The organism is Streptomyces sp. bgisy130 (genome assembly GCF_057708345.1).
The window spans coordinates 1-452,687 of record NZ_JBYISA010000002.1 but is presented as its reverse complement, the minus strand read 5'-3'; the positions used below and the strand labels follow the sequence as shown (position 1 = coordinate 452,687).

At 71.2% G+C, this 452,687-nt stretch carries 408 protein-coding genes, 4 pseudogenes and 1 riboswitch (1 of these 413 running past the window's edge); of the genes and pseudogenes, 212 read left to right on the top strand and 200 right to left on the bottom strand.

What is annotated here, in order from left to right:
• Positions 1-105 carry the 3' end of a M1 family metallopeptidase gene (locus AC3EUV_RS04775; RefSeq protein ID WP_432142176.1) on the top strand. The gene continues 1,293 nt to the left of window position 1, outside the view, so only the last 105 of its 1,398 coding nucleotides appear in the window; the start codon falls outside the window, past its left edge; the stop codon is at positions 103-105.
• Positions 106-131: 26 nt separating this feature from the next.
• Here the strand turns inward: AC3EUV_RS04775 and AC3EUV_RS04770 are convergent, their stop codons facing one another.
• The gene (locus AC3EUV_RS04770; protein ID WP_432142175.1) at positions 132-1,283 is read right to left on the bottom strand and encodes a Dyp-type peroxidase; all 1,152 of its coding nucleotides are present in this window, start codon (positions 1,281-1,283) and stop codon (positions 132-134) included.
• Positions 1,284-1,535: 252 nt separating this feature from the next.
• Between AC3EUV_RS04770 and AC3EUV_RS04765 the strand changes: the two genes are divergently transcribed.
• Positions 1,536-2,747 (top strand): right-handed parallel beta-helix repeat-containing protein, encoded by a 1,212-nt coding sequence (locus AC3EUV_RS04765; protein ID WP_435602276.1) that lies wholly within the window; start codon positions 1,536-1,538, stop codon positions 2,745-2,747.
• Between the two features lie 7 nt (positions 2,748-2,754).
• Here AC3EUV_RS04765 and AC3EUV_RS04760 read toward each other — a convergent pair whose 3' ends face one another.
• From AC3EUV_RS04760 to AC3EUV_RS04750, 3 genes are all read right to left on the bottom strand, one after another.
• A complete protein-coding gene (locus AC3EUV_RS04760) occupies positions 2,755-3,435 on the bottom strand; it encodes a hypothetical protein (RefSeq protein WP_435602229.1) in 681 nt (226 codons plus the stop codon).
• A gap of 305 nt (positions 3,436-3,740) precedes the next feature.
• Positions 3,741-6,230: an SdrD B-like domain-containing protein gene (locus tag AC3EUV_RS04755; RefSeq protein ID WP_432142284.1), complete on the bottom strand. Its 2,490-nt coding sequence runs from the start codon at positions 6,228-6,230 to the stop codon at positions 3,741-3,743.
• A gap of 768 nt (positions 6,231-6,998) precedes the next feature.
• Positions 6,999-7,406 carry a RidA family protein gene (locus AC3EUV_RS04750; RefSeq protein WP_432142173.1) on the bottom strand — a complete coding sequence of 136 codons (408 nt, stop codon included), beginning with the start codon at positions 7,404-7,406 and terminating at the stop codon, positions 6,999-7,001.
• A 98-nt stretch (positions 7,407-7,504) separates the two neighbouring features.
• Between AC3EUV_RS04750 and AC3EUV_RS04745 the strand changes: the two genes are divergently transcribed.
• Positions 7,505-7,891 (top strand): winged helix-turn-helix transcriptional regulator, encoded by a 387-nt coding sequence (locus AC3EUV_RS04745; RefSeq protein ID WP_386687376.1) that lies wholly within the window; start codon positions 7,505-7,507, stop codon positions 7,889-7,891.
• A 135-nt stretch (positions 7,892-8,026) separates the two neighbouring features.
• On the opposite strand, the gene AC3EUV_RS04740 is transcribed toward AC3EUV_RS04745, so the two are convergent.
• Together AC3EUV_RS04740 and AC3EUV_RS04735 are read right to left on the bottom strand one after the other, a co-directional pair.
• On the bottom strand, positions 8,027-8,524 hold the full coding sequence (locus AC3EUV_RS04740; protein WP_435602228.1) for a DUF1003 domain-containing protein: 498 nt from the start codon (positions 8,522-8,524) through the stop codon (positions 8,027-8,029).
• Positions 8,525-8,805: 281 nt separating this feature from the next.
• Positions 8,806-9,267 carry a MarR family winged helix-turn-helix transcriptional regulator gene (locus tag AC3EUV_RS04735; protein ID WP_435602227.1) on the bottom strand — a complete coding sequence of 154 codons (462 nt, stop codon included), beginning with the start codon at positions 9,265-9,267 and terminating at the stop codon, positions 8,806-8,808.
• 81 nt (positions 9,268-9,348) lie between these two features.
• Here AC3EUV_RS04735 and AC3EUV_RS04730 point away from each other — a divergent pair, with 81 nt between their 5' ends.
• A complete protein-coding gene (locus tag AC3EUV_RS04730; RefSeq protein WP_432142170.1) occupies positions 9,349-9,720 on the top strand; it encodes a VOC family protein in 372 nt (123 codons plus the stop codon).
• Between the two features lie 2 nt (positions 9,721-9,722).
• Positions 9,723-10,691 (top strand): DNA-3-methyladenine glycosylase family protein, encoded by a 969-nt coding sequence (locus AC3EUV_RS04725; protein WP_435602226.1) that lies wholly within the window; start codon positions 9,723-9,725, stop codon positions 10,689-10,691.
• Positions 10,692-10,709: 18 nt separating this feature from the next.
• On the opposite strand, the gene AC3EUV_RS04720 is transcribed toward AC3EUV_RS04725, so the two are convergent.
• Together AC3EUV_RS04720 and AC3EUV_RS04715 are read right to left on the bottom strand one after the other, a co-directional pair.
• Positions 10,710-11,075 carry a hypothetical protein gene (locus AC3EUV_RS04720; RefSeq protein ID WP_435602275.1) on the bottom strand — a complete coding sequence of 122 codons (366 nt, stop codon included), beginning with the start codon at positions 11,073-11,075 and terminating at the stop codon, positions 10,710-10,712.
• A 156-nt stretch (positions 11,076-11,231) separates the two neighbouring features.
• The gene (locus tag AC3EUV_RS04715) at positions 11,232-11,771 is read right to left on the bottom strand and encodes a 2'-5' RNA ligase family protein (protein ID WP_435602225.1); all 540 of its coding nucleotides are present in this window, start codon (positions 11,769-11,771) and stop codon (positions 11,232-11,234) included.
• Between the two features lie 210 nt (positions 11,772-11,981).
• Between AC3EUV_RS04715 and AC3EUV_RS04710 the strand changes: the two genes are divergently transcribed.
• Positions 11,982-12,371, top strand: coding sequence for an AQJ64_40280 family protein (locus AC3EUV_RS04710; RefSeq protein ID WP_432142167.1), 390 nt, complete (start codon positions 11,982-11,984; stop codon positions 12,369-12,371).
• Between the two features lie 150 nt (positions 12,372-12,521).
• Positions 12,522-12,761 (top strand): annotated as a pseudogene (locus AC3EUV_RS04705) (alkene reductase); the annotation flags it as partial.
• A 67-nt stretch (positions 12,762-12,828) separates the two neighbouring features.
• Here AC3EUV_RS04705 and AC3EUV_RS04700 read toward each other — a convergent pair.
• The 5 genes from AC3EUV_RS04700 to AC3EUV_RS04680 all read right to left on the bottom strand — a co-directional run bounded on the left by AC3EUV_RS04700 (position 12,829) and on the right by AC3EUV_RS04680 (position 16,778).
• Positions 12,829-14,607: an ABC transporter ATP-binding protein gene (locus tag AC3EUV_RS04700; RefSeq protein ID WP_488187848.1), complete on the bottom strand. Its 1,779-nt coding sequence runs from the start codon at positions 14,605-14,607 to the stop codon at positions 12,829-12,831.
• Positions 14,608-14,708: 101 nt separating this feature from the next.
• A complete protein-coding gene (locus AC3EUV_RS04695; RefSeq protein ID WP_435602224.1) occupies positions 14,709-15,335 on the bottom strand; it encodes a TlpA family protein disulfide reductase in 627 nt (208 codons plus the stop codon).
• A complete protein-coding gene (locus AC3EUV_RS04690) occupies positions 15,323-15,850 on the bottom strand; it encodes a S26 family signal peptidase (RefSeq protein ID WP_435602223.1) in 528 nt (175 codons plus the stop codon). The genes AC3EUV_RS04695 and AC3EUV_RS04690 overlap by 13 nt, the downstream gene beginning before the upstream one ends.
• Entirely contained in the window at positions 15,847-16,422 is a 576-nt protein-coding gene (locus AC3EUV_RS04685) for a MauE/DoxX family redox-associated membrane protein (protein ID WP_435602222.1), read from the bottom strand. Before AC3EUV_RS04685 ends, AC3EUV_RS04690 begins: the two co-directional genes overlap by 4 nt.
• Positions 16,423-16,589: 167 nt before the next feature.
• The gene (locus tag AC3EUV_RS04680; RefSeq protein WP_432142162.1) at positions 16,590-16,778 is read right to left on the bottom strand and encodes a hypothetical protein; all 189 of its coding nucleotides are present in this window, start codon (positions 16,776-16,778) and stop codon (positions 16,590-16,592) included.
• Positions 16,779-17,040: 262 nt separating this feature from the next.
• On the opposite strand from AC3EUV_RS04680, the gene AC3EUV_RS04675 reads away from it, so the two are divergent.
• Complete coding sequence (locus tag AC3EUV_RS04675) at positions 17,041-18,096, top strand: RICIN domain-containing protein (RefSeq protein WP_432142161.1); 1,056 nt, start codon at positions 17,041-17,043, stop codon at positions 18,094-18,096.
• Between the two features lie 4 nt (positions 18,097-18,100).
• Here the strand turns inward: AC3EUV_RS04675 and AC3EUV_RS04670 are convergent, their stop codons facing one another.
• The gene (locus AC3EUV_RS04670; RefSeq protein ID WP_435602221.1) at positions 18,101-18,406 is read right to left on the bottom strand and encodes a DUF2089 family protein; all 306 of its coding nucleotides are present in this window, start codon (positions 18,404-18,406) and stop codon (positions 18,101-18,103) included.
• Between the two features lie 150 nt (positions 18,407-18,556).
• On the opposite strand from AC3EUV_RS04670, the gene AC3EUV_RS04665 reads away from it, so the two are divergent.
• Genes AC3EUV_RS04665 through AC3EUV_RS04655 form a run of 3 tightly spaced genes read left to right on the top strand, consistent with a single transcriptional unit; the run spans position 18,557 to position 21,362 of the window.
• Positions 18,557-19,201: a helix-turn-helix transcriptional regulator gene (locus tag AC3EUV_RS04665; RefSeq protein WP_432142159.1), complete on the top strand. Its 645-nt coding sequence runs from the start codon at positions 18,557-18,559 to the stop codon at positions 19,199-19,201.
• A gap of 5 nt (positions 19,202-19,206) precedes the next feature.
• Entirely contained in the window at positions 19,207-20,340 is a 1,134-nt protein-coding gene (locus AC3EUV_RS04660) for an aminotransferase class I/II-fold pyridoxal phosphate-dependent enzyme (RefSeq protein ID WP_435602220.1), read from the top strand.
• Positions 20,337-21,362: an ornithine cyclodeaminase family protein gene (locus AC3EUV_RS04655; protein ID WP_435602219.1), complete on the top strand. Its 1,026-nt coding sequence runs from the start codon at positions 20,337-20,339 to the stop codon at positions 21,360-21,362. The genes AC3EUV_RS04660 and AC3EUV_RS04655 overlap by 4 nt, the downstream gene beginning before the upstream one ends.
• Positions 21,363-21,390: 28 nt before the next feature.
• Here AC3EUV_RS04655 and AC3EUV_RS04650 read toward each other — a convergent pair whose 3' ends face one another.
• The 3 genes and pseudogenes from AC3EUV_RS04650 to AC3EUV_RS04640 form a co-directional block, all read right to left on the bottom strand.
• A complete protein-coding gene (locus AC3EUV_RS04650) occupies positions 21,391-21,936 on the bottom strand; it encodes a hypothetical protein (protein ID WP_435602218.1) in 546 nt (181 codons plus the stop codon).
• 30 nt (positions 21,937-21,966) lie between these two features.
• A pseudogene (locus AC3EUV_RS04645) lies at positions 21,967-22,068 on the bottom strand (hypothetical protein); the annotation flags it as partial.
• Between the two features lie 793 nt (positions 22,069-22,861).
• Positions 22,862-23,584: an SDR family oxidoreductase gene (locus tag AC3EUV_RS04640; protein WP_432142155.1), complete on the bottom strand. Its 723-nt coding sequence runs from the start codon at positions 23,582-23,584 to the stop codon at positions 22,862-22,864.
• A 147-nt stretch (positions 23,585-23,731) separates the two neighbouring features.
• Here AC3EUV_RS04640 and AC3EUV_RS04635 point away from each other — a divergent pair, with 147 nt between their 5' ends.
• Entirely contained in the window at positions 23,732-24,637 is a 906-nt protein-coding gene (locus AC3EUV_RS04635; RefSeq protein WP_435602217.1) for a helix-turn-helix transcriptional regulator, read from the top strand.
• A gap of 36 nt (positions 24,638-24,673) precedes the next feature.
• Here the strand turns inward: AC3EUV_RS04635 and AC3EUV_RS04630 are convergent, their stop codons facing one another.
• Positions 24,674-25,093, bottom strand: a complete 420-nt coding sequence (locus AC3EUV_RS04630) for a MarR family winged helix-turn-helix transcriptional regulator (RefSeq protein WP_432142153.1) — start codon at positions 25,091-25,093, stop codon at positions 24,674-24,676.
• A 96-nt stretch (positions 25,094-25,189) separates the two neighbouring features.
• Between AC3EUV_RS04630 and AC3EUV_RS04625 the strand changes: the two genes are divergently transcribed.
• Positions 25,190-26,011, top strand: coding sequence for an SDR family oxidoreductase (locus AC3EUV_RS04625; protein WP_435602216.1), 822 nt, complete (start codon positions 25,190-25,192; stop codon positions 26,009-26,011).
• 117 nt (positions 26,012-26,128) lie between these two features.
• On the opposite strand, the gene AC3EUV_RS04620 is transcribed toward AC3EUV_RS04625, so the two are convergent.
• The 7 genes and pseudogenes from AC3EUV_RS04620 to AC3EUV_RS04590 form a co-directional block, all read right to left on the bottom strand.
• The gene (locus tag AC3EUV_RS04620) at positions 26,129-26,986 is read right to left on the bottom strand and encodes a PucR family transcriptional regulator (RefSeq protein WP_435602215.1); all 858 of its coding nucleotides are present in this window, start codon (positions 26,984-26,986) and stop codon (positions 26,129-26,131) included.
• Between the two features lie 178 nt (positions 26,987-27,164).
• Complete coding sequence (locus tag AC3EUV_RS04615) at positions 27,165-27,956, bottom strand: SDR family NAD(P)-dependent oxidoreductase (protein WP_435602214.1); 792 nt, start codon at positions 27,954-27,956, stop codon at positions 27,165-27,167.
• Between the two features lie 60 nt (positions 27,957-28,016).
• On the bottom strand, positions 28,017-28,700 hold the full coding sequence (locus AC3EUV_RS04610; RefSeq protein WP_432142149.1) for an ATP-binding protein: 684 nt from the start codon (positions 28,698-28,700) through the stop codon (positions 28,017-28,019).
• A gap of 463 nt (positions 28,701-29,163) precedes the next feature.
• Positions 29,164-29,682: a response regulator gene (locus AC3EUV_RS04605; protein ID WP_432142148.1), complete on the bottom strand. Its 519-nt coding sequence runs from the start codon at positions 29,680-29,682 to the stop codon at positions 29,164-29,166.
• 46 nt (positions 29,683-29,728) lie between these two features.
• Positions 29,729-33,697 (bottom strand): response regulator, encoded by a 3,969-nt coding sequence (locus tag AC3EUV_RS04600; protein ID WP_435602211.1) that lies wholly within the window; start codon positions 33,695-33,697, stop codon positions 29,729-29,731.
• 3 nt (positions 33,698-33,700) lie between these two features.
• Positions 33,701-35,983, bottom strand: coding sequence for a helix-turn-helix transcriptional regulator (locus AC3EUV_RS04595; protein ID WP_435602274.1), 2,283 nt, complete (start codon positions 35,981-35,983; stop codon positions 33,701-33,703).
• 156 nt (positions 35,984-36,139) lie between these two features.
• Positions 36,140-36,535: pseudogene (locus AC3EUV_RS04590) on the bottom strand (AAA family ATPase); the annotation flags it as partial.
• A 468-nt stretch (positions 36,536-37,003) separates the two neighbouring features.
• Between AC3EUV_RS04590 and AC3EUV_RS04585 the strand changes: the two are divergent.
• Positions 37,004-38,098 carry a PP2C family protein-serine/threonine phosphatase gene (locus AC3EUV_RS04585; protein ID WP_435602210.1) on the top strand — a complete coding sequence of 365 codons (1,095 nt, stop codon included), beginning with the start codon at positions 37,004-37,006 and terminating at the stop codon, positions 38,096-38,098.
• Positions 38,099-38,253: 155 nt separating this feature from the next.
• On the opposite strand, the gene AC3EUV_RS04580 is transcribed toward AC3EUV_RS04585, so the two are convergent.
• Positions 38,254-38,973 carry a hypothetical protein gene (locus AC3EUV_RS04580; protein WP_432142145.1) on the bottom strand — a complete coding sequence of 240 codons (720 nt, stop codon included), beginning with the start codon at positions 38,971-38,973 and terminating at the stop codon, positions 38,254-38,256.
• An 840-nt stretch (positions 38,974-39,813) separates the two neighbouring features.
• Between AC3EUV_RS04580 and AC3EUV_RS04575 the strand changes: the two genes are divergently transcribed.
• Together AC3EUV_RS04575 and AC3EUV_RS04570 are read left to right on the top strand one after the other, a co-directional pair.
• On the top strand, positions 39,814-40,059 hold the full coding sequence (locus tag AC3EUV_RS04575) for a hypothetical protein (protein ID WP_432142144.1): 246 nt from the start codon (positions 39,814-39,816) through the stop codon (positions 40,057-40,059).
• Entirely contained in the window at positions 40,056-40,949 is an 894-nt protein-coding gene (locus tag AC3EUV_RS04570; protein ID WP_435602209.1) for a hypothetical protein, read from the top strand. Before AC3EUV_RS04575 ends, AC3EUV_RS04570 begins: the two co-directional genes overlap by 4 nt.
• 72 nt (positions 40,950-41,021) lie before the next feature.
• On the opposite strand, the gene AC3EUV_RS04565 is transcribed toward AC3EUV_RS04570, so the two are convergent.
• Positions 41,022-41,627, bottom strand: coding sequence for a pyridoxamine 5'-phosphate oxidase family protein (locus AC3EUV_RS04565; RefSeq protein WP_435602208.1), 606 nt, complete (start codon positions 41,625-41,627; stop codon positions 41,022-41,024).
• Positions 41,628-42,051: 424 nt separating this feature from the next.
• On the opposite strand from AC3EUV_RS04565, the gene AC3EUV_RS04560 reads away from it, so the two are divergent.
• From AC3EUV_RS04560 to AC3EUV_RS04530, 7 genes are all read left to right on the top strand, one after another.
• The gene (locus tag AC3EUV_RS04560; protein ID WP_435602207.1) at positions 42,052-42,846 is read left to right on the top strand and encodes a class I SAM-dependent methyltransferase; all 795 of its coding nucleotides are present in this window, start codon (positions 42,052-42,054) and stop codon (positions 42,844-42,846) included.
• 171 nt (positions 42,847-43,017) lie between these two features.
• On the top strand, positions 43,018-43,701 hold the full coding sequence (locus tag AC3EUV_RS04555; RefSeq protein ID WP_435602206.1) for a hypothetical protein: 684 nt from the start codon (positions 43,018-43,020) through the stop codon (positions 43,699-43,701).
• Between the two features lie 107 nt (positions 43,702-43,808).
• A complete protein-coding gene (locus AC3EUV_RS04550; protein WP_435602205.1) occupies positions 43,809-46,646 on the top strand; it encodes a SpoIIE family protein phosphatase in 2,838 nt (945 codons plus the stop codon).
• 216 nt (positions 46,647-46,862) lie between these two features.
• Positions 46,863-48,005 carry an ABC transporter substrate-binding protein gene (locus tag AC3EUV_RS04545; protein ID WP_435602204.1) on the top strand — a complete coding sequence of 381 codons (1,143 nt, stop codon included), beginning with the start codon at positions 46,863-46,865 and terminating at the stop codon, positions 48,003-48,005.
• A gap of 92 nt (positions 48,006-48,097) precedes the next feature.
• The gene (locus tag AC3EUV_RS04540; protein WP_432142137.1) at positions 48,098-49,273 is read left to right on the top strand and encodes a macrolide family glycosyltransferase; all 1,176 of its coding nucleotides are present in this window, start codon (positions 48,098-48,100) and stop codon (positions 49,271-49,273) included.
• Positions 49,274-49,462: 189 nt separating this feature from the next.
• Positions 49,463-50,209: an SOS response-associated peptidase gene (locus AC3EUV_RS04535; protein WP_432142136.1), complete on the top strand. Its 747-nt coding sequence runs from the start codon at positions 49,463-49,465 to the stop codon at positions 50,207-50,209.
• Positions 50,210-50,320: 111 nt separating this feature from the next.
• A complete protein-coding gene (locus AC3EUV_RS04530) occupies positions 50,321-52,996 on the top strand; it encodes an SCO7613 C-terminal domain-containing membrane protein (protein WP_435602203.1) in 2,676 nt (891 codons plus the stop codon).
• A 40-nt stretch (positions 52,997-53,036) separates the two neighbouring features.
• Here the strand turns inward: AC3EUV_RS04530 and AC3EUV_RS04525 are convergent, their stop codons facing one another.
• Both AC3EUV_RS04525 and AC3EUV_RS04520 read right to left on the bottom strand, forming a co-directional pair.
• The gene (locus tag AC3EUV_RS04525; protein ID WP_435602202.1) at positions 53,037-53,249 is read right to left on the bottom strand and encodes a DUF4190 domain-containing protein; all 213 of its coding nucleotides are present in this window, start codon (positions 53,247-53,249) and stop codon (positions 53,037-53,039) included.
• Positions 53,250-53,407: 158 nt separating this feature from the next.
• Positions 53,408-54,613, bottom strand: coding sequence for a PP2C family protein-serine/threonine phosphatase (locus tag AC3EUV_RS04520; protein ID WP_435602201.1), 1,206 nt, complete (start codon positions 54,611-54,613; stop codon positions 53,408-53,410).
• Between the two features lie 608 nt (positions 54,614-55,221).
• On the opposite strand from AC3EUV_RS04520, the gene AC3EUV_RS04515 reads away from it, so the two are divergent.
• On the top strand, positions 55,222-55,566 hold the full coding sequence (locus AC3EUV_RS04515) for an STAS domain-containing protein (protein WP_432142132.1): 345 nt from the start codon (positions 55,222-55,224) through the stop codon (positions 55,564-55,566).
• A gap of 4 nt (positions 55,567-55,570) precedes the next feature.
• On the opposite strand, the gene AC3EUV_RS04510 is transcribed toward AC3EUV_RS04515, so the two are convergent.
• The 7 genes from AC3EUV_RS04510 to AC3EUV_RS04480 form a co-directional block, all read right to left on the bottom strand.
• Positions 55,571-55,981 (bottom strand): ATP-binding protein, encoded by a 411-nt coding sequence (locus tag AC3EUV_RS04510; RefSeq protein ID WP_432142131.1) that lies wholly within the window; start codon positions 55,979-55,981, stop codon positions 55,571-55,573.
• 111 nt (positions 55,982-56,092) lie between these two features.
• Positions 56,093-57,406, bottom strand: a complete 1,314-nt coding sequence (locus tag AC3EUV_RS04505) for a PP2C family protein-serine/threonine phosphatase (protein ID WP_435602200.1) — start codon at positions 57,404-57,406, stop codon at positions 56,093-56,095.
• The gene (locus AC3EUV_RS04500) at positions 57,403-58,416 is read right to left on the bottom strand and encodes a SpoIIE family protein phosphatase (RefSeq protein WP_435602199.1); all 1,014 of its coding nucleotides are present in this window, start codon (positions 58,414-58,416) and stop codon (positions 57,403-57,405) included. The genes AC3EUV_RS04505 and AC3EUV_RS04500 overlap by 4 nt, the downstream gene beginning before the upstream one ends.
• Positions 58,413-58,844, bottom strand: a complete 432-nt coding sequence (locus tag AC3EUV_RS04495; RefSeq protein ID WP_432142281.1) for an ATP-binding protein — start codon at positions 58,842-58,844, stop codon at positions 58,413-58,415. Before AC3EUV_RS04495 ends, AC3EUV_RS04500 begins: the two co-directional genes overlap by 4 nt.
• A 25-nt stretch (positions 58,845-58,869) precedes the next feature.
• A complete protein-coding gene (locus AC3EUV_RS04490; RefSeq protein WP_432142128.1) occupies positions 58,870-59,286 on the bottom strand; it encodes an STAS domain-containing protein in 417 nt (138 codons plus the stop codon).
• Positions 59,283-60,161 carry an STAS domain-containing protein gene (locus AC3EUV_RS04485; protein WP_432142127.1) on the bottom strand — a complete coding sequence of 293 codons (879 nt, stop codon included), beginning with the start codon at positions 60,159-60,161 and terminating at the stop codon, positions 59,283-59,285. The genes AC3EUV_RS04490 and AC3EUV_RS04485 overlap by 4 nt, the downstream gene beginning before the upstream one ends.
• A gap of 283 nt (positions 60,162-60,444) precedes the next feature.
• Complete coding sequence (locus AC3EUV_RS04480) at positions 60,445-61,638, bottom strand: PP2C family protein-serine/threonine phosphatase (protein WP_435602198.1); 1,194 nt, start codon at positions 61,636-61,638, stop codon at positions 60,445-60,447.
• An 80-nt stretch (positions 61,639-61,718) separates the two neighbouring features.
• On the opposite strand from AC3EUV_RS04480, the gene AC3EUV_RS04475 reads away from it, so the two are divergent.
• Positions 61,719-62,228, top strand: a complete 510-nt coding sequence (locus AC3EUV_RS04475) for a MarR family winged helix-turn-helix transcriptional regulator (RefSeq protein WP_397966925.1) — start codon at positions 61,719-61,721, stop codon at positions 62,226-62,228.
• Between the two features lie 428 nt (positions 62,229-62,656).
• On the opposite strand, the gene AC3EUV_RS04470 is transcribed toward AC3EUV_RS04475, so the two are convergent.
• Positions 62,657-63,415: a PIG-L family deacetylase gene (locus AC3EUV_RS04470; protein ID WP_432142125.1), complete on the bottom strand. Its 759-nt coding sequence runs from the start codon at positions 63,413-63,415 to the stop codon at positions 62,657-62,659.
• A gap of 264 nt (positions 63,416-63,679) precedes the next feature.
• Here AC3EUV_RS04470 and AC3EUV_RS04465 point away from each other — a divergent pair, with 264 nt between their 5' ends.
• Positions 63,680-64,429 carry a YqjF family protein gene (locus AC3EUV_RS04465; protein ID WP_432142124.1) on the top strand — a complete coding sequence of 250 codons (750 nt, stop codon included), beginning with the start codon at positions 63,680-63,682 and terminating at the stop codon, positions 64,427-64,429.
• 207 nt (positions 64,430-64,636) lie between these two features.
• On the opposite strand, the gene AC3EUV_RS04460 is transcribed toward AC3EUV_RS04465, so the two are convergent.
• On the bottom strand, positions 64,637-66,487 hold the full coding sequence (locus AC3EUV_RS04460; protein WP_435602197.1) for a glycoside hydrolase family 35 protein: 1,851 nt from the start codon (positions 66,485-66,487) through the stop codon (positions 64,637-64,639).
• 176 nt (positions 66,488-66,663) lie between these two features.
• Here AC3EUV_RS04460 and AC3EUV_RS04455 point away from each other — a divergent pair, with 176 nt between their 5' ends.
• The 4 genes from AC3EUV_RS04455 (at position 66,664) to AC3EUV_RS04440 (ending at position 71,238) form a co-directional block, all read left to right on the top strand.
• Positions 66,664-67,854 carry an inositol polyphosphate kinase family protein gene (locus AC3EUV_RS04455; protein ID WP_488187950.1) on the top strand — a complete coding sequence of 397 codons (1,191 nt, stop codon included), beginning with the start codon at positions 66,664-66,666 and terminating at the stop codon, positions 67,852-67,854.
• Positions 67,855-67,912: 58 nt separating this feature from the next.
• Complete coding sequence (locus AC3EUV_RS04450; protein WP_435602195.1) at positions 67,913-69,151, top strand: hypothetical protein; 1,239 nt, start codon at positions 67,913-67,915, stop codon at positions 69,149-69,151.
• Positions 69,152-69,404: 253 nt separating this feature from the next.
• The gene (locus AC3EUV_RS04445) at positions 69,405-70,526 is read left to right on the top strand and encodes an LPXTG cell wall anchor domain-containing protein (protein WP_435602194.1); all 1,122 of its coding nucleotides are present in this window, start codon (positions 69,405-69,407) and stop codon (positions 70,524-70,526) included.
• Positions 70,527-70,641: 115 nt separating this feature from the next.
• The gene (locus AC3EUV_RS04440; protein WP_435602193.1) at positions 70,642-71,238 is read left to right on the top strand and encodes a hypothetical protein; all 597 of its coding nucleotides are present in this window, start codon (positions 70,642-70,644) and stop codon (positions 71,236-71,238) included.
• A 161-nt stretch (positions 71,239-71,399) separates the two neighbouring features.
• Here AC3EUV_RS04440 and AC3EUV_RS04435 read toward each other — a convergent pair whose 3' ends face one another.
• Entirely contained in the window at positions 71,400-72,230 is an 831-nt protein-coding gene (locus tag AC3EUV_RS04435; protein WP_435602192.1) for a hypothetical protein, read from the bottom strand.
• 77 nt (positions 72,231-72,307) lie between these two features.
• Here AC3EUV_RS04435 and AC3EUV_RS04430 point away from each other — a divergent pair, with 77 nt between their 5' ends.
• Positions 72,308-72,472 (top strand): hypothetical protein, encoded by a 165-nt coding sequence (locus tag AC3EUV_RS04430; RefSeq protein ID WP_432144416.1) that lies wholly within the window; start codon positions 72,308-72,310, stop codon positions 72,470-72,472.
• Between the two features lie 47 nt (positions 72,473-72,519).
• Here AC3EUV_RS04430 and AC3EUV_RS04425 read toward each other — a convergent pair whose 3' ends face one another.
• From AC3EUV_RS04425 to AC3EUV_RS04405, 5 genes are all read right to left on the bottom strand, one after another.
• Entirely contained in the window at positions 72,520-74,607 is a 2,088-nt protein-coding gene (locus tag AC3EUV_RS04425; RefSeq protein WP_435602191.1) for a protein kinase domain-containing protein, read from the bottom strand.
• Positions 74,608-74,685: 78 nt separating this feature from the next.
• Entirely contained in the window at positions 74,686-76,866 is a 2,181-nt protein-coding gene (locus AC3EUV_RS04420) for a protein kinase domain-containing protein (RefSeq protein ID WP_435602190.1), read from the bottom strand.
• Between the two features lie 5 nt (positions 76,867-76,871).
• Entirely contained in the window at positions 76,872-77,744 is an 873-nt protein-coding gene (locus tag AC3EUV_RS04415) for a protein kinase family protein (protein WP_435602189.1), read from the bottom strand.
• A 215-nt stretch (positions 77,745-77,959) separates the two neighbouring features.
• Positions 77,960-78,778, bottom strand: a complete 819-nt coding sequence (locus AC3EUV_RS04410; RefSeq protein ID WP_432144420.1) for an ABC transporter permease — start codon at positions 78,776-78,778, stop codon at positions 77,960-77,962.
• A complete protein-coding gene (locus AC3EUV_RS04405; protein ID WP_432144421.1) occupies positions 78,775-79,794 on the bottom strand; it encodes an ATP-binding cassette domain-containing protein in 1,020 nt (339 codons plus the stop codon). The genes AC3EUV_RS04410 and AC3EUV_RS04405 overlap by 4 nt, the downstream gene beginning before the upstream one ends.
• 684 nt (positions 79,795-80,478) lie before the next feature.
• Here AC3EUV_RS04405 and AC3EUV_RS04400 point away from each other — a divergent pair.
• The 4 genes from AC3EUV_RS04400 to AC3EUV_RS04385 all read left to right on the top strand — a co-directional run bounded on the left by AC3EUV_RS04400 (position 80,479) and on the right by AC3EUV_RS04385 (position 84,237).
• Positions 80,479-82,386: an ABC transporter ATP-binding protein gene (locus tag AC3EUV_RS04400; protein ID WP_432144422.1), complete on the top strand. Its 1,908-nt coding sequence runs from the start codon at positions 80,479-80,481 to the stop codon at positions 82,384-82,386.
• Positions 82,383-83,336: an NUDIX domain-containing protein gene (locus tag AC3EUV_RS04395; RefSeq protein ID WP_432144423.1), complete on the top strand. Its 954-nt coding sequence runs from the start codon at positions 82,383-82,385 to the stop codon at positions 83,334-83,336. Before AC3EUV_RS04400 ends, AC3EUV_RS04395 begins: the two co-directional genes overlap by 4 nt.
• A 179-nt stretch (positions 83,337-83,515) precedes the next feature.
• Positions 83,516-84,013 (top strand): DUF2975 domain-containing protein, encoded by a 498-nt coding sequence (locus AC3EUV_RS04390; RefSeq protein WP_432144424.1) that lies wholly within the window; start codon positions 83,516-83,518, stop codon positions 84,011-84,013.
• On the top strand, positions 84,013-84,237 hold the full coding sequence (locus AC3EUV_RS04385) for a helix-turn-helix domain-containing protein (protein WP_432144425.1): 225 nt from the start codon (positions 84,013-84,015) through the stop codon (positions 84,235-84,237). The genes AC3EUV_RS04390 and AC3EUV_RS04385 overlap by 1 nt, the downstream gene beginning before the upstream one ends.
• Positions 84,238-84,278: 41 nt before the next feature.
• Here AC3EUV_RS04385 and AC3EUV_RS04380 read toward each other — a convergent pair whose 3' ends face one another.
• Positions 84,279-84,764: a DUF1877 family protein gene (locus tag AC3EUV_RS04380; RefSeq protein ID WP_432144426.1), complete on the bottom strand. Its 486-nt coding sequence runs from the start codon at positions 84,762-84,764 to the stop codon at positions 84,279-84,281.
• Positions 84,765-85,363: 599 nt separating this feature from the next.
• Positions 85,364-86,416 carry a hypothetical protein gene (locus AC3EUV_RS04375; protein ID WP_435602188.1) on the bottom strand — a complete coding sequence of 351 codons (1,053 nt, stop codon included), beginning with the start codon at positions 86,414-86,416 and terminating at the stop codon, positions 85,364-85,366.
• A gap of 175 nt (positions 86,417-86,591) precedes the next feature.
• On the opposite strand from AC3EUV_RS04375, the gene AC3EUV_RS04370 reads away from it, so the two are divergent.
• On the top strand, positions 86,592-87,950 hold the full coding sequence (locus tag AC3EUV_RS04370; protein ID WP_435602187.1) for an erythromycin esterase family protein: 1,359 nt from the start codon (positions 86,592-86,594) through the stop codon (positions 87,948-87,950).
• Positions 87,951-88,124: 174 nt separating this feature from the next.
• Here AC3EUV_RS04370 and AC3EUV_RS04365 read toward each other — a convergent pair whose 3' ends face one another.
• On the bottom strand, positions 88,125-88,670 hold the full coding sequence (locus AC3EUV_RS04365; protein ID WP_432144429.1) for a hypothetical protein: 546 nt from the start codon (positions 88,668-88,670) through the stop codon (positions 88,125-88,127).
• Between the two features lie 145 nt (positions 88,671-88,815).
• Here AC3EUV_RS04365 and AC3EUV_RS04360 point away from each other — a divergent pair, with 145 nt between their 5' ends.
• From AC3EUV_RS04360 to AC3EUV_RS04350, 3 genes are all read left to right on the top strand, one after another.
• A complete protein-coding gene (locus AC3EUV_RS04360) occupies positions 88,816-90,162 on the top strand; it encodes a diacylglycerol/lipid kinase family protein (protein WP_432144430.1) in 1,347 nt (448 codons plus the stop codon).
• 202 nt (positions 90,163-90,364) lie between these two features.
• Positions 90,365-91,570 carry a polysaccharide deacetylase family protein gene (locus tag AC3EUV_RS04355; protein WP_432144431.1) on the top strand — a complete coding sequence of 402 codons (1,206 nt, stop codon included), beginning with the start codon at positions 90,365-90,367 and terminating at the stop codon, positions 91,568-91,570.
• Between the two features lie 307 nt (positions 91,571-91,877).
• Positions 91,878-92,885 carry a serine hydrolase gene (locus AC3EUV_RS04350; protein ID WP_435602186.1) on the top strand — a complete coding sequence of 336 codons (1,008 nt, stop codon included), beginning with the start codon at positions 91,878-91,880 and terminating at the stop codon, positions 92,883-92,885.
• 29 nt (positions 92,886-92,914) lie between these two features.
• Here the strand turns inward: AC3EUV_RS04350 and AC3EUV_RS04345 are convergent, their stop codons facing one another.
• The 6 genes from AC3EUV_RS04345 to AC3EUV_RS04320 form a co-directional block, all read right to left on the bottom strand.
• Entirely contained in the window at positions 92,915-93,151 is a 237-nt protein-coding gene (locus tag AC3EUV_RS04345; RefSeq protein WP_432144433.1) for a hypothetical protein, read from the bottom strand.
• A gap of 267 nt (positions 93,152-93,418) precedes the next feature.
• On the bottom strand, positions 93,419-93,856 hold the full coding sequence (locus tag AC3EUV_RS04340) for a hypothetical protein (RefSeq protein ID WP_435602185.1): 438 nt from the start codon (positions 93,854-93,856) through the stop codon (positions 93,419-93,421).
• A gap of 129 nt (positions 93,857-93,985) precedes the next feature.
• Positions 93,986-94,756 carry a hypothetical protein gene (locus AC3EUV_RS04335; protein ID WP_435602184.1) on the bottom strand — a complete coding sequence of 257 codons (771 nt, stop codon included), beginning with the start codon at positions 94,754-94,756 and terminating at the stop codon, positions 93,986-93,988.
• A gap of 222 nt (positions 94,757-94,978) precedes the next feature.
• Positions 94,979-95,428, bottom strand: coding sequence for a hypothetical protein (locus AC3EUV_RS04330; RefSeq protein WP_432144436.1), 450 nt, complete (start codon positions 95,426-95,428; stop codon positions 94,979-94,981).
• A 317-nt stretch (positions 95,429-95,745) separates the two neighbouring features.
• A complete protein-coding gene (locus AC3EUV_RS04325) occupies positions 95,746-96,471 on the bottom strand; it encodes a nucleotidyltransferase domain-containing protein (protein ID WP_435602182.1) in 726 nt (241 codons plus the stop codon).
• Between the two features lie 103 nt (positions 96,472-96,574).
• The gene (locus tag AC3EUV_RS04320; protein WP_435602181.1) at positions 96,575-98,095 is read right to left on the bottom strand and encodes a hypothetical protein; all 1,521 of its coding nucleotides are present in this window, start codon (positions 98,093-98,095) and stop codon (positions 96,575-96,577) included.
• Positions 98,096-98,232: 137 nt separating this feature from the next.
• Between AC3EUV_RS04320 and AC3EUV_RS04315 the strand changes: the two genes are divergently transcribed.
• The gene (locus tag AC3EUV_RS04315; RefSeq protein ID WP_435602180.1) at positions 98,233-99,276 is read left to right on the top strand and encodes a bifunctional class I SAM-dependent methyltransferase/NUDIX hydrolase; all 1,044 of its coding nucleotides are present in this window, start codon (positions 98,233-98,235) and stop codon (positions 99,274-99,276) included.
• A gap of 142 nt (positions 99,277-99,418) precedes the next feature.
• On the opposite strand, the gene AC3EUV_RS04310 is transcribed toward AC3EUV_RS04315, so the two are convergent.
• Positions 99,419-100,852: an MFS transporter gene (locus AC3EUV_RS04310; RefSeq protein WP_435602179.1), complete on the bottom strand. Its 1,434-nt coding sequence runs from the start codon at positions 100,850-100,852 to the stop codon at positions 99,419-99,421.
• Positions 100,849-101,112, bottom strand: coding sequence for a hypothetical protein (locus AC3EUV_RS04305; protein WP_432144441.1), 264 nt, complete (start codon positions 101,110-101,112; stop codon positions 100,849-100,851). The genes AC3EUV_RS04310 and AC3EUV_RS04305 overlap by 4 nt, the downstream gene beginning before the upstream one ends.
• A 261-nt stretch (positions 101,113-101,373) precedes the next feature.
• Between AC3EUV_RS04305 and AC3EUV_RS04300 the strand changes: the two genes are divergently transcribed.
• Positions 101,374-101,991, top strand: coding sequence for a GNAT family N-acetyltransferase (locus AC3EUV_RS04300; protein WP_435602178.1), 618 nt, complete (start codon positions 101,374-101,376; stop codon positions 101,989-101,991).
• Positions 101,992-102,001: 10 nt separating this feature from the next.
• Here AC3EUV_RS04300 and AC3EUV_RS04295 read toward each other — a convergent pair whose 3' ends face one another.
• On the bottom strand, positions 102,002-102,328 hold the full coding sequence (locus AC3EUV_RS04295; RefSeq protein WP_432144443.1) for a plasmid stabilization protein: 327 nt from the start codon (positions 102,326-102,328) through the stop codon (positions 102,002-102,004).
• Between the two features lie 367 nt (positions 102,329-102,695).
• On the opposite strand from AC3EUV_RS04295, the gene AC3EUV_RS04290 reads away from it, so the two are divergent.
• The gene (locus AC3EUV_RS04290) at positions 102,696-103,931 is read left to right on the top strand and encodes a PP2C family protein-serine/threonine phosphatase (RefSeq protein WP_432144444.1); all 1,236 of its coding nucleotides are present in this window, start codon (positions 102,696-102,698) and stop codon (positions 103,929-103,931) included.
• Positions 103,932-103,977: 46 nt separating this feature from the next.
• On the opposite strand, the gene AC3EUV_RS04285 is transcribed toward AC3EUV_RS04290, so the two are convergent.
• Positions 103,978-104,169, bottom strand: coding sequence for a hypothetical protein (locus AC3EUV_RS04285; protein ID WP_030931808.1), 192 nt, complete (start codon positions 104,167-104,169; stop codon positions 103,978-103,980).
• A gap of 172 nt (positions 104,170-104,341) precedes the next feature.
• Between AC3EUV_RS04285 and AC3EUV_RS04280 the strand changes: the two genes are divergently transcribed.
• Complete coding sequence (locus tag AC3EUV_RS04280; RefSeq protein ID WP_432144445.1) at positions 104,342-105,475, top strand: glutathione-independent formaldehyde dehydrogenase; 1,134 nt, start codon at positions 104,342-104,344, stop codon at positions 105,473-105,475.
• Between the two features lie 366 nt (positions 105,476-105,841).
• Here AC3EUV_RS04280 and AC3EUV_RS04275 read toward each other — a convergent pair whose 3' ends face one another.
• On the bottom strand, positions 105,842-106,210 hold the full coding sequence (locus AC3EUV_RS04275) for a low affinity iron permease family protein (RefSeq protein WP_435602176.1): 369 nt from the start codon (positions 106,208-106,210) through the stop codon (positions 105,842-105,844).
• Between the two features lie 155 nt (positions 106,211-106,365).
• The gene (locus AC3EUV_RS04270) at positions 106,366-106,974 is read right to left on the bottom strand and encodes a helix-turn-helix domain-containing protein (protein ID WP_435602175.1); all 609 of its coding nucleotides are present in this window, start codon (positions 106,972-106,974) and stop codon (positions 106,366-106,368) included.
• An 87-nt stretch (positions 106,975-107,061) separates the two neighbouring features.
• On the opposite strand from AC3EUV_RS04270, the gene AC3EUV_RS04265 reads away from it, so the two are divergent.
• The 3 genes from AC3EUV_RS04265 (at position 107,062) to AC3EUV_RS04255 (ending at position 108,867) form a co-directional block, all read left to right on the top strand.
• Entirely contained in the window at positions 107,062-107,688 is a 627-nt protein-coding gene (locus AC3EUV_RS04265; RefSeq protein WP_432144448.1) for a class I SAM-dependent methyltransferase, read from the top strand.
• A gap of 45 nt (positions 107,689-107,733) precedes the next feature.
• Complete coding sequence (locus AC3EUV_RS04260; RefSeq protein ID WP_432144449.1) at positions 107,734-108,234, top strand: DinB family protein; 501 nt, start codon at positions 107,734-107,736, stop codon at positions 108,232-108,234.
• Between the two features lie 180 nt (positions 108,235-108,414).
• Positions 108,415-108,867, top strand: coding sequence for an SRPBCC family protein (locus AC3EUV_RS04255; RefSeq protein WP_432144450.1), 453 nt, complete (start codon positions 108,415-108,417; stop codon positions 108,865-108,867).
• A gap of 98 nt (positions 108,868-108,965) precedes the next feature.
• Here the strand turns inward: AC3EUV_RS04255 and AC3EUV_RS04250 are convergent, their stop codons facing one another.
• On the bottom strand, positions 108,966-109,310 hold the full coding sequence (locus AC3EUV_RS04250) for a DUF6479 family protein (RefSeq protein WP_435602174.1): 345 nt from the start codon (positions 109,308-109,310) through the stop codon (positions 108,966-108,968).
• 161 nt (positions 109,311-109,471) lie between these two features.
• Positions 109,472-110,077 (bottom strand): TetR/AcrR family transcriptional regulator, encoded by a 606-nt coding sequence (locus AC3EUV_RS04245; protein ID WP_435602173.1) that lies wholly within the window; start codon positions 110,075-110,077, stop codon positions 109,472-109,474.
• A 58-nt stretch (positions 110,078-110,135) separates the two neighbouring features.
• On the opposite strand from AC3EUV_RS04245, the gene AC3EUV_RS04240 reads away from it, so the two are divergent.
• Complete coding sequence (locus AC3EUV_RS04240; RefSeq protein ID WP_435602171.1) at positions 110,136-112,199, top strand: fumarylacetoacetate hydrolase family protein; 2,064 nt, start codon at positions 110,136-110,138, stop codon at positions 112,197-112,199.
• Positions 112,196-112,474: an antibiotic biosynthesis monooxygenase family protein gene (locus AC3EUV_RS04235; protein ID WP_432144454.1), complete on the top strand. Its 279-nt coding sequence runs from the start codon at positions 112,196-112,198 to the stop codon at positions 112,472-112,474. Before AC3EUV_RS04240 ends, AC3EUV_RS04235 begins: the two co-directional genes overlap by 4 nt.
• A 109-nt stretch (positions 112,475-112,583) precedes the next feature.
• Here the strand turns inward: AC3EUV_RS04235 and AC3EUV_RS04230 are convergent, their stop codons facing one another.
• Both AC3EUV_RS04230 and AC3EUV_RS04225 read right to left on the bottom strand, forming a co-directional pair.
• Positions 112,584-114,623, bottom strand: coding sequence for a M36 family metallopeptidase (locus AC3EUV_RS04230; protein WP_432144455.1), 2,040 nt, complete (start codon positions 114,621-114,623; stop codon positions 112,584-112,586).
• A gap of 20 nt (positions 114,624-114,643) precedes the next feature.
• Positions 114,644-116,569, bottom strand: coding sequence for a M20/M25/M40 family metallo-hydrolase (locus tag AC3EUV_RS04225; protein WP_435602170.1), 1,926 nt, complete (start codon positions 116,567-116,569; stop codon positions 114,644-114,646).
• Between the two features lie 361 nt (positions 116,570-116,930).
• Here AC3EUV_RS04225 and AC3EUV_RS04220 point away from each other — a divergent pair, with 361 nt between their 5' ends.
• On the top strand, positions 116,931-117,101 hold the full coding sequence (locus AC3EUV_RS04220; protein ID WP_432144457.1) for a hypothetical protein: 171 nt from the start codon (positions 116,931-116,933) through the stop codon (positions 117,099-117,101).
• Positions 117,102-117,345: 244 nt separating this feature from the next.
• Here the strand turns inward: AC3EUV_RS04220 and AC3EUV_RS04215 are convergent, their stop codons facing one another.
• On the bottom strand, positions 117,346-117,834 hold the full coding sequence (locus tag AC3EUV_RS04215; RefSeq protein WP_432144458.1) for a hypothetical protein: 489 nt from the start codon (positions 117,832-117,834) through the stop codon (positions 117,346-117,348).
• A 611-nt stretch (positions 117,835-118,445) separates the two neighbouring features.
• On the opposite strand from AC3EUV_RS04215, the gene AC3EUV_RS04210 reads away from it, so the two are divergent.
• The 6 genes from AC3EUV_RS04210 to AC3EUV_RS04185 all read left to right on the top strand — a co-directional run bounded on the left by AC3EUV_RS04210 (position 118,446) and on the right by AC3EUV_RS04185 (position 127,879).
• On the top strand, positions 118,446-119,873 hold the full coding sequence (locus AC3EUV_RS04210; protein ID WP_432144459.1) for an FAD-binding oxidoreductase: 1,428 nt from the start codon (positions 118,446-118,448) through the stop codon (positions 119,871-119,873).
• Positions 119,870-120,835, top strand: a complete 966-nt coding sequence (locus AC3EUV_RS04205) for a cyclase family protein (RefSeq protein WP_432144460.1) — start codon at positions 119,870-119,872, stop codon at positions 120,833-120,835. The genes AC3EUV_RS04210 and AC3EUV_RS04205 overlap by 4 nt, the downstream gene beginning before the upstream one ends.
• 241 nt (positions 120,836-121,076) lie before the next feature.
• Positions 121,077-123,941 carry a SpoIIE family protein phosphatase gene (locus AC3EUV_RS04200; protein ID WP_432144461.1) on the top strand — a complete coding sequence of 955 codons (2,865 nt, stop codon included), beginning with the start codon at positions 121,077-121,079 and terminating at the stop codon, positions 123,939-123,941.
• Between the two features lie 172 nt (positions 123,942-124,113).
• A complete protein-coding gene (locus AC3EUV_RS04195) occupies positions 124,114-125,646 on the top strand; it encodes a sugar ABC transporter ATP-binding protein (protein WP_432144462.1) in 1,533 nt (510 codons plus the stop codon).
• 2 nt (positions 125,647-125,648) lie between these two features.
• The gene (locus AC3EUV_RS04190; protein WP_432144463.1) at positions 125,649-126,689 is read left to right on the top strand and encodes an ABC transporter permease; all 1,041 of its coding nucleotides are present in this window, start codon (positions 125,649-125,651) and stop codon (positions 126,687-126,689) included.
• Between the two features lie 38 nt (positions 126,690-126,727).
• Positions 126,728-127,879 carry a substrate-binding domain-containing protein gene (locus tag AC3EUV_RS04185; RefSeq protein ID WP_432144464.1) on the top strand — a complete coding sequence of 384 codons (1,152 nt, stop codon included), beginning with the start codon at positions 126,728-126,730 and terminating at the stop codon, positions 127,877-127,879.
• Positions 127,880-127,896: 17 nt separating this feature from the next.
• On the opposite strand, the gene AC3EUV_RS04180 is transcribed toward AC3EUV_RS04185, so the two are convergent.
• Positions 127,897-128,631: a S1 family peptidase gene (locus tag AC3EUV_RS04180; RefSeq protein WP_432144465.1), complete on the bottom strand. Its 735-nt coding sequence runs from the start codon at positions 128,629-128,631 to the stop codon at positions 127,897-127,899.
• A 324-nt stretch (positions 128,632-128,955) separates the two neighbouring features.
• On the opposite strand from AC3EUV_RS04180, the gene AC3EUV_RS04175 reads away from it, so the two are divergent.
• Complete coding sequence (locus tag AC3EUV_RS04175) at positions 128,956-129,309, top strand: beta/gamma crystallin domain-containing protein (protein WP_432144466.1); 354 nt, start codon at positions 128,956-128,958, stop codon at positions 129,307-129,309.
• A gap of 223 nt (positions 129,310-129,532) precedes the next feature.
• Here the strand turns inward: AC3EUV_RS04175 and AC3EUV_RS04170 are convergent, their stop codons facing one another.
• From AC3EUV_RS04170 to AC3EUV_RS04125, 10 genes are all read right to left on the bottom strand, one after another.
• Positions 129,533-130,843 carry a helix-turn-helix domain-containing protein gene (locus tag AC3EUV_RS04170; RefSeq protein WP_432144467.1) on the bottom strand — a complete coding sequence of 437 codons (1,311 nt, stop codon included), beginning with the start codon at positions 130,841-130,843 and terminating at the stop codon, positions 129,533-129,535.
• Positions 130,844-131,039: 196 nt separating this feature from the next.
• A complete protein-coding gene (locus AC3EUV_RS04165; RefSeq protein WP_435602169.1) occupies positions 131,040-131,357 on the bottom strand; it encodes a gas vesicle protein K in 318 nt (105 codons plus the stop codon).
• A complete protein-coding gene (locus AC3EUV_RS04160) occupies positions 131,354-131,584 on the bottom strand; it encodes a gas vesicle protein (protein WP_085925838.1) in 231 nt (76 codons plus the stop codon). Before AC3EUV_RS04160 ends, AC3EUV_RS04165 begins: the two co-directional genes overlap by 4 nt.
• 3 nt (positions 131,585-131,587) lie before the next feature.
• Positions 131,588-132,409 carry a GvpL/GvpF family gas vesicle protein gene (locus AC3EUV_RS04155; protein ID WP_432144469.1) on the bottom strand — a complete coding sequence of 274 codons (822 nt, stop codon included), beginning with the start codon at positions 132,407-132,409 and terminating at the stop codon, positions 131,588-131,590.
• Positions 132,406-132,765, bottom strand: coding sequence for a gas vesicle protein (locus tag AC3EUV_RS04150; protein ID WP_432144470.1), 360 nt, complete (start codon positions 132,763-132,765; stop codon positions 132,406-132,408). The genes AC3EUV_RS04155 and AC3EUV_RS04150 overlap by 4 nt, the downstream gene beginning before the upstream one ends.
• Positions 132,766-132,822: 57 nt before the next feature.
• Positions 132,823-133,047, bottom strand: a complete 225-nt coding sequence (locus AC3EUV_RS04145; RefSeq protein ID WP_387236895.1) for a gas vesicle protein GvpG — start codon at positions 133,045-133,047, stop codon at positions 132,823-132,825.
• A gap of 1 nt (position 133,048) precedes the next feature.
• Entirely contained in the window at positions 133,049-133,795 is a 747-nt protein-coding gene (locus AC3EUV_RS04140) for a GvpL/GvpF family gas vesicle protein (RefSeq protein ID WP_432144471.1), read from the bottom strand.
• Between the two features lie 3 nt (positions 133,796-133,798).
• Positions 133,799-134,269 (bottom strand): gas vesicle protein GvpJ, encoded by a 471-nt coding sequence (gene gvpJ, locus AC3EUV_RS04135; protein WP_435602168.1) that lies wholly within the window; start codon positions 134,267-134,269, stop codon positions 133,799-133,801.
• 33 nt (positions 134,270-134,302) lie between these two features.
• Positions 134,303-134,623 (bottom strand): gas vesicle protein GvpO, encoded by a 321-nt coding sequence (locus tag AC3EUV_RS04130; protein ID WP_432144473.1) that lies wholly within the window; start codon positions 134,621-134,623, stop codon positions 134,303-134,305.
• A gap of 54 nt (positions 134,624-134,677) precedes the next feature.
• Positions 134,678-135,757 carry a PP2C family protein-serine/threonine phosphatase gene (locus AC3EUV_RS04125; RefSeq protein ID WP_432144526.1) on the bottom strand — a complete coding sequence of 360 codons (1,080 nt, stop codon included), beginning with the start codon at positions 135,755-135,757 and terminating at the stop codon, positions 134,678-134,680.
• A gap of 280 nt (positions 135,758-136,037) precedes the next feature.
• Here AC3EUV_RS04125 and AC3EUV_RS04120 point away from each other — a divergent pair, with 280 nt between their 5' ends.
• A complete protein-coding gene (locus tag AC3EUV_RS04120) occupies positions 136,038-136,610 on the top strand; it encodes a hypothetical protein (protein WP_488187949.1) in 573 nt (190 codons plus the stop codon).
• Positions 136,611-136,681: 71 nt separating this feature from the next.
• Here the strand turns inward: AC3EUV_RS04120 and AC3EUV_RS04115 are convergent, their stop codons facing one another.
• Positions 136,682-137,932 (bottom strand): MFS transporter, encoded by a 1,251-nt coding sequence (locus tag AC3EUV_RS04115; protein ID WP_432144475.1) that lies wholly within the window; start codon positions 137,930-137,932, stop codon positions 136,682-136,684.
• A complete protein-coding gene (locus AC3EUV_RS04110; protein WP_432144476.1) occupies positions 137,923-138,423 on the bottom strand; it encodes a MarR family winged helix-turn-helix transcriptional regulator in 501 nt (166 codons plus the stop codon). The genes AC3EUV_RS04115 and AC3EUV_RS04110 overlap by 10 nt, the downstream gene beginning before the upstream one ends.
• Positions 138,424-138,644: 221 nt before the next feature.
• On the opposite strand from AC3EUV_RS04110, the gene AC3EUV_RS04105 reads away from it, so the two are divergent.
• Positions 138,645-140,735, top strand: coding sequence for a SpoIIE family protein phosphatase (locus AC3EUV_RS04105; RefSeq protein ID WP_432144477.1), 2,091 nt, complete (start codon positions 138,645-138,647; stop codon positions 140,733-140,735).
• Between the two features lie 61 nt (positions 140,736-140,796).
• On the opposite strand, the gene AC3EUV_RS04100 is transcribed toward AC3EUV_RS04105, so the two are convergent.
• Positions 140,797-141,243 (bottom strand): DUF5946 family protein, encoded by a 447-nt coding sequence (locus tag AC3EUV_RS04100; protein ID WP_432144478.1) that lies wholly within the window; start codon positions 141,241-141,243, stop codon positions 140,797-140,799.
• A gap of 455 nt (positions 141,244-141,698) precedes the next feature.
• Here AC3EUV_RS04100 and AC3EUV_RS04095 point away from each other — a divergent pair, with 455 nt between their 5' ends.
• Positions 141,699-142,010: a hypothetical protein gene (locus AC3EUV_RS04095; protein ID WP_435602166.1), complete on the top strand. Its 312-nt coding sequence runs from the start codon at positions 141,699-141,701 to the stop codon at positions 142,008-142,010.
• A gap of 139 nt (positions 142,011-142,149) precedes the next feature.
• Positions 142,150-142,434, top strand: coding sequence for a hypothetical protein (locus AC3EUV_RS04090; protein ID WP_432144480.1), 285 nt, complete (start codon positions 142,150-142,152; stop codon positions 142,432-142,434).
• 101 nt (positions 142,435-142,535) lie between these two features.
• On the opposite strand, the gene AC3EUV_RS04085 is transcribed toward AC3EUV_RS04090, so the two are convergent.
• Positions 142,536-144,623, bottom strand: coding sequence for a SpoIIE family protein phosphatase (locus AC3EUV_RS04085; protein WP_435602165.1), 2,088 nt, complete (start codon positions 144,621-144,623; stop codon positions 142,536-142,538).
• A gap of 408 nt (positions 144,624-145,031) precedes the next feature.
• Between AC3EUV_RS04085 and AC3EUV_RS04080 the strand changes: the two genes are divergently transcribed.
• On the top strand, positions 145,032-145,802 hold the full coding sequence (locus tag AC3EUV_RS04080) for a GNAT family N-acetyltransferase (RefSeq protein ID WP_435602164.1): 771 nt from the start codon (positions 145,032-145,034) through the stop codon (positions 145,800-145,802).
• Positions 145,803-145,846: 44 nt separating this feature from the next.
• Here the strand turns inward: AC3EUV_RS04080 and AC3EUV_RS04075 are convergent, their stop codons facing one another.
• Entirely contained in the window at positions 145,847-147,913 is a 2,067-nt protein-coding gene (locus AC3EUV_RS04075; RefSeq protein WP_435602163.1) for a SpoIIE family protein phosphatase, read from the bottom strand.
• A gap of 303 nt (positions 147,914-148,216) precedes the next feature.
• Here AC3EUV_RS04075 and AC3EUV_RS04070 point away from each other — a divergent pair, with 303 nt between their 5' ends.
• Positions 148,217-149,773 (top strand): GMC family oxidoreductase, encoded by a 1,557-nt coding sequence (locus AC3EUV_RS04070; protein WP_435602162.1) that lies wholly within the window; start codon positions 148,217-148,219, stop codon positions 149,771-149,773.
• A 93-nt stretch (positions 149,774-149,866) separates the two neighbouring features.
• On the opposite strand, the gene AC3EUV_RS04065 is transcribed toward AC3EUV_RS04070, so the two are convergent.
• From AC3EUV_RS04065 to AC3EUV_RS04050, 4 genes are all read right to left on the bottom strand, one after another.
• Positions 149,867-151,804, bottom strand: coding sequence for a trypsin-like serine peptidase (locus AC3EUV_RS04065; RefSeq protein WP_435602161.1), 1,938 nt, complete (start codon positions 151,802-151,804; stop codon positions 149,867-149,869).
• A 342-nt stretch (positions 151,805-152,146) separates the two neighbouring features.
• Positions 152,147-152,743 (bottom strand): methyltransferase domain-containing protein, encoded by a 597-nt coding sequence (locus AC3EUV_RS04060; RefSeq protein WP_435602273.1) that lies wholly within the window; start codon positions 152,741-152,743, stop codon positions 152,147-152,149.
• 47 nt (positions 152,744-152,790) lie between these two features.
• Positions 152,791-153,708 (bottom strand): lysozyme, encoded by a 918-nt coding sequence (locus tag AC3EUV_RS04055; RefSeq protein WP_432144486.1) that lies wholly within the window; start codon positions 153,706-153,708, stop codon positions 152,791-152,793.
• A gap of 178 nt (positions 153,709-153,886) precedes the next feature.
• A complete protein-coding gene (locus AC3EUV_RS04050) occupies positions 153,887-154,684 on the bottom strand; it encodes a PhzF family phenazine biosynthesis protein (protein WP_435602159.1) in 798 nt (265 codons plus the stop codon).
• A 176-nt stretch (positions 154,685-154,860) separates the two neighbouring features.
• Here AC3EUV_RS04050 and AC3EUV_RS04045 point away from each other — a divergent pair, with 176 nt between their 5' ends.
• From AC3EUV_RS04045 to AC3EUV_RS04025, 5 genes are all read left to right on the top strand, one after another.
• Complete coding sequence (locus AC3EUV_RS04045; protein ID WP_432144488.1) at positions 154,861-155,613, top strand: PE-PGRS family protein; 753 nt, start codon at positions 154,861-154,863, stop codon at positions 155,611-155,613.
• Positions 155,614-155,808: 195 nt separating this feature from the next.
• A complete protein-coding gene (locus AC3EUV_RS04040) occupies positions 155,809-156,456 on the top strand; it encodes a sigma-70 family RNA polymerase sigma factor (RefSeq protein WP_432144489.1) in 648 nt (215 codons plus the stop codon).
• 258 nt (positions 156,457-156,714) lie between these two features.
• Positions 156,715-157,329 carry an ATP-binding cassette domain-containing protein gene (locus tag AC3EUV_RS04035; protein WP_432144528.1) on the top strand — a complete coding sequence of 205 codons (615 nt, stop codon included), beginning with the start codon at positions 156,715-156,717 and terminating at the stop codon, positions 157,327-157,329.
• Entirely contained in the window at positions 157,326-158,189 is an 864-nt protein-coding gene (locus tag AC3EUV_RS04030) for a metal ABC transporter permease (RefSeq protein WP_432144490.1), read from the top strand. Before AC3EUV_RS04035 ends, AC3EUV_RS04030 begins: the two co-directional genes overlap by 4 nt.
• Entirely contained in the window at positions 158,147-158,947 is an 801-nt protein-coding gene (locus AC3EUV_RS04025; protein ID WP_432144491.1) for a metal ABC transporter substrate-binding protein, read from the top strand. Before AC3EUV_RS04030 ends, AC3EUV_RS04025 begins: the two co-directional genes overlap by 43 nt.
• Positions 158,948-159,010: 63 nt before the next feature.
• On the opposite strand, the gene AC3EUV_RS04020 is transcribed toward AC3EUV_RS04025, so the two are convergent.
• Positions 159,011-160,666: a class I adenylate-forming enzyme family protein gene (locus tag AC3EUV_RS04020; RefSeq protein ID WP_432144492.1), complete on the bottom strand. Its 1,656-nt coding sequence runs from the start codon at positions 160,664-160,666 to the stop codon at positions 159,011-159,013.
• Entirely contained in the window at positions 160,663-162,459 is a 1,797-nt protein-coding gene (locus AC3EUV_RS04015; RefSeq protein WP_432144493.1) for a CoA transferase, read from the bottom strand. Before AC3EUV_RS04015 ends, AC3EUV_RS04020 begins: the two co-directional genes overlap by 4 nt.
• 148 nt (positions 162,460-162,607) lie before the next feature.
• Here AC3EUV_RS04015 and AC3EUV_RS04010 point away from each other — a divergent pair, with 148 nt between their 5' ends.
• Positions 162,608-163,834, top strand: a complete 1,227-nt coding sequence (locus tag AC3EUV_RS04010; RefSeq protein ID WP_432144494.1) for an acyl-CoA dehydrogenase family protein — start codon at positions 162,608-162,610, stop codon at positions 163,832-163,834.
• On the opposite strand, the gene AC3EUV_RS04005 is transcribed toward AC3EUV_RS04010, so the two are convergent.
• Together AC3EUV_RS04005 and AC3EUV_RS04000 are read right to left on the bottom strand one after the other, a co-directional pair.
• Entirely contained in the window at positions 163,824-164,951 is a 1,128-nt protein-coding gene (locus tag AC3EUV_RS04005) for a sugar ABC transporter permease (RefSeq protein WP_435602158.1), read from the bottom strand. The genes AC3EUV_RS04010 and AC3EUV_RS04005 overlap by 11 nt on opposite strands.
• 49 nt (positions 164,952-165,000) lie before the next feature.
• Entirely contained in the window at positions 165,001-166,122 is a 1,122-nt protein-coding gene (locus AC3EUV_RS04000) for an MFS transporter (RefSeq protein ID WP_435602272.1), read from the bottom strand.
• Positions 166,123-166,541: 419 nt separating this feature from the next.
• Here AC3EUV_RS04000 and AC3EUV_RS03995 point away from each other — a divergent pair, with 419 nt between their 5' ends.
• Together AC3EUV_RS03995 and AC3EUV_RS03990 are read left to right on the top strand one after the other, a co-directional pair.
• Positions 166,542-166,862, top strand: coding sequence for a GYD domain-containing protein (locus tag AC3EUV_RS03995; RefSeq protein WP_432144497.1), 321 nt, complete (start codon positions 166,542-166,544; stop codon positions 166,860-166,862).
• Positions 166,863-166,996: 134 nt separating this feature from the next.
• Complete coding sequence (locus tag AC3EUV_RS03990) at positions 166,997-168,241, top strand: PP2C family protein-serine/threonine phosphatase (RefSeq protein WP_432144498.1); 1,245 nt, start codon at positions 166,997-166,999, stop codon at positions 168,239-168,241.
• 27 nt (positions 168,242-168,268) lie between these two features.
• Here the strand turns inward: AC3EUV_RS03990 and AC3EUV_RS03985 are convergent, their stop codons facing one another.
• Positions 168,269-168,703 carry a hypothetical protein gene (locus tag AC3EUV_RS03985; protein ID WP_432144499.1) on the bottom strand — a complete coding sequence of 145 codons (435 nt, stop codon included), beginning with the start codon at positions 168,701-168,703 and terminating at the stop codon, positions 168,269-168,271.
• 491 nt (positions 168,704-169,194) lie between these two features.
• A complete protein-coding gene (locus tag AC3EUV_RS03980) occupies positions 169,195-169,626 on the bottom strand; it encodes an SRPBCC family protein (protein WP_432144501.1) in 432 nt (143 codons plus the stop codon).
• Between the two features lie 206 nt (positions 169,627-169,832).
• On the opposite strand from AC3EUV_RS03980, the gene AC3EUV_RS03975 reads away from it, so the two are divergent.
• Positions 169,833-170,690 (top strand): universal stress protein, encoded by an 858-nt coding sequence (locus tag AC3EUV_RS03975; RefSeq protein WP_435602157.1) that lies wholly within the window; start codon positions 169,833-169,835, stop codon positions 170,688-170,690.
• Positions 170,691-170,741: 51 nt separating this feature from the next.
• On the opposite strand, the gene AC3EUV_RS03970 is transcribed toward AC3EUV_RS03975, so the two are convergent.
• The 5 genes from AC3EUV_RS03970 to AC3EUV_RS03950 all read right to left on the bottom strand — a co-directional run bounded on the left by AC3EUV_RS03970 (position 170,742) and on the right by AC3EUV_RS03950 (position 174,698).
• On the bottom strand, positions 170,742-171,365 hold the full coding sequence (locus AC3EUV_RS03970; RefSeq protein ID WP_432144503.1) for a CBS domain-containing protein: 624 nt from the start codon (positions 171,363-171,365) through the stop codon (positions 170,742-170,744).
• Between the two features lie 75 nt (positions 171,366-171,440).
• Complete coding sequence (locus AC3EUV_RS03965; protein ID WP_435602156.1) at positions 171,441-172,337, bottom strand: universal stress protein; 897 nt, start codon at positions 172,335-172,337, stop codon at positions 171,441-171,443.
• Between the two features lie 89 nt (positions 172,338-172,426).
• Positions 172,427-173,134 (bottom strand): response regulator, encoded by a 708-nt coding sequence (locus AC3EUV_RS03960; protein WP_435602155.1) that lies wholly within the window; start codon positions 173,132-173,134, stop codon positions 172,427-172,429.
• A 109-nt stretch (positions 173,135-173,243) separates the two neighbouring features.
• Complete coding sequence (locus AC3EUV_RS03955; RefSeq protein ID WP_435602153.1) at positions 173,244-173,924, bottom strand: CBS domain-containing protein; 681 nt, start codon at positions 173,922-173,924, stop codon at positions 173,244-173,246.
• Between the two features lie 90 nt (positions 173,925-174,014).
• On the bottom strand, positions 174,015-174,698 hold the full coding sequence (locus tag AC3EUV_RS03950) for a CBS domain-containing protein (protein ID WP_435602152.1): 684 nt from the start codon (positions 174,696-174,698) through the stop codon (positions 174,015-174,017).
• A gap of 428 nt (positions 174,699-175,126) precedes the next feature.
• Here AC3EUV_RS03950 and AC3EUV_RS03945 point away from each other — a divergent pair, with 428 nt between their 5' ends.
• From AC3EUV_RS03945 to AC3EUV_RS03935, 3 genes are all read left to right on the top strand, one after another.
• Positions 175,127-175,330, top strand: coding sequence for a cold-shock protein (locus AC3EUV_RS03945; RefSeq protein ID WP_042152846.1), 204 nt, complete (start codon positions 175,127-175,129; stop codon positions 175,328-175,330).
• 336 nt (positions 175,331-175,666) lie between these two features.
• Complete coding sequence (locus AC3EUV_RS03940; protein ID WP_432144507.1) at positions 175,667-177,178, top strand: DEAD/DEAH box helicase; 1,512 nt, start codon at positions 175,667-175,669, stop codon at positions 177,176-177,178.
• A gap of 86 nt (positions 177,179-177,264) precedes the next feature.
• Positions 177,265-177,579: an SCO5918 family protein gene (locus tag AC3EUV_RS03935; protein ID WP_432144508.1), complete on the top strand. Its 315-nt coding sequence runs from the start codon at positions 177,265-177,267 to the stop codon at positions 177,577-177,579.
• 75 nt (positions 177,580-177,654) lie between these two features.
• On the opposite strand, the gene AC3EUV_RS03930 is transcribed toward AC3EUV_RS03935, so the two are convergent.
• Positions 177,655-178,032, bottom strand: a complete 378-nt coding sequence (locus tag AC3EUV_RS03930; protein ID WP_432144509.1) for a hypothetical protein — start codon at positions 178,030-178,032, stop codon at positions 177,655-177,657.
• A 77-nt stretch (positions 178,033-178,109) separates the two neighbouring features.
• Between AC3EUV_RS03930 and AC3EUV_RS03925 the strand changes: the two genes are divergently transcribed.
• A complete protein-coding gene (locus tag AC3EUV_RS03925; RefSeq protein WP_435602151.1) occupies positions 178,110-178,514 on the top strand; it encodes a VOC family protein in 405 nt (134 codons plus the stop codon).
• A 79-nt stretch (positions 178,515-178,593) separates the two neighbouring features.
• On the opposite strand, the gene AC3EUV_RS03920 is transcribed toward AC3EUV_RS03925, so the two are convergent.
• Positions 178,594-179,325 (bottom strand): SDR family oxidoreductase, encoded by a 732-nt coding sequence (locus tag AC3EUV_RS03920; protein WP_435602150.1) that lies wholly within the window; start codon positions 179,323-179,325, stop codon positions 178,594-178,596.
• A 446-nt stretch (positions 179,326-179,771) separates the two neighbouring features.
• On the opposite strand from AC3EUV_RS03920, the gene AC3EUV_RS03915 reads away from it, so the two are divergent.
• The 16 genes from AC3EUV_RS03915 to AC3EUV_RS03840 all read left to right on the top strand — a co-directional run bounded on the left by AC3EUV_RS03915 (position 179,772) and on the right by AC3EUV_RS03840 (position 194,354).
• Positions 179,772-180,980 (top strand): cytochrome P450, encoded by a 1,209-nt coding sequence (locus AC3EUV_RS03915; protein WP_435602149.1) that lies wholly within the window; start codon positions 179,772-179,774, stop codon positions 180,978-180,980.
• Positions 180,981-181,256: 276 nt separating this feature from the next.
• Positions 181,257-182,318, top strand: a complete 1,062-nt coding sequence (locus tag AC3EUV_RS03910; RefSeq protein ID WP_432144512.1) for a type III polyketide synthase — start codon at positions 181,257-181,259, stop codon at positions 182,316-182,318.
• 393 nt (positions 182,319-182,711) lie between these two features.
• Positions 182,712-184,595 (top strand): molecular chaperone DnaK, encoded by a 1,884-nt coding sequence (gene dnaK, locus AC3EUV_RS03905; RefSeq protein WP_435602148.1) that lies wholly within the window; start codon positions 182,712-182,714, stop codon positions 184,593-184,595.
• The gene (gene grpE, locus AC3EUV_RS03900) at positions 184,592-185,221 is read left to right on the top strand and encodes a nucleotide exchange factor GrpE (RefSeq protein WP_432144514.1); all 630 of its coding nucleotides are present in this window, start codon (positions 184,592-184,594) and stop codon (positions 185,219-185,221) included. Before dnaK ends, grpE begins: the two co-directional genes overlap by 4 nt.
• Positions 185,222-185,484: 263 nt before the next feature.
• Positions 185,485-185,793, top strand: coding sequence for a gas vesicle protein GvpO (locus AC3EUV_RS03895; RefSeq protein WP_432144515.1), 309 nt, complete (start codon positions 185,485-185,487; stop codon positions 185,791-185,793).
• 79 nt (positions 185,794-185,872) lie between these two features.
• On the top strand, positions 185,873-186,313 hold the full coding sequence (locus tag AC3EUV_RS03890) for a gas vesicle structural protein GvpA (RefSeq protein WP_432144516.1): 441 nt from the start codon (positions 185,873-185,875) through the stop codon (positions 186,311-186,313).
• 3 nt (positions 186,314-186,316) lie between these two features.
• The gene (locus AC3EUV_RS03885; protein ID WP_435602147.1) at positions 186,317-187,030 is read left to right on the top strand and encodes a GvpL/GvpF family gas vesicle protein; all 714 of its coding nucleotides are present in this window, start codon (positions 186,317-186,319) and stop codon (positions 187,028-187,030) included.
• A gap of 20 nt (positions 187,031-187,050) precedes the next feature.
• Complete coding sequence (locus AC3EUV_RS03880; protein ID WP_435602146.1) at positions 187,051-187,308, top strand: gas vesicle protein GvpG; 258 nt, start codon at positions 187,051-187,053, stop codon at positions 187,306-187,308.
• A gap of 29 nt (positions 187,309-187,337) precedes the next feature.
• Positions 187,338-188,096: a hypothetical protein gene (locus tag AC3EUV_RS03875; protein ID WP_435602145.1), complete on the top strand. Its 759-nt coding sequence runs from the start codon at positions 187,338-187,340 to the stop codon at positions 188,094-188,096.
• Positions 188,089-189,246, top strand: a complete 1,158-nt coding sequence (locus AC3EUV_RS03870) for an SRPBCC family protein (RefSeq protein ID WP_435602144.1) — start codon at positions 188,089-188,091, stop codon at positions 189,244-189,246. The genes AC3EUV_RS03875 and AC3EUV_RS03870 overlap by 8 nt, the downstream gene beginning before the upstream one ends.
• Before the next feature lie 30 nt (positions 189,247-189,276).
• Positions 189,277-189,702 carry a gas vesicle protein GvpJ gene (gene gvpJ, locus AC3EUV_RS03865; RefSeq protein WP_432144521.1) on the top strand — a complete coding sequence of 142 codons (426 nt, stop codon included), beginning with the start codon at positions 189,277-189,279 and terminating at the stop codon, positions 189,700-189,702.
• Positions 189,699-190,589: a GvpL/GvpF family gas vesicle protein gene (locus tag AC3EUV_RS03860; RefSeq protein WP_435602143.1), complete on the top strand. Its 891-nt coding sequence runs from the start codon at positions 189,699-189,701 to the stop codon at positions 190,587-190,589. Before gvpJ (AC3EUV_RS03865) ends, AC3EUV_RS03860 begins: the two co-directional genes overlap by 4 nt.
• Before the next feature lie 131 nt (positions 190,590-190,720).
• Positions 190,721-190,873 (top strand): gas vesicle protein, encoded by a 153-nt coding sequence (locus AC3EUV_RS03855; RefSeq protein ID WP_432144530.1) that lies wholly within the window; start codon positions 190,721-190,723, stop codon positions 190,871-190,873.
• 59 nt (positions 190,874-190,932) lie between these two features.
• A complete protein-coding gene (locus AC3EUV_RS03850) occupies positions 190,933-191,343 on the top strand; it encodes a gas vesicle protein K (RefSeq protein WP_435602142.1) in 411 nt (136 codons plus the stop codon).
• Between the two features lie 174 nt (positions 191,344-191,517).
• Positions 191,518-193,221 carry a cholesterol oxidase substrate-binding domain-containing protein gene (locus AC3EUV_RS03845; protein ID WP_435602141.1) on the top strand — a complete coding sequence of 568 codons (1,704 nt, stop codon included), beginning with the start codon at positions 191,518-191,520 and terminating at the stop codon, positions 193,219-193,221.
• A gap of 545 nt (positions 193,222-193,766) precedes the next feature.
• The gene (locus tag AC3EUV_RS03840; protein ID WP_432144525.1) at positions 193,767-194,354 is read left to right on the top strand and encodes a LuxR C-terminal-related transcriptional regulator; all 588 of its coding nucleotides are present in this window, start codon (positions 193,767-193,769) and stop codon (positions 194,352-194,354) included.
• A gap of 32 nt (positions 194,355-194,386) precedes the next feature.
• Here the strand turns inward: AC3EUV_RS03840 and AC3EUV_RS03835 are convergent, their stop codons facing one another.
• From AC3EUV_RS03835 to AC3EUV_RS03810, 6 genes are all read right to left on the bottom strand, one after another.
• Positions 194,387-196,186 carry an ATP-binding cassette domain-containing protein gene (locus tag AC3EUV_RS03835; protein WP_435602140.1) on the bottom strand — a complete coding sequence of 600 codons (1,800 nt, stop codon included), beginning with the start codon at positions 196,184-196,186 and terminating at the stop codon, positions 194,387-194,389.
• Complete coding sequence (locus tag AC3EUV_RS03830; protein WP_435602139.1) at positions 196,183-197,961, bottom strand: ABC transporter ATP-binding protein; 1,779 nt, start codon at positions 197,959-197,961, stop codon at positions 196,183-196,185. Before AC3EUV_RS03830 ends, AC3EUV_RS03835 begins: the two co-directional genes overlap by 4 nt.
• A gap of 126 nt (positions 197,962-198,087) precedes the next feature.
• The gene (locus AC3EUV_RS03825; protein ID WP_042152795.1) at positions 198,088-198,216 is read right to left on the bottom strand and encodes a SapB/AmfS family lanthipeptide; all 129 of its coding nucleotides are present in this window, start codon (positions 198,214-198,216) and stop codon (positions 198,088-198,090) included.
• A 57-nt stretch (positions 198,217-198,273) separates the two neighbouring features.
• Positions 198,274-200,874, bottom strand: coding sequence for a class III lanthionine synthetase LanKC (lanKC, locus tag AC3EUV_RS03820; RefSeq protein ID WP_432145667.1), 2,601 nt, complete (start codon positions 200,872-200,874; stop codon positions 198,274-198,276).
• 149 nt (positions 200,875-201,023) lie between these two features.
• On the bottom strand, positions 201,024-202,136 hold the full coding sequence (locus AC3EUV_RS03815) for a CapA family protein (RefSeq protein WP_432145668.1): 1,113 nt from the start codon (positions 202,134-202,136) through the stop codon (positions 201,024-201,026).
• Positions 202,137-202,276: 140 nt separating this feature from the next.
• Entirely contained in the window at positions 202,277-203,302 is a 1,026-nt protein-coding gene (locus AC3EUV_RS03810) for an EamA family transporter (protein ID WP_432145669.1), read from the bottom strand.
• Positions 203,303-203,372: 70 nt separating this feature from the next.
• Between AC3EUV_RS03810 and AC3EUV_RS03805 the strand changes: the two genes are divergently transcribed.
• Positions 203,373-204,236 carry a LysR family transcriptional regulator gene (locus AC3EUV_RS03805; RefSeq protein ID WP_432145670.1) on the top strand — a complete coding sequence of 288 codons (864 nt, stop codon included), beginning with the start codon at positions 203,373-203,375 and terminating at the stop codon, positions 204,234-204,236.
• Between the two features lie 67 nt (positions 204,237-204,303).
• Complete coding sequence (locus tag AC3EUV_RS03800) at positions 204,304-205,143, top strand: (2Fe-2S)-binding protein (protein WP_435602138.1); 840 nt, start codon at positions 204,304-204,306, stop codon at positions 205,141-205,143.
• A 68-nt stretch (positions 205,144-205,211) separates the two neighbouring features.
• On the opposite strand, the gene AC3EUV_RS03795 is transcribed toward AC3EUV_RS03800, so the two are convergent.
• Positions 205,212-207,182: an APC family permease gene (locus AC3EUV_RS03795; protein WP_432145672.1), complete on the bottom strand. Its 1,971-nt coding sequence runs from the start codon at positions 207,180-207,182 to the stop codon at positions 205,212-205,214.
• A gap of 89 nt (positions 207,183-207,271) precedes the next feature.
• Entirely contained in the window at positions 207,272-208,120 is an 849-nt protein-coding gene (locus AC3EUV_RS03790; RefSeq protein ID WP_435602137.1) for a GNAT family N-acetyltransferase, read from the bottom strand.
• A gap of 370 nt (positions 208,121-208,490) precedes the next feature.
• On the opposite strand from AC3EUV_RS03790, the gene AC3EUV_RS03785 reads away from it, so the two are divergent.
• From AC3EUV_RS03785 to AC3EUV_RS03775, 3 genes are all read left to right on the top strand, one after another.
• On the top strand, positions 208,491-210,671 hold the full coding sequence (locus tag AC3EUV_RS03785) for a SpoIIE family protein phosphatase (RefSeq protein WP_432145674.1): 2,181 nt from the start codon (positions 208,491-208,493) through the stop codon (positions 210,669-210,671).
• Between the two features lie 117 nt (positions 210,672-210,788).
• The gene (locus tag AC3EUV_RS03780; RefSeq protein WP_435602136.1) at positions 210,789-211,970 is read left to right on the top strand and encodes a MalY/PatB family protein; all 1,182 of its coding nucleotides are present in this window, start codon (positions 210,789-210,791) and stop codon (positions 211,968-211,970) included.
• A 296-nt stretch (positions 211,971-212,266) separates the two neighbouring features.
• Positions 212,267-213,112 (top strand): IclR family transcriptional regulator, encoded by an 846-nt coding sequence (locus AC3EUV_RS03775; RefSeq protein WP_435602135.1) that lies wholly within the window; start codon positions 212,267-212,269, stop codon positions 213,110-213,112.
• Positions 213,113-213,127: 15 nt separating this feature from the next.
• Here AC3EUV_RS03775 and AC3EUV_RS03770 read toward each other — a convergent pair whose 3' ends face one another.
• Complete coding sequence (locus tag AC3EUV_RS03770) at positions 213,128-213,985, bottom strand: fumarylacetoacetate hydrolase family protein (protein WP_432145677.1); 858 nt, start codon at positions 213,983-213,985, stop codon at positions 213,128-213,130.
• Between the two features lie 452 nt (positions 213,986-214,437).
• Here AC3EUV_RS03770 and AC3EUV_RS03765 point away from each other — a divergent pair, with 452 nt between their 5' ends.
• Complete coding sequence (locus tag AC3EUV_RS03765) at positions 214,438-215,718, top strand: VWA domain-containing protein (protein ID WP_435602134.1); 1,281 nt, start codon at positions 214,438-214,440, stop codon at positions 215,716-215,718.
• Positions 215,718-216,545, top strand: a complete 828-nt coding sequence (locus AC3EUV_RS03760; RefSeq protein ID WP_432145679.1) for a hypothetical protein — start codon at positions 215,718-215,720, stop codon at positions 216,543-216,545. The genes AC3EUV_RS03765 and AC3EUV_RS03760 overlap by 1 nt, the downstream gene beginning before the upstream one ends.
• 150 nt (positions 216,546-216,695) lie before the next feature.
• On the opposite strand, the gene AC3EUV_RS03755 is transcribed toward AC3EUV_RS03760, so the two are convergent.
• The 3 genes and pseudogenes from AC3EUV_RS03755 to AC3EUV_RS03745 form a co-directional block, all read right to left on the bottom strand.
• Complete coding sequence (locus AC3EUV_RS03755; RefSeq protein ID WP_432145680.1) at positions 216,696-218,042, bottom strand: DUF5685 family protein; 1,347 nt, start codon at positions 218,040-218,042, stop codon at positions 216,696-216,698.
• Between the two features lie 333 nt (positions 218,043-218,375).
• Positions 218,376-218,504: pseudogene (locus AC3EUV_RS03750) on the bottom strand (SpoIIE family protein phosphatase); the annotation flags it as partial.
• A 715-nt stretch (positions 218,505-219,219) separates the two neighbouring features.
• Positions 219,220-220,053: an undecaprenyl-diphosphate phosphatase gene (locus AC3EUV_RS03745; protein WP_432145683.1), complete on the bottom strand. Its 834-nt coding sequence runs from the start codon at positions 220,051-220,053 to the stop codon at positions 219,220-219,222.
• A gap of 476 nt (positions 220,054-220,529) precedes the next feature.
• On the opposite strand from AC3EUV_RS03745, the gene AC3EUV_RS03740 reads away from it, so the two are divergent.
• The 3 genes from AC3EUV_RS03740 (at position 220,530) to AC3EUV_RS03730 (ending at position 226,260) form a co-directional block, all read left to right on the top strand.
• On the top strand, positions 220,530-221,762 hold the full coding sequence (locus AC3EUV_RS03740; protein WP_435602271.1) for an acyltransferase family protein: 1,233 nt from the start codon (positions 220,530-220,532) through the stop codon (positions 221,760-221,762).
• A gap of 223 nt (positions 221,763-221,985) precedes the next feature.
• The gene (locus AC3EUV_RS03735) at positions 221,986-223,617 is read left to right on the top strand and encodes a helix-turn-helix domain-containing protein (protein ID WP_432145684.1); all 1,632 of its coding nucleotides are present in this window, start codon (positions 221,986-221,988) and stop codon (positions 223,615-223,617) included.
• Positions 223,618-223,782: 165 nt separating this feature from the next.
• Positions 223,783-226,260 (top strand): SpoIIE family protein phosphatase, encoded by a 2,478-nt coding sequence (locus AC3EUV_RS03730; protein WP_435602132.1) that lies wholly within the window; start codon positions 223,783-223,785, stop codon positions 226,258-226,260.
• A 49-nt stretch (positions 226,261-226,309) separates the two neighbouring features.
• Here AC3EUV_RS03730 and AC3EUV_RS03725 read toward each other — a convergent pair whose 3' ends face one another.
• Complete coding sequence (locus tag AC3EUV_RS03725) at positions 226,310-227,704, bottom strand: NAD-binding protein (RefSeq protein WP_435602131.1); 1,395 nt, start codon at positions 227,702-227,704, stop codon at positions 226,310-226,312.
• Positions 227,705-228,442: 738 nt separating this feature from the next.
• On the opposite strand from AC3EUV_RS03725, the gene AC3EUV_RS03720 reads away from it, so the two are divergent.
• The 18 genes from AC3EUV_RS03720 to ppk2 all read left to right on the top strand — a co-directional run bounded on the left by AC3EUV_RS03720 (position 228,443) and on the right by ppk2 (position 251,585).
• Positions 228,443-229,906, top strand: a complete 1,464-nt coding sequence (locus AC3EUV_RS03720; RefSeq protein WP_432145687.1) for an amino acid permease — start codon at positions 228,443-228,445, stop codon at positions 229,904-229,906.
• 132 nt (positions 229,907-230,038) lie between these two features.
• On the top strand, positions 230,039-231,019 hold the full coding sequence (locus AC3EUV_RS03715) for a hypothetical protein (RefSeq protein ID WP_432145688.1): 981 nt from the start codon (positions 230,039-230,041) through the stop codon (positions 231,017-231,019).
• A gap of 178 nt (positions 231,020-231,197) precedes the next feature.
• Positions 231,198-231,635 carry a hypothetical protein gene (locus AC3EUV_RS03710; RefSeq protein WP_432145689.1) on the top strand — a complete coding sequence of 146 codons (438 nt, stop codon included), beginning with the start codon at positions 231,198-231,200 and terminating at the stop codon, positions 231,633-231,635.
• A gap of 102 nt (positions 231,636-231,737) precedes the next feature.
• On the top strand, positions 231,738-231,968 hold the full coding sequence (locus AC3EUV_RS03705) for a hypothetical protein (protein WP_432145690.1): 231 nt from the start codon (positions 231,738-231,740) through the stop codon (positions 231,966-231,968).
• A 128-nt stretch (positions 231,969-232,096) separates the two neighbouring features.
• On the top strand, positions 232,097-233,125 hold the full coding sequence (locus AC3EUV_RS03700; RefSeq protein ID WP_432145691.1) for a zinc-dependent alcohol dehydrogenase family protein: 1,029 nt from the start codon (positions 232,097-232,099) through the stop codon (positions 233,123-233,125).
• 170 nt (positions 233,126-233,295) lie between these two features.
• Positions 233,296-234,960 carry an FAD-binding oxidoreductase gene (locus AC3EUV_RS03695; protein WP_432145692.1) on the top strand — a complete coding sequence of 555 codons (1,665 nt, stop codon included), beginning with the start codon at positions 233,296-233,298 and terminating at the stop codon, positions 234,958-234,960.
• 75 nt (positions 234,961-235,035) lie between these two features.
• Positions 235,036-235,416, top strand: coding sequence for a CU044_2847 family protein (locus AC3EUV_RS03690; protein ID WP_432145693.1), 381 nt, complete (start codon positions 235,036-235,038; stop codon positions 235,414-235,416).
• The gene (locus tag AC3EUV_RS03685; RefSeq protein ID WP_435602130.1) at positions 235,416-237,554 is read left to right on the top strand and encodes a VMAP-C domain-containing protein; all 2,139 of its coding nucleotides are present in this window, start codon (positions 235,416-235,418) and stop codon (positions 237,552-237,554) included. The genes AC3EUV_RS03690 and AC3EUV_RS03685 overlap by 1 nt, the downstream gene beginning before the upstream one ends.
• On the top strand, positions 237,551-238,504 hold the full coding sequence (locus AC3EUV_RS03680) for an AAA family ATPase (RefSeq protein ID WP_432145695.1): 954 nt from the start codon (positions 237,551-237,553) through the stop codon (positions 238,502-238,504). Before AC3EUV_RS03685 ends, AC3EUV_RS03680 begins: the two co-directional genes overlap by 4 nt.
• 3 nt (positions 238,505-238,507) lie before the next feature.
• A complete protein-coding gene (locus AC3EUV_RS03675; RefSeq protein WP_435602129.1) occupies positions 238,508-241,915 on the top strand; it encodes an SAV_2336 N-terminal domain-related protein in 3,408 nt (1,135 codons plus the stop codon).
• Positions 241,916-242,042: 127 nt separating this feature from the next.
• Entirely contained in the window at positions 242,043-244,580 is a 2,538-nt protein-coding gene (locus AC3EUV_RS03670) for a SpoIIE family protein phosphatase (protein ID WP_432145697.1), read from the top strand.
• Between the two features lies 1 nt (position 244,581).
• Positions 244,582-245,682: a substrate-binding domain-containing protein gene (locus AC3EUV_RS03665; RefSeq protein WP_432145698.1), complete on the top strand. Its 1,101-nt coding sequence runs from the start codon at positions 244,582-244,584 to the stop codon at positions 245,680-245,682.
• Between the two features lie 11 nt (positions 245,683-245,693).
• Positions 245,694-246,503, top strand: coding sequence for an ATP-binding cassette domain-containing protein (locus tag AC3EUV_RS03660; protein ID WP_432145699.1), 810 nt, complete (start codon positions 245,694-245,696; stop codon positions 246,501-246,503).
• A complete protein-coding gene (locus AC3EUV_RS03655) occupies positions 246,500-247,768 on the top strand; it encodes a sugar ABC transporter permease (protein WP_432145700.1) in 1,269 nt (422 codons plus the stop codon). Before AC3EUV_RS03660 ends, AC3EUV_RS03655 begins: the two co-directional genes overlap by 4 nt.
• 177 nt (positions 247,769-247,945) lie before the next feature.
• A complete protein-coding gene (locus AC3EUV_RS03650; RefSeq protein ID WP_432145701.1) occupies positions 247,946-248,827 on the top strand; it encodes a universal stress protein in 882 nt (293 codons plus the stop codon).
• 189 nt (positions 248,828-249,016) lie between these two features.
• Entirely contained in the window at positions 249,017-249,316 is a 300-nt protein-coding gene (locus tag AC3EUV_RS03645; RefSeq protein WP_432145702.1) for a dsRBD fold-containing protein, read from the top strand.
• Between the two features lie 58 nt (positions 249,317-249,374).
• Positions 249,375-250,721: a nicotinate phosphoribosyltransferase gene (locus AC3EUV_RS03640; protein ID WP_432145703.1), complete on the top strand. Its 1,347-nt coding sequence runs from the start codon at positions 249,375-249,377 to the stop codon at positions 250,719-250,721.
• 42 nt (positions 250,722-250,763) lie between these two features.
• Positions 250,764-251,585 carry a polyphosphate kinase 2 gene (gene ppk2, locus AC3EUV_RS03635; RefSeq protein ID WP_435602128.1) on the top strand — a complete coding sequence of 274 codons (822 nt, stop codon included), beginning with the start codon at positions 250,764-250,766 and terminating at the stop codon, positions 251,583-251,585.
• 21 nt (positions 251,586-251,606) lie between these two features.
• On the opposite strand, the gene AC3EUV_RS03630 is transcribed toward ppk2, so the two are convergent.
• Positions 251,607-252,482 carry a universal stress protein gene (locus AC3EUV_RS03630; protein WP_435602127.1) on the bottom strand — a complete coding sequence of 292 codons (876 nt, stop codon included), beginning with the start codon at positions 252,480-252,482 and terminating at the stop codon, positions 251,607-251,609.
• Positions 252,483-252,704: 222 nt separating this feature from the next.
• Between AC3EUV_RS03630 and AC3EUV_RS03625 the strand changes: the two genes are divergently transcribed.
• Positions 252,705-254,429 (top strand): sensor histidine kinase, encoded by a 1,725-nt coding sequence (locus AC3EUV_RS03625; protein ID WP_432145706.1) that lies wholly within the window; start codon positions 252,705-252,707, stop codon positions 254,427-254,429.
• A 38-nt stretch (positions 254,430-254,467) separates the two neighbouring features.
• Here the strand turns inward: AC3EUV_RS03625 and AC3EUV_RS03620 are convergent, their stop codons facing one another.
• The gene (locus AC3EUV_RS03620; protein ID WP_432145707.1) at positions 254,468-255,175 is read right to left on the bottom strand and encodes a response regulator; all 708 of its coding nucleotides are present in this window, start codon (positions 255,173-255,175) and stop codon (positions 254,468-254,470) included.
• 199 nt (positions 255,176-255,374) lie between these two features.
• Between AC3EUV_RS03620 and AC3EUV_RS03615 the strand changes: the two genes are divergently transcribed.
• The 4 genes from AC3EUV_RS03615 (at position 255,375) to AC3EUV_RS03600 (ending at position 259,736) form a co-directional block, all read left to right on the top strand.
• The gene (locus AC3EUV_RS03615; protein WP_432145708.1) at positions 255,375-255,950 is read left to right on the top strand and encodes an Rv1733c family protein; all 576 of its coding nucleotides are present in this window, start codon (positions 255,375-255,377) and stop codon (positions 255,948-255,950) included.
• 96 nt (positions 255,951-256,046) lie between these two features.
• A complete protein-coding gene (locus tag AC3EUV_RS03610) occupies positions 256,047-256,811 on the top strand; it encodes an HAD family hydrolase (protein WP_435602270.1) in 765 nt (254 codons plus the stop codon).
• Positions 256,808-259,210: a glycoside hydrolase family 65 protein gene (locus AC3EUV_RS03605; protein WP_432145709.1), complete on the top strand. Its 2,403-nt coding sequence runs from the start codon at positions 256,808-256,810 to the stop codon at positions 259,208-259,210. The genes AC3EUV_RS03610 and AC3EUV_RS03605 overlap by 4 nt, the downstream gene beginning before the upstream one ends.
• A gap of 151 nt (positions 259,211-259,361) precedes the next feature.
• Positions 259,362-259,736, top strand: coding sequence for an STAS domain-containing protein (locus AC3EUV_RS03600; RefSeq protein ID WP_432145710.1), 375 nt, complete (start codon positions 259,362-259,364; stop codon positions 259,734-259,736).
• On the opposite strand, the gene AC3EUV_RS03595 is transcribed toward AC3EUV_RS03600, so the two are convergent.
• Positions 259,708-262,038, bottom strand: coding sequence for a collagenase (locus tag AC3EUV_RS03595; RefSeq protein ID WP_435602126.1), 2,331 nt, complete (start codon positions 262,036-262,038; stop codon positions 259,708-259,710). The two genes, AC3EUV_RS03600 and AC3EUV_RS03595, sit on opposite strands and share 29 nt — an antisense overlap.
• Positions 262,039-262,176: 138 nt before the next feature.
• Between AC3EUV_RS03595 and AC3EUV_RS03590 the strand changes: the two genes are divergently transcribed.
• Positions 262,177-263,553, top strand: a complete 1,377-nt coding sequence (locus tag AC3EUV_RS03590) for an aminopeptidase P family protein (RefSeq protein WP_432145712.1) — start codon at positions 262,177-262,179, stop codon at positions 263,551-263,553.
• A gap of 21 nt (positions 263,554-263,574) precedes the next feature.
• Here the strand turns inward: AC3EUV_RS03590 and AC3EUV_RS03585 are convergent, their stop codons facing one another.
• Positions 263,575-264,288, bottom strand: coding sequence for a GntR family transcriptional regulator (locus tag AC3EUV_RS03585; protein WP_432145713.1), 714 nt, complete (start codon positions 264,286-264,288; stop codon positions 263,575-263,577).
• 168 nt (positions 264,289-264,456) lie between these two features.
• On the opposite strand from AC3EUV_RS03585, the gene AC3EUV_RS03580 reads away from it, so the two are divergent.
• The 3 genes from AC3EUV_RS03580 to AC3EUV_RS03570 all read left to right on the top strand — a co-directional run bounded on the left by AC3EUV_RS03580 (position 264,457) and on the right by AC3EUV_RS03570 (position 267,583).
• Positions 264,457-265,017 (top strand): hypothetical protein, encoded by a 561-nt coding sequence (locus tag AC3EUV_RS03580; RefSeq protein WP_432145714.1) that lies wholly within the window; start codon positions 264,457-264,459, stop codon positions 265,015-265,017.
• A gap of 107 nt (positions 265,018-265,124) precedes the next feature.
• Positions 265,125-265,916 (top strand): uracil-DNA glycosylase, encoded by a 792-nt coding sequence (locus AC3EUV_RS03575; RefSeq protein ID WP_435602125.1) that lies wholly within the window; start codon positions 265,125-265,127, stop codon positions 265,914-265,916.
• Between the two features lie 236 nt (positions 265,917-266,152).
• Positions 266,153-267,583: an MFS transporter gene (locus tag AC3EUV_RS03570; RefSeq protein WP_435602124.1), complete on the top strand. Its 1,431-nt coding sequence runs from the start codon at positions 266,153-266,155 to the stop codon at positions 267,581-267,583.
• 205 nt (positions 267,584-267,788) lie between these two features.
• On the opposite strand, the gene AC3EUV_RS03565 is transcribed toward AC3EUV_RS03570, so the two are convergent.
• Positions 267,789-268,706, bottom strand: coding sequence for an SDR family oxidoreductase (locus AC3EUV_RS03565; RefSeq protein ID WP_435602123.1), 918 nt, complete (start codon positions 268,704-268,706; stop codon positions 267,789-267,791).
• A complete protein-coding gene (locus AC3EUV_RS03560) occupies positions 268,703-269,545 on the bottom strand; it encodes an SDR family oxidoreductase (protein ID WP_432145719.1) in 843 nt (280 codons plus the stop codon). Before AC3EUV_RS03560 ends, AC3EUV_RS03565 begins: the two co-directional genes overlap by 4 nt.
• 82 nt (positions 269,546-269,627) lie before the next feature.
• Here AC3EUV_RS03560 and AC3EUV_RS03555 point away from each other — a divergent pair, with 82 nt between their 5' ends.
• From AC3EUV_RS03555 to AC3EUV_RS03540, 4 genes are read left to right on the top strand one after another with little or no spacing between them, the layout of a single operon-like run.
• A complete protein-coding gene (locus tag AC3EUV_RS03555; RefSeq protein ID WP_432145720.1) occupies positions 269,628-270,401 on the top strand; it encodes an enoyl-CoA hydratase family protein in 774 nt (257 codons plus the stop codon).
• 3 nt (positions 270,402-270,404) lie between these two features.
• Entirely contained in the window at positions 270,405-271,244 is an 840-nt protein-coding gene (locus AC3EUV_RS03550) for a CoA transferase subunit A (protein ID WP_435602122.1), read from the top strand.
• Positions 271,241-271,987 carry a CoA-transferase subunit beta gene (locus tag AC3EUV_RS03545; RefSeq protein WP_432145722.1) on the top strand — a complete coding sequence of 249 codons (747 nt, stop codon included), beginning with the start codon at positions 271,241-271,243 and terminating at the stop codon, positions 271,985-271,987. Before AC3EUV_RS03550 ends, AC3EUV_RS03545 begins: the two co-directional genes overlap by 4 nt.
• On the top strand, positions 271,984-273,057 hold the full coding sequence (locus AC3EUV_RS03540) for an NAD(P)H-dependent flavin oxidoreductase (protein WP_432145723.1): 1,074 nt from the start codon (positions 271,984-271,986) through the stop codon (positions 273,055-273,057). The genes AC3EUV_RS03545 and AC3EUV_RS03540 overlap by 4 nt, the downstream gene beginning before the upstream one ends.
• A 154-nt stretch (positions 273,058-273,211) precedes the next feature.
• Here the strand turns inward: AC3EUV_RS03540 and AC3EUV_RS03535 are convergent, their stop codons facing one another.
• Positions 273,212-274,369: an acetyl-CoA C-acetyltransferase gene (locus AC3EUV_RS03535; RefSeq protein ID WP_435602121.1), complete on the bottom strand. Its 1,158-nt coding sequence runs from the start codon at positions 274,367-274,369 to the stop codon at positions 273,212-273,214.
• A gap of 168 nt (positions 274,370-274,537) precedes the next feature.
• Positions 274,538-275,320, bottom strand: coding sequence for an SDR family oxidoreductase (locus AC3EUV_RS03530; protein ID WP_432142720.1), 783 nt, complete (start codon positions 275,318-275,320; stop codon positions 274,538-274,540).
• A 222-nt stretch (positions 275,321-275,542) separates the two neighbouring features.
• Between AC3EUV_RS03530 and AC3EUV_RS03525 the strand changes: the two genes are divergently transcribed.
• Both AC3EUV_RS03525 and AC3EUV_RS03520 read left to right on the top strand, forming a co-directional pair.
• Entirely contained in the window at positions 275,543-276,748 is a 1,206-nt protein-coding gene (locus tag AC3EUV_RS03525) for an acyl-CoA dehydrogenase family protein (protein WP_432142719.1), read from the top strand.
• Positions 276,748-277,797: an acyl-CoA dehydrogenase family protein gene (locus AC3EUV_RS03520; protein ID WP_435602120.1), complete on the top strand. Its 1,050-nt coding sequence runs from the start codon at positions 276,748-276,750 to the stop codon at positions 277,795-277,797. The genes AC3EUV_RS03525 and AC3EUV_RS03520 overlap by 1 nt, the downstream gene beginning before the upstream one ends.
• A gap of 42 nt (positions 277,798-277,839) precedes the next feature.
• Here the strand turns inward: AC3EUV_RS03520 and AC3EUV_RS03515 are convergent, their stop codons facing one another.
• The 8 genes from AC3EUV_RS03515 to AC3EUV_RS03480 form a co-directional block, all read right to left on the bottom strand.
• Positions 277,840-278,244 carry a hypothetical protein gene (locus AC3EUV_RS03515; protein ID WP_432142717.1) on the bottom strand — a complete coding sequence of 135 codons (405 nt, stop codon included), beginning with the start codon at positions 278,242-278,244 and terminating at the stop codon, positions 277,840-277,842.
• Positions 278,245-278,378: 134 nt separating this feature from the next.
• The gene (locus AC3EUV_RS03510) at positions 278,379-279,158 is read right to left on the bottom strand and encodes an aldo/keto reductase (protein ID WP_432142716.1); all 780 of its coding nucleotides are present in this window, start codon (positions 279,156-279,158) and stop codon (positions 278,379-278,381) included.
• Positions 279,155-279,574, bottom strand: coding sequence for a hypothetical protein (locus AC3EUV_RS03505; protein ID WP_432142715.1), 420 nt, complete (start codon positions 279,572-279,574; stop codon positions 279,155-279,157). Before AC3EUV_RS03505 ends, AC3EUV_RS03510 begins: the two co-directional genes overlap by 4 nt.
• Entirely contained in the window at positions 279,571-280,173 is a 603-nt protein-coding gene (locus AC3EUV_RS03500; protein ID WP_432142714.1) for a 3'-5' exonuclease, read from the bottom strand. The genes AC3EUV_RS03505 and AC3EUV_RS03500 overlap by 4 nt, the downstream gene beginning before the upstream one ends.
• Positions 280,170-281,360, bottom strand: a complete 1,191-nt coding sequence (locus AC3EUV_RS03495) for a radical SAM protein (RefSeq protein WP_432142713.1) — start codon at positions 281,358-281,360, stop codon at positions 280,170-280,172. The genes AC3EUV_RS03500 and AC3EUV_RS03495 overlap by 4 nt, the downstream gene beginning before the upstream one ends.
• A gap of 28 nt (positions 281,361-281,388) precedes the next feature.
• Entirely contained in the window at positions 281,389-281,946 is a 558-nt protein-coding gene (locus AC3EUV_RS03490) for a nucleoside-diphosphate kinase (protein ID WP_432142712.1), read from the bottom strand.
• Entirely contained in the window at positions 281,943-282,962 is a 1,020-nt protein-coding gene (locus tag AC3EUV_RS03485; RefSeq protein ID WP_432142711.1) for a thymidylate synthase, read from the bottom strand. The genes AC3EUV_RS03490 and AC3EUV_RS03485 overlap by 4 nt, the downstream gene beginning before the upstream one ends.
• 290 nt (positions 282,963-283,252) lie before the next feature.
• Positions 283,253-283,657 carry an ATP-binding protein gene (locus AC3EUV_RS03480; protein ID WP_432142710.1) on the bottom strand — a complete coding sequence of 135 codons (405 nt, stop codon included), beginning with the start codon at positions 283,655-283,657 and terminating at the stop codon, positions 283,253-283,255.
• Positions 283,658-283,964: 307 nt separating this feature from the next.
• Here AC3EUV_RS03480 and AC3EUV_RS03475 point away from each other — a divergent pair, with 307 nt between their 5' ends.
• Positions 283,965-285,299, top strand: a complete 1,335-nt coding sequence (locus AC3EUV_RS03475) for an NsdA family TPR-like regulatory protein (RefSeq protein WP_432142709.1) — start codon at positions 283,965-283,967, stop codon at positions 285,297-285,299.
• Between the two features lie 3 nt (positions 285,300-285,302).
• Here AC3EUV_RS03475 and AC3EUV_RS03470 read toward each other — a convergent pair whose 3' ends face one another.
• Together AC3EUV_RS03470 and AC3EUV_RS03465 are read right to left on the bottom strand one after the other, a co-directional pair.
• Positions 285,303-286,334, bottom strand: a complete 1,032-nt coding sequence (locus tag AC3EUV_RS03470) for an NAD-dependent epimerase/dehydratase family protein (protein ID WP_432142708.1) — start codon at positions 286,332-286,334, stop codon at positions 285,303-285,305.
• 63 nt (positions 286,335-286,397) lie between these two features.
• On the bottom strand, positions 286,398-287,003 hold the full coding sequence (locus AC3EUV_RS03465; protein ID WP_432142707.1) for a PadR family transcriptional regulator: 606 nt from the start codon (positions 287,001-287,003) through the stop codon (positions 286,398-286,400).
• A 211-nt stretch (positions 287,004-287,214) separates the two neighbouring features.
• Here AC3EUV_RS03465 and AC3EUV_RS03460 point away from each other — a divergent pair, with 211 nt between their 5' ends.
• The 3 genes from AC3EUV_RS03460 (at position 287,215) to AC3EUV_RS03450 (ending at position 292,719) form a co-directional block, all read left to right on the top strand.
• On the top strand, positions 287,215-289,446 hold the full coding sequence (locus tag AC3EUV_RS03460) for an FUSC family protein (protein ID WP_432142706.1): 2,232 nt from the start codon (positions 287,215-287,217) through the stop codon (positions 289,444-289,446).
• Between the two features lie 220 nt (positions 289,447-289,666).
• Positions 289,667-292,225 (top strand): ATP-dependent Clp protease ATP-binding subunit, encoded by a 2,559-nt coding sequence (locus AC3EUV_RS03455; protein ID WP_435602119.1) that lies wholly within the window; start codon positions 289,667-289,669, stop codon positions 292,223-292,225.
• On the top strand, positions 292,222-292,719 hold the full coding sequence (locus AC3EUV_RS03450; protein WP_432142704.1) for a DUF6328 family protein: 498 nt from the start codon (positions 292,222-292,224) through the stop codon (positions 292,717-292,719). Before AC3EUV_RS03455 ends, AC3EUV_RS03450 begins: the two co-directional genes overlap by 4 nt.
• A gap of 85 nt (positions 292,720-292,804) precedes the next feature.
• Here the strand turns inward: AC3EUV_RS03450 and AC3EUV_RS03445 are convergent, their stop codons facing one another.
• Positions 292,805-293,827 (bottom strand): hypothetical protein, encoded by a 1,023-nt coding sequence (locus AC3EUV_RS03445; protein ID WP_432142703.1) that lies wholly within the window; start codon positions 293,825-293,827, stop codon positions 292,805-292,807.
• 428 nt (positions 293,828-294,255) lie between these two features.
• Here AC3EUV_RS03445 and AC3EUV_RS03440 point away from each other — a divergent pair, with 428 nt between their 5' ends.
• Positions 294,256-294,447, top strand: a complete 192-nt coding sequence (locus tag AC3EUV_RS03440; protein ID WP_423663761.1) for a DUF6381 family protein — start codon at positions 294,256-294,258, stop codon at positions 294,445-294,447.
• Positions 294,448-294,578: 131 nt separating this feature from the next.
• On the opposite strand, the gene AC3EUV_RS03435 is transcribed toward AC3EUV_RS03440, so the two are convergent.
• Positions 294,579-294,722 (bottom strand): hypothetical protein, encoded by a 144-nt coding sequence (locus tag AC3EUV_RS03435; RefSeq protein WP_432142702.1) that lies wholly within the window; start codon positions 294,720-294,722, stop codon positions 294,579-294,581.
• Between the two features lie 193 nt (positions 294,723-294,915).
• On the opposite strand from AC3EUV_RS03435, the gene AC3EUV_RS03430 reads away from it, so the two are divergent.
• From AC3EUV_RS03430 to AC3EUV_RS03405, 6 genes are read left to right on the top strand one after another with little or no spacing between them, the layout of a single operon-like run.
• Positions 294,916-295,812 (top strand): DNA/RNA non-specific endonuclease, encoded by an 897-nt coding sequence (locus AC3EUV_RS03430; protein WP_432142701.1) that lies wholly within the window; start codon positions 294,916-294,918, stop codon positions 295,810-295,812.
• A gap of 17 nt (positions 295,813-295,829) precedes the next feature.
• Complete coding sequence (locus AC3EUV_RS03425) at positions 295,830-296,765, top strand: alpha/beta fold hydrolase (RefSeq protein ID WP_432142700.1); 936 nt, start codon at positions 295,830-295,832, stop codon at positions 296,763-296,765.
• Between the two features lie 7 nt (positions 296,766-296,772).
• Positions 296,773-297,909 carry a P-loop NTPase family protein gene (locus tag AC3EUV_RS03420; protein WP_435602118.1) on the top strand — a complete coding sequence of 379 codons (1,137 nt, stop codon included), beginning with the start codon at positions 296,773-296,775 and terminating at the stop codon, positions 297,907-297,909.
• On the top strand, positions 297,890-300,898 hold the full coding sequence (locus AC3EUV_RS03415) for an AAA family ATPase (RefSeq protein ID WP_435602117.1): 3,009 nt from the start codon (positions 297,890-297,892) through the stop codon (positions 300,896-300,898). Before AC3EUV_RS03420 ends, AC3EUV_RS03415 begins: the two co-directional genes overlap by 20 nt.
• Positions 300,895-302,037, top strand: a complete 1,143-nt coding sequence (locus tag AC3EUV_RS03410) for a trypsin-like peptidase domain-containing protein (protein ID WP_432142697.1) — start codon at positions 300,895-300,897, stop codon at positions 302,035-302,037. Before AC3EUV_RS03415 ends, AC3EUV_RS03410 begins: the two co-directional genes overlap by 4 nt.
• A 9-nt stretch (positions 302,038-302,046) precedes the next feature.
• Positions 302,047-303,111 (top strand): trypsin-like serine peptidase, encoded by a 1,065-nt coding sequence (locus AC3EUV_RS03405; RefSeq protein ID WP_435602116.1) that lies wholly within the window; start codon positions 302,047-302,049, stop codon positions 303,109-303,111.
• A gap of 30 nt (positions 303,112-303,141) precedes the next feature.
• On the opposite strand, the gene AC3EUV_RS03400 is transcribed toward AC3EUV_RS03405, so the two are convergent.
• The 3 genes from AC3EUV_RS03400 to AC3EUV_RS03390 form a co-directional block, all read right to left on the bottom strand.
• Entirely contained in the window at positions 303,142-304,182 is a 1,041-nt protein-coding gene (locus AC3EUV_RS03400; RefSeq protein WP_435602115.1) for an ABC transporter substrate-binding protein, read from the bottom strand.
• A gap of 75 nt (positions 304,183-304,257) precedes the next feature.
• Positions 304,258-305,130: an ABC transporter permease gene (locus AC3EUV_RS03395; RefSeq protein WP_432142694.1), complete on the bottom strand. Its 873-nt coding sequence runs from the start codon at positions 305,128-305,130 to the stop codon at positions 304,258-304,260.
• Positions 305,120-305,935, bottom strand: coding sequence for an ABC transporter ATP-binding protein (locus AC3EUV_RS03390; RefSeq protein ID WP_435602114.1), 816 nt, complete (start codon positions 305,933-305,935; stop codon positions 305,120-305,122). The genes AC3EUV_RS03395 and AC3EUV_RS03390 overlap by 11 nt, the downstream gene beginning before the upstream one ends.
• 227 nt (positions 305,936-306,162) lie before the next feature.
• Between AC3EUV_RS03390 and AC3EUV_RS03385 the strand changes: the two genes are divergently transcribed.
• The 9 genes from AC3EUV_RS03385 to AC3EUV_RS03345 all read left to right on the top strand — a co-directional run bounded on the left by AC3EUV_RS03385 (position 306,163) and on the right by AC3EUV_RS03345 (position 316,996).
• Positions 306,163-307,914, top strand: a complete 1,752-nt coding sequence (locus AC3EUV_RS03385) for a sensor histidine kinase (RefSeq protein WP_432142692.1) — start codon at positions 306,163-306,165, stop codon at positions 307,912-307,914.
• Positions 307,911-308,603 (top strand): response regulator, encoded by a 693-nt coding sequence (locus AC3EUV_RS03380; protein ID WP_432142691.1) that lies wholly within the window; start codon positions 307,911-307,913, stop codon positions 308,601-308,603. The genes AC3EUV_RS03385 and AC3EUV_RS03380 overlap by 4 nt, the downstream gene beginning before the upstream one ends.
• Positions 308,604-308,753: 150 nt before the next feature.
• Complete coding sequence (locus AC3EUV_RS03375) at positions 308,754-309,359, top strand: GNAT family N-acetyltransferase (protein ID WP_432142690.1); 606 nt, start codon at positions 308,754-308,756, stop codon at positions 309,357-309,359.
• A gap of 119 nt (positions 309,360-309,478) precedes the next feature.
• A complete protein-coding gene (locus tag AC3EUV_RS03370; protein WP_432142689.1) occupies positions 309,479-310,216 on the top strand; it encodes a FadR/GntR family transcriptional regulator in 738 nt (245 codons plus the stop codon).
• A complete protein-coding gene (locus AC3EUV_RS03365) occupies positions 310,213-311,790 on the top strand; it encodes an amino acid permease (protein WP_435602113.1) in 1,578 nt (525 codons plus the stop codon). The genes AC3EUV_RS03370 and AC3EUV_RS03365 overlap by 4 nt, the downstream gene beginning before the upstream one ends.
• Before the next feature lie 2 nt (positions 311,791-311,792).
• Positions 311,793-312,821 carry an asparaginase gene (locus tag AC3EUV_RS03360; RefSeq protein WP_432142687.1) on the top strand — a complete coding sequence of 343 codons (1,029 nt, stop codon included), beginning with the start codon at positions 311,793-311,795 and terminating at the stop codon, positions 312,819-312,821.
• Positions 312,822-312,900: 79 nt separating this feature from the next.
• Positions 312,901-314,322, top strand: coding sequence for an aspartate ammonia-lyase (gene aspA, locus AC3EUV_RS03355; protein ID WP_432142686.1), 1,422 nt, complete (start codon positions 312,901-312,903; stop codon positions 314,320-314,322).
• Positions 314,323-314,684: 362 nt separating this feature from the next.
• Positions 314,685-315,845 carry an alkaline phosphatase PhoX gene (locus AC3EUV_RS03350; RefSeq protein WP_432142685.1) on the top strand — a complete coding sequence of 387 codons (1,161 nt, stop codon included), beginning with the start codon at positions 314,685-314,687 and terminating at the stop codon, positions 315,843-315,845.
• A 356-nt stretch (positions 315,846-316,201) separates the two neighbouring features.
• Positions 316,202-316,996: a carbon-nitrogen hydrolase family protein gene (locus tag AC3EUV_RS03345; protein ID WP_432142684.1), complete on the top strand. Its 795-nt coding sequence runs from the start codon at positions 316,202-316,204 to the stop codon at positions 316,994-316,996.
• A gap of 8 nt (positions 316,997-317,004) precedes the next feature.
• Here the strand turns inward: AC3EUV_RS03345 and AC3EUV_RS03340 are convergent, their stop codons facing one another.
• On the bottom strand, positions 317,005-317,385 hold the full coding sequence (locus AC3EUV_RS03340; protein ID WP_432142683.1) for an ArsR/SmtB family transcription factor: 381 nt from the start codon (positions 317,383-317,385) through the stop codon (positions 317,005-317,007).
• 96 nt (positions 317,386-317,481) lie between these two features.
• On the opposite strand from AC3EUV_RS03340, the gene AC3EUV_RS03335 reads away from it, so the two are divergent.
• Entirely contained in the window at positions 317,482-319,458 is a 1,977-nt protein-coding gene (locus AC3EUV_RS03335) for a heavy metal translocating P-type ATPase (protein WP_435602112.1), read from the top strand.
• Between the two features lie 33 nt (positions 319,459-319,491).
• Here AC3EUV_RS03335 and AC3EUV_RS03330 read toward each other — a convergent pair whose 3' ends face one another.
• From AC3EUV_RS03330 to AC3EUV_RS03320, 3 genes are read right to left on the bottom strand one after another with little or no spacing between them, the layout of a single operon-like run.
• A complete protein-coding gene (locus AC3EUV_RS03330; RefSeq protein ID WP_432142728.1) occupies positions 319,492-320,133 on the bottom strand; it encodes a LutC/YkgG family protein in 642 nt (213 codons plus the stop codon).
• Positions 320,127-321,698: a lactate utilization protein B gene (locus AC3EUV_RS03325; protein WP_432142681.1), complete on the bottom strand. Its 1,572-nt coding sequence runs from the start codon at positions 321,696-321,698 to the stop codon at positions 320,127-320,129. Before AC3EUV_RS03325 ends, AC3EUV_RS03330 begins: the two co-directional genes overlap by 7 nt.
• Positions 321,695-322,462 (bottom strand): (Fe-S)-binding protein, encoded by a 768-nt coding sequence (locus AC3EUV_RS03320; protein WP_432142680.1) that lies wholly within the window; start codon positions 322,460-322,462, stop codon positions 321,695-321,697. The genes AC3EUV_RS03325 and AC3EUV_RS03320 overlap by 4 nt, the downstream gene beginning before the upstream one ends.
• Before the next feature lie 206 nt (positions 322,463-322,668).
• Between AC3EUV_RS03320 and AC3EUV_RS03315 the strand changes: the two genes are divergently transcribed.
• Positions 322,669-324,342 (top strand): L-lactate permease, encoded by a 1,674-nt coding sequence (locus tag AC3EUV_RS03315; protein WP_432142679.1) that lies wholly within the window; start codon positions 322,669-322,671, stop codon positions 324,340-324,342.
• A 62-nt stretch (positions 324,343-324,404) separates the two neighbouring features.
• On the opposite strand, the gene AC3EUV_RS03310 is transcribed toward AC3EUV_RS03315, so the two are convergent.
• The 3 genes from AC3EUV_RS03310 to sigK form a co-directional block, all read right to left on the bottom strand.
• Entirely contained in the window at positions 324,405-325,169 is a 765-nt protein-coding gene (locus AC3EUV_RS03310; protein ID WP_435602111.1) for a FadR/GntR family transcriptional regulator, read from the bottom strand.
• A 138-nt stretch (positions 325,170-325,307) separates the two neighbouring features.
• On the bottom strand, positions 325,308-325,598 hold the full coding sequence (locus AC3EUV_RS03305; RefSeq protein WP_432142677.1) for a zf-HC2 domain-containing protein: 291 nt from the start codon (positions 325,596-325,598) through the stop codon (positions 325,308-325,310).
• Entirely contained in the window at positions 325,598-326,191 is a 594-nt protein-coding gene (sigK, locus tag AC3EUV_RS03300; RefSeq protein ID WP_432142727.1) for an ECF RNA polymerase sigma factor SigK, read from the bottom strand. The genes AC3EUV_RS03305 and sigK overlap by 1 nt, the downstream gene beginning before the upstream one ends.
• A gap of 459 nt (positions 326,192-326,650) precedes the next feature.
• Between sigK and AC3EUV_RS03295 the strand changes: the two genes are divergently transcribed.
• Genes AC3EUV_RS03295 through sbnA (AC3EUV_RS03280) form a run of 4 tightly spaced genes read left to right on the top strand, consistent with a single transcriptional unit; the run spans position 326,651 to position 334,936 of the window.
• On the top strand, positions 326,651-329,197 hold the full coding sequence (locus AC3EUV_RS03295; protein ID WP_435602110.1) for a Pls/PosA family non-ribosomal peptide synthetase: 2,547 nt from the start codon (positions 326,651-326,653) through the stop codon (positions 329,195-329,197).
• A gap of 6 nt (positions 329,198-329,203) precedes the next feature.
• Positions 329,204-332,788 carry a non-ribosomal peptide synthetase gene (locus AC3EUV_RS03290; RefSeq protein ID WP_435602109.1) on the top strand — a complete coding sequence of 1,195 codons (3,585 nt, stop codon included), beginning with the start codon at positions 329,204-329,206 and terminating at the stop codon, positions 332,786-332,788.
• A 3-nt stretch (positions 332,789-332,791) separates the two neighbouring features.
• Entirely contained in the window at positions 332,792-333,862 is a 1,071-nt protein-coding gene (gene sbnB, locus AC3EUV_RS03285; RefSeq protein ID WP_432142674.1) for a 2,3-diaminopropionate biosynthesis protein SbnB, read from the top strand.
• A gap of 57 nt (positions 333,863-333,919) precedes the next feature.
• Positions 333,920-334,936 (top strand): 2,3-diaminopropionate biosynthesis protein SbnA, encoded by a 1,017-nt coding sequence (sbnA, locus tag AC3EUV_RS03280; RefSeq protein ID WP_432142673.1) that lies wholly within the window; start codon positions 333,920-333,922, stop codon positions 334,934-334,936.
• On the opposite strand, the gene AC3EUV_RS03275 is transcribed toward sbnA (AC3EUV_RS03280), so the two are convergent.
• From AC3EUV_RS03275 to AC3EUV_RS03255, 5 genes are all read right to left on the bottom strand, one after another.
• On the bottom strand, positions 334,905-336,074 hold the full coding sequence (locus tag AC3EUV_RS03275) for an aromatic ring-hydroxylating oxygenase subunit alpha (protein ID WP_432142672.1): 1,170 nt from the start codon (positions 336,072-336,074) through the stop codon (positions 334,905-334,907). The genes sbnA (AC3EUV_RS03280) and AC3EUV_RS03275 overlap by 32 nt on opposite strands.
• Before the next feature lie 11 nt (positions 336,075-336,085).
• Entirely contained in the window at positions 336,086-337,246 is a 1,161-nt protein-coding gene (solA, locus tag AC3EUV_RS03270; protein ID WP_432142671.1) for an N-methyl-L-tryptophan oxidase, read from the bottom strand.
• Between the two features lie 62 nt (positions 337,247-337,308).
• Positions 337,309-339,804: a GcvT family protein gene (locus tag AC3EUV_RS03265; RefSeq protein ID WP_435602108.1), complete on the bottom strand. Its 2,496-nt coding sequence runs from the start codon at positions 339,802-339,804 to the stop codon at positions 337,309-337,311.
• Positions 339,805-339,854: 50 nt separating this feature from the next.
• Positions 339,855-340,940, bottom strand: coding sequence for an S-(hydroxymethyl)mycothiol dehydrogenase (locus AC3EUV_RS03260; RefSeq protein ID WP_432142669.1), 1,086 nt, complete (start codon positions 340,938-340,940; stop codon positions 339,855-339,857).
• Positions 340,941-341,129: 189 nt separating this feature from the next.
• Positions 341,130-341,930, bottom strand: a complete 801-nt coding sequence (locus AC3EUV_RS03255; protein WP_432142668.1) for an IclR family transcriptional regulator — start codon at positions 341,928-341,930, stop codon at positions 341,130-341,132.
• A 168-nt stretch (positions 341,931-342,098) separates the two neighbouring features.
• Between AC3EUV_RS03255 and AC3EUV_RS03250 the strand changes: the two genes are divergently transcribed.
• The 3 genes from AC3EUV_RS03250 (at position 342,099) to AC3EUV_RS03240 (ending at position 344,921) form a co-directional block, all read left to right on the top strand.
• Positions 342,099-342,419, top strand: a complete 321-nt coding sequence (locus AC3EUV_RS03250) for a bifunctional 3-phenylpropionate/cinnamic acid dioxygenase ferredoxin subunit (RefSeq protein ID WP_432142667.1) — start codon at positions 342,099-342,101, stop codon at positions 342,417-342,419.
• On the top strand, positions 342,416-343,588 hold the full coding sequence (locus tag AC3EUV_RS03245) for an NAD(P)/FAD-dependent oxidoreductase (RefSeq protein WP_432142666.1): 1,173 nt from the start codon (positions 342,416-342,418) through the stop codon (positions 343,586-343,588). Before AC3EUV_RS03250 ends, AC3EUV_RS03245 begins: the two co-directional genes overlap by 4 nt.
• Positions 343,589-343,799: 211 nt before the next feature.
• Complete coding sequence (locus AC3EUV_RS03240; RefSeq protein ID WP_432142665.1) at positions 343,800-344,921, top strand: NADH:flavin oxidoreductase; 1,122 nt, start codon at positions 343,800-343,802, stop codon at positions 344,919-344,921.
• A 182-nt stretch (positions 344,922-345,103) separates the two neighbouring features.
• On the opposite strand, the gene AC3EUV_RS03235 is transcribed toward AC3EUV_RS03240, so the two are convergent.
• The gene (locus AC3EUV_RS03235; protein WP_435602107.1) at positions 345,104-345,796 is read right to left on the bottom strand and encodes a bifunctional 5,10-methylenetetrahydrofolate dehydrogenase/5,10-methenyltetrahydrofolate cyclohydrolase; all 693 of its coding nucleotides are present in this window, start codon (positions 345,794-345,796) and stop codon (positions 345,104-345,106) included.
• Positions 345,773-345,861: riboswitch (ZMP/ZTP riboswitch) on the bottom strand. It overlaps the preceding gene by 24 nt.
• A gap of 54 nt (positions 345,862-345,915) precedes the next feature.
• A complete protein-coding gene (locus AC3EUV_RS03230) occupies positions 345,916-346,860 on the bottom strand; it encodes a hypothetical protein (RefSeq protein WP_435602106.1) in 945 nt (314 codons plus the stop codon).
• Between the two features lie 162 nt (positions 346,861-347,022).
• Here AC3EUV_RS03230 and AC3EUV_RS03225 point away from each other — a divergent pair, with 162 nt between their 5' ends.
• The 3 genes from AC3EUV_RS03225 (at position 347,023) to AC3EUV_RS03215 (ending at position 349,039) form a co-directional block, all read left to right on the top strand.
• On the top strand, positions 347,023-347,343 hold the full coding sequence (locus tag AC3EUV_RS03225) for a hypothetical protein (protein ID WP_387246873.1): 321 nt from the start codon (positions 347,023-347,025) through the stop codon (positions 347,341-347,343).
• Positions 347,344-347,473: 130 nt separating this feature from the next.
• Complete coding sequence (locus tag AC3EUV_RS03220; protein ID WP_432142662.1) at positions 347,474-347,695, top strand: hypothetical protein; 222 nt, start codon at positions 347,474-347,476, stop codon at positions 347,693-347,695.
• A gap of 105 nt (positions 347,696-347,800) precedes the next feature.
• Entirely contained in the window at positions 347,801-349,039 is a 1,239-nt protein-coding gene (locus AC3EUV_RS03215; RefSeq protein WP_435602105.1) for a flotillin family protein, read from the top strand.
• 224 nt (positions 349,040-349,263) lie between these two features.
• Here the strand turns inward: AC3EUV_RS03215 and AC3EUV_RS03210 are convergent, their stop codons facing one another.
• Positions 349,264-350,382 (bottom strand): serine hydrolase domain-containing protein, encoded by a 1,119-nt coding sequence (locus AC3EUV_RS03210; RefSeq protein WP_432142660.1) that lies wholly within the window; start codon positions 350,380-350,382, stop codon positions 349,264-349,266.
• Between the two features lie 188 nt (positions 350,383-350,570).
• Between AC3EUV_RS03210 and AC3EUV_RS03205 the strand changes: the two genes are divergently transcribed.
• Entirely contained in the window at positions 350,571-351,230 is a 660-nt protein-coding gene (locus AC3EUV_RS03205; protein ID WP_432142659.1) for a TetR/AcrR family transcriptional regulator, read from the top strand.
• Positions 351,231-351,399: 169 nt separating this feature from the next.
• Here the strand turns inward: AC3EUV_RS03205 and AC3EUV_RS03200 are convergent, their stop codons facing one another.
• The 7 genes from AC3EUV_RS03200 to AC3EUV_RS03170 form a co-directional block, all read right to left on the bottom strand.
• The gene (locus tag AC3EUV_RS03200) at positions 351,400-352,698 is read right to left on the bottom strand and encodes a benzoate/H(+) symporter BenE family transporter (RefSeq protein ID WP_435602104.1); all 1,299 of its coding nucleotides are present in this window, start codon (positions 352,696-352,698) and stop codon (positions 351,400-351,402) included.
• A complete protein-coding gene (locus tag AC3EUV_RS03195; RefSeq protein WP_435602103.1) occupies positions 352,695-353,897 on the bottom strand; it encodes a trans-sulfuration enzyme family protein in 1,203 nt (400 codons plus the stop codon). The genes AC3EUV_RS03200 and AC3EUV_RS03195 overlap by 4 nt, the downstream gene beginning before the upstream one ends.
• Positions 353,894-355,744, bottom strand: a complete 1,851-nt coding sequence (locus AC3EUV_RS03190) for an FAD/NAD(P)-binding protein (RefSeq protein ID WP_435602102.1) — start codon at positions 355,742-355,744, stop codon at positions 353,894-353,896. The genes AC3EUV_RS03195 and AC3EUV_RS03190 overlap by 4 nt, the downstream gene beginning before the upstream one ends.
• The gene (sbnB, locus tag AC3EUV_RS03185) at positions 355,741-356,742 is read right to left on the bottom strand and encodes a 2,3-diaminopropionate biosynthesis protein SbnB (RefSeq protein WP_435602101.1); all 1,002 of its coding nucleotides are present in this window, start codon (positions 356,740-356,742) and stop codon (positions 355,741-355,743) included. Before sbnB (AC3EUV_RS03185) ends, AC3EUV_RS03190 begins: the two co-directional genes overlap by 4 nt.
• A gap of 17 nt (positions 356,743-356,759) precedes the next feature.
• The gene (gene sbnA, locus AC3EUV_RS03180; RefSeq protein WP_432142654.1) at positions 356,760-357,710 is read right to left on the bottom strand and encodes a 2,3-diaminopropionate biosynthesis protein SbnA; all 951 of its coding nucleotides are present in this window, start codon (positions 357,708-357,710) and stop codon (positions 356,760-356,762) included.
• 405 nt (positions 357,711-358,115) lie between these two features.
• Positions 358,116-358,550, bottom strand: a complete 435-nt coding sequence (locus AC3EUV_RS03175) for a hypothetical protein (RefSeq protein ID WP_432142653.1) — start codon at positions 358,548-358,550, stop codon at positions 358,116-358,118.
• A gap of 146 nt (positions 358,551-358,696) precedes the next feature.
• Positions 358,697-359,326 carry a TetR/AcrR family transcriptional regulator gene (locus AC3EUV_RS03170; RefSeq protein WP_435602100.1) on the bottom strand — a complete coding sequence of 210 codons (630 nt, stop codon included), beginning with the start codon at positions 359,324-359,326 and terminating at the stop codon, positions 358,697-358,699.
• A 113-nt stretch (positions 359,327-359,439) separates the two neighbouring features.
• Here AC3EUV_RS03170 and AC3EUV_RS03165 point away from each other — a divergent pair, with 113 nt between their 5' ends.
• From AC3EUV_RS03165 to AC3EUV_RS03135, 7 genes are all read left to right on the top strand, one after another.
• Positions 359,440-360,630, top strand: a complete 1,191-nt coding sequence (locus AC3EUV_RS03165) for a cytochrome P450 (protein ID WP_435602099.1) — start codon at positions 359,440-359,442, stop codon at positions 360,628-360,630.
• 4 nt (positions 360,631-360,634) lie between these two features.
• Positions 360,635-360,850 carry a ferredoxin gene (locus tag AC3EUV_RS03160; protein ID WP_432142650.1) on the top strand — a complete coding sequence of 72 codons (216 nt, stop codon included), beginning with the start codon at positions 360,635-360,637 and terminating at the stop codon, positions 360,848-360,850.
• A gap of 250 nt (positions 360,851-361,100) precedes the next feature.
• The gene (locus tag AC3EUV_RS03155; protein WP_435602098.1) at positions 361,101-362,789 is read left to right on the top strand and encodes a GMC oxidoreductase; all 1,689 of its coding nucleotides are present in this window, start codon (positions 361,101-361,103) and stop codon (positions 362,787-362,789) included.
• 67 nt (positions 362,790-362,856) lie between these two features.
• Complete coding sequence (locus AC3EUV_RS03150; RefSeq protein WP_432142648.1) at positions 362,857-363,405, top strand: gluconate 2-dehydrogenase subunit 3 family protein; 549 nt, start codon at positions 362,857-362,859, stop codon at positions 363,403-363,405.
• A gap of 1 nt (position 363,406) precedes the next feature.
• Positions 363,407-364,369 (top strand): ferritin-like domain-containing protein, encoded by a 963-nt coding sequence (locus AC3EUV_RS03145; RefSeq protein WP_435602097.1) that lies wholly within the window; start codon positions 363,407-363,409, stop codon positions 364,367-364,369.
• Positions 364,370-364,474: 105 nt separating this feature from the next.
• Positions 364,475-364,771 (top strand): hypothetical protein, encoded by a 297-nt coding sequence (locus tag AC3EUV_RS03140; protein WP_432142646.1) that lies wholly within the window; start codon positions 364,475-364,477, stop codon positions 364,769-364,771.
• A 188-nt stretch (positions 364,772-364,959) separates the two neighbouring features.
• Entirely contained in the window at positions 364,960-365,730 is a 771-nt protein-coding gene (locus tag AC3EUV_RS03135) for a PE-PGRS family protein (protein ID WP_435602096.1), read from the top strand.
• Between the two features lie 212 nt (positions 365,731-365,942).
• On the opposite strand, the gene AC3EUV_RS03130 is transcribed toward AC3EUV_RS03135, so the two are convergent.
• Positions 365,943-366,233, bottom strand: a complete 291-nt coding sequence (locus AC3EUV_RS03130) for a zf-HC2 domain-containing protein (protein WP_432142644.1) — start codon at positions 366,231-366,233, stop codon at positions 365,943-365,945.
• Positions 366,234-366,282: 49 nt separating this feature from the next.
• Here AC3EUV_RS03130 and AC3EUV_RS03125 point away from each other — a divergent pair, with 49 nt between their 5' ends.
• The gene (locus tag AC3EUV_RS03125; protein ID WP_435602095.1) at positions 366,283-366,876 is read left to right on the top strand and encodes a sigma-70 family RNA polymerase sigma factor; all 594 of its coding nucleotides are present in this window, start codon (positions 366,283-366,285) and stop codon (positions 366,874-366,876) included.
• An 80-nt stretch (positions 366,877-366,956) separates the two neighbouring features.
• On the opposite strand, the gene AC3EUV_RS03120 is transcribed toward AC3EUV_RS03125, so the two are convergent.
• From AC3EUV_RS03120 to AC3EUV_RS03110, 3 genes are read right to left on the bottom strand one after another with little or no spacing between them, the layout of a single operon-like run.
• A complete protein-coding gene (locus AC3EUV_RS03120; RefSeq protein WP_435602094.1) occupies positions 366,957-367,433 on the bottom strand; it encodes a copper chaperone PCu(A)C in 477 nt (158 codons plus the stop codon).
• On the bottom strand, positions 367,433-369,823 hold the full coding sequence (locus AC3EUV_RS03115) for a heavy metal translocating P-type ATPase (RefSeq protein WP_435602093.1): 2,391 nt from the start codon (positions 369,821-369,823) through the stop codon (positions 367,433-367,435). The genes AC3EUV_RS03120 and AC3EUV_RS03115 overlap by 1 nt, the downstream gene beginning before the upstream one ends.
• Positions 369,820-370,101, bottom strand: coding sequence for a hypothetical protein (locus AC3EUV_RS03110; RefSeq protein WP_435602092.1), 282 nt, complete (start codon positions 370,099-370,101; stop codon positions 369,820-369,822). Before AC3EUV_RS03110 ends, AC3EUV_RS03115 begins: the two co-directional genes overlap by 4 nt.
• A 260-nt stretch (positions 370,102-370,361) precedes the next feature.
• Between AC3EUV_RS03110 and AC3EUV_RS03105 the strand changes: the two genes are divergently transcribed.
• The gene (locus AC3EUV_RS03105; protein WP_435602091.1) at positions 370,362-371,630 is read left to right on the top strand and encodes a cytochrome P450 family protein; all 1,269 of its coding nucleotides are present in this window, start codon (positions 370,362-370,364) and stop codon (positions 371,628-371,630) included.
• Positions 371,624-372,595, top strand: a complete 972-nt coding sequence (locus AC3EUV_RS03100; RefSeq protein ID WP_488187948.1) for an L-tyrosine/L-tryptophan isonitrile synthase family protein — start codon at positions 371,624-371,626, stop codon at positions 372,593-372,595. Before AC3EUV_RS03105 ends, AC3EUV_RS03100 begins: the two co-directional genes overlap by 7 nt.
• Positions 372,596-372,611: 16 nt before the next feature.
• On the opposite strand, the gene AC3EUV_RS03095 is transcribed toward AC3EUV_RS03100, so the two are convergent.
• From AC3EUV_RS03095 to AC3EUV_RS03080, 4 genes are all read right to left on the bottom strand, one after another.
• Positions 372,612-373,400, bottom strand: a complete 789-nt coding sequence (locus tag AC3EUV_RS03095) for an ABC transporter ATP-binding protein (protein WP_432142637.1) — start codon at positions 373,398-373,400, stop codon at positions 372,612-372,614.
• Entirely contained in the window at positions 373,397-374,485 is a 1,089-nt protein-coding gene (locus AC3EUV_RS03090; protein WP_432142636.1) for a FecCD family ABC transporter permease, read from the bottom strand. Before AC3EUV_RS03090 ends, AC3EUV_RS03095 begins: the two co-directional genes overlap by 4 nt.
• On the bottom strand, positions 374,485-375,558 hold the full coding sequence (locus tag AC3EUV_RS03085; protein WP_435602089.1) for an ABC transporter substrate-binding protein: 1,074 nt from the start codon (positions 375,556-375,558) through the stop codon (positions 374,485-374,487). The genes AC3EUV_RS03090 and AC3EUV_RS03085 overlap by 1 nt, the downstream gene beginning before the upstream one ends.
• Positions 375,559-375,766: 208 nt before the next feature.
• Positions 375,767-376,696 carry a LysR family transcriptional regulator gene (locus AC3EUV_RS03080; protein WP_435602088.1) on the bottom strand — a complete coding sequence of 310 codons (930 nt, stop codon included), beginning with the start codon at positions 376,694-376,696 and terminating at the stop codon, positions 375,767-375,769.
• 138 nt (positions 376,697-376,834) lie between these two features.
• On the opposite strand from AC3EUV_RS03080, the gene AC3EUV_RS03075 reads away from it, so the two are divergent.
• Together AC3EUV_RS03075 and AC3EUV_RS03070 are read left to right on the top strand one after the other, a co-directional pair.
• Positions 376,835-378,079, top strand: coding sequence for an MFS transporter (locus AC3EUV_RS03075; RefSeq protein WP_435602087.1), 1,245 nt, complete (start codon positions 376,835-376,837; stop codon positions 378,077-378,079).
• 362 nt (positions 378,080-378,441) lie between these two features.
• Complete coding sequence (locus AC3EUV_RS03070; protein WP_432142633.1) at positions 378,442-379,173, top strand: helix-turn-helix domain-containing protein; 732 nt, start codon at positions 378,442-378,444, stop codon at positions 379,171-379,173.
• A 40-nt stretch (positions 379,174-379,213) separates the two neighbouring features.
• Here the strand turns inward: AC3EUV_RS03070 and AC3EUV_RS03065 are convergent, their stop codons facing one another.
• The 3 genes from AC3EUV_RS03065 to AC3EUV_RS03055 form a co-directional block, all read right to left on the bottom strand.
• Positions 379,214-380,194, bottom strand: a complete 981-nt coding sequence (locus AC3EUV_RS03065) for a phytoene/squalene synthase family protein (RefSeq protein ID WP_435602086.1) — start codon at positions 380,192-380,194, stop codon at positions 379,214-379,216.
• A gap of 127 nt (positions 380,195-380,321) precedes the next feature.
• On the bottom strand, positions 380,322-381,611 hold the full coding sequence (locus AC3EUV_RS03060; protein ID WP_432142631.1) for an MAB_1171c family putative transporter: 1,290 nt from the start codon (positions 381,609-381,611) through the stop codon (positions 380,322-380,324).
• Entirely contained in the window at positions 381,604-382,224 is a 621-nt protein-coding gene (locus AC3EUV_RS03055; protein WP_432142630.1) for an ImmA/IrrE family metallo-endopeptidase, read from the bottom strand. Before AC3EUV_RS03055 ends, AC3EUV_RS03060 begins: the two co-directional genes overlap by 8 nt.
• Before the next feature lie 291 nt (positions 382,225-382,515).
• Here AC3EUV_RS03055 and AC3EUV_RS03050 point away from each other — a divergent pair, with 291 nt between their 5' ends.
• The gene (locus AC3EUV_RS03050) at positions 382,516-383,160 is read left to right on the top strand and encodes a dihydrofolate reductase family protein (protein ID WP_432142629.1); all 645 of its coding nucleotides are present in this window, start codon (positions 382,516-382,518) and stop codon (positions 383,158-383,160) included.
• Positions 383,161-383,185: 25 nt separating this feature from the next.
• Here AC3EUV_RS03050 and AC3EUV_RS03045 read toward each other — a convergent pair whose 3' ends face one another.
• The 5 genes from AC3EUV_RS03045 to AC3EUV_RS03025 form a co-directional block, all read right to left on the bottom strand.
• A complete protein-coding gene (locus AC3EUV_RS03045) occupies positions 383,186-383,638 on the bottom strand; it encodes a cyclic nucleotide-binding domain-containing protein (protein ID WP_432142628.1) in 453 nt (150 codons plus the stop codon).
• A 106-nt stretch (positions 383,639-383,744) separates the two neighbouring features.
• Positions 383,745-386,615, bottom strand: a complete 2,871-nt coding sequence (locus AC3EUV_RS03040; protein ID WP_435602085.1) for an NHLP bacteriocin export ABC transporter permease/ATPase subunit — start codon at positions 386,613-386,615, stop codon at positions 383,745-383,747.
• A gap of 1 nt (position 386,616) precedes the next feature.
• Positions 386,617-388,902 (bottom strand): NHLP family bacteriocin export ABC transporter peptidase/permease/ATPase subunit, encoded by a 2,286-nt coding sequence (locus tag AC3EUV_RS03035; RefSeq protein ID WP_435602084.1) that lies wholly within the window; start codon positions 388,900-388,902, stop codon positions 386,617-386,619.
• Positions 388,899-389,705, bottom strand: coding sequence for an HlyD family efflux transporter periplasmic adaptor subunit (locus AC3EUV_RS03030; RefSeq protein WP_432142625.1), 807 nt, complete (start codon positions 389,703-389,705; stop codon positions 388,899-388,901). Before AC3EUV_RS03030 ends, AC3EUV_RS03035 begins: the two co-directional genes overlap by 4 nt.
• 181 nt (positions 389,706-389,886) lie before the next feature.
• Entirely contained in the window at positions 389,887-390,102 is a 216-nt protein-coding gene (locus AC3EUV_RS03025; RefSeq protein ID WP_432142624.1) for a type A2 lantipeptide, read from the bottom strand.
• Positions 390,103-390,239: 137 nt separating this feature from the next.
• Between AC3EUV_RS03025 and AC3EUV_RS03020 the strand changes: the two genes are divergently transcribed.
• From AC3EUV_RS03020 to AC3EUV_RS03010, 3 genes are all read left to right on the top strand, one after another.
• A complete protein-coding gene (locus AC3EUV_RS03020) occupies positions 390,240-390,425 on the top strand; it encodes a hypothetical protein (RefSeq protein WP_435602083.1) in 186 nt (61 codons plus the stop codon).
• A 444-nt stretch (positions 390,426-390,869) separates the two neighbouring features.
• Positions 390,870-391,901, top strand: a complete 1,032-nt coding sequence (locus tag AC3EUV_RS03015) for a PHP domain-containing protein (protein ID WP_435602082.1) — start codon at positions 390,870-390,872, stop codon at positions 391,899-391,901.
• Between the two features lie 42 nt (positions 391,902-391,943).
• Entirely contained in the window at positions 391,944-392,612 is a 669-nt protein-coding gene (locus AC3EUV_RS03010) for a formylglycine-generating enzyme family protein (protein WP_435602081.1), read from the top strand.
• Between the two features lie 23 nt (positions 392,613-392,635).
• Here AC3EUV_RS03010 and AC3EUV_RS03005 read toward each other — a convergent pair whose 3' ends face one another.
• From AC3EUV_RS03005 to tdh, 4 genes are all read right to left on the bottom strand, one after another.
• Positions 392,636-393,991 (bottom strand): chloride channel protein, encoded by a 1,356-nt coding sequence (locus AC3EUV_RS03005; protein ID WP_435602080.1) that lies wholly within the window; start codon positions 393,989-393,991, stop codon positions 392,636-392,638.
• Positions 393,992-394,165: 174 nt separating this feature from the next.
• Entirely contained in the window at positions 394,166-395,074 is a 909-nt protein-coding gene (locus tag AC3EUV_RS03000) for a LysR family transcriptional regulator (RefSeq protein WP_386686135.1), read from the bottom strand.
• A gap of 35 nt (positions 395,075-395,109) precedes the next feature.
• Positions 395,110-396,309, bottom strand: coding sequence for a glycine C-acetyltransferase (locus AC3EUV_RS02995; protein ID WP_432142725.1), 1,200 nt, complete (start codon positions 396,307-396,309; stop codon positions 395,110-395,112).
• 153 nt (positions 396,310-396,462) lie between these two features.
• Positions 396,463-397,491 carry an L-threonine 3-dehydrogenase gene (gene tdh / locus AC3EUV_RS02990; protein ID WP_432142618.1) on the bottom strand — a complete coding sequence of 343 codons (1,029 nt, stop codon included), beginning with the start codon at positions 397,489-397,491 and terminating at the stop codon, positions 396,463-396,465.
• 396 nt (positions 397,492-397,887) lie between these two features.
• Between tdh and AC3EUV_RS02985 the strand changes: the two genes are divergently transcribed.
• Positions 397,888-399,462, top strand: coding sequence for a S1 family peptidase (locus AC3EUV_RS02985; RefSeq protein WP_435602079.1), 1,575 nt, complete (start codon positions 397,888-397,890; stop codon positions 399,460-399,462).
• Between the two features lie 183 nt (positions 399,463-399,645).
• Here the strand turns inward: AC3EUV_RS02985 and AC3EUV_RS02980 are convergent, their stop codons facing one another.
• Positions 399,646-400,425: a VOC family protein gene (locus tag AC3EUV_RS02980; RefSeq protein WP_432142616.1), complete on the bottom strand. Its 780-nt coding sequence runs from the start codon at positions 400,423-400,425 to the stop codon at positions 399,646-399,648.
• Between the two features lie 151 nt (positions 400,426-400,576).
• On the opposite strand from AC3EUV_RS02980, the gene AC3EUV_RS02975 reads away from it, so the two are divergent.
• The 3 genes from AC3EUV_RS02975 to AC3EUV_RS02965 all read left to right on the top strand — a co-directional run bounded on the left by AC3EUV_RS02975 (position 400,577) and on the right by AC3EUV_RS02965 (position 404,215).
• On the top strand, positions 400,577-402,985 hold the full coding sequence (locus AC3EUV_RS02975) for a SpoIIE family protein phosphatase (protein WP_435602078.1): 2,409 nt from the start codon (positions 400,577-400,579) through the stop codon (positions 402,983-402,985).
• A 124-nt stretch (positions 402,986-403,109) separates the two neighbouring features.
• Positions 403,110-403,301, top strand: coding sequence for a hypothetical protein (locus AC3EUV_RS02970; RefSeq protein WP_387237890.1), 192 nt, complete (start codon positions 403,110-403,112; stop codon positions 403,299-403,301).
• A 407-nt stretch (positions 403,302-403,708) separates the two neighbouring features.
• On the top strand, positions 403,709-404,215 hold the full coding sequence (locus tag AC3EUV_RS02965) for a DinB family protein (protein WP_432142614.1): 507 nt from the start codon (positions 403,709-403,711) through the stop codon (positions 404,213-404,215).
• 82 nt (positions 404,216-404,297) lie between these two features.
• On the opposite strand, the gene AC3EUV_RS02960 is transcribed toward AC3EUV_RS02965, so the two are convergent.
• The 3 genes from AC3EUV_RS02960 to AC3EUV_RS02950 form a co-directional block, all read right to left on the bottom strand.
• The gene (locus AC3EUV_RS02960) at positions 404,298-405,182 is read right to left on the bottom strand and encodes a GNAT family N-acetyltransferase (protein WP_432142613.1); all 885 of its coding nucleotides are present in this window, start codon (positions 405,180-405,182) and stop codon (positions 404,298-404,300) included.
• A gap of 139 nt (positions 405,183-405,321) precedes the next feature.
• Complete coding sequence (locus AC3EUV_RS02955) at positions 405,322-406,773, bottom strand: amino acid permease (RefSeq protein WP_435602077.1); 1,452 nt, start codon at positions 406,771-406,773, stop codon at positions 405,322-405,324.
• A 210-nt stretch (positions 406,774-406,983) separates the two neighbouring features.
• A complete protein-coding gene (locus tag AC3EUV_RS02950; RefSeq protein ID WP_435602076.1) occupies positions 406,984-407,940 on the bottom strand; it encodes a hypothetical protein in 957 nt (318 codons plus the stop codon).
• Between the two features lie 826 nt (positions 407,941-408,766).
• Between AC3EUV_RS02950 and AC3EUV_RS02945 the strand changes: the two genes are divergently transcribed.
• The gene (locus AC3EUV_RS02945; RefSeq protein ID WP_432142610.1) at positions 408,767-409,294 is read left to right on the top strand and encodes a winged helix-turn-helix domain-containing protein; all 528 of its coding nucleotides are present in this window, start codon (positions 408,767-408,769) and stop codon (positions 409,292-409,294) included.
• Positions 409,295-409,379: 85 nt separating this feature from the next.
• Here the strand turns inward: AC3EUV_RS02945 and AC3EUV_RS02940 are convergent, their stop codons facing one another.
• Positions 409,380-411,089, bottom strand: a complete 1,710-nt coding sequence (locus tag AC3EUV_RS02940; protein WP_432142609.1) for a hydrogenase maturation protein — start codon at positions 411,087-411,089, stop codon at positions 409,380-409,382.
• A gap of 369 nt (positions 411,090-411,458) precedes the next feature.
• Between AC3EUV_RS02940 and AC3EUV_RS02935 the strand changes: the two genes are divergently transcribed.
• The 8 genes from AC3EUV_RS02935 to AC3EUV_RS02900 all read left to right on the top strand — a co-directional run bounded on the left by AC3EUV_RS02935 (position 411,459) and on the right by AC3EUV_RS02900 (position 418,704).
• Positions 411,459-411,614, top strand: coding sequence for a hypothetical protein (locus tag AC3EUV_RS02935; RefSeq protein ID WP_167536049.1), 156 nt, complete (start codon positions 411,459-411,461; stop codon positions 411,612-411,614).
• A 129-nt stretch (positions 411,615-411,743) separates the two neighbouring features.
• Complete coding sequence (locus tag AC3EUV_RS02930) at positions 411,744-412,982, top strand: phenylacetate--CoA ligase family protein (protein ID WP_432142608.1); 1,239 nt, start codon at positions 411,744-411,746, stop codon at positions 412,980-412,982.
• Between the two features lie 53 nt (positions 412,983-413,035).
• A complete protein-coding gene (locus AC3EUV_RS02925) occupies positions 413,036-413,551 on the top strand; it encodes a glycine-rich domain-containing protein (protein WP_432142607.1) in 516 nt (171 codons plus the stop codon).
• A 32-nt stretch (positions 413,552-413,583) separates the two neighbouring features.
• The gene (locus AC3EUV_RS02920; RefSeq protein WP_435602074.1) at positions 413,584-414,894 is read left to right on the top strand and encodes an MFS transporter; all 1,311 of its coding nucleotides are present in this window, start codon (positions 413,584-413,586) and stop codon (positions 414,892-414,894) included.
• Positions 414,895-415,056: 162 nt separating this feature from the next.
• Positions 415,057-415,458, top strand: a complete 402-nt coding sequence (locus AC3EUV_RS02915; protein ID WP_432142605.1) for a hypothetical protein — start codon at positions 415,057-415,059, stop codon at positions 415,456-415,458.
• A gap of 91 nt (positions 415,459-415,549) precedes the next feature.
• Positions 415,550-416,152, top strand: coding sequence for a carbonic anhydrase (locus AC3EUV_RS02910; protein ID WP_432142604.1), 603 nt, complete (start codon positions 415,550-415,552; stop codon positions 416,150-416,152).
• Between the two features lie 17 nt (positions 416,153-416,169).
• Entirely contained in the window at positions 416,170-417,624 is a 1,455-nt protein-coding gene (locus AC3EUV_RS02905; RefSeq protein WP_432142603.1) for a SulP family inorganic anion transporter, read from the top strand.
• Positions 417,625-418,257: 633 nt separating this feature from the next.
• Complete coding sequence (locus AC3EUV_RS02900; protein ID WP_432142602.1) at positions 418,258-418,704, top strand: nitroreductase family deazaflavin-dependent oxidoreductase; 447 nt, start codon at positions 418,258-418,260, stop codon at positions 418,702-418,704.
• 15 nt (positions 418,705-418,719) lie between these two features.
• Here the strand turns inward: AC3EUV_RS02900 and AC3EUV_RS02895 are convergent, their stop codons facing one another.
• The 3 genes from AC3EUV_RS02895 to AC3EUV_RS02885 all read right to left on the bottom strand — a co-directional run bounded on the left by AC3EUV_RS02895 (position 418,720) and on the right by AC3EUV_RS02885 (position 422,125).
• The gene (locus tag AC3EUV_RS02895) at positions 418,720-420,687 is read right to left on the bottom strand and encodes an ABC transporter permease (protein WP_432142601.1); all 1,968 of its coding nucleotides are present in this window, start codon (positions 420,685-420,687) and stop codon (positions 418,720-418,722) included.
• A gap of 91 nt (positions 420,688-420,778) precedes the next feature.
• A complete protein-coding gene (modA, locus tag AC3EUV_RS02890; RefSeq protein WP_432142600.1) occupies positions 420,779-421,582 on the bottom strand; it encodes a molybdate ABC transporter substrate-binding protein in 804 nt (267 codons plus the stop codon).
• A gap of 147 nt (positions 421,583-421,729) precedes the next feature.
• Positions 421,730-422,125 carry a TOBE domain-containing protein gene (locus AC3EUV_RS02885; RefSeq protein ID WP_042152434.1) on the bottom strand — a complete coding sequence of 132 codons (396 nt, stop codon included), beginning with the start codon at positions 422,123-422,125 and terminating at the stop codon, positions 421,730-421,732.
• Positions 422,126-422,431: 306 nt separating this feature from the next.
• On the opposite strand from AC3EUV_RS02885, the gene AC3EUV_RS02880 reads away from it, so the two are divergent.
• Positions 422,432-422,851, top strand: coding sequence for a TOBE domain-containing protein (locus AC3EUV_RS02880; RefSeq protein WP_432142599.1), 420 nt, complete (start codon positions 422,432-422,434; stop codon positions 422,849-422,851).
• Positions 422,852-422,888: 37 nt separating this feature from the next.
• Here AC3EUV_RS02880 and AC3EUV_RS02875 read toward each other — a convergent pair whose 3' ends face one another.
• Positions 422,889-423,443 carry a molybdopterin-dependent oxidoreductase gene (locus AC3EUV_RS02875; protein WP_435602073.1) on the bottom strand — a complete coding sequence of 185 codons (555 nt, stop codon included), beginning with the start codon at positions 423,441-423,443 and terminating at the stop codon, positions 422,889-422,891.
• Between the two features lie 264 nt (positions 423,444-423,707).
• Between AC3EUV_RS02875 and AC3EUV_RS02870 the strand changes: the two genes are divergently transcribed.
• Positions 423,708-424,466 (top strand): PucR family transcriptional regulator, encoded by a 759-nt coding sequence (locus AC3EUV_RS02870; RefSeq protein WP_435602072.1) that lies wholly within the window; start codon positions 423,708-423,710, stop codon positions 424,464-424,466.
• Between the two features lie 72 nt (positions 424,467-424,538).
• Here AC3EUV_RS02870 and AC3EUV_RS02865 read toward each other — a convergent pair whose 3' ends face one another.
• Both AC3EUV_RS02865 and AC3EUV_RS02860 read right to left on the bottom strand, forming a co-directional pair.
• Positions 424,539-424,949, bottom strand: coding sequence for a TOBE domain-containing protein (locus tag AC3EUV_RS02865; protein ID WP_432142596.1), 411 nt, complete (start codon positions 424,947-424,949; stop codon positions 424,539-424,541).
• A gap of 65 nt (positions 424,950-425,014) precedes the next feature.
• Positions 425,015-425,176 (bottom strand): hypothetical protein, encoded by a 162-nt coding sequence (locus AC3EUV_RS02860; RefSeq protein WP_432142595.1) that lies wholly within the window; start codon positions 425,174-425,176, stop codon positions 425,015-425,017.
• Positions 425,177-425,707: 531 nt separating this feature from the next.
• Here AC3EUV_RS02860 and AC3EUV_RS02855 point away from each other — a divergent pair.
• From AC3EUV_RS02855 to AC3EUV_RS02835, 5 genes are read left to right on the top strand one after another with little or no spacing between them, the layout of a single operon-like run.
• Positions 425,708-425,893, top strand: coding sequence for a hypothetical protein (locus AC3EUV_RS02855; protein ID WP_018091704.1), 186 nt, complete (start codon positions 425,708-425,710; stop codon positions 425,891-425,893).
• Positions 425,894-425,909: 16 nt separating this feature from the next.
• The gene (locus tag AC3EUV_RS02850; protein ID WP_432142594.1) at positions 425,910-426,611 is read left to right on the top strand and encodes a hypothetical protein; all 702 of its coding nucleotides are present in this window, start codon (positions 425,910-425,912) and stop codon (positions 426,609-426,611) included.
• Positions 426,608-427,573 carry a DUF6895 family protein gene (locus tag AC3EUV_RS02845; protein WP_432142593.1) on the top strand — a complete coding sequence of 322 codons (966 nt, stop codon included), beginning with the start codon at positions 426,608-426,610 and terminating at the stop codon, positions 427,571-427,573. The genes AC3EUV_RS02850 and AC3EUV_RS02845 overlap by 4 nt, the downstream gene beginning before the upstream one ends.
• 17 nt (positions 427,574-427,590) lie before the next feature.
• Positions 427,591-428,514: a DUF6895 family protein gene (locus AC3EUV_RS02840; RefSeq protein WP_435602071.1), complete on the top strand. Its 924-nt coding sequence runs from the start codon at positions 427,591-427,593 to the stop codon at positions 428,512-428,514.
• Positions 428,511-429,551 carry a serine hydrolase domain-containing protein gene (locus tag AC3EUV_RS02835; RefSeq protein ID WP_435602070.1) on the top strand — a complete coding sequence of 347 codons (1,041 nt, stop codon included), beginning with the start codon at positions 428,511-428,513 and terminating at the stop codon, positions 429,549-429,551. Before AC3EUV_RS02840 ends, AC3EUV_RS02835 begins: the two co-directional genes overlap by 4 nt.
• Before the next feature lie 18 nt (positions 429,552-429,569).
• Here AC3EUV_RS02835 and AC3EUV_RS02830 read toward each other — a convergent pair whose 3' ends face one another.
• Together AC3EUV_RS02830 and AC3EUV_RS02825 are read right to left on the bottom strand one after the other, a co-directional pair.
• On the bottom strand, positions 429,570-431,603 hold the full coding sequence (locus AC3EUV_RS02830) for an ATP-binding protein (protein WP_435602069.1): 2,034 nt from the start codon (positions 431,601-431,603) through the stop codon (positions 429,570-429,572).
• A 98-nt stretch (positions 431,604-431,701) separates the two neighbouring features.
• Positions 431,702-433,528, bottom strand: a complete 1,827-nt coding sequence (locus tag AC3EUV_RS02825) for an alkyl/aryl-sulfatase (protein ID WP_435602068.1) — start codon at positions 433,526-433,528, stop codon at positions 431,702-431,704.
• 320 nt (positions 433,529-433,848) lie between these two features.
• Here AC3EUV_RS02825 and AC3EUV_RS02820 point away from each other — a divergent pair, with 320 nt between their 5' ends.
• Positions 433,849-434,169 carry a hypothetical protein gene (locus tag AC3EUV_RS02820; RefSeq protein ID WP_432142588.1) on the top strand — a complete coding sequence of 107 codons (321 nt, stop codon included), beginning with the start codon at positions 433,849-433,851 and terminating at the stop codon, positions 434,167-434,169.
• A gap of 139 nt (positions 434,170-434,308) precedes the next feature.
• On the opposite strand, the gene AC3EUV_RS02815 is transcribed toward AC3EUV_RS02820, so the two are convergent.
• Both AC3EUV_RS02815 and AC3EUV_RS02810 read right to left on the bottom strand, forming a co-directional pair.
• On the bottom strand, positions 434,309-434,749 hold the full coding sequence (locus tag AC3EUV_RS02815) for an SPW repeat protein (protein ID WP_435602066.1): 441 nt from the start codon (positions 434,747-434,749) through the stop codon (positions 434,309-434,311).
• Between the two features lie 136 nt (positions 434,750-434,885).
• A complete protein-coding gene (locus AC3EUV_RS02810; protein WP_435602065.1) occupies positions 434,886-435,458 on the bottom strand; it encodes a histidine phosphatase family protein in 573 nt (190 codons plus the stop codon).
• A gap of 308 nt (positions 435,459-435,766) precedes the next feature.
• Between AC3EUV_RS02810 and AC3EUV_RS02805 the strand changes: the two genes are divergently transcribed.
• A complete protein-coding gene (locus AC3EUV_RS02805) occupies positions 435,767-435,985 on the top strand; it encodes a CbtB domain-containing protein (RefSeq protein ID WP_387237977.1) in 219 nt (72 codons plus the stop codon).
• A 15-nt stretch (positions 435,986-436,000) separates the two neighbouring features.
• Positions 436,001-436,750, top strand: a complete 750-nt coding sequence (locus AC3EUV_RS02800; RefSeq protein WP_435602064.1) for a CbtA family protein — start codon at positions 436,001-436,003, stop codon at positions 436,748-436,750.
• Between the two features lie 106 nt (positions 436,751-436,856).
• Here the strand turns inward: AC3EUV_RS02800 and ribA are convergent, their stop codons facing one another.
• Positions 436,857-437,537: a GTP cyclohydrolase II gene (ribA, locus tag AC3EUV_RS02795; protein ID WP_432142724.1), complete on the bottom strand. Its 681-nt coding sequence runs from the start codon at positions 437,535-437,537 to the stop codon at positions 436,857-436,859.
• Positions 437,538-437,677: 140 nt separating this feature from the next.
• Here ribA and AC3EUV_RS02790 point away from each other — a divergent pair, with 140 nt between their 5' ends.
• The gene (locus AC3EUV_RS02790; protein ID WP_432142584.1) at positions 437,678-438,433 is read left to right on the top strand and encodes a creatininase family protein; all 756 of its coding nucleotides are present in this window, start codon (positions 437,678-437,680) and stop codon (positions 438,431-438,433) included.
• Positions 438,426-439,289: a RibD family protein gene (locus AC3EUV_RS02785; RefSeq protein ID WP_435602063.1), complete on the top strand. Its 864-nt coding sequence runs from the start codon at positions 438,426-438,428 to the stop codon at positions 439,287-439,289. Before AC3EUV_RS02790 ends, AC3EUV_RS02785 begins: the two co-directional genes overlap by 8 nt.
• 43 nt (positions 439,290-439,332) lie before the next feature.
• Here AC3EUV_RS02785 and AC3EUV_RS02780 read toward each other — a convergent pair whose 3' ends face one another.
• The 5 genes from AC3EUV_RS02780 to AC3EUV_RS02760 form a co-directional block, all read right to left on the bottom strand.
• The gene (locus AC3EUV_RS02780) at positions 439,333-440,463 is read right to left on the bottom strand and encodes a lysylphosphatidylglycerol synthase transmembrane domain-containing protein (RefSeq protein ID WP_432142582.1); all 1,131 of its coding nucleotides are present in this window, start codon (positions 440,461-440,463) and stop codon (positions 439,333-439,335) included.
• Positions 440,463-441,338: a class I SAM-dependent methyltransferase gene (locus AC3EUV_RS02775; protein WP_432142581.1), complete on the bottom strand. Its 876-nt coding sequence runs from the start codon at positions 441,336-441,338 to the stop codon at positions 440,463-440,465. The genes AC3EUV_RS02780 and AC3EUV_RS02775 overlap by 1 nt, the downstream gene beginning before the upstream one ends.
• Positions 441,335-442,453, bottom strand: a complete 1,119-nt coding sequence (locus tag AC3EUV_RS02770) for a glycosyltransferase family 4 protein (protein WP_435602062.1) — start codon at positions 442,451-442,453, stop codon at positions 441,335-441,337. The genes AC3EUV_RS02775 and AC3EUV_RS02770 overlap by 4 nt, the downstream gene beginning before the upstream one ends.
• Entirely contained in the window at positions 442,450-442,848 is a 399-nt protein-coding gene (locus AC3EUV_RS02765) for a 6-pyruvoyl trahydropterin synthase family protein (protein WP_432142579.1), read from the bottom strand. Before AC3EUV_RS02765 ends, AC3EUV_RS02770 begins: the two co-directional genes overlap by 4 nt.
• 76 nt (positions 442,849-442,924) lie before the next feature.
• Positions 442,925-443,911: a zinc-dependent alcohol dehydrogenase gene (locus AC3EUV_RS02760; protein WP_432142578.1), complete on the bottom strand. Its 987-nt coding sequence runs from the start codon at positions 443,909-443,911 to the stop codon at positions 442,925-442,927.
• A gap of 109 nt (positions 443,912-444,020) precedes the next feature.
• Here AC3EUV_RS02760 and AC3EUV_RS02755 point away from each other — a divergent pair, with 109 nt between their 5' ends.
• Complete coding sequence (locus AC3EUV_RS02755; RefSeq protein WP_432142723.1) at positions 444,021-444,821, top strand: CDP-alcohol phosphatidyltransferase family protein; 801 nt, start codon at positions 444,021-444,023, stop codon at positions 444,819-444,821.
• On the opposite strand, the gene AC3EUV_RS02750 is transcribed toward AC3EUV_RS02755, so the two are convergent.
• The 4 genes from AC3EUV_RS02750 to AC3EUV_RS02735 all read right to left on the bottom strand — a co-directional run bounded on the left by AC3EUV_RS02750 (position 444,790) and on the right by AC3EUV_RS02735 (position 449,089).
• Positions 444,790-445,185 (bottom strand): DUF6126 family protein, encoded by a 396-nt coding sequence (locus AC3EUV_RS02750; RefSeq protein WP_432142577.1) that lies wholly within the window; start codon positions 445,183-445,185, stop codon positions 444,790-444,792. The two genes, AC3EUV_RS02755 and AC3EUV_RS02750, sit on opposite strands and share 32 nt — an antisense overlap.
• 77 nt (positions 445,186-445,262) lie before the next feature.
• Positions 445,263-445,661 (bottom strand): ArsR/SmtB family transcription factor, encoded by a 399-nt coding sequence (locus AC3EUV_RS02745; protein WP_432142576.1) that lies wholly within the window; start codon positions 445,659-445,661, stop codon positions 445,263-445,265.
• A 506-nt stretch (positions 445,662-446,167) separates the two neighbouring features.
• Complete coding sequence (locus tag AC3EUV_RS02740) at positions 446,168-446,662, bottom strand: siderophore-interacting protein (RefSeq protein WP_435602061.1); 495 nt, start codon at positions 446,660-446,662, stop codon at positions 446,168-446,170.
• Between the two features lie 117 nt (positions 446,663-446,779).
• Positions 446,780-449,089: an ATP-binding cassette domain-containing protein gene (locus AC3EUV_RS02735; protein ID WP_435602060.1), complete on the bottom strand. Its 2,310-nt coding sequence runs from the start codon at positions 449,087-449,089 to the stop codon at positions 446,780-446,782.
• Between the two features lie 78 nt (positions 449,090-449,167).
• Between AC3EUV_RS02735 and AC3EUV_RS02730 the strand changes: the two genes are divergently transcribed.
• The 3 genes from AC3EUV_RS02730 (at position 449,168) to AC3EUV_RS02720 (ending at position 452,598) form a co-directional block, all read left to right on the top strand.
• Positions 449,168-449,968 (top strand): TetR/AcrR family transcriptional regulator, encoded by an 801-nt coding sequence (locus AC3EUV_RS02730; protein ID WP_435602059.1) that lies wholly within the window; start codon positions 449,168-449,170, stop codon positions 449,966-449,968.
• A gap of 490 nt (positions 449,969-450,458) precedes the next feature.
• On the top strand, positions 450,459-451,562 hold the full coding sequence (locus tag AC3EUV_RS02725) for a right-handed parallel beta-helix repeat-containing protein (protein ID WP_432142573.1): 1,104 nt from the start codon (positions 450,459-450,461) through the stop codon (positions 451,560-451,562).
• A gap of 7 nt (positions 451,563-451,569) precedes the next feature.
• Positions 451,570-452,598 (top strand): methyltransferase, encoded by a 1,029-nt coding sequence (locus AC3EUV_RS02720; protein WP_435602057.1) that lies wholly within the window; start codon positions 451,570-451,572, stop codon positions 452,596-452,598.
• Positions 452,599-452,687: the final 89 nt, after the last annotated feature.

Here is a 452,687-nt window from a genome sequence, read left to right as displayed (position 1 = left end):
CTCTTCGACGCCTGGCTGCGAGAGCCCACCCTGCCCCCACTACCGCAGCCCACGGGCCCACACCGTCCCGCAGACCTACAGGCCAACCCACTGCCGCAGGACTGACGGCCACGGCGCCCACGTCGACCTGTTCAGTGGAACATCTTGGCGCCGAGCGGGTGCTGCTTGTCGAAGCCCGGGAGGATGAGAAAGGTTGCGCTGGCGGTGGTGGTGGTGAAGCGCAGCAGTGCGTCGGAATCATCCATGTGAGCAAGGGTGCTGGTGAACGTGCGCAAGTCGTTCTGGAAGCTCATGAAGAGCAGCCCGGGGGTGGGCGCGTCGGTGCTGTAGGAGCGGCGGAGCATGAGACCCACACCAACCATGGTGGGGTTGGCCCGGCGGACGTGGGCGTCGGCCGGGACGAGGTAGCGCCCGTCCGGTGTTTTGGCGCCGAGGTCCGGATCCCATGCCGCGGTCCCGCCGGAGAGCGGCACGCCGGTGGCTCTGCGCCGGCCGAAGACCGCCTCCTGGTCGGCGACGGAGAGCGCGGTGAACCGCGGCAGGTCGAGTTCCATGCGCCGAACTACGGCGATCGTGCCGCCGACAACGGGAGCCGGCCCGGCCAGCCACAGGTGGCGTCGGTGTTCGGCCGTCGTGTGCGGGCCCACGATGCCGTCAATGAAACCGAACAGGTTTCGCGGCGCGGAGATGCCTTTGCTCACCGGGATGTTCGAGCCGCGGCGTCCGGACTGCCGCCAGCGCTCACGTAACCGGTGACCGGCCTGCTCCAGAAGCGCGGTGGCGACGACCGGCAACAGCAGAGGGTCGCCGGCGCAGATCTGTATCAGCAGGTCCCCGCCGCGCGCGTGCGGGGCGATCCGCTCGCGGGAAAACCGGGGGAGGTCTGCCGCGCCCGGCAGGGCGGGATCGGCCATGCGCACCAGCCGTGGGCCCACCCCGATCGTCACGGTGAGATCGCCCGGCGGCAGGCCCAGCAGTCGTGGATCGGTACCCGCGGTGAGCGTGAGAACGGCCTGGCCGAGTTCGGCCAGCAGCGGGCCGACGGCCACGGCGTCGCCGAGGTCGGCCACCACCGCCAGCAGGTTCGGCTGGGCCGGTTGCGGGAGCGTGATGCCTGCCTGATAGCGGCCGGTCGACCGCACTCGTGTGGGTGACGCGGGGGAAGAAAGTCGGCTTGGCTGAGGTGCAGGCGATTCGCACCCGGCGGTGAGCCCGGTGGCCGCCATGGCCCCGGTGGCACCGATGAACGCGCGGCGTGATGGATGGGAGTCGGCTCGGCTCACGGCGTGCAGAATGCCATATCCGGTCCGGCGGAGGGCGGGTTCGCCGAATGCCATATCCGTTCCGGTGCAGGCGAGTTGGACGACCTCCGTGCCGCATGACTTCATGCCAGGATGACGCCCATGCCTCGTCTCCGACTTCGCGTGATGGTCGCGTTACTGAGCACATTGACCTGCGTACTGGCGGGCTGCGGGCCCGGCGATGACGGGTCGAACCACGGCCGGCGACCCTCCGGCGCACACGTGACGATCAGAGTGCCGGCCGACGCCCCGACGATCTCGACTGCGGTGTCTCTCGCTCACCCCGGTGACCTGGTGTTGGTCGCGCCGGGCAGGTACCACGAGTCGGTAAAGCTCTCCACGCCTCGTATCACTCTTCGCGGTGAGTCCCGGGACAAGGTCGTGATCGACGGGCGGTTGCAGCAACCGAACGGCATCGTCGTCACCGCGCCCGGGGTGGCCGTGGAGAACCTGACCGTGCAGAACAACACGCAGAACGGGGTCCTGGTCACCGGTTCGGCGAAAGCGGTCGCCGGGCTACCAGGGCATTCCGGGGGCTACGACACCGGCGATGAGCCTGTCACCTTCCTGAAGTCGTTCCTGGTCTCCCATGTGACCGCGACCCGCAACGGCCTGTACGGCATCTACGCGTTCTCCGCGCAGAACGGTGTCATCGAGCACTCGTACGCGTCAGGCGGGGCCGACTCGGGGATCTATGTCGGACAGTGCAAGCCCTGTCGCATCGTGGTGCGGAACAACATCGCCGAACTCAACGCGATCGGTTACGAAGGCACCAACGCCAGCGAAGACATGTATGTGGTCGGCAACCGCCTGGTCGGCAACCGGGTCGGCCTGACGTCCGACTCCGACCACCAGGAGAAGCTGCTCCCGCAGCGGGGCGCCGTCATCGCGGGCAATCTGATCGCCGCCAACCAGCAGCGGGCCACCCCGGAGCAGGCCGACGGCGGGTGGGGCACCGGCGTCGGCATCGACGGCGGCAGCGACAACAAGTTCCTCCGCAACCGCATCGCCGGCAACAGCAACGCCGGGCTGGTGATCACCGCAACCGCCGACCTGCCTCCGGTCGGCAACCAGATCGTGGACAACACGTTCACCGGCAACGGCATCGACGTCGGCTGGACGTTCCCCACCGCCACACGGGGACGGGGCAACTGCCTGCGAGGCAACGTTCTGCGCACCACAGTGCCCGCCCGGCTCGCGACCACCGCGTCCTGTCCGCTTCCAGCCAAGTCTCCTTCATCAGGTGGCAGTTGGACGATGTCGACGGCGCCAGGCGGCATCCCGTTCACCGAGGTCGCGGCGCCGGGCCCACAGCCGCAGTTCCCCCACGCCACCACTACGGGCGCCACCGCTGTCCCGGCCGTTCCGGCCCTGCCGAAGACGGCACACATCCCACTGCCGTCAGCGTCCCTGCTCGCCGCGAACGCGCGGGTGCAGACGTCCTGAACAGCGGCTACCGGGTCGGTGTGACTCCGGGTACCGGCTTGACCGGAACGTACTTCTGGGTGTCGAAGTCAATGACCACCGGCTGCGGTTCGGAACCCACGCTGACGCGGACCCGGTACATGGTGCCGTCCGAGCCGACCCAGTAGCGTACGTTGCCCGCCGTACCGGAGCGGTCAGGGGAGGCCGGCCCGGTCATGACGTCCACTTGATGCCCGTCCACCTCGTCTCGTCCCCGCCAGGCGGCGCCGTTCTGCGGCAGCAGTTCGGCGTTGTCCGGCCGGTCGCTGCCAAGCTTGAGCGCGATGGTCAGCGAACTGTCCAGCGCGCTGCCGGACGCCAGCAGCGGACGGCTGTACCAGGCCGAGCGGGGCGGCGACGCGGGTGCGTGCGCCGGGGCGTTCGCCATCGGGTGGACGGACACCGAGGTGGCCGTCCACCCGATCAGACCGTCGCTGGATGTGTCGCGCCCGGTGCCGCGCACCACGCCGTAGCCAAGCTTGCCTTGGTAGTCGACGGACCCGGTGACGATCAGCCCGCCGGCGGTGCCCGGCACAGTGATCGTCACCGCGCGGCCGTGCGCCTGGTAGTTACGGAACCGCGTGATCGCCAGCCGGTTCGCCTCATCCGACGTCAGTGCGCGCGGACCACTGGGGCCGGAGCCGCCGTCGGCGAGAAGGAACGCGGCCACCGCGACGGCCGCTATACCGATGACGGCTACTGCCCAGCGTGGCCGCAGCCATCGGCGACGGTCAGCCGCACGGCCCGGTAGAGCTTGCTGGATTCTCCCGCTCCGCACGCGGCTCGACGCTGTCACTCTTCTGATTCACCCTCTCGATGATCACCGCACTGCTCGGCCGCCGTGCGGTCGCGGCGGCACTCGGCAGTCCAGTGACAGACGACGCCAGGGCCGGCCCTCGTGGACCGGCCGAGACGTGATCTGCCCGACCGCGGCCTCCGGACCGCGGGCAGGCAGATCACTGTTGTTCGGTTCGTTCAGTGTTTCTGGGCGCGACGCTTCCGGCTCGTGAACACGATGACCAGGCCCGCACCCACCAGCAGACCGACCAGGGCGATCATCTGTGGCAGCGCGGACAGACCGGTGTGCGCCATCGACCCCTTGCTCCCACCGGGCGGGGCCGGGTTGTTGGCAGGCGGCACGGCTGACGGCGGCGCAGAGGCCGGCGGCGCGGTCGGGTTCGGCGTCGGGGCCTGGGGCGGCGTCGGGGTCGACGTCGGGTTCGGGCTCGACGTCGGAGTCGGGCTCGGCGTCGGGTTCGGCGTCGAGGTCGAGCTCGGCGTCGGAGTCGGAGTCGGCGTCGCCTTCGGGATATACACCCCGGCGTCAATCGTGTGATCGACCCCGCCCGGCTTGTCCGGCGCCGTAACAGGCGCGGAGCCATCGCACAACCGCCCGGTGGTCGGCGGCGTCACATTGGAGTCATGTGCACGGTGGGCACCGGCTCGCGGGAGCGTGAACCGCAGCTCGCTCGCCGGGGGCTGGTCGGGCACCTTGCTGGTGTCCGCGGTACACACGTCGAACTGCACCGTGTACTTCGCGCCCGGCGTGAGTTCGTACGCGGCGCCGACACCACCGAAGTAGTACTCGCCGGCGGCATCGGTCCTGGTCGTGGCGACCTGCTTGCCGTCCGCGTCCAGCAGGTTGATCGTCGCCCCCGGCAGCAGCACGTGCCCCGGGTCCTGGATCCCGTTGTGGTCGCCGTCGAACCACACGACGTTGCCGATCTGGATCGGCGCGTTCGCCGCCGCGTACGCGATGTCACCGAGCCCGCCGGCCTTGCCGAACCCGCCTTGTTCCCGGCTGACGAACTGGAACCCGTTGGCCTTCGGGTTGTTGCCCGGGCCCTGACCGGTCGTGATGTCGTGGTACCCGGTCCCTGAGGTCGCGACATCGACAACCGGGTCGAACTCCGTGCTGACGACCCACTGCTGCTGCGGGATATACGCCACCGACCCCAGCGCGGTCTCCTGGTGCGCGTTGGCGTAAGTGTCGCCCGGGAAGTATTCGACGACATCGGCGGGCTGGCCGCCGCTGTTGGCGGGGGTGGCGTGGTTGGGGCAGCTCCCGGTGCCTTCCCACTGGTATTCACCGGTGGGAGTGGCACAGACCATGGTGATGTCACCACCGGACATGGCGTTTTCCGCCGTGTCGTTCCCCGGGCGGGGGTCCAGCCCTCCCCAACTGAGCACGTCCATGAACCGGTCGCGGAAACCCAGGATCATCGAGCCGTCACGGGCGAAGGCGAGGGAGGCCAGCTCCGGCTGCGGATCGATGAAGACGCCGCCCGCCTTCCGGTCGTCCCACGTGTCCAGGCCGGTGTTCCACGGGTTCCAGTGGGTGGCCTTGTCGCCGGAACCGAACACGCTGCCGCGTTTGTCCGTGAGCGGGTGGCTCAGCACCGTGGTGAACCGCTTGCCGTCGTAGGTGGCGACGAAGGCTTTCAGGTCCGCGCGCTGCTGCGTACTCTCCGCGCTGCACACGCCGCCCACGTACAGCGTGTTGTTGTGGACCTGGAGACCGAACGGCCGCCAGTCGTCGGGGCTCGCGCACCCCGGGTCCGGGATCGGGACCGTCGACTTGGGCGCCGCGGCGGTGTCCCCTGTCGCGTCGAAGCTCACCAGGCTGCGGGTCCGCAGGTTCACCGCGTACAGCGTGGAGCCGTCCTCCGACAGGGCCAGACCACCGATGCTCTCCTTGCCCGGCGCGTCGGTGAACCCGGGATCCTTGAGCATGTTGGCGGTGTCGTGCCGCGTCACCGCGGCGTCCGGCACCCGCGCGAACAGCTGCGGCGCACCTGAGCCGTTGACCGGCACCGTGTAGATCGCACCCCCGCCCTGCGGCCCGTACGGGGCGTACCGGCGGGCGAACGCGCTCTGGAACAGCTGGGTCCGGTCCTTGTCGTACGCCAACCCGAAGGTTGTGCCCACCTGGTCCTGTGTGGCCAGCGTGGTCGGGCACGCCACATCGGTGGGACACGTGCCCCGGGTCTTCGTCCCGAACGCCACCAACGCCCGGTTGTCCGTCCCGTTGGCGCCGTTGTGGATCGGCACGAAGTACCGCGAGTCCGGCAGCGCGTAGTCGGCCGGGTCCCACACCCCCGTCACCACCGAGGCGTTCTTTCCGTCCGACACATCCACGAACGACGTGAAGCTGTGGAAGTGGTTCTCCGCCGTTGACGCGGGCGCCGCCCGCAGATAGTCGCTGTACGGCGCCGGGATGCTGACGTCGACGCGGTACTGGCCGCCGCTCAGCACGGTCGACCGCGAGACCACGACCTTCCCGGTGGCATCCGTGACGCCGGTGACCTCATGCCCAGCGGGGTCGGAGATCTCCACCTTCATGCCCCGCTGCGGCACGTCCATCGTCGTGTTGATCACGCCGGTGCCGAAGAAGTCGCGCAGCACCGCCACCGTCAGCGTGCCGTCGTCGGTCGAAGCGGCGGCCGGGCCGGCCGTCGCTCCCACGGCGCCGCCGGCCAGCAAGAGAACGGATAACCCCACGCGCGCCAGCGGCCCCACAAGCCTCCAGGCCGACCGGCGAGAGTCTCTGCCGACTCGGTTCATGGCATCACACTCCACACTTTTCGTGTCAGGAAAACGAAACACACGCTTCTCGCCGCACGCCCACTTCGCGGCCCCGGACGCCGACGCCGGCGCGAACACCCCACAAAAAAAGGGGTCCACGCTGGTGTGCGTGGACCACTTTGTGGTGATCGCTTGAGGAAATTATGGGAGAGCTGTAAGCGTCGCAGGCCAGAAAAAGCGAACGCGCGTTCAGAACCTCGGGAAGGACGGCCCATGATTGCGTGTTCTCGCAACTCAATCACGGCGCCCTCGCCCCCCACAGCTGACCCCGCCACCTCACCGACCGCCATCGCGAGCAGCGCGCGACATTCTATCCGCTGAAGTCTCGCCGTCACCAGCAGAATGCGTGACATCCATCGGGATCCGCGAAAGTCCCCAAGTACCCAGAGAATAGCGACCGGAAGAATGTGCGAGAGCGACATGGTGGCCGGATCCGGTCCCGTTGGGCGTTGTCCGTTCTCCGCGAAGCCCCGCCGAAGTCCTCGACACTTCACCGCCAATCATGCACACGCTCGTTAGGCTTCCTTCCGCTCGCATGCCATTGGGGTTTTCCACCGACGCCAATTCCCGTCGCGTGGAAGAACGTGCAGGACTACCTCCACGCCGAGCGCAACGGCTCCCACCCCAACAACTTCCCGCCCGGACTGGTCAGTCGAGGATCGCGGTGGCCTCGATCTCGACCAGATGCTCGGGGACGTCCAGTGCCGCTACGCCGATCAGCGTGGCCGGCGGCACCGGAGTGACCCCCAGCTTCGCGGCCGCCCGGGAGATCCCGTCCAGGAGCAGGGGCATCTTCTCGGGCGTCCAGTCGACGACGTAGACGGTCAGTTTCGCCACGTCGCCGAAAGACCCGCCGGCCCCGGCCAGGGCGGTGCCGACGTTGAGGTAGCACTGCTCGACCTGGGCGGCGAGATCGCCCTCGCCGACCGTGACCCCGTCGGCGTCCCAGGCGACCTGCCCGGCAACGAAGACCATCTTCGAACCGGATGCGACCGCCACCTGCCGGTAGACATCGATCTTGGGCAGTCCGTCGGGGTTCAGCAGGGTAATAGCCATGTTGCCGGTCTCCTCGTGCTCTCTTGTGGTTACTCGGAAACCGTAGGAGAGTGGCCGCTGACGTGGAAGAACGCACTTTTAAGTGACTGGGGAACCTCATGGTGACCAAGCAGCTCAAAGGCTCGGCCAAGGACGAGGCGGATGTGACGCGGGCGGACTCCTTGGCGCGGGAGATCTTCTCGGACATCGCCAACAAATGGGCGCTGCTGATCATCGAAGCGGTGGGCGACAGCACGCTGCGCTTCACCGAACTGCGCAACGAGATCGAGGGCATCAGCCACAAGATGCTCACCCAGAACCTGCGTCTGCTGGAGCGCAACGGCCTGGTCGAACGGACCGTCCACCCGACCGTGCCGCCACGCGTCGAGTACACCCTCACGGAACCGGGCCGGGCCTTGCGCGCAACAGTCGACGGCATGTGCGACTGGACCCACCGCTACCTCGGCGCCATCGAGACGGCCCGCGAACGCTTCGACTCCGCGTGACGGCGGCGTCCCCGGCAGGACTTGTCCCCCGCGAGAGCTCCAACTCCTTCCCCTTGATGGCTGAGAATGCCTGAGAAGGTCTGATGGGGCGCATTCGACGGAAGCAGAGTGCCCTACCGCCCCGAGCTCAAGCGGTCAGGGCTGGCGCCGTCCCATCTCGCTGTTCATCTTGGCGCGGTTCTTCGCGATGAGCTCCTGGGTCTGCCTCTCGATCTCTTCGGGGTCCAGGCCCAAGGCGCGCCCCAAGTTCGCCGACCAGACCTCCGAACGCACGCTGGCTTCGAAGTTGAGATCGGCGCGAATCGTGTCGCGCGCGGCCTGACGGTTCTGACTGACCATGACGAACGTCGACAGGAAGATCGCCTCAAGGCTGACGATCATGGTGAGCAGCCCGAAGGGAAAGGGGGCGAAGACCGCGGCCTGACCGAAGAGCCCTTCGTTGATCAAGATCCAGCCGGCGAACCACACCAGGTGCACATACACAAAGACCATCGATCCCGCGAAAGCGGTGATCGCGTCGGCGAGGTGGTCCTGCATACCGCGCCCACGGGCAAAGAGCTCCTGCTCATGTGGGAGGCGGATGACGGGACGAGGCCAAGGACCGCCCGCCGGGCTGCCGCGATGGGGCGTCATGCCATCATCCTGCACGCGCCGCGGACGGCAGCGGGGTAAGGGCGGCCCCCTCGGCGCGTTGACACCGGGCGCGGGAGTCATCCAAGGCTCCCGGTCCGCGACACCACCCACAGGCTCTGCGGCAACGTCCGGCGGAAACCGCCCGCATGAGCACTCTGGGGCCCGCCGGGGCCTCGACGTAGACGAACAACTGCGGCGTAGACGAACCACTGCCGTCCGGGCGCGTCGAGAACGGTGAATCCCTGGGAATGCAGGGGGAGTTCATCGGCCCGGGAGCGGGGTCATTCCTCCAGCTCTGCCGCCATGCGGTCGAGGTCGGCGAGGAGCGCTGCCAGGCGCTGTGGCGGGATCGCTGCGGCCATGCGCTGTTCGACGGCGTAGACGGCGGCCTGGACCGCGGTCAGGCGTGCGTTGCCCTCCTCGGTGAGGTGGGCGGGCCGGGCGCGGCCGTGGTCGGCGGTGGCGGGGCGGGTGATCAGTCCGGCTTCCTGGAGGCCCCGCAGGACAACGTTTCCGGATTGCCGGGTGACGAAGGTCGCGCGGGCGAGGTCGGCGTTGGACATGCCGGGATGCAGGGCCAGGAGTTCGAGGGTGGCGTACTGCGGCACGGTCAGGCCGTGTTCGCGCAGGACCTTGTCCATGGCCCCACGGAGGGCGGCCTGGGCTCGCTTGAGCAGGTATCCCACGTGTTGGGTGACGTCTTTCGAGGGGTGAGGCGGTTCAGCCGACATGTTCTTCACCATGTCAGCATTTTGACATACGCGACCCCATCGCCCTAGTCTCACCTATGTCAAAGTTCTGACATCGAGATCGAGGAGAGACCCATGTCTGTCACCATCGACGGCCCCGACTTCGTCGCCCTGCAAGTGCGCGACCTGAACGCCGCAGCGGCTTTCTGCGAGCAGCACCTCGGTCTGCGCCGGGCCGCGGTCTCGCCACCCCACGCGGTCGTCTTCGACACCAAGCCGACCCCCTTCGCCGTCCGCGAGCTCCTCCCTGGCGTCGACCTCGCCGACACCGCACGGCCCGGACTCGGCGCGGTGCTCTGGTTCCAGACCTCCGACGCCCACCAGCTCCACGACCAGCTCACCGCCGCCGGGGTCAAGATCCTCACCCCGATCGCGGACAGCCCCTTCGGGCCGATGTTCTCCTTCGAGGGCCCCGAGGGCTACACCCTCACCGCACACGGAGGCTGACCGTGCCCGCCGTCACCCTCACCCCGGCCGGGCCCTTCTCGCTGGCCTCCGGCATCCGGTTTCTGGAGGGCTTCAGCACCGCGAACTACCACCAGCCGGCGGACCGGATCCTCCGCCTGGCCTTCCCCGCCGACGACGGCACCTCGGTCGTCGCGGCCACCGTCCGGCAGGAGGTGAGGGCAGACGGCGGCACGGGCGCGGTACGGGCCGAATTCACCGTGCACCCCGGCACCCCGCACCCGGCGAAGGCAGCGACCGAACAGGCGGTGGGGGCCCAGCTCGCCCGCATCCTCTCGCTCGACGTCGACGCCACCGGATTCCCCGGCCTTGCCGCGGACCCGGTGGTGGCCGAACTCATGGCGGACCACCCGAGTCTGCGCCCGGTGTGCTTCCACTCCCCCTACGAAGCCGCCGCCTGGGCAATCATCGGCAACCGCATCCGTATGACCCAGGCAGCCGCCATCAAGGCCCACATCGCCCAACAGCACGGACACCGCGTCCACATCGCAGGCCAGACCCTGCACGCATTCCCCACCCCCACGGCCCTGCGCACCATCACCCACGTACCCGGCCTCACCCACATCAAGATCCAGCGGCTGCACGCGCTGGCCGAAGCGGCCCTCGACGGGAGACTCGACGCAACCCACCTGCGCGCCCTGCCCGCCGACCACGCCCTCGCCGAACTGCGTACCCTGCCCGGCATCGGCCCCTTCTCCGCCGAACTCATCCTCATCCGGGGAGCAGGACACCCCGACGTCTTTCCCCGCCACGAACCACGCGTCCACAAGGCCGTTGCCACCGCATACGGACTCGGCACCCCGACCGCCGACGACGACGTCACCCAACTGGCCAAGCTCGCCGATCGCTGGAAGCCCTACCGCAGCTGGGTCGCCTTCCTGCTCCGCGTCCGCGCCGCCGAGGACACGCCCCAGCCGGGCCCCGGGTGCCACGGCTCCCCACCACCGTCATGACGTCGTCTTTCGCCCGCTCTATCGGGTCTCCAGTTCTCCGATCCGCGCCACCGTCGTCCCCCTCTTCGGGCATACCCACACTGCCGTGTCCGTGCGGACGGTCGCCGTCAGCGGATGCGTGTCCGGGTGCGTCGGGCACTGTGGCCAGACTGCCGATGCACCTTCGGACCACAGTGCCTCCACCGCCCAGTCCTGGGCTTGATCCGCCAGGTGCACCAGCAACTCTGCGGCGGTGCCATCCGGATGTGGGGTCACGCCCTGGCCTGAACCGTCCGGGGCCCAGAGCACGATCCCGAACCCGTCGTCCGAACGTATGTCTGGCTGCACCGCGCACTGTGCCTGGAGGTCCCGCAGGACTGTCTCCAGAGCTTCCGCGCATTCCATGTCGTCCACGGGGGGCTCCTGATCTCATCGGGGAGAACTGCCCCACAGTCTCCACTGTCCCTGAAGCTTGCGGACGATCGCTGACGGCCCAGGCGCCCGATTCAACAGCCGGCGCCGAACGCCACGTTGCGCGCCGTGGTCTGGGCTACGACCCATTCATTCACGGAGTGCGAACGACGCCCCTTCCTGCCACTTCACGCCGTCATGCACCATGAGGTCAACTGACGAGACGCTGGACGTGAAGGGGAGTTTGCTGAGCAGGTCGGCCTCGATCTCATCCAGAACTGCATCGTCCTGACCGTCAGCGACGGTCAGGTGGGGCACGATCTCGGTGAACTGGCCGCCATAGGGCGGAGCTTCGGGCCACTGGTCAGCGATCACCTCTGTGAGCCGCCGCAACTCTGCGTCTGGCTCAGGAGCGAGATACAGCACCCCCGGAAACCGCCCACATCTCTCAAACCGCAGGTCAAAGGCATGATGCCTGCCGAGCACGTCAGTGAGGGCCGAGCAGACACGCTCATCTATCCGACTCTCACCGAGGAACGGAAAGAGCACCGTGATATGGGCTGGTACTCCTGCTCGGGCTGACGGATCGAACCGTTCACGCCATGCGCGGACGACCAGCTCCGCGTCCGGGACCCTGACGATGAGGCCCGACTGGCCTGCCTGAAACCTGCTGGTGCTGTCGTCTGCCATGACACGGCATGCTGCCACTGCAGAAGCTGACCACCCATAGTTCTCGCAGGGGATGCGCCCCGGGGTGCTCACCATCCAGTGCCCATTCCCGCTCAGGCAACCCTCGCGAACGCGGGACGGTCTTGTCAGATGCCAAGGTCAGGCAGTGCCCCTGCCGACCGCCGGCACAGGGGCAGAAGACGATGTGCCGAGTGCTGAGTGAGGGTGGAGATGACGAATCTGAACACCGTGGTGACGTGGGTTGACGCACGCGAGAGGCTGCCTCGGAGCGGTACACCGGTGGCAGCTGCGATCACGGGCCGGTATCCGGCTGACAGCGCCACTGAGCCCGAGGCCGATACGGCGTTGGGTGAGGAGTTCTGGCTGGTGAGGCCGATGGTTTTCATGACTCTGCACTGGAGTGAGGACGGGGCGGAGCACCGGGACTGCTTCGTCGACTCCGACGGGGTTGTCCGCTTGCCTTCCGGCCTTACCGGTGAGGAAACCGTGACTCACTGGGCTGAACTGCCCACCCTGCCAGGCGGGATGACGCACCTGGTTCTTGGTGAAGGCGTGCAGTCAGCTCTCCAGAACGCGTGGGGCGCTCATCCCCTCACCTGACCCACAGCCTCCTCGGACAACTCACGCGACCGCATCGCCCTCCATGGGCCCGGGCGCAGCTACCGACTCGGTGACCTGACCCTGCCCAACCGGATGGTGATGGCCCCGATGACCCGTGGCAGGGCCGCGGCCGGCGGCCTTGCCACACCGTCCATGATCGTCAATCCGGTCCTCCCGATGGGCCCCAAGCAGACCGACCGCGCGGAAGCCGACCGCTGGCTGGCCCTGAGCGCCGACCTGATCAGCTTCGGCCGCGGCTTCCTGGCCAACCCCGACCTCGTCGAACGCCTCCGTACCGGCCTGCCGATGGCCCCCGTCGACGAGACCACCTACTACCAGGGCGGCGACACCGGCTACCTCACCTACCCGACCTACCAGCACACGGACTGACGTCCATGTGGCGGCTCACGCCTCCGCGAGGTGTCCCAACAGGGCGAGCGTAGGGTCGACCGATCGCTCAGCCGCCCACCTGCCGTGCCGGATCATCCTCCTTCCGCGCTCTCGGACGCTCCTCCCGGTATCCATCGGCCTGGATGGTGAACAGCCGGGCGTAAGTGCCGTCGCCGGCCATGAGCTTGTTGTGGGTGCCTTCCTCGGTGATCCGGCCCTCGCGGAGCACCACGATCCAGTCGGCGTCACGGACCGCGCCGAGCCGATGCGAGATCAGCAGACTGGTCCGGCCGGCCCGGTAGCGGGTGAGCCGCAGGTGGAGATCGTGTTCTGCCTCGGCGTCCAGTCCGGAGCTCGGTTCGTCGAGGATCAGCAGATCGGGGGACTTCCGGAGGAACGCCCGGGCCAGGGCGAGCCGTTGCCACTGCCCGCCGGAGAGCAGCGCACCCGTGCCGGGGTCGTGGCCGTTGGTGAAGATTCTGCTCAGCAGGGTGTCAAAGCCGCGCGGCAGCGCGTCGAGCGTCCGGTCGACTCCGGCCTGCCAGGCCGCTGCCCGCAGCCGGGGCCGGTCATCGAGCGCCCGGACATCGCCGACGGCGATGTTCTCAGCGGCCGTCAGGTCATAGTGCATGTAGTCCTGGAACACCGCGCCGAGTCGGCGGCGCAGCTCCTGGGCGGGGACCTGGCGGATGTCGACGCCGTCCCACAGCACCGCACCGCGGGTCGGCTCGTAGAACCGGCACAGCAGTTTGACGAGGGTGCTCTTGCCCGCTCCGTTGGATCCGACCAGGGCGACGGCTCGGCCGTGTGGGATGAAGAGGTTCACCCCGCGCAGCACCCAGGGATGGTGGTCGTCATAGCGGAACCACACATCCCGGAGCTCGATGCCCTCACGCAGCTCCGGCAGCCGGTGGGAGATGACGTGCGCGCCGTCCTGAAGTGCCGCAGGGTTCGGGGCGGCGCCGACGACGGCGAGGTAGTGGCGCATCATCAGCAGCAGATGGTGCAGGTCGGCCAGGGACCGGACGAGGCCGGACAGAGCGGCTTGGATACCGGCGACTCCGGCGACGAACATCGAGACGTCCCCGATCGTCAGCTCCCCCCGCCGGGCCGCGAGTGCCGCCCAGACCAGTCCGGCGCCGCCGACCAGCGCACCGAGCAGGGCCAGACCGCCCTGCGTCGCCAGTTCGCGCCGGTCCACCGCCCGGCGCTCGGCGTCCGCGGCGCGCCGTTCGGTGAGCATCCGGTCCCGGAAGAATCCGCCGGCGTCGAAGAGCCGGATCTCCTTGGCGGCGTCCAGGCTGGACAGCAGGAGCTGATAGAAGACCTCCCTGCGCTGCGCCGCGTTGATGCGCCAGTCGCTCAACGCCCGGCGGCGGGAGAGCCGGAGCTCGGCCAGCAATACCGGCAGCGTGGCGGCCAGCACCACAACGGTCATCGCCGGACTCACCACCCACAGGGCACCGACGAAGCCGGCCGTCGTGAGGACGCCGCCCAGGATCCGCAGCCCGGACTGGACGGTGCCGCCGATCGCCTGGGTGCCCGCGGACTGGGCCATCCTCAGCCGGTCCTGGAAAGCGGGGTTCTCCAACTGGGCCAGTCCACCGAAGGAGTTGACCACCGTGAAGAGCAGATCCAGTGCCGTCAGGCTCGCAGCCCGGCCCAGATGGTTGCCCGCGTACGAGGCGAGGGGCGGCAGTAGCGCCGAGGCCAGGCCGAGCCCGGCGAGTACCAGGGCGAGTCCGAGAAGTGCGGCGCCGTCCACCCCGACCAGACAGTCCAGGACGAGCCGGGTCACCCAGGCCATGGCGACCGGCACCCCGGCCGCCGCCACTGTGAGAACCACCAGGGCCGCCATGCCTCCACGCGCCGCGCGCCAGGCCGCAGTAACGGCCCCGCGGGCAGAGGCGAGCGCTTCCCTCGGACGGAGCCGCTCGTCGGGCTGGATCATGCGTCGGCCTTGACCGGTTCCGTCCGGCGGGGCTCCTCCTCCGCTCGGTGGGGCTCCTCCTCCGCTCGGCGGGGCTCCTCCTCCGCTCGGTGGGGCAGGGTCCGGCCGCTGCTTGCGACCCGCCCGCCGCGGCCCATCTCGGCGTAGGCGGGCACACCGGTCAGAGCGAACGCGGCCGTCAGCTCGTCACCGAGGTCGCAGGTCGTGACCCGGGCGACCGGCGCCAGCCGCTCCAGGTACGCCCGGACGCCGTCCCCCTCCCCCACGTTCTCCTTGCCCGCATCGCGCACCACTACTGCCAAGACCCGTTCGGGGCCGTACTCGCGGGCCCGCTCAGTCACCAGCGGCAGCAGTTCCTCGCAGGCCGGGCATCCCGGTGACATGAAGATGACCCATTGCCCTTCCGACAGGTCGTCCCGGGTCAGGCTGCTGCCCTCGGTGTCGATCGCGGAGAAGGAGCCGACGGTGGCGCCGGCGCCCAGGACCGAGCGGGGAACCTCCAGCGTCTTCCCACCCGCGCCGGCCACCGGCTCGCGCAGGCGCCGCACTATTCCGTAGGTCAGCACCAGGTTGAGGACACAGAGCAGTCCAATGAGCACGACGCTCGCGATCAGGTAGTCCATGAGGATTCGCCCTTTCGTTTGACGAGGGACGGCCGTGCGGTGACGACCGGTCCCCGGTGAGGTTCGGCGCGCGGCAGGCGGCGGATGACGACGCCGACGATCTGCTCGTCGCGGAAGTAGCCGCAGAAGCGGGAGTCGAGGCTTTCGTCCGGGTTATCGCCAAGCAGGACGATCCGGCCCCGCGGTACCCGTTTCTCGGGCAGGTCCCGCAGGGCGGGCGCGCCATCCCGGGGCACCGGGTCTCCCGGCACGGCCGCTGCGCGCTTGATCAGCCAGCGCGACGGACGGATCGCGCCCCAACGCCCGCCGGTGGGCGGTTCGGTGACCACGAGCCGCCCCGCGCTGATCGCGGCGAGCTGCGTGCGGTGGACCAGCACACGGTCGCCGTCGGCAAGTGTGGGCACCATGCTGGAGCCCTCCACCGTCACCACGAGGTAGCGGCTACGGATCACCGCGACCGCGATCAGGCAGGCCGTCGACACGGTCCAGAGGACCGCTGTGGCGGCCGCCCTCATCGGGTCGCCTTCGGGGTGGCATCGACTCCGGTGCCCCTCACCTCGAAGAGATTCGCCAGATCGTCCAGGCTTACCGTGATCAGTGCGAGGACGGCCGCCACACCGACGGTCAGCAGGAGCCGCCCGGACGGGGCGGCGCCAATGTGTGGTGTGTTCATTGCCGCCGCCGTCCCGGTGATCGCCACTGCGACGAGGGCCAGGTTGCGTACCACGTGCCGGGGGGCGAGCCGCTCGTCACCGGCGCCGAAGCAGTGGCAGGCGGTGCTCACCCCGCGGCGCAGCGCCGCGACGAGTCCGGCGGTGAAAGCCAGCAGCAGTACCGCAGCGAGGGCAAAGCCCGCGATGACGGCCGCCGGAACGGCGAGCATGACGACCACCGCCGCCTCGGCCGCGACTACCGTCACGGCGACCGGGGCCGAATGGCGCCGAAGGGCGGGCGCCAGCCGTCCCACCGCGTCACGGAAGTCCCGGAAGGCGGCAGCGCCACGTGACTTGCTGAGGGCAGAGCAGAGAAAGACCAGGCCGAGGAGAACCCGGCCGCCGTCCACCACGTAGTTGACCGGATGCTGCACCGGGTTCCCAACCTTCCACTACGGCGGGGCGTCTGCGATGACGGACGCCCCGGCAGCCAGGCGTGCGGGTGATCCGTGTCCCGCCCGGGGGTGCCGAGCCGGACACGGACCACCTGTCCCCGGGGTCTGTCGGCAGCCCGGGGTGTCACGGATCGACCGACGTGCGGTCAGCAGCCCCCGCAGGTGATTCGCTGCCGGTCATTGCACGGGTCGACCTCGTACAGGCCGTGCCGGTTCCTGCCGCAGTAGTTCTTGAAGCAGTCCTCGTACTGCCAGCACGAGAGGGCTGCGGCGGCCTTCTTCGGGGCCACCATGTCCAGCAGCCGGTCGGACACGGTCTGGAGTCGGATACGCATGAGTGCTCCTGATCTCTGGAGTGGTGCCGAAGGGTGGTGCGCGTGGAGTGCCGACCTCCCCCGTGCCGGGATCGTGCGCCGGCTGGTCGGCAGCACTGAGCATGCTGAGCGGGGCGGGGGCAGACAACGGATCTCCGCTGTCCCGGACAGCAGCCGGACTGTCCGGGCAGGTCAGGACCTTGTCCGGGAGGTGTCCCGGACAGCGGGAATTGGCGGGATCGACCACTGTGCACGGTGTCATGGGCCCAGCAAGATGGCGGGCATGGGAAGCCACGGGGGTTTATCGCCGGACGACATCTGTGATGTGGCCGGAGTCATTGAGGCGATGCAACGGCTCAAGGAGCGCTCAGGGCTGACCTTCCGCGAGCTGGAAGAGCGGGCCGCGAGGGGCGGTGACGTACTGGCGCGCAGCACACTGGCCGACGTACTGCGACGGGGAAAACTGCCGCGCCCCGAAGTCCTTGCCGCGTTCGTCCGCGCGTGCGGGGAAGGGGACCGGGTCAATGCGTGGCTGGAGGCTCGGGAACGCATCGCGGCACAGGTCGCCGTGGGGGCCACCGATACCGCACCCGGCGCGCGAGCCGGACGCGAAGCTCCGCCCATCGGAGACGAAGCCCGAGCGGGAACCACAAGCCAAGTCCGTACGGGAGCCGGCAGTGTGCCCCTTGCCGGAGCCGGGCTCGGATCCGGTGGCGTAGCCGGAACTGGCATCGCGGCCGAAGGGCGGGCAGCGTCCGGCGGCCCGCAGGCGCGCCGGTCGCCACGCCGTACGATCGCGCTCGCTGCCGTACTCACCGCTCCGCTGCTCGCCCTGGGCGCCTGGTGGCTGCTCCCGGACGGCTCCGGCAGCCCGGACACCGCCAGCACCCCAACCGACGGCTGGGTCACCATCCGCCCCGCCCGCACGCCCGCCCTCTGCCTGACCGACGGCCGTGACCGGGGCGGAGCTTATGCGAGCGCTGTCGCTGTCCAACTCCCCTGCGCCCAGGCCACCGTGCCGCGCACCTACCTCGAACCGGCCGGCGAGGGCCTCTACCGCATCCAGTGGCATCATCCCCAAAACGGGAAAGGCTGCCTGACGGTCATGAGCACCGGCCCGGTAAAGGACATGCTTGAGCCCCGGAACGACTGTGGCCAGGCCACCCTGTTCCGTTTGGAAGCCACCGCAGGTGATACCACCAAGGGTTTCCGACTTCGCCCGACCAACAGCAGCAAGTGCATCGGCATCGCCGACAACCACACCACCGCGGGAGCCGAAGCGATCGAAGAACGCTGTACCGACGCGCCCGACCAGCGGTTTCTGATCCGGACGGGCTGATCCCTCACTGCGGCCCGCCAGTATCGACCAGGGCGTCCTCGGTGTTGATCTCTCCCCGGCGCAGGCGGTCGATGACGTCGGCGACGCTGGCGGGTGCCGGGTCGACGTCGACGAAGTCGAGGCACTCGGCGATTCGCTTCAGCCGGGACTTGATCGTCGGGTAGCTCACCCCGAAGATCCGCTCCATCTCCTTGATGGATCCGTGCGCCCGGACGAAAGCGGCGACGAAGATCTGGTCGTCGCCCGCCATCACTTCCGCGAAGCCCGCGGCCGCCCACCAGCCGGGCCTCCTACGGCACAGGGGCCGCATAGGCGACAGCTCACCGGCTGCCCACCGCCGCCCCGGCAGGACTTCGGAGACGGAAGCAGGGCGCAGAACCGCCAGGGTGATGACCTGCGGGGACGTTCCAACACCCCAGACGGCTGTACATTTAGTCCAACCTGGACTTAGAGTCCAGGCATGAAAACCGTAGAGGAGGGCGGCGACCCTCGTGTGTGTATGTGGGGACCGGCGTGCCAGGCCGTGGCGCTGTTGCTCGGCCCGTACGCCGAGGTGGTCCTGCATGATCCGGACAGCGATCGGATCCTGGCGATCTGGAATCCGACCGGCTCGCGTGCGCCGGGCGATCCGTCGTTGCTGGGTGAGCTGGACGCACTCGACCCGTCGGCGCGGGATGTGTTCGGGCCGTACGAGAAGCTGCTGGCGGACGGCCGGCGGCTGTCCTCGGTGAGTGCGGTGCTGCGCGACGCGGAAGGCAAGGCTTCGGCGGTGCTGTGCGTCAATCTCGACCGCACGCCGCTGGAGCAGGCCGCGGCCGTGCTCTCCGCGTTCGGCGCACCGTCGGTCCCCCGCCCGGAGCCGCTGTTCGAGGAAGACTGGAGCGAGCGCGTCCAGAACATCGTCGGCTCTTACGTGCGTGAGTGCGGCCGGCCGGTGGAGCGGCTGACCCGTGCCGACCGCCGGGCCGTCGTCGCCCTGTTGGACGAGGCAAAGGTCTTCGCCGTACGCCGTGCCACTCCGGTCGTCGCCCACGCTCTGCGGGTCTCCCGATCCACCGTCTACGGCCTGCTGGCCGAACTCCGGCCCCCCAACACGAAGGGCTGAGCACGATGACCCGGCTGCCCGACTTCCGACTGGAAACGTACTTCTCCCGCTGGGAGTTCACCGCGCGGCACCACATGACCGCCTCCGACGTCCAGACCATGACGCTCTCCGATGTGCTCGCCCTGGCTGACGACCAGGACCGGGCCGCGTTCGAGAACCTGTCGCTGGGCTACACCGAGACCTACGGCGATCCTGCTTTGCGCGAGGTGATCGCCCAGATGTACGAGCGGGCGGACGCCGCGGACGTCATCTGCTTCGCGGGCGCCGAGGAAGCCCTGTACCTGGCGATGAACGTGCTGCTCGACGCCGGTGACCACGCGGTGGTGGTGACACCGAACTACCAGGCAGCCGAGACCGTACCGCTGGCGCTGTGCGACGTCACCGGGGTCGCCCTCGACCCGGACCGCGACTGGGCCCTGGACCTCGGCCGGATCAAGGCGGCGATCCGGCCGAACACCCGGGTGGTGTCGGTGAACTTCCCCAACAACCCCACCGGCAAGGTCATCAGTGCCGCCGACTTCACCGAGTTGGCGCGACTGTGTGACGAGCACGGCATCCACCTGTTCAGCGACGAGGTCTACCGCGGCCTGGAGCGCGATCCGGCCCGGACCCTGCCGCAGGCCGCGGACCTGTCCGAGCGCGCCCTGTCGCTGAACGTGACCTCCAAGTCCCTGGGCCTGCCGGGCCTGCGGATCGGGTGGATCACCTGCCGCGACCGCGCCCTGCTCTCCCGGCTGGAGCGGGCCAAGCACTACACCACCATCTGCAACTCTGCCCCCAGCGAGGTCCTGGCCCGCATCGCGCTCAAGGCCCGTACCACGATCTGGGACCGCAACCGGGCCCTGATCGCCGAGAACCTTCCGCTCTTCGACGCCTTCTTCGCCGAGTTCCCGGACGTCTTCGCCTGGCAGGCCCCGGACGGCGGCTGCGTCGCCTACCCCCGCTACCTCGGCCCGGAAGGAGTCGAGGAGTTCTGCACCCGCCTGGTGGAAGAGGCCGGCGCCCTGCTGCTGCCTGCGAGCATCTACCGCTCCGACCTCACCCCCACCCCCACCGACCGGTTCCGCATCGGCATCGGCCGTGCCCACCCCGAAGAGGGGCTGGCCGCCCTCACCCAGTGGCTGCGGACCCACCGATGACCCGGCCCGTCTTCGAAGCCGCCGCCATCGAACAGGCCGCCACCCCGCACCTGGTCCTCGACACCATCCGCGACGCGCTGATCGCCCACGCCCACGGCCGTACCACCGTGCCCTCACCGCTGCACCTGCAATTCCCCGACGCCGACGGGGACTGCCACGTCAAAGCGGGCTGGGTCACCGGTGCCCCCGACTTCATCGTGAAGATCGCGACCGGCTTCTACCGCAACCCCGCAGCCGGCCTGCCCTCCAACCACGGCCTGGTCTGCGTCGTCAGCGCCCGGACCGGCGAGGTCCGAGCGATCCTCGACGACCGGGGACTGCTCACCGCGTGGCGCACCGCCGCCACCGGCGCGCTGATCACCCACGCCATGGCCCGCCCCAGTGCGACAACCCTGGCCGTCTTCGGCACCGGAGAACAGGCCCGGCTCCAGGTCGAATGGCTCGCCCGACTCCGCCCCCTCAGCACGGTGTTCGTCCACGGCCGCAGCCGCCACAAGGCCCGAGCGCTCTGCGAGGAGTTCAACGGCCGCGGGCACGATGCCCGGCCCGCCTCAGCCGAAGAAGCCGCCGGCGCGGACATCATCGTCACCACCACCCCCGCTTCGGCCCCGGTACTGGAGGCCGCCCATGTCCGCGACGGCGCGCATGTCACCGGGATCGGCACCGACATGCCCCACAAGAACGAGCTTCCCCCGGAGCTGTTCGGCCGGGCCGCACTGATCGCGACCGACGACCACGACCAGTGTCTGCACCACGGCGACTTCGGCCACGCCGTCCGCGCCGAGACCGTCACCGCCACCGCCGACACCCCCGTCGGCCTCCTTCTCGAAGCGCCCTGGGAGCGGCCCGACGGAGCGGTCACCGTCGCGGACCTGACCGGTGTCGGCGCACTCGACGCGGCCCTCGCCTCAGCGGTCCTCCGGGAAATCCCCGCAAGCTTCTCAGACAACATGCGTCGTCCCCGAGCACCGACGCGACCGCCCCCGGTCCGGCTGCGATCCGGACCGGGGGCGGTCACTTGAGCATCATCGACGGGCAGTTCCCGAGGCGTCAGCCGGTCGGGCAGTCAGCGGGGGGCTTGGGCGACGAGTGCGGCGTGATGACACTCTGCGCCCCGTCCGTGCCCTCCTCGGCCGGCACGGTGGAGGTCCCGGCCCCGGTCCACGTCGCGTCGCCCTTCGAGAAGGTCCAGGTGCCGGTGACCTTCTTCATCAGCTGCGCACGCGTCAGCCAGCCCCACTCGCCCTTCCGCACGGTGAAGGGGTAGGTCTTGGTCACGGTGTTCTGCTCTATCCACTGGTGTGAGTAGTTGACCGAGATTGAGGTGGTGACCTTCGACACGACGAATTCGTCGATGCCGGCCTCGGCGCTCACCGTCACAGAGCCGCCCACGGAATTTGTCCACCCCGTGGTGTCGGAGTAGGCAATGGTCGGCTTCTCGTTGTCGGCCCCATGGGTGTTGTTGTACAGGGCAGACACGCACTTTTCCGGCCCGACGGCCGCGGTCGAGACGCTGTCCTGGTTGTACGTGCACGTGAGGTCACCTTCACCGGCCGCGCACCGCTTCAGGGAGTACATGGTGAGGAGGTTCTGCATGGAGTCGTCGAAGAAGCCAGGAACCCAGTTCTGGTTCGATCCGTTGTGGCAGGAGTAAGCCCCGACCTCCGATCCGTCACCGTTGCTTTCTCCTGCGACGTCCAGGCAGTCATAGGTGGAGGCGTTCCGGATCGCGAACGTGAGCGGGCCAGTAGGCTCCAGGAACGCGAAGGGTCAGTCCCGTCACGGAAGCCGGATCGTCCGCGAAAGCTGTGCCGGGAGTGAGCACAGGCTGCGCCGCGGCGAGTGCGAGCGGGAAATACAGGGCCCTCAGGCGTGGCGCACTGTATCTCTTGGAGTTGGTGGTCAAAGTCCAACCTTCCCTTGGGCGTACCGAGTTCTTGTGGTGGCCGTTCCTCGGAATTCATCCATCACTTGTCACGGAGGTGACGAGACCTGAGACCTGTCGCAACGGCACAAGACCAACAGACCTCGGACACCGGGAAATTGACTTACCGCAGGAATCCGTCGCCGGCGTTCCGTGATTCGGGCGCCCGCACATCCGTCAACTGCTGGATGTAGGGAAATGGGCATTCCGGAGAGGCCCCGGCCGCTCGGCGGGCTCCCCTCCGGAGAGAGCGAAGTGAGCACTTCCGCGGGGCGTGCCGACGGGAGTTCTGCCAACTCATCGCGTGGACGCCATGGAAGCCGACGTTGTCCCCCGGGGCACGTCCGGTGAGCATGAGGTGTCCTCAGCTGTCGATCTCACCCGGGCGGCGGTCAGCACCCGGCCCGATCAGTCTCCGGTCACGTGCCCCCGCAGTCATCGGCGCGTTTGTGAAACTCCGTCGCTCTTCTTCCTCCCCCTGTAGCAATACCGAACGGTTCGTCATGTCGACGGATCTCAGGGCTCCGTGGCATCGACGTCCAGGACCGGCGGCCGGCTCACGGGCCGCCGGTCCCGTGGTGGGGCGGGAGTGGCCGGTCAGCCTTCCTGGCCGGTGGCGGCGAGAACGATCTCGCGGATGGTGACGTTCTGCGGCTGGTGGTAGGCGTAGGCGATGGCCTCGGCCACAGACTGGCTGTCCAGGGCACCACCGGCGGACTTCTTCCACGCCTCGTAGTCCTGCTTGATCTGCTCGTCGCTGGTGTGGGAGAGCAGTTCGGTCTCCACGGCGCCGGGGGCGATGGTCACCACGCGCACGCCGGAGGAGGCGACCTCCTCACGCAGATTCTCCGACATGGCGTGGACCGCGAACTTGGTGCCTACGTAGGCGGTGTGGTTCGGGAAGGTCTTGCGGCCGGCGATGGAGCTGACGTTGATGATCGTGCCGGTGCCGCGAGCGAGCATGCCGGGAAGGACGGCGCGGATGCCGTACAGCACGCCCTTGATGTTCAGGTCGATCATCCGGTCCCATTCCTCGGCGCCCTGGTCGGCGAGACGGCCCAGGAGCATCGCGCCGGCGTTGTTGACGATCGCGTCCACCGGCCCGAACCGCTCCTCGGCCTCGCGCACCGCGGACTGGAGCGCGTCCCGGTCGGTGACGTCGACCTTGCGGCACAGGGTCTTGGGCAGACCGAGTTCCTCCAGCTTCTCCAGCCGGCGCGCGAGCAGCAGCAGCGGGTGGCCCTGGGCGGAGAGGAGTCGGGCGGTGGCTGCGCCGATGCCGGAGCTGGCGCCGGTGATGACGATCAGGGGCTTGGACATGGTGATTCCTCGTGGTGTTTCAGGTGCCAATGGTGTGCCGGTCTCCAGAAAACCACCCGGCACAGGGCGCCACGCACCAGCAGCGGGGGTCCGGCAGACCCCCCTTCTCCGACCGGGGTCTGCCGCACCTCGTCCTATCCTGAAGCGATGAGCACGTCAGCGGGGCGCGAGCCCAACGGTGAGCTGCGCGACTTCCTGCGCTCCCGCCGAGCCCGGATCAGTCCCGCCGAGGCCGGCCTGGGGCCGGGCGCCGACAGGCGGCGCCGGGTGCCGGGGCTGCGCCGCGAGGAGGTGGCGCGGCTGGCCGGAATCAGCGTCGACTACTACATACGCCTGGAGCGCGGGCGCAATCCGAATGTCTCGGCGTCGGTGCTGGAGGCCGTGGCCCGCGCCATGCGCCTGGACCAGGCCGAGCGGGCCCACCTGTTCGCCCTGGCCCGCCCCAAGCCGGGTGCGGCCCGCCTCCGCCCCGTGCCGCCGCAGCGGGTGCGCCCCGGACTGCTCCGGCTCCTCGACTCCCTGACCGACACCCCCGCGATGATCATGGGCCATCGCCTGGACGTGCTGGCCGCCAACGCCCTCGCCAAGGCCCTGTACACCGACTTCGACGCGCTGCCGCACCGCGACCGCAACCTCGCCCGGTTCCTCTTCCTCGACCCCGCCGCCCGTGACTTGGTCGCCGACTGGCAGACCGCTGCTCGCGGCACGGTGGCGGCCCTGCGCCTCTACGCCGGGCGCCATCCGCACGACTCCCGTCTGACCGAGCTGGTGGGCGAGTTGTCCCTGCACGACGAAGACTTCCGCCAGTGGTGGGCCGCCCACGACGTCTTCGCGTACACCCACGGCACCAAGCGCTACCGCCACCCGCTCGTCGGCGAACTGGCCCTGGAGTACGAGTCGCTCACGCTGCCGGACGACCCGGACCAGGCCCTCTACCTCTACACGGCCGAGCCCGGCAGCCCCTCCGCACACGCGCTGCGCCTGCTGGGCAGCTGGTCGGCAGCGGATCTCACGGCCTGCGGAGCGAAGGTTCCTCCGGTCCGCAGGCCATGACTGCCACCCGGACCGCGTCCCGGCAGCCGGCGGGCGTTACGCGTCCAGTACCAGTTGCAGCAGCTCACGCAAGGACTCGCGCTGCTCCGTGCTGAGCTGGACCAACGGGGCGGCGGCGAAGGGCATCCGGGTGCGGAGGTCGGTGACGACGGTGCGGCCTTCCTCGGTGGCGGCGACGCGCTTGACGCGGCGGTCGCCCGGATCGAGGCTGCGCTCGGCCAGGCCGCGGGACTCCAGCCGGTCGATGATCGCGGTCACGTTGGAGGGCTCCGCGTGCAGCCGGTCGGCGATGCGGCGCGTCGGGACCGGCTCTTCGGCGGCGAGCAGCGCCTTGGCCTGGAGCGAGGTCAGCCCGTGGGCGGTCGCGGCCGCCTCGGTCTCCTGGGTGTAGCGGCGAGTGATGGCCGCGAGGAGGCCGACGATCTCCTTGGTCAGCTCATCCGGTGCTTGGGACATGCCGTTCAGTCTAGCGATGTGTTTGACAAAGTGAAATATCGGACCCCATAGTTATGAACAAGCTTAGTTATGTTTCATAAGTAGATGGGTTCGAAGATGAGCACCAAGACCGTCCTGATCACCGGCACCTCCTCCGGCATCGGCCTGGCCACCGCCGTCGCCGCCGCACAGAGCGGCTGGCACGTGATCGCCACCATGCGCGACACCACCAAGGCGGGCGCGCTGCGGGCGGCGGCCGAGGAGGCCGGAGTCACCGTCGACGTCCGGGCGCTGGATGTGACAGACCCGGCCTCGATCGAGGCGTGCCTGACCGGCCTCGACCGGCTGGACGCACTGGTCAACAACGCCGGGGCGGGCCACCTCGGCACCCTCGAGCAGGAGAGCGTCGAGGATGTTCGGGCCGTCATGGAGGTCAACTTCTTCGGCGTGCTGCACGTCACGAAGGCGGCCCTGCCCCTGCTGCGGGCGAGCAAGGGCCGGGTGCTGACCGTGACCAGCGTCGGCGGCGTGATCGGCCAGCCCTTCAACGAGGCCTACTGCGCCGCCAAGTTCGCGGTCGAGGGCTTCATGGAGTCCCTCGCGCCGGTTGCGGCGACCGCCGGCGTGTCCGTCAGCGTGGTCGCACCGGGGGCGGTCGCCAGCGAGTTCGTCAGCAATGTGGGCGTCCGCGACGACGTCCTGGAACAGGCCGGGCCGTACGCACCCGCACTCGCCGCCTATCTGGACCGCACCCGCGGCTCCTTCGCCAACGCACAGACGTCGCAGGACGTGGCAGCGCAGATGGTGGAACTGCTGGCCGCCGAGCGACCCGCCTTCCGGCTCCTCCCGTCGGACGCCGCGCGCGACTTCGCCGGGGCGAAGCTCAAGGACCTCGATGGTGCGGCCGTGCAGAACCTGACCAACGGGTGGGTGGCCTAAGGCTCCGGCAAGGCGTCGTCCGCCCGTCTCCCGGGCTGGTGGCGAGGTGCACCCTTTGGCAAGCAGGGGCCAGGCCCGGGTCTCCGGCCGCCCGGCCCCTGCCGGCATCGTCGCGGGTCAGGAACTCCCCCGCCGCGCGTCCTCTCCCCGTAGCAATGCCGGGATGCCGCAATTGAGGAGGCGCTGCATCTTGAGACCCAGATGCAGGGTCAACCGGTCACGGCCGTTCTTCAGGTCCCACCCGGTCTTGTTCTCGACCTGGGCCAGCCGGTAGTAGAGCGTCGTCCGGTGAATCGACAGCTGCTCGGACGCGGCCGCGGTGTCCCCTGCGGCGTCCAGGAACACCTCGGCGGTTCGGGCCAGGGAGTCGGTGCGTGCACCGGTGCTGAGACCGGCGATCTGCGGCGGTACCACCAGCTCCGGAGAGGCCGTCGCGGCGAGCATGAACGCGCCGCAGACGCCGGTGTCCCGCCAGGAGACGACCGGTGGCAGCTCCGGCAGCTCGGCGGCGGCGAACGCCGCCAGCACGGCCTGACGCAACAGATCAGGAGCCTCGTCCGGCCGCCCGGGGTTGCTCAGACCGACGAAGACGCCGCCGCCTTCCGCGTCCCGCTGCCGCACCCCGCGCCGCACCTCCTCGGCCCACCGTTCCGCTGCCCGCTCCAGCCCCTGTTGGCCGGCGACGAGGACGACGCCGCGGTCCCCCACCGCAGCCGTGAGCGCCCGGCCCGACGGCTCGTCGCGGCCTCCCCGACCGGCGGCATCCGCGATCACGGAGGCGACCGCCTCGGGGTCGGTGGTCGCCCCGGCCGCGATGACCACGACCTCGTCCTCCGCGGAGATGAGCCCCTGGCCGATCAGCTCCCCGGCGGCGCGAGCGGAGCCCGCTCCCCCGCGCAGGAGGTCGGTCACCAGGGCCCGAAACCGCTGCTCCTCCTCGCTCACCTGGAGCGACCGCTCCCGAAGCCGTGCCACCAACTGGACCACGCAGGACCACTGCGACTCCCGCTATGGATGAACGTCGTACACAGGTGCAACATAGCCCCGGCCTCCTGGTCGCCGTGCAGCGCACCGTCAGCCCCTGAACCGGGCGGAGTCATCTGCCGCGAGGGCGCGGCCGCCCGGTGACCTCCGGCGGCGCCGGAGCGGGCGGCTACCGCTTGTCGCGCTGGGCCGCCACGGCCTGGTTGATGGTGCGCTCGGCGCTGGAGCCGCGCTGTGCCTTTTCCGCGAGGCCGGGGAACTGGCCGGCGATGGCGCTCAGCGCCCTCAACTCGACCGGTGCGACGTTGACTTCGCACAGATCGCGTTCGACGGCCCGGACCACCCCCGTCACCACCTGGTCCGGGGAGACCATGCGTACGCCGGTCGGCGGGGTGGCGCCGGTGACGGCGAACATGCCTACGTCGCGTACGGCGCCGGGCTGGACGAGGGAGACCCCCACCCCCGTGCCGTGCAGGTCCTGGCGGAAGGAGAGCGCGAAGCCGCGCAGCCCGAACTTGGTCGCGTTGTAGAGCGAGGAGTGCTTGGTGGCCGCCTTCCCGGAGATCGAGCCGACGAGGGCGATATGGCCCCGGCCCTGCGCGACCATCCGGGGGGCGAGTGCGCGGGCCAGCATGATGGGGGCGCGCAGGTTCACGGTCAGTGCCCGGTCGACCTGCTCGGGCGTGTATTCCAGGAGATCGCCGGTGGAGGGCAGGGCGGCGTTGGCGATCAGGATGTCGGTGTCGGGGGCGGCCTCGGCGAGGCGGTCGGCCTGGTCCGGGTCGGCGAGATCGGCGGTGACCACGCGGGCGCCGAGCTCGTCGGCGAGCGCCTCCAGGGCATCGGCACGGCGCCCGGAGAGGACCAGCTTGGCGCCCTTGGCGGCCAGTCCGCGGGCGAGGGCCTGACCGAGGCCGCCCGAGGCCCCGGTCAGGAGAACGGTGGAACCTGCGATGCGCATGAGATGTGCCTCCGGAAGACTGTTCGTTCGAACGAACAGTATGAGGGGGAGCCCGCCACGTCAACAGCAGGACCCGCGCACCCGCCGCCACCGCACGATCGGCGGCACCTGCCACCGGCGCACCGGCCGGAGAACTCGTCGACGCCCTCCTGCTGCCGGCCCGCGAAGCGCAGCACGCTTCGCGGGTAAGAATCGCCGCCGCAGACGCCTCAGCCGACGGACCCTGGCGCGGGTGCGCAGTTCGAACCAGACGATCTTCCCCGCGGGAGTGCGCAGGGTGCCCCAGCGGGTCGAGAGCTGCTCGACCAGGTGCAGTCCCCGGCCGTGTTCCTCGTCGGTGCGAGCGGGCGGGCGGGCTGCGGGCGGGGCGGCGGGGCAGCCGTCGGCGATGTCGCAGCGCAGCGTCCGGCCATCGACGGAGTGGGACATCCGCAGTCGGATGGGGCCCCAGGCATGCTGGAGCGCGTTGGTCACCAGTTCGCTCACCAGGAGTTCAGCGGTGTCCACATGCTCGTGCAGCCCCCATCGGACCAGTTCGGCCCGGATGATCCTGCGGGCATGAGGCACGGCGCGTACATGGGGGTCGAGCAGCTGGGAGACCACATTGCCGCGCGTCTTCCCCAGGTACCGGGACAGCTGAATGACCCGTGCGGCGGCCGCCGCCAGCCGCACCAGCAGACGACCCAGTGGGAGCAGTACGCCGTCACGTACGGCCTCACAGGGTGCGCGAATGACGGTACTCATGACGATGTGGTCCGGCCGAGCGGAATCCGCTGCGGCGGAGGACTGGAGTCGATGGGACTGAAGCTGCCGCACGAGAACACCTTCTCGAGACACGTACCCGGAGAACGCATACGGTGTCGCCTCCGTGCGCGCCGTCGGCGGTCGGATCGTGCCTGACGGCTCTGGTTCCGGGAACATCTGTCTGCCCTCGCTTCTCAGTGGGGCAGCGGGCGGCCGGGGGAGCCCGGAGGTCACAAGGACTCCACTGGTGTCCCCGGGAGGGTTGTGGCGTGCGTACAAAGGCCCCGGGTACAACGTCCACCCCACGTTCCATCGGTTCTGACGGGGAGGTGATGTATGCCTTCAGCGTGCACCGGCGCCGTACGGCTGTCGTTAGGGGAACCCCCCAGTACACCCCCTAAACAGGGCACGGTGTGGCAGCGATCGAGGCTGTTCGCCCTCGCTCACCCGCGTCGGAATGCGCTCATTGCTTCGAGGTCACAGCCGCGAGCTGCTGAAGCTGCCGCGCCAGATGGCCGACGGAGTCGGTTTGCCCGGCGAGCTGGTCCAGGGCCCCGGCCGGGAGCGCGCCGCCGGTCATGGCCTGCACGGCGTCGGCGATGCTGCCGAGTTCCCGTTCCACCTGCTCAAGCCGGATCTTCAACAGGATGTTGTCGACTCGCGAGGTCAGCAGGAGGTGATCCAGGGGCTTCGGCAGATAGTCCTCGGCGCCCATTTCGAGGCAGCGGACGACACTGTCCAGATCGCCGACGGCCGACATCATGATCACGGGTGTACGGCTGAGCTGCTGATCGTGCTTCATCAGATCGAGCGTCGCGTAGCCGTCCATCCCCGGCATGAGGATGTCGAGCAGCACCACATCGAATTCGCCCTCCCGCAGCATCTGGAGAGCCTCCAGCCCGTTCTCGGACGTCGCGGTCTCCAGCCCGGCCATTTCCAGGCGATACGTGAGCATCATGCGGTTCGTGCGGTCGTCGTCCACGACCAGGACACGCCCTTTTCTGCCGGTTCCGTCCGTCACGGCGTTTCTATCCGCCACCGGATTTCCCTCCGTCATGGCCGAGCTCCGCTCTCTGTGCGACCAGCCCTTCTCTCGCAGCGCGGTATTCCACTTCGATGCGGGATACCAGCGGTGCCGCTTCGCTCAGATCCCCGGTGGCGCCGAGGTCCTCCGCTTCCTGGCACGGCTGAACGAGCCGCGGGAATCCAAAGGTGTGTGCGTGGGACTTGAGCGTGTGAGCTGCCCGACGCAGTTCGCTTGCCTTCTCCTCGTCGAGGCTGCGGCGAAGACTTTCGATCAGCCGGGGGGAGTCCTCCAGGAAGGCATCGATGAGTTGACCGACGAATTCCGTGCCGAAGGAGCCGACCAGGCGCTGGAAAGCGGGTGCGTCAAGGACGGGCGGCGCCGGCTCCTCCGGGCCAGGTGCGGGCGCTGCCGTCTCCGGGCTCCGTGCGGGCTGCGCGGCCTCCGGGCCCGGCGTGGGGTGGCCGTGTGGCACACGGTCGAGTGCCTCGGCGAGATCGGCGCTGTGCAGGGGCTTGCTCAGGTAGTCATCCATCCCCGCGGCGAGGCAGGCGTCGCGGTCCTCGCTCATCGCGTTGGCGGTGAGGGCGATGATGTACGGCCGTGCCGCGGCGGACAGGGACTGGTGGATCCGTCGGGAGGCGTCCAGGCCGTCCATCACCGGCATCTGCACATCCATCAGGACCACGTCGTAGCGCGTGTCCCGCAGCGACTGGAGCGCTTCGGCTCCGTTGCCGACCGTATCCACCGAGTGACCGATCTTCCGGACCATCCGGACGATCAGCTGCTGGTTCACCAGGTTGTCCTCGGCCAGGAGGATGCGCAGGGGTGCGGAGCGGCTCTCCGCCGCCTCCGGCCGCTGTGCTGCGCGGGGCGTCTCGGTGGATGCCGCGGAGCCGAGCAGTGTGCGGCAGAGGTCCGCGTAGAGTTCGGCCGCCCGGATGGGTTTGGTGTGGTACCCGGAGAACTCCGCCAGACTCCTCTGGGACGTTATGGGGCGGCCAACAGAGGTCAGCAGGAACAAGGGCAGCTCGTCCCTGTCACGGTGGCGGCGGATCTCCTCCGCGAGCATGAGGCCGTCCATGTCCGGCATCTGCATATCCAGAATTCCGATGTCGAACGGATCGCCCTGCCGGACCCATTCGAGGGCTTCCAGTGGGGATCCCGTAGCACGTACCACCATCCCCCAGGCGCTCGCCTGGTGGATGAGGATCATCCGGTTCGTGGATTTATCGTCCACGACCAGCAGGTGTTTTCCCCGGAGGTCGACGCGGGGGACAACATGGCTGGTACGCATGGCTTCGGGGACTTCTCGCGTTTCCACGGTGAAGTGGAATGTTGACCCCACGCCCAGTTCGCTCTCGACCCACATCGTGCCTCCCATGAGCGCGGCCAGCCGCTTGCTGATGGCCAGCCCGAGTCCCGTTCCGCCGAAACGCCGGGTGGTGGAGGTGTCGAGCTGTTCGAAGGGCCGGAACAGCTCGCCCAGGCGGTCCGCGGCCATTCCGATTCCGGTGTCGCTCACGGAGAAGTGGAGCCGGATGGTGTCGCCCGCGTCGTTCGAAGCGGGCGCCGGGACCGTTTCCGGCGGCTCTCCGGAGGCAGCCGGTTCCGACTCGGCCAGGTCGACCCTGAGGACGACCTCGCCGGTTTCCGTGAATTTCACGGCGTTATTGAGCAGATTGATGATGATCTGGCGCAGTCGGTCGATATCCCCGATGACTTCTTCCGGCAATGCTGGATCGATGATGTATGCCAGGTCGAGATCCGACTTCTCCGCTGCCATCGGAGAAACGAAGCCGAAGGCTGATTCCACGCACTGGCGAAGCTCCAGCGGCTGGAGTCGCAGATCGAATTTTCCGGCCTCGAACTTCGAGAAGTCAAGGATATCGTTGATGATGGTGAGCAGGCTGCTTCCGCTGCTCTGGATGATCTGCGCGAATTCGGCCTGCTCGGCATTGAGCGGGGTGTCGAGCAGGATTTCGGTCATGCCGATCACCGCGTTCATCGGTGTGCGGATCTCATGGCTCATGGTGGCGAGAAACGCGCTCTTCGCCTGGGTGGCGACTTCTGCCGCATCCTTCGACGCCTGGAGCTCCGCGGCGGCGCGGGACCGTTCCAGTACCCGTCCGAGCTGGGTGCTCACGTCGAGCATGAGCCGCAGCAAGGCGTCATCCGGCTCCCTGGCCTCCCGGGTCAGAAAATCGAGGACCGCCACGACATCCCGTCCGATGATGACCGGGAGGGCGATGCGGCCGGTCACCCCGTAGCTCTCCGCGGCTACGGGCGACGACGTGCGGGATCCGGCGGAGTCCGCGGTGATGTCACGTATCCAGGCGGGGCGGCCGGTCGCGCACACGGTGGCGGGAAGGCCCTTCGGCTCGTACAGCCCGGCTGCTGCGGCGATGTCGTGCAGCGGCATCCGCAGGTTCCGTTCATCGACATGCCAGATGGGCGCCGCGGTGAGCTCCGTGTCCGGAGTGGGCCGGCCGTTGCGGGTGCCCGAGCCGGACGAGGCCTCGACGAGGTAGACGTGGCCGATCGGCCACCCCATGTGCCGGCACACCAGGCCGAGGACCGTCCGTGTCGCGTCCTCCCAGGTATCCGCCTCGTTGGCGGCCGAGGCCACATGCTGGAGCAGGCTGAGGGATTCGGTCTTCTGGTGAAGCTCCGAGGTGCGCTGGCGGACCTCCCCCTCGACCGCTGAGTAGCTCTCCTGGAGCCTCCCGGCCATGACGTTGAAGGCGGTGGCCATCTCGCCGACCTCGTCGTGGCTGCGTACCGTCGCGCGGCGGGCGAGGTCACCCGCGGCGAGGGCCTGCGCGGCGTGCACCACGGCCGCCAGATTGCCGGTGATACGCCGGGAGAGCAGCGCGGCCATCACGATGATCGCGGCGAGGACCGCGGCAATGCCGGCCAGAACCCGCAGGTTGCGGTCGTGGAAGTTGTCCAGGCGGGCGTTCAGCATCCGGTCTTCCTGGTCGAACAGGGCTTTCCACAGGTTCGCGTTCGCCCGGATGGCGCCGGTGGCCTGGGCCGCCCAGGCTGCCCGCGGGATATCGCTCCGGTCGCCGTTCGCGAACTGCCGGTTCACGGTGCCGGTCAGCTCACGGACCGATTTGGTCGCCTTCGCCAGCAGGGGCTGGATCGCGGGGCGGAGTCCTGAGTGGGAGGTGGAATCGAAAGCCCGGTTCAGATCGCTGTTGAGCTGGATGAGGTTCTGGTTGAGCCCCGTGGTGTCGTAGGCGATACGGACCCGGTCACTATTGGACTTGCCGCCCCGGACCAGGATCGAGTCTCCCGTGCCGGCCAGCTGGTAAAGCTGGTTCATCATCTGCGGCTCGCGGAGCAGCAAGCCGGCCATCGTGTAGTACGTGTCGAGGTCGGGGTCGAGAATCAGCTTCGAGGTGTCCCCGATGTACGAACCGAGCGCCAACAGCTTCCCGACCAGCCGGTTGTACCGCGCTACATCGGCGCGGACACCGGACGGAGCCGAGGACAGCTGCGCCCAGTCGTGGCGCAGAGCCGCGGGCGCCAGCCGGCCCTTCCCCTCGGCGGCAAGGTCGGAGACGGTCGTTCGCAGCGGCTCCCGCAGCCGCCGGTCGACCTTCGTGAGCGCCGTGAAGCCTTCGCTGACGGCACGGTCGGCTGCCGCGACCCGGCTCCTCGGCACGCGCTCTCCGGCGATCTCACGGTTCAGCAATGCACGGCGGTCGGAGACGTCCTGCACCAACGCGCTCACAGGACGCAGGTACTGAACGCCACTCAGCTCGGTGCGCGAAAAATCGATCTTGCTGTTCTGCTGGTCGACCAAGTAGAACGTGGCCAGCCCGAGAGGAACCATGAGGGCGAGGCAGATGGCCAGCAGCTTGTGCCAGATCCGGGGCACGAAGCGCAATCTGCGGCTGCTGCGCGAGCCGCTCCGCGGAGCGTCCGGTGCTCCGGGCGGCTGCGCATCGGGCGCGGCGGACATCAGTCACTCCGCTTCTTCTGTCGCGTCGGTCTGCTCTGTCTGCTCTGTCTGCTCGGACAGCCCACTGAGCTGGCGCCGGCTGGTGACGCCGACCTTCCGGTAGACGTTGGACAGGTGGGCCTCCACGGTCTTGGCCGTGACGAACAGCTGCTGGGCGATCTCCCGGTTGGTGCGTCCGGCGGCGGCAAGGTCGTAGACCCGGTGCTCACTCGGTGTCAGCGAATGCAGACCGGTGACCGCGTGGCGCCGCGGGCGGATCCCGGCCGCATGCAGCTCGTCCTGGATCTGCTGGACGAGGGGGGCCGCATGTCGGGCCTCGGCGATGTCCAGGGCGTCGCTGAACATGGTCCGCGCCTGGTTCCGCACTCCGTGCCGGCGCAGTGCCGCCCCGTAGTCCGCCAGCGCCTTGGCGTACTCCAGGCGGGCAGGAGATCTCTCCAGCCGGGTGACGGCCTCGCGCAGCAGGCCGACGTCCGCGTCGCCCTCGCTCAGTGTGCCGGCGATGCGCAGCGCGCGGCCGAGGGCGCGGGGCGCGCTCCAGTAGCGGGCCAGTTTCAGCTCCGCGTCGGCCAGGGCCCTGGCTTCTTCGTCCCGGCCGAGCAGATGCAGGCACAGGGCGGCTTCCGACCGCCAGGGGACGAGGGCGGGATTGTCCCCGCCGGCCGCGCTGAACGACCGGCCCGCCGCCAGCGCGGCGTTCAATGCCTCCGTGGTGCGGCCCTGGAGGCGCAGCAGATGGGACCGGCTGTACAACACGTAGTACATCAGCCCGGTGAGCGGTGCGGGATCGGGAACTCCGGTCCACTCCAGGGTGGCCTGCGCACGGGACAGGGCGCCCTGCTCTATCTCCACCTCGGCCTGGACGGGGCCGAGGACCAGCCGCTGGAGCCCTGGCGAGGACGTTTCGACGGTGTGCATCGCTTCCGAGGCGTCCGCGGCGGCCTCTTCGAGATTGCCCCGGTACAGCCACGCCATCGCGCGGTAGGTCAGCGCGCCGGTCAGGTCGTTGACCGAACCCTGCCGGTGCGCCTGTTCGACCGCGGCGTCCAGGTTGGCCAGCACCTCCTTGCGGTCGGCGCTGATCAGGGCCAGCCAGCCGAAGGACAGGGAGGACTGTCCGTCGGACGGCCGGGCCGGTGTGTCCTCGTGCAGCGCGCGCTGGGCCCGTACGACCGCCCGCGGGTCGCCGATGACGGTGTCATGGCCGGCGATGACGCAGTCCAGGTACCGGCCGCCCATGCTCTCGCTCGGTTTGGGGGAGCGCAGTTCCGCAACGCGGCTGAGGATGTCCTGGCGCAGATCCGGCCGGCCGGGTTCGTAGAGCGGAATCGAGAGAATGGCGGCGTTCAGCCGGTAGAGCAGTTCGGTGTCCTCGGGCGCCGTACGGGCCAGGGCCTGTCGCCAGACCGCCAGGGCCTCTTCGGAGCGCCGGAGTGCGAGCAGTGAGTCACCGAGGGCCAGTGCGATTTTGACGCCCTGCCGTGACGGCCCGGCCAGTTCGTTTGCCTCCGTGAGGTACTGAACGGCTGCCGCGCTGTCCACGCGCCGCATGGCGCTGCCGAGTTCGAAGAGGAGGTCCAGCCGGTCCGCGGCCAGCGGGGGCTCGGCCAGGGCGCGGCGCAGATACTTCGCCGTGGTCTCCGGCGAGCCGCGCGCCAGGGCGCTCCGCGCCGCCGACCACAGCATGGTCACGGTCGCGGCGTCACCGGAAGGCAGGGTGCGCAGCAGGTGCAGGGCGACTTTCTCGACCTCGGCATCGGAGTCCCGGAGCAGGCGCGCGGCGGTCTTGTGTGCGCGGTGGGAGTCGGCCGGTGTGATCTCCTCGTACACGGCGGCCCGCACCAGCGGATGCACGAACCCCACCTGGGGCTTCATCTCGTCCGATGCGACGGCGTAGAGGATATGGGCGTGTTCAAGGCTCTTCGCGGCCTGCATCGCCTCGTCCCGGTCAAGCCCCGCCAGCTCCGCCGCATGGCCCAGGTCCGCACCGTCCCCGAGCACCGCGATGGCCCGGGCCAGTGGGGCACATCCCTGAGGGAGGCGCCGCATCCACAGCGCCACCCGCCGGGCGATCGCGCGCGGGCCCAGGGCGTAGACCTGCGGGATGTGCGCGGCGGTGGGCTCGACGTGCTCGGTGGTGAGTGCCTCGGTGAGCTCCTTGAGCAGGAGGGGGTTCCCGCCGGTCGCGGACCAGCAGGCGGCGAGGAAGTCCTCGTCCTCGGGTTCGGGTGACCCGGATTTTGCGAATTCACTGATGATGAGCGAGGCCGATGCCTCGGCACTCAACTTCGACGGAAAAACAAGTATCGAGGGCGGTGCGGTGACAATCTGGTCGAGTGCACTCGACTGGGCATTTGCTTCAAATTGCCTCAGGGTGCCTACTACGCAGGCCGGTATGTCCTCAAGGCGCGGCATGAGATAACTGAGAAATCTCAGTGAATCACTGTCCGCCCAGTGCAGATCGTCAACCGTGATGACCAGGGGCTGCGCTTCGCAGATATCTGCGGTCAGCCAGTACAGTCCATGGAGTACGGAGAAATCTCCGCCCAGGGAATGTCCGGGAACCTCTTTCTTCAGCACGATCCCCGCCTGACCCGCGGCGCCGGACAGGATGCGCTGCCGATCTTCCGCTTTCATCCGCGCAAGGAGCGGTTCGAAGAGCTGCCGCACCACGCCGAAGGGGAAGTCGCTCTCGAATTCCGATCCTCGTGCGCCGGCTACCTGAAACCCGGCGGAAACCGCGATCCGCTTGGCTTCGGCCAGCAGACTGGTCTTGCCGATTCCGGGCGCACCCTCGATCATCACGGCTTCTCCATGGCCGCCAAGGGTCGCGTCCATCGCTGCCCGCAAGACCTTGAGCTCGCCGCTTCGCTCGTAGAGTCCGGCCAAATGCGGCATACATTCCATTATGCGTGATAGCCCCACCGGGCGGCCCGTCCTGGAGCACCCTTGGAGCCGGTGGGGCCAGGCGCCCCTCGGGCCGTAAGTCCTCCCGGCGGGCCGACGGAGGCTCCGCGCTCCGCGCAGGAGCCATGGAAGACCTACACCCTCCCACCACCCGAAAGGGCGCCGTCCGACCGAACGCCGATCCGCCCGTCATCCACCTGCAATAAATCGCTCTCACATTCGATCATGACTACTGCTGCGCGGCGGCGGGCCTGGGGCATCGCAGGCTTCCTCCGGCCTTGCCGACCTCGTACGCAACAGATGCGACACGACCAAAGGCGGCTGGCCGGGTCCCCGACAGGCGGCCGGCTCCGCTCCTCCAGAGCGCTATGTCCTCTTTGCGTAGATACTCTGTGAAGTGTGATCGAGTCTGGACGGCCGCGGCTCCGTCGTCGCCACGGCCGCTGGCTTGTGCTGCTGTCGCCGGTGATCCTGACCGTCGTCATCGCCAGCCTGGCCTACGCCACTCCCCCTGAAGTGGCCTTCAGCCGTCTCCTGCCCGCGGCGCCGGCTCTCGCCGCCGCTATGTGGCCGGTGCTCCCCACCGTCCTGCTGGGGACGGTCTGCCTCTTTCTGATGATCGGGCTCAGCCTGGTGTTCCCCGGTCTGGGGACATGGTGGACGGCTGCAGGGATCATCGCGGTCACCGTGGCGGCCGCATACGGCAGTCATGTCCGGCTCCAGCGGGAGCGGACCCTCTTTCAGGTGCGGCTCGTCGCCGACGCGGCCCAGCAGGTGGTGCTGAGTCCGATGCCGCGCCGCTTCGGGAGCGTCGAGATCGAGTCGCTGTATCTCGCGGCCGCGGCGGAGGCCCGTATCGGCGGGGACTTCTACGAGGTGGTCGACACGCGCTACGGGGTCAGGCTGCTCATCGGTGATGTGCGGGGCAAGGGCCTGCCGGCGGTGGGGGCGGCCGCGGCGATCGTCAACTCCTTCCGGGAGGCGGCCTACGGCGAGCCCGACATGGTCAGCGTCGCGCGCCGGCTGGAGGCCAGCAGCACCCGTTACAACGCCGCCTTTCCCCCCGAGGGGCCGATGGAGCGCTTCGCCACCGCACTTCTCGTCGAGATCCCACACGGGGACAGACGTATCGAGATCCTCAACTGCGGACACCCGCCACCGCTGCTCCTCAACGGCGGGGAAGTCCGTGCCCTCGAGCCCACCACTCCCTCGCCGCTGCTCAACCTCGCAGAGCTGATCGGCGATCACTACACCATCGACACCTTCGGCTTCGCCCCCGGCGACCTGCTACTTCTCTATACCGACGGGATCGCCGAGGCCCGCGCCCGCGACGGCCGGTTCTTCCCGCTGGCGGCCTGGATGCGCCAACAGCCCCCAACACCGCCCCACGAGCTGCTCACAGCTCTTCACCACGACCTTCTCCGCTACAGCAGAGGACGCCTGGACGACGACATCGCCGCCCTCGCAGTACGCCTGCGTGAACCCCGGGAGTAGGCCCGGCCCGGCGACCGACTTCGTGAGAGAGGCCGTTGCCGGGCCACCTTCACGAGGCGTCAGGGGGGCCTCAACGCCACTGGGGGAACGCTTCCGTCACTGCCGCGGCGGAGCCGCCGGGGGGGGGAAGCTCCGCCACGCAGCCGGGCAGGCGTCTACTCGTGAGCGCTGATCACGCCGGCGGCGCTGAGCACGATGTACACGCCGTTGGCGTTGACCCCGACGTCGTGCTGGTTCGCGTCCAGCGTGGCGGCCACGCCGTCGTGGCCGATGATCTGTGCGCGGTACCGGAGCTCGCCGACCTTCGCGACCTTGGCCGTCCAGCCGCCCGCCAGCTTGAAGGTGCCCGGTCCGAGGTGCCCGCCGCCCATCCAGGAGTGGACCTGGCCGTCCAGCGTGAGCGTGACGAACATGTCGTTGGCGTCGAGCCCGGCGTCGTGCCCCTTCGTTTCCAGCGTGGCCAGGACCTCGCCGCGGGCGACGATCTTGGCGCGGTAGTGCTGGTCACCCAGCTTGGAGATCTCGGCCCTGCTGATGCCGTCCGCCAGGCGCTGGGTACGGTACGCGCCACCCGACTGCTTGGCCGCAGCGCCCGCCTTGCCATCGACCTTGGCGTCGGCCTTCGCGTCAGCCTTGGAGTCGGCCTTGGCACCGGGGCTCGCCGGGGCATTGGAGCCCTGCGCCTTGGCTGAGGAACTCGCGCCGCTCGACTCGGCGGCGGCCATGCTCGCGTCCGACTGGCCCGCGGGCTTCGTGTCGGCGGCGTCCGCGCCGGAGCAGGCGGTCAGAGCAAGGGCGGCGGCTGCGGTCAGGGCCGCGGCGGCAACGCGCAGGGTACGGCGACGCGCGGTGCGGACGGTGGTGCTGGAGCTCATTTCGGGTCCCCCCGGACAGTCGGTGATGTGGTCTCCTCGGTACGTCACCCACTCTGACCGGGGCCACTAGCGCAAGGCTGCCGCTCCGCTAACGTCCGGCTAACACGGGCGTGAGCAGGGGAAAGACGCCCAGGAGAGCCCGAAGAGCCAGACGCGGCCGCCTAGTTGGGAAACACTCAGCGGCTTGCCGGGACCAGGGGCACATTCTCGAACTTGCCGCAGCCATGTGCTGCCACAAACGTCTCGTCCGCCACACCACGTAGGACGTCTTAGTTGGCTCAGAAATACGGCTTTTCATGCAGAGCTGTTGCGTCACGCTACATACTGTCGGAGCGGAGGTGGCGATTCCCCAACGGGAAGGACAGCGCGGTGCGAGGGTTAACAGGGGGCGGCGCGATTCTCTGCATGCTCGCCGGGGTGGCACTACTCGGTGGGTGTGTTCAGGACGATCCGGACCCATCATCGGCAAAGGGAGCAGGCGCATCAAGCGCGCACCCTTCGAAGTCACCCTCGTCAAAGGGGGACGGTGTATCAAGTGCACACCCTTCGAGGTCACCCTCGACCCCCGGTCCGACGGAATCTACCCGCCCCACATCCTCATCGCGAAGCTCGGTCCCAGCTGCAACACCTGCCCCGCACACCCCTGATGATGGAGTGACGCGCACGCCGAGTAGTCCCGAGGACCCGGTTCCCCCTTCACCCAAGCGGAAGCGAAAAGCGGTTGGTTGGGCAGGTGTATACGGCTCTGGACACCACGACCCGGACGATGCTTCGCCCTGGTACGTAGCGCTGGCTCGACAAGACTGTGGCTCAGTGGTGGCAGAGCGAGATGATCTGGCGGTGACCAAGGAACTGGTTCGCGGACTTCGTGCGGTCTGCCCCGCATCCGATCCGGCCGGCCAGCCGGATTGGGATGTGGCCGAAGAGGTGTCCGACTCCGTTGCGCTGCCAGATAAAACGGCAAGCTGCGATGAGAGCTCGGGGTTCCACCTCTTGCTGACATTGGTCGAGATGCACAGGAAAGACCCAGACGTGACCTTCCGCGTCGTAGACGATGGCCCCGGTGGAGGAAGTTGCAAGGGGTGAGCAATGTCCCAGCACAGGAGGTGACAACCTCCGAAACCAGCCCAGGTGCAGCAAGTGATCGCGGCACAGGCGCTGTCCTGTGGCGGCTTGCTGCGGTGATCGGTGCAGAAGTAACGCTCCTCGCGGCGCTTTTGTATTACTTCGGGCTGACTCGCAATCAGGCGGAGACCGAGTATCTGGGCTTCTTTCGGAGTCACTTGAGCGCTTCCGTTCAGCGTGAGATGTTGGGAAGCGTTCCAGCCTTGATCACACCCCTTCTCATATTGACTACGGCCACACTGGTCTGGCAACTCTCCAGAGCAACAGCGGAACGGTTTCTGACACCGCGCCCGCGTCTGTGCCTCTCGCTGGCAACTGCCCTCGTGGTACTTCCCTTGAGTGCCTGGGCGCTTACTCGACCCGTGCCACAGTGGTGGGAACTGGCGCTGCCCCTCTCATTGACCACGGGGGCAATTATCTCCTGTTACACAGGAAGGCTATGGGCACGCACATGCTCCCCTTCCCGAATCCGCAAGGGGAGTCATCAATTCACCTGGACCGCATCGGCGAGCATGGCGGCAGCGGGTGTGGTGGTCGTCCTGATGTTCTGGACGATGGGCGTACTGGCATCGATTCAAGGCAGGAGTGCCGCTGAAGATTTTGTTGCTGGATTGGAGGATCAACCCTCCGTTACCGTGTTCAGCAAAAAAGACCTGCGGCTGAATGCTGCAGGAGTACGAGTTGCACACTACGACTCTGGCTACTATCGATACCGTTACCAGGGGTTGAAACCGTACACGTACTCAAATGGGAAACTCTTCCTCTTGGCTCCCACCTGGAGATACGACAGCCCTCGGGTATTCGTTCTCAATGAACAGGAAGGGATACGCATCGAATACGGGTGGCCTTGATGGCAGTTCCGCGGACTACACGTGCGAGCTTTGCGGCAGCCCGTTCGCAGGCTTCGTCGCGCCAGGGTGCCTCTACCGGCGACGGGTTGAGGTCCGGGGAAGCGGTGGCAGCGGCAGGGGTAGGCCCGGCAGGCCGTCGATGCTGGTCGCGATGTGGTCCTTCTTCTGGAAGTACGCGTCGAGGGAGTCATCGGTCTCGCGCGCGAAGCGCGAGGCGTGCAGCGGGCGGTCTTCGTCATAGGTCATGAACGGGACGGCGTACCCGCAGGTGTCGCGAATACTCTCGGCCGTCACGACGATGATCGCGCGCAGGCCGTGGGCGGCCGGGTCGATGTCCGGGAAGTGCCCCATCAGCTCGGCCCAGCGGGCATCGTCGCGGAAGAACGGCTCGCCGCGGCCGTGCACGCGCACGATGTTGGGTGGACCGTCGAAGGCACACCACATCAGGGTGATGCGGCCGTTCTCGCGCAGATGGGCGATCGTCTCGGCGTTGCTGCCGGCGAAATCGAGGTAGGCCACGGTGAGTTCGTCGATCACGGCGAAGGAGCCGTTCAGGCCCTTGGGCGAAAGGTTGATGGTGCCGTCGCCGTCCAGCGGCGCCGTCGCGGTGAAAAAGATGTGCTGAGCCTCGATGAAGGCCCGCAGCCTGCCGTCTATTCGCTCGTAGCTCTTCCCCATGGCTCGATTATGACGGTGTGACCCTTCCCTGCGGGAGGGGGCAGGGAGCAGGTGGCAAGTGAGGTGCACGCGCCAGGAGTTCTCCGGCGGCGGGTGCGTGTGGGCAGCGGTCCGGTGGGTTCACCCTTCAGGCCATTTCGGCTTCCGGGGTTGTGACCACGCCCTTACAATGTGAGGTCGACAGGGCGCAGTAGATCACTATGACCGGGACGGTTGTCGGCACGGCCGCGTACGTCGCCCCCGAGCGTTTGAAGGGCGTGGAGAGTCCGGCCGGGGACCTGTGGTCACGAGCATGGCCTGCCTCGACTTCGTGGCGGATCTGGCGAAGCGCGGGTCCGGCAGCTGGCACAGTGCCCGAAGCGCGTACTCCAGGCCCCCACGCGATCCGTATATCCCCCCGCACGCACACCAGTTAGGCGCACCCGTGACCCAGCAACCTGCCACCACCCCCTACAACAGCGGCATGTTGAGCAATAACGCCCATCGTGAGAGTGACCGCTTGGAGTCCATCCAACGCAATGTTGACGCGTTCACCACGGGCATCCTTGATGGCCTTCCCGTCAAAGCCTCCTGGAATTGTCTGGAGCTGGGTGCAGGTGCCGGCTCCATCGCCTATTGGCTCGCCGATCGCTGCCCGGACGGACGCGTCGTCGCCGTTGATCTCGATGCCCGCCATCTCGAAGCGGGCCGGGCCTCGAATCTGGAGATCGAGGAAGCTGACATCACGCGCGAGGACTACGCGCCCGGCAGCTTCGACCTCATCCACGCCCGCTATGTGTTCTGCCACCTCCCGGAACGCGAGGAGATGGTCGCGCGTGTCACCCGCTGGCTCTCCCCCGGCGGCTGGCTCATCATCGAAGAGCCCTTTCACCTGCCGGCCGGCACGTCCCCCTTCCCCGTGATCCAGCGCATTCTGGACGCCTACCAGCGCATGTACCACAAGCACGGCGCCGACTTGACCTGGGTCCGCGGCCTGCCGGCCCTCCTGGCGCGCAACGCATTGACCGAGGTGGGCTTTGCCGGAAATCCCGGCTGCATGGGCGGGCTCGGCAAGGACCGCTGGCTCCCGCTCATCACCCAAGCCGCTCCCGGTCTCCTCGCCGACGGTCTGATCACGGAAGCCGACCTGGCAGAGTTCGCCACCCTTCTGAAGGACCCGGCTTTCATCGACATCCCCCAGATCACCATTTCTGCCTGGGGCCGCCGTCCTGCGGAATGAGCCTCCACGGCGGCTGGGGCGGGCCGGGAACAGATCGGCGATGTTCGCATCACTTGAGCCCTGGACCCGGTCGCCAAGTGAGTACCTGGCCGCCAAGTGAGTACTCGTACTTACTCCATGCCGGTAGCCGCGCCCATCCACCGCGCTCCCCGCTGCACATAGCGTCCCCATATGCCCGAGGAAACCGCACCGATCAGACCCACCCATACCGCCGCCCCGAGCAATTCCGGGGCTCCCTCATACGCCTTCAAGGCCATCGGATGCGGTTGCGCCCCGATCGTGGTACTCGTTCTGGTCGTCCTGCTCGCCTCGGGCTCATGGGGGTCGACGGACTTTCCCCGCGTCGCGCCCGAGGGCATGGCGAGTCGTGCCTTTAAGCGTTCTCAGGAGGCGTATGACGTCGTGGGGTTCAAGCGCACCGTGAAACCAGGCGTCGAGGACATCGGCGTCAGCACGGAGAACACGCTCAGCTCTTCTTTCTGCCACGACGGGGGTTTCACGGGGCTGGAGGACAAGACCGTCGACGGTGCCTACCAGATGAGCCACCGCTGGGCGCTGAACCACGTCCCCGCGAGCCAGGCGGTACCCGGTCTGCGCCGGCTCCACCAGCATCTGAAGGACAAGGGGTGGGAGATCACGTCCTACCGTGCGGGCGAGAAGGGCAACTGGGACCTGTTCGCCAAGCGGGACGACGGTGCCGAGCGGATGTCCTTCACCTGGTACCCGGACCGGGAGTACTTCACCGGCAGTGCCGGCGTGCCCTGTGCCTACAACCCCGCATGGAAGAACGGCGACGCCGGGCCGACCGGAGACAACCAGACGCCACCGGTCCTCGGGCCCCGCAGCGGGACGTAACGGCGACTTCCTGCGAGGCTCCCCGCAGGCCCGCCCCCGCCGCCCCGTCGGGCACCTGCCGTAGCACGCCTTGCCGCCGCGCAGGCGAAGACGGATAAATGTGAATCATGAGCGGATTTACGGGTCGTTTCCGGCGCTGGCTGCGCCGTGCGCCCGGGCGTTCCGCTTTTTCGGGTGGGGAGCCTGCCGGGAGCCGTGGCGGTGACCGGCAGGACGAGCCTGCTGCGGGGGACGGAGATCAGCAGCGGGTACGGCCCTCCTGGTCGACGCGCAGCGTTGCGCGGGAAGTCTTTCTCCTTCAGCTGGTGCTTGTGGTGCTGCTCGTCGCGGCAGCGGTGGTGGCTTTCGTCGTGCAGACCCGGCGGGACACCATGACCGACGCCCGGCACCGGACGCTCGCCGCCGCGGAGTCCTTCGCGCACTCCTGGGGGCTCCAGGAGGCTCTGAACAGCCCTGATCCGACCGCGAAGCTCCAGCCGCTGGCCGAGGAGGCCCGGAAGGCCTCCGGTGTCGACGCCCTCATCGTGTACAAGCTCGACGGGATCACCCTCACCCACAGCGACCCGCGGCAGATCGGCAAGCACGTCATCGGGCCGTATGCGGAGGCCGCCCGGGGCAAGCCCTTCACCAGGACCTTCGAGGGCGCCCTGGGCCTTTCCGTCATTTCCGCGGCGCCCGTCAAGGACTCCTCGGGCAGGGTCATCGCCATCGTCGCCGCCCCGGTGACGGTGGAAAAGGTGCAGAAGTCGGTCAACCAGCAGCTGCCCCTCTTTCTGGGTACCGCAGTCGCGGCGCTGGCGCTCGCCGGAGGGGGCGCGGGGCTGGTGAGCCGTCGGCTGCGCCGGCAGACCCACGGTCTGGGCCCGGCCGAGATGACCCGGATGTACGAGCATCACGATGCGGTTCTGCACGCGGTGCGGGAGGGTGTCCTCATCGTCGGCCGCGGCGGGCGGCTGTTGCTGGCCAATGACGAGGCGCGGCGGCTGCTGGACCTGCCGGCGGACGCGGAAGGACGCCAGGTCGACGGTCTGGGGCTGGACCGCCGCACCGCCGAACTCCTGGCGTCCGACCGGATCGCCACCGACGAGGTGCACCTGGCCCAGGACAGACTGCTGGCCGTCAACAAGCGGTCCACCACCCCCTACGGAGCCCACCAGGCGAGCGTGGTGACCCTGCGCGACACCACCGAACTGAGGTGGCTGTCAGGGCGCGCCGAGGTGGCGCGGGAGCGGTTGAGGCTCCTCTATGACGCCGGGGTGCGGATCGGTTCCACGCTGAATGTGGTGCGCACGGCGGAGGAGCTGGCGCAGGTGGCGGTCCCCCGTTTCGCCGACATCGTCAACGTCGAGCTTGAGGAACCGGTGCTGAAGGGCGAGGAGCCGAGCGTGGCGGGGAGCGCGCTGCGCCGGGCGGCGCTCGCCGGTCTGGCGCCGGACCATCCGCTCTACCCCGTCGGCGAGCTGATCACGGCCGTCCCGGGCACCCCGGCGGCGAGTGCGGACCAGGTCAGCTCGATGGTGCAGCCGGACCTGGCCGGCGCTTCCGCCTGGCGGTCCCAGGACCCGGAACGCGCCCGGCGCATCCTGGACCACGGGGTGCACTCCCTGGCGGTCGTACCGCTGCGTGCCCGGGGGGTGGTGCTGGGAATGGTGTACTTCTGGCGGTCGGGGAGCTCCCCTCCGTTCGACGACGAGGATCTGTCCTTCGCCGAGGAGCTGGCGGGGCGGGCCGCGGTGGGGATCGACAACGCCCGGCGCTTCACCCGCGAGCGCACGATGGCGATGACGCTTCAGCGCAGCCTGATGCCCCGCGGCCTGCCGGACCAGGACGCCCTGGAGGTGGCGCACCGCTATCTTCCGGCCCGGGCGGGAGTGGGCGGGGACTGGTTCGACGTCATCCCGCTGCCCGGCGCCCGGGTGGCGCTGGTCGTCGGTGACGTGGTCGGACACGGTCTGCATGCGGCGGCCACCATGGGCCGGCTGCGGATCGCCGTGCACAATTTCTCGGCCCTGGACCTCTCCCCCGACGAACTGCTGGGCCATGTGGATGAGCTGGTGACCCATATCGACGTCCAGGATGAGAACGGCGAGGAGGTGCCGGCCATCACCGGCGCCACCTGTCTCTACGTCATTTATGACTCCGTCTCCGGGCGGGTCAGCGCGGCCACCGCCGGCCATCTGCCACCTGCCGTGGCCCACCCCGACGGGAGCGTGGAGTTCCTGCACTCGCCGGTCTCCCCGCCACTGGGGGTGGGCACCGGCCTGCCCTTCGAGACGGCTGAAGTGTCGCTGCCGGAGGGCTCCCGGCTGGTGCTCTACACGGACGGGCTGGTCGAGAACCGCAGCCGCGACTTGGACGCGGGGCTGGAGTCGCTGCGTGCGGCTCTGGCCGGGCCGGACCGTACGCCGGAGGACACCTGCGCCACCGTCATGGAGTCGCTGCTGCCCACCAGATCCACCGACGACGTCGCGCTGCTGGTGGCCCGGACCCGGCGGCTGGACCCGGCACAGGTCGCCGAGTGGGATGTGCCCCGCGACCCGGCGGCGGTGGGGCCGGTGCGCAACGCGTGTGTGCGCCAGTTGGTGGACTGGGGGCTTGAGACCATCGCCTTCGGTACCGAGCTCATCCTCAGCGAACTCATCACCAACGCGATTCGGCACGGTGCCGAGCCCATCCATGTGCGGCTTCTGCACACCCGCACGCTGATCTGTGAGGTCTCCGACGGCAGCAGCACCTCCCCGCACATCCGCCAGGCGAAGGACACCGACGAGGAGGGCCGCGGCCTCTTCCTGGTGGCGCAGTTCGCCGAACACTGGGGCACCCGCTACTCCCCCAGGGGCAAGACGATCTGGTCCGCTCAGGTGATCGGCCCCGAGGCCCTGCCCTCGGAGGAGGAGCCGTCGGAGGACCTCCTCAACCTTTGGGAGCAGCGCGCGCAGTGGTGAGGCCGTGGTCGCGGCGCCCGCCCCGGGGACGGGTGTGGGCCCCGTACGGGCGTGGCCCCGGGGACGGGCGTGGGCCCCGTACGGGCGTGGCGCCTGCCGGCCGCCGTGACCCGGCCGGGTGGTCGTCCTGGCAGAGGGCTGCGAAGGGCCGGAGTACGCTGGTCCGGACCATTGCTGTAGCGGACCGCTCCCCCACCCGGCCCTGCTGGAGGCGTTGTGGCTACACCTCATCGGGTCCGCGCAGGCGCCCTCCTGTGCTGTCTCGGTCTTGCGGCGCTCGGTCTCGTTGCCTGCCAGGAAGAGGGAACCAAGCGGCCGGTCGCGCCCTCCCGGGCCGAGTCCGCTGCCGACGTGGGCGGGCAGGCGGCGCTGGTCAAGGCGGCGAAGCGGGAGGGCAGGCTCAACACGATCGCGCTGCCGCGCCAGTGGGCCGGTTACGGCCGGCTGATCGACGGCTTCGAGAAGAAGTACGGCATCAAGGTCGTCATCGATAACCCGTCCGGCCACAGCCAGCAGGAGATCGAGGCCGTCAAGCGCTACCGAGGCCAGGAGCGCGCCCCCGACGTGCTCGACGTCGGGGATACCTTCGCCCAGTCCGCGGCACGGCAGAATCTGCTGGCCCCTTACCGGGTCGCCCAGTTCGACCAGATCCCACCGGAACAGAAGGACGCCGAGGCCCGCTGGTACAACAACTACGGCGGCTATGTCTCCATCGGCTGCGACGCCGCCCGCGTCAAGACCTGCCCGGATTCCTTCGCGAATCTGCTCCGGCCGGAGTACGAGGGCCTGGTCTCGATGTACGGCCAACCCACGGACGCGGGCTCGGCCTTCGCCGCCGTGTACGCGGCGGCGCTCGCCAACGGCGGGTCGTTCGACAACATCCAGCCGGGTATCGACTTCTTCGCCCGGCTCGACAAAGTCGGCAACTACAACCGAACCGACCCCGACCCGGCCTCTATCGCCAAGGGCAGGACACCGATCAGCATCGAATGGGACTACCTCAATCTGGCGCTGATCGACGAACTCCGCGGTACGGGCGTGGACTGGAAGGTCTCCATTCCCTTCGACGGCAGCTTCTCGCAGTACTACGCGCAGGCGATCAACAAGGACGCCCCTCACCCGGCCGCGGCGCGCCTGTGGGAGGAGTACCTGTTCAGCCCGGAAGGCCAGAACCTGCGTCTCGTGGACTACGCCCGCCCGGTGCTGCTGGCCGCCATGGCGAAGAACGGCACCCTCAACAAGGCCCTGGCCGCACGGCTGCCGACGGTCGAAGGCACGCCCCAGTTCCCGGATGAGGCCCAGCTGGCCAAGGCTCTGCGCACCGTCCGGAAGAACTGGGCCAAGGCCGTCGGCGGCTGATCCGTCAGCGGGGAGGCCGGCCTCAGCACCCTTTGACCGAAAGAGCACAGGAACCCGGTAAACCGAAATCCCGGCTCGGTACGATCGGCGGCATGGCAAAGCACCTGTTATTTGTGGCCCTTTTCGGGCACGGACATGTCAATCCCACGCTGCCGCTGGTCGAGGAGCTCGTACGCCGGGGCCACCGAGTGGACTACGCGACCACTGCGGAGCACTCCGAGGCGGTCACCGACGCCGGCGCGCGCTGGGTGGAGCTGAAGCTCCAGTCGCCTGAAATCCTGGTTCCGCCCCGTCAGTTCGGCCCCGAAGAGATCCTCGTCTGGATGCGCGGCATGTTCGCGGAGATGGGCGCGCAGTACCCCGTGCTGCGCGACTACTGCGCCGCGGAGTCGCCGGACGCGATCTGTTACGACGCCATGAACTGGCCTGCCAAGGTCGTCGCGGAAAAGCTCGGGCTGCCCGCCGTGCGGTTCATTCCCAACTTTGCCTCCAACGAGTCGTTTTCGCTGTTCGACGATTTCTTTTCGGATGTCGGCGACGGAAATCCCCTACAGGGTCTGCTCACCGACTGTGCGGACTTCTCCGCCGAACACGGTGTCACGGTCGGCCCGGAGAGCATCCTGAGCGGCACCGAAAATCTGAACCTGGTGTCCATACCCAGGGAATTCCAGCCCGCTGGTGACACCTTCGACGAGCGTTTCCACTTCATCGGCCCCTCCTTGGGCAGCCGGGAGCACGCCGAGCCCTGGTCGCCGGCCGATCCCGAGTCCCCCGTACTGTTCATCTCGCTGGGTACGGTCTTCAACGACCGGCCCGAGTTCTACCGCACCTGCATCGAAGCGTTCCGCGACGGGCCCTACCAAGTGGCCATGGCCATCGGCGATCTGGACCGGGCCACGCTGGGGGACGTTCCGCCCGCCTTCGACGTCCGGCCGTACTTCCCGCAGCCGGCGGTGCTTCGGCACGCCGACGCTTTCGTCTCGCACGCCGGGATGAACTCCACCATGGAGGCGCTGTATTACGGGGTGGGCCTGATCACCATTCCGCAGATGCCCGAGCAGGCCGCCAATGCCGGGCGCGCGCAGGAACTGGGGCTCGGAGTGCAGCTGGACCCCGCGACGGTCACCGCCGAGTCGTTGCGCAGCGCGGTCACCCGAGTCGCCTCCGACCCCGCTGTGCGCAGCAATCTCGACCGGATGCGCACGGTGGTCAAAGACAGCGGCGGAGCCGCCCGCGGCGCGGATGTGATCGAGGAATATCTTCGCTGAGGTCCGCCGTATGACGCGCCGGGGTGCGCGAGCCGCGCTCCGCACCCCGGCGTCCGGGCCTCCCACGGCCTCGGACGCCCCGCCGGATGCGCCACCCGGTCACTCCTGCCGCGGTCCGGCGGGGCCGGGGCGGCCCTGCTCAGCGGACCAATGAGGGCTGTCCGGCGGAGCGCCTGGCAAGGTAGAGGTATGTGCGGTCGATTCGTCTCCACCCGCAGCCCGCAAGATCTGGCGGGCGTCTTCGATGTCCCCCGCTGGGATCCTGACCGGGCGCTGGAGCCGAGCTGGAATGTGGCGCCGACGGACGATGTGTGGTCGGTGCTGGAACGGGTCGAGCGGGAGACCGGGGAGATCACGCGGCAGCTGCGGCCGCTGCGCTGGGGCCTGGTCCCGTCCTGGGCCAAGAGCCTGAAGACGGGCGCGAAGATGATCAACGCCAGGGTGGAGACCGTCGCGGAGAAGCCGGCCTACCGCCGGGCGTTCGCCAAGCGACGCTGTCTGCTGCCGGCGGACGGCTTCTACGAGTGGCAGACCGTCGCCGCCACCGAGACCGCCAAGGCCCACAAGCAGCCGTACTTCATCAGCCCCGAAGACAGCCAGGTCATGGCAATGGCCGGCCTGTACGAGTTCTGGCGTGACCCTGCCGTCGAGGACGGCGCCCCGGGGGCGTGGTGGGCCACCTGCACGATCATCACCACCGAAGCCACCGACGCCGCCGGCCGCGTCCACCCCCGTATGCCGCTCGCCATCGCTCCCGCCGACTGGAGCGCCTGGCTCGACCCCGCCCACGACGACCCCGGCGAGCTGCGCGCCCTGCTGACCGCCCCCGCCGCCGGACACCTCGACGCCCGCGCCGTATCGACCGCGGTCAACGACGTGCGCAACAACGGCCCGCACCTGCTGGCCGGGCCGGCCGACGACACCGGCAACGCCTGAGCCCGGGCGGTTTCCGGGCCGGGCGCGGCGGGCAGGCAGCCTCGGACACCAGGCCGGTACTGAGTACGGGTACTCAGGCTCGTGGTCGGCAGGGCTGCGCATACTCACGCCATGCACATGCAATCGCCGGGGTGCCCGGACTGCGGAATACCGCTGGGGTCGCCACCGCCCGCTCGGTGCACCCGTTGCCGACTGCCCCTGACCGGGCCGGATGCCTTCGCGTTGTGGCAGGTCAGCGGAGAGCTGAGCGCGCTGGACGCACGCCGGCAGTGGCTGGCGCAGCGGCACGCCGAGTTGCTGGCCGCGCTCCGGGCACGCCGGGACGCACCCACGGAGCTGCCGGTGGCCGCGTCCGCGGGAGCACCGGGAATCGCTCCCGTGGGCGGGAGCGGCGCGGCGGCGGGCACCTCGGAGCGGGAACTCTCCGCGCCGTCCGCCCGGACCGCGCTGCTGATCGTCGGCGGGGTGCTGGTGGTGGTGGCCGCGTTGGTGTTCACGGTGGTGAGCTGGGGCCGGCTGGGTATCGGCGGGCGGGCCGCCGTGCTGCTCGCGCTGACCGTGTGCGCGCTCGCACTGCCCGGTCCGCTGCGGCGGCGGCAGCTCACGGCCACCGCCGAGGCGTCCGCCGCGGTGGGCCTCGCCCTGGTGCTCCTGGACGGCTATGCCGCCCGGGAGGCCGGACTCGGCGGTCTGGAGCGCGTGGGGACGGCGGGCTACTGGGCGGTGCTGACCGCGCTGACGGCGGTGGGTGCGGCGCTCTACGGCTGGTGGCAGCGGCTCCGGCTCCCGCTGCCGGTGGGATTCCTGATGGCACGACTGCCCGGCCTCCTGGGCACCGCCGCCTTGGGCGGAACGGCCGAGGACTACGCGACCGCGGTGATCGCCACGGCCGCGGTGGACTTCGCGGTCCTGTACGCGCTCACCGCACGCGATGCCGCCGGGCAGGCCGGGTTCCGCGAGCGGGTGGGTGGCGACGGGGCGGCCACCGTCCTGGTCACGGTGGCCCGGGCGGTCGGCGGCGGATGGGCGGTGCTGGGCGGGGTGCTCGCGGCGGGGTACGCGGGGATCGCTCCGTCGCCGGCCGAGGTGGTGCGGGCCTGGGTGCCGCTGGGCCTGCTGGTGCTGCTGGGCACGGCGCTGTGCCGCGGCTTCCGCACGCTGCCGTTCGCACTGCGCGCCGGCGGCGAGGGCGTGGCCGCCGTGGCCTTGATCGTGGCCGTCGGCGCGGGCTTGCGGCACGTCACGCCCCCGGGGTGGGCCGCGGCCGGATACGCGGCACCGGCGGCGCTCCTCGCCGCATGGGCGGCGGTGTCCTGCGCGCGCAGCGGCCGGTGGACGAAACCTGCGACGGGCGGGCCGTTCGCACCGCCGTCCCGGGCTGCGGCGGCGGTGGGAGAGCTGGCCGCCGCCTCAACTGCTTTGCTGCTGACCGGTGTTGTGGTGCTGCCGGAACTCACGTACGCGCTCATCCGGCCCGTCGTCCACGGCGTGGCACTCTGGGGCGGCGGGCACCCGCCGCAGTGGAGCTGGCGGCTCGCGACCGCGCCGCTGGTCGTGCTCGGGTTGTCCGCCGCCGTCCTGGCTGTCATGGCCGGGGTGCGGGCCCGTGCCGTCGATGACGGTGACCGGCGCCCGGACCGGCCGGCGAACGCGCTGCGTAACGCCCGGGCGCTGACCGCCGTTCCCGCGTTGCTTCTGCTGCCGGTGGCGCTGGGGCTGCCGTACGAGTGGGTGCTGGCGGCCGCCGTTATCGCGTCCGTCGCCGTCGCCGTGGACGTCGTGCGCCGGCCGGACACCGCACTCCTACCGCGGCTCCTGGTACTGGCCACGACCGGCGCGCTCGCCCTGCTGTGGTCGTCGGCCGACCGGGCCGCGGTGCTCGCCGTGTGGGGGACCTTCGCCGCGTCGGCCGCCGTACTCGCCCATGTCCTCTCGGCCACGGCCTCCCCGCCCGGTGTGCGCGCGACGGCGCGGGTCGCGGGTGCCTTCGCCGTCCTCGCCCTGGGGGTCGAGGCGGTCGCGTCCGGGGTCACCGCCGGCCTGCCCGGGCACGTCACCGCGTTCGCGGTACTCGCGGTCGCCGGCGCCGCGGCCGGTGCCGCGGCGGCCTGGCACCGTGTCCCGGGGCGCGGTCAGGTCTCCACGGCCGTCGAGGGCGCCGGGTACGTCCTGGCGGCAATCGCCCTCGCCCTGACGGCACTTCACCCCGAGGCGCTGAGTCTCGCTCTCGCCGTGACCGGGGTCGGGGGCCTGGCCCTCGCGCTGCGGCCGGACCGCCGCCGCGCCGCACTCGCCGGGACCGCCCTGCTCATCGCCTCCTCCTGGGTGCGCCTGGCCCTGGCGGGCGTCGCCGCCCCTGAGGCGTACACGCTCCCGATCACGGCGGCCGCGCTGCTCATCGGCCACCGTCGCCGTAGGGGCACGCCGGGCACCGGCTCCTGGCCCGCGTACGGGGCGGGGCTGAGTGCGACCATGCTTCCCGGCCTCGTGGCCGTGTGGAGCGATGAGAACTGGGTGCGTCCACTCCTGCTGGGTGCGGCGGCCCTGCTCGTCACCGTTGTCGGGGTCCGCACGCGTCTCCAGGCACCGCTGGTCGTCGGCGGCGGCGTACTCGTGCTGGTGGGGCTGCACGAGCTCGCCCCGACCGTGGTCCAGGTCTTCGGCCTCCTGCCCCGCTGGGTGCCGGTGGCCGCGGCCGGCCTGCTCCTGCTGCTGCTCGGGGCCACCTATGAGAAGCGGATGGACGAGGCCCGGCGGCTGCGTGACACGGTGCGCGGCATGACGTGACGGGCTGCCCGGCCGGGAGGCGGCGCGCTGCGCCCGGCTCTCAGAGGTGCCAGCTGATGGTCCCGTTGTGGGCGGACAGCACCGCCGGCAGCACGAGGTCCACGGTGCCGAACAGCAGGCCCAGGCAGGCGCGCAGGCGCCAGATGGTCCCGCGGTGGAGTGCCACGGCACCGAAGAACAGGGCGCACGGGCCGAAGAAGATGTTGAACACCAGGATGCCCAGCAGGCCGCAGACGAACGCGGCGACCGCCATGCGGTCGGCCTGCGGGTGCGGTCCGGCGCTCCGCCTTTCCGTTTCGGGGACGGCACGGAGCCGGCACGTCGGGTTACCGACGCGTTCAAGGCTCCGGTGGCGGCACCAACTGCGCCCTTGCAGCGGTGCCTTGCCCCGCGTACCCGGATCCCCGGCTTCTAACGGGGGCCGCCCCCGGGGCACGCCGGCCCGGGCGGCCGGTCTCCGGGCCTGCCGGACCAGTCGACGCAGAGCACCAGCGCGTCGTCCAGCGGTTCCGCGGCACGGAAGCCGGCCAGGTCACGCAGGACGGCGCGGGGCACGGCGGCGGCCGGGAGCAGTCGGCCGGCGTGGATGGCCCGGGCCAGGGCACGCTCTGCGTACGCCTCCCCCTGCGGCGACCGCGCCGCGTACACCCCGTCGCTGACGACGACCAGCCGGTCCCTGGACAGCACCTCGAATTCCTGCGCCTTGTAGTGCGTCTCCTCGAACATGCCGAGCGGCATCTGCGGATCGAGGTCTATGCGCTCGATCGCTCTGCCCCGCATCCGCCACAGCTGGGGCGAGCCGGCGTCCACGGCCTGGACCCGGCCCGTCGCGAAGTCGAAGCGCAGCAGCAGGGTGCTGACGTAGGCGGCTCCCCGGTATTGGGCGTAGAGGGCCTGGTCGGCCAGTGCCGCCTGGTCCTCGATGCTGATACCGGCCCGGCGGGCGTTGCGCAGCGCGTTGACGGCGAGGTGGGTGAGCATCGAGGCATTGACGCCGGTGCCCATGCCGTCGGTGACGGTGAGGGTCAGCTCGTCGGCGTCCGAGGCCCAGTCGTAGTTGTCGCCGTGGGTGTCGTGGGCGGGTTCGAGCTGGGCGCCGAGGGCGTATTCGTCGGCGGAACAGGCCCGGGCCGGGAGGAGGTGCCACTGCATCTCGGCGGCCAGGGTGAACCGGCCGATGCGTCGTGCCCGCTGGTAGACGTCGGTGTCCCGCTCGGCCACCAGGAGTTCGTGGCCGAGCAGACCGGCCGCGTGGACCAGGTCGCGGACGGCGTCCGGAACGGACCGATCGGCGGGCAGCCGTACCGTGAGCAGGCCGGTGCGCTCCCCGCGGACGGTCACCGGGAGATGGTGCTCGACGATGTCTCCGAGCCGGGTCTGCTGGTGGGGCTGGCGGCCACCGAACGCTCTGCCCTGGGCGCTGTTGGCGACCGGGACCGGTGCGGCCGCCGCTCCCACCGCGCCGAAGGGAGTGAGCACCGTGGCCCCGTGGTCCGCGAGCAGCAACTCCACGGAGAGCGCTCCGTAGCGTTCGGCGAGCACGTCACGAAGCGTGTCCACCAGAGCGTGCGGGGCCGACGCCCGCACCGCTCGTTCTACCTCACGACGCTGAGTCACGGTCTCTCAAACATTCTTCGTCCGTGGACGAGGGCAAGGGAAGGCGGGGCTGACGGGACCGCGCCGCAGGACGGAACAGAGTGATCGGGTGTGTCCCGTTACCGGGGCCGGCCGGGCCGCCGCGAGCGCGGAAGGGTGGCTTCCCCTTGAGCCGTTGAACCGGTGGCGGCGCCTAGGGGTGCGTAAGGAGTCCTCCCGCCGGGAGGGGGCCTCGTCGTCACGGCCGCGTTCCCTTCCGGTGCGCGGCGGGCGTGGTGGGGCGGCGGGGCTCGGTGCGTGTCACGCGGCGGCCTCCTCCCCTCACATATGAGGGTGACCGCCCACGCATCGTCGGCGGCCACGCTCATGTTCTGACAGCGTGCAGCGGATCTCAGGCCGCTTTCGTCCCAAGCCACGCCAGGCGCAGCCGCCTTGTTCTGTGACGAGAACAGATTGTTGCCTTATGGCGAATGTTGTCAAACGGCAACTATCGCTTCTATCCTGGTCCGAGCTGGTTCCCTGGCCGTGTGAAACGCCCGGGCCGCTGCATGCGCCAACCGTCAGCCCCTACAGCGAGGTTCACCGTGCCCCAGCCCAGCGGAGGCGGACCGATAGCGGGAGAGACGGCCGTGCGGCAGGAGCGTGACGCTCTTGTCGTCGCCGTCACGGGACCCCTCGATCTCGACAGCGTCGCGCCGCTGGAAGAGATCCTGCGGAAGGCGGCCGAGGACGGCGTCGCCCGGGTCGTCGTCGACCTGTCAGCGGCCACCTTCGCCGACTCCACCACCGTCAATGTCCTGCTCCAGGCGCACAGCTCACTGGGTCCGGCGCTGCGCCTCGCGGCTCCCTCCGCCGTTCTGGAGCGGCTCTTCACCCTCACCGGGCTCGACACCGTACTGCCGCTCTACCCGTCCGTGGCGACGGCCCTCGACGCCGAACCGGCAGCCCCCCTCGGAGCCGACGGCGAAGGCTAGCTCTTCAGCGCGCCAGCGCCGCCCGTACCGTCTTGCCGCCGCCGGAGCCCGGGAGGATCGCGACGTCGAGGGCCAGCGCGTGCACCATGGGCCAGCCGAAGCCGCCGTGGTTGCCGGAGAGGTCGGGGTCGCGCTGCTGCGGATGTGTGGGGCTGGGGTCCTCGACGCACACCTCGATCCGCTCGCGGTCCGCGTGCAGGTGCAGGGCCGTGACGGCGCCGGCGTGCCGTAGCGCGTTGGCGACCAGCTCAGACACCAGGAGCAGCAGGTTCTCGGTGGTCAGCGCGGGTGGTTCGGGGCAGAGCCGGGCGGCGAAGCTCCGGGCGAAATCGCGGGCGTCCGCCGCGGAGCCCGGACGGCAGACACGCTGCCTCGGCTGTATCGGATGGTCCTCAATCGCTAGCCGGCGTTGCATGGCGTTCTCCCCCCGCTCGTAGGGTCCCGTTCGCGGCGGCTGTCCGAGACGCGTCTACCCCGACAGCCGACCGGGAAAAGGGCGTCTTCGGCCCGCCGCGGAGTGCGGTACTCACGGCTGACCTGCCAACGGGCGCCTGGCCTGCGGGTTTTGCGTCCGGCGGACGGCCAGGGCGAGTGTGTCGTCCGGATGCAGGATGACGGTGTGCATGTCCTCCGCGACGGCACCGGGGATCTCCCGCACCGGGCGTCCGGCATGGGCCTGGGCGGTCTTGACGAGGCGCGCCTCGCCTTCGATGGGGTCCCGCCGGCTCTCGGTCAGGCCGTCGGTGTAGAGCATGAGGAGGTCGCCCTCGTGCAGGGTGTCCTCCAGCACGGACTCGCTCCCGGGAAGCGGGAACCCGATGCCCCGGCCCCGGACCTCCAGGTAGCCGGCGCTCCCGTCGGCACGGACGACCAGGGCCGGCGGGTGGCTGCCGTTGGCCAGACGCAGTGCGCCGGTCTCGGGGTGGATCCGGGCAAGCAGGACGGTGGCCATGATGTCGGGGTCGAACGGCGCGAGGATGTCATGGGTACGGGCCACGATGGATTCCAGCGGATGCCCTTCGAGGGCCAGGGTGCGCACGGCGTGCGTGACGTTGAGCGCACTGCGGGTACTGCGCACACCGTGGCCCAGCGCGTCCACGACCGTGATGTGCACCGTGCCGTCGGGGAGCAGCAGCCAGTCGTAGAAGTCACCGCCGGTGGGTGCGTCCGTGTCGGCCGGCGCGTAGTGAACGGCGAGCTCCATCCCGCCGACGGTGATCGGCGGGGGCCGTAGCGCGTCCTCCAGCTCGCGCAGGATCTGGCCGTGCGCCCGGCGCAACTGCTCGTCCCGTTCCTCCAGTTGGACGTAGAGGGCGAGCACACCGCTGTTGGTCTCGGCGAGTTCGTCCTTCAGCCGGTGCAGTTCGGTGCTGAGGGTGTCGACGCGGGAGAGCGCGACGGCGAGATCGCTTTCGAGCGCCGCGATCTCCGCCTCGTACGCCTCGGCGGCCGCCACCTCGCGGATACGGGCCGACGCGGCTCCCCGGGGCGCGGGCAGCACGGCGGAGGGCGGCGGGCCCTCCCCTTCGGTGAGCGGGAGGTGCCAGGCAACGGTGCCCTCGGGCGTGGTCTGCCCGGGCAGCGGCAGGTCGGCCGGGCTCGGTGCCGCCGCTGCCGGTCCGGCGTGCAGCGTGACGGCCAGCAGAGTTTGTCCGCCGGCCGCGGTGCGCTCAACGGCCTCCAGGCGGACAGGGCCGCCGGCGTCGAGGGCGGCCGTGGCCATCCGGGCGACGGAGAGCAGCAACCGCGCTCCGTTGTGGGACGGAAGCCGGTGCGCCTGGCAGATTCCCCGGACGGCGCGGCGCAGACTCGGCAGGGTGTGGAAGGTATGGGGGCTCACGGGAGTCTCTGGCTGGGTCGGGCGGCGATCACGGTCGCATCGTCGCGGCTGAGGCGGTGGCTGTGGGCGAGGGACGCGGCGAGCAGGAGCGGCGGCAGCCGGTGCACGAAGGCCGAGGGTGACCGGGCCCATCGCTGGTCGATGCCGTCGGAGTGCAGCACCGCGGTGGCACCGGGCGGTACGGGAAAGGCCCGCACCTGCGGCGTCGCCATGTTCAGTCCGGCTATACCGGGCTGGCCGGTCAGGCGGTGGCCCACGTCGAGCGGAGTCAGCGTCAGGACCCGTACGTTGCCGATGCCGCCGTACTCCGCCCGGCCGGGGTGCAGGCGCAGCAGCCCCACCGCCGCGCCCCGGGTGCGGCGCAGCGCCCGGTGCAGGGCGGTGAGGAGTTCGGGCAGCGGAAGGTCCGGCGCCCGGTGGAAGGCACGTATGGCCGTCTGCGCGGCCTCGGCCGCTTGCGGGCCGTGCCCGAGGCCGTCGACCACGATCGCAGTGCGGACGGTGCCCTGGTCGACGACGGCGCAGGCATCGCCGCTGAGTTGCTCGCGGTCCGCAGGCAGGCAGATGGCTCCCACCTCCTGGTCGGCCGGGCGGGTGGCGTCGGGCTCGGTGAGGCGGGCGCAGACGAGGGTGCCGGCGCCGGGCTGCGTACGGATGGTGAGGGCGGTTGCTATCCGCTTCACGGCGCCCAGCCCGGCCCCGAGGGTGTTGCTGGTGGTGTAGCCGTCGGCGAGGCACTGCTGGAGTGCGCCGATGCCGGGGCCACGGTCCGCGGCGAGGATCTCCATCCCGCCGCCCAGCAGCAGGGGCTGGATGAACAGCGAGCCGCTGCTGGCGTGTTTGGCCAGGTTGCTGGCGAGTTCGGAGGCGATGACGGCGGCCTGGTCGGGCAGGGCGCCCGGCAGATGGCAGCGCCCGGCCACCGCACGGGCGGTCTCGGCGGCAAGATGGACGGCGCTGTAGTGGTCCACGGCGATATGTGCCGTCGGCGAGTTCTCGGGGGAAGTCACCGCCCCGCCCATCGCGTGGCGATCACGGTCGTGCCCTGTCCGGGCACGGTGTGCAGTTCGAAGTCGTTCATCAGGCGCCGGGCGCCCCCCAGGCCGTGACCGAGTCCCGCGCCGGTGGTGAAGCCGTCGGCCAGCGCCGCGTCGGTGTCCACGATGCCGGGACCCTCGTCCTTGACCGTCAGACGCAGCCCCGCGGTTCCCCCCAGCGTCAGCTGATCGATGGTCACGGAGCCCCCTCCGCCGTGGATGTAGGCGTTACGGGCCAGCTCGCTGGCGGCGGTGACCACCCGGGTCTGGTCGACGATGGTGAATCCGGCGCGCAGGGTGGCCGCCCGTACGGCGTGGCGGACGGTCAGCAGGTCTTCTTCGGTGCGCACGTGGTGGACCGTCCGCTCCGTGTGCGCGGCACGGCCGGCGGCATCGGGCATCGTGGGGGCGAGAGCCACCACGCGGTCAGTGTTCCGGGCGGAACTCACCCAGGCCCCCTCCGGACGGTTGCGGGCTCTGACGCCAGCCCATCGCAGCCATCGCTTGCTCGGCGTTGAGTGCCGTCTCCACCCCGGTGAGCTGGAGTCCCAGCTCGACGAGGGTGATGGCGACCGGCGGCCGCATGCCGGCGACGATCACCCGGGCGCCCAGCAGCCGCGCCATGGTGGTCAGCTCCATCAACGTACGGGCCACGAAGGAATCGACGATCTCCAGCCGGGAGATGTCGATGAGAACACCACGGGCTCCATCGCTGCTGATACGGGCGGTGAGCTCCTCGGTGAACGCCACCGCGGTCTTGTCGTCGAGTTCGTTGAGGAGGCCGGTGACCAGCACATCCCCCAGACGCAGGATCGGGACTCCGCCCGAGGCCGGCGTGCTCATCGCTTGTCCAGCGGCGCATGGTCCGATACGGCGGCCTCGGTGAGCTTCACGGCCTCTCCGAGGGCGTCGGCGAGGGTGGCGCGGGTCAGGATCGTCGACAAGTCGATCCCGAGCTGCGCGATGGTCTGGGCGATGGGCGGCCGGATGCCGCTGATGACGCAGTCCGCGCCCATCAGGCGCACCGCGTTGACGGTGTGCATCAGGTGCTGGGCGACGGCGGTGTCGACGGTGGGCACACCCGTGATGTCGATGATGGCGACCAGCGCCTCGTGCTCCTGAATGGCCTGGAGAAGGTTCTCCATCACCACCTGGGTGCGTGCGGTGTCGAGGGTGCCGATCAGCGGGACGGCCAGGACCTGGCGCCACAGCCTGACGACCGGCGTGGACACCTCCAGCAGCTGCTGGCTCTGCCGGCGGATGATCTCCTCGCGGCCTTCGACGAAGGTCTCGAACGAGAGCGCACCGGCGCTGTCCAGCAGGCGGTTGATCAGCACCGCGCTGGGGAAGAGGTCGTCCCCCTCGCGGGTCCGCCGCTGGACGGCCTCCAGCAGAGCCTCCTTGAGCGACAGCACCGCCAGGGAGGTCGCGGTGGGCGAGACACCCCTGCGGGCACGGCGCATGGAGATCTCGGACACCGTCCGGTGCATCTCCTCGTGCGAGGTGACCACGCGCTCGACCGGGATCCCGAGATCCAGGCCCGACAGCAGGGCGCCGACCAGGGCGTCGGCCTCCTCACCGAGCTCGGCCTCGCTCACCTCCCCGTCAAGCGACGGCTGCGCCAGCTGCAACTGCACCCAACGGTCCGAGATCTCATCGGCCTCTTCGCGCAGCACGCTCGTGACACGCTCGCGTGCGGCAGCCTCAGCGGAACCCAACTCTTTGTCCTTTCGGTCCGGCCGACCCGTGGTGACCGTCGGACTGGTCGCCCGACGGGGCGGCCGGGCCGAGCCGCGCGCGTCGATAGTTGCCTTCCGGCAAATGTTATCGAGCGCGATCAAGCCCGGTAACCCACGGGCCCCCTCTTCACCCGCCGAGGCGGGGAATGGCCGGACGGCCGAATTAATGCGGTGGTTTTGCGGCCGGAGAGCGGATATGAGAACCCTGCTCCGTCGACGGCGAACTCAAGGACACCGACCACGGCCGCACGACGGTCCGCGCTCAGTCGAGCCCCGCACCGAACCAGTCAAAACACAGCACCAAGGCATCATCCAGCGTCTCCGCCGCACGGTATTCGGCCACATCTCGCAGCAGCGCACCCGGTACCAGCGCGGCCGGCAGCAGGCGCGTGGCGTGCAGCCCCCGCGCGAGCGCCGCCTCGACATACTTTCCGCCGCGCGGTGCGGGCGCCTCGTACACCCCGTCGCTCACGAAGACCAGCCGGTCCCCCGGCTCGACCGCGAAGCTCTCGGGCGCGTAGTGGGACTCCTCGAACATGCCCAGCGGCAGTTGCCTGTCCAGCTCGATGCGCTCGACGGTCCTGCCCCGCAGCCGCCACATCTGCGGCGACCCCGCGTCGATGAGCTCCATCCGCCCCGTCGCGAGCTCGATGCGCATGAGCAGCGTCGAAACGTGGGACGCGCCCCGGTAGTGGTCGTACACCGCCTGGTCCGCCAATGCCGCCTGATCGGCGAGGCCGACGCCGGCCCGCCGGGCGTTGCGCAGCGCGCTGACGGAGAGGTGGGTGAGGAGCGCCGCGTCGATGCCCTGCCCCATACCGTTGGTGACGGTAAGGGTCAGTTCGTCGCCGTCCGAGGCCCAGTCGAAGTTGTCGCCGTGCACGGCGTAGGCGGGCTCCAGTTGAGCACCTACGGCGTACTGCGCGGCGGTGCACGCCCGGGCGGGCAGCAGCTGCCACTGCATCTCGGCCGCCAGAGTGAGGCGACTGATACGGCGCACCCGCTGATAGACATCGGTGTCCCGCTCGGCGACCAGGATCTCGTGTCCCAACTGGTCGACGACCTGCCTGAGCTCATCCAGGACCGTGGGGGTGGAACGGTCACCGGGCAGCCGGACCGTCAGAATGCCGATCCGGTCCCCACGCACCGTCACCGGGAGATGGTGGTCGACGGCGTCCCCGTGCGGCACCTGCTGCGCCCGGCGCTCCTGGCTCCCCAGCGCACGCCCTTCCGGGCTATTGGAGATGGACAGCAGGCCGACCTCGTCCCCCGAGGAGTCGCACGGGCTGAGGACCGTACCGCCGTAGTCCGTCAGATACAGACGCACCGACGTGGCCCCGTAGGCGGTGGCGAGATGGTCACGCACGGTGCCGAGCAGAGCGTGCGGGGCCGACGCGCGCAGCGCCCGGCCCACATCGCCGCCGTCCGTCATGCCCTCCGTCATGCCGTCCGTCATGCCTTCGCTGACCCCCTTCGTGCCGCGCCAAGGGCAGGGTCGGTCTGACAACAGGACGCACAGGGTGACAGAGTGTTCGTGTGTCCCGTTTCACCAGTCGGTCCCCTTCCCGCGAGCAGGCGAGCGCGGCGGCCCTTGCCGCCGCCGAGCTGCTCGAGGTTCTGTGGGGACGCGGACAGGAGGCGGCGCGCTCGGCGGAGGTCTCCCCTTCGCAGCTCCGCGCACTCCTCGTACTGGAAAAGCGGGAAGGCACGAACCTGCGCACCCTCGCCGAAGCGCTCGCCTCGCGGCCGCCGGCGGTCAGCAGACTCTGCGACCGCCTGGAGGCGATGGGCCTCGCCGAACGGGGCCCCAGCGCGACCAGCCGGCGCGAGGTCGAGCTGAGGCTGAGCCTGCGCGGCAGAGTGCTGCTGGAGGAGTACCGCGCGGCACGGAGCCGGGACGTCACGGCCACCCTGGAGCAGATGGAACCCGCCGATGTCGCCAAGCTCGCGGCCGGCCTGGAGGCCTTCCACGCGGCGTTCGCCCGGCGCGCGGCCGACGAGGGCGGCCCTTCCGTCCGGGACGACAGCGTCGCGGACAGTGCCTAGCCTCACCTGAACTCCGCCTCTCGAGCCGATATCCCCACCGGAAACGCTCTGCGCGGACGGAACAAACGGATCTTCGCCGCACGAGGGACGCTATCAAACCGGCCTTCGCCACCGGCCGTTCGGACGAACGGGGCTGGGGGGTGTGGTGAGGCGAGGTGCGGTGGGGTGCCGTGGGCCTGGACATAGACGCGGGCCGGCACGGCCACCATCCGCTGCTCGGTGTCGTTGTTCTGCCGATAGACGAGGTAGCCGGTGTAGTACGCACCATTTCCCCGGGGTTCCAGCCAGCCCTTCTTCTTGCCGCTTTCGCACCCGGTTGCATTGAACCGACCGGTAGCTTGCGACGAATACGGGACACGCTGCGGCCACTAATCAATGCCGGTGAACTCGGGAGCCACTGCCGCCTTCGTCACGCACCGCACCCCGCGTCAGACGGTCAGCGCCGTCCGGGGTGCCGCCGGAGTCATGAGGGTGTGGCGGATGTACCACTCGGTAGCGAAGAGCCGCTCCCGTGCTTCTGGCGGCAGGCGGGCGATCAGACCCGGCAGGGCGCCCCGCTCCACCTCGGAACGATGGGCCAGTACGGCGGCGATCTTCTGCTCGATCCACGGGCTGACGTCGACGGTTGCGGTGACCTGTTCGTCCGGCACGCTGTACACCGCTTTGCGCGCACCGGTCAGCTCCCTCAGCGCCGGCACGGCGGAGTGCGGGTGCGTGGCCAAGTAGAGGGCACGTGGCTGCCAGGGGGCTCCGGCATCCGGATAGAGCTGAGCGAGTCCGGCCGCCTGGGCAGCCAGCATGGTCACCCGGTGGGTGTGGACGTGATCCGGATGGCCGGGCAGCCCGCCATAGGCGTCGTGAGTGACCATGATGTCCGGGCGGAATTCCCGGATGTGCGTCACCACCCGCCCCACCACCTCGTCGAGCGGCGCCTCGCAGAACCGCACGCAGCCCGGGGCCGAGTCCGGTACCCGCGCATCGGCGTAGCCGAGCATCCGCGGCTTGCCCGCGCCGAGGATCCGCAGCGCCTCGGCCAACTCCTCGGCGCGGTGGGTGCCGTTGGCCCAGGTCGCCGTGACGACTGCGGTACGCGCGCCCTCAGCTGCATGACGGGCGAGCGCTCCGCCCGCCGACAACGATTCATCGTCCGGGTGCGCGAAGACGGCGAGCAAGCTCGGCGCGGGCATGGGAAGACACCTTCCGTGCTGGCCACGACGGATCCCGACGGACCTCCCGGTCCGAGTGTTGAGCGTACAGCCGAGCTCGCCACGACTGTGGTGACTAGGTCGAGTCCGAGGCGCGAAGCGACCGCAGGTGTCAGCGGTGAGTGGTGGGCGGCGGGGGCGAGTTGAGCGTCCCGGGTGGCGGACCGACCGGACCGGCTGAACCGGACGGACCTTGGTGCGTAGCCCCGCGACCGGGCTCGGGGAACGGTCTGCCACGATGGCGCCGTGCTGTCCGAACTCGCTGCGCCGGAGCCCGTCACCGTCGAGCCGCCCCACGCCCTCGCGCCGGTCGTGCTCACCCAGAGCTGGCTCGATCTGGCGTTCCTCCACTGGGCGGTTGATCCGGCGGAGGTGGCTCCTTTGCTGCCGGCCGGGACGGTTCCGGACACCTTCGACGGGGTCACCTACGTCGGGCTGGTGGCGTTCCGGATGCATCGGGTCGGATGGTTCAAGCTTCCGGGCATCCCCTACCTCGGCACCTTCCCGGAGACAAATGTCCGTCTTTACTCGGTGGACGGCAGCGGGCGGCGCGGGGTGGTCTTCCGGTCGCTGGACGCCTCCCGGCTGATACCGGTGGCCTTCGCGCGATCCGTGGTCCGGCTGCCGTACCTGTGGTCCCGGATGTCCGTCCGGCACGACGGCGACACCATCAGCTACGCCAGCACCCGGCGCTGGCCCGGTCCGCGCGGGGCACACTGCCGGATCACCCTCCGGCAGGGCGCTCCCGTGGCGGCGCCCACCGCACTCGAACACTTTCTGACCGCGCGCTGGGGCCTGCACCATACGTTTCACGGGCGGCCGTCGTATCTGCACAACGCCCATCCGCGCTGGCCACTGCACCGGGCAGAGCTGCTGCACCTCGACGAGAACCTGATCGAGGCGGCGGGCCTTTCCACCCCGATGGGGCAGCCGCTCAGTGTGCTGTACTCCCCCGGTGTCCCGGTGACGTTCGGCCGCCCGACCTCGGGAGTCTGAGCCTGCTTCCCTGGCCGAACACACCTGTCGCCCGCCTCGTGGCCGCCCGCTGGGCGGGCCTGCGCGGGTGACGACGGCGCTCTGTGGCTCACCGGGCTGGGTCTTCCGACGCATCTCTCCCGTGGCGAGCACTATTGAGTCCGCCGCCCCGCGCACAGGGCTCCAGAGCACCGACGGGTCTTCACCGAACAGCCGAACAGGCGGCACCTAACCGATGTCAGGCTCGGACCGTACCTCGATCCGGTCCCCTGTCCGCTCCATCTCCAGAACGACGAGCTCGTTCCGCCCCCGCCGCCACAGATGGCTCGGGGCGTACAGGGTGACCTGCGGCCCGAGGGACCAGTACCGGCCGAGCGCGAACCCGTTGAGCCACACCATGCCCTTGTCCCAGCCCGGAAAGGCGAGGAAGCCGTCCGCGGGGGTGTCGACATGGATCCGGGCCCGGTGGAACGCGGGGCCGGTCGGGGCGTCTCCACTGCCGAACTTCAGGGCCGAGAGGTCGTCGAGGGGCAGCCGGCGGATCTCCCAGTCGCTCAGTTCGTCCTCGCCGAGGAGGACCTTGCCGCTGATTCCCTTGGGGTCGTTCAGTCCCTGACCGAAGTTGATCCGCCCGGTGGGATCGACCAGGAGGTCGAGGGTGCCGGACGCGCCATCCACGGTGAAGTCGACGGTGTGCTCCGGCTGGTTACGGTCAAAGGTGCCGATCCGCTTACCGTCGCCGAACACCAGCGCACGGTCGCCCAGCCCCGTGAGCTTCAGACTCCTGGTCCCCTGCGGCCCCCGCACCCGAGTCCGGTAGTGGATCAATCCGTACGACTGCCCGACCGCCTCCATGGGATCGGGGGTGGTACGCCGCACCGGAGTGCTCAGCGCGTCGAGGGCGTCCAGCAGCGGCACCGACGCGCGGACGGCGACCCGCTGGGCCGGCATGCGGCGCGGCGTGGCCGGCAGGGGCGTGCTCGGCAGGGTGGTGTACTTGGCCAGTACGTCCCGCACCTGGTGGAATTTCTCGGTGAGTTCGCCGGATTCGCTGATCGGTGAGTCGTAGTCGTAGCTGGTGATGGTGGGCTGGTAGTGGCTGCCGCTCAGGTTGGCGCCCGCGTACCAGCCGAAGTTCGTTCCGCCCACCGCCATATAGAAGTTGATCGACGCTCCCGCATCGAGGAGCTTCGCCACGTCGGCGGCGGTCTGTGCCGGGTCCGTGGTGTGGTGCGGTTCTCCCCAGTGATCGAACCAGCCGTCCCAGAACTCCGTGCAGAACAGGGGCTTGTCCGGCTGGAATTTGCGCAGTTCGGCAAAGGGTCCGGTCGGATCGCCGGCGAAGTTGACGGTGGAGAGGAGGTCGGGGAGGCTGCCGTTCTTGAGCATGTCCTGGCTGGCCCCGTTGGAGCAGAACAGCAGACTGTCGATGCCCTGCGCCCGCATGGTGTCCCGCAGATGTTCCAGATGCGCATGGTCGTCGCCGTAGCTGCCGTACTCGTTCTCGACCTGCATGGCGATGATGGGCCCGCCGCGTGTGGCCTGTAGATCGACGAACCGGGGCAGCAGTTCCGCGAACCAGGCGTCCACCGCCCGCTCGTAGGCGGGGTCGGAGCGGCGCAGCGGCGCGTCCTTGTCCTTGAGGAGCCAGGCCGGCAGGCCGCCGAAGTCCCATTCCGCGCAGATGTACGGTCCCGGTCGCACGATCACCTTGAGCCCGGCCTCGTCCGCGATCCGTACGAAGGACTCGACATCGCGCCATCCGGTGAAGTCGGCCTTCCCCTCGTGTGGTTGGTGGAAGTTCCAGGCGATGTAGGTCTCCACCGTGTTGAGGCCCATGGCCCGCATCCGCAGCAACCGGTCACGCCAGTCCTTGGGATGTGTCCGGAAGTAGTGGAAGGCGCCCGAGAGGATTCTGAACGGCTCACCGTCCAGCAGAAATTCGTTCCCGCGCACGGTCAGGCCCCGCGGACTGTCGGCCTGCGCCAGGGTCGTACGGCCGCCGCCCAGGGCCACACCCACGGACGCGGCCCCCACCATGGCCGCACTCACAAATCTCCGCCGGCTGAACTGCGTCATCTCTGCTCTCCTCGACTCGACCGACCGTCATTCAAGGTTCGAACATGTTCAGTGGTGCGCGGTTCTGTGCCTTGAGAGTGTCATGTAGAACAGAAACGAGCACAAGGGTTCGTGACGGGCCACGGTCGGGCAGGAGCACCAAGGCCTCGTCGCGGACCCGGGCGGCTGCCTCCGCGGTGGCACAGCGGGCCGGAAAGGTGCCCGCAACCATGCCCCCTCGTACCTTCAACATCCGGCCCTCGCCCGGGTTTGCTGGCACGACAACACCCATCGACTGGATGCGCGCCCGGCGAGGCCCGCAGAAGGGGGCAGCGTTGCACTCGCACGGAGATCGGCGCGCGATCGCAGACGACGGCCGTAAGCGACAGGCCGCGGCCCGCCCGGCCACCACGACGGCGCGTCCGCCGGCCGATGCCGGTTCCGACCCGGCAGCGCTGCTGGCGCTGCAACGCACCGCCGGGAATACCGCCGTTGCGCGGCTGGTGGAAGACGGGCGGCGGGGCGGGGCCACGGACCGGGAAACCGTCCAGCGCGCCGCGCACGGAGGCGCTCCCGGCACGGTCGTCCAACGTGCGGAGGAGGAAGAGACCGGAGGGCACGGCGGAATCAAGGACCGGGTCGGCGGGAAAATCAAGGAGAAGCCCACGAACGATGTGGAGCGGGGCTTCTACGCCGATATGCGCGCGGGCAAGCACCCCGCTCTGGAAGGGGTGGTCCCGCATTCCTACACCGCCGAGCAGGTGCAGACGATGGACGGTGAAAAGGGCAAGGGCGACGACTCGACCCACATCTACATCGACAACCTGACCCACGACATGAAGATGCCGAAGGTCCTCGATATCAAGGTGGGCGAAAGCACAGCGAGCAAACAGGAGTTGCTCATGTCGATGGCGAAGGCCGACGCCTGGAAGAAGAAGATGAAGCTGAAGGTCGCCGACAAGGTGACCGGCTCCGCGGACCGCGGCTATCGAGCGGTCGGCGGCACCGGCCTCAAGGGGAAGAGCCGCCGCACCATCGGACGGGAGTCCGAGCACATTGTGCAGGGCATTTCAGCGGATCCCAGCGTCTACGACCTGCTGGTCGAGCAGTTGACCCAGGTCAGGACGGCCGCCGAGAACTCCGGCCTCGCCTTCATCGCGGCGAGCGTACTCATCGCGGTGGACGAGCAGCCGGCGGCGGAAAGCCCGTCGGCCACGGCGAAACTCAACCTCATCGACTTCGCGCACACCTTCGGCCCGGAGCAAATGGGCGAGGACCAGGTGAAGAAGTACCGCACCCGTTTCGATGAGGGAATGGCGCGGCTGATCAAGGACGTGAAGGCGGCCGGCGCGGCGAAGAAACAGGCGACGGAGGAGCCCGGCGTGTGAGAGGAGCATCACAGGGCAACGGGCCATTGCCCAGGCCCGGTTCGACGAGACTTCCTGAATGCTCAAAACCTTAGTTCGCTGGTATGTGCGGTGGGGCGCCCGGTGCACCACGCGTCATCTGCGGTGGGCCCGGCGTGGGTTCGGTCAGAACGCGGAGCAGCTGTTCCCTCGTTCCCATGCGGTGCGCAGTGCGGTGAACGACTGGTACTGCACCATGCCGCTGGCGGGCATCGCCTACGTCATCAAGGCATGCGTACTTCTCCTTGTCACGGTCAACATAGGCGTCATCGTGACCAAAACGGTGACCGGCGTGACGCACCTGTGGGAGAAGAGCAAGCAGTCGAATGCGCCGTGGTGGGTCCCCGGAGGCTCGTCTGCGGGCCCTGCCGTCAAGGGCGGTGGGAGCGACCGGTCGGACCCGCTCCTCGCGCTGATGGCGGCACTGCGCAGAGTGGGCGCGTTCATCGCGGAGAAGGCGGGCGCCCAACTCTCGGCACTCACCGATCCCTTGAACAGGCCGATGGAGGCGATCATTGCGGCCGCTGCGCTCGTGCTGATCGCGATGATGCTGCTGGCGTCGCGCGTCGCCTGGCTCGCGCTCCGGCAGGTGGCGAGACCCTCCTACCAGGATCTCGGTCCGCATTACGCCGAGCCCCGCACCCGGTTCACCTGGGCCCGGAGGCTGCTGAGTCTGCGGGTGGAGACGAACAAGGAGAACCGGCCGGTAGTGGTGCTGGTGAACTGTCTGGCCAGGGTGGGGGCCGCCCAGTCGTATCACCGCTGGTCACTCCGCAACCGTAGCCCGCTGACGGCGCCCCGGGTACAACTGGCGGACGCGGAACGGGTGGTGTGGTCGGCCTGGCGGACCCGGCACACGACGATCCGCGGTGTGCTGCGGGCCCAGCACAAGGAGCACGCGGCAGAGGTGGTGGGGGCTCTGCGCATGCTGGAGACCCGGCAGGATACCGATGCCGACAGAGGGCGGGTATTCGAGGACATGGCGCGGATGCTGGCGAAGATCGCCGAGCGTTACGCGCAGGGCCGCACCCTTGCGCTGTTGGACCCCGACGACCTCAGCGGCGCCACCCGGGCGGTCAACCGCGAGTGGGTGCGCATGGTCATCCTCGGCGTTGCCGTCATCGGGTCGGCGGTGGGAGCCTCCGCACTCGGCGTGTCGGATGCCGCGATCGCCCAGGTCGTGGGCATCGTCAGCCTCGTCATGGTCGGTCTGCTGTACGGCGCCCGGCTCACACCGACTGACCTCCTCGACGTGGTGCGTGGGCAGAGCCGTAAGTGAGCGGGGGCGCGCCGGAAGAGCAGGCCCACGGAAATCCCAGGATCCCTCTCCCTCCCACCTTGTGCGCCACTTCAGTGACGTGAGCGTGGAACCTCTTCGCAGTGCAAGTGCTCCTATATAGGGCGCAGGTATGCACATGTGTACGCATCTCTCCAAGCGCACTCACGCACACCATGCCTCATGCACGACCTGACCATGACGAACGTCAACCTGTGCCGCCCAGGCGGCACTTGGGATCAGAGAGGTCTGCTGGATGAAGATTCGACGCACCCTGACGGCCGCCGCAGCGGCCGCCGTGATGGCGCCCGCCGCCGTACTGGCCGCGCCCGCCGCCGCGTTCGCTACGGAGCCGGCGTCCGAGGCCGGTCCCCGCACGCCCGCCTCTGCCGGCTCCCCCGATACCGCCACACCGGCGGACCGGACAGCGGATTCCGCAACGAGCGGCAACAGAACGGGTACCCCGGACGAGCCGCGGCGCCCGGGCTTAGCCGCTGCCGGTGGCTCGGCATCCCAGGACCGCGACGGGGCGGACCGTCCCGCCCCAGCGAAGTCCCCGAAAGCCGCCGGGGCCACTGAGGGAACCACCGGCGCGGGCGGTGCCACCGGTGGAGGCAAGGAAGCCGGTGATTCCGATGGTGCGGGTGAGTCCTGCGCGTTCGATTCCGACCAGTTGCAGGTGGCCGTCCACGGGCTGCCGCGTCAGCTGACCGCGGGCGGCGCCTGGACCCCCTTCTCCATGAAGCTCACCAACACCACCGCCAAGCCCCTGGGGAAGGTCCTGCCCTTCCTGCGCGTGTCCTCCGCCGAAGATGTCGACCGGCCGCACTGGGAGCTGGAGACCGAGTACCGCGACGCCAAGACCGGGCGGTGGAAGACCTTCCACGACGCGGAGCCCGAGGACCTGTTCGGCTTCTTTTCCGTCGGCCCGCGCAGCACCCTCACGCTCCAACTGCGCACCCGCGTGGTCAAGGACGCCAAGCCCGGCGCCGGGTACGCGCTCGCCGCCGGCGACTACCGCAACCCCGACGGTTCCTGTGGCTCGGCCAAGGAAGCCTGGCACGACTTCACCATCCTCCCCGCGGGCACGAAGCCGACGCAGTCCCCGACCGCCAAGCCGGATGAGCCGGGCAAGCCGAGTGGCACGGCCGAGCCCGGCCAGAGCGCCGCGTCCGGCGGCGGTACAGGTGGTTCCGATTCCACCGGTGGCCTCAGCCCGCAGGGCGGCGGTCACCTCGCCGCGACCGGCTCCTCGTCCGCGCTCCCGGCGATCGCTCTCGCCGGCGGAGCCGCGATGGTGGTCGGCGCGGGTGCGGTCATCGGCGTGCGCCGCCGGAAGGGCGTGGCCGGTCCGGGCGCCACGGACGTCACCGCGTAAGCCCGACCACCCCGTCTCCAAGAACCTGACAACCCAAGGATCCACGGGCCTTGGAACTCCATGACGCCGGAAACAAAGGCTCCAAGGGTCCGAAAAAACCGGGAAAGAGATGTTCATGAAACTGCGCCGCGCCCTGTCGGCCTCGGCCGCGACCGCCGCCCTGCTCCCCGTGGTGGTGGCCGCCGCGCCCGCCTCCCAGGCGGCCCCTGCCGCGGAAATCCCGTCGTGCTACGACGTCAGCAACGGGCAGTACCACGACAGCACCTTCGTGGGCCGCTCGTTCGGCATACCCAGGTCGATCACGCTCGGCACTCACTGGACGACCTACACCGCCACGCTCACCAACGCCTCGGCGAAGGAGCTGAAGTCGTTCGAACTCGGCGCCAAGCTGGGCAGTTATGTCTACAACGAGGGCGAGCGCGACCTGAGCCCGTACGGCGATCTTCAGTACTGGGACACCTCACAGCGCGCCTGGAAGACGCTGCGCCAGGCCAATGGAAACGCCGGCGGCACCATCCCCGGCCCGAAGACGCTGAAGCCCCGCGAGTCCGTCCATATGCAGCTGCGGTTCAGGGTGAGCAAAGACCTTCCCATGAACCAGACGTACGACGCGTTCACCGGCCTCACCGGCACCTTCGTCGACCGCTGGCGCGACACGGACTGCACGGCCGACGGCGAGGCCAGCGGCAGTTTCTCCCCCCGCGAGGGCTGAAACCTGCGGGAAGGGCTGCCGCCGTCGCGGGACGACGGCGGCAGTCCCCTAGGTCGCGAGTTTGTCGAATCCGGCAGTAACAGCCCGGTTGCACTTGAGGCGGTTGATGCCGCACTCGCCTCCGTGCCATGGGTGGTGCATTGGCGGGTTTGTTGCCGAGGTCATGAAGGGGTGAGCGCAAGCTCGTAGTCCATGGTGCGTGCGGTGATGCGCAGTCCGGCCAGCGGTAGTGCTTGGCGTACCGCGGCGTCGTCGAATTCCCAGATGGTCAGTTCGGTGACCTCGGGGTGGTCGCGCCGCAGGCGTGTGACGAGTTCCGCGATGAGCGCGGCGAGCGCGCGCGGCTCGGCGTTCTCGTGGCGGATCGACTCCCCGGCATTGATGTGGGCCGCGTGCCCGTCTATGACGGCCGAGACTTCAGCCTCCGCCGTCGCCAGCGTGAGGTGCGCGGGCAGTTGGTGGACTTGCACATCGGGCAGCCCAGCAGGGGGCTGCCAGGTGGCTGGCTCGGTGCTCCAGTAACGGGCGTATTCGCCGTGTCCGTGCGCGTTCAGCGCGGTCGCCGCCTGGCCGTCGGGCCCGGTGTCCCGACCGACCCACCGCAGGGTGCGGTAGCCGGCGGCGCGGGCCTCGTCCGCGGCCAGGCGGTACAGGCCCGTGACCATCTCGAACTCCTCGGCGGTCGGCGGGAGCAGGTCGTAGTAGCCGGTTTTGAGACGGCGGACCTCGCGTGGCACGTACATTGCCTGCACTCGCGCAACCCGCTCGTGGTCCGGGTCCTCGTGTACCCATGCCCAACCCAGCAGCGCCCCGTCGCGGCGGGCCGCGACCGCGCCGATGGTACGGGGCCGGCCCTGGCCGCCGGTTGGCGCGGGCTCGGGCTCGTCGTCCGCCGTGTAGGGGGGCTCGCCGGCCGCCGCGCGCATTTCTCCGATCAGGTGCTCGTCCGCATCCGGCCGGCCGTCCCACTCAAAGAACAGTTCGGAATTCATGTCCGAAGGCTACGAGTGCACGACCGACGGACCGCGGGAACCGCCGCAGCCGACCCGGCCACCTTCGTCACAGCTCCGTGCCTGACTGCCGCATCCCCCGAAACCGCTACAAGCAGCGGCACGCCGTCGAGTGCGGCATCAACAGACTCAAGCGCAACAGAGCCGTCGCCACGAGATACGACAAACTCGCAGTCCGCTACGAGGCCACACTGACCGTCGTGGCCTTCAACGAGTGGCTGTGACCAGCACACTCAAAACACACCCCAGGGCCCGTCGTTTGGATCCGCCCCTAATACACCGGCAGCGCCAGCAGTGTCGCGCGGTTGAGGACGAAGAGGCGGTTGGCTGCGGCGGCGAGGGAGCGGGACTGGCCGCCGGTGAGGGCGAATGTCTGGGGTCGGCCCTCGCCGGAACGCGGCAGGCCGCTCACGCCGGTGTCGGCGCTCTCCACGATCCAGACGCTGTTGCCCTGGACGACCGGTGGCCGCCATGGCGGGACGACGCCGGCGACCATCACCGGGTCGGCGGCCTGGCTGCCGTTGGCGTGCACGGACCGCAGCGCCTCGCAGTCCAGCGCATGGATCACTCCGCCGGCCACGGTGGGCGGGCCCCAGCCTCCGGTGCCCCGTTTGGGCGGTCGCAACGGGTTCTGGGCCCAGAGCTCGCGGCCGTCGGTGGCCCGCACCGCCGCCAGGCTGTTGCCGCCGAGGTAGACGGTTCCGCCGTCGATGGCGGGACGCAGCGGTCCCGCGGCCTGCCCCTTACGCACCCAGGCGCGGGAACCGTCGTCGGCCCGGACCGCGGCCACGTCCCCCGTCTCCGTGCAGAACACCAGATGGCCGGCGCCGAGGGCCGCGACGGGGTGGCCGCCCGAAAGCGTCAGCGGTGGCCGGCGGGTCCAGCGCACCTTGCCGTCGGTCCCCACGCAGCGCAGCCGGCCGTCGGCGGTCAGCAGGTAGACCGCGTCGGCGTCCGCGGCCAGTAGGGCGCCGACCTCCGCGTCCACCGTCCAGCGGGGGGAGCCGGTGGCGGCCACCCAGGTACGCAGCGTCCCCTCGCCGTCGGCGGTGGCCACCAGCCGGTCGCCGATCGACAGGTAGCCGGCGTCCGCCTTCGCCTCGCCGATCCGCCACTTCTCCCGCCCGTCGGTGACCCGGCGGGCCGCGATGCCGCCGCCGGAGGCCGCGAAGACCACCACGTCGCGCACCGGTAGCGGGGCCGGCGACGCGGCGTCGGCCACGTCCTGGACCGGTCCCCACAGCGGTTCCGGGGAGCCTGCGGCGGAGCCGAGCGGCGCGGCCCGCACCTTGGCGGCCGGCGGGATGTCGAAGGGGTCGGACGGGGCGTCGCCCCTGCTGAGCCACCAGGCGGTGCCGCCGCCCGCCGCGGCCAGCAGCGCGCCACCGCCGGCCGCCATCAGCAGCCGCCGTCGGGTGAGGCGGGGTGCGCCCCCGGCCGCGCCACCTTCGGGGGTGGCCGAGGGGCCGGACGGACGGGCCGTCAGGCGGCGGGCGGCCGCTTCCCGTTGCCGGATCTCCTGCCCCAACGGGCCGGATTTCCAAAGCCGTTCGGACTGCCGCGGGGGCGCTGCGGCGTCGGCGACCTGAGTGGGCAGCGGGCGGGCCGCCGGGTCCTTGGCGAAGCATGGCGTGACGAGGAACCGCAAGCCCTCCGGAACGGCCGCCAGGTCGGGGCTGCCGTGTACGACCTCGTACAGAACGGCCGTTACCTCGGCGCCGGTGTACGCCGGCCGGCCGCCCGCGGCGAAGGCGAGGACCGCGCCGAGGGAGAAGACGTCGGCCGCCGGTCCGACGCGCTGCCCGAGGACCTGTTCCGGCGCGCCGTAGCCCGGTGTGACCGGAATCTGTCCCGTACGGGTGAGGGTCAGCCCGTGTTCGGGGCGGGCGATCCCGAAGTCGATCAGCCGGGGGCCGCGCGAGGTCAGTACGACGTTGGGCGGCTTCACGTCCCGGTGGACCAGCCCCGTGGCGTGCACATCCTGGAGCGTACGGGCCAGTGACCGCGCCAGCTCCCGTACGGCGGCGTCGTCGAGCGGCCCGAAGCGTGCGACGGCGTCGTCCAGCGTCGGGCCGACCAGGAACTCCGTGGCGATCCACGGCCTGCCGCCCTCCAGTTCGGCAGCCAGCACGCGCGCCACGCCCTCGCTGGTCACCGCCTGCGCGGTCCGCGCCTCCCGGAGGAAGCGCTCGGCCAGGTGCCCGTCATGGGCGAGTTCCGGCAGCAGGACCTTCACCGCGGCGGGGCTTCCGGAGGCGTCCGCTCCGAAGTACACCTTGCCCATACCGCCCTCTCCGAGGACGCCGTGGAGGCGGTAGGGGCCCAGGCGCAGCGGATCTCCCTGGCCGAGGGGTTTCACAGTCGGTCGTCTCCTGGATCGTGGAAGGGGGAAGGGCGGGGCCGGGCTGGGCCGGACCGCGCCGGACCGGGCCGGGCGTCAGGCGAGCGGGAGCGCGATGCTCCGCTTCTCCTGACGGACGTAGAGCCGGCCGCCCCCGGGGTCTGCGGTCAGGACCATCGGCTCGGACTCGTACGTCCAGACGGCCTGACGGGTGCGCAGGTCGATGGCCCGCAGGCCCTTGTCGTCGGCGCAGTAGGCGTACCGCTTGCCGACCGCCGGGGCCACGTTCCGCATGCTCTTCCGGCCGGACAGCCCCTTCTCCTGCCAGTTCAGCGTGCCGGAGGCGGCGTCGACGGCCATCAGCCCGCGGTCCGCGTTGGTGCAGTAGACGACGCCGTCGTGGACGGTGGGCGCGCCGTACGTCCGCTCCTCGCCCCCGCTGTCGCCGGTGTCGAGCCCGATGCCGTAGAGCCACTCCGGCCCGCCGTCGGACAGCCGGCGGGCGGTGAGGCTCTTGGCGCCCAGGTAGAGGTTCCGGTCGTCGAGGGCCAGCCGGAACGGGGGCAGGCCCTCGAACGTCTCGGAGACCGACCACAGTTTGCGGCCGTGGCGCTTGTCGTGCGCGGAGAGCGGGAGGAACTTCGAGCCGAACCTCGGGCTCCCGCACAGCACCACCCGGGAGCCCACCACGGCGCCGCACAACGCCGGCGGCATGCCGCCGGCCCGCGGCCCCTCCACCGGGCTGCGCCAGCGCTCGTTGCCCGAGTCCAGATCGGCCGCGACCAGGTACCAGCGCCCGCCGGAGGCGGCCCGGGCCACCAGGTACGCGATCCCGTCGGTCACGCACAGCAGCTGGTTGTACTGCTCCTTGCCGGTGAACGCGGACAGCTCCACCAGGGGCTTGCCCAGGTAGCCATCGCTCTGCAAGACCTCGCACACCGCCAGCGCCGCACCCGCCTCCTTGTAATCCCGCAGGGCGTACACCCGGCTGCCTTCGGTGGCCGACCGCCAGGGGTCGGTGACGTTCGCCTGCCAAGTCGTCTGGCCCGACTCGGCGTTGATACCGCACAGCACGATCCCCGCGCGCATCGCCAGATTGCGGCCCACCCGCATCACCTCGCCCCCGTGGTCCGGGCAGCGCAGACCGGCACTCCACAACGGTGCCGGCGGCTTCGGCCGGTCGACGGCGTCCTTCTTCGTGCCGCCCCCGCCCTCGCCGGAGCCCGCGAGCAGGGCCCAGCCCCCGCCGCCGAGGAGGCCGCCGCCCAGGAGGGCGCCCCCGGCCACGGACAGCAGCCGCCGCCGGGAGAGGCCCGGTGCCGGGGCGGTCTCGGCCGGCGGTGCCTCGGCGGGCACCGGCGGCGCCGCGCGATGCGGCGGCTCGTGCCACACCTCGTCGCTGCGCCGGGCGATCTCCCGCAGCACGGCGTCGGGCAGCAGCTCCGCGAAGCCGCCGCGGTCGGCCGGGACGGCCCCGGTGCCGTCCAGCGCGGTACGCAGCTCAGTGGTGGACGGGCGGTGCGCGGGGTCCTTGGCCAGGCAGCGCGCGAGCAGGGGGCGCAGCAGCTCGGGCACCCCGCCGAGGTCCGGCTCACCGAACCGGACGCGGTACAGCAGGTCGGTGGGGGCCCCGCCGCCGAACGGGCCGCGACCGGTGGCGGCGAAGACCAGCACCCCGGCCAGGGCGAAGACATCGCCCGCCACCGCGTGTTCCTGGCCCGCCGCCTGCTCGGGCGACATGAACGCCGGCGTCCCCATGGCACTGCCCACGCTCGTCAGATGCTCGTCGCCGAAGGCCCGGGCGATACCGAAGTCGATGATCCGCGGACCCTGCGCGGTCACCAGGACGTTGGACGGCTTCAGGTCGCGGTGCACCACCTCCGACCGGTGAAGCTGCTCCAGCCCGGCGGCGAGTGCCGCGCCGAGGGCACGCACGGCCGCCTCCGGCAGCGGGCCGCCGGCTTCGACTGCCGTGTCCAGCGGCGGTCCGAGGACGTACTCCGTCGCCAGCCACGGGGTCGGGGCCTGAGGGTCGGCGTCGACGACCGCCGCCCCGTACGCGGAGCCGATGACGCGTGCCGCGTCCGCCTCCAGCCGGAAGCGGGTGCGCAGCGTGGCGTCCGCGGCGAGCCGGGCGTGCAGCGTCTTCACCGCGACGGTGCGTCCGCCCGCCGAACGGGCCAGGTAGACGGTGCCCATCCCGCCGCCGCCGAGGCGGGCGAGGATCCGGAACGGCCCGACGTCGTGCGGGTCGTCGTGCAGAAGTGGGGAGATCATTGGCCTCAGCGCTCTTGGGTGGGGAGTGCGGCGGCCAGGACCTCCGCCGACTGACGGGACAACGCCTCGACGACCCGGCCGGGAAGCGACACCGGCTCCGTGGCGCCGGCCAGTGCGCCGTATGCCGCGCCCGGCAGCAACTCCCCCAATACTGTTGCCGGTTCGGGCCGGTCCTCCGGGGCGCGCGAGCGGCACGTCGTGACGATGTCCCGCAGCCCGGCCGGGATCTCCTGACGCTCGGGCACGGTGTGCCCGGTCGCCGCGTACGCCAGCACGGCGCCGAGGGCGTAGACATCGGCGGCCCGGCCCGTCGCGCCGCCCGCCGCGCTTTCGGGAGCGAGGCAGCCGGTTTCCAGCCCGGTCGCCTGCGCGGGGGAAGCCGCCGCCACCGGATGCGCACGGGTCGCACCGAAGCAGCCCAGCAGCGGCCCACAGGCGGTCAGCAACACGCCCGCCGGGCAGACACCCCCGTGCACGAGGCCCAGGACGTGGGCCGAGGCCAGGGCTTCGGCGAGCGTGCCGCCGAGCGTACGGACCAACGGTTCGGGCAGCGGGCCACCGTACGCGGCCAGGACGGCGGGCAGCGGCAGCACAGGCCGGTACGGCGAGGCGTACCAGGGGAAGGCCGGCGTCCCCCCGAGCTGCGCAACCGGCCAGAACCCCGGCTGGATCAGCCGGGCCGCCTGCTGCGCCTCATCCGCCCACCGCGCCGGGTCACCGCCGGGCGGCGGCAGGCATGCCAGGACAGTGTGCCCGCCATCGGCACTGCGGGCCAGATAACGGCGCTCCGGAACGCCCCGACTCCCGTCGGCGTCAAGGCGCGCCAGCACCACAAAATCCCCGATCCGGGCAGGATCGTCCTGCCGCAGCCTCTCCACTCGGCTTCTCCCCCGTCAGGCTCGTTAGGGACGTGAGCCTATATACGGCGGGGCGGCAGGTCGGCAGGGGGGCCGCATGCGGGGGGCGCCAGTTGCCCTGGAGGGGCCGCCGCTTCTGAGTCCGCCCGGCGCCGGAGCCGGCGTTCCGGCCCCAGCAGGCAGCTGGGGCCGGAATCAGGATGCCGGGCCCTTAGGGGCCGGTCGGCTCGCCGCTCCTATGTCGACTTCCGATAGGCGCGGAAGGCCCGGGTGGCCAGGAAACCCATGACAAGGACCGCCGCCGCGAGCAGTCCCAGTCGCGTCCAGACCGTGCTCCAGTCGACGTGTCCGAGCATCGCCCGCCGCGCCGCCACGACCGCCCATTCCACGGGGTTGTACGCGGCGACCCGCCCCACCCAGCCCGGAGCGAGGTGAAGGTCCATCACGGCGGAGCTCAGGAACATCAGCGGCAGCGTGGTGAACTGGGAAATCGCGATCAGCGTGGCCTGCTGACGGGTCAGCAGCGCGACGGCATTGGACAGCGCCGAAAAGATCAGCGCCAGCAGCACCGCGGCCAGGACCGTGACGCCGATACCGACGACACCGCCCGGGAAGCGGGCGCCGGCGATCAGCGCGATGACCACGATGACCAGGCTCTGGATGACCGTCTGAATCGCCTGGTAGGCCATGGTCGCGCAGATCATGGCGCCCCGGCTGGCAGGAGAGGTCAGCAGCCGGTCCATCACCCCGCGGTCGATGTCCTGCAAGTAGGTCGTCCCTGCCCACGCGCTCGCGAACAGCGCGGTCATCATCACCACACCTGGCGTGAGGAACTGGAGGAAACCGCCGCTGCCGAGCACGAATCCGGGCAGGTTCACGACCGAGCGGAACAGCTGCCCGAACAACAGCAGCCAGATCACCGGCTGCACGAGCCCGATGACGAGGAAGGTGGGCATCCGCCGCAGCGTGCGCAGCAGACGGCCGGTGAGGAGGGCGGAGTGTGTGAGCACGGTCAGTGGACGCGTAGCGGCGAACTCCCTCTGCACTGTGCTCACTTCGCCACCTCCAGGGCCTTGCGGTCCTCGTCGCCCGCGGCTGCGGCCGTCAGACTCCGGCCGGTGTGCCGCAGGTAGACGTCATCGAGCGAAGGGCGGGACAGCGTCGCGGACGTCACGCCGATTCCTGCCTCTTCAAGCGCGGCCAGCACGGGCGGCAGCGCCCGCGCACCGTCGTCGGTCCGGCCACGGACCGTGCACCCGTCCACGGTGATCTCGCGTAGCTCCGGCACCCGTTCCAGCACCGCTCGTGCTCTGCTGTCGCCCTCGACCAGCTCGACCTGCACCGCGTCACCGCGCAGCTCGCTCTTGAGTTCCTCCGGGGTGCCCGCAGCGACCACGGTGCCGTGGTCGACGATCGCGAGCCGATCGGCGAGGTGGTCGGCCTCGTCGAGGTAGTGCGTGGTGAGCAGGACCGTCATCTGCTCGTCCTCGGCCATCCTGGCGATCTCGTGCCACATCTCGCTCCGGGCCTGGGGATCGAGACCCGTCGTCGGCTCGTCGAGGAAGAGCACCTGCGGGCGGTGCATCAGCCCCAGTGCGACATCCAGCTTGCGCGCCATGCCGCCGGAGTACGTGCCGACCCGCCGGTTCGCGGCGTCGCTCAGGCCGAACCTGTCGATGAGCTCACCGGCCCGCGCCGTGGCGTCGGCCCGGGACATCCCGTGAATACGGCCCGCCAGCAGCAGATTTTCGGTCGCGGTCGCCATCGGATCCGTCCCGGGCTTCTGCGCCACGAACCCGATCGTCTGGCGCACCTGATCCGGCCTCGCCGCAACGTCGATACCGGCGACGCGCGCTGACCCCGAGTCAGCGACCGAGAGCGTGGAGAGAATCTTCACCGTGGTGGACTTGCCTGCCCCGTTCGGGCCGAGCAGCCCGAAGACGGTTCCCGTCGCGGCAGCGAAGCTCAGTCCCTGCAACGCGGTGACCGGGGGTTTGTTCCTGCCGGCCGAGTAGGTCTTGACTAGATCAACAGCTTCCAGAGCCGTTTTTGCTCGCCGAAGCGCAGCCATCGCCGCACACCCTTGTCAGAATCTGGTGTGACTCCCACCTTCCTGGTGTCATCGGACACGAGGAGGCTGAATGGCGAGGGCTGAACCCTACGGTGAGATGTCGCGTGCGACGTTAGCAAGGGCGCACGAGCGGCGGCAAACGAAATCTCCGCCAGGGAGCCGATGTCCCGAGGTGGTGCGCACTCCCCTGGCCGGCCACCGGGCCGACCGACCGCCAGGCCGACGCAATCCCACGAACGGGTGACACCCGTCGTTCGAGTCGCGGCCCGGCCCCGCCATCAAGGCCGCGCCCGGCCTCCACCGCCCAATAGAACATGCATCCACGATCTGCCCCCTCGTCACCCGTTACGGGGAGCCAAACCGACCGTTCTTTAGAGCACCTGTACCCACGACTCGCCCTCTTGGAGATGTCATGGATCCTGTGCCCGTCCTCGTGAATGCTCCCGCCGGGTTCGAACGGCGGCAGCCTGTGCTCTTGCCGGCCGTCCGCCCCGGGCGCGTGCTTGACGCTTCCGCATGCCTCGTTGACCGCTCGTCCCGTATGGCCACGAGGTGGTGGGCATGAGCGCGGCGAAAGGGGCCGCGTCCCCGTCACCGAACGAGCGAGCCGGCGTGCCGGGCCCCCGCCGTGAACCGCTGGGACTGCCTCCGACCGCGGTGCCCACCGGGCCGGGCGACGGAGATATGGCCGATGAATTGGAAGAGGCGTACTGGTCCGTCTACGACGGCGCCGCGGCCCAGTCGACGGTCCGCGAAGTACTGGTACGGCTGCCGCGCATCGTCCGGCAGATCGGCCGGCTGGCGTGGCAGGCCGACCGCTCGGCCACACTGGCCGTCGTGGTGCTCCAGCTCGTGTCCGCGGCGATGTCGGCCTTCGGGCTGGTGGCTTCGGTCGGCGTGCTGCGTGAGCTGTTCGGCCACGGACCGACGCCCGACAAGGTCCGCAACGCGGTGCCGCAGATCCTGCTCGTGGTGGGCTTCCTGTCCGCACGGGCACTTCTTGAAGCCGGGGTCGCCGTCGCCCAAGCGCGGGTGACACCGAAGATCCGCACCGCGCTGGAATGTGACTTCCTACGGCTGACCGCGCACGTCCGGCTGGAGGTCGTCGATGACGCCGACTGGCACGACGACGCCTACCGCGCTTCCGACCGCGGCCTGTTCTACGCCCGGCAGATCGTCGGCCAGGTCATCTCGCTGGCCTCCACTCTCCTCGGCCTGATCGGCACGGCCGGCGTCCTCACCTCTCTGCACCCCGCCCTCCTCCCCCTGCTCCTGCTGTCCGTCCTGCCCGTGGGTGCCGCGGCCGTCCGCACGGCACGGGCCCGGTTCCACAGCTTCAAGCGGTGGAACGCTCTCCAGCGCCGGGTGCGGGTCTTCTCCTGGCTGCTGCTGGAGCGGGACGCCGCCGCCGAACTGCGCTCCGACACCGCCCAGAACGCCATCCTGGACGAGCACCGCCGGCTGACCGCCCGGATCGCCGAGGAGGACACCCATCTCGGGGTGAGTTCCGCACTGCTGACGCTGGCCGGCCGGGCCGTGGGAGGCGTCGGGACCGGCGTCACCTACGTCGCGCTGGGAGCCATGCTGATCGCCGGGTGGCTTCCCCTCGCGGCCGGCGCCGGCGCGGTGCTGGCGATCCAGACCGGACAGACCGCGTTGACGCGCTTCGTGGACGTCGCGCATCTCGTCTACGAACACGCCATGTGGGTCGATGACCTCCTGGCGTTCCAGGAACGCTGCCGTGGGCTACAGCCCCGTCGGCGTGCGGTGACCGCGCCCGCCACCGTCGCCACCCTCACGCTCGACGACGTCAGCTTCACCTACCCCGGCAAGGAGACCCCCGCGCTGAGCAGCATCTCGATGACGCTGCGCGCCGGGGAGACCGTCGCCTTCGTGGGCGTCAACGGCTCGGGGAAGAGCACCTGTTCACGGCTGATCGCCGGGTTGTACGAGGCGGACGAAGGTGCGGTCCGCTGGGACGGGGTGGACGTGCGGGACATGGACTCCGAGTCGCTCCAGGCGCGCGTCTCCACCGTGTTGCAGGACCCGGTGCACTTTCCCTTCAGCGCGCTGGCGAACCTTACGGTCTCCCGCGGCACCCTCACGGAGGCCGATCCTCAACGGGCGTGGGACGCCGCCCGGGCCTCCGGAGCCGAGCAGGTCATCGCCGGTCTGCCGGGAACCTGGCAGGCGGTGCTGTCCAAACGGTTCCGGGGCGGCCAGGAGCTGTCGGCCGGCCAATGGGCCAAGATCGCCGTCGCGCGGGGGCTGTACAAGAACGCTCCCGTGCTGCTGCTCGACGAACCGACCGCGAGCATGGACCCCAAGGCCGAACACGCCGTCTATCAGGCCGTGTTGCGGAACAAGAACCGGGCGGACCAGATCACCGTGCTGATCTCGCACCGGCTGGCGAGCGTAGTGGAGTGCGACCGGATCTTCGTCTTCGACGAGGGCCGGATCACCGAAGCCGGCTCACACCAGCAGCTCATGACCCTCGGCGGCGACTACGCCCAGATGTTCACCCTCCAGGCAGCCGGCTACCAGGCCGCATCCGCGACCTCCGCCCCCGGAACGAGGACGGCACACCCGTGAACGAGCAGCCTTCACAGACCGATCGGTCGGCCCGGCCGCGTCAGTGCCAGCCCCAGCTCCCGCTCCCGCGGGCGAACGCATCAGCCCTGATCCACGACGAGTCCGGCGCCTACCTCCTACACCTACGGGACGACATCCCCGGCATCTGGGAACCCGGATCCTGGTCCCTGCTCGGCGGCGGCCGCGAACCGGGCGACCGTTCTCTGGAAGAGACGATCAGGCGGGAATTACGGGAGGAAGCCGGCCTCGGCATCCCGGACCTCGTCCCCTTCGCCGTGGAGCAGGCCCGTGGCAGCGACGGCACCACCGTCCCCATCCAGATCTTCGCAGGTCAATGGGCCGGCGACCCCTCTGACCTGGAACTGACCGAAGGCGTCATGCTGCACTGGTTCCGGCCAGAGGTCATGCCACGCCTGAGGATGGCCCCGTCGACCCTCGACCTGATCCGCCGCCACGCCGAGCTCTTCGACGCCGGGCACTGCGCTCCCGCTCCGTCGACGACGCTCGCCGACGCTCCCCACCGCAGCTCGCGTCCTCACCGCCCCTCCCGCTGCACTCCACCCACCGAAGGAGACACCACCACGCAGAGCGACACCTGGGACACCGTCGCCCGCCTGGCCCGGCGCTTCAACGCCCATGACGAGGAACGCGGGCTGGATGCCGCACAGCAGTGGACCCTCCAGGTGTTGAAAATCGCGGAGGAGACCGGCGAAGCCTCCCAAGCGGTCATCGGTGTCCGCGGCACCAACCCCCGCAAGGGCGACAGTCACACCTGGCAGGACGTGCACGCCGAGGTCGCCGACGTCATCATCACCGGCCTGGTCACTCTCGCCCGTATGCGTCCCGACGACGCCGCGCCCTACCTCCGTCAGCAACTCGCCGCCAAGGCAGCCAAGTTCCTTCCTTCTGAGCCCGGCACAGACGTCGCCCCCTGCGTGAAGACGCAATGAGCGGCCTCTGACTGCGCCGGCCGCTCGGGCGCCCGCCGTTGCTCCTGGAACACACCGAGCCGTCGCACAGCCGGACGGGAGCGGAGGCGGAGCGCCCGGCGGGGCACCGCGCGCGCAACGCACGCAAGCCGGGAGCGCCATCGATTGATTTTCGATCAAAATCAATCGATAATCGATACATGCATCGTTTCTACATCGCCGCGCTCCGGGCCGGCATCGTCGCAGTGATCTTGTTCGGCCTCTTCGGTCAGATCGTGGTCATCCCGACGACAGCAGCCGATGAGGTCGACCGCTTCCCGCCCTACGCCCCGTTCGCCACGCCCTACGTGACCGTGGCGATCGTCGGTATCGTCTGCGTCCAAGTGGCGCTTGTCGCCATGTGGATGCTGCTCACCATGGTCGAACGCGACGCGATCTTCACGCCGCGGGCCTTCCGATGGGTCGACATCATCATCGGGTGCTCGCTCGTGGCGACACTGCTGGCAATCGGTGTCACCGGACATCTGGCCCTCACCGACATCCCCTCCCCCAACGACGGCATGGAGGTCCTCGGTGCGCTGGCCGCAGCGATCGCAAGCGTCGGCGTAGGGGCAGGGTTCGCGATGCTTATCGTCATCATGCGCAACCTCTTGCACAAGGCGACGGAGCTACAGACCGAGATCGCCGAGGTGGTCTGATGGCGATCATCGTCGACCTCGACCTCCAGCTCGCCAAACGCGGCCTGTCAGTGGGCGAGTTCGCCGATGCCGTCGGCATCACCCCCGCCAACATCGCCGTACTGAAGAACGGCCGCGCGAAGGCGGTGCGCTTCACGACGCTCGACGCGATCTGCCGCACACTCGACTGCCAGCCCGGCGATGTGCTGCGCTGGGTGCCCGACGAGAGCGCGGACGAGGCATAGGGCCCGTCGGGAAGGGGCTGGTCACAGCCACTCCACTCGCCCTAGAAGCTGAAGCTCATGAAGGCCCCATATCCGCGCTCGGCCGCCTTCGTGAAGAAGTCGACGAGTTCCTCGTAGGCGCGCTCGAGCCAGGCCAGTTCGCTCTCGGGGTCGAACCTCCAGGTGTTGGGGTACACGTCCTCCTTCGTCATCTGGTCCGGGTCATAGTGGGCCGCCAATTGCTCCCACGGGGTCGCGCGTAGTTGCCGTGCCACGCTCTCGATCTGCTCCGCGGTCCAGCCGAACAGGGTGCCGTCCTCCAGGATCGGGAAACCGTCCATCAGGAAATCGAGCTGTACGTCCGTCTCGTCGAGCAGGAACTGAAGACCGGCGAACGCCTTGTCCGGGTCACCGTGGGGGCGATCCGACTCCGCGAAGGTGTCGCTGTCGTACAGCCCGTAGTGAAATTCACCGGCCCAACTTGGTTCCTTCTCAGCCCTGTTCAGCTCTTCCGTGGTCGCGCAGATAAACCCGATGCTGACACCCATGAAAGTCAATCCCCCTTGGTCTACCGCTGGTTCGAGCCTTGCTCGGACAGCGATCTCGAACAGCGACGGCGAGTGTTCCACACGGGTCTGACAACAGGCTGCGACGCTGATGGCGGAAGGGGGCAGGGGCAGGCGAAAGGGGGCGGGACCGGTAGTCGGTCGGCTCGGTGGGTTGCCGGGGCTGCCGGGGCTGCCGGAGGGGGCGGAGTGGGCCGGTGTCGGAGGGTATTCAGCCGTACCCCGAGGTCCCGCTGACGGCGCGCGTGGAGACGACGGCTCCGCACCTCGGACACCCGGTGGTCCACCGGGAGTTCGCGCCGATGCCCGAGGACCGTCCGGTGGAGGACCGTCCGGTGTGGGACGAGGACTTCCAGGATGCCCTGTGGGAGCACTTCGAGGGCACGGAGCACCGCATCGGTGGCCATGCGCACCCGGTGCAGGGTGAGGTGGAGACCGAGGTCGCCCACGGCGCACTGGGGAACCCGCCGTGGGATGACCCCCGTATCAAGGAGGAGGCCCTCCGATGGGTGCTGCTCCCACAGTTCGACACGGATCACGACGCTGACGGGCAGTCGACGCTGACGAGGAGCCCACCACGGTCAGGCGAGCGCCCAGTGGTGGAGCTGCCCGCCGTGGCGGGTGAGCCAGGTGCCGTCGCCGAGAGGGATCACGTCCTCGCTGACCGGTGCCGGGTAGCGCAGCCGGCCGAGTGGCTGGAGGGTTGCCGCCTTGAAAAGCCAGTGGCAGATTTCCGGGGTGCGTCCCGGTGGGTGCAGCTTGCCGGTGACGAGGAAATGCTCCGCGTCGAGGACGTAGGCGTCGTCGAACTCGTCGTAGTCGGGGTCGGCGGCGAGCTCCTCCAGGTCGAACAGCACGACCTGGTCGCCTGTCGTCGCCTCGTGCAGGGCGAGTTCGTCTCGGTCGTCCTGGGAGGTCATGCTCTCCGCGCGCCGTATCGTCAGCACCCGAGCGGACGTCGGCAGCGATCCGCACACCTCCCGCATCCTCGTTCCGCCGCCGATGGCCAAATTGTCGGTGTGCGGATCGATCCACCAGGTCGACCAGCTCTGCCAGGCGGTCCAGCAGGACAGCACCAGCGTGGCGCCATCGGGCTGCCAATGCTGGGTCACGCCGGACGCGACGGAGGCGACCGATCGTCGTGCGCGGATCGCGCCGGACGCCGTGTCGAGAAGGAGCAGCGTGTCGAATCCGTAGCAGACGCGCGGCTCGTCGTAGACCAGTACCGCCCCGGAATCGTCGTCGACCAGGGTCGGTATGAGCACGCTGACGAGCTTGCCGTCCGGGGCAACCGCCGGGAAGCCGGGCGCCCGGGGCTCCCGGCCGCCGCCGTGCCAGGGGTCATGCGGCAGTTCCCATCGGGTGCTGCCGTCCGCGTCCACGGCACGGATCGCCGAGCCCTCAGCCATGATGACGCTGCCGTCGGGCGCCAGGGTCGCCTTGGCCTGCGGTGGGAGGCTCACGGAGTAGAGCGCAGTGCGCGCGCCGGCGAGGAACGCCTGTTGGTCGTACACCTCGACCCGGTCACCCGTGTCGACCGCGACCCGCCCGCCGGTGACCGCCGTGACCGCGCCCGGCGCGGTACCTTCCCCGATCAGTGTGACGCCGAGCGGCGCCTCCCCCACGTTGCTCATGATCGCAATCGTCGCACGTGCCCGCGGCGGAGACGAACCGTATTCGTCGGCGGTCAACTGTCGGGACCAGTACGGCGAATGGGCCCCCGCATACCTGGTTGGTGGGGACAGCTCCACCCATGATTCGGGGGTGGAGCGCATGGTCGCTGTCCCGGTCGGCGGCAAGTCTTGGGGGATGAGACCACACACGTCCGCGCTCCTCGCACTGCTCCTTTCGCTCGGCGCGGTGGCCGCCACCGCGGCCCCGTCCCCGGCGCAGTCGCAGTCGCCGGTGCCAGCCCTGGAACGTAAGGCACACCCGCTGCGCACCACCGAGCCCCACGGGGCCCTGGACGATCTGCGTCCGCTCGGCCGCATGGTGAAGGACGCACGGGTGGTGGGTCTGGGCGAGGCCACCCACAGTTCGCATGAATTCTTCGCCATGAAGCACTGGGTCTTCCGCTACCTCGTCGAGGAAAAGGGCTTTCGCAGCTTCGCCCTGGAGGGGAGCTGGAGCACCGGACTTCGACTCAACGACTATGTGCTGCACGGCAAGGGCGATCCACGGCAGATCATGCGCGAGGAATTCCAGAGCAACTACTCGTGGTGGAACAACTCCGACTACCTCAACCTGCTGACGTGGATGCGCAGTTACAACAGCCGGCATCCGCACGACCCGGTCCAGTTCATGGGCGATGACTTCGGGTACGCCGGCCCGGAACCCTATGACCGGGTGACCCGCTATGTGGCCAGGACCCACCCGGCGCTGCTGCCGCGCTTTACGGAGCTCTACCGCGGTTTGCGTCCGACGACCACCGTCGACGCCCATATCAACGGGTATATGAAACGGCCGGCGGCCGAACGGAAGGCGATAGCCCGGCGGACCGGGCGCGCGCTGAATCTGCTCAAGCGGCAGCAGCCCGGCGCGGGTTCCGTCGGCCGGGAGGCGCACGCCTGGGCCGTACAGCACGCCACCGCCATCGGCCAGACGGCCCGGGGCTACGCCTTCGACTTCGATGACCCGCGGCAGGTGGCGGCGGCCATGCGCTACCGCGATGCGGTCATGGCGGACAACGTGGCCTGGTGGCAGAGGCACACCGGGGACAAGACGATGCTGTCGGCTCACGATGGGCATGTCGCCCTGCGGACCCACGATCCGAAGCACTACCCCAAGGTGCAAGGGAGCTTTCTGCGCGACACATTGGGCGCCCGCTATGTGAGCGTCGGCATGACCTTCGACCGGGGTTCGTTCAATGCCACCGGAGCCGACGGGCAGGTCCGGGCCTTCACCGTGGGTCCCGCGAAACCCGGCAGCAATGAGTACACCCTGGACCGGGTGCGCCACCGCGACTACGTCCTGGACCTGCGCACCGCCCCGCCCGCGGCGCGCCGCTGGCTGGCCACGGCCCGTGCGACCAAGAGCATCGGCACGGAGTATCCCGGGCCCGGCGCGGAGTACCGGATCGCGCTCGCGCGGTCGCACGACATCGTCGTCCATCTGCACCGCGTCCGGGCCGCCCGGCTGCTGACCGCTCCGGCACCCGCCGGGAAGTGAGCTGTCGGCGTCCCCCGCGGCGGGCCGGTCGCCCTGGTCACCAGGGGTGGGTGACCAGGGCGGGCCAGGCCAGTGACCAGGCCGCTGACCACGCCGGTGACCAGGGAAGTAACCAGGGCGGTGCCCAGGTCACCCCGATGTCCGGCCGAGCCCGCGCGCGACGGCCGGCCCGGCTCAGTCCACCGTTTGGTCCCCGTCGGGCAGATCCTCGACCGTGACCTTTCCCTGCGGCTCCCCGAGCCCGTCCGCCACCGCCCTGGCCAGGCCCTCCGGGTCGGGCTCGGTGGGTACGGGCACCCGCTCGCCCTCCGCGTAACTCTCGATCGCCCTGGTGAAGTAGCTCGGATCCCAGGCTCCGACGGCGCCCCTGACCTCCACCGTGCGTACTCCCCGCGTCCCGATGCGCTGCTTGACGGCAGCCAGGATCCGATCCGACCGGTACTCCCCCGGCACCTGGAACAAGCTGGCGTGCGCGCCGACCTTCCCACCGTCCTGGAGCCGGACGGTCACCGTCAGACAACTGGTCACACTCGGGTAGCGAATCGTCCCCCCGGGGCCGACCTCGCCGACCTGGCCCTCGGTGATCGTGAGGGGCGCGGGCGCGGGTGTGACGTGCTCCGGCGTACGTGTCGGAGGTGCCGCCGGTCCCGGGAGCACCGCGCTCGCGACCGCCGGCCGGGCCTGGGCCACGACCGCGCCGCCGGTACCCAGGGAGAGCACCAGCAACCCGGTGACGGGTAACCCTGCCCTGCCGTTCGCTCGCAGCTGCCAGTCCCGGCTGCCCGTCCCAGATGATGCGCTTCGCCGCCGGTGACCGTGCAATGGAGATGGAGAGGGGGAAGGCTGCGGAGTCGGCAGGAGGCGTATGCGGGTGGACAGACGTTGGGCCGCACGTCTGGCGCTGGCGGCGGGGACGGCCGCGCTGCTGGTCCTGCTGGTGTTTGCCGGGATCCGGAGCATCGCGCTGGTGGGCGTGGGGGTGGCCGGGCTGGCTGCCACGGCGGCCGGGCTGTGGTGGGTGCTCGCGCACACCGGGGCGATCAGGGTGCTCGCGCTCATGCTGGCGACCGCCACACCGGTCGTCGTCCTGGTGCTCTACGCGCTCGCCGGGCTGCTGTGGGTGGTGCTGGTCTCGCTCGCCCTGTGGGCGCTCGCCGTCTTCACGGGCAGAACAGCACTGGCACCAAGCATCGAGTCGGCGCGCACACCGGAACGCCCGGTCGCCCCTCCGAGCCGCCCGTTCCTCATCATGAACCCGCGCTCGGGCGGCGGTAAGGTCGGCAGATTTCACCTGGTGGAGCAGGCCAGGGCGCTCGGCGCCGAGGTCATCGAGCTGGATCCCGCGCAGCCGCAGGACGTGGCCGAGCTGGCGCGGCGGGCCGTCGACGGGGGCGCCGATCTGCTCGGGGTCGCGGGCGGCGACGGGACGCAGGCGCTGGTCGCGGGCGTGGCGGCGGCGCGCGACGTGCCGTTCGTCGTCATCTCCGCCGGCACCCGCAATCATTTCGCCATGGACCTCGGCCTCGACCGTGAGGACCCCTCGGCCTGCCTCCAGGCGCTCACCGACGGTGTCGAGCTGCGCGTGGACCTGGGCTTCATAGACGTCGGGCAGCCCACGGCAGAAGGCCAGGGGCGCGTCTTCGTCAACAACGCCTCTTTCGGCGCGTACGCGAGCGTGGTGCAGAGCCCGGCCTATCGCGACGACAAGGCGCGGACCATCCTCCAGATGCTGCCGGACCTGCTGACCCACCACAGCGGCCCGCGCCTGAAGGTGCGGACAGACACCGTGACCGTCGATGGCCCGCAAGCCGTCCTGGTGAGCAACAACCCCTACCGGATGGGCGATCCCGCGGGGCTGGGGCGGCGGGATCGGCTGGACTCCGGCGTCCTCGGGGTGCTCGGTGTCACGGTCGACAACGCTGTCCAGGCGGCCGCGATGCTGCGCGGCCGGCGTGGGCCCGGGCTGGCCTCGACCGCCGCCCGCGAGGTGGTCATCGATGCCGATGCGCCCACCGTCCCGGCCGGTGTCGACGGCGAGGCCCTCACCGTGCCCACCCCCGTACGCTGCTGGATCGGCCCCGGCGCTCTGCGCGTACGGCTGCCCCGCCACCGCCCCGGTACGCCGCGCGGCAAGCCGCCGATGGATTGGCGCAGGGTACGCAGGCTGGCCCTGACGGTGGGACGGACCGCGGCGGGGCGGGAATCCGGCTGATCAGCACCGACCGGTCCGCAGTCCAGCGAAGGCGCGACATCGTGCCGGATCCCGCCCATCGGTGACCGGATAACAACCCTCCGTGGCACCGCGGTCCACTTTTTGAGTTTCCCCGCTGTAACGGAACCCCGGCGTCCACCAGCCCCTCTCTCTGGGCGCCCACTGGGGCACTTCAGGGCGAATAAATGCGATGAGGACCGTTATGCGTGAGTACAGTCGGCGGGGGATGCTCGGACTCGGGGCGGGGGCAGCAGCGGCTCTGTCCGTAGCGGGCTGCTCCCCCTCCGGTTCGTCGGAATCCGGGAAGGTGGCGGCCAAGCCCGGGCAGCAGAAGCCCCGGTCGAAGCCGATCGGCGACGGCTCGACCGCGTACACCGGCAAGCAGCCCCACCAGCCGCCCACGCCGGAGCGGCTGGCGCCCGGCCAGAAGCCGCCCCAGTTCGTGGTCTTCTCCTGGGACGGGGCGGGCGAGGTGGGCAACGGCCTCTTCCCCCGGTTCCGCAAGCTCGCCCGCGACCACAACGCCTCGATGACGTTCTTCCTCTCGGGGCTGTATCTGCTGCCCGAGTCGAAGAAGCGCCTGTACCGCCCGCCGAACAACCCCGTCGGCGCCTCCGACATCCCCTATCTCACCGATGACCACATCAAGTTGACGCTGAAGAACCTGCGGGCGGCGTGGCTGGAGGGCCACGAGATAGGCACCCACTTCAACGGCCACTTCTGCGGCACCGGCAGCGGCTCGGTCGCCCACTGGACCCCCGCCCAGTGGGACTCCGAGATACAGCAGGCCATGGACTTCGTCACCAAGTGGCGTACGAACACCGGCTTCACCGATATCGACCCGCTGCCGTTCGACTACAGCAAGGAACTCGTCGGCGCCCGCACGCCGTGTCTGCTCGGCCAGGAGAACCTGCTGCCGACGGCGAAGAAGCGTGGCTGGCGATACGACGCCAGCTCGCCCGGCGGCCTCCAGATCTGGCCCACCAAGAAGCAGGGCATCTGGGACTTCCCGCTCCAGTCGATACCGTTCGGCAGCCTCCCCTCCGGGGTCCTCTCGATGGACTACAACATCCTGTACAACCAGTCCCAGAACTCCACCAAGGGACCGCCGGCCAAGTACCCGGGCTGGCGCAAGCAGGCCGCCGGGGCCTACGTCGCCGGCTTCCAGCGGGCGTACGAGACGAACCGGGCCCCCCTCTTCGTCGGCAACCACTTCGAGCAGTGGAACGGCGGCATCTACATGGACGCCGTCGAGGAGGCGATCAAGTACATCGTCGACGAGAAGCACAAGGACGTCCGGCTGGTCTCCTTCCGGCAGCTGTGCGACTGGCTCGACGCCCAGGACCCCAAGGTCCTCGCCAACCTGCGTCAACTCGGCGTCGGGCAGAAGTTCACCGGCCGCGGCTGACGAGCGCCGGAGGGGTGCGGATCCCCACCCCCCTTCCCTCCCCGGCGACGGTGGTGGGGATATGAGCGCGGCGGTAAATGGCCTGCCGCATATCCGAGTTGGTCCCGATACCCGAGTTGGCCCCGATGCTCGAGTTGGTCCCGATATCCGAGTTGATGTGGCGTCAGCCGTCCGGAAACGCTCCCCGACGCACCCTGCTCTGCTCTTCCCCGCTCTCCCCCACTCTGTCCCGCGAGCCGGAGCAGCGGCGATTCCCGCATTCCACACCAGCCGATAGTTCAGCACCCAGATAGGACAGTGAGCAGATATGAGATGGGCCTCCACCCTCACCGCCGCCGCTCTTGGAGCCGGCGCGGTCGCCGGACCCGTCGCCGCGGCTACGCCTTCCGTCGCAGCACCGCAGCGGGCCAAGGCAGTTACCTCGACGGTGCACTGCACGTCCAGCAATCACAAGCTGGCCAAGAAGCTGGCGGCGGATATCGCCGAGGCGCTGGCGAGCCGGGAGAGCATGGCGTCACTCTCCTTCTACGACCGGCCCACCGGGACCAGTTGCACCTCCGACGCTGCCAAGCAGTACGACGGGGCCAGCGTGACGAAGACGGTCATTCTCGGAGCCTTGCTGTATCAGAAGGGGGGCACCCTCACCGAGGCGGAAGACGCTCTCGCACGCAAGATGATCATTGATTCGGACAACACCGCCGCGACCACGCTGTGGAAGCAACTCTCCGATCTGAAGGATCCCAAGAAGCCGGACCCGGTCAGGATCCAGGATTTCCTCGACAAGGCCGGGATGCGCAACACCGTCCTCGACAAGGAAGGCTCCTGGGGCCTCACCCAGGTCACCGCGGACGACCAGGCCAAGCTGCTACGCCTCTTCACGGGTAACGACGACTCGGTCCTCGGGAGCAAGAGCCGCTCCTATGCACTGGAGCTCATGAATCAGGTGCAGAGCGTTCAGCGCTGGGGAGCCACCGCCGGCGCTCCGCTCGACTCCGTCATCCATGTGAAGGACGGCTGGCTACAGCGCAGCCAGAACCCTGATGTCGATACCTTCGACAAGGGCGACTGGAAGGTCAACAGCATGGCCGCCCTCACGGAGAACGGATACGACTCCGGGCTGGTCGTCCTCACCGAGAACAACAGGGTCCCCGAAGGACACCCCGCAAACGAAGGGTGGGACTACGGGATCGAAACGATAGAGACCGTCTCACGCGCCATATACCGGGACGTCTATCCGGACGCTGAGGGCTACCACCCGAGCCGGCCGACTTCACCGGCCGCCCCGTCCGCAGCCGAGCCCGGGGAGGCTCGCTGAGCACTACCCCGGGCTCGGTCAGAGGACGATCAGGCCGGCCGGTGTTCGTGAGCCGGAGCAGAATTGATGTCCAGAATCTCGCGGAAAGCGGTCATGCACGGCGAGCAATAGCGTGCGGTGGGGTCGTCATCCTGGTCCGATGGCCTGTGGCCATGGGAAGCCAGCTTGCGGCCGCACAAGGTGGCTCGGGCGTCGTGCTTGGCCATGACGTGCCACACCTGTCCTGAGCTGCCGGTCGTCGAGGGGCCGGCGCGCATCTCGTACATGGGCCTCTCCCTGGTGCTGGTGGGGGACTGGACGGCAGGGAACTAGCCGCCGCCAGTGCCGTGGGTCCGGTTCCATCCGTTGCTCATGGAACACGAGGGCACTCCCCTGGGCCATCGCGGGAGGGCCGGTCGGGTGAACCGGCATCGTGCCGAGTTCGAGCGTCCGCGCCCGGGGGAAAGGATGCCGGCCGCGAGCGCGGGCTGTCGTCGCGGACCGAGCGGTCCGCTGCGGCATCGACATCCCCACGGGTTTCCTCATGGGTTTCCTCATGGGTTTCCCTCATGGGTATCCCCACGCGCCTCCGTACAGGTTTCCCCACGGGCCTGCGCACGGCGCCGGCGGTGCAGGGCTGTGTCGATGGCCGATACCGTCCGTGACCCCGGTGGACAGGACACCGCGACCCGCGCGTACGGGGCCGCGGTGCGGAGGTCCACCACGACCGTCGGCGACCGGCGCGGGCGGCGCAAGGCGAGGAAGTCCTGGCCCTCAGCGTGCCGCCACACGCCCACGCACAGTGCGCCCGGAACCGCCAGTGCGCGGGTGCGGACGTGGATGCCCCGCAGTGCTCGCCACCAGTCCGGCTGGATGCTCACCTGCTCCACGGCGACCAGCGGCACCCGTACGTCGCCGTGCCTGGCGATGAGCTTCTCCCACCACGCGAGCCCCACCACCAGCTCGTCACCGTCCACCATCAGCCGTGCCACGGCCACGCTCCTGCTCGGGTCGCTGGTCAGCTCCGTCCTGGCACTGACCTCTGCCCGCTGCCGGAAACCGGCTACCGCACCGCCCGGCAATCGGGTGACACGCGGCCTGCGCGTCCGCGACGGCGCACCTCAGGTGCCGCTGCGCATGGCCTTGCGGGCGGCCTTGAGCCAGCCGGCCTTCTGGGCAGCGAGCTGCTGGAATTCCGCCGCATGGCTGCGCACCGCACCGTGCTGCAACCGGGTTTCCGCCTTGCTCCAGACCGACACGAGACGGGTCTCCCGCTTGCACCGCACATCCGTCTGTGCCACCGCGAGCTCGTGACGGGACGGCCGGGGGGATTTCGCCCAGCGGTTGTCACCGGCGGCGGCGAGCGGATCCGGATAGCGATATCCGTCCCGCTTCATACAAGCGCTCCACGAGCGGACGACGGATCTCACCGCGCGATCCTTCTGGGAGGCCGTGAACTCCGCGCGGATTCGGCGGTTGAACAGCGCCGTGCTGCCCTTGGGCACACCTCGGAGCAGACGGACATGGGCCTTCTTCCAGCACCCGCTGACGCCGTCCTTCCCGTACGCGGCGAGCTGCGCGGCGCGTGGCATCTTCTCCCGGGCGCGCCAGATCTCGTCCCGTCGGGCGGTTTCGGGCGGGGCCGGCGGCAGGTGGTAGCCGAACCGGCGGGCGACCTCCGGCTCGATGACCCCGTAACGGCGTCGCTGCGGCGGGTCCGGGTCGACGGCGCTCGGTCGGGGAAGCGCGGTCCATCCCATTCCCTTGGCGCGCATACAGCCGCGGATCAGGACGTCTTCGGCCGATTCGATGGTGTGGACATCGGGGCCGGAGAGCGCGTAGGCGTCGAACGGCAGGACCAGCCGGCGTACTTCCTCCGAAGCGGGTGGCACGGCCGGGGGCGGCGCACTGTGGCGCGGCGGGGAGGGAACTACCCCGGAAGAACACCCGGTGACCAGCGCCAACAGAGCCAGAGCGGCGGCGATACGACGGAATTGCATGGTGGCCTCACTACGCACTGCGGCGCGCGGTGGAACGCCCGCTGCCGGACGCCCCACCGCTCTGCTCTGCTCTGCTCTGCTCTGCTCTGCTCTGCTCTGCTCTGCTCTGCTCTGCTACCGGAACGTCACGCAGCTGGCCTTGTTGTCGAACCCGTTGTTGGACAGGTCGTTGTCGGAGCTGTGCGCGTTGGAGTAGTAGTGCGGCCCGACGCAGCTGCCCGGGTGGTCGCTCAGCACCACGAAGTGGGACGTGGTGTTGTTGACCGAGCTGGTGCCGTTGTCGATCTTGCGGCCCTTGTGCGGTCCGCTCAGCCAGCGGTTGTTCCGCAGGTCTCGGTCGGAACCCGTGACATAGGCGTAGCCGCCGCGCCGGTTGTCGTCCTTGAAGAAATAGAACTTGGCGGCAGCGAGGCCCACTTCGGCCGAGGCCGCGGAGCCACCTGCCGCTGCGTGCGGCACGGCCGGAGTGGCGGTGGTGGCGTCCGCGGTGGCCGCGCCGATCCCGATCAGTCCCACCGTGCTCAGCGCCGCCGCGCCCACCGTTCGCATGATGTTGCGCTTCATCTGCTCTTCTCCCCCTTGAATCAACGGTGTTACCGACGTGGGGGGCCTTCCCGGTCATGGAACGCCCCCTCCCCCGGGCGCTGCCCGGTGTCGGAGCCGGTTTGATTCAAGCACTTGTCGCACAGCAGGTACACCGGATTCGATCAGATTCGAAAGCGTGGGGAGGGGGACGCGCATCGGCAGGGGATGGGTGGAGGCCCCGGGCCTGCGGGTCTGTGCCCCTACCAGTGCGCAGGGCGGTTACGGGCCATGTGGAGATTCGACGGAACGCGGGTGAGCCGAGGCTGAGTTGGGGGCCCGGAAGGCATCGTCGCGGGTCAGTCACCCCATCGTTGTGTGTACCCCTCTCGCAGCGGACCGCCGAGCAGGGCGAGCAACTCCGCGGCCGCGGCTGCCAAGGGAGCGGGGTCGCCGTGTTCGGCCACTGCTTTGTGGCCGTCCAGCAGGGCCCTGCCTCGTACCGGATCGGCGCTGAGCAGCCTTCGGGGCAGCCATTTGCCGATGCCCGTCCAGGCGTGGTGGTGGGCGGTGAGCAGATGTGCGGCCTCGCGAAGGGTGAAGTCGGCGAGGGAAAGCTGTTCGTACCGTTCGGCCGGCTGAGAGTCGCTCAGGTCGTCCATGTAGCAGGTGAGGACGTAGCGGCCTCGCTCCCACTCGGTGGGAGTGAGGGGTGGCGGGCCGGCGGCGAGAACCTCACGGGCCTGGGCGCGTGCACGGGCCACATGGCCGTGCGGATCCATCAGGGTCAGGCCCTGGTCATAGATGAAGAGAACGGTGCCCCGGCGGCGCGCTCTGTCCCATTCGAAGAACCCGGGGAGGTCCGCAAGGGTGTGCAAGAACAGTTCGGCCGGGCGGCCGTCGTGGCGGATCACTTCGCGGCGGCTGGAGTCCGAGTCCGGAAGCAGGAGGGCCACGTCCAGGTCGCTGGTCGGAGTGGCGCGGCCTTGCGCGGCCGAGCCGCCGAGAATCGCGCCCAGGGCCTGCGGATAACGGCTCGCGATCAGGTGAAGAGCTTGGGCTGTCGAGGCTGCTTGCTCATCCATGGGTGCTCCACTCGGTCTCTTCAGTCCGCTCGGTCCCACTGCGTCCGCTCGGTCCCACTGGATCCGCTCCGTCCACTCCGGCCACTGGGTCCACTCCGTCCGCTCAGCGCAGAACCAGGCCGAGTTCCTTCTCCAGCACGGTGGCCTGTTCCGGTGTGGCGAAGACGTAGTAGCTGTCGTAGGGGGCCTCCCGGAGGTGCACGAAGTCGGCCAGGTAGAACCGGCGGGTGTCGTCGCCGGGGTCGGGATCGACGTGGCCGATGAACTCCGAGATCGCCAGATGGTCGAGGTAGTCGAACGAATGGTGCTCGGTGTCTTGGGTCAGCGGGACACCGTTGCGGGTGAACTCCAGGATCTTGCCGTACTCGCCGCCGTGCAGCCTGACGTCGGTGATGGTGACCGCGCCGTCGGTGAGTGCCGCAGCCTCCATCAGCAGGCTCGTATAGCTCCCCTCCAGGTCGTCGATATCGTCCGCGTGGGCCGAGATCGCCACACCGAACTCTTCGAGGGCGCCGGGCACTTCGTGGGGTGACAGCTCGCTGTGTGCGAAGCGCGAGAACTCCGTGAGCACGCTGTCGACCTTCTCCTGGGACGCCATGCCCAGCCGCGTCAGGAGCGCCCCCACATGTGCGTACGAGGACGCCCTGAACCAGAACAGCTCATCCCTAAGCCCGCGCCGCCGCTCGTTCGGCTCCCCGTGCCCCTCCCCCTCTGGGAGCAGCTCACGCAGACACTCCAGCGGAATCGCGGCGCCCCCGATCCGCTTTTCCGGCTGGTCCACGAACGGCACCGCGGTCCACACGTTCCCCCGCGAGCCCGGGGCCCCGGGCTCGGCGTCGGGATCGAACGGTATGTACTGCCACACCGCCCCCTTGTTGCGCCGGATCACCTCGCCCAGATACCAGCAGGCGCCCTGTACGAACGGCTCGTCCCGCGCCGCGTCGAACTCCGCCACCGTCGCGAACCGCTGCTTCACGACGGCTTCCAGCCAGTCCAGCGTGCCGGGGTGGAAATTCCACCGCCATTCTCCGTCGAAGGCGTCCTTGACCCAGTCCGAGAGTCCTTCGCTCCGCTCGGCCAGCCACGCCGACAGCACCGGATCCTCCGGCCGCGCCACCCTGGGGTCCACGAGCGGCGTGTGCTCCTTGACCGGCTGCCATCCCATTATCGCCTGCTGCCGCGCCGTCACGGCCTGCCGCAGTCGCGCCATCTCCTCGGCGAACGCGGTCCCCGTACGGACCCGGAGCGCGTACGAGAGCAGCAACATCGGGGCCACGGGCGAGAGTTGCAGCTCTGCGTCCGGACAGATGACGGGCTGCCCGGGGCGGCCGTCGACCGGCCGGGTGTTCCAGCCCCATGCGCCACCCGCGACGCCGAGCAGGACTTCACCGAGATAGGCCGTCGCACTCTCCACGAACTCGGCCCGCTGCTCGCTCTCCTGGCCGGAGTTGTCCTGCTCCAGCAGGTGAGCCTCCAGCGCGTCCAGTGACCGGAGACCGTAGTCGAAGGGGAAGTCCTCGGGGAGGAGCACTCGCTCCAGGAGCAGGAGCTGATACGGCAGTTCGTCGAGCCACTTCTGGAGGAGGTGTGGCGGGGAGTTCTCCGGCTGTGTCTCAGCGGTCATGCGGACACTGTAGGGGCGGGCACTGACACCGGATTGGCTGAAGGTCCGGGGTCCGGCCGTGCCTCACGGTGTGAGGTGGGAGCATCCGCTGGACCCGGCCGTATGTCGGCTCCACCTCCGCTGAAAGGCAGTTCGCGATGGGATACGTCACGCAGGAATCATGGGACGCCCATTACGGAGAAGGCCGTTCCTTCCGGCCGCTCGACGACACCGAAGTCGCCCTGCTCCGTGACCTGGTCCCCGCCCCCTCCGGCGGCGGCCACGCCCTGGACGTGGGTTGTGGCCTGGGCGAACTCGCCCGGCACCTCGCGGCCGCCGGCTACACCGTCGATGCCCTCGACCACGCCGCCGCGGCTCTCAGCACCGCCGAGCAGACGCCACCGGCATCCGGCAGGGTGCGGTTCGTACGGTGCGACATCGAGCGGGACTCCCTCGACGGTCTGCACTCCTCGTACGACCTGATCGCCTTCCGGCTGAGCTATGCCTTCATCGGCGACCGCACCCGTGTCCTGCGCCGGCTGCGCGCACGGCTGAGCCCTGGCGGCGCGGTCGTCGTCATCACGCCGGTCGCGGCGGCGGTGCCCGCCGACCGCCGCGATATCGCGCTCGACGAGGAGGAGATCGCCCTGCTGTCCGCCGGATGGCACACGGTCGAACGACATGACGCCGCAGGGCTGGCGTTCCTCGTGCTGCGCGACCCCGCCTCGGGCCCGGTGACCTACGGGGCCAAGGGGCGCCCGTCCCCGCACGCGTTGACCGGTGCGGGCGTCGTGGTGACCGATGAAGCGGGTCATGTGCTGCTGGGCAGGTCCCGGAGGGGGCTGTGGGAGCTGCCCGGCGGCAAGAACGACGGCGGCGAATCGTTCGTCGAAGCCGCCGTACGCGAGTTGGAAGAGGAGACCGGCCTGACGGCCAGGGCAGCCGATGCGCGGGTGTTGGCGATCCTGATGGACGCCGTACACGGCATGCCGCGGGTGACCGCCGCAGTACGTGTCAGCGACTTCTGCGGCGAACCGGCCGTACGGGAACCGGATCTCATCAGCCGCTGGGAGTGGCACGACCTCACCGACCTCCCCACTCTCGCCGCCGAGCTGTTCACGCCCAGCGCCCATGTCCTGGATGCCGTCTGGCCCGGACTGCTGCCCGGCCTGCCGCCCGTCCACCGGTACCCCCTGGCATAACGAACGCGGACCGATGGGCGGGGCGCGCGGCCCTGGTTCCGGCCGACACGGCGAGGCGTCGGGGGCGATACGTCGCGGGTGAGGCGTCGCTGGTGATACGTCGCGGGCGAGGCGTCGCCGGTGATACGTCGCGGGTGCTACGTCACGCCCGGGCGCGTGCCATGACCGTACGATCGGTGACCACGACGAGCAGTCCGAGCACGCTGACCGTGACCATGATCAGGGCGATCAGGTGCAGACGGTGGTCGTTGACCTGAGTGTGGAACACGACGGAGATCAGCGCGGACGAGGCGATCGAGCCGAGGAAGCCGAAGGTCCGGAACAGGCCCGCAGCGGTGCCGATCTCACCGGCTCCGACCTGGGTGTACAGGGTCGTCTGATTGGCGCTGATGGTGGTGCCCAGGGTGACCCCGAAGACCAGGGTGATGGCCACGATCCAGACGATCGGGGTGCTCGCAGTGAGTGCGAGCACCCCGGCCGAGGCGGCCAGACAGGACACCGCCGCGACGATGAGCGGCGTACGGACCAGGTTCCGTTGCGAGACCGGCCGGGCGATCAGGGCGGAGAGCGCACTCATGGGCAGCAGGAGCAGGCCGGCCTCCTGGGAGGACATGCTCCGGCCGGCCTGGAGCCACTGGGTGAGGCCGTAAAGGACGGTGTAGACGCACAGACCCGCCAAGGCGAAGCGCAGGTAGGTGCGGGTGAGCGCCGGATTCCTGACCAGCAGGCGCACGTCAAAGAACGGCCGGTGCGCCCGTAGCTCCCACCACACGAGCCCCCCGCCGATGACGACAGCCAGACCGAGGACGGACCAGTGGGCCTGCGGAAGTCCCGTCAAGAACACCAACAGCGCGGCGATGGCCCCGCCGAAGCCGACGATGCCCACCACGTCGAGGCGCGCCGCGAGCCGCCGAAGTGTCCTCGGCCGCGTGACCGGTGGGTCGGCGACCGCCGGATCGGCGACCGGCGGATCGGCGGGAATCCAGCAGAAGGCCATGGCAAGGGCCAGGAGCGCGAAGGGGAGATTGATGAGGAATGTGGTCCGCCATCCCCAGACGTCGACCAGCAAACCGCCGATCGGAAGGCCGAGGGCGGAGGTGGCCGCACCGGCGATCATCAGGCCGCCGAGGACGCCGCCGGGCGGTGCGTCCAGCCCGGCCGCCGCCGCCCGGCGGCGGATGAGCAGCATCGCGGAGGGATAGACGGCGGAGCTGCCCACCCCGATCAGCACCCGAGCCACGACCAGGGCGGTGAGGCCCTCCCCCAGTCCGCCCACGACCCCGCCCGCCAGGACGATCAGGACACCGGCCAGGAACACCCGGCGCGGCCCGAACTCCTCCGCCAGCTTCCCGCCCACCGGCTGGGCGATGGCGCAGGCCAGGTAGAGCGCCGACACCAGCACCGCGGTCCGCCCCACCGGGACATGGACGGCAGCCGCGATCGGCACCAGCGCGGTCGCGATGAGCGAGGTATTGATCGCGTTGATCGCCGAACCCGTGAACAGCGGCATCACGAACCGCCACGAGAACGCGGACGCGGCATGGGAGGCGGCGGGCGGCACCGGCGCCGCCGTCACAGGTGCTCGCCCAGCCGCTCGATCAGCGGCACCGCCGCCCTCAGGGTCTCCAGCTCGGCACCGCGCGCCCCGAGAGCCGCCGGGCCACCAGTGGCCGAACAGCAGCATGCTGGGGTCCTCCCACCGGCAGCGGGTGCCGTGTCCCCCTGCGTCGGGTGCGGCGGCAGATCACAGGCACCGTAGCGGTGATCGTGGAGCGGCCGGGGGTGGTGCTCCACGTGGCGCACCCACAGGGGCTTCGTCTTGTCCGTACGGGACATCTCGTTCCTTCCGGAACCGCCGCCCGTGCTCCCGGACGATCCACGCGAACGACATCTCTTTTCGGGCCTCGACGCGGCGCCGGCATAAGCGAGTTAAAGGTCTAGGGGCTGCCCCGCAGTGTTCGGCTCAGAGGTTGCACCCCGGCAAATCAGATGGCGCAGACTGCACGGCGACGTAATGTGTGATCCCAGATTGTACCCATTACCTGGCCGCTGCTACGGCCACAGCTTCGAGAGGGCTCGATGTCGATGGTTGCGGACATGGTGAGGACTTGGGTGGCGGGCTGGGCCGTGTCCCGGCGGACGCCCCCGCCTGTTGAGAAGCCCTGGGGGTTCTATGTCGAGGTGGCCGGCAACCCTGACGAAGTAGGACGCCATGTCCTGCCCGCGGCCGAGGAGTCGTTGGTCCGCAACGCCGCGGCCTCGGTATCCGTGCCGCGGACTTGGATAAAGATGCCCGCGGAGCCGGAGGAGATTGAGCCCTGGCTGTCCCAGGGGTGGGCCTGGGAGGAGTCCGGCCATCTGATGGCCGTTCACCTGATGGCCACGGACCCGGTGGCGCCTGAGGGGTACACCGCGACCGTGGAGACCATTGGGGCCGTCACCTACGCTCGTGTGCTGGATGCGGCGGGCGAGCAGGCGGCCCAGGGGCAGATGGCATCCCTCGGGGAAGCCGTGGTCGTGGACCGGGTGATCACTCAGGAGGCCCATCGGCGGCGCGGGCTGGGCAACTTCGTGATGCGTACGCTCACTGACCACGCCCTGGAGACGGGCGCGGTCCTCGGCGTTCTCGGCGCGACCGAGGCCGGGCGTGCGCTGTACGAGACGCTGGGCTGGAAGAAGCAGGCGACGCTGGCGGAGTGCGTCTACCGGCCCTGAAGCAGGCCACCTAGCGGCCAAGAGCCTTGCGGAGCTCCTCCTTGGTCATGTGGGAGCGGCCGTCGATGTGCTTCTTCTTGGCCTCCTCGTACAGCTGGTCCTTCGTCGGGCCCTGAGGTCCGCTGCGGGAGCGTTCGCCGCCGCGCCGGGACGCGGATTCGGTGTCGCGGGTGGAGACCTTGCCGGCGGACTGCGCCTCACCGGAACGGGCTCGTTCCTTGTTGACGGTGCGCGCGGCGATCTCCTTGGCGCGCTTCTCCCAGACCCCGTGTTCCAGCGCGTTCTCCTTGATGTGCTCGTACTGCCGCTCACGCTTCTCGTCCGAACCTGCCGGCATGATGCCGCTCCTCACCGAATGGGGCGTCTTGCCTGTGCCGGAGTCGCCTACCCACAGCGGGGCACGTCCGCCGGCCGTGGCCGTGCAGCTACCACTCCACTGCCAACGGGCGCGGTGCGCGACACGGGAGAGCCGACCAGGCAGCGTTCGCGCAGCCAGATGGTGGAGGCGGTGCGCCGGCGGCCTTTTTTGCCAAGCGCCGGCGGCACCGCCGGCTTCCTTGCCAGGCACCGGCGGCGCCACCAGCGCGCGCTACCCCAGCGTGCGCCGCCCGCCCGGCGGCCGCTGGGCGGGCGGGTGAGGCGGTCGGACCGTAGCGTGAGGAGGCGGAGCCGGCGGCGTGGAGAAGGGCAGGGAGGCGGCGGCGATGGCAGGGATCAATTACGCGGCGCTGTTCGCCGCCACGCCGAGCCCCTACCTGGTGCTGGGGCCGGACCTGGTGATCGTGGAAGTCAACCAGGCCTACCTGGACGCGACCCGGCGCCCCAAGGACGACCTGATCGGGCGGCATGTCTTCGACGCCTTCCCGGACAACCCCGCCGACCCCGACGCCGACGGCGTACGGAACCTGAACGCCTCGCTGCACCGGGTCCTGACCTCGCGTGAGCCCGACACGATGGCCCTCCAGAAGTACGACATCCCGCTCATGGGCCGGCCCGGGGTGTTCGAGGAGCGCTGGTGGTCCCCGGTGAATACGCCGATCCTCGGGCCGGACGGGACGGTGGCGTGGATCATTCACCGGGTCGAGGATGTGACCGCGTTCGTCCAGGCCCGCGGCTGCGACCGGCCGCCCACCGGGCAGCTCACCGAGCGGGAAGCCCTGGAGGCCGAGCTCTACGCCAGGGCGCGCGAGCTCCAGCGGCTGAACGAGGAGCTGCGCCAGGCCCACACCCGTGAGCGCCAGGTGGCCGTCACCCTTCAGGAGGCCATGCTCCAGTCACCGGACCTGGCCCGGCACCGGGAGGTCGCGGTGCGTTATCTGCCCGCCGCCGGATCGCTCAATGTGTGCGGCGACTGGTACGACATGGTCGACTTGCCGGACGGCCGCTTCGCGATGGCCGTCGGCGACGTCGTCGGCCACGGTCTGGAGGCCGCCGCGGCGATGGGCATGCTGCGCAGCGCCCTGAGCGCCGCGATCCGGGCTCTGGAGCGGCCCGCGCAGGCGCTGGAGGTGCTGGGGCTGTACGCCCGATCGGTCGAGGGCGCGCTGAATACCACGGCCGTCAAAGCGCTGGTGGACCCGCGCAGCCGCCTGATCATCTACAGCAACGCGGGGCATCCGCCCCCGGTCCTGGTACACACGGACGGCAGCTACGACCTGCTGGACCAGGCCACCGACCCGCCCTTGGGCGCCCGGCCCCAGCACGTGCCCCGCCCCCAGGCCGGTCTGGCCTATCTTCCCGGGGACACCCTCGTGCTGTACACCGATGGGCTGATCGAACGCCGCGAGGAGGACATCGACGCCGGGATCTCCCGGCTGACCGAGGCGCTCAGCCGCTTCCGGGCCCTGAGCCCGGAACGCCTGGCCGACGCGCTGCTCGCCCACCTCGGGCTCACCGGTGGCGCCCGCGACGACATCGCCTTGATCATCGCCCGGCTGTAGCGGCCGCTCCCCGCGGGCCGGATGGTGACGTCGCAGGTGGGGCGGGTCAGCGGTCGGCGATGTCCTCACGGAGGCCGTCGGAGAACTCCCACCACGACAGGGGGAGCCAGTCGCCGTTCACAAAGGCATCGACCGTCGCACCACGACCACGGACCGTAACCGTGGTGCCGGGCGGGTACGTGGTGCCCGACAGACCGGGCACCGGGACGAGCAAGGTCCCGAGTCGCTGTGCTGCCACGAGCCGCCCTCCTCATTCGCTGTTCGGTGCGACATTGCGATGCCAGAAAGTGGATATTGCCTCTTACATTAGCGGCTTGCCCCGCCCAGCAGACCGGAGAATCATGAGTGATAGCTCACGTCAAAGGGTGGGGAATCCATGCGCACTCTTCGCTGAGCGGGAGGTGGCAGCAATGAAAGCCGTCGTCTACAAAGGACCGTTTTCAGTAGCGGTCGAGAATGTCGACAAGCCCGGCATCCAGCATCCCAACGAGGCGCTCGTACGGGTCACCTCCACCGCGATCTGCGGCTCGGACCTGCATATGTACGAGGGGCGTACGGCAGCCGAGCCCGGCATCGTCTTCGGGCACGAGAACATGGGAATCATTGAGGAGCTCGGCCAGGGCGTCACCTCCCTCAAGGAGGGCGACCGGGTGGTCATGCCCTTCAATGTCGCCTGTGGATTCTGCAAAAACTGCGTCGAGGGATTTACGGGATTCTGTCTGACCGTCAATCCCGGATTTGCGGGCGGCGCTTATGGCTATGTCGCCATGGGTCCCTGGTCGGGCGGCCAGGCCGAATATCTGCGCGTGCCCTACGCCGACTTCAACTGTCTGAAGCTGCCACCGGGAAACGAGCACGAGACCGACTTCATCCTGCTCGCCGACATCTTCCCCACCGGCTACCACGGCTGTGAACTCGCCCAGGTACGGCCCGGCGAGAATGTCGCGGTGTACGGCGGCGGACCGGTCGGGCTGATGGCCGCCTACTCGGCGCTGCTGCGCGGCGCGAGCAAGGTCTTCGTCGTGGACCGGGTGCCCGAGCGGCTGGCAAAGGCCGAGGAGATCGGCGCGGTGCCGATCAACTTCGCCGAGGGCGACCCGGTGGCGCAGATCAAGGATCAGACCGAGGGCGTCGGCACGGACAAGGGCGTGGACGCCGTCGGCTACCAGGCCATGGCACACGGCGCGGCACGCGAGGAACCGGCGACCGTGCTGAACTCGCTCGTCAACACGGTCCGCGCCACCGGTGCGCTGGGCGTACCCGGCCTGTACGTGCCGGCGGATCCGGGCGGCCCGGACGAGCAGGCGAAGCGAGGCATGCTGCTGGTGTCGATCGGCAAGCTCTTCGAGAAGGGCCTGCGGATGGGGACGGGGCAGTGCAATGTGAAGCGCTACAACCGGTTCCTGCGCGACATGATCATCGAGGGCCGGGCGAAGCCGAGCTTCGTGGTCTCCCACGACCTGCCCCTGGATCAGGCCCCCTCGGCGTACGACAAGTTCGACAAGCGCATCGAGGGATACACCAAGGTCGTCCTGCATCCATAGACCTCGCGAGCGAACGGCGGTCGGTTGCGCCGCCGGTACCGGGCCCGAGGCGGCCGTGGTTGCAAGGAGGCGGCCTCGGGTCCTACCTGGACGCGGTGGCGAAGTACGGCCCACCCGCCGACGCCCGCGGCATGCGTCAGCGCAATGCTTCGGCCGCCATCCCACACAAGGGGCACCCCTGGCAGTCCGCCGCGGCACGCCGATGCGCGGGCAGACCACCTCGTCGGGGCAGATACGGGGTGGCGTCGTAATCCTGGCCGGCCTTTTCGGTGTCGCGTTCCGTCTTCGCTGTCATCGCCCTGCTTCTCTCACCGGCCGCGCCAGTGGCCAGGCGGCGTAAAAGCCCGTCCGTTCCCCTACGCGCTGCTATGTCTCGTCCTCCAGCCGAATCACCTTCCGGAGATCCTCTGCCGCCTCACCCCCCTTGCCTTCCCGGGACTCCAGCAGGGCTGCTGCCAGGGCGTCGAGTTTCCGCTGGATCGCATGTTCCGCACGGAGCTCGGAATTCTTCAGCAGGGCAAGGAGGAGCAGCGTCACCGCGGTCATCAAACCCCCCGCCAGCAGCTGCCATCCCAGCGGCAGATGCGCGAAGTGGACGGCCAGGAACAGCGCGATCAGAGCGAGACAGACCACGAAGAAGGCGGGAGAGCTGGTGAAATGCGAGGATTTCCGGGCCAGTTCGGCGAACCGCCCCCGCTGGTTTCCGCCCCTCTCCGCGGGGTGACGAAGGGTCATGGCACCTGAATACTCAGGGGACGGCAACGGCATACCACGCCATGCCGAAGGCGCCACGGTTTTTCACTTGAACAGCGACGCTCCACTCGCAATGGGGTCACGCTGGACTTCTCCACGATCCCTGGCGCCGGCGCCTGCGATTTCCCGAGCCGGGTTCACCACCGTCCCCCGGCCTGACCGGAGCGATGAGGGTCGGTGCGTACGTGCGCACGCACCCCTTGCAGGCCGAACAGGATGAGCAGCTCCACCACGCCGCCGTCGGCGCTGCCCAGCCAGTGGGGCAGGGACGTGTCGAACTCGGCTGCCTCACCGGGCGGCAGTGTCAGGTCACGGTCGCCGGTCACGAGCCGCAGGCGTCCGTTGAGCACATAGAGCCATTCGAAGCCTTCGTGGGTCTGCGGGGTCGGTTCGAGTGGTTCCGGCCGGGCGGGGATGATCATCTTGAACGCGTGCACCCCACCCGGTCGCCGGGACAGCGGCACGAAGGTCATCCCGAACCGCCTGATCGGCTTGAGGTGCATCCGGGGGTCGCCGGTGCGCGGGGCGCCGACGAGATCGTCCAACGGAACGTCATAGATACGGGCCAGCGGCAGCAGCAGTTCCAGGCTCGGCCGGCGCTGCCCGCTCTCCAGCCGGGACAGCGTGCTCTCCGAAACGCCGGTTGTCGCCGCGAGGTCGGCGAGGGTGATGCCGCGGTCACGACGCAGCGCACGAAGGCGCGGCCCCACCGCATCGAGCACGTCCTCGTCCGTTTTGCGCTCCATCAGGCCATCTTGCCGTAACCGCAAGATTTCGTGCCAGGTCGTGCGGTGCCTGGCAAGACTGGGCGCATCCCGACACAAGGAGCCTTGATGAGCACCACTGATGCGGTCGCGTTCTGGGACGGCGTCTACGCGACCCGACCGTTAGCCGGCGGCCCGCAGCCCAATGCCCGCCTCACCGAGATGGCGACGGGCCTGCCGCCCGGTGACGCGTTGGACCTCGGATGCGGCAACGGCGGCGACGCACTGTGGCTCGCCCGACTGGGGTGGCAGGTCACCGCCGTCGACATCTCGGCCGTGGCGGTCGAGCGGCTCGCCGCCCTCGTCCGCTCACACGGTCTGGCCGACCGCGTCACCACCGTGTGGGCCGACTTGCACACGTCTCTCCCGCCCGGCGGATTCGACCTGGTCTGCGCCCACTACCTCCACACCCCCTTTGACCTGGACCGGGCAACCGTCCTGCGAGCGGCGGCGCACGCACTGCGCCCCGGCGGGCGGCTGCTGGTCGTCGACCACGGCTCGGCCGCGCCGTGGTCGTGGAACCAGGAGCCCGACGTCCGTTACGCGAGCCCGCGGGAAATCGCCGCGGATATCGACCTGGCGCCAGAGGCATGGACGGTCGAGCGGGCCGACACACCCCGCCGGATCGCGACCGGGCCGGACGGGCGCACCGCCGAGGTCACCGACCACGTCCTCCTCATCCGCCGCACCGTCTGACACGGCGCCGGCGCCAAGCCCCCGAACCAAGGAAGGGAGACCACGATGCCCAGCACCACGCTCCGCAACCGCCGCCGCGACACCCCGCCGCCCCGGACCGGAAGCAGCGAGACCGAGGTCCTGCGCGGATTCCTCGACTACCTCCGGACCTCGATCGCCGCGAAGGTCGACGGCGCCCCCGAACCGCAGGTGCGCACAGCCTCGGTGCCGTCGGGCACGAATCTGCTCGGCCTGCTCAACCACCTGACTTTCGTCGAGCGCTCGCTGTTCCTCGGCGACGAAGTCACCGACTGGCAGGCGACGTTCCACGCCGCACCGGCGGACAGCGTGGCCGACGTCGTCGCCCGCTACCGGGACGCGGTCAAGCGCGCGAACGACGTTCTCGACGGGTGCACCGATTTCGGCGCACCGGTCCCCCGACCGCGGCCGGACCGCCCATCTCCCAGCATCCGCTGGGCACTCACCCACATGATCGAGGAGACCGGCCGGCACGCGGGCCATGCGGACATCCTCCGCGAACTCATCGACGGCACGACCGGCCGCTGATCCACCTTGACCAACAATGTGCGGGCGATGGAGGTGCCGAAGGCCGGGCGCTGGCTCGTCGAGGAGAACCCCTCGTTCGTCACCGCCGAGCTCATGCGCTTCCTCGACGGATGACCACGCCGACCGCGTCTTCTTGGCGCGGGGTTCACCGCCCACACCCACTCACAGGAGCCCTCTCCCATGCCCCACACATACGACGTCACAGTGACCACCAGCGCCTCGCCGGACATCGTCTGGAAGCTGCTGGTGCACGCCGCAAGCTGGCCGCTGTGGTCCAAGGTGGACAGTCTGGACACGACACGGTCGGTCGGCCTCGCCCCCGGCGGCGACGACGGCGTCGGTGCCGTCCGGGCTTTCCGAACGGGGCGCGTCGTGACCGGGGAGCGGCTGACCGAGAAGGTCGAGCAACGCCTCTTGGCCTACGAAGACGCGTTCAATTCGTCGATGCACAACTATCACGCGCGCATCGAGCTGAAGCCGACAGCGAGCTCAGGCACGGTCATCCACTGGTACGGCGAGTACGAGACGAGCCGGCTGTTGGGCTGGTTCATGCCGCGCTACCTCCAGAAGTTCATGCAGGGCATGGCGGAGGGGCTGGCCCGCTACGCCGAGGAGGGCAAGCCGGCTCGGTAAAACGGAAAGGCAGTCACTTCCTCGCCGTCCTCGGCCTCGCCGCCGTAGCCCTGGCCTGCTGCCGGCGACTGGCGAAACTCACCACATGGGACACCCCCTCAGTCGCGGCGCCGCGAGTCGATGCCGTTGCCCTTCAGCTCGTGGGGCTTGCGCCGGTGGTCCGTCCGCGGGAGTTCCTCGGGCTCGCGGCTCTCCATGGAATCGCCGACCAGTTGGCCGTGCGGCAACCGGGGCTGTGACTCAGGGTGGGGTGGACCCGGTTCGCGGGACCTGATGCGCCGTCCCCATGCGAAGGCCGCGATCAGCAGGGCGACGACGAGGACGCCCACGAGCGTGAACAGGACGCCGCTGTCACGTGCGGAGCGGCCAGATGTGCGTACGGATGCGTGGCTTCGTTCAGCGGATTCTCCATGCGGGGCGGGTACCCACAGGGGACGGGACACGCACCGGGGGCACGCGGGGGGGGCGGGCTCTGCGGCGCTCCCTTCCGCGGCGGTCCCGCCTTTGCCACGGGCTCGGGCGAGGCGACGTCGCGGTGAACGGCGAGAGCTGCGCCTTGGCGGGCCCTCTCTCCCGAGCCGGGACTCGCGCACCGCGCCGTCGTTCACTCCCCGGCCGACAGCACCGCTCCCGCCACCAGCGTCCGCAGCGCGGCCAACGCCTGCTCCGGGTCGACGCGTTCGGGCGCCAGCAGCCACTGCTGGTGGATGCCGATGCCGGCGCCGATCATCGTGACGGCCAGCGTCTCGGCGGACAGCCCGGCCGGCAGCGGCAACCGCTCCAGCCAGCGCCGGCAGTGGTCGCGCAGGGTGTTGTGGATCTCGACATAGCGGCCGTGGATCGGGGAGCCCGGTTCCAGCGCCTCCACCAGGAGCGTGACGAAGAGCTTGGTGGTGGGCTGGGCGAACAGTGCGCCGGCGCCGCCCATCAGGCGATCGAAGCCCGCCACCACCTCCTCCGGCTGCGCCCCCTCCGCCGGTTCCTCGGCGAGTCCGGCGCGGATCAGTTCCACGGAGCGTTCGAGGACGGCCAGCAGGAGACCTTCCTTGCTGCCGAAGTGCCAGGGGATCGACCCTCTGCTGATTCCGGAGCGCTCGGCCACGTCGGCGAACGTGGTCTGCCGGTAGCCCTTCTCCGCGAACAGCTCCGCGGCCGCCCTGAGGATCAACTCGCTGCTCTCGTGGCTGGTCTGCTGTCGTCGCGTTGTCACGACACCTCCCTCTGTGCTAGCAATAATATTCTATGCTGGCCAACACAGGGAGGGTGTTTTGCGCTTCGTCACCTACGCCACAGCAGACGGCGACCGGGCCGGTGTCCTCAACGGCGACCTGATCCATGCGTTACCGCACGGCACTTCCCTCATCGAACTCCTCGGCCCCACGCTGCGGCAGGCCGGCGAGCGCGCACTCGCCGAGCCCGCAGATGTCGTCGCGCTCGCCGACGTCACGCTGAAAGCCCCGCTCCCCAGACCCCCGTCCCTCCGGGACTGCCTGTGCTTCCTCGACCACCTGCGCGCCTGCCGCAGGGCCGTCGGCGACCCGGAAACGCTGGAGCGGGCCTGGTACCAGATCCCCGCCTTCTACTTCGCCAACCCCGCCACCGTCATCGGTCCGCACGACGAGGTGCCCATCTCCCCCGGCAGCGCCTGGTTCGACTTCGAGCTGGAGATCGGCGCGGTGATCGGCACCGCGGGCCGCGATCTGACGCCCGAACAGGCCGAAGCCCAGATCGCCGGCTACACCCTCATCTGCGATTGGAGCGCCCGCGACCTCCAGGCACTGGAGAGCCAGCTCAAGATCGGCCAGGCGAAGGGCAAGGACGGGGCGACCACGCTCGGGCCGTGGCTGGTCACGCCGGACGAGCTGCCGTTCGGTCCGGACGGCAGGCTTGCGCTCCCGGTGCGGGCCGAGGTCAACGGCGAGCTGGTCGGTGCGGGCCGTACCGATGCCATGGACTGGTCCTTCGGCGAGGTCATCTCCTATGCCTCCCGGGGAGTTGAGCTCCAGCCGGGAGAGGTCTTCGGCTCGGGCACCGTGCCCGGCTGCTGCCTGGTGGAACACCTCGGCTTCGGTGACCTCGGGGCGTTCCGCGGCTGGCTCAAGGACGGCGATGTGGTGTCGCTGCGCGCCGAGGGGCTGGGCGAGGTACGGCAGACCGTACGGGCCGGTGTCCCGCCCCATCCGCTCGCCGCCCGGCCCGATCCCACCGCACCGCCCCGTCGGCCGCGGGTCAACCCGGCTCCCTCCGTCCTGCCGTACACCAAGGGGCTGCATCAGGTCGGTGACGGCGTCTGGGCATGGCTGCTGCCCGACGGCGGGTACGGCTGGAGCAATGCGGGGCTGATCGCGGGCGACGGTGCCTCCCTGCTGGTCGACACGCTCTACGACCTGCCGCTCACCGCCGAGATGCTGGCGGGCATGCGGCCGGTGACGGATCGGCATCCGCTGAGCCATGCCGTGCTCACCCATGCCAACGGTGACCACACCCACGGCGGCCAGCTGCTTCCCGGCTCGGCGTGCGTCATCGCCGCCGAGGGGACGGCGCACGAGATGCGCACCGAGATGGCGCCCGAACTGACCGCGGCCCTCCAGGTCATGGATCTCGGGCCGACGCTCACGCCGTATCTGCGCGACCGCTTCGGGCGGTTCGACTTCGGCGGCATCCGGCTGCGCACTCCCGACCGGACCTTCGAGCGGCGGCTCACCCTCGACGTGGGCGGTCGCGAGGTGCGGCTGCTCAATCTCGGGCCCGCCCACACCGAGGCCGACACCGTGGTGCACCTTCCTGACGCGGGGGTGCTCTTCGCGGGCGATCTGCTGTTCATCGGCTGCACCCCGATCGTATGGAGCGGCCCGCTCGCCAACTGGATCGCCGCCTGCGACGCGATGCTCGGCCTCGGCGCGTCGACGGTGGTGCCGGGCCACGGCCCGGTGACCGACGCCGACGGGATCCGCGCCGTCCGCGACTACTTCAGCCACCTCATCGCACAGGCCGACGCCGCCTACGCCAGGGGCCTCGACTTCGAAGAGGCGGCGTTCGGGGTCGATCTGGACCGGTACGCCGACTGGCTGGATGCCGAACGCGCGGTGGTCAACGTCTACCGGCGCTACCGCGAGATCCACGCCGAACAGCCGGTGCTCGACAGGTTCGCCCTGTTCGGGCTGATGGCCGAATGGGACCGGCGTCGGCAGTCCGAGGTGGGCAACCGGACCGTGCACCCGGTCACGCACATCGAGCCCGGGCCCGGCGCCCTCAACTCCGGCGCCCCGGTACCAGACCCGCCACTGAGCGCCACTGAGCACCACCGAGCACCACCAAGGAGAGAATCATGAAGGTAGCAATGGTCGCGCACCACTATCCGCACGCTGCTCACCGTGCGGAGTTCATCACCCGCGTCCAGCAGGTCGCCGAGGCGTTCCGGGGGACACCGGGATGTCTGTCGGCCGAGTGCTGGGAGTCCGCCGACGCGGTGGTTTCGACAGTGCAGTGGGAGTCCGAGGAAGCCTCTCAGACATCGTTCGCCACCGTCATGTCGGCAGGGCTGGACCTTGACTTCGACGAGCGCGAATCCCGCCCTCGCGAGATCGTCCGGCTGACGGCCTGCTGACACCACTGCGCCTGCCGACGTGCGGCCACGGCTGGTGACTTCGGCGCGCAGCTCTCCCGCCGAGTGGCGGGAGAGCTGCGGCCGGGGGTGAAGATGACGGTGCGTCGTCCTAGTCCTCGTGATCCGCGGGCGGCATCGCGGTGCCACCCCGGCATCCGATGAAGGTGGCGTTCGGGCAGAAGGCGTCGAAGCCCATCTCGAATCGTGCGAAGGCTTCCCAGGCCGCCTTCCGGACCGAGGTGTATTCGGCGCTGGTCAGCGCGCCGCCCTTCATTGCCTTGAGGGCCCGCAGGATGGCGTCGCGGGCGACGAGGAAGGTGGGGTTCTTCGGTGTGAGCTTCATGCCGTCGACGACCGCCTGCCATGTCACCTGGTAGCCCCGCTCCTTGTTGTCGAGCGCCTTGGCGACCTTGCGGGTCAGTTCCATGAGTGCCGCGCACCAGATCTCACCGACGTCATGGACTTCCTGGTAGCTCAGATCGCCGTTGCCGGCGCCCGCGACCTCTCCCGGCCCCTTGCCGATGTCGCCGAAGGCTCCGGGGTACTGCGAGTCGTAAGGCCGCTGCCGGATGCCCTTCGGCCGGTTGACGACCCAGTTGCCAATGACGGAGCGCTCCTGGGTGTTTGAGAAGTTCCTGGTGGTGAGGGCGAAGTGGTCGCCCCAGCCCTCGCCCATCGCGACCGGTTGGTCCTCCTCCAGTCCGTTCGCGTCGAACAGGCCCCCGACGAGACGGTTCGACACCCCGTGGCAGAACTCATGGAGGACGACATCGAGGTCGTCGGCCGTGTGGCGGCCGGTGCCGGTGACCAGGCCCATGTTCATCACGGCTTCCAGGCCGTCCGCCCGGGTGGCCATGTTGGCCGTCCCGAACACCGCTCCCGGGTGCGCGAGGGCCCGGACCGGGTCCGCTCCCTGCCCCAGGCCCGTGACGTTCGTGGTCTGGAAGTTGCCCTGGTCCTCCGTGAAGCCGAGCATCATGAAGAGGTCGTGGGCGAAGTTGCAGAAGTAGAAGATGTTGGTGACGAATTGCTCGGGACTGTCCTCTACGGGGTCGAAGAGGCTGTTGCCCTCGTCATCGATGATGACCTCGACGGGGCGGCGGGTCGTCCCGTTGAGCGCGCGGACGTTGTTGCCCTCGGTCGAGACCTTTCCCTGGTGCGCCTCCGCCCAGGGCAGCGGGAAGCCGGTGGGCAGTCCGCTGGGTACCGTGGTCGGATAGCTGTCCGTCGGCAGCGGGAACGGGACGGTGTCAAAGGTGCTCTCGGCCGGATTGCGCTGGAAGACCCGTCCGGCGACCGCGTGCCGGACCGTGTCGTAGAAGTAGAGGATCTCGGGCTCGTCCGGGTTCTGGGTCCGGTCGTCGGCCTCGACGAAGGCATGGTACTGAGCGGCGAGTTTCTCCCGTGAGAAGGTGAACATCCAGGTGAGGCGGGCATCGTCACCCATGTACAGGTAGACGAGCCGGGCCGGGACGGCTTCCTCGAACGGTCCCTTGCCGAACGTCATCGGCTGGTCGTTCCGCGCCTGGTGCGACAGCCGCTCGAAGCCGGCCGAGATGTCGAGCCGCGGGAGTTCGTCGTCGCCGAAGACTCCGCGGAGCGTGGTCGGCTCGGCGGCCTTCGCGGCTGCCGCCCGCAGCGCCACCTCGGCCGGTACGGTCGGCCTGGACGGCAGGTCCGCCGGTGCGCTCACGGTGTCGCCAATAACCCGGTCGACCGTGCCGTTCTCGTGCAGCCACACCTTCGGCGCCATGGCCCACACCTCGATGCCGTTGAGCACCTGTTGGAGGCTCACGACGCGCAGGCCCTCGCTGGTCGTCATCACATTCGGGTCGGCCTCGAACTCGGCCGGCTCACCGGCCGCGAAGCCGATCGCCTCGGCGACCGAGGTGACGTACCGCTTGGCCTGGGCGATATAGCCGGCATCGGGTATCGGCACCGACTCTTCCAGGCCGGTGATACCAGGAGCACCGGCCACCCGTAGCTCCGTCAGATGGCCGGTGAAGCGGTTCACCTTGCTGCGGTCCGCCACGAGGGTGTGGTCGACCTCGGCCGCCACGCGTTCGGTGTGGTCGAGAAAGGCGTCGGCTTCGGCGACACTGGCCAAGCGGTCGTAGCTCTTGTTCCGCTTGTCGATCATTACGCTCATGGCGTGCTCCTTGTGCGGATTCAGAGGCCCGCGAGCGTGAGTGCCGCCGCCGCGACCGTGCGGGCGATCCCGGCGGCGTAGTCCGTGTCGTGGTCCTCGTCGAGGAGGGTGTCGCCCGGCATGTGGTACTGCCGGGTGCCGGTCGCGGGCGCCGTGTCGTCGAAGAAGTTCTCGCAGACGGCGGCGGCTGCCCAACCGCGTTCATGGAAGCTCGCGTGATCGCTCCGTCCGGCGGCCGGGTCGCCGACGCCCGTGAGGGACTGGAGCGAGAAGTCGGCGGCGAGCGCCGGGGCGGCCTGGGCGATGCGTCCCCCGAGCGCGTCGGAGGCGCCCACGACCGGGCCGGGGACCGACGAGCCCGTGTGGATTTCCATCGTGCGGGTCCCGCCCCGGAAGCCCGCGATCATGTCCATCTGAAGCACACCGACGATCCGGTCACCGGCCGCGGCCGCCGCGCGCGCATAGGCCTTGCTGCCGACCATGCCCTGCTCCTCGGCGTTGAAGAGGACAAAGCGCAGCGTCCGCGCCGGTGCCCTGCCGTCGGCGATCATCGTGCTCAGACACTCGGCCGCGGCCAGGACCGCCGCCGTCCCGCTCCCGTCGTCGTCTGCGCCGGGTGCCGGGTCGCGGGCGGGGTCATAGGGGCGCGGCCGGCCGCTGCTGTCGAAGAACTCGCCCCGGTCCGCGGTCGAATCGAGGTGTGCGGTGATGAGCACGGCGGAGTCCGCTCCCGCGACGGGGAACTCCGCCTCGACGTTGGAGAGCCGGCGCCCGTGCCACGAGAACTCATGCCGTCTGACCGTGAGGCCGAGGTCATCGAGCCGGCGGGCGAGTGCGCTGACGACGCGGGGGTTGTCCGGACTCGACGCGTCGCGGCTGCGGATCGTCAGCGGCTCGCCCTCGACAAGCGGGTCGACGCCGGAGATACGGGCGACATGGCCGCGCAGCGCCGCGGGGGTGATGGCCGCACGGACCGCGGCAATGGTCTCCGCGGAGGGCACACCGTTCGCGAACCCAGCGGCGAATCCCGGGACTTGGGCCTCCCCCGGCCGGGAGAGCAGGGCCGGGTCGGGCAGCAGACGCTCGGTGTGGCCGGGTTTCGCCTCCGCGGGGTGCAGCTCTTCGACGGGGGTGCCGGCCGCGGCGGCGATATAGATGCCTCCTGGGGCCGGGCCGAGCGGGACGATGGACGGTTCCGGCTCGTCGAGGGCGCTCGCGAGGAAGTCGAAGGCCGCCGCGGCGCGCATGGTGGCTTCCGCCGTGGCCTTGGCGGTCGCCGAGACGTCCGTGAACGCGTCCGGGAGGGAGACCGGGCGGTCGTCGCGGATCAGAAAGGCCGTGGTCTCCACCACCTGGCCCCGGATGTCAGCGGGGAAACCGCCCTGCTCCAGCGCGTTCACTCCTCGCGCGCTCGCCATGACGAGGACGAGGTGGGGGGAGGCCACATGGACCGGGACGACTTCCCCGGCATTCGCGATCGCCTCCAGGTCGGCCAGACTCCGGTCGGCCGGCACCTCGATTCTCGCCCAGAACACCGGGCGGCCCTCGACGGCGGCGAGCGCGAAAACCGGGTGGGCGGCGGCCCGCATCCCGGCCTCGCGGGCGACCGCACGCTCCTCGGGGGCTTCACCGACGAAGACGCAGTCATCGGCCGGGACGCCCGCGCTCGCCACCGCGTCGTCGAAGATGCCGCGAGCGGTCTTCGGGCCCCAGTGCAGCAGACTCTCGTCCGTGAAGCGTCCCGGGAAGGCCGCTTGCAAGGCCGCTGCCGCGCGGGCGCGGGCGGCCTCCCCGGGGCCCGGGTTCGAAATGATGCCCTTACGCAGCCCCGCCACCGCATCGAGGACCTCGAAAACCCGGGGCCGCGGGCGCAGCGTCAGGGAGTCGTCGGCCCCGATGATCGCATCCGCGAGCGTTTCACCGATATCGAAGAGCAGCACGGCCATTTCGGCGCCTCCAGAAGAGAGTGCGCGCCCCCGTAACGGGGCTCCGCGGTGCCCCGAAGCAAGACCCCGTATTCGTGGGGCGTGCAAGGCGGGTGGCGGCTGCGGCTGCGTGCGCGCCGCTACGAATTCCCCGCCTCTTCCATTGTCCGCGGGGTGCTGCCGCCTCGCATCCTGAGCCGGACGCCGGCGGCCTGTGCGTCCATGACGGCGCTCTCATCCACCCCATGACACCTGGTCAGCGCAGCTCCCGGAGACCTCTCGGGGACCGTGCCGACCTTCCGATCCGCCGAAATGCACTCCTCGTACGCCCATGAAAGTCTGGTACCGGCTCATCGTTCGAGATCCGCCAGGAGGCACGATCGTGGGCAAGAAACAGAGCCGGCAAAACCGCGGCGCCCGCACCGGCGGCCATGAACACGGCACCGTCGCGGAGACAAAGGGGAAAACGAAGTCAACGTCCCCGCAGGAGCCGGAGCAGCCGATGACGAAGCATGTTGCCCATAAGGCGCAGCGGAAGTTCGGCCATAACTGACGTTCGGCGACCGGCCGCGGCCGAGGAGTGAGCGGTCCCATAGGATCGCGGTATGAACCTGTCCGGGAGAGTCTGGGGCGCCACGGGTCCCGAGCAGGAAGCGCGCTATCCCTGCGATCGCCTGGTGACGGTCCCTGCCGAGGGGCGGATCCGGGCCGTTGATGTCGCGGCGCCGGCCGGCTGCTGACCCTCAAGAAGCTGACCGAACGGGGTGGCGTCGGGTAGGCCCGGTGGCCGTACGTGACTATCGGCCGGGCACCGCCGGTGGCCCCTCGGGCGGGAAGTCCTCCCCTTCGTACGCCGCCAGCGCGATCTGGCGCCGCTCCAGCACCTCGCCGAGGTCCTCGGGGTCCAGCCGTTCCTTGGCCAGCTTCATCCGGGCCTTGGCCTCCACGGCGGCCCAGGCCTGCCGGGCACGCTTGTTGGCCACCCGCCGGTTGTCACCCCGGAGGAAGCCGGCCCCCGCCGCACATCCCGCCGCGGTCAGCGCCACCAAGGCCGCGGGGATGCGGGCGTCCACCGAGGCCAGACCCGCCGCTCCGGATACGCCGGCGAGCAGCGCCGCCGGGAACCCCAGCGCGATATCGACCTTGGCCCAGAAGTCAGCTCTGCGATGCGCGAGGTCCTTCTGTCGCAGCGCTTCGTCACATAACCGCTCCACCTCGGCACGCAGCCGACCGGAGGGCTCGTTCCCGGAGGGTGACACCGGTGGTCCGGCAGAGGGAATGGCCATGCCTGGATTCCAACACAGGTGAAACGCAAGGGACTTGTACGAGCATGCACAGTCTTGCGGGGCGTCCGTGGTGGGCTCTCGACAGATCGACCGGGGCGGAGGCGGGAGCGCCTCTCTGAGGGACGCGCCGGTTCCCGTACAGCCGGTTCCCGGGTGACTACGGTGGGGAAATCCGCCGACGTGTGACCGGCGGACGGGTGGCCGCCCTGGCGCGTCGCTGCCGCCCGGAGCCCGAGGACCTGAGGACCCGAGGAAAGGCGCGGCCGACCGGATCGCGCGCCTGGAGCGGACCCTGGACGCCGACAGCGTGACCTACCGCAGCGAGCTGCACGAGGGCCCCGCCATGGCTACACCCAGACCGACACCGCCGCGTACAACTCCGAGGCGGATCAGCGCCATTGGCGCAATCCGCTGGACCTCTTCGATCGCCGGCTCTGCTGCGATCCGCCCGTTCGCCGAGATGGTCAACGCTTCAACTGGCCCTGACCAGCGCCTCCGAGGCGTCGAGCCGCCGACTGGAGGCGGCCATTACACCGTGTTAGCGTGAAGATATCCGCACGAAACGGACAACTTGCCCGCTTTCCTGGCCTCTCCAGAGGGAGATGGTGACCATGGCGCGGGATCCTCTGTTCCACGCATCCGGGGCCGGCACCGGGGCCCGTGGAGGCGCGGGGAGTTCCCCACAGGCCGGCGGACGGACGGCCACCGTCAGAAACAACGTGGACTGGGACGGCCTTCGCAGGCGGCTGGAGGGGGTGCTGCTGCGGCCGGGCGACGCCGGGTTCGAGAGCGCCAGGAAGCTTTTCAATCCGCTCAATGACGACCGGGTGCCCGCGGCGGTGGCGCAGTGCGCGTCGGTGGCCGATGTCCGCGAGTCGGTGCTGGCGGCCGCGCACCGGGTGCCGCTGGCGGCCCGCAGCGGGGGGCACTCCTATGTCGGCTACTCTGCGCCGCCCGACGGTCTCACCATCGACCTGCGACGTCTGTCGACCGTGGAGGTCCGGCCGGACGGTACCGCCGCCATCGGCGCCGGGGCCACCCTGGGGAACATCTACACCGGACTCGGAAAGGCCAACCGCTGTCTGCCCGGCGGCTCCTGTTTCACCGTCGGCATCGCCGGGGTGGCCCTGGGTGGCGGAATCGGTGTGCTGCAACGCAAGTTCGGGCTCACCTGTGACCATCTGGTGTCCGCCGAGGTCGTCACCGCGGACGGCAGGACGCTGACCGCCTCGGCCACCCAGGAGCCGGATCTGTTCTGGGCCCTCCGCGGTGGCGGCGGAGGCAACTTCGGGGTCGTCACGCGGTTCACCTTCGCGACCGACCCGGCTCCGGCCCTGACCGTGTTCGTGCTGGACTTCGGGGCGGGGAACGTGAAGAAGGTGCTGGCCGGATGGCAGCCGTGGATCACGGCCGCGCCCCGGGCGATGTGGGCCAACCTCAATATCTCGGGCGGGACCAACCCGGGCTGCAAGGTGGCCGGCTGCTTCGTCGGGCCCAGCAGCGCCTGCAATCCCCTGCTGAACGACCTGGTCGCGCGCACGGTGCGGCCCACCCAGCGAAGGGTGGAGGACCGCGACTACTTCAAGGCCATGCGCTTCTTCTCCGGCAGTCCCGACCGGCAGTCGTTCGTCGCCTCGTCGCGGATCCTCGCCACCCACACCGCCGACCCGGGCGGTGTCGCCGCCCTGCTCAAGAACCGCCCGGGGATGGCCCTGATCCTCGACGCACTCGGTGGTGCGGTGGCCGATGTCGGCGTCCAGGAGACCGCCTTCCCGCACCGCAAGGCCTTCGCCACCGCGCAGATCTACGCGAGCGCGACGGCGGCGTCCGAAGCCGCGGTGACGCACGGCGTCGGCCAGGTCGTGGCGGGTCTCGCGGACCTGGGCATCAAGGACGGTTACGTGAACTACATCGACCCGGCCCTCCCCGACTGGGGCACGGCCTACTACGGCCCGAACCTGGCCCGGCTGCGCTCGGTCGCGTACGCATACGACCCGGACAAGGTCTTCGACTTCCCGCAAGCGGTCACCCGGGCGTGAGCAGCGACCCGGGTGACGCACCGGCTCCCCCGCCGGCCGCCACCGGCGAGGGCGCCGTGTCCCGCCCGGAGTTCGACGCGCTGTTCGCGGCGGTGCGTACCTGGGGCCACTGGGCCGCCGCCGACCGCGGGGCCTGGAACCGGGTGACGCCGGAGCATGTACGGCGGGCCGCCGCGCTGGTCAGGTCCGGCACGCTCGTCCCGATGGCGCGCCCCTGGGACACCGCGCCCGGCCCGGACAACAGCAAGCCCGCCCTGCACTACATGTCCGACCTCGGTGATGTCGAGCCTCCGGAACCCGCCACACACAAGGACTTCATCGCCGTCGACTACCACGGCAAGGCCGTCAGTCATCTGGACGCGCTGTCCCATGTCGCCTATCGCGGGCAGCTCTACGAGGGCCGTGCGGCTCAGGAGTGCATCGACGCCGGAGGGGCGCGGTTCGGAGCCGTGTCCGCGCTGGGGCCGCTGGCGACCAGGGGCGTGCTCCTCGATCTGCCCACCGTGCTCGGGGTCCCCTGGCTGGAGCCCGGACGGGCGGTGCACGCCACGGACATCCTCGCCGCGGAGCAGGCGCTGGAGGTGACGATCGGCGACGGCGACGCGGTGCTGCTCCGGTCCGGCGCTCTCCGCCGCCGTCAGGAACAGGGCGCCTGGAACACCGGCGCGGCGAGCGCGGGCCTGCATGTGGACGCCATGCCCCTGCTGGCCGAGCGCGGTATCGCGCTGCTCGGCGGCGACGGCGACAGTGACGTACGGCCCTCGCCGGTCGACGGTCTGCACTCCCCGGTGCATGCGCTCGCGGTCGCCGCGATGGGGGTGCCGCTCCTGGACAACCTCGACCTGGAGGCGCTCTCCGCCGCGAGCGCCGGGACGGGCCGTTACGAGTTCCTACTCCTGGTAGCTCCCCTGAACATCCCCGGCGGCACCGGCTCGCCCGTGACTCCGGTCGCGGTCCTGTGACGGCCTGCGGGCGCCGGACCGCACCCCGGCAACCGGCTGGAGTACAGGTCACGGGCATGATCACCGTGATGTCCGGCCGCACTCTCCGCCCGTCGGGCCGCGTGGCCGCGTCCCGGGAGGCGCCCGCGGCGACGGCTCCCCTCCGGGTCCGTGATCAGCACCACCAGATACACAAAGCTCTACAATGAGATCAAATGGGACAGCTGCTCCGACGTACGGGTGGCCATCGTGGCATGCACCCATGTGGGAAGTGATTGGGATGGGGCTGGCGGGAGAGGACCACGGTCCCGCACGCGCCCGTGAGCAGTTCCTTCGTGGTGGATCGGTCGAGGGAGCGGTCCGGAGCCCGATCCTGGATTCATGGCAGCGCTCCCGGTCACTGGGGCTGACACCGGACGGCTGCGAACTCCCCTACCGCCAGGATCTCGATCTGGACGGCCGGCTCGTCCGCGCCGCGATGCCCGTACTGGACCGGCTTCAGAGTCGGTTCGCGGGCCGGAACATGAATGTGTCGCTCGCCGACGGGCGCGGCGCGGTGCTGCAACGCCGCTTCGGCGAACCCTCCCTGGTGCGGCATCTGGCCGCGATCCAGAGCACGCCGGGCTTCGTGTTCGCCGAGCGGTTCGGCGGGACGAACGGGATCGGGCTGGCGCTGGCGGAACGGCAGCTGATCACTGTCTACGGGGCCGAGCACTTCGCCGAACGCTCACAGTCCAACGCCTGCGCGGCAATTCCCGTCCGGAACCTGCTCAGTGGGCGTATTGAAGGCGTGCTCTGCTTCGGCTATCCGCTCACCGACGTGGACGCCAGGCTGAATACCGTGATCCGCAAGGCCGCCGGCGTCATCGAACGGCGGCTGCTGGAGCAGAGTTCGACGCGGGAACGGGCGTTGCTGGAGGCGTACCTCGAAGCCAGGCGCCACGCGCCGAGCGGCGATACGAGCGGCAACGGGCAGCTGGGCGAGCTCGCCGAGAGCGGTCTGGACTGGCGGGACCAGATGATCCTGAAGGAGAAGGCCACCGAACTCATCGCCTCGGCCCAGCGGGCCGCCGTCGAGGTGTCGCTGCCCGGCGGCCGGCGGGTCACCTTGCTGAGCCGTCCCGTGACGAGCGCCTCCGGGGTGGAGGGGATCGTCATCGAAGCGGTCCTCCCGTCGAGCCACCAGCGCCTTGCCGTACCCGCCGAAGCCGGAACACCCCCCGCCACCTTGGCGGAGCAGGCCCTGGCGGCCGCCGCCCCGCATCCCGAGCGGCTTCCCGACCTCGGATCCGGCCCGGCGGTGGCGACCGCCCACCGGCCCGACGCCACCGACCACGCAGCATCCGACACCGCGGCCGGCGGACTGGTGCTGCTGGGCGAGCCGGAGGTGGGGAAGTACGCCGTGGCGGCGCGGCGCCGTCTGGAGCTGCTGTCGGAGGCCAGCACCCGCATCGGCACCACCCTGGACGTGAGCCGGACCGCCCAGGAGCTCGCCGAGATGGCCGTACCGCGCCTGGCCGACTTCGTCACCATCGACCTGCCCGAGGCGGTGCTGCGCGGCGAGGAGCCGACCGACCCGCGCTCCGGTCTGCACCGCACGGTCGTCCACGGCATTCGCGACGACTGCCCCTTCTACCCCGCAGGTGAGCCGGTCGTGCTCCGCCCGACCACGCCCCAGCTCCGCTGTCTGGCCACCGGGGAGCCGGTCCTGGAACCCGATCTGCGGGCCGCCACCGGGTGGATCGGGCAGGATCCCGGGCACGCCCAGCGGCTCCTCGACCACCACCTCCACTCGCTCATCGCCGTCCCCCTCCTCGCCCGCGGCATCGCCCTGGGTGTGGCGAGCTTCTACCGCTCGACCGATCCGGCCCCGTTCGGCGACGACGACCGTTCGCTGGCCCAGGAACTCGCCACCCGCGCGGCCATCTGCATTGACAACGCACGCCGTTACACCCGCGAACACACCATGGTCCTGGCGTTGCAGCGCAGCCTGCTGCCGCACAGCTTCCCCGAGCAGAACGCCGCCGAGGTCGCCTACCGCTATCTGCCGGCCGCGTCCGGGGCCGGCGGGGACTGGTTCGATGTCATTCCGCTCTCCGGCACCCGGATCGCCCTGATCGTCGGGGATGTCGTCGGGCACGGTATGCATGCGGCCGCCACCATGGGCCGGCTGCGTATCGCCGCGCGCAACTTCGCCGAACTGGACCTGGGCCCGGATGAAGTCCTCACCCACCTCGACAAGCTCGTGGGCCGCCTCGACCGGGACGAGGACACCGCGGAAGACCCCGCCACCGGCCCCGGCATCATCGGCGCCACCTGCCTGTACGCCATCTACGACCCGACCTCCCAGCAGTGTGTGATGGCCCGGTCCGGCCACCCGCCGCCCGCGATCGTCCACCCCGACGGCACGGTGACCTTCCCCGACCTCCCCGCGGGCCCTCCACTGGGGCTGGGCGGGCTCCCGTTCGAAACCGCCGCGTTCCACCTTCCCGAGGGCAGCCAGCTCGTCCTCTACACCGACGGGCTCCTCCAGGACCGCCACCGTGACGTCGACGCGGCACTCGACCGGCTGCGCCAGGCCGTGGCGCACCCCGACCGCTCGCCCGAGGACACCTGCGAGGCCGTCCTCCGGACCGTGGTGCCCCCGCACCCCACCGACGACATCGCCCTGCTCGTCGCCCGCACCCACGCCCTGGCCCCCCAGCGGATCGCCACCTGGGACGTGCCCGCCGACCCCGCGTGCGTCGCCGGCATCCGCGCGGCCGTGACCCGCCGGCTGGCCGAATGGGGGCTGGACGATGCCGTCTTCGCCACCGAACTCCTGCTCAGCGAGCTGGTCACCAACGCCATCCGTTACGGCACCGAGCCCATCCAGGTACGCCTGCTCCACGACCGCACGCTGATCTGCGAGGTCTCCGACGCCAGCAGCACCGCCCCGCATCTGCGCCGGGCGGCCACCACCGACGAGGGCGGCCGCGGTCTGTTCCTCGTCGCGCAGCTCGCCCAGGCGTGGGGCACCCGCTACCCGGCCGACGGCAAAATCATCTGGGCCGAGTGCGCCCTGGAGGCTCCCGGCGGAAAGCCCGGCACCGCCGAGGTCTGCTTCGACGACATTCCCGCCATCTGACAGCCCATCCGGCATCGGGGCCGAAGCGGGCCTTAGCATGACGGAAATGTGGTGACCCGGCCGGTAATGCACCGTCAGGACCGCTCGCCCCGGCGCCCCGCAGCACCGCGAAGCGCCCGCAGCAGTGTCCTTTCCGTCGGGAAGAACCACGAGGCCGACCCCGGAGAAGTCCGTGCACGACGCTCCTGACCGCACCCCTCGCCCGCGCCACGGCCCGGAGCCCCTCGTCCGCATACGCGGCCTGTGCAAGTACTTCGGCGGCACCCGCGCACTGGACGCGGTCGACCTCGACATCCATGCCGGCAGCATCCTCGCCCTGCTCGGTCCCAACGGTGCCGGGAAGTCCACCCTCATCAAGGTGCTGGCCGGCGTCCACCACGCGGACGAGGGCGAGGTGACCGTGGCCGGGCACCCGCTGGGCACCGAAGCCGCCGCCCGCACCATGTCCTTCATCCACCAGGACCTGGGGCTGGTCGAGTGGATGACGGTCGCCGAGAACATCGCCCTGGGCACCGGCTACCCACGCCGCGCCGGGCTGCTGTCCTGGCGGCAGACCCGCGCCCGGTGCGCCGAGGCCCTGGGCATCGTCGCCGCACACCTCGACCCCGGCACCGTCCTCGCCGACCTCCCGCGCGCCGAACGCTCCTTGGTGGCCATCGCCCGCGCACTGGCCACCCGGGCCGAGCTGATCGTCCTCGACGAGCCGACCGCCAGCCTCCCGGCAGCGGACTGCGCCCGGCTCTTCGAGGTGCTGCACACCCTGCGCGACCAGGGTCACGCCCTCGTCTTCGTCACCCACCGGCTCGACGAGGTGTACAAGGCCGCCGATGTGTTCGCCGTCCTCCGCGACGGCCGCCTCATCAGCCAGGGCCCGCTCGCCGGCCACAGCCCTGCCCGGCTGGTGCACGACATCGTGGGCCAGGAACCGGTCGGCTACCGTTTCGCCCCCGCCGCCGGGCCGGCCGTCCTGAGCCTCGACGGCGTACGGACCGAGAACACCGCACCGGTCAGCCTGGAACTGCGTGGCGGGGAGATCCTCGGCATGGTGGGCCTCACCGGCGCCGGCCACCGGGAACTGGGCCGCGCCCTGGCCGGCGCCCGGCCGGTCGTCGACGGACGCGCCCGGCTCAACGGCCGGCCGTACGCCCCGGGCTCGGTCACCGACGCCGTCGCCGCCGGAGTCGGCTTCGTGACCAGCGACCGTCAGGAGGAGGGCTGTGCCGCGGAACTGACCGTACGGGAGAACTTCCTGGCCAACCCGCGGGCCGGCGGGCTGCCGGCCTGGCACTGGATCAGCCCCCGGCGCGAGCGGGCCGAGGCCACCGCCCTGGCCGAGCGGTTCTCGGTGTACCCCCGGGACAGCGAGGCGCCGATCGCCACCCTGTCCGGAGGCAACCAGCAGAAGGTCATGGTCGGCCGGTGGCTCCGGATGCCGCGCAGTCTGCTGATCCTCGAAGAGCCGACCGCCGGGGTGGACGTCGGCGCCAAAACGGCGGTCTACCGGCTGCTCCAGGACGCGCTGGCCGAAGGGCTCGCCGTGCTGCTCCTGTCCACCGACTTCGAGGAGGTCGCCGATGTGTGCCATCGCGCCCTGGTATTCGTCCGCGGGGCGGTGACGGAGGAGCTGAGCGGCAGGGCCCTCACGGTCGCCGAGCTCGCCCGCGCCTCGTCGGCCATGACCGCGCTCACCGGGGAGACGAGCTGATCATGGCGCCCGCCCCGCATTCCCCGCTCGGCCGCCGGCTGGGGCACCTCGTCGGCGCCTACGGCCTCCTGGCCCTCACCGCCCTGCTGTTCCTGGCCTTCTCCCTCGCCCTGCCGGACACCTTTCCCACCCTGGACAACATCTCCGAGATCCTGTCCAACCAGTCGATCCCCGCCCTCCTCGCGCTCGGCGCGATGATCCCCATCGTCACCGGCAATTTCGACCTGTCCATCGGCTACGGCCTCGGCCTCGCGCATGTGATGACGATGCAGCTCCTCGCGCATGCGGCGTGGCCCTGGCCGCTCGTCTGTCTCGTGGTGGTCGCCGGCGGGGCGGTCGTCGGCACCTTCAACGGCATCGTGGTCGAATTCGCGAAGATCAACTCCTTTATCGCCACCCTCGGCACCGGCAGCATGCTGTACGCGCTCACCGGCTGGATCACCAACGGGGCCCGCATCATCCCCGGCCCGCAGGGGCTGCCGACCGCCTTCACCGACCTCTACGACTCCAGGTTCCTCGGCCTGCCGGTCTCCGCGTTCTACGTCCTCGCCCTCACCGCCGTGCTGTGGCTGCTCCTGGAACGGCTGCCCCTCGGCCGGTATCTGTACGTCATCGGCTCCAACCCCCGCGCCGCCGATCTGCTGGGCATCCCCTCCCGGCGCTACGTGGTCTACGCGTTCGCCGGATCGGGCCTGGTCGTCGGCGTCGCCGGGGTCCTGCTCGCGGCGCAGCAGCGCATCGGCAACCCCAGTGTCGGCCTGGACTATCTGCTGCCCGCGTTCGTCGGTGCGCTGCTCGGCTCGACCGCGATCAAACCCGGCCGCCCGAACGCGCTGGGCACTCTGGTCGCGGTCGTCATCCTCGCCATCGGCCTCGCCGGCATCGGCCAGTTCGGCGCCCAGTTCTGGGTCACCCCGCTGTTCAACGGCGCCACCCTGCTCCTCGCCGTCGGCATGGCCGGCTACGCCGCGCGCCGACAGCTGCGCCACCGACGGGCGGAACCGCCGCAAGCCCACAAGGACCTGCGGAAAGTGACCTCGTGACAGGCCCTCACCGTGTCGTCCCTCCGCGAGGAGCACCCGTGCACCCGAACCGCAGGACTGCCCTGGGCCTCACCGCCGCCGCGGCGGTGGTGGCCGCTGCCCTCGCCGGCTGCGAGCGCGGCACCTCGACCGGTGGCGGGCCCTCCGCCCCGGGTCCGACGACGGCCGGCTGCCCCGCCGTACTGGCCGGTGCCCAGGCGGCCGTGCAACGGGCCATGAAGACCAACCCCGTATGGGACGGCCCCACCCGCGGCCCCCTGGCGGTCCCCGGCAAAAGCATCGTCTATGTCGCCCAGACCATGACCAACCCCGGTGTGGCCGGTGCCGCCAAGGGGGTGCGGGAGGCGGCGAAGGCGCTCGGCTGGAACGTCCGGGTGATCGATGGCCAGGGCACCCCCGCCGGGATCCAGGCGGCCTTCAGCCAGGCCCTCGCCCTGCGGCCCTCGGGCATCGTGATCGGCGGCTTCGACCCCAAGCTGACCTCGCAGCAGGTCGCCAAGGCCAACGCCCGGCACATTCCGCTCATCGGCTGGCATGCGGTCGACTCCCCCGGCCCGAGCAAGGACCCGGAGCTGTTCAGCAACATCACCACCAGGGTCCAGGATGTGGCGGAGATCAGCGCGGACTGGGTCATCGCGCACTCCCAAGGCCGCGCCGGAGCCGTGGTGTTCACGGACGCCTCGATCCCGTTCGCCAGAAGCAAATCCGAACTGATCAAGAAAGGGCTGGCCGTCTGTGACGGCGTGCGGCTGCTGGCGGAGGAGAACATCCCGATCCCGGACACCAGCAGCCGGACGCCCCAGCAGGTCTCCTCGCTGCTCTCCCGCTTCGGGGACCGGTGGACGTACTCCGTCGCCATCAACGATGTGTACTTCGCCGACGCCGCACCGGCTCTGCGCGCGGCGGGCAAGAAAGGCGCCGGCGCCCCGTTCAACATCGGCGCGGGGGACGGCGATCCCTCCGCCTTCCAGCGCATCAACAGCCGGCAGTTTCAGGCAGCCACCGTTCCCGAGCCGCTCTCCCAGCAGGGCTGGCAGATCCTCGACGAATTCAACCGCGCTTTCTCCGGCGAGCCCCCCAGTGGCTATGTCGCGCCCGTCCACATCTCCACGGCCGCCAACAGCGGCGGGGCCACGTCCTGGGACCCGCCCGGCTATCGTGCGGCGTATCTGAAAATCTGGGGCAAATAAGCCCGGCACGGTCTGTTTTATTTCCGGGTGACTGAGCGGATCCAGGCGAGTTGCTGGGAAATCTCCCCGGCCTCAGCGACCGTCTCCCGGTCAGAGCCGTCGAAGACACCGAGGAGGGTTTCGGCGCCGCGCGGGGCGATGCTCATCACCGGGCCTCCGGAGTCGCCGCCGGCTGGTATTCCGGACACCTTTTCCATGCAGAAGTCCGGGCCGCCCGGGGCGGTGTAGCCCTTGCAACGGGGGTCGTCCGGCCGTACGACCCGCAGGTCCGACTGCTTGAGCACGGGAGACTGGCAGGTGTTTTCGTCCTCGGTGCAGGTGGCACCCCACCCGTATTGCCGCACGACCTGGCCGGGGTGGACTCCGGCCGTGGCCAACGGCGCCGTGCGGATCTTCATCGGCGCGACCTTGATGAGCATCATGTCGGCGTGCGCGCTTCCCACGCGCCTGCCGGGGAGCGGGTGGACCGTGGTGCCCTTCCGCATGTCGAGGCTGCCGACCCGGAACGAGATCCGCTTGTCGGCGACCGGCTGCGCCTGCTCGTAGAAACAGTGCGAGGCGCTGAGGATCCACTGCTGTGTCACCGCCGTCCCGGTGCATACCGGTTCACCGTCGATGAGCATGCGCACCGCCCACGGGCCGTAGGTGCTCTTCGACCCGCCGATGACGGCGGAGGCCGGCGCGGACGACATCACCGAGCCCGTCACGAGCAGTAAGGCGGTCAGCAGCAACACACGAACTCTATTCAACATCCGGACCAGTTCCTCTCCTTGGGGCATGGGCCGTACCACGTGGTGAGACACCCTGCTGCGCCAGAAGGTTCCGAATGATCTGGACGAAATCGGCCCAGTTATTCCCTCTTCCCCGTGGCTGATGCGTCCCGTTCCCGTGTCCCAGGCGGCTTGCATATCCCCTGGTCGTGCCCCATTTCCGCGTCCCAGCGTCCCGAACTGCCCGGCTCTCGTTGCGGCTGGGACGGATCACCCCACACGCTCGGATCACCGGAGCACCCCACCGACGCCACCCCCGGTGGTGCGAATGGAGCTCCGGGTTCGACAATCGAGCAAGGAGAACTTGTGATCTCAAAAACGAAGAAGGCAGTGCGGTCCGTGGCCGTGGCCTTCGCCGCAGCCGCCGCGTTCACCGTGACCGTCCCGACCGGCAACGCTTTCGCCATCGACAAGGTCCCCTGCCGCGGCGGGGAGAACTTCCTGAAGATCTGGTCCCACAGCGACGGGCGTCAGAGCGTGGACTGCTACGCGAACGCGGGGAAGATTTCCTTCGGCGGGTGGTGGGTCGACAAGATCTCCACGGGGAACAACGACTTAATCTACTACGACGCGAACGGCGATTCGGTGAAGGTCGAACGGTGGCACGAGATCTCCTTCCCGAACCGCCCGCCGAAGGTCAACGACATCGAAATCCTGTGACGAGCTGACGACGGGTCAACGGGGCGGCACTGGCCCGGGACGGCCGCTTTCCACTGCGCGTCCCTTCCTGGATAGCGCCGCTCCCCGGACGGGCGCCGGCACTTCCGCAGCGTCACTCCGCCCGCACCCGGCTCACTGATGCCGGCCACGTCCTTCCGGGCGTGGCCGGCATCGGCATGAGCGGCGAGAGCGAGGGGGGAAGTTTCGTAATAGAACGTCGAGGCTACCCCTCCCGCTTGACCCACTCGCTGCCGCCCAACGGGTAGTCGTAGCCGGGGCGGCCGGCGTCGGCACTGGTGCGGAACGGGATGCCGCGGTTGTCGATGTGCACGGTGCCGTGGTGGTTCCCGCTGGACCAGTCCAGGGTGAGGTCCCAGCGGACGTCGTGCGCCTTGGTGTGGGCGGTGACATAGAAGACTTCCGGGTCGGACTGGCTGATCTTGTACGGGAAGTCGCGCTGGCCGTTCTTGACGGCGACGGTGGGGCTGCCGGTGTCGAGGTCGATGTCGAATGACTTGGTCTCGACGTTGCCGCCGCATCCGACGCCCATCGAGTAGTCGTTCCAGGCGAGCGGGGCGCCCTTCGCGACGACGCGTACGTGCAGGGCTTCCAGGACGACGGTCTCTTTTCCGGTGCCCTGCACGGTGAGCGCGACCCGCTGCTCCCCCGAGGAGGCCGCTCCGTTCGCGGCGGCCCAGCGGGGCGCGTCCCGCTCGGCAGCGGGCGGTCCGACCTGTTCGGGCTCCCTGTCGACCAGGAAGTGCTGACTGCACGGGCTGTCGTAGACATAGGGGCGGGTGGCGACATTGACCCGTACGCCGTCGGCGCGCTCGCCGTCGCCCCCGCCGTTGTTGGCGGAGGGCTCTGACGCCGAGGCGGAGGGTCTGCCGCTCTTCGCACTCCGGGACGGAGAAGGAGCGGCCGGTGCGGACCGCCCCTTGTCGTGCGCACGGGCGGTACCGGTGCTGCGGGGAGTGCCGGTGCCGGCTCTGTCGGTCCCGGCGGACTTCTGCCCGCTGCCGTCGCCTCCGGAGGGCGGCAGATTCACGGCCAGCACGACGGCTCCCAGAGCGGCTGCCGCGGCGACGGAGGCGATGAGCGTGAAGCGGCGCCGCCGGGGCCGCACAGGAGCGAACGGGACAGCGCCGCCGACAGCCGGTTCATCACTTCCGCCGGCGGCGGGCACCGACGCAGCCGGCTTCGGTGTTCCCTCGGGCTCGTCGGCCCCGGCGCCGCGCTCCACCACCCCACTCGGCCTCGGCCGCCGGCGCCCCCGCTCCGCATCCGCCAGAATCCACCGCCGGTGCAGCTCGATCAGTTCCTCGGGGGTTGCCCGGCACGCCCGCGCGAGCCGCTCGGCCGGCGCGTATTCGGTCGGCACCGCGCTACCGCGGCAGTAGCGGTGCAGCGTCGATGTGCTCATGTGCAGCCGCTTGGCGAGCGTCCCGTAGCTCAGCCCCGAGCGTTCCTTCAACCCCCGTAACAACTCCGCGAACGTGTCCGCGTCCCCGGCAGCCCCCATCGCCCCAGACATCGTTGTTCCCCTTCCCCGCCTGACCCGGCGCGTCCCCTTTGCACGTTCCAGGCCCTTAGATGTCCCCCGGCCGAAGTCCGTTCTGTGTTCCAGCATCCACAACTGCCCAATATTCGTGGTGGCTGGGAGGAATCACCCCGCAATCTCCGTTCGTCCAGGCACCACAGGCGGAGTTGACGTAGACGGGCCGGCGTTCTCAGTTGCGGGGCAGGAGGGATCCCAGCGGTCCCAGATCCAGATTGAGGTCTTCCAGGCGCATGTCGTGCTGCTCGCACAGCTCGGTCATCCGTGCTTCGAGATGCATCAGGGTCTCCCCGATGTGTTCCACCTGCTCATCGCTCAGGTCACCCTGCTCCACGCGGCGGATGGCCTGACGTTCCATCAACTGCCGCAGCAGCTCCACCACGGTGAGCACCAGGGAGACCAGATCGCGGCCCATTTGCTCACGGTCGAGGTCGACTCTGCTCTCCGGCGTACCCGGCTTTCCTCCGGTCACCGCGGGCCTCCGGCTCACAGCGGGCCTCCGTCCGACCACGGCGCGGGGACGCGTTCGTTGACCGACGACAGCAGTGCGTGCAGGGAGAGCCGGACCAGCGGCACATCGGCGATGGCGATGACCAGATCGCCGCTGACCACGACCCCGGTGGACAGGACGCGGTCCAGGAGGTCGACCAGCGGTACCCCGATCGGCCCGGCGAGCGGGCCCGGGGTGTCCCAGGGGACGGGCTCGTGAGCGGACACCGCTCACACCTCCCCGGCGAAGGAGTACGGCACCCAGGGGCCGGATACCTCGACCTCCGCGCCGGTACGGAGCCGCAAGAGCTCCACCGCATCGAGAAGTTGCTTCTCGCGCACGATCGTCACCAGGTAGGCGGCGTTGAGCACTTGCAGACGGTGCCGCTCCCCCGTCATCTCCTGGCTGTGCGGGCGGAGCCGGCGGGTGGCGGTGGCCAGACGGCTCAGGACGGCATCAATGTCCTCGGCGGTCCGCAGCGCCCGGTCGTGGTGCTGCTCGCGCGCCTGGTGCAGCCCGCGTTTGCGTTCCAGGTAGGCACGGCCCGCCCCGCCGGACGATCCGCCGCCGTTCCGGGGAGGTGCCGGTGGTGTGCTCTGCGGTGCCTCCGGCACGGTCGCCGGGAGACTGACCTTCACCCCCCATTCGGCGTGGCCCTCGATGCGGGCCAGCGCTGTGGCGAAGCGGTCCTGGTCCGCGCCGAGGGCCTGTTGTGCCCGCTCGTCCCCGCGGTAGAGGGTGGCGAGTGCCAGCGGCACCGTCGGCCCGCAGGCGGCGGCCGCGGTCACCACCTCGTGGTGCGCCCGGGCGCAGCGCTCCAGTTCCGCACGGTCCGACAGCCGCTGCTGCCAGGCGTCCTCGGTGAACCCGTCGGCCGGTACGTGCTGGACGACCGCGGTGAGGGGGCCGAGCGGCAGGGTGCGCACGGGGAAGCCGGCGGCGAGGCCCGCGAGCCCGCTGAGGATGGCCGGGTCCAGCCGACGGCACACCGCATAGACATAAGTCGCGGTCGTGGTTGTGCTCTCCGGGGCGCCGGGCTGCTCGCTCGTCATGACCCCGCCTTCTCCTTCGTCCGGGAGGTGGCCGCCTCGCCGTCGTCGGCGGACTCCAGCGCCTCCAGCCGCTCGCGCAACCGGTCGTTCTCCTCCCGCAGTTCACTCCGCGCCGCCTTGGAGCTGAGCGCCGGATCGGTCTCCCACCAGTCGATCCCGGCTTTTCTGGCGGTCTCCACCGAGGCGACGAACAGGCGCAGCCTGATGGTGAGCAGTTCGATGTCCAGCAGATCGATCTTGATGTCCCCGGCGATGACGATGCCCTTGTCGAGGACGCGTTCAAGGATGTCGGCGAGGTTCGCGGTGCTGGGACCGTTGGCAGGAGGAGCGGCCGGTCGGTGGTCGACATCGGTCACGGGGGCACTCCTTCCTCTTCGTGGCGTACCGGGCGGGCGGCGGGTCCGGCGCGCCGGTCAGCTCTCGTACAGCAGGTCGAGCAGTTGGTCCTCTTCGCGCTCGAACGCCGCTTTGCTGAGGTGCCCGGCCTCGTACTCCTGGTTCAGCGCGGCGAGCCGGGCGCGGATGACGGAGGGGTCGTGCAGCTCGCGGTCGGCGGCCCGGGCGAGTTGGTCGGCCACCCACACCACTCCCCGCACCGGGGCGAGCGGCAGGGTGAGCACTCCGCTGATCAGCCCCATGTCAGCCGCCGGTTCTTCCCGCGAGCACCTGCGGCTCCAGGAAGCTGTAGCAGGGCAGCGGTCCCGCCACCCGCAGGGCGACGCGCTCGCGCCGGTCCTGGGCCAGGCGCTCCGCCTCCGCGGCGAATTCGGCGCTGTCGGTCCGGTCCACCAGGAACGACATATTGACCTGGCACCCGGATACCTCCGGCCCGGGGCGGACCGCATGGGCCCAGGGCTTCAGCTCACGCACGATTTCCTGGCCCGCTTCGGCGGCCCGGCGGGACAGCGCGGTCGCCACCGCCTCTCCCAGCCGCATATTGGCCTCGTAGCTGGGCCGCCGGTGCACCTCTTCGCGCAGCCCACGGATGGTGGCGTCCCCTTTGACGAGCGCGGCGAGCGAGTCGTCGGCCGGCATCGCCTTGACATTGATCTCAACCCGGCCCGCGAGGCTTTCCAGCGCCGCCAGATGGCGTTCCTCGTCGTCGGCCAGCTGACGGCGGATCACCGTCTCGTCCGGCGCCACCATGCCGAATCGCATGGGCAGGACGGGCCCGCGTTCGGACAGGGCCAGCAGCAGCTCCTGATGCGCCAGCAGGTCGCGGCGGCGGGCCCGCAGCTTCGGCGGCGCCTGGCTCACGACCGCGGCGACCCGTCCCTCCGCGATCTTCTCCACGACGCCCGGAGGATCCCCGACTCCGCCCACATCCGAGGGCAACGGGCGATCGGTCCGGATGATGCCGTAAACGTAGATACCGTCGTCCGTCACGGGTCATTCCTCCTCTGCGCGCCGCCGGCGGGAAGCGGCTCCGGACCGGGCGGTACTGCGCCGCCGGCGCTGCGGCTGCGCTTCCTCGTCCGCATCGTCATCCCCGTCATCACCCTTGCCCACCGCCGAACGGACGGTTTCGCCCACGGATTTGGCGGCGTCTTTCACCTTGCGCTTTCCGATGCCTTTGGCGGCCTGGCCGCTGAAGAGTTCGGGAACGGTGACACTGCCCGAATCCCGCTCCAGATCCAGCCGATTGCACGCCTCCGCGAACCGCAGGTAGGTATCCACGCTGGCGACCACGATGCGGGCATCAATCTTCAGAATCTCGATCCCCACCAGGGACACCCGTATGAAGACATCGATGACCATTCCGCGGTCCAGGATGAGCTCCATCACGTCGTACAACGTGCCGGCCCTGGGCGGGCAGGGAATTACCTCTCCGGACAGGCCGGTATAGGTCGTCATGCTCATCTGGGGTGCCCTTTCAGCTGGTCGGGACGGCGCTCACTGATCGGCCGCACCTCGTCGATAGCGGTGGGTCCGGTAGTACTCGCGCAGTTCGCCCTCGTTGTCGAGCCTTACCTCGTACGTCGCAAGAAGGCTCGTGGTGTCCGGGATCCGCGCCAGCTCCAGCACATCCACCACGACACACCAGCCGTCGTCGGTCCGCCGTACCGCCGAAACCCCTTCGGTCCGGTGGCTGATCACGCTCTGAAGCAATTCGGCGGCGCGCTGCGCCACCTCCGCCGGGGTGTTCTCCGGCGTTGTCTTCCGTTTACGGGCAGCCGTGGACGACCGGACCCGCGTGCGGGATTGCTCTGCCATACCCCAAGTCTCATGGTCTCCCTGCCCAGCGCATCCTGAGCGGGACCAATCTGATCAGGCGTCGCGTGGAGGGGGGCGCCGGGTGACGGCCAGGATGGCCATGTCGTCCTCGCGGTCGCCCTCGGTCCAGCGGCCGACATCCTTGGTCACGGCCTCCACCAGCGCCTCGGGTTCCGTGAACCGACGGCCCAGGCGCCCCGAGCACACCGGGTCATAGAAGGTGCCCCGCCTGTCCCGCGCCTCGGTGACCCCGTCCGTGATCAGCAGCAGCGAGGCACCCGGGGGCAGCCGCACCCCGTCGACGGGTACGGAGGCCGCCGGGGTGAGGTCGCCCAGCCCCACCCCGAGGGGCAGCTGAGGGATGGTCGGGTCGAGCCGTACGAGCTGCCCGCCGTGCACCAGATACGGGGGTGGATGCCCGCGGTTCACCAGGCTCAGCATTTCGCCGTCGGCGGAGACCTCGGCCAGCACGGCGGTGGTGAAGCCCTCACTGGAGATCACCGGCCCGCTCCGGGCCGCCGCCCTGGCCAGCGCCTCGTCCAACCGCTGCCCCAGCGTGTTCAGGCTGGGAGCATATTCGGCCTCCTGCCGGAAGGCACCGAGCGCGACCGACACCGCGGCGACGGCCTTGATGCCCTTGCCCCGCACATCGCCGATGATCATCCGTACCCCGAACGGCGTCTCCTGCACCGCGTAGAAATCACCGCCGATCCGAGCCTCGGCCTGCGCCGCGGTGTACCCGGCGGCCACGGCCAGCGGCCCGGCCTCCTTCGGCGGGTCCGGGAGCACCGCCCGCTGGACCGCCTCTGCGACATCCCTGGCCAGCGCCAGATCGCGGCCCTGGCGCACGATGAGCCGGTTGACCCCGAGCGCCAGCACCCCGATCAGACCGACCACGGCCAGATCGACCAGCAGCGGCGTCGCCGGACGCCCCCGCTCGATGTCCAGGGCCACCGAGACCACACAGGTGACACACACGACGGCGAGCGCGGACCGGAAGGTGAGCGTGGCCCCGGCGACGAGCGGCGCGGCGGCCAGCAGCGGGAGCCCCATATACGGCTCGGGCGCGAAAAGGTTCAGCAGGACGCCGACCAGGAGGGCCAGCGCCGCGAGTATCCAGGGCACCTTCGCCAGCGTGGGTTGCAGGCCATTCACAGCGCATCTCCTGCTGCCGGACCGCGCCCGCGACGCGGTGGCCGGCGGACGGTGTGCCGCACCGCCAGGTGAGTCATTCCGATGGCTTCACATATACGCCCTGTGGGCTCGATGTGCTCGTTACGGGCGGGCTTCCGGCCGGGCCCGGGGCCGGGGCGGGGGCGTGGGGCTTCGGACTGGCCGGATCCGGGTGCCGGGTCAATGGTCTCCCCGGAGATAATGATCGAATTGTGCATAGGGGGGCAGCATCATCTTTTACTTGATTCTCGCTTGTGATGTGCTTTTTTGGATCTTCCTGGTCGGCGGCCTGGCGGCCCGCTACGCCGCCGGCTGGCGGACCCTGGGTGGCGGGCTGCTGCTGTGTGTCCCGCTGATCGATGTCGTGCTCCTGGGAGCCACCGTCGTCAGCATCCAGGACGGCGCCGGACCGACCGTCTGGCACGGCCTGTCGGCCGCCTACCTCGGCCTCACCGTCGTCTACGGACACCGCACCGTCCGCTGGGCCGACGCGAAATTCGCCTGCCGCTTCGGTGCGGGCGCCGCACCGCCCCGGCCGGTACTCCACGGCCGCGCGGCCGTCGTCGACGCCTGGAAGTCCTGGTTCAGGTTCCTGCTGGCCTACGCGCTCGGTGTCGGCATGATCTTCGGGTTGGTGGCGCTGGTCGGCACGCTCGACAAGGCGGCTCCGCTGCTCGTCTGGCTCAACCCGCTCACCAAGGTCCTCGTCTACAGCCTCATCTGGCCCGTCACCACCACCATCTGGCCCGGCAAGGCGCCGGAACCGGAGCCGAAGCAGGAACCGGAGCAGGAACCGGCCAGGGAGAACGGCTGACCGGGATGATCTCGCGCCGACCGCCGACCGCCGACCGCCGACCGCCGGCCCGAGATGCCGGAAAGACGCCCCTAACCGGCCTCCGCCCCACGCGCGGCCGGCGCCGAGAACCACCGCAGTCCCGGTGTCGTCGAGCCGACCAGGGCCACCGCGCCGATGCACAGCAGACCGCCGCTGACCAGGGCCGTCGCGCCTGATGTGGCGTCCGCGACGAGGCCGCCGCGCAGGTTGCCGAGGTCCGGGCCGGCCTGTCCGACGATCTGTTCTGCGGCGCTGACGCGGCCCAGCAGTTCGTCGGGGGTGTGCAGCTGCACGAGGGTGCTTCGGGAGACGACGGAAACGGTGTCGGCGGCGCCCGCCAGGGTCAGGAAGGCCAGGCCGGCCCAGGGGTCGGCCGACAGGCCGAACAGCGCGAGGGCCGCGCCCCAGGTGGCCGAGCCGGCGAGCATGACGAGACCGGGGCGGGAGCGGCGGGTGAAGCTCCCGGCGAAGAGGGATGCGAGGACCCCGCCGGCGGCCACGGCAGCCAGAAAGAGGCCGAGCGTGCGGGGATTGCCTCCAAACCGTTCCGCGTTGACCTGGGGGAACAGGCTGATCGGCATCGACAGCAGAGTGGTGGCCAGGTCCGTGAGGAGCGCGCCGCGGATGACGGGGGTGCGGACCAGGAAGGCCAGGCCGTCCGCCACACCGCGCAGACCGGGCCGGGCGGGCTCGTCGCCGGGGCTCATCCGGGGCAGGCCGTACGCCCCGTAGAACGCGGCGGCGAAGGTGAGCGCGTCGATCAGATAACAGCCGCCGACGCCCAGACGGCCCAGGATCAGCCCGCCCAGAGCGGGGCCCATCAGCATGGCGCCCTGGAAGGAGATCCGGTTCAATGCCAGCCCGGCTGCGAGCTGTTGCTCCGGCAGCAGACGCGGAATGAAGGTGCGGGACACCGGTGTGCTGCCGGCCGTGAAGCAGGACTCCACCGCGACCAGTAACAGCACGGCGGGCGTCGGGAACTGCCCGACGAGCCCTTGCAGGGCGAGCAGCAGCACGCACCCGGCCTGGCCGGTCGTCATGATCAGGTAGAACTTCCGCCGGTCCACACGGTCGACAACCGACCCGACGAAGAGGCCGAGCACGATGAGGGGGATCGCCTGGGCCAGGCCGACGGCCCCGGTCCAGACGGTGCTGTGGGTCGTCTGCCAGACCTGGAACATCACGGTGACCAGGGTCATGTGCCCGCCGAGCCGGGAGAGCGCCTGGCCCAGCCACAGCCGCCGGAACGGTGCCGACCGCCGCAGCGGGGTCACATCGAGCAGCGCGTGCTTCACTCCCATGCGGGTTCCTCGGCCAGCTTCTCGGCGATCCGGTCGTGGAAGCTCTTGCGCGCGAGCAACTGCTCGATGTCGGTGACGACCCGGGTCAGCGGATAGGGGAGCTCGGCCTCGATCTCGGCGACGGCCGCCTCGGTGGCGCGCCACTCCGCGGCCAGCCGTCCGGCGATGCCGCGGGCCCGTTCCGTGAGCGTCACCTTCTTGCTGCGTGCATCGTCGCCCGCCACGGTCTCCACCCAGCCGGCCGCGCGCATCGCGGCCACCTTCTGGCTGAGTGCGGAGTGCGTCCGGCCGACCGACTCGGCCAGTGCGGTGATGGTCATCGGCCCGCGGGCGTGCAGCCGGAGCAGCTCCAGGACGAAGCTCGGCTTGAGCCCGGTGATCCGTTCCTCGGCATAGATCCGGGCGATGTCCGCGTCCATCGCTGCCTGGAGCTGCCGCAGCGGCCGCCACAGGGTCTGCTCGGTGGGATCGAACGTGGGGTCCTCGGCCATCCGCGGATCGTAACAGCGCTTATGTAAGTGCTGTCAGGTTGCTTCCGGCCAAGTGGCGCCGGGGCCCCCGCGGGACGGAGTGTGCGGGCGGCCGGTCCTGGTGGACCATGGAAGCCACAGCACTCACCAGCGAAGGGGAGGGCCACGGCCAGCGAGGTGGACAGGCCACGGACCGGAGCGAGGGCCGGCCAGGTGGTCCGTCGGGTGGAAGGAGTGCCCGGGTGAGCGCAGCCGACGGGCGTCCGGCCGAGGCCGGGCAGCCGGAGGGAGTACCGCCACAGCCGAGCGGGCTGATGGACCTCCTCGGTGTGGCCGCGGTCCTCCTGGACTCCGATGGGCGGATCGTGCTGTGGAGCCCGCAGGCCGAGGACCTGTACGGCTACACCGCCGAGGAAGCGCTCGGGCGGTACGCGGCGCCCCTGCTCATCCACCAGGAGCACTGGGACCTGGTGATCGGAAGGTTCTCCGGGGTCATGGCGACCGGCCGCAGCTGGAGCGGCACCTTCCCCGTCCGGCACAAGGACGGCACCATACGGCTGGTGGAGCTGCGCAACATGCGGCTGATGGACGACCACGGCGACTTCTACGCCCTCGGGCTGGCCACCGACTCCTCGACGCTCCGCGAGGTGGAGCGGGATGTCGCCCTGTCCACCCGGCTGATCTCCCAGTCCCCCATCGGACTGGCGATGCTCGACACCGAACTGCGGTATGTGGCCGTCAACCCTGCCCTGGAGCGGATGCACGGCATACCCGCGAAGGATCACCTCGGACGGCACTACCGCGAGATCATGACCGCCGCGAAGTTCGAGGTACCCGAGGCCGCGATGCGGCAGGTCCTCAAGACCGGGACGCCGATGGTCGACCAGACCACGGTCGTCGGCCGTACCCCCTCCGACCCGGGCCACGAGCACGCCTGGTCGATCTCGCTGTACCGGCTGGAGGACCCACAGGGGCGGGTGCTCGGAGTGGCCGACCTGGTGGTGGATGTCACCGACCGGTATCAGTCGGCCAGGGAGGCCGCCGAGGCCCGGCAGCGGCTGGCGCTGATCGCCGACGGCTCGGCCCGGATCGGCACGACGCTGGAGGTGGGACAGACCGCCCGGGAACTCGCCGAGGTCACCGTTCCCGAGCTCGCCGACGTGGTGACGGTCGATGTCCTGGACTCCGTCCTGGACGAGCACCGACCCACCCCCGACGACGGCACGGCGCTCTTCCGCGCCCTCGCGGTCAAGGCCGCCTACCCCACCGAGGCCGTCCAGGCCGCCGATCCGCCCGGCCATATCGCCGCGTACGACACCGACCGCCTGGCCACCCAGTGCGTACGCACCGGCCGCCCGATCCTCGTGCCGCACGCCGATGCCGACGACCTGGCGCGCATCGCCCGCGACGACCACGCCGCCACCTTGCTGGCCCGCGCCGGGGTGCACTCCTACCTGCTGGCCCCGCTCACCGCCCGCGGCCATATCCTCGGCGTCCTGGGCCTCATCCGCACGCGCAACTCGCCCGCCTTCGACGAGGACGACCTCGCCCTCGCCTCCGAACTGGCCTCCCGTGCCGCCGTATGCATCGACAACGCCCGCTCGCACCAGAGCGTGCGCAACGCCGCCGAGACCCTCCAGCGCAGCCTGCTCCCCGACCATCCGCCGCACCGTCCTGGTCTACAGCTCGCCTCCCGGTACCGGCCCGCGCAGGCCACCTACGAGATCGGCGGCGACTGGTACGACGTCCTCCCGCTCGACGGCGACAAGACCGGCCTCGTCGTGGGCGACGTCATGGGCAGCGGTATCGACGCCGCCGCCACCATGGGCCGTCTGCGCACCGCGACCTGGGCGTTCGCCGATCTCGACCTCGACCCCGCCCAGGTCCTCCAGCACCTCGACAAGATCACCTCGGGTCTGGAGCACTACATCGCCACCTGTGTCTACGCCACCTACGATCCGCACCGCGCGGTGCTCCACATCGCCACCGCCGGCCATCTGCCGCCCGCCCTCGTACGCCGCGGCAAGCACCCCGAGCTCCTCGACCTGCCCACGGGCACACCACTCGGCGTGGGCGGCGTCCCCTTCGAGACCATCACCTTCGCCCTCGACCCCGGCGACCAACTGGTCCTCTACACCGACGGCTTGGTGGAAACCCGCCACCACTCACTCGACGAACGCCTCGACACCCTGCTCCGCCTGCTGGACGCCCCCGACCGCTCCCTGGAAGAAACCTGCGACCGCCTCCTCCGCGAACTACGGCGCCCCGACGACCCGGACGATGTCGCCCTGCTGATCGCGGGGACCGAGCGGTTCATGCCGGAGGCGCTCTAAGGGCTGTCCCGTAGGTGTGTCCCCGAAGCCCTGCCCTACGGCGCGTCCGCGAAGTCCCGTGCTAGCTGCACGCGTTGACCGTCGCGGCGGCCCAGGCCCTGACGCGTTCGGTGAACTCCGAGGCGGGGAACGAACCGTCGACGGCGACGTCATGGATCGTGACGGAGAAACGGGAGTGCGGCGCGTCGCGGTACGGCCGGGCCGCGTCCCGGACGGCTGGTGAGGGACTGCCCTTCGCACGGTGGGAGTTGCCCCGACGAGCCCGGCCGACGAGCTGGTTCACTGCGTCGAGGCCGCCGTCGAGATAGGCGTGCAGGAGCGCCCAGGCCGTCCCGCCGTCGTCGGCGGGAAGCCGACTGGGGTGTTGAAGCAGGAAGCAGGAGACGGAGACGCCGTGCAGCGGCCCCCACGGTGCCTGCCGTTCATGGTCCAGCGCGAGCAGTGTCTGGAACAGCTCGTCGCAGGATCGCGGGTCCATCGGCGCACCGCACTCTGCGCAGGGTTCCATGCCTTCTCCTTGATCCTCGGAGTACGGCGTCCCAGCATCTCCGGTTTGGCGTTTCGGCGCCTGTGGTTTTCCGCAGAGCGCGGAGCATTCGTGCGTCTGGGAAGCCTCGTTGACTGAATACGCGTGGGCGGCACCGCGCGATTTACTGAGCGAATTCTTGTGCGTCGCTGGATGAAGTTCTGGGCCGAATTGCACTATGGCCGCATTCGATGCCTCCGGCGGCGCCCAGACCATGGGACCCACCCCCGGGCGGCCGTCATGCTCATGCCCTCCGGCGCGAACCGTCGGCAACAACGGCACGCTCGGGCCACCCGGGAGGCTCAATTATTCGCCCGGATTCGGGGGTCTCAAGTGGTGCGCCGTGACAATGCAACTGGCTGTGTGTCATATCACTACTGCGCCGCAGAAGGCCGACAGGGTGTCGCCCTTCGCAGCAGGCCGAAAGGAACATGTCCATGCGCACTGCCCGCACTCTGTTCGCCTCAGCCGTCATCACCGCGATGTTCGCGGTCACCGCCCCCGCCGCGACCGCCGTGTCCGCGGTCGGGGACCACACGACGGACCATGTCACGTCGAGCAGTTCCGGCCACGACCACGACAGGTGCAGGCACGGACACCACAAGCGCGACCATCACAAGAAGGACCACCGCAAGAAGAACCACCACAAGCGCGATCACCACAAGCGCGATCACCACAGGCGGGACCATCACCGGCCGTCCGGCGGTGTGCACACCGGCGGCGGGGCGCTGGCCGACCTTCTGCGCTAGGACGGGCCAGGCCGGGCGCCACGGGTCGTGACCGGGTGCCGGCCGGCTCCCTGCTGTTCTGCGGGGGTGGGCCCTCCTCTTGGGGAGCCCACCCCCGTCGCGATTCGCCGTGTCCGACGACGGCTGATAGGGAGGTGACATGAGCGAAATCCCTCCGGTTCTGACCGTGATCGCCATCAGCACCATCGGAGTCACCGATGTCCACGACGACAACGCCGACTCATGGCTGGTGATCGAAACCGCCGAGCAGGGCCAGCTGTTGCTGAACCTGCCCGGTCCCATGTACCGGGCCGCGGTCCAGTCGACCGAGCTCCCGGCCGACCAGCCCGGCCCCGGCCGGCTGGCCCTCACCGAGGCCGAAGTCGCCGCCTACCGCGCCCACATCGCGAGCCTGACGCGCACCGAGCAGGAGCCGTCCGAGTGACCCGGTGACCGGCCGGACCGGTCACCGATCCAGGGACACCTCCCCGACCCCGGGGTGTTCCCCGCCCTGGTCCGTACGCCCCCAGCCCGGCGCCCCGGCCCCTAAGGGCTGCCCCGTCCCTGGCCCCCGGCCCGTGCGATGAGGAGGGCGACGTCGTCCGGGTCGTCCGGATCGCGCAGGGCGTCGAGAAGGCGATCGCAGGTGTCCTCCAGGGTGTCGTCCGGGCGGTCGAGGAGGCGGAGCAGGAGCGCCAGGCGCTCGTCGATGGGGTCGTGGCGGGTCTCGACCAGGCCGTCGGTGTAGAGGACCAGCTGGTCGCCGGGGCGCAGGGGGAAGGTGGCCTCTTCGAAGGGGACTCCGCCGACCCCTAGGGGTACGCCGATGGGCAGGTCGAGCAGCTCCGGCGGCCGGCCCGTGCGCATCAGTACCGGCGGCAGATGCCCGGCGACGGCGATGCGGCAGACGGCGTGCTGCGGGTCGTAGACGGCGTAGGCGCAGGTGGCGTACTGGTCCAGATCTTCGGTGATCTTGTCGATGTGCCGCAGCACCTCGGTCGGCGGGATGTCGAGGTCGGCCAGGGTGGAGGTGGCGGTCCGCAGGCGTCCCATGGTGGTGGCCGCGTCGATGCCGCTGCCCATCACATCGCCCACGACGAGCGCGGTCTTGTCCGCTCCGAGGGGGACCACGTCGAACCAGTCGCCGCCAACTTCGCTGGTCGTGCCGGCGGGCTGGTAGCGGGTGACGATCTCCAGGCCCTTCCGGTGCGGCGGCCGGTCGGGGAGCAGGCTCCGCTGGAGGGTGATGGCGGTGTTGCGCTGGCCCTGGTACAGGCGGGCATTGTCGATGCACACCGCGGCGCGTTCGGCCAGTTCGGTGGCGAGCGCGAGGTCGTCCTCGTCGAAGGGCAGCGGGTTGCGGGCGCGGGTGAGGCCCAGGGCTCCGAGTACCTCGCCGCGGGAGATCAGCGGCATCGTGAGATAGGTGTGGATGCCGGCCCGGGCCAGCAGGGCGGCGGCCTCGGGGTCACGGGCGATGCGGGCCAGGTCCTGGTCCTGGACGTGGGCTATCAGGAGGGGCTGACCGGTGCGCACACACCGGGTGGCCAGTCGGTCGGCTCCGTAGCTGGCGAGGTGGCCGGGAGGGTCGGCGGCGCGGACCGCCTCCGTGGGATAGGCGGCCTTGACCGCGAGGGCCCGGAAGAGGGCGGGGCGGGCGCCGGGTGTCTGGGCCGGGCGGCCTTCCAGGACGGAATCCAGGATGTCCACCGCCGCGATGTCGGCGAGCTCGGGCACGGCGACCTCGGCCAGCTCGCGGGCGGTCTGCTCCACCTCCAGAGTGGTGCCGATCCGGGCGGTACCGTCGGCGATCATGGCCAGCCGGCGGCGGGCGCGGGTCGCTTCGGTGGCCGCGCGGTGCCGGTCGGTGACGTCCACCGCGAGGCCGGCCACTCCGAGCACCCGCCCGCCCGGGTCCTCCAGCCGGTAGTAGGAGACCGACCAGGCGTGATCGTTGTCGGGGTCGGCGGGGGTGCGGCCCACGGTGTACTCGTCGACCAGGGGTGTGCCGGACGCCAGGACCTGCCGCAGGGCGGCCTCGATGGCGTCGGTGTCCAGGAACGGCAGCACCTCCCGGACCGACCGGCCGATGTGCTCCTTGGCGGGCACCCCGTTCATCCGCTCCAGCGCCGGGTTCACGGCCAGATAGCGCAGCTCGGTGTCCAGGACGGCCAGCCCGATCGGGGACTGCGAGACCAGCCGCGTGGACAGCGCCACATCGCGTTCCACCTGGCGCAGGATCTCCTCGTCCGTGGCGATGCCCAGGGCGTAGAAGTCACCGTGGTCGTCCAGCAGCCGCATATTGCGGAACTCGACCAGCCGGGAGCTGCCGTCCTTGTGCCGGACGGGGAAGGCGCCGGCCCAGCTCTCGCCCGTCGCCATCACCTCGGCGAACAGCCTGATCACCAGGTCCAGGTCCTGCTCATGGACCAGCAGCCGCCCCGCGAACCGGCCCAGCGCCTCCTGCGCGGTGTAGCCGAACAGCTTCTCGGCCTGCGGGCTCCACAGCACGATCCGGCCCTCGCCGTCGAGCAGCACCGCCGCGACGCTGAGCAGATCCAGCAGCCCGCTCCGCTGCGGCGCCCCGGCAGGCGGCTGGTCGCCCGGCGGGCCGAAGGGGCCTGCTGTACCCATCCCAGGCACCTCCTCCGCCTGTGAGCGGGGCATGCGGTCCCGCCGGCCACGGGCTGCGGCCCGTATCCACTACACCTCGCAGTGCTTCCATGTTCCCCGGATCCGGGAGGCCGCGCAGTCGCTCCGGTCCGCGCCCGCGGCGGACAGGCTGGTCCCTGGGTGAACGGGGCCGGTCGGCGGGGCCGGTCCGCGGTGTCCTCGGCCGCAATTTCCGGTACGTATGCGCCGCCCCGGCCCCGGATTTGCCTCGGGCCAGGGGCGGTGTGCAAAAGTGGGGCCCCCGTCAGCCGGGCGCGCCGCCTGCGCAGCCCCTGCCGGGACTCCCCCACACCCCAGACGGCCGGTTCCGGCTGCGCCCTGTGCGTGTCCGGGCCGTCGCCCTCCCGTTACGTCCTTCCCGAGAGAGCGATGCAGGCAACGACTCTTCCTCCCCGGACCGCAGACCTGTTCCAGCAGGGTCTGGAGCGCCAGGCCGGCGCGGCCCTGCTGCGTTTCGGCGCCGCCCGACGACGCCCGTCCGGCCGGATCAGCTGGTCCGGCGACGGCGCCGCCGCCTGGCTCGACGACGCCCGCGGACATCTGTGGAGCGTCGGCGAAGCGGTTCCCGCCGCCGGGCTCGTGCTCCGGGCCGCGCATGAACTCTCCGACGAGGTGAGGGAGTTCACCGGGCCCCGGGGCACCGATGCGCTGGTCGGCCGCCATCTGGCGGTGTCCGATGTCGTCGAGTGGGTCTTCCGGTGGACGCTGGAGGAACCGCCGCTCCAACGGGCCGAGGAGCGGGTCATGGAGCTGGACGAGTCGCACCACGAGGAGCTGCTCGGCTTCCTCAACGAGCACAGCCCCGCCCATTCGACCGGCCCCGGCTCCTCCGGCGTCAGCCTGTGGACCGGTATCCGCGACCCCGACGGACGGCTGGTGGCCTGTGGCGCGCTGAGCAGCCTGCGGGACAGCGGGGCCCCGCTGATGGCGTCGGTCGCGACGGACGCGCGGCTGCGTGGTCAGGGTCTCGGCGCGGCGCTGACCTCGTGGCTGACCCGGTACGCCGTACGCCGGCACGGGTTCTGCACGCTGTGGCAGCTCGCCGACAACGTCCCCGCCGAACGGCTCTACACCCGCCTCGGGTACCGCAACGAGGACCCGTGCGTCTCCGGGCGCATCGCGGCGCCGGGACATCCTTGAGGGAAGCCGGCGCCCGTCGGTGCCGGGCGCCGGGGTCAGGCCCGTCACAGCCGTACGCGGTGGACCCGGGCGAGCAGCAGGACGGTGTCATCGGCCGGGGAACTCGGTACGAGGCGGGCGAGGATGTGGTCCGCGGCGGCCTCCAAGGAGTCGGGGAGCCGGTTCAGTTCGCTGCGCAGCGCCGTCAGCCCCTCGTCGATGTCGTGGTCCCGGGCCTCGATGAGACCGTCGGTGTAGAGGACGAGGGTGGTGTCGTCGGGCAGGTCGAGCTCCGTCGAACGGAAGGGACAGCCTCCGACACCCAGGGGTACCCCCAGCACCTCGTCGATGACCTCGGTCCGGCCGTCGGGGTAGCGGAGCAGGGGCGGAGGATGGCCGGCGCTGGCGATCCGGGTGCGTCCGGTGACCGGGTCGTAGCGGATGTAGAGGCAGGTGGCGAGTTCGATGCCCGCCTCCTGGGCGCACTGGTCGAGCTCGGTGAGCAGCTCTTCCGGTTCCTGGTCGTGGCGGGCCAGTGCCTTGGCGGTGATGCGCAGCCTGCCCATCGCCGCGGCGGCCGCGACACCGTGTCCCATGACATCGCCGACGACCAGGGCGACTCGCTGGTCGGGCAGGTCGACCACGTCGTACCAGTCGCCGCCGACCTCGGTGACGTGACTGCCGGGCAGATAGCGATGGGCCAGCTGCAGGGAGGGGCAGGACCCCAGGGAGCTGGGCAGCAGCGCGCGTTGGAAGGTGAGCGCGATGTCCCGCTCGCGGCTGTACAGGCGGGCGTTGTCCAGGCAGAGCGCGGCCCGGGAGGCGAGCTCCGCGGCCAGGCTGAGGTCCTGCTCGGTGAAGGTCGCGCGGGCCGCTGACCGGCCGAAAACGGCGATGCCCTGCGCCGTTCCCCGGGCGATGAGCGGGGCGAGGAGGAGACAGGTCAGACCGCTGTCGGCCAGCACCCGGGCGCGTGCCTCGTCGAGCATGGTCCGCAGCATGAACTCCTGGTTCACCGGCACCGCGATCGGGCGGCCGGTGCGCAGCATCCGGTGGATGGCGGAGCCCGGCGGGTAGTGCACTCCCGCCACCCCGCCGACGAGTTCCGTCGCGGGCGGGGGCAGCACGGTGCCGTGCGCGAGGCGGCGAGTGCGCACCGGCTGCGCCGGGTCGAAGGGCTCCCGCTCGTCCAGCCCTTCCACGAGCTCCACGACGGCCGCGTCGGCGAAGACCGGAACCACGGCATCGACCAGCTCCTGGGCGGTGACCTCCACGTCCAGGGTGGTGCCGATCCGGGCGGACGCCTGGTCCAGCAGCGCCAGCCGCTGGCGGGTGGCGGTCGCCTCCACGATGGCCTGCTCCCGGTCGGTCACATCCACCAGCAGGCCGCCCACTCCCGGGCGGGTACCGCCGGCCCGGGAGAGCGGGAAGAAGCTCACCGACAGCACCTTGTCCCGGTCCGGGTGGCCCCGGGTGCGCATCCCGACCCGGACACCGGCGATGGGCTTGCCGTCCTCGGCGACCCCGCGCAGCATCCGCTCGTACTCGCCGCCGTCCGCGGTGATCATGATCTCGGTGATACGCCGTCCCAGGTGTTCCTCGATGGGCAGCCCGTTGATGTCGGCCAGGCCCTGGTTGAGGTGGGCGTAGCGCAGTTCCTCGTCGAGCATGACCAGGCCGATGGGGCAGGTCTCGAAGAGCGCGTCGAGGAAGGCGAGATTGGTCTTCACCCGGTCCAGTTCGTCGCCGCGGCTCGCCAGGGCCATGACCACCGAATGCCCCGCCTCCCCGGCAACCGGGAAGACCCGGAAACCGCAGTCGAAGACCGAACCGTCCAGATGCGCGGCGAGCAGCCGCCCACGCCAATAGCCCTCGGTCCGGCCGCGCTCGGCCAGGAGGGCGCAGGCGTCGGGGCCGTCGTCGGGTGCGACGGGGAAGAGAAGGGCGCCGGGCTTCGCCAGCGCCTGCGCGGCCCGGTAACCGAAAAGGTGCTGGGCACCAGGGCCCCAGTAGCAGATCCGGTTGGCGTCATCGATGCCGAACACGGCGACGGCGACATGCTCCAGCAGCGAGCCGGGCTCGGACCAGAGTGGACCGCGAGCCTGCTGGTCGCTCGGCCGATCTGATGGCACCGGCTTGTCCTTCCACCCGCCGCGCGCGGTGGCCCGTCCGCCCTCCGGGCGCCAGAGCGGCTCTCTTCATTCTGCGCCCGTCCCTCAGGTGCGGACACTCGGCCTCGCGCCGGGCCCGGGGCGAGCGGCCGCGTGGCTGCCGGGCGGCCTCCGTGCCGCCGCGGCTCCGGCGGTGAGCGCGCCGCCCGTGAACGCCGCGGTCCGCCCGCCGACCGCGCACTTTGGCTGGTTTCCCGGTGTGAGCGGACCTGCCGGTGCGGCTTGGCTTGAGGGGTCCGCAACAGCGCTGCGTGAGGGGTACGGGTGTACGACTACATCATCGTGGGGGCCGGGTCGGCCGGATGTGTGCTGGCGGCCCGGCTCACCGAGGACGAGCACACCCGGGTGCTCCTCATCGAGGCCGGGCCGGCGGATGATGCGCAGGAAATCCACGTACCGGCCGCCTTCAGCAAGCTGTTCCAGACGAAGTACGACTGGAGCTACCTCAGCGACTGCGAACCGGGCCTGGACGGCCGGCGCCGGTTCCTGCCCCGCGGCCGGATGCTCGGTGGGTCCTCGTCGATGAACGCGATGATCTACATCCGGGGCAACCGCCGGGACTACGACGCCTGGGCCGCCGCCGGCGCGGAGCAGTGGGGCTGGGACGACGTCCTGCCCTACTTCCTGCGCGCCGAGGACTTCCGCGGGGAGACCTCGCCGTGGCACGGCACCGGCGGGCCGCTGACCGTCAGCGAAGGCCGCTCACAGCACCCGCTGATGACTGCCTACGTGGCGGCCGCCCAGGAGGCCGGCCATCCGTACACCGCGGATTTCAACGGTCCGGAACAGGACGGCGTCGGCCACTACCACCTGACGCAGCGGGACGGAATGCGGTGCAGCACGGCCGTCGCCTATCTGCGGCCGGCCCTGGACCGGCCGAATCTCGACGTGCTCACCGGCGCCCAGTGCACCCGGGTGCTGTTCGACGGTGACCGCGCGACCGGGGTCGAGCTGGAACGGGCCGGTGAACTGCTCCAGCGGCACGCCGAGCGGGAGGTGGTGCTGTCGGCCGGGGCGTACAACTCCCCGCAGCTGCTGATGCTGTCCGGGATCGGTGTGGCCGATGAGCTGACGGCGCACGGCATCACACCGCGGGTGGAGCTCCCGGTGGGGGAAAACCTTCAGGACCACGCGCACATCGGCCTCTTGTACCTGACCGACACCGAAACCCTGCTGACCGCCCAGACACCGGACAACGTGCGCCTGCTGGAGACCGAGGGGCGGGGCCCGCTGAGCTCCAACGTCGGTGAGGTCGGGGGGTTCCACCGCACCCGCGCGGGGCTGGAAGCTCCCGATGTCCAGGTACACGCCACTCCGGTGATGTTCCACGAGGAGGGCATCAGCCCGGTTACCGACCATGCCTTCATGTCCGGCGCGGCCCTGCTCGCCCCCACCAGCCGGGGCAAGGTCTCGCTGCGGTCGGCGATGCCCAGCGCCAAACCGCATATCCTGCACAACTACCTGGCCACGGAGGAGGATCGCGCCACGGCGGTACGGGCGCTGCGACTGCTGCTGGACATCGCCGACCAGCCCAGCCTGCGCAAGCACCGGCGCGCAGACTTCCGCGTACCCCGCTCCACGGACGACGCCGGGCTGCTGGAGTTCGCCCGGCGCGAGCTCCATACGCTGTACCACCCCGCGAGCACCTGCCCGATCGGCCCCGTGGTGGACTCCCGGCTCCAGGTGCACGGGGTCAGCGGCCTGCGGGTGGTGGACGCATCGGTGATGCCGACGGTGGTGCGGGGCAACACCAACGCTCCCACCATCATGATCGCGGAGAAGGCGGCGGACCTGATCCGCGGCCGGTCGGCACCGGCCTGACCTCCGGCCGGCGCCACGGGAGCGGCAACGACGCGGAATGCCGTCCGGTTCCCTGACGGCACCGGACGGCATTCCTCGGAGTTGCGTACGGGTTCAGCTGATCCGCGCGGGAACGAGCAGGCGTTCGCGGCCCAGGGCCCTGGCCGTGGTGTCGCCGTACATGACGAGCTTGCCGCCGGGCCAGAGCGCGAGGAGATCGTCCTGGCGGGCACCGCCGCCGAAGGCACCGGCCGTGACCGGACTGCCGTAGCGCCACGCCGACTTCGCCGGGCGCAGCTGGTGTTCGGCCTTGAAGCCCTTGCCGGCGAGATTCTCGTACACCGTCACCTCACCGTCGGACCAGCGGACGAACAGATCCTGGTCGCCGGCGGCCGCCGCGAAGTTCCCGGCGACGCTGTCGCGGGCGTGTGACCAGGTCGTGTTCTTGCGTTTCGCGAGCTGCTTCTCGGCGTGCAGACCCCGGCCGTCCACATTGGTGTAGAGCGTCATCTCAGCGTCGGACCAGCGCACCACGAGGTCGTCGCGGCGCGTATTGCCGCCACCGAACCGGCCGGCGGTGAGGCCCGCGGCATGCGTCCAGGTGCCGTTGGGGCCCTTGAGCTGGATCCGGTTGTTCAGCTTGTTGGTTTCGTTGACGTCCTTGTAGAGGGTCAGTTTGCCGTCGGCCCAGCGGACGAGGAGGTCATCGGTGCTGTTGCCGGTGAATTCGCCCACGGTGAGGGCCTTCGCCTGCTTCCATTCCGGCCCCCTCTTGGCGAGCCGGATGTCCTTGCCCAGGCCGTAGGCGCGGTCGCCGGGGTAGAGCGAGACCTCGCCGTCGGACCAGCGCACGATCAGGTCGCCGGTGCCGTTGCGCACCGAGTCGGAGTGGAACCGGCCGCTGAGGAAGGTGGTGGCGTGCTGCCACGTAGTGGCGTCACCGAGGGGGTTGACGGTGTCCGGCGCCGCGTCCGCGACCGCCTGGTTGTACAGACGGAGGACGTCGTTGTCGAACTGCGAGCTGTAGGAGACGTTGTCCAGGAGACCGCCGGTCTTGTAGCCGCCGATGGCGCCGACGAGGTTGCCACGGCTGCCGTCGAAGCCTTCCAGGAACGGACCACCGCTGACCCCCGTACGGAAGCCGTCGCAGCTGATCTCCATGAACCGGCCCTGGAAGGCCCGGGTCGCGTTGGTGCACTGGAGCGGGGTCTTCTGGCCGCCGGGGTAGCCGGTGAGCGTCACCTCACGGCGGGCCAGCTGCGCGGCGGGGACCGTCGTGAGGGTGTTGCCACGGCCGATGGCGTCTTCCAGGAGCTGTCCCTGCGAGTTCGGTCCGACGCGCAGAACGGCGAAGTCCACATCGTCGCTGGGTGACGAGGACAGATACCGCTCGTCGATCCACACCTTGCCCGGCTCCATCGGGAAGAGGCCATAGGGCCGCTCCCCGGGCTCGCCCGCCTGCGAGGCCCCGCCCCGGTAGCCGGGCACGAAGGCGACGTTGCGGTACGGCTTGCCGCCCTTCAGACAGTGGGCCGCGGTGAGCACCAGGCTCTTGGTCGGCGAGGTGACGGCGCCGGCGCTACAGAACTGGTTGGGCGTCGCCGAGCCGTCCTCACTGCGGATCAGGAACACACCGACCGTGGGGACCCCCGAGGCGACCTGATGACTCGGCGCGAACACCGCACTCCGGCCCGCCGCGTGGGGAGCCCGCAGCGGGGCCTGCGCCGTCTCCCCCGCCTGCACCGCATCCACGGGAACGGCACTCCGGATCCGCTCCGGCGTCCAGTAACGCTCCAGCTGCTGCGCCTTGCGGATGTCCTCCTGCGTGACGCCCTTGGAACGCTTCACGGGGCCGGGCGAGGGCTTCACCGGGCCGGGGGAAGGTGTCGCCGGGCCGGCCGTCGCCGGAGTCGTCATGGCGGCGGGGACGTCCGGAGCGTCCGGCGTCGCTTGGTGCGCGGCGAGCGCCGGTCGGGCCAGTGCCGGTACGGCGAGCGCGATCGAGGCGCAGACGCCGACGGCGGCGGCGCGCACCCAGGGTATTCGTTGCATGAGCCTGTCCGTTGAAGGGTCGAAACGACCGGGTTCAGCTGAGGGAGCCGGACGCGAGGGCGCGTTCCCGGCCCGGGAATTCATTGGTTCTCGCGCGCCTTCCGGCGAATCTCCTCCGGATCAGCGGGGCGATTCTTGATCGCCGCTTACGGCGCCCAATTCACCAGCTGCGCCGCCCTGAAGAAGTGGCTTGGATCGCGATACTTTCGCCGGGCGCTTTTGAAGCGGGAGGAAGGTATCACGAAACCACCGGCCAAATTTGGACAGATGACGCTTTGGCGAACATCAAAGCCTTGTGATGTCAGTCACTTGACGCACCATCAAGTGACTTTGCGTATGGGCCTATCGGCGGCGGGCAATCGTGATGATCTCCCGGCTCGTACCGGTGACGGGCCCGCCGTCCCAGTCCCCGCACCGGGTCTCGACGACGAACCCCGCGTCGGCGAGGAACGCGTCGAGCACCGCCTCGTCAAGAAAGCGCAGACGCGTCCGGTCGACGCGGAGCACGGTGCCGTCGGCCGCGGCCGTCGTCCCGGTGAAGGTGACCACGTCACCGATGACGGACTCGGTCTCGTGCCAGAGGCGCAGGGCCCGTCCGGCCGCATCGACGACGTCGGATGCCGCCGACGGATTCCAGCCCTCCCACGCACGCGCCTGCGGGTGCCGCGTCTCGAACGCGAAGCGGCCGCCACTGCGCAGCGCCGTGTGCACCGCCGCGAGCGAGGCACTCAACTCCGTGTCGGTGACCAGGCACTGGAACGCATGGCCGGTCATGGTCGCGAGGTCGAATGCGGTGTCCCATCGCGCCGACGCCGCAGTGCCCTCGGCCCACTCGATATCGGCGCGCCGACGGGCCCGGGCAAGTGCGGCGGGGTCCGGATCGAGGCCGACAAGAACGGCCCGGTGGCCGTGTTCCCATGCCGCGAAGGAGAACGCCAGGGTGGGGCCGTACGCCCGTCTCCGCGGGCGTACGGCCGCAGGGATGTTCAGCCGTTGGCCAGCGCCTTCAGCCGGTCGGAGGCGCCGTTGAAGCGGTTGTGGTCACCGACTGTGCGGCCGGTCGAGGTGTACTGCCAGAAGGTCTGGTAGTTCCAGCCCCCGGGGAGTGTGCCGACTGACGACCCGTATCGCGGGACCCACAGCGGATGGGTGCTGCTGAAGGCAGTGGAGTTGTCGGTGCACTGCTTCCACCAGCTGGTGGAGGTGTAGAGGACCGCGTCCCGGCCGGTGCGCTTCTTGTAGGTGGCGAAGAAGTCCTTCATCCATTTGACCAGCTCGTCCGCGCTCATCCCGTAGCAGGTCGAGCCGTAGGGGTTGTACTCCATGTCGAGGGCGCCGGGGAGCGTTTTGCCGTCCTTGGACCAGCCGCCGCCGTGCTTGAGGAAGTAGGTGGCCTGGGCGCTGCCGCTGGAGGTATTGGGGGTGGCGAAGTGGTAGGCGCCGCGGATCATGCCGGCCTTGTAGGAGCCGTTGTACTGCTGTGTGAAGTACTTGTTGGTGTAGCTGGTGGACTCGGTCGCCTTGACGTAGGCGAAGCGGACACCGCTCTTCCACAGCGTCGACCATGTGACATTGCCGTTGTGGCTGCTGACGTCCACGCCCTCGACGGACTTCACCCGCGAGGACGCCGCGCTTCCGGCGGACGCCGTGCGCGAGGGCGCCGCGAGGAAGGACGTCGACCGGGCGGGACCGGTCGCGGTGCCCTCGTGCCGGGCGATCTGGGAACCGGCCCAGTCGTCGCCGGGGTGGGCGGGTTCGGACGCCCGCCCGCCGCGCGAGGCGGGCGAGGCGTCGGCGGTGCCGGGCAGGCCGAGCAGCAGGGGGAGGGCCGCGAGGAGGGCCGCGGCCACGGTCGCGCGGGCGCGCGCGGAGCGGTGGGGGAAACGGGAATTGAGCAGGGGCATACGTGCCTCCGAGGATCTCGGTGGACGACCTGAGGGTGTCCGGGATTGCTTCACGCACAGGTGAGGAGACCGGGAGGCGGGATGCATGACGCGAAGTGGAACCCGTGGCCGGCACGCGGCGGTGGAGCCGGGGCCGGGGAGCCGGGCAGGGGCCGTTCACGCCGCTACTGCGCCTGCTTCAGGGTGTCAGTTCGCCGGTGAAGACGGTGACCGCGTGGCCGAGGAGGGTGACCCGGTCGTCGTGTAGTGCGACTCCCACCCGGCCGCCGCGTGGGGAGAGTTGCCGGGCGTTCAGTGTGGTGCGGCCGAGGCGTTCGGCCCAGTGGGGGGCGAGGACGCAGTGGGCGGCGCCGGTGACGGGGTCCTCGGGGATGCCGGCGGCGGGGGCGAAGACACGGGAGACGAAGTCGTGGTCGGCGTCGTCCGGGGCGCTCGCGGTCACGATGACGGCTCGGCCGCTGAAGCCGGCCAGCGCGGCGATGTCCGGGTTCAGGTCACGCACCGTTGCCGCGTCCGGCAGTTCCACGAGCAGATCGTGCCGGGCCCGTCCGGTCCACTGCGGTTCGGCACCGAGGGCCTTGGCGAGGAGCGGCGGTACGGGGGTTGCGGTCGGCACATCCGTGGGGAAGTCCAGGGATATCGCGCCCTGGTCGTGCCGACGGGCGGTCAGTACACCGCTGAGGGTGGTGAAGGACAGCGGCGCGTCAGGAGCGGCGGCGGACCGGGTCGTGTGGAGCACGTGGGCGGTGGCCAGGGTGGCGTGGCCGCACAGGTCGACCTCCACGGTCGGCGTGAACCACCGTAGTCCGTAGGTGTTTTCCGCGGTCCGGTGCACGAAGGCGGTTTCCGAGAGGTTGAATTCGGCGGCCACCCGCTGCATCCAGGCGGCGTCGGCCGGCTGGTCCAGCAGACACACCCCGGCGGGATTCCCGGCGAAGGGCCGGTCGGTGAACGCATCGACGATGAAAGCACGCATGCGCCCGACGGTACTGGTTGCGGCGGGAGGGTGTCTCATACGTCTTTGGGCGGCTCGTCGGGCCCTCGATGTGCCGTAGTCCGCCATCCGTTCCGGCAGTCATTTTCACTCCGGAAGTGAGCATCTTTTGGCCTCATCTGTCTGACGGAGCACGGGAGGGGCAAGCTGTTCTCGCCATGGAAGCCGGATACGTACTCAGGGGATTGCGGGCCATCGCGTTCGCGGTGGTCTGTGTGCTGCTCACGGCTGTCGGGCATGTGCTGACGTCCGGGGCGGTGCTCCCGTGGCGGGTGCTGCTCACGGCTGCGGCAGGGGCCGCGGGAGGCGCGTGGTGCTTCGCGGGCCGGGAACGCGGTCCGTTGACCGTGGCGGCCCTGACCGTGGGCACCCAGGCGACGCTGCACTCCGCCTTCGCCCTCGGGCAGGCGCTGGACCACGCCGGGCACAGCAAACTGTCCTGGGGCAGGCTGTGGTGGGAATCGCTGCGGTGTGGTGGCGGGGTGCCCTTTCATCCGCTCCGGGTGCCAAGTGGTGTGCGTGAGGCTCTGGTTGAGGGATCGCCGGTGCAGGAGATGGCGCATGGCGGGCACTTCGGCGGGCTGTCGATGTCCGGCCAGATGGCCGTCATGGGGCACACTCCGCATCCGGGGGCGCCGGGTGGCGCCGGTGTGATGCTGGCGGCGCATCTGCTGATCGCGACGCTGAGCGTGTGGTGGATGTGGGGCGGCGAGCGCGCGGTCTTCCGGCTCGTACGGGCGGTGTCCCTCGCCCTCGTGCCACACCTCCGCCTCGTACGGCACACCGTGCTGCCGACCCTGCCGCCGGAGCCCCGGGAGCCGGAGCGGACACCGCAGCGCGCATTGCGGGGACAGCTCCTGGTCCATGTCGTCTCGCGGCGGGGCCCACCGGCGGCGCCGGCTGTCCACTGACAGCAGAGCGCCCTCCGGGCAGCGGACGGACAGCGCGCGGATGCCGCGCCGGCCGCGCCCGCCCCGACATCTCCGGTCCCCGCGCCGTTCGGCGGACCGGATTCAGCGAAGGACTTCCGACGATGACGCCTGCCCAGATTCCGGTATCGCAGATACCCGTGCCCATGGAACCGCGTGAGGGAGAGGAGGCATCGCATGCGTGTGACTGAGGATGCCCAGGTGACCCAGTGGGCGCTGGAGGGCCGCAGCGGCGACGAGGCCGCCGTCGAGCGGTTCGTCCGGGCCACCCGGCGCGATGTGCTGCGCTATGTCACGCATTTGAGCGGTGACTTCCAGGCGGCGGACGACTTGGTGCAGGACACCTATCTGCGGGCCCTGCGGGGCCTACCCTCGTTCGAGGGCCGGTCCTCGGCCCGTACGTGGCTGCTGACGATCGCCCGGCGCACGGTCGCCGACCGGATCCGCGCCAACCGGGCCAGGCCCCGTATCGCCGCGCTCGACGACTGGCAGACCATGGCCGAACAGGCGCAGCCGGAGCTCCTGCCGGGATTCGACGAGGGCATCGTGCTGGCCGATCTGCTCGGCGCCCTCGCGCCCGCGCGGCGGGAGGCGTTTGTGCTCACCCAACTGCTCGGGCTGCCGTACGCGCAGGCCGCCTCGGTGGCGCGGTGTCCGGTGGGCACCGTCCGCTCCCGGGTGGCCCGGGCCCGGGAGACGCTGATCGCGCTGGTGAACTCGGCCGAAGGCAGCACCGCGCGGCGGCCGGACGGCGCGGACCGGGAAGCGGCGCCGGCCGGCTTCGGCGCGACGTGGCGGGTGTCTGCTTCGACGGCCTCGGCGTGATGCGGTAGTGGTGGCGGCAGGATGCGGTCTTCGCGGCGGCAGGATGCGGTCATCGCGGCGGCGGGGTTCGCCGCACGCCGCGTCCTGCCCCGCTGCACTCCGGGCCCAAGCCCCGCACCTGCCCCCGCACGGAGAATCCGCCCGGCCGGGAACTCCACGCCCGGCCGGGCCGACTAGTGGGCTGTGGAGCGCAGCAATGAGCAGCCGGAGCCCCCAGCGGCACGGCAGGAGAGCAGGTCGTCCGGTCTCGGCGTACGGATGCGGGGCGTGGTGTGCCGGCATGGCCGCCTGGAGGCCGTGAGCGGTGTCGATCTGGAGGTGGCTGCCGGTGAACGGATCGCGCTGACCGGTACGAACGGTTCGGGCAAGACGACGCTGCTGCGGGCGGTGCTGGGGCTGCACCGGCAGGTCGACGGCCAGATCCTCGTCGGGCGGCGGGGCGCTCGCAGCGCGGCGGAGTGGGCCTGGCGCAGACGGGCCTGCGCATGGATACCGCAGCGCCCGGCGGCCGGACGCTTCCCGCTGCTGGCGAAGGAGCTGCTGGCGAGCAGCGGCGCCCCGGCCGAGGCGGCGAGCGCCGCCGTACGCCTCGGGGTGGGTGCGCTCGGGGACCGTCCGCTGAGCAGCCTGTCCGGTGGGCAGCTGCAGCGGATGCATCTGGCGCGGGCGGTGGGGTGTGTGGCCGCCGGGGCGGGCGTGCTGCTCGCCGACGAGCCGACGGCGGCACTGGACTTCGCCGGGCAGGAGGAGGCCGCCGAGGTGCTCACCACGCTGCCGGTGACGGTGCTCGTGGTCACCCATGACCGGGCGATGGCCGCGCGCTGCGACCGGACGCTGGAGATGGCCGCCGGACGTCTGCGGGAGGTCCGGTGAGCGCGCTCGGACAGGTCGGTGACCTGCTCCAGCTGGTACCGGTACAGCGCGCCGGGGCCGGTCTGCTGCTGTCCGCGCTGGGGCTGCCGATAGTAGGCGTGGTGATCGTCGGGCTGGACATCATGCTGGTGCGCTTCGCGATGATGCATGTGGCGCTGCTGGGCATCGCGGCAGGCCAACTGCTGGGCCTGGACCCGGTGTTGTGTGCGCTCGTCGCCTGTGCGCTGGCCGGTGCCGGGGTGGCGCCGCTGGCGCGTACGGCGGACGGGCTGTCGGGGGCGATGGGGCTGCTGATGAGCCTGGCCATCGCCGCCGCGCTGCTGATGCTGGCGCTGTCCGGGGTGAACGCGAACGGCGCCTTCGCGCTGTTGTGGGGGTCGATCCTGGCGGTGCGCCCCGTCGACCTCGTGGTGCTGGGTGCGCTGGCGGTGGCTCTTCCCGCGCTGTTCGTCTGGCGGCGCCGGGAGCTGTCGTTGCTGCTGCACGACCGGGAGCTGGCGCTGTGTTCCGGGGTGGCGGTGCAGCGGCTCACCGTGCTGCTCCTGGTCCTGGTGGCGGTCGCGGTCGCCGGTGCCATCCGGCTGACCGGCGCCCTGCTGGTGGACGCGCTGACTCTGCTGCCCGCGCTCGCCGCCCGCCGGCTCGGCCGCTCGCTGGTCTCGATCACTCTCTGGGCGATCGGCATCGGGCTGGTGGTGAACGTCGTCGGCTTTCTCGCCTCGTTGGCCTGGGACCTGCCGCCCGGGCCGGTCCTCGTCCTCGCTGCGGGTGCGGTCGCCCTCGCAGCTCATCTCATCCCTGAACGGAGAACTTCCTCATGGCGCGAATCCGCGGCCTCGTCCGTCCCCTCACCGCACTGAGCGCGGGCCTGCTGCTGATCTCCGGCTGCGGCTCCGCCCCGGAAAAGACCGCGGCCACATCGGACAAGGCTTCCTCCGGACCCGTGGTGGTCGCCACCACAGTCTGGGAGGCGGCGCTGGCGAAGGCCGCCGGGGCGAAGCAGGTGACCTCCCTCGTCCCCGCCTCGATCCGGCATGCGCCCGATTACGACGTCAAGCCGTCCGATCTGGCCAAGGTGGCGCAGGCCGACTACGTCCTCTACTCCTCGTTCGAGCCCTTCGCCGGCCGGATCAAGGAGGCGGCGGGCTCGGAGGCCAAGATGATCGAGCTGAACCTGGACAACACCCCGTCGAAGACGACGGCCAATGTGACCCGTCTGGGCAAGGCGTTCGGTACACAGCCGGCGGCCGCGCGGTGGAACACCACGTTCGGCAAGGAGTGGGAGTCGCTGCACAAGAAGGTGCGGGCCTCCTGGCCGGGCGGCAAGGCACCGGCGGTGACGGCGCAGATGTTCACCGGCTGGGCGGCCAAGCTCGCCGGGGCGCGGCTGGTGGGCACCTACGGGCCCGAGGCGGTGACACCGGCGCAGCTGTCCGAACTGTCCGCGAAGAAGCCGGAGTTCGTGCTCGACAACGCGAACATGTCGACCGGAACGGTGCTGCCCGGCGCGGGCGCCGAGCAGCTGAACATCGCCAACTACCCGGGGCAGGACCTCGACCTGCTGGCGGTGTACCGCAAGGCCGCGCAGCAGATGGAGAAGGCATTCGCCGCGTCCTGACGACGCGCTGAACCAGCGGGCGGTGGTGGGCCGTTGACGGATGCGCCCACCACCGCCGGCCGGTCACCCCGTCCGTGCGGGCTCGGCCGGGAGCCCGGCGGCGATCCGGTTCCGCAGGGCGGTGCGGTCGGGCTTGCCCGCGGGGGTGAGCGGCAGCGCGCCGGACACCGGCAGCAGATGCTCGGGGTGCTTGCGGCGCTCCACACCCCGCGTGTCGAGGTGGGCGCACAGGCTCCGGAGGGTGATCTCCCGGCCGGCTCTCGGCACCACGCAGGCCGCGAGCCGCTCCCCCATCAGCGGGTCGGGCACACCCACGCAGATCACCTCCCGTACGTCCGGGTGCGAGGAGAGCTCGCCCTCGACCTCTGCGGGGCTGATGTTCGCGCCACCACGGATCACGATGTCCTTGAGACGGCCGACGACCCGCAGCGTGCCGTCGGCCGCGAGCGTCCCCAGGTCACCGGTGCGTACCCAGCCGTCCGCCGTGCGGTAGCGCATGTTCAGCTCGGGGGCGCCGACGTAGCAGAGGGGTGTCATCGGGCCGCGCGCGAGGATCTCCCCGGTTGCGTCCGAGGCCGCACCGGGCGGCGGCGCGATCCGGATCTCGCAGACGGCGGGGTCGGGCCGGCCCACCACGATCCCCGGGGCGTCGTCCGGGAGCGGGGGCCGCTCCGCCAAGCCCGTATGGCAGTTGACGCCGTCGGCCGATCCATAGAGGTTGACCACCGGGCAGCCGAAGACCCGGGCCGCCTCGTCGTGCGTGGCCGCGTCGAGCGCGGAGCCGCCCAGGACCAGCGCCGTCGGCCCGTCCGCCGTACGGCCTTCCGTGGCGCACCGCTCCACCATCATGCGGACCATCGTCGGCACGCCCAGCACATGGGTCGGCCGATGGGCGCGCAGGGCCGCCAGCGCGGCCTCGGGCGTGAACCGGTCGAGCAGTACCAGGGTGCCGCCGTGCCGGGCGAGGGTCACCGCGGTCCCGCTGCTGCCGAACGCCGTGGCGAGCGGGACGAGGAAGAGACACCGCGGTGGAGTGCCGTCCGTCAGCAGCGAGGCGAGGAAATTGCCCCGCCCGCCGGCGAGCGCATTGTGCGAATACGCCACCATCTTCGGCTCCGCCTCGGAGCCGGAGGAGACCAGGATGCGGGCCGCGGAGTCGGGATCGGGCCGTTCGGGGGTGAAGGCGCGCTCATCGCCGGTCAGTTCGGCCGGTGACCGGCAGCCGGCGGGGACCGGGCCCGGGCCGACGGCGATCACGGTGTGCAGGTCGGGCAGGGCGTCGGCCCGTTCGGCCAGTTCCCTGGCGTGCTCGCTCCCCCGGTAGGTGGTGGCCGCGATCACCGCGCGCGCCCCGGAGCGGCCGAGCAGCGAGACGGCTTCGCGCCCGCCGCGCCCGACGGGGAAGGGCAGGGCTATCGCCCCCAGGGCGGCCAGCGCGAGATCGGCGGCCACCGCCGCTCTGCTGTTGGGCAGTTGGACGCCCACCACATCGCCCGGACGGATCCCGGCCCCGGCGAGGCCGGCGGCCAGACATCGCGCTTCGGTGTCCAGCTCGGCGTAGGTGGTCTCACCCTGGGCGTCGATCACGGCGGTCCGGAGCGGGTGGCGCATCCGGTGTGCCCGGAACAGCGCGTACAGGCCGAGATCGGGAACGTGTCCCGCCGCCGCCCAGAAGCGGCGGAGCGGGCCGGGGACCAGGTCGGGTATCCGCGGGGTCATACGAATCTCCAGGGCGTGGGGACGACGAGGGAGCCGTGGGAGTCACGGGTGAGGGCACCGCGCAGGCGCCGGTCCTGCGGGAGCGCGCCGAGGTCGGTGGTCACGGCGGTGGCGGCCAAACCGTCGGCCCGCAGCGTGGAGAGCGCCTGCTCGGAGGTCATCGTCGTCCACCGGGCCGCGCGGGCTCCGGCGGCGGCAGCGGAGGCATCGGCGGGGGCGATCCAGCCGTCGGCGGTCGGCAGCGGACGGCGGAAGCCGGCGGGGCGGCGCAACTCCCCGCCGGCCGCCGCCCGGTGCAGCGCCGGGGCGGTGAGCGCCTCCGCGGCGCCCAGCAGCGAGGACTCCACCCGTACGCCACTGCCGCCGCGTTCGCGCAGCAGCAGCCCGGCGACCACGGCTTCCGCGCCGAGCAGTCCGCCGAGGACGTCGATGAGGGTCATCAGGGACGGCGCGGGCGGTTCGTCGGCGGGGCGGGCCACCGCGCCGATGCCCATACGGGCCTGGACCATGAAATCGGTGCCCATCGGGGCCTCGGGCAGCCGCCCGGCCCAGCCGCTGGTGTAGGCGTACACCAGCCCCGGGTTGACGGCCGCCAGCCGGTCGGCATCCAGGCCGAGCTGTTCGGCCTTGCCCGGCGCCCAGTTGTGCAGGAAGACATCGGCGCCCGCGACCAGCTCCCGCAACTCGGCCCGGCCGACCGGAGACTTGATGTCGATCTGTACGGCGTTCTTGCCGCGGTTGAGCGCGAGCCACCGGGCGGAGACGTCCTGGCAGCAGGGCGGCATACCGCGCAGCGGGTCACCGCCGGGGGGTTCGATCCGCAGGACCTCCGCCCCGAGCTGACGGAGCAGATGGGCGGCGAGCGGGGCCTGGATACGGCGGCCCGCCTCCAGGACCGTCAGCCCCGAGAGGGGAAGAGCGGCGGGCGCGGCGGTGCCGGTGGCCGGCGGGGCCTGGTCCGCGGTCCGGGGGGTCAGACTCCAGGGTGCCGTGCGGGCCGTCGCTCCGGGGAGTGCGGCCGGGGCGTGCAGGGGGCACACCTCGGCCCCCGAGGTGGCGGCGGCCTGTTGCACCCGCGCCCAGGGCACGGCTCGGGCCGCTCGGTGCAGGGCCTCGGGCAGCGGGGCGCAGGCGGTGGCGTACCGGAACTGGAAGGGCTGCCAGCCGGTGCGGATCGCCTCCTCGGGTGCGCCGAGCTCCCGCCAGAACCGGGCCCAGGGGGCGGGGTCCAGCGCCTCCAGCTCGAACCGGGTGCCGCATCGGGCGGTGAACGGCGGACCCCCGGGAGCCAGCGGTACGGCCTCGGTCTCCGGGGCGTTCGCGGCCGCGAGGTACTGGCCGAGGGTGAGCAGCGCGGCCCGGTCCGCTCCGGTGGTGACCTGCGTGAGGTGCGCGCCGCCGCGCGCCCGGCCGAGCAGGGCGGCGAGCAGGCCCTGCACGGTGAGCACGGAGGCACAGGTGGCGGCGTAGTCGACGGCGAGACCACGCGGCCGGCCGTCGCGTCTGCCGTGCACCTCCATCATGCCGGTGGCCGCCTGAACGGTGGGCTCGTCGACGGCGTCCGCGGCCGGCAGGACATCGGCCCAGGCGGTGTACGCGGTGGCCGCGCCCGGCGCGCCCGTGACCTCGAAGGTCGCGGGCCCGGTGTGCGCTCCGGGCGGCTGCGGTGTCAGGGTCGCGCCGAGCGCCCGCAGATGGCCGGCCGCCGGCGCGGTGAGCGCCGACGGGCCCGCGACCCGGACGGTCACCTCTTCCAGCGGTCGGGACGCGCGGATGACGGCAGGGTGTCCCACGGCACTCCTCTCCGGCGGCGGACCGCCGCCTGGTTCACACACGGACCCGGGAACCGGACGGCATCCTGCGCCGACCAACTCCACGGCCAGTAAGTCGGACTGTCGGTTCACCGAGTTCCCGCTGAATGTGGAGGAGGCCGTGCCCGCCATGAACCCTGAGCAGCACCTGCCGTCGACGGACCCGCCCCTCGGGGCCACCGGACTCGGGCCGCCCGACTGCCCGCCCGAGGCCGCGGCCCTGCGCGAGCGGGTCAGGACGTTCGTACGGGACCGGGTGATGCCGTGCGAGCCGGTGCTGGACGCGGGGGGCGACGCGGCGCGCAGTGCGCTGCGCGGGCTCCAGGCGGAGGCGAAGCGGGCGGGGCTGTGGGCCCTGCCGCTGCCGGAGGAATACGGCGGCCAGGGGCTCGGCCTGCCGCTCTACGCCCATATCGCGGAGGCCGAGGGAGCCAGCGACCACGGCCCCGCCGCACTCGGCTCGGCTCCCCTCCTCGATGTGCTGATGCTCGCCCGGCATGCCGACGACACCGTGCGGGACCGGTTTGTGCGGCGCATCGCCGACGGCGAGGTGCGCACCTGTTACGCGATGACCGAGCCCGAAACCCCCGGCACCGACCCGGGGTTGACCGCGACCCGGGCCGTCCCGGACGCCGCGGGCGGATGGGTCCTGCACGGCCGCAAGTGGTTCACCTCGGGAGCGGGCGACGCCGATCTGGTCACCGTGCTGGCGCGGGTGGCGGACGAAGGCGCCGGGACGGACGGCCTGTCGCTGTTTCTGGTGCCGACGTCCGCCGCGGGGTTCACGGTGGTGCGGGAGCTGCCGGTCCTGGGCGCCGGCGGCCAGTGGGAGATCGAGCTCGACGGTGTCGCGGTACCGCCCGAGCAGGCGGTGGGCGCCCCCGGCCAGGCGCTGCGGATCGCCGGGGAGCGGCTGGTGCTCGGCCGGGTGCTGCGGTGTCTGCGCTGGCTCGGGCAGGCCGAGCGGGCCTTCGACCTGATGTGTCTGCGGGCCCGGTCACGAAGCCAGTCGGCCGGGCCACTGGCGGACCGTCAGCTCGTCCAGCAGCTGGTCTTCGACTCGCTGCTGGCCCTTCGTTCCACCCGGCCCCTGGTCCATGAGGCGGCGGCCCGGCTGGCCGCGGGCGACGATGCCCGGCTGGAGACCGGTCTGGCCAAGGTGGCGGCGGCCCGCATGCTTCAGCAGGTGGCCGACGCCGCGATCCAGGTACACGGCGCGGCCGGCCTCGGCCCGGACACCGCACTGCCAGGACTGTTCCGCACCGGCCGCACGGCCAGGCTCCTGGACGGCCCCGACGAGCTGCACATCACGGCCGTGGCCCGCCGGGTGCTGCGCGGTTACCCCGTCATGTCGTGAACGGCTCCAACCGGCCGGTGAGCAGCGCCAGTCCCATCGCCAGGAAGAAGTCGCCCCAGATCAGCTCATGGCGCGGGGCGAGGGCGCGGGCGGCGTCGTAGCACCCGTCCGTCAGCGCCCCACGGGCCGAGAGATGGCGGGTGCACAGGCGGTGCAGGATCTGCCGGGCCCGCGTGGTCAGCCGGTCGGCTTGGTCGCCGCGGTCCGTCGCCCGCGCCAGGGCGGCCAGCTTCAGCAGGGCCACCGACTCGATGGCGGCCGCGGAGGTGTCGAGCGGGCCGGACGGTTGATCCTCCTGTGCCGGCGGGACGAGCGGGGCGGGTGGGGCGAGCGGCGGTGCCGTGGCCGGGGCGAGCCCCGGTGCCGTGAGCCGGTCCGCCGCCTCCCACAGGGCCCCGACCGCACGGGAGTTGAGCCCGTCGGCGAGGCAGTGGAGTCCGTCCGCGAGGCCGAGCAGCAGCCAGGGCGTGGTGCGGCTCCATCCCGGTGCGGGTTCGGCGCAGGGTGTCCAGCCGTCATCGGGGCCGGACTGCCATGCCGGGCGCGGTGGACACTCGGTGTGGCTCAGCGTCAGATGCCGGGTCAGATGGCCGTACGCCGCGCGTTCACCCTCCGTGCCCAGGCCGGCGAGCAGCGGCACCAGCCCCGGCACCGCGTCCACCCGCGCCAGCATCCGGGGGCCGCCGAACGCCGCGCCCCAGGGCACCAGTTCCTGCTCCGGGTCGTACGCCGCAAGACAGGACCGGGCCGCCGCCTCTCGCAGCCCGGCCGCCAGGCTGTCGCCCCCGGGCCCCGCGGCGAGCGCGGTGCCGTACCAGAGGATCAGCCCGCGGGTGGCGGTGTCCTGGTCGATCCAGTGGGCCAGTCTCCGGGTGCAGGCGGCCGCGGCCGCCCGGTCCTCGGGAGCGCCGGACGCGAGGGCGCGCAGCCAGAGCAGTCCGGCCCAGAAGCCACCCGTCCAGGACCCCCGGGAGGTGGTCTTCCAGGTGCCGGTCTCCGGGTCGGCGAACAGCGGGAAGCGCGGCCCCACTTCGGCCGCCGTCTGCGCGGTCCGCTCCAGCACCACCGTCCAGGCACGGTCGGCCCAAGACGCCTGGCCAGTCGTCTCACGGCTCATCTCACGGCTCATCTCATGCCTCTTGTCACGGGCGGTCCCATGGGCGGCCTCATGCATCGGGTCCTCCGGTACGACGCAGCATCAGGGGAACGGCGATCGCCGACGCCGCCGCGAACTCGGCCGCCACCAGGAGCCAGCCCGGCCCGTATCCGGTCGCGGAGACCAGCGCGCCGAACAGCGGCGGCCCCACCGCGAACCCCGCGAAGAACCCCGCCGACACCAGGGCGGAGTCCTTCCCGGCCCGGCCGGGCGCCGCCCTCCGCAGCACCAGCACCATGGAGACGGCATTCGCCGACACCGCGAACGAGCCGACCGCGACGGCGGCCGGCCACACCAGCGGATGTGCCCGGAGCGCGGCGGCGAGCAGCAGTGCGGCGCCCACCGCACCGGCCGCCAGCAGCGCCGGCAGCGCCTCGGCCCATCCCGGCCGCCCCGCCGCCCGTGCCCAGCCGACCCGTCCGCCGATACCGGCCACGCCCAGGACGGCCACCAGCGCCGCCGCCGTGGTCGCGGTCATCCCGAGGCGTTGCGAGCCGAACAGCGCCAGGTAGGTGTTGACCGAGGCGATGCCGCAGCCGAGCAGCAGGGAGAAGGCGGCCAGCCGGCGGGTGTCGCGGGGGGACGAGGCCGGGGCGGGCGGGCCCGTGGTGGCCGGCGGCCGGTCGGCAGGCAGGGCCCGGGCCGCCCAGAGCGCGGCCAGCGCCGCCGCGGCGGCCGCCGCCCAGACCGCGCCGCGCCAGCCCACCCCTGCCGCCAGCAGCGACAGCGGCAACCCCGCCACGAACGCCCCGCACTGCACCCCCGACTGCTTCCACCCGGTGACGGCGGCCTGGCGTCCGGCCGGAACGGCGGCGAGAATCACCTTGTTGGTGGCGGGGTTGGCCAGCGCCTGCGGTACCCCGCCGAGTGCGACGGCCAGCAGCAGCACGCCGGCCCCCGGCACGGCGCCGATGAGCGTGAGCGAGACGGCGGTGAGCAGCAGCAGTGCGATCAGGCAGCGGCGGGGGCCCACCCGGTCCACCAGCCGGCCCGCCATCGGCGAGAGCACGGCCGCCGCCCCGAAGCCCGCCGTGGTGGTCAGGCCCAGCACCGTGCGCGAGATCCCCAACTCCCCGACCAGCCGCGGCCCGAGCGCCCCGATCACGAACAGCTGGAGCATGGAGAACGCCATCGCCGTGGTGAGCAGCACGGTCAGCGACCGGCCGCCCGGCGCCCGTACGGTGCCACCGTCCGGCCCGGCGGCCTCCGGTTCCTTGCCACGCTTCACCAGCACGCGCCCTCCCGGCAGCTCCGGCCCTCCTCCGGGCCCCGGTCCAGTCAGTCGTACGGTCCCGGCGCCTGGTTCCCGGCAACCCGCGGGGAGAGTGCGGCGCGCCGTTCGGTGGCGCGTTTTCGGCCTTCGCTGGGTGGCTGCGGGGTCGCGGCGGCCCGCCGCGGGAGTCCGGCCGGCCCGCCGCAGCCGGCTCGCCACCGCCGGCTCATCCGTTCGGCGGCCGCCCGGTGGCCGGTCCGCACCTGGCGGGCGAGGGTGTCCGTGTGACCGCGCTACCGCGGTCCGCTGTCGCACGGGCCGAAGCATGGGAGAGCCGGATGCCGAAGTACCTGGTGCAGGCCAGCTATACCGCCGAGGGCATGAAGGGCCTGCTCGCCGAGGGCGGCTCCGGACGCAAGGCGGCCGTCGAGCAGGTGGTCAGCTCGTGCGGCGGCACGCTGGAGACGGTCTACTTCGCCTACGGGGACGCCGACTTCTACTGCGTCCTCGACTTCCCCGACCAGGTGTCGATGGCCGCCATCTCCATGACCGTCCGCGCCAGCGGAGCCCTGCACTCCAAGACGATTCCGCTGCTGACGGTCGAGGAGATCGACGAGGCCGCCAAGAAGTCGGTCAGCTTCCGCCCGCCGGGGGCGTAACCGCCGCTGCCCGGGACGGACCCGTGGCGCGGTGTGCGACGCGGGCGGGCGGACGCGGGCCACGCGGCGGCTGTGGACGGCGGCCGGACGAGGGTCGGCAGCACCGGGCCGCGGGAGGATGGGCAGGGAGCGTCGTGAGGAGACCGGAGCTCGATCATGCGGCGCTGTTCGCCGCGACCCCGAGCGCGTGCCTGGTCCTCGATCCGGAGCTGGTCATCGTGGACGTCAACCAGGCGTATGTCCAGGCGACCCTGCGCACCCGCGACGAGCTGCTCGGGCAGTACGTCTTCGACGCCTTCCCCGACAACCCCGCGGACCCCGACGCCGAAGGGGTGCAGAACCTGCTCCCCTCACTGCGCCGGGTGCTGTCGACCGGGGAGCCGGACACGATGGCGGTGCAGCGGTACGACATCCCCGTGACGGAGCGGGCCGGGGAGTTCGAGGAGCGCTGGTGGTCCACGATCAACACCCCCGTCTCCGGGCCGGACGGCAGGGTGGCGTGGATCATCCACCGGGTCGAGGACGTGACGGCCTTCGTCCACTCCCGCCGGGCCCGTCCGTTGCCCGGCGGGCGGCTGAGCGAACGCGAGGAGGCGATGGAGGCCGAGCTGTACGTCCGGGCCCGCGCGCTCCAGCACCTCAACGAGGAACTGCGCCGGGCCCACGCCCGCGAACGCCAGGTCGCCCTCACCCTCCAGGAGGCCATGCTCCACTCCCCCGACCTCGCCGGGCACCGTGACATCGCGGTGCGCTACCTCCCCGCCATCGGCTCCCTGAACGTCTGCGGCGACTGGTACGACATCGTCGACCTCCCCGGGGACGGTTTCGCCGTCGCGGTCGGCGATGTCGTCGGCCACGGGCTGGATGCCGCCGCCGTCATGGGCATGCTCCGCAGCGCCCTCAGTGCCGCCGCCCGCTCCGTCGAGGGCCCCGCCCAGGCACTGAAAGTGCTCGGCCTGTACGCCCGCTCCGTCGACCAGGCGCTGGCCACCACCGCCGTCCAGGTACTGATCGACACCGCCGGCCGCCAGGTCACCTACAGCAGCGCCGGCCACCCCCCGCCCGTCCTGCTGCACACCGACGGCACCCACGAACTCCTGAACCGCGCCACCGACCCGCCCCTGGGCGCCCACCCCGAACAGGTGCCGCGCCCCCAGGCCCACCTTCCGTACGTGCCGGGCGACACGCTCGTCCTCTACACCGACGGGCTCATCGAACGCCGCGACGAGGACATCGACACCGGCCTCACCCGGCTCACCGACGCCCTCGCCCGCTACAGCACCTTCAGCCCCGAACGCCTCGCCGACGCCCTGCTGACCCGCCTCGGCGTCAGCGCCGGCGCCCGCGACGACATCGCACTCGTGGTCGTACGGCTGTAGTTCCGGCAGGCGCCCGTTGAGGATCCGTCAGTCACTGCCGCAGGGCAGCGGGTCGGCGAAATGGCGCTCACCGGCGATGAAGGACGCGACCGTACCGTCGTCGTTCATGAGGAAGGTGATGACCCTCCCGTGGAACTTCGCAAGCCTGGGAGCAAATACGAGCTCCTCGGGCCCGCCGAGCCCCTGACGTGACGTCACCTCACTGTCGTACGTGGCCAGCACGTCCTCCCTCGTGCTCCCCACATGAACGCCGGAGGCGGTGGCAAGCGATGCCGGCGTCGACGACAGGACGGAGATCGCCACCAGCCGGTCGTCGTCGTTGGAGAAGCGCAGCAAGAGGTTCTCGGGCCCTCCCTCGACGCCAAGGTCACGGCACTCCGGCCCACCCGGCCCGTCAGGAATCCGCGCCCCGACCACACGCTCGGCCGCTTGACGGCTCATACCGATGCGCAGCGGGCCCATCCCGTTGACCGTGATGGGCCGTGCACTCAGATCGACGGGGTCACGCGCGGCGGCCTCGGCGCGGCAGCACTTGATTGCCCTCGCCCTTGCAGGTGCATCCGGCAGACATGGAGCGCACGATGGGAGAGGAAGATCCAAATCCTCGTATCGCTCGGGACTTCCGATGATGGAGCATCCAGGACTTCAGTGCACAAAGGGCCGTTACGCACAGCGGACGGGCGGCGGGCGCTACACCCGATTCGGCTCTGGACCAGGAGTCATCGACCGCGTGATGCAGAGCTTCAGGGTGGCGATGGCCGCGATCCTCATGGGTACCGGCCATTCGGGACGGAGTGATAGTTGCCGCGCGCATCCACCGCGAATGATCGCGAATGGTGACGACGCGAATGATCACGAAGGCTCATGGACACCGACCCGGCCACCCGTGGCCCGCACCGATGCGGTGGAAGATCCGCCAGGGCGGGCCACGGGGACGGGCGGGCCGGAGCGGCTCAGCGCTCCCGTTCCACCAGTTGCTTCAGTTGCTCCAGGTCACTGCGGAGGCCGCGTTCGATCGCGGTTGCCTGGGCGAAGCCCTGCGGTCCGCCGAACGTCTCCTTGATGGTTCCCGGGTCGTACTCGAACCGGGCCTGGACCCGGGTGTGCTGGTCGTCGAGGGGCAGCAGCGAGAAGGTGCCAGCCAGGTCGGGACCGCTGGTGGTCTGCCATCGCATGACGTTTTCCACGCTGCGGTCGGTGATCTCGACCACGCACTCCTGTGGCCGCCCGCCCGCGTCGATGTCGAGATGCGTGCGGTGTTCGCCCTCCTGCCGGGCCTCGCGTACCCCGTCCAGGAACTGCGGATAGGAATCCGGCCGGTGCAGGCAGTCCCACGCGGTATCGAGGGGAACGCCGACGTCAATATGTTCTTCGAGAGTGCTCATCAGGCACCTCACAGCTCGGTTCACGGCTACACGGTCATGTCTCCAGGGTGCTCCGGCCGGGAACCGGAAGCGAGCCGCTCCGGGCCTGCCGGCCGGCCGATGGGGCCGAGTGGCTCATGCCGGGGGCGGCGCCGCTGCGGCCACGCTGGAGAGGCAGGGGCGAGACGCCGGCGCCCGTGGAGGCCCCGAGTGCGCGGAGGTGCGTCATGGCCGGCCCGGTGGTCGTAGGACTGGACGGCACGGGGAACAGCGTGCCGGCCGTGCTCTGGGGCGCCGAGGAGGCCGCGGCCCGGGGCCTCCCGCTCCATCTGCTGCATTCCTGGGGATCTCCGTCGGCGAACGTCCCGCCGGCCGCTCCGGAGGCGGCCGGCCGGGAGCGCCGTGGAGCCGAGCTGCTCCGTGGCGCCGTGGACCTGGCGTACACCGGGCACCCGGGGATTCCGGTGACCACCGAGCAGGTCGCAGAGCGGCCCGCGGACGCGCTGCTGGAGCGGAGCGCACAGGCCACGATGCTGATTCTGGGGTCGCGCGGGCACGGCGCGATCGCCGGTTTCCTGCTCGGCTCGGTCAGTCTCCAGGTGCTGGGCCAGGCGGTGTGTCCGGTCGTCACGGTGCGCGAGGACGCGGCGTTTCCGCAGCGGGAGATCGTGGTGGGCGTCCGGCATGCGGGGCCGGAGGACGAGGCCGTGCTGGAATTCGCCTTCACGGCCGCCGACGCCCATCAGACACGGGTGCGCGCCGTACGGGCGTGGGGCCCGGCGGCGACCGTGGGCCCGGTGCCCGACGGGCCGGGCCGCTCGCCGCACGGGGCGGACGCGGGCCGCGCGGAGCACGAGATGCTCGCCGAGGCGTTGCTGCCCTGGCGGGTGAAGTTCCCCGCCGTCGAGGTGGTCCCGCACGTGGCGAGCGGCCGGGCCGCCCCCGTGCTGCTGGCGGCCTGCTGCGATGCGGGCCTGCTGGTCGTCGGGCGCCGCAGCCGGCGGTCACCGATGCTGCTCGGCCCCGTCGTTCATGCAGCCCTGCACCACGCCAACTGTCCCGTCTCGGTCGTGCCGCAGGGCTGAGTGCCGGGTGCCGCGGCCGCCTCCCGGACGCCGGGCGGCGGCCCGTACGCGCTACTCCGGCGCGTCCGGCCGGTGCGTGGCGGTGTCGTCCCGCAGATAGCTGAGCCGGTCCACCACCTCGACCACCCCGTCGACGCTTTCACACAGCCGCACGGCGATGGGGACCAGGCTTTTGCGCTCCAGGGCGCCGGTGAGGGTCACATGGCCGTCGGAGACCTCGACCGTGACCGCGGACGGTGCCACCCCGAGCGTGCGCGTCAGCACCTCCTCCAGGACCTCCTCCTGGATGGCCCGGTCCCGGCGCAGGAACAGCTGCACGAGGTCACTGCGGCTGATCACCCCGATGAGCCGCCCGGAGTCGTCGACCACGGGCAGCCGCTTGACCTTCTTCTTCTCCATCGTCTTGGCCGCTTCGACGACACTCCACCCGGGCCGTGCCACCACGGCGGGGCTGGTCATGATCGCCTCGGCGGTGGTCGCCCCGAGCTTCGCGATCTGCCGGCGCAGCAGATCGGCCTCGGACACCACCCCCACCGGCTGGCCGTCCTCGTCGAGCACGGGTACGGCGGTGATGTCGTACTCGTCGAGCAGCCGCGCGATCTCCTTGAACGGGGTGCCCCGCTGGACGACGACGGCCTCGGGCGTCATCAGGTCTGCCACGGTGCGGTGCCTCATCTCTGGCCAGTCCCTCCGGGTGTGCCGGGCCTGATCTCGTCGGCCCCATGGGCGGGGAGTGCGGTCTGCACGTGCTCAGTCGTGCGGGATCACAGCGACCGGGCAGGTCACATGGTGGATGGCGGCATGGGCGACCGGGCCGACGCGGGGCGCGAGCAGGGGACGGTGCAGCCGGCGGCCGACCACCAGGAGTTCGGCCCCGAAGACCGTCTGTACCAGGGCCCGGGTCGGGCTCTCCGGCAGCACGGTCTCCTGCACCAGCACACCGGGGAAGCGCTCACACCAGGGGCGCAGGGCGTCCCGCAGCTCGATGTCCGCCTCTTTGGTGAGTTCCTTCGCGGCATCGGGGTCGATGCCCCACGGGGTGTACGCCTGCACGGGCAGCGGGCGCCCGTGGACGGCCTGAAGCGGCAGGCCGCGGCTCGCCGCCGCGTCGAAGGCGAACGTCAGCATCCGGTCGGCGGGGCCGTTGAGGCTGACGCCGACGACGACCCGGGGCCGGGGAGCAGGTGGCGTGTCGTGCCCGGAGGGGTGGCGCGGGGTCTTCGCCTGCCCGGGCGCCCGGACCAGGACGACCGGCCCCTTGGCCCCGCCCACGACATTCAGGCTCACATCGCCGAGCACATAGCTTTCCCAGGTCCCCAGGGCCCGCGACCCGAGCACGAGCATCAGCGATTCCCCGGCCGCGCGCACCAGCGCGTCTTCCGCCTCCGCCCCCACCAGGTCCTCGATGATCTGGAGGTGCGGGCGGCGTTCGCGGACCTCGTCCAGGGCCTGGCGCACGATCTGCCGGGCGGCGGTGTTCTGGTCATGTCCGGCGGGCGTGTCCGCCGCCTCGGCGGACAGCAGTATCCACGCATGGAGCAGCCGCAGCACCGCCTGGCGCCGGTCGGCCTCGTCAGCGGCCCACTGCGCGGCGGCCAGGCTCTCCGGCGAACCGTCGAGCCCCACGGTGATGATGTCCGGCTCCATGACGGTGCTCCTTTCGGGGTCGGAGAAACGGGCCGGCGGGGCCCTGGGCTCCGGGGCCGTACGAGGCGGGCCGCACCGCTGCTCCCGCCTCAGGTCCCGTGCGGGCCCGGTCCCGCGCCGGGGGCCGAGGCGGCCTGGGTGGCGAGGACGGCCGCCTGGATGCGCCGCTCCACACCGAGTTTGGCCAGCAGGCGGGAGATGTGGTTCTTGATGGTCTTCTCGGAGAGGTAGAGCCGCTTGCCTATCTGACGGTTCGTCAGCCCAACACCGATCAGGCCGAGGATCTCCCGCTCCCGCGGGGACAGACCGGAGAGCGCCGCCTCCTCGGGCGGCGCTTCGGAGTCGCCGCCGCGCAGACTGCTCATCAGCCGTGCCGTCGTCGCGGGATCGAGCATCGAGCTGCCGGAGGCGACCGTGCGCACCGCGGCGACGAGATCCGCCCCCTTGATCTCCTTGAGCACATAACCGGCCGCACCGGCCATGATCGCGTCCAGCAGCGCCTCGTCGTCGTCGAACGAGGTGAGCATCAGACAGGCCAGTCCCGGCATCCGCGAGCGCAGCTCCCGGCACACCGAGACCCCGTCGCCGTCCGGCAGCCGCACATCCAGCACCGCGACATCCGGCCGGAGCGCCGGTCCGCGCGCGAGCGCCTGGGCGGCCGTCCCGGCGTCGCCGACCACCTCGATATCGGGCTCGGCATCGAGCAGATCCGCCACCCCGCGCCGGACGACCTCGTGGTCGTCGAGCAGGAACACCCGGATCGGCCGGTGCGGTGAGAATGCCTCCGCGTCGCTCATGACGCCCTCCGGCTGCCAAGACGTCCGTCTCACTGTCCCCATCGTGACCCCTCTCGCAGGGGCCTGCCAGACCGGACCGTCCCGCGGCGGCCCCGGCCGGCAGCGCGTGTCAGCCATGGCCCGACGGGCGCTCCTGCCCGGCGGGCGGCGGTCCCGTGACGTCGAACCGCACGTCCACGACGCCCTCGACCGCCTGCACCAGACGGGCGGTGACGGGAAGCAGCGACGGGTCGCGGAGCGTGCCGCTGAGGGTGACCACTCCGTCGGTGACGGTGACCACCGGCTGGTCGGCCGCCGCGGGGCACAGCCGGCCGATGATCTCCGTACGGATCTCCTGCGCCAGCTCCTCGTCCGGGCGCAGAAAGACCTTGAGCAGGTCGGCGCGGCTGACGATGCCCTGGAGCAGCCCCTGGGCATCGACCACGGGCAGCCGCTTCACCGACTTGAACGCCATCGTCCGCGCCGCCTGGGCCAGGGTGTCACCGGCGTGCACGGTCAGCGCGGGCGCGCTCATCAGATCCCCCGCGGTCAGCCCGCCGGCCTTGCGGACGTCGTCCAGCCGCCGCGCCTGCTCCAGCCGGCTCGGCTGCACCCCCCGGAACTCTTCCTTGGGCAGCAGATCCGCCTCGGAGACCACCCCGACCACCCGGCCCTCCCCCGCCAGCACCGGCAGCGCACTGACCCGCCACCGCCCCATGGTCTCCACGATCTCCTTGAACCGCGCCTCCTGGCCGATCGCGACCACGGCCCGGGTCATCACCTCGCCGACGGTGTACGGGCTGTGCGCCATGACGCCTCCTCGGTACGGCCCGCCACCGCGCCCGCTCCCGGCCGTCCGGTGCTTGCGGCGCCCGCCCGCGAGAACCGGCGAACGGTCCCGTCAGCGCTGCGGGCCCGCCATCGGCGTCCGGGTCCGGGCGGCGGCCGGCGCGGTGACATCGAACTCCACGTCCACGACCCCCTCCACCGCGCGCACCAGTCGTGCGGCCACCGGGATGAGCGAGGTGTCCCGGACCCGGCCGCTCAGGGTGACCACCCCGTCCATGACCGTGACCCGCAGATCCTTGACGGGCGTCGTGAACAGCTCCCCCACGACGTAGCGGACATCCTCCGCGAGGTCCTCGTCCGAGCGCAGGAAGACCTTCAGCAGGTCGGCGCGGCTGACGATGCCCTGGAGCACCCCGTGTGCGTCCACCACCGGCAGCCGTTTGACGGAGCCGCGCGCCATGGTCCGGGCCGCCTGGGAGAGCGTGGCATTGGCCCGCACGGTGAGCGCGGGACCGGTCATCAGCTCCCCCGCGGTCAGCGCGCCCGCCCGGCGCACATCGTCGAGCCGCCGCAGCTGCTCCAGGCGGTCAGGGTCGGACTCCCGGAACTCTTCCTTGGGCAGCAGATCGGCCTCCGAGACCACCCCGACCACCCGGCCCTCCCCCGCCAGCACCGGCAGCGCACTGACCTGCCACCGCTCCATGGTCTCCACGATCTCCTTGAACCGCGCCTCCCGGTCGACCGCGGCCACGGTCCGTGTCATCACATCGCTGACGAGGTGCGGAGTGTTCTGCATGATGCCTCCTCGGTACCCGGACCGACGTCACCCGGCCCGTGACACCTCCAGCCTGGAATGCGCCGCGCGCGCCGCACAGGGGCCGTACGGTCCCTGTCCGACGCCGGACGGCCACCGGGCCCCGGCTCCGCCCCGCACTGCCGTCCGGCGGCCCGGGCTCGCCGAACCACCGGGAAACTGGGCAGGTCAGCAAGGTTTCCGGGCCCGGAAATGGCGGGGTAACAGCTGCGCACGGCTGCTCGCGCCGTGCTACTGTCGATCTCAGTTGCAGTTGTGGTTGTGGTTCCCAAAGACTTCTCGCACCCCCGCCGCCATTCCAGGCCGGCGGGAGCGCTTTTGTATTTCCGGTTTTTCCGGACGGGGCAATCATCGCGGCGACGCGGGGTCCGCACAGTGCGGCCCCGGCACTGCCCCCGAAGGAGATAAACATGGCTACCGGTACCGTGAAGTGGTTCAACTCGGAAAAGGGTTTCGGCTTCATCGAGCAGGACGGCGGCGGCGCTGACGTCTTCGCCCACTACTCGAACATCGCCACCCAGGGCTTCCGTGAGCTCCAGGAAGGCCAGAAGGTCACCTTCGACGTCACCCAGGGCCAGAAGGGCCCGCAGGCCGAGAACATTCTCCCTGCCTGACGCCGACGCACACATCGCAGCTGGGGCCCGCACCTTGGGTGCGGGCCCCAGCTCGTTGCCCGGAATACGCCGCGGGTGCCGTCACGGCCCCGCCGGCGACCCGGCGCAACCCGCCCGGTACCGGACCACGCGGCCCGCTGCGACAGCACGCCGCCCCGCCCGGCTCCCGATCCGGCAACACCTTCGCCGCTCTTCGGCGACGTCTTTTCCCACGTCGGCGGTCGATTCCGTCCCGCCGCGTTCCATCTGTTTTCTCCGGTCCGTTTTGCGATTCTCCTGTGTGCGGCTGTCAGCTGCCGGGAATTCCTCGACGTACCGCATCGAGGAAGGTTCTCCATGAACCGCGCATCTCGCCCGAACGACCGTTCCTCCCGCACCCGCTCCGCCGGTTCCGGCCGTGGCGGCTACCGCTCGCAGTCGTCCAACCGCTCCGGTTCCGGTGGCAAGCGGCGCCGGACCGCCGCGCCGCAGGGGGAGTTCGCCCTGCCCGTCACGCACACCCCCGCGCTGCCGCCGGCCGAGTCGTTCGCCGAACTCGACATGCCGGCCGCGGTGTTGACGTCACTGGCCGCGGAAGGGGTGACGACCCCGTTCCCGATCCAGGCCGCCACGCTGCCGAACTCGCTGGCCGGGCGTGACGTACTCGGCCGTGGCCGCACCGGCTCGGGCAAGACCCTCGCCTTCGGGCTGGCCCTGCTGGCCCGCACCGCCGGGCAGCGCGCCGAGCCGGGCAAGCCGCTGGCCCTGGTACTGGTCCCCACCCGGGAACTGGCACAGCAGGTCACCGATGCGCTCACCCCCTACGCCAAGGCGCTGTCGCTGCGGCTGGCCACCGTCGTCGGCGGAATGTCGATCGGCCGCCAGGCGAGCGCACTCCGCGGTGGCGCCGAGGTCGTCGTCGCGACTCCCGGCCGGCTCAAGGACCTCATCGGCCGCGGCGACTGCCGTCTGAACCAGGTCGGCATCACGGTGCTGGACGAGGCCGACCAGATGGCCGACATGGGCTTCATGCCGCAGGTGACCGCGCTGCTCGACCAGGTGCGCCCCGAGGGGCAGCGGATGCTCTTCTCTGCCACCTTGGACCGCAACGTCGACCTGCTGGTCCGGCGCTATCTGACGGACCCGGTGGTGCACTCCGTCGACCCGTCGGCGGGCGCCGTCACCACGATGGAACACCACCTGCTGCACGTCCGCGACACCGACAAGCACGCCACCACCACCGAGATCGCCGCCCGCGAAGGCCGGTCGATCATGTTCCTGGACACCAAGCGCGCGGTGGACAAGCTCACCAAGCACCTGCTGAACAGCGGGGTACGGGCCGCGGCGCTGCACGGCGGCAAGTCCCAGCCCCAGCGGACCCGGACGCTGACCCAGTTCAAGACCGGCCAGGTCACCGTGCTGGTGGCCACCAATGTCGCGGCCCGTGGCATCCACGTCGACAATCTCGACCTCGTCGTCAATGTCGACCCGCCCACCGACCACAAGGACTACCTGCACCGCGGCGGCCGCACCGCCCGCGCCGGGGAGTCCGGCAGCGTCGTCACCCTCGTCCTGCCCAACCAGCGCCGCGAGATGGACCGGCTGATGGCGGACGCGGGGATCACGCCGCAGTCCACCCAGGTGCGCTCCGGCGAGGCCGAGCTGACCCGTATCACCGGTGCCCAGGCTCCCTCCGGGATTCCCGTCACGATCGCCGCGCCGGTGGTCGAACGCCCGAAGCGCAGCGGTTCCTCGACCCGCGGACGGCGCAGCCGCTCCGCTCAGGCCCGTCGCTCCTCCGGTACGGGCACGCCGCGGACCGCGTCCGGGACGCCGCAGCGTCGGCGCTCGGCCGGCACGACTTCGTAGCACGGAAGCCGTACGGTGCGTACACCGCGCTTTTCCCGCTCCGCCGCCAGTCCGATTCCGGTTCGTTTCTACCCTGTAGAGGCACTATGCGCTGCGTCATCGCCCGCTTCCCCTTCGACCTGATCAAGACCGAGGTGCAGGACTCGATGAAGGGCATCGAGCCCGAACCCATCACGGGTGACTCGGCACTCATCGGTGGCCGCCACTACCCCGTCAAGCAGGTGGGCGAGGTCATCACCCGGCAGGACCGCCGCGACTTCACCGCCGGGGAGGTGACCCGGGCGCTGACCCGCCTCGGGTTCACCTGTAGCACCTCGGCCCCCGCCGCCCGTACGCCTCTTGAGGAGGCGTCGGCCCTGCTCCAGGCTCCGCCGACGTCCGACGGTGACCCGGCGAGCTGAGACCGGCCACCACCCGGCAACGAAGTGGGCTCCGACCGCACCGGTCGGAGCCCAGCTTTGTTCCCAACCGCGGCCTCAGTGGTCGGAGTAGCTGAAGTCGCCCACCGTCCAGGCTCCTACGTCCTTGATCTCGACGCGGTACATCCCGCCGGTCTCGGGCAGGCCGATGCTGCCCTGGAGAATCCTCGCCACATGGAAATGCAGGTGGGTGGGCGGGCCCTTCCGTTGCGGCGGGCGGGTGTCCGCGCCGGCCGAGGAGAAGAGGGCGGAGAACGGTCCCAGCCGCTGCGACTGCTCCAGGACCTCGGCCACACGTTGCCGCCACACGCTCTCGGGCGCCAGCCGTCCGGTGATCACAGCGCCCTGGACAACCACTGTGAGAGACATCTGATTGCTCTGCTCCGACTCCACCATGGCGGCGATGTCGACAAGCAGCTCGTCGGGCTTCGACATGGGAGCAGACTCTACTGCGGCGACCGGCCCTCGGCACCACTCCCGCAGCGCGCCCCCGTCGACAGGAAGGGGGCGGGATGGCCATCGCCAAGACCAGCGTCCTGGTACTGGATTGCGCGGAGCCCGCGGCACTGGCGGACTTCTACGCACAATTCCTGGGCGGAGAAGTGCGGATCGGGTCCAGCCCGGACTACATCGAGGTCATCGAGAGCGACAAGGTACACCTCGCGATTCGGCGGGACCGGGGCGCGGCGCCGCCCAGTTGGCCCCGCCCGGACGACTCACAACAGGCGCATCTGCACTTCCTCGTCCCGCAGGACAACATGGACGAGGCGGAGCGCGAGGCGGTCAGCCTGGGAGCGCGGCCGTTGCGGACCCGGGAGAACCGCGGGCCCTATGACGCCCGCCGCTATGCGGATCCCGCCGGCCACCCCTTCGTCCTCGCCGCGAGCGAGGGCCACGCCCTGGGGCAGGCGAACTGAGCCGAGTCCGGCGGGTGGAGAGGCCGGGGGCGCCACCGAGTTCGGTGGCGCCCCCGATGCTGCGAGGCACGCCCTGCTGTCAGGTACGGGTCGCCGGGCGCACGACCAGTTCGTTCACATCGACCTCCGGTGGCCGGCTGACGGCGAAGGCGATGGTGTCCGCGACCGCGGCGGCCGGCAGGGCCACCGCGCGGTAGGCCGCCATGGCCTCCCGGGCCGTCGGATCGGTGATGCTGTCCGGGAGTTCGGATTCCGTGACGCCCGGCGAGACCAGGGTGACCCGTATCCCGGCCGCGGCCTCCTGGCGCAGCCCCTCGGAGAGGGCGCGTACGGCGAATTTGGTGGCGCAGTAGACCGCGGCGGTGGGCACCACCTCATACGCCCCGACCGACGCGATATTGATGAGGTGGCCGGCGCCCTGGGCGCGCATCACCGGCAGTGCGGCGGCGATCCCGTAAAGGACCCCGCGCACATTCACGTCGAGCATCCTGTCCCATTCGTCCACCCGCAGCGCCTCCAGCGGCGACAGCGGCATCACCCCCGCGTTGTTGACCAGGACGTCGACCCGGCCGAATTCCTCCTGCGCGGCCGCGACGAAGGACCGCAGGTCCTCGGCGGAGGTGACGTCCAGCCGCCGGAAGGCCGCGCTGCCGCCGGCGCCGTTGATGTCGTGGCACAGCGTTACCAGTCGTCCGGCGCGGCGGGCACCGAGGAAGACGCGGTGCCCGTCGGCGGCCAGGCGGCGGGCGGTCGCCTCGCCGATGCCGCTGCTCGCGCCGGTGATCAGGACGACCTTCTCGTGCTCCGTCATGGGCTGCTCCTTTTGCCAGTTGTCTCACCGGCGAGCCTCCACGGCGGAGCGCGGCGCGACCAGGACGGCTGGTGCCTGGGTGCCGCACACCCCGGCACCGCGCGAAGGCCGGCGAGCCCCTGCTATTTGCCATACCGGCAAGCATGTTTGTCAATTCGGCGCGGCCGGGTACAGCAGCTACCGCATCCCGGGGCCATCACCCTTATGGCGCAATACCTCGGGCGCCCGCCCTCCGCCGTAATTCACCGGGGAATGGCGGACCACGGCAGCTGTCATTCCCCAGCGTGATCGGGCAGTTGAGCCGCCCCCGTATCCCGGTGTTTACGATATCCGGGATGAATTGGCGCGTTTCTGGCCGACGGCCCGGTGCGTACGCGTACGCGCGCCTTCTTTCTGCCTTCACAGGCGGTGCATCCACTCATCACCTCTGACTTCGGGAGCTCATGATGGAATCCGGCGCTACCGTGTGGAACTGCCCGTTCGACTATGCCGAGGCACTGGAATTCGATCCGACGCTCAAGCGTCTGCTGACCGAGGAACCGGTCGCCCGTATCAAGCTGCCCTACGGGGAGGGCGAAGCCTGGCTTGTGACCCGGTACGAGGATGTGCGCACGGTGACGACCGACCGGCGCTTCAGCCGCAGTGCCATCATCGGCCGGGACTTCCCGCGGATGACTCCTGAGCCGATCGTGCAGGACGAGGCGATCAACGTGATGGACCCGCCCGCCAGCAGCCGCCTGCGGAGCCTGGTCTCCAAGGCGTTCGCCCCGCGTCAGGTCGAGCGCATGCGGGTCCGTACCCAGCACGTCGTGGACGAGCTGCTGGACCGGATGACCGCGCAGGGCTCGCCGGCCGACCTGATGGAGAGCCTGGCGTCCCCGCTGCCGCTGACGACGATCTGTGAGGTCCTCGACATCCCCGAGGGCGACCGCGACCAACTGCGCGGGCACGCACGGACCATGATGAACCTCACCCCCGAGAACCGGGACAGAGCGGTCCGCGCCAAGGCCGATATGCGCGCCTACTTCAAGACGCTGACCGCGAAGCGGCGCCAGCACCCGGGGGACGACCTGATCAGCGCGCTGGCGACGGCCCGGGACGGCGACGAGCTCCTCAACGACCAGGAACTCACGGTGCTGGCCATGGTGCTGCTCATCACCGGCCAGGACACCACCACCTACGAGATCGGCAACCTCGCCTACACCCTGCTCACCCGGCCCAAGGACCTCGCCATGCTGCGGGCCCGCCCGGAGATGCTGCCGCACGCGATGGAGGAACTGCTGCGGTTCATCCCGTTCCGTAAGGGCGTCGGCATCCCCCGCGTCGCCCTTGAGGACGTGGAGCTGAGCGGGGTGACGATCCGGGCCGGGGACATCGTGCACGTCTCCTACCTGACCGCAAACCGGGACGAGCGCAAGTTCGACCGGCCCGACGAGCTGGATCTGGAGCGCGAGGAGCGCCCGTCCCACATGACCTTCGGCTGGGGCGGCCACCACTGCCTGGGCGCCCCGCTCGCCTTCACGGAGCTGGAAGTCGCCCTCGGCGCCCTCCTGGAGCGCTTCCCCGACCTCAGGCTGGACCAGCCGGCCGAGGACGTGCGCTGGAACACGACCTCGATCTGGCGCTATCCGCTGGAGTTGCCGGTCGCCTGGTAAGGGGGCCGGCGCCGCGAATGCAGAACTCACCTCCCTGGCGTACGGTTACTAGTCGGAAAGAAGATCCACCAGCACGGGGAGAGTTCGTTCTTCGACGGATGGTCCGCACATAGTTCTCTCCAGAGTCGTGCAACCCCAGTCCGCCGATTCCGCCCGCCCTGCCGACTTGCCCGCCTTTCGGGCCGGTTGCCTCGGCGGGCGCCACCGGCCGACGGCGACCGAAATGGAAAGTAGGGAATTCCCTGGCGGCCCACAAGTCTGCAAGGAGCCCATCCCATGGCGGTTCTGTGCAAACCTGCAATCGCGGTCCCTGAATACATCCTCACCCAAGAAGACACCCTCGAACTCGCGCGGCGGATGCACAAGGATCATTCGCAGCTGCGGCTGGTGCTCCGCCTGATCGAGCACACCGGCGTCCGCAAGCGGCATCTGATCCAGCCGATCGACAAGGTGCTCAAGCATCCCGGGCTCGACGCCCGCAGCGCGGTCTACGAGGAGGAGTCCAAGGCCCGGGTCCCCGCCGTGGTGCGCGAGGCACTCGACCGGGCCGAACTGGAGCCCACGCAGATCGACTTGATCGTCTACGTCTCCTGTACCGGCTTCATGATGCCGTCGCTGACGGCATGGCTCATCAACACCCTGGGCTTCCGCTCGGAGACCCGTCAGATGCCGATCGCCCAGCTCGGCTGCGCCGCGGGAGGCGCCGCGATCAACCGGGCGCATGACTTCTGCACGGCGTACCCCGACTCCAACGTCCTCATCGTGGCGTGTGAGTTCTGCTCGCTGTGCTACCAGCCCACGGATCTGGGCGTGGGATCGCTGCTGTCCAACGGCCTGTTCGGCGACGCGGTCGCCGCGGCGGTGGTCCGGGGGACCGGCGGCACCGGCGTCCGTCTGGAGCGCAACAGCTCGTACCTGATCCCGCACACGGAGGACTGGATCTCTTACGCGGTGCGCTCCACCGGATTCCACTTCCAGCTGGACAAGCGCGTCCCCGGCACCATGGAGCCGCTCGCCCCCGCCTTGCGCGCCATCGCGCAGGAGCACCAATGGGACGCGGGTGAACTGGACTTCTACATCGTCCACGCGGGCGGTCCGCGCATTCTGGATGACCTGTGCCACTTCCTCGAGGTGCCGCCCGAGGCGTTCCGCTTCAGCCGGGCGACGCTGACCGAGTACGGCAATATCGCCAGCGGTGTGGTGCTCGACGCGCTGGCGAGGATGTTCGACGAGGCGTCGGCCGTCGACGGCCACCGCGGTCTGCTGGCGGGCTTCGGTCCCGGCATCACCGCCGAGATGGCCCTCGGTACGTGGGCCTCGACGCCTGTCGCGACGTGAGTGCACCCGCACGGTGCGCCCGGACGGTGATCCGCCGGGCGCACCGTGCATGTGTCCGCACGGCGCTCTGCCGCGGCGTCTCACTCCCCTGGGGTAGCGGCCGGGCCCGCGTCGGTGCGGCCGTGTGGGAGGCGCCGGGGCCGTGCCGACCCGGGAAGTGCCGCGGTGCGGCCGGATGCCGGGAGGAGGAGCACCGGGGAGCGGCCGCCGGAAGGCGCCGGACGAGGCCGGGCAGCGGTTGGCGCATACCGAACTTTTGCCTTGAATAGGAATATCTTGACATGTGGGTCAGTGCGTTTTATGCAGATGAGTAGGCGGCTTGCTCCCCATATCAGCAGGTGAGGAGCCTCCGCGGGCCGTTCCACGGGCGGGCCGCAAGGTGAGGAGAAGACCATGGCGCGTGCAGTGGGTATTGACCTTGGTACGACGAACTCGGTGGTCAGTGTGCTGGAGGGCGGCGAGCCCACGGTGATCACCAATGCCGAGGGCGCCCGGACCACCCCGTCGGTGGTCGGCTTCGCCAAGGGCGGCGATGTGCTGGTGGGCGAGGTCGCCAAGCGGCAGGCCGTGACCAACGTCGACCGCACCGCGCGGTCGGTCAAGCGCCACATGGGCGAGGCGCAGTGGCGCTTCCCGGACAGCGGTGACATCGACGGCAAGCAGTACACCGCTCAGGAGATCTCCGCGCGGGTGCTCCAGAAGCTCAAGCGCGACGCCGAGGAATACCTGGGCGAGGACGTCACGGATGCCGTGGTCACCGTTCCCGCGTACTTCAATGACGCCCAGCGCACCGCGACCAAGGAGGCCGGCGAGATCGCGGGCCTGAAGGTGCTGCGGATCGTCAATGAGCCGACCGCGGCCGCCCTGGCCTACGGCCTCGACAAGGAGAACGACCAGACCATCCTGGTCTTCGACCTCGGCGGCGGCACCTTCGATGTCTCGCTGCTGGAGATCGGTGACGGCGTGGTCGAGGTGAAGGCCACCAACGGCGACACCCACCTGGGCGGCGACGACTGGGACCAGCGGATCGTCGATCATCTGACCAAGCAGTTCAAGAACGCGTACGGCATCGATCTGTCCCAGGACAAGATGGCCACCCAGCGGCTGCGGGAGGCCGCCGAGAAGGCCAAGATCGAACTGTCCGCGGCGACCGAGACCACGATCAATCTGCCGTATCTGAGCGCCTCGGCCGACGGTCCGCTGCACATGGACGAGAAGCTCACCCGCTCCCAGTTCGAGCAGCTGACCGCCGACCTGCTGGAGCGCTGCAAGAGCCCGTTCCACAACGCGGTGGACGACGCCGGGATCAAGGTCGCCGACATCAACCATGTGATCATGGTCGGCGGCTCGACGCGGATGCCCGCGGTGACCGAGCTGGTCAAGGAGCTGACCGGCAAGGACCCGCACAAGGGCGTCAACCCGGACGAGGTCGTCGCCGTCGGTGCCGCGCTCCAGGCCGGTGTGCTCAAGGGTGAGGTCAAGGACGTCCTGCTGCTGGACGTCACCCCGCTGTCCCTCGGTATCGAGACCAAGGGCGGCATCATGACCAAGCTCCTGGAACGCAACACCACGATCCCGACCAAGCGCTCCGAGATCTTCACCACGGCCGAGGACAACCAGCCGTCCGTGCAGATCCAGGTCTACCAGGGCGAACGCGAGATCGCGGCGTACAACAAGAAGCTCGGGATGTTCCAGCTGACCGGTCTGCCGCCGGCCCCGCGCGGGGTCCCGCAGATCGAGGTCTCCTTCGACATCGACGCCGACGGCATCATGCACGTCACGGCCAAGGACCTGGGCACCGGCAAGGAACAGAAGATGACCGTCACCGGCGGCTCCTCGCTGCCGAAGGACGACATCGACCGGATGGTCCGCGATGCCGAGCACCATGCCGAGGAGGACCGCCGCAAGCGGGAGACCGCGGAGACCCGTAACCAGGCCGAGCAGCTCGTCTACCAGACCGAGAAGTTCCTCAAGGACAACGAGGAGAAGGTCCCGGGCGAGGTCAGGACCGAGGTGCAGGAAGCCGTCACCGAGCTCAAGGAGAAGCTCAAGGGCGAGGACACCGCGGAGATCCGCACCGCCTCCGAGAAGCTCGCGGCCGTCTCCCAGAAGATGGGCCAGGCCATGTACGCCGACACCCAGGGCGCGCAGGCCACCTCGGGAGCCCAGAGCGCGGCCGCCGGTGAGGGCGGGCCGGATGCCGCCGCCGGCGAGCAGGACGATGTCGTCGACGCGGAGATCGTCGACGACGACAAGCAGGAGGGCAGCGGACGATGAACCGGCCGACCAATGTCCACGGCCTGCCCCACCCGCCGCTGGCCCTCGTGGGACACGGCCCGACGAAGCCCCCCGAAGCGGGCCCGCCCGACGCCACCGACCGCCCGGAGGACCGGGCGCGGGGCACCGGCCGGCCCGCCGGCCAGGACGGGTCCGCCGGGCGGCCGGTGCCCCCGGAGGCGGTGCTGCACGCCGAGCTCCGGGAGCGGACCGCCGACCTCCAGCGGCTGAAGGCCGAGTACGACAACTACCGGAAGCGGGTCCACCGCGACCGGCTGGCGGTCGGCGAGATCGCGGTGGCCAATGTGCTGAGCCGGCTGCTGCCCGTGCTCGACTCGCTCGCCGAGGCCACCGAGCGGGGTGAGGTGACCGGTGGCTTCGAGCGCATCGCCGAGGCACTGTGCACCGAGCTCGGGACGCTGGGCCTCCAGCCCATCGGCGCGGTGGGTGACCCGTTCGACCCGCTGATCCACGAGGCCATCACCTACACCCCCACCGACCGGCTGGAGCAGGCCACGTGCACCGAGGTGCTCCGCCTCGGCTACCGGGTCGGCGACCGGCTGCTGCGCCCCGCGCAGGTGGCCGTCGCGGGCGAACCGCCCGCCGGCGCAACGACCAGCTCCTGAACTACCCTTACGCGGGTCGGAGTTGAGCCCGCCTTCCGCATCGTACGGTGATCTGCGCGTCGGCCTGTGCGTCGACCTGCACGTACATCTGCACGTCGATCTCCGCACTGCCCGGCGACGGCGGTCTTCGGCGCAATGGAATTGCCACCCCCTGTGTGCCACTACGCATATGTTCGAGTCCCAGGGGCACCCGATCCTCTACCGCCAGCAAACGGCCTCCGTACTTCGACAGAAAGCCCTACGACGCACGACGGGCGGGGATCATGGCAACCGAGGAAAACACGGAACGCGGGAAAGCACACGACGAGCGACCGGAGCGGATCTCCGCCCCCACGGCAATGCGCCACGCCGCCGGGCAACTTGCACAACTGCTGCAATGCGAGCCCGATTCGGTGTCGGCACTCAAGCCCACCGATGACGGCTGGCTGGCGAACGTGGAAGTGGTGGAGATCGACAGGGTCCCGGACACCGCGAGCGTGATGGCTTCCTACCGCGTCCACCTCGATGAACAGGGCCAACTCGTGGGATATGAGCGGACCCGCCGCTACGGGCGGGGCCAGATCGACCGGTAGACCGGCCGTCGCCCGGCGCCCACCACGACCTCACACGGCCGCATGACCCGCTCCAGTCACCTGGAAGGGACGATCCGTCATGACTGCCATTCAGCAATCCAACGCGCCCACCAGCGGCAGCGGTTCGGGAAATCTCTACGATGTTCTTGAGCTCATTCTCGACCGTGGGCTGGTAATCGATGCCTTTGTGCGGGTATCCCTCGTCGGCATCGAAATCCTCAAGATTGATGTGCGTGTCGTCGTCGCGAGCGTGGACACCTATCTGCGCTTCGCCGAGGCATGCAACCGGCTCGATCTGGAATCCGGCCGCAAGGCGCCGAGCCAGCTCACCGATCTGGTCGGTGAGGCGACCGAGAGCGGCGCCAAAGGAAAGTCGAAGGGCGCGCTGACCGGCGCCGTCGAGGCCTTCAGCGAATCCCTTCAGAAGGGCCAGGAGGACTCCGCGGAAGAGGAAGAGCGCCCGGCCCGCAAGCCTTCCGCGGCGAGCAATCGCCGTACCGCACGCCGACGGGAGGACTGAGCCATGGGAACGTACCTCTACGCCATCACCGCGGCCGGCCACCCCTTGCGGCTGTCCGGACTCGACGGGGTCGGTAACCCGGCGGCCGAGCTGCGCACCGTCACCACGAAGGATCTGTGCGCGGTGGTCAGCGACGCACCGCCGGAGCTCCGGGCCAAACGCCGCGATGTGGCGGCCCACCAGGGCGTGCAGGAACGTCTGCTGGCCGACGGCCCCGCCCTGCCGATGCGCTTCGGGCTGATCGGCACCGACGACGCGCAGGTGGCCGCCGTGCTGGAACAGGATCGCGACAGCTACCTCCAGCGGCTCTCGGAGGTCGACGGCCGCCGTGAGTACCACCTCAAGGTGGAGCGCGACGAGGACGACCTGCTGCGGGAGATCATGCGGGAGTCCGCCGAGGTGCGGCGGCTCAACGACCGTACGCGGCAGAACCCCGGCGCCTACGACGACAAGGTGGCGCTCGGCGAGCTGATCTCGCAGGAGGTGCAGGCCCGTCAGGAGCGGGCCCGCTCGGACATCGTGGCCCGGCTCGCTCCGGCCGCCGTACGCACCGCGGACGTCGAACCGACCAAGCAACACCTCCTCAATGTGTCCTTCCTCGTGGAGCAGGAGAAGGCCGCGGCCTTCGCGGAGGCGATCCATGCGGAGGCCCGACAGCGCGGTGACACCTATACCTTCAGCCTGCACGGCCCGCTGCCGCCGTACAGCTTCGTCTGACCTCCGAGAGGAGATCGGCCATGGGCCTGCTCACACAGCTTCTGGCCCTGCCGCTGGCCCCGGTGCGGGGCACGGTCTGGGTCCTGGATCAGGTGCTGCTCACCGCCGAGCGCGAGTACTACGACCCCGCGCCGGTCCGTGCGGAACTGGCCGCGCTGGAACGGCAGTTGCTGGACGGCAGCATCGGGCCCGACGAGTTCGACTCCCGCGAGGACGAGCTCCTGGACCGGCTGGAGTGGCTGGAGGCCCACCGACAACGACTCCGTACCGACTCCTGACCACGGGAGATTGAGGTGTACGACAGATGATGACCAACGCCAAGATAGGGGTGGCCCTCGTCGGGGGCTACTTCCTGGGGCGCACGAAGAAAGCGAAGATGGCCCTCGGCCTGGGCCTGTTCCTGGCCGGCAAGAAGCTGAATCTGGATCCCAAGCAGCTCGGCACGCTGGTCGCCAACTCGCCGGTGCTGGGCCCCCTCAACGACCAGGTGCGCAAGGAACTGGTGGACGCCACGAAGGCGGCGGCCGGCACCGCGCTCACCCAGCGGATGACCGGCCTCGCCGACTCCCTGCACGAGCGGACCGTGGTCCTCAACGAGGGCCGGCACGCGAGCGGCGAGATCGAGCGGACCGCGGACGGGGAGCGCCCCGCGACGGACGAGGAGGACCAGGCGCCCGAGGACGGCACCGGGGGCGACGCCGAGGATGCCGAGGGCGCGGCGGACGCTGAGAAGGAGCGTGCGGCGGACGACAAGAACGGGCGCGCGCCGGGCCGTAAGACAGCTGCCGCCGCGTCCGCGAAGACGGCCACGAAGTCGTCCGCGACATCGGCGAAGAAGTCGGGCAGCGCCGCCCGTTCCACCGCGCGCCGCTCGTCGTCAAGCGCCTCGGGAGCCTCGAAGTCATCGGGGGCATCGGGATCATCGGGGTCATCGGGCAAGAGCGCCGGTGGTGCGTCCCGCGGACGACCCGCCAACTCCGCGGCGCGGAAGACCGCTTCGGGGACCCGTAAGAAGGCGTCCGGTGCGGCCCGCACGGCCGCCGACCGTGGAGGCCGCAATGGCTGAGTCCACTTTCCGCAAGATGAAGCACGAGGTGACCAACACCCCAGCGGCCGGCCAGCTCAAGGAGGAGTTGCAGCACTACCTCCAGGCACGGGCGGAGCACGCCGTCACCAGCCTCGGCCACAAGCTGGGCGAGAGCGTCGGCAAGCTCGCCGAACCCGGCCAGGGCGCCGGGGGCCTGGTCAACAGCCTGGCGAAGGGCGGTGCGGCGCTCGGTGAGGGCAAGTCGCCGCAGCGGGCGGCACTGACCGCCGGCGCCTCGCACCTCAAGGACACCGTCAAGGACAAGGTCAAGGGGCTGTTCGGCAAGGGCCGCAAGGGCGGCGGCGGCAAGTCAAAGAGCGTGACCATCGTCGAGGACATCGATGTGGGCGTTCCCGTCCGCGAGGCATACGACCAGTGGACGCAGTTCCAGGAGTTCAGCACCTTCGCCAAGGGGGTCGTCAGTGTCGAGAAATCCGACGACACCACCAGCAACTGGAAGGTGAAGGTCGCCAAGTCCACCCGCAGCTGGCGCGCGAACGTCACCGAGCAGGTCCCCGACGAGCGCATCACCTGGACCACCGAGGGCGCGAAGGGCACGGTCAAGGGCGTGGTGACCTTCCATCGCCTCACCGACAACCTGACGCGGGTGCTGCTGGTTCTGGAGTACTTCCCCAAGGGGCTGTTCGAGAAGACCGGCAACATCTGGCGCGCCCAGGGCCGCCGGGCCCGGCTGGACCTCAAGCTCTACCGCAAATTCATCATGCTGCGCGGTACGGCCACCGACGGCTGGCGGGGCGAGATCCAGGACGGCGAGGTCGTGGGCGAGCACGCCGACGCCATTGAGGCGGAGCAGGAGGAGGAGAACGCCGAGCCCGAGGACGAGACGGACCAGGACCTGGCCGACGAGGACGGGACCGCGGCGGAGGACGGCGACCAGGATCTCGACGCGCCGGCCGATGAGGACGAGGATCCCGACGAGCCGCGCGATGCGGATGACGACCTCGACGAGGACGACGACCTCGATGAGCCCCTCGACGAGGACGACGTCGCTCCGGACGAGCCGGACGCGTACGAGGACGAGCGGGACGGGTACGAGGACGAACCGGACGCGTACGAGGACGAGCCGGCGCCGCCCTCCCGGGGCCGCCGCACCGCCGCCGCCCGCTGACCCGCCCCGACCGCACAGACGAGGCTGATCATGTCCGATTCACTGGCCGGCCGTATGGGGCCGTCCTCCGGTCCGTCCCCGTACGGCCGGCAAGGCTCCTCCGCCAATCTGGCCGACATCCTGGAACGCGTCCTCGACAAGGGCGTGGTGATCGCGGGCGACATCCAGATCAATCTGCTCGACATCGAGCTGCTGACCATCAAGCTCCGGCTGCTCGTCGCCTCCGTCGACAAGGCCAAGGAGATGGGCATCGACTGGTGGGAGCACGACCCCTCGCTCTCGTCCCGCGCCCGCCCGCCGCAGCAGGTGTCCGCCGGGCAACCGCCGGAGACCGGCCGCGATCCGCTGGCCGAGGAGAACCGGCAGCTGCGCGCCGAGCTCGCCGAGCTGCGGGCGGCCATCGGCTCGCCCCAGGGCTCCGACCGGCGCCGGACGCACCACGAGGAGGAGCAGTGACCAGCCACCTGCAAGGCGACGACGCGACGTCCGCGGCCCCGTGGCAGCCGCCCGGTCTCCCCACCGAGCAGCGGCAGTCCGCTCCCCCGTCCAGCTCGTACGTCTACGCCATCGGCCGGGCGGGCGCCGGTCTCGACGTGACGGCTCCCCGGCTCACCGGGCTGCGGGACGGGCGCGTGCGGACGGCGTCCGCCGACGGCCTCACGGCGCTCGTCTCCGCCGTCCCGGCCGACGCCTTCAGCGAGGAGGGCATGAAGGCGCAGCTGGGGAACCTGACGGAGCTGGAGGAGATCGCCCGTACCCACCACACGGTCGTCGAGGCCGCCCACACGGGAACGACGGTGCTCCCCATGCGACTGGCCACCGTGTATCTGGACGACGCCCGGGTGCGGTCGATGCTGCGGGAGCGCAGCGCGGAGTTCGACGCGCTGCTCTCCCGGCTCGACGGCCATGCCGAGCTGGGGGTGAAGGTGTACGCGGACCCCCGCACCACAGCCGGCGGCCCCGCTCCCGCCTCCGACGCCCCGGAACCCGCCGCTCCCCCGGTCAGCCCCGGCCGGGCCTACCTGCAACAGCGCCGGGCCCGGCGCCAGACGCAGCGTGATGCCTACCGCGCGGCGGGCGCCCTCGCCGACGAGGTACGGGACCGGGCGGCCGCCCTGGCCCGGGACCGGGTCGCACACCGCCCTCAGCAGGGTGAACTGGCCGCCGGCGTGGGGGAGAACATCGCGAACGATGCCTATCTGGTGCCCACGGACCGGCTCCGGGAGTTCCACCGGGCGCTGACGGGTCTGGCCGACGGTGTCCCCGGCGTACGTATCGAGGTCACCGGGCCATGGGCCCCATACTCCTTCGCGACCCCGCCCGCGGAAAGCCGGAGTGAGTGATGGCGGCTGACGCTCCCGAGGCCGCGTGCGCCGAGGTCTCATCTGCCGGGGTCTCGGCCGCCGAAGTCTCGTCCGCCGAGCGCCCGGCCCCGGCGGACCTCACCCCGGATGAGTCTCTCGCGGGGCGGCAGATCGCGCTCATCGATCTCCTGGACCGTCTTCTGAACGGTGGCGCGGTGCTCACCGGAGATGTGGTGCTGTCGATCGCCGAGGTGGACCTGGTCCACATCAATCTGCGGGCCGTCATTCGCTCGATCACGCCCGACGGTCCGGCGCCGTGGTGAGCGACCGTGCTGCCGCCTTCCCGACGAGAGGCGCCCATGACGAGGGATGAGGGATACCCATGACGAACAAACCGGCCGCCGCACCCGTGGAGCCCGCCTTCGCGGAGGTGGCGCAGGCCGCGGCCCGGGCCTTCGACCTGGTGCCGGCCCCGTCCGACGAGCCGCCGCAGGGGCGGGACAGCGCTCTCGCCCAGCGGCTGCGGACCGACCCGGAGACGGTGGAACGCGATCTCATCAAGCTGGTGCTGACGATCGTGGAGCTCTTGCGGCAGCTGATGGAGCGGACCGCCCTGCACCGTGTCGACCAGGGAGATCTGAGCGAGGAGCAGGAGGAGCGGGTGGGGCTGACGCTGATGATTCTCCAGGACCGGATGGCGGAGCTCTGTGAGCGCTACGGCCTCACGATGCGGGACCTCAATCTCGATCTCGGTCCCCTGGGCTCGCTGCTGCCGCGGGACGACGCCGCCTGATCCGCGGTCCCCGGCAGGCCGCTTGCGCCGTCCGTCGCACGGGCATTGCAACTGACGGTCCGTCACCCTACCCTTCCGGCACACCCCCACCGCACCGGGGCGCTCGTACGGTCTCACCCCTACGATCCGTGCGCGGTGCAACGGGGCGGCGCGCCGCGTGCCGGAAGGACAGCCATGTCCGACGACAGCGCTCGCAGACCCTCCCTCACCCGCCGTACGTTACTGACCGGTGCCGCCGCCGCGGGGCTTGCCGCGGCGGCCGGGCTACAGCCCTCGCATCTCATCCCCGCGGGCAGCGCCGCGGCCACTCTCACCCCTCCGCCCGACTTCCCCGCGGGCATCCCCCTCTCCCAACAGGCCTTCCGGAACTGGTCGCTGGAGATCGTCGTCGAGGGCGTCTGGACGGCTTCGGCCCGTACGCCCGATGATGTGGCCACCCTCGCCAACTGGGCTCATCAGCACGGCTACCGGCTCCGGGCGCGCGGCAAGGGCCACACCTGGTCACCGCTGGTGGTGCCCGCCGGGGCCGACACCAACCGCACCGTCATCGTCGACACCACCTCCCACCTCACCGCGGTCAGTGTGCGTGACGGCAATCCGGGAAGCGTCACCGCGCAGGCGGGGGCGACCCTGGACCGGATCCTCGCCCGCCTGGAGGAGTCGGGGCTCGGCCTCGCCACCACCACGGCGCCCGGGGACCTGACCATCGGCGGGGTACTGGCCATCGGCGGCCACGGCACCGGGGTACCCACCGCCACCGAGAACCCGCCATCGGGCTCCGGCTTCGGCACCCTGAGCTCGCTGGTCACCTCGCTCACCGCCGTCGTCTGGAGCGCGGCGGACGGCCGCTATGTGCTCAAGACGTTCTCCCGCTCCGACCCGGACATCCGGGCCTTCCTCGTCCACCTGGGCCGCGCCTTCGTCACCGAGGTGACGCTGACGGCCGCGGCCAACACCCGGCTGCGCTGCCAGAATTGGTACGACGTGAACGTGGGCACCGTCTTCGGTCCCCCCGGTACGGGCGGCCGCACGATCGGCTCCTACCTGGACCGCACCGGGCGCATCGAGGCGATCTGGTTCCCGTTCACCGATGTGCCGTGGCTGAAGGTGTGGAGCGTGGCACCCAGCAAGCCGCTGCTCTCCCGGCAGATCGACTCCCCGTACGCCTACACCTTCGCCAACCGGGTCACCGAGGAGATGTCGCGGCTGCTCGGGGAGATCGCCGCGGGCGGGGGTGACAAGACGCCCGTCTTCACCAAGCTGGCGATGTCCATCGTCGGCTCCGGGCTGATCGTCACCGGCACCTGGGACGTCTGGGGCTGGTCGAAGAACAGCCTGCTGTACGTCGAACCCAGCACGCTGCGGATCGTCGAGGCGGGGTGGGCGGTGCTCACCTCCCGGGCGAATGTGCAGCGGGTGGTGAGTGACTTCTACTCCCGCTATCAGCAGGTGCTCACAGCGCACCAGGGCCGCGGCTCCTATCCCGTCAACGGCCCGATCGAACTGCGCATCACCGGTACGGACCCGCTCGACGGTCCCCTGCTCTCCCCGGCCCGGGCCCGTCGGGACCATCCCGAGTGGGACACCGTGGTGTGGCTCGACTTCGCCACCTATCCCGGTACGCCGGGCGCCGCCCCGTTCTTCCGGGAGCTGGAGCAGTGGATCTGGCAGACCTACACCGGGTCGTATGCGACCGTGCGTCCCGAGTGGTCCAAGGGCTGGGCCTATACGGACAGCGGGCCGTGGCGGGACTCCTCCACCCTGGGCGGCACCGTGCCGGCCGCCTTCGACGAGTGGCGTACCGCCCGGGACATCCTCAACTCCTACGACCCGGCAAGGGTGTTCTCCAATACGTTCCTCGACACCCTGCTGCCCTGAGACACCCCCCAGGGGGCGCGCGGAAATTCCGCGCGCCCCCCTTATCGAAATCACCCGGCACGTCCGTAACACCCGTAACAAGCGCAGGAAACAACCCGCTAAGCGGTCATCACGAGGTTGGCGGGAATTTTGCGCCAGAGGCCCGGGGCGCTTTCCGGAATCCGCCCCCTTGGTGTGTGAAGTTCCTACGAACGCCGCCGCCCGCCGGACTCCCGCCGCTCTGCCGCGCCAGCTCCGCCCATGCACCGGCCTGCGGGTACAACAGCGCCCACCGACCGTCCCGCGCATTGTGGAGTCCTGCCATCCTGAGCGGTATTGAACGAGGCCGCACCCGGGCGCGATGACGCGGTTTCCAGTCATCTCCAGCGAAAATCCATCTGGCGGGAATGACAGCCGTAACAATTCTGCAAGGCAGCGTTCGGGGCTGAAAGTGAGTGCTGTGGCAGAGGCTCGTCGGGTAACTGTCGCCACATCGCCGGTTGTTCCCCCGGGTGGCTGTCCAACGACCGGGGGCAGACCGCAGAAGCGGAAACGAAGGGACGAACGTGATCCGGGTCTTGGTGGTGCACGAAACGCGGCTGCTGCGCTCGGCGCTCACCGCGCTGTTGCGCGACGAGGAGGGTATCGACGCGGTCGCCGCCTGCTGGAGAAGCGCCCCCGGGCGAGCCCGTTCCTTCCGGCCGCAGGTGTGCGTCGTCGATGGCGACTGTGCGGGTTCGGTGGCCTCCGCGGACCATCCCGGCGGACCGGGATGCGCCCTGCTCGTACTGGCCAGCGCCTGCCGGCCCGGCACCCTGCGCCGGGCCATCGCCGCCCGGGCGCGGGGCTTTGTGGACAAGGACGCGCCACCGGCCCGGCTGTTGCACGCGATAAACCTGGTGGCCGCCGGGAAGCGCTATGTCGACCATTCGCTCGGCCCGGATTTCCTGGAGGCCGCCGACATGCCGCTGACCCCGCGTGAGTTAAGCGTGCTGTCGCTCGCCGCGGGTGGCGCCTCGGTCTCCGAGATCGCCCGTGAACTGCATCTGAGCAGTGGGACGGTGCGCAATTACATGGCGGCGATCAATCGCAAGACCGGCGCCCGGAACCGGGTGGACGCGATACGGATATCGCAGGGGGCGGGCTGGGTCTAGAACCCGTCCGGTGCGTCCGTTAGGTCCCGTGATCAGCCGAGAGAGCGGGACTTAACGGCGAGGTTCTCCGCGCGCTCCGGTGCGTCCGGCTGCCAGCTTCCCGCGAGATCCCGGTAGAGGGGCGAGCGTTCGAGCAGGTCGTCATGGGTACCGCAGGTGGCCCGGTTGCCGTCGAGTACCAGGATGCGGTCGGCCCGGCGGGCCGAAGTGATCCGGTGGGCCACGACGATCAGCGTTCCGGGCCGGTCCGCGAAGGCGCGCTCGGCCCGCATTTCCGCCGCCGGATCGAGGTGGCAGGTCGCCTCGTCGAGGAGGACGAGGGGGGCGGGAGACAGATACGCCCGGCCCAAGGCGATCAGCTGGCGCTCGCCCTGGGACAGCGCACCCGGGTCGAGCGGGGCGTCGAATCCGCCCAGCCTGCGCACCAGCGCGGCCAGGCCCACGGCGTCCGACGCCGCCTCCAGGGCGGTCGTGGAGGCACCGTCCGGGCACAGATAGAGCAGGTTCTCGCGCAGGGTTCCGGAGAAGACGTATGCCTGTTGCGGGATGAGCACCCGCAGCAGGGACGGATCGGTTCCGGAGGGGGCGCGGACCGGCCGGCCGGCCACGCGTATCTCGCCGTGGCCGGGTTCGAGCAGACCGGCGACGAGAGCGGTCAGGGTCGACTTTCCGATGCCGCTCGGCCCCACCACGACGAGGTGCTCGCCCGGTGCGACGGTCAGGTCGAGGTCGTGCAGCACGGGCTGGGCGGCGGGCCCGTAGGCGAAGGTCACCGCACGGAGTTCGACGTGGGGGCCGTCGGGCGGGGCGGGGACGTGGGGCGCGGGCTCCTGCGCAGTGGCGGCGGGTGCGGCGGGGGGCTCGGGAGCGGGGCCGGGGCCGGTGGTGAGCCGGTCGAGGACCACAAGGAGCCGGGTGCCGGCCGAGCCCAGCGCGTTCATCAGGGTGTGCAGGGCGGGCAGCAGGGACTGGGTCAGATAGGCCAGCGCGCCCAGCACGGCGCCGGGGGTGAGCCCTTGCCGCAGCAGCCAGGGCGCGGTGACCAGCAGCAGCAGGATGGGCAGTTGGCCGGCCAGGCCGAGCGCGAGACAGCGGACGGCGGCCCAGCGCGCCAGCTGCCGGGCCGCGCGGGCCTCGCCCTCGATCACGCCGTACGCCCGCTCCGCGGTCCGCTGCTGCGCACCGCAGGCCACCACGTCCCGCAGCCCCTCGGCGACGGCGCCGAACTGCGTGGCCAGGTCCTCGTCCGCCTGGAGAAAGGCGCGCTGGCGGGCCGCCATCGGCCGGAGGGTGGCCAGGAAGAGCAGCAGCCCGGCCGCGAGCGGAGGCAGCACGATCAGCAGCAACTGGGGTGCCAGGGAGAGCAGTCCGAGCACCGCTCCGGCCGCGGTGAACACGAAGGAGCGGGCGACCAGGACCAGTCCGGCGAAGCTGTCCCGGGCGATCTCGGTCTGGTTGGTCAGCCGGGAGACCACGGCGCTGTCCGCCGCCCGGGCCGGCTGCGCCACGGCATGCGACAGCGACCCCGACACCACCTGACGGACCAGGCCGTCGCGCAGCGGCTCGACGAGGTCGGCCAGTCCGCGGAAGACCCCTCGGCCGGCCAGCCCGCCGACGATGACGGCCAGTGCGGTGACGCCCAGCCAGACCAGCCCGACGCCGGTGTGGCCGGCCAGAAAGCCCTGGTCCAGGGCCTTTGCCAGGCCGTAGCCGCCGAGGAAGGTGTGGGCGGACTCCAGCAGTGACCAGCCGGCCAGCAGCAGCAGTACCCGGATCCGGCGGCGGAGAAAGCGCCTTGCCCGGGGCAGCAGTCGTGCGGTCGCGGTCGTCATGAGGCGGTCCGGGTGTCCTCGTCGTCGGTATGGGCGAATACCGCGCGGTAGTCGGCGTCCGCCCAGAGCCGGTCGTGCGGGGCGACGGCGCGGAGCCGGCCGTCCTCCAGCCACGCGACCAGATCGGCGCGGGCGGCGGAGGAGACGCGATGGGCGATCAGCAGTCTGCTGCCGGTCCGTACGTCATGGACCAGGGCCCGGCGGACATGGAGTTCGGTGACGCTGTCCAGGCTGGAGGTGGCGTCGTCGAGGACGAGCAGCCGGCCCGCGTGCGCGAACGCCCTTGCCAGGCCCAGGCGTTGGACCTCCCCACCGGACAGCGGGGCACCGGTGAGCGGTGCGGCGTATCCCCCGGGGAGGAGCCGGACGAACGAGTCCGCACCGGCCGCGCGGGCGGCGGTCTCGATGGCCCGGTCCGGGGGCTCGTAGGGGCCGAAGGCGATGGCGGCCCCTACGGTGGCGCCGAACAGGGCGGGGCGTTCGAAGGCGTAGCCGATCTCGCGGCGCAGTTGCGCGGGGTCGGCCTCGTCGAGGGGTATCCCGTCCAGCAGCACCTGCCCGCTGTCGGGATCGGTGAGCCGGCCCGCGACGGCGGCGAGCAGCGACTTGCCCGCCCCCGAGTGCCCGACGACCGCCATGGTCGTGCCGCCGGGCACCACCAGGTCGACCTCGCGCAGTGCGGGGGTGCCGCCGCGGAGGACGGTGACCGCGCGCAGTTCGAGCCGGCCGGGGCCGTCGGCGGGCAGCGGCCGGGAGCCCTGCGCCGGCCTGGGCAGGGTGAGGAGTTCGCCGGTGCGGTGGGCGGCGGCACGGCTGCGCACCAGGGAGTTGAGCTGCCCGACGACCCCGCCCAGCCCGGCGGTGAGGGCGGCATACCGGGAGGCCGCCAGCAGCGCACCGACGGAGAGGCTGCCGGATGCCAGCCGGATTCCGCCGACGGCGAGGACGGCGGTGGTCAGCAGCGGCACCAGGATGCTGCTGCTGACCACGGCGCGGCCGTAGATCTGCCACATCTGCCGTCCCTGCGCGCCCAGTTCGGGAAGCGGTGCGAGCACCCTGGCCCGTTCGCGCCCCGCCGTTCCCGCCGCGGCGATGGTCCGGGCGCCGCCGAGCGCCTCGACGAGCCGGGTCGCGAGGTCCGCCTGGACGCGTTGATAGCGCCGGACGCTGTCGGAGGATCCGCGGGCGAAACGGCGCAGCAGCCGGGTCAGCAGCGGCAGTCCGGCCAGGAACACGGCGGCCAGCCAGATGTCGGTGAGCGCCAGGGCGATCAGGGCGCCGGCCGGGGTGATGACGGCGGCGAGGCCGGTGGCCGCGGCGGTGGGTGCGGTCCCGGCGTCCGCGGCGTTCCCGGTGAGGCGGGTCACCAGGTCACCGGGGGTGAAGCGGTCGGCGACCCGGTGCGGGGCGAGGGAGAGCAGCTGGTCGATACCGCGCCGGCGGAGCCAGGCGGTGCTGCGGGCGGTGGTGACGCCGCCGGTCAGCGCGACCAGCGCGTCCAGCAGCACTTCCGCGCTGAGCAGTACGGCGCACAGCACGAGGGCCCCGTGGAGTCCCGGACGGGCACCGAGCACGAGGTCGAGGGTGTGGCCGACTACGGCGGGCAGCGCGAGGGCGGCACCCGCGGACGCCACGCTGAAGAGGCAGACGGCGAGGGTGCGTACGGGACTGTGCCGGAAGGCTCCGGTCAGGACGGAGCGGGCGCCGGGGTCCGGCCCGCGCCGGGCGGCCGGCGGGGACGGGGGCGAGGAGGGCCCGGGGGTGGTGCGGGGCATACGGGTGCGGACCTCGCCTCCAAGGGACGGATACGGGCGGCAGCGGCAGGCCCCGGGCGGTGTGGCCACCCGGGGCTCGCCGTGACTTACGCGCTACGGAGACCGAGGTCCCGTAGCGGCGGGAAGTCAGTTACAGGTGGTGACGCTCAGGCTGCTGTCACCGCAGAGCAGCAGGCTCGCGCGGCTGCCGGTGTGCAGCTCCTCCGTGGCCTCGGCCTTGGGGGTCTCCAGCGTCTGAAGGTCAAGAAGGGACATGGTGGTTCCTCTCTGATGGGGACGGTGTTTCTCGATCGGCCCCGGACGGGGCCGGCTTCAGGGCCGCCTGGGCGGCGGGAGGAAGGGCAGGTGCACGGGGGTGTCGTGCAGGGCGCTGCCCAGTGCGAGCAGGCATCCGGCGGTGCCGGTGCTCAGGTCCATGGAGAGCCGCATCATCTGCTCCCCGGCGAAGGCCAGCCGGCCTTGGTAGGGCACGGCGCCCCAGGCCAGGGAGTCGATCTGGCGGCGGAGGTCGGCGGCGTGGGTGCCGGGGCCGCCGGCCGTGGTGCGGGCGAGGTGCAGCACCATGCCCGCCGCGCCGCGGAACAGGCCGGGCTGGGCATAGAACTTGGCCTGGGCGGCCTGCACGATCTCGCTCCGCGCCCGTGCGAACTCCTCGTCCGGGCGATGGGCGAGGAAGTCGTCGAGCACCATGCCGATGCCGACGCTGCCGGCGCCGAGGTACGGCATGGTCCGCCAGCCCTCGTTGACCTGGAGGGCTCCCCCGGCGCCGCGGACGCAGCGGGACAGGTCCCGGCGCAGGGCGTCGGCGGCCAGATCGAGCAGCGCGGGGTCGTCGGTGCGCTCGTACAGACGCAGGAAGAGCAGGGCCGCTCCGCTGTCTCCGTGCAGCAGCCCGGCGCGGGGCGTCGCAGCGCCCTCGGCGGGCGGCGCGGCGGTCCGGAGCTTGTCGGCCACGAGCTGGGCGCAGTGCAGGGCCCGTTCGCCGAGGGCGGTTTCGCCGGTGGTGCCGGCCAGCGAGTCGAGGGCCAGTCCGAGGCCCGCCAGGCCACTGTGCAGATCGGGCGCGATGTCCTGCCGGCGCTGGGTGGCGACGGTGTCGATGAGGTCCAGGGCCTGATCCCGGTGTCCGAGCCGGTCCAGGACCCATGCGACGCCGGACAGCCCGTCATAGAAGCCGAGCGGGCTGCCGGACGCGGGGGTCTTCGTCCTCCGCAGCAGCCACTCCTCCGCCTCCGGGCAGCGGTCCGCGCCGGTCTCCGCCAGGGCGTACAGCACCCCGGCCGCCCCGTAGGCGAAGCAGGTGCCCCCGCCCGTGGTGGAGAACTGGGCGATGTCGCCGGGGAAGTAGCGGTCCTCCCGGTCGGGGGTCGCCGAGGCGAGCACGGCCCGGACCATGGAGTCGCGGCTGTGCGGCCAGTCGCCGAGGGCCACGGGGAGGTAGTCCGCTCCCCCGGTCCGGCCGGTGCGGACGGGGGCGTGCGTGGGCCGGTACCCGCGCAGGATCTCCGCCACCGCTTCGTCGAGATAGTCGCGGGGCACCGGGAACTGTGCGGCGGCGATCTCCGCCAGATGGGCCGCCTTGTTGCGGTCCACCGCGAAGAGGCTGGTGAGCGGGAGGAACAGCGCAAGTCGCAGACAGGCCAGGGCATAGCGGTCGACATCGAAGCCGCGGCGGTCCGCGGGGGCGACGAAGCCCGGGTTGGCGATCACCTGGCGGCTGGACTCGTCGTCGACGGATGCGGCCTCGAAGTCCAGGAGCACCACGGAGGATTCGTCCTCGGACATCATGATGTTGAAGAGGTGCAGGTCGTTGAAGACCACGCCACGGGAGTGGATCGCCTTGACGGCGTCGGCCACCAGGGCGTGGACGCGCATGGCCCACTCGGTGTACTCCGCGAGCCGCTCGGGGCTCGGATCGGCCTCGATCAGCGGGTGACGGTGTGCGAAGAAGCTGTTCAGCGGCCGGCCTTCGATGAACTCCAGCACCAGGAAGGTGTGCTCGCCGAGGGTGAACCAGTCGTGCACCTCGGGGGCGCAGCCGAGTCCGGAGAGTCTTTGCAGCGCGTCCCGCTCCCGCTCCAGCCGGGTCACGGCGTCCGCTTCATCGGCGGCCAGCCCGGCGTGGGGCCGTGCCTCCTTCAGCACCACCCGCTGGTCGGTCCGCAGGTCCCGGCCGACGTAGACGCCACCGCCGTTGGAGAAGTGCAGTGCCTGCTCGATCTTGTACGGCAGATCGGTGACGGTGGTGGCGGAACGGGCGGCCAGATGCGGCTGGAGGAACTCCGGGAGGATGACCCACTCGGGGACGCGGAACGCCGGCTCGCGGCGGTCGGGGACCAACTGACCCTGGCCGTCCTCGATCGCGGGGCGGAGTTCGCCCTTGTCGTCGTAGCAGTGCCGCTCGGTGAAGCTGCCGTAGCGCACATACACCGGGCCGTCGCCCCAGCGCAGATCGCTGAGGATGTACGGTCCCGGTTCGCCGGCGAGCAGCTCGTTCAGCTCCTCGGCGATGCGGCCGCACTGCTCCTCGTCGGCGGGGTAGACCGTGAGGAACTTTCCGCTGGCGCCGCGGTCGGCGTATTTGGCGTTGCGGATGTGCAGCAGGTACCGGGTCGGCATGCACTTGAAGGCGATCGAGCGCGGAACGCAGTAGTCCCAGACCTTGGCCAGCACACGTTCGGCGTTGTCCAGGCAGGCCGAGACATGGATCTTCCAGCCCTGGCTGGGGAGTTCGCGGTCCAGCGGGCGGAACGCCAGCCAGTCGCCGGAGCGGTGGCGCTGCCAGCCCTCCGGCAGCTCCCGGTTCAGCGTCGCGTACGGAGCACCGCGGCCGGTGCTGCTCGCGGGCAGCCGGTGGGGAGCGTCGTAGAACTGTCGGTCGGCGTCGCAAAAGACGGCGTAACCCTTGTTCATCGCACTCCCTCGGCTGGTGACAGGGATGACGCTGTCATGGCGCGGGGAGCGGGAAACAGTCATGACTGTCACGAAGAACCCGTGAGAAATGCACGTTTGCTGCGAATTTGCTGGGAACTGAAGGGGCGGCCGGGCCCGCCGCCCTTCCCTTAGGCGGGACGGAGGGTGAGAGTGCCCTCCGGCTCGTCGTGGACACAGGGCCGGAAGCCGGAGCTGATCCGGTCGAGGAGCCCTTGCAGCCACCGGGCGTCCTGGCGGGAGGCGTGCCGCAGCCGCATCCGCCGGGACTGTAGGGGGACGATCCGCACGTCGTGGAGCCTGCCGGTGTCCGGGGCCAGCGTGACGAGGAAGAGCAGCCGCAGATCGTCCCGGTACGCCTCGTAGCCGGTGATGCCCTCGTAGTCATCGATGAAGTCGCCGCACCCGTGGATCACGAGCTTTCCGCGATATGCCTCCAGGGCGCGGGGGTGGTGCGAGGAGTGACCGTGGACGAGGTCCACTCCGCCCTCCAGGAGGCCATGGGCGAAGGCGGCCTCGCTCCGCAGCACGTGGTAGCCCCAGTTGGGGCCCCAGTGGACGGAGGCGACCGCGATGTCCCCCGGCCGCTTCACCTGCCGTACTTGCCCGATGATCTCGCCCGCGGCGGCCGGTGAGGGCCGGGCCACGTAGTCGACCCCGGAGCGGCCGCCGGCCGCCGCCCATTCCCGCGGGATCCCGCTGGACGGCATCCCGAAGGAGAACACCAGGATCCGGCGGCCGTCCGCGGCGGGGACGATCGCCGGGCGGCGCGCGGCGTCGGGGTCCGCTCCCGCCCCCGCCGTCCGCAGTCCCGCGCCCGCGAGCGCGCCGAGGGTGTCCGCCAGTCCCTGGCGGCCGAAGTCCAGGACGTGGTTGTTGGCCAGTACGCAGACGTCGGGGCGGGCGGCGGCCAGACAGGGCAGGTTCGCCGGGTTCATCCGGTAGTGGATTTCCTTCTCGGGTGCAAATCCGGCGTACCGCGTGACGCTGGTTTCCAGGTTGAGCACCCGGGCGGCGGGCGCCGCGTCGTCGAGTACCTCCAGGGCGTCCCCCCATGGCCAGGCGAAGTCGGCCGGACACGGAACGGGGCCGTTTTTCGCCGCCGCCAGTTCGACATAGGCGCGGGCGTCCCGGAGGTACCCCTCCCGCAGCGCCGGGTCCCCGGGGTGCGGCAGGATCTGGTCGACCCCACGGCCGAGCATGACGTCACCGCAGAGGAACAGTGTGAGCAAGTCACCGCCCATTCCCCCAGGTTAATCCGGCCGGCCGAGGTTTCGCGGCGGGCGGGGGGCCGCCGCGCTCCACGGCGCCCCGGAGCCGGGAAGGCCCCGGCCCCGGCTTCGTCCCCTCCGCCTGAGCTGCGCCGGCGTACCGGCGACACGGCTCAGCCGGCGTCACACCGCGCCGGCGCCCCGGCCTGCGGACCGTGCGGTGTGGTGGAGTCCGCCGCGGGGGCCTGGGGCGTCGCCGGCACGGGGAGCGCCGTGCCACCGCGCGCCACGGGCGGCGGCACCGGCCGGCGACCGCCGGCCAGGATGCTGACGGCGTTGGCCACCACGATCGCGGAGATGGCCAGCCACTCGATCCCGCGCAGGGTCTGGTCCAGGACGACCAGGCCGACCAGTGCCGCAAGGACGGGGTTGACGCTCATGAAAATCCCGAAGAACCGCGCGGGAACCCGGCGCAGGGCCAGCAGGTCGGCGAGGAGCGGTACGGCCGAGGAGAGGACGCCCGCGACGGCCGCGTATCCCAGGGCGCGCAGGCTCGGCGGGTGCTGGGCGAGCACGGTGATCCCGAGGGGCAGATAGAGCAGGGCGGAGACACCGGCGGCCGCGGCCGACCCCTCGGCGCCGGGCAGCCGGGCGCCGACGAGGCGGTTGAGCAGGATGTAGGACGCCCAGCACACGGCGGCGACCAGCCCGAAGGCGATGCCCGCGTAGTCGGTGGACGGTTCGGGGCGGGTCAGGATGACCACCGCCGCCCCGGCGACAAGGGCGCACAGCAGGTCCACCAGCCGGCGGGAGGCGGCCAGGGCCACGGCCAGCGGGCCGAGGAATTCCAGGGTCACCGCCAGGCCCAGGCCGATGCGGTCGATGGCGGTGTAGAGGGTCAGGTTCATGGTGGCGAACACCACGGCCAGGCACAGCACCGGCCACCACTGCCGCCAGGTGAACGAGCGCAGCCTGGGCCGGCCCACCGCCAGGAGCACGAGCCCGGCCACCCACTGCCGCACGGCCACCACCCCGGCCGGTCCGATCGCCGGAAAGGCCAGCGCTCCCGTCGCGGCGCCGGTCTGGTTGGCGAGTCCGCTGGCGCACATCATCGCCACGCCCGCCGGTCTGCCCGAGCGCGCCCCGGGTCCCCTACGGACGGCTTCCGGATGCGGCAGGCCCTGCGTGCTTCGTGTCATACCCGGCAGCCTCCGCCCGCCGGCACCGATACCTAAAATGCATCCTCGTACGCATCAATACGCTCTGGTTATGGATCTGAGGATGGAACTGCGACATCTGCGCTGCCTGGTGGCGATCGTCGATGCCGGTGGCTTCACCGACGCCGCCATCGATCTCGGGATCTCGCAGGCGGCGGTGTCCCGGACGCTCGGTTCGCTGGAAGACTTCCTCGGCGTACGGCTGTTGCACCGCACCAGCCGGAGCGTCATCCCCACTACCGCGGGTGTCCAGGTGCTGGCCCGCGCCCGGAAGGTGCTGGCCGAGGCCGACAACCTCATCCGCGAGGCCACCACCGGCCACACCCGGCTGCGCATCGGCCACGCCTGGTCGGCCATGGGCCGGCACACCGCCGAGTACCAGCGCCGCTGGGCGGCCCGGCATCCCGATATCGAGCTGCATCTGGTCCGCACGAACTCCGCCACGGGTGGTCTGGCGGAGGGGCTGTGCGACCTCGCCGTGGTCCGTACGGCCTTCGACGACGCGCGCTTCGCCAGCGCCGTCGTCGGCCAGGAACGCCGCTACTGCGCGATGGCCGCCGACGACCCCTGGGCCACCCGCCGCGCCATCCCACTGGCCGACATCCGCGGCCGCACCCTCCTCCTCGACCGGCGCACCGGCACCACCACAGCCGATCTGTGGCCCCCCGAGGCGCGTCCGGTCGTCGAGTACACCCAGGACATCGACGACTGGCTCACGGCGATCGCCACCGGCCGCAGTGTCGGCATCACCCCGGAGAGCACCGCCAACCAGTACCGGCGCGACGGCATCGTCTTCCGGCGGCTCCGGGACGCCGCTCCCGTCGCGGTCCATCTCATCTGGCGACGCCATGACCCCCATCCGGCCACCCATGCCGCCGTCGCGCTACTGACCGACCTCTACCGGCAGCGCACATGAACGGCCATCCACTCGTCCCCCTCCGGCCGCTTACGCCCGCCCCCTCTCGACGCATCGGACCGCGCCCATGACGGATCCCACTGCCGCACCGGAGCCACGCCTGGCGGCGCTCGGTCCCTTCTGCGCCTTCGAGACCCATGCCGGGGGCTCCGAACTCACTCCTCCCTGGCGGAAGTTGAGCGAGGTGACGGAGGAGGGGAACGACGTCCTCCGGGAGCGGGTCGCCGCCGTGCGGGCCTCCCTCGCCGCCAACAGCGGCAGACCACCCGAGGCCGTCGAGCAACGGGTGGCCGCCTCGGTGGCCCATCTGGGCCTGGTCGCACGGGTCATCTCACCGGCCCTCGGCCTGGCCGCCCTGCACGGCCTGCCCTCGCGACCGCTCACCCTGGCCGACCTGCGGTGGGAGTCCGCCCTCGGCGGCGCATTCCGGCTCTCGCTGCCCCGGGAGGCGGTGACCCCGGCCGCGGCCGAGGGCGTACGGCACAGCACCGGCACCGGCAGTACCACCCGCCCACTCAGCGCCCTCGCCGAAGACCTGCTGGCCGGACCGGTCCACGACCTGGTGGTCGCCTTCGCCCCCTTCTCGGTCTCCCGGCACATCCTGTGGGGCAATGTGGCCTCCGCCGTGAACGGCGCAGCCACGGGCATCACCGCCGCGGCCCCCGCCCTGGCATCCCCCGCCCGCGCAGCGGCCCTGGCCTTCCTGCAACACCCGCAACTACGGAACACCCACACCCTGGACCCGCACAACGCCCGCTTCACCCGCCGAAGTTGCTGCCTCATCTACCGCGCCGCACCGGGCGGCGCGGGCGCGCTGTGCGGCGATTGCGTGCTGCTGCGCGGACGGGGCGGAGGCGGGCGCGGACGGGGACGGGGACGGGGACGGGCGGGCGATGAGCGGGCATGAACGCGGGCGGCGCCCTGGACAAGTCACTCGCCCGGCAATATGCCGCCCACTCCGGTGTGGCAGTCCGCTCAGCCCACGTGGACACGGGGGCGGCGGTCGCGGTCGGGTTCGGCCTCGCGGAGGACTTCGCGGGTGACGGGGGCGACTTCGCCCTGGCCGAAGAGGAAGAAGCGGAGGAACTGGGCGAAGGGATTGCCTTCGGTCCACTCGAAGTAGATGTGCGGCCGCTGTCCGGTCAGGTCGCGGGCGTGCAGCAGCAGGGCGGCCAGCGCGTTGGAGATGGTGGAACTCTCCAGGCAGAGCACCCGGTAGCGGCCGTGCAGGACCTCGCCACGTACCCGTAGTTCGCTCTCGAACTCCGAGGGGTCGCCGACGGTGACCTCGACAAAGATGAAGTCCTCGTCGGCCGGGAGGTCGTTGTCGGTGCGGATCTGGTCGAGCTTGTCGCGGTATTCGGCCAGGTCCCGCTGGTCGGGTTCGTTGGCGATGAAGCGGATCTTGCGATGGGCGATATCGCGGATGAACCGCTCGGCCATGGTGTCGAGCACGACGCTGGTCACGCGCAGTTCGAAGGCGCGGGCGAGGCGGGAGAGGAACGACACCAGGATGATGCCGGCGATGAAGCAGGCACCGATCTTGACGCCGTCGGGGCGCTCGATGATGTTCGCGATGGTGGTGTAGAGGAACACCAGGGAGATCGCGGCGAAGCCGATCGTCCAGCCGCGCTCCCGGGCCCGGCGTGCGGCGATGGTCACGGCGATCGCGGCGGAGCTGATCAGGACCAGGACACCGGTGGCGTAGGCGCCGCCCTGGGCGTCCACGTCGGCGTTGAAGATCCAGGTGACCAGGAAGGCGATCAGGGTGAAGACCAGCACCATCGGGCGCACCGCGCGGGCCCAGTGGGGCGCCATGCCGTAGCGCGGCAGGTACTGCGGCATCAGGTTCAGCAGTCCGGCCATGGCCGAGGCGCCGGCGAACCAGAGGATGGCGATGGTGGAGATGTCGTAGACCGTGCCGAAGGCCGAGCCCAGGTACTCGTGGGCCAGATAGGCCAGGGCGCGGCCGTTGGCCGATCCGCCGGGCCGGAACGCGTCCTCCGGGATGAGCACGGTGGTGATGAAGCTGGTGACGATGAGGAAGACGCTCATGATCGCGGCAGAGGTGGTGAGCAGTTTCTTCGCGCCGCGGATCCGTCCGGTGGGACGCTCCTCGGTGTCACCGGGGTCGCCCTCGATGTGCGGCATGACCGCCACGCCGGTCTCGAAGCCGGACAGGCCCAGCGCCAGCTTCGGGAAGACCAGCAGGGCCACGCCGACCATCGCCAGCGGGCTGCCGTGCTCGGTGGTCAGGGCCTGCGACCAGTCGGTGACGACCTGCGGCGCGGTCGCCACATGCCACAGTCCGGCGACGACCACAGCCACGTTCAGCGCCAAGTAGAGGCCGACGAGGACGACCGCCACCCCGATCGCCTCCAGGAAGCCCTTGAGGAACACCGCGCCCAGCAGCGCGATCAGGATCAGGGTGATGGTCATCTGGCCGTTGTGCAGGGCGCTGGTGAGGTGCGGGTTCTCCACCAGGTGGGTCGCCGCGTCGGCCGCCGACAGGGTGATGGTGATGAGGAAGTCGGTGGCGGCGAAGCCCAGCAGCGTCAGCACGAACAGCTTGCCCTGCCAAAAGGACAACAGCCGCTCCAGCATCGCGATCGAGCCCTGGCCGTGCGGGCTCTCCTTCGCCACCCGCCGGTAGACCGGCAGCGCCCCGGCGAGCGTCACGAGGACCAGCACGATGGTGGCGACCGGCGACAGCAGCCCCGCCGCCAGGGCGGCGATGCCCGGCTGATAGCCGAGGGTGGAGAAGTAGTCCACACCGGTCAGGCACATCACCCGCCACCACCGCTGCCCCGGGTGGGAGCTCACCGGCCCGGCGTGCGCACCTTTCTGATGCTTGGCCATATCGGACAGGCCCTCAAGCATCCAGGCGTGCAGGCGCTGCCGCGCCGTGGCCCCGGAGGAAGCACCGGCAGGGGCGGAGGCGGCCATCGTGTGCTCCTGTCGTACCGCGAAAGCATCCCGCCATCGACGAGACGGCCAGGTCAGCGTAAGCAGTCGGGGCCCGGTGACCGCGGTGTTCAGCGTGGTGACGCTTTCGTGTCTCCACGGGCAGCTGTCGTGTCTCCGCGGGCAGCGGCGGCGGCCGGGGGGCCGGACCGGCCACCACCGTCGCGCCGCGCCGGTTGTCCGGTGAGGTAGTGCACGTACTCGTGCGCCAGGCGGAAGCCGGCGGTCCAGGCGAGGAGCCGGCTGGGGCGGTGGTCGCGGGAACAGGTCCAGCTGGGGGTGTGGCCGCGGCCCGCGATGTCCTGGCACAGGGCGGTCACACAGGCCAGCGCGAGGCGCCGGCGGCGGTGTGCGGGCGCGGTGTAGCAGGCGATGTCCTCGTACGCGGTGCCGTGGAAGTACGTACAGGCGACGGCGAGGACCTCGTCCGTCCCGAAGGCCGCCCAGCCGAGTCCGGAGGCGGCGAGACCGGCCGGGCCGCCCCAGCTGGCGTGGAGCCATGCCGCGTCCGGTGCGAGGGCGGCCAGCGCCGGGGCGTCCGCGGGCAGCAGCCGGCGCACCGTCACCCCGCGCGGCGGGCGCGGCGCCGCCACGGGCACCTGGTGCACGTACAGCATCCGCTCCCACGGCACGATCCGGCCGAAGGCGCTGCCCAGGGCCGGCAGGAAGCAGCCGGGCGCCTGTACGTAGTGCGCGTCGAAGACGGCGAGGGCATCCGGTGCCAGGGCGCTCGGGTCGCCGCGGAGCAGCGCATGTCCGGCGCAGGTGACGGCCAGCGTGCGGGGCGCGTGGGGGCGGTCGGCCCACCAGCGTCCGGTCCCGGCGGCCGGTACATGTTCGGCCAGCGCCGCCGTCCCCGGCACCCCGGCGGCGAACCAGCGGGCGAGCGGCGGGAGTTGGTCCGGGGCGAGTTCGATCACTGCGGTCCCTTGAGGTGATCGCGGGACGGCCCGGCCCGTGCGGAACCGGGGCCGCCCGCTCGGCGCCTGCGGCACATCGACCGCCAGGACGATACGGGAGGAAAGCCGGAAGTCGGGCGCGATCCGCTTCGGCGCTCGTCGTGTCGCCGCGTCGCCGGTTCGCCGCCGGGCCGTGTCACCGCATCGCCGCGCCGCCCCCTGCCCCCGCCCCCTGCCGCCGACCCATTACGCACTCTGTGACCAGGCAATTTCGCTCCGCGACCGTTCCCCGCGCGGCCTGGACTCCGGCGTGTGGTGTGCCAGAGTGGAGGAGGACGGACCGTGTATCGGTACGGACCGGGTACCGGTGCGTGCAGAGAGAGTGCCTGTCATGTCCCTTCAGTCGGATCGCCTCGACGCGGTCACCGCGCATCCCAGGTCCCCGCCTCGCCGGAGCGAGGAGTACGAGGACCTGTTCGATCAGGCTCCGGTGATCTTTGCTGCGCTGAGCGGCCCGGCTCATCTGCTGGAGGCGGCGAATCCGGCGTTCTTCGAGGCCTTCGGCGGCGATCGCGGACGTACCGATGTGCCGGTCGGCGAGCTGATCCCCGAGCTGGCCCAGCAGGGCGTCCTGGACCGGCTCGACACGGTGTACCGCACCGGCACCGCGTACCGGGCCCGCGCGGGGCGGCTGGTGCTCGGTCCGCCAGGAGCGGAGCGGGAGGGGTTCTTCGACTTCACCTACGAGCCCCGCCGGGACGCGCTCGGCCGGATCGACGGCGTGGTCGTCATCGCGGTGGAAACCACCGCCTTCCACCACGCCCAGCTCCTCGCGGCCGAGCAGCGCCTCCTGCTGGAGCAGATCGCGAGCGACGCCCCACTGGGCGAGATCCTCACCCGTATGGCGCGGGCGATCGAGGAGTTGTCCCCGGAACTGATCGTCTCGGTGCTGCTCACCGATTCCGACGGCACGCATCTGCTGCACGGCACCGGCCCGAGCCTGCCCACCTTCTACAACGACGCCATCGACGGCATCGCCATCGGTCCGGACGTCGGCTCCTGCGGGACGGCCGCCTATCTCCGCGAGCCGGTGATCGTCTCCGAGATCGCCACCGACAGCCGGTGGAAGGGCTACCGCGACCTGGCCGCGCGGGCCGACGTCGCGGCGTGCTGGTCCACCCCGATCATGGGGACGGACGACCGGCTGCTGGGCACCTTCGCGATATATCACCGCCTCCCCAAGGCCCCCGCGGACAAGGACGTGGCCCTCAGCGGTGCGTTCGCCCGTATTGCCGCGCTGGCCATCGAACGCCACCGGGCCCTGGAGGAGGGGCGTGCCGCCCAGGAGCGGGAGACGGCGGTCCGGGACGACCTGGCCTTCGTATTGGAGGCCAGCACGGCCATCACCCGTGAGCTGCACTACGACGACTGTCTGCAACGCCTGGCCCGGCTTACCGTGCCCACCCTGGCGCCGCTGTGCACGGTCCATGTGCTGGAGGACGGCCGGACCCGGCGGATCGCCGTGGCCGCCGCCACCCCGGCCGACGAGGAGCTGCTCGCCGCCCCCGGCATGCAGGAGGAGGTCGACCGGGCGGTGCGCCGGGTCCTGGCGTCCGGCACGACGGAGACGGACCACGCCGATGTCGCACGCGGCGGCCGCCCCGCGCTGCCCGGCGTCACCGGTTATGTCTCCGTGCCGCTGGGCGCCCGCGGCCGCACCTTCGGAGTGCTGACGCTGCTGGCCACCGGCCCGCCCCTGGACGGCCATGCCATCGCCCTCGCCGAGGAACTGGCCCGCCGGGCCGCGTCCAGTGCCGACAACGCCCACCAGTTCACCGACCGCGTCCGGCTGGCCCGCGACCTACAGGCCGGGCTGCTGCCTCCCGAGCTGCCCAGGATTCCCGGCGCCGATCTGGCGGCGTCCTACCACCCCGCCGGCGAAGGGCTCGATGTCGGTGGCGACTTCTACGATGTCTTCCCGCTCCCCGACAACCGCTGGGCGCTCATGATCGGCGATGTGTGCGGGCGGGGCGCCCTGGCCGCCACCACCACCGGTATGGTCCGCCACACCGCCCGCGCCGCCGCGCGGCTGCTGCACGACCCGGTGGCCGTGGTCGCCGCCATCAACGACGCACTGACCGAAGGCCCCGTCGACGAGGACTTCTTCGTCTCGCTCGTCTACGGCGAACTGCGGCACACCGCCTCGCACCTCACACTGGACCTGATCCGCGCCGGCCATGTCCCACCGCTCGTCCTGCGCGCCGACGGCGCGGTCGAACAGCTCACCCAGTCGGGCCTGCTGCTGGGTGTGGCTCCCGCGTTCGACGGTTGCGTGTGCCGGGTCGACCTCTTCCCGGGCGACAGCCTGGTCCTGGTCACCGACGGCATCACCGAGGCCCGCTCCGCCGCCGGTGAGTTCTTCGACGAGCACCGCCTGGCCGCTGCCCTCCACCCGCGGCGCCCCGCGGCCGGTGCCGCCGGTCTCATCGAGTCCGTCAATGCCGCGGTGACCGCCTTCGCGGGCCCCTCCACCCCCGACGACCAAGCCGCTCTGGTCCTCACCGCCACCTGACCGCTACGGCACACCCGCCACCGGCCCATGAGCACGCAACGACGTCCGGCGCACACCCGATAGCCCGATGCCTCCGCGCCCCTGCCCTTCTCCGGGGAACCTGCCTATTTTGGGCTCATGGACAGCGCGCCGCGTGACACCCCCGACGACAACCCCAACCCGCTGCACCGGCTCTCCCTCGACGCACTGCGCCGGCGTACGAGCATGAAGTGGCGCACTTACCCGGAGGATGTGCTGCCGCTGTGGGTGGCGGAGATGGACGTACCGCTGGCCGCGCCGGTCGCCCGGGCCATCACGGACGCGGTCGCGCTCGGCGACACCGGCTATCCGGCGGGGAACGCGTACGCCGGGGCGCTCGCCGACTTCGCCCGCACACGGTGGGGCTGGGACGGGCTCGCCGTGGAGCGCACGGCGATCGTGCCGGACGTGATGCTGGGCATCGTCGAGATGCTCAAGCTGATCACCGGGCCGGGCGAACCGGTGGTCGTCAACTGCCCTGTCTACCCGCCGTTCTACCAGTTCGTGACGCATATGGACCGGCGTGTGGTGGAGGCACCGCTGGGCGGGGATCTGCGGATCGACTTCGCCTCGCTGGAGGCGGCGTTCCGGCATGCCACGGCGGGCGGCGGCCGGGCCGCGTACCTGTTGTGCAGCCCGCACAATCCCACCGGCACCGTGCACAGCGCCGAGGAGCTGACCGCCATCGCGGCGCTGGCGGACCGGTACGGCATCCGGGTCGTCTCCGACGAGATCCATGCGCCCGTGGTGGCGCACGACGCCGCCTTCGTGCCCTATTTGAGCGTGCCCGGGGCGGAGAACGGGCTGGCGCTGATGTCGGCCTCGAAGGCGTGGAATCTGGCCGGTCTCAAGGCCGCGGTCGCCGTCGCCGGGACGGCCGCGGCCGACGATCTGGCCCGCCTCCCGGAAGAGGTCAGCCACGGCCCCAGCCACGTCGGCATCATCGCCCACACCGCCGCCCTGCGGGACGGCCGCGACTGGCTCGACGCGGTGCGCGCCGGGATCGACGACAACCGCCGGCTGCTCGCTGACCTGCTGGCCGACCGGCTCCCCCAGGTCCGCTACCGCCCCGCGGCCGGGACCTATCTCGCCTGGCTCGACTGCCGCCCGCTGGGGCTCGGTGACGACCCCGCGGCGGCCTTTCTCGCCCGCGGCCGGGTGGCTCTCAGCCCCGGTACGAGCTTCGGCACCGGCGGCGCCGGTCACGTCCGGCTCAACCTGGCGACGTCACCCGGTCTGCTCACCGAGGCAGTACGGCGGATGGCCGCGGCGGTGGGCTGACACGATGGGGCGGGGGCCGCCGCGCGGTCGGCTCGGCCCCGTGCTCAAGCGGTCGGTGAGCGTCCTGATCCGGCGGCCCCGGCCTCCGCGCCCTCGTTGGCGCACCTTGCGGGATTCCCACTCATTAGGACATGATCTCGTTCATTGCGGGATCCGGGGCGCGGCAACGGCCGCACGGCACGGCAAGGCCCGCCGCACGGCACGGACAAGTCCCAGTGACAGCGCCGGAATTGGGTCGGTAGTGTCACTCGACCAGTCGGATCCGAAGCGCGTTACCGGAAGGGCCGAGGACGACGATGAGCGAGTCAGTGGCGCCGGGCACCGGCCGGAACCCCGGAGGCGGGGGTCCGGGTGAGCGGGCCGCGGGCGCGCTGGACCGGGGGCTGGCGATCCTGACCCATGTGGCGGGGAACCGCGGTGTCTCGACTCCGGAGATCGCGCAGGCGCTGGGGCTGACCCGGAGCACGGCGTACCGTCTCGTCGACCGCCTGGAGGAGCAGGGCTGGCTGACCCACACCCCGGCCGCGGGGCAATGGCAGTTGGGGCCGACGGCGGTCCGGCTGGCGTCCGCGGCGGTGACCTCGACCAATCTGCGCGATACCGCGGCGCCCGCGCTGCGCAAGCTCGCCGAGCTCACCCAGGAAACCGTCAGCCTCGGCGTGCCCAACGGCCTGACCATGGTGTTCGTTCACCGCGAGCGCGGCACCCGGCCGGCCGTGGTGACCGCGGAGCTGGGCGCCTCCCGCCCCCTGCACTCCAGCTCGCTGGGCCGCGCCTATCTGGCCGCGCTGCCGCCGCAGAAGCTGACGGACACCCTGATCGAGCTGGTCCGCGACCCGATATCGCCGGTGTCCGCGGCCACCGTCTCGGAGGTGCATGCCGAGGTCGAGCGCACCCGGGAGCGTGGCTGGTCCCAGGACCTGCGGGACTTCGACGAGTCGAGCTGCTGCTGCGGCGCCGCCGTCTACGACCACACCGGGATGCCGGTCGCCTGTATCAGCGTGGCCGGTGTGGCCGAACGTATGGCGCCGCTGGTGCCGACCTACGGGCCGGTGGTGGCGCAGGTGTGCCGGGAACTCTCCGCGGCGCTGGGCTACTTGCCGCCCGGGACCCACGGCGCGTCCGCAACGTCCCGCCATTGATCCGAACGCCGCCCCCTAAGGCACGGCGACGCACTCCCCGGCACCATCGGGCACGGTGCTGCGCACCGGGTTGGTCAGCCGCCCGATTCCCTCCACCTCCGACTCCAGCAGATCGCCCGGCCGCAGGGCGCGCGGCGGCCGCATGTAGTCGCCGCTGCCCGCCGGGGTTCCGGTCAGCACCACATCACCGGGCCGCAGGGTGAAGAACCGGCTGAGGTAGGCGATCAGCGCCGGGACACCGAAGACCATGTCGGCCGTCGAACCGTCCTGCACCGTCTCGCCGTTGACCCGGGTACGGATCCGCAGCCGCTGCGGGTCCGGTATCTCGTCTGCGGTCACCAGCACCGGCCCGAAGGGGCAGAAGGTGTCCAGGCCCTTGCCCCGCAGCCACTGTCCGTCGCGTTCCTGGAGGTCGCGGGCGGAGATGTCGTTGGCGACGGTGTAGCCGAAGACGTACCGCAGCGCGTCCGCCTCGGACACCTGCCGGGCCTCGGTGCCGATGATGACCGCCAACTCCGTTTCCCAGTCTACGCGTTGGGTCAGTTCCGGATCGATGACGACCGCCTCGCCGCTGCCGATGACGCTGGAGGAGAGCTTGGGGAAGAGGCAGGGCTCGGCGGGGCGTTCCCTGCCCCGCTCCGCTATGGCGTCCCGGTAGTTCAGCCCGACTCCGTACAGCGCTCCCGGCCGGTACGGCAGGGCCGGCACGAGGTCGGCCCCGGTGGGCAGTTGGCCCCACGACCACGGCAGGGTGCCGCCGGCGATGACCTCCGCCAGGGAGATATAGGGCGGTGCCAGCCGCCAGGGGTCCTGCGGGGCCAGCCGGCCGGCGAGCCGGTCGCGCCCCTGATGGGTGAGGGTGGCCAGATACATGGGGCTCTCCAGGTACGGCGCCCCGTCGCGGCTGCGGCGGGGCGCTCGGCAGATGCGGAGGAAGCGTCGGGGTGGGGCAGCGCCCCGTACGCGCCTATGACGCCGGGCACCGTGCGTTCGGATAAGCGGGGATCCGCATCTCGGCCCCGCCCCTGGGTGGTCCGTGACATGATTTACTCCTCAACAACAAGGCGTGTCCCATTAATTGGGACTCGACACCATCCAGTGAGACGCAATGTGTTGACCGTACGGGAGACCACCGGTCGGCCGCAACGACCGGATCTCCTGGAAATGCGGGGAAGGGCGCGACGGCCGGACGACACCGCGAAGCACGGCGGGCGGCGGTCCGGGACCCTTCGGCACCGTCGGCTGCCGGGGCCGCCGCCGGCCGTTCCGCGCACCGCCCTTGAGGCCGTTTTGGAGTGCGCGGCGTTTCTCCATACGATCCGGCAATGATCACAAGAAAACGGCTGGCGGCCGGGGTGTGCGGCCTGCTCGCCGCGCTAGCCGCCGGGCTGCTCCCCACACCTGCCGTCGCCGCTGAACCGGCGGCGAAGTCTTCCCCCAAGGTCGAGTTGACGCTCGATGTCAGCGGCTCGATGCGGGCCCGGGACATCGACGGGCAGAGCCGGATGGCCGCCGCGAAGCAGGCGTTCAACGAGGTACTGGACGCCGTGCCGGAGGATGTCCAGCTCGGCATACGTACCCTCGGCGCCAACTACCGAGGCGAGGACCGGAAGGTCGGCTGCAAGGACACCCGGCAGCTCTACCCGGTCGGACCGCTCGACCGGACCGAGGCGAAGACCGCGGTGGCCACCCTCGCACCCACCGGCTGGACGCCCATCGGGCCCGCCCTGCTGGGCGCGGCCGACGACCTCAAGGGCGGCGACGGGTCCCGCCGGATCGTCCTCATCACGGACGGCGAGGACACCTGCGCCCCGCTCGACCCCTGCCAGGTGGCCCGGGACATCGCCGCCAAGGGCATCCACCTCACCGTCGACACCCTCGGCCTGCTGCCGGACGCCAAGACCCGCAACCAGCTGAGCTGTATCGCGGAGGCGACCGGCGGTACCTACACCTCGGTCCAGCACACCAAGGAACTCCGGGACCGCGTCCACCAGTTGGTCGACCGCGCCGCCCGTCCCGTCGTCACTCCGAAGCCGGCCGAGGGCGCCCAGGAGTGCGCCGGCGCCCCGGAGCTCAAGGCCGGTCTCTACACCGACCGGGAGAAGTTCGCCGAGCACCGCTGGTACCGGGTGGCGGTCCGGCCCGGCCAGGAACTGCGGGCTTCGGTGAGCATCGCCGCCGACCGCGCGGTCAACAACGACTACGGGGTGCTGCTGCGCGCCTCGACCGTGCACGGCCGGGAGATCGTCCGTGGTGCGGAGGCCGGTGACGGCCGTACGGATGTGATCTCTTCCGGACTGCGCTACCCCAAACCGCCGCTCACGTCCTCGGACGATGACGATACGGACAAGCCGGCGACGGAGACCGTCTGCCTCCAGGTCAGCAACTCCTTCTCGGCACCCGCCTCGGTCAAGACCGACCCGGGCCTGCCGGTCGAACTGACCGTCGACCTGGTGGACGGTCCCGACGACGCCTCCGACGCGGCCTTCTTCGGTCTCGGCCACGGCTGGTGGTACCTGATCGCCCTGGTGCTCACGGGCCTGGTGGCCGGTCTGCTGTGGGGCTGGATCTCCCGTTGGCGTGTCACCGTCTGGAGGACCAACTGATGCGCGCTCTACGCACCCTGATGACGGCCGTGCTGGCGAGCGCGGGGCTCCTCGGCCTGGCGGGATCCGCCGTCGCCGACAGCCCCTCCCCCAGCACGAGCGCCGGCGCCGATGCGGAGGCGGCCGCTCCGACCGAGGCCGGCACCTCCTTCCGTACCGCCACCGCCATCAAGCCGGACCAGCGGGCCACGGCCAGCGCCTCCACCGGCGACTACCTCTACTGGGTGCTGCCCGTCGACGCGGGACAGCGCGCCACCGTGAAGGCCAAGGTGACGCTCCCGCAGGCCACCCGGCACGGCGCCGCCACCTGGCAGCTCGATGTCTACGACGGGCTGCGCCGCCGCCAGGCGTGTATGTACGGCGCGCAGACCAGGAAGGCGGCACCGGACGCCGGTTCCGTCGAACTGTCCTGCACCTTGCGCACGGTCCGCGCCTGGGCGGAACCGTGGGCGAACGACCCGCTGCCGGGCAGCTATTACCTGCGGCTGACGGTCATCGACCTGCCGAAGGACGACCTCGGGCTGCCGGTACGCGCCGAGATCGACGCCACCACGGCGGACATGGGCGGTGCCCATGCGGTCGACGGCAGCCTCGCCGCGCCCCTGGTGCCCGGCGCCGCCGCCGCGACACCGCAGGCCGAGGAGAGCAGCGCCCCCGGGGCCTCCGCGGCCCTCGGTGAGCCGGACGGCGGCTGGTCCTCGGGCTGGTGGTCCGACCGCTGGATCTGGACCGCGGTGGGCGGGGTGCTCGCGGCCCTCGCCGGTATCGCCGGCTACCGCTTCACCCGGGGCTCCGGCCGCCCGTCCCACCTGCCGCCGGGCGCCTGACCGACCGGGGCGGCCAGGGCACCGTGCCGTGGCCGCCCCGCACCGGATTTCTCCGATGCGGGGAGCCGGCCGCGGCCGGTGCGGCGCCGTCAGCGCTCAGGCGTTGCGCCGAGTGCGGCACGGTCAGCGCTCAGCCACGGAGGCGAGTGCTCAGCAGTTGCAGCAGCTGAGGCATTCACAGCAGCCGAGGCATTCGCACCCGCAGCCGTCGCAATCGCAGTTGTGACAGCACCCCTCGCGCTTCTTGCGCGACCACGGGCCCTCGAACTCCTCGGCACAGCACAGCCGGCAGGTGCAGCACAGCCCGATGGCGGCCGCGCAGCCGGCGAAGAAACCACGGGGCTTCTTCGGCTGCTGCGGGAACTGCGGCAGCCCACCGCCGCCACCGCCCGAGCCGCCGCCGTCGCCACCGCCCGGACCACCCGGGGGCTGCTGGCCACCGTGGTAAGGGGTCTGCGGCCCGTTCAGCTGCTGCCCGCCCTGGGCGTACGGGCCGCCGGCCGGCGCCTGGCCGTACTGCGGGGACTGGCCGTACTGCGGGGGCCGGCCGTACGGGGCGGGCTGACCGGATCCGTTCCCGTAGGGGTTGCCGCCCTGGCCGCCGTACGGGCCCGGCGCGCCGTGTCCCTGATGGGAGCAGGCGGCGGTGCCGAAGGCCCGGTCCACCGACCGGCGCAGCTCATGCACCAACAGCACATGCACCAGGCCGGAGTCGGTGAACTCCACCTCGCGCAGGGCGAGACGGATGCCGTGCAGGGCGTCGTCGCACAGCCGGCGGGCCTGCGCGGCGGTGGCGCCGGTGGCGGTGAGCGGGTTCCAGGCGCCCTCGGTGGCGTCCGCGGTGCGGTCCTCCACGGCGTCGAGGAGATGGGCCAGCCGGCCGAAGAACCGGCCGGCCTCGGCCAGGGGTGCGGCGTTGCCCGGCCGGCCCGCCAACACGGCGGTATGGGCGAACGCCGCGGCGGTCGCCGTCTCGGTCGGTTCGGTGATGACCGTCAACGGCGTCCCGGGACCGGCCAGTTCCTCGATGCCCACCTGCCGGTCGACCGCGTCGACCAGCACCGCGGTGTCGAAGCCGAGAGTGGCGCCGGTGCGCGCCCCGGCCCGGTCCCAGCCCGCGGCGACCTTGCGCGCGGCGGCGGCCACCGGCCGGCGGCGCAACATGCCGTTCCGGTCGGCGACATGGTCACGTATCTTCGCCGAGGCGAGCACGAGGGACACCGAGGCCGCCAGCCGCGCGCCCTCGCCCTTCGCCACCGACGCGGTCCGCATCCCCCGCAGCGGGCAGGGTCCGGCGGTACGGCGGCGGGCCTGCGCGGGGGCCGACTGAGCATCCGTCAGCACCGAGACGATCAGCCCGTCGTAGTTCGTGACGACCCGGGCGAACTGCCCGTGATCGCCACGCAGCGCGAGACAGAGGCCGCACAGATGGGCCATCCACTCCGCTTTGAGCCCTTGGGACAGGCGATGGGTGCAGGGCCTGACGATTCCGAACATATGGAAACCCCGTAAGAAGTCGGCATGGGCCGGCCTGGGCGGACCGCGGCCGGCGGCGGCCGAAAAAGCGTATCGAGTGCGCCGCTGACCTGGACACTTGCCCCTGATACGGGGTTCCGGTGCTGACGTCCCGTCATGGGACCGGCTGGGCCCGCATCTATGGGGAGGGCGGTCGCTCCCCCTCTGCCAGGGGGTAGCAGAGGCGGAGCGACCGCGCGGCCCGGGCTCACAGGCAAAACCAGGGCCGAGCCGGGAATCGGGGAAAATCCCTCGGCTCACCCTGAGATACGCACCGTGCGGCGCGATCGTTCAGCCGGCTTCCGGATTCGTCGCGCGGCGCTCGATGAGCCCGTCGGTGAACATCAGCAGGGTCTCTGTGGGGGTGAGGGCGCGGGTGACGAGTTCGTAGCCCCCGGCCCCGGTGCCCAGGGGCGGGCCGACGGGGACGTCGACCAGACCGGCGGCGCCCTCGGGGCCGATGACCGCCGGGGGGGGAGATGGCCCGGCGGCATGGCGGCGGGCGTGGGCGAGCCGGGTGGCGGTCAGGCGCGCCAGATGCCGCACGGTGGCGGTCTCCTGCCCGGAAAAGCTGCCGCCCGCGCGCAGGGCGAGCAGCACACCGTAGCGCCGGCCGTACGCCAGGAGCGGCGCGGCCACGGTCTGGACGGCGCGACCGCCCGGCAGCACCGCCGCCGCGGTGACCGGCCGCTCCTCGTCCAGCGCCCGCACCAAGGGCGCGTCCCCGTCCGGGAACTGCGCCTCCAGCACCTTGACCAGGCCGGCCGTCGCGACGCGGGTGAGCGCTTCCGGGGACGGGGTCCGGCCGCCGGTGCCCTTCCCGGTGAGCAGGTCCACGGCCGCGGCGTCACACAGGTGCCGGCACAGGAAGCGGGCCAGCTCGGCACAGGTGGTCCGCTCGTCCAGGGCCGTGCCGATCTGCTCGGCGGCCTCTTCCACCGTGTGCAAACGGGCCAGGACACCGGCGTGCTCGGTGTCCGGGTCCGTCTCCGCGCCGTCCCGGTTCGACAAGGCCACCTCCAGGCCACTGCGGCACGCCGCGGGCGGGCGCTCCTCATGCACCCATACCATCAGCAACCCGGCATCACGGCCCGGCGCGGCGGCCGCGCCGGACCTCCGTGCGGCCGGGCGCCACCGTCGGCCGGGCCCCTGGTGACCGTCAGCTGAGGACGCCCGCGCCCAGCAGTCCGAAGAGCAGCGCTCCGACGAGGATCCGGTAGAGGACAAAGGAGTTGAAGGAGTGCTTGGCCACGAACTTCAGCAGCCAGGCGATCGAGGCGTAGGCGACGCCGAAGGAGACGACGGTGCCGATGGCCAGCGGGGCGACGGCGGCGCCGGTGCCGATGGCGTCCTTCAGCTCGTAGATCCCGGCGCCGGTGAGGGCCGGGATGCCGAGGAAGAAGGACAGCCGGGTGGCCGCGACCCGCTCCAGGTCGAGCAGCAGCGCAGTGGACATGGTCGCGCCGGAGCGGGAGAAGCCGGGGAAGAGGAGCGCGAGGATCTGTGAGCAGCCGACCCACATGGCGTCCTTGAGCGAGGTGTCGTCCTCCCCGCGCTTGTGGCGGCCCCTCCGGTCCGCCGCCCACATCACGCCGCTGCCGACGATCAGCGAGCCGGCCACCACCCAGAGCGAGGCGAGCGGGCCTTCGATCAGCGGCTTGGCGGCCAGGCCGACCGCGACGATCGGGAGGGTCGCGTAGATCACCCACCAGGCGAACTTGTAGTCGTGGTGGTAGCGCTCCTCACGGTCGCGCAGTCCGCGGAACCAGGCGCCCATGATGCGCACGATGTCCTTGAAGAAGTAGGCGAGTGCCGCGGCGATCGCGCCGACCTGGATGACCGCGGAGAACGCGACGACGGCCTTGTCGCCGACCGGGATACCCATCAGCCCCTCGACGATCTTGAGGTGGCCGGTGGAGGAGACCGGCAGGAATTCCGTCACCCCCTCGACGGCTCCGAGGACGACGGCTTGGCCGATGCTGATCGCGCTCATGGGGTCCATTCCGGGTGAGGGGGAATCGGTGGGCGTGGGGGCGCCGCGGCACACAGGGACTGTACTGGCGCGCTCGCGGTCCGGCCGAAGCGCGACGCTCCGCGGGCAGGGCCGGCGAGAGAAGGATCACGACTGCGGCATCCAGTGGCGGCGGGCCACCGGGATCCGATACGGATGAAGGAGCCGTGGGCCAAGGGTGAACAGGGCGTGGACGGCCGGGCATTGGGCCGTGTCGCCGCTTCCGCGGTGCCGGGCCGGGGTGCGCCCCGCGCGTCCCGGCGTCTACAGTTCACCGACGGTCTACAGCACTGTAGACGACCAGGGGGAGGAACGGCACGCCGCAGGGCTCCTCCCCGTCCGCAGCAGTCCACCCGAGGAGCCGGTATGCCGCTCACCGTGATCGCCATGACCATCACCTCCACCAGCACGGCAAGAGAGCCACGGCGGCCGACGGACTGCTGGGAGGCCGTGTCGTGATCCCCGCTCCCCGGTCCTCCGCCCAGCAGGGCACCAGTCGGGTCACCCCCACCGAGCCGCCCGCCACCCCGGCACGCACCTCCGCCGACGCCCCGGGCGAACCGGCGCCGCCCGCCCCGTTCAAGCCGCCCGCCCCGGCCAAGCCGCCCTCCCCGGCCAAACAGCGCGACGCGTTCTTCGACAACGCCAAATACCTGGCCATCGTCCTGGTGGCGCTCGGGCACGCCTGGGAGCCGTACTACCACGGCAGCCGGAGCGCGGCGTCGCTGTATCTCTTCGTGTACGCCTTCCACATGCCGGCCTTCACCGTCATCTCCGGCTATTTCTCGCGCAGTTTCGACCTGCGCCGCGACCGGCTCCAGCGGCTGCTCACCGGTGTCGCCGTCCCGTTCGTCGTCTTCCAGACGGCCTTCGCGCTCTTCCGGTACTGGGCCGGTGACATCCCGAGTTTCACGGTCAGCCTGCTGGATCCGTGGTTCCTCACCTGGTTCCTGGCGGCCCTGTTCATCTGGCGGCTCACCGCTCCGTTGTGGCGGATCGTGCGCTGGCCGGTGCCTTTGGCCCTCGTGATCGCCATCGCGGCTTCCGCGTCCCCGGACGTCGGCACCGAGCTGGACCTCCAGCGGGTGCTGCAATTCCTGCCGTTCTTCGTCCTCGGTATGTGTCTGAAGGCGGAGCACTTCAGCCTGGTGCGCCGCTGGCCGGTGCGGATCGCCGCGGTGCCCGTCCTGGCGGTGGCGCTGGTCTTCGCGTACTGGGCCGTGCCCCGGATGAACGACGCCTGGTTCTACCACACGGACAGCGCCGAGAACCTGGGCGCTCCGTGGTGGGTCGGTGCGCTGATGCAGCTCGCCATGTTCGGCTGCTCGCTGGTGCTGACGGCGTGCTTCCTGGCCTGGGTGCCGGGCCGCCGGATGTGGTGCACCGCGCTGGGCGCCGGCACGCTCTACGGCTATCTGCTGCACGGCTTCCTCGCCAAGGGCTCCCGCTGGTGGGACTGGTACGACACCGGCTGGGTCCGCACCCCGTGGGGCGCCATCGCCGTCACCTTCATCGCCGCAGCGGTCGTGACGCTGCTGTGCACACGGCCGGTGCAGCGGGTCTTCCGCTGCGTGATGGAGCCGAAGATGACATGGGCGTTCAGAGCGGAGCCCCGGACCGGTGGGGCGGCGCCCCCTGCCGGGAAACAGGCGGCCGGGAAGCAGACGACGGAGAAGCAGGCGGCGCCCTAAGGGATCTCGGGTGCCCCCTAGTAGGGGATCTTCGGTGCCTCGTCCGCTCCAGGGCCAGGATCGCCCCGGCGGATAGCATCAGTACTGTTGGCGTGGCTCATACCTGCGGTGGTGGCTCCCTCATGGGCCGGTCGAGTACTTGACAGCACACGATCGGACGTCCTGCGAGAGAGCCGGCAGGCCCATGAGCCCCGGCCACCCGAACCCTGCAGAGGCGCCGATCATGGATCCAGCTGCCGCGGCACCGCCACCCCCTACGGGCATCAGCCTGCGCCAGTTGCTGATGTCGCTGGGCGAGCCCCTGGTGGAGCTCCAGACCGCGCCCGACGGGCTGGACGTCGAGATCCGCAGCGTCGCACTGCTCGACCCCGAGGACCCGCCGATGGCCCGCCCCGGCGAGCTGATCCTCGCGATAGGAGCCCGGGGGCGCGCGGCGTTCCCGGCACTGCGGGCCGGCGGACGCGACGGAGCCGCCGCCGTGGCGGTCAAGCTGGACGCTCCCGGGCAGGCCGCGGCGCTCACTGCGACCGCCGTCGAGGCGGGCATCGCGCTGCTGTCCGTACGGAGCGAAGCGCGCTGGGAGCAGGTGGACGCGCTGGCCCGCGCGGCGCTGGAGAGTGCGCCACTGGGGCGCCCCGGTGAGGGGGCCGAGGAAGGCGACCTGTTCGCGCTCGCCCAGACCACCGCCATCCTCACCGGCGGCATCGTCAGCATCGAGGACACCGCCAACCGCGTGCTGGCCTACTCCCGATCCGCCGACGACGACGAGGTCGATGACCTGCGGCGGCGGTCCATCCTGGGGTGGCACGGCCCGGAGGCGTATCTGTCGCGGCTGCGCGAGTGGGGCGTGTTCCAGCGGCTGCACACCTCCGACGAAGTGATCAACATCGATGCCCACCCCGAGCTGGGGATCCGCCGGCGGCTCGCGGTGGCCATTCGGTCCGGGGAACGGCAGCTGGGCGTCATCTGGGTGCAGGAGGGCTCCACGCCACTGACCGAGCGCGCGGACCAGGCGCTGCTGGGCGCGGCCCGGGTCGCCGCCCTGCATCTGGTACGCCGCCGCCGGGAGCTCTCCGCCGACCTGACACTGACCCGTACGCTCGCGGCCGGGCTGCTGGAGGGCAGCACCGGGTCGCAGCCGCTGGCGAGCCATCTGGCCCTGGACGCGGCCCGCCCGGCCGCCGTACTGGGCTTCTCGTACGGGACGGCCGAGGCCACCCCGCCGGAGCTGACCCGCGGCGAGGTCAGCAACCTGATCTCGGTGCACACCGCCGCCCGGCACAGCAGCTCCGTGGTCACCCAGGTCGACGCGCGGATCTATGTGCTGCTGCCGCAGCTGCCGCGCAGCATCGACACCGGCACGCTGCGCGGCTGGGGCCAGGAGATCACCGACGCGGCCGGCCGCCACCTGGGCCTGTCGCTGCGCGGCTCCGTCGGCTGCATCGTGCCGGGCCTCGGGGAGATTCCCGAGTCGCGCCGGGAGGCGGACCGGATCCTGGACGCCATGCTGAGCGTCGGGGTCGCCACCACGGTCGCCGCGCTGCCGGACATCCAGGCGGAGGTACTCGTCAGCGAGGTGCTGGCGCTGCTGTCGGCGCACCCCGAGATGCGCGACCCCCGGCTGACCGCCCTGGTGACCCATGACAGCCGCAACCAGGGGCAGTTGGCCGAGACCGTGCTCGCCTATCTGAACGCCTTCGGTGACGTACGGGCCGCCGCCACCGAGCTGCATGTGCACCCCAACACGCTGCGCTACCGGATCCGCCGGGCCGAGGACCTGACCGGTCTCGACCTCAGCCGCCCGGATCAGCGGCTGCTGGCCATGCTCCAGCTGCGGCTGCCGTCCGCCGGCTGAAGTGGGGCGCGCGGCGGCCGGTGGCGCGACGGCCCGGCCGGGACGCCGCGCCGGGCGGCTGAGCCACGGGCTCCGGTATCCGGGCACCTGAATCCGCCGCACCGCCGATAGTCAGCCGTTCTCCTAAACTGGGCGATACTGCTCCATTCAGCTGACGGGCTGGCGATGATGAGTGCGGAAAATGCCCTGCCGGGTGCCTCGGACCGCGCGTGCGATATCGCGAAGGCGGCCACCACCGAACTGGACGGCCACGGCCGGATCGTGGCCTGGACCAGGGCGGCGGAGCGGCTGCTCGGCTATCCGGCCGCGGAAATCCTGCACCACCCCGCCGCGGAGCTGCTGGCGATACCGGGCGACGAGTTGCGGGTGGCCTCGGTGGCCCGGTGGTGCCGGGCGGGGGACGGCTGGGGCGGCTCGGTCGCGGCGCGCCACCGGGACGGCCGGGAGGTGCAGCTGGCGGTGCAGGTCACACCCGTGCTCGACGGCGCCGGCGCCGAGCGGTGGTCCGTCCTCGCCATGGAGGAGTGGCGGGTGCCGGGCGGCGGGGTGAACCAGCTGATGCTCGAACCGTTCCTGGCGCATGCCCCGGTCGGCATGGCCGTGCTCGACACCGACCTGCGGTACGTCTGGGTGAACGACGTACTGGAGCGTCTGATCCCCCTGGACCAGCGGCTCGGCAAGCAGGTGCACGAGATCCTGCCGAGGAGGGAGGCCGAGGCGTTCGAGGAGCGGATGCTGCGGGTCCTGAGGACCGGGTCGCCGGTGATGGACTATGAATTCCGCAGCCCCACCTATGCGGACCCCCACCAGGAACGCGCCTACTCGGCGTCCTTCTTCGGACTGTCGGACCCCCAGGGCCGGCGGATCGGCCTCTGGTACATGGTCATCGATGTCACCGAACGCTGGCGGGCGCAGGAGCGTCTGGCCCTTCTGAACGACGCCAGCGTCCGGATCGGCAGCACGCTCGATGTCACCCGGACCGCACAGGAACTGGCCGATGTCGCCGTGCCGGCGCTCGCCGACTTCGTCGCCGTCGATCTGCTGGATTCGGTTCTCCGGGGCGAGGAGCCGGTGCCCGGACCGGTCGACAGCACCCCCACCCTGCGCCGCTGCGGTCAGCAGTCGGTCCACGAGGGCTGCCCGGAGGCCGTTCTGGCCGTGGGGGAAGCCGTCCAGCGGTCCCCCTCGTCACCGATCGCCCGCTGTCTGCTCAAGGGCGCGTCCCTGGTGGAGCCGGTCCTGGACCTCACCACGAGTGCCTGGGTCACCGAGGACCCGGTGCGGGCCGCCGTCATCCGGGAGTTCGGTTTCCGTTCGGTGATGGTGGCGCCGGTGCAGGCCCGTGGCATCACCCTGGGCGCGGCGACCTTCTTCCGGTCCCGCCGTCTGGGGCCCTTCGAGGCGGACGACGTCCAGCTGGCCGAGGAGCTGGTCGCGCGGGCCGCGGTGTGTATTGACAACGCGCGCCGTTTCACCCGTGAGCGGTCCGCGGCCCGGGTGATGCAGCAGAATCTGCTGCCGCACGAGCTGACCGGCGGGTCCGCGCTGGAGGTGGCGTCGTGGTACTTCCCGGCGGACGCGCCGAGCGGGGTGGGCGGCGACTGGTTCGATGTGATCCCGCTGTCCGGGGCGCGGGTCGCCCTGGTCGTCGGGGATGTGGTCGGACACGGCATCAATGCCGCGGCCACCATGGGGCGGCTGCGTACCGCCGTCCGCACACTGGCGAATCTGGATCTGCCGCCCGATGAACTGCTGGCCCGTCTGGACGACCTGGTCATCGGCCTGGTCAAGACGCACCGTGCCGACCCGGCGGCGGACGCCGGGAACCCGAGTGTGGCCTCGACGTTCATGGGCGCCACCTGTCTGTACGCCGTCTACGACCCGGTCAGCCGGCGGTGCAGCATGGCGCGGGCCGGCCATCTGCCGCCCCTGATCGTCGGCCCCGACGGCGCCGTGGACTGCCCGGACCTGCCCGCCGGGCCGCCGCTCGGCCTCGGGTCGCTGCCCTTTGAAGCCGTCGAGGTGGAACCGGCCGAGGGCAGCCTGATCGCGCTCTACACCAACGGGCTGATCGAGACCCGCGACCAGGACATCGAGGTCGGGCTGTCCCGGCTGAGCCGGGTCCTCTCGGTGCCCGGGGAGACGCTGAAGGAGCTCGGCGGGAATGTGATCAAGACTCTGCTGACCGGCCCGCCGTCCGACGACGCCGCGCTGCTCCTCGCCCGGACCCACGCCCTGGACGCGCAACGGGTCGCCTCCTGGGAGCTGACCTGCGATCCGGCCGTCGTCGGCACCGCCCGTGGCCTCGCCGACCAACAGCTGACCGAGTGGGGCATGGACGCTCTGCTGTTCACCACGGAGCTGATCGTCAGCGAACTGGTCACCAACGCCATCCGCCACGCCTCCGGGCCGATCACCCTGCGTCTGATCCGGCAGGACGTCCTGATCTGCGAGGTCTCCGACGCCAGCAGCACCTCGCCGCGCCTGCGCCATGCCCGGACCACCGACGAGGGCGGCCGCGGACTGTTCATCGTCGCGCAGCTCACCCGGCGATGGGGCACCCGCTACACCCCGACCGGCAAGGTCCTCTGGACCGAGCAGAGCCTGCCGTCCGACGCGGGCGGCGCCGACGAGGAGGACTGAGGCGGGCTCGCGGACGGACATCCAGGGCATCCGGGCGTCCCAGGGCCGCTCAGCCCGCCCCCAGAGCGCTCCGCACGCTGTCGCGCTCGCCCCCGCCGGGCACATGGCCGCAGTCGTCCCCGTCCGGGACGGGCCAGCGGACGAGACCGCGTCCGGGCAGCTCGACATAGTCGCAGTCGGTGCCGGCCACCACGCGGTGTGGCGCCGCACCGGCCCGCCCGGCGGTCAGCTGGGCGGTCACGAAAGCCGCGCTGGTCCTGACGATGTCGCGGGTCAGCCCGAGGGGCAGCAGCGCGCGGGTCTCGGCGGTCGCCTCGTCCTCACCGGCCCGCAGCACCACCCGGATATCGGGTGCCACACCGTGGGCGGCGACCGCCACGGCGATGTTGTCCAGCTCATCGGAGCCGACGGCGGCCAGCGCGCTGGCCCGCCCCAGGCCCAGCCGCGCCAGCACCGCACGGTCCTCCCCGTGCGCCAGCACCACGGGTATCCCCATCGACCGCGCGAGACGCAGGTTCGGGGCGGCGGGCTCGCGCTCGACCCCGACGACCGGAACCCCCAGCTGCCGCAGGGTCTGGCACAGGCGCAGGCCGACCTGGCCCAGCCCCACCACGATGACGTGACCGGCCCGCGGCAGCACCCTCGGCCCGAGGACTCCGACCAGCCGCGGGCCGAACAGCCGGTCCACGATGCCCGCGGTCAGCAGCGCGGTGAATCCCACGGTCACCAGCATCGCCACGCCGGACACCACCTCGTACCCGGGATGGCCGTCGTGCGGCGCGGCCGGACCCACGCCCGCCACCACCCGGGCGGCCTCCAGGAACGCGGTGCTGACCGGCTTGTGGAACACGCCCACCAGCCAGATCCAGTCCAGGACCAGGACGGTCACGATGCCCAGCAGCCCGATGAGCAGCAGCCGGGCGTCCGCGTCATGGGGCTGCAACTGCCCCCGCAGCCGTCCCAGCAGTGCCCGGCGCCGGGCGGCCGGGCTCGCCCGCCACGCCGTCTCCACCAGCCGGTCCTCCCGCGGGCGGACCGCGACCGCCCCCTGCCCGTCGTCCCATACGGCCAGCGCGTCGGGGTCGACGCACAGTCCGGCCAGCGTCGGCGCCAGGAGGTCGGCGGGCGAGACCGGCACACAGTCGCGCAGCAGCAGCCGGAGCTGCTGCGCCACTGTGCGGTCGAAGACGGTGACGACGATCCGGACGGAGTCGCAGACATGGCGTACGGCGAGGGCGTAGCGGAGCGCGGACAGATCGTCGCCCACCAGGACCGCGATGGCGGCCGGCGGTGTGGCGAGGGCCCGGCGGAGGTCCTGGTCGTCCGGCGCGGCGAGGTGGTCGACCGGGTGCCCGCTCTCCCCCAGGGAGGCACAGACCCGGCGCGCCAGCGTCGTCGCGCCGATCACCACGATCCCGGCGTCCCGTTCTGTCTGATTTGCCATGACTTCCCCGCTTTCGCCCGGCAGTTCCGCGGGGTGTGACTCCGGAGGTTCACCGCGCCGTTCACATGACATTCCGTCCTCCGACGCGCGGCGGTCGCCCACCCCTGGTGGTGTGGGTGAGGTCGCGGTCGCGGGAGCGGTCCGGGTCTGTCGGGCGGAGGGAAGGGTGGCCATGGAGTCCCCTTGCTCGTCGGCCGGCGGCGGGGCCGGTCACCAGGCCCCAGGGCCGAACTCACGCTAGAGCGCGGGCGGTCCGGGGCGTCTGTTCCGTCGGCCAAGGCTTCGCCGACGGCGTTGTCCGTCCGCACCAGCCCCGCCCCGATGCCCGCCGGGACGGGCTCGGCGAGCCGTCGGCGCCGCCGGATCTCTCCGTGCGTCCCCGGGCGAATCCGCCGTTCCGCCTCTCCGCATTAGCCGAACGGACAGCCATCGGGGGCGAATTTGTCCGGTCTCACAAATACGCCGCCGCGCACCGCCACATACGCTTACGCAAATCCCAATCCGGACGTGATGCGGCTCACCTCTCACAAGGAGGACGGGCAGTAGCGCGGCGGCGCAAAGAAGCGCTCCCCCACCCGCGCAGGCATCCGAAGGCCACGGTCACTCACCGCGCCTTCGCACATCGTCAGGGCCACGATCGCCATCACCAGCACCCGGCCCTTTCGTGCGTCCAACTGTCGAGGCGATCCCAGCAGTCACCACGTGCATGACCCCTCCAACCCTCAATGGATGTCGAAGATGACTACACCTCCCCCCAGCCCCGTGGCCGCTCCGCCCGCTCCGCCGGGGCACGGGCAGTCTCCGCAGCAGTCAGGTCTTCAGTCGGGCCTCAAGAACCGCCATCTGTCCATGATCGCCGTGGGTGGGGTCATCGGCGCCGGCCTCTTCGTGGGCTCCGCCTCCGGCATCGCCGCGGCCGGCCCCGGCATCCTGCTGTCGTACGCCCTGGTCGGCGCGCTGGTCGTGTTCGTGATGCGGATGCTCGGTGAGATGGCGGCCGCCAACCCGACCTCCGGCTCGTTCTCCGCCTACGCGGACCGGGCGCTCGGCCGCTGGGCCGGCTTCTCGATCGGCTGGCTGTACTGGTTCTTCTGGGTCGTGGTGCTCGCCGTGGAGGCGACCGCCGGTGCCGCCATCCTCACCAGCTGGGTCCCGGCCGTCCCGCAGTGGGCCTGGGCGCTGATCGTGATGGTCGTGCTCACCGCCACCAACCTCGCCTCGGTCTCCTCGTTCGGTGAGTTCGAGTTCTGGTTCGCCGGCATCAAGGTCGTCGCCATCGCCGCCTTCATCGTCATCGGCGGTCTGGCGATCTTCGGTGTGCTGCCCGGCTCCGACAACGCGGCGACCGGCTTCGCCAACCTCACCTCCCATGGCGGCTTCCTGCCGAACGGCCCCAGCGCGATCCTCACCGGTGTGCTGATGGTCGTCTTCTCCTTCATGGGCAGCGAGATCGTCACCCTCGCCGCCGGTGAGTCCGAGGACCCGCAGCGCGCGGTCACCAAGGCCACCAAGAGCGTCATCTGGCGGGTCGGCATCTTCTACCTCGGCTCGATCCTCGTGGTCGTCTCCCTGCTGCCGTGGAACGACCCGTCGATCGCCAAGCACGGCTCGTACGTCGCGGCCCTCGACTCCATAGGCATCCCGCACGCCGGCCAGATCATGAACGTCATCGTGCTGACCGCGGTGCTCTCCTGCCTCAACTCCGGCCTCTACACCGCCTCCCGGATGGCCTTCTCGCTCGGCCAGCGCGGCGACGCCCCGAAGGCCTTCGCCCGGACGAACTCGCGGGGCGTCCCGCAGGCCGCGATCATCGCCTCCGTCGTCTTCGGCTTCATCGCGGTCGGCTTCAACTACCTGTGGCCGACCACGGTCTTCCAGTTCCTGCTGAACTCGTCCGGCGCGGTCGCGCTGTTCGTCTGGCTGGTCATCTGCTTCTCGCAGCTGCGGATGCGCGGCATCATCCAGCGCGAGAACCCCGACAAGCTGATCGTGCGGATGTGGCTCTTCCCGTACCTGACCTGGGCGACGATCGCGATGATCTCGTTCGTGCTGGTCTACATGCTCACCGACGACAGTGAGGGCGGCGGCCGGATCCAGGTCGTGCTGTCGGTGCTGCTCGCCATCGTGGTCGTCGCGGTCTCCCTGGTCCGCGAGCGGCTCGGCCGCGGCGCTCCGGAGAAGGAGGCCGTCACCTCCCGCTGACCGAACGGTCTGCCATACGGGCAGGGGTATGCCTATGCATACCCCTGCCCGTAGTCTCGCCTGAGCGCCACTCTCGGCAACACTGCCGCTCAGCTCCGTATACGACCCACCAACGGAAGGCCCCCCGAACAGATGCCCGTCTTCAGACGCCGCAAAGGCAGCCTTCCCCGCCTGGTCCCCGAGCTCGACGACCGCACACTGGGACAGGTCCGGCGCCGCGTCGAGACGTGCTGGTCCCGTGGTTCGCTGGACACCGCCGTGATGGCCTCGATGGCGGACGTGATCAACGAGGCGGGCCAGGACTGGGACCGCAAGGCCCACCGGCTGGCGGTGCTCGCCCGGGCCGCGGGGCGGTCGCTGCCCGGCATCTGGCGGCAGCACAACCCGCAGGACCAGAACGCGCTGCTGCTGCACGCCTGGTCGGATCTGATGCAGGCGCGGCAGGAGGGCTCCGGCGTCGATCTGTACGAGACCCGTGAGACCTGCCGGCTCGCGGCCGACATGCTCCCCGCCGACCCCACACCGTGGACCCTGTACCTGGCCACGCTCCGCCTGGAGCAGCGTCCCTCCACGGAGCTGTCGGCGATCTGGCGCGAGATCAAGGCCCGCGACCCGTGGAACCGCGAGGCGCATCTCCAGGCGCTGGGGTATCTGTCACCGGACGAGTGCGGCTCCAGCGCACTGGTCCTGGATCTGCTCGACGGTGTCCGTGCCGGCATGCCGCCCGATGCCCCCGCCGCCGGGCTGGAGCTCACCGCGCTCATCGCCAGCCACCAGCGAGCGGTGGTCGGCGGCGGTCTGATGGCCCTCGGCGCCGGGGAGATCTGGCGGCGGCCCGACGCCGCCAAGGCCCTTGACCATGCGGCGCACTTCTGGCCGGGCCCGGGGTTCCTGACCCACGCGGCGGCCCTGGCCGATCTCAACCTGCTGGCGTACGCCCTGATCAAGGCCGGACGGACGACCGAGGCCGGGACCACGCTGCGGGCCACCGGCGGCGTGGTGACCCCCTGGCCGTGGAGCATGGACGGGGACGCGCTGGAGCGGTTCTCGCACTATCACGGCCGCTACGCGACCGGCGACCCCGACGGCGGCTCCACGGGCCGACGGCGCTGAAGGGCCGCCCCGACAACGGTCAACCCACCGCGCGCAGAGCGGACATGCGTACGAAGCGCGGTGCGCACGTTGCGGGCAGATAGCCGGAACGGGTGGTTTTGTCGCCCCTTGTGGCGTATCTGGCGTGCCGCCACCCCTTCCAGGGGATCCCCTCCTGGAAGAGGGTTGGGAGATCCGCATGCGCAACACCGTCAGCACCGGCCGCTCGGCGGCAAGCGGCGGCTGGCGCGTGCTGGTGTTGCTCGCGTTACTGGCCCTGCTGCACGCCGCACTCACCACCGGCTCCCACGAAGCCCTGATGACCGAGGCCGGCTGCCGTCTCCAGAGCGGCCCGCCGGCCGTGACGGTCCCGGCCGGGCGGCCCTGTCTTCCGGCGGGGCCGGTGCTGGCGTCCACCGAGGGCGGCGGGAAGCATCCGGGCAGCGGCGTCCGGCGTAAGTGCGACGCCTCGGCCTGCCATCTCCGCCATCAGATCCCCACGGGCGCCGGGGGCAAGGCGCTCGGGGACTCCCTCGTCGAGGAAACCATCGGCGCGTCGGAGAACGCCTCCACCACGGCTGTCGTCACCACCGCCGCCCCCGCATCGCCGAAGCGCGTGGCCATCCTGCGCTGCTGAGCGGGCCCGGCCGCATCCGCCCACCCCTCCCCGCACCGGGGCCCGGGGCGACCGCGGCCTGCCGTCATCAGCTCTCGGGACCACCACCGCAGGAGATCCGGCATGCCCCTCGACGTCTTTGCCGCTCTTGGCGCGCTCGTCCGCGCCGAGGCCGCACGCACCCGCACCAAGCACGCCAAGCCCCCCACGGACCAGCCTCCGGCGCAGCGCTCGCACAGCCCGGCACCCCCGCCGGTCGAACCGCCGGAAACCGCCGCCGCCCCCGCTCCCCCGGCCGAGAAGAGGCATCCGCTCGCCAGGCTGATGCGGAAGCTGAGCACGCTCATCGGCTGAGTCGGGCGCCCGGACACCGGCGGCTCGTTGGCCGGGGTGTGCCGCCGCTCGGCCGGATTCGCCGCGCGGCGGCAGGCCCCGGCAGCGCACCGTTTGTCCGGCTCCCCGGTGGGCGCCATCCTGGAGTCATGGCCCCCGATGCAGGCCCGGACTCCCTGTCCGGGTGGGCCGTCCGGCACCCTGGCCCGGTTGCCTCCGGGCCGCTGGCGTCGGTCCGCCGCCCCGTCCCCGAGCCGGGCCCCGATGAGCTGTTGCTCGGGGTGGAGGCGTGCGGTGTCTGCCGTACGGATCTGCACCTGGCGGAGGGCGACCTGCCCCCGCACCGCCCGTCGACCGCACCGGGCCATGAGATCGTCGGCCGGGTGACCGCCACCGGCGCGGCAGTGACCCGGTTCCGGGCCGGGGACCGGGTCGGCGGGGCCTGGCTGCGCGGTACCTGCGGAGCCTGCCGCTACTGCCGCGCGGGCCACGAGAACCTCTGTCCGGCCTCCGTGTACACCGGCTGGGACGCCGACGGCGGCTTCGCCGAAGCCGCCCTCGTCCCCGCGGACTACGCCTATCCGCTCCCGGACACCGAGGACGCGACGCTGCTGGCACCGCTGTTGTGCGCCGGGATCATCGGCTACCGCGCGCTGCGCCGCAGCGCGCTGCCTGCCGGTGGCCGCCTCGGCATCTACGGCTTCGGCGCCTCGGCACACCTGGCCGCACAGGTCGCCCTGGCCGAAGGAGCCACCGTCCATGTCCTGACCCGCTCCGCGCAGGCCCGTGAACTCGCCCTGGAACTGGGCGCGTCCTCGGCCGGCGACGCCTACGACCGGCCGCCCGAGCTACTGGACTCGGCGATTCTCTTCGCGCCGGTGGGCGATCTGGTGCCGGTGGCGCTGGAGGCGCTGGACCGCTCCGGCACCCTCGCCGTGGCCGGTATCCACCTCACCGACATCCCGCCGCTCACCTATCAGCGCCATCTCTTCTACGAGCGGAATCTGTGCAGCGTGACCTCCAATACCCGGGAGGACGGCCGTGAGTTCCTGGCGACCGCGGCGAGGATCGGCATCCATGTCACCGTCAGCCGCTACCCGTTGAGCCGCGCCCCGGAGGCGCTCGCGGACCTGGCCGCGGACCGGGTTCACGGGGCCGCGGTGCTGACGCCCGGCTGACCGGGGACGAGGCGGCCGCCGGGCCGCGCGCACCTACGGCGAGCGTCAACCCCGATCCACGAGGTGACGCCTTTCGAGTACTCGCACCGCCCGCGATCGTCACGGATAGTAGTCACCGGTTACGCAATGCTGTCAGTTCACCGTTTCGAGTGTGCGACGAGAGGAGTCACATGGCTGTCGATCAGATCCAGGCCGGAGTCGAGTGCGGGATCGAGGTGCGACAGGGCGACGCCCGCTACGAGGCCCTGCGGAGAGGGTTCAACCAGCGCTTCATCGCGACACCTGACTATGTGTCGGTGGTCAGCTCGACGGGTGAGGTCGCCGCCGCGGTCAACAAGTATCTGGCGAGCCACCGTGCCGACGAGGATCTCCACCGGCGGCTCACGGTCCGCTCGGGCGGCCACTGCTACGAGAACTTCGTCTGCGGGGACGACGTGGGCGTGATCGTCGACCTGGGGCAGCTGGACCGGGCCTACCTGGACCAGGAGATGGGCGCGTACTGCGTGGAGTCGGGGGCGAACAACTGGCATGTCGCCACGCACCTCTACGCCCCCTTCGGGGTGGCGCTGCCCGGCGGTTCCTGTTACTCCGTCGCCGCCGGCGGCCATGTGGTCGGCGGGGGCTACGGACTGCTGTCCCGGCAGCACGGGCTGACCGTCGACTATCTCTACGCGGTGGAGGTCGTCGTCGTCCGCGACGGGCAGCATGCGGAGGTCGTGATCGCGCGCCGCGACTCGCCCGAACCGGAGCTGCGGGAGCTGTGGTGGGCCCACACCGGCGGGGGCGGCGGGAACTTCGGCGTGGTCACCCGGTACTGGTTCAAGGGGCTGCCCGAGCCCCCCTCCCAGGTCCTGCTGCACGCCGTCGCATGGCCGTGGGAGGAACTCCTGGAGTACCCGGACCGTTTGAAGTCGCTGGTGCGCAACTACGGGCTGTTCTTCGAGTACGAGAACACCACCCGGCTGCCGGCCTCCCTCCGCGGCGACTACAGCGATATGTTCACCCTGCTGAAGCTGAACCAGCGCGCCAACGGCAAGATCGGCCTGATCACCCAGCTCGACGCCACCAGGCCGGACAGCGTGCAGCGGCTGAACGCCTTCCTCGACTGGATCACCCAGGATCTGAACGTCGAGCCCACCCCACTGGACCGGCGGATGGGTGAGCACGCCCCCATGAGCGGCCTGGTGGTGCCGACCCGGCTGCCCTGGCTCACCGCCACCCAGACCCTCAACGGCTCCGGCGACAACCAGTGCGGCAAGTACAAGTCGGCGTATATGCGGCGCGGTTTCACCGAAGCGCAACTCGACGCCATCTACGACCACTTGTCGACCGAGGGCTACGACAACCCCCAGGCGCTGCTCCAGGTCGACTCGTACGGCGGCGCGATCAACCTCCCCGACAGCGGTGCCACCGCGGTCTATCAGCGCAGTTCCGTCCTCAAGCTCCAGTACCAGACGTACTGGAGCTGGGACCAGGACGCCAACCACGACGGGGTCACCGACTATCTCGACGCCGAGATCGACCCCGCGATCGCGGCGCCGCATCTGCGCTGGATCCGTGAGTTCTACCGCGACGTCTACCGGGACACCGGCGGGGTGCCGATCCTGGCTCCGGCCGGTGTGCCGGCAGACGGGCAGCCGGAGCCGGTGACCGACGGGTGCTACATCAACTATCCCGACACCGACCTCGACGACCCCGAGTGGAACCGTTCCGGCGAGTCCTCCCACCGCCTGTACTACGGCGACAACTACGCGCGCCTCCAGGCGGTCAAGGAGCACTGGGACCCGCGCAATGTGTTCCGTCATGCCCAGTCCATCCAGCCGTACACCCGCTGACCGCGCCACCGCGTTCCGCGGGGACGTTCCGTCCGTTCCGCTGCCGTGAGCACGGCTGATCGGCACAATGGAGGTGTGCCCCAACTCTCAGAACTCAGCCTTGCCGACGGGACGTCGGTCCGCCTGGAGCTGGCCCCGGTGACCGCGGCCGCACCCCCGGCGCAGTCCCCGGAGGCCGATCTGCCGGACGGCATGGGCCCGACCGTACCCGTGGCCCGTGGCGGCGCGGCGGCCGGAGCCGGTGCCGTCGCGGCGATGCGTACGACACTGCGGCCGCTCGGGCCGCTGCTCCAGGAGATCCATGATGCGGTCACCGCCTCCGAACGGCCGCCGCACGAGATGTCGGTGCAGTTCGGGGTGCAGGTCGGCCAGGATCTCAAGCTCGGCATCGTCGGGGCCAACGGCCATGCGAGTCTGACGATCACGGCGACCTGGCAGCCGCAGCGGGCGGAGTAATGGGCTGGTTCCGCGCCGTATCGGGCACCGACGATCCGGCGGATCCCCGGTTCCGGGTGGCGTCGGTGCTGGATGCCGGGGACGGCAAAGCGGCGGGCGCGGCCGTGGTCCTGACGCCACATCACCTCCTCACCTGCGCCCATGTGGTCAATGACGCGCTCGGGAAGGAGCTCTTCGACGACCGCCGGCCGGAGGGGGTCACGCTGCGGGTACAGACCCACGGCCCCTCCGGTGCGCAGCTGCACGAGGCGCAGACCGTCCACTGGATCCCGCCGCGGCGGCTCGACGGGGGCGACGGTCCGCCGGGCCGCGGCGAGCTGGAGTGGGCGGGCGATCTGGCGGTGCTCAGGGTCGGCGCCGCGTTATGCTGCCCGGCTCCGCCGGAGTTCCGGCAGATGCGGGTGGGCCAGTCCGTGCGCGCCTGGCACGGCAGCGCGCTGAGCGGCTCGTACGCCGATGTCCGGGTGAAGACCTGTGACAGCCGGGTCGGTTATCTGGACGGCGCGCTGTCCGGTATGGCGATCGGGCCCGCCTACAGCGGCGGCCCCCTGTGGTCGGAGGCCGAGGGCGCGGTGGTGGGACTCGTCGCCGCCTGCATGCTGCCGCCCGTCGACCAGGTCTACGACTCCCGGCATGTCACCCGCCGCAGTTGGGGCATCCCGTGGCAGCGGATCGAGGCGGAGCTGCGGGCGGCCGGTGCCGGGTCCCTGCTCGACCGGCCGGTGGGCGACGACGATCCCGCGCAGGCCGTGCTCGCCGATCTGCTGGCGAATGTGCTGCCCGCACCGATGTTCCGGGCCGACTACGCCAGGGCGGTCGCCGAACGCTGCGGTCTCGGGCACCCCACGGACGGGTCCGCCCCGTCTCCGGAGGAGTTCGCGCGGATCCTGGTGACCGAGGAGCGGGCGCTGGCCGCGCTGACGGAAGCGCTGCGCTCCAGGGACCCGGGAGCCGTGACCGCGCTGATCGCGGCGGGGAAGCTGTCCGCGGTGCCCCGGCTGCTGTCGCCGCGGGAGCACGACCGGCTGCTGGCCCTGCTGACCGGGCTGCCGGAGGAGCTCATGGATCTGCTGCCGGAGGCCGTACGGGCCGCGCTGCCGCTGGTCGCCGAACTCCCCTGCGACGCCGGGTTTCCCCAGCTGCTCGGCAGGCTGGAGCAGCTCTCCGGCGACAGCCGTTCCGGGCCGGGCGAACTTCGGGTGCCCGGCCTGCTGCGGGCGATCGAATATGTGGCGGTGCTGTGTCCCGCCCCGGAGCGGGCCCGGCTGCGGCTGTGGGCCGACGGTGTCGCCGCCCGGCTCGGCCTCCCCGCGTCCTCGCTGCGGGAGCGCCGTGCCGACGCGGACGAATGGGCGCTCGGCCGGCGCCGGCGCACCCGGCCGCCGAGGCTGCTGGTGCATCTGGTCAAGGCCGGTGCGGACGCCTTCCATCTGCGCCTGTGGACCGATGACGGCATGGGCCCGCACCGGGCGCCGACCGAGACCGGCCGCCGGTACAGCGCGGCCGAGACGGCCGGGGCGGTGCTCGAGCTCCTGGAACGGCTCTGCCGGTCCGCTCCCGAGGGCGTCCGGCCGGTCGTCGAGGTCCTCCTCGACCGTGACTGTCTCGAACTCCCCGTGGACGAGTGGGAGTTCGCCGATGCGGACGGGCTGATCCCGGGGGTGCTGGGCGCGGAGTACGCCCTGGTGGTGCACTGTCCGGAACTCCTGCGCCGCAATGAGCGTTTTCTCAGCGACTGGCGCCACCGCTGGGACCATCTGGAATCCTCCGGCCCCCTTCGCATCACCGGTCCGTCCACCGGAGTGCGCGAGGTGTACGGCAAGCTGCTCGACCGGCGCGATGCCGCCCGGGTGTCGGTCGAGGTGTCCGCACGGGCCCGGATGGAGATCATCCAGGTGTGTCTGGCCATGGGCGTTCCCGTCGTGCTGTGGGACCGCGGTCCGGCGCACGAGGTCTCGCATGCCGTCCAGCAGGTCGCGGACGCCCCGGCCCGTGCGCTGCCCGAACAGGTCCGTTCCTACCGCGCCAAGACCCTGCACCGTCCCGCGGACCACCCGGGCAGGCCCGTCCTGGCCTGGGCCGATCCCGACCGCGCCCTGCCCGAACTCCAGCTTTCCGAACCCACGGAGCTCCTATGAACGCCGAACCGGCCGCCGACTGGCGGCTGTTCCAGGGAGACGGCACCCAGCGCCGGGTCACCCTGCCGCAGGCCCCGCCCTGGCGCAGGTTCGGCGGCTCGCGGCGCGGCGCCGCCGGGCCGCTGCCGTATCTGATCGCTCCGGAGCACGCCGACGTGGTCAATGCCGCGCTTCATCTGCGCAGGCCGCTCCTGGTCACCGGGCCGGCCGGCACCGGCAAGTCCTCGCTCGCGCGGGCGGTCGCCCATGAGCTCGACCTCGGTGAGGTGCTGCGCTGGCCGGTGAACAGCCGGGCGAACGTCCAGGACGCCCTGTACCGCTACGACGCCATCGGGCGGCTGCGGGAGACCACCCTCAGCCGGGACCGCGGGGAGGCCGAGCCCTCCATCGGCAGCTTCGTCCGCCTCGGCCCGCTGGGCACGGCGCTGGTGCCGGGCCCGCGGCCGCGGGTGCTGCTCGTCGACGAGCTCGACAAGGGGGACGTCGATCTGCCCAACGATCTGCTGACCGTGTTCGAGGAGGGCGTCTTCGAGATCCCGGAGCTGGCCAGGCTGCCCGAGGCGCAGTCGGTGATCCAGGTGCTGGTGGCCGACTCCCAGGACCCGGTCACGGTGGAGCGGGGCAAGGTGCTGTGCACCGAGTTCCCGGTCGTGGTGATCACGAGCAACGGGGAGCGGGACTTCCCGCCGGCGTTCCTGCGCCGCTGTATCCGGCTGGATCTGCCCACCCCCGACGAGGAGCGGCTGCGAGCCATCGTGGCGGCCCACCTCGGCGACGGCGCGCTGGACGGCGTCGAGGACCTGCTCCGGTCGTTCCTCCAGCGCCGCGGTCCGGGCGAACTCGCCACCGACCAGCTGCTCAACGCCGTCTTCCTGCGCGCCGGCGGCGTCGATCTGGACGCCGACGGGCTGCTGGACGCCGTGCTGCACCAACTCGGCGGGACCGTCTGAGCGATGACAGGGGGAACGGACCGGCTCCGGGAGGTGCTCGCGGTCTTCGCGGGGGCCGGAGTCGAGCTGGACCGGCACTCCCTGCTCGACGCGCTCTGGCTGGCCGGCCGACTGCCGACCGGCCCGCAATCGGCGCCGCTCGCACGGGCGTTGGGCCCCGGGCACCGGTCGGTGGCCGACGGGCCGTGCCCGGAGCCGCCGCCGCCCCCGCCGGACGACGGGGCCCTGGCGGAAGCGGAACCCCCTGACGTCCTGCCGCTGGACGACCTCGGCGGCGATCTGCACGCCGCGCCGGAGACCAAGACGGTGCCGCGGCCGCCCCGGCGGGAGTTCCCGCTGCCGCCGAAGACCAGCGCGGCGATCCCGCTGCGGGTCCCGGAGAACAAGGCGCTCCTCGGCGAGCTGGGCATCGGCCGCGCCCTGCGCCCGCTGCGGCAGCGCCGGGCCACCACCCGCATCCAGGAGTTCGACGAGGCGGCGACGGCGGCCGCGCTGGCCGAGAGCGGGCTGCCCGACGTCGTGCTGCGGCCCGGGCACGAACGCTGGCTCGACCTCGCGCTCGTGGTGGACGACGGCATGTCGATGCTGCTGTGGCGGCGGCTCGCCGTCGAGTGGCGGACGATGATGCAGCGGGTCGGGGCGTTCCGCATGGTCCATGTGCACGGGCTGGACACCCGCGGGCCCGATGCCCCGCTGCTGCGCGGCCGGCCGTTCGACCCGGACACCACCTCGCTGCCGCCGGCGGTGCTGGCCGACCCGTCGGGCCAGACCTTGATCCTGCTGCTGAGCGACGGTATGGGGGCCGCCTGGCGGGACGGCCGGATGCACCGGGTGCTGGGGCGCTGGGCGGCGAACGGGCCGGTGGCGGTGCTGCATGCGCTGCCGCCGCGGCTGTGGGGCGGCTCCGGCATCCAGGCCGGCCGCTGGCGGGTGACGACGCGCCGGCGCGGCGCCGCCGGGGGCTCGTGGAGCGTCAGCGATCCGGTCCTGCCGGCCGAGCTCGCGCCGTTCCACGGGCTGCCGGTGCCGGTGCTGGAGACCTCCGCGGGCCCCGTCTCGGCCTGGTCCCGGCTGCTCGCCTCGACCGGCGGCACGGTCCAGCTCCCGCTGCTGCACGCCCCGGCCGGGCGCCCCGTCGTCCCGTCCGGCGACGGCACGGACTCCGTGCGGCACTTCCGCGCGGCGGCCTCGCCCGAGGCGTACCGGCTCGCCGCGCATATCGCCGCGGTGGCGCCCGCTTCCGTGCCGGTGATGCGGCTGGTGCAGTCCGCGGTGCCGTGGTCCACGGACACCGCCCATCTGGCCGAGGTGTTCCTGGGTGGGCTGATGCACCCCGTCGAGGCGCCGGTGGCCGGCCCGCTGCGGGACCAGCACCGGATCTTCGACTTCCCCGAGGGGGCCAAGTCGGCGCTCCTGGACGCGGTGTCCACGCCCGAACTCCTGCGCACCGGACGGCACATCGGCCGCCGGCTGGAGCAACTGGCCGGGCGCTCCCCCGACTTCCCCGCCTGGCTCGCGCATCCGGACGGGATGGACCACCTCCCGGCCAGCTCGCGCGCCTTCTCCTCCGTGGAGCGGCGGCTGATGGCCCGGCTCGGCGCCTCCGTACAGGTGGCGCCGCCGGACGACGACACCGAGCCCGCGGGTCCCGACGGCTGGCGCCCCCTCACCTCGCGCGATCCGCGCCGGCTGGGCCCGTACACCCTGCACGGCCGGCAGCCCGGCGCGCGTTCGCTCGTGTACCTGGGCCGTGACCGTCACGGCAAGGAGGCCGCGGTCCGGGTGATCAGGCCGGGGGCGCCGGACGAGGCGGCGGCGATGCTCGCCACCGAGGCGGAGGCGCTGGGGCGGATGGCCGGCCAGTACGCGCCGCTGCTGCTCGCGACCGGCCCGCGCGATGAGCCGCCGTGGCTGGCCATGCAGCTCTACCGGCCGTCCGGGAAGGACCAGGGCGGGCCGCCACCGCAGCTCAGCAGCCTGCTGCGGGCCGCCACCGGCTCCCAGCTGCGCCGCGACACCCTGCTGTCCATCGCCTACGGATGGCATCTGGCGAGCGCCGTCAACCTGTGCCACCTCAAGGGGCTGGTGCTCCCCGAACTGACGCCGCAGAGCGTGCATGTCGTCGGGCGCTCGCTGATGCTGACCGGGCTGGGCCGGTGCGGCATCGACGGGGAGTTCCGGGCCCGCGGGGCGGAAGCCGTCCCCACGATGGCGGACAACGTCGAGTCCCTGGGCCAGATCCTGCGCCGGCTCGGGGACAAGCACCATGTCCCGGTGTCCGCGGAGAGCGACATGGCGCTGTGGCAGGGCGACACCTGGCGGCCGTTGCGCGAGATCGTCACGGCGTGTCTGTCCGAGGACCCGGGCCGCCGCCCGACCGCCGGTGAGGTCGCCGAGGCGTTCGCCCGTTACGTGCCGATGGCGACGGAGCTGCGGACGGGCGGCGGCGAGGCCGGTGAGACGGACGGCCCCCGGAGCGCCGCGCACTACTCGTTCCGTCCGGGGCCGCAGATCCCGCTGGACGACGGCACCGCGGCGCCCGACGCGGCGGCGGCCGGGCCGTCGCGGGGCGGCGCTCCGGCGCCCCGGCTGGGGCGGCGGCGGATGGGGCCGGAGCAGCAGCGGAAGCTGGAACTGATCCGGGCCCGGCTGCGGTTCAGCTACCGGACGACCGTCGTCGGCGTCGACGGCGAGGTCGGCCGGAGCACCGTCACGGTCGCCCTGGGGGCGCTGCTGGCCGCCGCGCGCGGCGGGCGGGTGATCGCGCTCGACGCCGGCCACGCGGTCGGCGAGCTGGCCGCCCGGCTGAACCGCGGCGGCACCGCCGGCCTGCGCCACAATCTGCTGCGTACGCTGCCCGCGGCCGACAGCTACGAGGCGGTGCTGCGCCACACGCTGAACGGCCCGGCAGGGCTGCGGGCGCTCACCCACGGCCTGGGCCGCACCACGCCGGTTCCGGTGTACGAGGAGGAGTACCGCCGGCTGATGGAGTTGCTGAGCCGGCACTTCTCCGTCGTCCTCGCGGACTGGGCCCATCTGCGGACGGAGAGCGTCACCGACACGGCCCTTTCGATGACGCACCGTCTGGTCGTCGTGACCCGGATGACCGAGCGCGGCATGGGGCAGACACAGGCGCTGCTGACCCGTCTCGCGAGGCGCGGTTACCCGGAGCTGGCGGAGCGTGCCGTGCTCGCGGTCACCGGCCTTCCGGGACCGGACCGGCCGGCCCGGCGGGACGACTTCGCCGAGCAGTTCCGCGGCCATCCGGGCGGGATGGTGTTCCTCCCCTTCGACTACCGCCTCGACAGCCAGCGGGACATCGATCTCGCCCGGCTGCGGTCCCGTACGCAGGACGCGTTCCTCGACCTCGCCGTGCTGCTGGCGGAGGACTTCCCCGATCACACACCGTGACCGCGGCGCCGACTAGCTCCCGGCTCCCTGCGTGCCGCACCATGGAGGGAAGACGGTAATTCACGACATATCCGATGAGGCGGTGGCGGGGTGGACGCCCTGGCCCCCGAGGGCGGATACGGCGACCGTGGCTTATGACGACGGCTTCCGGCGTACGGAGGCGGTGCAGGCAGTGACCGCACGAGTCCTTGGGTCTACCGGGGCTGAGCTGACCGCCGTCTATGTGCCGGCCGAAGGGGACGGCGTTCTTCAGCTGGCCGAGATGGTCGGAGGCTCCGGCGTCCCCTACGGGTTGCCGACGAGCTATCCGCTGTCCGGCAACTCTCCGGTGGCCGCGGCCTTCCGCACCGGCGACCCGCTGTGGCTGAGCCCGGCGGAGCTCGCGGAGTACGACCTCAGCGGGACCGCGGACAGCCCCGGCGCGGACGCCTGGGACGGTGCCGGGAAACCCCCGGCCGATGTCTCGTTGTGCGTGCTGCCCCTGGGCGGGACGGTCCGGCGGCTGGGGTGTCTGGTGGTGATGGACAAGGCCACCGATGCCTTCGATCCGGACCGTCGCCAGCTCCTGGAGCTGCACGCCGACCAGGTGGCCGCGGGGCTGGAGGCCGTCGCGGCCCGGGTCATGGCGCGGACGGAGCGCCGCTCCCTGCTGGGCCCCGGGCTGGACACCCTGCGGGGCGGCGCCTTCACGCTGGTCCTGCGCACCGGGCGGATGGACGCGGACGCCCAGGTGCTGGAGCTGTTCGGCATCAGTCCGGAGGAGTTCGACCGGCGGGTGGAGACGCTGCTGGAGCGCACCGTGCCGGACGATGTGCCGGCGCTGATGTCGATCGTGGAGCCGGGCGGGCTGCCGGCCGCCGGCCAGCAGCTGTCGATCCGTATTCGCCGGCCCAATGGCGAGCTGCACTGGCTGAGCCTGCGCTGCCGGGTGCTGGTCGACGCCGACGGCGCCCCGACGCGGATGCTGGGCGTGGTCGCCGACGCCTCGTATCTGCGGCCCACCGCCGACGAGGTCTCCATCGTGCAGCGGCTGTCGGCCGCACTGGCCGGTGCCACGACGATCCGGGACGTCAGCCGGGTGGTGGTCGCCGCGCTGCGGGCACCGCTGGCGGCCCAGCGGGTGGCGGTGGCCGAGCTGGAGGCCGACCGGATCGTGGTGTCCGTGCTCGACCCGCCGGAGCCCGCGGCGTGGCCCGCCGCGTGGCGGTCCGAATGGCGCTCCGAGTGGCCCGATGCGGCCTGCCAGTCGATGCCCACGCTGGAGAGCGTGCTGCGCGCCGGGCATGTCGCCCTGTGGCCGCCGGCGGCGGAGCTCGAACCCGATCTTGCGGGCATCGGGCCCGGCGGGCTCGCCGTGCTGCCGCTGCCGGCCGAGGGCCGGATCGTCGGGGTGTGCCTGATCGGCTGGGACGAGGAGCACCACTTCGGGCCGGAGGAGCGGTCCTTGCTGACCGCGACCGCGGGCCTGGTGGGGCAGGCCCTGGTGCGCGCCCACGCGCTGGACGCGGGGCACGAGCTCGCCACGATGCTCCAGCGCAGCCTGCTGCCCCGCAAGCTGCCGTCGCTGCCCGGCGGGGTGGCCGTCGCCCGCTATCTGCCCGCCACGATGGGGCTGGAGGTGGGCGGCGACTGGTATGACGTCATTCCGCTCGCCGACGGCCATGTCGCGCTCGTCATCGGCGATGTGGAAGGGCACAGCGCCGGCGCCGCCACGATCATGGGGCAGATGCGCACGGCCATCAGGGCCTACGCGGTGGAGGGCCACCCGCCCGATGTGGTGATCGCCCATGCCAACCGGCTGCTCCTCGGCATGGAGACCGATCTGTTCGCCACCTGCTGCTATGTGGACCTGGACATGGAGGAGGGCATCGCCTGGTTCGTCCGGGCCGGGCATCTGCCGCCGCTGCTGCGGCTCCCCGACGGCAGCACCGAGGAACTGTCGGTCGAGGGCGGCCCTCCGCTGGGGGTGGCCGCGGACGGGGAGTTCCCGCTGACCGAGGTGGGCCTGGCCCCCGGCACCGTGCTCGCCCTGCTCACGGACGGCCTGGCCGAGTCGGCCACCCTCCCGCTGGAGGACGGCATCCGCCGGGTGCGGGCGGCGCTGGCCGCGGCCGATCCGGCCGATGCCGGCCAGCTCGCCGATGCGCTGCTCGGGGGCGCCAAGCGGCGCGACGACGATGTGGCGCTGCTGGTGCTGCGCTACGACGGGATGCGGGTGCGCCCGACCCGGGTCCGCTGGACGGTGTGGCGGCTCCCGGATGCCGTGATGCACGCCCGGCGCTTCACCGGGCGCACCCTGCGGTCCTGGGGCGTGACGGCGGAGCAGGACGTGGCCCTGCTGGTGGTGTCCGAGCTGGTCACCAATGCCATCGCGCACACCCAGGGCGAAGTACGGCTGGATCTGACGCTGGCCGCGGACCGGCTGCGGATCGGGGTGAACGATGCTTCGCCGCGTGCCCCCGTCAAGCCGGCGAGCGTGGACTGGGAGTCGACCGGTGGCCGCGGGCTGCTGCTCGTCGAGGCGATGTCGGCGTCCTGGGGCTCGGTGCCGCTGAGCGGCGGCAAGCAGGTGTGGAGCGAGATCACCCTGGAGCCGGGCGAGCGGCTGGGCGCGCAGACACCGGACGCCACGGACGGCCCGCAGAACGGTGAGGAGGTGCGCTGAGATGCGTGCTCGCCTGCGTGGTGCCGCTGCCGTCCTGGTCGGAGTGTGTCTGGTGGCCGGTCCGGTCGCCTGTGGGGAGGCCGGCGGGGCACGGGAGCCGAACGGGTCCGCCGCCGGCGGCGCCCCGAAAATCGGGGTGCTGCTCCCGGACAACACCTCGCGCCTCTACCACTTCGACAAGCCGCTGATCGAGCAGAACATCCACCGGCTGTGCCCCAAGTGCACGGTGGAGACCGTCAGCGCACAGCACGATGTGGCCACTCAGCAGCAGCAGATGGACGCGATGATCACCAAGCGGGTGCAGGTGCTGATCCTGGACGCCGTCGACTCCAAGTCGCTCCGTTCGTCGGTCGAGAGCGCGCGGCGGGCCGGGATTCCGGTGGTCGCCTATGACCGCCTCGTCGAGGGGCCGGTGTCCGCGTATGTCTCCTTCAACGGCGCGACGGTCGGCCGGCTTCAGGGGGAGGCGCTGCTCAAGGCGCTCGGCCCCAAGGCGCGCGATGCCCAGATCGTCATGATGAACGGCGGGGCGACGGACCCCAACTCCGCCTGGTTCAAGCAGGGTGCGCTCGCCGCGCTCAAGGGCAAGGTGAAGATCGGGAAGGCTTACGAGACCGGCGACTGGCGGCCGGAGAACGCCAACCGCAATATGGCCGCCGCCATTTCGGCGCTCGGCGCGGACCATATCGACGGCATCTACTCCGCCAATGACGGACTGGCCGCCGGCATCATCGCCGCTCTTCAGGCCGCCAAGGTCAGTCCGCTGCCGCCCATCACCGGCCAGGACGCCGAACTCGCCGCCATACAGCGCATCGTCAAGGGCGATCAGACCATGACCGTCTACAAGCCGTTCGCGCCCGAGGCCGGCACCGCCGCCGCGATGGCCGTCGCGCTGGGCCGCGGCGAGAAGCTCAAGGGCATCACGACGCACACGGTCAACAGCCCCACCCACCGCGGCATCCCGGCCGTGCTGCTCACGCCGATCTCCGTGAATGTGCACAACATCAAGAACACCGTGATCAAGGACGGCATGTACACGATTGATCAGATCTGTACCCCCAAATTCGAGTCCGCCTGCAAGAAGGCGGGGCTCCTCAGGTAAGGCAGGCAGCCATGGAGTCCGGCGCAACCCTCCGGCGGCCGAGGCCGGCACCGCCCCTGCTGGCGCTGCACGGCATCTTCAAGCGGTATGGCGCCGTCCAGGCCCTGGCCGATGTCGATCTGGAGGTCCGCGCCGGTCAGGTCGTCGCTCTCGTGGGCGACAACGGTGCCGGCAAATCCACCCTGATCAAGGTGATCGCCGGGGTCGACCCCGCCGACGGGGGCGAGATCCAGTGGGACGGGCAGCCCGCCCCGATCACCCGCCCGCACGACGCCCAGGACCTGGGCATCGCCACCGTCTACCAGGACCTCGCACTCTGCGACAACCTCGATGTGGTCGGCAATCTCTTCCTCGGCCGGGAGATCCACCGGGGCGGTGTCCTCGACGAGGTGGAGATGGAGCGCCTGACCCTCGACCTGCTGGACCGGCTGGCCATCCGGATGCCCGACGTCCGCCTCCCGGTCGCCTCGCTCTCCGGCGGCCAGCGCCAGACCGTCGCGATCTCCCGCTCACTCCTCGGCGAACCCCGGCTCGTCCTCCTCGACGAGCCCACCGCCTCCCTGGGCATCGAACAGACCGCGCAGGTCCTCGACCTCGTCGACCAGCTGCGTGAGCGCGGCCTCGGCGTGCTCCTCATCAGCCACAACATGGGGGACATCAAGGCCGTCGCGGACTGGATCGCCGTATTGCGGCTGGGCCGGAACAACGGGTTCTTCGATGTGACGACCACCTCCCACGAACAGATCATCTCCTCGATCACCGGCGCCACGGACAACGCCGTGACCCGCCGCAAGGCACCGGAGTGGGAGGCGGAGCCATGAGCCGGACCTGGGCGCTGCGGAAGCACAAGGCGGCCGGCGCAGCGGTCACCGCTGCCGACCGGCGCCGGCTCACGCCCGAGTTCGGCGCACAGAACCCCCTGGAGATCCTCAAGCGCAGATTCCACAGCGGTGAGCTCGGCTCGGTCCCGGTCGCGCTCGGCCTGATCGTGGTGTGGATCATCTTCGAGAGCCTCAACGAGAACTTCCTCTCGCCGCGCAACCTGTCCAATCTGAGCGTGGACATCGTCGGCACCGGCATGATCTCGGTGGGCGTCGTCTTCGTGCTGCTGCTGGGCGAGATCGATCTCTCGGTCGGCTCGGTGAGCGGCCTGGCGGCGGCCGCGTTCGCGGTGCTGAACGTGAGCCACGGGGTGCCGGAGGGGCTCGCCCTGCTGATCGCGGTGCTCGGCGGCATGGCGATCGGAGCCGTGCAGGGCTTCTTCCTCGCCAAGGTCGGGGTACCGGCGTTCGTGGTCACGCTTGCGGGCCTGCTGGGCTGGAACGGCCTGATGCTCTACATCCTGGGCGCCAACGGCACGATCAACATCGACGACAAGGGCCTGCTCGCGATGCTGACCGGCTACTACTTCCACAATGTGGCCGCCGCGTACGGCCTGGCGGCGCTGGGCACCGCCGGGTACTTCCTCGCTGCGTACCATGACGCGCGCCGGCGCCGGGCCGCCGGAGTGCCCGCCCGGCCGCTGAGCGAGATCCTGCTGCGCACCGGCGTGCTGGCGGCGATCGCGATGGCCTCGGCATTCGTCCTCAACCAGTTCCTGGGCCTCCCCCTGGCCCTGTTGATCTTCCTGGTCGTGCTGGTCGGCCTCGACTATGTGCTGCGCCGCACGCGCTACGGACGCATGATCTTCGCGCTCGGCGGCAGTGTCGAGGCGTCCCGCCGCACCGGCCTCAACGTGGATCTGGTCCGTATCTCGGTCTTCATGATGTCCGGCACGATGGCGGCGGTCGGCGGTCTGTTCCTGGCCTCGCGCGTCACCTCGGCCAGCCAGACCTCGGGGGCGGGCCTGTTGCTGATGGACGTCATCGCCGCGGCGGTCATCGGCGGCACCAGTCTGTTCGGCGGACGGGGCCGGACCTGGTCGGCGCTGCTCGGTGTCCTGGTGATCCAGTCGATCGCCTCGGGCGTGGCGCTCATGGGCATCCAGACCGCCGTGCAGTTCATGATCACGGGTGGTGTGCTGCTCATCGCCGTGGTCATCGACTCGCTGTCGCGGCGGGCTCAACGGGCGCACGGACGGCTCTGACGCGCGCCGCGACGGCGGGCGTCCGGGCCGCGGTACGGCACGGAAGGCGCCGGGCAGCGGCCGCGCGGTCCTCTGGCGGCGGGATGGGGGCCGAGTGGCTCATGCCGGTGCGGACCGGGCCGAGCACCCTTGAGGTGTGGGCGCGCACGCGCCGAGCGCGCAGGAACGGAGCGAGCCATGAAGGATGTCATCACCGCCGGTGTGGACGGTACGCCCGAGTCCCTGTCCGCGATCCGCTGGGCGGCCGAGGAGGCCCGGCTGCGTCATGCGCGGCTGCGGCTGCTGCACGCCTGGGTGCTGCTCGCGCCGGAGCCCAGGTCCCACCCCGAGGCCGGACAGGACCAGAACTACTGGACCCACCGGATGATGGACGAGGCCGCCGCGACGGCCCGCGCACGCTTCCCGGACCTTCCGGTGGACGAGGTGCTGGTGGCCAAGGACCCGCTGGACGCCCTGCACGAGGCCGCGGAACAGTCGGATCTGCTGGTCCTCGGCTCCCGGGATCTGGGGCCGATAGCACGCTATGCGCTCGGTGAGCTCGGTCTCCAGCTCGTGGTGCACACCAACTGCCCCACCGTCCTGGTACGCGCCCGGCAGGACTCCACGGCGAACGAGGGAGCCGGCGAGGTGATGGTGGCGCTGAGCCTCCATGAGCCGTGCGAGGCGCTGCTCGCCTTCGCCTTCGCCAGCGCGGCACGGCGGGGCGTCACCCTGCGCGCCATCCATGGCAGGCACCTGCCCTCGTACGCCTACAACCGCGGCGGCGGGGTGGAGCCGATCGCCGCCGAGCAGGCGGCGCAGGACGCGCGGGAGGATCTGGCCGCCGCCCTGGAGACCTGGCGCGAGAAGTTCCCGGACGTGCGGGTGGACGACCGGGTGGTGCTGGAGAGCCCGGCGCCGGCGCTGCTGCACAGTGCCGCGGACGCGGGGCTGCTCGTCGTCGGGCGCCGGCACCGGGACCGGCACCGCCACCGGCTGCCGGGGCCCAAGATCGGCCATGTCGTGCAGGCGGTCGTCCACCACGCTCCGTGTCCGGTGGCCGTCGTGCCCCATGAATGACCGCACGGCAGCGTGCGCCACGGTCCGTGACGGCCCAGGGGCCGTGCCAGGACGGGCCACGGCAGAAGGCGGATGATGACGGTAAGGGCTCATCCAGCGGGTTCGGCCGCCGACGGCCCGGCGGCTCCGGCCGGGTGTGCGGACCGTGTCCCGCGGCGGCGGCCCCCGGCAAGGAAGCGGAGGCAAGCCATGGCAAAGACAGTCGAGTGGCCCGTCCGTCTGTACCTCTTCGAGGAAGACGGGACGACCAAGGCACGCGTGGAGCTCCGTACCGGAACCACCACCCTCACCGGGCACGGCACGGCGCGGTGCAGCCCCGAGGACCGGGACGTACCGGAGATCGGCGACGAGATCGCGGCCGGGCGTGCGGTGCGGGATCTGGCCGGGCAGCTGCTGCGGGTGGCCGACAGCGACCTCGAAGGGGTCGGTGCGGCACCACCCCGGCGGGAGCGTCGCGTCGCCTACGGCTGGACCGACGCCCTGGCGTGAGCCCGGTGCGGGCGGCGGCACCGGCCGGTGGCTTCGCCGTCCGTGGAAGGAGTCGGCCATGTCGGATGCGACGACCACCGATCTGTACGAAGTCACCATGGCCCTCTCGTATCTCCACGAGGGCATGACGCAGCCGGCGACCTTCAGCTGCTTCGTTCGGGCGCTGCCGCCGGAACGGGGCTTCCTGATCGCCGCGGGGGCCGAGACCGTGCTCGATTTCCTGGCCGGTTTCACGGTCGGGCACGACGATGTCGAGGTGTTCGCCGAGGCGTTGCAGCGGCCGGCGCGCGAGCTGGCGCCGCTCCTGGGCATGCGGTTCACCGGCGAGGTCCGGGCGGTGCCGGAGGGGCGGGTGGTGCTGGCGGGTGAGCCGCTGATGGAGATCACCGCGCCGCTGCCGCAGGCGCAGCTGGTGGAGTCCTTCGTGCTGAATCACCTCACCCACCAGACGGCCATCGCCTCCAAGTGCATCCGCTGTGTGCTCGCCGCGCGGGGCCGCCCCGTCGTGGACTTCTCGCTGCGGCGTACCCACGGCACCGCCGCCGCCCTCCAGGTGGCCCGGCTCGGTGCCATGACCGGTTTCGCGGGCACCAGCAATGTGGCGGCCGCGCATGCCGAGGATCTGCCGGCCGTCGGCACCATGGCGCACTCGTACATCGAGGCGTTCGAGGACGAGGAGGCGGCGTTCACCGCGTTCGCGCTCTGCCACCCCGGTCCGGTGACCTTCCTGGTGGACACCTACGACACCGAGTCGGGTGTCGCGGCCGCGGCCCGGGTGCTCAACGGGCTGGGCCGCGGTGACGGTTCGGCCATCCGGCTGGACAGCGGTGACCTGGCGGAACTGGCCGTGCGGGCCCGCTCGATCCTGGACAACGCGGGCCTGCCGCAGGTGCGGATCGTCGCCAGCGGCGGACTGGACGAGTACGGCGTGCACGACCTGGCGCGGGCGGGCGCGCCGATCGATGTCTACGCCGTGGGCACCCGCGTCGGGGTGAGCGCCGACGCGCCCTCCCTGGACTCGGCGTACAAGCTCGTCGCCTACGACGGCCGGCCGGTGATGAAGCTGTCGTCGGCGAAGCTGACCGCCCCGGGGCGTAAGCAGGTCTTCCGCCTGCCCGGGTGCCACGATGTGCTCGGCCTGGCCGACGAGCCGCTCCCGACGGGCAGTACGCCGCTGCTGGAGACGCTGATGCGCGGCGGTGTGCGCAGCGGCCCGCGGGGCCGGCTGCCGGACGCCCGGCAGCGGGTCGTGGCGGATGTCGCGGAGCTGCCCGCGACGGCCCGGTACATCCGGTCGCCGCACGCGGTGCGGCCGCGGGTGTCGAAGCGGCTCTCCGCCCTGACCGACCGGGTCCGGCGGCGGATCGAGCGCGAGATCCTGGCCCCGTTCGGCTCGCACTCCTGAGGCCGGGAGGCCCGCCGCGGCTTTTCTCCGTACCGTCGTCATATGGCGGAGAAACAGGGCGGCAACGGCCCCGGGAAGCTGCCGCGGTCACTGTACGAGCGGGAGCTGTACCGGCTCCAGACGGAGCTGGTCAAGCTCCAGGAGTGGGTGCGGACCGAGGGCGCCCGGCTGGTGGTGGTCTTCGAAGGACGCGACGCGGCCGGCAAGGGAAGCACGATCAAGCGCGTCACCGAGTACCTCAACCCCCGGGTGGCGCGGATCGTGGCGCTGCCCCGGCCCACCGAGCGCGAGCGCACCCAGTGGTACTTCCAGCGCTATACGGAGCACCTCCCCGCGGCGGGCGAGATGGTGCTGTTCGACCGCAGTTGGTACAACCGGGCCGGTGTCGAGCGGGTCATGGGATTCTGCACGCCGGCCGAGCACCAGCGGTTTCTGCGGCAGTGCCCGGTCTTCGAGCGGATGCTGGTGGAGGACGGGATCCTGCTGCGCAAATACTGGTTCTCGGTGAGTGACGAGGTGCAGGAGCAACGGTTCCGGCGCCGGCTGGAGGACCCGACGCGGCGCTGGAAGCTCTCCCCCATGGATCTTGAGTCGCTGACCCGCTGGGAGGAGTACTCGCGGGCGAAGGACGACAGGTTCGTCCACACGGATATCGCCGAGGCGCCGTGGTTCGTCGTCGAGAGCGATGACAAACGCCGGGCCCGGCTGAACATGATCGCCCATCTGCTGTCGACGGTCCCCTACCACGACATCGCCCCGCCGTCGCTGGAACTCCCGCCGCGGCCGTCCGCCACCGGCTATCAGCGGCCGCCCCGGGACCTCCAGACCTACGTTCCCGATCACACGGCCGGGCTGGAGCGGTGACGGCGGGGCCGCGGTCCCGCTTCAGGACTGCTGCGGCACCACGGCCACGGGGCAGGTGGCGTGGCAGAGCGCGGTGTGCGCCACCCGTCCGAGCTGGAGGCCGAAGTGGCCCTGGCGGTGCTGTGCTCCGGTCACCAGCAGATCCGCGGCGGCCGTACGGTGCACCAGGACCTTGTGGGCCGGCCCCTCGACCGTGACCCGCCGCACCCGCACCGCCGGATACGCCCCGGCCACGCCGTCCAGCGCCTCGTCCAGCAGCGCCGATGCCTGCTTCTCGTGGTAGCGCCGGGCGTCCGCGGCGAGCAGCGGGGCCTCGGTCGAGTCGCGTACCGGGAGGGGCCAGGCGGATACCGCCTCCAGCGTGCACTGGCGGGCCGCTGCCTCGTGGAAGGCGAAGCGGACGGCCGCCGTTTCCCCGGCCGGGTCGGCGATGCCGAGGAGGATGCGGCCGTGCGTGCCCGCCAGTCCGGCCACGTCACCCCGCACCACGATGACCGGGCAGCGGGCGCGAGCCGACACCGCCAGGCTGACCGAGCCCATCAGCAGACCGGCGATCTCGCCACGTCCCCGGGACCCCAGGATCAGCGCCGTCGCATGGAGCCCCTCGTTCAGCAGGGCGGTGACCGCGTCGGTGGCGAGCACCTCCCCCGAGACCTTGACCTCCGGCTGCCGGCGGCGGGCGACGTCCACGGCGGAGGTGACGACGGACTCGGCGAGTACCTGCTCGCTGGGCCGTTCCCCGTCGTCCGCCGGTACCGCGCCCTCGAAACGCTCCCACCGGGAGGCGTAGACGACCCGCAGCGGAAGGCCGTGGCGCGCCGCTTCGTCCGCTGCCCAGTCGAGTGCCCGGAAGGCGGAATCCGATCCATCGGTCCCCACGACCAGCGGATGCTCCATCGCCCTCACGTCCTTCCTCGGATCGGCGCGGACTTGTCCCTACTGCCACCGTCGCACCGGGTCCGGGGTGTGTGCAGGTCCTGACGCGAACCGGGCGGCGGACCGCCCGGTCCTCCGTGATCCGGCGGCGGGCCCGTGCCGCCGGGACAAGCCCCGCAAGGGCACCACGGCTACCGTGGAAGTACGGCTCCGCCCCGCGTGAGGGGCCATCCAGCGGAGGCCATGGTGGGCGACCACGGAAGCGGCCGGCGCGATACTGCCCGGCGCCGGCTCGATACGCTGCCGGACGAGCTCCAGCAGCGTCTCGACGCCCTGCGGCAGGGTCCCGGCGACCCGGCGAATCTGCTGCTGGAAGCCGTGCTGTCGGTGGGCCGGGAGCTGGATCTGCCTCAAGTGCTGCGGCGCATCGTGGAAGCGGCGGTGGTGGTCGTGGATGCCGAGTACGGGGCGCTGGGCGTGGTCTCGGAGGGCACCCGGCTCACCCAGTTCCTGCCGGTCGGGGTCACCGACGCGCAACAGCAGGCGATCGGCCGGCTGCCCGCGGGGCACGGCATCCTGGGTGAGCTGATCCGTCATCCCCGGCCGCTTCGGCTCCCGGAACTGTCCGAGCACCCGTCGTCGTACGGCTTTCCGCCGCACCACCCGCCCATGCACTCCTTCCTCGGGGTGCCCATCCGGGTCGGCGACGAGGTGTTCGGGAACCTCTACCTCACCGAGAAACGGGGCGGCGGCGAGTTCGACGCCGAGGACGAGACGGTGCTTTCGACGCTCGCGGTGGCGGCGGGCGTCGCCATCGAGAACGCGCGGCTGTACGAGGAGGCCCGCTACCGGCAGCGGTGGCAGCAGGCCAACGGGGAGATCGTCGCCAGGCTGCTGCTGCCGGGGACGGACGAGATGGCGGCCCTGGGACTGATCGTGGACAAGGCGCGGGAGATTCTCACCGCGGACCTCGGGGTGATCGCGACCCCCGAACAGGACGGCAGGGCGCTGCATGTCGCCCTTGCCTCCGGCGTCGACGCCGAGGCGCACCGCGGACTGATCCTCCCCCGGCAGGGGTCGTTCATGGGGGCGGCGCTCGACGTGCGGGAGCCGCTGATCAGCACCCAGGTCGAACAGGATCCGCGGATCACGGCGGGGCCGCCGCGGTGGATGGGGCTGGGACCGGCGGTCGCCGTGCCGATGATCACCGGCGGCCGGGCCCGTGGCGTACTGCTGGTGGCGCGGGTACGGGAGCGGCCCCCGTTCACCGAGCTGGAGACCGGCCCGCTGCTGACCTTCGCGGGACAGGCGGCCCTCGCGATGGAACTCGCCGACCAACGCCGGTCCGCCGAGCAGCTCACCCTCCTTCAGGACCGCGACCGGATCGCCCGTGATCTGCACGACCTGGCGATCCAGCGGCTGTTCGCGACGGGGATGACGCTCCAGAGCGCGGTGCGTTTCGTGGACCATCCGGAGGCGAGCGAGCGGCTGCTGCGCGCGGTGGACGATCTGGACGAGACGATCAAGATCATCAGGTCCACCATCTTCGGACTGCGCGCCCATGCGCCGGGCCGGTCCGGCCACGGGCTGCGGGCCCGCACCGTCACGGTGGTCGAACAGGCCGCCCGCGCCCTGGGGTTCACCCCGTCGCTGCGGATGCAGGGCCTGATCGACACCGATGTGCCGGCCGAGCTCGCGGAACATGTGGTGGCGGTGCTGGGCGAGGCGCTGAGCAATGCCGCGCGGCATGCGCACGCCACCACGGTCGAGGTCTCGCTGGCGGTCGGTGGCGGGGCGCTGAGCCTGAGCGTCACGGACAACGGGGTCGGTCTGCCGCGCGATGGCCGGCGGAGCGGGCTGAGCAATCTCGCCAAGCGGGCGGAGAGCGTGGGCGGTGAGATGACGCTGGCGGCACCGGCGCAGGGCGGCACCCTCCTGCTGTGGCAGGCGCCGCTGCCGTCGGTCTGAGCCGCTGGCGGCGCCGTCGGTCTGAGCCGCTGCCGGGGTCAGAGCCGGTACGTCCCGGCCTCCCCGACGGCGGGCGGCGGTCCCTGGGCGGCGAGGACGGCCGCCTGGATACGGCGTTCCACCCCGAGTTTGGCCAGCAGCCGCGAGATGTGGTTCTTGACCGTCTTCTCGGAGAGGTAGAGCCGCTGCGCGATCTGACGGTTCGTCAATCCTGCGCCGATCAGCCCGAGGATCTCCCGCTCCCGCGGCGACAGTCCGGACAGCGCGTCCGCCGCGGGCGCCTCGCCGCTGTCCACGCCGCGCAGGCTGTGCATCAGCCGCGCGGTGGTCGCCGGGTCCAGCATCGAGCGGCCGGCGGCGACCGTACGGACGGCGGCGACCAGGTCGGATCCCTTGATCTCCTTCAGGACATAGCCCGCCGCGCCCGCCATGATCGCGTCCAGCAGCGCCTCGTCGTCGTCGAACGAGGTGAGCATCAGACAGCCGAGTCCGGGCAGCCGCGACCGCAACTCCCGGCAGACGCTGATCCCGTCGCCGTCCGGCAGCCGCACATCGAGCACGGCGACATCCGGACCGAGCGCCGGACCGCGGGCCAGCGCACGCTCGGCGGTGCCGGCGTCCCCGACCACCTCGATATCGGGTTCCGCGTCGAGCAGGTCCCGCACACCACGGCGCACCACTTCATGGTCGTCGAGCAGAAACACCCGGATCGGCCGCTGCGGTGAGAACTCGCGTACGTCGCCCATGGCGTCCTCCACGCTCTCGGTCGTCCGGTGCGGGCGGTGTTTTCATCGTCGTCCTGCCACGGTGCGCACACCAGGGCCGAACGGGGCCGCCGCCTCCGCCGAGCCGACCCCGACCGGCCCCCCGCGAGGGCCGTTCGGCCCCTCCTGCCCGCTTCGCGCCGCGTGCGACGGTCGGGTCCACAGGCGCAGGGGGTGCGTGATGGCTCGCAGCGAGTTCCTCCGGCCGTGGCGGCGCGGCCCGCTCCGGCGGCGTTCGGATGTGGCGGAGGGCTGGCTGGTGCTGGTGACCGCCGTGCTGATCGCCCTGGGCGCGCCGGCCGCCGGGCTGGCCGCCGCGCACGCCGTGGACGACGGCACCGGCCTGGAGCGGCAGGGCCGGCAGACCGTATCGGCCGTACTGACCGAGAACCCGCCGCCCCGGATCGGGGTGGATGTCTCCGGTGGCGTCGGCTCGCGGGTCCACGCGACGGTGCGCTGGACGGCCGCCGACGGGAGCGCGCGCACGGGCGTCACCACGGTGTCGCCGGGCCTGCGGGCCGGTGACCGCACCACCGCCTGGCTCGACCGCCACGGGGCGCTGGTACGCGACCCGGTCACCCCCAGGCAGGCGACGGGCGAGAGCATCGCCGTCGGTACCGTGGCCGGCACCTCGGCCGGGCTGCTGCTCCTCGGCGCCCAGCGCACCGGCCGCGCCCTGCTGAACCGCCACCGCTACGCCCAGTGGGAGCGGGAGTGGGCGGCGGCGGACCCGCACTGGGGGCAGCGGGCGACGTGACACGGCGGGCCACCGCCGGGCGGCGGGCCGTGCGGCGCGCCCAGGGACCGCAGCCGTGGTGCCATGGAAGAGACACCGACGAACGGAATCGTCACCATGACCGGCGCGCTGTCCCTGGCAGCCTGCCTGCACTCCTTGCGGGCCGTCATCTTCGACACCGACGGGGTCATCACCGACTCCGCCGCGGTGCACGCCGCGGCCTGGAAGGGCGCCTTCGACGCCTGTCTCGCGGCCGTCGGCGGGCAGCGCCCCTTCGACCCGGTGGGCGACTATCTGCGCCATGTCGACGGCCGGTCCCGGCAGGACGGCGCGGCCGCCTTCCTGCGCTCCCGGGGCCTTGACCTGCCGCCCGGCGCCCCGGACGACGCGCCGGGCACGGACACCGTGGGCGCCGTCGCGGCCCGCAAGGAAGAGCTGTTCAGCGAACGTCTGCGGAACCACCCCGTGGCCCCCTTCCCCGGCACCGTGCGCCTGCTGGAGGAGCTGCGGCGCCAAGGGGTGCCGTGTGCCGCCGTCTCGGCCTCGTGCCATGCGACCGAGCTGCTGTCCGCGGCCGGGGTGCGCCCGCTCTTCGCGGCCGTAGTGGACGGCAACGAGGCGAACCGGCTGCAACTGCCGGGGAAACCGGACCCGGCGCTCTTCGTGGAAGCGGCCCGGCGGCTGGGGGTACCGCCCGCGGACACCGCCGTGGTGGAGGACGCGCTGGCCGGAGTCGAGGCCGGCCGCCGCGGCGGATTCGGCCTGGTGGTGGGCGTGGACCGGGCGGCCGGCCCGTACAGCGCCACCGCGTTGCGCCGCCGCGGCGCCGATGTGGTCGTGGCCGACCCCGGTGAGCTGCTGACGGCGGGAGCGGGCGGATGACCCATGCCTGGACCTGGTCGTACGAGGGGTACGACCCGGACACGGAACGGCTGCGGGAAACCCTGTGCACCCTCGGCAACGGCTACTTCGCCACCCGCGGCGCGGCGTCCGAGGTGTTCTCCGGGCCCGTGCACTACCCGGGCACCTATGCCGCCGGCTGCTACAACCGGCTCCTCTCCACCGTGGACGGCCGCTCCGTCGAGAACGAGGACATGGTCAACCTGCCCAACTGGCTCCCGCTGCGCTACCGGATCTGCCCCGCCGACGCGGCCCCCGGCCCCTGGCTCTCCCCCGACCACCCGTATCTGACGGAGCACCGGCAGACGCTGGAACTGCGGCACGGCACCCTGACCCGCTGGTCGGTCTACGAGGACGAGGCGGGCCGGCGGCTGACCGTGGAGCAGTGCCGTCTGGTGCACATGGGCGAGCCTCATCTGGCCGCGCTGCGCACCTGTTTCGCGTCCGACGGGTGGTCGGGCGCGGTGGAGGTGGAGGCCGGGATCGACGGTGCGGTCCGCAATGCCGGCGTCGCGCGCTACCGCGGTCTGGCGGACCAGCATCTGACGGGCTGGGAGACCGGCGCCGAGCAGCCGGACACGGTGTGGCTGAGCTGCCGCACCCTCGACTCGGACATCCGTATCGCGCTGGCCGCCCGGACCCGGGTCCCGGGTGGCCACAACGGGGTGGCCCGGCCGCAGCTGACCGCGCTGCGGGCGTTCCACACCCTGGTGCTGCCGGTTGACCCCGGCTCCCCCGCGGTCGTCGACAAGACGGTGGCGCTCTACACCTCCCGCGACCCGGCGATCGAGAGCCCGCGCCACACGGCCGTGGACGCGGTGGCCCTCGCCCCGCACTTCCGGCAACTGCGCGCCGCCCACCGCCGCGCCTGGGAGAACCTTTGGCGGCAGGCCAAGCTGGAGGTCCCCGGAGAGTCGGGCCGGATCCTGAAGCTGCACCTCTTCCATGTGCTCCAGACCCTCTCGCCGCACACCGCCGAGCTGGATGTCGGGGTGCCGGCCCGGGGCCTGCACGGCGAGGCGTACCGCGGGCATGTCTTCTGGGACGAGCTGTTCGTCCTGCCGTTCCTGAACCTGCACCTCCCGCAGGTCTCCCGGGCGCTGCTCGACTACCGCTACCGGCGGCTGCCCGCGGCCTGTCACGCGGCGCGGGAGGCGGGCCGCAGCGGGGCGATGTACCCGTGGCAGAGCGCGGGCGACGGCCGCGAGGAGACCCAGCAGCTGCATCTCAATCCGCGCTCGGGGCGCTGGCTGCCCGACTACTCCCGGCTCCAGCACCACGTCGGGTCGGCGATCGCCTACAACGTGTGGCAGTACGGACAGGCCAGCGGCGACACCGAGTTCCTGCACACCAGGGGTGCCGAGATGCTGCTGGAGATCGCCCGCTTCTGGGCCGCGGCCGCGGACTGGGACGCCTCCCTCGGCCGCTATCGCATCCGCGGGGTGGTCGGTCCCGACGAGTACCACGACGGCTATCCCGACGCCGCCGAACCGGGGGTGGACGACAACGCCTACACCAATGTCACGGCCGCCTGGGTACTGATGCGCGCGCTCGACCTGTGCCGCACACTGCCCGAGCCCCACCAGCGGCAGCTCTTCGAACAGGTGCAGCTCGCCCCGGAGGAACCCGAGCGCTGGGAGGACATCGCGCACCGGCTCCATGTCCCGTACCACCGCGGGGTGATCAGCCAGTTCGCCGGGTACGGGGAGCTCGCCGAGCTCGACTGGCACGGATACCGGCAGCGCTACGGCGACATCCGCCGGCTGGACCGGATCCTGGAGGCGGAGGGCGACACCGTCAACCGCTACCAGGCCTCCAAACAGGCGGACGTCCTGATGCTGGGCTATCTCTTCGCCCCGTCGGAGCTCGCCTCGGTGTTCCGCCGGCTCGGCTACCCCCTCGACGAGGACACCTGGCACGCCACCGTCGACTACTACCTGCACCGCACCAGCCACGGTTCGACGCTCAGCGCCCTGGTCCATGCCTGGGTCCTGGCCCGGGTGCAGCGTCCCGACGCCTGGACGTACTGTGAGGAGGCCCTGACCGGGGACGTGGCGGACGTCCAGGGCGGCACCACGGCGGAGGGCATCCACCTGGGCGCGATGGCCGGCACCCTGGACTTCGTCCAGCGCGGGATGACCGGGCTGGAGACCCGTGACCAGGCACTCTGGCTCGATCCGGCGCCGCTGCGCGAGCTCTCCAAGTTCGGGGTGCGCTTCCGCTACCGGCGTCACTGGGACATCGATCTGCGGATCCGTGCCGAGCAGGTACGGATCGCGGTGCCGGCCTCCGAGAACGCCGCGGTACGGGTGAATCTGCGCGACCGCTCGTTCACCCTCGCGCCCGGTACGTCCCGGCGGCTGGACCTGCCCGAGGACTGAGGGGGCCGAAGGGCCCTATCGGTCATGGCCCGCCCGGCCCTCCTGCCCGGCGCGTCCGCCGCCTTTCATGGTGACAGCGGCCCGGAGGCCGGAATCGTGCGGACAGGTGAGAACCATGCGGCAGTCGACGACACCGAGGCGTGAGAGCCCTATGGGCGCGCCGATCGTCGTCAAACTCTTCGGAGAGCTGGACTACCCCAGCGCGGCGCGTACCAACAGGCGCCTCGACCCGGTGACGGCGGGGGACCGTCCGCACATGGTGCTGGATCTGAGCCGGGTGGACTTCCTCGACTGCGGCGGTATCGGGGTGCTGTGCCGCGCCCGCCGCCGCGCCCGTGCGCACGGCGGCCGGCTCTCCCTGGTGATCACCGACCCGCGCTTCCTGCGCACGCTGGACGCCGTCGGTCTCACCGGCAGCTTCGACATCCTCGGTGCCCCTCCGGACACGGCCCGCCCTGGGGACGACGGGCCGTGCGGCACCGGAGGCGGCGGGTCCATCACCTCCGCAGCGGCCCCTCACAGCTGAAGTCCGCGGTGCCGGCCTTGCCCGAGGACCAGATCTCGGTGGGGCCGAAGGAGCAGTTCATGTCGGCGAAGTTGTTCGCCGCGGGCTCGGCACGGTCGAGGATGAAGTAGTCGACCGTTTCCGCCATGTCCTTGAAGATCTGGTCGGGGCTGCCGGAGTTGCTGAGGTTGGCGGTGATCCGGCCGGTGCACAGGAACCGGCCGTAGGCCGGGTCGCCGCCGTCCTTGCAGGTGGGCCGGCTCCCGGTGGCGGCAATGAGGGCGCTCTGGACGTCGGCGGGGCGGGACAGTTTCAGGGAGCCGTTGGGGACGAAGGTCGTCTTCGGTACGTAGAGGTCGTCGACGATGGCGATCTGGGCGTCGAGGAAGGCGTCGTACTGCTGCTGGAGCCCCTGGTCGGACCCCATGCGGTTGCGCCAGGAATCGAACCCGGCCGGGTCGTCGGCGCGCAGCTGGCGGTACATCTCCTGGAGCTTCGCCGGGTAGTCGCGCCACAGGAACTCGAAGAACGTCCCGGCGTAGTTGTAGAAGCGGAAGCCGTCGCCGTCATAGGTCGCGTGCAGCAGCTGGTTGACGCTCATGCGCGGTCCGCCGCCCGCGGTGTCCGCGATGATGCCCTTGACGAGGGACCGGCGTACGGCGATCCCGTCGTCACGGGTCGAGCCGTCGAAGAATTCGGCGCTGCCCTCGTCCATGGCGGTGGTGCGGTCGCCCTGGTACCAGGGGCCTTCGCCGAAGAAGCCGGGGACGGCGAAGCGGCCGTTGAGGTAGTGGACGTACTCGTGCCGGAAGAGCTCTTCGAGGGTGAGCGTGGAGTCCTGGGGGACGCGGCGCTGGTAGGTGTAGAAGGTGGCGCCGCGCTCGATGTAGACGCCGCCGTTGTTGGTGCCCATGCCGGTGAGCAGCGGGTGGTAGACCTCGTAGTCGGCGCGCGAGGCGTACAGCACGATGTTCAGGGTGGTGTTGGGGTCGCCGGCGAGCGGTTCCGTAGTGCCGACCACCCGGTGGAACTGCGCCCTGACCTGCTTGGACGCATAGTAGAGCTGGTCGACGGTGGCGCGGTCGAGGGCGGTGCGGACCTTGATGGCGCCGTTGTCGTAGGAGTAGGTGCGCGGGAAGATCCGCTTTTCGATGTCCGACTTGCACACCCCGTACGGGGCACAGGCCCCGAAGTAGTTGAGCCAGGTGGCCACCTTGGCCCAGGGCTCGCTGCCCTCGCCGTAGTTCTGCACGGTGGTGGGGAGCAGCGCGCCGAGGTCGGTGATGATGCCCGGCTTGAGGGCGGCGATCTCACCGAAGCGGCCGTACTCCAGGAGGGCATCGCGGATGACCCAGGCGTTGGGTGTGCCCTTGAGGTGGGTGTACCCGACGAAGCCCTTGAAGACGGCGCGGTAGCCGGAGTCGTTGGTGACCGCGGCCTGGAAGGCGGTGTCCTTGTTGCCGGGGTAGACGCCCAGGTAGTTGACGGAGAGCGCGGCGAGGGCGGCGTTCCCCCATGCCGGGTCCTTGTGGGTGGCGGTATGGGACGCGTCCATGGTCGCCAGGACCTTGCGGATCAGGCCGAGTTGATGCTGGCGCAGCCCGGGGGCGCTGGCGGCGTCCAGGGCTTCGCGCAGGGTGTCGGCGTTGGTGCGGGTGACGTCGAAGGTACGGGCCGCGGCGGCGAAGGCGTCGACCGCGCGGCGGATGGTGTCGACGGTGGGGCCGTCGGTGAGGTCGATCTCGTCGTGCGAGAAGTCCTGGTAGGCCACCGCGTGCAGATAGGTGAACATCTCGTACAGATGGCTGGAGTTCTTGCCGTCATGGGCGGCGGCCAGCCCGGTGATACGACGGGCCACGGCCTGGACATGGGCATCGGACATGACGGGGACGAGCCGGCCGTCCCAGGTCCATACGAGCCTGCGCAGACAGTCGTCGGCGGTGACGGCCGGGTCGGCGAGGAAGTCCGCGAACTGTTCGGGGCCGAGCCCCGTGATGCCGTCGAGGGTGCAGGGGGCGACGGCGGATCTGGAGCCGCGCGGCAGGGCGGCGACGGGTCTGGTCTGCGGGCCCGGTATCCGGCCCCGCTCGGTGAGTGAGCGGGGTGCCGGCGCGGGTTCCGGGGTGAACTTCGGTTTCCTGGCGAGGCGTTGGACCTGGTCGAAGGGGTTGGGGGTGGGTCCGGCAGCCCGCTGACCGAGCTGCTGTGCGGGGGTGGCCGACGCGTGCGGCGCGGCCTGGGCCGACTGGACTACCGGCAGGGCGAGGACCGTGACGAGTGTCGCGGCCAGCAGGATCCTGCGCGGTGTGGGCAAATGTGACACCTGAACCTCCGAGAGGGGGTGGGGGGTTGTGGGGGGGGTGGGGCGTTGGCCTTCACTCCACGAGGTGTGACCTATAACATAGTAATGTGAAATTGCACTGACAAGGCTTCAGAACCCACCTTTCCCGGAGGCGTCGACATGACCTCGCGCACCACTCAACTCCACACCGGAAGCCATGACTTGCCGGTCTCGGACGCCCTCGCCGACTTCATGACCGGCCAGTGGGCCACCACCCCGCTCCCCGCCGGCTCCCGCGTCCCCGGCTTCGCGCTCTTCGCCGACCGCCGGTCCCGGCTCACCGCCCGCTTCCCCGGCGAGCGACTGCTCGTCCCCGCAGGCGAGTTGATGGTGCGTTCCCATGACTGCGATCACCGCTTCCGGCCGCACAGCGCCTACGCCTGGCTGACCGGGCTGACGGGCGAGGACCAGCCGGGACATGTGCTGGTGCTGGAGCCGGACGGCGAGGCGGTCCTGTACATACGGCCGCGCTCACCGCGGGACGGCAGCGGGGAGTTCTACCGGGACCGCAAATACGGCGAGTTCTGGGTGGGCCGCCGCCCCGACCTCACCGAGGCCGCGCGGCTCACCGGCATCCGCTGCGCCCACCTGGACGACCTGGTGCACCACACGGCCGACCGGGTGGCCTCCCGCGATCCCGAACTCTCCTGCGTGCTCAGCGAGTTGCGGCTGGTGAAGGACGCCTGGGAAGTCGGACAGCTCCAGCAGGCCGTCGATCACACCGTCACCGGCTTCGAGGACGTCGTACGGTCCCTCCCCGCCGCGCTGCGCCACCCCCGTGGGGAACGCTGGATCGAGGGGGTCTTCCAGCTGCGCGCCCGCGCCGAGGGCAATGGCACCGGGTACGAGACCATCGCCGCCGCCGGCGCCCACGCCTGTGTGCTCCACTGGATCCGCAACGACGGTCCGCTCGACCCGGACCAGTTGCTGCTGCTCGACGCGGGCGTGGAGACCGACTCGCTCTACACCGCGGACCTCACCCGCACCCTGCCGCTGTCCGGGCACTTCTCCCCGGTGCAGCGCCGGGTGTACGAGCTGGTGCTCGCCGCGCAGGACGCGGGCATCGCCGCCCTCAAACCGGGGGCGAGCTTCCGCGACTTCCACCGGGCCTGTGTGACCGTCCTGGCCGAGGGCCTGGCCGACTGGGGTGTGCTGCCCGTCCCGGCGGCGGAGGCGCTGGCCCCCGACAGCGGTCTGTACCGGCGTTACACGCTGTGCAGTTCGGGACATATGCTCGGCCTCGATGTGCACGACTGCGGCCGGGCCCGCGCGGAACAGTATCTGGACGGCGTGCTGACGGAGGGTCAGGTCCTCACGGTCGAACCGGGGCTCTACCTCCAGCCCGACGACGAGACCCTGCCGCGCGAGCTGCGCGGTATCGGCATCCGTATCGAGGACGATCTGGTGATCACGGCGGACGGGGCGCGGCTGATGTCCTCGGCGCTGCCGCGCACCGCCGACGGTGTGGAGGAGTGGATGGCCGGCCTCCTCTCCTGAGGAGCCCGAGCCGGCGGCCCCTCAGGCCCGGCGTACGCCCGGCAGGTGCGGCCGCGGCACCAGCGGCTCGTCCCCGTCGCCGGCCCACAGCGAGCGGACATGACCGAGGTGGCGGGCCATACAGGACTCGGCCGCCTCGGCATCGCCGGTCAGCATCACCTCGAGCAGCTCCACGTGCTCCTCGGCGGAGGGCAGCAGCTGATCGCGCTCGTCGAGACGGGTCAGGCCGTAGAGGCGGGAGCGTTTGCGCAGATCGCCCACGGTCTCCACGAGACGGTCATTGCCGCCGAGGCCGAGCAGTTCGAGATGGAAGCGGCGGTCGGCCTCCAGATAGCCGATGAGGTCGTGCGCCCGGGCCGCCGCGACGATCTCCAGCGCGGCCGGGCGGAGGGCCTCCAGCTGTGCGCGGCCGGCGGCACGGGTGACCAGGCCGACGACCGGCACCTCGATCAGTGCCCGTATCTCGGTGTACTGATCGAGGTCGCGCTCGCTCACCTCGGTGATCCGGAAGCCCTTGTTGCGGACCGGTTCGACCAGCCCCTCCCGGGCCAGGTCGAGCATCGCCTCCCGCACCGGGGTGGCGGAGACCCCGAAGTCCGCGGCGAGCCCCGGCGCCGAGTAGACCGATCCCGGGCGCAGTTCCCCCGCGACAAGGGCCGCGCGCAGCTGATGGGCGACCTGATCGCGGAGCCGCTCCTGAGCGGTGATCAGGCTGCGATGCTTGAGTTCACCCATCGTGCTCCTCCGAGTTGCCGCGAACTGCCAGCGTACAATGTCACGTTGCGACAATTGCCTGATGGCGGCCATCTGCCCCGTCTCCGTCACGCGCCTGACGGGGCCGGCGGCAGCGCACTTTCCGCAGCCGGTCATGAGGGCTCCCCTTTCCCCTTCCAGGAGCGGCAGTTGACCCCCTATTCCCTCGCGTTCTACCTGAACGTGGTCACCACCGGAACGCTGCTCGGCGCTCCGCCGACGGCCTCCCCCGACGAGGTCACCCAGGTCCTGGGCACGGAGTACGCCGAGAACCCCCCGACCGATGCCGACGATCCCTACATGTGGCGCGACTACGGTCTGGCGGAGTTCTCCTGGCAGCGCGCATTCGCCGACGCCCCATGGACCGGCCACCACTTCACCCTCCAGGTGCACCGGCTCGCGCGGGGCGGAAAGATCGTCGGGGAAAATCTCCGCTCCCGGTACGGGCGGTTCGACCGCAGGCTGCGCTTCGAGAAACTCCGCAGGCTGCTGGAGAACCGCGGCACCCCCCTCGTAGAGGTTCCGGATTTTCCCTCGCAGGCGCCGTACTACCGCGTCTACTGGCAGCCCACCTCGCAGGTATCCGTCAGGGTCATCCGGGCCCATGGAAAGTACGCCACACCGGACGATCTGCGGATCGGCGATGTCTACCGCATCCTCGCCCCGATGACGCCCGAAGAAGTGGAGTGGCGCAGGTCGCGGCCGTGGTGAGGCCGGGCCGGCCGGGCGCCGCCGTGCCGGCCCGGGCAGTCGTGCCGTCCGGGCAGTCGCGCCGCGGAGACACCGACTGCGGGTCCCGGGTCCTCTAGCGTGGGGACATGGAGCAATCCGGGGCGGCGGGATCACCGCCCGGCACGGACGAGAGCGGCTTCCCCGCCTATCACGCGGGGCGCTGCGGGAGGCTCGCGGAGCTGGATGCGGAGCTGGTCCGCTGCCGGGCCTGCCCCCGGCTGGTGGCCTGGCGCGAGGAGACCGCCGCCCAGCCGCGCGCGGCATTCCGGGGCCAGGAGTACTGGGCCCGCCCCGTCCCGGGGTTCGGGCCGGCGGACGCGGCGCTGGCCATCGTCGGACTGGCGCCGGCCGCCCACGGCGGCAATCGCACCGGCCGGATGTTCACCGGGGACGCCTCCGGCGACTTCCTGTTCGCCGCACTGCACGCGGTCGGCCTCGCCTCCCGGCCCACCGCGACGGACCGGGACGACGGACTGGAGCTGTACGGGGTACGGGTCACCGCACCGGTGCACTGCGCGCCGCCGGAGAACCGGCCGACGCCCGCCGAGCGCCGTACCTGCCGGCCGTGGCTGTCGGCAGAACTGGAACTCCTCAGCCCGACCCTGCGCGCGGTCGTGGCCCTGGGCGCCTTCGGCTGGCAGGCGCTGCTGCCCGTACTCGGCGAAACGGGATGGCCGCTCCCCCGGCCCCGCCCCGCGTTCGGCCACGGGGTGCGGCTGACCCTGCCCGCCACCGGGCAGCGGCGGGAACTCCAGGTGCTCGGGAGCTACCACCCCAGCCAGCGCAACACGTTCACCGGCCGGCTCACCTCCGACATGCTCATCGAACTCCTCACCCGCGCCGCCGAGGCCGCTGGCCTGAGACCGTCAGCGGACTGACTCCCGAGGCCACACCAGGCGCCGCCAAGCAGGACGCGACCCACGACTCCGCCGCCGTGCGGCCCCGGACACCGACTTCTATCCTGGAGCGGAACGGCTGCGCGGACCGGCGGGTGGTGCGCCCGAAGGGGCGCGGGGAACTGCGCGCCCAGCCACGACGCAGCCGCAGACGGAGATGCAGACAGACGCACCCGCATGACCGCTCGGCACTTTCCGCGGAACGCAGAGGAGTGCGCGTGGCGAACAAGGTCGAGGAGGCCGTTTCGGACGGCTCCTTCTCGCGCCAGGACCGGGCAGTGATCGCCGCTGCCGCGCTGTCCATGCTCATCGTGCAGATGGACTGGTTCGCACTCGATCTGATGCTGCCGGTCATCGCCCGCGACTTCGGGACCTCGTCGACCGACCTCCAGTGGCTGATCAGTGGATACATGCTGGCCATCGGCGCGTTGATGATCGTCGGCGGCCGGACCGCCGATGTGCACGGGCGACGGCGGGTCATTGTGATCGGCCTGCTTGTGTTCGCCGTCATGTCGGTGGTGTGCAGCGCCGCACAGAACGCCCCCTGGCTCGTCGGCGCGCGCGTGGTGCAGGGGACCGGTGCGGCGCTGATCTTCCCGGTGTCCGTGGCGGTGGTGACCAGTTACTTCCGGGACGCGCGGCAGGGGCCCGCGGTCGGTACGGTGCTCGCGTTCAGTTCCATCGGCACCGCCCTCGGGCCGTTCGTGGGAGGTGTCTTCGCCGAACACGTCAGCTGGCGTGCGGTGTTCCTGCTGAATGTGCCGGTGTGCCTTGCCGCCACGCTGCTGGTGCTCCGCTTCGTCCCCGAGAGCCGCGACGCGCAGGCGACCCGCCGCCTCGATCTTCCCGGTGCGGCGACCGTCGCCCTGGGCCTGGCGTGTCTGATGCTCGCCGTCGACCAGGGGCCGGGCTGGGGGTGGGCCTCCGCACCCACGCTGGCCACCTTCGCGCTGGGGGTCGCCTTCCTGGTGCTGTTCGTGGCGGTGGAGCGGCGGGCGCCGGAGCCGCTGATCGAGCTGTCGCTGTTCCGCAATGTGAAGTTCGACGTGATCACTCTCGCGGGCTCGCTGTCGAATGTGGTCTATTGCCTGATCGCGGTGCTCTCGGCGCTCTATCTACAGCAGGCACGGGGGCTGTCGCCGTCCCAGGCCGGGTTGATCTTCCTGGCCCTCTCCTGCGGCGTCGGAGCGGCGAGTTACCGGGCCGGACACCTGGCGCTGCGCTGGCACGCCGAGACCCTGATGGCCTGCGGCATGCTCACCAGCGGTGCCGGGTTGCTGGCCCTGACCTGGGTGCGGCCCCTGGGCTGGTACGCGGTGGTCTTCGTGATCTGCGGAGTGGGCATCGGGCTGGGGTGGGCGCTGACGAATGTGGCGACGCAAGCGCATGTCCCCGCGGAGCGAACCGGCGCGGCGTCGGGTCTGGTGCTGACGTCGCTGGTGCTGTTCGGCGCGGTGAGCGTGACGATCGCGGCAACGGTACTGGAGGCCGTCAGCGGCTCCCCCACCACCGCGGCCGCCGACGGCCCCGCCATCGAGGCCGTCCTCCGCGGCACGTCCGTACTGGCCTTCCTCGGCGCCTTCGGCCTATTCGCCATCCGCCGGCCACGGCTGCGGGCGCGAAGCGTGGCGGTGGAGGATGGCGCCTGACGTTCAGGAGGTTGTGTTCGTTGTCCGCCGAGTACGCCTCGGCGAAGCTGTCGTAGTCATTCACCTGGGCCGGATCTGCGGGCTGGGCGGGAGTCTCGGGCATGCCGGTTACTCGGTCCATCGTCGCAGCCTAGCGTTCACCTGGCTCCCGGGACGGAACCCAACACCCCTTGTCCCGCGGCTAGTTCGCGTCCGACCGGCCCCGTCACCGTGCCCCGTACACCGGCTGCGGGACCTCCGCGGCGGCCAGCAGTTTGCGGGTCGTCTCGCCCGCCTCGGCGGGTGTCCAGCGGTCTCCCTTGTCCGCGGTGGGGCCGGGGCGCCAGCCCTCCATCACGGTGATCCGGCCCGCCTCGGCCTCGAAGACGCGGCCGGTGACTCCGGCGCTGCCGGGGGACGCCAGCCAGACCACCAGCGGGGAGACGTTCTCCGGGGCCATCGCGTCGAACTTCCCGTCGGTGGGCGCCGCCATCGTCGTGGCGAAGGTCTGCTCGGTCATCCGGGTGCGGGCGGCCGGTGCGATCGCGTTGATCTGTACGCCGTAGCGGGCCATCTCGGCGGCGGCGACGAGGGTGAGGCCGATGATGCCGGCCTTCGCGGCGGAGTAGTTGCCCTGGCCGACGCTGCCGAGCAGCCCGGCGCCCGAACCGGTGTTGATGATCCGGGCGTCGGGCGTACGGCCGGCCTTGGTTTCGGCGCGCCAGTGGGCGGCGGCGTGCCGCAACGGCAGGAAGTGGCCCTTGAGATGGACCCGGACGACGGCGTCCCAGTCGTCCTCGTCGAGGTTGACGAGCATCCGGTCGCGCAGGAAGCCGGCGTTGTTGATGAGGGCGTCGAGGCGGCCGTAGGTGTCCAGGGCGGTGGTGACGAGGGAGGCGGCGCCGTCGGTGGTGGTGATGTCGCCGGTGTGGGCGACGGCCCGGCCGCCGTGGGCGCGGATCTCGTCGGCGACCTGCTGGGCCGGTCCGGCCGAGGCGCCGGCTCCGTCGGGCGCCACCCCTAGGTCGTTCACCACGACCGCCGCTCCTTCCGCGGCGAGTGCCAGGGCATGGGCGCGGCCCAGGCCGCGGCCCGCTCCGGTGACGACGGCGACGCGTCCCGCGCAGATTCCGGTGCCGGTCATGTCAGGTCTCCTGTTCCGTCATGGCGGATCTCCTCGGGGACTTCGGGGACATCGGGGGCTTCGGGGTGGTTGACCGTAGCGGCGTCGAGGAAGGCGGGGCGCTCGCCGCCGCCGTGGATGAGCAGGCTCGCGCCGGTCAGATACGCGGCACGGTCGGAGGCGAGGAAGACGCAGGCGTCGCCGATCTCGGTGGGTTCGGCGAGCCGGCCGAGCGGGACGGTGGCGCCGACGGCAGCGACACCCGCCTCGTCCCCGTAGTGCAGCGCGGCGAGTTCGGTGCGCACCATGCCGAGGACGAGGGTGTTGACCCGGACCCTGGGGGCCCATTCGACGGCCATCGAGCGGGCCAGCTGGTCCAGGCCGGCCTTGGCCGCGCCGTAGGCGGCGGTGCCGGGCGAGGGGCGGGTGCCACTGACGCTGCCGATCATGATGACCGAGCCGCCGCCCGGCCGATCGCGCAGCAGCTCGTACGCGGCGAGCGAGGCGGTCAGCGGCGCGAGGAGGTTCAGTTCGACGACCCGGGTGTGCCGTTCGGCGGCGGTCTGCCCGAGCAGCCCGTACGGCGTGCCCCCGGCGTTGTTGACCAGGCAGTCCAGCCCGCCGTGCGCCGCCGCGACCTGCGGGAAGAAGGCTCGGACGGCGGCCGGGTCGCGCAGGTCGAGGGGGCGGAAGTGCGCGGTGCGGCCGGCCGCGGTGACGGGGGTGTCCGGTGGCCGGCGGGCGCAGACCACGACCTCCGCGCCGGCCTGAAGGAACGCCCGGGCGATGCCGGCGCCGACGCCCCGGGTGCCACCGGTGACGACGGCCACCCGTCCGGTCAGATCGAGGGTCAGGCTCATTCAGCACCCCTCCCGCAGCGCGCGTTCCGCTGCTAGCTTCGCTACCTAACAAACGCTTGGTGGAAAGGTAGCTGATCGCCTCATGGGTGTCTCCACCTCCACACCGGACAACGGCGTCGCCGTCATCACCGTCGACTTCCCTCCGGTCAACGCCCTTCCCGTACAGGGCTGGTACGACCTCGCCGACGCGGTGCGCGCGGCCGGCCACGACCCCGGCGTCCGCTGTGTCGTCCTGACGGCTACGGGCCGCGGCTTCAACGCGGGCGTCGACATCAAGGAGATGCAGCGGGACACCGCGGCCGGCGGCCATGGCGTCCTGATCGGCGCCAACCACGGCTGTGCCGAGGCCTTTTCGGCGGTGTACGCCTGTGAGGTGCCCGTGGTCGCGGCGGTGCACGGCTTCTGTCTGGGCGGCGGCATCGGCCTGGCCGGCAACGCGGACGCGATCGTGGCGAGCGAGGACGCCACCTTCGGGCTGCCGGAGCTGGACCGCGGCGCGCTCGGCGCGGCCACCCATCTGGCCCGGCTGGTCCCCCAGCATCTGATGCGCGCGCTCTACTACACCTCGCGCACCGCCACCGCCGCCGAGCTGCATGCGCACGGCTCGGTCTGGAAGGTCGTCCCGCGCTCCGAACTGCACAGCGCCGCACGGGACTTGGCGCGGGAGATCGCGCAGAAGGACGGCAGTCTCCTGCGACTCGCCAAGGCCGCGCTCAACGGCATCGACCCCGTCGACGTGCGGCGCAGTTACCGCTTCGAGCAGGGCTTCACCTTCGAGGCGAACCTCAGCGGGGTCGCCGACCGCGTCCGCAACACCTTCGGGACGCCGCACGGCGCACCGGACAGGGAGGGCTGAGCGATGACCGACAAGACCATGACGCCCGAGGAGGTCGTCGGCCGCCTGCACAGCGGGATGACCCTCGGCATCGGCGGCTGGGGGTCGCGCCGTAAGCCGATGGCGCTGGTGCGGGCGCTGCTCCGCTCCGACATCACCGATCTCACCGTGATCTCGTACGGCGGTCCCGATGTCGGCCTGCTCGCCGCCGCGGGCCGGATCCGCAAGCTGGTCGCGGCGTTCGCGACGCTGGACTCGATCCCGCTCGAACCGCACTTCCGCGCGGCCCGGCAGCGCGGGGCGTTCGAGCTGATGGAGATCGACGAGGCGATGTTCATGTGGGGCCTGCACGCGGCCGCCAACCGGTTGCCGTTCCTGCCCGTACGGGCCGGTATCGGGTCGGACGTGATGCGCGTCAACCCGGGTCTGCGTACCGTCACTTCACCGTATGAGGACGGCGAGACCCTGGTCGCCGTGCCGGCCCTGCGCATGGACGCCGCGCTGGTCCATCTGAACCGTGCCGACCGCCTCGGCAACGGCCAGTACCTGGGCCCCGACCCGTACTTCGACGATCTGTTCTGCGAGGCCGCGGACCGCGCCTATCTCTCCTGCGAACGGCTCGTGGACGACTTCGCCGGCGCGGCCCCGCAGACCCTGCTGGTGAACCGGCACTCGGTCACCGGGGTCGTCGAGGCCCCGCACGGCGCGCACTTCACCTCCTGTGTCCCGGACTACGGCCGTGACGAGGCATTCCAGAAGCTGTATGCGACCACGCCCTGGCCGGAGTTCGCCGAGCGGTTCCTGCGCGGGGACGAGAAGAGTTACCAGTCCGCGGTCGAGACCTGGCACGAGGAGCAGACGTGAGCCCGACCACCACCACGACCCGCGCCGAGTACTGCGTGATCGCCTGCGCCGACGCCTGGCGCGACAACGGCGAGGTGCTCGCCAGCCCGATGGGCCGGATCCCGTCGATCGGCGCCCGGCTCGCCAAGCACACCTTCGCGCCCGATCTGCTGCTCACCGACGGCGAGGCGACGCTGGTGGGCCTCGACGGGAAGGCCGAGGGCTGGCTGCCGTACCGCCGGCATCTCACCATGGTCACCGGCGGCAGACGCCATGTGATGATGGGCGCGAGCCAGCTCGACCGCTTCGGCAACCAGAACATCTCCTGCATCGGCGACTGGCAGCAGCCCGCCCGCCAGCTGCTCGGGGTACGCGGCGCGCCCGTCAACACCCTCAACAATCCGGTGAGTTACTGGGTGCCGAAGCATTCGCGGCGGGTCTTCGTCGAGAAGGTCGACATGATCAGCGGGGTCGGTTACGACAGCGCGGCCGCCGCCGGGCCGTCCGCGACCCGCTACCACCGCATTCCGCGGGTGGTCTCCGACCTCGCCGTCCTGGACTTCGAGACCCCGGACCGGACCATGCGGCTGGCCTCCGTCCATCCCGGGGTGACGGCCGAGGAGGTCCAGTCGGCCACCGGGTTCCCGCTCGCCCGGCCCCCCGAGGTGCCGTGCACCCGGGAGCCCACCGCCACGGAACTGCGGCTGATCCGTACGGTCCTCGACCCGGACGGGCTGCGCGACCGTGAGGTGCCGCCGGCATGACGGCCACCACCGGAATCGAGACCCCGCTGACCCGGCTCGTCGGCGTGCGCCACCCGCTGGTGCAGACCGGCATGGGGTGGGTGGCCGGGCCCCGGCTGGTCTCCGCCGCGGCCAACGCGGGCGCGCTGGGCATCCTCGCCTCGGCCACCATGACCGTCGAGCAGCTGCGGGCGGCGGTCCGTGAGGTCAAGTCCCGTACGGACGCGCCGTTCGGGGTCAATCTGCGGGCGGACGCGGGGGATGCGGCGGAGCGGGTGCGCCTCGTCGTGGCGGAGGGCGTACGGGTCGCCTCGTTCGCCCTGGCCCCCTCCCGTGAGCTGATCGCCCGGCTCAAGGACGCGGGGGTGGTCGTCATCCCGTCCGTCGGGGCCCGCCGCCATGCCGAGAAGGTTGCGGCCTGGGGGGCGGACGCGGTCGTCGTCCAGGGCGGGGAGGGCGGCGGGCACACCGGGAACGTCGCCACGACCGTGCTGCTCCCGCAGGTCGTGGACGCGGTCGGGATCCCGGTGATCGCCGCGGGCGGCTTCTTCGACGGCCGCGGTCTGGTCGCGGCGCTGGCCTATGGTGCGGCGGGGGTCGCGATGGGCACCCGCTTCCTGCTGACGTCCGACAGCACCGTGCCGCCGGCCGTCCAGGCCCGCTATCTGGCGGCGGCCGTCAAGGACATCACCGTCACCACGAAGGTGGACGGGCTGCCGCACCGGATGCTGCGCAGCGAGCTGGTCGAGACGCTGGAGCGGTCCGGGCGCGCCGCGACGCTGCTCCGGGCGGTGCGCCATGCCGCGTCGTTCCGGAAACTGTCCGGCCTGAGCTGGGCTCAGATGGTCCGTGACGGCCTGGCGATGCGCCATGGCAAGGACCTCTCCTGGAGCCAGGTGCTGCTCGCGGCCAACACCCCCATGCTGCTCAAGGCGTCGATGGTCGAGGGGCGCACCGATCTCGGGGTGATGGCCTCCGGCCAGGTCGCCGGGGTGATCGAGGATCTGCCGTCGTGCGCGGAACTCGTCGACCGGATCATGACCGAGGCGCGCCGGACACTGGCCGGGCTGCCGCCGGGCGCGGCGGGCTGAGCGGGCCGTACCGGGCCTGCGGGCCTGCGGGCCTGCGGACCGATGGCGTGGCCCGGCCGGAGCGGGTTCCGGCCGGGCCACAGCAGGTGCATGGGGTCGTCGTCTGCGGGTCGTCGTCGTACGGGGTCTCGTACGGGATCGTCGTACGGGGCCGTCAGAGCCGCTCGATGATCGTGACGTTGGCCTGGCCGCCGCCCTCGCACATGGTCTGGAGGCCGAACCGGCCGCCGGTGCGCTCCAGTTCGTGCAGCAGCGTCGTCATCAGCCGGACGCCGGTCGCGCCGAGCGGGTGGCCGAGCGCGATGGCACCGCCGTTGACATTGACCCGCTCCGGATCGGCGCCGGTCTCCTTCAGCCAGGCCAGCACCACGGGCGCGAACGCCTCGTTGATCTCGGTCAGATCGATGTCACCGATCGACATGCCCGCCTTCTTCAGCGCGTACGCCGTCGCCGAGATCGGTGCGGACAGCATCCGGATCGGGTCCTCGCCGCGCACCGACAGATGGTGGATACGGGCGCGCGGGGTGAGGTCGTGGTCGGCCACCGCCCGCTCGGAGGCCAGGAGCATGGCCGCCGCGCCGTCGGAGACCTGCGAGGAGACCGCCGCGGTCAGCCGGCCGCCCTCGACGACCGCCGGCAGGGCGGCCATCTTCTCCAGCGAGGTGCCGCGCCGTGGCCCCTCGTCGGTGGTGACGTCCCCATAGGCGACCAGTTCGCGGTCGAAGCGGCCCTCGTCGATGGCACGGACCGCCCGACGGTGCGAACGGAGCGCGAACTCCTCCATCTCCGCACGGGAGATCTGCCACTTGGCGGCGATGAGTTCGGCGCCGTGGAACTGGTTGACGGGCGCCGCGCCGTAGCGGGCCCGCCAGCCCTCCGAGCCGGCGAACGGACCGTCGGTCAGCCCCAGCGGGGCGGCGGCCTGGCGGCTGGCGAAGGCGATCGGGATCTGCGACATGTTCTGTACGCCGCCCGCGACCACCAGGTCCTGGGTGCCGGAGAGGACGCCCTGGGCCGCGAAATGGACGGCCTGCTGGGAGGAGCCGCACTGCCGGTCCACCGTCACGCCCGGCACCTCCTCGGGTAGCCCGGCGGCCAGCCAGCACGTCCGGGCGATGTCCCCGGCCTGCGGTCCGACCGTGTCCAGACAGCCGAAGACCACGTCCTCGACGGCCGCGGGGTCGGCGCCACTGCGTGCCATCAGCGCCGTGAGTACATGGGCGCCCAGATCGGCGGGGTGGACGGCGGAGAGCCCGCCGCCCTTCTTGCCGACCGGGGTGCGGACCGCGTCAACGATGTATGCCTCGGACATGGTGGTCTCCCTGGTCAGATTCTGCGGAGGGGCCGGCCGGTTCCGCAAGGCGGTCCCGTCGGCGGGTGCGGGCGGCGGACCGCCGGCGGCCGTACGGTGCGCCCACGCCCGGCCGGTGGCGGGCACCGGAACCCGGCGGGGGCGCGTACCGGGTCCGGCCGCCGCGGCTCAGGCATGCTGGGAGCTGACGGACACCGTTTCGCCGGTCATGTACGAGGCGTAGTCGCCGGCCAGGAAGACGATGACATTGGCGACCTCCCATGGTTCGGCATGGCGGCCGAACGCCTCACGCTCGGTGAGCTCCGCCAGCAGCTCGGGGGTGGTCACCTTCACCAGATGCGGGTGCAGGGCGAGGCTGGGCGAGACCGCGTTGACGCGGACGCCGTACGCGGCGGCCTCCATCGCGGCACACCGGGTCAGCGCCATCACCCCGGCCTTGGCCGCGGCGTAGTGCGCCTGGCCGCGCTGGGCGCGCCAGCCGACGACGGAGGCATTGTTGACGATCACTCCGCCGTCGCCGGTGGCTTTCATCCGGCGCAGGGCGGCCCGGGTGCAGCGGAAGGTCCCGTTCAGCGTCACATCGAGGACCTTGCTCCACTGCGCGTCGGTCATCTCGACGAGGTCGGCGGTGCCACCGAGCCCGGCGTTGTTGACCACGATGTCGAGCCGACCGTGCTGCTCTTCCGCCAGCTCCAGCAGGGCATTGACCTGGCCCTCGTCGGTGACATCGCAGGGCAGCGCGGCCACTTTCCCGGCGCCGAACTCCGCGGCGAGCGCCGCCGCACTCTCCTTCAGACGGCGCTCATGGGCGTCGCCGATGACGATGCGGGCGCCCTCCTCCAGGAACCTGCGGGCGGTGGCGCCGCCGATACCGGCTCCGGCGGCCGCGGTGATGACGGCGGTCCGGCCGTCGAGCAGATGGTGGCCGGGCACGTACGGGGGCGGTGTCATACGCGAGCCTCCAGCGGATGGTCTCCGGGCCGGTCAGGGTCCGGGCGGTCCGGGCGCGGAACAGCGCGGGAGGCGGGCGGTGGGGCCTCGACGCTGCTCATGGCGCTACGTTAACCTACCAAACACTTGTTAGAGAAGGAGCGCGATGGCGATGCCCGCTGCCCACGACAAGACGCCCCCGCGCGCCGGGCCACTCCCCTGCCCACCGGAGGCGGATGCCTGATGGACCTTCAATTCAGCGCCACCGAGGAGGAGTTCCGGGCCGAGGCCCGCGCCTGGCTCGCCGGTCACGTACCCACCACCCCGCTGCCGTCACTGGAGACCGCGGAAGGCTTCGCCGCCCACCGGGAGTGGGAGCACCAACTCGCTGCGGACCGCTGGTCGGTCGTCTCCTGGCCCGAGAAGTACGGCGGCCGGGGCGCCTCGCTCTGGCAGTGGCTGCTCTTCGAGGAGGAGTACTACGCCGCGGGCGCCCCCGGGCGGGTCAGCCAGAACGGCATCAGCCTGCTCGCCCCGACCCTGTTCGAGCACGGCACCGAGGAGCAACGCGCCCGGGTGCTGGGCCCCATGGCCCGTGGCGAGGTCATCTGGGCGCAGGCGTGGTCGGAGCCGGAGGCCGGGTCGGATCTGGCGTCGCTGCGCTCGGCCGCCGTACGGACCGCCGGCGGCTGGCTGCTGAGCGGGCAGAAGACCTGGTCGTCCCGCGCCGCGTTCGCCAACTGCGCCTTCGGGCTGTTCCGCAGCGACCCGGACACCGCCCGGCCGCACCAGGGGCTCAGCTATCTGATGTTCCCGCTGGACGCGCCGGGCGTGACGGTACGCCCCATCGGCCGCCTCGACGGCAAGCCCGCCTTCGCCGAACTCTTCCTCGATGAGGTCTTCGTGCCCGACGCGGACGTCATCGGCGAGCCGGGCCAGGGCTGGCGGATCGCGATGAGCACCACCGGCAAGGAACGCGGGCTGACGCTGCGCAGTCCGGGCCGCTTCACCGCGGCCGCCGAGCGACTGGCCGCGCTGTGGCACGAGGCCCCCGAGGAGGCCGGCCCGGCGCTGGGCGACCGGGTGGCCGACGCCCTGATCGGCGCCCGCGCCTACCAGCTCTTCACCTACGCCCATGCCTCCCGGCTCACCGCCGACGACGGGGCCGCACCCGGTCGCGCACAGCCCAAAGCGGGCGACCTCGGCGCCGAGTCGAGCCTGAACAAGGTCTTCTGGTCCGAGCTGGACCTCGCCCTCCACGAGACCGCCCTGGACCTGCTCGGCCCGTGCGGAATGCTCGCCGACGACGCCGACGAGGCGCCCGCACACGGGAGTTGGGCCGAGGGCTACACCTTCTCACTCGCCGGTCCGATCTACGCCGGCACCAACGAGATCCAGCGCGACATCATCGCCGAGCGACTGCTCGGCCTGCCGAAGGGACGCCGTTGATGCGGTTCCTCCTGACCGACGAGCAGCGGGAGTTCGCACACGCACTGGACGGCATGCTGGGCGCGTCCGACACCCCTGCCGTGGCCCGGGCCTGGGCGGCCGGCGACCACCGGCCGGGGCGGGCGCTGTGGACGCGCATCGCCGAGGCGGGAGTGTGGGGCCTCGGCGTCCCGGAGAAGCACGGCGGGTCGGGTCTGCTGCCGGTCGAACTGGCCGTGTCGTTTGAGGAGTTGGGCCGTCACGCCGTCCCCGGGCCGCTGGTCGAGACGGTGGCCGCGGCCGCGTTCCTGGCGCGGCTCGACGCGGACGCGGAGGCCGGGGAATGGCTGCCGCGGATCGCCTCGGGTGGGGCCGTCCTCAGCCTGTGCGCCGGGGCGGGCCCGTACGCCCTGGACACGGAGGCCGCCGATCCGGCCCGCCACGCCCCGGACGCCGTCGGCCCGGCCCCGTTCGCCCTGGACGCGGACGCCGCCGATGCCGTCCTCGTGATCCAGGGCGACACGGCCTCCCGTACGGACACCCACGGCCCGGTCCAATCCTCCCTCGACCCGGCCCGGCGGCTGGCCCGCCCGCTCGACGGCACGGTGCTGGCCCGGGGCCCCGCGGTGACCGCGGCCGCCACGCACGCCACCGAGGTCGCACGGCTGCTCACCGCCGCACAGTCCCTCGGCCTCGGCCGCGCCCTGCTCGCGGCGACGGTCTCCTACGTCCGGCAGCGCACCCAATTCCGGGTACCCATCGGCTCGTTCCAGGTGGTCAAACACCGGCTGGCGGACACCCTCATCGGACTGGAATTCGCCCGGCCGCTGGTCCACGCGGCGGCCCTGGCACTGGCGGCCGGCGCCGCGTCGGCGGGCCGGGAGGTGGCGGCAGCGAAGGTCGCGGCAGGCGAGGCCGGGTACGCCGCGGCACGCACCGCGCTCCAACTGCACGGCGCCATCGGCTACACGGAGGAACTCGACCTCTCCCTCTGGATCCGCAAGGCCCGCCCCCTGCGCGACGCCTGGGGCACCCCGGCCGACTGCCGCGCCCGGGTCCTCACGGGGTGAGAGGGAGGCGTGCCCCCTTTGTGTGCCTCTTCGAGGACGCCGTCATGTGCTTTGAGTGAGGCTTGGCGGTGCGGAGGGGTGCACAACTCCCCCTTCGATATATGCCGTTTCGCCGGTGGCGAGGGCCTGTAGCGCAACCAAGGCCCGTAGCCTTCCGACTTCGTTGAGGTCCTTGAGGACGCGCATGGTGGGCAGAACGCGCACGTTCGCCCGAGGGTCGCGGTAGGCCAGGTTCCCGACGGCCGCGCGGGTCAGAGGCGCAGTCGCCAGCACGTGCGTGATGACCTTCCTGCGGCGCGTCTGCTGCCAGGCCAGGGCGACGCGGCGCAGGATGCGTAGCTCGCCTGGACCTCCGCGAAGAAGGTCCTGCGCGGCCTGCTCGGGAGTCTGCCCGTCTTGCACCAATCCGGTGGGTAGCGTGATGCTGCCGAGGAGGTCAGCGACCACGACAGCGTCAGGCCCCACGGGGACGAGTAAGGAAACCCCGATGACCGGCGGTCGCCAGTTCTCGTACGGGGCCGTTTTCCGCGAGGGTGCGCTGCTGCGTTCAGTCGACGTGAGGGGTGCCGTGATCGTCGGCATCAGCGGGCCCCGACCGTCGCGGCGGCCACGATCTGTTCGAGATGCTCTGGCTTGCTGGTGCTGGGGATCGGGGCGACATGATCTCCGAGGTTGAGCAGCCAGTGCAGCGGGGTGAGGACTCCGTTGTCACGGGCCAGGCTGCCGGCGTTGAACGGCCGGTAGGGAACGTATGGGATACGCAACTCCCGGCAGAGCTCCAGCGCGGGGTCAAAGCGGTTGATCATGTTGAGGACATTTTGCACGGCCGCGACGGTGAGTTCCTTGCTCACCATGCGGATGTCCTCAGGGGTGACCTTTGACAGGCCGATGTACCGGATCTTTCCTTCGTCTTGTAGGGCCTGCATGACGGCGAGTTGGTCGGCAATCGGTACCTGCGGGTCGATGCGGTGGAGGTAGCAGAGATCCAGGGACTCGGCGCCGAGGCGACGCAGGCTGGCTTCGACGCAGGCCCGGAGGTAGGCGGGGTGGCCGTGCGGTACCCACACGTTCGGGGCGGGGCGGAGCAGGCCGACCTTCGTGGCGATCAGCACATCTTCCGAGTACGGGTACAGGGCCTCTTTGATCAAGTGCTCGACGGTGTGGGGACCGTAGGCGTCCGCGGTGTCGATGTGCGTGATGCCGTAGGTGTGCACGGCATGCCGAAGGACGCTGAGCGCGGTGTCTCGGTCTTCGGGGTCACCCCAGGTGCCGGGGCCGGTCAGGCGCATGGTGCCGATCCCGAGCCGGGAGAGGACCTTTCCGGCGATGGTGATGGTGCCCGCGGGCGGCGTGGTGGTCATACGGCGGCCTCCCGGAGGCAGAGCTGAAGGGCACTCCCGACGGCGCTTGTCTGGCTTCCGGAGTCGCTGGTGACCCGCTGATGCGGGATCTGCTCGCCGGCCAGAAGGCCGTGTGTGTGGCGGTCGACCAGGCGGCGGTATCCAGCGTCGTAGTCGTGGCTCTCATCGACCGGCACCCTCTCATCCAGCACGGTGGCCAGGAGCAGGTCGTATTTCGGGAGTTGCGTCGAGGCGAGGAGCAGCAGCCGCTCGTTCTCCAGCCTGGGCAGGCGTTCACCGCGGTGCTCCAGGGCGGCGCGGACGCGGGCCACGGTGAGCCCGTGGCCGCGCAGTTCCCTCTCGATCCGCCGCAACAGCTTCGTCTTGCCGGTGGAGTGGGTACCGAGCACTCCGATGCAGATGGGCTTCTGTGTCACCACAGCGTGGGGTCCTTTGCTGGTTCGGGGGCACCGGGCAGGCCGGGCGGCACGGCCGCGGCGACGAGCTGGTCCCAGGTGTCGTAGTGGGCAGCCATGGCGATCAGGAGCTGCGCCGTGGCGTAGGCGTCGTAGGTGGCCCGGTGCCGCTGGGCCGGGACGTGGGTCAGGTCCGGCTGGACGTGCTCGATGAGGGCGTCGAGGGAGTACTTCGGCAGGCCGCGGTAGGTGGCCCTGGCCAGCCGGAGAGTGTCGAGCACTCCGGTCGGCCGCCACTGCGGGAGGTGCGCGGCGAGGACCTTGTAGTCGACGTGCGCGTTGTGGGCGCAGATCCATGAAGTGCCCAGGAGCCCGTGGACCTGGTCGGCGATCTCCTCCCAGCTCGGCTTGTTCGCCAACCGCTCGTTGGTCAGCCCGTGGATACCAGCAGCCACCGGGGTGACGGGGTGGCGCGGCCTGGTCAGCCACGCTCCCGCCGTGCTCTTGTCCGGATGCCCGTCGCGTACGGGAAGGGCGGCGACCTCAACCAAGTCGGGCGGGTTGGTGCCGTTGCCTTCGACATCGACAACGAGAAGCTCGGGCCAGGAGGAGAAGTTCATGCGGTCGTGGTTCCGTTCTCCGCCTTCCAGCCGATGGGGGCCCGGCCGTGCTGGCGGTAGTGGTGAGGCTTGGCGCGGTCGTGGCACTGGTAGCCGTAGCCGTGCTGGAGGAAGTAGCGCGGCGGCTCGTCCAGTCCCTCGACGATGATGGCGTGCTCGGTGACCTCCACCGTGCCCGTCGCGCCGAGTTCCCGCGCGTCCTCGGTAACTTCGGCAAGATCGGGCTTGCGCCAGGCCGATCGGCAGAGGGCTAGCTGCTCTTGGGGACAGATGTTGCAGAGTTCCCTGATGCCGTAGTGGCCGTTGTAGTCGGCCTCGCCGTGGGCATAGGCCACGGCGCAGCTCGTCTTGCGGAAAAGTGCTCCCCAGGGGGCGGTGACGTGTTCGGGCGTGTGGAAGTAGTCGAGGATTCGCTTCTCGGCCGCCTGGGGCATGATCTTGCGTCGGGCCGTGTCCTCGTACGGGAGCGGCAGGCCGTGCGCCTCGTAGTAGGCGGCGATCTCCTTGCGGAAGAACAGGCCGGTGAACACGGTGGCGTGCGCGTGCGCGGACAGCTCGCGGGCACGCTCCAGGTGCGCGTCGCTGTCGTTGAGGCCGGGGACGATCGGCCGCCAGTACAGCACGGTGCGGTACCGCTCGGCGTGGTCGAACAGGGTGCGCAGGCTGGTCGCGGCGATGTTGGAGTCGACGGGCTCGATCTTCTCGTTGTCGATGCCTGAGTGAGTGACCAGGACGGTCAGTCGCAGGTTCTTGAAGGAGTTGAGTACGGCGCAGTCCTGGGGTTCGATGCGCCAGCGCGTGATGATCAACAAGTGATTCGTCAGGCCCTGGTCGTCCAGGTGCCGGAGCACGTTGAACAGGTGCGGCTTCACGACGGGCAGCATCGGGTCCGTGGCGCGGTTCAGGAGCTGAATCGGAGTGCGGTGGGGCTCGAAGTACTTGTGGTGGACGAGGCTGGCGACGGCTTCCTCATCGCTCATGAGGCGCCGGGGCACCTTCATCTCGAAATTCTCGAAGAGGTGCCGGACGCAGTACCCGCACTCCAGCGGGCAGCCGACGATCCAGTTGAGGCTCAGGCCGGACTTGCGGTACTCGATCACGTCGGCGAGCGACGGCTTCAGGCCGCGGATCTTCTGCGGGGACAAGATCGGCAGAACGCGGCCGTGCGGGGCTACGGGGACGTTCATATGGTCCTCCAGAGCAGGGCGAAGGGAGTCACGCGTCAGTGGGTGTGGTCTGGAGCGGGACGTGCGCCAGCAGTTCGCGGCGGCCGGCACCGAACCAGGTGCCGAAATCACGGCGCGCGGCCTGGGCGTCGTCCGAGGTGTGCACGAGGTTGCGCACAAGCCGCTTCTCGGTGAGGGCGGCTTCGAGGCTGTCGTCGCCGAGGTCGCCGCGGATCGTGCCGGGCGCGGCCTCGGTGGGGTCGAAGTGCCCGAGGGCCTGCCGCAGACGGCTGTGGACCCCTGGCTCGCCGTACGCGAGCGCGACCGTGACGGGCCGGCCAACGTACATCGCGTCCAGGCATGCCGGGATGTCCCGGTCAGGGAACCAGTCCGCGTCCACCAGCAGATCCCAGTAGTGGACGTGGGCCTGCCACGCCTGCGCGGTGAGGTCCCGGCGGCTGGTGAGGGTGACTCCAGCAACGGCGATCCGTTCGAGCACGGCGTCCACGAGCCCGCGCTCCACCGCGTCCGGCTTGCACAGGACGACCGACCAGCGGTCGAAGTCGACTCCCTCGACTACGCCGCCGCTCCACGGCTTCCGGTTCACTGCTCGCCCCCGGCGGTGGCACAGGCCGGCCAGCGGTGTCCGACGAGCCACCGCAGACCGGGGTGCAGCGCATCCAGCACATCGCGGCCCACGGATTCGGCCTGTTCGTGCCAGATCTGCCGGTACACCTCGAACAGCAGCACGGCCTGCTGCCAGTAGGCGTCCACGTCCAGGCCCGCGACGTCCTCCGCGCTGTACTGGGCCTGGTTCGTGCGCAGCAGTTCCTCGTGCTCCAGGACCCGAGCGATGGTGGCCGGCGTGGTCTCGGCCGACATCGCCGGGAACGGGAAGTGCTGCGGGTGGCGCCGGGCATCGGCCTCGTACAGCACCTTCTTGACGCGCTCTGCGTTGCGGTCGTTGACGTGCGCCGAGCCGATGGTGTGGGTGTAGGTCCCCAGCTCCAGGCCGAGCTGTACGGCCGCGTACTCCTGGATCATCGTGAAGCTGAACACGTCGGACAGCAGACCGCAGTCCAGGTCGTTGGCCCGCATGTTGCACACCATGTGGAGGCTTCCACCGCGGGCAAGCAGATGCAGTCCGGCTAAGCACGCCATATCGGGGTTGTCGCTGACGGCCAGCTCGGCGGCCGAGAAGACCGGGAGGTAACCCCTTTTGCTGTTGGTCTCCGTGCGCAGCAGCTCCAGCACCCGGTCGAACGGCGAGACTGTGTCGCCGGAGGCCGGGTTGAAAAGGGTGTAGCCGTAGGCGGAGCCGCCGAGGTTGACGCCGTCCGCGGAGCTGGAGCGCATCGACGGCGCGTAGTAGCCGATCATTTCCAGGTCCCGGCGGCCGGCCAGGTACCAGAGCGCCTCGGCGAAATGGAAGACAGGGTTGGCCTTGCGCACCGCCAGGTACGGCAGTCGCTGGCGGGGGTCGGGAAGCCGGAACTGGACTCCGATCACCTCACGCGCCTCGTTGCCGCGCGCGGAGATCTGATGCTCGGGCTCTTTCGTCGCCAGCCTGAGCAGCGCCAGGTAGGCGCCTTCGACGCTGCGGAACGTGGTCGGTGTGAGCACGTTGCCTCCAGAGGTAGGGGTTGCTGAGCGGGCGGTGCACCCGCCCGCCGTCCGGGCCGTCACGCACCTTTCGGCGGGCGGGAGTTGATGGACTGAGCTCGTCGGTCATCGACGGGGGCCGGGCTGTGGAGCCCGTTGACGAGGCGAGCCGGCGGCGCGCCGACCGACGAGGGCGCTCCGTGCTACGACGCCGGCGTCGGCGAGGTCCGGGTCTGCCAGACGCGCACGGACGTCTTCGTAGTCGTACGCCTCGCGGGCGGGCAGGAGCCACGCCCGAGTCGATGTGATGTTCATGCGGCCCCTGTGTTGGAGGCCCGGATCTCGAACCAAACGTGCTTGCCGTCCGAGGTGGGCTCAGCGCCCCAAGCGTCGGCCGTCTTGCTGAGCAGGAACATTCCCCGCCCGCTCTCGGCGAACCAGTTCGGTTCACGGACGACCGGGAGATCCTGGCTTTCGTCGCTGACGACGATGCGCACACCCGAAGGCGTGATCTGGAGGAGGAGAACGCAGGCAGCTGATCCGGTGTGCTTGTGCACGTTGGAAAGGAGCTCCGTCACGCCCATGGCAGCGCGTTCGACTGCTTCGCCCCTGCCCCAGTACCGGAGGTACGCGCCGACGATCCGGCGTATGTGTTCGAGGTTCTGCGGCTGAACGGTCAGCTCTTGTCGGTACTGCTGAGTGCTTGCTTCTGCCATGACGGCCATGGCTCCTCCATCGCCCTGACGCCGATTCCCCAATGGACGGACCTGCGCCGGCCCTTTCGAGACGCGAATCCGGGACGGCGAGGGGAGACCAAGATTGTCGTCGCCGCGAAGGAACCGCCATGTCACGACAGATGCCACCTCATACAACACCGGGTGACACGGGTATCACCGACACGTCATCTGGGCCTCACTTGCCCTCAAGGTCTCTATCGGTGCATCGAGTTGGGCAATAGTGGCTGTGGGCCCCAGCCGTTAGGGGACCGACCACGAACGGATCGGCTGGAAAGGAACATCGGCCATGAACGCGCGGACACTGCTCCAAGTGCTGGTTCAGGAGCGGGGATGGACGTACGACGTGTTCAGACGGGCTTACGAGAAGGCCGCCCAAGAAGTATCCGCAGCAGCCGGTGAGCCCCCTTCTACCGCGACGGTGGAGGAGCAGACATTCCGTCGATGGACCTCAGGGCGCGTCAAGGGACTCCCGAACCAGCCTGCGCCGCAGGTTTTGGAGCACATGTTCGGGTACACCGCACGCCTGCTCTTGAATCCGCCGACCGAGCTGCCCCGGGATGCACCTGGGAATCACGTACTTGCGCTCAACGAAAGTGAACTTGCGATGACTGCTCGGGATGCTGCCGCACATGCCGGTGACGCTGCTTCTCTCAGCGTTCCGGACATGACGCTCGACCAACTCAACGACGATGTCGTGGCGCTGGCCCGCGGCTACAACCGCACGTCGCCGATCGAGGTTTACCGGCGCGCCAAGGAACTCCTGGACATTGCCCAGTCCTTGCTGGAAAGGACCCAAGTACCCCGCCAGCGGACGCGCGGGTACCTCGCAGCAGGACAGTCCGCTGCCCTTCTGTCAGCGATCTGCTTCGATCTGGGGTCTCTTCCTGCTGCCGTGTCGCTGTCGCGAACCGCAGCACTCTACGGTCAGGTCATTGAGCACGGCCCGCTCCAGGCATACGCTCACGGCGCGCTCGCCTTCCTGGCGTACTGGGGCGGTCGTCCCTCGGAGTCTGTCCGGCTCGTTCACACTGCTCAGAGTTTCGGAGGGATCGGCGACACTGCTCGCACACGCCTGTCCGTCATCGAAGGTCGCGCCTACGGGCACTTGGGGGATCGTCGGGCGGCAGAGTGTGCCGTACGCAGTGCTCTTGAGCAGAACACGGGGGCACGAGATGAGCTTCACGATGACATCGGTGGCGAGTTCGGCTTCCCGAGCGACCGTGTGGCTATGAGCAACGCCACTACCTTTCTGCTGATGCGCGAGGCTGAGGGCGCTGAGACAGCAGCAATCGGTGCCCTGCATATTCTGAGCAGCAGGCCAGAGGACCAGCGACCACTGCTCGTCTCCACCCAGGCTTCCGTGGATCTCGCCCGCGCCCGGCTGCTTCGCGGCGAACTCGACGGCGCTCATGAAGCCCTTGAGCCTGTCTTCTCCGTGCCCACCGAATGGCGTGGCGCCGGGACGCTGGAACGCCTGGCCGCGGTGCGTTCCGGGCTTTGCCATCCCGACTTCGTTGGTGCAGCCGAAGCGAGCACGCTCGGTGAACGCATCGAGGAGTTCAGTGCGGCGGCAGCAGCACACAAACTGGGAGCTGCCGCACCATTGGCTATCGAGATCTGACGGCTATCTCCCCAGCTTCGCGAGGATCACGGCTTCCTTTGCCATCGAGATGCCGTGCTCGGCCCAACGGGGATGTTCAACCGGTGTACCACCGCCCCGCAGCCACTCCCACGTAGCAGCGACCGTCTCCGCCAAGGGGCGGCACCGCAGGCCGGCCGCTTGCGCAGCAGAGGAGTCGATGCTCCACACACCTGCATGAGTGCGCCAAAGCGGCAACTCAGTCCACTGCTGCACACCGTGCTCGATCAGAAGGTCGTCGGGCGCCCAAACTAGGTGACCGGCCCGCCCAGTAACTTCGAGACAAGCCGTGAGGAGTCCGCTCATCGTCTCGCGGCCAATGGGCGCCGTCACGTTGAATGCGGCCCCGCCCGGCGAAGCAGCTTGATCAAGTGCGAAAGCGGCCACGTCCCTGACGTCCACTGGCTGAATCGTCTTGTCTGCCTCGCCGGGCGCGAGGACTGCCCCGCCCTTCTCTGCCCTTTGCAACCACCACGGAAGACGCCCCACGTACTCCCCAGGCCCCAAGATCACACCCGGGCGGAGAATCGACACGCGAGTTGCGCCAAAGACTGTCAGCGATGCCCGTTCAGCCCCCGCTTTCTGCCGCCCGTAGTACCAGTCCGGACCATCCCAGTTCGCGGGCAGACGACCGTAGTCGACGTCGGCACCAGCTGGCCCATCGAGAATCTCTGAAGACTCCGTCAATGGTTCGTTCGGCCAGCCCCGATAGGCATTGACCGTAGAGATGTACACGTACTTACCTGCTACGGGCTCCAACGCCTTCGCCCCAGCCAGGACGTCTCGGGGCGCGAGCTCGGAGGCTGAGGTGTCGATCACGGCATCCCACGGCCCGTTCTGTGCGAGTGCCACCAAATCTTCCTGCACCCTGCGGTCCCCGTGAACCTCACGTGTCCCCTCCAGTGCAGCGCCGGATTTGCCCCTGTTGAATGTCCAAACTGACCATCCACGCTCAAGTGCCGCCTCAGCAACAGCTCGCCCCAGGAACCATGTCCCGCCAAGTACAAGAATCTTCATGACGCGATCCTGCCTGCTGACACGCCAACTACGCCACGGCCCCCTAAACGCGCCGCCGCACCCCTAAAAGCGCCGCCGCTCCCGCTCGTCCAAATCGGCCAGCATGGCGTCGGCCAGGTCCCGTTCGGCGGCGTAGTAGCGTTCCGACCACTTCAGGACGAGGGCGGGGTAGGCCCAGGACTCCTCGTCGCGGGTGTCCTCGGCGTCCCCCTCGGCGCGTTGCCGCATGGTCTCCGCGTACGCGCGGTGCTGGCCCAGTACGTCGCGCATCCGGTCGGTCTCCAGCAGGTGGCCCAGCCACATCCGCAGCATCACACCGTGCTTGAGGACGGGGGGCTCCACGGGTGCCTCGCGGGCCCAGTGGCGCACGGCCGCCATTCCGGCGTCGGTGATCACGTAGACGCGCTTGTCGCGGTTGCCGGTTTCCTGGGCGACCATCCGCGCGGTGACGTATCCGGCCTTCTCCAGGCGCTTCAGCTCGCCGTAGATCTGGCTGAAGGACGGGCTCCAGTAGAAGAGGCGCAGCGACCAGTCGGACCACTTCTTCAGGTCGTAGCCGGACAGCTCCTCGCCGAAGGAGAGCAGGCCCAGTACTGCCCAACTGGTCGCCGGCAGCGCCGGTCGCTCGGCATCGCCGGTGTCCGCGGCGTCCGCCCTCTTCTCCGTCACGTGCGGCATCCTACGGTCCGCGTCCCTCCCCCGCCCCACCGCTCGGCGCCAACTCCCGTGCCGCTTCTTGGCATTCCTGCTAGAGCTATGCCGGTTGGTAACACCGCGGGGAGGCGGGCTCGGCGCGGTAGCGGGAGCTGCGGGGCAGGAGGGGTGGGGGTGGCGGGCGTCACGCGGTGCGGACCCGGATCCGCTGGCCAATAGTGGAAAGGTGAGTTCGCAGCAGGAGCTTTCCCCGGGGCCCGGGCCGCGGCGTTCGGCCGGCGGGCCCGTCAGGGCCGGGCTGCGCAGGCTGCGCTACCTGCTGGAGCACGGCAAACACGGAGTGCAGGGGCACCACACGGTGGTGGGCAACGCGGTCCGGGTGACGGTCGCCTCCTGTGCCGCCTTCTATCTCTGCCGCTACGGGCTCGGGCTGACCGTGATGTCGGTCTACGCCACCTTCACCGTGGTGTCGCTCGGTGCGCTCGCCCGGATTCCGGGCTCCGGGCGGCAGCGCGCCACGACCGTGCTCACCGCGCTCCCCGCCGGACTCGTACTGATCACGCTGGGCACCCTGCTCGCCGTCCAGACCTGGGCGGCCGTCGTCGGCATGCTCGTCATCGGCTTCATGGTGGCGTACGCGGGGACCACCGGCCCGCGGATCGCCGGGGCGGCACCGGGGATGCAGCTGCTCTACATCCTGCCGTGCTTCCCGCCGTACGCCCCGGACACCCTGGGGCAGCGGTTGTCCGGCTTCCTGCTGGGAGCGGTCCTGCTCGCCCTGGGCGAGCGCCTCGTGATGCCCGAACCGGACACCCCGTCCTTCCGCCGGCTGCTGGCCAACGCCGCGGATGCCGCCGCGCGCCTGGCGGACCACCACGGCGGGCCCCCTCCCGTACAGGCGCTCGCCGAAGCGCGCACGGCCGGGGAGGAACTGCGTCCCTCCTGTGTGCCGCCCGCCGACCGGCCCGCCTCCCCCAGCGTCGCCCACAAGGCCATGGCGCACGCCGCCGAGGCCGTCCGCACCCTGCTGTCCCGGCTGGACGCCCTGCACACCGGGGCCGGGCCACAACGGAAGTATCAGCCGGAGACGGTGGCGCTGTTGGAGGGCATCAGCGTCGCCGCCCGCGGGGCGGCGGGCGCGCTGCGGCAGCGGACGAAGCGGCTGCGGCCCGGCGAGGGACCGTCCGCCACGGCCCTCCAGGAGGAGCTGGCCCCGGTCCGGGCCCACCGGGCCGTGGACACCCTGGAGCGGCTCAGCACCGATGACCGGCTGGTCTATCTGCGGCGCCGGTCGCAGGTGGTGCAGGCCGCCGACTGTGCCGTCGTCCTCGTCCTGGCCACCCGGCTGGTGCTCGGTGACCGGACCGTCGAACGGAACCCCGCCGGGCACACCTTCGCCTACGCCCGGGCCGGCGCCGTCGAGCTGTGGTGGCAGCGGCTGACCATGCACCTCACCCCCCGCTCGGTGATCTTCCAGAATGCCTGCCGGTTCGCGCTCGGGCTGGCCGCGGCGCGGGCCATCGCCGGGCTCCTCGACCTCCAGCACGGCTTCTGGGTCCTGCTGGCCACGCTCACCCTGACCCGTACGACCAGCCTGGAGACCCGGTCCGCGGTCCGGCAGGCGCTGACCGGCACGCTGGTCGGTGCGGTGCTGGCCGGCGGGATGCTGGCGCTGGTCCACGACCGGGACACGGTGTACGCCGTCGTCCTGCCCGTGGTGATGCTGGTGGCGTTCACCGCGGGGCCGTTGCGCGGGCTGGCCTGGGCGCAGGGCGGCTTCACCCTGGTCGTCGCCACGCTGTTCGCCCAGGTCTCCCCCGTCACCTGGCAGCTGGCGCCGGTACGGCTGGTGGATGTGCTGGTCGGCAGCCTCATCGGGCTGGCGTGCGGGCTGGTGGCCTGGCCACGGGGCGCGAGCGGCGAGGTGCGCCGCAGCATGGCCGCGCTGTGCTCGGCCATCGCCGACACCATCGGGCACACCACCACACGGGTCGTCGAACGCTCCGGCAGCACCGAGCTCTTCGCCCTCAACCGGGCTCTCGTCCTCGCGCAGGAGAGCCTGGCCCAGTACCAGTCCGAGCCGCGGGAGGACGCCGTACAGCCGGACTGGCCCGCGCTGCTGGTCGCCGGGAAGGACGCGCGGCGCGGTGAACGGCTGCTGCCGGGCCGCCCCGGCCGGATCGCCTCGCCGGAGGTCGGTGCCTGGCTGCGGCACGCGGCCGACCGGACGGCGTCCGACTACCGGTCCCTCGCCCAACACCTCTGCAGCGACGACGGCACGCCCCGGGACGAGCCGCAACCGCTCGACATCCGCGCCCTGTTGGCGATCGCTCCGGCCATCCCGCACCACAGCCCCGAAACGGAGACCCGCGCCGTCTCCGCCGCGCTGCTGCTCGACTCGGTGATCTGGCTCGACGCGCTGACCGCCGATCTGACCCGTCTCCACAAGGAGATGTGACGCCGTGGTCCGCCGTTGGGCACCGGGCGGGGGCGCCCGGCTCCCGTCGCCCGGGTGCGGATGGAGTTGCTGGCCCTGATCCTGAAGCAGTGGGGCCGCGTACGACGTGTCGCGTCGCCTCCCCCGGGCACCCGGCAGGGCAGGAGCCACGAGGCAACAGCACAAGGCACCCGACCAGGCAGCATGTCGCGGTACCGCCGTGACAGCGGAACGGACACACATGAGCAATGGATTCATGGGTCCGGAGGGTTACGGCCCGGACCCGTTCGGTGACTTCCTCGCGCGCTTCTTCGGTTCCGCGCAGTCCGCCGGCGGTGAGCAGGGCAAGGGCAAGCCCCGGCAGGCGGACATCGCGCGCATGATGAGCGCCCCCACCCGGGATCTGGTGACCTCCGCAGCCGCCTACGCCGCCGAGCACGGCAGTCCGGAGCTCGGCACCGAGCACCTGCTGCGGGCCGCCCTGGCGTCCGAACCGACCCGCAGCATGCTCCAGCACGCCGGGGCGGACCCCGATGCGCTGGCGGCCGAGATCGACCGGGCCGCCGGTTCGGGCCCGAAACAGTCCAGCGTCGCCGTGACGCCCGCGGTCAAGCGGGCCCTGCTGAGCGCGCACGAGCTGGCACGGGACAACGGTGCCTCGTACATCGGCCCGGAGCATGTGCTGGACGCCCTGGCGGCCAATCCGGACTCGGCGGCGGGGCGCATTCTCAACCTCGCCCACTTCGAGCCGCAGAGCACCCCGCAGGCCGGCCACGGGGCCCCGCACCCGGGCTCCGAGCACGGCGCCGCACCGAAGCACGACACCCCGACGCTCGACAAATACAGCCGCGATCTGACCGACCTGGCCCGCGCGGGCCGGATCGACCCGGTCATCGGCCGCGGCGAGGAGATCGAGCAGACCATCGAGGTGCTCTCCCGCCGCGGGAAGAACAACCCGGTGCTGGTCGGCGACGCCGGGGTCGGCAAGACGGCGATCGTCGAGGGCCTGGCCCAGCGCCTCGCCGACGGGGACGTTCCCGAGACCCTGGCGGGGCGCCGGGTCGTCGCCCTGGACCTGACGGCGGTGGTCGCCGGGACCCGCTACCGCGGTGACTTCGAGGAGCGGATGAACGGCATCATCGAGGAGGTCCGGGCGCACCCCGACTCGCTGATCGTCTTCATCGACGAACTCCACACGGTCGTCGGGGCGGGCGGCGGCAGCGGGGACGGCGGTTCCCTGGAAGCGAGCAATATGCTCAAGCCCGCCCTGGCGCGCGGGGAACTGCATGTCATCGGCGCCACCACGCTGGAGGAGTACCGGCGGCACATCGAGAAGGACGCCGCGCTGGCCCGTCGCTTCCAGCCCATCCTGGTGCCCGAGCCGAGCGTCTCCGACACGGTGGAGATCCTGCGCGGACTACAGGACCGCTACGAGGCCCATCACCAGGTGCGTTACACGAAGGAGGCGCTGGTGGCGGCGGTCGAGCTCTCGGACCGCTACATCGCCCACCGCTTCCTCCCCGACAAGGCGATCGACCTGATCGACCAGGCCGGCGCCCGGGTCCGGCTCCGTACGGGCGCCAAGGCCACCGATGTGCGCGATCTGGAGCGTGAGGTGGAGCAGCTGGTCAGGGACAAGGACCAGGCGGTCGCCGCGGAGCAGTACGAACGGGCCACCGAGCTGCGGGACCGGATCGCGGACCTCACCGCGCGGATCGAGGCCGGTCAGGCGGAGCCGCCGAGCGACTGCCACATCGTGCAGGTCACCGCGGAGGACATCGCGGAGATCGTGTCGCGGCAGACCGGCGTGCCCGTGAGCAGTCTGACCCAGGAGGAGAAGGAGCGGCTGCTCAAGCTGGAGGAACGGCTGCACACCCGGGTTATCGGACAGGACGACGCGGTGACGGCCGTCTCCGACGCGATCCTGCGCTCACGGGCCGGACTCGCCGACCCGGACCGCCCGATCGGCAGCTTCCTCTTCCTCGGCCCGACCGGCGTGGGCAAGACCGAACTGGCCCGGGCGCTCGCCGAGGCGCTGTTCGGCAGCGAGGAGCGCATGGTGCGGCTGGACATGAGTGAGTATCAGGAGCGGCACACCGTCAGCCGGCTGGTGGGCGCGCCCCCGGGATACGTCGGCCACGAGGACGCCGGCCAGCTGACCGAGGCGGTGCGCCACCACCCCTATTCGCTGCTGCTGCTCGACGAGGTGGAGAAGGCCCACCCCGATGTCTTCAACATGCTGCTCCAGGTCCTCGACGACGGGCATCTGACCGACTCCCAGGGCCGCACGGTCGACTTCAAGAACACCGTCATCGTGATGACCAGCAACCTCGGCTCCGATGCGCTCAGCGGCGGTCGCGGGGTGCTCGGGTTCGTCCCGGACATCTCGGGGGCGGAGGCCGGCGACGGGGCGCGGGAACGGGCGCTGAGTTCCCTGCGCGAGCACTTCCGCCCGGAGTTCCTGAACCGGCTCGACGAGATCATCGTCTTCCGCCGGCTCACCGACGACCAGCTGCGCCAGATCACCGAGCTGCTGCTGGACGGGACCCGCCGCCGGCTGCACGCCCAGGACATCGCCGTGGAGTTCACCCCCGGCGCCGTGGACTGGCTCACCCACCGCGGCCATCAGCCCGAATACGGGGCCCGGCCGCTGCGGCGCACCATCCAGCGCGAGGTCGACAACATCCTCTCGCGGCTGCTGCTCGACGGCGCCCTGGCGAACGGGGACGAGGTACGCATCGAGGTGGACGCCAACGAGCTGGCGTTCCGTACCGGCAAGCGGCAGCAGGAGTCCGGGTGACTCCACTGGGTCCGCGTGACACCTCGCTAGGACGTCATGAGTCGGCCGAGGAGCGTGCCGACCGGCGGTGGAACGAGCTGCTGCAAGAGGTGCGGGTCATCCAGACCGGGGTGCAGATCCTCTTCGGGTTCCTGCTCACCGTCGCCTTCACCCCGCGCTTCCCCACGCTCAGTCAGACCGACCAGACCATCTACGTGGTGACGGTTCTGCTCGGGGCGGCCACGACCGGCGCGCTGATCGGGACGGTGACCTTCCACCGGCTGGTCACCGGGCACCGGCTGAAGCCGGAGACCGTGCTCTGGGCCGCGCGCCTGTCGATGGTCGGGATCGTGCTGCTCCTGGCGACGGTCGCCTCCGCACTGCTGCTGATCCTGCGCATCGCGATGGACGACACCGCCGTCCCCTGGATCGTCGCCGGACTCGTCGCCTGGTTCATGCTCTGCTGGTTCGCGCTGCCCGTCTGGGTGCTGCACCACTACTCGGACCGGGAATGAGCCGCCGTCACACGGACCAGGGCGCGGGCCGGGACCCATGTGAGGGTCCCGGCCCGCGCCCTGAGCGGCGGTGTGCGGTCGGCAGTCACACGCCCGCGGCGGCCGCGCCCATACGGCGCGGGCGGTAGAGCAGCGCTGCACCCGCGAGCCCGGCGCTGACGATCGCCAGCCCCACCGCGAGGAGTTCGGGCCACATGCCGGTGTCGCCCAGCCCGCTGCCCAGTGGAGCGAAGACCCCGGCCCGGGACAGGGCGTGCAGGGCGATGATGATCATCGCTGCGGCGGCACTCACCGTCCAGACCAGGGCGGTGTCGTGCATCGCCAGCCAGCCGGCCAGCAGCAGGTAGACGATGGCGATGGCCATCGAGAGCCCGGCGGTCGCCTGGGCGCCCTGGAGATGCGTCGAGTGCACCGGCAGATGGCTCAGCCCGCACAGCGCCAGCGCCAGGGCCGCGGGCCAGCGCAGCACGGACTGGAGCACGCCGGGCATCGCATAGCCCGGCTGGCGCGGCGCCTCGTCCGCGGGGGCCCAGCGCGGACCGCCCTGCGGCATGGTGCCCGCGGACCGCTGGGCCCACGGGGGACGGCTGGGCGGCTGATTCATCGGGGATTCGCTCTGCGCGCCGTACAGCGGCTGCCCGTCGCGGCCCAGAGGGCGGACGTCGGGGTCGAGGACGTGCATGGACGCGGTGCGCTCCGTTTCGAGGGGGTCAGCGGGGCCGCCGAGGCCGCCTGGCACACCGAAGCCCCCGGGGCCACCGGGGCCGGGCGGGAACTGTTCCACGAGGCCGGGGACGTCGGGGCCGCCGTCCCGGTCGAACAGCTCGATCAGCTGGGCGACCTCCTCCACGGATCTGTCGACGGCCACCGCGCGCAGGGCGTCATGGCTCGATTCCGCGGTGTGCGGGGTGGCCTTGAGCAGGTCGAAGAGCGCGGCGACCTCGCTCACCGGCCGGGAAACGACCGCCATGCGCAGGGCTTCGTCGCCGGGGTTGGGAACGTCGCCACTGCGCTTGAGCCGTTCCACAAGGGCGGCGACTTCCTCCAAGGGCCGCTGGGTGACTGCCTCCCACAGAAGGGTGCGGGCCGAGTTTTTCTCAGGGGGCATGGGCGGAAAGTGCTCGCCGGGTTCTGTCGAGGACAGGTCGGCGTCGCCCCCACAAAGAGCTGGTTCGGATGACATGGAGGGACTCCACTGAACGAGGGGAGCGTCAAACACCAGAAGCGCTGACACTCGGCGGACTGTGAGCGTGCTGTGCTTCAGCCAACGTCCCTACGGGTCGTTCTCGCCATTCAGGAAGGCCATCCGGTGGAGACACGCCGAAATACCCGGGCGTGCCGCGGTCGGCGGTCACGTCCCGGCCGGATTCGCTGCGTTTCCGGACACGCCGGGAAAGGACACGAGCGGCGCCTGTTCCGCTCCGGGAATTACGCCCGGACACCCGACCGTACGGAGCGTGACTTCCGAGTGCCAAGGGCCGTCGACCCTGATTAGCTGGTAAGGGCAGCTCTCCATACACCGTTCAAGGACAGATCATGAGCGCATCAGGAGAATCACGCGCACGAATCCAGCAGATGCGTGACAAGGCCCAGGAACTCCAGGCGGCCGCGGAGCGGGCCGGTGACCCGGAGGAGCAGAAGCGGCTCCGGGAGAAGGCACGCAGGCTCCAGTCCCAGAGCGAGCAGGAAAGCGGTATGGCCAGCGGAGACATCTACCCCGCCGACTGAAGGCCGCGCGTGCTCGCCCGAGGGCGGAAGCACACCGAGAGACGGCGGACGGGACGCGCCTCCAGAGCGCGTCCCGTCCGCCGTGTTCCGTAAGCCTCCCCCGACCGCCGTCTCCCGGCCTCCCCGTCCCCTCACACCGTGAACGGCCGCTGCTCCAGAACGGCGTCGCCGGGCCTTCCGGAGACATAGAAGTCGGGGCTCTGGGTGGGCGGCATGTTGCGCACGATGTCGCGGTGGAAGGCGCGGCAGCCGCCCCGGAACGACCCGTCGGCCATGGGAAATCCTTAGCGCGCGGTGGGGGCGACGCCTGGATGCGTTCCGTGGCCCGTCGGCGTCCGAACGCCCCGCCCTGCCCAACCGCCTGAACGGGCCCGCCGGGGCCGGAGCGGCGCCGGTACGCCCGGCTGTTCGAGTGGCTTCGAGGTGGGCACCGATCGGTGGTCCGCACCACCGGGAAGCGCTAATCCCATGATCCCCTCAGACTCCCCACGAGCCGCCGGCGCGGCGGCCGGGACCACTTCCCGGCCGCCGCTGGCGGACCGTGCGGGCTATGACGAGCACTTCCTCGGGGTTCCGGTGCCGCTGCCGCTGCCCAGCCGCCCCGAGGTGGCGACGGTGGTGCTGCCGTACACCCACTTCACCGTGGTGCTGCGGCCGGACCGGCGGATGGCGGTGGCCACCGCGGTCTGTATCGATGGTGAGCGTCTGCTGGATCATGTGCCGCGGGAGAGCAGCTGGCAGTTCGATCCGCGGCTGGACAAGGCCCACCAGACGGGCAATGACGTGTACCGCGACAACTCGCTGGACAAGGGGCATCTGGTGCGCCGGCTCGACCCCGTGTGGGGTGCGGCCGCGGAGGCGGACCAGGCCAATGAGGACACCTTTCACTACACGAACGCGGCCCCGCAGGCGGATGTCTTCAACCAGGGCAAGAAGCTGTGGCAGGGGCTGGAGAACTATCTGCTCGACCACGCCGCCGACTTCGACCGCAAGCTCGCCGTACTGACCGGGCCCGTACTGCACGACTCCGATCCGCCGTACCGGGGCGTGCAAGTGCCGCTGCGCTTCTGGAAGGTGGCGGCGTTCCTCCAGGACGGCGCGCTGGCGGCGACCGGGTACGTGCTCGACCAGAGCCCTGATCTGACCCGGGACGCGGAGCGGGCGCTGGCCGGGGCGCAGGCGGGCGCGCCGCCGCCGCTGGGGGCGTTCCGGACGTTCCAGGTGCCGGTGAAGGATGTCGCCGAGCTGACCTCGCTGGACCTGGGGCCGCTGCCCGGCGTCGATCTGATGCCCGTCACCTGGGCGCCGGACGAGCGCTGGAAGCGGCTCGCGTCGTACGACGACATCGTGCTGCGGCGCGGCTGAGGCGGGAGGCGCGAGCGATGCGACCCAGGGTCGTCTATGTCCACGGGAACGGGAACAAGGTCCGCACGGAACTGCTCAAGTCCCAGTGGGACACCGCGCTGTTCGGCCGGGACATGGCCGAGGCGTCGCGGATGGCGTACTGGGCCCCGGTGCGCTATCCGGAGCCGCTGCCCGACTTGCGGCCGGATCCGCTGGACGGCCGTACGGAGCCGATCGAGGAGCTGCCGGCCGCCCTGGACCGGGCCGCGACGGAGCCGCCGGAGGACTTCGTGGCGCGCACGCTGGGGGAAGCGCGGCTCGAGGCCGGGGAGATCGCGCTGGAGGGGCGGGCCGGGGCCGATGAGAGCGCGCTGGTCGACTGGCTGCGGAACATGACGTATCTCGCGGACACGCTGGCACGGGCCGGCGAGCCCGAGGAGCCCGGTGCGGAGCTGCCGCTGGAGACGCTGCCGTTGCCCCGGTCCGGCCGTACGGCAGTGTTCCGGCTGCTGGTCAAGCACGCCTTCAAGGACGTGCACGCCTACTTCTTCGGCGGGGCGGGGCCGGCGATGCGTGAGGTGGTCAAGGAGACGCTGGCGGAGGTGGACGGCGGCCCGCTGGTGGTGGTCGGCCACAGCCTGGGCACGATCATCGCCTACGAGGTGCTGATGGAGCAGGGGCGGGAGGTGGAGCTGCTGGTCACCGTCGGATCGCCGCTGGCGATCACCGAGGTGCAGGACCATCTGGCGCGGCCGCCGGCGGTCCCGGCCGGGGTCGCGGCCTGGCGCAACGCCTCGGACCTGCGGGATCTGGTGGCGCTCGACCACACGTTGCGGCCGGAGTACGCCCCGCAGGAGCGGGTCACCGATCTGCTGGTCACGAATGACAGCGGCAATCACCACGGCATCAGCGAATATCTGTCGCAGCACGAGGTCCGGGCACCGGTTCAGCGGATCTTCGACGGTACCGGGTAGGTGCGGTATGCCGTTGACCGAAACGGAGTGGGACCTGGTCACCACGTGGGCGCGGAATTATCTGCTCGACACCACCGATCCGCACACCCAGCTCGCCCAGTACGGCTTCCCGCCGGAATTCATCGGCGAGCTGCGGCTGACGCAGATCAGCTCGGACAACGCCCGCACCCTCGTGTACCAGTCCCGCACGGACATCCAGCGGCAGCTGCGGCTCGTCGAGGCCCTCACCACCATCGACCGGCTGGCCGTGCTTCCGGACATCGTGAAGGCGCAGGAATTCCTGGCCCGGCTGCGGGAGGACTTCGGTGCCCACGCCGACCGGGACAACTTCCGTACCTGCGTCCTGAAGAACGGCGCCGAGGCCTTCATCGACCGCCAGGACCTGCGGGAGACCCTGCGCCGGTTCGTCGCGGACCCCGATAAGTTCATTCTGCTGGTCGACGGCGAGCCGGGCAGCGGCAGGTCGTACACCTACAACTTCCTCCGCCATATCGGCCAGCACGCGGGATTCCGTCCGGTGCGCGTCACCCTGTCGCACACCGCCACCGCCGCCAAGGTCGTACGGCGGCTGGCCGACTTCGTCGCCGATCCGCAGGAAAGCGCCGCACCGCTGAATCCCACGGAACTCAACGACGCGCTGCCGTCGATCGACGAGGCCGCGCACTGGGTGGCCGGCCGGGCCACCGCCGTCGAGGAGCGGCTCTGGCTGGTCCTCGACGAATGCGACAAGCTCGATCCCAGCTCCGATGTGTGGGACTTCATCGGACAACTCGGCATGGCCATCTACGAGCACGCCGCGGTCCGCGGCGACCAGGCGCCCCGGCTGGTGCTCCTCGGATACGGGCGCTCGATGCGTCAACTCCCCTACGACCTGCGGGGAAATCTGGCCTGGGACACCGCGCGGATCGCCGAACCCGACGATCTGCGCACTTTCTTCGACCAGGCCTTCCATGAGTCGCCACCGGAGATGCTCGGTACGGGACAGCTCCGGGAATCCGCCATCGCCACGCTCGTGGACGCGGCCGTGCAAGAGGTGGTGCGCGCCACCGGGGCGGACGGGACGGACGGGACAGACCGCGAGGGCTATATGCGCAAGCTCTGCACGGCAGCGGAGGGGGCCATCCGTGTCTACCAGTCCCTCTGACCACCGCCCGCTGGACCCGGCCGCGGCACGGGAGTTGTTCGTCGCCCGCCTGCGCGCGGAGCTGCACCCGGACGAGGAGCGGACCCCGGAGGTCTCCGACGCCCGCCGTGCCTACCGGGAGGCGGTCTGTCTGCTGAGCCGTTTCGATCCCCAGCGGCTCCGGCTGCCCGGCGAGGAGGACGCCACCGGCGGCGCGGTCCTGGAACTGGTCGACGACTGCACGACCCTGGGGATGCAGGACCAGGCCGGGTGGTCCCTCAAGTCCGATCTCCGGGACCGGACGCTCCGGGGGCTGGCCGGGCCCGCGGCCGCCCGGCACCTCCTGGAGTGCCATCTCGACCAGCTCCCCGGCGAACCCGGCCCGGAACGCTTCGCGCTGGCCTACCTCTCCGGCCACCCGCCGGCGATGGACCGGCTGACCACCGACGAGCTGGCCGATGCCCTCCAGGCGGTGCTGTGGCTCTCGCGGGTCCCGGGCACGACCGGGCTGCCGGACACCGCGGAGCTCCAGCTCACCCTGGAGCGGGCCCGGTTGCTCGACCCCCTGGAGCGCCTCGTACGGTCGCCGTTCCAGGGGCGCGACCGCGAGCTCGCGGAGCTACGGGACTATGTCGTCGCGCCCGGCGGGCCCGCGGCGGCCGGGGCGCAGCCCGAGCAGCACCCGCGGCTGGTCCCTGCGCTGGTCGTGCACGGGCCCGGCGGGATGGGCAAGAGCACCCTGCTCGCCAAGTTCGTGCTCGACAGCATCCATCACCCGGCCGGCTGCTTCCCGTTCGCCTATATCGACTTCGAGCGGCCCACCCTCTCGATCCAGGAACCGCTCACGCTGATCGCCGAGGTGGCCCGGCAGCTCGGCATCCAGTTCCCGGCGCACCGCACCGAGCTGGACGCGCTGGCGCACGAGTGTCAGGGCGGGGCGCGCAGCCAGCGAGAGGGGCAGGAGCGGGTGACTCAGCTGCATGAACTCGCCACCACCCGGGCCGTGCTGGGGCGCCGCTCCTCGCAGGAGTTCCAGTCGCTGGCCGCCGGACGGGAGACGGATCTGATCCGCCGGCTCGCCGAGGTGCTGCGGCGGGCGGTGGCGGAGCGGAAGGACGGGGAGCATCCGGAGGACCCGCCGTTCGCGCTGGTCGTCGACTCGTTCGAGGAGGCGCAGTACCGCGGATCGCCGGTGGTGGGCCGGATGGTGGCGATCGGTCTCTCGTTCCAGAGCGTCTATCCGCGGATGCGGCTCATCGTCTCCGGGAGGGCGCCGGTCGAGCATCCGGCGAAGACCGTCGAGTCGCTCGACATCGAACTCGGTGAACTCGATCCGGAGGCGGCCGTCGGTCTGCTGACGTCCTGCGGGGTCAAGGACCCGGAGGTGGCACGGGCGCTGGCGGACCGGGTCGGCGGCCACCCGCTCAGTCTGAAGCTGGCCGCCCGCGCCGCCATCCTCGCGGGCGCCGGGGCCGAGCGGACCTGCGAGCTGATCCGCAGCCTGCCCGAACGCCGTCATCAGGTCTTCCGCCGGGTCGACCAGCTGCTGGTCCAGGGGATTCTCTACGACCGCATCCTCAGCCACATCACCGACGAGAACGTCCGCCGGCTCGCCCGCCCCGGGCTGGTGCTCCGGTTCATCACGCCCGAGATCATCAAGGAGGTGCTCGCCGAACCCTGTGGGCTCCAGGTGGCGTCGGCGGACGAAGCCCGGGCGCTCTTCGAGGAGTTCGGCCGGCTGGACATGGTCGAGCCGGCCCGCCCGGACGCCGTGCGCTACCGCAGCGATGTCCGCGCCATCATGCTGCGGCTGCCGGGCGGCGACCGTACCGACGTGATGCGCGAGGTCGAACGGCGCGCGGTCGAGCACTACGCCGCGCGCGACGGCCTGGAGGCGCGAGCCGAGGAGATCTACCACCGGCTGCGGCTCGATGAGAACCCGCGCTCGGTGGAGGAGCGGTGGCTGCCGGGCGTCGAGCGGTTCCTGGTCGGGGCGCAGCAGGACATGACGCCGCGCGCCGCGGGCCTGCTGACGGCCAGGCTCGGCGGCGGTACTCCCGATCAGGTCGCGGCGGGCGCCGACCAGGAGGACTGGGAACGGATCGCGGCCCGCGAGGTGGAGGATCTGCTGGCGCAGGGCTACGCCCAGGCGGCCTTCGACCGGCTCGGCCGACGACAGCCCTGGACCCCGTGCAGCCCTCTGCACGCGCTGCTCGCCGAGGCCCTCAACCGGCTCTGCCGGCGGGAGGAGGCCCTTCGGGCCACGGCGGACGCCATCGACGGGGCGGAGCGCGCGGGCTGCGGGGAGCGCCGGCTGGAGCTGCTGCTGCTCTCCGCCCGGCTCTCGGAGGAGGCGGGTGACCTGGAGAGCGCGGGCCGTGCGCTGCGGGTGGCGGAGGATGTCGCGGTCGGTCTGGGGCAGGACCTCGAAGCGATGGGCGCGCTGCTGGCCCGCGCCCGGCTGACGGCGGGCGCCGACGGGGCCGACCCGGAGGCGGACCGTCAACTCGCCGAGCGGCTGCGGATGTTGCCCGATGCCGTGCTCGCCGACCGGCCGGTGCTGGTCCGCGCGGTCGCCTCACAGATCTACGACCGGGCCCCCGGCGCCCTCGACCATGCGCTGGAGGTGGTGGGGCTGCCGGCCGACGACGAGACGCTGGACACGCTGGGCGCGGCGATGCGCCGCGCGACCAGCCGGCAACCGGCGCTGCTGGGCCGGGTGATGGAGATCCTGGACGAGGCCGCGGGTCCGTCCCGGGAGCCGGCCGGCGGCGCGCCGACCGGCATCACCGGGATCCTGCGGCTGGCCCGGGACCGCGGCACCCTCGACACGCTCGCCCGGCGGCTGCTGGCCGTACGCGACAAGAGCGGGGAGATCGTCGCCGGGGTGGCCGCGGCCATGGGCGCGGGCACCGGTGCCCGTACGGCGAGCCACGCGGCCCCCGGGCCGGAGCACGGGGGCCATGCGCAGGACGAAGGGAGCGGCCCCGCGGGGCCTGAGGACCGATGACCGCCTATCTCTCGCCCGATGAGATCCGCCAGGTGCTGGACGCCGCGGTGGAGACCGGGCTGGCCGACCCCACCGTCCGGCCGCTGCTGCTCGACGGCATCATGCCCCGCTACCGCAGCACGCTGCCGCTGCATCCGGCGCCCGGCCGGCAGGCGCACTCCGACCTGAACGAGATGAACCGGGTGGAGCGGCTGGTGGACGGCTCGGTGCCGCTGGAGATCTGGCTGCGCAACGCCGTCGCCGAGACCACCGAGGCCACCCCGCTCACCGTCTTCCAGAAGGCCCTGGACGATGTGGCGCGGCAGGCGGGCGGTGAGCCGGATGTGCTGGCCGGACTGCCCTCCCCCACCGCGGAGATCAAGGAACAGATCGTCCACCGGGACGACACGGTGCCGATCGGCTTCCTCCGCGGCGGTGAGCTGGCGGGTGGTGCGGTGGCCCGGCTCAAGGTGCCGCCGTACCAAGGGGGCGCTCCGCTCCAGCCGAACGGCTTCCCGCACTCCGGTACGGGGTGGCTGATCGCTCCGGATCTGCTGGTCACCAACCACCATGTGGTCAACGCCAGGGCCGGGACCGGGGCGGGGCGGCCGCTCGCCGACGCCGGGGATCTGGGCCTCCAGGCCCAGCACACCCTTGCCCGGTTCGACTTCGACACCGATGAGGTGGAGACGGAGGAGGCCACCGTCAGTGAACTCGTCGCCGCGGACGCGGAGCTGGACTACGCCGTGCTGCGGCTGGCCGCCGAGCCCGCGCGGCCGGTGCTGAAGCTGGCGGCGGAGCCGCTGCGGGTCACCGGCGGCGACTATGTGGCCGTCAACATCATCCAGCACCCGGGTGGCCAGCCGAAGCGGGTCGCGCTGCGCAACAACCTCGTCTACGAGGCGGACGAGACCGATGTCCGCTACTTCACCGACACCCGGGGCGGGTCCTCGGGGTCACCGGTCTTCACGGACGACTGGCGGGTGGTGGCGCTCCACCGGGGGACCCGGCGGGTGGAGAACGTGCAGTTCCAGGGCAGGACGACGGCCTTCGTCAATGTCGGCACCCAGATGCGCAGCGTCATGCGCCATCTACAGACCAGCAGCCCCGGTCTCCATGCCGAGATCGAGACGGCGCAACAGGCCGCCCAGCGCGGCTGAGGAGGCGAGATGCACAGTCGGCGCAGATCACCGGTGGCGGCCGGTCCCGAGCAGGTCTTCTCGGACCTGCGGGAGGTCGCAGCAAGGGTGAAGGACGGGCTGAGCTGGGAGATCCCGGAATCCCTGGAGGAGCTGCCGCCCGAGGAGCTGCCCGCCGGACAGATCGGGCAGTTCGCCCAGCAGGAGCGGGCCCGGGTGCTGTCGGCGGGCGCCAGCGGTCTGGAGAAGCTCGCCGAGGGGCGGGCGGACGAGATCGACGACGACGAGTCCTTCGGCATGGAAGCCATCGTGCTGCTCGAAGGGCGCCCCGCCATCCTCGTCCAGAACCATGACTTCGCGCCGCAGCAGGGCGACTGGGCGGTGCTGGACGGCCATCGGGCGGCGATCCGGGAGTCGCTCGCGCGGGTGGGCCGGGTCGAGCTGTCCGGGCATCTGAGCCTGGACTGGCTGGGTACGGCGTTCCTGGTCGGCCCGGACGTGGTGCTGACGAACCGTCATGTGGCGGCGGAGTTCGCCCGTGGCGACGGCACCGGCTGGACCTTTCAGCAGGGCATCAGCGCCCGGCTCGACATGGGTGAGGAGTACGGCGGCGACGCGGCAGGCGGCGGCCCGGCCTATGACGTCGTCAAGGTGCTGGGCATCCATGAGGACGTGGACCTGGCCCTGCTGCGGGTCGCGCCGCCGGCCGGTGGCGGGCCGCTGCCCGCGCCGCTGGCCGTGGCCGCGGACGCGCCCGCCGATCTGCCCGGACGCCCGGTGTACTGCGTCGGCTATCCGGCGTACGACGGCCGGCGCAACGAGCCGGAGTCGATGCGCCGGATCTTCATGGACATCTACAACGTCAAGCGGCTTCAGCCCGGCACCACCACGGAGCTGGTGCCGGGCCAGAACGTCATCAAGCACGACTGTTCCACGCTCGGCGGCAACAGCGGCTCACCCGTCATCGACCTCACCGACCACCGGGTCCTGGGCCTGCATTTCGGCGGCCGCTACGGCTTCGGCAACTTCGCCGTGCCGCTGTGGCAGCTGGTGGAGGATCCGCTGTTGAGCCGGGCCGACATCAACTTCGTCTGAGCCGTCGCGGGTTGGCCGCGTCCACCCCGGTCAGCCCGACTTCTTGACGAACTCGGTGGTGTAGGTCTTCTTCAGATCCACCGTGGCGTCCTTGAGGTTGGGGTTGAATGCCTTCAGCACACGCTCGACGGTCGCCGGCCCGTCGGACGGCATCACCCCGTCCTCGGTGAACATCGGCAGGGTGTCCTTGATCGCCTGGGCGTAGAGCTTCTTGCCGCCCTGGGCGTAGTCGGCGGGCATCTTCGCGGCGATCTGCTCAGGGGTGTGCGTGGACATCCACTTGAGGGTCTTCACAAAGGCGTTGGCGAGCTTCTGCACGGTCTTCTTGTGGCTGTTCACCCAGTCGGTGTTCATGTAGAGACTGGACGACGGGTAGGGGCCGCCGAGCGCCTTCTGTGAGCCCTCGGGGGTGCGCATATCGAGCAGGACCTTGCCGAGGTTCTTGTCCACGACCTGGGCGACCGTCGGATCCGTCGTCATCCCGCCCTGGATCGAGCCCTGTTGGAGGGCCGAGAGGAAGGTCTGGCCGGCGCCGACCGCGACCGGGGTGAACTCGTTCGTCTGCACACCGTTCTTCACCGCGAGGTACTTGGTCAGGAAGTCGGTGGAGGAGCCGAGGCCGGTGACGCCCAGCTTCTTGCCCTTGAAGTCCTTGGGCGAGGTGAGCTCGCCGGCCGCCTTGTTCGAGACGACCTCGACCTCGCCGGGGGCGTGCGCGAGCTGTACCACCGATTCGACCTGCTTGCCCTTGACCTGAAGATCGAGGGTGTGGTCGTAGAAGCCGACGACGCCCTGGACGTCGCCGGAGACCAGCGAGGTGGTGGCCTGCACACCGGCCGGTTCGGTGAGCAGGGTGACGTGAACGCCTTCGTCCTCGAAATAGCCGAGCTGCTGGGTGAGTCTCGCGGGCAGATAGATGACCTTGTCGAGGCCGCCCACCATGATCTTGATCTTGCCGTTCGCGTCGTCCGAGGCGGCGGCCCCGGACGTGCCGCCACCGCAGGCGGTGAGGGTGGTCAGGGTGAGGCCGGCGGCGGCCAGAGCGACCGGGAACTTCCGTGCGGTACGCATGAGTCACGTCCTTGTGAGGTGGGAACGGATGGGTGGGTTCGGCTCGGCGGCCGCCCGCGGGGTCGGCCGGACGGCTCAGCGGCCGCCCGCGGTATCGGCGGGCTTCCAGCGGAAGAGCCGCCGTTCGAGGAAGGCCAGCAGCCCCTCGGCGAGCAGCGCGACCACCGCGAGGATCACCATGGCGGCGTACACCCCGGCCGCGTTGAAGGTGCCCTGGGACGCCGAGACCAGCAGGCCCAGGCCCTTGGTCGCACCGATGTACTCACCGACGATCGCGCCGATCAGCGCGAAGCCGAAGCTGACGTGCAGGCTGGTGAAGATCCACGAGGTGGCGGAGGGGATCACCACGTACAGGGTGACCTGGCGGTTGCTCGCGCCGAGGATCCGGGAGTTGGCGACCAGGTTGCGGTCGACCTCCCGTGCGCCCTGAAAGGCGTTGAAGAACACCGGGAAGAAGACGAGGACGACGGCGGAGGCGACCTTGGAGGCCGGTCCGAGGCCGAACCAGATGAGGAAGATGGGGGCCAGGACGATCCGCGGGAGGGCGTTGAGCACCTTGATGTACGGGCCGAGCACATCCGCGAGGAAGCGGATCCGGCCGAGCGCGATCCCCAGCACCACACCACCGATGACACCGATCACCCAGCCGAGCAGCGCCTCGTAGAGCGTGTACCAGATCTGCTCCCACAGCGAGCCCTGCGGGGTGCCGTGCAGCGCCCACTGACTCATCTGGTCCCAGATCTTCGAGGGCATCGAGAAGTTGAACGGATCGATGACGGCGGCCCGGGCCAGCCCCTCCCACAGCCCGAGCAGCCCGACGAGCAGCAGCACCCGGGTGCCGTGGACCAGGAAGGTGTGCCGGCGCGCGGCCCGCTCTCTGGCCCGGGATCGGACCGTACGGCCCGCGCCGGCCGGGGACTTGGCCGGCGCGACGGTCTCAGGCGGCATCTGCGGCACCCCTCTCGCGGGTGATCCGGACCTCTTCGCCGAGCGAGGACCAGATCTCCCGGTAGATCTCGATGAACCTCGGCTCCAGCCGGACCGATTCGACCTTCCGGGGGCGCGGCAGACCGATCTCGAAGACCTCCTTCACGGTCGCCGGGCCGGCGGTCATGACCACGACCTTGTCGGCGAGGGCGATGGATTCCTCCAGGTCGTGGGTGACGAACACGACGGAGGCGCCGGTCCCCGACCACAGCTCCAGCAGTTCGTCCGACATCAGCGCCCGGGTCTGGACGTCGAGCGCGGAGAACGGCTCGTCCATGAGCAGGAGTTCGGGGTCGTTGACGAAGGTCGCGGCGAGGGCGACCCGTTTGCGCTGCCCGCCGGACAGCTGGTGCGGATAGCGGTCCTCGAAGGCGGCCAGTCCGACCCGGGCCAGCCAGTCCCGCGCCCGCCGCCGGGCCTCGGCCTTGGGTACGCCGCGGAAGCGGGGGCCGGCCATCACGTTCGACAGCACGGTGCGCCAGGGGAAGACGGCGTCCTGCTGGAAGACGAACCCGATCTTGTCCCCGATGCCGCGGACCGGCTCACCGCCGACCAGCACCTCGCCTTCCGTGGGCTCCTCCAGGCCGCTGACCAGCGTCAGCGTGGTGGACTTACCGCACCCGGTGGGCCCGACGACCGCGACGAACTCACCGCGCTCGACGACCAGATCCAGATCCCGGACGGCGGTGTGCAGCGCCCCCGAGGGCGTCCGGAATGCCTTGCTCGTACCCCGCAGTTCGATCGCGGGGCTCGTGTGGCTACTCATGGGCCGCGAGGCTAGGAGCGATACGGGCCGCAACGGCAGCCTTGTGGGCGCAAGCCGCCTTTCTGCGCGCAAACCCTGTTGTGCTCATTTTGCTCACGCTAGAACCACTAAGGGGCTACCAGGGGGTACACAGGTGCTCACGCACGGCTTACGGTGCCGGCACCCCACAAGAAAAAGGAAGTTTCGGTTCCGCACGGGTGCGGAGGGCCGGAGACAAGGGAGAGCCCATGCGGATCCGCTGGCCCCGACGGGTCTTTGCGCAGGTACTGACCGCGCAAGTGGCCCTGACCACCGGGGTCATGGTGCTCGCCACCAGTCTCTTCCTCGCCCCGCTCGGCGCCGAGCTGGACGACCAGGCGATGCGCCGGGCCCTGTCCATCGCCCAGACCACCGCCGCCGACCCGAACCTCGCCCGGGAGCTGGTCGCCACCGCGCCGGACGCCCACGGGCCGGTGCAGGCCGACGCGGAGCGGATCCGTACCGCGACCGGCGCGCTGTACATCGTGGTGATGGACACCCGCGGAGTGCGCTGGTCGCACACCCACCCCGCGGAGATCGGCCGGCATGTCTCCACCGACCCGAGCCGGACCCTCGCCGGACGGCAGGTGCGGCAGATCGACACCGGCACGCTGGGGCGTTCGGCCCGCGCCAAGGTGCCGCTGCGCGATGACCGCGGCCGGATCGTCGGCGCGGTGTCGGTCGGGATCGCCTACGACAGCGTCCGGGAGCGGCTGCTCGGCACCATCCCGGAGCTGCTGCGGTACGCGGGCGCCGCGCTGGCCGTCGGAGTGCTGGCCGCCATCGTGCTCTCCCGCCGGCTGCGCCGCCGTACGCACGGGGTGGCGTTCGCCGATATCTCCGCACTGCTCGAAGAGCGCGAGGCGATGCTGCACGGTATCCGTGAGGGCGTGGTCGCCGTCGACCGGCGCGGCCGGATCAGGCTGGTCAATGACGAGGCCGGACGGCTGCTGGGACTGGACGCCCGGGCGGCCGGCCGGGCGCTGGAGGAGGTGCTGCCGCCGGGCCGGACGGCCGAGGTGCTGGCCGGGCGGGTGGCCGGCCCGGATCTGCTGGCCGTCAGCGGCGGCCGGGTGCTGGTCGCCAACCGTATGCCGACCCAGGACGGCGGGGCGGTGGTGACGCTGCGGGACCGTACCGAGCTGGAGTTGCTGGGGCGTGAACTGGACAGCACCCAGGGGCTGTTGGACGCCCTGCGGGCCCAGGACCACGAGCACGCCAACCAGTTGCACACCGTGCGCGGGCTGCTGGAGCTCGGCCGGTACGAGACGGCGGTGGAGTTCGTCACCGAAGTGGCCAGTGCGCAGCGGGCGTCCGCGGAACAGATCGCGGAGCGGGTGTCCGATCCGCTGCTGTCCGCGCTGCTCGTCGGCAAGGCGGCGATCGCGGCCGAACGCGGGGTCTCCCTGCGGGTGTCACCATCGACGCTGCTGCCCGACGCCGTGGTCGACCCGCGCGACCTGGTGACGGTGCTGGGCAACCTCCTCGACAACGCGCTGGACGCCGCCGCGGAGCGCCGCCGCGCCGAGCCGTTCGTCGAGGTGGAGCTGCGGGCCGAGCACCGCACCGCCGTACTGCGGGTCTCGGACACCGGGCCGGGCGTGCCACCGGAGCTACGGGAGCGGATCTTCGCCGAGGGCTGGTCCACCAAGGCCGCCCGGCCCGTCCCCGGGGAGGGCGCGCCCGCGGGCCCGGTGGCCTTCCACCGCGGCCGGGGCATCGGCCTGGCGCTGGTGCGCCGCCTCGCCGAACGCTATGGCGGGATGGCCAGGGTGACCGCCCGCGCGGGCGGCGGTGCGGTCTTCACCGTCGTCCTGCCCGAGGCCCTCGCCCCGGAGGACGCCTCGGTGCGGGGCGCACCCCGGTGTCCGGAGCGGATGGAGCGGATGGAGCGCCCGGAACGGCCGGAACGAATGGAGTCACGGAAGCGAAGACCCTTGGGGAGCGGAACCGCACGATGATCGATGTCCTGGTCGTGGACGACGACTTCCACGTCGCCGAGATCAATGCCGCGTATGTGTCCCAGGTGTCCGGCTTCCGGGTCACCGGCCGCGCACACACCGCCGCCCAGGCGCTGGCCACACTGGAGCGCACCCATGTCGATCTGGTGCTGCTCGACCACTATCTTCCCGACGAGACGGGCCTGAGCCTGGTCCGCCGGCTGCGGCAGCTCGGCCACCGCACCGACGTGATCATGGTGACCGCGGCCCGGGACGTCGGCACGGTCCAGGACGCGATGCGCTCCGGGGCGCTGCAATATCTCGTCAAGCCGTTCGGCTTCTCCGGGCTGCGCGCCAAGCTCGACGGCTATGCGGCGCTCCGCCGGACCGTCGAGGGACTGGGTGGCCGGGGCGACGCCGGCCAGGAACAGGTGGACCGGATCTTCGGTGCCTTCCGGACCACCGACGCCCCGCACACCGAGCTCCCCAAGGGCCACTCGGCCGCGACCGTCGACCTGATCCGCCGGGTCCTGGGCGCGTCCGGACACCCGCTGTCCGCCCACGAGGTCGCCGCACGCGCCGGCGTCAGCCGCTCCACCGCCCAGCGCTATCTGAAGCACCTCGAACGCAGCGGCCACATCACCCTCACCCTGAAATACGGGGACACCGGGCGCCCCGAACACCGCTACCGCTGGGCGGGCACCCACTGACCGTCCCGTCCGCCGGACGCCGACCCACAGTCGCCGCTCGCAGGGCCCGTCCGGCTCCCCCGGGGCATCCATCCCCCTTGGCCGCAGCCGGAGTTGCCCCCTCCGCCGCTCCATGGCAGCGGGCGCCGGCCGCCCCCTAGGCTGCCGATCATGAATGCAACGACAGCCAACGGAACGGACCCCGGGCCGGAGATCCTGGACGCCCGCCAGCTGGCCGCCGACGCGGACCGGGCGGCGGACTTCGCCGAGGCGGCCCACCGGATCCTGGCGGACCTGGTCAACGGCGGCGCACCGCTCGGCTGGGTCGACCCGCCCGGACGGAGCGAGGTGGCGGAGCTGGCCGACCGTGTCCTGCGTGCCGCACACACCGGGGACGGGGCACTGCGGGCGGCGTACGCGGGCCCGCGGCTGGTCGGGCTGGGGTACTGGCTGCGCTATGCCCGGCCGACCAATCGGCAGCATGCGGATCTGGAGAAGATCGCGGTGGCCTCCGAGGCCCATGGCCGGGGCCTCGGCCGGTCGCTGACCAGCGCCTTGGTCGAGGACGCCCGGGACGCGGGGATCGAGGTCCTCACGCTGGACGCCCGGGCCGACAACACCAGGGCACTGACCCTCTACCGGTCGCTCGGCTTCCGTGAATACGGCCGGCTGCCCGACTTCGTGGCGATGGGCGGCCGCCGCTACGACAAGGTCTTCTACATGCTGGACTTCCGCGACGGCGGACGGCGTGACGAGGCATGGCCCCACCCGCAGTAGCGGAGGCGGTACGGAGCGGAACTGAAGCGGGAGGGAGTGGCGCGGACTCCGGCTCCATCCGGAGATGATCTGCGCCGCACCCCTTGACAGCTCCCCCGGCTGGACTCGACGATCCCGGGGTGAACCTGTCAGACAGCCAGACAGCTGGCGAGATGCCCCGACGGATCAGCGCGATGGAAGCGGTCCTGAACCATCTGCGCGGTGCCATCGAGCGGGGCGAGTACGCGGTCGGGGACAAGCTCCCCTCCGAGGCGGAGCTCTGCCGGCGGCTGGAAGTGAGCAGACCCGTGCTCCGGGAGGCGCTGCGGGCGCTCCAGACCATGGGGCTCACGGTCTCGCGCACCGGCAAGGGCACCTTCGTCATCTCCGCCGGCGCCGTGGCGGACCCGACCTTCGGCGACTACGCGGCGAGCGACCTGCTCGAGGTCCGTCGCCATGTGGAGATCCCGGTGGCCGGTTACGCGGCGGTGCGCCACACGACGGAGGACCTCGATCAGCTGAACCATCTGCTGGAGCGGATGGAGCAGGAGACCGACACCACCGCGTGGGTGGCGATGGACAGCCTCTTCCATCTCGCCATCGCCCAGGCGGCCGGCAATCCGGTCTTCCGCCGGGTCATCGAGGAGATCCGGGATGCGCTGGCCCGCCAGTCCGCCTTCCTCAATGAGCTCGGCGGCCGGCGCGAGCAGTCGAACCGGGAACACCGGGCGATCGTCGAGGCACTCGTCGACCGCTCCGAGCACGACGCGGTGGAAGCCATGGCGCACCACCTCGCCCGCGTCGAGACGACGCTGACCACCATCGTGCGGTCCCAGCACCGCACGGACCCCTCCACGGAAGACGAGGATCACGCGTGAGCGAGCAATCCCTCCGGCAGGCGGAACGGCAGCAACAACAGAGCACCTCGCAGGACGCCGCGCAGCGGCAGCCGGGCGGGCATGTGGACGCCGGTGACGCCGGCTACCAGAAGTCCCTGAAGTCCCGGCACATCAACATGATCGCGATCGGCGGGGCCATCGGCACCGGCCTGTTCCTCGGCGCCGGCGGCCGGCTCGCCAGTGCCGGACCGTCGCTGGCCGTGGCGTACGCGCTCTGCGGTCTGTTCGCCTTCCTCGTGGTGCGCGCGCTGGGTGAGCTGGTGCTGCACCGGCCGTCCTCGGGTGCGTTCGTGTCCTACGCCCGGGAGTTCCTCGGCGAGAAGGGCGCGTTCGTCGCGGGCTGGATGTACTTCCTGAACTGGGCGACCACCGGAATCGCCGACATCACGGCGGTGGCGACCTATACGCACTACTGGGGCATGTTCTCCGACATACCGCAGTGGGTGATCGCGCTGATCGCGCTCGCGGTCGTGCTGACCGTGAACCTGATCTCCGTGAAGATCTTCGGCGAGCTGGAGTTCTGGTTCGCGATCGTCAAGGTCGGTGCGCTGGTCGTCTTCATGCTGATCGGCATCTTCCTGCTGGTCACCCAGCACCCGGTCGGCGGCCACTCCCCCGGCCCCTCGCTGGTCACCGACCACGGCGGCATCTTCCCGACCGGGACCCTGGCGATGCTGCTGGTCATCCAGGGTGTGGTGTTCGCCTATGCGTCGGTCGAGCTGGTCGGTGTCACGGCGGGCGAGACCGCGGAGCCGGAGAAGATCATGCCGAAGGCGATCAACTCCATCATGTGGCGGGTGGCCGTCTTCTACGTCGGCTCGGTGGTCCTGCTGGCGATGCTGCTGCCCTGGAGCGCGTACTCGGCCGGGGAGAGCCCCTTCGTCACCGTGCTGTCCAAGATCGGGATACCGGCCGCGGGCGGCGTGATGAACCTCGTCGTGATGACCGCCGCGATGTCCAGCCTCAACTCCGGCCTCTACTCCACCGGGCGCATTCTGCGCTCGATGGCGATGTCCGGCTCCGCGCCGCGGTTCACCGGCGTGATGAGCCGCAGCCAGGTCCCGTACGGCGGCATCCTGCTCACCTCGGGGATCTGTGTGCTGGGCGTGGGCCTCAACTATGTCGTGCCGAGCGAGGCGTTCGAGATCGTGCTGAACTTCGCGGCGATCGGCATCCTCAGCACCTGGGCGATGATCATGCTCTGCCATCTGCTCTTCTGGCGGAAGGCCCGCGCCGGGCAGCTCGTCCGCCCCGGCTACCGGCTCCCCGGCTCCCCGTGGACCGAGTGCGTGACGCTGGCCTTCCTGGCGGGCGTCCTGGTGCTGATGTGGGCCGACGGCGGAGCCGGCCGCACCACCGTGCTGTCGCTGCCGCTGATCGTGGCCGCACTGGTCGGCGGCTGGTTCCTGGTACGGGGCCGGGTCGGCACGCTCCAGGAAGCCGCGGCGGCACAGGCACGCGGCGAGCACCCGGACACCACACCCCCCGCTCAGCGCACCAAGAACACCCACGGCACAGACAACCCCCACAGCACCGAAAGCACCGAGAACTGATCATGAGTCAGAGCACCACCCTGCCGCCGCACCGCACCGCGGGCGCACCGCCCGCGGTCCGCGAACCGGCCCATGTCCCCGTCGCCCATGTGGTGCGCGGAGGCATCGTCGAGGGCGTCCACCACGGCTCCGTCGTGGTGCTGGCGGCCGACGGGAGCGTGGCATTCCAGGCGGGCGACATCGAGGCCGCGTGCTATCCGCGCTCGGCACTCAAGCCGGTCCAGGCGGTCGGCCTGCTGCGCGCGGGCCTGCCGCCGCTGGACGATCCGGCGCTGGCCCTGGTGGCGGCCAGCCACTCCGGCGAGGAGCGGCATCTGGCCACGGCCCGGGACATCCTGGCCGCCGGCGAGCTGACCGAGGACGAACTGCGCAATGTCCCCGATCTGCCGTACGACCCCGCCGTACGCGACGAGTGGATCCGGCGCGGTCTGGGGCCCACCCGGCTCGCACAGAACTGCTCGGGCAAGCACGCCGCCATGCTGCTGACCTGCCGCACCCGGGGCTGGGACCTGGACAGCTACCTCGATCCCGGCCACCCGTTGCAGCGGGAACTCGCCGCGACGGTCGAGGACCTCACCGGCCAGGGCATCGCCCGGGTCACGGTCGACGGCTGCGGCGCCCCGCTGTTCTCCGTCTCCCTCCACGGGCTGACCCGGGCCGCCGCCCGGCTGGCGACGGCCGCCCCCGGCACCGAGGAGGGCCGGGTCGCCCACGCCATGCGCACACACCCGGAGATGGTGTCCGGCAGCCGGCGGGACGTCGCCCGGCTGGTGCGGGCGGTGCCCGGGCTGCTCGCCAAGGACGGCTTCGAGGGCGTGCAGATCGCGGCCCTGCCGGACGGGCGGGCGGTCGGTGTGAAGATCGCCGACGGCGGTGACCGCGCCCGGATGCCGGTGACGGCGGCGGCCCTGGCGCACTGCGGCATCGACCCCGGCCTCCTCGCCCCGTTCGCCACCGCACCTGTCATCGGGGGCGGCGCCCCGGTCGGGGCCCTGCGGGCGACGAACATCCTTGCTCCGCAGGCTACCTGACGCTCCATCACCTCCCCGCTCGGGCCACCCGCCCGGCCTCCTCCCCCTCTGCTCCACCTCACAAAGGACCCGCTGCACCATGACTTCCGCCGGCCACCGCCGCGAACACGATCTGCTCGGCGACCGGGAGATACCCGCCGAGGCGTACTGGGGCGTGCACACCCTGCGCGCCGTGGAGAACTTCCCCATCACCGGTACGCCGATCGCCACCTACCCGCACCTGATCAACGCGCTCGCCGCCGTCAAGGAGGCCGCGGCCCGGGCCAACGAGGACCTCGGACTGCTCGACACCGAGCGGGCCGACGCGATCGCCGCCGCCTGCCGGGAGATCCGGTCCGGCGGGCAGCTGCACGACCAGTTCGTCGTCGATGTCATCCAGGGCGGCGCCGGGACCTCGACGAACATGAACGCCAACGAGGTGATCGCCAACCGGGCGCTGGAGATCCTGGGCCATGACAAGGGCGACTACCGCCATCTGCACCCCAACGAGCACGTCAATCTGAGCCAGTCGACGAACGACGTCTACCCGACGGCCGTCAACGTCGCCACGATCATCGCCGTCCGGGAACTGCTCGACTCGATGGCCGTCCTGCGTACGGCCTTCGCGGCCAAGGCCGAGGAGTTCCGCGACATCCTCAAGATGGGGCGCACCCAGCTCCAGGACGCGGTGCCGATGACCCTGGGCCAGGAGTTCTCGGCGTACGCGGTGATGCTGGAGGAGGACCAGAGCCGGCTGGCGGAGGCGGTCCTGCTCATCCACGAGATCAACCTCGGCGCCACCGCCATCGGCACCGGCCTCAACGCCCCCAAGGGCTACGCCGAGGCGGCCCGCACCCACCTGGCCGCCCTCACCGGACTGCCGCTGGTCACCGCCGCCAATCTGGTCGAGGCCACCCAGGACTGCGGCGCGTTCGTCCATCTGTCGGGTGTCCTCAAGCGCATCGCCGTCAAGCTCTCGAAGAGCTGCAACGATCTGCGGCTGCTGTCCTCCGGCCCGCGGGCCGGGCTCGCGGAGATCAACCTGCCGCCGGTGCAGGCCGGTTCGAGCATCATGCCCGGCAAGGTCAACCCGGTCATCCCCGAGGTCGTCAACCAGGTCGCCTTCGAGGTCATCGGCAACGACGTCACCATCACCATGGCGGCCGAGGCGGGCCAGCTCCAGCTCAACGCCTTCGAGCCGGTCATCCTGCACTCCCTCTCGGAGAGCATCACGCATCTGGGGGCGGCCTGCCGCACCCTCGCCGAGCGCTGCGTGGTGGGCATCACCGCCAACACCGAGACGCTCCTGGCCAGTGTGCAGAACTCCATCGGCCTGGTCACCGCCCTCAACCCGCACATCGGCTACACCGCCGCCACCGCGATCGCCAAGGAGGCACTCGCCACCGGACGCGGCGTCGCCGAACTCGTCCTGGAACAGGGACTGCTCCCGGCCGACCGCCTCGCGGCACTGCTGCGCCCGGAGGAAATCGCCGGCACGGGCGGTGACTTGAGCACGGTCTGAGCCCTCGCCGCACCGCGGCACCCCGGACCCTCCGGTCCGCACGGGCCGGGCGGGCGTCCCCCTTCGGGACACCCGCCCGGCCCGTTGACGTGTAGTGCCAGGGCAAGTGCCGTCGGTCGACGGCTTCCGTCCCCGCCCTCCCGATCGGCGGAGGTTCGTCCGTGGTCCGGAGGGTTTACCGGTCGTTCACTTGATGGGTTCCTGATCGCTTCGACGCAAAACCTACCCACCGGTCGGCCCGGAAGAGTTCACGTGTCCGGGCCTGATCGGCCAGGTGCGGCGGCTCTAGGTTTCTCCCCGATGACCAGTCGGCAAGGCGCGCAACTCCCCATTTTCCGCTGTGCTTTGATGAAGGAGTAAATGTGGAACGTCGTACCTTCCTGCGCGGAGCCGTCATCGGCACCTCGGCCGCCGCCTTCGGCGGCACTCTCATGCACGGCGCCGCCTACGCAGCTCCGGCCCAGATCGGCCCCGGCCCGTACGGCGCGCTGGGCGCCGCCGACGCCAACGGCATCCAGCTGCCCAGCGGCTTCAGCAGCCGGGTCATCGCCCGCTCCAGCCAGGCCGTCTCCGGCACCTCCTACACCTGGCACAACGCCCCCGACGGCGGCGCCTGCTTCGCCGACGGCACGGGCTGGATCTACGTCTCCAACTCAGAGATCAACCCCAGCGGCGGCGCGAGCGCCGTCAAGTTCAACTCCTCGGGCACCATCACCGGCGCCTACCGCATCCTGTCCAACACCCGGCAGAACTGCGCGGGCGGCGCCACCCCGTGGAACACCTGGCTCTCCTGCGAAGAGGTCTCCCTCGGCTACGTCTACGAGACCGACCCGTGGGGGGTGAACGCCGCCACCCGCCGCGCCGCCATGGGCAAGTTCAAGCACGAGGCGGCCGCTGCCGACCCCGTGCGCCAGGTGATCTACCTGACCGAGGACGAAACCGACGGCTGCTTCTACCGGTTCGTCCCGACCACGTGGGGCAACCTGTCCGCCGGCACCCTCCAGGTGCTGGTTGCCGGCACCGGCACGTCCGGATCCTTCACCTGGGCTACCGTGCCCGACCCGGACGGCTCGCCCACCACGACCCGCAACCAGGTCTCCGGCGCCAAGCGGTTCAACGGCGGCGAGGGCTGCCACTACGCCGGCGACACCGTCTGGTTCACCACCAAGGGCGACAACCGCGTCTGGCAGCTCAACCTGGCGAACAGCACCTACGAGCTGACCTACGACGACAACCTGGTCAACCCCGGCCCCGCCCCGCTGACCGGCGTCGACAACGTCACCGGATCCTCCTCCGGCGACCTGTTCGTCGCCGAGGACGGCGGCAACATGGAGATCTGCATCATCACCCCGGACGACATCGTCACGCCGTTCCTGCGGATCACCGGCCAGTCCAGCTCGGAGATCACCGGACCGGCCTTCTCCCCCAACGGCACCCGGCTGTACTTCTCCAGCCAGCGCGGCACGAGCGGCAGCTCCTCGGGCGGCATCACCTACGAGGTCACCGGCCCCTTCCGCACCTGACCGACCCGAAACCCGCCTCCCGCTGCCAAGGCGGCGCGGGCAGTCGCCGGCCCGGCCCGCATGTCCGCGGGCCGGGCCTCGCTGTGCCCGATGAGTACCTGGCCAGGGCCGGCGGGGCCGTCGCACCGCTGCCGCCGTCGCCCTATGGGGCCGGGACCGCGGGGGTTCCCTCGTGGGCGTGCTGCCGGGGCGGGGTCCGGCGCACGATAAGGAGGAGGAGTACACCCGCCTGATGACGGTGCCGGGCGGCCGGCGGGCAGGATGGTCACAGGGCTGTCCGGCCGGCGGGACGGGCCGGGGCGGCGCCCGCAGCAGGCCACGAAGACACCGATCGGCACGAGAGAGAAGAGATCCGCATGCGTATCGCGCTGTGCCAGATGACGGCCACGACCGATCCGAAGGAGAACCTCGCGATCGTCCAGGACCAGGTCCGCCGGGCGGCGCGCGAGGAGGCCCGGCTGGCGGTCCTTCCGGAGGCGGCCATGGTGCGGTTCGGGGCCCCGCTCGGGCAGGTGGCCGAGCCGCTGGACGGGCCGTGGGCGGAGGGGGTGCGGGCGGTGGCCCGGGAGACCGGCGTGACCGTGGTGGCGGGCATGTTCACCCCGGCGGACGACGGGCGGGTGACCAACACCCTGCTGGCCACCGGTCCCGAGGTCGAGGAGTTCTACGACAAGATCCATCTGTATGACGCCTTCGGCTTCCGGGAGTCCGACGCGGTGGCCCCGGGCAAGCGCGTGGTGACCATCGATGTCGACGGGGTCCGGGTGGGCCTGGCGACCTGCTACGACCTGCGGTTCCCCGAACTCTTCCGGGCGCACGCCGATGCGGGGGCCACGGTGTCGGTGCTGCCCGCCGCCTGGGCCGCGGGGCCGGGCAAGCGTGCACAGTGGGACCTGCTGGTACGGGCGCGCGCCCTGGACGCGACGGTCTGGCTGGCGGCGGTCAATCAGGCCGCCCCGGATCCGCAGGCCGATCCGGAGGCCCCCACCAAGGCGCCGACCGGTGTCGGGCACAGCGCGCTGATCGGCCCCGACGGGACCGTACGCGGACAGCTGGGCGACCGGGCGGACCTGCTCGTCGGGGACGTGGACACCGAGGAGACCGCCCGGGTGCGGCGCGCGGTGGCGGTGCTGGACAACCGGAGCCTGTAGGCGGGCCCTCAGCCGTGCACCGCGTCCGCCGTCCCTGACGGTGCGTCACGGAGACCGAGCCGCAGATGCTCGACGTGGAAGAGGGCCTGGTCGAGGAGTTCGGCGACGTGGTGGTCGTAGAGGGCGTAGACGATCGAGCGGCCGTTGCGTTCGCCGGTGACCAGGCCGAGGTTGCGCAGCAGCCGGAGTTGGTGGGAGCAGGCGGACTGCTCCATGCCGACGGCGGCGGCGAGGTCACCGACCGCGCAGGGGCCTTCCTGAAGGCGGGCCAGGATGTGCAGCCGGGAGGGGGTGGACAGGGCCTGGAGGGTGGCCGCGACATCGGCGGCCCCCACGGCGTCCAGACGCTCGCGGGTGGTGGTGCGGTGGTCATCCATTCCATGGCCCATACGAGCCATCCTAACGACGATAAATGAAGACCTCTTCATTTGTTCCGGTACGGTGGGGGCCCTGTCGTTTCCCCGCCCGCGAAGGGTTGTTCCGGCATGCCTTCTGCCGTGTTGCCCCATCCGCCCCAGACCCCCACGGCCGATCGGAACGCCCCGCGCCGCACCCGGTTCCTCGACCGGCCCGAGGCCCGCTGGGCGGCCGCCGCCACCCTCGCGTTCCTCCTCGCGGCGCTGCTGCAACTCGGCGGCGCACCGGCCTGGTTGTGGGGTCCGCTGTATGCCGTCGCCTATGGGACGGGCGGTTGGGAGCCGGGCTGGTCCGGGCTGCGGGCGCTGCGGGAGAAGAGCCTGGACGTCGATCTGCTGATGATCGTCGCCGCGCTCGGGGCGGCCGCGATCGGCCAGGTCCGGGACGGTGCGCTGCTGATCGTCATCTTCGCCGTCTCCGGCGCCCTGGAGGCGCTGGCCACCGCCCGCACCCAGGATTCGGTACGCGGGCTGCTCGCTCTCGCACCCGGCACCGCGACCCGGCTGGCCGACGACGGCAGTGAGACGACCGTGGCCGCCGCGGACCTCGTGGTGGGGGACACCGTGCTGGTCCGTCCCGGCGAACGGGTCGGCGCGGACGGCCGGGTGCTGGACGGGGTCAGCGAGATCGACCAGGCCACCATCACCGGTGAACCGCTGCCGGTGATCAAGGAGCCCGGTGACGAGGTGTTCGCGGGCACCCTCAACGGCACCGGCGCGCTGCGGGTCAAGGTGGAGCGCGATGCCGATGCCTCCGTCCTCGCCCGGATCGTGGCCATGGTCGCGGAGGCGTCCGAGACCAAGGCGCCGGGCCAGCTGTTCATCGAGAAGGTCGAACAGCGCTACTCGGTCGGCATGGTGGCCGTCACGCCGGCCGTCTTCGTGATCCCACTGGCGTTCGGCGCGGATCCGGCGCGCGCCCTGCTGCGGGCGATGACCTTCATGATCGTCGCCTCGCCGTGCGCGGTGGTCCTGGCGACCATGCCGCCGCTGCTGTCCGCCCTCGCCAACGCCGGACGGCACGGCGTGCTGGTCAAGTCCGCCGTCGTCATGGAACGCCTCGGGCAGGTGGACCGCGTCGCCCTCGACAAGACCGGCACCCTGACCGCGGGCACGCACCGGCTCACCGCGGTCCGCCCGCTGTCCGGCTCCGGGATGACGGAGGAGACCCTGCTGACCCGGGCGGCCGCGGCGGAGTACGCCGGTGAACACCCCCTGGCCCGCGCGATCGTGGCCGCCGCCCGCGCCCGCGGCCTGGTCCTGCCCGCCGCCGGGGAGTTCACCGCCTCCCCCGGCACCGGCGTACGGGCCACCGTCGACGGCACCCGGATCGCGGTCGGCGCCCCGGCCCGGCTGCTGTCCGCCGGTGATCCGGCCGCCGCGGAGGCCGGCGCCCTCGTCACCGAGCTGGAGGAGGCCGGGTACACCGCCGTGCTGGTCCTCTGTGACGGGGTACCGGCCGGGGTGCTGGGCCTCGGCGACCGGCTGCGCCCCGACGCGGCGGCCACCGTCGCCAATCTCCGGTCGCTCACCGGACGCACCCCGATGCTGGTGACCGGCGACAATCCGCGCGCCGCCGGGCAACTCGCCGCGGCGGTCGGCATCACGGACGTCCGGGCCGGGCTGCTGCCCCAGGAGAAGGTCGGCGCCGTGCGTGCCCAGGAGGCGGCCGGGCACCGGGTGCTGATGGTGGGTGACGGGGTGAACGACGCACCGGCGCTGGCCGCCGCGCACACCGGGGTCGCCATGGGCCGGACCGGCTCCGACCTCGCGCTGGAGACCGCCGACGCGGTCATCGTCCGGGACGAACTCAGCAGCGTGCCCGCCGTGCTCGCGCTGTCCCGCACGGCCCACCGGCTGGTCGTCCAGAACCTGGTGCTGGCTTCGGTGTTCCTCTCCGGCCTGGTCCTCTGGGACCTGATCGGTGAACTCCCGCTGCCGCTGGGCGTCCTCGGCCATGAGGGCTCCACCGTCCTCGTCGGCCTCAACGGCCTGCGGCTGCTGCGCGAAGCGGCCTGGCGGCGGGCGGCGCGGCCCGCCCCGTGAGAGCGGCCCTGCCCCGGGGCACGCCGCGGCCGCTCAGCGGTCGGTGCGGATCACCACCGCCAGCGTGCGCGGACCGTGCACCCCCTCGACCCGCTCCAGCTCGATGTCGGAGGTGGCCGAGGGGCCGCTGATCATCGTGATCGGGTGCTCCGGCGTCAACTGCGCCACCGCCTCCGGCACTCCGGTCCGCACCGACGACAGCTCGACGACACAGACATGCAGATCGGGGACGAGGGTCAGCGCACGCCTGCCCTGGTCCGCGGCGGCGCCGTCCAGGAAGATCGTGCCGGTCTCGGCGCAGCTGACGGCGGAGCCCGTCACCACCCCGTCCAGCGCATCGAGCGAGGGCGCCGGCACCTCCGCGGAATCCGTCACCGTCTCCCCGTCGTACCCGGCCAGCCAGGCCGGATCGAGACCCGGGGGCACCCCGATCGTCCGTGCACCGTGCGCATGCAGCACCTCGGCGAGCACCGCCGCGGTGGTTCCGGCGGTGCAGGTGCGGACCTGCGCCCGGTAGTCGGCGAGCCGGTCGGCGAAGAGGGCGAGCCGCTCCTCGTCGGGCAGCGCGCGGCCGGTGCGATAGGCGCGGGGCACGGTCACCTCGGGCCCGTCGGAGAGGGACAGGGCGTCCCGGACACGGCGGAGCACCGTCTCCCGTGCGGTCGCGGTCACGATGCCTCCTGCGGATCGTCGTCGGTGTGCCGGGCGCCTTCTTCGGCCGCGGCCCGCATCGCGGCCGCGCCCTCGGCGGAGGCGAACCAGGAGCGGAAGGTCTGCTTGGGCGGGGCGGGGGTGTCACGGCTGTCGCTCCAGCCGTTGAGCGGCGGGGGCAGACGGGAGAGGGTGCCGTCCCGCCCCGCCGGCAGGCGTCCGAGCCCGGCCGCCTTCTGTGCGGCGGTGAACAGCCCGGTCCGCTTCATCACCGCGGCCGCGGCCTTCATCGCCAGCTTCTCCGCGGTCGTCCCGGACTGTTCGGTGTGCTGGTGCCGCAGCTCGACGAGGAGCGACGGGATATCGATCTTCACCGGGCAGGCGTCGAAGCAGGCTCCGCACAGACTGGAGGCGTACGGCAGCGAGCTGTTGGGATCGCCCTTGGCGCCGTGCATGCCGGCCAGCTGCGGGGTGAGCACCGCACCGATCGGGCCGGGGTACGTCGATCCGTAGGCATGGCCGCCCGTCCGCTCGTAGACGGGGCAGACGTTGAGGCAGGCCGAGCAGCGGATGCAGTTCAGCGCCGCGCGCCCGATCCGGTCCGCGAGCGCCGCGGTCCGCCCGTTGTCGAGCAGCACGAGATGGAACTCCTGCGGGCCGTCGCCCGGCGTCACTCCCGTCCACAGCGAGGTGTAGGGGTTCATCCGCTCACCGGTCGAGGAGCGCGGGAGCAACTGGAGGAAGACCTCCAGGTCCTGGAAGCGGGGCAGGACCTTCTCGATGCCCATGACGGTGATCAGCGTCTCGGGCAGTGTCAGACACATCCGGCCGTTGCCCTCGGACTCGACCACCGCCAGGGTGCCGGTCTCGGCGATGCCGAAGTTGGCTCCGGAGACGGCCACCTTGGTCGTCATGAACTTCTCGCGCAGGAACGCGCGCGCCGCGGCCGCGAGCCGGGCGGGGTCGGCGTCCAGTGCGGGGTCGACGCCCGGGATGTGCCGGAGGAAGATGTCCCGGATCTCCTCGCGGTTGCGGTGGATCGCGGGCACCAGGATGTGCGACGGCCGGTCATCGGCGAACTGCACGATCAGCTCGGCCAGATCGGTTTCCAGCGCCGCGATCCCCTGGTCCGCCAGATGCTCGTTGAGGCCGATCTCCTGTGTGGCCATCGACTTGACCTTGAGGATCTCGTCGCTGCCGGTCGCCCGCACCAGCCGGGTGACGATCTCGTTGGCCTCCACGCCGTCCCGGGCCCAGTGGACGGTGCCGCCGCGCTCGGTGACCTTCCGCTCCAGCTGCTCCAGCAGTTCGGGCAGCCGGTTCATGGTGTCGGTCTTGATCGCCGAGCCGGTGTCGCGCAGCTGCTCCCAGTCGGGCAGTTCGCCGGTGACGGCGAGGCGCTTGGCGCGGATCGAGTGGGTGGCCTTGCCCAGATTGCGGCGCAGCTGCTCGTTGCCCAGCTCGTCGTGCGCGGCCCGGGGGAAGCTGCGCTCCCCGCGCAGATGGCCGGTCCCGTACGGGGAGCGCGGGGGGACGGCCGGCATGCCGAGGAAGGTGCCCTGTGTCGCGGGGCCGGTCGGACTGCTCATCGGGCGGCCTCCGTCAGGACGTGCGGCGCGGTGCGGGTGGCGGCGAGGATCTGGGCCAGGTGCAGGGTCCGCGTACCGGACCTGATGCGCGAGAGACCACCGCCGATATGCATCAGACAGGACGAGTCGCCCGCCGTGCACACCGCGGCCCCGGTGCCGGTGATGTGGTCCATCTTGTCCCGCAGCATCGCGGTGGAGGTCTCGGCGTTCTTGACCGCGAAGGTGCCGCCGAAGCCGCAGCAGGCGTCGGCCTCGGGCAGCTCCACCAGGTCGATGCCCTCGACGGCGCGCAGCAGCCGCAGCGGCTTCTCGCCGACCCGCAGCATGCGCAGCGAGTGACAGGTGGGGTGGTAGGTCACCCGGTGCGGGAAGTACGCGCCGACGTCCGTCACATCGAGGACATCGACCAGGAACTCGGACAGCTCGTACGTCTTGGTCCGGACGGCGGCCACACCGGCGCGCAGGGCCGCGTCCCCGTAGCGCTCGGCGACGATCTCGTGCTGATGACGGACCGAGCCCGCGCAGGAGCCCGACGGCACCACCACGGCCTCGATCGCCGGGTCACCGAACTGTTCGGCGAAGTTCCTTACCAGCGGCACCGGTTCACGCTGATAGCCGGTGTTGACATGCATCTGGCCGCAGCAGGTCTGCTGCGGCGGGAAGACCACGGCATGGCCCAGACGGGCCAGGAGTACCGCGGTCGATTTCACCGCCTCCGGGAAGAGCGTGTCTCCCAGACAGGTGGCGAAGAGGGCGATGCGCATAGTGCCTCCCTGGCGCTTATGGTCCGACCATACCCCTCTCGAACCGCGCGAGAAAAGGAGAGACGCAGTTTGGTCCGACCTTATTGACATGCGACATCTTCGATGGACTACTGAGGGCCGATCGTCAGCCACACGGCGCCGCGATGGCCGGGACCGGACGTTCACCACCGGCCGGACGGCGCGCAGAACTCGATGAGGAGCACTCCGTGGCCACCACTCCGCCCGCTGTCCTGGCGGCCTACACCCCCGACGTGGCCGCCGTCGGGGACAGCCTCACCACCACCGCGCTACTGGGCCTGGTGCCCCTGGCGGCCTTCTTCCTGCTGTTGATGGCGGCCAGGCGCTCCGCGCTGCACTCCGCCCTCGGCGCCCTGCTGACCGCCCTCCTGGTCGCGGTCCTCGGCTACGGCATGCCGCTGCGGCTCGGCGCGCTGTCCGCCGCCCAGGGCGCGGCCTTCGGCCTCTTCCCGGTGATGCTGATCGTCGTTTCGGCCATCTGGTTCTACGAACTCACCGTGGTCAGCGGCCGTTTCGATGATCTGCGCCGCTCCTTCAACGCCGTCGGGCGCGGTGATCTGCGCATCCAGGCCATGCTCATCGCGTTCTGCTTCGGCGGACTGCTCGAAGCGCTGGCCGGCTTCGGCGCGCCCGTCGCGATCACCGCCGCCATGCTGATGGCGCTCGGGCTGCCCCGGCTCACCTCGGCCGTCACCGTCCTGGTCGCCAACACCGCGCCGGTCGCCTTCGGCGCCATGGCCATTCCCATCACCACCGCGGGCAACCTCACCGGCATCCCCGCGGAGTCCCTCGCCGCGGTCATCGGCCGGCAGAGCCCGCTGCTCGCCCTCTTCGTGCCGCAGCTGCTGCTCTTCCTCGTCGACGGCCGGCGCGGGCTGCGGCAGCTGTGGCCCATCGCGCTGGCCACCGGCGCCGTCTTCGCCCTGGCCCAGTTCTGGTGCTCGGCCCACTTCGCCTACGAGCTCACCGATGTCGTCGCCGCGCTCGCCGGCTTCGGCGCCGCGGTGGTCATGCTGCGCTTCTGGACCCCCACGACACCGGACGACCAGCGCTCCCAGGTCACGGCCGAACCGCTGACCCGCCGCCGCACCTTCCTGGCCGTGCTGCCGTACCTCCTGGTCATCGCGGTCTTCGCGCTCGCCAAGCTCGATGTCGGCGAACTCGACATACCCGGGTTGCTCGGCTCCCTCGCCGTCCAGCTCGACTGGCCGGGCCTGTACGGCCACCTCCTCGCCCCCGACGGCTCGCCCGCGGGCAGCGCCGTCTACAAGCTGGAGGTCCTGGCCAATCCCGGCACCCTGCTGCTGCTCTCCGGGCTCCTGGTGATGCTGATCTACAGCCGCGCGAAGGACGCCGACCGCTTCCCGATGTCCGCGCGCACGGGACTGTCCTGCGCCGGACGCACCCTGCGCACCATGCGCACCGCCATCGCCACGGTCGCCACCGTGATGGCCCTGAGCTACGTCATGAACCAGTCGGGGCAGACCCTCGCCATCGGCACCTGGCTCGCCGCCGCGGGCGGGCTCTTCGCCCTGCTCTCCCCCGTGCTCGGCTGGCTCGGCACCGCCGTCACCGGCTCGGACACCTCGTCGAACGCCCTGTTCGCCACGCTTCAGCAGACCGCCGGCAAGACCGCGGGCATCGACCCGACCCTGCTGGTGGCCGCCAACACCACGGGCGGCGTGGTCGGCAAGCTGATCAGCCCGCAGAACCTGACCATCGCGGCGACCGCGGTGGAACTGCCCGGCGCCGAACGGATCCTGCTGCGCAAGGTCGCCGGCTACAGCGCCGCGATGCTGGCGGTCCTGTGCGTGCTGGTCTATCTCCAGTCGCTGCCGGTGCTGTCCTGGATGCTGCCGTAGGGGCAGGGGAGGTATAGGGGGCGGGCGGGCCCAGCGGTTCGCGCCCGCCCAGCCCTCGTCCCCTACTCCTGCTCCTGCTCCTGCTCCTGCTCCTGCTCCGCCGGGGCGTTCTCGTCGACCAGCCGGCCGTGGAAACCGCGGATATGGGCCTCGGCCAGATCGGCGGCTTGTGCGCCCTTGCCGGCCCGCACCAGTCGCAGCAGCTCGGTGTGCTCGGCGTTCAGCGCCGCCGCCGTGGCCGGCCAGTCCTCCGCCGTCTCCAGCGCGCGCAGGATCAGCGGACGCACCGACTCCCGCACGGCCGAGGTGAGGGTGGAGGTCAGCTGGTTGCCCGAGCTGCGCGCGATGGCGACATGGAACCGGGTGTCGAGGTCGTTGAAGTCGGCGGCCCCCACGCCGGGCTCGCGCATCCGCTCCAGGAGCGCTTCCGCCTCGTCGAGGTCCTGCGCCGAGGCGTGCTCCGCGGCCGCCTCGAAGCTGGAGCGCTCCAGGACCACCCGAGCCTCCAGCACATCGTGCAGACGGTAACTGCCCAGGGCGAAGTGCAGGCGCAGCAGCCGGCCCAGCGCATCGTCCGGGTTGCGTACGATCCGCGCCCCGGCGTCCGGCCCGCGTCCGGCCTGGGCGACCAGCACCCCGATCGTCTCCAGCACCCGCAGCGCCTCGCGCAGCGCGGACCGGCTGACGCCCAGGACCGGCGCCAGCTCGCGCTCGGGCGGCAGCCGGTCCCCGGCCTTGAGCTCACCGGCGAGCACCCGCTCCTCGATGCGCTCCAGCACGAGCTCATGCGTACGCGCCTGCCGCACAGGTCGCCATTCGGCGGTCATCCCCAACTCCCCGGCTCGGCCCTCATGCCCCGTGCAAAAAACTATGTCACACAGGACGTGTGGTCGGACCACAGCGCCCGACACCGCGGGGTGCCCGGCCGTCGGATCGCGAGCCGTGCGTAGGGCCGTCGCGGCCGGTCAGACCTCCAGGTCCAGTCGCGGCCCGTCGCGCCGGGACGGCTCGCGGCGGAGCAGCTGCTCCTGGGCAGTGGTCGCGATCCGGTCGAGGACCCGCCGGCGCAGTGCGTCGGACGGGGTGACCGCTTCCGCTTCGGCCAGATACACGACGGTGGCCTCCAGGTCGGCGACCTCCCGGGTGCAGTCGTCGCAGCCGGCCAGGTGGGTGGCGAAGGCGGCCGCCTCCTCGGGCGGAAGGGCGTGCAGGACATACGCCCCGACCGCCGCGTGCGGATCCTCGTCAGCGGACATCAGTCGCCTCCCATACAGACGCGCAGTCTCCGCAGGCCGGTGCGCATCCTCGTCTTGACCGTGCCCGCGGGGGTGGACAGGACCTCGGCGACCTCGGCGTAGGTCATTCCCTGGTAGTAGGCGAGGACCAGCGGCAGGCGCTGACTGTTCCCGAGGCCGGCCAGACAGCGGTAGACCTGCGCCCGTTCCTCCCGCTCCTCGACGGCCTCCACCACTTCGTCGAACGGGGTCTGGTGGGCCAGCTGCGCGGCCTTGCGCTCGCGTTCCGCGCCGGCCCGCACCGATCGCACCCGTTCCACTGCCCGCCGGTGGGCCAGCGTCAGCACCCAGGACTTCGCGGCACCGCGCTCGGGACGGAACCGGTCGGCCTTCCGCCACACCTCGATCATCACGTCCTGAGTCACCTCTTCAGCCTGCGCCTCATCGCGCAGGATCCGATGGGCCAGGCCCATGACGGGCACCACGAGGGCGTCGTACACGCCGACGAACGCCCGCTCCTCACCCAGGGCGACCCGCACGAGCAGATCGTCCACGTGACGGTCCGCGGCGGACCGCTCCGGGGGCCAGGGTCCCTCGGGTGCGGTGTGCGGAATGCGCCTCACAGCGTGTCGACCGTCCCCTCGTCAGTCCGGTGCGGCCCGGTTCCCCGGGATGGAGCGCGGTCGACGCGTTGCCACGTATCGGCCGCGCCCTCCCAGGCTGACGTTGCCTCACGCGGGCCGCAGCCGGTCGGGGCCCGTTCGGCTGAGGGGGCGCCGTCCTGGCGCGCGCACCGGGCCACTCCGCGTGCAGCCACGTGCAGCGACGTGCGGGATACGGACGACACCCGTACACCGGCTCTCCCAGGGGCGCGAAGCAGCAGGTCATCCCCGCTTTGGAGCTCTTGCGCAAGGGAACGGGGAGATCCCCGCAGGAGAAAATGGGCATTTGGCGCAATCCACACCCGCGCGGGCCTCGAATACACATTAGGAACTGCCCGTGCGACGCCAACCGAGCGCCTGCGGGACCCGGTGACGGGACGACGGTCGTCGGCGCTTGTCAGGGAGGTCGCCATGGTCGGAGAGCCGGTCGAAGAACTGACCTCGTATCCGGAGGAGACCCCGGCCGGCCGGGGCGGCGTGGACGGCCCTGACCTGGGTATCGAGGCCGCCTTCGCCGGCACGCTGGCCGAGGTCATGGGTACGGGGCAGCCGCCGGTGGACCGGCATTTCTTCGACGACCTGGGCGCCGACTCCTTGGTGATGGCACATTTCTGTGCTCGGGTCAGGAAGCGAGCCGACCTGCCGCCGGTCTCGATGAAGGACATCTACCGGTATCCGACGATCCGGGCACTGGCCACGGCAATGGCGGGCTCCCCACCGTCTTTCCCGGTCGAGTCCCCGCCCTCCTCGCCCCCGGCACCGACTCCCCCGTCGGCGCCGGCTCCCGCTGTCCGGGGCACCTCGCGGTACGTCCTGTGCGGAGCACTGCAACTGCTGACGTTCCTCGGGTACACCTCTCTCGTCGCGGCCGCCACGGCCTGGGGCTATGAGTGGATCGCCGCCGGGTCCGGCATGTTCGGCCGATACCTGCGCTCGGTGCTGTGCGGCGCGGCCGGTCTGCTGTTGTTGTGCGCACTTCCGGTCCTGGTGAAGTGGGTCCTCATCGGGCGGTGGAAGCACCGGCAGTTCCGCGTCTGGAGCCTGCCGTACGTCCGCTTCTGGATCGTCAAAACGCTGATCCGGGCGAACCCGCTGGTGCTGTTCGTCGGTTCGCCGCTCTACACGCTCTATCTCCGGGCCCTGGGCGCGAAAATCGGGCGGGGCGTCACGGTCTTCTCGCGCAATGTGCCGGTGTGCACCGATCTGCTGGCCGTCGGCGACGGCACCGTCATCCGCAAGGACTCGTTCCTCAACTGCTACCGGGCACAGGCCGGTCTGATCCAGACGGGCACGGTGGTCCTCGGGAAGAACGTGGTCATCAGCGAGGCCACGGTGCTCGACATCGAGACGGCGCTGGGTGACGGGGCGCAGCTCGGCCATGCCTCGTCGCTGCACAGCGGGCAGGTCGTACCGGACGGCGAACACTGGCACGGATCACCGGCACAGCCGACCGACGTGGACTACCGCGTGGTGGGACCGGCCGGCTGCGGTGCCGTGCGCAGGACGGTGCACAGCGCACTCCAGCTGGCGACCGTGCTGTTGCTGTACGTGCCGCTGGCGGTCGGCGGCGTGGGCATCCTGCTGGCCGGTGCGCCGCAGCTCACCGCGGTCCTGGAGCCCGGCCCCACGGCGCTGGCCGACGGGACGTTCTACGTGGACGCCCTGCTGCTGTCCCTGCTCTTCTTCGCCGCCGTGCCCCTCGGCCTGCTCTTCCAGGCCACGGTCCCCCGGCTGCTCAGCCGGACCATCACCCCGGGCAAGGTCTATCCGCTGTACGGCTTCCACTACACGGTGCACCGGCTGATCGCCCTCACCACCAACCGGAAGTTCCTGATGCGGCTGTTCGGCGACAGCTCCGCCATCGTCCACTACCTGCGGGGCCTCGGCTACGACCTCTCCCGGATCGAGCAGACCGGGTCGAACTTCGGCACCGAGGTCAAGCACGAGACGCCGTACCTGAGTTCCGTCGGGAGCGGGACGATGGTCGCCGACGGTCTGTCCGTCATGAACGCCGACTTCTCGGACACCTCCTTCCGCGTCTGCCGGACCTCGATCGGGCCCCGCAACTTCCTCGGGAACCGGATCGCCTACCCCTCGCGGGGAAAGACGGGCGACAACTGCCTGCTCGCGACGAAGGTCATGGTCCCGGTCGACGGCGAGGTCCGGGAGGGCGTCGGGCTCCTCGGCTCGCCCAGCTTCGAGATTCCCCGCTCGGTGCAGCGGGACAGCACCTTCGACCAGCTGAAGAGCGGCGAGCAGCTGCGCCGCCACCTGGCCGCCAAGAACCGGCACAACGCCGCCACCATGGGGCTCTACCTCCTGGTGCGGTGGCTCTACTTCTTCTGGGCCACCCTGCTCGTGGCCCTCGCCGCGGAACTCTACGACTCCCTCGGCGCCCTGGCGATCGCGCTGGGCAACGTCCTGGTGCTGGTGTCCGGTGTCGTCTACTTCGTGCTGGTCGAACGGGCCGTGACGGCGTTCCATCCGCTGAGCCCGCTGTTCTGCTCGATCTACGATCCGCGTTTCTGGCGGCGGGAACGCTTCTGGAAGGTGCCCTCGGAGACGTATCTGCTGCTCTTCAACGGCACCCCGTTCAAGAACCTGATCTGGCGGCTGCTGGGGGTCCGGATCGGCCGCAGGGTCTTCGACGACGGCTGCTATCTGACCGAGCGGACCCTGGCCGCCATCGGGGACGGCTGCACCCTCAACGCGGGGAGCGTCGTCCAGTGCCACTCGCAGGAGGACGGCACCTTCAAGTCCGACCGCAGCGCGCTCGGCGCGGGCTGCACGCTCGGCGTCGGCGCGTTCGTCCACTACGGCGTGGCCATGGGTGACGGCGCGGTGCTCGCGCCCGACTCCTTCCTGATGAAGGGCGAGGCCGTCCCGCCGCATGCGCAATGGGGCGGCAATCCGGCCCGGCAGACCAGCGGCCAGGACACCGGCGAGGGCTGGAGGTAGCAGCCGATGACCACATCCATGACAGCCCGCAACCGCCACGCACGCGGCGGGCCGGCCGACGGCGCGTACACCAGGGTTCCGCGCTGGACCCGCGTCCCGGTGCCGGGTACCGCCGAGCACACGACGGTCCTCCCGGAGCGGCTGCCGGCCGCGCTGCGCCGGCTGGCCGACCGGCTGCGGATGCCGCTGAGTTCGGTGCTGCTGGCCGCGCACGCCAAGGTGCTCGCCGTGCTGTCCGGCGACCAGGAGGTCACCACCGGCTACCTCGCCGAGCGGGGCGGCACGGTGCTGCCGTGCCGGCTGACGACCGCGGCCGGCGCATGGCGGACCCTCCTGCTGGACACCCGCCGGGCCGAGGTGGAGCTGCTGCGGCGCCGGGGCCTCCCGGCCGCCGGATCCGGGCCGGCACCGGCACCGGCACCGGCACCAGCACCAGCCGAGGAGTCCCCGGAGACCGTGTTCGACCTGCCCGGTGCGGACGGCGGTCCGGTCGGCGGCACCGTGCTGTGGGTCGCCCTCGTACGCCACGACGGCCGGGAGGTGCTGCGACTGCGGTACCGGACCGATGTCCTGGACGCGGACTGCGCCGCCCGGATCGGCGGCTACTACCGTACGGCGCTCACGCTGCTCGCCGCCGATCCGGACGCCGAGCACCGGCGGCAGTCCCTGCTCTCCGCCGAGGAACTCCGGTGTCAGCTCGAAGGACTGGCCGGGCCGAGCCGGCCGCTGCCGGACCGCCGGTTCCACGAGTTGTTCCAGCAGCGGGTGCGCGAGCACCCGGACGCCGTCGCCGCCGTGCACGGGCGCCGGCGGTGGACGTACCGCGAACTCAACGTCCGTGCCAACCGGTTGGCGCACGCCCTGCTGGCCCGCGGGCTGGGCCGGGAAGATGTCGTCGCGGTGGTCACCGAACGCAACCTGGAGTGGCTGGCCGCGGTCATCGCGATCTTCAAGGCCGGCGGGGTGTACCTGCCGGTGGAGCCGCACTTTCCGCCCGGCCGGATCGCGCTGATGCTCTCCCGCGCCGGCTGCCGGCAGGTGCTGACCGAACCCGGCAGCACCGCCGGCCTGGACCGGGCCCTCACCTCGCTGCCCGGGGTCCGGACCCTCTTCATCGACGCCGTCTGCGCGGCGAGCCCCGCGGACAGCGACCCCGAAGTCCGGGTCGGCCCCGACCAGTTGGCGTACATCTACTTCACCTCGGGCTCCACCGGTGAGCCCAAGGGCGCGATGTGTGAGCACCTGGGCATGCTCAACCACCTCTACGCCAAGATCGACGACCTGGCGATCGACGAGCGGCAGGTGGTCGCCCAGACCGCGCCCCAGTGCTTCGACATCTCCCTGTGGCAGCTGCTCTCGGCGCTGCTGGTCGGCGGTCGGACCCTGCTGGTCGAGCAGGCCGCCGTGCTGGACGTGGGACGTTTCCTCGACACGGTGGGCGGCGGACGGGCCACGGTGCTCCAAGTGGTCCCGTCGTACCTCGATGTCGTGCTGTCCGCCCTCGCACAGCGGCCCGGCGCACTGCCGGACCTGCGGTGTGTGTCGGTCACCGGGGAGGCGCTGAAGAAGGAGCTGGTGCAGCGCTGGTTCGCGGCCCGGCCCGGGATCCGGCTGGTCAACGCCTACGGGCTGACCGAGACCTCGGACGACACCCACCACGAGGTGATGGACGGGGTGCCGGACACCGAGCGGGTGCCGCTCGGACGCCCCGTCAACAATGTGCGGGTGTACGTCGTGGACGAACACCTGGCGCCGGTGCCGCTCGGCGCCCCCGGAGAGATCGTCTTCTCCGGGGTCTGCGTGGGGCGTGGGTACATCAACGATCCTGAGCGCACCCGGCTGGCCTTTGTGCCGGATCCGCACCATCCGGGGCGGCGGCTGTTCCGGGCGGGTGACCATGGGCGCTGGCTCCCGGACGGGAAGCTGGAGTTCCTCGGCCGCCGGGACAGCCAGGTGAAGATCCGTGGTTTCCGTATCGAGATGGGTGAGATCGAGAACGCCCTGCTCCGGGTGCCCGGAGTCGGTGACGGCACGGTCGTGGTCACCCAGCGGGCGGGACACGGCAAACGTCTGGTGGCCTTCTACTCCGGCCGGCACGCGCTGGAGGCCGATGTCCTGCGGGGCCGGCTGGGCGAGTTGCTGCCGGAGTACATGGTTCCGTCGGTCTTCCTCTGGCGGGAGAGTCTGCCGGTGACCGCCAACGGCAAGATCGACAAGAAGGCGCTGGAGGCGCTCGCCGGCGGCCTCGACACGGTCGAGGACGACTACCACGCACCGCGTACGCCGACCGAACGGCGGCTGGCCGCGGCCTGGGCCGAGGTGCTCGGCATTCCGCAGGACCGGATAGGCCGGCACGACAACTTCTTCGACTGCGGCGGCACTTCGCTGTCCGCCGTGGCCCTCGCGGTCTCCCTGGGCCGTGCGGTCTCCGTCAAGGACCTCACCCGGCATCCGGTCCTCGCCGATCTCGCCCGGCAGGTCGATGACTCGGCCGGACGACCACAGCCCCACCCGAACGACGCCGCACCGGCCGTGCGGTGCGACACCGCACGGCCGGCTGCGTCCCGAGCCGCCACGGAGAGGAGAACCACCATGGTGTCGTCACTCTCGATCTCCCTGCCCGAACTGGAACGGGAACCGGGCACACCTCCGATGCTGCGGGTCCGGACCACCGACAGCCCGGCGCACTGGGCGGCCGAGCGGCGGGACGCCCTGCGCGCCGTCGTCGCCGAGCACGGTGCGGTGCTGATCCGGGGCCTGGGGATGCGCGACCCCGACGGGGTCGGCGCCGTGCGCCACGCCCTGGGCGTCGCTCCGCTGGCCGAACGGGAGTCCTTCGCCGTCCGGGAGACCTACGCCGAGGGCGTCTACTCCTCGTCGAAGTGGCCGCCGAACCAGCCGATGTGCATGCACCACGAGCTGAGTTACACCCTGGAGTTCCCCGGGCTGATGCTGTTCGCGTGCCTGGGCGCCCCCACCACCGGCGGGGCCACCGGGGTGGCCGACTCGGCGGCCGTGCTGGACGCGCTGCCACCGGCCCTGACCGAGCGGTTCGAGCGGGAGGGCTGGCTGCTGACCCGCAGCTACCACCCCGAGATCGGGGCCACGCTGGAGCAGGCGTTCGGCACCGGGGACCGGGACGCCGTCGAGCGCTACTGCCGCGCCCACGCCCTCGACTTCGCCTGGCAGCCCGACGGGGGTCTGCGCACCACCCAGCACCGCAGTGCCGTGCTGCACCACCCCGTCAGCGGCCGCCGCTGCTGGTTCAACCAGATCGCGTTCCTCAACGAGTGGACGATGGCGACCGAAGTGCGGGAGTACCTGATCGATGAGTACGGCCCCGACGGGCTGCCGTTCAACACCCGCTACGGCAACGGCGATCCCCTCGCCGAGGACGTCGTGCGGCTGCTCAACGAGATCTACGACGCCCACACCGCCCGCCGGCCGTGGGAGGCCGGTGACCTGCTGCTCGTCGACAACGTCCGCAGCGCGCACAGCCGGGACGCCTTCGAGGGGCCGCGGGACGTGGTGGTGGCCCTGGCCGACCCCGTGCGCCTGGCCGACTGCGCACCAACCGTTGAGGTGAACTGACCCATGACCACCGTCCGTCCCACCCCGTCCGGGTCCGCACCCCCCGGTCCGCCGCCCACGCCGTCCTTCGCGGTGATCTCCGGTGCCCAGGTGCAGCAGGCGCTGGAGGGCCGCGAGAAGGAGATCGTGGATGTGGTCGAGGCCACCTACCGCCTGCACGGTGCCGGTGAGTCGGTGAACCCGCCCTCGTCCTTCCTGCACCTCCCCGACCGCCCGTCGTCCCGGATCATCGCGCTGCCCGCCTCCATCGGCGGGGAGACCCGGGTGGACGGCCTGAAGTGGATCTCCAGCTTCCCGCCGAACGTGGCCGCCGGAATCCCCCGGGCCTCGGCCGTACTGATCCTCAACGACCATGACACCGGCTACCCGTTCGCCTGCCTGGAGAGCTCGATCATCAGCGCGACCAGGACCGCCGCGTCGGCGGCGTCGGCGGCCGACCGGCTCAGCCGCGGGCGCCGCCGCCCGACCCGCGTCGGATTCTTCGGCGCGGGCCTGATCGCCCGCTACATCCATACGTTCCTGGAGGGGACCGGCTGGTCGTTCGACGAGATCGGCGTGCACGACCTGTCCGCGGAGAGCGCGGCCGGCTTCCGCCTGTACCTGGAGCAGCGCCGTACCACCGGGCGGGTCACCGTGCACCACAGCGCGGAGGAGCTGATCCGCGCCAGCGATCTGGTGGTCTTCGCCACCGTCGCCCCACAGCCCCATGTCCACGAGGTCTCGTGGTTCGGCCACCACCCGGTGGTGGTGCATGTGTCGCTGCGCGACCTCGCCCCGCAGATCCTGCTGACCGCCACCAATATCGTCGATGACATCGAGCACTGTCTGCGCGCCGCCACCTCCCCGCATCTGACCGAACAGCTCACCGGCAACCGGGAGTTCCTGCACGGCACGCTGGACGACGTGCTGGCCGGCCGGATCGCGGTGCCCGCGGACCGGACCGCCGTCTTCTCCCCCTTCGGCCTCGGGGTGCTCGATCTCGCCGTCGGCAAGTACGTCTACGACGAGGTGGTCCGGTCCGGGGAACTGCGGGTCGTCGACGGCTTCTTCCACGAACTGCGCCGGTACGGCTGAGCGGCCACGGCCGGACGGACCGTCCCACCGTGCGCTGCCGCAATTGAGGAGACCAACGTGCCAGTCATCACCGCGCCCTACGCGTTCAACGAGGAGGATCTCTATGTCGACCTCCGGTCGATCGTCGGGCACTCTCTCTTCCTCAAATGCGAGGGCTTCAACTTCGCCGGCTCGATCAAGCTGAAGGCCGCGGCCGAGATGGTGGAGTCCGCCGAACGGGCCGGAGACCTGCGTCCGGAGACGGTCCTGGTCGAGTCCTCGTCCGGCAACCTCGGCGTGGCGCTCAGCATGATCGCGGCGAGCAAGGGCTACCGCTTCCTGTGTGTGACGGACTCCCGCTGCAACCTGGCCACCCGGCTGATGATGGAGGCTCTGGGCAGCCAGGTGCATGTGGTCGCCGACCAGGAGTCCAACGGCGGCTTCCTCGGCGCCCGGCTCGCCTACATCCGCAATCTGTGCGCCTCCGACGACCGCTGTCTGTGGCTCAGCCAGTACACCAACCCGAGCAACTGGAAGGCGCACTACCGCAGGACGGCGCCGGCCATCGCCCGCGCCTTCCCGCGGCTGGACCTGCTGTTCGTCGGCGCCGGCACCACCGGCACCCTGATGGGCTGCGCCCGGTACTTCCGGGAGTGGCACCGGCCGGTGCGGATCATCGCCGTGGACAGTGTCGGCTCGGTGACCTTCGGCGGCACCGCGGGGCACCGGATGATCCCCGGCCTGGGCATGAGCGTCCAGCCGCCGCTGCTCGACGAGTCCTATGTGGACGACGTGGTACGGGTCGCGGAGGCGGACACCATCCGCACCTGTCACCGGCTGGCGAAACGCGGCTTCGTGTTCGGCGGCTCGACCGGCACCGTGGTCAGCGGCGCGACGGACTGGCTCACCCGGCACCACGCACAGGACCGCACGGCGGTAGCCATCGCCCCGGACCTCGGCGAGCGCTACCTGGACACCGTCTACCACGACAACTGGGTGCAGGATCTGTACGGCGAGGACGTCCTCGACCCCGACCCGCCGGTCAACGCCGATAGTGAGCCGGTCAGCCGCCCCCGCCCGCCAGGCGGTCGGTGACCCACTGGTGGAAGGCGCCGATGTGATGCTCGCTGGGCACCAGCACCCCGCCGTCGCGGTAGGCGCGGGAGCTCATGGCCGGCTGGGTGCGCTCGCAGGCGTCGAAGTCCTGGGCGTTGACGCGGTGGAAGAGTTCGACGGACTTGGAGACATCGGCGCCGGAGTCAACGATCTCGGGCAGGTACAGCCAGTCGCATTCGACCACGGTGCGGTCGGGGGCCATCGGGAACGTCCGGTGGACGATGACATGGTCGGGGACGAGGTTGACGAAGACCTGCGGGCGGACGGTGATGGCGTAGTAGCGGCGGTCCTGGGTGTCCTCGATGCCGGGGAGCCGGCCGAAGCCGTCGGTGCCGTCCACGGTGAATCCGGTGGCCTCGTCGGCGAAGGCCGCGCCGTGCCCGACGTAGTACTGGGCGGCGAAGCCGTCGGCGAACTCCGGGAGCACCTCGGTGAGTTCGGGGTGGATGGTGGCGCAGTGGTAGCACTCCATGAAGTTCTCGATGATGAGCTTCCAGTTGGCGCGCACGTCATAGGTGAGGCGCTTGCCGAGGGCGAGCCCTTCGGTGCGGTAGCGGTCGAGGGAGGCGGCGTCACCCAGCCGTTCGACGGCCGCGCCGATCACGGTGTCCTCGAAGGACGGCGGCTCGTCGGCCAGGCACACCCAGGCGTAGCCGAGCCACTCACGGAGCGGCACGGTGACCAGTCCGCGTTCGCTGCGGTCGACGTCCGGCATCTTCTGAAGGTTGGGGGCGGCCACCAGGCGGCCGTCGAGGTCGTAGGTCCAGGCGTGATAAGGACACTGGAGGTTGCGGCGGACCTCGCCGGACTCCTCGGTGCACAGCTGCGCGCCGCGGTGCCGGCAGATGTTGAGGAAGGCGCGCAGCGCACCGGCGCGGTTGCGGGTGATCAGTACGCTCTCCCGGCCGATCCGGACGGTGCGGAAGGCGCCGGGCTTCTCCAGGTCGGCGCTGCGGACCGCACAGAACCACAGCCGCTCGAAGATCATCTCCTGCTCCTGGCGGAAGATCCCGGGGTCGGTGTAGTGGTGTCCGGCGAGGGTGGCGATCAGGCTCGGGGCGGCAGCGGTCGCGGGCATGGTGGCCGCCGGCGAGGACTCGGTGGGCGTGGTCGTCATGGAGGCTCTCCTCAAACGGCCGCGGCGGCGGGCCGGCGGGGGTCGAACAGCTCGATGGGGTGCGCGGTGGCTCCGGTCAGCGCGAGATCGGCGACGATCTCGCCGACCACCGGGACGAACTTGAAGCCGTGCCCGGAGAAGCCGCAGGCGACGGTCACCGTCTCCGGGTGCGCGGGGTGCCGGGTGATCACGAAGTGTTCGTCGGGGGTGTTGGAGTACATACAGGTGGCGGCCTTGAGGAAGCGGCCGGGGAGGGTGGGCAGGCGCGGGGCGAGCTGCTCGGCCATGGCGCGTACCTCATGGTCGTGCACGGTGCGTTCGATGGTCTCCGGGGTGCAGACGGTGCCCTTGCGGAAGAACGCGACCTTGGCGCCGGCGTCGGGGCCGTCGATCGACGGGAAGCCATAAATCTGGACGCCCCGGTCGTCCTCCCAGATGTAGATCGGGTGCCGGTCGGGGACGAAGGGCGCGGTGCCGCCGCGCGGGGCGAACCAGTACATGACCTGTCGCTCGATGGTGAACGGCACGCCCAGGTCGGTGAGCAGCTGGGGCGCCCAGGCCCCGGGGCAGATCACCAACTGGCCTGCGGTGTAGGTGTTTTCGGGGGTGTGGACGCGGACCCCGGCGCCGCCGGGCAGCTCTTCCCAGCGGGTGACCGGCTCCTCGAAGTGCAGCTCGGCGCCGTCCTGGCCGGCGAGCTGGACATGCGCGGCGACGGTGTACTCCGGCCGCACCAGACCCGCCCGTGCCTCGTACAGCGCGACCTCGTCCTCGGCGGGGGTCAGGGTCGGGAAGCGGCGGCGGATCTCCCCGGGTTCGAGCATCTCGTGCGGGAGGTCCCACTGGCGGGCGGATTCCAGGCTGCCGCGGACGGTCCGGCTGTCGGGTCGGCCCAGCATCACCCCGCCGCAGAGGGTGGCGATCTCCCGGCCGCTGTCCCGCTCCAGCTTCTCGTACAGCTCGTACGAGCGCAGCAGCAGCGGTACGTAGGCGGGGTCCTCGAAGTAGGACTGGCGGGTGATCCGGGAACCGCCGTGGCTGGAGCCGCGGTTGTGCACCGGACCGAACTTCTCCAGGCCCAGGACCCGGGCGCCCCGGGCGGCGAGATGGTGGGCGGCGGCGCTGCCCATTCCGCCGAGGCCGAGAACGATGACGTCGTAAGTGGGAGCCATGCGGTTGCTCCTTCTGCGTACGGAGGGCGAGCGGATCACCGGCACCGCGGGCGGGGCCGGGGCTACCTGCGGATCCGCTCCATCTGCGGGTCGAAGAGGGGCTCTTGGGCGACGGTGGCAGGGATCTTCTCGCCGAAGTACTCGATGTGTACGGCGGTGCCGGGGACCGCCGCGGTGGCCGGCAGCCAGGCGTAGGCGATCCCGCGGCCGAGGGTGTAACCGTAGGCGGCGGAGGTGACATAGCCGGCCGGGGTGCCGTCCACCCAGACGGGTTCCTTGCCGAGGACGACGGCCGCGGGGTCGTCGAGGGTGAGGCAGCTGAGCCTGCGGGACTCGGTGTCCTCGCTCCGGCCCGCCAGCGCCGCCCGGCCGACGAAGTCGCCCTTGGCGGGGCGGACCGCGAAGCCGACCCCGGCCTCGTAGGGGTTGTGTTCGGTGGTCATGTCGTGGCCCCAGGCGCGGTACCCCTTCTCCAGGCGGAGGCTGTTGAAGGCGCTGCGCCCGGCGGCGATCACCCCGTGCTCCTGGCCGGCCTCCCAGAGCGTGTCCCACAGGCGCAGGCCCAGATCGGCGGTGGTGTACAGCTCCCAGCCCAGTTCGCCGACGTAGCTGAGGCGCATGGCGGTGACCGGGACATGGCCGAGGCAGGTCTGCCTGGCCCGGAAGTAGCCGAAGTTCTGGTGCGAGAAGTCGTCGCGGGTCAGGGGCTGGACCAGGGCGCGGGCGAGCGGGCCCCAGACGCCGATGCAGCAGGTGCCGGAGGTGCTGTCGCGGACCTGGACTCCCCCACTCTCGGCTTCGCTCGAGCGGGAGGGGCCCCCATCGTCGGGGGCGTGCCGCAGCAGCCAGTCGAGGTCGGCCGGGCTGTTGGCGCCGACCTGGAAGCGGTCCGGGGCGAGCCGGGTGACGGTGAGGTCGGAGCGGATGCCGCCGGTCTCGTCCAGGAGCAGGGTGTAGGTGACCGCGCCGGGCTTCTTCGCGAGGTTGTTGCTGGTCATGCGCTGGAGGAAGGCGAGGGCGCCGGGACCGGTGACCTCCAGTCTGCGCAGCGGGGTCATGTCGTAGAGGGCGACTTTTTCCCGGGTGGCCCGGGCCTCGGCAGCGGCGATCGGCGACCAGTAGCGGGCCGACCAGGCGTCGCGCTCGGGGAGTTGGAGCCCTTCGGTGAGCGGGGCGTTGGCCTCGTACCAGTGCGGGCGCTCCCAGCCGCCGCCCTCCAGGAAGTACGCGCCGAGCTCCTGCTGCCGTGGGTAGAAGGGGCTGGTGCGCAGTGGCCGCGGCGCTTCCATGGGCTGAAGCGGATGGATGACGTCATAGACCTCGATGAAGTTCTGGGCGCCGCGGTCGGCGATGTAGGCGGGCGAGCGCTGGGCGTCCTCGAAGCGGTAGAGGTCGCACTCATGGATGTCGGTGGCGGGCCGGCCGTCCGTCATCCACTCGGCGACGGCCTTGGCGACGCCCGCGGAGTGGGTGACCCAGACCGCCTCGGCCAGCCAGAATCCGCGCAGTTCGCGGGATTCGCCGAGCACCGGCATACCGTCGGGGGTGAAGGAGAAGACGCCGTTGAAGCCCTCGGCCACCCGGGACGAGCCCAGTGCGGGCAGCAGTCCGACGCTGTCCTGCCAGCTCGGCGCGAAGTCCTCGGCGGTGAAGGGCAGCGAGGACGGCATGACGGGAGAGTCGTCGAAGGCGGCGACGGTGAAGGGGTCGACGGGCATCGGGCGGTGGGCGTAGGAGCCGATGCCGATCCGGTCGGTGTGTTCGCGGAAGTAGAGGTCGCGGTCCTGGAAGCGCAGGATCGGCTTGCTCGCCTCCTCCCGTGGGTCGTTGACGCCGGCGAGTTCGGGCAGCGGTGCGGTGGTGGCGTACTGGTGGGCCAGCGGGAGGAGCGGTACGTCCACCCCGGCCATCGCGCCGATCACCGGGCCCCAGAAGCCGGCGGCGGAGACGACATGGTCGGCGGGGAAGGTGCCGCGGTCGGTGGTGACGCCGGTGACCCGGCCGTCCGCCCGCTCGATCCCGGTGACGGTGTGCCGGTCCAGGAAGCGGGCGCCGCGCTGCTCGGCGCGGGTGATCTGGGCGCGGCAGGCAAGCACGGCCCGGGCCAGCCCGTCGTCGGGGGTGTGGAAACCGCCGTACAGCGTGGCCTCGTCCAGCATCGGCCACAGCCGCTTGCACTGCTGCGGGCCGATCAGTTCACCACGGACGCCCCAGGAGGCCGCGAGTCCGGCCTTGCGGTGCAGATCGGCCCAGCGCGCCTCGGTGGTGGCGATCTCCAGACCGCCGACCGGGTTGAAGCAGGACAGCCGGTCCACATCGAGGGAGCGGAACTTCTGGACGGTGTAGGCGGCGAACTCGGTCAGGGTCTTGGACTGCCCGGTCTGGAAGACCAGGCCGGGAGCGTGCGAGGTGGAGCCGCCGGGGGCCGGCAGCGGGCCCTGTTCGAGGACGGTGACATCGGTCCAGCCGCGGGCGGTCAGCTCATCGGCGAGGGAGCAGCCGACGATGCCGGCACCGATGACAACCACACGGGAACTGGGGGCGGGCGTACGGGACATGTCCCTCCTCCTGCTGGTCGGGGTGGTCCACTGGGGTGACTGTGACGCCGTTACAGGAGCACGACGGAGCGCAGTACCCGGCCGTCGCGCATCTTGTCGAACGCGGACTCCACCTCGTCCAGGCCGATCGTCTCGGTGACAAATCCGTCGAGGTCGAGCCGTCCGCTGAGGTAGCGGTCGATGAGCACGGGGAAATCGCGGCTGGGCAGGCAGTCGCCGTACCAGGAGGATTTCAGGGCGCCGCCGCGCGAGAAGAGGTCGATGAGCGGCAGTTCGAGGCGCATATCGGGGTCGGGGACGCCGACCTGGACCAGGGTGCCGGCCAGATCCCGCATATAGAAGCCCTGTCGGTAGGTCTCGGGGCGGCCCACCGCGTCGATCACCACATCGGCACCGTGGCCGCCGGTCAGTCCGCGGACCGCCTCGACGGGGTCCGTGCCATGGGAGTTGACGGTGTGGGTGGCGCCGAAGCGGAGGGCGCCGTCCAGCTTCTGGTCGTCGATGTCGACCGCGATGATCCGGCGCGCGCCGGCGATCGAGGCCCCGGCGATCGCCGCGTTGCCGACCCCGCCGCAGCCGATGACCGCGACGGTGTCCCCGGACCCGACCCCGCCGGTGTGCACCGCCGCCCCGTAACCGGCCATCACTCCGCAGCCGATGAGACCGGCCGCTTCGGGACGGGCGTGCGGGTCGACCTTGACCGCCTGCCCGGCGGCGACCAGCGTCTTCTCGGCGAAGGCGCCGATGCCGAGCGCGGGGGCGAGCGGGGTGCCGTCCAACAGGGTCATCGGCTGGGTGGCGTTGCGGGAGTCGAAGCAGTACCAGGGCCGGCCGCGGCGGCATGAGCGGCAGCTGCCGCAGGGCGCCCGCCAGGCGAGGACGACATAGTCACCCGGCGCGAGATCGGTGACGCCGGGGCCGACGGACTCGATGACCCCGGCCGCCTCATGGCCGAGGAGGAAGGGGAATTGGTCGTTGATCGCCCCCTCCCGGTAGTGCAGGTCGGTGTGGCAGACCCCGCAGGCCTGCACGGCGACGAGCACTTCTCCCGGGCCGGGGTCCGGTACCAGAATCGTCTGCGGCTCGACCGGTGCGCCTTGTTTCGCCGCGACGACGGCATGGACGTGGTGTGGCATGCCCTACCCCTCCGTGTTGCGCACTGCACGACTGGTTGCGCGATGAGAGACATAGTGGGAACGCCGGATCGGCACCGTCAAGAGGTACGGGCCACCTCTTGGCAATGGACCTCTCGCGCACCCGGACACGAAGGCGGGGCCGGAACGTCCGCCCCGGCCCCGCCTTCACCACCCGCACCCGTCATCGCCTCAACAGGCGTACCCCATCCGCCGCGACAGCTCCTCGGCCGCGGAGACGGTGGCCTTGACGACCTCGGGCAGCCGCTCCTCGGCCAGCCGGTAGGCGGGCACCGAGACACTGATCGCCCCGATCACCGAGCCGTCCGGCGCCCGCACCGGCGCCGCGACCGCCCGCAGCCCGAGCTCCAGCTCCTCGATCGCCACCGCGAAACCCTTCTCGACCACGTCGGCGAGCTCACGGCGCAGCGCGGCCGCCGAGGTGACCGTCCGCTCGGTGAGCCGCGGCAACTTGCGCGCCAGCACGGCCTCCTGGACCGCTCTGGGCTGGTACGCGAGCAGCGCCTTGCCACTGGAGGTGGCGTGCAGCGGCGTACGCCGGCCGAGCCAGTTCTGCGCGGTGACCGAGGCCGGGCCGCGCGCCTGGGTGACGTTGACCGCCGCGTCGCCCTCCAGCACCGCGATATTGACCGTCTCCCCCAGCTCCGCAGCCAGCTGCCGGCAGACCGGCGCGCCTTCCTGGGAGATGTCCAGCCGTACGGCCGCCGCACCGGCCAGCCGCAGCACCCCGGCCCCGAGGTAGTACTTGCCGCGCTCCTGCTCCTGTCCGACCAGCCCGCGGTTCTCCAGCACGCCCAGCAGCCGGAAAGCGGTCGACTTGTGGACGCCCAACTCCTCGGCGACCTCGGTCACACCGGCCTCGCCGTGCCGGGCCAGGATCTCCAGCACGGTCACCGCCCGGTCGACCGACTGCACACCGCCCGGCTGCTTCGGCGGCCTGGCCTCCGCCCGCCCCTCCACGCTGTCCGTCATCTGTTGGATCTCACCACCTGGCACCCCGGCCGCGGGCCGGGATTCGAAGGGTCGGCATTTCCGGGGACCGCTTGACGCATCCGCTCCCCGGCTGGATTCTGTTGCGCATGGCGCCTCATCGTGCGCAAAGCGAAACTCGATGATACCGAACAGTAACAGGGGGGTCCTGTGATTCCTGTCTGCCCGCTCGCCGACCTGCCCACCGGCGAGTCCGTACGCATCGACACCGCACCTCCGATCGCCGTCTTCCATGCCGACGGGCAGCTGTACGCCATCGACGACACCTGCACCCACCAGGACGCCTCCCTCTCGGACGGCTGGCTGGAGGGATGCCTGGTCGAATGCCCGCTGCACGCCGCCTCGTTCGACCTGCGCACCGGAGCGGCGACCTGCCTGCCCGCCCGCCGGCCCGTGCGCACCCACCCCGTGACCGTCGAGAACGGCATGATCTACGTCCACCACGCCGCCGAGGAGGGCACCGCCGCATGAAGTCGGTCGCTGTCATCGGGGCCTCGCTGGCGGGCCTCTACGCCGCGCGGGCCCTGCGCGCCCAGGGATTCGACGGCCGGCTGGTGATCGTCGGGGAGGAACACCACCGCCCCTACGACCGCCCGCCGCTGTCCAAGGGCTTCCTCACCGGGGCCACCGCTGACCAGGGCCAACTGGCCCTGGCCGACGCCGAGGAGATCGCCGAACTGGACGCCGAATGGCTCCTCGGCACCCGCGCCACCGGGCTCGACACCCATGGGCGCGCGGTACTCCTCGACGAAGGCCGGTCCCTGACCACCGACGGTGTGGTGATCGCCACCGGCGCCGCCCCGCGTCGCCTCCCCGGCCCGGCCCCCGCCGGAACCCACACCCTGCGCACCCTTGAGGACGCCCAGGCGCTGCGCGCGGAGCTGACCCGCGGCCCGGTCCGGGTCGTGGTGATAGGCGGGGGCTTCATCGGCGCCGAGGTCGCCTCGTCCTGCGCCGCGCTCGGCCATGACGTCACCGTGGTCGAAGCCGCTCCACTCCCCCTCGTCCCCCAACTCGGCGGCGCGATGGCCGAGATCTGCGCCGCCCTCCACGCGGACCACGGCGTCGCCCTGCGCACCGGAACCGGTGTCGCCCGCCTGCACGACGGTGGCGCCGGTAACCGGGTCACCGCGGTCGAGCTGGCCGACGGCCGGCTGCTCCCCGCCGACGTGGTCGTCGTCGGCATCGGGGTACGCCCCCACACCGGCTGGCTCGAAGGCTCCGGACTCCCCCTCGACGACGGGGTGTGCTGCGACGCGGGCGGGGTCACTCCGCAGGCCCGCATCGTGGCGGTCGGCGATGTCGCCAGGGCGGACGGCACCCGCGCCGAACACTGGACCAGCGCCACCGAACAGGCCGCGGTCGCCGTCCAGAACCTGCTGGCCGGCCGCACCGTCGCGACCCACCGGAGCCTGCCGTACTTCTGGTCCGACCAGTACGGCGTGCGCATCCAGTTCGCCGGCCGCAGACTGCCCACCGACACCCCGCGGATCGTCGAGGGCTCGCCCGACGACCGCAGCTTCCTCGCCTGCTACGAACGCGACGGGCGAACCACCGCCGTCCTGGCCCTCAACCGCCCCCGCCCCTTCATGCGCCTCCGCCGCGAACTCGCCCGCGCCACCCAGCCGGTCAGCACCTGACCCCGGCCGGCGGTGCGACGCGGCAGCGGGCGGCTGCGGGTGACGGTGGCGGTCCGATGGCTGCGGCGCGGCGGCGACCGCGGGGCGGCAACTGTGGCGCAGCAGACAGTACAGAGCGGATGACGGCAGCGCTGTGGTGTGTTCGGAACAGCGGAACGTCTGCCGGCCGGCGGCGTTCCGCGCCCGCGTTCTCTTCCAAGGAGACCCACACGTGACTGCCAGCGCCGCCGCCACCCGCGCGGCCCAGACGCTCTCCCGTCCCTTCACCCTGGGCGGCCGCACCGTGCCCAACCGGATCGCCATGGCGCCGATGACCCGCGAGTTCTCGCCGGGCGGTGTCCCGGGCGCCGATGTCGCGGACTATTACGCACGCCGCGCCGCCGGCGGCGTCGGCCTGATCATCACGGAGGGGACCTACGTCCGGCACCCCGCCGCCGGAACCAGCGACGCCGTCCCCCGCTTCCACGGCGCGGACGCACTCGACGGCTGGAGCCGGGTCGTGGCAGCGGTGCATGCGGCGGGCGGGACGATCATGCCGCAGCTGTGGCACGTCGGCATGGCCCGTAAAGCGGGCGCACCGCCGTTCCCCGACGCCCCGCCGTCCGGCCCGTCCGGCCTCGCCCTCGACGGCACCCCGTCCGGGCACGCCATGACACAGCGGGACCTGGACGAGGTCATCGCGGCGTTCGCCGAGGCGGCGGCCGCGGCCGAGCGGCTCGGCTTCGACGGGGTCGAACTGCACGGTGCGCACGGCTACTTGATCGACCAGTTCCTGTGGTCGGGCACCAACCGGCGGACCGATGCCTACGGCGGCAGCCGCACCGCCCGTACCCGTTTCGCCGCCGAGATCGTGGCGGCCTGCCGGGCCGCGGTCTCGCCCGACTTCCCGGTCCTCTTCCGGATGTCCCAGTGGAAGATGGGCAACTATGAGGCCCGTCTGGCCGAGACGCCGGACGAACTCCAGGAGATCGTGGCGCCGCTGACGGACGCCGGAGTCACCGCGTTCCACTGCTCGACGCGCCGTTACTGGCTGCCCGAATACGAGGGCTCGGACCTCAATCTCGCGGGATGGGTCAAGACGCTCTCCGGCCGGCCGACCCTCACCGTGGGCTCCGTCGGTCTCGACAACGAGTTCCTCGGGACGTTCCAGGGCGAACAGGCCGGGGTCTCCGACATCGACCGGCTGCTGGACCGGCTGGAGCGGGACGAGTTCGACCTCGTCGCCATCGGGCGGGCGCTGCTCGGCGACCCGGAGTGGGCCGCCAAGATCTTCGAGGGCCGCACCGACGCCCTGGTGCCGTTCGACGCCTCGATGCTGCGAACGCTGCACTGACACTGCACTGACACCGGACGCACCGGGCGCGGCCGATCCGCGCCGCGCCCGTGCGTCACCGTCCGCACCGCTCCACCGGGCGGCTTCGCGGCCCCGCTGCCCCGCGGACTCGATGCAGCGGTTCGGGCCGGCGGCCGGAGATCACCACCTGGTGCCCGGCCGCATACGCACCGCGCCGGCGGTCAGACCGCGTTCAGCTGGGCGGCCGCGGCGTCGACGGTCTGGGTGAGCAGGGTGGCGATGGTCATCGGGCCGACGCCGCCGGGGACCGGGGTGAGCAGGGCGGCGCGGGTGCGTGCCGCGTCGAAGTCCACATCCCCGACGTTGCCCGGGTTGGAGCCGGCGTCCATCACGACGGCGCCGGGCTTGATGTGCGCACCGCCCAGGAACCGGGGCCGGCCGACGGCCGCGATCAGCACATCGGCCTCCTTGGTGAGCGATGCCAGGTCGGTGGTGCGGGAGTGGCAGTAGGTGACGGTGGCATTGCGGCCGAGCAGCAGCATCCCCACGGGCTTGCCGAGGATCGCGCTGCGGCCGACCACGACGGCATGCTTGCCGGCCAGGTCGACGTCATAGTGATCCAGCAGCCGCAGGATGCCGCCGGGCGTGCAGGAGGCGAAGCCGTCCAGGCCGAAACTCATCGCGGCGAAGGAGTGGCAGGTCACGCCGTCGACATCCTTCTCCGGGGCGATCGCCTCGAACGCGGCGCGCTCGTCGATGTGCGGGCCGGCCGGGTGCTGCAACAGGATGCCGTGCACCGAGGGGTCGTTCGACAGCGCGGTGATCGTCTCAACCAGCTCCGCGGTCGTGGTGGCGGCGGGCAGCGCGACATGCCGGGAGCGGATCCCGGCTGGGATCGCCCAGGCGCGCGGCACCGGCCGTGGATGGCCGAGCCGCTCCCCGGTGGTACTCCACCCAAACGCCAGTCACGGCTCGGCGCCCACTGTAATCGACGTCAGGATCGAGCGGCATCAGGCCCGGCGGCGCCGTCCGGTCACCCGCCGCCCTGCCCCGGTGCGGAGAGGGGTGGTTGGGGCGCGGCGGTGGCCTCCCACTGGCTGAGGATGCCGTCCCAGTCGTGCTGGGCGGCGGTGATGGCATTGGCATCCCAAGTGGGCTGGGTGGGCTGCTGATACTGCTGGTGTTCCTCGTACACCCGGTATTCCTGGTATTGCTGCTGGTCCGGGTAATGCTGGTACGGCTGTTGTTTCCAGGGCTCCTGCTCGTAGTGCTCCCGTGGGGGGTGCTGTGGTCGCTCGCGCCACGTCAGCGGGGAAGCCTCCGGCTGTGGGGGCGGGACGTTGACCAGCCGGCGATGCCGTCCCGTGCGGTCCGAGGGGGAAGGCGGCATCGGGCGGCTCTCTGCGGACAGTTGTTGTGCGCGGGCCACCAGCAGCCGGACGTCGAGACTGAGTTCGGTGGCCAGGGCGGTGAGGTCAACTCCGTTGTGCCAGCTGCTCATCAGGACCGCGTCCAGCGCCGGGGCCCAGGCCGGCTCGGAGGGCTGGGGGGCGGCGGCCGGGCCCGGCTGGGGCGGCGGCGCGACATGCGCGGCAGGTCCCGGCGCGGCGGCCGCCTGGGCGGGCTGCGGCGTGGGCGCCTGCGCCGCGGGGGCCGGTGGCGAAGGCTGCTGTGGTGCGGGCTGCTGTAGTCCGGGGGCGGGTTCGCACGGGGGCTGGGCGAGCAGGCTCTTGGCGACCGCGCGGGCGTCCTCCTTGCCCACCGTGCGCCGGGCCAGCCGCACTTCGCGTTCGTCCAGGCCGAGCAGATCCGCCACCACCGCGTCGCTGCCCACGGTCACGGCGAAGGCGGCCAGGGTTCGCGAACGGCGGGCCTCGGCCTCGTCGAGGAGTCCCTGTGTACGGCGGACCTCGTCATCGCTGCTGCAAAACGCCTGTGCGAGTACCGCGTGGCGCTCCCACAACTCCCTCGGTTCCATGACTGCGACAACGTTCCTTCGTCCGGATTGGACCGCTTCCCGGCTATAGATCACTGCATAAGGTGATATTCGATGGAGATGCGTCCCCGCCTGCCTGGCGGAAGTACGGACGGCTGCAAAAATACGCAGTGACCCCAGCGTCGAAGAATCGTTTCTACGGCCATGAGCGTCCCCTCTTCCGGCACCGTCGCAGGTCACGGACCGACGTCCCTCCCCCGCCCCGGGCAGATGCCGCGGTGGATCACCGCGGAGGTCATCCGGCAGACCCCGGTGTACGCCGGGCTGGTGAAGCAGTGGACCGAGCGTGCCGCCACGGTGCCCGGGGTCGCCGATCCCGAGTGGCAGCGCCTGGTCTCCTACCGCGCGCTGATGGAGGAGACCGAGATCGCCCTCACGGCCCTCCGGCCCCATCGTGCGCCCGACGTACTGCCCCCGCGAAAGCCGTCGGTCCCGGCGGCCCGGCCCGCCCGTCTGGACGCCTGAACCCGGTCCGCGGCGCCCACCGGACCGGCGACGCGGGCGGCACCCCGGCCGGAGTACCGTTGAGTTGTCGAGGATTTCCCGCTGTCCGGCGGCTGCGCCGACAGCGGCTTTGACCAGCGACGGAGCCCGGGTGAGCGCGACGGATGACACGGACTTCAGCCCGATCGGGGTGATCGGGCGGGTGACCGTCTCCATCCCGACCGACGGCCCGGGTGAGGTGCTGCTGCCCGTACGCGGCGGCACCGAGGCCTTCGCCGCCTGGTCCCACGAGCCCATCGCCCGGCACACGCAGGTCATCGTGGTGGACCACACCTCGGCGCGGTCGGTGATCGTCGCGCCGCTGCCCGCGTGACCCGGCGGTCCCGCCGACCGTGGCCGGCCACCTGAGCACTCCCTTTTCCCGCGGCCGGGCCCGCACCCCCACCGGGGCCGGCCGCACCGGACCAGGAGCCTTCCGATGTTGTTCTGGCATGTTCCGGCGCCCAACGAGGCGCTGTTGATCTCCGGCTCGAAGCGCCGGGCCGGGGACGCCCAATTCCGTATCGTCACCGGCCATGGCTGCTGGGTCATGCCCGTCAAACAGAAGGCGAGCGTGCTGTCGCTGTCGCTGCGCGAGGCGGAGATCTCCGAGGACTGCGTCACCCAGCAGGGCATCCGGCTCGGCGTCCGGGCAGTCGCCGTCTTCAAGGTCGGGGACGACCAGACGTCCATCGCCAACGCCGCGCGCCGGTTCCTGGCCGAGCAGGCCACCATGGAAGAGCTGGTGGGCCGGATCTTCGCCGGTCATCTGCGCTCGATCGTCGGCGGACTGACCGTCGAGCAGATCATCCGGGAGCGGGACCGGGTCGCCCAGGAGGTCAAGGACGGCAGCCACTCCGAGATGGAGAAGCTCGGCATCGTCGTCGACGCCCTTCAGATCCAGGAGATCGCCGACACCTCCGGCTACATCACCAATCTCGCAGCCCCGCACGCCGCCGCGGTGGCCAGCACTGCCCGGATCGCGCAGGCCAAGGCCGACCAGGAGGCGACCGAACGCGAGCAGCAGGCGGCGGCGTTGAAGGCCGAGTACGAGCGGGACACCGCGATCAAGCGGGCCGGGTTCCTCGCCGAGACCGAGCAGTACAACGCCCGGGCCGCACAGGCCGGCCCGCTCTCCCAGGCCAGGGCCTCGCAGGAGGTCATCGAGGAGCAGACCGCGCTGGCCCAGCGGCAGGCCGACCTCGCCGCCCAGCGGCTGGAGGCCGAGGTACGCCGCCCCGCGGACGCCGAGGCGTACCGGCTGCGCACCCTGGCGGAGGCGCAGCGTGACCAGGTCCGGTACGAGGCGGACGCCCGCGCGTACACCGAACGGACCGTCGCCCAGGCGCGTGCCGACGCCAACACGGCCCTCGCGGGCTCGCTGCGGGACGGCAACCAGGAACTGATCGCCGCCAACCGCACCGTCGAGAACCTCCCGGTCCTCGCCGAGTCCGCCGCCGAGGGCCTCTCCGGCGCCCGGCTGACCGTGCTCAACGGCTCCGACGGGCTGAACGAGATCGTCTCCGGCATCGTCGGCCAGGGGCTGGCCATTCTCGACAGCCTGAAGCAGGGCACCGGCCCGTCCGACGCCTCTCCCCCGCCGACCGACGGCACGGGTCCGCTCCCCCGGAAGGTGACGCAGCTGAAGCAGGAGGGTGCGGGGTCCGGTACGTCGTGACCGGACCTCCGTACGGACAAGCCGGACCTCCGTATGGACAAGAGGGGTGACCCGGCCGGTCAGCCGGCCCTGCCGACGTGGCTAGGTGAGGTCGGCGAGGAGCCCGTCCAGTGCACGGGTCAGGGCCGCGGAGTTGGCCGGGTCGAACCATGTGGTGCGGATGCGTTCGTTGTTCCCGTTGGGGGTCTCGTGGTCGCTGGTGACGGCGGCTCTCGCCGGCCCGGTCAGCCGTACATCGCCACGCGGTACAGGGTCGCCAGTGCGTCGTCGATGGGATGGGGCTGCGGCCTGCCGGCGGAGTCGAGCCTGTTCCACCGCTGCATGTTGACCGCGACCGCCATCTGCCGCTTGCCGTCGGCACGGGTCATGGCCAGCGCTCCACCACCCCAGACCGTGCCGCCATGGCCCCAGAAGGTGCCCTGACCGGGCCCCTCCATCGGGTGCAGGCCGAGGCCGTAGTCGATCGTCCTGCCCTCCTGGGAGACGACCGGGACAGTGCGTTGCATCTGCGCCAGCGACGTCGGGCTGACGATCTCCCCGGCGAGCAGCCTGCCGTAGAAGCGGTTGAGGTCCGAGACGGTGGAGATCAGCGAGGCCGACGGCCCCGCAAATGACATGTCGTAGACGCTGTAATCGCGTGGCGGGTCGATCATGCCGAACCACGCCTCGTAGAGCTGCGAGTGCGGCCCGTTGACGTACGGTCCGGCGGGGAGTTCGGTGTCTTGGAGCCCGGCGCGCTCGATGACGTTCCGGGTGATGTACCGCTCGGCCGTGGTGCCGGTCGCCTGTTCCAGGAGTTGGACGAGGAGCAGGTAGTTGGTGTTGGAGTACACCCCCGGCGTACCGCCCGGGGCGCCGACGGCAGGTGCGGTGACCCCCATCTCGATCAGTTCAATCGGGTCGAACCGCGTGAGCCGGTGGTCGTCCAGGCTCTGGGGCCGGGTGTCCGCGAAGGCGGGCCACGCCTTGAGGGAGGGATAGGCATACGGGAGGTACTCGGCGAGGCCGCTGGTGTGGTTGATCAGCATCCGGACGGTGATCGCGGCACCGCGTTCTCCGGGGACCAGCTTCGGAAGATAGCGGCCGATCGGTGTGTCGAGCCCTATCCGGCCGCTCTCGACCTGCTGGAGGACCGCGGCGGCGGTGAAGGTCTTGGTGATGCTGCCGACGCGGTGCCGCATATCGGCGGTGACCGGGCGGCCGGTGGCGACATCGGCGACCCCGGCGGCGCCGCGCCAGACCTGGTCGCCGTCTCGCACCTCGGCGAACAGGCCCGGCAGGCCGGCGCGGTGGACGTTCTCGATGGCCGCGTCCAGCGCCGCGGGATCCAGTGGATTCGTCACGTCATGCGTCCTTTCGTATTCCCCGGGGCGAGCTGCACATCGGTCGCCCGACCCCGGATAACAGGGCACGAGTGGCATGCCGGCCCGGCCTCCTGCCAGGCGCCCGGCAGGCCCATGTCCTCATTATGCACGCAGTGCGTGCAACACCAAGTGCATAGGTTAGGCTGAAGTCCGGCGAGGGGAGCAAGATGGCAGGCCGAAGGCGCTGGTCGACCGAAGAGATCCTGGATGCGGCGGCGGAGCTGCTGCGCACGAGCGACGCGGATTCGTTCAGCGTGCGCAAGCTGGCCGCGGCCCTCGGGACCGATTCGTCCAGCCTGTACCGGCACTTCCGCAGCAAGACCGAACTGCTGCGCGCGGTCGCCGACCGGATTCTGCTGGCCGCCATGGACGGCCACCGCGCCGAGGGCGACTGGAAGCAGCGCATCACGGCCCTGGCCCTGCGGGTGCGAGAGGCCTTCGGTCAGCAGCCCCAACTCGCCGCGGTCTGGGGACGTTACGCGTCGAGCGGCACCGGTTCGCGGCTGGTCATGGAAGAGGTACTACAGGCGCTGCGGGCGTCGGGACTGCCCGACGAGGAGATCCCGGTGCGCTACCACCGGATCGTGGTCCTCATCTCCGCGTTGATCGCTTCCGAAGCCGGGGCCGGCACGCTCACCCCGCAGGAGCACGAACAGGGCATGGAGCTGTTCCGCGTGGCGGTACTGGGCGCCGATCCCGAACGCTTCCCGGCCCTGGCCCACTTCGCCCGCGACGTCCGCCCCCTCGGCGCGGACCGCCGCGCCGCATTCGAGGAGATCCTCGCTGCCCAACTCGCCCACATCGAAGCCGCGACCGGCTCTAGCTAGCCGACCGGCCGAAGCTCACCGCGGGCCGGGCCGCGCTCACCCAACGGCTGTACGGCGAGCGGGAGATGACCGTCCGTCCCGCACGGGCCGCCGGACACGCAAAGGTGCCCGGCGGCCCATGTGGGTCCCGGTCATGTCGTGGCCGCGGCCGGCGCCAGGCCGGCCCGGCTCACGTGGTGGCTTCCGTGGGCTTACGGAAGCGGGTCAGGACGAGGTGGGCGATGACGCCGAAGAGGAGGCCCCAGAAGGCGGAGCCGATGCCGAAGAGGGTGAGGCCGGAGGCGGTGGCGAGGAAGGTGATCAGGGCCGCCTCGCGGTCCTTCTCCTCCTTCACCGCGCCGGTCAGCCCGCCGGCCAGCGCACCGAGCAAGGCGACGCCGGCGACCGCCGCCACCAGTTCCTTGGGGAGGCCCGCGAAGAGCACCACCAGTGTGGAACCGAAGGCTCCGATGAGGAGATAGAACGCTCCGCAGGAGACGCCGGCCACATAGCGCCGCCGCGGGTCGCGGTGCGACTCGGGGCCGGTGCAGATGGCGGCGGTGATCGCCGCGAGGTTGATGGCATGGGAGCCGAACGGGGCCAGGGCCGTGGACACCAGACCCGTGGAACCGATCAGGAGGCGGTCCTTGGGCTGGTAGCCGGAGGCGGTGAGCACGGCCATGCCCGGTGCGTTCTGCGAGGCGAGCGTCGCCAGGATCATCGGCACCGCGATGCCGATGAGGGAGGCGAGCGAGAACTCCGGGGTGGTCAGCACCGGCTTGGCCAGCTCGATCCGGTCCAGGTGGATGTCCAGCCGGGAGCTGACCGCACTGGCCGCGACGCCCGCCGCCAGGGCGACCAGGACGGCGTACCGGGGCAGCCACCGCTTCGCCAGGAGGTAGGCGAGCAGCACCGAACCGGCGATGAGCGGCGCGGTCTTGAGGGAGGTGAACACCCCGGTGCCGAACGAGAAGAGGATGCCGGCGAGCATCGCGGAGACCACGGCGGTGGGCACCTGCCGCATCAGCCAGCCGAACACTCCGGTCAGACCGACCAGGGTGATCACCAAACCGGTGACGATGAACGCGCCGATGGCCTCCGCGTAGGAGTACGCCCCCAGACTGGTCACCAGCAGGGCCGCGCCCGGTGTCGACCAGGCGGTGATGACCGGCATCTTGGTGCGCAGGCTCAGCGCGATACAGGTGAGCCCGCTGCCGATGGAGATGGCCCAGACCCAGGAGCTGGTCTGAGCGGTATTCAGATGTCCGGCGGAGGCCGCCGCCAGCACGATGACGAGCGGGCCCGAGTAGGACACGACGACGGCGACGAAGCCCGCCAGGACCGCGGACAGCGAGGCGTCACGGAACAGGCCGGGCCGGGCCCCCGGTGCCGGGGACCCGTCCGCCGCCTCCGCCGGCTCCGCGCGCTCCGGCGGGGCGGAACCCGGCGGTGCGGCATCGGGGTGGGGCGTGGGTGTCTTGGAACTCAACGGTCTTCCTTCGCGGCCTTTTCCAGGGCCTGTTCGAGGTCGGCGACAAGGTCTGCGGGGCTCTCCAGACCTATGGACAGCCGCAGCATGTCCTTCGGCGAGGTACTACCCGGTCCTTCGAAGGTGTAGCGGTGTTCGATCAGACTCTCCACGCCGCCCAACGAGGTGGCACGGATGAAGAGTTCGCAGTGGTTCGCGGTCCGCAGGGACTGCTGCCACTCGCCGTCGACATGCAGCGAGAGCATGCCGCTGAAGCCGCCCGTCATCTGCCGGGCGGCGACGGCGTGTCCCGGGTCGGTGGCGAGCCCCGGGTAGGCCACCCGCCGGATGCGCGGGTGCTCGGCGAAGTGCTCGGCCACGGCCATCGCGGTCTCCGAGATCTGCCGCATACGGGGGAAGAGCGTCCGTATGCCCCGCATCAGGAGGTAGGTCTCCATGGGACCGAGTATCGGGCCGGTCAGCCGGCGGTGCAGCCGCAGCCGCTCCCAGATCTCGTCCCGGGCCTCGCTGCTGCCCGGCGCCTTGACGAGAAGTCCGGCGACGACATCGGTGTGACCGTTGAGGTACTTGGTGCCCGAATGCATGATCAGGTCCGCGCCGAGCGCGAAGGGCTGGGAATGCACCGGGGTGGGAACGGTGTTGTCGACGCCGAACAGCGCACCGGCCCGGTGGGCGATCTCGGCGACGGCGGCGATATCGGTCACCGTCCAGGTGGGGTTCGCCGGGGACTCCGCCCACACCAGCGCGGTCGGGGCGGCGGTCACCGCGGCCGTCACCGCGTCCAGGTCGTTCATGGGCGCCTGGACGACCTCCAGGCCGCGCGGCGTGCCGAACTCCCGCAGCCACTTGGTGAGACCGAAGTACATGGTCTCCGGAACCACGACCCGCGCACCGGCCGGCAGTACCTGGAAGATGGCGGTGGCGGCGGCCATGCCGGACGAGAAGACCAGCGCGTCCGAGCCGCCCTCCAGGCCCGCCACAACCTGCTCGACCTGCTCGTACCCCGGTGTGCCCTGGTCCCGCAGATACGCCAGTCCGGCCGGTGCACGGTACTCGCTGTCGCGCGCGAAGGTCGCGCCCAGCCCGATCGGGGGCGGCACCGCGCCGGTGGTCGGGCAGCGCCAGCCGTCGCCCTGCGCGGCGCGCGTCTCGGGCCGGTACTCCTGCGTCCAGGGGGTGAAGGTCTCGCTGTTGTTCATCGCTTCCTCGAAATCAGTGACGGCAGAGCGGTGCTCAGGGCAAGTTCCGCGTCCAGCAGCGCACGGGAGGGCGCGCCGGGTGAGGGCACATAGTGGTTGTAGTAGCTGGATCCCTCGGTGTGCGGCCCGAGGAAGAACAGACGTGGCTGCGGGGCGCCGGTGCGGTCGATCCCCTGGCCCTCCCGGGTGACGTCCAGTCCGTGCACCGTCGTCCCGCGGTGCGCGTGGGTACGGACGCGGCCGGCGGCGACCAGCGTGCCGAGCAGCGTCCCGGGCGCCCGGTCGGCGCTCGGCTCGGCCACATGCGCCTGCACCACGTGGTCGACCTCCATCCGCAACGGCTCGGCCAGGCAGGTGGATTCCAGGCGCCAGGGCCCCTGGCCGGCCGGTGCGACGATCTTCGGCTGCGGGCCGGGGCCGAGCCGGACGATCCCCGCGTCGATCAGCGAGAGCAGCTCCGCCGACCGGTCCAGCTGCGGGCCGATGACCTGGCGGTTCACCGTCGAGGCGAACTCCCCGAAGAAGGCGGCCAGCGACGCGTCGTCGACTCCCGGCGGGTCGATGACCGCACGCAGCACATCGCGGTGGTCACGGAGCACCTCCAGGGCTTCCTTGAGCGGGCTCACCCCGAGGCCGTCGCGGGCCTCGGCCAGGTCGGCGGCGACCTCCGCGGTGAACCAGTCGCGGTAGGCGGCGTACTCCGTCCACTGCCGGTCGGCGAGGTTCGCGAACAGGATCCCGGGCACCGGGGTGGTGCCGAACCGGGCGCGCAGCTCGTCGCGCAGGGTCTCGTGACCGGCCTGGGCGCAGCGCCGGGCCATCTCCAGCCCCGCGTCCGTGGCGTCGCCCATCTCCCGGCCCAACAGGACGCGGTAGTAGGCGAGTTCCATCTCGGCCTCGATGAGCGGCAGCACCTCGGCGGTGAAGTCGATCCGCCGGTCGGCCCGCCGCGCCCGGAGCGCGTCCAGACGCTCCGTGGTCAGTGCCAGCGGAACGAACCGCATCCGTCCCGGGTGCAGGCGCGGGCGGCTCCGCGAGGGCATCCCGGAGCGGTTGGTGAGCACGATCAACGGCTCCCGCCCACTGGGCAGATAGCTCATCCCCTGCGCGCTCGTCGTATGCCTGCCACCGCGGCCGAGGGTCAGCGTGGCGATGACGTCCATGGCCGTCAGCCCCATGCCGAGGACGGCGACCCGTTCGCCCGGTCCGATGCTGTCCAGCGCCTCGGGCAGCGGATAGGGGCGGGTGACCAGCCGGGGGTCGGGAGCGGGTTCCGCGGGGGCGTAGAGCGAGTGGTGCCCGACGGTGACGAACACGGCGTCGGCGTCGATCCGGGTGCCGTCGGCGAGGACGACCGTCTCGGTGTCCGACGCTCCGGGAAGGATGTCGGCGGCCGTCGTACGGTGCTGCCGCAGGGTGAGGCTTTCGGGCGCGGCGTCGGCGATCTCCGCCGCCGCCCAGGTGAGGTATTCGCTCAGCAGCCGGCGCGGCAGGAAGTCGTTGGGCTGGATCTCCCGTCCTTCGCCCGCGCGCACGGTGTAGCCGTCGTCGGCCAGCCGCAGGTCCCGGTCCCGGCACCAGGCGTGTAACGAGGGGCCGGGGAGCGGTACCGGGCCGTCGACCATCCGGTCGTCGGCGAAGGCCGAGAGCTGTGCGCAGACGGTGTTGAGCAGCAGATGGTCGGGCTGGCCGGGCAGATGGAAACCGGCACCGAAGGGCTGCGGGTCGATGAGGTGGACGGTGAGCGGGACCGGCTGCGCCAGACAGTGCGCGACGAGCCGCTCGAAGACGCCCAGCCCCCGCGATCCGGCGCCCACGATCGCGACGGAGAGAGGTCTGTGATTCACCACCGGCGCGTCTCCCCGAAGAAGTTGGGCACCTCGATGGTGTTGCCGTCCTTGCGGGCCGCGCCGAGGACGAACGCCCCCACGGCGAGGTCGAGCACGCCCAGACCGAACGGCGAGAAGATCACCGGGCGGTCCGCGGAGGGCGTCACCTCGCCGTTCAGCACTCCGGCGAGGGTGCCGGTCACGAACTCGCGGGAGCCGGACAGCTGCTCGGCCAGGTGGGGTGAGGTCTGCGCCTTCAGACAGTGCTCGACGTCGTCGAGGATGTTGTCCGCGCCCAGGATGACCTCGGGTGTGAGGTCTCGCAGGGAGATGTTGAGCACGAGCTGGCCGGGCTTGAACGGGGTGCTGACGTAGGGCTCCAGCGCGGTCGTGGCGAACACGACGGTGTCGGCGCGCAGCGCTTCGTCGAGGTCGGCGGTGAAGGTGGCCGGACGGTTCTGGGTGGTGCGTACATGGTCGGCCAGCGCCTGTCCGGAGGGCTCGTCGAGGTCGTGGACGAGATAGGCGTCCGGGGCGCAGCCCGCGACGTTCAGGTAGTCGCAGATGTTGCGGGCGATGACGCCGCCGCCCACGACGGCGATACGGGTCCCGGCGAAGCCGTCCGGACGGAGCGCGGTCGCCGCGACGGCCGCGGAGGCGGCGGTGCGCGCGGCGCTGATGTTGGCGGCTTCGAGGCAGGCGATCGGGTAGCCGGTCTCGTAGTCGTTCAGGAGCAGGACGGCCGAGGCGCGCGGGTTGCCGTGGCGGGTGTTGCCCGGGAAGCTCGCGATCCACTTGATGCCGGCGAGCTGGACATCGGCGCCCAGGAAGGCCGGCAGCGCGATGATCCGGGAATCCGGCTTCTCCGGAAAGCGGAGGAAGTAGCTGTCCGGGTTGACGGAGTCCCCGGCCTCATGCGCCCGGTAGGCGCTGCTGACAATGCCGAGCACGTCCGCACGCTTGTCGTGCAGAACTTGACGGACCGTTTCCCCGGCCACGATCTCAAAGTTGAACATCAGGAATTTCCCCCCACTCAGGCCGGCGCCTGAGATATTTTCTTGTTGCCGACGTTCTCGGGCCAGCGTTCCGCTACCCAGTCGTCGTTATAGATGGTCTCCAGATAGCGGTCCCCGAAGTCGGGTGAAATGGCCACCACGACACTTCCGTCCGGGATCTCCTTCGCGGCATCCTGCACGGCAGACAGCACCGTGCCGGACGAGCCCCCCAGCAGCAGCCCGCGTTCTTCGGCCAGCGTCCGGCACATCTCCACGGCCGCCGACTCGGAAATGAGCACGACCTCGTCGATATTCCCGGTGTCCAGAATTTCCGGCCGCCGGCTCGTCCCCAGACCGGGAATGTGGCGGCGGGCAGCGGGCCCGCCGAAGGTCACGGAGCCCTCGGCGTCCACCGCGATGATCCGGGTGGCGGGGCTGTGGCGGCGCAGGTACTCCGCGCAGCCCACCAGGGTGCCCGTCGTTCCGGCCCCGATGAAGGCGTAGTCGATATGGCCGATCTCCTCGAGGAGCGCACGGCCGGTGCGGTCCCGGTGAGCCTGTGGCCCGGCCGGGTTGGCGTACTGGTTCAGCCAGAACAGGTCGGGGTCGCGGCGCAGCCGCTCGCCGATGTAGTCGATACGCGACTGGAGATAGCCGCCGTGGACGTCCCTGACGTCGATGACCACCACGTCGGCGCCGAGGACCTCCATCAGACGCCGCGACTGGGCGGTGGAGTTGGGGTCCGTGACACAGGTCAGCCGGTAGCCCTTCGCCGCACACACCATCGCCAGGGCGACGCCGAGGTTGCCCGACGTCGATTCGATCAGCCGGGTCCGCGGGAAGCAGCGCCCGGATTCCTCGGCCGCCGCTACCAGCGCGACAGCAGTTTTGAGTTTTACCGAACCGGCAGGATTGAGACCTTCCAGTTTGAGGAAGACTGAACTGCCGGGAACTAATTGGTCAAGCCGGATGAAGAGATCATCCAGCACGAGATCATAAACTTCTTCCGCTATCACCAGAATCCAAACCGTTGAAAATGGGCAGCACAAAACAATTGCGCTCGCAGAAGCGAGAAGCCCACGGGCTTGTTGGTCGGTGCACGGGTCAGGTGCGCGCTACGCAGAAGGGACTCTTCCCCCGTCCCCCGTTGTCGCAAATCCCCCATTCACGATGCGACGGAACAATCCTGCCATCACGCAAGGCCAATGACAACGATTATATGGAAACCAAAAACGTTGAATCATGAAATGTGGCTTGATCCCGCCCCGGCATACCGCTTCTGACCAGCCGTTACCCGTGGTGACGCCACGGGGTGAACTTCGGCCACCCCGGACACGCAGACAGTGGGCCCGGGGTCAAGACCCCGGGCCCACCACGCGCCGCCTGAACGGGTATCAGAGGAGGCCGAGCAGACCGAGGTTGAGCAGGCCGTTCCTGCCCAGGCCGCGGCCGTCGCGGTCACGGTCGTAGCGGTCGCGGTCATAGCGGTCGCGGTCGCGGCCGTAGCGGTCGCGGTCATAGCGGTCGTGGTGGCGGCCGTAATCGTCCCGGTCGAAGCGGTCGTAGCCGCCGTCGCGGCCGTAGCCGTCACGGCGGTCGCGGCCGAAGCCGTCATAGCCGTCGTGGCCACGCTGCCCGACGCGGCCGTGGTGGCGGTCGTGCTGCTGGTTGCCGGGGTGGCCCTTCTCGCAGCGGTGCGAGGCACACTGGGCAGCCTGGGTGCCACTGGGGGGCGTGGTCGCGGCGGTGGCGGCGCCTGCCGTCGGCACCACGAGGGCAGCCGCGGTCAGGCCGGCCACTGCAAGGCCGCGCGGGATCGAACGGAGCATGTTTCCACCTTCACTCGACTTTGCAGAAAATGAATATTTCCTGCAAAGAAGACGATAAGCGGGCATTTGTCCACCGACTTGCGACCCGCCGCAGAGTCACTGGAACGCAGCACGCAGGGCAAGGCGCCACGCCGTGACCTGGCTGTTCACTCCGGATTCCCGGCGCTTTCCCCGTCGGCCGGACCGTCCTTCGGCAGGTTCTCCAGCAGGTTCCCCAGGGCGCCCGCGACGAGTGCGCAGACCGTGTCGGGGTCGGCGCTCGCCAGTGGCTCCTTGGCGACGACCACCCGCATCAAGCCAATTCCCAGCAGCCAGGACAGCGCCAGATCCGCCCGAAGACTCCCGGTGTCGGACTCGGAGAGCGTGGCGAGGACCTCCGCGTACTCCTCCCCCAGCCCGCGCAGCGCCTCCCCGATCTCGTCGCTGCCGCCGATGGAGCGCAGGCACACCTCCAGCGAGCGGTCGGCGCCCGCCCCGCCGCCGCCGGCCAGCATCCCGCGCAGCGCGACCTCGAACAGCCGCTCGGCGGGAGTGCTGCGCAGCTGCTCCTGCCCGCCACGCGCCATCACCTCTCCGAACAGGGCCTTCTTCGATCCGAAGTAGCGGAACAACAGGGCCTGGTTGGCCCCCGCCCGGGACGCGATGTCGCGCACCGTCGCCCGTTCGTAGCCGCGCTCGGCGAACAGCTCCGACGCGGCGTCGAGCAACCGCCGCCGGGTGCCCTGCGCGTCCCGGCGGGATGCGTTCGCCGTGCCGTCCTGCGGGGTCTTCGCCATCGCCACGCTCCTCTTCGTCGGCCCGTCACGAGGACGGCCACAATGCGTCGTTGACCGCCTCCGGGGGGCGGCTTACCGTGATGTAAGCAGGTGCTTACACAAGGGAGGTCGCCTTGACCACAGCCGACACAGCACCCCTCTCCTACCCCTTCAATGTTCCCGAGAGCCTTGAGCTTTCCGAAGAGTACGAACACGCCCGCAGCCGGCCGGGACTGCTGAAGGTCCGGATGACCTACGGCGAGCCGGCCTGGCTCGTGACCCGGTACGCCGAGGCCCGGTTCGTCCTCGGTGATCAGCGCTTCAGCCGCGCCGAGGGCGCACGGCACGACGAGCCCCGGCAGTCCGAAGGGCGCCAGGACAGCGGCATCCTGGGGATGGACCCGCCCGATCACACCCGGCTGCGGACGCTGGTGGCCAAGGCGTTCACCGTCCGCCAGGTCGAGAAGCTCCGGCCGCAGGTCAAGCAGCTGGCGAGCGAGCTGCTCGACGAGCTGGAAGCGGCCGGGCCGCCGGCCGACCTGGTGGACCGTTACGCCCTGCCCATTCCCGTTGCCGTGATCTGCCGGATGCTCGGGGTGCCGGCCGAGGACCGGCCGCGGTTCCGGGTGTGGAGCGATGCGGCCTTGTCGACAAGTTCCCTCACCGCGGCGGAATTCGACGCCAACATGGAAGAACTCCGCGCCTATATGAGGCAGTTGATCGAGGAGCACCGGCGGGCTCCGCGGGACGATCTGATGACGGCGCTGATCGACGCCCGGGATGTCAACGACCGGCTGTCCGAAGTCGAACTCGTGGACCTCTGCGTGGGCATTCTGGTCGCCGGGCACGAGACCACCGCCACCCAGATCCCCAACTTCGTGCTCGCGCTGCTGGACCACCCGGGCCAGCTCGCCCTGCTGCGCGAGCGGCCGGAGCTGATCGGCGGCGCGGTGGAGGAGTTACTGCGGTTTGTGCCGCTGGGCAGCGGGGCGAGCCAGGCCCGCTACGCCACGGAGGATGTCGAGGTCGGCGGGACGCTGGTGCGGGCCGGAACCCCGGTCCTGGTGGCGGTGGGCGCCGCCAACCGGGACGCGCTGCGCTTCGACGCACCCGGGAAGCTGGACATCTCCCGGACCGGTACTCAGCACCTCGGATTCGGCCATGGCGTCCATCACTGCCTCGGTGCGCCGCTGGCCCGTCTGGAGCTCCAGGAGGCGATCGGCGCCCTGATCACCCGCTTCCCGGACCTGCGGCTGGCCGGTGACGTGGTGTGGAAGAGCGAGATGCTGGTGCGCGGGCCGCGGGTCATGCCGGTGGGGTGGTGACCGGATGAGCTGGCATGTGGAGATCGACCCGCAGCAGTGCATCGCCTCGGGCTCCTGCGCCGCCATCGCCGCGGACCTCTTCGTGGTGGACGGCGCGTACGCCCGGCCGCTGAAGGACCGGATCGAGGCGGACGAGCGCGCCCTGGACGCCGCCGATGTCTGCCCCGCCGCCGCCATCACTGTCCGGGACGGCGCGGAGGTCATCGGACCCCGGCCGTAGGACAACGGATTCCGACGGGGCGTGGCGCCGGCCACGCCCCGTTTGCGTATCCGGAGGTCCCGACGACACGGCGAGGTGCCCTAGCTGTCGTCGTGCGCCCGCCGGGGATTACGGGACAGCCCTTACGGCTCTCCGGAGTCGCGAGGCACTGGAGGCTCTGCAAAACTTGTCATCACGCCATCACAGAAAGTGAATCCCTGACGGAGTCACCGTTCCGCGCGCCACAATTCCGGTGAAAGAGTGGACCCACATGCCGAGCATGCCCGTGTTTGACGTCATCGTTGTCGGCTCGGGGGCTGCCGGTGGAATGGCCGCACATGAGCTTTCGACCGCAGGCTTACGCGTCCTCATGCTGGAAGCCGGACGAGACTACGCCCCCGTCGCCGAGACACCGATGTTCAATACGCCGGAGGCTGCGCCACTGCGGGCAGCGTCGACTGCGGACAAGCCACAGGGCTACTACGACGCCACCGTCGACGGAGGTACGGAACTCGTTGGTGAGCCATACACTCAGGCCGACCCCGCGCAGGCGTTCAGCTGGTGGCGACCGCGGATGTTGGGCGGGCGCACCAATCACTGGGGAAGAGTGGCACTGCGCTTCGGGCCCTACGACTTCAAACCGAAGACCCGTGACGGACTGGGTGTTGACTGGCCGATCGAATACTCCGATCTGGCTCCGTGGTACGACAAGGTCGAACGCCACATTGGCGTCACGGGCCTTGCCCACGGGATCGAGAACGTCCCGGACTCGCCCCCCGGCGTCCACCTTCCGCCGCCACCTCCACGAGCCCACGAGATCGTTCTCAGTCGGGCATTCGAGCACATGGGGATGAAAGTGGCAGCCATTCGGGCGGCCATTCTCACGCGTCCATTGAACGGCCGTGCAGCATGCCTGTACGCCACTCCGTGCACACGAGGCTGTAGTAGCCGGTCCAACTTCCAGAGCACCACCGTCCTCATTCCCCCCGCTCAGGCGACCGGAAATCTCACCACCGTGTGCAATGCGATGGTGTCGCGGGTCGACATCGATGCAACTGGACGGGCGACCGGGGTCACTTACAACGACCGCGAGACCGGGGCCGAGTTCTCGGTCACAGGGAGGGCAGTGGTACTGGCCGCCGGAACCTGCTCGTCGGTCCGCATTCTGCTCAACTCAAGAAGTGCAGCATTCCCCAACGGCATCGGAAACAGTCACGGACTGGTCGGCAAGTATCTGATGGATTCAATCGAACTTGCGCGATCGTCACAGATTCCGTTGCTGGAGAAGCTGCCGGTGTTGAACGATGACGGCATCTTTACGCCACACATCTATGTGCCGTGGTGGCTCCTGAATGAGCAGGCCGCCGGGCACCTCGGCTTTCCGCGCGGTTACCATATCGAGCCGCGCGGGGGTCGCAGGATGCCGCCGACCGGCATCGGCGGTCTCATCTCCTCCAGTTCCGCGACCTACGGCGACGCGGTTCGTGCGGAGGTCCGGCGAAAATACGGCACGACCGTCACCCTCATCGGTGAAGGCGAGATGATCCCGAACGAGGACTGTTTCTGCGAACTCGATCCCATGACGAAGGATAAGTGGGGCGTTCCAGTTCTGCGTTTCCATTGGAAATGGGCAGATTCAGAAATCCAGCAAGCCATGCACATGCACGAGACCTTCAACAAGGTATTTCGCCTGCTCGGGGGCGCGCCGGACAACGCCGCGTTCGCGATGCCCCAGGGCGGCGGAGCAAGCCATGAAGTCGGTGGCGCACGAATGGGAACCTCACCGCAGAACTCCGTGATCGACGCCTACAACAGGTGCTGGGACGTAAGGAACGTGTTCGTCCTCGATGGCGCCGCCTTCGCATCGAGCCCGGACAAGAACCCCACACTCACGATCCTGGCACTGGCAGCGCGAAGTTCGGACCGGATCGTCGAATTGCTGAAGAACGGCGGACTCTGATCGCAGCTGCCTGCCGTACCCCGAAGAGAGCGAGCGGATGAGGGGGAACCCGTAATGAGGGAAGCAAATGGATGATAACGACGCCTCCGGTTTCGACACCGCAACGCAGGGCTACGGGACCGACCCCAATCTCGTGACGCCGGACACCCCTTGGCCGCGCACGCTCTCCGACCACCAGCGGAAGCTCATCGCGGTCCTCAGCGACATCATTCTGCCGGGTACCGACGAATTCCCGGCGCCGGGTGCCGTGGGTATCGTCGATTTCTTCGACGACTGGGTGAGCGCCCCGTACCGTACTCAGCAGAAGGACAGAACCCTCATCACGACCGGCCTTACCATGGTCGACGAATCCTCGCAGCGGCAGTTCGGGCTCGGGTTCGTCGACTTGAACGGTTCCCAGCAGCGCACGATCGTCGACCAGATCGCGTCGACCACCGCAACGGACAGAAGCTTCTTTGTCCGGTTCCGGTCCCTGCTGTTGAACGGTTATTTCACGACCGAAATCGGCTTCAAGGCGATCGGCTATATCGGAAACGTGCCGCTGCTCGAATTTCCCGGCGTCCCGCCCGAGGCACAGCGCATCATCGACGACGAACTCAGGAAGCTGGGGCTGTAGCATGAATCCTGTCACCGCGGGCACCGCGCGCGTGAAGACGATAAGAGAGTATGTCGAAGCAGGCACGCTGTCCCTGGACGACCTCAAAGGCGCATTGCAGCTTGCGATGCGTCTGGAATTCTCCACGATCCCGCCCTACCTGTGTGCACAATGGTCGGTCAAGCGCGATCCGGATCGCGTCGAGGGCGTGGTGCATGAAGTCGTCAGCCAGGAGATGAGTCACTTCGCGCTGGCCGGAAACCTCCTGGCCGCTATCGGCGGTCGGCCGTCGATCGGACACGCAGACTTTGTGCCGGACTACCCGATCGACGAGCTACCCGGTGGCATCCCACAGGAGCTTCCGGTCGATTTGAAGCCATTGCGGAAGGATCAGCTCGCGGTATTCATGCAGATCGAGACTCCGGAATTCCCTCCGGTCGCGTTCCGGGCGGACCGGACGCCTGCCACGATCGGCGCCTTCTACAACACGATCATCATGACCTTCCAGACGCTCTGTCCCGAGATCGATCCGGAGGCACATGCAGTAGACCTGCCCTCTTCGCATCGGATTGAGAACGTCGCTGACGCGATCGAGGTGATCGATCGGATCAAGAGCGAAGGAGAGGGTGTGCAGGATTCTCCCGACCAGCCGTCAGGGGAGGAGCGGGGAAGTTTCGCACACTACTACCTTTTCAAGGAACTCTGGCTCCAGAAGCGGCTGGTGAAGGTCGGCGGCAAATGGAGTTTCAGCGGAGCTCACATCGACTTGCCGGACGTCTACGACTTCCGGCATTCCCTTGCCGAACCGAACCCCTCGGCCGAATTCAACCGCACATTCTCGCAGTTGCTGATCGACCTGGAGTCCTGCTGGACGTCCGGCGCGCCACCGAACGTGGCGGCGATGTTTCAGCTTCAGATCCTCGGCCGAGACCTGATCAAACGTGGGATCCGCCCGGAGTTCCGATGGGATGACGGGACGTCCTGATGCATCCCGCACCGACGCTCCCTCACCCTCCGCGGTCGGAGCACAAGATCACTTCATGTAGCCTTACTGGCCGGTAACGACCCATTTTTCAACCAGGGGGATCTCATGTATCGACGTATTTCCGCTCTCGCCGTGACGGCGGCCGTGGCCGGCGGTGTGCTGTTCGCGGCGCTGCCGGCGCAGGCCGCTACCACGGCCGCCGGCCGGCAGAGCGTGGCAGCCGGGGGCGCCATCAGCGTCAACATCAGCGAGCTGCGCCAGCAGTCCGCCGACCTGAAGGCCAAGGCCGCGCGCCTGGACGGGGAAGGCGAGCACGAGGCCGCCCAGCGCGCCCGTGCGGAGGCCAACGCGCTGGACGAGAAGATCCAGGCGTACCTCGACGCCGAAGAGAACATGTCCTGACCACACGTCAGCGCTTTCGCGTCGCCCGCCCCGAAGCCATCGGGGCGGGCGACGCCGCTGTGTACGGGGCGGCCGGCAGTCGCGCGCCCCGTCCGCGGCCCGTCAAATGCCCCCCGGCGCCGCTGGAAACGGCAGGTCGGGGCCCCTCTCGTCGCGCGGTGGAGCCGGGGTGCGACGATGGCCCTGTCATGGATGCGGGGCAGGTTCTCAGGGGGCTGCGGGCCGCGGTGTTCGCGGCGGTCTGCGTACTGCTCGCTGCGCTGGGCCACGCGGTGATGTCGGATGCCGTGATACCCGGCTGGATGCTGCTGACCGCCTGGGTGGGCACCGCGGCCGGTGCCTGGTGCTGTGCGGGCCGGGAACGGGGCCCGCTGCTGGTGGGGTTGCTGACCGTGGGCACCCAGGCCGCCCTGCACACCGTCTTCTCGTTCGGTCAGGCGGTCACCGGTTCCGGTGGCGGCGAGCGGTCGCTCGTGCGCCAGTGGGCGGACAGCTGGCTGTGCGGCGCCCAGGGGATGCCGTCGTCGGGACCTGACCGCGCCGAGCTGCTGCGGATGATGCATCAGCAGACGGCGGCCATGCCCTCGACGGGGCACGGCGGCCGGATGGCGGGCATGGACCACATGGCGGGCATGGACCACATGGCCGGCATGGCCGCGCCCGCGCAGCAGATGCCGGGGATGCACGGCAGCGCGACCGGCATGCTCGCGGTCCACCTGCTGGTCGCCCTGATCGCCGCCGGCTGGCTGTGGGGCGGCGAGCGGGCCGCGTTCCAGCTCGTACGGAGCGTGTCGGCCTGGCTGTTCGCGCCGCTGGTGCTGGTCCTGCGGATCGTGCTGCCCGAGGCGCGGCCCGCCGTCCGCACCGCCCGGCAGGAGCCGCGGCACGCGGTACGGCAATTGCTGCTGGCGCATACGAGGTCGTTGCGGGGTCCCCCGCGGGAACCGGCTGTCGGCTGACAGCGCGGACGTATTCCCGAGCCGGTGGACGGACGGGCGCCGATGCACGCGCCCCGGGTCCCGGCTCCGACTTCACCGGTCCCCGCCGGAGCGCGGTGGCCGGATCATGCGAAGGACTCCAGATGATGAATCCTGTCCGGATGCCGGTGGCGCCGCTGCCCGCATCCGAAGGTGCACCGGCCGGCGGGGGCGGGTGCCCGCGGGCCGCCGGGTCAACCGGCCCGTTTGCCACCGGTGTCCGCCGTGCCGGGGGAGCCCGGACCCGGCAGTACGGCAGCCGACCGCAGCCGGGCGAGCAGCGCGTCGGCCGCCGCCCGGTCGTCTTCGGGGTGCGCGGTGGCGCGGTCGAGGCCGGCCGTCAGAGCCTGTGCCTGCGCGTGCCACCGCCGGCAGTCCGGGCAGCCGGCGAGATGGTCGTCGAGCCGGCGGGCGGTGAGTCCGGGGGGCAGTTCCTCGCCGTCGAGGCGGGCGGAGAGTGCCGTACGGATGCGCGAGCAGAGCATGTGTCCATCCTCCCCGAAGCCGCGCCGGGCGGCGAGGGGCGGTCGCGGGATGCGGGATGACGAGGCGGTGACGGGCTGGGCGCTGGCCGCCCGTACCGGTGACGAGCGGGCCGTCGAGGAGTTCGTGCGGGCCACGCAGCTCGATGTGCGGCGCTATGTGACGCATCTGAGCGGGGATCCGCAGGCGGCCGACGACCTGGTGCAGGACACCTATGTCCGGGCGCTGCGCAGTCTGCCGCGGTTCGAGGGCCGGTCCTCGGCGCGGACCTGGCTGCTGACCATCGCCCGGCGGGTCGTGGTGGACCGGATCCGGTCCCATGCGGTCCGGCCCCGGCTGGCCGGGACGGACGACTGGCAGACGGCCGCGGAACGGGTACAGCCGCGTGGCGTGCCCGGGTTCGACGAGGGCGTCGCGCTGGCCGAACTGCTGGCGGCGCTGGCGCCGGAACGGCGGGAGGCGTTCGTGCTCACCCAGCTGCTGGGGCTGCCGTACGCGGCGGCGGCCGGGGTGATCGGCTGTCCCATCGGCACCGTGCGGTCCCGGGTCGCGCGCGCCCGGGAGACGCTGATCGCGCTGCTGACGGACGCGGAGCGGGCCGAAACGGCCGACGGGCCGCGAGCCTACGCGGATGCCGTGGCCTGACGGGCCGCTCGCCCGCGGGCGGCGGGGCTCAAGGACGGGCGCGGGCCCGGTCCGTGAGCCCCGCCGTGGCTCCGGCCGCTTCACCACCCGTCACCGGGGCGTACCGCGCGGGCCCGTACGGTCTGCGGTGGGCTGTCGCGGAAATGCAGGGTGAAGGTGAGCCGGTCGCCGGGCGCGAGCCGGGGCGGCGGGCTGACCATGACGTCCAGGCCGGTCGGCGTCATGTTCAGGGCGGCGCCGGCGGGGACGGTGGCGCCGCCGACCATCGCCATGCTCCGGGCGTTGCGCCCGATGTCGACGGTGCGGCTGAGCATCGTGCGGTGGCCGGCCGGGCCGGTGACGCCGGTCAGGACGTCGTCCGCGCCACCGGAGTTGCGGATGGTGAAGAACGCGGCGGTGGCCTCGGATCCGCCGGCGATGAATACCCGGCCCTCGGGGACGCTGAGCTTCGCGGGGGTCCCCGCGTTGCCGGTGGCGGTCCACAGGGCGAGGACGTTGAGCGTCACCAGACAGGTGAGCAGCGGTACGGCGACGGCCGAGAGGGGCAGCCGTTTCATCAGGTCTCCCAACGTGCTTGCGCCCGGGGACTGTGCGGGCGGCGGGCGGACTTGCCGGCGCCGCCCGGCCGCCAGGCGCGCAGCCGGAGGCTGTTGCCCACGACGAGCAGTGAGCTGGCGGACATGGCGGCGGCGGCCACCATCGGGTTGAGCAGACCGACGGCGGCGAGCGGCAGGGTGACGAGGTTGTAGCCGAAGGCCCAGACGAGGTTGCCGCGGATGGTGCCCAGGGTGCGCCGGGCCAGGAGTACGGCGTCGGCGATGGCCTGGAGGTCCTCGCGTACCAGGGTCACATCGGCCGCGCCGATCGCGGCGTCGGTGCCGCTGCCCATGGCGATGCCGAGGTCGGCGAGCGCGAGGGCCGCGGCGTCATTGACCCCGTCGCCGACGACGGCGACCCGGCCGCCCTGTTCCTTGAGGGTGGTGACGAGGGCGGCCTTGTCCTCGGGGTGGGCCTCGGCATGGATCTCCGTGATGGCGAGATGGCCGGCCACCGCGCGGGCGGTCGCGGCCCGGTCGCCGGTGGCCAGCACCGGTCGCAGCCCCAGGCGGCGCAGCCGGTCGACGGCACGGTAGCCGTCGGGGCGGAGCGCGTCGCCCACCGCGAGCACGGCCTCCGGGGTGCCGTCGACGGTGACCAGGACGGCGGTGTGGCCGGCCGCCTCCGCGGTGTGCACCGCGTCCGGCAGCGGGGCCGGCAGACCGGTGAGGTCGCCGGGCCGGGCGACCTCCACCAGGCGGCCGTCCGCGGTGCCGCGTACGCCGTGGCCCGGCGTGGCGCTGAAGTCCGCGACGGGCGGCAGCGGTTGGCCCGGCTGCTGCTCGTCCGCGTGGGCGGTGACGGCGCGGGCCAGCGGATGTTCGGAGCCCTGCTCGACGGTGGCGGCCAGCCGCAGTGCCGCCGCGGCGCCGAGGCCGCCGGTGCGCGGGGTGAGGGCGGTGACGCTCATCCGGCCCGTGGTGAGGGTGCCGGTCTTGTCGAGGACGACGGTGTCGATGCGGCGCAGTCGCTCCAGCGCCTCCGGCCCCCGGACCAGGATGCCCAGTTGGGCGCCGCGGCCGGTGGCGGCCAGCAGCGCGGTCGGGGTGGCCAGCCCGAGCGCGCAGGGGCAGGCGACGACGAGGACGGCCACCGCGGCGGTGATCGCCGCCTGCGGCTCGGCTCCGGCACCGAGCCAGAAGCCCAGCACGCTGACCGAGACGGTCAGGACGGCGGGCACGAAGACGGCCGCCACCGCGTCGGCGAGCCGCTGGACCTTGGTCTTGCCGGTCTGGGCGTCCTCCACGAGCCGGGTGATGCGGGCGAGTTGGGTGTCGGCGCCCACCGCGTCGGCCCGTACCTCCAGCAGTCCGCCGGAGTTGACCGCGCCGCCGACCGCCGCCGCGCCCGGACCGACCTCGACGGGGCGGCTCTCGCCGCTGATCAGGGACAGGTCCAGGGCGGAGTTGCCCTCCACTACGGTGCCGTCGGTGGCGACCCGTTCGCCGGGCCGGACCAGGAAGTGGTCGCCGACCAGCAGCCGGCTCACCGGGATGCGCCGCTCACCGTCCGGGGTGCGTACGGCGACGTCCTTGGCGGCGAGTTCGGCCAGCGCGCGGAGTGCGGCGCCGGTGCCGCGCCGGGCCCTGGCCTCCATCCGCCGTCCGGCCAGCACGAACAGCGGTACGCCGACGGCGGCTTCGAGGTAGACGTGGGCGGTGCCGTCGCCCGCGGTGGGCAGCAGGCTGAACGGCATCGTCATCCCGGGCGTGCCGGCCCCGCCGAGGAACAGCGCATAGGTGGACCAGAGGAAGGAGGCGGCGACGCCGAGGGAGACCAGGGTGTCCATGGTCGCCGCGCCGTGCCGCAGCCCGCGCAGCGCCCGGGTGTGGAAGGGGGCGGCGCCCCAGATCGCGACGGGCGCGGCGAGCACGAAGCACAGCCACTGCCAGTTGCGGAACTGCCAGCCGGGCACCATCGACAGGACGAGGACGGGGAGCGAGAGCAGGGCGACCGCCAGCAGCCGGTGCCGCTCGGCGCGGGCACCGTCGTCCGGGGGGCCGGCGGTTTCCGGGGTGTCGTGGGCGTCCTGGCCGTCCTGACGGCCGGTGGGCGGCAGCCCGTCCTGTGGGGCCGGTTCGGGGGCGGCTTCCCGGAGCTCTGCGGTGAACCCGGCCGCCTCTACGGTGCCGATGAGGTCGCTGACGGAGACCGCCGCGGGGTGGCTGACGGTGGCCCGGCCGGTGGCGAGATTCACCGAGGCGGCGACGCCGTCCAGCCGGCCGAGCTTCTTCTCGACCCGGCCCACACAGGCTGCACAGGTCATCCCGCCGATCGTGAGGGTGGTGCTGCGGGCCGGGGCGGGGGCGAGGTCCGGCGACGGGGTGCCGGGCCGGGGCTCCGGCGTCATCGCGGTACTCCCACCGGCACCGGGCGGGGGGCCGGGGCGCCCATGCCGTGCATCCCGCCCATGCCCCCGCCGTCGGTGGGTGTGGACTCTCCCGTACGGGTGCCGTCTGCCGGGCGCAGCCCCGGGGCCACCGGTCCGGCGGCGGTCCCGGCCGCGTACGACAGCAGGCCGAGCACCACCAGCAGCGCGAGGAAACCGATGACCGACCGGGCGGGCAGCAGCCGGGTGACGGCCTGGCGAAGAGGGGGCCGACTGCGGTCGGCCGAAGAGCTGGACATCGCGTCATCGTGGCAGCTGACGGCGGCGTCCAGCGGCCGTTCCGGGGGTTGTGAGTACGTGAGGTTTGTCCCGTTCCGCCGCCGGAACTCACCGGCCGCCGCGCCCGACTAACTGGGTTTGAACGGTGTCCCCCGCACCCCCGCGCCGCTGCCGCCCGGCCGAAATCACCTTCCCCGGCGGGAACTCGGCGCGCCCGTTGCCCGACCTCTCCAACGCCGCGCCAACCGGGCGCCGGACCCCCACCGTTGAGGAGGCCACCGTGTCCCCATCGTCCGAACCCGTCGAGCTGTACGGACCGGAGTACAAACGCAACCCCTATCCCCTGTACGCCGAGTTGCGGGAGCGCGGCCCGGTCCACCGGGTGCGCTTCCCCAGCGGGGTGTGCGCCTGGCTCATCACCGGCTACGAAGCCGCGCACCGGGCCCTCACCGATCCCCGGCTGGGCAAGCACCACTCGCGGGGCAACGCGGCCTGGCGGGCCCGCGCCTCGATCATGCCCGAGCCTCAGCACTCCCAGCTCCAGGTGCATCTGCTCCACCAGGACCCGCCACGGCACACCGCGCTGCGCCGGCTGATCACCGATGCCTTCGCACCGCAGCGGGTCGAGGCGCTGCGCCCGCGTTTCCAGGCGATGGCCGACGCCCTGCTCGACGGGCTCCCGGGCAGCGGCGGCACCGACCTGGTCGAGGGCTTCGCCGCCCGCTTCCCCTTCCAGGTGCTCGCCGAAGTCATCGGACTGCCCGAGGAGTTCGCTGACCGCTTCGACCGGGACTGGGGCAAGGTCGTCCAGCCCGTGGGGCCCGAGGACCCGGGCCGGCCGGCGTACGAGGCGCGGCTGCGCGGGCTTCAGCAGTACATCGCCGATCTGGTCCGCCACAAGCACGCCGAGGGCGGCGAGGATCTGCTCTCCCGGCTGGTGGCCGCCCGCGACGCGGGGCGGCTCGGCCAGGAGGAGCTCGATTCGATGGTGTTCCAACTACTGGTGGCGGGACAGGAACCGGTCACGAACCAGATCACCACGGCGCTGGTCACCCTGCTGCGCCACCCCGCGCAGCTCGCGACGCTGGCCGGCCGGCCCGAACTGCTGCCGCAGGCGGTCGAGGAACTCCTGCGTCATGACAGCGCCTTCGAGCTGACCACCTGGCGGTTCTTCGCCGAGGACACCGAGCTGTACGGCACCCGGATCCCGGCGGGCGACTCCGTCATCGTGTCGCTGAGCGCGGCCAACCGCGACTCCCGGCAGTTCCCCGACGCGGACGCCCTGCACTTCGATCGCACCCCCAACCCGCATCTCGCCTTCGGCCACGGCATCCACTTCTGTCCCGGCGCCGCGCTCGCCCGTATTGAACTCCAGGTCGCCCTGGGCACCTTGCTGAGACGGTTGCCGGACCCGCGGCTCGCCGTCCCGGAGGACGAGCTCGAATGGACCCCGGCAGTACTGGCACGCGGCGTCGCCCGGCTGCCGGTGACCTACGGCGGCTGCCCGTACGCGGGCTCCGGTGCGAACGGGCCCGATGCCGCGTGCTGACCAGCCCGGCGCCGCTGCCCAGCCCGGCTCCCCCGTGCCCGGTGGCGCCCTCCGACGTCCGGGCCCGCTGTGCCGAGGTGCTCGCCACGCTCCTGCCCTACCGGCGCACCCTGGACACCGGCCACGGGGACACCCCCGACGCCTTCCCCGCCCACCTGCGGCGGCTCGCCGTCCCGGTGGCGGCGGGCGAGCCGATCGTCTTCACCCTGCCGGGCTTCCCCTGCAAGTCCCCCAACCCGGCCAAGGTGTTGGGCCACCTCCCCGACGAGGGCGAACGGCTGGCCCTGCGCTTCCTGGACGCGCTCTGCGCCCGGATCACGGCCCACCACCCGCCCGGGGCGCGGGTGGTCATCTGCTCGGACGGGCATGTCTTCAGCGATCTCATCCAGGTGCCGGACCGTGACATCGACGCCTATGCCGACGCACTGCGCGCACTGATCCACGACGAGGGACTGACCCGGCTCGACGTCTTCGATCTGCGGGATGTCTACGGTCAGCGGCTGTCCCACGACGCCAAACGGTCCCTGGTCCACCAGCGCTACGCCCCCGACCTGGAGACCCTGCGGTCCCTGACCCGCTCCGACGAGCCGACCCGGCGGCTGTACCAGGGCATCACCCGATTCCTCTTCGAGGACTCCGTCGCCTTCGCGGGGACCCGTTCGGCACTACAGCGCAACTGCCGGCGGCGCGCGTACGGGGTGATGCAGCGCAGCCGCGCCTGGGGCGAGCTGATCGCGGCCCACCATCCGGAGGCGTTCCGGCTCTCCATCCACCCGCAGCCGCGGGACTCGGCGAAGTTCGGCATCCGGCTGCTCGAAGCGCCCGATGCGTGGCTGACGCCCTGGCACTCGTGTGTGCTCGAACACGCCGACGGGCGGCGGGAGTTGCTGCACCGGTCGGCGGCCGAGCGGCTCGGCCGGCTGGTGTACCGCCAGGGGCGGCCGAGCCACTTCATGGCCGGGTGAGGGGGCGGGGTGGGCGTCACCCGCCGTCGGCGGGCAGCGGCTCCCGGTGGTCGAAGGCGATCAGCGGATCCCCGGTGAGCGGATGGTCGGTCACCGCGGCGCGCACCCCGAACACCTCGGCCAGCAGCTGCGGCGTCAACACCTCCCGGGGCGTTCCGGACGCCACCACCCGGCCGGCGTGCAGCACATGCAGCCGGTCGCACAGGGACGCCGCCGCGTTCAGATCGTGCAGCGAGATGAGCGTGGTACGGCGCTGGGCGCGCAGCAGCGCGAGCAGCTCCACCTGGTGGCGTACATCGAGGTGATTGGTGGGCTCGTCCAGCACCAGCACCTCCGGGTCCTGGGCGAACGCCCTTGCCAGGAGCGCCCGTTGACGTTCCCCGCCCGACAGGGTGGAGAAGCGGCGGGCGCCCTGTCCGGCCATGCCGACGGCGGCCAGCGCGCGGGCCACGGTCTCCCGGTCGGTCCGGTCGTCGCCCGCGAAGGCCCGCTTGTAGGGCGTACGGCCCATGGTCACCACTTCACGGACGGTCAGCTCGAAGTCGCTGCCGCGCTCCTGGGGCAGCGCGGCGACCTGTCGGGCGGTCCGGCCCGGGGAGAGCGTGCGCAGGTCGGCCCCGGCAAGCAGTACCCGGCCGGCGGTGGGCCGCAGATGCCGGTAGACGGTGCGCAGCACGGTGGACTTGCCGCTGCCGTTGGGCCCGACCAGACCGGCGATCTCCCCGGCCGCCGCCATCAGCTGCACACCGGCGACGACATTCCGTCCCGCGTAGCCGACGTGCAGCTCCTCGATCTCGACGTTCATCGCCCCTCCTCCAGCCGCCGGTCCAGGATGAACAGCAGGGCGGGCGCCCCGATCATCGCGGTGACCACCCCGATCGGCAGTTCCTGGGTGTCCATGGCCGTACGGCATACGAGGTCCACCACCACCAGCAGCAGCGAACCGGTCAGCGCGGACAGCGGCAGCAGCCGGCGGTGGTCGCCGCCGAGAAGCAGCCGGCACAGATGCGGGACCATCAGGCCCACGAAGCCGATGGCCCCGGAGACCGCGACCAGGACGCCGGTCAGCAGTCCGGCCACCACGAACAGCTCGCGGCGCAGCCGGGTGACGTCCACGCCCACCCCGGCCGCGGTCTCATCGCCCATGATCAGCGCGTTCATTGCACGGGCCCGCGCCTGGAGGGCCAGCAGCCCGGCGGCGACCGCGAGGGCCGGCAGCCACAGCACCTCCCATGTGGCCCCGCTCAGGCTGCCCATCAGCCAGAACAGCACGCTACGGGTCTGCTGTTCATCCCCGGCCTGGAGTACCAGGTAGCTGGTGAAGCCGGACAGGAACTGCCCGACCCCCACACCGGCCAGCACCAGCCGCAGCGGTGAGAATCCCCCGCCGCGCCGGGCCATCCACCACACCAGCGCGAACGAGCCGAGCGCCCCGGCGAACGCGGCCCCCGAGAGCCCCAGCCCCAGGCTCCCGCCGGCCGTGACGCCCAGCACGATGGCGGTGACCGCGCCCAGCGACGCGCCGTTGGAGATCCCCAGCAGATACGGGTCCGCCAGCGGGTTGCGCACCAGGGCCTGGGTCGCGGTCCCCACCAGGCCGAGTCCCGCCCCCACCAGCGCCGCCAACAGGGCGCGGGGCACGCGCAGTTGCCACACGATCAGGTCGTCGGTGCCCGGCCGGGGCGGCGCGCCGCCGAGCCGCCGGAACACCACCGACCAGACATGTCCGGGCGCGATATCGGTGGCGCCCAGCGAGACCGCCGCGGTCAGCGCCGCCACCAGCGCGACCCCGAGCCCCAGGGCGAGCAGCCCGGCGCGCGGCGTCCGTCGCCCGCCGGGCTGCCCGTCCCCTTCCTCGCGTACGTGCGGAGCGGCGACCGGCGTGGCCACTACCGCGCCGCCTTGAAGCGCGTGGGGTGGATCGTGCGCGCGATCTCCTCGACGGCGTCCGCGGTACCGACCCCGGCGACCGTCGTCCGCTCCGAGCCGATCCGCAGGAACTTCCCGTTGCGCACCGCCGCGAGCCCCTTGGTGGCGGGGAAGCTCTTCAGGAACGCGGCGGCCTCGTCGAACGCCTTGGCGTTGGCCTTCGCATCGCCCCGGTTGCGGACCCCGAGCTGGATCCAGTCCGGGTTCTTGGCGACCACGTCCTCCCAGGAGACCGGCTTGAAGTCCCCGTCACAGCCCTCGAAGACATTGCGCGCCCCGGCCTGGCCGATCACCGCGTTGGCCACCTGCTTGCGGCAGACCGCGACCGGCTGCTTGGTTCCCGCGTCGTAGTCGAAGAAGAAGTACGTCGGCCGCTTGCCGGGCGGGATGTCGCCCACCGCCCGGCGTACCTTGCCGACCTTCGCCCGCATCCCCGCGACGAGGGCGTCCGCCCGCTCGGCGGTGCCGGTCACCGCGCCCAGCCGCTTGATGTCCCCCTCCACACCGGACAGATCGCGCTGCGGCTTCTCGGCCATCGGCGCACAGGCGGTGGACGCCAGGTAGAGGTGCTTGATGCCCGCCGCCTTGAACTCCTCCGCGGTCGGCGCGTCACCGGCCTTGCCCATGATCTTCATCGCCGCGAAGGAGTCGATGTACAGATCGGCGCCCGAGCCGAGCAGCTTCTCCTTGGGGATCACGGACTTCGACAGCACCGGCACCTTCCGGGCCGCGGCGTCCAGCCCACCGGGCAACGTGCCCTTGCCGGGCGGGAATCCGGTCCCGATGACCCGGTCACCGGCGCCCAGCCGCAGCAGCATCTCCAGGGCGGCGGCATTGCTGGTGACGATCTTGCGCGGTGCGGCGGAGAACGTGGTGGCGACGCCCTGGCAGTCGGCGACCCGTACGGGAAAACCCGCCCCGCCCTGTCCCGGCGCCCCCTGGTCCGCGTCCGGCCCGCCACCCGCTCCGCCGCCGCACCCGGTGGCGGCCACCGCGACAACTACCGCGACACCGCACAACTTCCAAGGACGCATGGTGCTTCTCCCCTATGCCTCACCAGCCGGTACACCGGCCGTGTCACCGGCCGCCACGGCGTCCGGCGGGCCGCAGGCGCGACCCGGCACAGGTAGTCGGCCGGGTGGCGGGGGCGGTTCCGGGAGGAGGCGTCCTTTTCCCGGCCGGCGGATGCCCCGCTCCCACCCCGGCGGCCCCCAGGGGTACCCACCGGTCCCCCGGCCTCGCTCACCGCGCCCAGCGCGGCGTCCATGTCCCGTCCGCGCGGTCGGCGGGCGGTGTGGCGCCGAGGTAGCCGCGCAGGGTGGTGAGGGCGGGGTGGGGGTTGTCGGTGCGCCAGATCAGGGAGTGCGGGTAGACCGGTGTCGGGTGGTGTACGGGCACGCGTCGCAAGTCCTGGTCGACGGGCCAGACGAGGCGGGTGTCCGCGCCGACGAAGGTCGCCAGTGCGGAGGATTCGGCGATCGTGTCGAGGAGTGGTTCGGTGCCGAAGTCGGGGCCGGTCACCTCGATGGTGAGGCCGAACTCGGTGGCGAGTTCCTCGTAGTAGGCGGCCCATTCGGTACCGGCGACGATGCCGGGCATCCAGATCCGGTGCCCGGCGAGCTGCGCGGGGGTGACCGTGCGGGCGGTGGCGAATACGTGGTCCGGCCCGGTGAGGAGCTGGATGGGCTCGTCGAAGACCCGGACGGCCTCGACGCCGTCGGGGAGTTGGCGCGTGGGCAGGGTGACCGCGCGGAAGGACGCGTCGATGGTGCCCGAGCGGACCGCGGCGAAGGCCGCGTCGGCGTCGAAGAGCGTCACCACGTCGAGTTCGGTGTCGGGGTGCGCGCGGTGGAAGTCGCGCAGCAGACCCGCCGGGCAGAGCCGCCGGCCGATCACATCGATGCGCAGCGCGCGGCTGCCGGGCCGGACCGAGGCGGCTGCCCGCTCCGCGGCACGGAGCAGCTCGCGGGCGTGCGGCAGGAACGCCTGCCCGTCGATGGTGAGCCGGGCGCCGCGCGCGGTGCGGGTGAACAGCCGCACACCGAGGTCCTTCTCCAGCGCGGCGATGCGCTTGGAAACGGCCTGCTGGGTGACCGAGAGGGTGGTGGCGGCGTCCTGGAACTGCCCGGCGTCGGCGACGGCGACGACGGTGCGCACGGCGGTGAGATCCACGCCCGGCAGTGTAGTCCCACAACGTGCGGTTGTGGCCTGCCGGGTCGTTTGGTTGTTTGATCGGGTGGCTTGCCGCTGGCTTTGATGGATCCGGTCAACGTGGAGTTGTTCAGCGGGGGATCGAAGGAAGTGGTGGGCGTGGGGGGCAGGCGGTCGCTGGGGCGGCAGTTCGGGTGGCTGTGGGCGGCGTACGGGGTCAGTACGTTCGGCACCCGGCTGGCGTTCGACGCGTTCCCGTTGATCGCGGTGCTGGTGCTGCACACCGGGCCGGCGGCGGTGTCCCTGCTGGCCGCCGCGGGGCTGGCCGTGGGGGCGGCGGTGGCGGTGCCGCTCGGCCCGTGGGTGGAGTTCCGCCGCAAGCGGCCGGTGATGATCGCGATGGATCTGGCGCGGTGCGCGGCGCTGCTGACCGTCCCCGTCGCGTTCGCCCTCGGTCTGCTCAGCTTCGTCCAGCTCCTGGTCGTGTCGGTCGTCGTCGCCGCGGCGGACATCACCTTCAACGCGGCCGGCGGCGCCTGTCTGAAGGCGCTGGTGCGGCCGGCTGACCTGCTCGTCGCGAACTCCCGCTTCGAGTCCACGAACTGGACCGCCACCGTGCTCGGTCCCCCGCTCGGCGGGGCCGCGATCGGGCTGTTCGGCCCGGTGCTGACCGTGCTGGCCGATGCGGTCAGCTATCTGCTCTCGGCAGCGGGAATCCGCGCGATCGGCGGCACGGAGCCACGGCCCGTGCGTACCGGTGCCCCACGGCTCCGGGCCGGGGACCTGTGGGAAGGGTGGCGCTACCTCCTGGCCCACCCGGCGCTGCGCCCGCTGTTCTTCAACACCATCCTGGTCAACGGCCTGATCATGGCAACGTCGCCGCTGCTGGCGGTCCTTCTGCTCGGCCGGCTCGGGTTCGCCCCCTGGCAGTACGGTCTCGCCTTCGCGGTGCCCTGCGTCGGCGGGCTGATCGGCGCCCGACTGGCCGGCCGGCTCGTCGCGCGGTTCGGCCAGCACAAGGTCCTGTTCACGGCGGGGACGCTGCGGGCGTGCTGGTCGCTCGGGCTGGTCCTCGTCCGCCCCGGCACCGCCGGGCTGGTGCTCGTCATGGCCATCGAGCTGGGGCTGATCACCTGCATGGGAGTGTTCAACCCGGTGTACGCCACCTACCGGCTGGACCGAACGGCACCGGACCGGGTCACCCGCACCCTGTCCGCGTGGTCGGTCACCAGCAAGGCCACCACCGCGGCCCTGACCGGACTGTGGGGCCTGCTGGCCGCCCTCACCGGCCCCCGCGCCGCGATCGCCATCGCCGGTCTCCTCATGCTGATGACCCCGCTCCTCCTCCCCCGTCACGAGCATGTGCCGCAGCACGAGCGGGAAGTGGCCGGGAGTCACCTCTGACCCGGGGCGTCGCGCGCGGCCAACAGGCGGTGTGGTGCCGGGCTCTCCCCTGTGGAGCCCGGCACCACCGCCGGGAAGGGCGGCAGTTGCGAGGTGCGGGAAATGTGAGCGGCCCCCTGCGCAACATGCCCGCCGGTCGTTCAGCGGCATCGCCCTGGTGAGGATCCTTCAACCAAAGCCACGTTGTCAACAATCGTTTAACTCAAGAGTGCTGGTGGCGACCTCACGGACCATCGAAAGACGCACCTTGACACAATTGTGGTGCCGTTCATGGCGTACGGTGCTGGCTACCGTTAACCTCAGAGCGGCTGCGAGCGTGCTGCCGTCCCGTCTGCCCACCGACCAGGAGACCGCCCATCGCCATGGATGCCTCAGACATGCACCCGGCGGATGGTCTTCGAGCCGTCGTCGCGGCGATCGACGAACTCCTCCGGGACCTGGACCTCGGGCGCGACGTCATCGACATCGATCACCTCTCGCACCGCACCGGCCTCACGGTCTCCCGCGTACAGGCGCTGCTCGACCACTCCGGCGAGGAATCCGAGAGCGAACAGGACTCCTTCCAGGACCGCCTGGTCTTCCTGCGGGAGACCCGCCGCAAGCCCGACGGGAAGATGTACACCCTCGACGAGATCGGGGCCGGGGCCGGTATCTCCCACGGCCAGGTCGGCTACCTCCTGAACGGGAAGCGGAAGAGCCCCGGGCTGGATGTCACCCGGAAACTGGAGAAGTTCTTCGAGGTCGAGCCGGGCTTCTTCACCGCCACCGAGCGTCAGGCGCTGTACCGGGCACTACAGTCCACGCATGAGCAGCTGACCCATCTCGCGCTGCTCCGGGGCAAGGGCATCAACCGGCTGGCGATGCGCAGCGGCACCAGCGGCGACAGCAGGATCGACCGGGAACTCCGGGACGCGCTGTCCGAGGTGCTGAGCCGGCCCGAGGGCGAGGATCCCGAGGTACGGGAGCTCACGGACCGGATGCGCTCGCTGCCCTCCAAGAGCCGAACCCGGGTCTTCCCGCTGATCCAGGGGCTGTTGGGCCTGGCCCGGCCGGAGAACGAGGATCGTCCGTCCCCCGGCCGGCACGGCGGCTGAACGGACCGGAGCCGCCGGTCCGCCCGGTCCACCTCCGGGATCAGGCCGTCTTGTCCGCCGTCGGCCCGCTGCCGCTGACGGCTGACTTCGTGTCACGGCCACGACGCGCCGCCGCGTACTCCCGGGCAAGCACCCGCAGTGCCGCCGCCACCTGCGGCCGGGCGGACCCGTCGAGCAGCGCGGTCCCCTTCCGTGCCGCCGCGCGCAGCGTGAGGCCCTGGATGCTGACCAGCGCGCGGACGAACGGCCGGTTGCGGGCGGGCACCAGATCCACCAGCCCGAACGACGCCGACAGGCCCGAGCGGATCTGCCGGACCTGGTCGGCGAGCAGCGGGCGCAGCCCGTCAACGGCAGCGCCGTCCTTGCCGGTCGGGCCGGTGCCGCTCAGGCCGGTGCGGGTCAGGCCGTGGCGGGTGAGGAGCTCGTCGGGGATGCCGAGGCGTCCGCCCGCCAGGTCTTCGGCGAGGTCGTTCAGGAAGTCCAGCCGCTGGCTCGCCCCGATGAACGTCCGGCAGCCGGCGACGTACGGGGCCGTGGGCGTTCCGCCGGCCAGCAGGCAGGCGATGAGCAGGAAGGCGGGCAGCGAATAGCCGTCGATGTAGTGCTGGAGGTCGCGCTCCGTGGCGAAGCCCGTGGTCTGCACCTCCAGCGGCGCCCCGGCGAGGAAGTCCTCGACGCACTGCCGGAGTTGCGGCTGCCGGGCGATGGTGTCGAGGAGCGTCCGCAGCACGGGTTCGTCCGCTTCGCCGCTCTTGAGGGCGGCGTGCACCCGGCTCTCCCAGTCGGCGAGCGCGGCGATGCGCTCCTCGGCCGGTCCCTGGTCGATGAGGTTGTCGCTGTGGTGCATGAACGCGGTCGCGGCAAGGACGTCGGGCACCAGCGGCGCGGGAAGGAGCAGACGCACGGCCGTGTACTCGGCGCGGGCGTAGTGCGCCACCAGCTCACGCTGTTCGCTGTAGTCACGACGCAGTGCGGGATCGGTGATCCCTGCCCGGTCGAGCGTCTTCGGCCACGTGGCCATCGTCGGACCCCTTTTCTAGAGTGCGGATTCACCTTAGGTGATCGCGGCCGAGGGGACCGATCCGTCCCGGGAGGCAGCGGCAGGACGCCCGGCCGGTGCGGGAGCGGGCCACGTCTGCCGTGGCGGACTACCGCCCTTCGGCCACCTCGGTGGCGGACCGCTGTACGCGCACGACCTGGAGCGCCGTGGCGACCAACGGAGCGGTGAGCGCCTGGGCGACGCGCAGCAGCCGCTGGCGTTCGTCGGATGCCGCGGTGTCCTCGCCGGGCAGCGCCACCTGCGGTCCCCCGGGCGGCTGGGGATGGCCGGAATGCCCCTGTGCCGCCGCCTCGATCCGGGCGGCCTGAAGGCGCTGCGCCGCGTCCCGCAGGGCCGCGGCGGTGGCCGCCGCCTGCAACTCCTGCTCCGAGAGCGGCCGGGCGCCGGGGGTGCCCCGGGACGCCTCTTGCTCCTGCGCGGCGTAGACGGCGGCCGCGGGCAGGGGCGACACCCAGGGGCGCAGCGCGCGCATCCCGTCGAGGATCTCGATCACCCGGCGGTGCAGGTTGAATCCCACGTTCCATGCCAGGCGATGGCTCCGTGCGCTGTCCACGCTGAAGGCGAGGTCCTCGTCGACCCCTTCGACGACGAGGTCCCACAACGGCTGGAGTGTCTTGATGTCCCGGCGTTCGCGCAGCCATGCGCCCACCGCGGCTCCGGAGAGGCCGTAGCTGGTGATCAGGGCGCCGATCGAGCCGAAGGTGGAGCCGAGCACCCCCACGGTGTCCAGGGCGTGGTTGCCGAGGGCGGCCAGCGCGATGGCCGGGACGGAGCAGACCACATAGCCGAAGACGAACAGCATGGCGGTGCCGAAGGAGCGCAGCGCACGCCGGAACCGGGGGGCCGCCGGGTTCAGCTTGCGGCACCGCCGGTAGGTGTTCAGGGTTCCGCAGGCCAGGGTGGCGAGGAAGACCGCCAGGAACACCTGGATCAGCGGGTCGCCCGCGAAGTTGGTGTTGAACTTGAGCGGGTCCGTCGGCCCGGACAGATCGGCGGAGCAGAACGTGACGACCATGACGGCCGGTGCGGCGAGATACACGGCGGACCACACCGTGACCCGCCGGCGCAGCGCCGCCGGGCTCTGCCGCAACCGGGGGTCCCACAGCATGGTGAGCAAGTGGAGGAGGGAGAAACAGGTCAGGATGCCGATGTAGACGGGGAGGGTGGCGAAGCTGGGGACGCCGGTGAGTTCCCCCAGCATCCGGTACCCCGCGGGTGCGGCCATCGCGAAGACCAGGCCGGATGCCACGAAGTTCACCGTGATCAAGGACAGCGTCGGGGTGGGATCGCGCAGCAAGGCAAGGCACTTCCACCCGGCGATCACGAAGTCGATGATCGCGATGCTCAGGTAGACGATGTTCGAGGCGCTCTCAGACACCGGACCTCCTGTGGGAGAGCGCCGAGGAGAGGAACCCGGTGGTGCGCTGGTCGCGCCGCAGTTCCAGGTGGCGCTGGAGCATCACGGTGGCGAAGGCCTCTGCCCGCCGCTCATGAGCGCTGTCGTAGTGCGAGCGGTTGAGGACCTGGAGCACCGGGCCCGTCTTCAGTCCGGGAAGCAGCTGCCGCACGGTCTCCTCGGTCATGAGCTGGCCGGCCGAGCCGTCCTCGGCCGGGTGCTCCTCCCACAGGTGGAACAGCTCGTGCAGGCTGACGTGCAGCCGGGTCAGTTCGTTCGCGGTGGCATCCACCACGATGAAGTCACGGTCCTTGCCCCGGGCGCAGAACCCGGACACCTGCTGCGGCAGCGGCACTTCGGTGATCGTAATCGGCTTGTTGCGCCGCACGGCCACCGCGTCGACCAGTCCCTGCATGTCCCGTACGCCGGACAGCCCGAGGTCGCGATGGACGAGCCGGGTCACGGACCAGGTCGCGAAGAAGACCGCCAGCTGCTCCCGGAGCGAGGCCCACGGGGAGCTGGGCGGCCGGTGGCGGGTGGGCTGCGGCGCTTTCGCCTGCCGCGCTGGACCATGACGACGACGGGGCCACCACATGAACGGTTACTCCTACAGCTGGTGCTGCGCTCGGGGTGAGGAAGGAACGCTACGCGACCCGGGACGACTGTACGCCCGGTGGGTAGGGGAACCTTCCTCCCGGGACGAGGGCGGAGGAAGCCCTGCGCAAGCCAAAAGTTACCCGGTGCGCCTGGGCGGCCTCACGCGGAGGGGGCCGGGAGCGACACGCCCTGGTGCGGTGACCGCCACGGACCCCGCGATGAGTTTTCGTGGACCGGAGAGTCTCCCCACCGCGATCGCCCACCGCTGTCGGCAGCACAGGAGGAACACATGGCTCAGCTCCTGAGAGTCCAGAACTTCACCATCTCGAGTGACGGCATCGGTGCCGGTGAGGACCAGAGCCTGGAGAGACCCTTCGGCCATGTCGCTCCCGAGCGGCTGTTCGCCTGGGCCGGCGCCACGGCGAGCTGGCCCATGCGCACCGACCCCGGCGGCAGCCGCGGCCTCGACGACTACTTCACGCGGGACTACGCGCGCAATGTGGGCGCCGAGATCATGGGCCGCAACAAGTTCGGGCCCCAGCGCGGGCCCTGGCGCGATCACGAGTGGCGCGGCTGGTGGGGGGACGAGCCCCCGTTCCACACCCCGGTGTTCGTGCTGACCCACCACGAGCGTCCTTCGTTCACGCTCTCCGACACCACGTTCCACTTCGTCGGCGGCGACCCTGCCACCGTCCTCGCACAGGCGCGGGAGGCCGCGCAGGGCAAGGACGTCCGACTCGGCGGCGGGGTCACCACCATCCGGCAGTTCCTCGACGCCGGCCTCGTCGACACCCTGCATGTGGTGGTCGCTCCGGTGCAGTTGGGGTCCGGGCTACGGCTCTGGGAGTCGCCCGATGAGTTGCGCGACCGATTCCACCTGGAGGTCGTGCCCAGCCCGAGCGGTGTCACGCACCACCTGTTCTGGCGGAAGTGACACCAGGGCCCTCGGGGAGGTCAGGCTAGGGGTCGACGCCGCTGCCCTGAGGGCCGTACAGATCGAGCAGCCGGGTGCGGGTGCCGTGCAGCCGGTCGGCCACCGTCTTGGCCACATAGCGGTACATCGCCCGGCCGAGGACGGGGTCGGATTCGCACAGCTCGCGGATCGCCCTGGCGTCGAACTCCACGGCCTCCACCGGCCCGACGGTCTCCGCTCCCAGGTGCCACAGATAGGGCGGGAACAGCCAGGACCAGCCGAGCAGTTCGCCACGGCCGAGGGTTTCCACGACCGCCGCCCGGCGCCCGGGGACGTGCTGGTCGAGCACCACCTGTCCACTGCGGATGATCCAGAACCGGTCCGCCCGCCGCCCCTCCTCGAAGAGCCGGGTGGCGCGCGGCAGCGACACCTCGACGGCGATATCGGTCAGCTGGCGGCGCCGGTCGGGCGGCAACTCGTCGAGCATATTTTCGATCATGGTCACGCTTCCTCCGCTCGCTGCCTGCACGATATGCGGAGCTTTGCGGGGATCGGGGGAATGGCTCGGCCTGCCGGTCACCGGCAGGCCGGAACCCATCCCCCTGTCAGGTCAGCTGACGCCGCACCAGGTCGTGCAGCCGGCCACCGGTGTCGGCGAGCAGTTCGGCCGGGGCACCCTGCTCGACGATCCGGCCCTCCGCCATCACGATCACACGGTCGGCGTCCATGACCGTGGACAGCCGGTGGGCGATCACCAGCCGGCTGGCGCTGAGCCGGCTGGTGCTGTCGCTGACGATGCGCTGGGTCTCGTTGTCCAGGGCGCTGGTGGCCTCGTCGAAGAACAGGATCCGCGGGCGGCGGACCAGCGCCTGGGCGATCATCAGGCGCTGCCGCTGGCCGCCGGAGATCGCGCCCCCGCCGGAGATCATGGTGTGCAGACCCATCGGCATCCGCTTGATGTCCTCGGCCAGGCCCGCCATCTCGGCGGCCGCCCAGGCCTCTTCCTGAGTGAAGGACTCGGCGCCGCAGATGCAGTCCAGGATCGATCCGGTGAGCGGCTGGGCGTTCTGGAGCACGACCCCGCACTGCCGGCGCACCGCCGCCTGGTCCAGGGCGGCCAGGTCCTGGCCGTCGTAGAGCACACTGCCCGAGGACGGCTTGTCGAAGCCGATGAGGAGCCGCAGCAGGGTGGACTTGCCGCAGCCGCTCGGGCCGACGACGGCCACGAACTCACCCGGCTGGACCCGCAGCGAGACATCATCGAGGACCAGCGGGCCGTCATCGGTGTAGCGGAACGAGAGCTTCTTGGCCTCGATGCCGCCGGACAGGGCGCCGGGCTGGGCGCTGGCCCCGCGGACCTCCGGCTTCTCGTCCAGCACCGGCTTGATCTGCTCGAACATCGGCAGCGCGGCGGCGGCCGAGACGAACGCGCCGGTGATCTGGGTGACCGCGGTCAGCAGCATGGTCACCGAGGTGTTGAAGGTGAGGAACGAGGCGGCCGACATGGTGCCGCGGGCCGGCCCGGCCAGCAGCATGAAGAGGGTGAGCGAGCAGACCGGCAGGTAGACCGCGTTGAGGACGGTGGTCAGATTCTTGATCCGGCCGGCCTTCTGCTGGAGCTCCCGGGAGCGGGCGAACTCACGGGCCCAGGCCGCGTACGCGAAGCTCTCGGCCGCGGCGACCCGCAGTTTGGGCAGGCCGCGCAGGGTCTGGAACGCCTGGTTGTTGAGCTTGTTGCCGAGCTTGACCAGCCGTCGCTGCCAGCGCAGCTCCCACAGGCCCATGGCGAGGAACACCGCACCGATGACGACCAGCATGGCGATCGCCGCCAGCGCCAGCGGCACGCTGTAGATGAGCAGCAGCACCAGGTTCATCGCGCCGATCGTGCTGGACTGCACGGCCACCGGGCCGAGGCCGGACAGCACCCGCCGGATGGCGCTGATGCCCATCGCGGCGCTGGCCAGCTCGCCGGTGGAGCGTTCGGTGAAGAACTTCGTCGGCAGCCGCAGCAGCCGGTCCCACACGGCCGGCTGGAGGGTGCTCTCGATACGGCCTTCCATCCGCAGGACGGTGAGGTTCTGCAGCAGCATGAAGGCGGCGGAGACCACGCTGGTGATCATGACGGCCAGCGAGACCTGCACGATCAGGCTCTTGTCGGCGCTCGGTACGTACTCCCCGAGCACCTTGCCGGTCGCGATGGGGACGAGGGCGCCGAGTCCGACGGTCACCAGTCCGCTGAGGGCCAGATTGCGGACGTCCATACGGGTCCCGCGCAGGCTGAAGAGCATCAGCCGCCACAGGCTCATGGACCGCTCCGGCAGCGGGCGGTAGAACATGACGGCGCGCGGTTCGAGTTCGTCGGCGTTGTCCTTGCCCAGCCGCATCCGCAGCCCGGAGACCGGGTTGACCGCCTCGTACCGGCCGCGGCGCCACAGCAGCGCCACCGGCGCACCGGACTTGGCGCGATGGCCCACCAGGGGGCCGGTGTTGGTCCGCCACCAGGGTCCCTGGAGCCGGACCGCGCGGGTCCGGATCCGCGAGCTGACCGCGATCCGTTCGACCGGGGTGATCCGGTCGTTGACCGCGCCGCCCTTCGGTGGCTCGGTGAGCGTGATGCCGGCCGCCTCCGCGACCGTGCGGCAGACCGCGAAGGTGGTGTCGTCGCTGGTCCGGTCCGTCGTGGTACTGCCCCGCCCGGCCCGGCCGATGGATGCCACCAGCGCCTGGTCGGCGCGCTCGCGGACGGTTTCGCCCGCCTTGATACCGGCCGCCGTACGGTCCTCGTGGGCGCGCTCCAGCTGCTCGATCCAGCGGTCGACGGCGGACAGCAGGCGGTACTGCTGATTGACCATCTGCTGCCACAGCTCGGGGTCCACCAGCAGATCGCCGGCCGCCTCCGCACTGTAGGAGGCCCCGTACTGCACCGTGCCGGGCGGGACCGGCATCCACAGGATGTCGTCGTCGGCCACCGCCTCGTCGCCGGGCCGGCCGTCGAGCGGTGCCTCGAAGAGCACGCCCAGGCTGCGGGCGGTGCCCAGCGCGAAGGCGTGCTCCAGCGCGGAGGGCGCCTCGGCCTGGGCGCCGTAGGCGGGGTCGTGGCCGTAGCCCTGCGCGCCGTATTGCGGAAACGCCCCGGTGTCGCCGTACTCGTAGCGGGGCAGTTCGCGCAGCGGGATACGGCGCAGCTGGCAGTCCTGGGAGGGCCGGCCGAGCAGGGTGTGCTGCGGGCCCGTGACCGGGCCGAGCAGCAGGGTGCCCGCTTCGAGGCGGCCGAGGAAGTGCCAGTGCCCCTCCTGGGCGGCGTCGACCGCGAAGAGGTCCAGCGAGCCGCCCGTGACGAGCCACAGCACATACGGGCCCTCCAGGGGAACGCTGCGCAGCCCGGTGCAGTCGACCGGTGTGCCGAGGCCGCCCAGCGCATAGGTGACGGCATCGGTGTCGCCCGGTCCCACGACCGCGGGCGGGGGTACGGACACGTCAGTGCTCCTTGACCAGCTCGGCGTACGGGCCCCCGGCGGCGACCAGGTCCTCGTGCCGGCCGCGTTCGACGACCACCCCGTGGTCGAGGACGACGATCTCGTCGCTGTCGCGGACCGTGCTCAGCCGGTGGGCGATGACGACGCAGGCGCAGCCGCGGCGCCGCAGGTTGTCCATGATGATCTGTTCGGTCCGGGCGTCCAGGGCGCTGGTGACCTCGTCGAGGACCAGGATGCTGGGGCGCCGGACCAGGGCGCGGGCGATCTCCAGCCGCTGCCGCTGCCCGCCGGAGAAGTTACGGCCGTCCTGCTCGACCCGGCTGTGGATGCCGTCGGGGCGGGGGGCGATCACCTCGTCGTAGAGTGCGGCGTCCTGGAGGGCGGTGATCACCGCGTCGTCCGGGATCGACGGGTCCCACAGCGCCACGTTGTCGCGGACCGTGCCCTCGAACAGGAAGATGTCCTGGTCGACGAAGGAGACGGAGGCGGCCAGCGCGCTGCGGGAGAGGTCTTCCAGCCGCTGTCCGTCGATGCGGATGGTGCCTTCCCAGGGGCTGTAGAGGCCGGAGATCAGCCGGGAGACGGTGGACTTGCCGCTGCCGGAGCCGCCGACGAGGGCGACCTGCCGGCCGGGGCCGACGGCCAGGGAGAAGCCGGTCAGCAGCGGTTTGTCCAGCGGGCTGTAGCCGAAGGTGATGTCCTCCAGCGTCACATGGCCCTTGAGCCGGCGGGTGTCGGCCTCCGGTTCGGGGCGCGAGTAGAGGGTGTCGACGGGGAAGCTCTCGACGTCCTTGAGTCGGGCCACGTCGGCGGCGAAGTCCTGGATCCGGCCCGCCACCCCGTTGAGCCGGGTGATGGGCGCGGTGAAGCGGGTGACCAGCGCCTGGAAGGCGACGAGCAGACCGATGGAGATATGGCCCTCGACCGCCCGCAGTCCGCCGATCCACAGGATCAGCGCGCTGTTGAGCGTGGCGAGGGTGGGGGCGACCACGGCCAGCGCGGCGCTCGGCACGCCCAGCCGCTGCTGTTCCTCCAGGGTGGTGGCGTGCTGGCCGGCCCAGCGGCGGAAGTAGCCGTTCTCCCCGCCGGTGGCCTTCATCGTCTCGATGAGCTGGAGGCCGGTGTAGGAGGTGTTGGTCAGCCGTGCGGTGTCGGCGCGCAGCTTCTGGGTGTGGGTGGCCCGCAGCCGGATCACGATCCGCATGGCGACGACATTGAGCAGCGCGATGCCCACGCCGATGACGGTCAGTTGGGGGTCGTAGGTCCACAGCAGGAAGGCGTAGAGGATCACGACGATCCCGTCCACGCCCGCGGCGGCGAGGTCGCGGGCCAGCGTCTCGGCGACCGCGTCGTTGGACTGTAGCCGCTGGACCAGGTCGGCCGGGCTGCGCTGGGCGAAGAAGGTGACCGGGAGTCTGAGCAGATGGCGCAGGAAGCGGGCGCTGGTGAGGGTGGAGGAGATGATGCGGCCGCGCAGCAGATTGGCCTGTTGCAGACCGGTCAGGATCGCGGTGAGCGCGACCATGGCGGCCATCGACGCGAAGAGCGGCCCCAGCAGCGAGGTCTGGTTGCCGATCAGGAACATGTCGATATACGTCCGGCTGAGCGCGGGCACCGCCGCGCCGACCGCAACCAGCAGCAGGCTGGCGAGCAGTGCGGCCAGCAGGGTGCCGGTCGTGCCGCGCATCCGGGCGGGCACGGCGCCAAGGACGCCGGGCTTGCGGCCGCCCTTGCGGAAGGATTCGCCGGGTTCGAGGACCAGGGCGACACCGGTGAAGCTGGTGTCGAAGTCCTCCGTCGCCACGAAGCGGCGGCCCTTGTCGGGGTCGTTGATGTGGACACCGCGGCGGCCCATGCGACGGCCGGTGCCGTCGTAGACGACGTAGTGGTTGAACTCCCAGAACAGGATCGCGGGCGCCTGCACCTCGGCGAGCGCGGCCGGCTCCATCTGCATGCCCTTGGCCTGGAGTCCGTAACTGCGGGCGGCCTTGAGCAGATTGCTGGCGCGCGAACCGTCGCGGGAGACACCGCAGGCGATCCGCAGCTCTTCGAGCGGCACATGCCGTCCGTAGTGGGCCAGCACCATGGCCAGCGAGGCGGCGCCGCATTCCACGGCCTCCATCTGGAGGACGGTGGGGGTGCGGACGGTCTTCGTCTTCTTGGGCTTCGGGGCGGGCGCGGCCCGGCGGGTGCGGCGGGCGCCGGACGCGGGTTCCGAGCGGCGGCGGCCGCGGACCGGCGGCGGCAACTGCTGCTGCGGGGCGGCGGAGTCGTGCGGGGCGGTCACGGCAGCAGCCAATCGATCGGGTGCTGCGCGGCCAGGTGGACGGCGCCACTGGCCGGCGTCATGGAGTCGACGGCGTACGGCGGGCCGTCGGAGGTCGACCAGGCGTAGCCGGATTTGCTGTGCGGGGCGGCGTCGAGCTGTACCAGGACCGCGACGGGCTGGCCGTGCTGCGAGAACTCCTCGCCGAGCTGGCCGCTGCCCAGGTAGGTGCTGATCCGCTGGCGGGACTGGGCGGTCCGGCCGACCGCCTTGACCCGTCCGCGCAGGACGCCGAACTGCTGGGTCGGCACGGACTGGACGGTGAGGTCGACGGACGCGCCGACGGGCACGGTGGCGCCGCTCTCGGCGGGTACGTACAGCGTCGCCGTCAGGGGGTCGTCGGCCCGGGCGACGCGTTCCACGGAGGCCACATCGGCTCCGGTCGTGACGACGGAGCCGATGGTGGCGACCATCGTGGTCAGCCGGCCGGCGGCGAGCGTACGGACGACGGTGGTCCCCTGGGCGGTACGGACCCTCAGGACGGGGGTGTGGGCGGCCACTCGCTTGCCCTCTTCCGCCAGTACGGCGGTGACCTGGCCCGCGACGGGGCTCTGGAGGACGTAGCTGCCCTGGCCGTGGGTGAGGATGCCGGGTGCGTTGAGGGTGGACGACACGGTGCCGGTCACCGCCCATACGGAGGCGGCGATCACGAAGAGGACCGTGACGGTCAGCACGAGCCAGCCCTGGGGGCGGGCGAACCGCACCGGAAGATCGATTTCCTCGGGCGATTGCAGTTTGGAAAGGGCCTGTTGGCGGAACTGCACGACACTCTTCCCTCAACTGCAACGTTCTGGTTCGGACGGGGTGGTGGCCGGTGCCCCGGGGGCCCGGATGGAGTCCGGGCGGACCGGGGCAGCCGGCCCGGCATGTCGGCAAGGAGGGGGCGCCGACCTGCCGTTGTCACCGTTCAAAGCCGGCTGTGCCGCTCAGCGGCACAGAAGGGGCTCAGAGACCGGCGACCAGGCCCGTGGCGGTGCCGACGACGCCCGCGGTGTCGGTGCCGGCGACACCGTCGACCAGGCCGGTGGCGGTGCCGACGGTGCCCGAGACCGGGGCGATGGAGTCAGCAGCGGCGAGCGCGCCGCCGACGAGGCCACCGGACACGTTGTCCAGGTCGCTGTCGGAGATTTCCTGCGTCTGAACCTGGGGGGTGGAGTTCATGATGATTCCCTTCGGATGAATATCTCGAAAAACCCGCGCCCGAACCGTCCGGTGGGTCGGCCCGGTCGCGGCAGCGGCAGTCGGGCTCCCGAAATCGGGAACCGGGGGGTGACTCCCGCAGTGCGAAGGATCAAAGCATGCAGGCACGTTGCACTGCTAATCGGACAGCCGTCGATCCGGGCGAGATCACCCTGTCGAAATACCTGACGTGCACGCCCGTCCATGACTTGGTGGCAGCTTCTTCACATCTCCTCCGGTTTCTTTTCCGGGACCTCGGCAAGCGTCCGTTCGGCGAACTGGACATTCCGCCACCAAACCGCTGAGCCGCAGGTCAGCGTGGGAATGCGACACCACAGAGCGTGTGCCGACTGCACATTCGGTGTGCAGATTCTTTGAAGACCGCCAATTTTTACGGCACCTCGACGCGATACGGACAGACAACTCCGGCACACGCTTCCGAGGGAACCGCGCCGAATGCCGCAAGGGCATTAAGTGCGCCCGATTCGCCCGGAGTTCATGGCCCTTATTGGCGGTGCTGAACGTATGGAATGGACTCATCGGCGCTATCCGTATGTCATTTCTGCGGAAACGGATCAGGAACGGATCGAGTAACCGGACAACGGACATAACCGCATAACGGAGCGCCTTCGGACCCGTCGGTAATGGGCGATTGGCACCACTGCACCGGCAGCCCGGTGGCAGCCGCCCCACGGGTGGGGCACCGTGAGAAGGACGCTGCGGGGCCGCGCCCCGGGAAGGAGCCGTACGTGGAGCCCGTGGAGGCGCTGGAGCGGATCGCCTTCCTGCTGGAGCGGCAGGGGGCGGTGACCTATCGCGTCCAGGCGTTCCGTACGGCCGCGACGGTGATCGGCGCACGGTCCGCCGACGAGCTGCGCACCCGTGCCCGCAGCGGCTCGCTGGCGCGGCTCAAAGGGCTGGGGCCCAAGACCACCCGGGTGATCGAGGAGGCGCTCGCGGGCGCGCGGCCGGAGTATCTGACACACCTTGAGGAGGAGGCGGGCGGCCCGCTGGTCGAGGGGGACCAGGGGCAGCGGCTGCGTCAGGCGCTGCGCGGCGACTGCCATCTGCACTCGGACTGGTCGGACGGCGGCAGTCCGGTCGAGACGATGGCGCGGGCCGCCCGCGACCTCGGCCACACCTGGTGTGTGCTGACCGACCACTCCCCCAGGCTCACCGTCGCCCGCGGACTGACCGCCGAGCGGCTGCGGCAGCAGTTGACGCTGGTGGCGGAGGTGAATGAGCGGCTGGCTCCGTTCCGGCTGCTGACCGGGATCGAGTGCGACATCCTCGACGACGGCTCACTCGACCAGGAGCCGGAGCTGCTGGAGCAGCTCGATGTGGTGGTCGCCTCGGTGCACTCCAAACTGCGGATGGACAAGGGCCCGATGACCCGGCGGCTGCTGGCCGCGGTCCGCAATCCGCTGGTGGACGTGCTCGGTCACTGCACCGGGCGGCAGATCACCGGCAGACCGCGCCCGGAATCGCAGTTCGACGCCGGAGAGGTGTTCGCGGCCTGCGCCGAGCACCACACCGCGGTGGAGATCAACTGCCGGCCCGACCGCTTCGATCCGCCGCGCCGGCTGCTCCGCCTGGCGCTGGAGACCGGGACCCTGTTCTCCATCGACAGCGACGCCCACGCACCGGGCCAACTGGACTGGCAGATCTACGGCTGTGCCCGTGCCGAGGAGTGCGGCGTCCCGCCGGAGCGGGTCATCAACACCTGGACGGAGCGCCAGTTGGCCACCTGGACCCGGACGGGCCGGACCCCGCACCGCTGACCCCGCTCCCGGCCGACGCGGGCACGGTACGCTCGCCTCCTCATGGACACGCGCACGGAGTACGAGATGGTCGCCGTCCCGCAGGGACGGGTGACGCTGTCGGACCGGCGGACGCGGCGCAGTTGGCCGGTCGAGCTCGCGCCCTTTCAGCTCGCACCGTGTCCGGTCACCCAGGAACGGTATGCCCAGGTCACCGGCGAGCGCCCGAGCAGCGCGCAGGGCGACCGGCTCCCCGTCGAGGGCGTCTCGTGGTGGGACGCGGTCCGGTTCTGCAACGCCCTGTCCGCGCAGGAGGGATTGGCGCCCGCGTACCGCCTGGAGACCGAGGCCGAACGGATCGAGTGGGACACCTCCGCCGACGGGTACCGGCTGCCGGCCGAGGCCGAATGGGAGCACGCCTGCCGGGCCGGCACGACGGAGGCGCGGTACGGGCAGCTCGACGACATCGCCTGGCACCGCGGCAACTCGCACGAGCGGATCCACGAGGTCGGCGAACGGCAGCCCAACGCCTGGGGCCTGTCCGACATGCTGGGCAATGTGTGGGAGTGGTGCTGGGACGTCTACGACGCCGAGGTCTACGGCAGCTACCGGGTGCTGCGCGGCGGCGGATGGTTCGACGAGCGCTGGAGCTGCCGGGCCTCGGTGCGGCGCCGCAGCCACCCGACCTTCCGGATCGATGACGTGGGCTTCCGTATCGCGCGTTCCCTCTGACGGGCGGGGCTGCTGCCGCGTCGTCAGGCGGGGTGGGGTGCGGCGGACGGCAGGTCCGGCGCGGTGGCCGGCGTGAGGCGCAGCACCACCACATACGCGACGACCACGGCGACGATCACCAGCGGCATCACCGTCAGACCGCTCTTCCCCAGCAGCAGCGTGGCCAGCAGCACCGACGTCATCGGCAGCCGGAGCATGCCCACACACATCGCGCCGACGCCCATCGCGAAGGCCGCGGTGAGCGACAGACCGGGCAGGTGGGACAGCGCCACACCGCCGGCCGCACCGAGGAACAGCGCGGGGAAGATGGGGCCGCCCCGGAAGGCGCTCAGCGACGCGCAGTACGCCAGGCCCTTGCACAGGAGGAGGAGCAGCAGCGCGCCCACCGTGTAGCCGGAGCTGTCCCGGAACAGCGACCCCAGCGCCGACTGGCCCGAATAGAGCATCTCGGAGGCGGGTTTGCCGGTGGCCGCGGCGAACGCCACCGCCAGGGCGCCCACCACGAGGCCCATCACCATCGTGGCCGGTACCCGGTGCCGGACGACATGCCCCTTCAGGTACCGCGCGAGGCGCCGTACGCCGGTCGCCGCGAAGCCGGCGGCCAGCCCGATGACCAGGGCCCAGCCGAACTCCGGGATCGTGGGCACGGAAGCCGCCGGGATGTCGTGCAGGGTGAGGGAGAACGTACCGAGCCCGGTCCAGTTCCCCAGCCCGGTGAAGATCAGCGCCCCCAGTCCGGACGCCAGCAGGCCGGGCACCAGGACGATTCCCAGCATCGGACCGCCCAGCCCCGACACCTCCATCAGCAGGAACGCGCCCAGCAGCGGGGAGCCGAGCAGGGCACTGATCGCCGCGAAGCTGCCCGCCGCGCCCACCGCGGCGGCGGCCTGGTCCGGCAGGCCCCGCTTCAGCAGCCGTACGGCGCCCACGGCCAGACCGCCGCCGAGGGCGATGAGCGGCGCCTCGGGGCCGAGCACCACGCCGAAGCTGAGGGAGGCCAGGGCCGCGAGGACGACACCGGGGAGCGCGGAGAGCGGGGGCGCGCCGCTGAGCGCCAGCCCGTCGGCCGGCTCATGGCCCCCGCCGCCCATATGACGGACAGTCAGCCCGACCAGGAGACCGGCCACCACCAGCATCGGGACCGGCCACCAGAGCGGCGTCCCGGCGAAGCCCAGCGCCCGCGGCAGGTCGTGGTAGATCAGCGGTTCCAGCTCGTGGACCAGCGCGAGAAAGCCGAACGCGGCGGCGCAGATGGGAAAGCCGATCACCCCGGACACCAGCAGGAGCTTGAGGTATCCGCGGGTGCGCACCAGTGCGTACGGGTCCTGCGGCGCGGTGGTCGGCGCTCCGCCCACCGGGCCGCCCGGGCCGACCGACATGCGCCTCGCCTCCTCGGACCCGGGGCTGCTCCGGCGCCCGCCAGGGCCGCCGCGGTGACGAGCCTGCCATGGCCGGTCCGGGGCGGCACCTCGGGCGCGGCCGGGCGGGGCACGACGCGGGCACGGCGGGTCCGGCGGCCACGGCGGGTCCGGCCCGCCGTCGCGGCAGTTGCCTCACCCCTGCGAGGCCGCCGCCTCCCGGAGGGCGGCGAGCACCGGGCGGAACAGCGGGTGTTCCTCGGCTCCCCGGCGTACCGCGGCGAAGACCCGGCGGGTGGGGGCCACATCATCGACGGGGCGGACCACCACCCCCGTGAGGTCCATGTCGCGCAGCGCCGAGCGGGGGACGAGGGCCACGCCCGCCGCGGCCGAGGCGAGCGCGACGACGGCGCGGAAGTCGTCGGAGGTGTGCTCCAGGCGCGGCTGGAAACCGGCGTATTCGCAGGCCAGGACCACCACGTCATGGCAGGGGTTGCCGGGGTAGGGGCCGATCCAGGGGTCGCCGGCGAGATCGGCCACCGCCAGCCGGTCCGTATCGGCGAGGCGGTGGCCGGGCGGCAGGACCGCGTCGAACGGCTCGGCGTAGAGCGGGACCCGGGTGAGCCGCGGGTCGTCGGCGCCCGGTGCGCCCCGGTATTCGACGGCCACCGCCACATCGACCTGCCGGTCGAGGACCATCAGCAGGCTGGCGTCGCCCTCGGCGTCCTGGACGTGGACCCGGATGCCGGGGTCGGTGCGGGCGAGGGCGGTGAGTGCGGGCGCGACGACCAGGCCGATGCCGGTGGCGAAGGCCGCGACGGTCACCGTGCCCGCCTCGCCCGAGCCGTAGGCGGCGAGCTCGGACTCGGCGCGCTCCAGCTGTGCCAGGACGGCGTTGGCGTGGGTGAGCAGGATGTCGCCCGCGGCGGTCAGCCGGACGCCGCGGGCGCTGCGCTCCACCAGACGGTGGCCGGTCTCCTGTTCCAGGGCGGCCAGCTGCTGGGAGACCGCCGAGGGCGTGAGATAGAGCGCGGCGGCCGCGGCGGTGACCGTGCGGTGGTCGGCCACCGCACGGAGGATGTGCAGCCGTCGTGCTTCGATCATGCTTCCAGTCTCGCAGGAAGCGGCCCGCGGGCGTGTCAGCCCCCGAGCGCGGCCCTCGCACCGATGAAGGCGTCGACCGCGCGGTTGACGTCCTCGGTGGAGTGGGCGGCGGAGAGCTGGACGCGGATCCGCGCCTGGCCCTGCGGGACCACGGGGTAGGAGAAGCCGATGACGTACACGCCGCGCTCCAGCAGCAGCTCCGCCATCCGGGCCGCCTCGGCCGCGTCACCGATCATGACGGGCGCGATGGCGTGGTCGCCGGGGAGGATGTCGAAGCCCTCCTCGGTCATCCGCGAGCGGAACAGCGCGGTGTTGGCGTGCAGCCGCTCGCGCAGGTCACCGGCCGACTCCAGCAGGTCGAGCACCTTCAGCGAGGCGGCCGCGATCACCGGGGCGAGCGAGTTGGAGAAGAGGTACGGGCGCGAGCGCTGGCGCAGCAGGGCGACGATCTCGGCGCGGGCCGCGACATAGCCGCCGGAGGCGCCGCCGAGGGCCTTGCCGAGGGTGCCGGTGATGATGTCGACCCGGTCCATGACCCCGTGCAGCTCAGGGGTGCCGCGGCCGCCGGGGCCGACGAAGCCGACCGCGTGCGAGTCGTCGACCATCACCATGGCGCCGTACTGGTCGGCCAGATCGCAGATCTCCCGCAGCGGCGCCACATAGCCGTCCATGGAGAACACGCCGTCGGTGACGATCAGGGTGCGGCCGGCGCCGCCCGCGGTCGCCTCCTTCAACTGGCGTTCCAGATCGGCCAGATCGCGGTTGGCGTAGCGGAAGCGGCGGGCCTTGCACAGGCGGATGCCGTCGATGATGGACGCGTGGTTGAGGGCGTCGGAGATCACCGCGTCGTCCGGGCCGAGCAGGGTCTCGAAGACACCGCCGTTGGCGTCGAAGCACGAGGAGTAGAGGATGGTGTCCTCCTGGCCCAGGAAGCCGGAGATCCGCTGCTCCAGCTCCTTGTGGACCTCCTGGGTGCCGCAGATGAAGCGGACCGAGGCGAGGCCGTAGCCCCAGCGGTCGAGCGCCTCGTGGGCGGCCGCGACGACCTCGGGGTGGTCGGCGAGACCGAGGTAGTTGTTGGCGCAGAAGTTGAGGACCTCACCGGGGTTGCCGCCGGCGGTGACCGCGACCGTCGCGGACTGCGGGGTGCCGATGACGCGCTCGGGCTTGTGCAGACCGGCGGCGCGGATCTCTTCGAGGGTGCCGCGGAGTTCGTTGCGTACGGAGTCGAGCATGGGTTTCTCCTTGAGGGTGCGGTGGGCGAGTGAGCCGAAGGGGCGCGCCGGTGTCGAGAGGCCGAGCGCGCGCAGGCCCGACGGAGGAGGGCTGAGCACGGTCGGTCTCTCGACACCGGCTCTGGCGCCCCGGAGGCGAACCGAGCCAGAAATTCACACAGTCCAGTCGAGGATGATCTTGCCGCTGCGGCCGCTGGCGGCGTCGTCGAAGGCGGCGTCGAAGTCCTGGTAGGAGTAGCGCCCGGTGATCACGGGCGACAGGTCGAGACCGCCTTCGAGCAGCACGGACATCGCGTACCAGGTCTCGAACATCTCCCGGCCGTAGATGCCCTTGATCGTGATCATGGAGGTGACGATCCGGGACCAGTCGACGGGGAACTGCTCGGACGGCAGGCCGAGCATCGCGATCCGGCCACCGTGCGTCATGTTGGTGATCATGTCGCGCATCGCCTCGGGCCGGCCGGACATCTCCAGTCCGATGTCGAAGCCCTCGCGCAGGCCCAGTTGGCGCTGGCCGTCGGCGATGGTCTGCTCGGCGACGTTGAGGGCGAGGCTGACACCGACCTTGCGGGCCAGCGCGAGGCGCTCCTCGCTGACGTCCGTGATCATGACATTGCGGGCCCCGGCGTGCCGGGCGACGGCCGCGGCCATGATGCCGATCGGGCCCGCGCCGGTGATCAGCACGTCCTCGCCGACCAGCGGGAACGACAGCGCGGTGTGCACGGCGTTGCCGAACGGGTCGAAGACGGCGGCGATGTCGAGGTCCACGGGGACCCGGTGCACCCAGACATTGGTGGCGGGCAGCGCCACGTACTCGGCGAAGGCACCGTCCCGGCCGACGCCGAGGCCGACCGTGGCGCGGCAGAGATGGCGGCGGCCGGCCAGACAGTTGCGGCACTTGCCGCAGACCAGGTGGCCCTCGCCGCTGACCAGGTCACCGGCCTTGATCTCGGCCACGTCGCGGCCGGTCTCCACCACCTCGCCGACGAATTCGTGGCCGATCGTCAGCGGGGCCGCCACGGCCTGCTGGGCCCAGCCGTCCCAGGCCCGGATGTGCAGATCCGTGCCGCAGATGCCGGTGCGCAGCACCTTGATCAGCACATCCCCCGGGCCGATGGCCGGCTCCGGCACGTCCATGAGCCAGAGACCCGGCTCCGTCTTCTCCTTGACCAGTGCCTTCACCGCAGCGGCTCCCGTACGTACGTGACCTGCCGGGGGCCCGCCCCGGCCACCCGATCTTCGTCAGGGAAATCTTCCGTACCTCGGCCGCGCGGTCCATCGAGGTTTTCTTAAGCACGGTCACAGCTGCCCTTTACGCCCCACCGGCACCGGGCTTCCGGCCGCCCGCTGCCGCCGGGACGTGAGGGCGGTCATGCTCCGGCGGAGGCCGGGAGTGTAAACGTTCGCCACCGCAAGCGGCGGAATTCATCACAGCTTGAGTGGCCGTGAGACCGGGGTGCACGGGGCTACGTAGGACTGGGTGAGCACCACACACGGGTGCTGACGCGACGCACCGCGGTCTCCCGTGTGCCCCGTTCCTGTGCGTCCCTGGAGGTCAGTGAATTGAGCCACCGACATGTGAACAAGCGCCTGCGGACCGGCGCCATCGCCACCGCCGGTGTGGCCGCCGTCGCGGCCGCAGCGATCCTGCTGCCCAACGCCAACGCGAGCACGGACAAGCCGGCGGCCCTCAAGACGTTCAGCGCCCACTCCGCCACCCAGCTGGCGACATCCCTGAAGGCGGGCCTCAAGGACAACGGCGCGGGCTGGTACCTGGACAGCTCGAACGGCCACCTGGTCATGAACGTCCTGTCAGAGGACGACGCCCGGAGCGTCCGGGACAAGGGCGCCGTCGCCAAGGTCGTGCACAACAGCATGACCGCGCTGAAGTCGGGTGCGCAGACGCTGCGCGACAACGCCTCGGTGCCCGGCACGGCCTGGTCGATCGACCCGAAGACCAACAAGATCGTGGTGGTCGCCGACAGAACCGTCACCGGCGCAAAGATGGCCACCCTCTCCAAGACCACGAACGGCATGGGCGAGGGCATGGTGACCGTCAAGCGGTCGCAGGGTGAGTTCAAGCGGTACGACGGCGGGGACGCGGGAAGCGCGGCGGGGGGCGCGGCCGGCAGCGCCGCGGGCGGTGCGGGTGGCGCCGGAGACGCCGCGGGGGGTGCCGGAGACGCGGCAGGTGGCGCCGGAGACGCTGCGGGCGGCGCGGGAGACGCGGCAGGTGGTGCCGGAGACGCCGCAGGTGGCGCGGGAGACGCGGCCGGTGGTGCGGGCGACGGCGGTGGTGCCGGAGACGGTGGGCAGGCAGCCGGGCCGATCGGCGGCAGTGCCATCTTCGGCGGCAACGCACGCTGCTCGCTGGGCTTCAACGTCACGGTCAAGGGCGCCCCGGCCTTCCTGACGGCCGGTCACTGCGGCAACGACTCCAAGACCTGGACCGCGGACCAGGGCGGCAGCCAGCCGCTGGGCACGGTGGCCGACTCCAAGTTCCCGAAGACCGACTTCGCGCTGGTCAAGTACGACGACACCGCCGCGAAGCCGCAGAGCGCGGTCGACCTGGGCAATGGCAGCACCCAGGAGATCACCAAGGCCGCGGAGGCCGCCGTCGGCATGAAGGTGCAGCGCTCGGGCAGCACCACCGGTCTGCACGACGGCACCGTCACCGGCCTGGACGCGACGGTCAACTACGGCAACGGCGACATCGTCAACGGCCTCATACAGACCGACGTCTGCGCGGAGCCCGGCGACAGCGGCGGCGCGATGTTCTCCGACGACTCGGCGGTCGGGCTGACCTCCGGCGGCAGCGGCGACTGCACCGCGGGCGGTGAGACCTTCTTCCAGCCGGTCACCGACGCCCTCAAGGCCACCGGCGCGGAGATCGGCGCCGGTGGCGGCGACGCCGGTGCGGGAGGCGGCGACGACGGCGCGGCCGGCGGCAACGGCGCGGGCGGCGGCAAGGGCGGCGGCAACGCCGCAAGCGGCGGCGCGGGAAACGCCGGTGCCGGCAACGCGGGGGCCGGCAACGCCGGTGCGGGAGCGGGCGACCCGGGTGCGGGCGCCGAGGACCCCGGTACCGGCGCACAGGACCCCGGAGCGGGTGCCCAGGACCCCGGCGCGGGCGGCGGTGACGCCCTGAACTGACCGACGGGAACCAACTGCGCGACCGGCCCCGCCTCCTTCCACGACGAAGGAGAGCGGGGCCGGTGAGCGTGACGAGCCCTGAGTGCGGCGGAACCATAGCGACCGCCCTCGGAGCGGAAGGGCCGCTGACGGGGGCGGAGGGGCGGAGGGCCAGGACCGGTGGCAGTTCGGAGCCCGTCGGCGTCAGGTCGAAGTGACCGTGAACAGCCCCCCGTCGGGGTCGCGGATGACTGCCTGGCAGCCCTCGCCGTCCGCGGTCGGCGTGACGGGGGTGACGGTTCCGCCGGCGGCCACCGCGGTGGCCGTCACCTTCTCGATCTCGCGGACCGGGAAGTGGACGTGCCAGCGGGGGCGCACCCGCGGGTCCGGGGCGGATTCGACGCCACCGCCGTGCAGGCTGGCGACGGCGTGCGTCCCGTCGCTGACGATCACCTGGTCGTGTTCGTAGGTCACATCGCAGCCGCCCGGCTCCCCGGTGGCCCAGCCGAGGACCTCGGCGTAGAAGATGGCGGCGGCGAAGGCGTCACGGGTGCGCAGTTCGAGCGAGGCGGGAGCGTTGCCCCGGCCGACCGACCAGGCCAGGGTCTGGCCCTCCCAGAAGCCGAAGGTGGCGCCGTCGGGGTCGGCGGCGAGGGCGGCGCGTCCGGGGCCGAGCTTGAGCGGGCCGACGGCGACGGTCGCCCCGCGCTCGCGGATTCTGTCGGCGGTCTCGTCGGCGTTCTCCACCGCGAAATAAGAGGTCCAGGCCACCGCGACCTGGAAACTCTGGGCAAGGGCACCGATGCCGGCGACCGGCTGGCCGCCGGCCAGCGCGATGCAGAACTCCTCACCGAGGCTGGCCGGGCGGAACCGCCATCCCAGGACCGCGGAGTAGAACTGCTGCGCCGCCTCCAGGTCGCGGGCCATCAGGCTGACCCAGCACGGAGCGCCGCGTACCGCGGGGACGGGCCCATGGGCCGACATGACATCTGCCTCCTGTTGCTCAGCGCCCCTTCCCACTCTGCCAGCGACGGAGCGGGGCCGCACCAAGGGCGCGTCCCCCTGCGGCAGCGCGGTTGTGCCGGTCTTGATCAGGCTCGATGCTGTAGTTACCGAACCGGGCTGGGCTGATGCCATGAACGCATGGAACGCGGCGGAGAGCGCCGACTTCCGTGGTCCCCTCGACGTCGCCAGGGCGGCCACCGCGGTGCTGGACGCCCAGGACGTGATCATCGGCTGGAGCCCGGCGGCCCGGCGGCTCCTCGGCTATCTGCCGGAGGAGATCGTCGGGCAGCCCCTGGAGCGGCTGGTTCCGCCCGCTGTCAGGAACGGAGACGTACCGGACGACGCGCCGAGCGGCGGCCGAGCGCTCACGGTGCGGCACCGGAACGGCCGGCTGGTGCGGATGGCGGCCGCGTTCTGCCCGCTCGCCAAGGTGTCCGAAGGCCCCGGCCCCCAGCCGGCCCGGGTCCTGGTGGCGGCCGAACTGGAGGCCCACCGGATGTGGGAGTCCCGCCAGGCGATGCTGCACGGGCTGGCCACCCGGTCCCCGGTGGGCCTGGGCATCTACGACACCGACCTCCGGCTGACCTGGGCGAACAACGCCTATATCCGGGAGGTCGGGCTGCCGTTGCGGGAGTTCCTCGGTGCCCGCGCCGATGAGCTGTATCCGGACGGCAAGTTCGTGACCGAGGGGTATCCGCGCACGCTCGACGCGGTGATGCACCATGTCATCGACACCGGGGAGCCGATCCTCGATCTGCACTTCGTCGGCCAGCAGCCCTCCGACCCAGGGCCCGATCACGTCTGGTCCTGCTCCTATTACCGGCTCCAGGACACCCATGGGCAGGTGCTCGGGGTGTGCGAGGACGCCTTCGACATCACCGGCCGCTATCAGGCGCAGCGCCGGCTGAACCTGCTGGTGGAGGCCGGCGCCCGGATCGGCACCACGCTCGATATGACCGCCACCGCCCGGGAGGTCAGCGAGGTGGCGGTGCCGGAGTTCGCGACCACCGTCACCGTCGATCTGATGCAGTCCGCACTCAACGGCGACGAGCCGGAGCCGGCCGGCGGGGTGCTGCCCACGCTGGTGCGGGTCGCCTCCCGCTCCGTCCAGGAGGGGGCGGACAGCGCCCCGTCCAGTCCGCACCGCGTCGAGTACCCGCCCGGCTCGCTCCAGTACCGCAGCCTCTCCTCGGGCGGGATGGTGCGCGAGGAGAACACCATCGTCGTGCCGTTGCGGGCCGGCGGCACCCCGATGGGACTGGTCACCTTCCGGCGCAGCGCCCCGATGACGCCCTTCGACAAGGGGGAGATCGAACTCGCCGACGAGCTGGTCACCCGGACGGCGGTGTGCCTGGACAACGCCCGCCGCTTCACCCGGGAACACACCGCCGCGCTGACCCTCCAGCGCGATCTGCTGCCCCAGCATCTGGCGTCCCCGTCCGCGGTCGATCTGGCCTACCGCTATCTGCCCAGCGATGACCGGGCCGGGGTCGGCGGCGACTGGTTCGACGTCATCGGACTCTCGGGTACCCGGGTCGGCCTGGTCGTCGGTGACGTGGTGGGCCACGGCCTCCAGGCGGCGGCGACCATGGGGCGGCTGCGGACGACCGTACGCGCCCTGGCCCGGCTCGACCTGGCTCCCGACGAGCTGCTGGCCCGGCTGGACGACCTGGTGGAGCAGACCGCCGAGGAGCAGGCGGCCACGGTCGGCACGGATCTCGGCACGGACGATGTGGCCACTGGTGTGACCTGCCTCTACGCGGTCTACGACCCGGTGTCGCGGCGCTGCACCATGGCGCGGGCGGGGCATCTGCCACCGGCCGTCGTCGACCCGGAGGGCGGGGTCTCCTTCCCGGATCTGCCAGCGGGCCCGCCGCTGGGCCTTGGGGGCCTGCCGTTCGAGTCCCTGGAGCTCGAACTGCCGGTCGGCAGTCTGCTGGCCCTGTTCACGAACGGGCTGGTCGAGGCCCGTGACCGGGATGTGGACGAGGGGCTGCGGATCCTCGGCGGGGTGCTGGGCGAGCACCGCCGTCCGCTGGACGAGCTGTGTGACCATGCACTGGCCGAGCTGCTGCCGGACGGTCCGGCGGCCGATGACTCGGCGCTGCTGCTGGTGCGCACCCGCGAGCTGGATGCCCGGCAGGTGGCGGCCTGGGAGCTGCCCGCGGAGCCGGCCGCGGTGGGCAAGGCCCGTGAGCTGGCCACCGGGCAGCTGCGGGAGTGGGGCCTCTCGGAGCTGTCCTACGCGACCGAACTCGTGGTCAGCGAGCTGGTCACCAATGCCGTACGGCATGCCGCGGGGCCGCTGCATCTGCGGCTGCTGCGCGACCGGACCCTGCTGACCGAGGTGTCCGACACCGCCCATACCTCGCCCCACCTACGGCACAGCGCCAGCGACGACGAGGGCGGGCGGGGGCTCTTCATCATCGCGCAACTGGTGCAGCGCTGGGGTACCCGCTACACGCCGTACGGCAAGACGATCTGGACGGAGCAGGCGTTTCCGCCGCACTATTCCGGGGCTCCACGGCCGGCCCGGTGACCGGCCGGCGGGCGCGGGGGCCGGGGCCGGCCCGGCGCACATCGTGCGGGTGTTCGGAGCGGGTCCCATGATGGAACCAAGCGAGGTCCCGGCGACTCGGCGGGCGCGGACAGAGGAGGACCCTGTGACGACCAATGGCAGGGAGCAGGCGGCCGAGCGGCGGCCGACTCAGCTGTACACCGGTAGCGAGCGGCCCTATGACCCGGAGGACCTGGTAAAGGCGTCCGGGCGCGAACCCACCCCCGAGAGCCTGGAATGGGCCAGGCGTCTGATCGCTGAGGAGGGACCCGGCGCGATCGAGCGGTATCTGCCCTGAGTACTGCCGGCTGAGCAGCGGGCGGGGCGCACGGAGGACGGCCTGTTCCGCGGTGATGGGCTGGTGCGCGCCCGCCGCGGAGCCGGCCGTCGGCGTCTGTACGGCTGCCGTCGTCCGCGTGGTAACAGGCCGTCTGGCAGGCGGAGTTGAGCGTCGATCCGGTGCGACCGCGGTAAAAACCCCTTGCGGCGCCCCGCGGCCCCCGGGAAGATCACGTCGACCGCCGCCTCACCGGCACGCTCCGGAGAACTTCAGGGGGATCCTTCCGAGAGGCTCTCCACGGGCCGCCGGCCCTCCTCCGGCCCCCGCGCCCGAAGGCGGCTCCCACGACCAGGACGCCTCTCAGCTCCTCGCCCCCACACCGGCCGAGCCCTGCCCACGGGAGCTCGCCTGGAAAGGAACCCTCCGTGACCACCGAACGCATCTCCCCGCTCCTGCGCGCCGGCGAGCGGGAGACCCTGCGCTCCTGTCTCGACTTCCACCGGGCCACGCTCGCCATGAAGACCGAGGGCCTGTCCGACGAGGACCTCAGGCGTCAGTCGAGCCCGCCCTCCACGCTCTCCCTGCTGGGGCTGGTGCGGCACATGGCCGAGGTGGAACGCACCTGGTTCCGCCGGGTGATCAACGGCGAGGACATCCCGCTCGTCTGGTCGGCCGAGGGCGACTTCCAGGTGGCGTACGACGCGAGCACGGCCGACGGCGCGGAGGCGTTCGACGCCTGGCAGACGGAGGTGGCGCACGCCCGCCGCATCGAGCAGGAGGCCGCCTCGCTCGATGTCACCGGCTACCAGCCCCGCTGGGGCGAGCATGTCTCGCTGCGCCTGGTGATGCTGCACCTGATTCATGAGTACGCCCGCCACAACGGCCATGCGGACTTCCTCCGCGAGGCCATCGACGGCACGGTCGGCGCCTGAGCCGACCGCCCCGGTTCCCACCCGGTCCGTGCCGGGCGGGAACCGGTGAAGGCCGCGGGCCGCGTACGCCGGACGCCGTCCCTCAGCCGAGTTCGAGACTGGTGACGCCGAAGGTGCGCTCCTCGTCCACCGGGGGCACCGGGCCGTTGTACATCCGCACGGTGTGCGACCGCGGGGTCAGACCGCGGGAGGTGACCAGGGTGTGTGCGGCGTCCCGGGGGCCGGGGACGTCGACACAGAGCTCGTCGGCCGGGTCGACCGACGCCGCGAGGGCGTCGAAGAGCGCTTCGGCGGCCGCCGTGGTGTCGGCGAAGAGCGGGCCGATGCGGTGCCCCGTTTGGGCCGGCCGGAGCACGCCGTAGCCCACGATCGCACCGTCGCGCAGACAGACGCGGGCGGTGTGACCGGGGGCCGTCAGCCAGCGGGTGACGAAGGCACGGCGGCCGGCGGGGAAGCAGCGCCGGTCGTAGTCGGCAACCGCGTCGAGATGCGCCCGGGTGACGGGGACGACGTCCGGGGTGGGAGCGCCGGGGCCGAGGGCGCGTCCGGCGTAGCGAACGGTCTCGTGGGCGGAGGCGAACCCGGCGCGCCGGTACGTGTCCTCCTGGGCGGGGACCGCGTCGAGACCCACGGTCCGGGCACCGGCGTGCGGGAAGGCGGCCCGCCAGGTGGCGAGGCCCAGGCCCTGTCCGCGGTGGTCGGGGTGGACGAGGTAGTAGCCCAGGAACGCATAGGCGTCCGAGTAGTTGACGACGGAGACCGCGGAGACGGTCCGTCCGGTGCGGCGTCCGACGAAGAAGCCGGCGGGGTCGAGGGGGTGGAAGCAGGCGGTGTCGCCGCGTCCGGGGTTCCACGCTTCGTCGGCGGCCCATTGGGCCACCTCGTGCCAGTCCTCCAACGAGGCGGCGCTGACGGTGAGTTCGCCGGTGACGGGCTGTGGATCCGGAGCGTTGCCGAGAGTGGGCATGCGGGTGATCGTCCCTTCTGGTGGGGTCAGGGGGCGAGTGAACGGGGATCGTGCGGGGCCGTGCCGGGTGGTGGGCGGGGCGGGCCCGCCGGAGCAGCTCCTCCGGCGGGCCCGGACCCGCCCGCCTCCGCGGCCGGCGTCAGATCAGGTCCATGGCGGCGACCTCGTCGGGGCGGCCGTAGCTGACCGGCCCCTGGAAGCGCTGCCGGGCGGTGGCGAACCACCACACGGTGGCGATGATCAACACCACCGCCAGCGCGATCGGCGCATAGTTGAACGAGGCGGGGGTGATGGGGTACGCCTGCGGCAGCATGAACAGCACATTGCTGATCAGGATCCAGGTCACCGCGATCGCCGCGACGGGCTTGCCGTAGCGCCCGAGGTTCCACGGGCCGGCCTGGAAGTCGTCGAGCCGCAGCCGCAGGAAGATGGGCACGGCGTAGGCGAGGAACAGCCCGACGACATTGACGCTCACCACCGCGGTGAAGGCGGTGTGCGACCACCAGCCGGGCAGCACCAGCACCAGCGGGCAGGCCGCGGCGAGCCAGACGGCCTTGACGGGCGTCCGGGTGCGTGCGGAGACCGAATGCCACCAACGGGAGCCGGGCATCGCGCCGTCCCGGGAGAAGGCGAAGATCTGCCGGGTATTGCTGGTCATGTTGGCAAGGCCGCAGAACAGCATGGCGCCGATAACGATCAACAGCAGGAACTTGGCGGTGCTTTGGCCGAGCGCGTCGATGAGAATCTGCACCGGCGGCGCATCGGCACTCACCGCATGCCCGTAGTCACGGATCGCATACACCAGCGCGAGCATGAGGATCAGTCCGGTGATCGCGGAGCAGCTGATCGCGCGCATGATGCCCTTGGGCGCGTTGACGGTCGCCTTCACCGTTTCTTCGGACATGTGGAAACTGCCGTCGAAACCGGTGAAGGTCCAGCTGGTGACGAGCAGACCCAGCATTCCGCCGTAAATCGCTTGGGTGAAGCCGGTGTTGTTGACGAAGTGCAGCGCGAACGAGGGCGACTGGTGGTGGTCGGGGATCAGGGTCAGCGCGCCGACGATCACCACCATGCCGATCAGCAGCCACCACACGGAAATCCGGTTCACCACCGCGACCAGCCGTACCGTATACGTGTTGGCCAGCGCCTGAAGGAGAAGGATGGCCGCGGTGATGCCGACCGTCTGCTGCGGTGTCGCCTCATAGGACGGCCACTGCATGGTGAGGAACGCCTGGATGAAGGTGGCGGCGGCGAAGTTGGTGGCGGCGGTGCCGCCGACCTGGCCGACGAAGTTCAGCCAGCCCGTGTACCAGGACCAGGCGCCCTGGTGACGCTTGGCCAGCTTGCCGGCCGAGAAGTAGAGCGCGCCGCTGGTCGGGTAGGCGGAGGCGATCTCGCCCATCGCGGCGCCGACGAACAGCACCATGATCGATACGCCGATCCAGCCGAAGATCAGGATCCGCGGGCCGCCGGCGTTCATCCCGAAACCGAAGGAGGAGAAGATGCCGGAAATGATGTTGATGATGGTGAAGGAAATGGCAAAGTTGTCGAACGCGCGGAATCTGCGGGTGAGTTTCCGCGGATAGCCCATGGCGTGCAGCGTGGCATCGTCGTCAAGGGTGAGGGGATCTGCCGTGTGGGGGTTTTGCGAGCGAGCTGGAGACATACGCTCGGACACAACCAAAACCTTTCTGGGGGGAATCAGGGAGGTGAATGGATGGGGCTGGGTTGTTCGAACGGGTGATGCAGAACGGGGCGCCTTTGCGGCAGGAATTCATGCCGCATCATGCGCACCGGTGAATCAGCCGCCGTGCGGAACGGGGAGCCCGCACGAACGCCTGGCCTTTGTCAATTGCTCCTCGGGATCGCCGAATGCACTCCAGGGCATCCGCGAGGCATAGGGTCCCATGGCGGTGAAGACTTCCCGCGCCTCGAATTCATGTTTCGCCATGAACAGCGCATGTGCCAGATACGCCAGATCCAGCACCGGGGTGAAGCGGTAACCGGCCACCCGCGGGAACCAGTGGTGGTAGATGCTCAACGCGGCACTGATCCACTGGGGTTGCTCCCATGTGTGGTCCGCGAGCAGCGCGGACGGGTTGTAGTCCTCGACCAGCGCCACCAGCGGCAGCAGCCGCAGTGGCGAGGTGGCCGGGGCCCGTTGACTCAGGAACGCGGCCACGTCCCAGCTCGCGCTGGACGAACCGCCGTAGCGGGTGAAGAAGAACGACAGAAAGCGGTGGTGCGCCTCGCGGTGCCAGGGGTCGAGCCGGAGGATGTGCGCGAACAGATACCACGGGCCGGCCGGCGCGGTCAGCAGCCCCTGTGGGGCCGGGTCCTGGGGACGGTCGAGGCGCGTCAGCGCCAGCTGGGCCACCCACGGGGTGGGGTCGTCGGGGAGCAGCTTGGCGGCCCGCTCACACGCCGACTGCGCTATCCGCGCCAGGGCGCCCTGCCGCCGGTCACCGGCGTCGGCCATGCGCAGGGCCCGGAGCATCGCCACCCGGGCCCAGAGCAGCGCCGCATCCGGCCCCGGCTCTTCGGCCAGCCAGCGCTCGGCCAGGTCCGAATCGGCCGCCACGGACGCCAGTACCAGCGACCGGTGGGCCCGTACCTCGAAATCCTCCCGGGCTTCCCGGAGAACCTCGTGTGCGCTCAAGTACCGTCCGGCCCGAACGTCCATACACGCGCGCGCCAGCGCCCGGTCATCGGCCGCTGGACTCCATACGTACTGCCCCTCGAAAGAGCCGGCCGCCATGGTCCCCTCCCGGTCACGAAGGCGTCTTCCCCCGCACGGCATTCCAGCTGCGCCGAATTCAGCTGGACCCCTGCCACCGGTCAAGTGACAGCGGCCACACCCTACTCATCCTCAACTCATTACGAAAACAAGCCGCCTGGAATATCTGGTTCCGCACCTTTTAGTCTCGATGAGATTGAAACGGAAACAACTTCTCGGCCGGCCTTCAGAAGCCCTCCACATTGCCGGTTCGTTCGTCACGGGCCATTTATTTGGCATATTCACAGGGTTGCCGGCCCTCCACAAGTGCACGTCACTGCCGATTACCCCTCCGTATCCCGCGGGTTACCTCGCGGCGCACTCACGCGCCAGGAGAGGGCCCCGGCGGTCACCAAGCCCCGGGGGGGCGAGCCCCCACCCGGACCCGCCCACGCCCCATCGCAGAGCGTGCACTTGTTGAACGGAGCAGCACCCCCGGCCCCAACCCGCCGGGCCGCCGCCCGCGTTGGGAGCGCGCATCACAAATTCGGCTCAAGAGCAACCGAATTAGCGGATGCTACTTTCCGGAAGCGCGCGATCACATGTAGCGTTCGTCTGGACCGGAGGCCGTGACTTCACACCACGTCATGGCTGGGTACGGGCATGGGCGCGAGCGTTCTTACGGCGCGAACGGAGCGATCGACCCCGATGGGCGGACCTGCACCACAAGTGCCTGGGTCGCCACCCGCCACACACCGGACCGCGCCGCGAGCACTGCGGCAGCACCTCAGCGCCCCTGCACGTCGAGCACCGCCATGTCTGTCCGTACACGCCTGCTTTGCAAGAGGAATGGGCCCAGATCATGTTAATGAACTCCTCGACGACCCCGCTTGCGCTGCGACCGGACGCCGACTTCGGCCGGCCGCCCACAGCCGGGCCCGGCGAAGGGCCACCCCTGGCGGTCGACCGGCTCCCTGACGGCAAGTGGCAATTGACCCTGCACGACCTGGAACCCGTATCGGTACAGCGGCTGCCGTCGGACGAGGTCCACATCATCCTGGCGCCCCCGCGCGCGGAACCGGCCGATGGACCACCGGCCGGCCGGCCGCGTCCGGAGCCGATCCGGATCGACACCGCGGCCCGGACCGTCTTCATCAGGGGCCGCCAACTCGACCTGCCACGCCTCGAATTCGACCTGCTGGCCCACCTCGTGCTGCATCCCCGGCGCGCCTTCACCCGGGAGCAGCTGATGGCCGCCGTCTGGCCCAGCTGCCAGTCCAGCAACCGCACCGTCGATGTCCATATCGCCCGGCTGCGCCGGCGCCTGGGCCCCGGCCTGCGCGACTCCATCAGCACGGTTTTCGGGATCGGATACAAGTACCAGCCCGTCTCGTAGGCCGGTAGCCGCTGTTGAGGCTCGCGCGGCAGCGGGGCCGGCGACCGGCCACGTCGGTCGGTCGCCGGCCCGCTGCCGCGCGCCCTCAGGTCCCGGCAGGTGCGGAGCCGAGGTGCTCGGGGGTCGCCGCCGTGGGTTCCTTGCGGACGAAAGCGCGGCGCAGGGCGTGGTAGGGCTGGTCCGGGTCGAAGAAGATGCGGTGCATCTGCGCCAGTTCGAGCTCGCGATAGGCGGCGAGCGGGCGGTGGGCCTCGTCGCGTTCCCGGTCGGCTTTCTTCGCGGCGATACGGGCCTGCGTCGAGGACGCCGAGGCCAGCCGGACGGCGAGCCCGGCGGTCTGCGCGGCGAAGTCCTGTGCGGGGCAGTCGAGGATCCGGTCCACCAGGCCGAGCCGCGCCCCGGTCGCGGCGGTGACCGGCAGGGCGCGTGCGGTGAGCTGCCCGGCCACCTCGGGGCCCGTCCGGCCGGGGAGGGTGTAGGTCCAGTATTCGGAACCGTAGAGCCCCATCAGCCGGTAGTGGGGGTTGAGGACCACGGCCGCGCGGCACCACACCTCGTCGGCGGCGAGGGCCAGCATCGCCCCGCCGGCCGCGGCATTGCCGCCGAGCGCGGCGACCACCAGCCGGTCGGTGGTGGTCAGGACGGCGTGCACCAGATCGTCCATGGCGTTGATATTGGCCCAGGACTCCTCGGCGGGGTCGGCGGCGGCCTCGATGACATGCAGATGGATGCCGTTGGAGAAGAAGTCCCGGCGGCCGCCGAGGACCAGCACGGAGGTCGGCCGGGCGCAGGCGTGGCGGTAGGCGGCGAGCAGCCGCCGGCAGTGGTCGGTGCTCATCGCGCCGCCGGGGAAGGAGAACTCCAGGAAGCCGGCCGGGCCGTCCTCGCGGTACCGGATGTCGCTCCAGGTCCGGGGGCCGTCACCGGCGTCGAGCGGGGCCGGGACTTCGGGGAGCGGCGGGAGGCGGTCGCCCAGCGCCAGGGTGGCGGGCAGTTTGAGGGTGCCGGGCTCCCCCGGCGTGCGGGGCGGCCGCAGCTCCGGAATCCATACCGCGCCGTCGGCCGTCGCCCGGCAGATCGCGCCACATCGGGTGGCGAGCAGCTCGCCCGGCGGGCCGGTCAGGGTGTCCTCTGGGTGTCCACCGTGCAAATGCCAGATGCCGCCGAGCAGTTCGTCCCGTACGCCGGGCTGGGAGTCGGCTGCGCGCAGCTTGCGGACGACGGTGTCGGTGGAGTCGGAGCGCCAGTCGATCCGGCGCAGATCCTGGCGGAAGGGGGGCCGGGGGCGGCCGGGTTTCGCAGCGTCGGACAGCTCGTTCTGTGGTTGCGGGCGGTGGGTGCCGGACGCCACACGGGCGACGGCCGTCAGGACCGCCTCGACCGCGGCATCGGCGATCTCGTTGCGGTAGAGGTCGCTCTTGCCCACGCCGGGGACGGGACAGCTCGCCGCGGCCCAGATGTCGCCGCCGTCCATCTCGTCGTTGGCCTGGAGCACCGTGACGCCCCACCGGTCCGCGCCCAGATGCACCGCCCAGTCCACCGAGGAGGGGCCCCGGTCGCCGACGGGCCCGGGGTGCACGATCAGACAGGTGTGGGCGGACCACACCTCCCGGGGGATGGCCGTCTTGAGCATCGGCGCCACGATCAGATCCGGCCCATGGCGGCGTACGACCTCGGGCAGCGGGGTGTCCCGCGTCACCAGCTCCACGCTCACCTGGTGTCCGTGGTCACCGAGTTCGGCGTACACGCGCTGCGTCAGACTGTTGAACGCGCCGGCGATGAGCAGAATGCGCACAGCAGACTCCCCGGGAGCTGGGACCGATGGGCGGATGGCTGGATCGTCCCGCACCCGTGGCCGCCGGGCTCCGGAGCCGCGCTAGGGGTCACCCGATCGACGGCCGCCGTGCGGCGCAATGCGGCGCCCGAGATGCCGGGGCTGCGGCATCGGGCACAGCCGCCAACTGATGGAGCATCAGGTAGTTCCGTCGGTGATCATCTCGTCGGGATCCCGCCAAAGTTGGCGCACGGGCCACCCAACCGAGGACCAGAACATTGCCTTTAATTGACATGTGCTTGGTCATACTTTTACTTTCATTGCGTGGCATCAGCGCAGGTCAGCGCCGTGTGCCCCGTCCGTCTTCCGCACTCTTTCTCGGAGGTTCCCATGGAGCAGCTCATCAAGAAGATGGCCCAGGACAACGTCTGGCAGAACTGGATCGCCGCCAACTCCGCACAGCAGGCGGCGAAGAACGGCTGCATCAGCGCCGCCCCGAAGGCCGGTTGCATCAGCGCCGCGCCCAAGGCCGGCTGCATCTCCTGACCCTCGCGCCACCCAGAAGCCCGGGAGCGGGCCGGCGGCGGTGAGCACCCCTGCCACCGCCGCCCGCTCCCGGGCCTCGCGCCCGAATTCCCCGTGTGCACCGCATCCCGAGCAACGACGAGGATTTCCATGGATGGTCAGCCGACCGCCGAGGTCATCGAGCAGATCCGCGACATACCGATCTACCGTGAGTCGCTGGCGAAGGGCCACTTCCCGCTGCTCGACAAGCCGGAGATCGCGCGCGGCTTTCCCGACAACTGGATGACGCCCCGGCTGGCCGCGGCGCTGGAGTCCGGAGAGGCGGAGTTCGTCCTCTCCACCGGCACCCACCACGCCCGGATGCAGATCATCCGGCCCCCGTATTTCCTGCTGCGCTCCTACTACCAGCTGTGGAGCGAACACCCCGATATCGCCGAGACCTGGGACGCCGGCTGCCGGCGGGTGTCCCTGACCACGGTGCTCGCGACGGAACATGTGGCGCGGGTCAATGCCGCCCGGCGCGGCACCACACCGGATCCGGTCCCCGCCCTCGACGACCGCCGGCTCGACGAGCGCACCTGCTACGTCAATCTGCGGCTGGACCCGGCACTGTGGGAGCGCGACGAGGTGGTGCGGATGCTCGCGGAGATCCGGGCCGCCCGCCAGGCGCATCCACGCGGCTGGTACCACCTCGACTGCTCCAGCTATCACCTGGCGCATCTGGTGCGAAAGGTCGGCGAGTGGGGGCTGTGGGACGATTTCCCGCCGCCCGCGAGCATCATCCACGCCTACGAATACACCCCGGCGAACGTCCGGCGCTTTCTGCACCAGCACTTCGACTGCCCGGTCATCGACCTCTTCGGCAGCACCGAGCTCGGGTACCTCTACTACAGCGACCGCCGCGGCACCTACTGGCCGCATCTCGACAAGATGAGCGTCGAGCTCCAGCCGGTCGCCGACGGGAGCACGATCTACCAGCTCATCGTGACGAGCGTGCGCAATCCCTATATGCCGCTGATCCGCTACCGCTCCGGCGACTGCGTACGGACCCTGGACGGTTCGCCCGATCCGGGAAAGATCGCCCAATTCTGCGGCCGGGAAAAGGAATTGCTCAGCACTCCGCACGGGCCGGTCGCCCAGGGCGACCTCGACCGGTGCATCGCTGAGACCTCCCCGGACGTCTTCGGGTACCAGTTGCAGCTGACCGGCGATGCCGAAGCGCAGCTGGAGTACACGACATTCCACGGCGCGCCCGTCGAACTCGCCCATGCCTCGGCGCTGGAACAGGGCATCGGTGAACTGACCGGGCGGCGCTGCCGGCTCGCACACCGTACGCACCTCCCCATCGGGAAGTCAGGGAAGTACGCCTGGCTCACGACCGGCAGCTGACCCACCGGACGTCCGCGTTCCCCGGACGTCCGCGCCACTCGGACAGGAGAAGCATGACCAGCCAGCCGCGGATATCCGCCGATGACCTCAAGGAACTGCTCGGTGCGGCGCTGCACGCCGAAGTGGTGACGTATTTCGACGAGAAGACCGCCGCGCCGCGGGAGTTCGTGGAGCGTCAGGTCACCGAGTGTCTGCGCTATCTCTATCTCGTCTCCCGGCACCACGACCGGCTCAGCGGTCTCTTCCTGCCGGTCGAGCAGGACATCGACGAGATCTGGCACTACCTCATCCTTCAGACCCGCGAATACCGGGCACTGTGTGAGGAACGGCTGCCGGGGCAGTTCTTCATCGAGCACCGCAGCATCGCCTATGAGGACTACCAGCAGGAGCCGGGCCGCGAGCAGGCCCTCGAAGAGGCCCTGCGCTGGATCCCGTTGTACTGCCAGGAGTTCGGCCCGTTCGACGAGGGAGCGCTGCCGCACTGGACGATCGTGCGCTTCCTCCACGAGCAGATGGGCCTGTCGCTCGAGGCCATCGCGGCCCTGGAACCGATGGCGGCCACCACCTAGCCCGCCCGCACCCGCAGGAACCGAAAGGAATCATGACGGACCGGAACGACGTAACGGCCGGCCACGAGGTACCCGAACAGCGGCGGATTCTGGCCGTCCTGGTGTTCTCGCAGATCCTCAGCGGCGCGGGCCTCGCCGCCGGAATCACCGTCGGGGCGCTGCTCGCCGAGGAGATGCTCGGCTCGACCGGACTGGCCGGTGTGCCCAGTGCGCTGTTCACCGCCGGGGCCGCGCTGGGCGCCCTCGGCATCGGCCAGATCTGCCGGCGCTACGGCCGCCGCCCCGGGCTGGCGCTCGGGTACGCCGTCGGGGCGCTCGGCAGCCTCGGGGTCGTCGTGGCGGCCGCCGTCGGCAGTGCGCTGCTGCTGTTCGCGTCCCTGCTGGTCTACGGGGCGGGCACCGCAACGAATCTGATGGCGCGCTACGCCGGGGCGGATCTGGCTTCGCCCGAGCGGCGCGGCCGGGCGGTGAGCACGGTGCTGTTCGCCACCACACTCGGCGCGGTGGTCGGCCCCAACCTGGTGACCTTCACGGGAGAGGTCGCGCACTCCTGGGGCATCCCCCGTCTCGCCGGGCCGTTCCTGCTGGCCGTGGCCGCCTTCGGGTCGGCGGCGGTGGCCCTGGCCGCTCTGCTGCGGCCCGATCCGCTGCGGCTGGCCGAGAAGTTGGCGGCGGCCCAGGCCGCGGAGACCGCCGAGCGCCCTGCCGAGGAGACCGTCGACCGACCGGACGCCCAGCCGCGACGGCGCGAGGTGGTCATCGGCACCACGGTCATGATCCTCACTCAGCTCGTGATGATCGCGGTCATGACGATGACGCCGGTCCATATGCAGGCGCACGGCCATGACACCCAGGCGGCCGGGCTGGTCATCGCCCTGCACGTCGGGGCGATGTTCCTGCCGTCCCCGCTCACCGGGCTGCTGGTCGACCGCCTCGGCCGGCAGTGGATAGCCGGTGCCTCGGGGCTGACGCTGGCCGCCGCCGGGATCCTGGCCGCCGTGGCCCCGCCGCACTCCGTTCCCGCGCTCGCCACGGCACTCGTACTGCTCGGCCTCGGCTGGAACTTCGGGCTGGTCAGCGGCACGGCCATCGTCACCGACGCACTGCCGCCCGCCCGGCGCGCGTCGGCCCAGGGCCTGGTGGATGTGGGTATCGCCCTCGCGGGCGCGGCCGGCGGCATGTCCTCGGGTTTGGTCGTCGTCCTGGGCGGCTATCCGGCCCTGGCGCTGGCGGGCGCGGTGCTCTCGCTGGCGATCGTGCCCGTGGTCGCCTGGGCTGTCCGCCGGCCTCTCCACGCCGACACCACTCCGGCAACTTCCCCCGCGGAGCGGGAACCTAAATGAACATCCGTTCGTCACACAGATGTGCCCGAATCGAGATTGCGGGCATCTTGAAACTTGGCGTCATTTCTCGTTATCACGCCGGAAACCTGGATGCTGCACTGTAAAGGCAGGGTGGACCGTGTGAACGAGCCACGGGGGGCAACGATGCGGAAGGACACCTGCATGCAGGGCACACCGGTGCTGCGTCGGTTCCGCACGCCGTTGCTCGCCGTCATGGTGATCCTGACCTTCCTGCTGGGCAGCGCGGCGGATCCCGACATGGACCGGGCGACGTTCTCCGGCGCGCCCTCCGCGAAGTCCGCGAGCGCCCTGCCGGCCGTCAAGCCGAGCTACGACAGCACCGAGGAAAAGTCCAAGCGCGCGGCCGAGCGCGGCCAGCCCCGGCGCACCGTCCGGACCGCCACCGGCGTCCCGCACCACACCGGCCGTCCGCTGCCACCGCTCAGCGGTATCGCGGCGCCGCACACCCTCCCGGCATCGGGTGACCCCACGGCAGGCAGCACCACCAAGGCCGCCTCCAGACCGGTCGAAATCCCGCTTCTCCACTGCGTCTTCCGCTGCTGAGGGCGCCGTGGTGGCCTGCCCCACCAGCGCACCTCGTACCTTTCGCGCCACCACCCCACAGTGGCAACCCTCATCAGCAGGAGACCTCCTCGTGGAGACCTTCATCCAGCATGCCCGGGGCCTGATGGCCCGTATCGCCGAGGGCCGCGACGAACAAGAGACGTACGGCCGCCTCGCGGCCGGCCAGTCGCCCCTCGCCCTGTTCATCACCTGCTCCGACTCCCGTGTCGTACCGTCCCTGATCACCGGCGCACAGCCCGGTGAACTCTTCGAGCTCCGGACCGCGGGCAATGCCGTGCCCGTGTACCAGGACGACATGGCGGCCTGCGCGGAGGCCGCGACCATCGAGTACGCGATGCGCGTGCTCCGCGTGGCCGACATCGTGGTCTGCGGTCACTCGCACTGCGGCGCGGTCGGCGCCAAGGCCCGCGGCGAGGACCTGACCGGCGCTCCGGCCGTGCGGGACTGGCTGGCGCAGGCGCTGTCCGACGAACTGCCCAGGGACGAGGAACCGACGGTCGCCGCCGCGGTCCAGCAGCATGTGCGCCAACAGGTCAGCCGGCTGCGCGACTACCCCTGTGTACAGGAGCGGCTGGCCGCCGGAGAGGTGACGCTGCACGGCTGGTTCTACGAGGTCCACACCGGCATGGTGGCGGCGCATCACCCGGCCACCGACCTGTTCCTCCCCCTCTGATGGCGGGGCCGGATCTCATGAAGCGTTTCACCTCCTTCCGGGCGGACTTCACCGCCTCCCTCGTCGTCTTTCTCGTGGCCGTCCCGCTGTGTGTCGGGGTGGCGGTCGCCTCCGGCGTCCCGGCCGAACTGGGCCTGGTCACCGGTATCGTCGGCGGCCTGCTCACCGGTCTGCTGCCCGGCAGCAGCCTCCAGGTCAGCGGGCCGGCCGCCGGTCTGACGGTGCTGGTCTTCGAAGCCGTCAAGGAGTACGGCCTCGGCACGCTCGGTGCGCTGGTACTGGCCGCCGGTGTGCTCCAACTGGTCATGGGTGCACTGAAGTTGGGGCGCTGGTTCCGGGCGATCTCGGTCGCCGTGGTCCAGGGCATGCTGGCCGGTATCGGCCTGGTCCTGATCGCCGGGCAGCTCTACGCCCTCACGGACACCAAGGCGCCGGGCAGCGGGCTCGCCAACATCGGCGGGTTCCCCGGCCTGGTCACCTCCACCGCGGGGTCGCAGGACGCGCTGGCCGCGCTCGCCATCGGTGCCGGCACCATCGCCGTCCTGGTGCTGTGGCCGCGCTGGCGGCCCGCCGCACGAGTCCTCCCGGCGCCACTGGCCGCGGTGGCGCTCGCCACCACCGCGGTGTGGGCGCTGGACATGCCCGTCGCCCGGGTCCAGGTCAGCGGGCTGCTGGACGCGATTCAGCCCCCCGGCCTCGACGACCTCGGCCGGCTCGGCAGCGTCGGTGTGATCGGTACGGTCCTCGCCTTCGCGCTGATCGCCTCCGCCGAGTCCCTCTTCAGCGCCGCCGCGGTCGACCGGCTGCACGACGGGCCCAAGACCGACTACGACAAGGAACTGATGGCGCAGGGTGCGGGCAACGCCGTCTGCGGTGTCCTGGGTGCCCTGCCGATGACCGCCGTCATCGTCCGCAGCGCCGCCAATGTGCAGGCGGGCGCGAAGACCAAGGCGTCGCGGGTGCTGCACGGTGTCTGGCTGCTGGTGTTCGCCGCGGCGTTCCCGGCCGCGCTGGGTGTCGTTCCGGTGGCCGCGCTGGCGGGCGTCCTGGTGCATGCGGGCTGCAAGCTCATCCCGTTGCGTGCGCTGGGTCCGCTGTGGCGCGAGCACCGCGGCGAGGCCGTCGTCCTCCTGGTCACCGCGATCGCGATCGTGACGGTCAATATGTTCGAGGGGGTGCTCATCGGTCTGCTGCTGGCCGTCGCGAAGACGGCCTGGGAAACCTCCCATGTTCACCTGGAGGTCCAGACGCCGGAGGACACGACGGAGCCGGTGCAGGTGCGGGCCGTCGGTAACGCCACGTTCCTGCGGCTGCCGAAGATCCTCGACCAGCTCGACGCACTGCCCGCGGACCGCGACGTGGAGCTCGACCTGAGCGGGCTGCGCCATCTCGACCATGCCTGCGGCGCCGCGCTGACGAACTGGGCCGAGCAGCACCGCCGGAGCGCCCGCGAGGTGGAGCTGGTGTCCTGACCCCCGGTCTGCCCGTCCGCCGGTCCGGCGGACGGGCAGCCTGACCACCTGCGCCGGCCACCGGTCCGGCTGTTCCCGTAGCACCGATGAGGCGTCCCGGGGCAGCCGCCGGTGGCCGGCGTCGTGCCGTCGGTGCCCGCGGTGCCGAGGTGCGCCGGGGAGAGCGCGCCGAACCGGAGGCCCTCCGGCCCGCCCCCGTGCGCGTACACCGCGGCCTCGAACACCAGCAGGATCAGCACTTCGAGGGCGAGCGCGAGGGCGAGCACCTTGGCGCTGAGGGCGACTTTGAGACACCCGAGGACACCGACCGCGACGAGACCAGCCGTCGCCCAGGCCCCCCAGGGCACATGAACCCCGGTCAGGCTCCGGAAGCCGGACTCGGCGAACCGGCCGAAGACCGCCAGCAGCCCGGAGAGGAGATGGCCGAGCGGTGCCGCCTGGCCCGCCATCCCGATCGCCACCCGTACGGAGCCCCGCGCGAGAGGCACACCCGGGGATCGCGCGGACACGACGGCGGAGCCCGGAAGATTGCGCCCGCCCTGGTTGTTGAGCGATCGTCAGGACCGTGGTGGGCGGCGCCGACGCCCCGGCCGCGAGCGAAGTCACGTTGTCTACGGAGATGGGACGGACCGCATGCCTCTTCAGGGTGAGTACGAGCCGAGCCCGGCGCAGTGGGTACGCGATCAGGTCGAGCTGTACGAGACCTCGGGCGGTAAGGAAGGCACGACGATGCGCGGGATGCCGGTCGTCATCCTCACCACCCGGGGCGCCAGGAGCGGCAAGATCCGCAAGAGCCCGCTGATGCGGGTGGAGCATGACGGGACGTATGCGGTGGTGGCCTCCCTGGGAGGCGCGCCCCGGCACCCCGTCTGGTACCACAATGTCGTGGCCGATCCACGGGTGGAGCTCCAGGACGGCCCGGTGCGCCGGGACATGACGGCCCGTGAGATCACCGGGACGGAGAAGGCGCTGTGGTGGGGGCGGGCCGTCGAGGCGTTCCCCGATTACGACGACTACCAGAAGAAGACGGACCGGCAGATCCCGGTGTTCGTGCTGGAACCGGCGCCCACGGCGCACTGACGGCCGCCGGCGCGCTCAGAGGGTCACCAGGGAGACCTCGGTGGCCTTGACGCTGGTCCACACGGACACCCCGTCGGCCAAGCCGAGTTCCAGTGCCGCCGAGGGGGTGATCTCGGCCACCAGGTCGGGCACCTCGGGCGAGGTGATCAGGACCCGCAGCCGGCTGCCCGCGGAGGTGAGTTCGCGGACGGTGCCCGGCCAGACGTTGCGGGGGCTGCCCGTGGGCCGGTCGAGGTGTACGGACACGGCCTCGGGGGCGATGATCGCCAGCGCTCGGGCACCGTCGGGGAGCGGGTCGGCGATGACCAGCCGGCCGCCGCCGGTGAGGGCGATGACGTCGCCGGTGACGGTGCCCGGCCAGGCGTTACGGCCGAGCATCCGGGCGACCCAGGGCGAGCGCGGGTGCCGGGTGACCTCGGCGGGCGGGGCGTCCTGGAGGGCCCGCCCGTCGTCGAGGACGAGGACCCGGTCGGCGAGGGAGACCGCTTCGACGGGGTCATGGGTGACGAGCAGACAGACGCCGCCGAATTCTGCGAGATGGCTGCGCAGGGTGTGCCGGACCCGGGCGCGGGTGGTCTGGTCGAGCGCCGCGAGCGGCTCATCGAGCAGCAGCAGACGGGGGCGGGCGGCCAACGCCCGTGCCAGGGCAACGCGTTGGGCCTGTCCGCCGGAGAGCTGGGCGGGCTTGCGGTGCGCGAGGTGGCCGACGCCGAGCCGGTCGAGCCACTGCTGTGCCGTGCGGCGGGCGTCACCGCGCGGGGTGCCCTGGGCGCGCAGCCCGTATGCCGTGTTGTGCAGGGCGTTCAGATGCGGGAAGAGCGCACCGTCCTGGGGGACCCAGGCGACGCCGCGGCGGTGCGGGGGCAGCGCGGTGACGTCCGTGTCGCCGAGGCGGAGCGCGGCGCGGGCGCGCGGGGTGAGGCCGAGCAGGGCGCGCAGCAGGGTGGTCTTGCCGGCGCCGTTGGGGCCGACGACGGCGATGGTGGTGCCCGGGTCGGCGTCAAGCGTCAGCCGGTTGAAGCCGGTGACCTCGGCGTGCAGCGGCCAGCGCTCCCGGTGCGCCGCGGACGGTGCGGCGGGCTCCTCGGCGCCTGCGGCGGGCGGCTCGGCGCCGGTGTCGTCGGGGGCGGGTACCCGGCGGGCCACGCGGCCGGTGCTGGTGGCGCCGGTCCAGCGGCCGCGCAGACAGATCAGTACGGCCATGGCGATGGCCAGCAGCAGCAACGAGACCGAGGTGGCGGCTTCCGGGGCGTCCTGGAGCAGCAGATAGACCTGGAGCGGCAGGGTCTGGGTGGTGCCGGGCAGATTCCCGGCGAAGGTGATCGTCGCACCGAATTCGCCGAGCGCTCGGGCCCAGGTGAGCGCGGCGCCGGCGGCGAGGCCGGGGGCGACCATGGGGAGGGTGACGGTGCAGAAGACCCGTACGGGCGAGGCCCCGAGGGAGGCCGCAGTCTCCTCGTAACCGGGCCGGAGTCCGGCGAGCGTGCCCTCCAGGCTGATGACGAGGAACGGCATCGCGACGAAGGTGGCCGCGACCACCGCGCCGGAGGTGTGGAACGGCAGCACGATGCCGAAGGTGCCCTCCAGCCACGGGCCGAGCAGACCACGGCGGCCGAAGCCGAGCAGCAGCGCGACACCGCCGACGGTCGGCGGCAGCACCATCGGCAGCAGCACCAGCGAACGGACCAGCGCCTTGCCGCGGAAGCTGACCCGTGCCAGCAGCCAGGCCAGCGGAACGCCCAGCAGCAGCGCGAGCCCGAGCGCCCAGAAGGACACCAGCAGCGACAGCCGGAGCGCTTCGAGGACACCCGGACTGGTGAGGTGGGTGCCGAGGTCGCCCCAGTTGGTGCGGGCGAGGATGCCGAGGAGCGGCAGCAGCAGAAAGGCGACGGCGACCAGCGCGGGCACGGCCAGCACGACGGGGGTGCGGGCACCGGGCGCGCGAAACCTGCCTGCCGGGGGCGGGGTGAGGGTGCGTCTCATCGGGGTTCCTCGGCTCGGGGCGGGCCCGGCGGCGCGCGCCCGGGGCTGTCCACTCCCCCGAGCTGGACAGTCCCGTGCGCGCCCGGCCGGATTACGGCTTCTGGAAGCCCGCCCGCTGAAGGATCTGCTGCGCCTCGGGCGTGCTCAGCCACTTCACGAACGCGGCGGCGGCAGCGGTGTGCTGGGACGCCTTCAGGGTCGCGGCCGGGTAGGAGGCGACGGCGTTCTGCGCGTCGGGGATGTCGACGGCATCGACCTTCTTCGGCGCGGTGGCGGCGTCCGTCTTGTAGACCAGCCCGGCGTCGGCCTCACCGAGCTCGACCTTGCTGAGCACCGCCCGCACATTGGGCTCCTCGGAGACCGGCTTGACGTGCAGCTTCTGCGCGTCAAGAACCTGCTGGCTGTAGCGGCCGACCGGCACCTGGGAGGCGGCGAGCACGACCTTCAGCTTGCTGTTGGTGAGGTCCCGGAGACTTTCGATCTTCTTGGGGTTGCCCTCACCGGTGACGATGACCAGGCGGTTCCTGGCGATGACGGTGGGCTTGCCGACGTCCACCTTGATGCCGTCCATGGTCTTGGTGTCGGCGGTGACCACGGCGTCGGCGGGGGCCCCCTCCCGGACCTGGGCGGCCAGCTCCTGGGACCCGGCGAACGAGAAGTTCACCTTGGTGCCGGCGTGTTCCTTCTCGTACACCGCACCGGCCTTCTTGAAGACATCGGTCAGCGAGGACGCGGCGAGCACGGTGAGCTCCGCCTTGGGGGCAGCGCCGCCGGACTTCTCGGCGCCCTTGTCCTTCGTGCCGTCGTCGTTGCCACCGCAGGCGGTGAGGGGAACGAGCAGCGCGGCGGTGACGAGCGCGGCGGTGGCGCGGCGCGCGGTGAAGAGCTGGGACATGTGGCGGGACTCCTTGGAACCCAGAACGACGGGGGTCGTCCTAGCGGATGGGAAAAGCCGCGCCGTGGACGGGCGACGCCGCTGAGATGAGGCGGCCGGCCGGTGGGGACGGTGGTCGCGGATCGGCTGTGGTGCTACATCGGTGTGTCAGGTGCGGTCGATGTGCACGCTGGTGGACTTCACGCGGGCGGTGGCCTGCATGCCGACCTCCAGGCCCAGTTCCTCCACCGCTTCCCGGGTCAGCAGGGAGACCAGCCGGTGCGGACCGGCCTGGATCTCGACCTGGGCGGCGACATCGCCGAGGGTGACGGCGGTGACGATGCCCGGGAAGGCATTGCGCGCGGAGGTGTACGAGGCGTCGTCCTCACCCGTGCCGTTCTGCGCCACCTCGATGGAGAAGGCGGCCAGATCACGGCCGTCGATGAGGCGGCGGCCGCCGTCGTCGCGATGGGTCGCGACCTTGCCGGCGTCCGCCCAGCGGCGCGCGGTGTCGGGGCTGACGCCCAGCAGCCGCGCGGCCTGGCCGATCGTGTAGGACTGCATGTGCGACAAGATAGGCAACATTGGCTCGCATCTGCAACCAATGGAGCGATGCTCTATAGCAAATGCCAGTCACCTTGGAGGAAAGGACAAGGTCTGGCAGTCGGCCCCGGCCCAGGTGGAGGGGGCTCACCTTGCTCCGTTCCGGCCGCGGCCCACGGACACCATCCGGCACCTACGGACACCCGTCCGGCGCCGCAAGGCATCCCGGCGGCCACCCGAACCGTGACTACAGTGCGGACCGGAGCGGGAGTTACGCCCGCATCTCCCCCACTACGTTCCATCCCCCTCCCCCGGTGAGGCATGTCCATGAGCCTGAGCATCCGTAACCAGATTCCCGGCACCGTCGCCGCCGTCACCCCCGGCGAGGTCATGGCGACCGTCAAGGTCCGGCTGGTGGGCGGCCAGGAGATCACCGCCGCCATCACCCGGGAGGCGGTGCGGGAGCTGGGCATCGAGGCGGGTTCCGCGGTGCGCACGCTGATCAAGTCCACCGAGGTCGCGCTCGCCACCGGCGCGGTCGAGGGCCTCAGCATCCGCAACCAGATCCCCGGCACCGTCACCGAGGTGGCCACCGGCGGCGCGATGGCCGGCGTCAAGGTGGCCGTCGCGGGCGGCGAGCTGACCGCGGCCATCACCAGGGACGCGGCCGAGGACCTCGGCCTGGACGCCGGCTCCGAGGTCATCGCACTGATCAAGTCGACCGAGATCGCACTCGCCGCCTCCTGAGCCCGCGCCACCCCCGAAGCCCTGCGGTGACGGGGGATCAGGAGCTGTCCACCAGATCGCCGGAGGACGGCTCGGGCACCGCCTCGGGCGGGGCGCAGGTCCCGAACCAGATACCGGTCAGGGCGCTGACATAGCGCGCGCCGCAGCGGTCGGAGGGCACCACGAGCTGACTGCCCGCCGCGTCGAGGGCCCGCCCGTCCATGGCCGTGGCCAGCAGGACCGGCGCATCGCCGAAGTCCGCGTCGAGCTCCGCCCAGGACAGCACCGCGTGGTGCCCGTCCCCGCCCGTGACGGCCAGCAGATAGCGGGAGCGGTCCTTGCGCCGCCGGGCGTCGAAGGCGGGGCCCGCAGCGTCGATGACCTCCCGCAGCAGGGGCCCCGCGAAGGTGTGGTGCTGCGGCCCGTTCGTGGCGCAGTCGAAGACCACCTCGGCCCGCCGCTGCGGCCACCGCTCCCGCAGATCCGCGACGGTCAGCGCGAGCGGGCGCCGCAGCTGACCGCGGATCAGAAAGCGCCGCTGGCCGGCGGGGAGAGCCTCCCCGGGGAGCGGGCGTACGGCGGTGGTGCGGGACGGCGGGCCGGGTCGGCTCATTCGAGACCTCCTTGAGGCGATCCACGCGACGGCTGCGTCCCTGTGATGCCCGACCGACGCATTCGTGAACCACGGATGCGAGCCTGTTGCGGGCTTTCCCCTCGCTGACGTGAGGCAAGAGGGCGCCGGGGGCGGCATATCCGGCCGACCACCCAACAGAACTATGACCTTGATCTTCTGGCATTTACCATACGAGAACTCGTTTTCGCCTGGTGAATGTGAGGTGCCGGGACAGTGCCCGGCAGCCGCCCAAGGAGCCCGCACATGCACGTCCACGACCTCCTCCAGCTCGACTCACTCATGGCGCTCGCCGCGGCCCACCCGGCCGATGGTGCGGCGCTCGAGGCCGCGCTGCGCGCCTGCGGGCTGTCCGCTTCCGGTCCGTACCGGGTCGTGGTGGCCACGACGGTCGGCGAGGAGAGCGGGCACGCGGTGAGTGCGCTGGCGGCGGCGCTACGGCACTCCGCCGGTGAGCCGGGTGCGACCGGGCAGCTCCCCAGCGGTGAGGCGGTCGCCGTCGTCCCGGCGGAGCCCGGCACCGAGCCGCGGCTGTCGCTCGCCGAGCTGTGGCCCGCGCTGTACGCCCGCCGGCCGCAGATACCGCTGCACGCCGGGGTCAGCGGCCCGGTACGCACCCCGGAGGGCCTCAACTCCGCGCTGGGACAAGCACGTTATGCGCTGGCGGTGGCGCGCGCGAAGGCCCCGGACAGGGCTCGGGTGACCGCTGTCGAGGACCTGGGCACCCTGGCCGCCCTGCTCGCCGGGGTTCCCGAGGAGGTCCGTACGGCCTTCCGGAGCCGGGTGCTGGGTCCGCTGGCGCGCGACGGCTCGCAGCGGATGCTGCTGGAGACGCTGGAGGTCTTCCTCGCGCATCACGGGTCGTGGGCGCGGACGGCCGCGGCGCTCCAGCTGCATGTGAACTCGGTGCACTACCGCATCCAGCGCATCGAGTTGCTCACCGGCCGCGATCTGTCCCGGCTGGAGCACAAGCTGGATCTCCAGGCGGCGCTGCTCTGCCGCTGAGCGGCGCGCGGTGGGCCGGGCGACCCGGTCGGCGCAGCACGGACGGGCGGCTCAGCGCCGGTGGTCCGTCCGTCAGCGCCGGTCGCCCGTCAGGTCGATGTGCACATGGGTGGACTTCACCCGGGCGGTGGCAGTCACCCCGACCTCGATCCCCAGATCCTCCACCGCCTCCCGGCTGACCACGGACACCACCCGGTGTGGTCCGGACTGGATCTCGACCTGGGCGATCACATCGTCGAGGGTCACCCGGGTGACGATCCCCGCGAACGCGTTCCGCACGGAGGTCAGCACCTCGCCGGGCACCGGATGCAGACCCGCGGCGCGCTCCTTGGCGAACGCCGCCAGACTCACCCCGTCGAGCACGCGGTTTCCCGCACCGTCCCGTTCCATCCGCAGCTGGCCACCGTCGGCCCAGCGGCGGACCGTCTCCGAACTCACACCCAGCAGCCCCGCTGCCTGACCAATGCTGTACGTCGTCGGCACCCCCGCACTCTAGGGCCTGTCTTGTCCGCCGGGGGCGGAGCGGCGGCGCCGGTAATAGTGCACCGTCAGGAGGCCGAGGAGCGGGCTCCAGGCGGTGAGCGGCAGGTAGGCGATCCAGAAGAGGGCAGGGCGAGCAGGGTGATGGCGCAGGCGGTCCGCGCCGCCCAGCGGGGCACGGCCGGCACCGGCCTGCCGTGCAGCGTGGTGAGGATGGTGCGAGCGGGCATCGGGAGGCTCCTCTTCCTCACGCGGGCCGATGCGGAGGGCGTGGGCCTTCGGCGACCCGGGGAGCGGTCACTGGCTGTGCTCTCCCAAGATCGCTGCCGCCCGTGGCCCGGGACATCCCTCGCAGGGCGGGGCCGGGTCACCCATGCGGAGGAAGGCGGCCTGCACCGGACTCAGGGAGGAGGCGGCCGTACGGCCACCGGAGCGAGCGGGCGGCCCCCGCTTCCGCCCCCGGGGCCCGCTCCGGCGTCGCCCTCGGGGGGCCGTCCGTGTCGGGTGGGGACATCCGAACAGAGCAGTCCTATCCGCCATCAGCGGGTCTTCCGCACTCTTGGCGCAAGCGCGCCATACCGCCGCCTGCCGAGCCGAATGAGACGCCATCCGCCTTGCGCGACAAGGGAGTTGGTGTGCGGAGAGCCCCCTGAACACCCATCACACCAACCCGAAAGATTATAATTTGCACCATTTCTCCTCTTGCGCCCGAATTGGGCCGATGTGAATCTGGTATCCCATTCGTCGAAGGAGTTGATCGCATGGTTACGGATCGCACAGCGCCGGTCGAGACGGCCGCCCTGGCCGCCGAGGTCGAGGGACTGCTTGAACCCGCCGAGGCCGACGGTGTTTTCCGCGATACCCGCGAGTGTGGAGGTGCGCTGCTGCTGGCCGCGCTGCTCCTGATCTCGCCCCCCACCCCCCGGCCCAAGACTGACGTTCGCTAAGGCTGAGGGGAAAGCGTTGGCTGAACAGACGCAGGGAGCAGTCCCGCTGAGCGCTGTGATCGCCGATGCCGCAACCGGGGTCGCCCTCGCCCTGCGGGGTGAGGGCGACCCTTATGCGTTGTCCGGCATTCTGCGACAGAGCGATGCGCTGACTCCGGCCGCTATCCGGGTGCTCGGCGCCGACGCGCTCGCGCCGTACGCCATGGACCAGTTCGGCGCGCCCATCGGCGCGGACGACGAAGCGGTGGTCCGGCAGGCACTGGCGGCCTATCCGCCGGGAGCGGATGCCTCGGAGGTCTCGGTGTGGAGCTACCGGGGCCTGGTCGAGGCCTCGCAGGCGTTTCTCCCCGGAAGCGCACAGCACTGGCCGTCGCCGCCCGAGGCGGCCGCCGGCTGGGTCGACCATGATCCTTGGCCCAAGCTTTCGCACCGGGTGTCCCAGGTTGCCGCGCTCGCGCTGCCCGGGCTGGCGCCCGGTCTCACCGAGCAGCTGGCCACCCGTACCGACGATCTGGCCCGCGGCTTCGTCCGGGCGGTCCGCCGCCGGGACTGGCTTCAGGCGGCCGGCCTGGGCCGCTGGCTGGCACGGCTGCCCGAGGCCCCGCAGAGCCTGGGGCTCGACAGCGGGCTGGCGTTCGTCCGCCAGATGGGTGGCGGTGACCCCCGGGTGGCGCTGCATGTCGCGGCCGCCCAGCGTTTCTACGGACGGGGTTGGTGACCGGGGGCCGGGGCGGCGACCCCGGGCTGTTGGACCGGATGGTCCGCGACAGCCTGGGGTGGCTGGACGAGGCACGCCCGTTCTTCCGCCTGCCCTCGAACGTGACCACGGACGCCGATCCGAATCTGACCCTCAAACCCCTGGGTGAGCTGGCCGAACTCACTCAGCTGATCGGAGTGCTGCACCCGCGGGACGACGTCCGGCAGACGGCCCGCGGTCTCTTCGCGTTCGCCTGGAACGAGACCCGCGACGGTGAGCTGTTCGCCGAGCTGATCCGCGGTGAGCCGTTCGCGACCTATCCGGTGGAGCTCTACGGCGTCTTCGCCCAGGCCGGGCTGCGCCATGCCGACGCAGATGCGCTGACGGAGACCATGACGCGGCTGCGCGGCTGGCGGGTGGCCCGCGAGGACCACACCCGCACGCTCGGCGTGCTCAACGCGGAGCGGCGGATCGGGCTGCGCCAGCACGCCGACTTCGGTGCCGTGCTCGCCCTGACCGGCCTCGGCCGGCTGCCGGAGCCCTGGGCGCTGGACCGCAAGGCGGCGTACGGCATCACCCATGACGTCTTCCACCTCACCGACTGGGGGCGCAACCGGCAGCGGCTGTCCCCCGAACTCGCCGACTATCTGCGGCTGTGGGTCCCCGCCTGGCTGGAGAACTGGCTGGCGGAACAACTGTGGGACCTGGTCGGTGAGTTGCTGGCCGTGACGGCCTGTCTGCCCGCGGCCCCCTACGATGCGGCGGCCTGGCAGCGGCTGGCCGGCGCACAGGCGGCCGACGGGAGCGTGCCCGAGCTGGGTGCCGCACCGTCGACGGGCGACCGGGCCGAGGCGTTCACGGCCTGCTACCACTCCACCCTGGTGACCGCGTTCGCCGCCACCCTCGCGCGTATCGCCTCCGACGAGGCCGAGGCCGGTCCCCCGGCCGGGAACGCGGCGACGGCGGGCGGGCGGACCCCCTGAGAAAGCGAGACTGCCCCGTGACCGTGACGGCCGCATCCCCCGCCCTGCTGCACCGCGTCGGCGACCGGGCCCTGACCTGGCTCGACGACCACCGTGAGCACTTCCGGCTGACCCCTGAGGACTTCGCCAGCAACGGCGCGGTCGTCGAGCGGCTCAAGCCCATCGGGGAGCTGGCACTCAATATGCAGGTGCTGTTCCGGGAGGGCGTGGCCGGCTCCCGGCAGAAGGAGCGGGCCGGGAAGCTGCTGGACTTCACCTGGCGGGAACTGCTGGACGGCGGCAACGTCCTGGCCCGGCTCCAGCACGACGAGCCGCTCTCCCCGGTGCCCCTGGAGGTCTATGCGACCTTCCACGAACTGGGCCACCGTCATCCGGGGCTGGAGTCCGCGCTGGAGGTGTGCCGGCGCACCACCACCTGGACGGCGCTGGAGATGATGCCCAACCGGCGGCTCGGTGTGCTCAACGCGGAACGCAAGCTGGGCCTGCCGCCCAGCAGCGACTTCGACCAGGCGGTGGCGCGCACCTGGCTGGGGCAGCTGCCGGAGCCGTGGACGGTGCAGCTGCACATCGCCTACGACCTCACCCACACCGTCTTCCACCTCACCAACTGGGGCGAGGCCCCCGAGCACATCCCGCCGGCCATCGCCGACTATCTGACGCGGTATCTGCCCGCCTGGATGGAGGACTGGGCGGACCTCGAACACTGGGATCTGCTCGGTGAACTCCTGGTCGTCGACGCCTGTCTGCCGCGGCCCACCCTGGACGCGGAGCTGTGGGAGCGCTACGCCGCCGCGCAGTCCGCCACGGGCGCGATGCCCATCCAGCGCCGGATGCCGCAAGGCGACGCGGCACGGGTCTTCGACCTGGTCCACCACCCCACTCTGGTCGCCGCGTTCGCCTCCGCGATGGCCACGTCCCGGGCCCTGTCCGCCGTCGGATGAGCCCCGAGCGCCCCGGAGCCGGGCTCGCCGACCGTCTCGCGGACGCGGTCACCCTGATCGACGCCCCGGACATCGTGGTGGCCGTCACCCGGCGCGGCCGGCGGACCGTGATGACCGGCGGTTCGGCCATGGCACCGCCCACCCCCCGGCACGCCCTGCGCTACGAGCTGGGGTCGCTGTCCAAGACCTTCACCGTGCTGCTGCTCGCCGATCTGGCCCGGTCCGGTGTGCTGTCCCTGGACGATCCGCTCGCCATGCATCTGCCGGAGCTGCCGCTGCCGCATCCGAACTCCCGCCGGATCACCCTGCGGCATCTGGCCACCCACACCTCCGGACTGCCGCGCATCCCCGCCGATCTGATCGCCGGGGCGCTGGTGCACCCGTACGCCAACGGCTATGCCCGCTACGACACGGAGCGGCTGCTGCACACCTTCGCCCGGACCCGGACACGGCACCGGCCGGGCACCCGCTGGCGTTACTCCAACTTCGGGCTGGCGCTGCTCGGCCCGGCGATGTCCCGTGCCGCGGGCGCCGGCTACCCCGCCCTGCTCACCGACCGGGTGCTGAAACCGCTCGAACTCAAGGACACGACCCTGGGCCCCGGCACCACCGGCACCGACGCCATCGGCCACCGGACGAACGGGGTGACGCCGGTGCGCAGCGCCGACATGGGAGCGTTCATGGCCGCCGGCTCGGTCCGGGCCACCCCCGGCGATCTGCTCAGCTACCTCGAAGCGCACCTCTCCCCCGACGACACCCCGCTGGCCGGGCCGCTGCGCGAGGTGCAGGTGCCGCTGCTGCGCCGGGGCCTGCGCAAGCGCGACACCCATACCCTGACCTGGTATCAGCACCCGGCCGCGCGCGGCCCGCTGTTCTTCCATGTCGGGGCGACCTTCGGCCAGCAGGCGTTCCTGGGGTACCACCCGGCGTCGCGGACCGGTCTGGTCGCGCTGGCCACCCGCCGCGGCCGTAGCTGCCACATGATCACCACCGCCTACGAGCTGCTGTACGCGCTGGCCGCCGACCCCGCGCCCTGAAGCGGGGAACGCCGCCGGTCAGAGGTCACCCGCCAGAATCCGGGCGAGCGAGGTCCCCGGGCGTTCCTCGCTGGCCCGGTGGAAGAGCTCCGCGTAGGCCGCGTCGCCGATCGCCGCGCGGGCCCGCTGCTCGCACTCCTCGCGGACCGCGCGCAGCTCCGGGGTGCCGCGCTGCGGATGCCCGACGGTGCGCCAGATGGCCTGGCCGCTTCCGTAGACGCGGGCGGCCGTCGCACCATCGCCCTGGGCCGCGACCGCGGCCGCGAGCAGATCCAGACCGAGCGCGATCCCGAATTTGTCGCCGATGCCCTGCTTGGCGGAGAGCATCGCGCGGGCGTGCTCCGCGGATTCCTCGGGGCGGCCCTGGAGCAGCGAGATCAGCGAGAGCTGGTAGTCGGTGTAGGAGCGGGTCCAGTATTCGCCGCGCTCCACACAGCCGCGCCGCAGTGCGGTCGCCTCGACACGGGCCCGGGAGAGCTCACCCAGTCCGGTGAGCGCGAAGATCTGTACGAGCTGGCAGCGCAGCCGCCCGGGAGATTCGAACGGGTCGTAGGGCGGCGGGCCCAGCACCTGTTCCGCGACGGTGTGCGCGGACATCGGGCGGCCGGCGATCAGATGAGTGAGGCCGATGAGGTAGCCGGCCGCCAGTACCGCCTCCGCGTCGTCGGACGCCTGCGCCGCACGGGCGCACTCCAGGCCCAGGGCGTCGGCCAGCGCCAGATCGCCCTGGAGCAGTACGGCGACGCCGAGCGCCCACAGCGCCCGGGTGCGGGCCGGGCTCGGCTCCGGCCGGGCGGCCAGGGCCCGGGCCACGTATTCGCGGGCCTCGTGCAGATGGCCGCAGCAGCTCCAGAAGAGGCCGATCGAGGCGCTGAGCTGCTGGGCGCGTTCCGGGTCGGTGACCAGGAGGTGGTCCAGTGCGGTGCACAGATCGACATGGGCGTCGGCGACCCGGCGGTACCAGCTGACCTGTTCGGGGCCCAGCCAGCCCAGCTCGGCGCGGCGGCCGAAGTCGGCGAAGTGCGCGGCGTGCCGGTCGGCGAGGGCGGTCACCTCGCCCAGTTCGGCCAGCCACATCCGGCCGTACTCGCGCAGGGTGTCGAGCATGCGGAAGCGCGTGCCCTCGCGGGTGAGCACCGACTTGGCGGCCAGGGCGGCCAGGGTGCTGCGTACTCCTGGCCCGGTGAGCGGTCCCCCGGCGCACACGGCACCGGCGGATTCCTCGTCGAAGGTCCCCCGGAAGACGGACAGCCGGGCCCACAGCAGCCGTTCCAGCGGTGCGCACAGCTCATGGCTCCAGCCGATGGCGCAGCGCAGCGTCCGGTGCCGCGGCAGCCGTACGGGGCCGTCGGCGGGGTCGAGGGTGTCGAAGCGGGAGGTGAGCCGCTCGGCGATGTGCTCGACGGAGCTGTGCGCCAGCTGGGCGCCGGCCAGTTCCAGGGCCAGTGGGATGCCTTCGAGGCGGCGGCAGATGACGGCTGCGGCCTGGGCATGCAGCGGGGTGGTGAGCCGCAGTCCGGGGGCCGCGGTGCCGGCCCGTTGGGTGAAGAGGGCCAGCGCGTCGTTGTCGCCGGTGTACGGCAGCGGGCCGATCTCGGTGGTCCACTCGCCGACGATGTCCAGCGGCTGTCGGCTGGTGACCAGCACGGTCACGGCGGGGGCGGCGGTCAGCAGATCCCCGAGCAGGTCACGGCAGGCGTCGACGAGGTGTTCGCAGGAGTCCAGCACCAGCAGCAGCCGCTTGTCGGCGAGCCATTCGCACAGCGCGGCCACCGGTGTCCGGTCCGTGTGGTCGGCCAGGCCGACGGCATCGCAGACGCTGGCCACCAGCAGCCCGTCCCCCTGCAAGGGCCACAGATCGGCCCAGCAGACCCCGTCGGGAAACCGGGCCGCGGCCGCACGCGCGGCCCGCATCGCGATCCGGGTCTTGCCCACGCCACCGGGGCCGGTCAGCGTGATCAGCCGGTGCTCCGTCAACTCGTCGTCGATCCGCCGCAGTTCGGCCTGCCGGCCGACGAAGCTGGTCGACTCCTCGGGAATGTTGCTCGCCACCGGCCCAGTTTGCCCCAGCCGCGGCGTCCCGCGGTGCGGTGGTGGCAGCGGACCGGGGCGCGAGGTTGACGGCGGCCGGCCGGACGGCGCGTTCTCCGTCAGGGGGTGACGACGGGGAAGGTGGGGTGCGGCGTGCTGAGCAGGCCCAGGAACTGGTGCAGTGCCCCCGTCTCGCCGTCTTGTGCGGCCTCTCCCGGCCCCTCGCCGCTGAGCAGACCGAGCAGCTGGGGCTTGGTGAGGGTGAGGGTGAGATCCGGGGTGCGTTCCTCGGACGGGGTGGGGACACCGGGCGCACTGACGTAGGTGAGGGCCCCGTGGGAGAGCGTCAGCTGCCAGGTGCGGTCCTCGTCGGGGAGGTAGAGGTCGAGGGCGAGGGTGGTGGACCAGGCCCGGGGGCCGTCGATACGGATGGCGAGCGAGTCGATGAGGTGGTCCACGGGCAGTGCCATCGCGAGGTCGGGGTGGACGGTGTCCGGCGCGGCCTCGGCGAGGCTGCCGCGCAGTTCCATGGCGCCGGTGAGGTAGAAGTTGCGCCAGGGGCCGTTCTCGCAGCCGTAGCCCAGCCGTTCGTAGACGAGGGCCAGTTCGCGGCGGGCGCGGAGGTTCTTCGGGGCGGCGAAGACGGCGTGGTTGAGGAGGGTGGCGGCGAACCGCAGATCGCCGTCGGCGGCATAGCGCTTGCCCGCGTCCACCGTGGCCTCGACGCCGCCCATGGTGTCCACGTAACGCCGGGCCTGTTCGGCCGGCGGATGCTCCCACAGATGGGCGGGGTTGCCGTCGAACCAGCCCAGGTAGCGCTGGTAGACGGCCTTGACGTTGTCGCTGAGCGAACCGTAGTAGCCGTGGTGCGCCCAGGTCTGCTCCAGGCCCGGCGGCAGCCGCAGCTCCTCGGCGATCTCGGCGCCGGAGAGCCCCTCGTTGAGCAGCCGGACCGTCTGGTCGTGCAGATAGGCGTACAGATCACGCTGGTCGGCCAGCAGCGTCTTGACGCGGTCCTTGCCCCAGGTCGGCCAGTGGTGGGAGGCGAAGGCAACCTCGACCTCGTCGCCGAACAGGGCCAGCGCCTCGCCCAGGTGGTGGGACCAGGACCGGGCGTCGCGGACGGCACCGCCGCGCAGCGTCAGGATGCTGTGCATGGTGTGAGTGACGTTCTCGGCCAGGCAGAGGGCCTGGTGGGCCGGGAAGCAGAAGTTCATCTCCGCGGGTGCCTCGGTGCCCGGGGTGAGCTGGAAGACGAGGCGGACGCCGTCGACGATCTCCTCCTGGCCGGTGCGGGTGATGTCGACGGTCGGCGGGATGAGGGTCATGGTGCCGGTGGAGCGGGCGGCGCCCAGGCCGCAGCCGATCTGGCCGTCCGGCCCCTTGGGCAGCTCCGAGCCGTACATGTAGACGGCGCGCCGGGTCATCGCCGTACGGGCGTAGACGCCCTCGCTGACCGCGTGCTCCAGGAAGCCGACCGGTGCGAGCACCGGCACGGGGTGGTGGCCGGGCGGCAGCACGCCGCGGCCGCCGCCGAAGTGGGCGCCGTGCGAGTGGGTGTAGATCAGGCCGGTGACGGGCCGGTCGCCGCGGTATTTGCGGTAGAGCTCCAGGGCCGCGGCGGCGGTCTCGATGGAGAGCAGCGGGTCGATGACGATGACGCCGTGGTCGCCTTCGACCAGCGTCATATGGGAGAGGTCCAGACCACGCGCCTGGTAGATACCGTCGGTGACCTCGTACAGGCCCTGCCGGCTCACCAGCCGGCCCTGCCGCCACAGGCCCTCATGCGCGGTGTCGGGGCAGTTCCCGGCCAGGAAGGCATAGCCCTCGGCGTCCCAGATCACCCGGCCGTCGTCCGCGGTGACCTGGGGCGGATCGAGCGCGGCGATGAAGCCACGGTCGGCGTCGGCGAAGTCTTCGTGGTCATCCACGGGTACATCGGTCACGGGGCGCTACCTCTCCGGGGCGGCGGGCCCACAGTCGGAAGACCCATGCCACCGATTTAACCCAATGTGCCGGGTTGCCGCATGCGTGCGGCGGCCTGCCGGGCACGCCGCAGCCGCGTTCCTCCGGCGCGACCCCGACGGCACGGAAGCGGGCCGGGCTGCACGCTCCGCCGCCCGTTCGCCCGCGGCCCGCCCGCCGTCACCGGCCGCTCCGCTCAACGGCGTTACGGGCAGGGCGCCAGAGGGCACAACAACGCAGGCGGCACTGCGCCCTTGACGCCTCGGTCAGGCAGCCCTGACGTCGCGCGCTCACCGGAGCGGTGCCCCGGCCCTTCGCCCTGCCTCCACGGCGCGGCCGCCCGTACGACCGAAGAGGAGGGACACCCCTGTCCCCACATGACGACCGCGCCTTCGGCGAGCTCACCGAGCTGTTCGGCGCCGCCCGCCGCCACCGTCCGGCCTTACGCGGGCCGGCCCGCCCCCGTCCGCACCACCGCTTCGCCTGGCTGGCACCGGCCGCCGCGGCGGTCATCCTGGCCGCCGGTGTCGTGCTGGCCCACGGTCTGCTCCTCGCCGGCGGGCTGGTGCTGGCCGGGCTGCTGGGACAGCGCTCCGCGTACGGCCGCGACCGGCACCGATAAGGGCGCGCCGGGCCCAAGCGCCGGACCGGTCTGCATGCCGTACGCCGCACCCACGCCCCCTACAAGTGAGCCGCCGGGCACGTGCCTCATGGGAGGCCAGCGGCCGGCGGCTTTTTCACGCCCCCCTGTGGGGGCGTGGTCAGGTGGCGCGGCGGCTCTTCGACGCCGCGGCGACACACATGGCACCGAGCAGGAAGGTCAGGGCGCCGATGACGACGTTGTTCCAGATCACGCCGGCGTCCGGAGAGCTGCCGACGATCCACGGCGAGATGATCATCCACACGCCGATCGCGCACATCGCGCCGCTCAGGCCGTACATCCGGTCAGGGGCCACGGTGAACCCGACCGCCATCAGGGCGATCGCGACACCGAGGATGAGGTTGTGCACCATCAGCGCCTGCTGCGAGGCGAAGAAGTGGAGAATCCACGGTGACACGGCGCAATACAGGCCGACCAGGAGCACCGGGCCGTCGACGAGTACGACATCCCGCCCGCCGAGCACTCGCTCATACCGTGCCTGCATCTCAGAAGCGTCGGGGTGACCTGCGAGATCTCCCCTGTGGTGTGAGACGTCGGCCATGCGACTCGCCTCCTTCGTTCGCAAGTCCGGCCGTTCCACGTGGCATCCGACCACGCATCTTTATTCTGCGCTTATGTCGCCTTTATGTGTAGATGGAGAACCAGGTGAATTTTAAAGTTGTGCCGTGCCGGCGCCGTCACCTGCGACCCAGCTCCCGCCCCAGCCCCAGATTCCAGCGCCCGCCGCGGCCGCTCAGCTCGGTCACGGTCAGCGGCGGCACATCGAGCCGCCAGAACGCGTCCGGAGTGCCCCGCAGGGCGCACACCGCCGCCGCGCGCACCACATCCGGCTCGACGACGGCCAGCACTCGGCCCGCATCCAGCGCCATCCGCGCCAGCCAGCCCGCGATCCGGTCGCACAGCTGCCGCAGCGACTCCCCGCCGTGCCCGGTGAAGTCCGGGTCCGAGAGCCAGGCCGACACCGCGACCGGCTCGGCGTCGGCCACCTCGGCCAGGGTCCGCCCGCGCCAGCCGCCCATCCCGCAGCCGGCCAGCTCCCCCGCGGGCAGCACCGACAGCCCGAGCTCCTCGGCCGTGCGGCGGCACCGGACGGAGGGCGAGGCAAAGGCCCGGTCGGCGGCCGGCAGCGCTCCGGCGGCGGCCCGGACGCGGCGCAACCCGGCCTCGCTCAGCGGAGCGTCGTCGTCGAAACGCACTTCGCGCTGCGCCTCGCCGGCGGCCGGTGAGACCAACATCACCCGAGTTGTCATGTCCTCTTCTCTCGCTCCGTACGGGCGGCAACGCCTCGCCCGCTCAAGGGAGTTGCCCGGACGACGCGCCCTGCCCTGCGCCTCTCCGCCCCCTCCGTGGTCTTGGCCGGGGGGTCGGTTCGCGGTACCTTCCCGATGATATTGACGACGACATGACGGAAGCCGGTGGGATCCCGGCGCGGTCGCGCCACTGTATGTCCGGTTATTTACCAGCCCCCCAGGGCCGGGACCGGGCGAGCCAGACCCGGCATGTCGTTACGCACTCCAACGATCAGGGACGCGAGTTCCCCCGCACAGGAGGTCCTGCCATGGCTCAGACCATCGCACCCCCGGCCGCCGGCGCCGTCACCCCGGCTCCGATCCCCCTCAAGGCCATCGCTCCGTGGGCGCTGTTCTTCGGCGTCCTGATGCTGGTTCTGCTGTACTTCATCGGCGCCGAGCAGGGCGCCACTTCGCTGCTCTCGGGCACGGAGGTCCACGAGTGGGTCCACGACGGGCGCCACCTTCTCGGCTTCCCCTGCCACTGATCGGACCCCGCTCCCATGAACTCCGTCACCATCAGATCCCTTCTGGTGCGCGGGATGCTCGCCGGTCTGGCCGCCGGTGTCCTGGCCCTCGTCGTCGCCTACCTGCTGGGCGAACCGAAGGTGGATGCCGCCATCGCGTTCGAGGACGCACACAGCCACGAACACGGGATGGAGGTCGTCAGCCGCGGTGTGCAGTCCACGGCGGGGCTGGCGACCGGCGTACTGGTCTACGGGGTGGCACTCGGCGGAATCGCCGCACTGGTCTTCTGCTTCGCGCTGGGGCGGATCGGCCGGTTCGGCGCCCGCACCACGGCGGCGCTGCTCTCCGGCGCGGCCCTGGTGGCCGTGTACCTCGTCCCGTTCCTGAAGTACCCGGCCAACCCGCCCGCCGTCGGTGACCCCGACACGATCGGCACCCGTACCGCCCTGTTCTTCCTGATGATGCTGCTCGGCATCCTGCTGGCCGTCGCCGCCACGCTCCTCGGCCGGCGGCTGGCTCCGAAGCTGGGCAACTGGAACGCCACGGTCGCGGCCGGTGCCGCGTTCGTGGTCGCCAGCGGCCTCGCCTATGCGTTCCTGCCGGCCTACGACAATGTCCCCGAGGGCTTCCCCGGCACGCTGCTCTGGCAGTTCCGGCTGTCGGCGCTCGCCATCCAACTGGTGCTGTGGACCGCCTTCGGGCTGCTCTTCGGCCACCTCGCGGAGCGCGTCCTGCCGGCCCGGCAGGAGGCCCCCGCGGCCGAGGCGGCAGCCGCCGTCTCCTGATCCGGCCGGCCGCAACCACCGGGGGAGGGTCCGCGACTTCGCGTCGCGGGCCCTCCCTCGGCGCGTGGCGGGCGGGGTAGGACCGCTGTCCGGCCGCGTGCCGGTCTCAGGACAGACCAGTGACGTTGTCAAGATGCGGCAGATCATGGTCGAGGCGCTCCCGTTTGGCGCGGAGGTAGCGGATGTTCTCCGCACGGGGCGGCATCAGGAGCGGGACCTGTTCGTCGACCGGGATCCCGTGCCGCAGCAGGGCCTCGCGCTTCCGCGGATTGTTCGACAGCAGCCGTACGGACCGGACGCCGAGATCCTGGAGGATCTCCGCCGCGGCGCCGTAGTCACGGGCATCGACCGGCAGCCCGAGCGCGATATTCGCCTCGACGGTGTCCAGCCCGCCCTCCTGGAGCTTCATCGCGCGAAGCTTGCCCAGCAGCCCGATACCGCGGCCCTCATGGCCCTGGAGATAGACCAGAATGCCGCGGCCTGCCGCCACGATCGCGCGCAGCGCCTCGGACAATTGGTCGCCGCATTCACAGTGGGTGGACGCGAAGGCATCACCGGTCAGGCATTCCGAATGCACCCGGGTCAGCACCGACTCCCCCGCGACATCGCCGTGGACCAGGGCCACTTGCTCGATACCGCTACGGCGGTCCAGATAGCCCACGGCGAGAAATTCACCGTAGGTCGTGGGCAGCCTGACCGTCACCACCTGTTCCACGCCCGGCCTTTGGCCGAAGGCATCATCGATTGCGACACGGAGGTCGGGGCCGGCGGAGTCCTCGGGGTCCATCATGGGCGCGATCGTACCCGCGCGGGTAAATGATCGGCAGAACTCACTCACCATGACAACAAGTATGCTGCGACGCCGTGACAAACGATGCCGTGACAACCACGACTCCGCGAGTCGGCGACGAAAGGCCGCAGCATCCCATGACCGCTTCGGGACACCCGACTCCGGCTACCGGCCCGCTGCCGGCGGACACCACGGAGGACGTCCGGGCTCGGCGGCCGGCGATGGCCGTGCTGCCCATCGGCAGCTTCGAACAGCACGGCGCCTTCCTGCCGTTGACCACCGATACCGTCATCGCCTGCACCATCGCCCGGGAGGTCGCCGCCGGCCGTCCCATCCAGGTGCTGCCACCGCTGACAGTGTCCTGTTCCCACGAGCACGCCGACTGGCCGGGGACCGTCAGCATTTCCGCCCGCACCCTGCACGCGGTCGTCACGGACATCGCCGATTCGCTGCACCGGTCCGGTATCGACACCCTGATTCTCATCAACGGGCACGGCGGAAATTACGTCCTGCGCAATGTCGTTCAGGAATCCGCCGGGCGCGGGGTGCGGATGGCACTCTTCCCGGGCTCGGCCGACTGGGACGCGGCGCGCACCCGGGCCGGGGTGGAGACACCGTCGCACACCGATATGCATGCGGGAGAGGTCGAGACGTCCATTCTGCTGTATGCCCATCCCGAATTGGTCAAGGAAGGCTATAAATCGGCGGATTGCGTCGCCGATGACCGGAAGCAGCTGCTGACGCTCGGCATGTCGGCCTATACCGAATCCGGCGTCATCGGGCGGCCGTCGCTGGCATCCGCCCACAAGGGGCGGGAATTGCTGGCCGGGCTCACCGAGGCATTCGGTGAATACGCCGCGCTGTTCGGCGACCGGGCGGCAGCCGATGCCTGAGCCGCTCGACGTGTCGGCCGCCTGGGACCTGCTGCGGCGTATCCGTACCACGGACGAGGCGATGGCCGCCGGAATGGTGCCGGACGGAGACGGCGGGCTGCGCTGGGGGCGGCCCGCCACCCCCGAGGCGGCGGAGCTCGCCGGCCGCTATCTGCCGCTCTGCCTGGCCGGCCCACAGGTCGCGTTCGCCCAGCTCGGGCAGAGCCTGGACGGCTTCATCGCGACCCGTACCGGCGATGCCGACTTCGTCACCGGCCCGGAGGACCGCTGCCATCTGCACCGGCTGCGCGCGCTGTCCGATGCGGTGCTCGTCGGGGCCGGCACCGCTGTGGCGGACGATCCGCGGCTGACCGTACGCGCCTGTGCGGGCGACAACCCGGTACGGGTGGTGCTCGATCCGCGGGGCCGGGTGCCGCGGAGCCGCGGCGTGTTCACGGACGGCGCGGCGCCGACCCTGTGGGTGGTGGGACCGGATGCCGCCCCCACGGATCCGGGCGCCGGGGTCGAGGTCCTGGTGCTGCCGGATGCGGCCGCGTTCGCCCCGGAGCGTCTGATGGCGGCGCTGGCGCGGCGCGGGCTGGGCCGGGTGCTGATCGAGGGCGGCGGGGTCACCGTGTCTCGGTTTCTTCAGGAACGGGCGCTGCACCGGCTGTATGTCACCGTCGCCCCGGTCCTGCTCGGCGACGGCATCCCCGGCCTCCGTTTCCCCGGGACGCCGGTGATGCGGGAGGCGCTGCGCCCGCCGCTGCGGCGCGCCCTGCTCGGCGAGGACACCCTCTTCGAATTCGACCTGCGGCCGGCCGGCGGGCCCTTGGACGGACCGGCGGACGGACCGGCGGACGGACCGGCGGACTGAGGACTGTCCCGTAGTCGAGCGTCACCGCCGGTCGTCAGGACGGTCAGGACGGACCGGCGGACCAGGGCGTCTCTCTCCGCTCTGCGTGCGTCTGCGCCTGGTACCGCGCTCCGCCGCCCACCGCCGACGGGACCTCCGCGCCGCGCTGGCGGACCATCCCCGTACTCCCGGTGCGGGGGTGCCCGTCCGCCGGGCGGGGCACCGCACCGGAGGGCGCCGGCTGCTCCGCGGGGAGCGGAGCGGCGCGGCGCAGGGCGGGTCCCAGCAGCACCGCGGCCCCGGGGAGGCTCGCGACGAAGGCGAGGACGCCATAGATCACGGCGGTGGTGAGTCCCTGCGTCGCACCCAGTCCGGCGGCGCCGAAGGCCCAGGCGGCGACGCCTTCCCGGGGGCCCCAGCCGCCGACGTTCAACGGCAGTGCCATCGCGAGCAGCGCCAGCACCACCAGCGGCACCAGCTCGGCGGTCGGGGCGGTGACGCCCGCGACCCGGGCGGCCAGGACGAACATCCCGAGGTAGCCCGCCAGGACCGCCACCGACGACAGCGCGACCCCGGGCCAGACGCCGCGGGCCAGCAGGCCCTGGCGGGCTTCGGTCACTACGGTGCGTAGGGCGCGTTCCCCGCGGGAGGCACCCCGGCGGCGGCGCAGCCGGACGGCGACCGCCACCACCAGCAGGCCCACCGCGGCGACGGCCAGCGCCACGGCGGGTGAGGCGAGGAAGCGGGCGACCGGTGCCAGGACCGGCGACGGCCGGACGAGCAGCACCACCGCCCCGGTGACGAGCAGCACCACCTGGCCGGCGGTCCGTTCCAGGGCCACCGCGCGGACGCCCCGGCCGAGGTTGCCGGAGGTGCGGCCGTGGTCCACGGCGCGGTGCACATCGCCCAGCACGCCGCCGGGCAGCGCCGCGTTCAGGAACAGCGCCCGGTAGTAGTCGGCGACGGCCCGGCCGAGCGGCAGCCGCAGGCCGAGGCCGCGGGCCACCAGACACCAGCGCCAGGCACTGAACACCGTGGTCAGCACGCCGATGGCGAGCGCGGCCAGCAGGGTGGCGGCGTCGATCCGGCGCAGCCCGTCCAGGAATGCCTGCGAGCCCAGATGCCACACCAGCGCCACCAGGATGCCCAGTCCCGCGAGCATCCTGAGCCATGCCGCCCAGCGGGACCGCGTCATCACACGCTCCCGGACCGCTGCCGGGGCAGTGCCAGCAGATCGGTGTGGTGCACCGCGACGGTCAGCTCCCCCGCCGCGCACTCCTCCAGCCGGCGACGGAGGTAGGCGACGGCCTCGGGCGCCAGCTCCGGCCGCTGGGCGTGCGCGGCCCCGACCCAGCCGCGCAGCCATTCGGCGGTCAGCGCGGATTCGGCACAGCCGAGCCGCCACGGGCTGGACTGCACCAGCACCGTCGCCCCGCGCCGCTCGAAGGCCGCGACCGCGGCCGCGATCGCGTCCGGCCCGAGCAGTGCGCGGCCCTGGTCCGTACGGCGCTGATGGTCGTTGAAGGCGTCGGCGATCTCGGCGTCGAACGGGTCGGCCGGGGTCAGCTCGACCCGTCCGGCGACGGAGAGGGCCAGCAGCGCCGGGCTGCCCGCGCCCATACAGGCCTCGGCGAGGTCTTCCACCTCGTCGTGGGTGAGCAGATCCAGCAGTGCGGAGGCGGTGACCAGCGAGGTGCCGGCGAGGTCGTCGGCGGTGAGGGCGGCCAGGTCACCGCGCGCGGTCGTGGCGGCAACGGGCGTGCCATCGGCGGCCGTTACCGGCATCCGCGCCCCGGCGAGGGCGAGCAGCGCGGGGTCCAGGTCGTGCAGGACCCACTGCTGCGGGCCGGGCAGCCGGACGCCGAGCCAGCGCCCCATGGAGCCGATGCCACAGCCGAGATCACGGATCACCAGGCCGCGGGGGTCACCGGGCGGGCCCTCGGGGTCGGGCTGCGCTTCGAGCCATGCCAGCAGCGGGCGCAGCAGCTCGGGGGCCCGGGCCGCGGCGTCGGCGCGCTCCCGCAACTCCAGCCACCGCGGGGCGAATCGGGGTCTCTCGGGCGCGCTCATCGCGTGCTCCGGGGCTTGTGCCGAACCCGTTCCAGCACTCCGGCCAGACTGTGCGACGTCATCTCCCACCTCTCCAGCATGGCACGCCGGGCGCGCGCCGAACTTCTGACCCCGTCACGCAGTTGTGGATCGCCGAGCCAGCCGCGCAGTGCCTCGGCGAGCGCCTCGGGCCGGCCGGGCGGTACGAGCAGGCCGGGCACCCTGCCGTCGGGGGCCTGCCCGACCGCTTCGGGTACGCCGTCCACCGCCGTCGCGAGCACCGGGATCCCGCGGGCCAGCGCCTCGGTGACGACCATGCCATAGGTCTCGGCGTACGAGGTGAGTACCAGCAGGTCGGCGGCGGCATAGCTCGCCTCCAGGTCCGCGCCCGCGCGGGGCCCGGTGAAGGTGATCCGGTCGTCGAGGCCGAACCCGGCCACCGCGCCGCGGAGTTGGGCGACGTACCCGGGGTCGCGGCCGAGCCCGCCGACACATGCGCAGCTCCACGGCAGGTCTTTGACCGTCGCCAGCGCGTCGATCAGGCGGTGCTGTCCCTTGCGCGGGGTGACCGCGGCGACGCACAGCAGCCCGGTGGCGCCGTCGGTGCCGGGTGCGAGGGGCGCCGGGTCGGCGCCGGGCCGGACGGCGTGGACCCGCTCGGGCGGCAGTCCGTGGTGGGTGACGAGCCGGCGGGCGGCCCAGTCGCTGGTGGCCACGACGGCAGCGGCGGCGTGCAGGGTGCGGTGTTCGCGGGCGTCCAGCTCCGCGGCCAGGGCGGGGTCGAGGCCGGTCTCGTCGCCCAGCGGGAGATGCACCAGGACGACGAGACGCAGCCGTTCCGCCTCGGGGGCGAGGACTTCGGGGACGCCGCAGGCGACCAGGCCGTCGAGGAGGACCACGGCACCGTCCGGCAGCGCCGCCAGCCGCTGCGCCAGCTCCGCGCAGGCGCTGGCGTCGGGGCGCGGCCAGCTGCCGGGCAGCGCGTACGGGCATACCTGCCAGCCCGCGGCCGGGAGGTCGCGGCACACCCGGCGGTCGTAGGTGTTGCCGCCACTGGGCGCCGCCGGGTCGTCGATATCACCGGGCAGGACGAAGTGCACCACCCGCTCCGCCGGGGTGGCGCCGGTGCGGGTCACAGAGTGCGCTCGTACGTCGCCCAGGCGATGTGTGACTCGTGCAAGGTGACCGATATCCCGGCCAGCTCACGGGCGCCCTCGCCGAGGTGGCCCGCCTCGATGCGGTCGGCGAGCCGGTCGGCGATGACCTTGGCCAGGGCCTCCGTCGAGGTGTTGATGCCGGCGAAGGCGGGCTCGTCGTCGAGGTTGCGGTAGTTCAGCTCCCCGATCACGGCGCCGAGCTCCTGGGTGGCCAGGCCGATGTCCACGACGATGTTGTCGGCGTCGAGCTCCGGACGGCGGAAGGTCGCGTCCACGATGAAGGTCGCGCCGTGCAGACGCTGCGCGGGGCCGAAGACCGCGCCACGGAAGCTGTGGGCGACCATCAGGTGATCGCGGACGGTGATGCTGAACAAGGCCGTTCCTCCGGTGTGATGTCGGTCTCAGTGGCGGGGTCGCCGGGGACGAATTCAGGGCGGTTTCGCGGGGCGGTCAGCCGTCCGCCGGCGCGTAGCGGATGCGGTGGCACAGCGCCGGCAGCTCGCCGGAGACGAGCCGGGGCAGGACCTCCGGCAGCTCCTCGAAGGCGGACTCGCCGGTGATCAGCGCGTCGAAGGCGGGGTCGGCGAGCAGGTCCAGGGCGAGCGCGAGCCGGTCGGCGAAGGTACGGCGGGCGCGGCGGGCCGGGGAGACCGCGCCCACCTGACTGCTGCGGACGACCAGCCGACGGGAGTGGAAGGCCTCCCCCAGCGGCAGGCTGACCTGCCGGTCTCCGTACCAGCTCAGCTCGATGACGGTGCCTTCCGGGGCGAGCAGTTCGAGCGAGCGCGCCAGCCCCTCCTCGGTGGCGCTGGCGTGCACGACGAGGTCACAGTCGCCCAGGGCGTCCTGCGGCAGGGCGAAGTCCACGCCCAGGGCCTTGGCGGTCGCGGCCCGCGCGGGGTCGGCGTCCACCAGCTGTACCCGGACCGCGGGGTAGCGGGCGAGGACCGCGGCGACACCGCAGCCCACCATGCCCGCACCGATCACCGCGATCCGGTCGCCGACCAGCGGCGCGGCGTCCCACAGGGCGTTCACCGCGGTCTCGACCGTGCCCGCCAGTACGGCCCGCGGGGCGGGCACCGAGTCGGGTACCGGAGTGACCGCGCTCGCCGGGACGACATAGTGCGTCTGGTGCGGGTAGAGGCAGAAGACCGTGCGGCCCAGCAGGGCGGACGGCCCTTCCTCGACGACGCCGACATTGAGGTAGCCGTATTTGAGGGGAGCGGGGAAATCGCCTTCCTGGAAGGGCGCCCGCATCACGGAATGCTGGCTCACGGGGACGCCGCCGCGGAAGACCAGGGTCTCCGTTCCGCGGCTCACTCCGGAACAGAGTGTGCGCACCAAAACCTCATCCGGGCCCCGGTCCGGCAACGGTACTGTCCGGATTTCTCCGTGACCTGGAGCGTTTAGCCAAAACGCACAAGCGACGCGCGGCATCGGAATCCTCCTGGACGCTCCGGCGATGATTCGTCGATGCTGGGGATCATGAGAACGCCGTCACCATACGCGGCACCTCTCGACTCCGCCACACATCCCGGGAGGCATGGTGGCCGTACAAGAGCGTTACGACACAAGGCCGTTCGGACCGGACATTACGGCGGGCACGGGAGTGCAGCTGCTCATGCTGGAAGCGCTCCGCCGGGTGGTCGGTCTGAGCACCGTGGGGTGGCTGACGGGCTGCGTGTTCGCCGTGGCCACCTGGGTGGTGCTCACCGTCGCGCTGCGCCGGTCGTGGACCCCCTCGTTCGGCATGGCCAACCGCGTCACCCTGGCCCGCACGATCCTGGTCGGCGGGGTGACCGCGCTGGTCGCGGACTCCTTCCAGCGGCCGACGCCGGTCGCGGTGCTGGTCGCGCTCGCCACCGTGGCGCTGGTCCTGGACGCCGTGGACGGTCAGGTGGCCCGGCGCACCGGCACCGTGACGCCGCTGGGGGCGCGCTTCGACATGGAGGTCGACGCCTTCCTCATCCTGGTGCTCTGTGTGTATCTCGTGGTGCCGCTGGGCCCGTGGGTGCTGTGCATCGGCCTGATGCGGTACGTCTTCGTCGCGGCGTCCTGGGTCTGGCCGTGGCTGAGCGGCGCGCTGCCGCACAGCATGGCCCGCAAGACCGTGGCGGCGCTGCAAGGCATCGTGCTGGTGGTGGCCGGTGCCGGGGTGCTGCCGCACGCCGCGGCGGCGCTCGCGGTGAGCGGGGCGCTGGCGCTGCTGGTGTGGTCCTTCGGGCGTGATGTCGGCTGGCTGTGGCGGGTCCGGGGGCTGACCGGCGGCCCGGCCGCGACGGGTGGCCGGGACCGGGCCGAGGACGGCCTGCCCGCTATGTCCCGGCGTGCCGGCCCAGATAGATGACGAGCGCCAGGAAGACCAGCAGCAGATGGCTGACGACGAAGTAGAGGAACACCCGTCGCCACAGGCTGCGCCGGGGAGCCCGGTGGGTGAACAGGACCGCGCCGGGCAGTCGCGCCAGCTGGGTCCCGGGGCGGATCGCGGTCGCCCGGGGCCGCCGGACGCCACAGCGCGCCGAGGTGTGCGGGCGGGCGGCGCCCTCCGGGCAGGCCCGGCCGTGGTTGCGGGCCGTACGGACCGTGCCGCCGCCGGGCGGGCGCCCCCGGCAGGGCCGTACGGTGCCCGGGCCGGAGGGGGTGGGTATGCAGGTGCGGGAGCGGACCGCCCGCCAGGGCGGCGGCCCCTTACGCCGTGGTGCGCCGGACATCCGCGATCACCCTGTTCCGGTGGGGCTCATACGGACCGGGCGCGTCCAGCCGGCGTCCATCGAGCGCGGCGAGCGGATCACGAGACCGCCCCCACCGCTCCGGGTGCCGGCGCCCCGGCGGCCGCCGGCCGTGCGCCGGGCTCGGCCTGCCGGAGTTCGGTGAGCAGGGCATGCTGCCCGGCGAGCACCTCGGTGAGGGTCCGGCGGGCAACCCGCAGCAGCTCGGTGACCTCGCCGCCGGCCAGCTCGTAGACGACGGTGGAACCGCTGCGGGTGGCCGTCACCATGCCCGAGCGGCGCAGCACCGCCAGCTGCTGGGAGAGCGCGGACGGCTCCACCCCGATCGCGGCGAGCAGACCGCTCACCGGCATCGGTCCGCTCTGGAGCAGTTCCAGCACCCGGATACGGACCGGATGGCCCAGCATCCGGAAGAAATCGGCCTTGGCCTGACAGACCGGAAGCCACGCACCGTTCATGTCCGCGCCCCGCTCCCGGGACCGGCCGCGGACCACGCCGCACACACCCGTTCCCCTGCCGATTCGGCGAAACCGCCCACGCATGTCCTCCGCGTTCAGGCCGCACGGCCATCGCGTCATCTGTTGAATTGCGGAATTCTGCAACTGTAGACGACGGGGGCGGGCGACTTGAATGGGTGTCGCGGACAAAACGGGGGCAGGCGCGGTCCGGGGGCGGCCCGGGCTGTGCCGTCGTCCGCCCGCGCACCACCCGGCCCGCCGTTTCCCGGACGAACTCGGCGGCAACCGCGCGCAGTTGTCGGGTGGGCCTGGCTGACGTGCGTCTACGCCGGGCCCGCGGCGGCCGGCGCGGCCGGTGCCCCGCCCACGGCAATTCCGGTGGACAGCCACACCCCCCAACCACATAGTGACGCCCATGACTTCACTGGTACGTCACCTCACCATCGACTGCACCGACGCCTATCGCCTGGCGAGCTTCTGGGCGGAGCGCGCGGGCTGAATCCGCCTCAGTCCTGTGGGGACGGGGCGGCCGCGAGGCGCTCCTGTGCCTCGGCGAGATCGTCCTGGGTCGGGGCGTCGTCCTGGGTGAGCGTGCGGCGCCAGTAGCCGCTGAAGTCGATCCGGCCCTTGTCGATACCGCGCTCGTCGACCAGATGGCGCCGGAGCGCACGGACCGCGCCCGCCTCCCCGGCCAGCCAGGCGAAGACCGGCCCGGGCGGGAAGGTGAGGGCACGTACGGCGGCCGGCAGGGCGTCCTGGCGTCCGTCCGCGTGCACCCACCGCACGGTGAGATCCGCCCGGGTCGTGAAGGACTGCTCGTCGGCCGGGCCGGCCACCTCGACGCAGGCCAGCGCGCGGGCGCCGGCCGGCAGCGCCTCGACGAGGGAGCCGATGGCCGGCAGCGCGGTCGCATCGCCGGCCAGCAGCAGCCAGTCGGCCCGGTCGGAAGAGCAGCTTGAGCTGCTGGTCGGGCCAGGTCGGGAAGTCGTCGAGGCCGGCACCGGCGAAGGTGATCCGGACCATGTGCGGGGTGATCCGCCGGACGTGGGTGACCTCTATGAGCGCGACGGGCACGGCCGTCATCGGATCCTCCATGGGCAGCGGGGAAGGGCGGTGTCTCATGCGGTGTGGGTCGTGACGTAGCTCCGCAGATGGCGGGCCGTCAGCGAGTCGCCGGTGGCGACGAGATCGGCGGGGGTGCCGGTGAAGATCACCTGCCCGCCGTCCTGGCCGGCGCCGGGGCCGAGGTCGATGATCCAGTCGGCGTGCGCCATCACGGCTTGGTGGTGCTCGATGACGATGACGGTGTTGCCGTCGTCGACCAGCCGGTCCAGCAGGCCCAGCAGCTGGTCCACATCGGCGAGATGCAGTCCGGTGGTCGGCTCGTCGAGGACGTAGACGGCGCCCCGCTCCGCCATGTGGAGGGCGAGTTTGAGCCGCTGGCGTTCGCCGCCGGAGAGGGTGGTGAGCGGCTGGCCCAGGCCGAGATAGCCCAGGCCCACCTCGGCGAGGCGGTCGAGGACGGTGCGGGCCTGCCCGGTGGGGAAGAACTCCCGGGCCTCGGCCACCGACATGGCGAGGACCTCGCTGATGTTCTTGCCGCGCAGGGTGTAGGTGAGGACCTTGGGGGTGAACCGCCTGCCCTCGCACTCCTCGCACACCGAGGCCACCCCCGCCATCATCGCGAGGTCGGTGTAGACCAGGCCGATGCCCTTGCAGGTGGGGCAGGCCCCTTCGGAGTTCGCGCTGAACAGGGCGGCCTTGACGCCATTGGCCTTGGCGAACGCCGTACGGATCGGACCGAGCAGCCCCGTGTAGGTGGCCGGGTTGGACCGCCGGGAACCCCGGATCGGGGACTGGTCGGCGACGATCACGCCGTCCCGCCCGGGCAGTGACCCGTGGATCAGCGAGCTCTTGCCCGAGCCCGCGACGCCGGTGACAACGGTGAGCACCCCGAGCGGGATGCCGACGCTGACGTCCTTGAGGTTGTGGGTGTTCGCGCCGCTGATCGACAGCTCCCCCACGGGCCGCCGGGCCGACGCGCGCAGCGTGGCACGGTGGTCGAGATGGCGCCCGGTCAGGGTGCCGGAGGCGCGGAGCGCGGCGACGTCGCCGGTGAAGCAGATCTCGCCCCCGGCGGAGCCGGCTCCCGGGCCGAGGTCGACGACATGGTCGGCGATCGCGATCGTCTCCGGCTTGTGCTCGACGACCAGGACCGTGTTGCCCTTGTCGCGCAGCCGCAGCAGCAGATCGTTCATCCGCTGGATGTCATGCGGGTGCAGGCCCACGGTGGGCTCGTCGAAGACATAGGTGACATCGGTCAGGCTGGAGCCGAGGTGACGGACCATCTTCACCCGCTGGGCCTCACCGCCGGAGAGCGTGGCGGATTCCCGGTCCAGGCTCAGATAGCCAAGGCCGATCTCGACGAGCGAGTCGAGGGTGTGGCAGAGGGTGGCGACCAGCGGGGCCACGGCGGGGTCGTCGATGCCCCGGACGAAGGTGACCAGGTCGCTGATCTGGAGGGCAGCGCATTCGGCGATATTGCGGCCGGCGATCCGGGAGCCGAGGGCGGCGGGGTTGAGGCGGGCCCCGCCGCAGGCACCGCAGTCGGTGAAGGTCACCGCCCGGTCGACGAAGGCCCGGATGTGCGGCTGCATGGCGGCCCGGTCCTTGGCGAGGTAGGTGCGCTGTACCCGTACCAGCAGGCCCTCGTAGCTGATGGTGGACGTGCCCACCTTGATCTTGGTGGAGGGCTTGTTGAGGAGGTCGTCCCACTGGGCGGGGGTGAAGTCCTTGAGCTTGACGTCCGGGTCGAAGAAGCCGGAGTGGGCGAGGGTCTGCCAGTACCACGAGCCGACGGTGAAGCCGGGAGCGGTGATCGCCCCCTCGTTGAGGGAGAGTTCGGTGTCCAGCAGCTCACCGGTGTCGATCGCCGAGACCCGGCCGAGCCCCTCGCATTCCTGGCACATGCCCTCGGCGCTGTTGAAGCTGAAGGCGGTGGAGGTACCCGCGTGCGGGGTGCCGAGGCGGCTGAAGATGATCCGCAGCATGGTCTGCGCATCGGTCGCGGTGCCGACCGTGGAGCGGGAGTTGGCGCCCATCCGCTCCTGGTCCACGACGATCGCCGCGCTCAGATTGCGCAGCGCGTCGACATCGGGCCGGCCCTGGCTCGGCATGAAGGACTGGATGAAGGCCGTATAGGTCTCGTTGATGAGCCGCTGTGATTCGGCGGCGATGGTGCCGAAAACCAGGGAGGACTTCCCCGAGCCAGATACCCCCGTGAAGACGGTGAGCCGGCGCTTGGGAATGTCGAGCGAGATATCGGCGAGATTGTTCTCCCTGGCGCCGCGGACCTGGATCATGCCGTGACTGTCCGCGGCGGATGTTTCCCCGTTGCCCGGCCGTCGGCGGGTCTGCCGGTCCCCCATGCGCTGCCACCCCTCTGATATCTTTACGCCGTAAAGAGTTCGATCGGGGACGTTACTTTATGCCGTAAGGAGTCGCAAGTGGTGGTTTTCGCGGGCCAGGGCGACGCCCGTCGCTCGATGGCGCTGCTGTGGCGTGCGGAAGGCCCCGCCGGAGCGCGGACTAGGCGGTGGCCGGGGCCCAAACCGGCGCTGAGCGTGCCGGCGATCGTCGACGCCGGGGTGGCGGTCGCGGACGCCGACGGCATGGCGGCGCTGTCCATGCGCGCGGTCGGCGAGCGGCTGGGCCGTACCGCGATGGCGCTCTACACCTACGTCCCCGGCAAGAGCGAGCTGGTGGACCTGATGTACGACCAGGTCCTGGCCGAGCTGCCCACCGACTACGACCTGACGCCGGGCTGGCGCGCCGCGGTGACCTCCTGGGCCGAGGACACCTGGGAGTTCTACCTCCGCCACCCCTGGGTGCTCCAGGTCTCCCAGGCACGTCCGGTGCTCGGCCCCAACGAATACCGCGCCCTGGAGACGCTGCTCCGCCTGCTGTACGCGACGGAGCTGAGCTCGGCGGTGCTGCGGCGGGTGGTCGGGGCGCTGTTCCACTTCATCCGCGGCGCCGCGCAGACCGTGACGGAGTCGCGGCAGGCCGCGGCCTCGACGGGGGTGTCCGACGAGGAGTGGTGGCAGGCCCGTTCCGGCCTGCTGACCGAGATGGTCCCCGACTTCGCGGAGCGCTTTCCGCTGCTGGTCCGGCTGGAGACCGAGGGTGCCGCCCCGGACCCGGGCGACTCGGTCCCCTATATGGAACGCGAGGCGAGAAGCACCTTCGACATCGGACTCACCGTCATCCTGGACGGCATCGAGGCGGCGATTCAGCAGGGCCGCTGAGGGCGCGCCACCCTGGCGGCCCGCTTTCCCGCGGCCGTTGGGGTGATCAAGGGGGCTCGCTGCGCTCCGGCCGGTGTCGTCGGCCGGGCTTGGCGCGTTGGTCTTCCGTGACCGTTTTCCGCGCCCGTCCGTGGTTTCTGCCGACCAGCCTCGCGGCCTTCCTGACGGAGGCGTGGCCGGACGGGACGGCTGATGACCCGTCGGATGCCCGGCCCGACACCGGACCCGACGGACCGTCGGATACGCCGTCCGACACCCCGTCCGCTACCCGGTCAGCTGAGTCCGGGCCGGCCGATCACCCCTCGCGCACGGACGCCCCCGGGAGCCCCGACAGGACCCCGGAAAAGCCCGCTGACCGGCCCTGATGGCAAGTCGGGCGGCAGGCCCGGCAACGGAGCTGACGGCGTGTCGAAAGCTGGCGGCTGCACGCACCGTGATGATCGGCTCACTACATGTGGCGAGCCGAAGTGATCACCCATAGCTTCGCCTCATGGTGCTACGACAGATGAAATACATGGGCTGCGTCGCCGCGATGATGATCGGCGGCCTGGGTGCCGCGTCACCGTGCGACGCGCCGGGACGCCATGTCGTCCACGCAGGCGAATCCATCCAGCGCGCGGTGAACAAGGCGAGACCGGGCGACACCATCGTCGTCCGGCCCGGCATCTACCGGGAGAGCGTGCTGATCAACAAGTCACGGCTGCGCCTGGTCGGCGCGGGCCGCAAGACGGTGATCACTCCGTCGGGCAGACGGGCCGCGAACGCCTGCGGGAAGGACGGCAACGGCATCTGCGTCATCGGAAAGGGCAGGCCGCTGCGGGACGTCACGATCCGCTCGCTGACCGTCAGAGGCTTCAAGAAGAACGGGATCTGGGCCTCCGGGACCGACCGGCTCTCGGTGATCCACGTGACCGCGCGGAAGAACGGCGTGTGGGGCATCGCGCAGGACAAGTCCATCCGGGGCGTGTTCCGCGACAACTCCGCCATCGACAACGGCGACGCGGGCATCTTCCTCGCGAACAAGGCCAGGGAAGAGGCCGGCGGCGCCAACCTCCGGGGCGCCGTGATCAGCGACAACTACCTCGCGGGAAACCGGATCGGCGTCACGATCCGGCGGGTCAGGAACCTGACGGTCGGCTACAACACCATCACCAGGAACTGCGGTGGGGTGTTCGTCGTCGGTGACGAGTCCCGTCCCCAGGCCGGCGCGCTCACGGTACGGAACAACTCCATCTACAAGAACAACAAGTTCTGCCGCGGCAACACCCGGCTGCCGGACATCCAGGGCTCCGGCGTCGTCCTCACCGGTGCCGAGCACGTCCTCGTACGGCGCAACGTGATCCGGGACCACCACGGCAAGTCTCCGCTCTCCGGTGGTGTCGTGCTCTTCCACAGCTTCGTGAAGGTGCTCACCCACCACAACGTCATCAGCCACAACATCGTGCTGCACAACAAGCCGGTGGACCTGGCCAACCGGGACCTCCCCGGCAAGGGCAACCGGTTCATCCGCAACGTCTGCCGGACCTCGGAGCCGGCCGGGCTGTGCCGACGGCTGCACCGGGACGGGCTGAACCCGTCGGCAACGGGAGAATAGAGGCGCAATGACCACCGTAAGTCCCACTCCCCCACCCGCCATGCGGCTCCGGGAGCTGATCTTCGGAGCCGCTTGTGCGGCGGCCGTACGGGCGGCGGCGCGCCTCGGCGTCGCCGATGCCCTCGGCGAACAGCCCACCACGGCGGAGGAGCTGGCCGCCGCGGTGCAGACCGAGCCGCGGCCGCTGGACCGGCTGCTGCGCACGCTGTCCTGCTACGGGATCTTCGCCGAGACCGACGACGGGAAGTACGTCCACACGGAGATGTCCCGGCTGCTGCGGGAGGACACCCCGAACAGCCTGCGCTACATCTCCCTGTGGTGCACGGAGCCGTGGACCTGGGAGGCGTGGCCGCGGCTGGACGACGCGGTGCGCTCCGGCCGCAGCGTCTTCGACGAGCTGTACGGCAAGGGGTTCTTCGACTACCTGCACGAGGACGCACGGGAGTCCGCCGAGGTCTTCAACCGGGCGATGACCACGTCCAGCAAGCAGTCGGCGCAGGACATCGCGGGGCTGCTCGATCTGACCGGGGCGTCCTCGGTGGCGGACATCGGCGGTGGCCAGGGCCATGTCCTCGCCAGCCTGCTGGAGAAGCACCCCACGCTCGAAGGCACGCTGCTCGATCTGCCCAAGGTCGTGGCGAACCCGGACCCGCGGCTGGCGGACGGCGGCGCGCTGGCCCCGCGGGTACGGATCGTGCCCGGCGACTGCCGCGAGGACATCCCGGTCCAGGCCGATGTCTACATCATCAAGAACATCCTGGAGTGGGACGACGAGAGCACCCGCAGAACACTGCGGAACGTCGTCCGGGCCGCCCGTCCCGGCGCCCGGGTCGTCATCATCGAGAATCTCGTCGATGACAGCCCCTCCATGAAGTTCACCACCGCCATGGATCTGCTGCTGCTGCTCAATGTCGGCGGCGCCAAGCACACCAAGGCGAGCCTGGTCAGCCGGATGGCCGAGGCCGGCCTGAAGGTCGGCGAGATCCTGGTAGTCAACCCGTATCTGCACGCCTTCGAGTGCAGCGTCCCTGAGTGAGCGGGTCCGGGCACGGCAGGTCGCCCGGTGAGGAGACTGCTCCTCGCCGGGCGACCTCGCCCCTGTCCGGGGAAGCGGGGGGGGAGGGG

What these genes read in the sequence shown, in the direction of transcription:
- AC3EUV_RS04750 (WP_432142173.1), bottom strand. Translation starts at nt 7,406, where the DNA reads ATGGCTATTACCCTGCTGAACCCCGACGGACTGCCCAAGATCGATGTC.
- AC3EUV_RS04745 (WP_386687376.1), top strand. Translation starts at nt 7,505, where the DNA reads ATGGTGACCAAGCAGCTCAAAGGCTCGGCCAAGGACGAGGCGGATGTG.
- AC3EUV_RS04740 (WP_435602228.1), bottom strand. Translation starts at nt 8,524, where the DNA reads ATGACGCCCCATCGCGGCAGCCCGGCGGGCGGTCCTTGGCCTCGTCCC.
- AC3EUV_RS04735 (WP_435602227.1), bottom strand. Translation starts at nt 9,267, where the DNA reads ATGGTGAAGAACATGTCGGCTGAACCGCCTCACCCCTCGAAAGACGTC.
- AC3EUV_RS04730 (WP_432142170.1), top strand. Translation starts at nt 9,349, where the DNA reads ATGTCTGTCACCATCGACGGCCCCGACTTCGTCGCCCTGCAAGTGCGC.
- AC3EUV_RS04720 (WP_435602275.1), bottom strand. Translation starts at nt 11,075, where the DNA reads ATGGAATGCGCGGAAGCTCTGGAGACAGTCCTGCGGGACCTCCAGGCA.
- AC3EUV_RS04715 (WP_435602225.1), bottom strand. Translation starts at nt 11,771, where the DNA reads ATGGCAGACGACAGCACCAGCAGGTTTCAGGCAGGCCAGTCGGGCCTC.
- AC3EUV_RS04710 (WP_432142167.1), top strand. Translation starts at nt 11,982, where the DNA reads ATGACGAATCTGAACACCGTGGTGACGTGGGTTGACGCACGCGAGAGG.
- AC3EUV_RS04695 (WP_435602224.1), bottom strand. Translation starts at nt 15,335, where the DNA reads ATGGACTACCTGATCGCGAGCGTCGTGCTCATTGGACTGCTCTGTGTC.
- AC3EUV_RS04690 (WP_435602223.1), bottom strand. Translation starts at nt 15,850, where the DNA reads ATGAGGGCGGCCGCCACAGCGGTCCTCTGGACCGTGTCGACGGCCTGC.
- AC3EUV_RS04680 (WP_432142162.1), bottom strand. Translation starts at nt 16,778, where the DNA reads ATGCGTATCCGACTCCAGACCGTGTCCGACCGGCTGCTGGACATGGTG.
- AC3EUV_RS04675 (WP_432142161.1), top strand. Translation starts at nt 17,041, where the DNA reads ATGGGAAGCCACGGGGGTTTATCGCCGGACGACATCTGTGATGTGGCC.
- AC3EUV_RS04670 (WP_435602221.1), bottom strand. Translation starts at nt 18,406, where the DNA reads ATGCGGCCCCTGTGCCGTAGGAGGCCCGGCTGGTGGGCGGCCGCGGGC.
- AC3EUV_RS04665 (WP_432142159.1), top strand. Translation starts at nt 18,557, where the DNA reads ATGAAAACCGTAGAGGAGGGCGGCGACCCTCGTGTGTGTATGTGGGGA.
- AC3EUV_RS04660 (WP_435602220.1), top strand. Translation starts at nt 19,207, where the DNA reads ATGACCCGGCTGCCCGACTTCCGACTGGAAACGTACTTCTCCCGCTGG.
- AC3EUV_RS04655 (WP_435602219.1), top strand. Translation starts at nt 20,337, where the DNA reads ATGACCCGGCCCGTCTTCGAAGCCGCCGCCATCGAACAGGCCGCCACC.
- AC3EUV_RS04650 (WP_435602218.1), bottom strand. Translation starts at nt 21,936, where the DNA reads ATGCAGAACCTCCTCACCATGTACTCCCTGAAGCGGTGCGCGGCCGGT.
- AC3EUV_RS04640 (WP_432142155.1), bottom strand. Translation starts at nt 23,584, where the DNA reads ATGTCCAAGCCCCTGATCGTCATCACCGGCGCCAGCTCCGGCATCGGC.
- AC3EUV_RS04635 (WP_435602217.1), top strand. Translation starts at nt 23,732, where the DNA reads ATGAGCACGTCAGCGGGGCGCGAGCCCAACGGTGAGCTGCGCGACTTC.
- AC3EUV_RS04630 (WP_432142153.1), bottom strand. Translation starts at nt 25,093, where the DNA reads ATGTCCCAAGCACCGGATGAGCTGACCAAGGAGATCGTCGGCCTCCTC.
- AC3EUV_RS04625 (WP_435602216.1), top strand. Translation starts at nt 25,190, where the DNA reads ATGAGCACCAAGACCGTCCTGATCACCGGCACCTCCTCCGGCATCGGC.
- AC3EUV_RS04615 (WP_435602214.1), bottom strand. Translation starts at nt 27,956, where the DNA reads ATGCGCATCGCAGGTTCCACCGTTCTCCTGACCGGGGCCTCGGGCGGC.
- AC3EUV_RS04610 (WP_432142149.1), bottom strand. Translation starts at nt 28,700, where the DNA reads ATGAGTACCGTCATTCGCGCACCCTGTGAGGCCGTACGTGACGGCGTA.
- AC3EUV_RS04600 (WP_435602211.1), bottom strand. Translation starts at nt 33,697, where the DNA reads ATGTCCGCCGCGCCCGATGCGCAGCCGCCCGGAGCACCGGACGCTCCG.
- AC3EUV_RS04580 (WP_432142145.1), bottom strand. Translation starts at nt 38,973, where the DNA reads ATGAGCTCCAGCACCACCGTCCGCACCGCGCGTCGCCGTACCCTGCGC.
- AC3EUV_RS04565 (WP_435602208.1), bottom strand. Translation starts at nt 41,627, where the DNA reads ATGGGGAAGAGCTACGAGCGAATAGACGGCAGGCTGCGGGCCTTCATC.
- AC3EUV_RS04555 (WP_435602206.1), top strand. Translation starts at nt 43,018, where the DNA reads ATGCCCGAGGAAACCGCACCGATCAGACCCACCCATACCGCCGCCCCG.
- AC3EUV_RS04550 (WP_435602205.1), top strand. Translation starts at nt 43,809, where the DNA reads ATGAGCGGATTTACGGGTCGTTTCCGGCGCTGGCTGCGCCGTGCGCCC.
- AC3EUV_RS04540 (WP_432142137.1), top strand. Translation starts at nt 48,098, where the DNA reads ATGGCAAAGCACCTGTTATTTGTGGCCCTTTTCGGGCACGGACATGTC.
- AC3EUV_RS04535 (WP_432142136.1), top strand. Translation starts at nt 49,463, where the DNA reads ATGTGCGGTCGATTCGTCTCCACCCGCAGCCCGCAAGATCTGGCGGGC.
- AC3EUV_RS04530 (WP_435602203.1), top strand. Translation starts at nt 50,321, where the DNA reads ATGCACATGCAATCGCCGGGGTGCCCGGACTGCGGAATACCGCTGGGG.
- AC3EUV_RS04525 (WP_435602202.1), bottom strand. Translation starts at nt 53,249, where the DNA reads ATGGCGGTCGCCGCGTTCGTCTGCGGCCTGCTGGGCATCCTGGTGTTC.
- AC3EUV_RS04510 (WP_432142131.1), bottom strand. Translation starts at nt 55,981, where the DNA reads ATGCAACGCCGGCTAGCGATTGAGGACCATCCGATACAGCCGAGGCAG.
- AC3EUV_RS04495 (WP_432142281.1), bottom strand. Translation starts at nt 58,844, where the DNA reads ATGCCCGATGCCGCCGGCCGTGCCGCGCACACGGAGCGGACGGTCCAC.
- AC3EUV_RS04490 (WP_432142128.1), bottom strand. Translation starts at nt 59,286, where the DNA reads ATGAGCACGCCGGCCTCGGGCGGAGTCCCGATCCTGCGTCTGGGGGAT.
- AC3EUV_RS04480 (WP_435602198.1), bottom strand. Translation starts at nt 61,638, where the DNA reads ATGACGGACGGCATGACGGAGGGCATGACGGACGGCGGCGATGTGGGC.
- AC3EUV_RS04470 (WP_432142125.1), bottom strand. Translation starts at nt 63,415, where the DNA reads ATGCCCGCGCCGAGCTTGCTCGCCGTCTTCGCGCACCCGGACGATGAA.
- AC3EUV_RS04460 (WP_435602197.1), bottom strand. Translation starts at nt 66,487, where the DNA reads ATGACGCAGTTCAGCCGGCGGAGATTTGTGAGTGCGGCCATGGTGGGG.
- AC3EUV_RS04450 (WP_435602195.1), top strand. Translation starts at nt 67,913, where the DNA reads ATGCTCAAAACCTTAGTTCGCTGGTATGTGCGGTGGGGCGCCCGGTGC.
- AC3EUV_RS04445 (WP_435602194.1), top strand. Translation starts at nt 69,405, where the DNA reads ATGAAGATTCGACGCACCCTGACGGCCGCCGCAGCGGCCGCCGTGATG.
- AC3EUV_RS04440 (WP_435602193.1), top strand. Translation starts at nt 70,642, where the DNA reads ATGAAACTGCGCCGCGCCCTGTCGGCCTCGGCCGCGACCGCCGCCCTG.
- AC3EUV_RS04435 (WP_435602192.1), bottom strand. Translation starts at nt 72,230, where the DNA reads ATGAATTCCGAACTGTTCTTTGAGTGGGACGGCCGGCCGGATGCGGAC.
- AC3EUV_RS04420 (WP_435602190.1), bottom strand. Translation starts at nt 76,866, where the DNA reads ATGATCTCCCCACTTCTGCACGACGACCCGCACGACGTCGGGCCGTTC.
- AC3EUV_RS04405 (WP_432144421.1), bottom strand. Translation starts at nt 79,794, where the DNA reads ATGGCTGCGCTTCGGCGAGCAAAAACGGCTCTGGAAGCTGTTGATCTA.
- AC3EUV_RS04400 (WP_432144422.1), top strand. Translation starts at nt 80,479, where the DNA reads ATGGCCGATGAATTGGAAGAGGCGTACTGGTCCGTCTACGACGGCGCC.
- AC3EUV_RS04390 (WP_432144424.1), top strand. Translation starts at nt 83,516, where the DNA reads ATGCATCGTTTCTACATCGCCGCGCTCCGGGCCGGCATCGTCGCAGTG.
- AC3EUV_RS04385 (WP_432144425.1), top strand. Translation starts at nt 84,013, where the DNA reads ATGGCGATCATCGTCGACCTCGACCTCCAGCTCGCCAAACGCGGCCTG.
- AC3EUV_RS04380 (WP_432144426.1), bottom strand. Translation starts at nt 84,764, where the DNA reads ATGGGTGTCAGCATCGGGTTTATCTGCGCGACCACGGAAGAGCTGAAC.
- AC3EUV_RS04375 (WP_435602188.1), bottom strand. Translation starts at nt 86,416, where the DNA reads ATGAGCAACGTGGGGGAGGCGCCGCTCGGCGTCACACTGATCGGGGAA.
- AC3EUV_RS04370 (WP_435602187.1), top strand. Translation starts at nt 86,592, where the DNA reads ATGAGACCACACACGTCCGCGCTCCTCGCACTGCTCCTTTCGCTCGGC.
- AC3EUV_RS04360 (WP_432144430.1), top strand. Translation starts at nt 88,816, where the DNA reads ATGCGGGTGGACAGACGTTGGGCCGCACGTCTGGCGCTGGCGGCGGGG.
- AC3EUV_RS04355 (WP_432144431.1), top strand. Translation starts at nt 90,365, where the DNA reads ATGCGTGAGTACAGTCGGCGGGGGATGCTCGGACTCGGGGCGGGGGCA.
- AC3EUV_RS04350 (WP_435602186.1), top strand. Translation starts at nt 91,878, where the DNA reads ATGAGATGGGCCTCCACCCTCACCGCCGCCGCTCTTGGAGCCGGCGCG.
- AC3EUV_RS04345 (WP_432144433.1), bottom strand. Translation starts at nt 93,151, where the DNA reads ATGTACGAGATGCGCGCCGGCCCCTCGACGACCGGCAGCTCAGGACAG.
- AC3EUV_RS04330 (WP_432144436.1), bottom strand. Translation starts at nt 95,428, where the DNA reads ATGAAGCGCAACATCATGCGAACGGTGGGCGCGGCGGCGCTGAGCACG.
- AC3EUV_RS04325 (WP_435602182.1), bottom strand. Translation starts at nt 96,471, where the DNA reads ATGGATGAGCAAGCAGCCTCGACAGCCCAAGCTCTTCACCTGATCGCG.
- AC3EUV_RS04320 (WP_435602181.1), bottom strand. Translation starts at nt 98,095, where the DNA reads ATGACCGCTGAGACACAGCCGGAGAACTCCCCGCCACACCTCCTCCAG.
- AC3EUV_RS04315 (WP_435602180.1), top strand. Translation starts at nt 98,233, where the DNA reads ATGGGATACGTCACGCAGGAATCATGGGACGCCCATTACGGAGAAGGC.
- AC3EUV_RS04305 (WP_432144441.1), bottom strand. Translation starts at nt 101,112, where the DNA reads ATGTCCCGTACGGACAAGACGAAGCCCCTGTGGGTGCGCCACGTGGAG.
- AC3EUV_RS04300 (WP_435602178.1), top strand. Translation starts at nt 101,374, where the DNA reads ATGGTGAGGACTTGGGTGGCGGGCTGGGCCGTGTCCCGGCGGACGCCC.
- AC3EUV_RS04295 (WP_432144443.1), bottom strand. Translation starts at nt 102,328, where the DNA reads ATGCCGGCAGGTTCGGACGAGAAGCGTGAGCGGCAGTACGAGCACATC.
- AC3EUV_RS04290 (WP_432144444.1), top strand. Translation starts at nt 102,696, where the DNA reads ATGGCAGGGATCAATTACGCGGCGCTGTTCGCCGCCACGCCGAGCCCC.
- AC3EUV_RS04280 (WP_432144445.1), top strand. Translation starts at nt 104,342, where the DNA reads ATGAAAGCCGTCGTCTACAAAGGACCGTTTTCAGTAGCGGTCGAGAAT.
- AC3EUV_RS04275 (WP_435602176.1), bottom strand. Translation starts at nt 106,210, where the DNA reads ATGACCCTTCGTCACCCCGCGGAGAGGGGCGGAAACCAGCGGGGGCGG.
- AC3EUV_RS04270 (WP_435602175.1), bottom strand. Translation starts at nt 106,974, where the DNA reads ATGGAGCGCAAAACGGACGAGGACGTGCTCGATGCGGTGGGGCCGCGC.
- AC3EUV_RS04265 (WP_432144448.1), top strand. Translation starts at nt 107,062, where the DNA reads ATGAGCACCACTGATGCGGTCGCGTTCTGGGACGGCGTCTACGCGACC.
- AC3EUV_RS04260 (WP_432144449.1), top strand. Translation starts at nt 107,734, where the DNA reads ATGCCCAGCACCACGCTCCGCAACCGCCGCCGCGACACCCCGCCGCCC.
- AC3EUV_RS04255 (WP_432144450.1), top strand. Translation starts at nt 108,415, where the DNA reads ATGCCCCACACATACGACGTCACAGTGACCACCAGCGCCTCGCCGGAC.
- AC3EUV_RS04235 (WP_432144454.1), top strand. Translation starts at nt 112,196, where the DNA reads ATGAAGGTAGCAATGGTCGCGCACCACTATCCGCACGCTGCTCACCGT.
- AC3EUV_RS04230 (WP_432144455.1), bottom strand. Translation starts at nt 114,623, where the DNA reads ATGAGCGTAATGATCGACAAGCGGAACAAGAGCTACGACCGCTTGGCC.
- AC3EUV_RS04225 (WP_435602170.1), bottom strand. Translation starts at nt 116,569, where the DNA reads ATGGCCGTGCTGCTCTTCGATATCGGTGAAACGCTCGCGGATGCGATC.
- AC3EUV_RS04215 (WP_432144458.1), bottom strand. Translation starts at nt 117,834, where the DNA reads ATGGCCATTCCCTCTGCCGGACCACCGGTGTCACCCTCCGGGAACGAG.
- AC3EUV_RS04210 (WP_432144459.1), top strand. Translation starts at nt 118,446, where the DNA reads ATGGCGCGGGATCCTCTGTTCCACGCATCCGGGGCCGGCACCGGGGCC.
- AC3EUV_RS04200 (WP_432144461.1), top strand. Translation starts at nt 121,077, where the DNA reads ATGTGGGAAGTGATTGGGATGGGGCTGGCGGGAGAGGACCACGGTCCC.
- AC3EUV_RS04190 (WP_432144463.1), top strand. Translation starts at nt 125,649, where the DNA reads ATGGCGCCCGCCCCGCATTCCCCGCTCGGCCGCCGGCTGGGGCACCTC.
- AC3EUV_RS04180 (WP_432144465.1), bottom strand. Translation starts at nt 128,631, where the DNA reads ATGTTGAATAGAGTTCGTGTGTTGCTGCTGACCGCCTTACTGCTCGTG.
- AC3EUV_RS04170 (WP_432144467.1), bottom strand. Translation starts at nt 130,843, where the DNA reads ATGTCTGGGGCGATGGGGGCTGCCGGGGACGCGGACACGTTCGCGGAG.
- AC3EUV_RS04155 (WP_432144469.1), bottom strand. Translation starts at nt 132,409, where the DNA reads ATGACGAGCGAGCAGCCCGGCGCCCCGGAGAGCACAACCACGACCGCG.
- AC3EUV_RS04145 (WP_387236895.1), bottom strand. Translation starts at nt 133,047, where the DNA reads ATGGGGCTGATCAGCGGAGTGCTCACCCTGCCGCTCGCCCCGGTGCGG.
- gvpJ (WP_435602168.1), bottom strand. Translation starts at nt 134,269, where the DNA reads ATGAGCATGACGACCTATACCGGCCTGTCCGGAGAGGTAATTCCCTGC.
- AC3EUV_RS04130 (WP_432144473.1), bottom strand. Translation starts at nt 134,623, where the DNA reads ATGGCAGAGCAATCCCGCACGCGGGTCCGGTCGTCCACGGCTGCCCGT.
- AC3EUV_RS04115 (WP_432144475.1), bottom strand. Translation starts at nt 137,932, where the DNA reads ATGGGAGTGAAGCACGCGCTGCTCGATGTGACCCCGCTGCGGCGGTCG.
- AC3EUV_RS04110 (WP_432144476.1), bottom strand. Translation starts at nt 138,423, where the DNA reads ATGGCCGAGGACCCCACGTTCGATCCCACCGAGCAGACCCTGTGGCGG.
- AC3EUV_RS04100 (WP_432144478.1), bottom strand. Translation starts at nt 141,243, where the DNA reads ATGGAACCCTGCGCAGAGTGCGGTGCGCCGATGGACCCGCGATCCTGC.
- AC3EUV_RS04095 (WP_435602166.1), top strand. Translation starts at nt 141,699, where the DNA reads ATGCGCACTGCCCGCACTCTGTTCGCCTCAGCCGTCATCACCGCGATG.
- AC3EUV_RS04090 (WP_432144480.1), top strand. Translation starts at nt 142,150, where the DNA reads ATGAGCGAAATCCCTCCGGTTCTGACCGTGATCGCCATCAGCACCATC.
- AC3EUV_RS04085 (WP_435602165.1), bottom strand. Translation starts at nt 144,623, where the DNA reads ATGGGTACAGCAGGCCCCTTCGGCCCGCCGGGCGACCAGCCGCCTGCC.
- AC3EUV_RS04080 (WP_435602164.1), top strand. Translation starts at nt 145,032, where the DNA reads ATGCAGGCAACGACTCTTCCTCCCCGGACCGCAGACCTGTTCCAGCAG.
- AC3EUV_RS04065 (WP_435602161.1), bottom strand. Translation starts at nt 151,804, where the DNA reads ATGCAACGAATACCCTGGGTGCGCGCCGCCGCCGTCGGCGTCTGCGCC.
- AC3EUV_RS04055 (WP_432144486.1), bottom strand. Translation starts at nt 153,708, where the DNA reads ATGCCCCTGCTCAATTCCCGTTTCCCCCACCGCTCCGCGCGCGCCCGC.
- AC3EUV_RS04050 (WP_435602159.1), bottom strand. Translation starts at nt 154,684, where the DNA reads ATGCGTGCTTTCATCGTCGATGCGTTCACCGACCGGCCCTTCGCCGGG.
- AC3EUV_RS04045 (WP_432144488.1), top strand. Translation starts at nt 154,861, where the DNA reads ATGGAAGCCGGATACGTACTCAGGGGATTGCGGGCCATCGCGTTCGCG.
- AC3EUV_RS04040 (WP_432144489.1), top strand. Translation starts at nt 155,809, where the DNA reads ATGCGTGTGACTGAGGATGCCCAGGTGACCCAGTGGGCGCTGGAGGGC.
- AC3EUV_RS04035 (WP_432144528.1), top strand. Translation starts at nt 156,715, where the DNA reads ATGCGGGGCGTGGTGTGCCGGCATGGCCGCCTGGAGGCCGTGAGCGGT.
- AC3EUV_RS04025 (WP_432144491.1), top strand. Translation starts at nt 158,147, where the DNA reads ATGGCGCGAATCCGCGGCCTCGTCCGTCCCCTCACCGCACTGAGCGCG.
- AC3EUV_RS04020 (WP_432144492.1), bottom strand. Translation starts at nt 160,666, where the DNA reads ATGACCCCGCGGATACCCGACCTGGTCCCCGGCCCGCTCCGCCGCTTC.
- AC3EUV_RS04010 (WP_432144494.1), top strand. Translation starts at nt 162,608, where the DNA reads ATGAACCCTGAGCAGCACCTGCCGTCGACGGACCCGCCCCTCGGGGCC.
- AC3EUV_RS04005 (WP_435602158.1), bottom strand. Translation starts at nt 164,951, where the DNA reads ATGAGCCGTGAGACGACTGGCCAGGCGTCTTGGGCCGACCGTGCCTGG.
- AC3EUV_RS04000 (WP_435602272.1), bottom strand. Translation starts at nt 166,122, where the DNA reads ATGGCGTTCTCCATGCTCCAGCTGTTCGTGATCGGGGCGCTCGGGCCG.
- AC3EUV_RS03995 (WP_432144497.1), top strand. Translation starts at nt 166,542, where the DNA reads ATGCCGAAGTACCTGGTGCAGGCCAGCTATACCGCCGAGGGCATGAAG.
- AC3EUV_RS03985 (WP_432144499.1), bottom strand. Translation starts at nt 168,703, where the DNA reads ATGGGCCCGCTGCGCATCGGTATGAGCCGTCAAGCGGCCGAGCGTGTG.
- AC3EUV_RS03980 (WP_432144501.1), bottom strand. Translation starts at nt 169,626, where the DNA reads ATGAGCACTCTCGAAGAACATATTGACGTCGGCGTTCCCCTCGATACC.
- AC3EUV_RS03975 (WP_435602157.1), top strand. Translation starts at nt 169,833, where the DNA reads ATGGCCGGCCCGGTGGTCGTAGGACTGGACGGCACGGGGAACAGCGTG.
- AC3EUV_RS03970 (WP_432144503.1), bottom strand. Translation starts at nt 171,365, where the DNA reads ATGAGGCACCGCACCGTGGCAGACCTGATGACGCCCGAGGCCGTCGTC.
- AC3EUV_RS03965 (WP_435602156.1), bottom strand. Translation starts at nt 172,337, where the DNA reads ATGGAGCCGGACATCATCACCGTGGGGCTCGACGGTTCGCCGGAGAGC.
- AC3EUV_RS03960 (WP_435602155.1), bottom strand. Translation starts at nt 173,134, where the DNA reads ATGAGCGACGCGGAGGCATTCTCACCGCACCGGCCGATCCGGGTGTTC.
- AC3EUV_RS03955 (WP_435602153.1), bottom strand. Translation starts at nt 173,924, where the DNA reads ATGGCGCACAGCCCGTACACCGTCGGCGAGGTGATGACCCGGGCCGTG.
- AC3EUV_RS03950 (WP_435602152.1), bottom strand. Translation starts at nt 174,698, where the DNA reads ATGCAGAACACTCCGCACCTCGTCAGCGATGTGATGACACGGACCGTG.
- AC3EUV_RS03945 (WP_042152846.1), top strand. Translation starts at nt 175,127, where the DNA reads ATGGCTACCGGTACCGTGAAGTGGTTCAACTCGGAAAAGGGTTTCGGC.
- AC3EUV_RS03940 (WP_432144507.1), top strand. Translation starts at nt 175,667, where the DNA reads ATGAACCGCGCATCTCGCCCGAACGACCGTTCCTCCCGCACCCGCTCC.
- AC3EUV_RS03935 (WP_432144508.1), top strand. Translation starts at nt 177,265, where the DNA reads ATGCGCTGCGTCATCGCCCGCTTCCCCTTCGACCTGATCAAGACCGAG.
- AC3EUV_RS03930 (WP_432144509.1), bottom strand. Translation starts at nt 178,032, where the DNA reads ATGTCGAAGCCCGACGAGCTGCTTGTCGACATCGCCGCCATGGTGGAG.
- AC3EUV_RS03925 (WP_435602151.1), top strand. Translation starts at nt 178,110, where the DNA reads ATGGCCATCGCCAAGACCAGCGTCCTGGTACTGGATTGCGCGGAGCCC.
- AC3EUV_RS03920 (WP_435602150.1), bottom strand. Translation starts at nt 179,325, where the DNA reads ATGACGGAGCACGAGAAGGTCGTCCTGATCACCGGCGCGAGCAGCGGC.
- AC3EUV_RS03915 (WP_435602149.1), top strand. Translation starts at nt 179,772, where the DNA reads ATGGAATCCGGCGCTACCGTGTGGAACTGCCCGTTCGACTATGCCGAG.
- AC3EUV_RS03910 (WP_432144512.1), top strand. Translation starts at nt 181,257, where the DNA reads ATGGCGGTTCTGTGCAAACCTGCAATCGCGGTCCCTGAATACATCCTC.
- dnaK (WP_435602148.1), top strand. Translation starts at nt 182,712, where the DNA reads ATGGCGCGTGCAGTGGGTATTGACCTTGGTACGACGAACTCGGTGGTC.
- grpE (WP_432144514.1), top strand. Translation starts at nt 184,592, where the DNA reads ATGAACCGGCCGACCAATGTCCACGGCCTGCCCCACCCGCCGCTGGCC.
- AC3EUV_RS03895 (WP_432144515.1), top strand. Translation starts at nt 185,485, where the DNA reads ATGGCAACCGAGGAAAACACGGAACGCGGGAAAGCACACGACGAGCGA.
- AC3EUV_RS03890 (WP_432144516.1), top strand. Translation starts at nt 185,873, where the DNA reads ATGACTGCCATTCAGCAATCCAACGCGCCCACCAGCGGCAGCGGTTCG.
- AC3EUV_RS03885 (WP_435602147.1), top strand. Translation starts at nt 186,317, where the DNA reads ATGGGAACGTACCTCTACGCCATCACCGCGGCCGGCCACCCCTTGCGG.
- AC3EUV_RS03880 (WP_435602146.1), top strand. Translation starts at nt 187,051, where the DNA reads ATGGGCCTGCTCACACAGCTTCTGGCCCTGCCGCTGGCCCCGGTGCGG.
- AC3EUV_RS03875 (WP_435602145.1), top strand. Translation starts at nt 187,338, where the DNA reads ATGACCAACGCCAAGATAGGGGTGGCCCTCGTCGGGGGCTACTTCCTG.
- AC3EUV_RS03870 (WP_435602144.1), top strand. Translation starts at nt 188,089, where the DNA reads ATGGCTGAGTCCACTTTCCGCAAGATGAAGCACGAGGTGACCAACACC.
- gvpJ (WP_432144521.1), top strand. Translation starts at nt 189,277, where the DNA reads ATGTCCGATTCACTGGCCGGCCGTATGGGGCCGTCCTCCGGTCCGTCC.
- AC3EUV_RS03850 (WP_435602142.1), top strand. Translation starts at nt 190,933, where the DNA reads ATGACGAACAAACCGGCCGCCGCACCCGTGGAGCCCGCCTTCGCGGAG.
- AC3EUV_RS03845 (WP_435602141.1), top strand. Translation starts at nt 191,518, where the DNA reads ATGTCCGACGACAGCGCTCGCAGACCCTCCCTCACCCGCCGTACGTTA.
- AC3EUV_RS03835 (WP_435602140.1), bottom strand. Translation starts at nt 196,186, where the DNA reads ATGACGACCGCGACCGCACGACTGCTGCCCCGGGCAAGGCGCTTTCTC.
- AC3EUV_RS03830 (WP_435602139.1), bottom strand. Translation starts at nt 197,961, where the DNA reads ATGCCCCGCACCACCCCCGGGCCCTCCTCGCCCCCGTCCCCGCCGGCC.
- AC3EUV_RS03825 (WP_042152795.1), bottom strand. Translation starts at nt 198,216, where the DNA reads ATGTCCCTTCTTGACCTTCAGACGCTGGAGACCCCCAAGGCCGAGGCC.
- lanKC (WP_432145667.1), bottom strand. Translation starts at nt 200,874, where the DNA reads ATGAACAAGGGTTACGCCGTCTTTTGCGACGCCGACCGACAGTTCTAC.
- AC3EUV_RS03815 (WP_432145668.1), bottom strand. Translation starts at nt 202,136, where the DNA reads ATGGGCGGTGACTTGCTCACACTGTTCCTCTGCGGTGACGTCATGCTC.
- AC3EUV_RS03810 (WP_432145669.1), bottom strand. Translation starts at nt 203,302, where the DNA reads ATGACACGAAGCACGCAGGGCCTGCCGCATCCGGAAGCCGTCCGTAGG.
- AC3EUV_RS03805 (WP_432145670.1), top strand. Translation starts at nt 203,373, where the DNA reads ATGGATCTGAGGATGGAACTGCGACATCTGCGCTGCCTGGTGGCGATC.
- AC3EUV_RS03800 (WP_435602138.1), top strand. Translation starts at nt 204,304, where the DNA reads ATGACGGATCCCACTGCCGCACCGGAGCCACGCCTGGCGGCGCTCGGT.
- AC3EUV_RS03795 (WP_432145672.1), bottom strand. Translation starts at nt 207,182, where the DNA reads ATGGCCGCCTCCGCCCCTGCCGGTGCTTCCTCCGGGGCCACGGCGCGG.
- AC3EUV_RS03785 (WP_432145674.1), top strand. Translation starts at nt 208,491, where the DNA reads ATGTCCCTTCAGTCGGATCGCCTCGACGCGGTCACCGCGCATCCCAGG.
- AC3EUV_RS03780 (WP_435602136.1), top strand. Translation starts at nt 210,789, where the DNA reads ATGGACAGCGCGCCGCGTGACACCCCCGACGACAACCCCAACCCGCTG.
- AC3EUV_RS03775 (WP_435602135.1), top strand. Translation starts at nt 212,267, where the DNA reads ATGAGCGAGTCAGTGGCGCCGGGCACCGGCCGGAACCCCGGAGGCGGG.
- AC3EUV_RS03770 (WP_432145677.1), bottom strand. Translation starts at nt 213,985, where the DNA reads ATGTATCTGGCCACCCTCACCCATCAGGGGCGCGACCGGCTCGCCGGC.
- AC3EUV_RS03765 (WP_435602134.1), top strand. Translation starts at nt 214,438, where the DNA reads ATGATCACAAGAAAACGGCTGGCGGCCGGGGTGTGCGGCCTGCTCGCC.
- AC3EUV_RS03760 (WP_432145679.1), top strand. Translation starts at nt 215,718, where the DNA reads ATGCGCGCTCTACGCACCCTGATGACGGCCGTGCTGGCGAGCGCGGGG.
- AC3EUV_RS03755 (WP_432145680.1), bottom strand. Translation starts at nt 218,042, where the DNA reads ATGTTCGGAATCGTCAGGCCCTGCACCCATCGCCTGTCCCAAGGGCTC.
- AC3EUV_RS03745 (WP_432145683.1), bottom strand. Translation starts at nt 220,053, where the DNA reads ATGAGCGCGATCAGCATCGGCCAAGCCGTCGTCCTCGGAGCCGTCGAG.
- AC3EUV_RS03735 (WP_432145684.1), top strand. Translation starts at nt 221,986, where the DNA reads ATGGATCCAGCTGCCGCGGCACCGCCACCCCCTACGGGCATCAGCCTG.
- AC3EUV_RS03730 (WP_435602132.1), top strand. Translation starts at nt 223,783, where the DNA reads ATGATGAGTGCGGAAAATGCCCTGCCGGGTGCCTCGGACCGCGCGTGC.
- AC3EUV_RS03725 (WP_435602131.1), bottom strand. Translation starts at nt 227,704, where the DNA reads ATGGCAAATCAGACAGAACGGGACGCCGGGATCGTGGTGATCGGCGCG.
- AC3EUV_RS03720 (WP_432145687.1), top strand. Translation starts at nt 228,443, where the DNA reads ATGACTACACCTCCCCCCAGCCCCGTGGCCGCTCCGCCCGCTCCGCCG.
- AC3EUV_RS03715 (WP_432145688.1), top strand. Translation starts at nt 230,039, where the DNA reads ATGCCCGTCTTCAGACGCCGCAAAGGCAGCCTTCCCCGCCTGGTCCCC.
- AC3EUV_RS03710 (WP_432145689.1), top strand. Translation starts at nt 231,198, where the DNA reads ATGCGCAACACCGTCAGCACCGGCCGCTCGGCGGCAAGCGGCGGCTGG.
- AC3EUV_RS03705 (WP_432145690.1), top strand. Translation starts at nt 231,738, where the DNA reads ATGCCCCTCGACGTCTTTGCCGCTCTTGGCGCGCTCGTCCGCGCCGAG.
- AC3EUV_RS03700 (WP_432145691.1), top strand. Translation starts at nt 232,097, where the DNA reads ATGGCCCCCGATGCAGGCCCGGACTCCCTGTCCGGGTGGGCCGTCCGG.
- AC3EUV_RS03695 (WP_432145692.1), top strand. Translation starts at nt 233,296, where the DNA reads ATGGCTGTCGATCAGATCCAGGCCGGAGTCGAGTGCGGGATCGAGGTG.
- AC3EUV_RS03685 (WP_435602130.1), top strand. Translation starts at nt 235,416, where the DNA reads ATGGGCTGGTTCCGCGCCGTATCGGGCACCGACGATCCGGCGGATCCC.
- AC3EUV_RS03680 (WP_432145695.1), top strand. Translation starts at nt 237,551, where the DNA reads ATGAACGCCGAACCGGCCGCCGACTGGCGGCTGTTCCAGGGAGACGGC.
- AC3EUV_RS03675 (WP_435602129.1), top strand. Translation starts at nt 238,508, where the DNA reads ATGACAGGGGGAACGGACCGGCTCCGGGAGGTGCTCGCGGTCTTCGCG.
- AC3EUV_RS03665 (WP_432145698.1), top strand. Translation starts at nt 244,582, where the DNA reads ATGCGTGCTCGCCTGCGTGGTGCCGCTGCCGTCCTGGTCGGAGTGTGT.
- AC3EUV_RS03660 (WP_432145699.1), top strand. Translation starts at nt 245,694, where the DNA reads ATGGAGTCCGGCGCAACCCTCCGGCGGCCGAGGCCGGCACCGCCCCTG.
- AC3EUV_RS03655 (WP_432145700.1), top strand. Translation starts at nt 246,500, where the DNA reads ATGAGCCGGACCTGGGCGCTGCGGAAGCACAAGGCGGCCGGCGCAGCG.
- AC3EUV_RS03650 (WP_432145701.1), top strand. Translation starts at nt 247,946, where the DNA reads ATGAAGGATGTCATCACCGCCGGTGTGGACGGTACGCCCGAGTCCCTG.
- AC3EUV_RS03645 (WP_432145702.1), top strand. Translation starts at nt 249,017, where the DNA reads ATGGCAAAGACAGTCGAGTGGCCCGTCCGTCTGTACCTCTTCGAGGAA.
- AC3EUV_RS03640 (WP_432145703.1), top strand. Translation starts at nt 249,375, where the DNA reads ATGTCGGATGCGACGACCACCGATCTGTACGAAGTCACCATGGCCCTC.
- ppk2 (WP_435602128.1), top strand. Translation starts at nt 250,764, where the DNA reads ATGGCGGAGAAACAGGGCGGCAACGGCCCCGGGAAGCTGCCGCGGTCA.
- AC3EUV_RS03630 (WP_435602127.1), bottom strand. Translation starts at nt 252,482, where the DNA reads ATGGAGCATCCGCTGGTCGTGGGGACCGATGGATCGGATTCCGCCTTC.
- AC3EUV_RS03625 (WP_432145706.1), top strand. Translation starts at nt 252,705, where the DNA reads ATGGTGGGCGACCACGGAAGCGGCCGGCGCGATACTGCCCGGCGCCGG.
- AC3EUV_RS03620 (WP_432145707.1), bottom strand. Translation starts at nt 255,175, where the DNA reads ATGGGCGACGTACGCGAGTTCTCACCGCAGCGGCCGATCCGGGTGTTT.
- AC3EUV_RS03615 (WP_432145708.1), top strand. Translation starts at nt 255,375, where the DNA reads ATGGCTCGCAGCGAGTTCCTCCGGCCGTGGCGGCGCGGCCCGCTCCGG.
- AC3EUV_RS03610 (WP_435602270.1), top strand. Translation starts at nt 256,047, where the DNA reads ATGACCGGCGCGCTGTCCCTGGCAGCCTGCCTGCACTCCTTGCGGGCC.
- AC3EUV_RS03605 (WP_432145709.1), top strand. Translation starts at nt 256,808, where the DNA reads ATGACCCATGCCTGGACCTGGTCGTACGAGGGGTACGACCCGGACACG.
- AC3EUV_RS03600 (WP_432145710.1), top strand. Translation starts at nt 259,362, where the DNA reads ATGGGCGCGCCGATCGTCGTCAAACTCTTCGGAGAGCTGGACTACCCC.
- AC3EUV_RS03590 (WP_432145712.1), top strand. Translation starts at nt 262,177, where the DNA reads ATGACCTCGCGCACCACTCAACTCCACACCGGAAGCCATGACTTGCCG.
- AC3EUV_RS03585 (WP_432145713.1), bottom strand. Translation starts at nt 264,288, where the DNA reads ATGGGTGAACTCAAGCATCGCAGCCTGATCACCGCTCAGGAGCGGCTC.
- AC3EUV_RS03575 (WP_435602125.1), top strand. Translation starts at nt 265,125, where the DNA reads ATGGAGCAATCCGGGGCGGCGGGATCACCGCCCGGCACGGACGAGAGC.
- AC3EUV_RS03565 (WP_435602123.1), bottom strand. Translation starts at nt 268,706, where the DNA reads ATGACCGGCACCGGAATCTGCGCGGGACGCGTCGCCGTCGTCACCGGA.
- AC3EUV_RS03560 (WP_432145719.1), bottom strand. Translation starts at nt 269,545, where the DNA reads ATGAGCCTGACCCTCGATCTGACCGGACGGGTGGCCGTCGTCACCGGT.
- AC3EUV_RS03555 (WP_432145720.1), top strand. Translation starts at nt 269,628, where the DNA reads ATGGGTGTCTCCACCTCCACACCGGACAACGGCGTCGCCGTCATCACC.
- AC3EUV_RS03550 (WP_435602122.1), top strand. Translation starts at nt 270,405, where the DNA reads ATGACCGACAAGACCATGACGCCCGAGGAGGTCGTCGGCCGCCTGCAC.
- AC3EUV_RS03540 (WP_432145723.1), top strand. Translation starts at nt 271,984, where the DNA reads ATGACGGCCACCACCGGAATCGAGACCCCGCTGACCCGGCTCGTCGGC.
- AC3EUV_RS03535 (WP_435602121.1), bottom strand. Translation starts at nt 274,369, where the DNA reads ATGTCCGAGGCATACATCGTTGACGCGGTCCGCACCCCGGTCGGCAAG.
- AC3EUV_RS03530 (WP_432142720.1), bottom strand. Translation starts at nt 275,320, where the DNA reads ATGACACCGCCCCCGTACGTGCCCGGCCACCATCTGCTCGACGGCCGG.
- AC3EUV_RS03525 (WP_432142719.1), top strand. Translation starts at nt 275,543, where the DNA reads ATGGACCTTCAATTCAGCGCCACCGAGGAGGAGTTCCGGGCCGAGGCC.
- AC3EUV_RS03520 (WP_435602120.1), top strand. Translation starts at nt 276,748, where the DNA reads ATGCGGTTCCTCCTGACCGACGAGCAGCGGGAGTTCGCACACGCACTG.
- AC3EUV_RS03510 (WP_432142716.1), bottom strand. Translation starts at nt 279,158, where the DNA reads ATGACCACCACGCCGCCCGCGGGCACCATCACCATCGCCGGAAAGGTC.
- AC3EUV_RS03500 (WP_432142714.1), bottom strand. Translation starts at nt 280,173, where the DNA reads ATGAACTTCTCCTCCTGGCCCGAGCTTCTCGTTGTCGATGTCGAAGGC.
- AC3EUV_RS03495 (WP_432142713.1), bottom strand. Translation starts at nt 281,360, where the DNA reads ATGAACGTCCCCGTAGCCCCGCACGGCCGCGTTCTGCCGATCTTGTCC.
- AC3EUV_RS03480 (WP_432142710.1), bottom strand. Translation starts at nt 283,657, where the DNA reads ATGGCAGAAGCAAGCACTCAGCAGTACCGACAAGAGCTGACCGTTCAG.
- AC3EUV_RS03475 (WP_432142709.1), top strand. Translation starts at nt 283,965, where the DNA reads ATGAACGCGCGGACACTGCTCCAAGTGCTGGTTCAGGAGCGGGGATGG.
- AC3EUV_RS03470 (WP_432142708.1), bottom strand. Translation starts at nt 286,334, where the DNA reads ATGAAGATTCTTGTACTTGGCGGGACATGGTTCCTGGGGCGAGCTGTT.
- AC3EUV_RS03455 (WP_435602119.1), top strand. Translation starts at nt 289,667, where the DNA reads ATGAGCAATGGATTCATGGGTCCGGAGGGTTACGGCCCGGACCCGTTC.
- AC3EUV_RS03445 (WP_432142703.1), bottom strand. Translation starts at nt 293,827, where the DNA reads ATGCCCCCTGAGAAAAACTCGGCCCGCACCCTTCTGTGGGAGGCAGTC.
- AC3EUV_RS03440 (WP_423663761.1), top strand. Translation starts at nt 294,256, where the DNA reads ATGAGCGCATCAGGAGAATCACGCGCACGAATCCAGCAGATGCGTGAC.
- AC3EUV_RS03435 (WP_432142702.1), bottom strand. Translation starts at nt 294,722, where the DNA reads ATGGCCGACGGGTCGTTCCGGGGCGGCTGCCGCGCCTTCCACCGCGAC.
- AC3EUV_RS03430 (WP_432142701.1), top strand. Translation starts at nt 294,916, where the DNA reads ATGATCCCCTCAGACTCCCCACGAGCCGCCGGCGCGGCGGCCGGGACC.
- AC3EUV_RS03425 (WP_432142700.1), top strand. Translation starts at nt 295,830, where the DNA reads ATGCGACCCAGGGTCGTCTATGTCCACGGGAACGGGAACAAGGTCCGC.
- AC3EUV_RS03420 (WP_435602118.1), top strand. Translation starts at nt 296,773, where the DNA reads ATGCCGTTGACCGAAACGGAGTGGGACCTGGTCACCACGTGGGCGCGG.
- AC3EUV_RS03410 (WP_432142697.1), top strand. Translation starts at nt 300,895, where the DNA reads ATGACCGCCTATCTCTCGCCCGATGAGATCCGCCAGGTGCTGGACGCC.
- AC3EUV_RS03405 (WP_435602116.1), top strand. Translation starts at nt 302,047, where the DNA reads ATGCACAGTCGGCGCAGATCACCGGTGGCGGCCGGTCCCGAGCAGGTC.
- AC3EUV_RS03400 (WP_435602115.1), bottom strand. Translation starts at nt 304,182, where the DNA reads ATGCGTACCGCACGGAAGTTCCCGGTCGCTCTGGCCGCCGCCGGCCTC.
- AC3EUV_RS03395 (WP_432142694.1), bottom strand. Translation starts at nt 305,130, where the DNA reads ATGCCGCCTGAGACCGTCGCGCCGGCCAAGTCCCCGGCCGGCGCGGGC.
- AC3EUV_RS03390 (WP_435602114.1), bottom strand. Translation starts at nt 305,935, where the DNA reads ATGAGTAGCCACACGAGCCCCGCGATCGAACTGCGGGGTACGAGCAAG.
- AC3EUV_RS03385 (WP_432142692.1), top strand. Translation starts at nt 306,163, where the DNA reads ATGCGGATCCGCTGGCCCCGACGGGTCTTTGCGCAGGTACTGACCGCG.
- AC3EUV_RS03380 (WP_432142691.1), top strand. Translation starts at nt 307,911, where the DNA reads ATGATCGATGTCCTGGTCGTGGACGACGACTTCCACGTCGCCGAGATC.
- AC3EUV_RS03375 (WP_432142690.1), top strand. Translation starts at nt 308,754, where the DNA reads ATGAATGCAACGACAGCCAACGGAACGGACCCCGGGCCGGAGATCCTG.
- AC3EUV_RS03360 (WP_432142687.1), top strand. Translation starts at nt 311,793, where the DNA reads ATGAGTCAGAGCACCACCCTGCCGCCGCACCGCACCGCGGGCGCACCG.
- aspA (WP_432142686.1), top strand. Translation starts at nt 312,901, where the DNA reads ATGACTTCCGCCGGCCACCGCCGCGAACACGATCTGCTCGGCGACCGG.
- AC3EUV_RS03345 (WP_432142684.1), top strand. Translation starts at nt 316,202, where the DNA reads ATGCGTATCGCGCTGTGCCAGATGACGGCCACGACCGATCCGAAGGAG.
- AC3EUV_RS03340 (WP_432142683.1), bottom strand. Translation starts at nt 317,385, where the DNA reads ATGGGCCATGGAATGGATGACCACCGCACCACCACCCGCGAGCGTCTG.
- AC3EUV_RS03335 (WP_435602112.1), top strand. Translation starts at nt 317,482, where the DNA reads ATGCCTTCTGCCGTGTTGCCCCATCCGCCCCAGACCCCCACGGCCGAT.
- AC3EUV_RS03325 (WP_432142681.1), bottom strand. Translation starts at nt 321,698, where the DNA reads ATGAGCAGTCCGACCGGCCCCGCGACACAGGGCACCTTCCTCGGCATG.
- AC3EUV_RS03320 (WP_432142680.1), bottom strand. Translation starts at nt 322,462, where the DNA reads ATGCGCATCGCCCTCTTCGCCACCTGTCTGGGAGACACGCTCTTCCCG.
- AC3EUV_RS03310 (WP_435602111.1), bottom strand. Translation starts at nt 325,169, where the DNA reads ATGACCGCCGAATGGCGACCTGTGCGGCAGGCGCGTACGCATGAGCTC.
- AC3EUV_RS03305 (WP_432142677.1), bottom strand. Translation starts at nt 325,598, where the DNA reads ATGTCCGCTGACGAGGATCCGCACGCGGCGGTCGGGGCGTATGTCCTG.
- AC3EUV_RS03295 (WP_435602110.1), top strand. Translation starts at nt 326,651, where the DNA reads ATGGTCGGAGAGCCGGTCGAAGAACTGACCTCGTATCCGGAGGAGACC.
- AC3EUV_RS03290 (WP_435602109.1), top strand. Translation starts at nt 329,204, where the DNA reads ATGACCACATCCATGACAGCCCGCAACCGCCACGCACGCGGCGGGCCG.
- sbnB (WP_432142674.1), top strand. Translation starts at nt 332,792, where the DNA reads ATGACCACCGTCCGTCCCACCCCGTCCGGGTCCGCACCCCCCGGTCCG.
- AC3EUV_RS03275 (WP_432142672.1), bottom strand. Translation starts at nt 336,074, where the DNA reads ATGACGACCACGCCCACCGAGTCCTCGCCGGCGGCCACCATGCCCGCG.
- solA (WP_432142671.1), bottom strand. Translation starts at nt 337,246, where the DNA reads ATGGCTCCCACTTACGACGTCATCGTTCTCGGCCTCGGCGGAATGGGC.
- AC3EUV_RS03265 (WP_435602108.1), bottom strand. Translation starts at nt 339,804, where the DNA reads ATGTCCCGTACGCCCGCCCCCAGTTCCCGTGTGGTTGTCATCGGTGCC.
- AC3EUV_RS03260 (WP_432142669.1), bottom strand. Translation starts at nt 340,940, where the DNA reads ATGCCACACCACGTCCATGCCGTCGTCGCGGCGAAACAAGGCGCACCG.
- AC3EUV_RS03255 (WP_432142668.1), bottom strand. Translation starts at nt 341,930, where the DNA reads ATGACGGACAGCGTGGAGGGGCGGGCGGAGGCCAGGCCGCCGAAGCAG.
- AC3EUV_RS03245 (WP_432142666.1), top strand. Translation starts at nt 342,416, where the DNA reads ATGAAGTCGGTCGCTGTCATCGGGGCCTCGCTGGCGGGCCTCTACGCC.
- AC3EUV_RS03230 (WP_435602106.1), bottom strand. Translation starts at nt 346,860, where the DNA reads ATGGAACCGAGGGAGTTGTGGGAGCGCCACGCGGTACTCGCACAGGCG.
- AC3EUV_RS03225 (WP_387246873.1), top strand. Translation starts at nt 347,023, where the DNA reads ATGAGCGTCCCCTCTTCCGGCACCGTCGCAGGTCACGGACCGACGTCC.
- AC3EUV_RS03215 (WP_435602105.1), top strand. Translation starts at nt 347,801, where the DNA reads ATGTTGTTCTGGCATGTTCCGGCGCCCAACGAGGCGCTGTTGATCTCC.
- AC3EUV_RS03205 (WP_432142659.1), top strand. Translation starts at nt 350,571, where the DNA reads ATGGCAGGCCGAAGGCGCTGGTCGACCGAAGAGATCCTGGATGCGGCG.
- AC3EUV_RS03195 (WP_435602103.1), bottom strand. Translation starts at nt 353,897, where the DNA reads ATGAACAACAGCGAGACCTTCACCCCCTGGACGCAGGAGTACCGGCCC.
- sbnB (WP_435602101.1), bottom strand. Translation starts at nt 356,742, where the DNA reads ATGTTCAACTTTGAGATCGTGGCCGGGGAAACGGTCCGTCAAGTTCTG.
- AC3EUV_RS03175 (WP_432142653.1), bottom strand. Translation starts at nt 358,550, where the DNA reads ATGCTCCGTTCGATCCCGCGCGGCCTTGCAGTGGCCGGCCTGACCGCG.
- AC3EUV_RS03170 (WP_435602100.1), bottom strand. Translation starts at nt 359,326, where the DNA reads ATGGCGAAGACCCCGCAGGACGGCACGGCGAACGCATCCCGCCGGGAC.
- AC3EUV_RS03160 (WP_432142650.1), top strand. Translation starts at nt 360,635, where the DNA reads ATGAGCTGGCATGTGGAGATCGACCCGCAGCAGTGCATCGCCTCGGGC.
- AC3EUV_RS03155 (WP_435602098.1), top strand. Translation starts at nt 361,101, where the DNA reads ATGCCGAGCATGCCCGTGTTTGACGTCATCGTTGTCGGCTCGGGGGCT.
- AC3EUV_RS03150 (WP_432142648.1), top strand. Translation starts at nt 362,857, where the DNA reads ATGGATGATAACGACGCCTCCGGTTTCGACACCGCAACGCAGGGCTAC.
- AC3EUV_RS03145 (WP_435602097.1), top strand. Translation starts at nt 363,407, where the DNA reads ATGAATCCTGTCACCGCGGGCACCGCGCGCGTGAAGACGATAAGAGAG.
- AC3EUV_RS03140 (WP_432142646.1), top strand. Translation starts at nt 364,475, where the DNA reads ATGTATCGACGTATTTCCGCTCTCGCCGTGACGGCGGCCGTGGCCGGC.
- AC3EUV_RS03135 (WP_435602096.1), top strand. Translation starts at nt 364,960, where the DNA reads ATGGATGCGGGGCAGGTTCTCAGGGGGCTGCGGGCCGCGGTGTTCGCG.
- AC3EUV_RS03130 (WP_432142644.1), bottom strand. Translation starts at nt 366,233, where the DNA reads ATGCTCTGCTCGCGCATCCGTACGGCACTCTCCGCCCGCCTCGACGGC.
- AC3EUV_RS03125 (WP_435602095.1), top strand. Translation starts at nt 366,283, where the DNA reads ATGCGGGATGACGAGGCGGTGACGGGCTGGGCGCTGGCCGCCCGTACC.
- AC3EUV_RS03120 (WP_435602094.1), bottom strand. Translation starts at nt 367,433, where the DNA reads ATGAAACGGCTGCCCCTCTCGGCCGTCGCCGTACCGCTGCTCACCTGT.
- AC3EUV_RS03115 (WP_435602093.1), bottom strand. Translation starts at nt 369,823, where the DNA reads ATGACGCCGGAGCCCCGGCCCGGCACCCCGTCGCCGGACCTCGCCCCC.
- AC3EUV_RS03110 (WP_435602092.1), bottom strand. Translation starts at nt 370,101, where the DNA reads ATGTCCAGCTCTTCGGCCGACCGCAGTCGGCCCCCTCTTCGCCAGGCC.
- AC3EUV_RS03095 (WP_432142637.1), bottom strand. Translation starts at nt 373,400, where the DNA reads ATGAACGTCGAGATCGAGGAGCTGCACGTCGGCTACGCGGGACGGAAT.
- AC3EUV_RS03085 (WP_435602089.1), bottom strand. Translation starts at nt 375,558, where the DNA reads ATGCGTCCTTGGAAGTTGTGCGGTGTCGCGGTAGTTGTCGCGGTGGCC.
- AC3EUV_RS03070 (WP_432142633.1), top strand. Translation starts at nt 378,442, where the DNA reads ATGGATGCCTCAGACATGCACCCGGCGGATGGTCTTCGAGCCGTCGTC.
- AC3EUV_RS03065 (WP_435602086.1), bottom strand. Translation starts at nt 380,194, where the DNA reads ATGGCCACGTGGCCGAAGACGCTCGACCGGGCAGGGATCACCGATCCC.
- AC3EUV_RS03055 (WP_432142630.1), bottom strand. Translation starts at nt 382,224, where the DNA reads ATGTGGTGGCCCCGTCGTCGTCATGGTCCAGCGCGGCAGGCGAAAGCG.
- AC3EUV_RS03050 (WP_432142629.1), top strand. Translation starts at nt 382,516, where the DNA reads ATGGCTCAGCTCCTGAGAGTCCAGAACTTCACCATCTCGAGTGACGGC.
- AC3EUV_RS03045 (WP_432142628.1), bottom strand. Translation starts at nt 383,638, where the DNA reads ATGATCGAAAATATGCTCGACGAGTTGCCGCCCGACCGGCGCCGCCAG.
- AC3EUV_RS03025 (WP_432142624.1), bottom strand. Translation starts at nt 390,102, where the DNA reads ATGAACTCCACCCCCCAGGTTCAGACGCAGGAAATCTCCGACAGCGAC.
- AC3EUV_RS03020 (WP_435602083.1), top strand. Translation starts at nt 390,240, where the DNA reads ATGCAGGCACGTTGCACTGCTAATCGGACAGCCGTCGATCCGGGCGAG.
- AC3EUV_RS03010 (WP_435602081.1), top strand. Translation starts at nt 391,944, where the DNA reads ATGGACACGCGCACGGAGTACGAGATGGTCGCCGTCCCGCAGGGACGG.
- AC3EUV_RS03005 (WP_435602080.1), bottom strand. Translation starts at nt 393,991, where the DNA reads ATGTCGGTCGGCCCGGGCGGCCCGGTGGGCGGAGCGCCGACCACCGCG.
- AC3EUV_RS03000 (WP_386686135.1), bottom strand. Translation starts at nt 395,074, where the DNA reads ATGATCGAAGCACGACGGCTGCACATCCTCCGTGCGGTGGCCGACCAC.
- AC3EUV_RS02995 (WP_432142725.1), bottom strand. Translation starts at nt 396,309, where the DNA reads ATGCTCGACTCCGTACGCAACGAACTCCGCGGCACCCTCGAAGAGATC.
- AC3EUV_RS02980 (WP_432142616.1), bottom strand. Translation starts at nt 400,425, where the DNA reads ATGTCGGCCCATGGGCCCGTCCCCGCGGTACGCGGCGCTCCGTGCTGG.
- AC3EUV_RS02975 (WP_435602078.1), top strand. Translation starts at nt 400,577, where the DNA reads ATGAACGCATGGAACGCGGCGGAGAGCGCCGACTTCCGTGGTCCCCTC.
- AC3EUV_RS02960 (WP_432142613.1), bottom strand. Translation starts at nt 405,182, where the DNA reads ATGCCCACTCTCGGCAACGCTCCGGATCCACAGCCCGTCACCGGCGAA.
- AC3EUV_RS02955 (WP_435602077.1), bottom strand. Translation starts at nt 406,773, where the DNA reads ATGGGCTATCCGCGGAAACTCACCCGCAGATTCCGCGCGTTCGACAAC.
- AC3EUV_RS02950 (WP_435602076.1), bottom strand. Translation starts at nt 407,940, where the DNA reads ATGGCGGCCGGCTCTTTCGAGGGGCAGTACGTATGGAGTCCAGCGGCC.
- AC3EUV_RS02945 (WP_432142610.1), top strand. Translation starts at nt 408,767, where the DNA reads ATGAACTCCTCGACGACCCCGCTTGCGCTGCGACCGGACGCCGACTTC.
- AC3EUV_RS02935 (WP_167536049.1), top strand. Translation starts at nt 411,459, where the DNA reads ATGGAGCAGCTCATCAAGAAGATGGCCCAGGACAACGTCTGGCAGAAC.
- AC3EUV_RS02930 (WP_432142608.1), top strand. Translation starts at nt 411,744, where the DNA reads ATGGATGGTCAGCCGACCGCCGAGGTCATCGAGCAGATCCGCGACATA.
- AC3EUV_RS02925 (WP_432142607.1), top strand. Translation starts at nt 413,036, where the DNA reads ATGACCAGCCAGCCGCGGATATCCGCCGATGACCTCAAGGAACTGCTC.
- AC3EUV_RS02920 (WP_435602074.1), top strand. Translation starts at nt 413,584, where the DNA reads ATGACGGACCGGAACGACGTAACGGCCGGCCACGAGGTACCCGAACAG.
- AC3EUV_RS02915 (WP_432142605.1), top strand. Translation starts at nt 415,057, where the DNA reads ATGCAGGGCACACCGGTGCTGCGTCGGTTCCGCACGCCGTTGCTCGCC.
- AC3EUV_RS02905 (WP_432142603.1), top strand. Translation starts at nt 416,170, where the DNA reads ATGAAGCGTTTCACCTCCTTCCGGGCGGACTTCACCGCCTCCCTCGTC.
- AC3EUV_RS02900 (WP_432142602.1), top strand. Translation starts at nt 418,258, where the DNA reads ATGCCTCTTCAGGGTGAGTACGAGCCGAGCCCGGCGCAGTGGGTACGC.
- AC3EUV_RS02895 (WP_432142601.1), bottom strand. Translation starts at nt 420,687, where the DNA reads ATGAGACGCACCCTCACCCCGCCCCCGGCAGGCAGGTTTCGCGCGCCC.
- modA (WP_432142600.1), bottom strand. Translation starts at nt 421,582, where the DNA reads ATGTCCCAGCTCTTCACCGCGCGCCGCGCCACCGCCGCGCTCGTCACC.
- AC3EUV_RS02885 (WP_042152434.1), bottom strand. Translation starts at nt 422,125, where the DNA reads ATGCAGTCCTACACGATCGGCCAGGCCGCGCGGCTGCTGGGCGTCAGC.
- AC3EUV_RS02880 (WP_432142599.1), top strand. Translation starts at nt 422,432, where the DNA reads ATGAGCCTGAGCATCCGTAACCAGATTCCCGGCACCGTCGCCGCCGTC.
- AC3EUV_RS02875 (WP_435602073.1), bottom strand. Translation starts at nt 423,443, where the DNA reads ATGAGCCGACCCGGCCCGCCGTCCCGCACCACCGCCGTACGCCCGCTC.
- AC3EUV_RS02870 (WP_435602072.1), top strand. Translation starts at nt 423,708, where the DNA reads ATGCACGTCCACGACCTCCTCCAGCTCGACTCACTCATGGCGCTCGCC.
- AC3EUV_RS02860 (WP_432142595.1), bottom strand. Translation starts at nt 425,176, where the DNA reads ATGCCCGCTCGCACCATCCTCACCACGCTGCACGGCAGGCCGGTGCCG.
- AC3EUV_RS02855 (WP_018091704.1), top strand. Translation starts at nt 425,708, where the DNA reads ATGGTTACGGATCGCACAGCGCCGGTCGAGACGGCCGCCCTGGCCGCC.
- AC3EUV_RS02835 (WP_435602070.1), top strand. Translation starts at nt 428,511, where the DNA reads ATGAGCCCCGAGCGCCCCGGAGCCGGGCTCGCCGACCGTCTCGCGGAC.
- AC3EUV_RS02815 (WP_435602066.1), bottom strand. Translation starts at nt 434,749, where the DNA reads ATGGCCGACGTCTCACACCACAGGGGAGATCTCGCAGGTCACCCCGAC.
- AC3EUV_RS02810 (WP_435602065.1), bottom strand. Translation starts at nt 435,458, where the DNA reads ATGACAACTCGGGTGATGTTGGTCTCACCGGCCGCCGGCGAGGCGCAG.
- AC3EUV_RS02805 (WP_387237977.1), top strand. Translation starts at nt 435,767, where the DNA reads ATGGCTCAGACCATCGCACCCCCGGCCGCCGGCGCCGTCACCCCGGCT.
- AC3EUV_RS02800 (WP_435602064.1), top strand. Translation starts at nt 436,001, where the DNA reads ATGAACTCCGTCACCATCAGATCCCTTCTGGTGCGCGGGATGCTCGCC.
- ribA (WP_432142724.1), bottom strand. Translation starts at nt 437,537, where the DNA reads ATGGACCCCGAGGACTCCGCCGGCCCCGACCTCCGTGTCGCAATCGAT.
- AC3EUV_RS02790 (WP_432142584.1), top strand. Translation starts at nt 437,678, where the DNA reads ATGACCGCTTCGGGACACCCGACTCCGGCTACCGGCCCGCTGCCGGCG.
- AC3EUV_RS02785 (WP_435602063.1), top strand. Translation starts at nt 438,426, where the DNA reads ATGCCTGAGCCGCTCGACGTGTCGGCCGCCTGGGACCTGCTGCGGCGT.
- AC3EUV_RS02780 (WP_432142582.1), bottom strand. Translation starts at nt 440,463, where the DNA reads ATGACGCGGTCCCGCTGGGCGGCATGGCTCAGGATGCTCGCGGGACTG.
- AC3EUV_RS02775 (WP_432142581.1), bottom strand. Translation starts at nt 441,338, where the DNA reads ATGAGCGCGCCCGAGAGACCCCGATTCGCCCCGCGGTGGCTGGAGTTG.
- AC3EUV_RS02760 (WP_432142578.1), bottom strand. Translation starts at nt 443,911, where the DNA reads ATGCCGCGCGTCGCTTGTGCGTTTTGGCTAAACGCTCCAGGTCACGGA.
- AC3EUV_RS02750 (WP_432142577.1), bottom strand. Translation starts at nt 445,185, where the DNA reads ATGTCCGGCGCACCACGGCGTAAGGGGCCGCCGCCCTGGCGGGCGGTC.
- AC3EUV_RS02745 (WP_432142576.1), bottom strand. Translation starts at nt 445,661, where the DNA reads ATGAACGGTGCGTGGCTTCCGGTCTGTCAGGCCAAGGCCGATTTCTTC.
- AC3EUV_RS02735 (WP_435602060.1), bottom strand. Translation starts at nt 449,089, where the DNA reads ATGGGGGACCGGCAGACCCGCCGACGGCCGGGCAACGGGGAAACATCC.
- AC3EUV_RS02725 (WP_432142573.1), top strand. Translation starts at nt 450,459, where the DNA reads ATGGTGCTACGACAGATGAAATACATGGGCTGCGTCGCCGCGATGATG.
- AC3EUV_RS02720 (WP_435602057.1), top strand. Translation starts at nt 451,570, where the DNA reads ATGACCACCGTAAGTCCCACTCCCCCACCCGCCATGCGGCTCCGGGAG.